This is a genomic window from Mucilaginibacter pineti, assembly GCF_900101875.1.
GTDB lineage: Bacteria > Bacteroidota > Bacteroidia > Sphingobacteriales > Sphingobacteriaceae > Mucilaginibacter > Mucilaginibacter pineti.
Window position 1 is genome coordinate 56,178 of sequence record NZ_FNAI01000003.1, and the last position, 461,373, is coordinate 517,550.

417 protein-coding genes, 1 tRNA gene and 1 pseudogene (2 of these 419 running past the window's edge) are annotated in these 461,373 nt (G+C 42.7%); 261 read left to right on the forward strand and 158 right to left on the reverse strand.

Features of this window, described 5'->3' with window-relative positions; translation table 11 throughout:
- Window positions 1–656, forward strand: the 3' portion of a protein-coding gene (locus tag BLS59_RS08255; protein ID WP_091147701.1) for a hypothetical protein. It extends 355 nt beyond the left edge of the window; the window shows 656 of its 1,011 coding nt (coding positions 356–1,011); its start codon lies off the left edge, out of view; its stop codon occupies window positions 654–656.
- 286 nt (window positions 657–942) lie between these two features.
- Here BLS59_RS08255 and BLS59_RS08260 read toward each other — a convergent pair whose 3' ends face one another.
- Entirely contained in the window at window positions 943–1,506 is a 564-nt protein-coding gene (locus tag BLS59_RS08260) for a hypothetical protein (RefSeq protein WP_143014074.1), read from the reverse strand.
- A 107-nt stretch (window positions 1,507–1,613) separates the two neighbouring features.
- Window positions 1,614–1,904, reverse strand: a complete 291-nt coding sequence (locus BLS59_RS08265) for a hypothetical protein (protein ID WP_091147705.1) — start codon at window positions 1,902–1,904, stop codon at window positions 1,614–1,616.
- Window positions 1,905–2,004: 100 nt separating this feature from the next.
- Here BLS59_RS08265 and BLS59_RS08270 point away from each other — a divergent pair, with 100 nt between their 5' ends.
- Window positions 2,005–3,150 carry a tetratricopeptide repeat protein gene (locus BLS59_RS08270; RefSeq protein ID WP_091147707.1) on the forward strand — a complete coding sequence of 382 codons (1,146 nt, stop codon included), beginning with the start codon at window positions 2,005–2,007 and terminating at the stop codon, window positions 3,148–3,150.
- Here the strand turns inward: BLS59_RS08270 and BLS59_RS08275 are convergent.
- The gene (locus BLS59_RS08275; RefSeq protein ID WP_091147710.1) at window positions 3,147–3,731 is read right to left on the reverse strand and encodes a riboflavin synthase; all 585 of its coding nucleotides are present in this window, start codon (window positions 3,729–3,731) and stop codon (window positions 3,147–3,149) included. The two genes, BLS59_RS08270 and BLS59_RS08275, sit on opposite strands and share 4 nt — an antisense overlap.
- A gap of 87 nt (window positions 3,732–3,818) precedes the next feature.
- Entirely contained in the window at window positions 3,819–4,316 is a 498-nt protein-coding gene (locus BLS59_RS08280; RefSeq protein WP_091147713.1) for an SRPBCC family protein, read from the reverse strand.
- 81 nt (window positions 4,317–4,397) lie between these two features.
- Between BLS59_RS08280 and BLS59_RS08285 the strand changes: the two genes are divergently transcribed.
- The 8 genes from BLS59_RS08285 to BLS59_RS08320 all read left to right on the forward strand — a co-directional run bounded on the left by BLS59_RS08285 (window position 4,398) and on the right by BLS59_RS08320 (window position 11,047).
- Window positions 4,398–4,856, forward strand: a complete 459-nt coding sequence (locus BLS59_RS08285; protein ID WP_091147716.1) for an NUDIX hydrolase — start codon at window positions 4,398–4,400, stop codon at window positions 4,854–4,856.
- Window positions 4,857–5,013: 157 nt separating this feature from the next.
- Complete coding sequence (locus BLS59_RS08290) at window positions 5,014–5,988, forward strand: ABC transporter substrate-binding protein (protein ID WP_091147719.1); 975 nt, start codon at window positions 5,014–5,016, stop codon at window positions 5,986–5,988.
- A gap of 1 nt (window position 5,989) precedes the next feature.
- Entirely contained in the window at window positions 5,990–6,859 is an 870-nt protein-coding gene (locus BLS59_RS08295; protein ID WP_091147721.1) for an ABC transporter permease, read from the forward strand.
- Window positions 6,856–7,605: an ABC transporter ATP-binding protein gene (locus BLS59_RS08300; RefSeq protein WP_091147724.1), complete on the forward strand. Its 750-nt coding sequence runs from the start codon at window positions 6,856–6,858 to the stop codon at window positions 7,603–7,605. Before BLS59_RS08295 ends, BLS59_RS08300 begins: the two co-directional genes overlap by 4 nt.
- Before the next feature lie 33 nt (window positions 7,606–7,638).
- On the forward strand, window positions 7,639–7,887 hold the full coding sequence (locus BLS59_RS08305; protein WP_091147727.1) for a hypothetical protein: 249 nt from the start codon (window positions 7,639–7,641) through the stop codon (window positions 7,885–7,887).
- A gap of 322 nt (window positions 7,888–8,209) precedes the next feature.
- Window positions 8,210–8,731: a tetratricopeptide repeat protein gene (locus BLS59_RS08310; protein WP_091147730.1), complete on the forward strand. Its 522-nt coding sequence runs from the start codon at window positions 8,210–8,212 to the stop codon at window positions 8,729–8,731.
- A gap of 331 nt (window positions 8,732–9,062) precedes the next feature.
- A complete protein-coding gene (locus tag BLS59_RS08315; protein ID WP_091147733.1) occupies window positions 9,063–9,893 on the forward strand; it encodes a hypothetical protein in 831 nt (276 codons plus the stop codon).
- 143 nt (window positions 9,894–10,036) lie between these two features.
- A complete protein-coding gene (locus BLS59_RS08320; RefSeq protein ID WP_091147736.1) occupies window positions 10,037–11,047 on the forward strand; it encodes a LacI family DNA-binding transcriptional regulator in 1,011 nt (336 codons plus the stop codon).
- A 23-nt stretch (window positions 11,048–11,070) separates the two neighbouring features.
- Here the strand turns inward: BLS59_RS08320 and BLS59_RS08325 are convergent, their stop codons facing one another.
- The 3 genes from BLS59_RS08325 to BLS59_RS08335 are packed head-to-tail and all read right to left on the reverse strand — an operon-like array spanning window position 11,071 to window position 15,028.
- Window positions 11,071–11,778, reverse strand: a complete 708-nt coding sequence (locus tag BLS59_RS08325; RefSeq protein ID WP_091147739.1) for an arylesterase — start codon at window positions 11,776–11,778, stop codon at window positions 11,071–11,073.
- 4 nt (window positions 11,779–11,782) lie between these two features.
- Entirely contained in the window at window positions 11,783–14,335 is a 2,553-nt protein-coding gene (locus tag BLS59_RS08330; RefSeq protein ID WP_091147742.1) for an ABC transporter permease, read from the reverse strand.
- Between the two features lie 3 nt (window positions 14,336–14,338).
- Window positions 14,339–15,028 carry an ABC transporter ATP-binding protein gene (locus BLS59_RS08335; RefSeq protein ID WP_091148745.1) on the reverse strand — a complete coding sequence of 230 codons (690 nt, stop codon included), beginning with the start codon at window positions 15,026–15,028 and terminating at the stop codon, window positions 14,339–14,341.
- Between the two features lie 343 nt (window positions 15,029–15,371).
- On the opposite strand from BLS59_RS08335, the gene BLS59_RS08340 reads away from it, so the two are divergent.
- From BLS59_RS08340 to BLS59_RS08350, 3 genes are all read left to right on the forward strand, one after another.
- The gene (locus tag BLS59_RS08340) at window positions 15,372–17,126 is read left to right on the forward strand and encodes an ABC transporter ATP-binding protein (RefSeq protein WP_091147744.1); all 1,755 of its coding nucleotides are present in this window, start codon (window positions 15,372–15,374) and stop codon (window positions 17,124–17,126) included.
- Window positions 17,127–17,159: 33 nt separating this feature from the next.
- A complete protein-coding gene (locus BLS59_RS08345) occupies window positions 17,160–18,920 on the forward strand; it encodes an ABC transporter ATP-binding protein (protein WP_091148748.1) in 1,761 nt (586 codons plus the stop codon).
- A 161-nt stretch (window positions 18,921–19,081) separates the two neighbouring features.
- The gene (locus BLS59_RS08350) at window positions 19,082–19,786 is read left to right on the forward strand and encodes an NUDIX hydrolase (RefSeq protein WP_091147746.1); all 705 of its coding nucleotides are present in this window, start codon (window positions 19,082–19,084) and stop codon (window positions 19,784–19,786) included.
- Between the two features lie 19 nt (window positions 19,787–19,805).
- Here BLS59_RS08350 and BLS59_RS08355 read toward each other — a convergent pair whose 3' ends face one another.
- Complete coding sequence (locus BLS59_RS08355) at window positions 19,806–21,938, reverse strand: sensor histidine kinase (protein ID WP_091147748.1); 2,133 nt, start codon at window positions 21,936–21,938, stop codon at window positions 19,806–19,808.
- Between the two features lie 123 nt (window positions 21,939–22,061).
- Here BLS59_RS08355 and BLS59_RS08360 point away from each other — a divergent pair, with 123 nt between their 5' ends.
- The 3 genes from BLS59_RS08360 (at window position 22,062) to BLS59_RS08370 (ending at window position 27,360) form a co-directional block, all read left to right on the forward strand.
- Complete coding sequence (locus BLS59_RS08360) at window positions 22,062–22,511, forward strand: response regulator (RefSeq protein ID WP_091147751.1); 450 nt, start codon at window positions 22,062–22,064, stop codon at window positions 22,509–22,511.
- Window positions 22,512–22,719: 208 nt separating this feature from the next.
- Window positions 22,720–26,139, forward strand: coding sequence for a gliding motility-associated C-terminal domain-containing protein (locus BLS59_RS08365; protein ID WP_091147753.1), 3,420 nt, complete (start codon window positions 22,720–22,722; stop codon window positions 26,137–26,139).
- A 201-nt stretch (window positions 26,140–26,340) separates the two neighbouring features.
- The gene (locus tag BLS59_RS08370) at window positions 26,341–27,360 is read left to right on the forward strand and encodes a PorP/SprF family type IX secretion system membrane protein (protein ID WP_091147756.1); all 1,020 of its coding nucleotides are present in this window, start codon (window positions 26,341–26,343) and stop codon (window positions 27,358–27,360) included.
- A 129-nt stretch (window positions 27,361–27,489) separates the two neighbouring features.
- Here BLS59_RS08370 and rpoN read toward each other — a convergent pair whose 3' ends face one another.
- A complete protein-coding gene (rpoN, locus tag BLS59_RS08375; RefSeq protein ID WP_091147758.1) occupies window positions 27,490–28,965 on the reverse strand; it encodes an RNA polymerase factor sigma-54 in 1,476 nt (491 codons plus the stop codon).
- 150 nt (window positions 28,966–29,115) lie between these two features.
- On the opposite strand from rpoN, the gene mscL reads away from it, so the two are divergent.
- Window positions 29,116–29,520, forward strand: a complete 405-nt coding sequence (mscL, locus tag BLS59_RS08380) for a large-conductance mechanosensitive channel protein MscL (protein ID WP_091147760.1) — start codon at window positions 29,116–29,118, stop codon at window positions 29,518–29,520.
- Between the two features lie 156 nt (window positions 29,521–29,676).
- Here the strand turns inward: mscL and BLS59_RS08385 are convergent, their stop codons facing one another.
- Window positions 29,677–30,552: a ChaN family lipoprotein gene (locus BLS59_RS08385; RefSeq protein WP_091147763.1), complete on the reverse strand. Its 876-nt coding sequence runs from the start codon at window positions 30,550–30,552 to the stop codon at window positions 29,677–29,679.
- Between the two features lie 133 nt (window positions 30,553–30,685).
- On the opposite strand from BLS59_RS08385, the gene rpmH reads away from it, so the two are divergent.
- From rpmH to tsaB, 4 genes are all read left to right on the forward strand, one after another.
- On the forward strand, window positions 30,686–30,844 hold the full coding sequence (gene rpmH / locus BLS59_RS08390) for a 50S ribosomal protein L34 (RefSeq protein WP_076375290.1): 159 nt from the start codon (window positions 30,686–30,688) through the stop codon (window positions 30,842–30,844).
- A 71-nt stretch (window positions 30,845–30,915) separates the two neighbouring features.
- A complete protein-coding gene (locus BLS59_RS08395; RefSeq protein ID WP_091147766.1) occupies window positions 30,916–31,323 on the forward strand; it encodes a ribonuclease P protein component in 408 nt (135 codons plus the stop codon).
- Window positions 31,320–31,562 (forward strand): membrane protein insertion efficiency factor YidD, encoded by a 243-nt coding sequence (gene yidD / locus BLS59_RS08400; RefSeq protein ID WP_091147768.1) that lies wholly within the window; start codon window positions 31,320–31,322, stop codon window positions 31,560–31,562. The genes BLS59_RS08395 and yidD overlap by 4 nt, the downstream gene beginning before the upstream one ends.
- A gap of 167 nt (window positions 31,563–31,729) precedes the next feature.
- Window positions 31,730–32,419, forward strand: coding sequence for a tRNA (adenosine(37)-N6)-threonylcarbamoyltransferase complex dimerization subunit type 1 TsaB (gene tsaB, locus BLS59_RS08405; RefSeq protein ID WP_091147771.1), 690 nt, complete (start codon window positions 31,730–31,732; stop codon window positions 32,417–32,419).
- A 106-nt stretch (window positions 32,420–32,525) separates the two neighbouring features.
- On the opposite strand, the gene BLS59_RS08410 is transcribed toward tsaB, so the two are convergent.
- Entirely contained in the window at window positions 32,526–33,965 is a 1,440-nt protein-coding gene (locus tag BLS59_RS08410) for a DUF5723 family protein (RefSeq protein ID WP_091147773.1), read from the reverse strand.
- Between the two features lie 136 nt (window positions 33,966–34,101).
- A complete protein-coding gene (locus tag BLS59_RS08415) occupies window positions 34,102–35,691 on the reverse strand; it encodes a hypothetical protein (RefSeq protein ID WP_091147775.1) in 1,590 nt (529 codons plus the stop codon).
- 85 nt (window positions 35,692–35,776) lie between these two features.
- Here BLS59_RS08415 and BLS59_RS08420 point away from each other — a divergent pair, with 85 nt between their 5' ends.
- The 8 genes from BLS59_RS08420 (at window position 35,777) to BLS59_RS08455 (ending at window position 45,457) form a co-directional block, all read left to right on the forward strand.
- Window positions 35,777–36,181 carry a DUF423 domain-containing protein gene (locus BLS59_RS08420; protein ID WP_091147777.1) on the forward strand — a complete coding sequence of 135 codons (405 nt, stop codon included), beginning with the start codon at window positions 35,777–35,779 and terminating at the stop codon, window positions 36,179–36,181.
- Window positions 36,182–36,323: 142 nt separating this feature from the next.
- Window positions 36,324–38,813: a replication restart helicase PriA gene (priA, locus tag BLS59_RS08425; protein WP_091147779.1), complete on the forward strand. Its 2,490-nt coding sequence runs from the start codon at window positions 36,324–36,326 to the stop codon at window positions 38,811–38,813.
- 342 nt (window positions 38,814–39,155) lie between these two features.
- Window positions 39,156–39,815 (forward strand): protein-L-isoaspartate(D-aspartate) O-methyltransferase, encoded by a 660-nt coding sequence (locus BLS59_RS08430; protein WP_091147781.1) that lies wholly within the window; start codon window positions 39,156–39,158, stop codon window positions 39,813–39,815.
- A 311-nt stretch (window positions 39,816–40,126) separates the two neighbouring features.
- Entirely contained in the window at window positions 40,127–42,175 is a 2,049-nt protein-coding gene (locus BLS59_RS08435) for a BatA domain-containing protein (RefSeq protein WP_091147783.1), read from the forward strand.
- A 28-nt stretch (window positions 42,176–42,203) separates the two neighbouring features.
- Window positions 42,204–43,454 (forward strand): dihydroorotase, encoded by a 1,251-nt coding sequence (locus BLS59_RS08440; protein WP_091147785.1) that lies wholly within the window; start codon window positions 42,204–42,206, stop codon window positions 43,452–43,454.
- A 7-nt stretch (window positions 43,455–43,461) separates the two neighbouring features.
- Window positions 43,462–44,130 carry a hypothetical protein gene (locus BLS59_RS08445; RefSeq protein WP_091147787.1) on the forward strand — a complete coding sequence of 223 codons (669 nt, stop codon included), beginning with the start codon at window positions 43,462–43,464 and terminating at the stop codon, window positions 44,128–44,130.
- Window positions 44,131–44,135: 5 nt separating this feature from the next.
- Window positions 44,136–44,732: a DUF4199 domain-containing protein gene (locus tag BLS59_RS08450; protein ID WP_091147790.1), complete on the forward strand. Its 597-nt coding sequence runs from the start codon at window positions 44,136–44,138 to the stop codon at window positions 44,730–44,732.
- A gap of 155 nt (window positions 44,733–44,887) precedes the next feature.
- On the forward strand, window positions 44,888–45,457 hold the full coding sequence (locus tag BLS59_RS08455) for a DUF4199 domain-containing protein (RefSeq protein WP_091147793.1): 570 nt from the start codon (window positions 44,888–44,890) through the stop codon (window positions 45,455–45,457).
- Window positions 45,458–45,916: 459 nt separating this feature from the next.
- Here the strand turns inward: BLS59_RS08455 and rseP are convergent, their stop codons facing one another.
- From rseP to BLS59_RS08485, 6 genes are all read right to left on the reverse strand, one after another.
- Window positions 45,917–47,251 carry an RIP metalloprotease RseP gene (gene rseP / locus BLS59_RS08460; RefSeq protein WP_091147795.1) on the reverse strand — a complete coding sequence of 445 codons (1,335 nt, stop codon included), beginning with the start codon at window positions 47,249–47,251 and terminating at the stop codon, window positions 45,917–45,919.
- A 16-nt stretch (window positions 47,252–47,267) separates the two neighbouring features.
- Complete coding sequence (locus BLS59_RS08465) at window positions 47,268–48,455, reverse strand: 1-deoxy-D-xylulose-5-phosphate reductoisomerase (RefSeq protein WP_240315192.1); 1,188 nt, start codon at window positions 48,453–48,455, stop codon at window positions 47,268–47,270.
- A gap of 273 nt (window positions 48,456–48,728) precedes the next feature.
- Window positions 48,729–50,228, reverse strand: a complete 1,500-nt coding sequence (locus BLS59_RS08470) for a GH3 auxin-responsive promoter family protein (RefSeq protein WP_091147798.1) — start codon at window positions 50,226–50,228, stop codon at window positions 48,729–48,731.
- A gap of 3 nt (window positions 50,229–50,231) precedes the next feature.
- The gene (locus tag BLS59_RS08475) at window positions 50,232–51,008 is read right to left on the reverse strand and encodes a glycerophosphoryl diester phosphodiesterase membrane domain-containing protein (protein ID WP_091147799.1); all 777 of its coding nucleotides are present in this window, start codon (window positions 51,006–51,008) and stop codon (window positions 50,232–50,234) included.
- A gap of 6 nt (window positions 51,009–51,014) precedes the next feature.
- A complete protein-coding gene (locus tag BLS59_RS08480) occupies window positions 51,015–51,983 on the reverse strand; it encodes a glycosyltransferase family 2 protein (protein ID WP_091147802.1) in 969 nt (322 codons plus the stop codon).
- A 160-nt stretch (window positions 51,984–52,143) separates the two neighbouring features.
- Window positions 52,144–53,094, reverse strand: coding sequence for a glycosyltransferase family 2 protein (locus tag BLS59_RS08485; protein ID WP_091147805.1), 951 nt, complete (start codon window positions 53,092–53,094; stop codon window positions 52,144–52,146).
- A gap of 284 nt (window positions 53,095–53,378) precedes the next feature.
- Between BLS59_RS08485 and BLS59_RS08490 the strand changes: the two genes are divergently transcribed.
- On the forward strand, window positions 53,379–55,982 hold the full coding sequence (locus BLS59_RS08490; protein WP_162842586.1) for a M1 family metallopeptidase: 2,604 nt from the start codon (window positions 53,379–53,381) through the stop codon (window positions 55,980–55,982).
- A 638-nt stretch (window positions 55,983–56,620) separates the two neighbouring features.
- On the opposite strand, the gene BLS59_RS08495 is transcribed toward BLS59_RS08490, so the two are convergent.
- The gene (locus BLS59_RS08495) at window positions 56,621–57,832 is read right to left on the reverse strand and encodes a S41 family peptidase (RefSeq protein ID WP_205411221.1); all 1,212 of its coding nucleotides are present in this window, start codon (window positions 57,830–57,832) and stop codon (window positions 56,621–56,623) included.
- A 504-nt stretch (window positions 57,833–58,336) separates the two neighbouring features.
- Between BLS59_RS08495 and BLS59_RS08500 the strand changes: the two genes are divergently transcribed.
- Entirely contained in the window at window positions 58,337–59,368 is a 1,032-nt protein-coding gene (locus BLS59_RS08500) for a hypothetical protein (RefSeq protein ID WP_091147810.1), read from the forward strand.
- Window positions 59,369–60,583: 1,215 nt separating this feature from the next.
- Here BLS59_RS08500 and BLS59_RS08505 read toward each other — a convergent pair.
- Window positions 60,584–60,961, reverse strand: coding sequence for a VOC family protein (locus BLS59_RS08505; protein ID WP_091147813.1), 378 nt, complete (start codon window positions 60,959–60,961; stop codon window positions 60,584–60,586).
- A 20-nt stretch (window positions 60,962–60,981) separates the two neighbouring features.
- Entirely contained in the window at window positions 60,982–62,481 is a 1,500-nt protein-coding gene (locus tag BLS59_RS08510) for a malate:quinone oxidoreductase (RefSeq protein ID WP_091147816.1), read from the reverse strand.
- 293 nt (window positions 62,482–62,774) lie between these two features.
- Between BLS59_RS08510 and BLS59_RS32450 the strand changes: the two genes are divergently transcribed.
- Window positions 62,775–62,903 (forward strand): hypothetical protein, encoded by a 129-nt coding sequence (locus BLS59_RS32450; protein WP_262492939.1) that lies wholly within the window; start codon window positions 62,775–62,777, stop codon window positions 62,901–62,903.
- On the opposite strand, the gene BLS59_RS08520 is transcribed toward BLS59_RS32450, so the two are convergent.
- Complete coding sequence (locus tag BLS59_RS08520) at window positions 62,896–64,290, reverse strand: arginine decarboxylase (RefSeq protein WP_091147822.1); 1,395 nt, start codon at window positions 64,288–64,290, stop codon at window positions 62,896–62,898. The two genes, BLS59_RS32450 and BLS59_RS08520, sit on opposite strands and share 8 nt — an antisense overlap.
- A 197-nt stretch (window positions 64,291–64,487) precedes the next feature.
- On the opposite strand from BLS59_RS08520, the gene BLS59_RS08525 reads away from it, so the two are divergent.
- Window positions 64,488–65,006 carry a protease gene (locus BLS59_RS08525; RefSeq protein WP_091147825.1) on the forward strand — a complete coding sequence of 173 codons (519 nt, stop codon included), beginning with the start codon at window positions 64,488–64,490 and terminating at the stop codon, window positions 65,004–65,006.
- Window positions 65,007–65,143: 137 nt separating this feature from the next.
- The gene (locus BLS59_RS08530; RefSeq protein ID WP_091147828.1) at window positions 65,144–65,374 is read left to right on the forward strand and encodes a hypothetical protein; all 231 of its coding nucleotides are present in this window, start codon (window positions 65,144–65,146) and stop codon (window positions 65,372–65,374) included.
- A 21-nt stretch (window positions 65,375–65,395) separates the two neighbouring features.
- Here the strand turns inward: BLS59_RS08530 and ctlX are convergent, their stop codons facing one another.
- Together ctlX and BLS59_RS08540 are read right to left on the reverse strand one after the other, a co-directional pair.
- Window positions 65,396–66,316 carry a citrulline utilization hydrolase CtlX gene (gene ctlX, locus BLS59_RS08535; RefSeq protein ID WP_091147830.1) on the reverse strand — a complete coding sequence of 307 codons (921 nt, stop codon included), beginning with the start codon at window positions 66,314–66,316 and terminating at the stop codon, window positions 65,396–65,398.
- 127 nt (window positions 66,317–66,443) lie between these two features.
- Entirely contained in the window at window positions 66,444–67,886 is a 1,443-nt protein-coding gene (locus BLS59_RS08540) for an arginine deiminase family protein (protein ID WP_091147833.1), read from the reverse strand.
- Window positions 67,887–67,972: 86 nt separating this feature from the next.
- On the opposite strand from BLS59_RS08540, the gene argS reads away from it, so the two are divergent.
- On the forward strand, window positions 67,973–69,739 hold the full coding sequence (gene argS, locus BLS59_RS08545) for an arginine--tRNA ligase (protein WP_091147836.1): 1,767 nt from the start codon (window positions 67,973–67,975) through the stop codon (window positions 69,737–69,739).
- 137 nt (window positions 69,740–69,876) lie between these two features.
- Here argS and BLS59_RS08550 read toward each other — a convergent pair whose 3' ends face one another.
- The 6 genes from BLS59_RS08550 to BLS59_RS08575 all read right to left on the reverse strand — a co-directional run bounded on the left by BLS59_RS08550 (window position 69,877) and on the right by BLS59_RS08575 (window position 74,728).
- Window positions 69,877–70,167, reverse strand: a complete 291-nt coding sequence (locus tag BLS59_RS08550; protein WP_091147839.1) for a YXWGXW repeat-containing protein — start codon at window positions 70,165–70,167, stop codon at window positions 69,877–69,879.
- A 250-nt stretch (window positions 70,168–70,417) separates the two neighbouring features.
- Window positions 70,418–71,308 (reverse strand): 3-hydroxybutyryl-CoA dehydrogenase, encoded by an 891-nt coding sequence (locus tag BLS59_RS08555; RefSeq protein ID WP_449406540.1) that lies wholly within the window; start codon window positions 71,306–71,308, stop codon window positions 70,418–70,420.
- Window positions 71,309–71,369: 61 nt separating this feature from the next.
- Complete coding sequence (gene bioD, locus BLS59_RS08560; protein ID WP_091147845.1) at window positions 71,370–71,987, reverse strand: dethiobiotin synthase; 618 nt, start codon at window positions 71,985–71,987, stop codon at window positions 71,370–71,372.
- Complete coding sequence (locus BLS59_RS08565) at window positions 71,988–73,106, reverse strand: aminotransferase class I/II-fold pyridoxal phosphate-dependent enzyme (RefSeq protein ID WP_091148754.1); 1,119 nt, start codon at window positions 73,104–73,106, stop codon at window positions 71,988–71,990.
- A 379-nt stretch (window positions 73,107–73,485) separates the two neighbouring features.
- Window positions 73,486–73,875 (reverse strand): hypothetical protein, encoded by a 390-nt coding sequence (locus tag BLS59_RS08570; protein WP_091147848.1) that lies wholly within the window; start codon window positions 73,873–73,875, stop codon window positions 73,486–73,488.
- A 76-nt stretch (window positions 73,876–73,951) separates the two neighbouring features.
- On the reverse strand, window positions 73,952–74,728 hold the full coding sequence (locus tag BLS59_RS08575; protein ID WP_091148757.1) for an XRE family transcriptional regulator: 777 nt from the start codon (window positions 74,726–74,728) through the stop codon (window positions 73,952–73,954).
- A gap of 85 nt (window positions 74,729–74,813) precedes the next feature.
- Between BLS59_RS08575 and BLS59_RS08580 the strand changes: the two genes are divergently transcribed.
- On the forward strand, window positions 74,814–75,170 hold the full coding sequence (locus BLS59_RS08580) for a GIY-YIG nuclease family protein (protein WP_091148759.1): 357 nt from the start codon (window positions 74,814–74,816) through the stop codon (window positions 75,168–75,170).
- Here the strand turns inward: BLS59_RS08580 and msrB are convergent.
- The 6 genes from msrB to BLS59_RS08610 form a co-directional block, all read right to left on the reverse strand.
- On the reverse strand, window positions 75,160–75,636 hold the full coding sequence (gene msrB, locus BLS59_RS08585) for a peptide-methionine (R)-S-oxide reductase MsrB (protein WP_091147850.1): 477 nt from the start codon (window positions 75,634–75,636) through the stop codon (window positions 75,160–75,162). The genes BLS59_RS08580 and msrB overlap by 11 nt on opposite strands.
- 168 nt (window positions 75,637–75,804) lie before the next feature.
- Complete coding sequence (locus BLS59_RS08590; RefSeq protein WP_091147852.1) at window positions 75,805–76,221, reverse strand: hypothetical protein; 417 nt, start codon at window positions 76,219–76,221, stop codon at window positions 75,805–75,807.
- Between the two features lie 250 nt (window positions 76,222–76,471).
- Window positions 76,472–77,068 (reverse strand): fasciclin domain-containing protein, encoded by a 597-nt coding sequence (locus BLS59_RS08595; protein WP_091147854.1) that lies wholly within the window; start codon window positions 77,066–77,068, stop codon window positions 76,472–76,474.
- A 105-nt stretch (window positions 77,069–77,173) separates the two neighbouring features.
- A complete protein-coding gene (locus BLS59_RS08600; RefSeq protein WP_091147856.1) occupies window positions 77,174–80,389 on the reverse strand; it encodes a DPP IV N-terminal domain-containing protein in 3,216 nt (1,071 codons plus the stop codon).
- A 26-nt stretch (window positions 80,390–80,415) separates the two neighbouring features.
- Entirely contained in the window at window positions 80,416–80,928 is a 513-nt protein-coding gene (locus BLS59_RS08605; RefSeq protein ID WP_091147858.1) for an Imm63 family immunity protein, read from the reverse strand.
- A gap of 319 nt (window positions 80,929–81,247) precedes the next feature.
- Complete coding sequence (locus tag BLS59_RS08610) at window positions 81,248–83,578, reverse strand: penicillin-binding protein 1A (RefSeq protein ID WP_091147861.1); 2,331 nt, start codon at window positions 83,576–83,578, stop codon at window positions 81,248–81,250.
- 181 nt (window positions 83,579–83,759) lie between these two features.
- Between BLS59_RS08610 and BLS59_RS08615 the strand changes: the two genes are divergently transcribed.
- On the forward strand, window positions 83,760–84,638 hold the full coding sequence (locus BLS59_RS08615) for a polyphosphate kinase 2 family protein (protein WP_091147864.1): 879 nt from the start codon (window positions 83,760–83,762) through the stop codon (window positions 84,636–84,638).
- Window positions 84,639–84,864: 226 nt separating this feature from the next.
- On the opposite strand, the gene BLS59_RS08620 is transcribed toward BLS59_RS08615, so the two are convergent.
- The 11 genes from BLS59_RS08620 to BLS59_RS08670 form a co-directional block, all read right to left on the reverse strand.
- Window positions 84,865–85,230, reverse strand: a complete 366-nt coding sequence (locus tag BLS59_RS08620) for a magnetosome magnetite crystal formation protein family (protein ID WP_091147867.1) — start codon at window positions 85,228–85,230, stop codon at window positions 84,865–84,867.
- A gap of 89 nt (window positions 85,231–85,319) precedes the next feature.
- A complete protein-coding gene (locus BLS59_RS08625) occupies window positions 85,320–88,391 on the reverse strand; it encodes a GH92 family glycosyl hydrolase (protein WP_091147869.1) in 3,072 nt (1,023 codons plus the stop codon).
- Window positions 88,392–88,915: 524 nt separating this feature from the next.
- Complete coding sequence (locus tag BLS59_RS08630) at window positions 88,916–92,056, reverse strand: efflux RND transporter permease subunit (RefSeq protein WP_091147872.1); 3,141 nt, start codon at window positions 92,054–92,056, stop codon at window positions 88,916–88,918.
- Between the two features lie 163 nt (window positions 92,057–92,219).
- Window positions 92,220–93,317 (reverse strand): efflux RND transporter periplasmic adaptor subunit, encoded by a 1,098-nt coding sequence (locus tag BLS59_RS08635; RefSeq protein ID WP_091147874.1) that lies wholly within the window; start codon window positions 93,315–93,317, stop codon window positions 92,220–92,222.
- Between the two features lie 28 nt (window positions 93,318–93,345).
- Window positions 93,346–94,611 (reverse strand): TolC family protein, encoded by a 1,266-nt coding sequence (locus tag BLS59_RS08640; RefSeq protein ID WP_162842588.1) that lies wholly within the window; start codon window positions 94,609–94,611, stop codon window positions 93,346–93,348.
- Between the two features lie 465 nt (window positions 94,612–95,076).
- Entirely contained in the window at window positions 95,077–95,859 is a 783-nt protein-coding gene (locus BLS59_RS08645; RefSeq protein ID WP_091147878.1) for an amidohydrolase, read from the reverse strand.
- Between the two features lie 131 nt (window positions 95,860–95,990).
- Window positions 95,991–97,136: a methionine aminotransferase gene (locus BLS59_RS08650; protein WP_091147881.1), complete on the reverse strand. Its 1,146-nt coding sequence runs from the start codon at window positions 97,134–97,136 to the stop codon at window positions 95,991–95,993.
- A 138-nt stretch (window positions 97,137–97,274) separates the two neighbouring features.
- On the reverse strand, window positions 97,275–97,601 hold the full coding sequence (locus BLS59_RS08655) for a hypothetical protein (protein ID WP_091147883.1): 327 nt from the start codon (window positions 97,599–97,601) through the stop codon (window positions 97,275–97,277).
- A 125-nt stretch (window positions 97,602–97,726) separates the two neighbouring features.
- Window positions 97,727–98,047: a hypothetical protein gene (locus BLS59_RS08660; RefSeq protein WP_091147885.1), complete on the reverse strand. Its 321-nt coding sequence runs from the start codon at window positions 98,045–98,047 to the stop codon at window positions 97,727–97,729.
- Between the two features lie 178 nt (window positions 98,048–98,225).
- A complete protein-coding gene (locus BLS59_RS08665) occupies window positions 98,226–99,710 on the reverse strand; it encodes a rhamnogalacturonidase (RefSeq protein ID WP_091147888.1) in 1,485 nt (494 codons plus the stop codon).
- A 105-nt stretch (window positions 99,711–99,815) separates the two neighbouring features.
- Entirely contained in the window at window positions 99,816–100,793 is a 978-nt protein-coding gene (locus BLS59_RS08670) for a YeiH family protein (RefSeq protein WP_091147891.1), read from the reverse strand.
- Window positions 100,794–101,029: 236 nt separating this feature from the next.
- Between BLS59_RS08670 and BLS59_RS08675 the strand changes: the two genes are divergently transcribed.
- Window positions 101,030–101,437, forward strand: coding sequence for a DUF4199 domain-containing protein (locus BLS59_RS08675; protein WP_091147894.1), 408 nt, complete (start codon window positions 101,030–101,032; stop codon window positions 101,435–101,437).
- A gap of 6 nt (window positions 101,438–101,443) precedes the next feature.
- Here the strand turns inward: BLS59_RS08675 and BLS59_RS31535 are convergent, their stop codons facing one another.
- Window positions 101,444–101,617 carry a hypothetical protein gene (locus tag BLS59_RS31535; RefSeq protein WP_162842589.1) on the reverse strand — a complete coding sequence of 58 codons (174 nt, stop codon included), beginning with the start codon at window positions 101,615–101,617 and terminating at the stop codon, window positions 101,444–101,446.
- A 269-nt stretch (window positions 101,618–101,886) separates the two neighbouring features.
- On the opposite strand from BLS59_RS31535, the gene BLS59_RS08680 reads away from it, so the two are divergent.
- From BLS59_RS08680 to BLS59_RS08795, 23 genes are all read left to right on the forward strand, one after another.
- Window positions 101,887–101,960: transfer RNA gene (locus tag BLS59_RS08680), tRNA-Pro, on the forward strand.
- A gap of 308 nt (window positions 101,961–102,268) precedes the next feature.
- On the forward strand, window positions 102,269–103,498 hold the full coding sequence (locus tag BLS59_RS08685) for a site-specific integrase (protein ID WP_091148761.1): 1,230 nt from the start codon (window positions 102,269–102,271) through the stop codon (window positions 103,496–103,498).
- Window positions 103,499–103,599: 101 nt separating this feature from the next.
- The gene (locus tag BLS59_RS08690; protein ID WP_091147897.1) at window positions 103,600–103,848 is read left to right on the forward strand and encodes a hypothetical protein; all 249 of its coding nucleotides are present in this window, start codon (window positions 103,600–103,602) and stop codon (window positions 103,846–103,848) included.
- Window positions 103,849–104,087: 239 nt separating this feature from the next.
- Window positions 104,088–104,837, forward strand: a complete 750-nt coding sequence (locus BLS59_RS08695) for a hypothetical protein (RefSeq protein WP_091147899.1) — start codon at window positions 104,088–104,090, stop codon at window positions 104,835–104,837.
- Window positions 104,838–105,007: 170 nt separating this feature from the next.
- Window positions 105,008–105,280: a helix-turn-helix domain-containing protein gene (locus BLS59_RS08700; protein ID WP_091147902.1), complete on the forward strand. Its 273-nt coding sequence runs from the start codon at window positions 105,008–105,010 to the stop codon at window positions 105,278–105,280.
- Between the two features lie 9 nt (window positions 105,281–105,289).
- On the forward strand, window positions 105,290–105,550 hold the full coding sequence (locus BLS59_RS08705) for a helix-turn-helix domain-containing protein (RefSeq protein ID WP_091147904.1): 261 nt from the start codon (window positions 105,290–105,292) through the stop codon (window positions 105,548–105,550).
- Window positions 105,551–105,804: 254 nt separating this feature from the next.
- A complete protein-coding gene (locus BLS59_RS08710) occupies window positions 105,805–106,197 on the forward strand; it encodes a plasmid mobilization protein (protein WP_091147906.1) in 393 nt (130 codons plus the stop codon).
- Window positions 106,178–107,134: a relaxase/mobilization nuclease domain-containing protein gene (locus tag BLS59_RS08715; protein WP_091147909.1), complete on the forward strand. Its 957-nt coding sequence runs from the start codon at window positions 106,178–106,180 to the stop codon at window positions 107,132–107,134. The genes BLS59_RS08710 and BLS59_RS08715 overlap by 20 nt, the downstream gene beginning before the upstream one ends.
- 32 nt (window positions 107,135–107,166) lie before the next feature.
- Window positions 107,167–107,802, forward strand: coding sequence for a hypothetical protein (locus BLS59_RS08720; RefSeq protein WP_091147912.1), 636 nt, complete (start codon window positions 107,167–107,169; stop codon window positions 107,800–107,802).
- A 1,396-nt stretch (window positions 107,803–109,198) separates the two neighbouring features.
- Window positions 109,199–111,676, forward strand: a complete 2,478-nt coding sequence (locus BLS59_RS08730; protein WP_091147917.1) for an SLBB domain-containing protein — start codon at window positions 109,199–109,201, stop codon at window positions 111,674–111,676.
- 32 nt (window positions 111,677–111,708) lie between these two features.
- Window positions 111,709–112,788, forward strand: coding sequence for a GumC domain-containing protein (locus BLS59_RS08735; RefSeq protein WP_091147919.1), 1,080 nt, complete (start codon window positions 111,709–111,711; stop codon window positions 112,786–112,788).
- Between the two features lie 11 nt (window positions 112,789–112,799).
- On the forward strand, window positions 112,800–114,275 hold the full coding sequence (locus BLS59_RS08740; protein WP_091147921.1) for an oligosaccharide flippase family protein: 1,476 nt from the start codon (window positions 112,800–112,802) through the stop codon (window positions 114,273–114,275).
- Window position 114,276: 1 nt separating this feature from the next.
- Window positions 114,277–114,909, forward strand: a complete 633-nt coding sequence (locus tag BLS59_RS32605; RefSeq protein ID WP_091147924.1) for a DapH/DapD/GlmU-related protein — start codon at window positions 114,277–114,279, stop codon at window positions 114,907–114,909.
- Window positions 114,906–116,144, forward strand: a complete 1,239-nt coding sequence (locus BLS59_RS08750; protein ID WP_091147926.1) for a glycosyltransferase family protein — start codon at window positions 114,906–114,908, stop codon at window positions 116,142–116,144. The genes BLS59_RS32605 and BLS59_RS08750 overlap by 4 nt, the downstream gene beginning before the upstream one ends.
- Before the next feature lie 38 nt (window positions 116,145–116,182).
- Window positions 116,183–117,337 carry a glycosyltransferase family 4 protein gene (locus tag BLS59_RS08755; protein ID WP_091147928.1) on the forward strand — a complete coding sequence of 385 codons (1,155 nt, stop codon included), beginning with the start codon at window positions 116,183–116,185 and terminating at the stop codon, window positions 117,335–117,337.
- On the forward strand, window positions 117,334–117,876 hold the full coding sequence (locus BLS59_RS08760; RefSeq protein WP_091147931.1) for an acyltransferase: 543 nt from the start codon (window positions 117,334–117,336) through the stop codon (window positions 117,874–117,876). Before BLS59_RS08755 ends, BLS59_RS08760 begins: the two co-directional genes overlap by 4 nt.
- 28 nt (window positions 117,877–117,904) lie before the next feature.
- Complete coding sequence (locus BLS59_RS08765) at window positions 117,905–119,266, forward strand: O-antigen ligase family protein (RefSeq protein WP_091147933.1); 1,362 nt, start codon at window positions 117,905–117,907, stop codon at window positions 119,264–119,266.
- Complete coding sequence (locus tag BLS59_RS08770; RefSeq protein ID WP_091147935.1) at window positions 119,263–120,288, forward strand: glycosyltransferase family protein; 1,026 nt, start codon at window positions 119,263–119,265, stop codon at window positions 120,286–120,288. The genes BLS59_RS08765 and BLS59_RS08770 overlap by 4 nt, the downstream gene beginning before the upstream one ends.
- A gap of 48 nt (window positions 120,289–120,336) precedes the next feature.
- On the forward strand, window positions 120,337–121,452 hold the full coding sequence (locus tag BLS59_RS08775; protein ID WP_091147938.1) for a glycosyltransferase family 4 protein: 1,116 nt from the start codon (window positions 120,337–120,339) through the stop codon (window positions 121,450–121,452).
- 120 nt (window positions 121,453–121,572) lie between these two features.
- Window positions 121,573–122,922 carry a sugar transferase gene (locus BLS59_RS08780; RefSeq protein ID WP_091147940.1) on the forward strand — a complete coding sequence of 450 codons (1,350 nt, stop codon included), beginning with the start codon at window positions 121,573–121,575 and terminating at the stop codon, window positions 122,920–122,922.
- 415 nt (window positions 122,923–123,337) lie between these two features.
- Complete coding sequence (locus BLS59_RS08785) at window positions 123,338–124,198, forward strand: sugar transferase (RefSeq protein ID WP_091147942.1); 861 nt, start codon at window positions 123,338–123,340, stop codon at window positions 124,196–124,198.
- A 342-nt stretch (window positions 124,199–124,540) separates the two neighbouring features.
- Window positions 124,541–125,092: a YciE/YciF ferroxidase family protein gene (locus tag BLS59_RS08790; protein WP_091147943.1), complete on the forward strand. Its 552-nt coding sequence runs from the start codon at window positions 124,541–124,543 to the stop codon at window positions 125,090–125,092.
- A 2-nt stretch (window positions 125,093–125,094) separates the two neighbouring features.
- A complete protein-coding gene (locus tag BLS59_RS08795) occupies window positions 125,095–127,296 on the forward strand; it encodes a catalase (protein ID WP_091147945.1) in 2,202 nt (733 codons plus the stop codon).
- A gap of 47 nt (window positions 127,297–127,343) precedes the next feature.
- Here BLS59_RS08795 and BLS59_RS08800 read toward each other — a convergent pair whose 3' ends face one another.
- Window positions 127,344–127,817, reverse strand: coding sequence for an ankyrin repeat domain-containing protein (locus tag BLS59_RS08800; RefSeq protein ID WP_091147947.1), 474 nt, complete (start codon window positions 127,815–127,817; stop codon window positions 127,344–127,346).
- Window positions 127,818–127,950: 133 nt separating this feature from the next.
- Between BLS59_RS08800 and BLS59_RS08805 the strand changes: the two genes are divergently transcribed.
- Genes BLS59_RS08805 through BLS59_RS08815 form a run of 3 tightly spaced genes read left to right on the forward strand, consistent with a single transcriptional unit; the run spans window position 127,951 to window position 129,286 of the window.
- Entirely contained in the window at window positions 127,951–128,334 is a 384-nt protein-coding gene (locus BLS59_RS08805) for a TraR/DksA family transcriptional regulator (protein ID WP_091147949.1), read from the forward strand.
- Entirely contained in the window at window positions 128,331–128,555 is a 225-nt protein-coding gene (locus BLS59_RS08810; RefSeq protein WP_091147953.1) for a hypothetical protein, read from the forward strand. Before BLS59_RS08805 ends, BLS59_RS08810 begins: the two co-directional genes overlap by 4 nt.
- Window positions 128,555–129,286, forward strand: coding sequence for a DUF72 domain-containing protein (locus BLS59_RS08815; protein ID WP_091147956.1), 732 nt, complete (start codon window positions 128,555–128,557; stop codon window positions 129,284–129,286). Before BLS59_RS08810 ends, BLS59_RS08815 begins: the two co-directional genes overlap by 1 nt.
- Window positions 129,287–129,892: 606 nt before the next feature.
- Here BLS59_RS08815 and BLS59_RS32670 read toward each other — a convergent pair.
- Window positions 129,893–130,492 carry an SOS response-associated peptidase gene (locus tag BLS59_RS32670; RefSeq protein ID WP_091147959.1) on the reverse strand — a complete coding sequence of 200 codons (600 nt, stop codon included), beginning with the start codon at window positions 130,490–130,492 and terminating at the stop codon, window positions 129,893–129,895.
- Between the two features lie 227 nt (window positions 130,493–130,719).
- On the opposite strand from BLS59_RS32670, the gene BLS59_RS08825 reads away from it, so the two are divergent.
- A complete protein-coding gene (locus BLS59_RS08825) occupies window positions 130,720–132,156 on the forward strand; it encodes an IS630 family transposase (protein WP_091147962.1) in 1,437 nt (478 codons plus the stop codon).
- Here BLS59_RS08825 and BLS59_RS08830 read toward each other — a convergent pair.
- Complete coding sequence (locus BLS59_RS08830; RefSeq protein ID WP_091147964.1) at window positions 132,140–132,280, reverse strand: DUF4113 domain-containing protein; 141 nt, start codon at window positions 132,278–132,280, stop codon at window positions 132,140–132,142. The two genes, BLS59_RS08825 and BLS59_RS08830, sit on opposite strands and share 17 nt — an antisense overlap.
- Window positions 132,281–132,344: 64 nt before the next feature.
- On the opposite strand from BLS59_RS08830, the gene BLS59_RS08835 reads away from it, so the two are divergent.
- On the forward strand, window positions 132,345–132,560 hold the full coding sequence (locus tag BLS59_RS08835) for a hypothetical protein (protein ID WP_143014075.1): 216 nt from the start codon (window positions 132,345–132,347) through the stop codon (window positions 132,558–132,560).
- Window positions 132,561–132,762: 202 nt separating this feature from the next.
- On the forward strand, window positions 132,763–132,948 hold the full coding sequence (locus BLS59_RS08840) for a Sec-independent protein translocase subunit TatA/TatB (protein ID WP_091147969.1): 186 nt from the start codon (window positions 132,763–132,765) through the stop codon (window positions 132,946–132,948).
- Window positions 132,949–132,981: 33 nt separating this feature from the next.
- On the opposite strand, the gene BLS59_RS08845 is transcribed toward BLS59_RS08840, so the two are convergent.
- From BLS59_RS08845 to BLS59_RS08870, 6 genes are all read right to left on the reverse strand, one after another.
- The gene (locus BLS59_RS08845) at window positions 132,982–133,275 is read right to left on the reverse strand and encodes a hypothetical protein (protein WP_091147971.1); all 294 of its coding nucleotides are present in this window, start codon (window positions 133,273–133,275) and stop codon (window positions 132,982–132,984) included.
- Between the two features lie 12 nt (window positions 133,276–133,287).
- Window positions 133,288–133,884: a cupin domain-containing protein gene (locus tag BLS59_RS08850; RefSeq protein ID WP_091147974.1), complete on the reverse strand. Its 597-nt coding sequence runs from the start codon at window positions 133,882–133,884 to the stop codon at window positions 133,288–133,290.
- 178 nt (window positions 133,885–134,062) lie between these two features.
- Window positions 134,063–134,728, reverse strand: a complete 666-nt coding sequence (locus tag BLS59_RS08855; RefSeq protein WP_091147976.1) for a hypothetical protein — start codon at window positions 134,726–134,728, stop codon at window positions 134,063–134,065.
- A gap of 173 nt (window positions 134,729–134,901) precedes the next feature.
- A complete protein-coding gene (locus tag BLS59_RS08860; RefSeq protein WP_091147980.1) occupies window positions 134,902–136,155 on the reverse strand; it encodes a Y-family DNA polymerase in 1,254 nt (417 codons plus the stop codon).
- The gene (locus BLS59_RS08865) at window positions 136,139–136,573 is read right to left on the reverse strand and encodes a LexA family protein (RefSeq protein WP_091147982.1); all 435 of its coding nucleotides are present in this window, start codon (window positions 136,571–136,573) and stop codon (window positions 136,139–136,141) included. Before BLS59_RS08865 ends, BLS59_RS08860 begins: the two co-directional genes overlap by 17 nt.
- Before the next feature lie 16 nt (window positions 136,574–136,589).
- Window positions 136,590–136,781: a hypothetical protein gene (locus tag BLS59_RS08870; protein ID WP_091147985.1), complete on the reverse strand. Its 192-nt coding sequence runs from the start codon at window positions 136,779–136,781 to the stop codon at window positions 136,590–136,592.
- A gap of 115 nt (window positions 136,782–136,896) precedes the next feature.
- Between BLS59_RS08870 and BLS59_RS32455 the strand changes: the two genes are divergently transcribed.
- The 3 genes from BLS59_RS32455 to BLS59_RS08885 are packed head-to-tail and all read left to right on the forward strand — an operon-like array spanning window position 136,897 to window position 138,602.
- The gene (locus tag BLS59_RS32455) at window positions 136,897–137,385 is read left to right on the forward strand and encodes a S1/P1 nuclease (protein WP_091147987.1); all 489 of its coding nucleotides are present in this window, start codon (window positions 136,897–136,899) and stop codon (window positions 137,383–137,385) included.
- Window positions 137,385–137,984: a S1/P1 nuclease gene (locus BLS59_RS32460; RefSeq protein ID WP_262492944.1), complete on the forward strand. Its 600-nt coding sequence runs from the start codon at window positions 137,385–137,387 to the stop codon at window positions 137,982–137,984. The genes BLS59_RS32455 and BLS59_RS32460 overlap by 1 nt, the downstream gene beginning before the upstream one ends.
- A gap of 12 nt (window positions 137,985–137,996) precedes the next feature.
- Window positions 137,997–138,602, forward strand: a complete 606-nt coding sequence (locus tag BLS59_RS08885) for a hypothetical protein (protein WP_091147991.1) — start codon at window positions 137,997–137,999, stop codon at window positions 138,600–138,602.
- Between the two features lie 31 nt (window positions 138,603–138,633).
- On the opposite strand, the gene BLS59_RS08890 is transcribed toward BLS59_RS08885, so the two are convergent.
- The 3 genes from BLS59_RS08890 to BLS59_RS08900 all read right to left on the reverse strand — a co-directional run bounded on the left by BLS59_RS08890 (window position 138,634) and on the right by BLS59_RS08900 (window position 141,091).
- Entirely contained in the window at window positions 138,634–139,548 is a 915-nt protein-coding gene (locus BLS59_RS08890) for a helix-turn-helix domain-containing protein (RefSeq protein ID WP_091147993.1), read from the reverse strand.
- Window positions 139,549–139,616: 68 nt separating this feature from the next.
- A complete protein-coding gene (locus BLS59_RS08895; RefSeq protein WP_091147996.1) occupies window positions 139,617–140,390 on the reverse strand; it encodes an SDR family NAD(P)-dependent oxidoreductase in 774 nt (257 codons plus the stop codon).
- A 266-nt stretch (window positions 140,391–140,656) separates the two neighbouring features.
- Window positions 140,657–141,091, reverse strand: coding sequence for a hypothetical protein (locus BLS59_RS08900; protein WP_091147999.1), 435 nt, complete (start codon window positions 141,089–141,091; stop codon window positions 140,657–140,659).
- A 137-nt stretch (window positions 141,092–141,228) separates the two neighbouring features.
- Between BLS59_RS08900 and BLS59_RS08905 the strand changes: the two genes are divergently transcribed.
- The 5 genes from BLS59_RS08905 (at window position 141,229) to BLS59_RS08925 (ending at window position 144,251) form a co-directional block, all read left to right on the forward strand.
- The gene (locus BLS59_RS08905) at window positions 141,229–141,945 is read left to right on the forward strand and encodes a hypothetical protein (RefSeq protein WP_205411222.1); all 717 of its coding nucleotides are present in this window, start codon (window positions 141,229–141,231) and stop codon (window positions 141,943–141,945) included.
- A 506-nt stretch (window positions 141,946–142,451) separates the two neighbouring features.
- The gene (locus tag BLS59_RS08910; RefSeq protein WP_240315194.1) at window positions 142,452–142,970 is read left to right on the forward strand and encodes a family 43 glycosylhydrolase; all 519 of its coding nucleotides are present in this window, start codon (window positions 142,452–142,454) and stop codon (window positions 142,968–142,970) included.
- 145 nt (window positions 142,971–143,115) lie between these two features.
- Entirely contained in the window at window positions 143,116–143,565 is a 450-nt protein-coding gene (locus BLS59_RS08915) for an endo-1,4-beta-xylanase (RefSeq protein WP_091148004.1), read from the forward strand.
- Window positions 143,562–143,897, forward strand: coding sequence for an Hsp20/alpha crystallin family protein (locus tag BLS59_RS08920; RefSeq protein ID WP_091148006.1), 336 nt, complete (start codon window positions 143,562–143,564; stop codon window positions 143,895–143,897). The genes BLS59_RS08915 and BLS59_RS08920 overlap by 4 nt, the downstream gene beginning before the upstream one ends.
- 60 nt (window positions 143,898–143,957) lie before the next feature.
- Window positions 143,958–144,251, forward strand: coding sequence for a hypothetical protein (locus BLS59_RS08925; protein ID WP_091148009.1), 294 nt, complete (start codon window positions 143,958–143,960; stop codon window positions 144,249–144,251).
- Window positions 144,252–144,730: 479 nt separating this feature from the next.
- Here BLS59_RS08925 and BLS59_RS31540 read toward each other — a convergent pair whose 3' ends face one another.
- From BLS59_RS31540 to BLS59_RS08940, 3 genes are all read right to left on the reverse strand, one after another.
- Entirely contained in the window at window positions 144,731–144,880 is a 150-nt protein-coding gene (locus tag BLS59_RS31540) for a hypothetical protein (protein WP_162842590.1), read from the reverse strand.
- A gap of 45 nt (window positions 144,881–144,925) precedes the next feature.
- Entirely contained in the window at window positions 144,926–145,312 is a 387-nt protein-coding gene (locus tag BLS59_RS08935; RefSeq protein ID WP_091148014.1) for a response regulator, read from the reverse strand.
- A gap of 83 nt (window positions 145,313–145,395) precedes the next feature.
- Window positions 145,396–146,760 (reverse strand): MBL fold metallo-hydrolase, encoded by a 1,365-nt coding sequence (locus BLS59_RS08940; RefSeq protein WP_091148018.1) that lies wholly within the window; start codon window positions 146,758–146,760, stop codon window positions 145,396–145,398.
- A gap of 505 nt (window positions 146,761–147,265) precedes the next feature.
- On the opposite strand from BLS59_RS08940, the gene BLS59_RS08945 reads away from it, so the two are divergent.
- From BLS59_RS08945 to BLS59_RS08960, 3 genes are all read left to right on the forward strand, one after another.
- The gene (locus BLS59_RS08945) at window positions 147,266–147,970 is read left to right on the forward strand and encodes a Crp/Fnr family transcriptional regulator (protein ID WP_091148020.1); all 705 of its coding nucleotides are present in this window, start codon (window positions 147,266–147,268) and stop codon (window positions 147,968–147,970) included.
- Window positions 147,971–148,825: 855 nt separating this feature from the next.
- On the forward strand, window positions 148,826–149,050 hold the full coding sequence (locus tag BLS59_RS08955; RefSeq protein WP_091148025.1) for a hypothetical protein: 225 nt from the start codon (window positions 148,826–148,828) through the stop codon (window positions 149,048–149,050).
- A gap of 142 nt (window positions 149,051–149,192) precedes the next feature.
- The gene (locus BLS59_RS08960) at window positions 149,193–150,518 is read left to right on the forward strand and encodes a sensor histidine kinase (protein ID WP_091148028.1); all 1,326 of its coding nucleotides are present in this window, start codon (window positions 149,193–149,195) and stop codon (window positions 150,516–150,518) included.
- Between the two features lie 192 nt (window positions 150,519–150,710).
- Here BLS59_RS08960 and BLS59_RS08965 read toward each other — a convergent pair whose 3' ends face one another.
- The 11 genes and pseudogenes from BLS59_RS08965 to BLS59_RS09015 form a co-directional block, all read right to left on the reverse strand.
- On the reverse strand, window positions 150,711–151,427 hold the full coding sequence (locus tag BLS59_RS08965; RefSeq protein WP_091148030.1) for a hypothetical protein: 717 nt from the start codon (window positions 151,425–151,427) through the stop codon (window positions 150,711–150,713).
- A gap of 184 nt (window positions 151,428–151,611) precedes the next feature.
- Complete coding sequence (locus tag BLS59_RS08970; protein ID WP_091148032.1) at window positions 151,612–152,484, reverse strand: NmrA family NAD(P)-binding protein; 873 nt, start codon at window positions 152,482–152,484, stop codon at window positions 151,612–151,614.
- Window positions 152,485–152,525: 41 nt separating this feature from the next.
- Window positions 152,526–152,864 carry a zinc ribbon domain-containing protein YjdM gene (locus BLS59_RS08975; RefSeq protein ID WP_091148035.1) on the reverse strand — a complete coding sequence of 113 codons (339 nt, stop codon included), beginning with the start codon at window positions 152,862–152,864 and terminating at the stop codon, window positions 152,526–152,528.
- A gap of 370 nt (window positions 152,865–153,234) precedes the next feature.
- Window positions 153,235–153,621 (reverse strand): annotated as a pseudogene (locus BLS59_RS08980) (DUF1810 domain-containing protein); the annotation flags it as partial.
- A 36-nt stretch (window positions 153,622–153,657) separates the two neighbouring features.
- Window positions 153,658–154,275 (reverse strand): DUF1579 family protein, encoded by a 618-nt coding sequence (locus BLS59_RS08985; protein WP_091148039.1) that lies wholly within the window; start codon window positions 154,273–154,275, stop codon window positions 153,658–153,660.
- Window positions 154,276–154,307: 32 nt separating this feature from the next.
- Window positions 154,308–155,273, reverse strand: coding sequence for a cytochrome-c peroxidase (locus tag BLS59_RS08990; RefSeq protein ID WP_091148041.1), 966 nt, complete (start codon window positions 155,271–155,273; stop codon window positions 154,308–154,310).
- Window positions 155,274–155,281: 8 nt separating this feature from the next.
- Window positions 155,282–155,674, reverse strand: a complete 393-nt coding sequence (locus tag BLS59_RS08995) for a hypothetical protein (RefSeq protein ID WP_091148043.1) — start codon at window positions 155,672–155,674, stop codon at window positions 155,282–155,284.
- A gap of 11 nt (window positions 155,675–155,685) precedes the next feature.
- Complete coding sequence (locus tag BLS59_RS09000; RefSeq protein WP_317039758.1) at window positions 155,686–156,228, reverse strand: DUF6624 domain-containing protein; 543 nt, start codon at window positions 156,226–156,228, stop codon at window positions 155,686–155,688.
- Complete coding sequence (locus tag BLS59_RS31185) at window positions 156,114–156,452, reverse strand: hypothetical protein (protein WP_205411223.1); 339 nt, start codon at window positions 156,450–156,452, stop codon at window positions 156,114–156,116. Before BLS59_RS31185 ends, BLS59_RS09000 begins: the two co-directional genes overlap by 115 nt.
- 172 nt (window positions 156,453–156,624) lie before the next feature.
- Window positions 156,625–160,275, reverse strand: coding sequence for an ABC transporter permease/M1 family aminopeptidase (locus BLS59_RS09010; protein WP_091148051.1), 3,651 nt, complete (start codon window positions 160,273–160,275; stop codon window positions 156,625–156,627).
- Window positions 160,276–160,298: 23 nt separating this feature from the next.
- A complete protein-coding gene (locus tag BLS59_RS09015) occupies window positions 160,299–161,186 on the reverse strand; it encodes an ABC transporter ATP-binding protein (RefSeq protein ID WP_091148764.1) in 888 nt (295 codons plus the stop codon).
- A gap of 248 nt (window positions 161,187–161,434) precedes the next feature.
- On the opposite strand from BLS59_RS09015, the gene BLS59_RS09020 reads away from it, so the two are divergent.
- The gene (locus BLS59_RS09020) at window positions 161,435–161,968 is read left to right on the forward strand and encodes a hypothetical protein (RefSeq protein ID WP_091148053.1); all 534 of its coding nucleotides are present in this window, start codon (window positions 161,435–161,437) and stop codon (window positions 161,966–161,968) included.
- Here BLS59_RS09020 and BLS59_RS31545 read toward each other — a convergent pair.
- The 3 genes from BLS59_RS31545 to BLS59_RS09030 form a co-directional block, all read right to left on the reverse strand.
- A complete protein-coding gene (locus BLS59_RS31545) occupies window positions 161,958–162,107 on the reverse strand; it encodes a hypothetical protein (protein ID WP_162842591.1) in 150 nt (49 codons plus the stop codon). The two genes, BLS59_RS09020 and BLS59_RS31545, sit on opposite strands and share 11 nt — an antisense overlap.
- 105 nt (window positions 162,108–162,212) lie before the next feature.
- Entirely contained in the window at window positions 162,213–163,223 is a 1,011-nt protein-coding gene (locus BLS59_RS09025) for an NAD-dependent epimerase/dehydratase family protein (protein ID WP_091148056.1), read from the reverse strand.
- Window positions 163,150–163,560, reverse strand: coding sequence for a DUF1015 domain-containing protein (locus BLS59_RS09030; protein ID WP_240315195.1), 411 nt, complete (start codon window positions 163,558–163,560; stop codon window positions 163,150–163,152). Before BLS59_RS09030 ends, BLS59_RS09025 begins: the two co-directional genes overlap by 74 nt.
- Window positions 163,561–163,772: 212 nt before the next feature.
- On the opposite strand from BLS59_RS09030, the gene BLS59_RS09035 reads away from it, so the two are divergent.
- The 9 genes from BLS59_RS09035 to BLS59_RS09070 all read left to right on the forward strand — a co-directional run bounded on the left by BLS59_RS09035 (window position 163,773) and on the right by BLS59_RS09070 (window position 169,985).
- The gene (locus BLS59_RS09035; RefSeq protein ID WP_091148061.1) at window positions 163,773–164,129 is read left to right on the forward strand and encodes a hypothetical protein; all 357 of its coding nucleotides are present in this window, start codon (window positions 163,773–163,775) and stop codon (window positions 164,127–164,129) included.
- 209 nt (window positions 164,130–164,338) lie between these two features.
- Window positions 164,339–165,277, forward strand: a complete 939-nt coding sequence (locus BLS59_RS09040) for a metal-dependent hydrolase (RefSeq protein ID WP_091148063.1) — start codon at window positions 164,339–164,341, stop codon at window positions 165,275–165,277.
- Window positions 165,278–165,300: 23 nt separating this feature from the next.
- On the forward strand, window positions 165,301–166,707 hold the full coding sequence (gene cls / locus BLS59_RS09045) for a cardiolipin synthase (protein WP_240315196.1): 1,407 nt from the start codon (window positions 165,301–165,303) through the stop codon (window positions 166,705–166,707).
- Between the two features lie 204 nt (window positions 166,708–166,911).
- A complete protein-coding gene (locus BLS59_RS09050) occupies window positions 166,912–167,178 on the forward strand; it encodes a hypothetical protein (protein WP_091148069.1) in 267 nt (88 codons plus the stop codon).
- 419 nt (window positions 167,179–167,597) lie between these two features.
- Window positions 167,598–167,747 carry a hypothetical protein gene (locus BLS59_RS31550; RefSeq protein ID WP_162842592.1) on the forward strand — a complete coding sequence of 50 codons (150 nt, stop codon included), beginning with the start codon at window positions 167,598–167,600 and terminating at the stop codon, window positions 167,745–167,747.
- Window positions 167,748–167,811: 64 nt separating this feature from the next.
- Window positions 167,812–168,717, forward strand: a complete 906-nt coding sequence (locus BLS59_RS09055; RefSeq protein ID WP_143014078.1) for a hypothetical protein — start codon at window positions 167,812–167,814, stop codon at window positions 168,715–168,717.
- 182 nt (window positions 168,718–168,899) lie between these two features.
- On the forward strand, window positions 168,900–169,220 hold the full coding sequence (locus BLS59_RS09060) for a hypothetical protein (protein ID WP_091148074.1): 321 nt from the start codon (window positions 168,900–168,902) through the stop codon (window positions 169,218–169,220).
- The gene (locus BLS59_RS09065) at window positions 169,217–169,471 is read left to right on the forward strand and encodes a hypothetical protein (protein ID WP_091148075.1); all 255 of its coding nucleotides are present in this window, start codon (window positions 169,217–169,219) and stop codon (window positions 169,469–169,471) included. The genes BLS59_RS09060 and BLS59_RS09065 overlap by 4 nt, the downstream gene beginning before the upstream one ends.
- Window positions 169,472–169,481: 10 nt before the next feature.
- Window positions 169,482–169,985, forward strand: a complete 504-nt coding sequence (locus tag BLS59_RS09070; RefSeq protein ID WP_091148076.1) for a hypothetical protein — start codon at window positions 169,482–169,484, stop codon at window positions 169,983–169,985.
- Here BLS59_RS09070 and BLS59_RS09075 read toward each other — a convergent pair whose 3' ends face one another.
- The 3 genes from BLS59_RS09075 to BLS59_RS09085 are packed head-to-tail and all read right to left on the reverse strand — an operon-like array spanning window position 169,986 to window position 172,300.
- Window positions 169,986–170,681 carry a hypothetical protein gene (locus BLS59_RS09075; protein WP_143014080.1) on the reverse strand — a complete coding sequence of 232 codons (696 nt, stop codon included), beginning with the start codon at window positions 170,679–170,681 and terminating at the stop codon, window positions 169,986–169,988.
- A 43-nt stretch (window positions 170,682–170,724) separates the two neighbouring features.
- On the reverse strand, window positions 170,725–171,396 hold the full coding sequence (locus BLS59_RS09080; protein ID WP_091148079.1) for a hypothetical protein: 672 nt from the start codon (window positions 171,394–171,396) through the stop codon (window positions 170,725–170,727).
- Window positions 171,368–172,300, reverse strand: coding sequence for a hypothetical protein (locus tag BLS59_RS09085; RefSeq protein ID WP_091148082.1), 933 nt, complete (start codon window positions 172,298–172,300; stop codon window positions 171,368–171,370). Before BLS59_RS09085 ends, BLS59_RS09080 begins: the two co-directional genes overlap by 29 nt.
- A 136-nt stretch (window positions 172,301–172,436) precedes the next feature.
- Between BLS59_RS09085 and BLS59_RS09090 the strand changes: the two genes are divergently transcribed.
- Both BLS59_RS09090 and BLS59_RS09095 read left to right on the forward strand, forming a co-directional pair.
- Entirely contained in the window at window positions 172,437–172,823 is a 387-nt protein-coding gene (locus tag BLS59_RS09090; RefSeq protein ID WP_091148083.1) for a DoxX family protein, read from the forward strand.
- A 136-nt stretch (window positions 172,824–172,959) separates the two neighbouring features.
- Window positions 172,960–173,721, forward strand: a complete 762-nt coding sequence (locus BLS59_RS09095) for a DUF5700 domain-containing putative Zn-dependent protease (protein ID WP_091148086.1) — start codon at window positions 172,960–172,962, stop codon at window positions 173,719–173,721.
- Window positions 173,722–174,109: 388 nt separating this feature from the next.
- Here the strand turns inward: BLS59_RS09095 and BLS59_RS09100 are convergent, their stop codons facing one another.
- From BLS59_RS09100 to BLS59_RS32235, 6 genes are all read right to left on the reverse strand, one after another.
- Window positions 174,110–174,352 carry a DUF2798 domain-containing protein gene (locus tag BLS59_RS09100; protein WP_091148090.1) on the reverse strand — a complete coding sequence of 81 codons (243 nt, stop codon included), beginning with the start codon at window positions 174,350–174,352 and terminating at the stop codon, window positions 174,110–174,112.
- Between the two features lie 16 nt (window positions 174,353–174,368).
- Window positions 174,369–175,061: a hypothetical protein gene (locus BLS59_RS09105; RefSeq protein ID WP_091148097.1), complete on the reverse strand. Its 693-nt coding sequence runs from the start codon at window positions 175,059–175,061 to the stop codon at window positions 174,369–174,371.
- Window positions 175,062–175,131: 70 nt separating this feature from the next.
- Window positions 175,132–176,019: a helix-turn-helix domain-containing protein gene (locus BLS59_RS09110; protein ID WP_091148098.1), complete on the reverse strand. Its 888-nt coding sequence runs from the start codon at window positions 176,017–176,019 to the stop codon at window positions 175,132–175,134.
- The gene (locus tag BLS59_RS09115; RefSeq protein WP_091148100.1) at window positions 176,016–176,396 is read right to left on the reverse strand and encodes a DoxX family protein; all 381 of its coding nucleotides are present in this window, start codon (window positions 176,394–176,396) and stop codon (window positions 176,016–176,018) included. Before BLS59_RS09115 ends, BLS59_RS09110 begins: the two co-directional genes overlap by 4 nt.
- 455 nt (window positions 176,397–176,851) lie before the next feature.
- Window positions 176,852–177,571 carry a LytR/AlgR family response regulator transcription factor gene (locus BLS59_RS09120; protein WP_091148102.1) on the reverse strand — a complete coding sequence of 240 codons (720 nt, stop codon included), beginning with the start codon at window positions 177,569–177,571 and terminating at the stop codon, window positions 176,852–176,854.
- On the reverse strand, window positions 177,552–178,694 hold the full coding sequence (locus BLS59_RS32235; RefSeq protein WP_240315197.1) for a sensor histidine kinase: 1,143 nt from the start codon (window positions 178,692–178,694) through the stop codon (window positions 177,552–177,554). The genes BLS59_RS09120 and BLS59_RS32235 overlap by 20 nt, the downstream gene beginning before the upstream one ends.
- 214 nt (window positions 178,695–178,908) lie before the next feature.
- On the opposite strand from BLS59_RS32235, the gene BLS59_RS09130 reads away from it, so the two are divergent.
- Both BLS59_RS09130 and BLS59_RS09135 read left to right on the forward strand, forming a co-directional pair.
- Window positions 178,909–179,427 (forward strand): SgcJ/EcaC family oxidoreductase, encoded by a 519-nt coding sequence (locus tag BLS59_RS09130; RefSeq protein ID WP_091148105.1) that lies wholly within the window; start codon window positions 178,909–178,911, stop codon window positions 179,425–179,427.
- 174 nt (window positions 179,428–179,601) lie between these two features.
- Complete coding sequence (locus BLS59_RS09135; protein WP_143014081.1) at window positions 179,602–179,874, forward strand: hypothetical protein; 273 nt, start codon at window positions 179,602–179,604, stop codon at window positions 179,872–179,874.
- Window positions 179,875–180,708: 834 nt separating this feature from the next.
- Here the strand turns inward: BLS59_RS09135 and BLS59_RS09140 are convergent.
- On the reverse strand, window positions 180,709–181,155 hold the full coding sequence (locus BLS59_RS09140) for an OsmC family peroxiredoxin (RefSeq protein ID WP_091148111.1): 447 nt from the start codon (window positions 181,153–181,155) through the stop codon (window positions 180,709–180,711).
- Window positions 181,156–181,689: 534 nt separating this feature from the next.
- On the opposite strand from BLS59_RS09140, the gene BLS59_RS09150 reads away from it, so the two are divergent.
- Window positions 181,690–183,021 carry a sigma-54-dependent Fis family transcriptional regulator gene (locus BLS59_RS09150; RefSeq protein WP_162842594.1) on the forward strand — a complete coding sequence of 444 codons (1,332 nt, stop codon included), beginning with the start codon at window positions 181,690–181,692 and terminating at the stop codon, window positions 183,019–183,021.
- A 9-nt stretch (window positions 183,022–183,030) separates the two neighbouring features.
- Here BLS59_RS09150 and BLS59_RS09155 read toward each other — a convergent pair whose 3' ends face one another.
- Together BLS59_RS09155 and BLS59_RS09160 are read right to left on the reverse strand one after the other, a co-directional pair.
- A complete protein-coding gene (locus tag BLS59_RS09155) occupies window positions 183,031–183,588 on the reverse strand; it encodes a histidine phosphatase family protein (protein ID WP_091148122.1) in 558 nt (185 codons plus the stop codon).
- Window positions 183,589–183,641: 53 nt separating this feature from the next.
- Entirely contained in the window at window positions 183,642–185,978 is a 2,337-nt protein-coding gene (locus BLS59_RS09160) for a GAF domain-containing protein (protein ID WP_091148124.1), read from the reverse strand.
- A 351-nt stretch (window positions 185,979–186,329) separates the two neighbouring features.
- Here BLS59_RS09160 and BLS59_RS31555 point away from each other — a divergent pair, with 351 nt between their 5' ends.
- The 6 genes from BLS59_RS31555 to BLS59_RS09190 all read left to right on the forward strand — a co-directional run bounded on the left by BLS59_RS31555 (window position 186,330) and on the right by BLS59_RS09190 (window position 192,260).
- A complete protein-coding gene (locus BLS59_RS31555; protein ID WP_091148126.1) occupies window positions 186,330–186,749 on the forward strand; it encodes a hypothetical protein in 420 nt (139 codons plus the stop codon).
- The gene (locus BLS59_RS09170) at window positions 186,644–187,573 is read left to right on the forward strand and encodes a DUF3500 domain-containing protein (RefSeq protein WP_091148131.1); all 930 of its coding nucleotides are present in this window, start codon (window positions 186,644–186,646) and stop codon (window positions 187,571–187,573) included. The genes BLS59_RS31555 and BLS59_RS09170 overlap by 106 nt, the downstream gene beginning before the upstream one ends.
- Window positions 187,570–188,775: a DUF3500 domain-containing protein gene (locus BLS59_RS09175; RefSeq protein ID WP_091148134.1), complete on the forward strand. Its 1,206-nt coding sequence runs from the start codon at window positions 187,570–187,572 to the stop codon at window positions 188,773–188,775. Before BLS59_RS09170 ends, BLS59_RS09175 begins: the two co-directional genes overlap by 4 nt.
- On the forward strand, window positions 188,772–189,926 hold the full coding sequence (locus BLS59_RS09180; RefSeq protein WP_143014082.1) for a HupE/UreJ family protein: 1,155 nt from the start codon (window positions 188,772–188,774) through the stop codon (window positions 189,924–189,926). Before BLS59_RS09175 ends, BLS59_RS09180 begins: the two co-directional genes overlap by 4 nt.
- Before the next feature lie 226 nt (window positions 189,927–190,152).
- Window positions 190,153–191,010, forward strand: a complete 858-nt coding sequence (locus tag BLS59_RS09185; RefSeq protein ID WP_091148140.1) for a helix-turn-helix domain-containing protein — start codon at window positions 190,153–190,155, stop codon at window positions 191,008–191,010.
- A gap of 74 nt (window positions 191,011–191,084) precedes the next feature.
- Entirely contained in the window at window positions 191,085–192,260 is a 1,176-nt protein-coding gene (locus BLS59_RS09190) for an FAD-dependent oxidoreductase (RefSeq protein ID WP_205411224.1), read from the forward strand.
- A gap of 221 nt (window positions 192,261–192,481) precedes the next feature.
- Here BLS59_RS09190 and BLS59_RS09195 read toward each other — a convergent pair whose 3' ends face one another.
- A complete protein-coding gene (locus BLS59_RS09195) occupies window positions 192,482–192,898 on the reverse strand; it encodes a hypothetical protein (RefSeq protein ID WP_143014083.1) in 417 nt (138 codons plus the stop codon).
- Between the two features lie 186 nt (window positions 192,899–193,084).
- Between BLS59_RS09195 and uvrA the strand changes: the two genes are divergently transcribed.
- The 4 genes from uvrA to BLS59_RS09215 are packed head-to-tail and all read left to right on the forward strand — an operon-like array spanning window position 193,085 to window position 197,291.
- Window positions 193,085–195,607, forward strand: a complete 2,523-nt coding sequence (gene uvrA / locus BLS59_RS09200) for an excinuclease ABC subunit UvrA (protein ID WP_091148146.1) — start codon at window positions 193,085–193,087, stop codon at window positions 195,605–195,607.
- A gap of 10 nt (window positions 195,608–195,617) precedes the next feature.
- Window positions 195,618–196,352 (forward strand): SDR family NAD(P)-dependent oxidoreductase, encoded by a 735-nt coding sequence (locus tag BLS59_RS09205; RefSeq protein WP_091148148.1) that lies wholly within the window; start codon window positions 195,618–195,620, stop codon window positions 196,350–196,352.
- On the forward strand, window positions 196,349–196,888 hold the full coding sequence (locus BLS59_RS09210) for a hypothetical protein (protein WP_091148150.1): 540 nt from the start codon (window positions 196,349–196,351) through the stop codon (window positions 196,886–196,888). Before BLS59_RS09205 ends, BLS59_RS09210 begins: the two co-directional genes overlap by 4 nt.
- 58 nt (window positions 196,889–196,946) lie before the next feature.
- On the forward strand, window positions 196,947–197,291 hold the full coding sequence (locus BLS59_RS09215; protein ID WP_091148153.1) for a nuclear transport factor 2 family protein: 345 nt from the start codon (window positions 196,947–196,949) through the stop codon (window positions 197,289–197,291).
- A gap of 16 nt (window positions 197,292–197,307) precedes the next feature.
- On the opposite strand, the gene BLS59_RS09220 is transcribed toward BLS59_RS09215, so the two are convergent.
- Window positions 197,308–197,601 carry a hypothetical protein gene (locus BLS59_RS09220; protein WP_091148155.1) on the reverse strand — a complete coding sequence of 98 codons (294 nt, stop codon included), beginning with the start codon at window positions 197,599–197,601 and terminating at the stop codon, window positions 197,308–197,310.
- Between the two features lie 97 nt (window positions 197,602–197,698).
- Here BLS59_RS09220 and BLS59_RS09225 point away from each other — a divergent pair, with 97 nt between their 5' ends.
- Together BLS59_RS09225 and xth are read left to right on the forward strand one after the other, a co-directional pair.
- Window positions 197,699–197,944, forward strand: coding sequence for a DUF2630 family protein (locus BLS59_RS09225; protein ID WP_091148157.1), 246 nt, complete (start codon window positions 197,699–197,701; stop codon window positions 197,942–197,944).
- Window positions 197,886–198,728, forward strand: coding sequence for an exodeoxyribonuclease III (gene xth, locus BLS59_RS09230; protein ID WP_317039755.1), 843 nt, complete (start codon window positions 197,886–197,888; stop codon window positions 198,726–198,728). Before BLS59_RS09225 ends, xth begins: the two co-directional genes overlap by 59 nt.
- 10 nt (window positions 198,729–198,738) lie before the next feature.
- Here xth and BLS59_RS09235 read toward each other — a convergent pair whose 3' ends face one another.
- The 3 genes from BLS59_RS09235 to BLS59_RS09245 form a co-directional block, all read right to left on the reverse strand.
- On the reverse strand, window positions 198,739–199,242 hold the full coding sequence (locus BLS59_RS09235; protein WP_091148162.1) for a DUF892 family protein: 504 nt from the start codon (window positions 199,240–199,242) through the stop codon (window positions 198,739–198,741).
- On the reverse strand, window positions 199,239–199,646 hold the full coding sequence (locus tag BLS59_RS09240; RefSeq protein WP_162842595.1) for a response regulator: 408 nt from the start codon (window positions 199,644–199,646) through the stop codon (window positions 199,239–199,241). The genes BLS59_RS09235 and BLS59_RS09240 overlap by 4 nt, the downstream gene beginning before the upstream one ends.
- A 92-nt stretch (window positions 199,647–199,738) precedes the next feature.
- Window positions 199,739–201,385, reverse strand: a complete 1,647-nt coding sequence (locus BLS59_RS09245) for an ATP-binding protein (protein WP_240315213.1) — start codon at window positions 201,383–201,385, stop codon at window positions 199,739–199,741.
- Window positions 201,386–201,623: 238 nt separating this feature from the next.
- On the opposite strand from BLS59_RS09245, the gene BLS59_RS09250 reads away from it, so the two are divergent.
- From BLS59_RS09250 to BLS59_RS09265, 4 genes are all read left to right on the forward strand, one after another.
- The gene (locus BLS59_RS09250) at window positions 201,624–202,784 is read left to right on the forward strand and encodes a phage integrase SAM-like domain-containing protein (protein WP_240315198.1); all 1,161 of its coding nucleotides are present in this window, start codon (window positions 201,624–201,626) and stop codon (window positions 202,782–202,784) included.
- A gap of 413 nt (window positions 202,785–203,197) precedes the next feature.
- Window positions 203,198–203,635, forward strand: a complete 438-nt coding sequence (locus BLS59_RS09255) for a MarR family winged helix-turn-helix transcriptional regulator (protein ID WP_091148166.1) — start codon at window positions 203,198–203,200, stop codon at window positions 203,633–203,635.
- Between the two features lie 231 nt (window positions 203,636–203,866).
- Window positions 203,867–204,799: an SDR family NAD(P)-dependent oxidoreductase gene (locus BLS59_RS09260; RefSeq protein WP_091148168.1), complete on the forward strand. Its 933-nt coding sequence runs from the start codon at window positions 203,867–203,869 to the stop codon at window positions 204,797–204,799.
- Window positions 204,796–205,077: a hypothetical protein gene (locus BLS59_RS09265; protein WP_091148170.1), complete on the forward strand. Its 282-nt coding sequence runs from the start codon at window positions 204,796–204,798 to the stop codon at window positions 205,075–205,077. Before BLS59_RS09260 ends, BLS59_RS09265 begins: the two co-directional genes overlap by 4 nt.
- 242 nt (window positions 205,078–205,319) lie before the next feature.
- On the opposite strand, the gene BLS59_RS09270 is transcribed toward BLS59_RS09265, so the two are convergent.
- Window positions 205,320–206,006: a nucleotidyl transferase AbiEii/AbiGii toxin family protein gene (locus tag BLS59_RS09270; RefSeq protein ID WP_091148175.1), complete on the reverse strand. Its 687-nt coding sequence runs from the start codon at window positions 206,004–206,006 to the stop codon at window positions 205,320–205,322.
- Entirely contained in the window at window positions 206,006–206,590 is a 585-nt protein-coding gene (locus BLS59_RS09275) for a helix-turn-helix transcriptional regulator (protein WP_240315199.1), read from the reverse strand. Before BLS59_RS09275 ends, BLS59_RS09270 begins: the two co-directional genes overlap by 1 nt.
- 129 nt (window positions 206,591–206,719) lie before the next feature.
- Between BLS59_RS09275 and BLS59_RS09280 the strand changes: the two genes are divergently transcribed.
- Both BLS59_RS09280 and BLS59_RS09285 read left to right on the forward strand, forming a co-directional pair.
- A complete protein-coding gene (locus tag BLS59_RS09280) occupies window positions 206,720–207,049 on the forward strand; it encodes a hypothetical protein (protein ID WP_091148178.1) in 330 nt (109 codons plus the stop codon).
- Complete coding sequence (locus BLS59_RS09285) at window positions 207,033–207,230, forward strand: DUF3606 domain-containing protein (protein WP_091148179.1); 198 nt, start codon at window positions 207,033–207,035, stop codon at window positions 207,228–207,230. The genes BLS59_RS09280 and BLS59_RS09285 overlap by 17 nt, the downstream gene beginning before the upstream one ends.
- Before the next feature lie 266 nt (window positions 207,231–207,496).
- On the opposite strand, the gene BLS59_RS09290 is transcribed toward BLS59_RS09285, so the two are convergent.
- Window positions 207,497–207,841 (reverse strand): winged helix-turn-helix transcriptional regulator, encoded by a 345-nt coding sequence (locus BLS59_RS09290; protein WP_091148180.1) that lies wholly within the window; start codon window positions 207,839–207,841, stop codon window positions 207,497–207,499.
- Window positions 207,842–207,914: 73 nt separating this feature from the next.
- On the opposite strand from BLS59_RS09290, the gene BLS59_RS09295 reads away from it, so the two are divergent.
- The 3 genes from BLS59_RS09295 to BLS59_RS09305 all read left to right on the forward strand — a co-directional run bounded on the left by BLS59_RS09295 (window position 207,915) and on the right by BLS59_RS09305 (window position 209,127).
- The gene (locus BLS59_RS09295) at window positions 207,915–208,352 is read left to right on the forward strand and encodes an SRPBCC family protein (RefSeq protein WP_091148181.1); all 438 of its coding nucleotides are present in this window, start codon (window positions 207,915–207,917) and stop codon (window positions 208,350–208,352) included.
- A 35-nt stretch (window positions 208,353–208,387) separates the two neighbouring features.
- The gene (locus BLS59_RS09300; RefSeq protein ID WP_091148188.1) at window positions 208,388–208,849 is read left to right on the forward strand and encodes an SDR family NAD(P)-dependent oxidoreductase; all 462 of its coding nucleotides are present in this window, start codon (window positions 208,388–208,390) and stop codon (window positions 208,847–208,849) included.
- An 83-nt stretch (window positions 208,850–208,932) separates the two neighbouring features.
- Window positions 208,933–209,127 (forward strand): Rossmann-fold NAD(P)-binding domain-containing protein, encoded by a 195-nt coding sequence (locus BLS59_RS09305; RefSeq protein WP_091148190.1) that lies wholly within the window; start codon window positions 208,933–208,935, stop codon window positions 209,125–209,127.
- A gap of 305 nt (window positions 209,128–209,432) precedes the next feature.
- Here the strand turns inward: BLS59_RS09305 and BLS59_RS09310 are convergent, their stop codons facing one another.
- From BLS59_RS09310 to BLS59_RS09325, 4 genes are all read right to left on the reverse strand, one after another.
- Complete coding sequence (locus BLS59_RS09310; RefSeq protein WP_091148193.1) at window positions 209,433–209,885, reverse strand: DUF6640 family protein; 453 nt, start codon at window positions 209,883–209,885, stop codon at window positions 209,433–209,435.
- A gap of 27 nt (window positions 209,886–209,912) precedes the next feature.
- Window positions 209,913–210,797: an NAD(P)H-binding protein gene (locus BLS59_RS09315; RefSeq protein WP_091148196.1), complete on the reverse strand. Its 885-nt coding sequence runs from the start codon at window positions 210,795–210,797 to the stop codon at window positions 209,913–209,915.
- Between the two features lie 27 nt (window positions 210,798–210,824).
- The gene (locus BLS59_RS09320) at window positions 210,825–211,223 is read right to left on the reverse strand and encodes a YybH family protein (protein WP_091148199.1); all 399 of its coding nucleotides are present in this window, start codon (window positions 211,221–211,223) and stop codon (window positions 210,825–210,827) included.
- Window positions 211,224–211,314: 91 nt separating this feature from the next.
- Window positions 211,315–211,911, reverse strand: coding sequence for a Crp/Fnr family transcriptional regulator (locus BLS59_RS09325; RefSeq protein WP_091148201.1), 597 nt, complete (start codon window positions 211,909–211,911; stop codon window positions 211,315–211,317).
- Between the two features lie 362 nt (window positions 211,912–212,273).
- Between BLS59_RS09325 and BLS59_RS09330 the strand changes: the two genes are divergently transcribed.
- The 5 genes from BLS59_RS09330 (at window position 212,274) to BLS59_RS09350 (ending at window position 216,937) form a co-directional block, all read left to right on the forward strand.
- Entirely contained in the window at window positions 212,274–212,573 is a 300-nt protein-coding gene (locus tag BLS59_RS09330) for a hypothetical protein (protein WP_091148205.1), read from the forward strand.
- 120 nt (window positions 212,574–212,693) lie between these two features.
- Entirely contained in the window at window positions 212,694–212,948 is a 255-nt protein-coding gene (locus BLS59_RS09335; RefSeq protein ID WP_091148207.1) for a hypothetical protein, read from the forward strand.
- A 91-nt stretch (window positions 212,949–213,039) separates the two neighbouring features.
- Window positions 213,040–214,494, forward strand: coding sequence for a sensor histidine kinase (locus tag BLS59_RS09340; RefSeq protein WP_091148210.1), 1,455 nt, complete (start codon window positions 213,040–213,042; stop codon window positions 214,492–214,494).
- 170 nt (window positions 214,495–214,664) lie between these two features.
- On the forward strand, window positions 214,665–215,930 hold the full coding sequence (locus tag BLS59_RS09345) for an ABC transporter substrate-binding protein (protein ID WP_091148211.1): 1,266 nt from the start codon (window positions 214,665–214,667) through the stop codon (window positions 215,928–215,930).
- Between the two features lie 170 nt (window positions 215,931–216,100).
- On the forward strand, window positions 216,101–216,937 hold the full coding sequence (locus BLS59_RS09350) for a helix-turn-helix domain-containing protein (protein ID WP_240315200.1): 837 nt from the start codon (window positions 216,101–216,103) through the stop codon (window positions 216,935–216,937).
- Window positions 216,938–216,983: 46 nt separating this feature from the next.
- Here the strand turns inward: BLS59_RS09350 and BLS59_RS31985 are convergent, their stop codons facing one another.
- Genes BLS59_RS31985 through BLS59_RS09360 form a run of 3 tightly spaced genes read right to left on the reverse strand, consistent with a single transcriptional unit; the run spans window position 216,984 to window position 218,474 of the window.
- Entirely contained in the window at window positions 216,984–217,355 is a 372-nt protein-coding gene (locus tag BLS59_RS31985; protein WP_205411225.1) for a sialate O-acetylesterase, read from the reverse strand.
- Window positions 217,356–217,826 carry a sialate O-acetylesterase gene (locus BLS59_RS31990; protein WP_205411226.1) on the reverse strand — a complete coding sequence of 157 codons (471 nt, stop codon included), beginning with the start codon at window positions 217,824–217,826 and terminating at the stop codon, window positions 217,356–217,358.
- A 36-nt stretch (window positions 217,827–217,862) separates the two neighbouring features.
- Window positions 217,863–218,474, reverse strand: a complete 612-nt coding sequence (locus BLS59_RS09360; protein WP_091148212.1) for a TetR/AcrR family transcriptional regulator — start codon at window positions 218,472–218,474, stop codon at window positions 217,863–217,865.
- 308 nt (window positions 218,475–218,782) lie between these two features.
- Between BLS59_RS09360 and BLS59_RS09365 the strand changes: the two genes are divergently transcribed.
- Window positions 218,783–219,589, forward strand: coding sequence for a hypothetical protein (locus tag BLS59_RS09365; RefSeq protein WP_091148213.1), 807 nt, complete (start codon window positions 218,783–218,785; stop codon window positions 219,587–219,589).
- A gap of 33 nt (window positions 219,590–219,622) precedes the next feature.
- Here BLS59_RS09365 and BLS59_RS09370 read toward each other — a convergent pair whose 3' ends face one another.
- Both BLS59_RS09370 and BLS59_RS09375 read right to left on the reverse strand, forming a co-directional pair.
- Window positions 219,623–220,039, reverse strand: a complete 417-nt coding sequence (locus BLS59_RS09370; RefSeq protein ID WP_091148214.1) for a DUF1810 domain-containing protein — start codon at window positions 220,037–220,039, stop codon at window positions 219,623–219,625.
- The gene (locus BLS59_RS09375; RefSeq protein ID WP_091148216.1) at window positions 220,032–220,223 is read right to left on the reverse strand and encodes a DUF2188 domain-containing protein; all 192 of its coding nucleotides are present in this window, start codon (window positions 220,221–220,223) and stop codon (window positions 220,032–220,034) included. The genes BLS59_RS09370 and BLS59_RS09375 overlap by 8 nt, the downstream gene beginning before the upstream one ends.
- Window positions 220,224–220,283: 60 nt before the next feature.
- On the opposite strand from BLS59_RS09375, the gene BLS59_RS09380 reads away from it, so the two are divergent.
- Together BLS59_RS09380 and BLS59_RS09385 are read left to right on the forward strand one after the other, a co-directional pair.
- A complete protein-coding gene (locus BLS59_RS09380) occupies window positions 220,284–220,526 on the forward strand; it encodes a hypothetical protein (RefSeq protein ID WP_091148219.1) in 243 nt (80 codons plus the stop codon).
- 114 nt (window positions 220,527–220,640) lie between these two features.
- Window positions 220,641–221,459, forward strand: a complete 819-nt coding sequence (locus tag BLS59_RS09385; protein WP_091148221.1) for a competence protein CoiA — start codon at window positions 220,641–220,643, stop codon at window positions 221,457–221,459.
- Window positions 221,460–221,619: 160 nt separating this feature from the next.
- Here the strand turns inward: BLS59_RS09385 and BLS59_RS31190 are convergent, their stop codons facing one another.
- Genes BLS59_RS31190 through BLS59_RS09410 form a run of 7 tightly spaced genes read right to left on the reverse strand, consistent with a single transcriptional unit; the run spans window position 221,620 to window position 226,368 of the window.
- Window positions 221,620–221,787 (reverse strand): DUF3606 domain-containing protein, encoded by a 168-nt coding sequence (locus BLS59_RS31190; RefSeq protein ID WP_143014084.1) that lies wholly within the window; start codon window positions 221,785–221,787, stop codon window positions 221,620–221,622.
- A 6-nt stretch (window positions 221,788–221,793) separates the two neighbouring features.
- Window positions 221,794–222,291: a DUF4142 domain-containing protein gene (locus tag BLS59_RS09390; RefSeq protein WP_091148223.1), complete on the reverse strand. Its 498-nt coding sequence runs from the start codon at window positions 222,289–222,291 to the stop codon at window positions 221,794–221,796.
- A 1-nt stretch (window position 222,292) separates the two neighbouring features.
- Window positions 222,293–223,294 carry an SDR family oxidoreductase gene (locus BLS59_RS09395; RefSeq protein ID WP_091148224.1) on the reverse strand — a complete coding sequence of 334 codons (1,002 nt, stop codon included), beginning with the start codon at window positions 223,292–223,294 and terminating at the stop codon, window positions 222,293–222,295.
- 1 nt (window position 223,295) lies between these two features.
- Window positions 223,296–223,472 carry a DUF6496 domain-containing protein gene (locus BLS59_RS31560; protein ID WP_162842596.1) on the reverse strand — a complete coding sequence of 59 codons (177 nt, stop codon included), beginning with the start codon at window positions 223,470–223,472 and terminating at the stop codon, window positions 223,296–223,298.
- Between the two features lie 10 nt (window positions 223,473–223,482).
- On the reverse strand, window positions 223,483–224,292 hold the full coding sequence (locus BLS59_RS09400; protein ID WP_091148776.1) for an SDR family NAD(P)-dependent oxidoreductase: 810 nt from the start codon (window positions 224,290–224,292) through the stop codon (window positions 223,483–223,485).
- Between the two features lie 24 nt (window positions 224,293–224,316).
- Window positions 224,317–225,159: an SDR family oxidoreductase gene (locus BLS59_RS09405; protein ID WP_091148225.1), complete on the reverse strand. Its 843-nt coding sequence runs from the start codon at window positions 225,157–225,159 to the stop codon at window positions 224,317–224,319.
- A gap of 3 nt (window positions 225,160–225,162) precedes the next feature.
- A complete protein-coding gene (locus BLS59_RS09410; RefSeq protein ID WP_091148227.1) occupies window positions 225,163–226,368 on the reverse strand; it encodes a zinc-dependent alcohol dehydrogenase in 1,206 nt (401 codons plus the stop codon).
- 55 nt (window positions 226,369–226,423) lie between these two features.
- On the opposite strand from BLS59_RS09410, the gene BLS59_RS09415 reads away from it, so the two are divergent.
- Together BLS59_RS09415 and BLS59_RS09420 are read left to right on the forward strand one after the other, a co-directional pair.
- Window positions 226,424–227,998 (forward strand): FAD-dependent oxidoreductase, encoded by a 1,575-nt coding sequence (locus BLS59_RS09415; protein ID WP_240315201.1) that lies wholly within the window; start codon window positions 226,424–226,426, stop codon window positions 227,996–227,998.
- Window positions 227,999–228,000: 2 nt separating this feature from the next.
- Complete coding sequence (locus tag BLS59_RS09420) at window positions 228,001–228,495, forward strand: CinA family protein (RefSeq protein WP_091148229.1); 495 nt, start codon at window positions 228,001–228,003, stop codon at window positions 228,493–228,495.
- On the opposite strand, the gene BLS59_RS09425 is transcribed toward BLS59_RS09420, so the two are convergent.
- Together BLS59_RS09425 and BLS59_RS09430 are read right to left on the reverse strand one after the other, a co-directional pair.
- Entirely contained in the window at window positions 228,492–228,875 is a 384-nt protein-coding gene (locus BLS59_RS09425) for a single-stranded DNA-binding protein (RefSeq protein WP_091148232.1), read from the reverse strand. The two genes, BLS59_RS09420 and BLS59_RS09425, sit on opposite strands and share 4 nt — an antisense overlap.
- 51 nt (window positions 228,876–228,926) lie before the next feature.
- Window positions 228,927–229,292, reverse strand: coding sequence for a response regulator (locus tag BLS59_RS09430; RefSeq protein ID WP_091148239.1), 366 nt, complete (start codon window positions 229,290–229,292; stop codon window positions 228,927–228,929).
- 214 nt (window positions 229,293–229,506) lie between these two features.
- Here BLS59_RS09430 and BLS59_RS09435 point away from each other — a divergent pair, with 214 nt between their 5' ends.
- From BLS59_RS09435 to BLS59_RS09460, 7 genes are read left to right on the forward strand one after another with little or no spacing between them, the layout of a single operon-like run.
- Window positions 229,507–231,708: a hypothetical protein gene (locus tag BLS59_RS09435; RefSeq protein WP_091148240.1), complete on the forward strand. Its 2,202-nt coding sequence runs from the start codon at window positions 229,507–229,509 to the stop codon at window positions 231,706–231,708.
- A 4-nt stretch (window positions 231,709–231,712) separates the two neighbouring features.
- Window positions 231,713–232,168, forward strand: a complete 456-nt coding sequence (locus tag BLS59_RS09440) for a low affinity iron permease family protein (protein ID WP_317039756.1) — start codon at window positions 231,713–231,715, stop codon at window positions 232,166–232,168.
- Window positions 232,150–232,635, forward strand: coding sequence for an inorganic diphosphatase (locus BLS59_RS09445; protein ID WP_091148245.1), 486 nt, complete (start codon window positions 232,150–232,152; stop codon window positions 232,633–232,635). The genes BLS59_RS09440 and BLS59_RS09445 overlap by 19 nt, the downstream gene beginning before the upstream one ends.
- A complete protein-coding gene (locus BLS59_RS09450) occupies window positions 232,623–233,114 on the forward strand; it encodes a DUF421 domain-containing protein (RefSeq protein ID WP_091148247.1) in 492 nt (163 codons plus the stop codon). The genes BLS59_RS09445 and BLS59_RS09450 overlap by 13 nt, the downstream gene beginning before the upstream one ends.
- Window positions 233,115–233,152: 38 nt before the next feature.
- A complete protein-coding gene (locus tag BLS59_RS09455) occupies window positions 233,153–233,710 on the forward strand; it encodes a YciE/YciF ferroxidase family protein (protein ID WP_091148248.1) in 558 nt (185 codons plus the stop codon).
- A 46-nt stretch (window positions 233,711–233,756) separates the two neighbouring features.
- Complete coding sequence (locus BLS59_RS32465) at window positions 233,757–233,882, forward strand: hypothetical protein (protein WP_262492940.1); 126 nt, start codon at window positions 233,757–233,759, stop codon at window positions 233,880–233,882.
- A 49-nt stretch (window positions 233,883–233,931) separates the two neighbouring features.
- Window positions 233,932–234,648: a DUF72 domain-containing protein gene (locus BLS59_RS09460; RefSeq protein ID WP_091148249.1), complete on the forward strand. Its 717-nt coding sequence runs from the start codon at window positions 233,932–233,934 to the stop codon at window positions 234,646–234,648.
- A 247-nt stretch (window positions 234,649–234,895) separates the two neighbouring features.
- On the opposite strand, the gene BLS59_RS09465 is transcribed toward BLS59_RS09460, so the two are convergent.
- Window positions 234,896–235,351 carry a hypothetical protein gene (locus tag BLS59_RS09465; protein WP_143014085.1) on the reverse strand — a complete coding sequence of 152 codons (456 nt, stop codon included), beginning with the start codon at window positions 235,349–235,351 and terminating at the stop codon, window positions 234,896–234,898.
- A gap of 60 nt (window positions 235,352–235,411) precedes the next feature.
- Between BLS59_RS09465 and BLS59_RS09470 the strand changes: the two genes are divergently transcribed.
- Window positions 235,412–235,990 (forward strand): Crp/Fnr family transcriptional regulator, encoded by a 579-nt coding sequence (locus BLS59_RS09470; protein WP_091148252.1) that lies wholly within the window; start codon window positions 235,412–235,414, stop codon window positions 235,988–235,990.
- A gap of 40 nt (window positions 235,991–236,030) precedes the next feature.
- On the opposite strand, the gene BLS59_RS09475 is transcribed toward BLS59_RS09470, so the two are convergent.
- Together BLS59_RS09475 and BLS59_RS09480 are read right to left on the reverse strand one after the other, a co-directional pair.
- The gene (locus BLS59_RS09475) at window positions 236,031–236,777 is read right to left on the reverse strand and encodes an SDR family NAD(P)-dependent oxidoreductase (RefSeq protein WP_205411227.1); all 747 of its coding nucleotides are present in this window, start codon (window positions 236,775–236,777) and stop codon (window positions 236,031–236,033) included.
- 113 nt (window positions 236,778–236,890) lie between these two features.
- Complete coding sequence (locus tag BLS59_RS09480) at window positions 236,891–237,196, reverse strand: peptide-methionine (S)-S-oxide reductase (protein WP_317039757.1); 306 nt, start codon at window positions 237,194–237,196, stop codon at window positions 236,891–236,893.
- Here BLS59_RS09480 and BLS59_RS09485 point away from each other — a divergent pair.
- From BLS59_RS09485 to BLS59_RS09520, 8 genes are all read left to right on the forward strand, one after another.
- Window positions 237,172–237,435, forward strand: a complete 264-nt coding sequence (locus tag BLS59_RS09485; protein WP_091148255.1) for a hypothetical protein — start codon at window positions 237,172–237,174, stop codon at window positions 237,433–237,435. The two genes, BLS59_RS09480 and BLS59_RS09485, sit on opposite strands and share 25 nt — an antisense overlap.
- Window positions 237,436–238,068: 633 nt before the next feature.
- Entirely contained in the window at window positions 238,069–238,857 is a 789-nt protein-coding gene (locus BLS59_RS09490; protein ID WP_091148256.1) for a polysaccharide biosynthesis/export family protein, read from the forward strand.
- A 285-nt stretch (window positions 238,858–239,142) separates the two neighbouring features.
- Window positions 239,143–240,618, forward strand: coding sequence for a right-handed parallel beta-helix repeat-containing protein (locus tag BLS59_RS09495; RefSeq protein WP_143014086.1), 1,476 nt, complete (start codon window positions 239,143–239,145; stop codon window positions 240,616–240,618).
- A 442-nt stretch (window positions 240,619–241,060) separates the two neighbouring features.
- Window positions 241,061–242,020 (forward strand): hypothetical protein, encoded by a 960-nt coding sequence (locus tag BLS59_RS09500; protein ID WP_091148259.1) that lies wholly within the window; start codon window positions 241,061–241,063, stop codon window positions 242,018–242,020.
- A gap of 60 nt (window positions 242,021–242,080) precedes the next feature.
- Window positions 242,081–243,547 (forward strand): lipopolysaccharide biosynthesis protein, encoded by a 1,467-nt coding sequence (locus tag BLS59_RS09505; RefSeq protein WP_091148260.1) that lies wholly within the window; start codon window positions 242,081–242,083, stop codon window positions 243,545–243,547.
- Window positions 243,548–243,799: 252 nt separating this feature from the next.
- Window positions 243,800–244,591, forward strand: a complete 792-nt coding sequence (locus BLS59_RS09510; RefSeq protein ID WP_091148261.1) for a WecB/TagA/CpsF family glycosyltransferase — start codon at window positions 243,800–243,802, stop codon at window positions 244,589–244,591.
- Window positions 244,592–244,657: 66 nt separating this feature from the next.
- The gene (locus BLS59_RS09515) at window positions 244,658–245,653 is read left to right on the forward strand and encodes a GHMP family kinase ATP-binding protein (RefSeq protein ID WP_205411228.1); all 996 of its coding nucleotides are present in this window, start codon (window positions 244,658–244,660) and stop codon (window positions 245,651–245,653) included.
- 145 nt (window positions 245,654–245,798) lie between these two features.
- Window positions 245,799–246,200, forward strand: coding sequence for a hypothetical protein (locus tag BLS59_RS09520; protein ID WP_091148266.1), 402 nt, complete (start codon window positions 245,799–245,801; stop codon window positions 246,198–246,200).
- Window positions 246,201–246,237: 37 nt separating this feature from the next.
- On the opposite strand, the gene BLS59_RS09525 is transcribed toward BLS59_RS09520, so the two are convergent.
- The gene (locus BLS59_RS09525) at window positions 246,238–246,489 is read right to left on the reverse strand and encodes a hypothetical protein (RefSeq protein ID WP_091148268.1); all 252 of its coding nucleotides are present in this window, start codon (window positions 246,487–246,489) and stop codon (window positions 246,238–246,240) included.
- 303 nt (window positions 246,490–246,792) lie between these two features.
- Between BLS59_RS09525 and BLS59_RS09530 the strand changes: the two genes are divergently transcribed.
- Window positions 246,793–249,162, forward strand: a complete 2,370-nt coding sequence (locus BLS59_RS09530) for a GumC family protein (protein WP_091148271.1) — start codon at window positions 246,793–246,795, stop codon at window positions 249,160–249,162.
- 27 nt (window positions 249,163–249,189) lie between these two features.
- On the opposite strand, the gene BLS59_RS09535 is transcribed toward BLS59_RS09530, so the two are convergent.
- Window positions 249,190–250,284 (reverse strand): acyltransferase family protein, encoded by a 1,095-nt coding sequence (locus BLS59_RS09535; RefSeq protein WP_091148277.1) that lies wholly within the window; start codon window positions 250,282–250,284, stop codon window positions 249,190–249,192.
- Between the two features lie 867 nt (window positions 250,285–251,151).
- On the opposite strand from BLS59_RS09535, the gene BLS59_RS31195 reads away from it, so the two are divergent.
- The 11 genes from BLS59_RS31195 (at window position 251,152) to BLS59_RS09590 (ending at window position 260,639) form a co-directional block, all read left to right on the forward strand.
- Window positions 251,152–251,655, forward strand: a complete 504-nt coding sequence (locus tag BLS59_RS31195; RefSeq protein WP_143014087.1) for a hypothetical protein — start codon at window positions 251,152–251,154, stop codon at window positions 251,653–251,655.
- Between the two features lie 312 nt (window positions 251,656–251,967).
- Window positions 251,968–252,960, forward strand: a complete 993-nt coding sequence (locus tag BLS59_RS09545) for a glycosyltransferase family 4 protein (RefSeq protein ID WP_162842597.1) — start codon at window positions 251,968–251,970, stop codon at window positions 252,958–252,960.
- Window positions 252,960–253,892 (forward strand): glycosyltransferase family 2 protein, encoded by a 933-nt coding sequence (locus BLS59_RS09550; protein ID WP_091148287.1) that lies wholly within the window; start codon window positions 252,960–252,962, stop codon window positions 253,890–253,892. The genes BLS59_RS09545 and BLS59_RS09550 overlap by 1 nt, the downstream gene beginning before the upstream one ends.
- 23 nt (window positions 253,893–253,915) lie before the next feature.
- Entirely contained in the window at window positions 253,916–254,872 is a 957-nt protein-coding gene (locus tag BLS59_RS09555; RefSeq protein WP_091148289.1) for an NAD-dependent epimerase/dehydratase family protein, read from the forward strand.
- 7 nt (window positions 254,873–254,879) lie between these two features.
- Window positions 254,880–255,992 carry a glycosyltransferase family 4 protein gene (locus BLS59_RS09560; RefSeq protein WP_091148297.1) on the forward strand — a complete coding sequence of 371 codons (1,113 nt, stop codon included), beginning with the start codon at window positions 254,880–254,882 and terminating at the stop codon, window positions 255,990–255,992.
- A 47-nt stretch (window positions 255,993–256,039) separates the two neighbouring features.
- Window positions 256,040–257,134: a glycosyltransferase family 4 protein gene (locus BLS59_RS09565; protein ID WP_091148298.1), complete on the forward strand. Its 1,095-nt coding sequence runs from the start codon at window positions 256,040–256,042 to the stop codon at window positions 257,132–257,134.
- 216 nt (window positions 257,135–257,350) lie between these two features.
- Complete coding sequence (locus tag BLS59_RS09570; RefSeq protein ID WP_091148306.1) at window positions 257,351–258,331, forward strand: NAD-dependent epimerase/dehydratase family protein; 981 nt, start codon at window positions 257,351–257,353, stop codon at window positions 258,329–258,331.
- Window positions 258,332–258,339: 8 nt separating this feature from the next.
- Window positions 258,340–258,720: a cupin domain-containing protein gene (locus tag BLS59_RS09575; RefSeq protein ID WP_091148308.1), complete on the forward strand. Its 381-nt coding sequence runs from the start codon at window positions 258,340–258,342 to the stop codon at window positions 258,718–258,720.
- 111 nt (window positions 258,721–258,831) lie between these two features.
- A complete protein-coding gene (locus BLS59_RS09580; RefSeq protein WP_091148311.1) occupies window positions 258,832–259,422 on the forward strand; it encodes a D-sedoheptulose-7-phosphate isomerase in 591 nt (196 codons plus the stop codon).
- Window positions 259,415–260,122 (forward strand): nucleotidyltransferase family protein, encoded by a 708-nt coding sequence (locus BLS59_RS09585; protein WP_091148313.1) that lies wholly within the window; start codon window positions 259,415–259,417, stop codon window positions 260,120–260,122. The genes BLS59_RS09580 and BLS59_RS09585 overlap by 8 nt, the downstream gene beginning before the upstream one ends.
- Window positions 260,112–260,639 (forward strand): D-glycero-alpha-D-manno-heptose-1,7-bisphosphate 7-phosphatase, encoded by a 528-nt coding sequence (locus BLS59_RS09590; protein WP_091148322.1) that lies wholly within the window; start codon window positions 260,112–260,114, stop codon window positions 260,637–260,639. The genes BLS59_RS09585 and BLS59_RS09590 overlap by 11 nt, the downstream gene beginning before the upstream one ends.
- 19 nt (window positions 260,640–260,658) lie before the next feature.
- Here BLS59_RS09590 and BLS59_RS09595 read toward each other — a convergent pair whose 3' ends face one another.
- A complete protein-coding gene (locus BLS59_RS09595) occupies window positions 260,659–262,011 on the reverse strand; it encodes a hypothetical protein (RefSeq protein WP_143014088.1) in 1,353 nt (450 codons plus the stop codon).
- A gap of 591 nt (window positions 262,012–262,602) precedes the next feature.
- Between BLS59_RS09595 and BLS59_RS09600 the strand changes: the two genes are divergently transcribed.
- Window positions 262,603–265,911 carry a non-ribosomal peptide synthetase gene (locus BLS59_RS09600; protein WP_091148324.1) on the forward strand — a complete coding sequence of 1,103 codons (3,309 nt, stop codon included), beginning with the start codon at window positions 262,603–262,605 and terminating at the stop codon, window positions 265,909–265,911.
- 503 nt (window positions 265,912–266,414) lie between these two features.
- Complete coding sequence (locus tag BLS59_RS09605) at window positions 266,415–266,798, forward strand: response regulator (protein WP_205411229.1); 384 nt, start codon at window positions 266,415–266,417, stop codon at window positions 266,796–266,798.
- 536 nt (window positions 266,799–267,334) lie between these two features.
- On the opposite strand, the gene BLS59_RS32675 is transcribed toward BLS59_RS09605, so the two are convergent.
- Window positions 267,335–267,565 (reverse strand): integrase core domain-containing protein, encoded by a 231-nt coding sequence (locus BLS59_RS32675; protein WP_091148331.1) that lies wholly within the window; start codon window positions 267,563–267,565, stop codon window positions 267,335–267,337.
- A gap of 617 nt (window positions 267,566–268,182) precedes the next feature.
- Here BLS59_RS32675 and BLS59_RS09620 point away from each other — a divergent pair.
- The 12 genes from BLS59_RS09620 (at window position 268,183) to BLS59_RS09675 (ending at window position 276,568) form a co-directional block, all read left to right on the forward strand.
- Window positions 268,183–269,472 carry a site-specific integrase gene (locus tag BLS59_RS09620; protein ID WP_091148333.1) on the forward strand — a complete coding sequence of 430 codons (1,290 nt, stop codon included), beginning with the start codon at window positions 268,183–268,185 and terminating at the stop codon, window positions 269,470–269,472.
- Between the two features lie 2 nt (window positions 269,473–269,474).
- The gene (locus tag BLS59_RS09625; RefSeq protein ID WP_091148337.1) at window positions 269,475–269,852 is read left to right on the forward strand and encodes an ORF6N domain-containing protein; all 378 of its coding nucleotides are present in this window, start codon (window positions 269,475–269,477) and stop codon (window positions 269,850–269,852) included.
- Window positions 269,853–269,917: 65 nt separating this feature from the next.
- Complete coding sequence (locus tag BLS59_RS09630; protein ID WP_091148340.1) at window positions 269,918–270,250, forward strand: type II toxin-antitoxin system HigB family toxin; 333 nt, start codon at window positions 269,918–269,920, stop codon at window positions 270,248–270,250.
- A gap of 1 nt (window position 270,251) precedes the next feature.
- The gene (locus BLS59_RS09635; protein WP_205411230.1) at window positions 270,252–270,701 is read left to right on the forward strand and encodes a helix-turn-helix domain-containing protein; all 450 of its coding nucleotides are present in this window, start codon (window positions 270,252–270,254) and stop codon (window positions 270,699–270,701) included.
- Between the two features lie 209 nt (window positions 270,702–270,910).
- Window positions 270,911–271,228, forward strand: coding sequence for a helix-turn-helix domain-containing protein (locus BLS59_RS09640; RefSeq protein WP_091148342.1), 318 nt, complete (start codon window positions 270,911–270,913; stop codon window positions 271,226–271,228).
- Window positions 271,229–271,231: 3 nt separating this feature from the next.
- Window positions 271,232–271,552 carry a hypothetical protein gene (locus BLS59_RS09645; RefSeq protein ID WP_091148343.1) on the forward strand — a complete coding sequence of 107 codons (321 nt, stop codon included), beginning with the start codon at window positions 271,232–271,234 and terminating at the stop codon, window positions 271,550–271,552.
- 73 nt (window positions 271,553–271,625) lie between these two features.
- Window positions 271,626–272,231 carry a ParA family protein gene (locus BLS59_RS09650; protein WP_091148345.1) on the forward strand — a complete coding sequence of 202 codons (606 nt, stop codon included), beginning with the start codon at window positions 271,626–271,628 and terminating at the stop codon, window positions 272,229–272,231.
- 153 nt (window positions 272,232–272,384) lie between these two features.
- A complete protein-coding gene (locus BLS59_RS09655; protein ID WP_091148347.1) occupies window positions 272,385–272,642 on the forward strand; it encodes a hypothetical protein in 258 nt (85 codons plus the stop codon).
- 166 nt (window positions 272,643–272,808) lie between these two features.
- Complete coding sequence (locus BLS59_RS09660) at window positions 272,809–273,219, forward strand: plasmid mobilization protein (RefSeq protein ID WP_091148349.1); 411 nt, start codon at window positions 272,809–272,811, stop codon at window positions 273,217–273,219.
- Window positions 273,186–274,463, forward strand: coding sequence for a relaxase/mobilization nuclease domain-containing protein (locus BLS59_RS09665; RefSeq protein WP_091148351.1), 1,278 nt, complete (start codon window positions 273,186–273,188; stop codon window positions 274,461–274,463). The genes BLS59_RS09660 and BLS59_RS09665 overlap by 34 nt, the downstream gene beginning before the upstream one ends.
- Window positions 274,402–276,297, forward strand: a complete 1,896-nt coding sequence (mobC, locus tag BLS59_RS09670; protein ID WP_091148353.1) for a conjugal transfer protein MobC — start codon at window positions 274,402–274,404, stop codon at window positions 276,295–276,297. Before BLS59_RS09665 ends, mobC begins: the two co-directional genes overlap by 62 nt.
- Window positions 276,298–276,301: 4 nt before the next feature.
- Window positions 276,302–276,568, forward strand: coding sequence for a helix-turn-helix domain-containing protein (locus tag BLS59_RS09675; RefSeq protein WP_091148355.1), 267 nt, complete (start codon window positions 276,302–276,304; stop codon window positions 276,566–276,568).
- On the opposite strand, the gene BLS59_RS09680 is transcribed toward BLS59_RS09675, so the two are convergent.
- From BLS59_RS09680 to BLS59_RS09695, 4 genes are all read right to left on the reverse strand, one after another.
- Complete coding sequence (locus BLS59_RS09680; RefSeq protein ID WP_091148356.1) at window positions 276,569–279,766, reverse strand: error-prone DNA polymerase; 3,198 nt, start codon at window positions 279,764–279,766, stop codon at window positions 276,569–276,571.
- 51 nt (window positions 279,767–279,817) lie between these two features.
- Window positions 279,818–280,885, reverse strand: a complete 1,068-nt coding sequence (locus BLS59_RS09685; RefSeq protein ID WP_091148357.1) for a potassium channel family protein — start codon at window positions 280,883–280,885, stop codon at window positions 279,818–279,820.
- 116 nt (window positions 280,886–281,001) lie between these two features.
- Entirely contained in the window at window positions 281,002–282,498 is a 1,497-nt protein-coding gene (locus BLS59_RS09690) for a Y-family DNA polymerase (protein ID WP_091148358.1), read from the reverse strand.
- 3 nt (window positions 282,499–282,501) lie between these two features.
- Window positions 282,502–283,224, reverse strand: coding sequence for an ImuA family protein (locus tag BLS59_RS09695; RefSeq protein WP_240315203.1), 723 nt, complete (start codon window positions 283,222–283,224; stop codon window positions 282,502–282,504).
- Window positions 283,225–283,311: 87 nt separating this feature from the next.
- On the opposite strand from BLS59_RS09695, the gene BLS59_RS09700 reads away from it, so the two are divergent.
- On the forward strand, window positions 283,312–283,785 hold the full coding sequence (locus tag BLS59_RS09700) for a helix-hairpin-helix domain-containing protein (RefSeq protein WP_091148360.1): 474 nt from the start codon (window positions 283,312–283,314) through the stop codon (window positions 283,783–283,785).
- Between the two features lie 115 nt (window positions 283,786–283,900).
- Here BLS59_RS09700 and BLS59_RS09705 read toward each other — a convergent pair whose 3' ends face one another.
- Window positions 283,901–284,431, reverse strand: coding sequence for an outer membrane beta-barrel protein (locus BLS59_RS09705; protein WP_091148362.1), 531 nt, complete (start codon window positions 284,429–284,431; stop codon window positions 283,901–283,903).
- Between BLS59_RS09705 and BLS59_RS31565 the strand changes: the two genes are divergently transcribed.
- The 4 genes from BLS59_RS31565 to BLS59_RS09725 are packed head-to-tail and all read left to right on the forward strand — an operon-like array spanning window position 284,319 to window position 289,197.
- A complete protein-coding gene (locus BLS59_RS31565; protein ID WP_162842584.1) occupies window positions 284,319–284,693 on the forward strand; it encodes a hypothetical protein in 375 nt (124 codons plus the stop codon). The genes BLS59_RS09705 and BLS59_RS31565 overlap by 113 nt on opposite strands.
- A gap of 11 nt (window positions 284,694–284,704) precedes the next feature.
- On the forward strand, window positions 284,705–285,781 hold the full coding sequence (locus tag BLS59_RS09715) for an ATP-binding protein (RefSeq protein ID WP_091148367.1): 1,077 nt from the start codon (window positions 284,705–284,707) through the stop codon (window positions 285,779–285,781).
- Window positions 285,782–285,797: 16 nt separating this feature from the next.
- Window positions 285,798–288,065, forward strand: coding sequence for a DUF5682 family protein (locus BLS59_RS09720; protein ID WP_091148370.1), 2,268 nt, complete (start codon window positions 285,798–285,800; stop codon window positions 288,063–288,065).
- A complete protein-coding gene (locus BLS59_RS09725) occupies window positions 288,055–289,197 on the forward strand; it encodes a VWA domain-containing protein (RefSeq protein ID WP_091148375.1) in 1,143 nt (380 codons plus the stop codon). Before BLS59_RS09720 ends, BLS59_RS09725 begins: the two co-directional genes overlap by 11 nt.
- 144 nt (window positions 289,198–289,341) lie before the next feature.
- Here the strand turns inward: BLS59_RS09725 and BLS59_RS09730 are convergent, their stop codons facing one another.
- The 7 genes from BLS59_RS09730 to BLS59_RS09760 all read right to left on the reverse strand — a co-directional run bounded on the left by BLS59_RS09730 (window position 289,342) and on the right by BLS59_RS09760 (window position 299,752).
- The gene (locus tag BLS59_RS09730) at window positions 289,342–290,181 is read right to left on the reverse strand and encodes an oxidoreductase (protein ID WP_091148380.1); all 840 of its coding nucleotides are present in this window, start codon (window positions 290,179–290,181) and stop codon (window positions 289,342–289,344) included.
- A gap of 144 nt (window positions 290,182–290,325) precedes the next feature.
- Window positions 290,326–292,584 (reverse strand): tetratricopeptide repeat-containing sensor histidine kinase, encoded by a 2,259-nt coding sequence (locus tag BLS59_RS09735; protein WP_091148381.1) that lies wholly within the window; start codon window positions 292,582–292,584, stop codon window positions 290,326–290,328.
- A 14-nt stretch (window positions 292,585–292,598) separates the two neighbouring features.
- A complete protein-coding gene (locus BLS59_RS09740; protein WP_091148382.1) occupies window positions 292,599–294,866 on the reverse strand; it encodes a tetratricopeptide repeat-containing sensor histidine kinase in 2,268 nt (755 codons plus the stop codon).
- Between the two features lie 289 nt (window positions 294,867–295,155).
- Entirely contained in the window at window positions 295,156–296,088 is a 933-nt protein-coding gene (locus tag BLS59_RS09745; protein ID WP_091148384.1) for an alpha/beta fold hydrolase, read from the reverse strand.
- 30 nt (window positions 296,089–296,118) lie between these two features.
- On the reverse strand, window positions 296,119–297,120 hold the full coding sequence (locus BLS59_RS09750) for an MBL fold metallo-hydrolase (RefSeq protein ID WP_143014089.1): 1,002 nt from the start codon (window positions 297,118–297,120) through the stop codon (window positions 296,119–296,121).
- Between the two features lie 37 nt (window positions 297,121–297,157).
- Window positions 297,158–298,954, reverse strand: a complete 1,797-nt coding sequence (locus BLS59_RS09755; RefSeq protein ID WP_091148396.1) for an amidohydrolase — start codon at window positions 298,952–298,954, stop codon at window positions 297,158–297,160.
- Window positions 298,955–298,972: 18 nt separating this feature from the next.
- Window positions 298,973–299,752 (reverse strand): alpha/beta hydrolase, encoded by a 780-nt coding sequence (locus BLS59_RS09760; protein ID WP_091148398.1) that lies wholly within the window; start codon window positions 299,750–299,752, stop codon window positions 298,973–298,975.
- Between the two features lie 689 nt (window positions 299,753–300,441).
- Between BLS59_RS09760 and BLS59_RS09765 the strand changes: the two genes are divergently transcribed.
- Together BLS59_RS09765 and BLS59_RS09770 are read left to right on the forward strand one after the other, a co-directional pair.
- The gene (locus BLS59_RS09765; RefSeq protein ID WP_162842599.1) at window positions 300,442–301,461 is read left to right on the forward strand and encodes a sensor histidine kinase; all 1,020 of its coding nucleotides are present in this window, start codon (window positions 300,442–300,444) and stop codon (window positions 301,459–301,461) included.
- Window positions 301,462–301,475: 14 nt separating this feature from the next.
- Window positions 301,476–303,419: a sigma 54-interacting transcriptional regulator gene (locus BLS59_RS09770; RefSeq protein WP_091148402.1), complete on the forward strand. Its 1,944-nt coding sequence runs from the start codon at window positions 301,476–301,478 to the stop codon at window positions 303,417–303,419.
- Between the two features lie 18 nt (window positions 303,420–303,437).
- Here BLS59_RS09770 and BLS59_RS09775 read toward each other — a convergent pair whose 3' ends face one another.
- The gene (locus tag BLS59_RS09775; protein ID WP_091148404.1) at window positions 303,438–303,746 is read right to left on the reverse strand and encodes a hypothetical protein; all 309 of its coding nucleotides are present in this window, start codon (window positions 303,744–303,746) and stop codon (window positions 303,438–303,440) included.
- A gap of 374 nt (window positions 303,747–304,120) precedes the next feature.
- Here BLS59_RS09775 and BLS59_RS09780 point away from each other — a divergent pair, with 374 nt between their 5' ends.
- Window positions 304,121–305,494 carry an alginate export family protein gene (locus BLS59_RS09780; RefSeq protein ID WP_091148786.1) on the forward strand — a complete coding sequence of 458 codons (1,374 nt, stop codon included), beginning with the start codon at window positions 304,121–304,123 and terminating at the stop codon, window positions 305,492–305,494.
- A 10-nt stretch (window positions 305,495–305,504) separates the two neighbouring features.
- Window positions 305,505–306,197: a YoaK family protein gene (locus tag BLS59_RS09785; protein WP_091148409.1), complete on the forward strand. Its 693-nt coding sequence runs from the start codon at window positions 305,505–305,507 to the stop codon at window positions 306,195–306,197.
- On the opposite strand, the gene BLS59_RS09790 is transcribed toward BLS59_RS09785, so the two are convergent.
- A complete protein-coding gene (locus tag BLS59_RS09790; protein ID WP_091148437.1) occupies window positions 306,198–308,153 on the reverse strand; it encodes a sigma 54-interacting response regulator in 1,956 nt (651 codons plus the stop codon). It lies immediately after the preceding gene.
- Between the two features lie 389 nt (window positions 308,154–308,542).
- Window positions 308,543–308,752, reverse strand: a complete 210-nt coding sequence (locus BLS59_RS09795) for a hypothetical protein (RefSeq protein WP_143014090.1) — start codon at window positions 308,750–308,752, stop codon at window positions 308,543–308,545.
- 504 nt (window positions 308,753–309,256) lie between these two features.
- Here BLS59_RS09795 and BLS59_RS09800 point away from each other — a divergent pair.
- The 6 genes from BLS59_RS09800 (at window position 309,257) to BLS59_RS09825 (ending at window position 320,839) form a co-directional block, all read left to right on the forward strand.
- The gene (locus BLS59_RS09800; RefSeq protein ID WP_091148441.1) at window positions 309,257–311,722 is read left to right on the forward strand and encodes a glutaminase family protein; all 2,466 of its coding nucleotides are present in this window, start codon (window positions 309,257–309,259) and stop codon (window positions 311,720–311,722) included.
- A gap of 224 nt (window positions 311,723–311,946) precedes the next feature.
- Entirely contained in the window at window positions 311,947–312,813 is an 867-nt protein-coding gene (locus BLS59_RS09805) for a helix-turn-helix domain-containing protein (protein ID WP_091148444.1), read from the forward strand.
- An 89-nt stretch (window positions 312,814–312,902) separates the two neighbouring features.
- Window positions 312,903–313,460, forward strand: coding sequence for a DinB family protein (locus tag BLS59_RS09810; RefSeq protein ID WP_091148789.1), 558 nt, complete (start codon window positions 312,903–312,905; stop codon window positions 313,458–313,460).
- A 198-nt stretch (window positions 313,461–313,658) separates the two neighbouring features.
- Entirely contained in the window at window positions 313,659–316,955 is a 3,297-nt protein-coding gene (locus BLS59_RS09815; protein ID WP_162842600.1) for a hypothetical protein, read from the forward strand.
- Complete coding sequence (locus tag BLS59_RS09820) at window positions 316,924–318,864, forward strand: DUF3857 domain-containing protein (RefSeq protein WP_091148450.1); 1,941 nt, start codon at window positions 316,924–316,926, stop codon at window positions 318,862–318,864. Before BLS59_RS09815 ends, BLS59_RS09820 begins: the two co-directional genes overlap by 32 nt.
- A gap of 4 nt (window positions 318,865–318,868) precedes the next feature.
- The gene (locus BLS59_RS09825; protein ID WP_091148453.1) at window positions 318,869–320,839 is read left to right on the forward strand and encodes a DUF3857 domain-containing protein; all 1,971 of its coding nucleotides are present in this window, start codon (window positions 318,869–318,871) and stop codon (window positions 320,837–320,839) included.
- Here the strand turns inward: BLS59_RS09825 and BLS59_RS32680 are convergent.
- Window positions 320,802–321,080: a winged helix-turn-helix transcriptional regulator gene (locus BLS59_RS32680; protein ID WP_205411232.1), complete on the reverse strand. Its 279-nt coding sequence runs from the start codon at window positions 321,078–321,080 to the stop codon at window positions 320,802–320,804. The genes BLS59_RS09825 and BLS59_RS32680 overlap by 38 nt on opposite strands.
- Here BLS59_RS32680 and BLS59_RS31995 point away from each other — a divergent pair.
- The gene (locus tag BLS59_RS31995) at window positions 321,066–321,179 is read left to right on the forward strand and encodes an SDR family oxidoreductase (protein ID WP_205411233.1); all 114 of its coding nucleotides are present in this window, start codon (window positions 321,066–321,068) and stop codon (window positions 321,177–321,179) included. The genes BLS59_RS32680 and BLS59_RS31995 overlap by 15 nt on opposite strands.
- A gap of 493 nt (window positions 321,180–321,672) precedes the next feature.
- Here BLS59_RS31995 and BLS59_RS09835 read toward each other — a convergent pair whose 3' ends face one another.
- Window positions 321,673–323,295, reverse strand: a complete 1,623-nt coding sequence (locus tag BLS59_RS09835) for a RagB/SusD family nutrient uptake outer membrane protein (RefSeq protein ID WP_091148458.1) — start codon at window positions 323,293–323,295, stop codon at window positions 321,673–321,675.
- Between the two features lie 10 nt (window positions 323,296–323,305).
- The gene (locus BLS59_RS09840) at window positions 323,306–326,419 is read right to left on the reverse strand and encodes a SusC/RagA family TonB-linked outer membrane protein (protein ID WP_091148460.1); all 3,114 of its coding nucleotides are present in this window, start codon (window positions 326,417–326,419) and stop codon (window positions 323,306–323,308) included.
- A 508-nt stretch (window positions 326,420–326,927) separates the two neighbouring features.
- On the opposite strand from BLS59_RS09840, the gene BLS59_RS09845 reads away from it, so the two are divergent.
- Window positions 326,928–327,542, forward strand: coding sequence for a hypothetical protein (locus BLS59_RS09845; RefSeq protein WP_091148463.1), 615 nt, complete (start codon window positions 326,928–326,930; stop codon window positions 327,540–327,542).
- 18 nt (window positions 327,543–327,560) lie between these two features.
- Here the strand turns inward: BLS59_RS09845 and BLS59_RS09850 are convergent, their stop codons facing one another.
- The 4 genes from BLS59_RS09850 to yiaA all read right to left on the reverse strand — a co-directional run bounded on the left by BLS59_RS09850 (window position 327,561) and on the right by yiaA (window position 331,103).
- Window positions 327,561–328,577 carry an LLM class flavin-dependent oxidoreductase gene (locus BLS59_RS09850; protein WP_091148465.1) on the reverse strand — a complete coding sequence of 339 codons (1,017 nt, stop codon included), beginning with the start codon at window positions 328,575–328,577 and terminating at the stop codon, window positions 327,561–327,563.
- 87 nt (window positions 328,578–328,664) lie between these two features.
- Entirely contained in the window at window positions 328,665–328,808 is a 144-nt protein-coding gene (locus tag BLS59_RS31570) for a hypothetical protein (RefSeq protein ID WP_162842601.1), read from the reverse strand.
- A gap of 276 nt (window positions 328,809–329,084) precedes the next feature.
- The gene (locus tag BLS59_RS09855; RefSeq protein ID WP_240315205.1) at window positions 329,085–330,287 is read right to left on the reverse strand and encodes a PQQ-dependent sugar dehydrogenase; all 1,203 of its coding nucleotides are present in this window, start codon (window positions 330,285–330,287) and stop codon (window positions 329,085–329,087) included.
- Between the two features lie 348 nt (window positions 330,288–330,635).
- Complete coding sequence (yiaA, locus tag BLS59_RS09860; RefSeq protein WP_091148468.1) at window positions 330,636–331,103, reverse strand: inner membrane protein YiaA; 468 nt, start codon at window positions 331,101–331,103, stop codon at window positions 330,636–330,638.
- Between the two features lie 134 nt (window positions 331,104–331,237).
- Here yiaA and BLS59_RS09865 point away from each other — a divergent pair, with 134 nt between their 5' ends.
- Entirely contained in the window at window positions 331,238–332,725 is a 1,488-nt protein-coding gene (locus tag BLS59_RS09865) for a hypothetical protein (protein ID WP_091148471.1), read from the forward strand.
- 146 nt (window positions 332,726–332,871) lie between these two features.
- Here BLS59_RS09865 and BLS59_RS09870 read toward each other — a convergent pair whose 3' ends face one another.
- Entirely contained in the window at window positions 332,872–334,056 is a 1,185-nt protein-coding gene (locus BLS59_RS09870; protein ID WP_091148474.1) for a metallophosphoesterase, read from the reverse strand.
- 183 nt (window positions 334,057–334,239) lie between these two features.
- Between BLS59_RS09870 and BLS59_RS09875 the strand changes: the two genes are divergently transcribed.
- The 4 genes from BLS59_RS09875 to BLS59_RS09890 are packed head-to-tail and all read left to right on the forward strand — an operon-like array spanning window position 334,240 to window position 336,976.
- Entirely contained in the window at window positions 334,240–334,890 is a 651-nt protein-coding gene (locus BLS59_RS09875) for a FadR/GntR family transcriptional regulator (protein WP_091148477.1), read from the forward strand.
- An 11-nt stretch (window positions 334,891–334,901) separates the two neighbouring features.
- Window positions 334,902–335,735 (forward strand): sulfite exporter TauE/SafE family protein, encoded by an 834-nt coding sequence (locus BLS59_RS09880; RefSeq protein WP_091148479.1) that lies wholly within the window; start codon window positions 334,902–334,904, stop codon window positions 335,733–335,735.
- A 20-nt stretch (window positions 335,736–335,755) separates the two neighbouring features.
- Window positions 335,756–336,157: a DUF1634 domain-containing protein gene (locus tag BLS59_RS09885; RefSeq protein ID WP_091148481.1), complete on the forward strand. Its 402-nt coding sequence runs from the start codon at window positions 335,756–335,758 to the stop codon at window positions 336,155–336,157.
- 33 nt (window positions 336,158–336,190) lie between these two features.
- Window positions 336,191–336,976 carry an alpha/beta hydrolase gene (locus BLS59_RS09890; protein WP_205411234.1) on the forward strand — a complete coding sequence of 262 codons (786 nt, stop codon included), beginning with the start codon at window positions 336,191–336,193 and terminating at the stop codon, window positions 336,974–336,976.
- A 50-nt stretch (window positions 336,977–337,026) separates the two neighbouring features.
- Here BLS59_RS09890 and BLS59_RS09895 read toward each other — a convergent pair whose 3' ends face one another.
- From BLS59_RS09895 to BLS59_RS09905, 3 genes are all read right to left on the reverse strand, one after another.
- Window positions 337,027–337,830 (reverse strand): AraC family transcriptional regulator, encoded by an 804-nt coding sequence (locus BLS59_RS09895; RefSeq protein WP_091148483.1) that lies wholly within the window; start codon window positions 337,828–337,830, stop codon window positions 337,027–337,029.
- Window positions 337,831–338,793, reverse strand: a complete 963-nt coding sequence (locus BLS59_RS09900) for an aldo/keto reductase (protein WP_162842602.1) — start codon at window positions 338,791–338,793, stop codon at window positions 337,831–337,833.
- A gap of 83 nt (window positions 338,794–338,876) precedes the next feature.
- Entirely contained in the window at window positions 338,877–339,896 is a 1,020-nt protein-coding gene (locus BLS59_RS09905; protein ID WP_091148487.1) for an LLM class flavin-dependent oxidoreductase, read from the reverse strand.
- Window positions 339,897–340,058: 162 nt separating this feature from the next.
- Between BLS59_RS09905 and BLS59_RS09910 the strand changes: the two genes are divergently transcribed.
- The 13 genes from BLS59_RS09910 to BLS59_RS32685 all read left to right on the forward strand — a co-directional run bounded on the left by BLS59_RS09910 (window position 340,059) and on the right by BLS59_RS32685 (window position 359,918).
- The gene (locus BLS59_RS09910; protein ID WP_162842603.1) at window positions 340,059–343,448 is read left to right on the forward strand and encodes a DEAD/DEAH box helicase; all 3,390 of its coding nucleotides are present in this window, start codon (window positions 340,059–340,061) and stop codon (window positions 343,446–343,448) included.
- Between the two features lie 52 nt (window positions 343,449–343,500).
- Window positions 343,501–345,012 (forward strand): alpha-amylase family protein, encoded by a 1,512-nt coding sequence (locus tag BLS59_RS09915; protein ID WP_091148489.1) that lies wholly within the window; start codon window positions 343,501–343,503, stop codon window positions 345,010–345,012.
- 133 nt (window positions 345,013–345,145) lie between these two features.
- Window positions 345,146–347,104, forward strand: a complete 1,959-nt coding sequence (locus BLS59_RS09920) for a glycoside hydrolase family 97 protein (protein ID WP_091148491.1) — start codon at window positions 345,146–345,148, stop codon at window positions 347,102–347,104.
- 285 nt (window positions 347,105–347,389) lie between these two features.
- Window positions 347,390–348,328 (forward strand): glycoside hydrolase family 43 protein, encoded by a 939-nt coding sequence (locus BLS59_RS09925; protein ID WP_091148494.1) that lies wholly within the window; start codon window positions 347,390–347,392, stop codon window positions 348,326–348,328.
- A 215-nt stretch (window positions 348,329–348,543) separates the two neighbouring features.
- On the forward strand, window positions 348,544–348,672 hold the full coding sequence (locus tag BLS59_RS32470) for an SDR family NAD(P)-dependent oxidoreductase (RefSeq protein WP_262492942.1): 129 nt from the start codon (window positions 348,544–348,546) through the stop codon (window positions 348,670–348,672).
- 17 nt (window positions 348,673–348,689) lie between these two features.
- Window positions 348,690–349,361: an SDR family NAD(P)-dependent oxidoreductase gene (locus BLS59_RS09930; RefSeq protein WP_262492943.1), complete on the forward strand. Its 672-nt coding sequence runs from the start codon at window positions 348,690–348,692 to the stop codon at window positions 349,359–349,361.
- A gap of 75 nt (window positions 349,362–349,436) precedes the next feature.
- Entirely contained in the window at window positions 349,437–350,330 is an 894-nt protein-coding gene (locus BLS59_RS09935; protein WP_091148497.1) for a helix-turn-helix domain-containing protein, read from the forward strand.
- Window positions 350,331–350,621: 291 nt separating this feature from the next.
- Window positions 350,622–351,203 (forward strand): RNA polymerase sigma factor, encoded by a 582-nt coding sequence (locus BLS59_RS09940; protein WP_091148499.1) that lies wholly within the window; start codon window positions 350,622–350,624, stop codon window positions 351,201–351,203.
- Window positions 351,204–351,268: 65 nt separating this feature from the next.
- A complete protein-coding gene (locus tag BLS59_RS09945; RefSeq protein WP_091148798.1) occupies window positions 351,269–352,261 on the forward strand; it encodes a FecR family protein in 993 nt (330 codons plus the stop codon).
- 240 nt (window positions 352,262–352,501) lie between these two features.
- Window positions 352,502–355,732 carry a TonB-dependent receptor gene (locus BLS59_RS09950; RefSeq protein WP_240315206.1) on the forward strand — a complete coding sequence of 1,077 codons (3,231 nt, stop codon included), beginning with the start codon at window positions 352,502–352,504 and terminating at the stop codon, window positions 355,730–355,732.
- An 18-nt stretch (window positions 355,733–355,750) separates the two neighbouring features.
- Window positions 355,751–357,199 (forward strand): RagB/SusD family nutrient uptake outer membrane protein, encoded by a 1,449-nt coding sequence (locus tag BLS59_RS09955; protein WP_091148504.1) that lies wholly within the window; start codon window positions 355,751–355,753, stop codon window positions 357,197–357,199.
- Window positions 357,200–357,209: 10 nt separating this feature from the next.
- Window positions 357,210–359,126 carry a TlpA family protein disulfide reductase gene (locus tag BLS59_RS09960; RefSeq protein WP_091148506.1) on the forward strand — a complete coding sequence of 639 codons (1,917 nt, stop codon included), beginning with the start codon at window positions 357,210–357,212 and terminating at the stop codon, window positions 359,124–359,126.
- Between the two features lie 165 nt (window positions 359,127–359,291).
- A complete protein-coding gene (locus BLS59_RS32685; protein WP_162842604.1) occupies window positions 359,292–359,918 on the forward strand; it encodes an acyltransferase family protein in 627 nt (208 codons plus the stop codon).
- 130 nt (window positions 359,919–360,048) lie between these two features.
- On the opposite strand, the gene BLS59_RS09970 is transcribed toward BLS59_RS32685, so the two are convergent.
- Entirely contained in the window at window positions 360,049–361,080 is a 1,032-nt protein-coding gene (locus tag BLS59_RS09970) for an acyltransferase family protein (protein WP_091148510.1), read from the reverse strand.
- Window positions 361,081–361,314: 234 nt separating this feature from the next.
- Between BLS59_RS09970 and BLS59_RS09975 the strand changes: the two genes are divergently transcribed.
- The 32 genes from BLS59_RS09975 (at window position 361,315) to porV (ending at window position 400,135) form a co-directional block, all read left to right on the forward strand.
- A complete protein-coding gene (locus tag BLS59_RS09975) occupies window positions 361,315–362,469 on the forward strand; it encodes an acyltransferase family protein (protein WP_091148512.1) in 1,155 nt (384 codons plus the stop codon).
- A gap of 320 nt (window positions 362,470–362,789) precedes the next feature.
- Entirely contained in the window at window positions 362,790–364,025 is a 1,236-nt protein-coding gene (locus BLS59_RS09980) for an ABC transporter ATP-binding protein (RefSeq protein WP_091148515.1), read from the forward strand.
- A 50-nt stretch (window positions 364,026–364,075) separates the two neighbouring features.
- Entirely contained in the window at window positions 364,076–364,732 is a 657-nt protein-coding gene (locus BLS59_RS09985) for an FkbM family methyltransferase (RefSeq protein WP_240315214.1), read from the forward strand.
- Entirely contained in the window at window positions 364,732–365,448 is a 717-nt protein-coding gene (locus BLS59_RS09990) for an FkbM family methyltransferase (RefSeq protein WP_091148521.1), read from the forward strand. The genes BLS59_RS09985 and BLS59_RS09990 overlap by 1 nt, the downstream gene beginning before the upstream one ends.
- Entirely contained in the window at window positions 365,448–366,335 is an 888-nt protein-coding gene (locus tag BLS59_RS09995; RefSeq protein ID WP_091148523.1) for a glycosyltransferase family 2 protein, read from the forward strand. The genes BLS59_RS09990 and BLS59_RS09995 overlap by 1 nt, the downstream gene beginning before the upstream one ends.
- Before the next feature lie 13 nt (window positions 366,336–366,348).
- Complete coding sequence (locus BLS59_RS10000) at window positions 366,349–367,071, forward strand: glycosyltransferase (RefSeq protein ID WP_091148526.1); 723 nt, start codon at window positions 366,349–366,351, stop codon at window positions 367,069–367,071.
- On the forward strand, window positions 367,068–368,225 hold the full coding sequence (locus BLS59_RS10005) for a glycosyltransferase family 4 protein (protein ID WP_091148529.1): 1,158 nt from the start codon (window positions 367,068–367,070) through the stop codon (window positions 368,223–368,225). The genes BLS59_RS10000 and BLS59_RS10005 overlap by 4 nt, the downstream gene beginning before the upstream one ends.
- Window positions 368,215–369,162 (forward strand): glycosyltransferase family 2 protein, encoded by a 948-nt coding sequence (locus BLS59_RS10010; protein WP_091148532.1) that lies wholly within the window; start codon window positions 368,215–368,217, stop codon window positions 369,160–369,162. The genes BLS59_RS10005 and BLS59_RS10010 overlap by 11 nt, the downstream gene beginning before the upstream one ends.
- Window positions 369,147–370,217, forward strand: coding sequence for a glycosyltransferase family 4 protein (locus BLS59_RS10015; protein ID WP_091148534.1), 1,071 nt, complete (start codon window positions 369,147–369,149; stop codon window positions 370,215–370,217). The genes BLS59_RS10010 and BLS59_RS10015 overlap by 16 nt, the downstream gene beginning before the upstream one ends.
- Complete coding sequence (locus BLS59_RS10020) at window positions 370,210–371,079, forward strand: hypothetical protein (protein ID WP_091148536.1); 870 nt, start codon at window positions 370,210–370,212, stop codon at window positions 371,077–371,079. Before BLS59_RS10015 ends, BLS59_RS10020 begins: the two co-directional genes overlap by 8 nt.
- Window positions 371,079–372,230, forward strand: coding sequence for a glycosyltransferase family 61 protein (locus BLS59_RS10025; RefSeq protein WP_091148539.1), 1,152 nt, complete (start codon window positions 371,079–371,081; stop codon window positions 372,228–372,230). Before BLS59_RS10020 ends, BLS59_RS10025 begins: the two co-directional genes overlap by 1 nt.
- Window positions 372,230–373,240 carry a glycosyltransferase family 10 domain-containing protein gene (locus BLS59_RS10030; RefSeq protein ID WP_091148541.1) on the forward strand — a complete coding sequence of 337 codons (1,011 nt, stop codon included), beginning with the start codon at window positions 372,230–372,232 and terminating at the stop codon, window positions 373,238–373,240. Before BLS59_RS10025 ends, BLS59_RS10030 begins: the two co-directional genes overlap by 1 nt.
- Window positions 373,219–374,223 carry a glycosyltransferase family 2 protein gene (locus BLS59_RS10035; RefSeq protein WP_091148544.1) on the forward strand — a complete coding sequence of 335 codons (1,005 nt, stop codon included), beginning with the start codon at window positions 373,219–373,221 and terminating at the stop codon, window positions 374,221–374,223. Before BLS59_RS10030 ends, BLS59_RS10035 begins: the two co-directional genes overlap by 22 nt.
- Entirely contained in the window at window positions 374,205–375,245 is a 1,041-nt protein-coding gene (locus BLS59_RS10040; protein WP_091148546.1) for a hypothetical protein, read from the forward strand. The genes BLS59_RS10035 and BLS59_RS10040 overlap by 19 nt, the downstream gene beginning before the upstream one ends.
- Window positions 375,238–376,113: a hypothetical protein gene (locus tag BLS59_RS10045; RefSeq protein WP_091148549.1), complete on the forward strand. Its 876-nt coding sequence runs from the start codon at window positions 375,238–375,240 to the stop codon at window positions 376,111–376,113. The genes BLS59_RS10040 and BLS59_RS10045 overlap by 8 nt, the downstream gene beginning before the upstream one ends.
- Window positions 376,073–377,047 (forward strand): hypothetical protein, encoded by a 975-nt coding sequence (locus BLS59_RS10050; RefSeq protein ID WP_091148553.1) that lies wholly within the window; start codon window positions 376,073–376,075, stop codon window positions 377,045–377,047. The genes BLS59_RS10045 and BLS59_RS10050 overlap by 41 nt, the downstream gene beginning before the upstream one ends.
- Window positions 377,044–377,967, forward strand: a complete 924-nt coding sequence (locus BLS59_RS10055) for a glycosyltransferase family 2 protein (RefSeq protein WP_162842605.1) — start codon at window positions 377,044–377,046, stop codon at window positions 377,965–377,967. Before BLS59_RS10050 ends, BLS59_RS10055 begins: the two co-directional genes overlap by 4 nt.
- Window positions 377,968–378,094: 127 nt before the next feature.
- On the forward strand, window positions 378,095–378,958 hold the full coding sequence (locus BLS59_RS10060) for a glycosyltransferase (RefSeq protein ID WP_143014092.1): 864 nt from the start codon (window positions 378,095–378,097) through the stop codon (window positions 378,956–378,958).
- On the forward strand, window positions 378,955–379,980 hold the full coding sequence (locus BLS59_RS10065) for a glycosyltransferase family 4 protein (RefSeq protein WP_091148560.1): 1,026 nt from the start codon (window positions 378,955–378,957) through the stop codon (window positions 379,978–379,980). Before BLS59_RS10060 ends, BLS59_RS10065 begins: the two co-directional genes overlap by 4 nt.
- Window positions 379,977–381,092: a glycosyltransferase gene (locus BLS59_RS10070; RefSeq protein ID WP_091148563.1), complete on the forward strand. Its 1,116-nt coding sequence runs from the start codon at window positions 379,977–379,979 to the stop codon at window positions 381,090–381,092. Before BLS59_RS10065 ends, BLS59_RS10070 begins: the two co-directional genes overlap by 4 nt.
- Window position 381,093: 1 nt before the next feature.
- A complete protein-coding gene (locus tag BLS59_RS10075) occupies window positions 381,094–382,395 on the forward strand; it encodes a glycosyltransferase (RefSeq protein ID WP_240315207.1) in 1,302 nt (433 codons plus the stop codon).
- A gap of 221 nt (window positions 382,396–382,616) precedes the next feature.
- Entirely contained in the window at window positions 382,617–383,786 is a 1,170-nt protein-coding gene (locus BLS59_RS10080) for a glycosyltransferase family 4 protein (protein ID WP_091148566.1), read from the forward strand.
- 12 nt (window positions 383,787–383,798) lie between these two features.
- Window positions 383,799–385,238, forward strand: a complete 1,440-nt coding sequence (locus BLS59_RS10085) for an exosortase Y-associated Wzy-like protein (RefSeq protein ID WP_091148568.1) — start codon at window positions 383,799–383,801, stop codon at window positions 385,236–385,238.
- A gap of 80 nt (window positions 385,239–385,318) precedes the next feature.
- Window positions 385,319–385,549, forward strand: coding sequence for a hypothetical protein (locus BLS59_RS10090; RefSeq protein WP_091148571.1), 231 nt, complete (start codon window positions 385,319–385,321; stop codon window positions 385,547–385,549).
- 695 nt (window positions 385,550–386,244) lie between these two features.
- The gene (locus BLS59_RS10100; RefSeq protein ID WP_091148575.1) at window positions 386,245–388,182 is read left to right on the forward strand and encodes a glycoside hydrolase family 30 protein; all 1,938 of its coding nucleotides are present in this window, start codon (window positions 386,245–386,247) and stop codon (window positions 388,180–388,182) included.
- 270 nt (window positions 388,183–388,452) lie between these two features.
- The gene (locus BLS59_RS10105; protein ID WP_091148577.1) at window positions 388,453–389,355 is read left to right on the forward strand and encodes an AraC family transcriptional regulator; all 903 of its coding nucleotides are present in this window, start codon (window positions 388,453–388,455) and stop codon (window positions 389,353–389,355) included.
- Between the two features lie 741 nt (window positions 389,356–390,096).
- Window positions 390,097–393,285, forward strand: a complete 3,189-nt coding sequence (locus BLS59_RS10110; protein ID WP_091148579.1) for a SusC/RagA family TonB-linked outer membrane protein — start codon at window positions 390,097–390,099, stop codon at window positions 393,283–393,285.
- A gap of 56 nt (window positions 393,286–393,341) precedes the next feature.
- Entirely contained in the window at window positions 393,342–394,841 is a 1,500-nt protein-coding gene (locus tag BLS59_RS10115) for a RagB/SusD family nutrient uptake outer membrane protein (RefSeq protein ID WP_091148581.1), read from the forward strand.
- A 22-nt stretch (window positions 394,842–394,863) separates the two neighbouring features.
- Window positions 394,864–395,559, forward strand: coding sequence for a hypothetical protein (locus tag BLS59_RS10120; protein WP_091148584.1), 696 nt, complete (start codon window positions 394,864–394,866; stop codon window positions 395,557–395,559).
- A gap of 32 nt (window positions 395,560–395,591) precedes the next feature.
- Window positions 395,592–396,566: a hypothetical protein gene (locus tag BLS59_RS10125; RefSeq protein ID WP_091148585.1), complete on the forward strand. Its 975-nt coding sequence runs from the start codon at window positions 395,592–395,594 to the stop codon at window positions 396,564–396,566.
- A 166-nt stretch (window positions 396,567–396,732) separates the two neighbouring features.
- Complete coding sequence (locus BLS59_RS10130) at window positions 396,733–398,919, forward strand: DUF6055 domain-containing protein (protein ID WP_091148588.1); 2,187 nt, start codon at window positions 396,733–396,735, stop codon at window positions 398,917–398,919.
- A gap of 52 nt (window positions 398,920–398,971) precedes the next feature.
- Window positions 398,972–400,135, forward strand: coding sequence for a type IX secretion system outer membrane channel protein PorV (gene porV / locus BLS59_RS10135; protein ID WP_091148590.1), 1,164 nt, complete (start codon window positions 398,972–398,974; stop codon window positions 400,133–400,135).
- Window positions 400,136–400,237: 102 nt separating this feature from the next.
- Here the strand turns inward: porV and BLS59_RS10140 are convergent, their stop codons facing one another.
- Window positions 400,238–401,485: an alkaline phosphatase family protein gene (locus BLS59_RS10140; RefSeq protein ID WP_091148803.1), complete on the reverse strand. Its 1,248-nt coding sequence runs from the start codon at window positions 401,483–401,485 to the stop codon at window positions 400,238–400,240.
- A gap of 132 nt (window positions 401,486–401,617) precedes the next feature.
- On the opposite strand from BLS59_RS10140, the gene BLS59_RS10145 reads away from it, so the two are divergent.
- Window positions 401,618–401,881, forward strand: coding sequence for a CBU_0592 family membrane protein (locus tag BLS59_RS10145; RefSeq protein WP_143014093.1), 264 nt, complete (start codon window positions 401,618–401,620; stop codon window positions 401,879–401,881).
- On the opposite strand, the gene BLS59_RS10150 is transcribed toward BLS59_RS10145, so the two are convergent.
- Window positions 401,852–402,475 carry a TetR family transcriptional regulator gene (locus BLS59_RS10150; RefSeq protein ID WP_091148596.1) on the reverse strand — a complete coding sequence of 208 codons (624 nt, stop codon included), beginning with the start codon at window positions 402,473–402,475 and terminating at the stop codon, window positions 401,852–401,854. The two genes, BLS59_RS10145 and BLS59_RS10150, sit on opposite strands and share 30 nt — an antisense overlap.
- A gap of 188 nt (window positions 402,476–402,663) precedes the next feature.
- Between BLS59_RS10150 and BLS59_RS10155 the strand changes: the two genes are divergently transcribed.
- Genes BLS59_RS10155 through BLS59_RS10170 form a run of 4 tightly spaced genes read left to right on the forward strand, consistent with a single transcriptional unit; the run spans window position 402,664 to window position 410,735 of the window.
- Window positions 402,664–405,867 (forward strand): SusC/RagA family TonB-linked outer membrane protein, encoded by a 3,204-nt coding sequence (locus tag BLS59_RS10155; RefSeq protein WP_091148599.1) that lies wholly within the window; start codon window positions 402,664–402,666, stop codon window positions 405,865–405,867.
- Window positions 405,868–405,903: 36 nt separating this feature from the next.
- A complete protein-coding gene (locus tag BLS59_RS10160) occupies window positions 405,904–407,691 on the forward strand; it encodes a RagB/SusD family nutrient uptake outer membrane protein (protein ID WP_091148602.1) in 1,788 nt (595 codons plus the stop codon).
- 25 nt (window positions 407,692–407,716) lie between these two features.
- The gene (locus tag BLS59_RS10165; protein ID WP_240315208.1) at window positions 407,717–408,646 is read left to right on the forward strand and encodes a metallophosphoesterase family protein; all 930 of its coding nucleotides are present in this window, start codon (window positions 407,717–407,719) and stop codon (window positions 408,644–408,646) included.
- A gap of 46 nt (window positions 408,647–408,692) precedes the next feature.
- Window positions 408,693–410,735: a BNR-repeat neuraminidase N-terminal domain-containing protein gene (locus BLS59_RS10170; protein WP_091148604.1), complete on the forward strand. Its 2,043-nt coding sequence runs from the start codon at window positions 408,693–408,695 to the stop codon at window positions 410,733–410,735.
- A gap of 107 nt (window positions 410,736–410,842) precedes the next feature.
- On the opposite strand, the gene BLS59_RS10175 is transcribed toward BLS59_RS10170, so the two are convergent.
- Window positions 410,843–411,364: a hypothetical protein gene (locus tag BLS59_RS10175; protein WP_091148607.1), complete on the reverse strand. Its 522-nt coding sequence runs from the start codon at window positions 411,362–411,364 to the stop codon at window positions 410,843–410,845.
- Window positions 411,365–411,536: 172 nt separating this feature from the next.
- Here BLS59_RS10175 and BLS59_RS10180 point away from each other — a divergent pair, with 172 nt between their 5' ends.
- From BLS59_RS10180 to BLS59_RS10220, 8 genes are all read left to right on the forward strand, one after another.
- A complete protein-coding gene (locus tag BLS59_RS10180; RefSeq protein ID WP_091148610.1) occupies window positions 411,537–412,373 on the forward strand; it encodes an SDR family NAD(P)-dependent oxidoreductase in 837 nt (278 codons plus the stop codon).
- A 77-nt stretch (window positions 412,374–412,450) separates the two neighbouring features.
- The gene (locus BLS59_RS10185) at window positions 412,451–413,374 is read left to right on the forward strand and encodes a helix-turn-helix domain-containing protein (protein WP_091148613.1); all 924 of its coding nucleotides are present in this window, start codon (window positions 412,451–412,453) and stop codon (window positions 413,372–413,374) included.
- Window positions 413,375–414,353: 979 nt separating this feature from the next.
- On the forward strand, window positions 414,354–414,956 hold the full coding sequence (locus BLS59_RS10195) for an RNA polymerase sigma factor (protein WP_091148618.1): 603 nt from the start codon (window positions 414,354–414,356) through the stop codon (window positions 414,954–414,956).
- 86 nt (window positions 414,957–415,042) lie between these two features.
- Window positions 415,043–416,284 carry a FecR family protein gene (locus BLS59_RS10200; RefSeq protein WP_091148620.1) on the forward strand — a complete coding sequence of 414 codons (1,242 nt, stop codon included), beginning with the start codon at window positions 415,043–415,045 and terminating at the stop codon, window positions 416,282–416,284.
- 538 nt (window positions 416,285–416,822) lie between these two features.
- Window positions 416,823–420,203 carry a TonB-dependent receptor gene (locus BLS59_RS10205; RefSeq protein ID WP_240315209.1) on the forward strand — a complete coding sequence of 1,127 codons (3,381 nt, stop codon included), beginning with the start codon at window positions 416,823–416,825 and terminating at the stop codon, window positions 420,201–420,203.
- Between the two features lie 53 nt (window positions 420,204–420,256).
- Window positions 420,257–422,143, forward strand: a complete 1,887-nt coding sequence (locus BLS59_RS10210) for a RagB/SusD family nutrient uptake outer membrane protein (protein WP_091148626.1) — start codon at window positions 420,257–420,259, stop codon at window positions 422,141–422,143.
- A 23-nt stretch (window positions 422,144–422,166) separates the two neighbouring features.
- Window positions 422,167–423,351, forward strand: coding sequence for a DUF5000 domain-containing lipoprotein (locus BLS59_RS10215; protein ID WP_091148628.1), 1,185 nt, complete (start codon window positions 422,167–422,169; stop codon window positions 423,349–423,351).
- A 32-nt stretch (window positions 423,352–423,383) separates the two neighbouring features.
- On the forward strand, window positions 423,384–424,496 hold the full coding sequence (locus BLS59_RS10220; RefSeq protein WP_091148630.1) for a DUF4998 domain-containing protein: 1,113 nt from the start codon (window positions 423,384–423,386) through the stop codon (window positions 424,494–424,496).
- Between the two features lie 170 nt (window positions 424,497–424,666).
- Here the strand turns inward: BLS59_RS10220 and BLS59_RS10225 are convergent, their stop codons facing one another.
- Both BLS59_RS10225 and BLS59_RS10230 read right to left on the reverse strand, forming a co-directional pair.
- Window positions 424,667–426,094 (reverse strand): ATP-binding protein, encoded by a 1,428-nt coding sequence (locus BLS59_RS10225; protein ID WP_091148633.1) that lies wholly within the window; start codon window positions 426,092–426,094, stop codon window positions 424,667–424,669.
- 324 nt (window positions 426,095–426,418) lie between these two features.
- Window positions 426,419–428,743 carry a hypothetical protein gene (locus BLS59_RS10230; RefSeq protein ID WP_091148635.1) on the reverse strand — a complete coding sequence of 775 codons (2,325 nt, stop codon included), beginning with the start codon at window positions 428,741–428,743 and terminating at the stop codon, window positions 426,419–426,421.
- Window positions 428,744–428,993: 250 nt separating this feature from the next.
- Here BLS59_RS10230 and BLS59_RS10235 point away from each other — a divergent pair, with 250 nt between their 5' ends.
- Window positions 428,994–429,461 (forward strand): MarR family winged helix-turn-helix transcriptional regulator, encoded by a 468-nt coding sequence (locus tag BLS59_RS10235; RefSeq protein WP_091148638.1) that lies wholly within the window; start codon window positions 428,994–428,996, stop codon window positions 429,459–429,461.
- 6 nt (window positions 429,462–429,467) lie between these two features.
- Here the strand turns inward: BLS59_RS10235 and BLS59_RS10240 are convergent, their stop codons facing one another.
- Entirely contained in the window at window positions 429,468–430,280 is an 813-nt protein-coding gene (locus tag BLS59_RS10240) for a DUF4249 domain-containing protein (protein ID WP_091148640.1), read from the reverse strand.
- A gap of 4 nt (window positions 430,281–430,284) precedes the next feature.
- Window positions 430,285–432,609 carry a TonB-dependent receptor gene (locus BLS59_RS10245; protein ID WP_091148642.1) on the reverse strand — a complete coding sequence of 775 codons (2,325 nt, stop codon included), beginning with the start codon at window positions 432,607–432,609 and terminating at the stop codon, window positions 430,285–430,287.
- A gap of 361 nt (window positions 432,610–432,970) precedes the next feature.
- Here BLS59_RS10245 and BLS59_RS10250 point away from each other — a divergent pair, with 361 nt between their 5' ends.
- The 4 genes from BLS59_RS10250 to BLS59_RS10265 all read left to right on the forward strand — a co-directional run bounded on the left by BLS59_RS10250 (window position 432,971) and on the right by BLS59_RS10265 (window position 439,426).
- Window positions 432,971–433,558 (forward strand): TetR/AcrR family transcriptional regulator, encoded by a 588-nt coding sequence (locus BLS59_RS10250; RefSeq protein ID WP_091148644.1) that lies wholly within the window; start codon window positions 432,971–432,973, stop codon window positions 433,556–433,558.
- A gap of 74 nt (window positions 433,559–433,632) precedes the next feature.
- Window positions 433,633–434,817 carry an efflux RND transporter periplasmic adaptor subunit gene (locus tag BLS59_RS10255; RefSeq protein WP_091148646.1) on the forward strand — a complete coding sequence of 395 codons (1,185 nt, stop codon included), beginning with the start codon at window positions 433,633–433,635 and terminating at the stop codon, window positions 434,815–434,817.
- A 33-nt stretch (window positions 434,818–434,850) separates the two neighbouring features.
- Window positions 434,851–438,006: an efflux RND transporter permease subunit gene (locus BLS59_RS10260; RefSeq protein ID WP_091148649.1), complete on the forward strand. Its 3,156-nt coding sequence runs from the start codon at window positions 434,851–434,853 to the stop codon at window positions 438,004–438,006.
- A 10-nt stretch (window positions 438,007–438,016) separates the two neighbouring features.
- Window positions 438,017–439,426, forward strand: a complete 1,410-nt coding sequence (locus tag BLS59_RS10265; protein WP_091148651.1) for an efflux transporter outer membrane subunit — start codon at window positions 438,017–438,019, stop codon at window positions 439,424–439,426.
- A 94-nt stretch (window positions 439,427–439,520) separates the two neighbouring features.
- Here the strand turns inward: BLS59_RS10265 and BLS59_RS10270 are convergent, their stop codons facing one another.
- Together BLS59_RS10270 and BLS59_RS10275 are read right to left on the reverse strand one after the other, a co-directional pair.
- Window positions 439,521–441,884: an ABC transporter permease gene (locus tag BLS59_RS10270; RefSeq protein ID WP_091148653.1), complete on the reverse strand. Its 2,364-nt coding sequence runs from the start codon at window positions 441,882–441,884 to the stop codon at window positions 439,521–439,523.
- A 247-nt stretch (window positions 441,885–442,131) separates the two neighbouring features.
- Entirely contained in the window at window positions 442,132–444,897 is a 2,766-nt protein-coding gene (locus tag BLS59_RS10275) for a hybrid sensor histidine kinase/response regulator transcription factor (protein ID WP_205411235.1), read from the reverse strand.
- Between the two features lie 353 nt (window positions 444,898–445,250).
- Between BLS59_RS10275 and BLS59_RS10280 the strand changes: the two genes are divergently transcribed.
- The 10 genes from BLS59_RS10280 to BLS59_RS10325 all read left to right on the forward strand — a co-directional run.
- Window positions 445,251–446,579, forward strand: a complete 1,329-nt coding sequence (locus BLS59_RS10280; protein WP_091148809.1) for a sugar porter family MFS transporter — start codon at window positions 445,251–445,253, stop codon at window positions 446,577–446,579.
- An 11-nt stretch (window positions 446,580–446,590) separates the two neighbouring features.
- Complete coding sequence (locus BLS59_RS10285; protein WP_091148656.1) at window positions 446,591–447,499, forward strand: carbohydrate kinase family protein; 909 nt, start codon at window positions 446,591–446,593, stop codon at window positions 447,497–447,499.
- A gap of 47 nt (window positions 447,500–447,546) precedes the next feature.
- On the forward strand, window positions 447,547–450,636 hold the full coding sequence (locus BLS59_RS10290) for a SusC/RagA family TonB-linked outer membrane protein (protein ID WP_091148659.1): 3,090 nt from the start codon (window positions 447,547–447,549) through the stop codon (window positions 450,634–450,636).
- A gap of 18 nt (window positions 450,637–450,654) precedes the next feature.
- The gene (locus BLS59_RS10295) at window positions 450,655–452,373 is read left to right on the forward strand and encodes a RagB/SusD family nutrient uptake outer membrane protein (protein ID WP_091148662.1); all 1,719 of its coding nucleotides are present in this window, start codon (window positions 450,655–450,657) and stop codon (window positions 452,371–452,373) included.
- 19 nt (window positions 452,374–452,392) lie between these two features.
- Window positions 452,393–453,769 (forward strand): DUF4960 domain-containing protein, encoded by a 1,377-nt coding sequence (locus BLS59_RS10300; RefSeq protein WP_091148665.1) that lies wholly within the window; start codon window positions 452,393–452,395, stop codon window positions 453,767–453,769.
- Between the two features lie 48 nt (window positions 453,770–453,817).
- Window positions 453,818–455,314: a glycoside hydrolase family 32 protein gene (locus tag BLS59_RS10305; RefSeq protein WP_091148668.1), complete on the forward strand. Its 1,497-nt coding sequence runs from the start codon at window positions 453,818–453,820 to the stop codon at window positions 455,312–455,314.
- A gap of 3 nt (window positions 455,315–455,317) precedes the next feature.
- The gene (locus BLS59_RS10310) at window positions 455,318–456,850 is read left to right on the forward strand and encodes a glycoside hydrolase family 32 protein (RefSeq protein ID WP_091148672.1); all 1,533 of its coding nucleotides are present in this window, start codon (window positions 455,318–455,320) and stop codon (window positions 456,848–456,850) included.
- Between the two features lie 383 nt (window positions 456,851–457,233).
- Window positions 457,234–457,827, forward strand: coding sequence for an RNA polymerase sigma factor (locus BLS59_RS10315; protein ID WP_091148674.1), 594 nt, complete (start codon window positions 457,234–457,236; stop codon window positions 457,825–457,827).
- 126 nt (window positions 457,828–457,953) lie between these two features.
- Window positions 457,954–459,048 (forward strand): FecR family protein, encoded by a 1,095-nt coding sequence (locus tag BLS59_RS10320; protein ID WP_091148676.1) that lies wholly within the window; start codon window positions 457,954–457,956, stop codon window positions 459,046–459,048.
- A 253-nt stretch (window positions 459,049–459,301) separates the two neighbouring features.
- On the forward strand, window positions 459,302–461,373 hold the 5' portion of the coding sequence (locus BLS59_RS10325) for a TonB-dependent receptor (RefSeq protein WP_162842606.1). 1,333 nt of this gene lie beyond the right edge of the window; only the first 2,072 of its 3,405 coding nucleotides appear in the window; its start codon is at window positions 459,302–459,304; its stop codon lies off the right edge, out of view.

A 461,373-nucleotide genomic window follows, 5' to 3' on the forward strand; every position in this document is an offset into this window, starting at 1 on the left:
CCGCTGCTGATACACTTACCCCCGTGGTACCCGCTCTGCATTACATTTGTGTAACTGCCCAGGCCGATGCAGGCCGCAACGGTTTGCATAATTTAAGGATGCCATTTAGTGAGATAGACAAGGTTATTGAAATGGCTAAAGGCATAAATGCTTTGGTTTTTTTAGATATCCAGGTAGGTTTCAGCACGGTTCAAAAAGAGTTGCCATTGCTGGAAAAGTACCTAAAAATGCCCAACGTTCATTTCGGTATCGACCCGGAGTTTTCCATGAAAGAGGGTAGTGTACCCGGCAAACGCATCGGTACTTTTGATGCCGATGATATAAACTATGTATCTGGCTATTTGGCTGGCTTGGTTAAAAAGAACAACCTGCCGCCCAAAATATTTGTGGTTCACCGCTTCACCAAACGCATGGTTACCAATTACAAAGATATCAAGCTGCGTAACGAAGTACAATTTGTGATGGATATGGACGGCTGGGGCGGCCCAGACCTTAAAAAAGGGACCTACAAATACTTTGTTGCCGGCGAGCCAGTGCAGTTCACCGGTTTTAAGCTGTTTTACAAGAACGATATCAAGAACGTACCCCACCGTATGTTAACGCCCAAAGAGGTACTGGATTTAAAACCAAGCCCGGTTTATATACAGTACCAGTAGAAGAGTGTTATGTTGAATTGTAAAATTCGCCAACTGTAAAGGGAGAGAAAGACAATTTTCAATATGTCATTGCGAGGAACGAAGCAATCTCACAGGACAGGTGACGAGCCTTGCAGATAGGATTGCTTCGTTCCTCGCAATGACAAACTGTTTATATTTTGTTATATCAGAGGTAGGCCGTTGATGTATAACAAGCAAAAAATTTCACATTTCCTATATAATCCTAAAATACAAAAAACGCCCTGTTAATCAATAACAGGGCGTTTTTTGTATTTTAGGAAAAGGCCTATTTCAAGCTCACCTGTACTGTAGCCCGTGTTTCATCGTAAAACAAATTAAGGGCTTTTGGTTTGGCACCAGCCGGGATGCGGTAAGTAATAACTTCCGATTCTTTTGTCGATTCCGGCTCGGCAGAAACGTAGCTGCCGCTGGCTTGTGATATGGAGGTATTGTTATCAAGCACCAACCTGAAATCTGAAGGAGCTACCCCTATGGAGTTGCCGCCAATTTTATTTTTGTTGGTAAGGGTTACTTTAAATGTCAATTCAATTCCCTGCGATTTACCGTCCGGATCGCTCAGGTCTGTTGCACCTACAGGGGTTACCTTAATGGCCGCCTCTTGCTTTTTGCCAAGGATAGCTGTGTCTGGAGTAAAAGTAACGGTATAAGTTTTGGGCGCGTTTGCAGGAGTTGTTGTGGCAGGTGGCGTTGCTGTGGTAGGGGAGGCTGTTTGCTGAGTAGCGGTACTGTCTTTTTTGCTGTCGGCCGATTCATTACTGCCCGTTTTAGGCTTGCAGGATAATACAAATAACGAAGCCGAGAAAATCGCAATTAAAGAAATTTTTTTCATAGTGGTTTGTTTCAATAAATAAGGTTGATAGATCATTTAATTTTCGTGATACAGGTTAGGTTTTATAAAAAAGGTCAAAAAATCCCCGTTGCCGGGGATCTTTAATATTATAACTTGTCGATAGCGTCCTGCTCTTTCAAGGCCGCGATGTTATTTTTATCGCTGAAGGTATCAGTTTGATTGGCAAAGTCTTCGAGGATGCTCACAATGGTATCCAGGTTATCAGCAACCCGCTGGTGCATATCGGGCAGGTCTTTTTCTAACCGCTTATCGCCTAATTCTATATTGTCGACTTCAATTTTAGCCAGTTTGGTAATTATAGCCTGCTGACTGTTTTTTAAATCTTCCAGTTCATGGACAATTTTCTCCATCAGTCCAAACTTCTTTAACTTATCCATAGTGTTGTGTTTTTTAATTTTTATTATATAATGTTAACCCCAAATAATAAAAATTGTTTAAAATTTGGATAAATCATCTATAACTAATAATTTAGTTGATATGAAATATGCCATTGCCTTTTCCCTTTTAATGTGTTTCTTAACATCGGTATTTGCCCAGCAACCCGCTGCCGCAAATGATGCCTTACTGCTTGATTATTACCAGAACCAACGCTTTGCCGAGGCTGCCGATTATCTCAAAAAAATATACCCCGAGCCGGTAACCGATATAAAGGTACTGGGAAAACTGGCCTATACATCTCAAATGGGGGGCAGGCTGCCCGATGCAGAAGCCTATTACCAGCGCATTTACGCTACTGACACGGCCAATACCAGCGTGCTGTTTAGCTTGGGGAGTATAAACATGCGCCGCGGCAACAACAATAAAGCCGAGGCTTATTACAAATTGCTAAGTCAAAAAGATACCACCAACTTTATGGTATATAAGCAATTGAGCAAAATTTACCTGGATAAAAGCGAGCTTAATTTAGTGATCATCTATTTGCAAAAAGCCAACAAAATTAACCCGGCAGAAGCAGAGGTCGCGTCGGATCTGAGTGATTTATACGTGAACTTAAAGCAATACGCGCCTGCCGAAAAGGTATTGGATTCGGCCATTGCACATGATCCGGAGAATGTGGTGTTGCTGCAAAGTCAGCTAAAATTGGTATCGTCGCAAAACAAATATGAGCAATCAAGAGATATCTGTCTGAAAATGATTGACCTGGGTAGTAAAAATGGTTTCATCCTTACCAAATTGGGCGCGGCTTATTATAACCTTAAAAATTACACCTGCAGTGTAGAAACCTTTGCCGATATCCCCGAATTGGAACAATCCGAAACGAGCTTTTATATAGCAGCCCTGGCCTATAAAGCGTTAAAAGACCAGCCAAAGGCTATTGAGTTTTTAGGTAAGGCCATTGAAGCGGGCATCTCGCCCAACATCAGCGATTATTATGCCGAGATGGCCGATAGCTACGAGGTGCGCAAAAAGTATAAAAACGCGGTTTTGGCCTACGAAAAAGGATTGCAGTTTTCGCCCAAGCCTATCATCTATTACCTGCTGGGCACCATTTATGATTCGGACCTGAAAAATAAGAAGCTGGCCGTAAAGTATTATAAACTATTTATGACCAGTAAACCACCCGTTAAGCAACAAAAGTATGTAGTATATGCACAAGCGAGGGTTAATGAATTGAAACGTTAACGCTGCATTAACCGGGCTACGTATTTGCCAATAATATCAAACTCCAGGTTAACAACCGAGCCTTCACGAACGTTATGGAGGTTGGTATGCTCAAACGTATAGGGGATAATAGCCACCGAAAAAGAATGCGCATTTGAGTTAACCACGGTAAGACTGATACCGTTTATGCAGATGGAACCTTTTTCTACCGTTACATTGCCAATGGCGGCATCGTATTCAAAGGTGTATTCCCAACTGCCGTCGAGTTCTTTAAAGCCTATACAGGTGGCGGTTTGGTCAACGTGGCCTTGCACAATGTGGCCATCCAACCGGGCATTCATTTGCATGCAGCGTTCCAGGTTTACAGGTTCGCCAACTTTAAGGTGACTAAGGTTGGTTTTGTTTAACGTTTCTTCAATGGCGGTAACCACGTGCAAACCATCGGCAAGGGCTATCACCGTTAAGCAAACGCCGTTATGCGCTACCGACTGATCTATCTTCAATTCGTGCGAGATACCCGATTCAATAGTGATATGCAAATTACCCTGATCTTGCTGCAGATCGGTCACTTTTCCTAAAGTTTCTATAATTCCTGTAAACATACTGTACTACCGGGCCACCTAAAGGGGAAGCCGGGACAGGTCAAATCTAAAAATATTCAAGTTCTGAAATGTCAGTTTAAAATGAATTTATTTAAAGTTGCTGAACAGATCCAGTCGCTTATTCCTGAGGTCTACACCGCCCTCTAAAACAGATTTGAGGTTGGCGAGGTAAAATATCCAGCCGGCCTGGCATTGCACGTATAAGCTTTTTGCCGGATCGCTTTCGTAAGGGATGTTTTCCTGCGTAAGTTCAACCAGCGTTACGCCATATTTATTCTGGATATCTATGGTAACAATGCTGCCGCCCGAAAAGGTGAACTTCAGCAGATCGGAGCCGTTGTTTTCCAGCACCTGTCCATATTCATTGGTGTCATCATCGTAGCCATGCCAATACCACAAATAGGTATCTTCCTTACTGATAAACTCATCGGCATTACGCTGGCGACCGGCAATAGCAAAGAAGTCGGCCTTGCGTAAAAACCATTTCTCCAGCCCTATAGGTGTAGCGAATGATTCATAAATGCTGCGCACATCGGCATTAAAATCTGCAGTAATTTTAAATTTATTCCAGTTATCGGCTGTCATGGTTATAATTTGGCGTTTAGGATGTGTTATAAAAATAACAATTATACCTTGTGCTTTGTTAATCGTTTTTAAATATAAATTATGGGCAAACAAAGCGCCGGGATCCTGTTATACCGTAAAGTGAACAAAGTGTTGCAGGTTTTCCTCGTGCATCCGGGCGGGCCGTTCTGGAAAAATAAAGACGATGGCGCGTGGTCTGTTCCCAAAGGAGAATACGAGGATGATGAAGACCCGCTAACGGCTGCGAAACGTGAATTTTATGAAGAAACCGTTCAGTATATTGATGGTGATTTTACCCGTTTATCCCCTGTTAAGCTAAAAAGCGGTAAAACTATTCAAGCCTGGGCAGTTGAGGGAGATATAGATCACGAAAACATAAAAAGCAACCTGTTTGAAATGGAATGGCCCCCAAAATCCGGAAAAAAACAATCATTTGCCGAAGTGGATAGGGGCGGCTGGTTTACAGTTGATGAAGCCAAAATTAAATTGAACGTAGCGCAGGTAGGGTTTGTAGAGGAATTGGTGGAATCCTTAAAATAACACTTGTCATGCTGAACGTAGTGAAGCATCTACTCTGCGATTGCAAAGTTCACTAACAGATTCTCCGTACCTCAGAATGACAAAGCGCCCCGTCAAACTATTCACACCTTTTACCGTTCTGTTTTTACCTTTCACCTCATTTATATAACTTAGTAAAATGAAGTTTTTCAAATACATCCCCATAGCTTTTATACTTGTTTTAGCGGTATCATGTAAACCCAAAACAAAAGCGGTAAATATACCCGTTGTGGGTTTTGTTGATGCTTTTGAAGATGCAACCATTGGCCAGGCCCGTACCGGCTTTACCGATGCGCTAAAAAAGAATGGCTTTAGTGAAGAAAAGAAAACAGTGCAGATTGAGTATAGTAACGCGCAGGGCGATATTCCAACGCTTACACAGATCGTGAATCATTTTGTATCAGAAAATGTTGACCTGCTGGCTACCTGTACCACATTATCAACCGTAACCGCTCTTCAAAAAACTAAAACCATCCCGGTATTTGCTATGGTATCGCCAACGGCCGAACGTATGAAGGTGCTTGATGCCAGCGGTAAAGGCCCCGCCAATTTGTTTGGCGTAGCCGAGGAACTGAATTATATTGATACCTCGTTCAGTATTATTCCAAAACTGCTGAAACCAAAGGGAGCTAAACTGGTGATCGGGATGATCTACAACCAATCTGAACCGCAATCTGCCGATGCGCTTGCCCGCATCAAAGCCCTGGCCCAAAAACAAAATGTAACTATTGTTGCCCTGCCGGTAAATACTTCTGCCGATGCGCAGCTGGTTACCCAATCGCTGCTCAACAAAAATATCGACGCATTTTTTGCCAATCCGGATAATACCGTATTTGCCTCGTTTGAAACCATATTGAAAAACTGTAACCAAAAGAATGTGCCCATTTTTACCAGCGAAGCCGGTTTGGTGCAGCGTGGCGCGGTTGCTGCTTTTGGCGCCGATATTTACCAATGGGGTTACCAGGCCGGGTTGCAGGCAGCCCAATACCTTAAAACACATAAAACTGATGGCCTTAAATCAGAAATGGTGAAGGTCAGGAAAAGGGTGTACAATGCTGCTGCTGCTAAAAAATACAATATTACTATCCCATCAAATTTCGAGGCTGTAAAATAGCATGGATTTTTACCTTACCGCTTTATTGCAGGGATTGTGTTTTTCGGCGCTTGCGTTAGGGATCTACATCTCCATGAAGATTTTTAATATCCCCGACATTACCACTAACGGAAGTTATACGCTGGGCGGTGCAATCACGGGGATTATGCTTACAAATCATCAATCTACGTACCTTATTTTACCAATTGTAATTTTCGCCGGCGGAATTGCTGGCGCATTAACCGGACTTATTACAACTAAATTAAAGGTCAACGCGCTGTTAGCAGGTATATTAGTTATGACAGGGCTTCACTCTGTTAATTTAATTATAATGGGGCGTTCTAATTTACCATTGATAAGCACGTCCTCGTTGTTTTCTATATTGAACATTGCTGCCGATCCAAATCATAATACATTTTGGATATTATCTGTTTTTGTGGCAATCATTACATTGATGATAGGTTATTTACTGAAAACTGATTTTGGAATAGCCATGCGCGCTACAGGAAATAGTGAATCAATGGTTCGTGCTTTAGGTGTCGATACCGATAGAATGAAAATTGTGGGGCTCGCTTTGGCCAATGCGCTTACCGCTTTGAGTGGCTATATGATCGTACAGTTTCAGGCATTTGCTGATATAAACATGGGACAGGCAATTGTAATAATAGGTTTAGGCTCGGTAATAATAGCAGAATCGTTCATAAACTGGTTTAATATAACTAACGTTTGGATAATTTTAATTTTGGTGTTGATAGGAGCCATTATATTTCAATTGGTATTAGCATTGACATTAGCAATTGGAGTTGATCCTAATTTGTTAAGTTTAACTACGTCTACTTTTGTATTGCTGATAGTTAGTTTACCCCGTTTATCCTTTGGCAAAGCATCATGATAGCTATCAACAACGTTCATAAGGCATTTAATAAAGGGAAGGCCAACCAGGTTAATGCTGTTAACGGCATTCGGCTTAACATTCAAAGTAATGAGTTCCTGGTGATAGTAGGCTCCAACGGCTCAGGGAAAACAACACTGCTCAATTTAGTTGCAGGAACTGTCTTTCCGGATAACGGCTCTATCAATATCGACGGGAATGATGTTACCAAAACGCCCGACTATCGGCGCAGCCAATGGATAGCCCGGGTGTTCCAGAACCCTATGAGCGGCACTGCATCTGATCTGAGTATACTTGATAATTTCAGACTGGCTGCCATCCGCACCAAGGCAAAGGGCTTATCAATCGGGGTAAATGATGCTTTTAAGCAACAGGTTAAGGAGAAAATCGCTACCCTGGGTATGGGGCTGGAGAATAAGATAGAACAGCCTATGGGCACACTATCGGGCGGACAAAGACAGGCTTTAACGCTATTGATGAGTGTGATGGATAGCTGCAAAGTACTGCTGTTAGATGAACCCACGGCGGCGCTCGACCCACGATCGGCAGATGTGGTGATGCGGACGGCCGATAAACTCATTACCGATTTTAAACTGACTGCAATACTAATCACCCACAACTTAAAAGATGCCTACAATTACGGAAACCGCATTATACAAATGGGAGAGGGTGCCATATTGAGGGATTTAAGCGGCGAACAGAAATCGGCTTTAAAGCAAAATGATCTTTTCGATTGGTTTGGATAAAATTGGCAAAGTAATTGTATAGGTAGCCGTACCATGAAAAACAATAATTTTGCAACCATATCAGACGCTTACCAGTTAGTGAGCGGCGCCAAAATAAAAGGAAAAACCCAGGACGAGATCTTTGAGCTGGGTACTTACGATGCGCTTAAAAGAGGCTACACCCTGTACCCTCTTGAACACGGCGTTAAATACGATGATTTTAGCGTAATAGTATCTGAAAAGGAATTGAAAAATAATTTCCTTATTGAAGGTGCTAAAGCAAACGCTGCAATAGCTGCATAATAGGGTATTATTAATGTGATTTTTTAATGTAGAGATGCAATATTTTGCGTTTCCCACCATACAGGTCAACGCCTGCAATTTTCCTCATTTTGCATTCTCCAACAATAAGTGTATTTTTGTAGAAAAAATAAATGATGCTGTTTAACAATTCATTCTGCACAAAACTAATGTGGCCCCGGGTGCCGCAGCAGAAGAGTTATGCATCTATAATACTCTTCTCAAGTCCGGTATAGCAACATAATCAGCGGACAGAATTTATTACATCATTATTTATTACAAATAAGTTTTGCAGCAATGCAGGCTTAACACACTATCAAAATTTATGGACACTTATTATACTATCGAAGAAAAGTATTTGCAGGCCGTGGATAAAATTTCATATGGGAAAACCCCAAAGGCACTCAAACTACTAAACGAGATCATCAGCAACGACCCTTTATACGCGCGTGCACACCATCAGCTGGGCATGATATATTATTACGAAATTAAAGATTACCAAACAGCAGGCTATCACTTTAAAACCTGTATGGAACTGGAACCAAAGTTTCCGGATAATTATGTTCATTACCTTGATCTGTTGGTTTTTCTGAACATGGAAAAATCTGTAGATGCGATATCTGTAAAGGCATTAACTACCCAGGGCATAGATACCGCCGGTATTTACGATCTGCTGGGCTTGTTTTACGAAAAGAACAAAAACTGGGCAGCCGCATTGGTAAACTATCAAAAAGCCTTTATGGAAGTAACCGACAATAAAGACAAAGCAGATATTGAATTAAGCCTTAAACGCGTACGTTCAAAAATGAAACAAACGCAGGCCTATACTTATCATATTACAGAGTAAGTGCTGAAGGCTTAAAGCGGAAAGCCTAAGGCTGAAAGCCCGGAGAAAAGCCCCAAAAGCACATCATTAAAGGGATTGTTTCTTGTAGGTCCGCTCTGTATAGCTTAGAGATTGCTTCGTACCTCGCAATGACGAGATTTGCTAAAAACACAAAAAGCAGCGCAAGCCGCTTTTTGTGTTTTTAGCCTTTAGCCTTTAGCCTTTAGCCTTTAGCCTTTAGCCTTTCTCCTTTCTCCTTTAGCCTTTAGCCTTTTCTCCTTTAGCCTTATTGTAATAATGGATTAAACCATTGCTTTTTTGTACCGTCATAATGGTATAAAAATTAGCAAACATGAAAAAGTTAGTCATATTATCAGCAATAGCAATGAGCGGTTTATTATATAATAAGGCCAACGCTCAAATATCTATAAACCTTGGTTTTCATATACCTGTACATCGTGTTTATGTACCTGCACCCCGCCCCGTAGTGGTTGAGCAGGCACCCGTTTATGACGATGAAAATGTACAGGCAGATTATACCGATAATGGCGATGATTATTACTATTTGCCTGAAGTAGAAGCTTATTATAGCTTATCTGGCAATTGTTACTACTATAATGATGGCAGCAGGTGGGTTACCTGCGCATACTTGCCCGGCGCTTATCGTAACTATGATTGGCGTACCGCTGTAAGGTATGAAGTACGCGGTTCCCGTCCGTATTTACGCAATGACGTATACCGCTCAAGATGGGGTGGTTATGCAGGCGATCGTGGTAACTGGGGACACCGTTTCGACAGAAGATATGATGGAGGATATGCTTATCGCGGCCGTCAGGACAATCGTTTCGATAACCGTGGATGGGACAGGGGAAACCGCAATAACGACCGTGGCAACTGGGGACAAAGACCAGCAGCAAGAAATCAGGGTAACTGGGGCGGAAGACCGAACAATGGCAACCAAAACCACGGTAACTGGGGCGGCGGACAGCCAAACCATGATAACGGCGGCGGTCGTGACCATAACAATGGCAACGGAAATGGCAACTGGGGCGGCGGCGATCACGGAAACCATGGCAACAACGGTGGCAGTCAACCAAGTAACAACCGTGGCGGCGGTCAGGATCGCGGCAGCCGCGGAAACGAGCACTTTGCAGCAAACCGAGGCTTTGGCGCACGCCACTAAGGGTTAGTGGCTGGTAATTATGTAATACTATTCAAATCCCTATATATAAATGAAAAGGTCGCCCGTAACGGGCGATCTTTTTTTGTTACGGCTTATTGCCGTTTCAACACCGCTTTTATGTTATGATTTATATATTTGGATAAATGAAGAAACTATCAATAGTTGATATTGCCAACAGTCTTAATATATCCAAAACAACCGTATCATTTATATTAAATGGCCGGGCGCGCGAAAAACGGATCAGCGATGAAATGATTGAGCGCGTTTTAAAATACGTTAACGAAGTAGGGTACAAGCCTAATACCCTTGCCAAAAGTTTGCGCACAGGTAAATCGCACACCATAGGGTTACTTGTTCAGGATATCTCCAACCATTTTTTTGCAGCCATTGCCCGCCAAATAGAGGACAGGGCCTACAAAAACGGCTATAAGATCATTTACAGCAGTACAGATAATGATACCCGTAAAACCAAGGAGCTGATAGCACTTTTCCGCGACCAGCATGTTGACGGCTACATCATTGTTCCGCCGCTGGGTATTGAGGCCGATATTGAGGATCTGATAGCAGATGGTTTCCCCGTGGTACTTTTCGACAGGTATTTGCCAGGTGTTGAAACCGATCATGTACTGGTTGATAACCTGTTCAGCACCTATAATGCCACCCGTTTGTTAATTGACAAGGGGTATGAACATATCGCTTTCATCAGCTACGAGTCTACCCAAACGCAAATGGAGCACCGTAAGCAAGGTTATCGGAAGGCTATTGAAGAAAGTAAGCTGAAACCCAATATTCTTGAGGTTGATTTTTACAAGGAAGAGAAGTTGATTATCGAAGAAATAAGATCTTTTATACTCAATAATAAAAACATCGATGCCGTATTATTTGGTAATAATTACCTGGGTACCTGCGGCCTTAAAGTATTCAGAAGCAGTGGTATAAAAATTCCGGATGATATTGCCCTTATCTCCTTTGATGATCTGGAGGTTTTTGAACTGTATACGCCAGAGATCACTGCCATTGCACAGCCAGTAGAAGCCATTGCCGAAGAGGTTATCACCATATTGCTCAACAGGCTTAATAACGTACCTAAAGATGATTCAAAACAGCAGGTTACCTTAGCTACCGAATTAAAGATCAGGAAATCGACCCGGTAACTACGAATGTAGGTTACCGGGTTTTAGTAAACAGCCTTAGTATTATCCAATTCGCCTTTTAAAACCGTCCATACATTTTCTGCAACAATTTTAGCACCTTTTTCGGTAGGATGAATCCCGTCGGGCTGGTTAAGATCGGGGTGACCGCCTACGCCTTGTAAAAGGAAAGGTACCAGTGCCATTTTATTTTTAGTGGCTATTGCCGGGAATACCGCTTTAAACTTGTTTACATAATCGGGCCCCATGTTTGGCGGTACCTGCATACCCAGCAATACCAGTTTGGCATTGGGGTATTTAGCTTTCACCTTATCAACTATTGATTGCAGGTTTTTGGTGGTTTCGGTAGGCGAGATACCGCGCAAGCCATCGTTTGCGCCCAGTTCCAGTATAAAAACATCTATCTTTTGCTTCAGGATCCAATCTATGCGGCTGTTGCCGCCGGCGGTGGTTTCGCCGCTTACACCGGCGTTTACTACCTTATAGGGTAGTTTCAATGAATCTAACCTTTTGGCAATTACGCCTGGAAATGCCTCCGACGGATCATCCAGCCCGTAGCCTGCCGTAAGACTGTCGCCAAAAAATAAAATGGTTTTTACGGTCGACGATGCATCGGACTTTGTGGTGGTATCTGTTTTGGCTGATGTATCGGCAGCAGGTTTGTTTTTTTGGCCGCAGGCCGATAATGCAAAGGCAGCGAAAAGCGCGATATATGATAATTTGAATTTTTGCATGTTGTTAAGCGTTTGATCTTAAAATTTCCAGCGGTGGTTTATTTAAAACGCCCCTGCTATTTAACAAGCCTATAATAACTGTTAGTATGGTGATGATGAAAAATAAAACCATCGCCGGTAAAAAACTAACGGAGTATGGTATCTCAAAACTGTATTTAGCTAAAAGCCAGCTGCCTGCAACCGCAATCAAAATTCCGGTAAGGGCCGATAAGCTGCCAAGAAATAAATATTCTAAAGCCGTAATTGCAAATATTTGCTTGCGGCTGGCACCTAAGGTACGCAGCAATACACTTTCCTGGATGCGCTGATATTTGCTGATGCGTACCGACGCTATGAGTACCACAATGCCGGTGATAATACTAAAAGCGCTCATAAAACGGATAACGTAGCTTATTTTGCTCAATAGTTCATCTAAGATACTTAAAACTAAACCAAGGTCGATAATAGACACATTGGGGAAGCGCTTAACGATGGCCTGCTGAAACGCAACCGATACTTTGTTTGATGATACATGCGTAAGTAATACCTGAAACTGCGGCGCATCTTCCAGTACCCCGGTTGGAAACACCACCTGAAAATTGGTTTGCACCTTGCCCCAGTTTACCTTGCGGATGCTGGCCACATAGGCAGGCATCGGCACGCCCTGCACGTTAAACACCAACTTATCACCAATTTTAAGATTGGCGCGGCGGGCCAGGTTTTCTTCAACAGATACCGGGACATCTTTGCCCGCTTCGGCTTTGCCTATCCATTTACCGTCGGTAAGTTTTTCTGAGACTGAAAGCGTATCGCGGAAAGTTACCCTATACTCGTAAGCAAATACGCCGTGCGGGATTTTTATGGTGGTGTCTTTGGTTAAATCGGCAGCGGTTTTACCGTTTATCTGCTCTAACCGAACTGTTACAATAGGCACTTGCTGTAATACCGGCAAGCCTTGTTTGCGCGTAACATCGGCAACAGCATCCTTCTGACTTTTTTGGATATCAAACAGTATCATATTGCTTTGATTGCCGCTGCTTGATAAGTTCACCTGACCAATAAGTATGCTTTGGATAAAGAACAGCGTACAGATAAACATGGTGCTTAAACCAATAGATACCATGAGGATAAGCGTTTGGTTATTTGGCCTGTACAGGTTGGCAAATCCTTGTCGCCACAAATAGCTCCAGCCACTGTTGATGATAAGCTTCATGGCACGCATAAGCAATGTGGCAATGCCGGCCAGTATCATAAAGGCTATCAGGATGCCCAGCGTAAAAAACAAACTACCTACCCAGCTATCTAATTGTAAAAAGGTAAAGCCTACGATGAATAATATGATGAGCGCGTAAACCAGCCAGCGTAAAGGATCACGCGGGCGACCGGCATCGTCAAATGACATGCGCAGGGTATTTAATGGCGAGATATTACGCACCGAGATCAATGGGAGTAAAGCAAACAAAATGGATATAATTACCCCTAATAAAATGCCCTGCCCAATAGCCATCCACGAAATTTGAACGGAGATGGTGAACGGAATAAAATCTTTAAAAATTATCGGCAATAAATGCTGAATAGCTGTACCCAGCGCTGCCCCAACTACCGAACCGATAAGCCCGATACCGACGATCTGGATAAGGTAAATAAGAAATGCTTCCGAAGCCTTTACGCCTAAACAGCGCATAATAGCTATGGATGCAATTTTTTCGCGCACATAAATATGAATAGCGCTGGCCACGCCCACGCAACCCAACAACAAGGCAACAAAGCCCACCAACGATAAAAACCGACCCAGATCGCCAAACGCGCGACCGGTGTTTTCTTTGCGGGTTTTTATGGTATCGTAGTTCATGCCTGCCTTATCCAGTATTGGGTCAAGCTTTTTGGTGAGCTTGTCCATGTCAACGGGATGGTCGTACTTGTAATAAAAAGTATAGTTAACCCGGCTGCCTATTTTCATGAGCCCGGTTTGCTCCAGGTATTTCATGGGGATATAAATAACAGGCGCTATACCCGCCATTGCACCACTTTGGCCGGGGGCCTTGTTTAGCGTACCCACCACCTCAAAAAATTCATTCCCAACCCGTACCGAATCGCCAATGTGCACGTTGAATTGCAGCATCAGCGTTTTATCAACCAGCGCGGTTTGCCCGTTTTTGAAAGATGTACCGGCCTCAATTGGCGTAGTTTCGATAGTACCGTAGTACGGATAGTCGCCTTGCAGCGCTCTAATTTGTACCAGCCTTGTGCCATTGGTTTTTGGAAAAAAGGCCATCGAAGCAAAACTGCGTTCGGTTGATCTTTTGTCGCCCAGGGAATCCAGTATTTTTTTCAGGGGAGCATCGGCCGGTTTATTGCCAGATACCAGCAAGTCGGCACCAATGAGGGTAGCAGCCTGGCTATCCACATCGTTTTGTACATTGTACCTGAACGAATATATAGCCACCAGTGCCGCAATACCAAACACAATGGCCGATATGAACAGGAACAAGCGCGACCGGTTTTTCCGGCTATCGCGCCAGGCCATATTAAACAGCCAGCCAACGTTTATTTTGCGTTTATAATTAACGGGATCCATAGCTTAACCGTTAATTGTTTTTTCGTCGGATATAAGCTTGCCGCCCTTTATCCGGATAATGCGCTGCGTTTTTGCGGCCAGTTCCAGGTCGTGCGTTACAACAACCAGCGTGGTGCCTGCTTCTTTATTGAGGTCGAAGATCAGTTTTACCACCTTTTCGCTGGTTTCAGCATCCAGGTTACCGGTGGGTTCATCGGCAAAAAGGATCTTTGGTGCATTTGAAAAAGCCCGCGCCAGTGAAACCCGCTGCTGCTCGCCGCCAGATAGCTGGGAAGGATAGTGGTGACCGCGATCGGCAAGACCTACTTTATCCAGGAGGTCTAAAGCGCGTGCCTTTATATTCCTTTCGTTGCGAAGCTCCAGCGGAACCATTACGTTTTCCAATGCGGTTAACGTGGGTAGCAACTGAAAATTCTGAAATATGAAACCTACGTGCTGGTTGCGTACCTGTGCGCGCTGGTCTTCTGTTAAATTACTCAGGTTGATGCCATTGAGCTCAACAGAACCCGAACTTGAACGGTCGAGCCCGGCGCACAGGCCAAGCAGGGTTGTTTTACCGCTGCCCGATGGGCCAACAATGGCATTGGTTGAGCCGGTTGCAATGGCGAAGTTTATATTATCAAGCACGGTGAGCATACGCCCGGCGCTTTGATAGGTTTTACTGAGATTTAAAATATTAAGGATAGTTTCCAAAGGGATAATTTTTATTGATATAGATGCACCCGTGCTTGGTTTGTTACCGGCCCGGTTTGCATAAATATCCAAGTATTATGCCACTTACAGCGGAAACCAGTTATAATATGAAATTTAATGACATAGGAAATACAATTTACCCGCACTCCCCATTCCCCAAAATCCTGTCAATCAAAATAATCCTTAAATCGTGTAAAATGTTTTCCCGACTCAATCGTCAGTATAATTAAGGTTTATTTAATATGGCATTGCATTCATAATGTTAATTTTACACATAAACCTATAATAAACGCGGCGGTGTTGCTAAATTGCGCATCGGCCTTAAACCATATTTTTGATATTAATGCAAAACGATAAACCTACTAAACCAGCCAGTAAGCCCCCCGGTATTTTTAGTTTGCTAAAGCCTTATATGGGGTTGGTGAGCCTGCTTTTACTGTTTGCGCTGTTAAGCAACGGCATTAACCTTTGGTTGCCCCAGATTATCCGTGGTGGCATTGATGATTACACACAAAAGCATTTTGTATTTAGCACCATCGTTAAGAAATTCTCAATAGCGGCATTGCTTATCTTCGTTTTCGCATACCTTCAGGCTATCATCCAAACTTATGCCTCGGAGCGTGTAGCACGGGATTTAAGGCAGCGACTGTCTGACAAGATCTCGCGCCAGAGTTACGCCTTTATTGAGCAGGCCAATCCCTCAAAGTTGCTCACCAATCTTACTGCCGACGTTGATTCCATTAAGCTTTTTGTATCGCAGGCGCTGGTGTCTATTGTATCATCGTTGTTTATTATCATAGGCTGTAGTGTGCTGCTGCTTACCATTAACTGGAAACTGGGGCTGGCAGTAATTGCCATTATCCCCATCATTGGCGGTACGTTTGCTTATGTGTTAAAAAACGTGCGCGCACTATTTATGAAAAGCCGTGGCGTTATAGATCAGCTGAATAAGGTAATTAACGAAAGCATCCTGGGCGCTGCGCTTATCCGGGTAATTAACTCGCAGCAGTTGGAGTATGATAAATTTCTGAGAGCCAACACCGAAGCCAGGGACTACGGTCTGCGCATCCTGGGCTTTTTTGCCGGGCTTATACCTATTGTAACCTTTACGGCTAATATTGCCGCCTTAACCATTTTGGTAATGGGCGGGCATTTTGTAATTACAGGTACCATGAGCCTGGGTAGCTTCGCAGCGTTCAATAGCTATTTGTCGCTGCTGATATTCCCTATTTTTATACTGGGCTTTATGAGTAACCTTATAGCGCAGGCTACGGCCTCGTTTACACGTATCAGGGTAGTTTTGGATGCGCCGGATATCACCGCTGTCGGTAATTTAAAGGAAACCTTGCTGGGCAATGTAACGCTTAATGATGTAACCGTTTCTTACGGACAAAAATCGGCACTGAAAAATATATCACTTGATGTATCGGCGGGTTCAAAAATAGCTGTGATAGGGCCCACGGGTGCGGGTAAATCGCAACTGCTTTATCTGCTTACCGGGTTGATCAACGCTACATCGGGCGAGGTTTTGTTTGATGGAAAGAGTATTAACGCTTATGACAGCGAATCGTTCCATAGCCAGGTAGGTTTTGTTTTTCAGGACAGCATTATCTTTAATATGAGCATTCGCGAAAATATTGCCTTTAGCGATACCGTAACCGATGAATCATTACAAAAAGCAATTGATACCGCCGAACTGCGCGAATTTATTGACGGTTTACCAGAGCATTTAAGCACGATAGTATCAGAAAGAGGATCGAGTTTATCGGGTGGGCAAAAGCAGCGTATTATGCTGGCCAGGGCGTTGGCCCTAAACCCTAAAGTTTTGTTGCTGGATGATTTTACCGCCCGGGTTGATAACAATACCGAAAAGAAGATCCTCACCAATATTCAAAAAAACTACCCGGGTTTAACCCTGATATCGGTTACGCAAAAAATAGCCTCGGTTGAGCATTACGACCAGATCATCCTGCTTACCCAGGGCGAGATTGTGGCACGCGGGGTACATGATGAACTGATGCACACCAGTACCGATTATGTACAAATTTTTAACTCGCAGCAAAGTACCAGCAATTACGAAACCGGCGCAGCCCACTAAATAAACGGCATGCCTAAAAATATTACCCATAAAATGAATTACGACTTAAACCAGCTTGGTAAAACCCAGGAAAAAACGAGCACCCTCGCAGGGCTCAAAAAGCTGGTACAACTTATAGCCCACGAAAAACGCACGCTGCTGTTAGCCGTATTGGCTATTCTTGTTAACTCTACCCTAAACTTATTGGGGCCGTTTATTGTTGGGCATACCATTGATAAATACGTTGTACACAAGGATTTTACTGGCGTACTCCATAATGCCATACTATTGCTTTGTATGTTTTTGGCGGCATTGTTCACCAGTTATATGCAAACTACTTTAATGGGCGGCGTTGGGCAAAGGATGCTGTTTGCGCTGCGTAACTCCATCTTCAATAAATTACAGCAGTTACCTGTCGATTTTTTTAATAAGAACAAGGCAGGCGACCTGATATCGCGTGTGAATAACGATACTGATAAGCTCAACCAATTCTTTTCGCAATCGCTGATGCAGTTTATTGGCAACATTGCTACCATGGTTGGCGCGGGTATATTTTTACTGCTCATTAATATTGAATTAGGTGCGGCCGCCTTGTCGCCTGCAATTGTGATCTTGCTGCTTACGCTGGCGCTATCGCCCTGGATAAAAAAGAAAAATGCGCTCAACTTAAAAAGCGTGGGGGGCATGAGTGCCGAAATTCAGGAAAGCCTCAATAATTTTAAAGTGATCATTGCTTTTAACCGCCGCGATTATTTCCGTAAACGTTTCGAGATTGCCAACGCTCAAAATTATAAAACCGCCATCGGTGCGGGTTTGGCCAACAACGTTTTTGTGCCGGTTTACGGGCTGTTTGCCAGTGTGGCGCAGCTTATCGTGTTGGCGTTTGGTATTTATTTAATTGGCACGGGGCAATTCTCTATTGGTTTACTGGTGAGTTATTTGTCGTACGCAACGCTGTTTTACAATCCTTTAAGGCAATTGGCTGCTTTATGGACAAACTTTCAGCTCGCCATGGCCGGGTGGGACAGGATCTCGCAGATCTTATCGCTGGAAACCAACCTGCCGCAAATTGTCGCTGGGGTAGCCGAACCATCTGCAGCACTTTTAGAGTTCAGGGATGTACACTTTAGTTATGATGAATCGCGCGAGATCTTGCATAATATAAGCTTTAAGCTGGAGCAGGGTAAAACCTATGCGCTTGTTGGTCCAACAGGTGGCGGTAAAACTACCACGGCATCGTTAATTGCAAGGCTTTATGATCCATCCGAAGGTTTGGTGTTGCTGAATGGCAAGGATATTCGCAGTTATGATCCTGTTGAGCGCAGCCAAAAGATCGGTTTTATTTTGCAGGAACCATTTTTGTTTACCGGTACGGTTAAGGATAATATCCTGTATGGTAACGAATTGTATAAGGATTACACCAACCAACAGGTAGAGCAGGTTATTAAGGATGCCAATTTAGGCACGCTGCTGGCCATTTTTGAAAACGGATTGGATACGCCTGTACTTTCTGGCGGGGATAGTATCAGTCTTGGTCAAAAACAGCTTATTGCCTTTATGCGGGCTGTTTTGCGTAACCCTGAATTGTTGATCCTTGATGAGGCTACGGCCAATATTGATACCATTACCGAGCAATTGCTGAGCGATATTTTAAACAAGCTGCCCAAGACCACTACACGGGTTATTATAGCCCACCGCCTGAATACAATTGAGAACGCCGATGAAATATTTTTTGTTAACTCGGGCGAAGTTATCCGCGCGGGTTCATTAAATGATGCCATGGAAATGCTGCTGCAAGGTAAAAGGACGAGTTAAAAAGCACAAAATTTCGTTTGGATTGAAGAAAGCAACAAATCACGAACAGATTTAATGCGTTTTATGCAATATAATGTGTGGTTTTAGTAAATTCTTGTAAAATCGACACTAAATAATTGCGTAATTATTTTTACACTTGTAAATAAACTCTAAACTTAATTATGCAGAAGTATAGCGGCCAGAAGCGCATGTTAGTGGCAACCGATTGTATCATATTCGGTTTCGATGGCTGGAACATAAAATTATTACTGGTACAACGTGGTCTTGAACCCGAAAAACATAAATGGAGCCTTATGGGGGGCTTTATTCAACCGTCCGAATCGCCGGATGATGCCGCCAACCGCGTACTTGAATTGCGTACAGGTTTAAAAAATGTGTACATGGAGCAGTTTCAGGTGTTTGGCCAACCAGGCCGCGACCCTGTTGAACGTACTTTGTCAATCGCCTACTTCGCACTTATAGATATTCATCAATACGAAAAACAGTTAAGTGAAGAATACCACCCCGAATGGTTCCTGCTTGATGAAATGCCCGATTTGATATTTGACCACGTAGAAATGGTGAGGCTGGCAAAAAGGCAATTGCGCTATAAAGCTGCGCTGCACCCTATATTATTCCAGTTATTGCCAGAAAAATTTACTATACCGCAATTGCAGGCACTTTACGAAGGCGTTTATCAAACCAAATTTGATGACCGTAACTTTAGCCGTAAACTGCTTTCGACAGGTTTGCTGGTAAAACAGCCCGAAAAGGACAAACTATCTTCAAAAAAAGGTGCGTTTTATTATAAGCTGGATCAATCGCACTACGAAGAAAACTTTGAGTCGTTCCTGAACCTGGTTCCTAACCCAGAGAAGTTTTTTTAGTAGAATAGTACCGGATTTATCAGACGAGGTTTTTGGGCAACTGCACGGTTATTTTAGTGCCTTTGCCTAATTCCGAAACTACTTCGATGCTGCCGTGGTGTTTTTCAATAATGCCAAACACAATGGAAAGGCCTAAGCCAGTGCCTTCGCCTACATCTTTAGTAGTGAAAAAAGGCTCAAACATGCGTTGTTTGGTTTCATCGGTCATGCCGGTACCCGTGTCGGTTATCTCTATGTAAATATATTCCGGCTCATCTTTGGTAACTATTAAAATAGATTCGTTTTCATGCGTTTGCTTTGCTTTTATGGCATAAACGCTGTTGCTGATGAGGTTAATGAGCATCTGGTTAATTTTACCCGGATAGCAATTTAACGGTTCAATGGTATCCAACAATGGAGTAATTTGTATGTAATAGGGGATGGTACTGCGTAAAATAAGCAAGTTGGCATAAATAGCCTTATCAATATCCAATGTTTTTAAAACCAGGTCATCGGTGCTGCTAAAGGTGCGCAGGCTTTTTACAATTTCGGCAGTGCGCCTGGCACCCTCTTCAATGCCGTTCAACAGCGTAGTAATCTCGTCTTTAATAAAAATAGGGTCTACCTTTTCCTTGTAATCGTTCAGTACCTCCAAAAAACGGGGATGACCGGGATTACTCAGCGCGGCATCATAGCTGTCCAGCAGTAAAAAAAGTTCATCAAAATCAAGTCGTAATGGATTTACGTTGGAGCTTACAAAGTTTATAGGGTTGTTTATCTCATGGGCCACACCTGCAGTAAGCTGCCCCAGCGATGCCATTTTTTCGGTATCGATAAGTTTCTTTTGCGTGTTTTTGAGATCCTCAATAGTTACCGATAGGTTTTTATTGGTAACTATAAGTTCGTTGGTACGCTCCTTAACCTTGTTTTCAAGCAATATATTTTGCTCGGTGGTTAGCCGTTCATTTTCTTTGGCAACGGTTATGGCAAAGTTTTGCAGCTGGATTTTTTGTCCGCGGTAAAAATTTATTTTGTCGGCCAGCGCTGCAGAGAAAAGGACAAGCTCTGCAACTGAGCTGTAAGGAATAATATTGGCTGTAAAATCATTATAAATTATAAGTCCCTTATTACGTGCAACAGAAATGAGTATGCTCACCAAAAAAAGCCCCCAGCCCAACATGAAAAACTTGGCCGGCTTAAAGCCCTTTACATACAAATAAACACCAATAATAAGCAGGCTAACAGCAGTTAAGGATATTGTAATGGTAATAAGGTTGTAAGCGGCTACAACAAACCCAAATAAGATTGCCAAAAGCAGTAACGTGTACAAACCATACAGGCACAGGTAATATTTATACCAATGTTTCAGGCGTTTTTTCAAGTGTAAAAACTCGCCCACAAAAAGTAATAATGAAAAGCCAAAGCATACCCTTATAATAGGAATAACATAATTGTTTAAAATTGCCTTATTGGTAAATAGTATGCCACCGTAGCCACGCAACAGGGATTGGGAAAGCCCAAGGAACAAAATATAAAACACATAATACAAATAGCTGCGGTCGCCAACTATGGAAAATAGCATTAAATTATAAAGGCCCATCACCAATAATATACCCGCAATGGCACCCATAATAATGTTTTCTATGGTGCGGTTTTCTAAAAAAGCCGATACGCTATAAATACGCAGCGGAATTATTGTTGAGGCATTGCTTTTAACACGCAGGTATATGGTATTTACAGTGCCCGGTAAAATAGGGTACTGTATGGAGGTTATTTTCTGTAGCAAAAAATTTGATTGCAGCTGATCTATAGAAATATGCGTTATCTTTTTATCGGTTTTATCAATATAGTAAAGATCCAGGGCGTCAATAACGCTGGCGGTTACACTAATAGGGATAATACTTTCGTCGGTATTGTTTTTTAATACAACTTTTAACCATATTGTTGATTTGGAAAACTTTAACGTAGGCAGCAAAGTTTTGCTTGTATAAAAATCATTGCTGTTTAAAACTTGTTGTATGGTAAGGGTGCCGTCATGATCATTAAGTTCATTAAAATAGCGGGACGTTAACAGTTGCGATTGATTTGTATTAACAATAAGTGTATCTGTATTGCCGGCAAAAGCAGTTGCGTATTGCAATATCAGGTAAGCTATTATTAATATTTTTTTCATATATATGTATCGCTGTTGCGCAAGGCACTAATTATAATAAAAATGCGCAGAAAACTAAACTTTATATAAATTTACTTTTATAACCTGTTATAAATAACCTGAAATTTACCTGTATCATTTGCTATGGATGTTGGAGTGTTGTACGTTGACGACGAGATAAATAACCTGAATAGTTTTAAGGCCGCCTTTAGGCGCAACTTTAATATCTATACAGCGCAATCTGCCGAAGAGGGTAGTAAGATACTGGCATCAAATGAAATTGGTGTTATTATTACGGATCAGCGAATGCCGGTAACCACCGGCATCGAGTTCCTGGAGTCAATTTTGCATATATACCCGGATACCATCCGGATATTGCTTACCGGTTTTTCAGACATTAACGCCGTTATTGACGCCATAAACCGGGGGCAGGTTTACAAATACCTGGTAAAGCCCTGGCAAAACGACGAGCTTAAAATTTATATCCAAAACGCCATTGAAATTTACCTGCTGCGCAAGGAGAATAAGGAACTTACCTACAAGCTGCAAATAGCCACCCTGGAACTGGAGCATTTAACCAAAACCAACCGTTAAGTTTGCCCTTTTAGTGTTAACGTGTAAGGCTTTGTGTATTTTTAAAAAGTAATTTTATATTAGCACTTACAAATTACGAGCCATTAACACATTATAGCGGGTGAGATTTCTACGGGCGATAGTTTCGGTCTTAATTTTGTTGCTCGGTAGTCTTTGTGCCCGGTCGCAAGGGGTTTCAAACCTGGGGACTGAATTTTGGGCAAACTACATGGATCATATTGATGGTGCCATTGGTAGAGGGAGCCAGATGGCGTTATACATTACGGGCGATGCAAATACTACCGTAGCAGTAACGGTGGCCGATGGCAGCTTTTCACAAACCTATCCTGTTGTTGCCGGGAATATTTTAACTGTAAACATTCCGTCCAGCGCTTTTCTTGGTGATATTCAAGGGCAGTTTTTGAAGGGGATACATATAGTTTCGCAAAAGCCCATTGCTGTTTACGCGCATATCTATGCGTCCAGTGTATCGGGGGCAACACTTTTATTGCCGGTTAACACGCTGGGTAAAAGCTATACCTCTATAAATTTCATCCAAAAATCAAACTCATTAAATGATAACCAGGAGAGGAAACCCTCATATTCTGTTTTTACAGTTATTGGTACTGAGGATAATACAACGGTTGAAATAACCCCCGCAAGTAATTTAAAAGGCGGGCAGCAGGCAAATATACCTTTCAATATTGTTTTGAAGCAGGGTGAGGTTTTTCAAGGCCTGGCGTTGAATGATTTAACGGGTACACGAATAAGAACAATTAGTACCGATGCCGGCTCCTGTAAAAAGGTGGCTGTTTTTTCGGGCAGCTCAAAAATAGCTATCGGCTGTAATACAACTTATTACACATCAGATAATCTTTTCCAGCAGGTTTACCCAACATCGTCATGGGGCAAAAATTATGTAACAGCACCGCTAAAAGGGCGCAATTACGATGTTTTCAGGATCATATTAAGTGATCCTAATACCTCTGTAACGTTAAACGGTGCTGTATTGGCGCCGGGTCAGTTTACTAATGGTGTTTACTATGATTTTAATTCAAATGCAACCAATTTCATATCGGCCGATAAGCCCATCCAGGTAGCTCAGTATGCAGTATCCCAATCCCAATCACTTAGTTGTAGCAGTGTTTTTGCCGGCGACATAGGTGATCCTGAAATGATCTACCTTAATCCAACCGAGCAAACCATTGATCATGTAACGTTAAATTCAACATCCAATTTTTTAATAAGGTTTAATTATATAAACGTCGTTATAAAAACCAGCGCTGTACCCACCTTTCAGCTTGATGGGGCGCCTTATACAAGCTTTACCGTGGTGCCGCAAAATACAACTTATTCGTACGCACAAATTAGTGTTAGCGCCGGGGTGCACCACATAAGCGCTGCCGAAGGTTTTAATGCTATAGCTTATGGTTTTGGTAATAACGAATCATACGGTTATGCAGCGGGTACCAACCTTAAAAATCTGAACGAATTTATTACACTAAAAGATCCGCTTAGTCCCACGCCGCAAACTAATGGCTGCTCGGGTGTTGCCTATAAATTACAGCTTACCTTGCCTTTCCAAACAACCAATATTAAGTGGGACTTTAAAAACGGAACCGTTGTTAATGACCCTAACCCGGTTGTTAAATTCACTACTAACCCAACGGGTACCAAAGTATTGTATGTTTATGAGTATCCCGGTAATTTACCACCCTATACCCCCGGCGATCATAGCGTTGTAGCCACCGTTTTAAACCCCGTGGCAGATGATTGCGGCTCAAATGAAGATGTGGAGTTTGATTTTAACGTGGCTGATTATCCGGTAGCCAAAGCCACTTTTACCAATGCTTGCCTGGGGCAGCCGGTAACGTTTACAGATGTGTCTGAAACTTTTGGCAACAACATAAAAACCTGGTTATGGGATTTTGGCGACGGACAAACATCGGTATTGCAAAGTCCAACCCATACCTATACTTATGCTAACGATTTTAAGGTACATTTAACAGTTACCAACCAAAACGGCTGCGGCGATGTATCTGATATTATACCCGTGCATATAAGCGCCATACCTGTTGCCGATTTTGATTTTTCGACGCCCGAGTGTAAGGCTGCTGATATAACTTTTACTGATAAATCCATTCCTGCAAATGACCCAATTACTAAATGGACCTGGGACTTTGGCGATGGCTCGCCGGTTGTTGAAAAGGTTGATAATCTTCCGTTTACACACAACTACCCGGCAACAGGAACTTTCACCGTTAAACTAACTGTATCAAATGCTAATAGCTGCACCAGCGATGTAAAGCAAAAAGACATCATTATACATGAATTACCTGTTGTTGACTTTACCATGCCCGATGCCTGTACTGCCGACTTTGCCATGTTTACCGATAAAAGCACTATTGCCGATAATACTGAAGCCGATTTTACTTACCTATGGAACTTTGGCGACGTAAACTCCAATGCCGGCAACCCCAATACATCTACAGATAAAAACCCTAAACACAGGTTTATAGATGCGCAATTGAATTATACGGTAACGCTGACCGTAAAATCTAAATATGGCTGCGAGGTTACCTCATCACAAAGCTTCCGGGTAAATGGAGATAATCCCAAAGCCGATATTGAGGTGCTGAACCCCAATGACCTTTGCAGTAACCGCGAAGTGTTTTTCGAAAACAGATCGACCGTAAACTTTGGTAACGTTACCCGTATAGAGGTAATTTATGACATAACCGATCCATCAACCAAGGTTGTGTATGATCATCCTGCATTTGGGCAGCAGCTGCGCCATGTTTATCCTCAGTTTACAAATGCTACCCAAAATTACCAGGTGCAAATAGCAGCTTTTTCTGGCGATATATGCGGCGATGTTAAGCAGCCAATTACCATCACCTTAAAAGGAACACCAATAGTGACTTTTGCGGCGGTTCCAGGTATCTGCCCCGAAAAAGAGCCAATCCAGCTTACATCCCTGCCGCCCGAAGGGCCTACAGGAGCAGGGGTGTTTTCTGGTGCCGGTGTAAGTGCTGGCGGGGTGTTTACTCCGGCGGCGGCAGGTGCGGGTACTTTTAATATTCAATATATCTACACCAGTCAAAATGCCTGTGCCGATACGGTGCTGATTCCCATTACAGTTTATCCATCGCCAACGGTAACTGCCGGGAATGATGTGCTGATCCTCGAGGGTTCACATATAACTTTAAAACCAACAGTGAGCGGGCACAATTTAACGTATAAATGGGTGCCTTCAACAGGCTTAGATCATGACGATGTGCTTAACCCCGTAGCTACACCTACAGAAACTACCCCTTACAAACTCATTGTAACATCTGCCGAAGGCTGCTCGGCAAGTGCAGATGTAACCGTAAATGTTTTAAAAAATCTGCAGATCCCCAACACATTTACGCCTAACGGCGATGGAAGGAACGATGTTTGGGAAATTAAATACCTGGCAACTTATCCTGGCAATACGGTTGATATATTTAACAGGTACGGACAAAAACTATTTTCGTCTATAGGATACAATGTGCCCTGGGATGGTACCTATAAAGGGAGCGCTGTTCCGCCGGGTACTTACTATTATATTATCGATCCTAAAAACGGGCGTAAAGTAATTTCGGGCAATGTTACTATCATCAGGTAAAAACTTAATAACCTATTCAAATAATACAATCGATGCATACAACAGATACAGAGAAAAGCTATATTCGTCAATTGGTTATAACATACCGTGGAATGGAACGTATAAAGACATTAACGTTCCGGCTGGGCATCTATTTATATGATTAACCAAGGAAACGGACTGAAGCTTATTTCGGGTAGTGTAACTATCATCATATAAACAATGAAGCGAATTTTATACTTTATTATTGTTTTTACCGCAGTTTGTTTGCAAAGCACTTATGCACAGCAACGCCCGCAGTACACACAATATATTTTTAATAACTACATTTTAAATCCGGCGGTAACGGGTATTGAAAATTATACCGACGTTAAAGCAGGATACCGCAGCCAATGGACAGGCCTTGACGGCGCTCCCGTTACCGGTTATTTAACCATAAATGCGCCCATAGGTAAGGATTTTGTACAGGGCGATGCTACCGCATTTCCGGCGGGTGGGGGAGTTTACCCATCAAGCAGGTTATACACCCAGCAGTATCAGGCTGCCGAACCGCATCATGGTATTGGCTTAACCCTGGTATCTGACAAAACCGGACCTATTTCACAAACTAATATTGATGCTACTTACGCTTATCACCTGGGTTTAACATCAACGTTAAACTTGTCGGTTGGCGTATCGGCGGGGGTAAGCCATAATGTGCTCAACCTATCCCAAATAACCACTGCCGATCCTAACGACCCTATATTTTATAACATCAACAACAACCAATGGAAACCCGATCTGGGGGTAGGCATCTGGGCATATTCATCTAATTATTTCTTTGGTGTATCGGCCCAGCAAATACTGCCGCAAAATATGTACATAACCAGCAGTAGCAGTGCATTGCAAAATAAAACAGTGCCTCATTTCTTTGTAACAGGCGGTTTTAAGGTGTTTTTGTCTGACGATGTTACGCTGATACCATCGGCATTGCTAAAGTTCATACAGCCCGTGCCAACCACGTTTGATGTTAACGCCAAACTTGCATTCCAGGATAAATTTTGGGTAGGCGGGTCATACCGTCGTAATGATTCATTTGCAGCGCTTGTGGGCTTTAATGTAAGTTCATTTGTAAACGTTGGCTACTCCTATGATTTTACCACATCAGCCCTCAACACGGTAAGCAACGGCTCGCACGAAATTGTGATTGGCATACTGCTTAATAACCGCTATAAAGTAAGCAGTCCGCAACACGGATTTTAGATGTGCAAATTTCAGATGTGCAGATATGCAAATTAGACTAATTAAAAAGCCCTGTTTTATTTAAAACAGGGCTTTTTAATTTAGAAATCTATCATCTGCACATCTGAAATTTGCACATCTGTAATTGTCCTACAATTCCCTTCTTAGTCTTGCAACCGGGATGTTCATTTGTTCGCGGTACTTGGCTACGGTGCGGCGGGCTATGTTGTAGCCGGCATCTTTGAGTATATCGGTAAGTTTTTCATCGGCCAGTGGGTGGCGTTTGTCTTCTTTACCTATGTGTTCTTCCAGTATTTTCTTCACCTCTTTGTTTGATACTTCTTCACCGCTTTCGGTTTGGATAGCCTCCGAGAAGAATGATTTTAACAGGAAGGTGCCAAATTCGGTTTGTACATATTTGGAGTTGGCCACGCGTGATACGGTACTGATATCCATGTTTATCCGGTCGGCAATATCCTTCAGAATCATGGGTTTCAGATTTTTATCGTCGCCGGTAAGGAAAAACTCATATTGGTACTGCATTATGGCGTTCATGGTTTTCAGCAGCGTTTGCTGGCGCTGTTTTATAGCATCAATAAACCACTTGGCCGAATCAAGCTTTTGCTTTACAAACTGTACCGCTTCTTTAAGCTTTTTATCCTTCTGGGCGGCCTTGTCATAATGCTGAAACATTTCCTGGTATGACCTGCTTACCTTTAACTCAGGGGCATTCTTGGAGTTAAGGGTAAGTATCAGCGTACCATCGTTATTGCTGATATGAAAATCCGGGATCACCTGCATTTGCTTGGTGTTGATCTCGTTGCTATCGCCCGGTTTGGGATTTAGCTTCAGGATTTCGTTAATTACCCCGCGTAGCTCATCCGAACCCATGTTTAATGATTTTTCCAGCTTATCGTAATGTTTGCGGGTAAACTCATCAAGGTATTGTTCAACAACCACAATGGCCTTTTTTATAATAGGATCGTTCGGGTCTTTTTTGCGCAGTTGTATCAGCAGGCATTCCTGCAAACTACGGGCGCCAACACCGGCTGGATCAAAACCCTGTATCACCTTCAGCATATCCTCCACTTCATCGTCTTCGGCCATTACGTTTTGTGAAAAGGCCAAATCGTCTGTAAGGGACATAATAGGTCGGCGCAGGTAACCGTCATCATCTAAACTGCCGATGATCTGTTTCCCTATTCTGAAATCTTTATCGTTAAGCGGTAATAAATCAAGCTGTAACTGCAGGCTCTCAAAAAATGAACTTTGAACCGCAATAGGAATTTCCTTGCGTTCGTCTTCATCGTCGCCGTTTTGGTCATAGCGCGATCCGTAATCGTTCACGTTATCATCCTGCAGGTAATCGTCTATATTAAACTCGTCCATTTCGCCCTTTTCCTCATCGCCTTTATAGGTATCCTCGTCGGGGTCGCGGTCGGGGTATTGTTCTTCGGGTTCGTTTAAGTTAGTGAGGCTTAAATCTTCAAGTGCGGGGTTTTCTTCCAGCTCCTCTTTAATACGTGTATCAAGCGAAACGGTAGGCACCTGCAGCAATTTTATAAATTGTATTTGCTGCGGCGAAAGCTTTTGTAAAAGTTTTTGTTGAAGATTCTGTTTAAGCATAATTAAGACGTGTTCAAAAATACATCAATTACCATTAACTTTAAAATAACTTATGGCAAAAGGAACAATGATGATAAATACCAAATGAAAATTTTTGTTTGGAAACCTTAAAAATTTATTTGTTACTTTATATTAACTAAAAACAATCTTATGGCTATAGTAAAGGAATTTAAGGAATTTGCAATGCGCGGCAATGTTGTCGATCTTGCAGTGGGTGTTATTATTGGTGCCGCTTTTGGTAAAATTGTTACCTCGTTGGTTGCTGATATTATTATGCCCCCAATTGGTATGGTAACCGGTGGTATTGATTTTAAAGACCTTAAGTATGTGCTAAAGCCGGCCGTAGGTAAGGTGCCCGAAACATCTATTAACTATGGTTTGTTTATCAATAATGTTATCGATTTTTTAATTGTGGCTTTTTGTATATTCCTGATTGTAAAAGGAATAAATACGCTTAAGAAGAAAGAAGAAGAGGCACCAGCGGCAGAACCTGTTCCAACCAAGGAAGAAGTTTTACTTACTGAGATCAGGGATCTGTTAGCGAAAAAAGCATAGTTTTTCTTTAGAACAAAGATTTTTGGAGCAAAGATAAAGGATGATTTTATTAGTCCGGAATCTTTGCTCTTTCCATTTTGCTCTTTTCTCTTCTATCCTTATTCTTTTCTCCAGAAGTCCTTATTCTTTGCTCCTAAAGTCCTTTCTCCAAAGTCTTTATTCCTTCCTCAACTTCGGATCGGTTAAAATAATATAATCGGCCAAGGCTTTAAACTTGCTCCAATCGGGGTTGTCGTAGCTTTCATCGGCATAGGCCTCTACGGTAAGCACCCTGGCTTTGGGTGCGTACTTTTTTAATTGCGCCACGGCACCCAGTTTTTCTTCGCTGTGGAAACCGCCGTTTAGCTGTAGTATTTTATAGCCCGCGTGGCTGTTATAAAACTGTGCAATGCTCCAGCCCATAGTTGCATCCCACAAATTTTGCGATTGGTAGATCTGCATGCCGGCCATTGCTTCGTGGCCACCCATTATCTTTACAAACTTATCGTAATAAGCGCCGGTGGCCGTATCAATAGGTAAGGGGGCAAGGTAGCTTTTGGCCTGCTCACTAAGTTGTTGTAAGCTACCCAGGCCACCGCGGGTAACCATATTGGTATAGCGCGAAGGTGCATTGGCCGCTATCACGGGCAAGCCACTGGTTTTGGCCCATTCAACCATCGGTCGATAATCTTTATAATTGGGCCAGGTACGAGCATCGCTTACGAGGTTTTTTTCGCGGGTGAGGCCGGCCAGGTATTCGTTAAGCACAAGTTGGCAATCGGTAGTAAACATTTCCATGGAAAGCGCCGTTTGCTGCGGATATTTTTGGGATAGGGCTTTAAATAGCGCATATTCCAACGTATGACCGGTAGAGTCGTTATGTTCTTCGCCCCAAAACAATACATCGGCTTTGCCCATATCGTTTACAATGTTGTTTAGGGTAACCAGCTTTTGAGTTGCGGTGTTATATATTTTATAGTGGTTTGCTGCGGTATCCTGGCACAAGGCCACAAATGGCAGGCAAATAAAAAGCAATAACGCGGATAGTTTCATTTTACGGTTTTAAAACGCTTAATTTACAGCACAAAATAATGATTGCCAAATATCAAAAATAGTGTTTGATAAGTTTCAAAATATTACTACATTTGCGCTCTTGTTTTTAAAACGACGAATAGAATAAATAGCCATGAAAAGAACGTTTCAGCCTTCTCAAAGAAAAAGAAGAAATAAACACGGATTCCGTGAACGCATGTCAACTGCTAACGGCAGAAGAATTTTAGCAGCCAGAAGAGCTAAAGGCAGAAAAAGATTATCAGTTTCTGACGAGGGTCGTCATAAAGCATAAACTGGTTGCCTGGTCCTTTAATAGGGTCATGGACCGTTTATCTGCTTAAAACCCGGTTCAAATAGGCATCTATGTATACTTTTAAAAAAGAAGAACGGTTATGTAATAAAAGGCTTATTGATAAGCTTTTTCATAGCGGCTCTTCTTTTTTGTGTTATCCGTTTAAGGTTTCGTGGCTGTATAGTACGCAGCCGCAGTTATATCCTGCCCAGGTTTTGTTTTCGGTTCCCAAGAAACGCTATAAGCGTGCGGTTGATCGTAATTTAATAAAACGGTGCATGCGCGAGTCGTACAGGCTGCACAAACAACAAAGTTTATACAATTTGCTGCAAACTGCCGATAAAGCAATTTTGCTTTCGGTAGGATATATAGGTAAAGAAATTGCCCCGTATAGCCTTATCGAAAAAAAAATGCTGAAACTTTTGGCGCTGCTTACTGAGCAACTGGCCGCTGCCGCCAATGAAATTCCCAAGCCATGAACGCGGTTATAAGGATATTGAAGCAACTGATAGGCGGTATTTTTATATTGCTGATAAAAATATATCAGTACTTTATATCTCCTTTAACAGGTGCATCATGCCGGTACACACCAACTTGTTCGCAATACGGTGTGGAAGCTATCAGGAAACACGGTGCTTTTAAAGGCGGATGGTTAACCATAAAACGTATTGCCAGCTGTAACCCATGGGGTGGCCACGGGCATGATCCGGTACCATGATGCTGAGGTGTGGGGCTGTGATCTGAGGTCTGTAGTGTGTGCTCGGGAATTGTGCTGCGTAAAGTGTGAATCAGATTATTTTATAAATTAGCAAATTCGGAATTGAAGCCTGTGCATTTTAAACAGATCACAGACAACAGACCACCGATCACCGATCACCGAAAAAGATGAGCCTCATTTTACAAATAGAAACCGCCACAACTTCCTGTTCAGTAGCATTAGCTGCCGGCGGTAAAGTGCTGGATTTTAAGGAAGTGAATGAGCGCAACAAGCACGCCGAGGTTATCACTGTTTTTATTGAGCAAATTCTTACCGCGGCAAATTTAACCTATCAGGATCTGGATGCCATTGCCGTTAGCTGCGGACCGGGATCATACACCGGCTTACGTATTGGTATATCAACAGCAAAAGGACTTTGTTTTGCACTGGATAAACCCTTAATAGCTATTGAAACACTGGAAGCTATGGCCTACGGGGTTATAAACGATCATCAGCATTTGTTTGATAAGGACACCCTGCTTTGCCCCATGATTGATGCGCGGCGCATGGAAGTTTATTGCGCACTGTTCAGCGCCGATGGTACAAAGGTACGGGCAACCGCGGCCGATATCATTGATGAAAACAGTTTTGGCGAGTTTTTAAAGGATCACAAAATTCTGTTTTTTGGCGATGGCGCCGATAAATGCGAGGCTGTATTAGGCGCAAACCTCAACGCACTGTTTTTACCTGCCTACGTAAACTCTGCAACTCACCTTACCCAAAGGGCTTTACAAAAATTCAGTCAAAAAGAATTTGAAGACGTAGCCTATTTTGAGCCATACTACCTGAAAGATTTTATCGCCGGAGTCAAAAAGTAGGGGGCATTTATCATTACTGAACGTGAATTGCAGGTATCTAAACGCCTGTCGAGGTTTAGAATTTCAACCTTTGAATTTAGAATTTCAAAACTTAGGTTTTCCCTTCTTATCTATCCGTTTTAAACAGCCTGCCAAACAGCCTGCCGAAGAAGCCTTTCTCGCCCATTGGAATTACGCTGGCATTCATAGGATGCTCAACAACGTAACCAAACTTTAAGGTAAAACCCATATAAATATCTCCGCCTGTGTAATTGCTACGGTGATCAATCTGGGTTTGGTTACCGGCGCTTGCTAATGCCAGCCTGCCTGTATTCAACAGTCGTTCAGATCCTATATAAAATTCTGCGTTTGGCGATTTTATCATGAACTGTCCGCCAAGGTTAAAAAGCTTCATATCATCGTAAGTAGTAGTTAACCCTATCATAAGGTTGTTATGTTGAAAGTTATTAACTAACGCGCCGGTAAAGCCCGTGTAAAATAATTCCTTTGATGCTATAATGGTTGGCGAGTATTTATATTGGTTATCATCATCAATCCAATAGCTTTTTGTAGCGCTTAACTCGGCACGGGCATTGGTTTTTGTGGTAAACGATTGTGTAACCCGGTTGCTGTTAAGTATTTTATACGTACGGTTGTATATGGTGTCTTCGCGCGATGGCAGGTTAAGGTCTTTTAAAACCTCCGAACTGTTAAAATCGCTTATGGCCGATCGTTTACTCCAGTGTATAAACCCAAGGTCCTTAACGTTTGCCTGTAGGGTTATACGGTCATCCGTAATGTACGATGTGCCAAAAGATACGGATGCGCCAGGGCTGCGAAACGTTGGCAGGAAATCGCGCGCGGTTGATGGCCCCGGTATATAGCTGTCATAATAACGGCCCTGCAAAGCTAACACGGCAGTTTCAGTTGGTTTATCAAAAGTTATATGTGATTGCGTGATGTCAAACTTTTGATATTGTACACCTAACAGCAAACTTGCCTTAAAGCCTATCGCGAATTTTTTGTTGATACGCTCCCGGTATGAAAATCCAAATTGGTTATAGGCCTGGTATTGGTAATGATCGTTAAATATGTTGCTGTACTCGTCTTTAGGGAAAAGTGCGGGGTTGTTATCTAAAATCGCGATAGATTCGTCGCTCAATAAGCCCCGTACCTCGGCCCTGGTTTGTGCCGAAAAGCCTATTTCCACATCGCCATTAAGGCTGGTGAACATCTTAAACATAATGGCGTAAGCATTGGCATTGGCGTTAACATGATTGTAATTTCCCCGGCCAATCGTAAGATTTCCGCTGTTATAAGTTGCCGGTTTTTGAAAAAACCTCGATTTTAAACTCTGCTGTACATGCCCGGTTATATAGGAGTTAACGTTAAACGCGGGGAACAAAAAGTTGAACGCATATTCCCTGCTTGAATCTGGGATGAACGAACGCTGAGAGGGGTTTTCAAAAGAATCGTAAAGTGTACCCGTATTATACTGAGAAAACTGCTGCGCCGAAACCGATAAGGAAAAGAGGATAAAACAAAAAACAATTAAAATCTTATTCATATAATATCTTGCCGTGCCTTAGTTTTTTGTGAACCCCTAAAGATAAAATTCAAAACCGACTATCTGTATAAAAACATCAATTATTAGGCTATTAAACGAAATTTGAACTGCTTTGGTTGTGGGTTAAGATGAAAAACTATTTTTTTACCGCAGTGGTGTCAATATTATTAAGCCGCATACAAAAATTGGTGTAAAAATTTTTGTCGGATGCAGTAAACTGGTAGGCGGCGGCATAAAAGCTTTTCCAACCCGGTTCATTGTTTTCAAAAGCCTGGTAAAAAGGGTCTTTCAGATCTCTTTTTAATATAGATTGTGTGTTTTTAAAATTGATAAAAAATGCCACATTGCTCCGCTCGGCAAGTAAATTATTAAACTGGTTGTACTGATCAATTTTACTGATGAATTTACGGTTGATGTAAGTATCGGTGTAACTGTTAAGCTCGGATGGGGTTGCCGCCAGAATCAGGAAGTTATCAATGATCATAAAATAAGGTTTTCTGAAAATACTGAATGCATCGCCCAATAAAAAGAACGGGAGTTTTTCGTAATTAAACTGCCCCATGTTGTCATTGCTCATGGTGCTGATGTTCATCATTATGGGCAGCAACTTTGAGCCGTCCTTTACCGAAATTATAGCATATTTTTCCTGGTAACGGGTAGTAACCACGGCAAACTCGTTGCCCAGTAAATGTTCCAGTTCCGTTTTTATGAACAGACCAGTTTCTGCTTTAACCTTTTGCAGCAGTTTATCTTTTTCGGCACCAACGCCGGCCCTTGTATGCCATTGGGACAGATCAGCCTCAAACTTTTTAGGATCAGACACGGCGAAATTTATGCTATAGGCCGTAGTAGCCGGAAAAATATCCTTCAGGTGATTATCAACCGGCTGCTGCGCTGCAAACAGGTTTAAATAGCTGGATGTGTGCGCATTGTTGGTGGTAAAGCCATTAAACATCAGCGCATCGCTTTTGTAGTTCATGCTTAGCGCAGCAACGGCGGGCAACAGCCTGAAGCTTTTAAAAATATCGGTATTTTTATTATTGAACAGTTGCTCAAACAAGGGTGAGAGTTGCCCATAATTAATATACAAGTTAGCCAATGAGTTGGCATTTTGCCGTTCTGAAAGGGGGATAAATAGGTTCTTGCCCCTTTCATTATGATACAGGATACTTTGATCTATCAGCTCACGCGAAAAGCTACCCACAAAAATATTATCTTCTTTTTTTACGATGTAAAAGTGCTTGTTAATGGCTTTCACCAAAACATCGTACTCAAGCCCAATGGTGTTGCGTTTGCTGCTTACCGTTAAGCCACTGTTGGGTTGTGCGCAAATTTTTTCAAGCAAGTTGGGTTCCATTACGCTTGCGGCGGTGGTGGTAACCAGCAGGTTAATATCGTTCCCTGCAGATGGATGTACCGAGATGAAAATGTTCTGCTCATTAAAAAACTTATCGGCAGCCGGGCTTAACAGGAGCAGCTTGCGCAGCGTGTCCAACTCATGAAGTTTATCTTTACCCACAACAGCCCCCAGGAGCTGATTGCCATTAAAAATATCATAAAAACCTTTCTCGTTATTAAACTCAAATACCGCTACAGCGCTTTCAGGGATAGATTGCATAACCTGGTTGGTACGCACCCCCGGCGGACTCAAATTTTTGAAGTAAACTACTGTTATGGCAACAGTGGCAGCAAGTAAAATTAAGGTGGTTACTATCAGTCGTTTCATTGCGGTATGCTTTACAAAGATAGAATTTTACCCTGCGGCATTAAAGTAATACTTTCAATTGGTTAACTTAGCTTTTTATATCTGCATGAACAAACAAATAATCATCACGGCATCGGTGTTGGGGATGCTTGCCGTAATAACCGGGGCTTTTGGGGCGCATGGTTTAAAAGCAGTTTTGCCAGCCGCTCAAATTGAGGTATGGCACACCGCTGTTCAGTACAATTTTTACCACGTATTTGCCTTACTGTTCCTGGCTACTTTGGGCCCTGTTAAAAGCGGCCTAATAAAAGCATCCTATTACCTGTTTACCTTTGGTATTGTGTTTTTTTCGGGTTCGTTATACCTGTTAAGCTGCCGCAGCATCATTGGCTGGGACTGGCTCATTTACATGGGCCCGATAACCCCCATAGGCGGCCTGCTGTTCATTTTAGGCTGGCTGATGCTGGCTATCGCTGCTTTTAGGGATAAAGGACTTTTGGATAAAAGATAAAAGACTTTTGGAACAAAGACAAAGGATAAAAACCGAAGAACTTGTAGCTTATTTTTACAATTTAGTGCTTAGGATTTGGAATTTTAATCTTAAGATTTAGAGTTTCCTTTTTAGAATTTAGTGTTTAGTATTTAGAGTTTCTATGTTAGAGTTTGCCGAAATTGAACATACCGATCGTAAAACGCTTTTTGCCGAAGTGATTTTACCGCTGTCGATTTCAAAGAACTATACCTATCGTGTACCTTTTGAACTTAACGATGCCATCGCCATAGGCAAAAGGGTAGTAGTACAGTTTGGGAAAAGCAAACTGTACACCGCCATTGTAAAGGAAATAAGCGCGCTTGCTCCCGAAAAGTACGAGGCCAAATACATCATCGATATATTGGACGACCGCCCCGTAGTTACCCCGCATCAGCTATATTTTTGGCAATGGGTGGCCGATTACTATATGTGCAACATTGGCGAAGTGATGAATGCCGCGCTGCCCGCCGCGCTGAAACTGGCCAGCGAAACCAAAATAGTGCTCAATACCGAATTTGAAATTGACCGCACCACCCTGCACGATAAAGAGTATTTAATTGTTGAAGCGCTGGACATCCAGCCCGAGTTAACCATCAGCGATATTGCCAAGCTGTTGGGGCAAAAAACAGTGATGCCTATCCTCAAACTCATGTTTGAGAAAAACATCATCCACATTAGCGAGGAAGTGAGCGAACGGTACAAACCGCGCAAGCGTACCTTCATAGTGCTTAACCCGGTATACAATAACCCCGATAATTTGCGTGAACTTTTTCCTATACTGGAAAAACGCGCGCCCAAACAAGCCGATGCGTTGCTGGCTTTTATTAAACTATCGCGTCATCAGAAAACCATCACCAAAAACCAACTGGTTGAAGAAAGCGGGGCCGGGGAGTCAAGCATTAAATCACTCATTGAAAAAGAAATATTTTTTGCTGAAGAAAAGAATGTAAGTCGCCTGCATTTTGAGGAAGACCTGGATTCGATAAATAATTTTGAACTAAGCGAGCAGCAGGCCGAAGTATTGCAAAGTATCAACGAGCAGTTTAAGGAAAAAGATGTAACCCTGCTGCATGGTGTAACCTCATCTGGCAAAACGCAGATCTATATCCGGCTCATCGAAGAAATGATGCGTAACGACAGGCAGGTGCTTTACCTGCTGCCCGAAATTGCGCTTACCACACACATCATTGAACGTTTACGCATTTATTTTGGTGCCGATATTGGCGTTTATCATTCCCGTTTTAATGATAACGAACGTGTGGAGGTTTGGCAAAAAGTGCTTAATAACGATTATAAAGTGATCCTTGGAGCGCGTTCGTCGGTGTTTTTGCCATTTAATGATCTGGGTTTGATAATTGTTGATGAGGAGCACGAAACCTCCTATAAACAGTTCGACCCTGCCCCGCGCTACAATGCCCGCGATGCGGCTATCTTTTTAGCCAATACGCACCAGGGCAAAGTATTGCTGGGCTCGGCCACGCCATCATTTGAAAGCTACCATAATGCCCGCACCCATAAATACGGCTTTGCCGAACTAACCGAACGTTACGGCGGTGTGCAGCTGCCCGATGTGGAGGTGGTAAGCATCAGCCTGGAAACCAAGCAAAAAACTATCCAATCGCACTTTACCAGTGTGTTGATGGATGGTATTAAGTTGGCTTTGGAAAATAAGGAACAGGTGATCCTGTTTCAAAACCGCAGGGGATATGCCCCCGTACTGATGTGTAAAATTTGCGCCTACACGCCAAAATGCATCAATTGCGATGTAAGTCTTACCTATCATAAAAGCAGCGGCAAATTGCATTGCCATTACTGCGGCTACCGCGAAGATTCGCCTTCAATTTGTCCGGCTTGCGGGTCAACGCATTTGGAGTATAAGGGATTCGGTACCGAAAAAATAGAGGATGAGTTAAGCTTGCTGCTGCCCGAAGCCCGCATTACCCGCATGGATTTGGATACTACCCGTTCCCGCAATTCGCTGCAAACCATACTCAACAACCTCGAAGAAAAGAAGATTGATATACTGGTAGGCACCCAAATGGTAGCCAAGGGATTGGATTTTAGCGATGTTACCCTCATTGGTATCATCAATGCCGATAGCCTGCTTAAATTTCCGGATTACAGGGCCAATGAGCGCAGTTTTCAGATGTTGGCGCAGGTAAGCGGGAGGGCCGGTCGCCGGGGTAAGCAGGGTAAAGTGGTGATACAAACGTATGATCCTAATCACCGCGTAATAAAACAAGTGATCGCTAACGATTATAACGATTTGTATGCTATTGAAATGGCCGAACGCAAGAGCTTTAAATACCCGCCCTTTTACCGCATCATCAACCTCGATATTAAGCATAAACACCCCGAAGTACTGTATAACCAGGCGGTTTACTTGGCCAACGAATTGCGCAAGCACTTCGGTGAGCGTGTAATTGGTCCCGAGGCGCCGTTAATAAGCCGCATCCGCAATTATTACATCAAATCCATCATGCTCAAGTTTGAAAAGGATGGTATTTCGATTGTAAAAGCGAAGGCTATTTTAAAAGAGGTGATCGTACAATTCCAAACCACCAAACTTAGTAAGGGAAGTATTGTACAGCCAGATGTTGATCCTTACTAAGGATTACACATTAACTGTTGCTCGGCTCCGGTCCACAAGTGTTGGGAAGACTGGATTTTTATAAAAAGTTTGTCATTTCGAGAGAGCAAGCATGGGAAAGAGCGTGGCGCGAAAGAGAAATCTTCAACGAAATACAGAACCTCTGTGTATATCGTTGAAGATTTCTCACTCGTTCCTCGTATCGAAATGACAACTTTTTACTCTTCCCAACACTTGTGGACCGGAGCCGATCGACAGGGAAGAAAATTTCAGAAAAATACATACCTAACAATTAACCCGTTACCAATTCTCCCTGTTCCTAACCCTTCAAATCCCCTAAATCCTGCTAACTTTGTGCTATAAATGGCTCAGAAGTATATTGACAATTACAAGGAAAAAGGCGCCCGGAAGCGATTGGTAGATGCGTTGCAAAAAAAGGGGATCCAGGATGCCGAAGTGTTGCGCGCTATAGGAACGGTACCGCGGCACTACTTTTTTGCCGAAACTTTCTGGAACCAGGCGTATAAGGATATCGCCTTTCCCATAGGCGAGGGCCAAACCATATCGCAGCCTTATACGGTTGCCTACCAAACCGAGCTGCTGCATATTCGTAAGGGAGATAAAGTGCTGGAGATAGGCACCGGTTCGGGCTATCAAACCTGCGTTTTGCTGGAGATGGGTGCTACCGTTTACACCATCGAACGACAAGAAAAACTTTACGAAAAAACAAAATATGTACTGCCCGAAAAAATGGGTTATAAGGCCCACTTCTTCTGCGGTGATGGCTCTATTGGTATTGTTAAACATGCTCCTTACGATAAAATAATTGTTACCGCCGGTGCCCCCACGGTACCCGATGTGCTGCTGAAACAATTGAAGATAGGTGGTGTGCTGGTAATTCCCGTTGGCGATGAAGAATCACAAAAAATGGTAACCATACTAAAAGTTGGCGAGCACGACTACGAAAAAATAGTGCTCGATACCTTCAGGTTTGTACCTCTGGTAGGCGACAAGGCCTGGTAGACTTTATCAGATGTGCAGATTTCAAATTTCAAATGAGAAAATGTTTGATTTTGGAATTATAGAAATAAACAAAGGCATCTTTTCCATTTAAAATTGTTTTCTTTTTTCATCTGCACACCTGCACATTTGAAATTTACACATCTGCAATCCGCACATCCGTTTTTTCATCTGCACACCTGCACATTTGAAATTTGCACATCTGTAATCCGCACATCCGTTTTTTCATCTGCACATCTGTAATCTAAAATCTGCACATCTGAAATTTGTAATCTGCACATCAAATTCGCATATTTATCACCACATTTGTAGATATGCACTTCATCTATCCTGCCTTTTTATTTGCATTACTTACGTTAGCCATTCCCGTAATTATCCATTTATTCAACTTCAGGAAGTACCAGCGGGTAAATTTCAGCAACGTACAGTTTTTAAAGGAAATTCAGGAGCAACAGGCATCCCGCAGAAATATTAAGGAACGCCTCATCCTGGCTTCGAGGTTGCTGGCACTGGCTTTTTTGGTGTTTGCATTTGCGCGGCCGTATATCGCTGCGCAAAATACAGGCAACGCCGGCAAGCAAAACGCAGTGAGTGTTTTTGTAGATAATTCCTACTCCATGCAAACCCTCAACCGTGAGGGCTCTTTGTTGGATGATGCCCGGCAAAAAGCTAAGGAAATAGCATCGGCCTATAATATTAATGATCGTTTTCAGCTGCTTACGCAGGATTTTGAAGGTAAGCACCAACGGCTTTTAAGTCGAGATGAATTTAACGATGCGGTAGATAAAGTAAAGATAAGCGCGCAAAGCCGCACCCTGCAGCAGATCATCAGCAGGCAGCAAAGTTTACTGATTACGCAAGCCGGAACTATAAAATCGGCCTATATTATTTCCGATCTGCAGAAAAATATGGCTGCTAAGCCGCTTAAAACAGATAGCAGTATCGCCTACAGTTTAATCCAGCTTAAAGCAGCAAACCTGCCCAATGTAGCTGTTGATTCGGTCTGGCTGCTAAGTGCAGTACACCGCCCCGGCGAAAGCGAGAAACTGGTGGTGCGCCTGCACAACTACGCAGGCGAAAAGGCCGAACGCATCCCCCTGAAAGTTTTAATAAACGGCGCACAAAAAGCCCTGGGGAGTTATTCCATTGCAGCGCGATCTGTACAAACAGATACGCTGGCCTTTATGGGCCTTACCGTCGGCTGGCAGCAGGGCGAAATTCAACTGCAGGATAATCCCGTTACTTTCGATAATAAATTTTATTTCAGTTTTAACGTGGCGCAGCAAATGCCCGTTTTACTGATTGATGGCGGCACTGCCAACCCGTATTTAAAAGCGGTTTTTGCTGCCGATGCGTTCTTTAACACTACCCGCGTGCCCGATGGTAATGTTGATTATGCCGCGCTCAACACATACCCAATTGTTGTGTTAAGTGATGTTAAAACAATTGCAACCGGCTTGGCGCAGCAGCTAAAAACCTATGTAGGCAAGGGCGGTACACTGGTTGTTTTCCCGGCTGTTGATGCCGACCTGACCGCCTACCGCTCGTTCCTGCAACCCATGAACGCCGCTTATCCTGAAAAGCTAATTGCCGAAGTCGTGAAGGTATCGGCATTAAACCGACAAAGCCCGGTGTTTAAAAACGTGTTCGAAAGCTTCCCGCAAAATCCCGATCTGCCGCAGGTGCAAAAATACTTTCAGCTGAGCGCGGCACACGGCACAGCCGATAACCTCATGACCTTAGCTGGCGGACAAGCATTTTGGGCCGGCTATACCAGCGGCAGGGGAAAGGTTTATGTAGCCGCCGTTCCCTTAGATGAAACCTTTAGCAATCTGCCGCGCCACGCGCTGTTTGTGCCAACTTTGTTTAGGATGGCACTGCTTAGCGGGCACGACTTACCGCTGTTTTATACCCTCGGTAACGACGAAACCATTGAGGTGCCGCCCGTACAGGTGAGCGAGAAGCAATTACTGAAACTAATCAAAGGCGATCAAAGCACCATACCCGATGTGCGGCAGCAGGAGGGGAGCACACTTTTATACCTGTCAGACCAGTTGCACGAAACCGGAATTTATATGCTTAAAAAGCAGGATAGCACGCTTGCCGCGCTGGCCTTTAACGATAACAGGAGCGAATCGGACATGAGCTACCTGGGTGCGGCCGAGCTAAAAGAAATTATGCCAAAGTCAACCGCCTTATTAACAGGGGGTAACGCGTCATTAAAAGGTATTGTTGCCGAAACAAATTTTGGTACACAATTATGGAAACTTTGTATAATTTTGGCATTGATTTTTCTGGCGGCCGAAATTTTGCTCATCAGGTACTTTAAGCCTGCTGGTCAGCCTGCAAAGCAACCGGTTTAATCAACACAAAATCCTTAAAGCAGTGCTAATGAATTTGCTTATCAAATCTGCCACTATCCTTGATCCCGGATCGCCCTTTCATCAACAAGTTGCCGATATTTTAATTGAAAACGGAGTTATCACCCGCATTGCTGATGATATTGAAGCCGATGCCGAACTTATAGAAGGTGAAGGCAAATACGTATCGCCGGGTTTCTTTGACCTTAACTGCAACATTGGCGAGCTTGGGCTCGAAACCAAAGAAGATATGCAATCGGGCACGCGAGCCGCCGCCGCCGGTGGTTTTACAGGCGTGGCGCTTATGCCCAACACCATCCCGCCGGTACATTCAAAGGCCGAGATAGAATACCTGCTCAACCGCTCACGGGGTAACCTGGTTGATGTTTATCCGCTGGGTACCATATCGCACAAGCGCGATGGTAAAGACCTTGCCGAAATGTATGACATGTACCTGAGCGGCGCCAAAGCATTTACAGATGGTAACCGCCCCGTACAGGATGCAGGCCTTATGGAACGCGCGCTGCTTTACGCGCAGGGTTTTGATGCACTGATCTTCTCTTACCCGGAGGATACGGCTATAGCCGGCAAAGCCAAAGTGAATGAAGGTGAGATCAGCACGCTGCTGGGCATGAAGGGCATCCCCTCACTGGCCGAAGAACTTATGATAGCCCGCGACCTTTACCTGGCCGAATACACCGTTTCAAAGATCCATTTCAGCACCATATCAACTGCCCGTTCTGTCGAGCTTATCCGCGAGGCTAAACGAAAAGGCCTGGAAGTTACCTGCGATGTGGCAGCCCATCACCTTATCCTTACCGACGAAGCCTTGTTAGGCTTCGATAGCATGTACAAGGTAAAACCGCCGCTGCGCACCAAAGATGATGTGAGTGCGCTTATAAAAGGCTTAAAAGATGACACCATTGATGCCATTGTATCGCAGCATACCCCGCACGAAGTAGAGTTTAAAGACGTAGAGTTTGAAGTTGCCGAATACGGCATTGTAGGCTTGCAAACCGCACTGGCACTGGCGCTTAAAACCGGTCTGCCGGTTGAATTACTGGTAGAAAAACTGGCCATCAATCCGCGCGAGATCCTGGGTGTAGCGGTACCGGTTATTGCCGAAGGTGAAAAGGCCAACCTGGTACTTTTTGATACTGAGGCCGAGTGGGAATATAACAGCAAAAACAACCTGTCAAAATCGGTTAATTCGCCGTACATAGGGCAGAACTTAAAGGGTAAAGTGCTGTTAACATATAACAATCAACAAATACTTAAATAGAAAAACTATGATCGATCCTAAAATAGATATCGCTTACCAGGCCGCTTTGGAAGCTTTTAGTAAATATAACAGCTTTGATGCCGTATCTCTTACCGGCGACTTTGCTGACGTTTTTGAAAGCGACGAAGATTTTTTAACCAAGGTTGATCTGCTTGATGGCGTGTTTGACAATAACCCACAGATTGAAGAATTGCGTGAAATATTCTTCGACCTGCTGATGATTAACTTTTTTAGCGCCGACGTTAAAAAACTGGAAGAAGATTACCTGGATACTCCTGAATGGGAAGATATTGAAGAGCAAACGCTTGATCGCGGTACCGAACTTTTAAACCTGTTGTTATACCTTAACGAGTGCGAAGACGAAGAGATTGAGCCCGAACTGGAAGACTATCTTAGAGAGTTTTTATTGGTTGATGAAGACGAGTTTCAGGATGAGTACCGCATTTACGAGCCGATAATTGCCAATCAGATACTGATAGAAAGCCCGGTTAACGAGATAAATAAAGTAGCCCAAAGTCTGCCCGAAGATTCGGAATTGAAGGAGTTATTTTACCCGGTAATGTGCTTTTTCCAAAACATTGATCCATCCGAAGAAGCAAAAACTGTAATAGCCGAAAACGCGGTTAACCCGGCTTTTGACATGGCAGTTTTGGATATATTGGTTAATTTTCAATAACACCCATGACCGAAGAAGCTAATAAAATAGTTAAAAAGCAGGGAATAATAAGCGGCGTGTTGTTAGGATTGGCCATCACGGTTTTAAACGTGTTTGCCTTTTACTATATCACGCAAATGGTTACCTCGCCGGTTTTAATTGTTATAGGGTATATTGTGATGTTTCCCATTGTTTTGCCAATTGGTTTCACTATTTATTTTATCCTGAGCCTCCGTTCAAAAATTGGAGGCTACTGGAGTTTTAAAGAAGCGGTAAGGGCGATATTTATTATTTTTATAACGGCTTATGTAACCCAGTTTGCGCTGAATAATATCCTGTTTGCCCGGATAATTGAACCTAACGTAGCCGCCAAAACCGAAGCAGCTTTTATCAGGAGTGCCAAAATGGATTTTGAAAGTAAACACGAAAGCCAGAAAAATATAGATGCCAAGATCAAAGATATTCACCAAAACCTCGATCCGCAGAAACAGGCCACGGTGGGGCAGCAGGTAATGGGGCTTGGGTTTAATATCATTTTTATGTTTGTGCTATCGCTGATATTTGCAGGTTTCTTTAAGCGCGAATTGCAGTATTACAATCCTAACACAAGTAACGGCATTTAACGTAGTATAAGTTAATATTGAGCAGGCCTTTTCCTATAAAGAAAAGGCCTGTTTTTGTTTTGGCTTATTGCCGCAGTGCTGGTAAAATAAAAAATGATATAACTGTTTTAGAAATAATAATTAGCTTTAACTAAAATCTAAAACAACTTATTAACATGGAAGAAAAAAAAGCAAGTCCCTCGCAACCGGCTATTAAATGGGCACTGATTGGTTTAATTGCCTCTATAATAATTACTTATTCATTTCAATTCCTTAACATCGACCCTAATTCATCTGCTAAGTACATCAGTTATATATTATTCATTGCCTTTTTGTGTTTAACTCAAAAAGAATATAAAGACCAGCTTGGCGATTATTTAACCTATGGAGAAGGTTTTATGTCGGGGTTTTTATATTCTGTGTTCGCCGGTGTTTTAGGCGCCATATTTCTATATGTTTATCTTGCAATATTAAGTCCGGAACAGGTTACGAAAATGATCGCCCTCATGCAGGCAAACGTGGAAGCTAATAAAAATATTAGTCCGGAGCAAGCCGAGCAGGCTGTTAGTATGGCATCCAAATTTATGACACCAACGGCTGTAGCTATAATTACACTAATAGGTTCGGTTGTAATGGGGGCAATAATTTCCCTAATTACGGCCGCTATATTTAAAAAAGAACGTTCACCGTTTGAAATTGCCAGTTCAGATTACGAAGATCCAAAACCATTAGACCCAACAGTATAAGTTAACGGCTAAAATATTTGAGCAGGCCTTTTCCTTTTTGGGAAAGGCCTGTTTTGTTGCTAATTTATAATCCAGTTGCTGCAAGTAAATCCTTATTGCCTGCATATTCAGCATATAACTTAATGAAGAATTTAATTTTTTACACATATGCACTATTGATAATGGCTCTTGTGTTATTATTGGCACGCCCTATCATAAATTTTGTACGTTATCCTATAGTTACCTATGTATTAATATCATATGGCCCTTTGTTTTTTATAATGCGTGCAATGGTAAATGTTAAGTACAGAGAGATTTTGAGTTATTTGTATGGGGTTTTATTGCTTATAATCGTACTGATATTTAGATGTATTTACTTATAGTGAGTTTGAATAATCGAGCTAATGAACTATTCCCCAAACCAAAACAGCCCCGGAAAATGAATCCCCGGGGCTGTTTCAATATAATAGAATAAGAAGCCTACTTCTTCATTACCTGTTTTACAATATCGTTACCAAAAACAAATACCATAAGGGTAACCAGTATTACAAAGCCCACAATTTGCGCACGTTCCAGGAACTTATCGCTTAGGGGTTTGCCTTTTATCATCTCTACTATCAGGAACACTGCATGGCCGCCATCAAGCGCCGGGATAGGCAACAGGTTCATCAAGGCTAATACCATCGACAGGAAGCCTACCAGCGTCCAAAAGTGAACCCAATCAATAGTGCTGCCAAACAGGTTGGCAATAGCCACCGGACCGCTTACCGCCTTGCTGAATTTAACATCGCCCTTAAATATTTTACCCAAGCCTTTGGCGTTATCGGTAAAGGTGCTTATCGCTCTTGATGCTCCAATTGGCAACGACGCAAAGAAGCCGTACTTAATGGTTTTAAACTTGGGCAAATCATTCTTAGATGCGTAAAAACCTATGGTACCATCGGCAGCAACGCTCGTTTTAAGTACAATAAGGCTATTATTACGTTTTACGGTAACATCCGTTGATTTGCCTTTGTATTTTATAAGTTCGGGCTTTATCTGGTCGTAAAAAGCTGTTGGCTGGCCGTTAACGGCTACAATACTATCACCTTTTAAAATTCCTGCCTTGCGGGCCATCCCGGTAGGCGTTAATGAATCAACCACAAACTTGGTACGTGGCGAGCGGCTTATAAATTCCTCTATGCCGTTATCACTCAAATCATTTAATATGGTGCGTGGCACGGTAAAACTCAATATTTCGGTACCGCGTTGTACGGTAAATACCGTGTTTTCCAGTAGTACTTTCGGACTGGTCAGGTCATCGAATTTTTCAACCGATTTGCCGTTAACCGCCATGATCTTATCGCCAGGTAAAAGGCCCATTTTTTTGCCAATTACTCCCGGTACAATACCGTAGGTAGCGCTGGAGTTAGGGATATAAGTTTCGCCATAACGTATGGTTAATACCCAAAATATCAGGATGCCTAAAATAACGTTAACGGTAACACCGCCAAGCATCACAATTAAACGCTGCCAGGCCGGTTTTGAACGAAATTCCCAGGGCTGCGGCGGACCTGCCAATTGTTCAGTATCCATCGATTCATCTATCATTCCGGCAATTTTGACATACCCGCCCAATGGCAGCCAGCCAATACCGTACTCAACCCCTTTGTATGTAAATTTAAACAAGCTTATATTCCAGGCATCAAAAAACAGGTAGAATTTTTCAACTTTGATACCAAACGCCCTTGCAGCTAAAAAGTGCCCTAACTCGTGCAGAATTATTAAAATTGAAAGGCCCAGCACAAGCTGCCCCACCATTATCACTATACTCATTCTTTATGTTTATCGGTTAAATCTGTATTGCCTTTAACGGCAGTTGTTGTATTAAATTTTGCGCAAATATGCGTGTTTCTTTGTCAGTATTCAAATAGTCGGCCAAGGTTGGGTGTGCAATGAAATTTATGCGCTGCATGCACTCTTCAATAATGTTGCTCATAGCCAAAAAGCCAATGCTTTTATTAAGGAAACCCGCCACAACAATTTCGTTGGCGGCATTTATAATACAAGGCATGTTGCCGCCCTCCCTTAAAGCATCATATGCCAGTTTAAGATTACGGAAAGTATCCATATCTGGTTTTTCGAACGATAGGTTTGGATAATCTGTAAAGCTAAAACGCTTAAAATTGTTTTGAATGCGATTTGGATAGGTGAGGGCATACTGAATAGGCAGCTTCATATCGGGCAAACCCATCTGCGCTTTTATTGATCCATCCTTAAACTGCACCAGCGAATGAACGATAGATTGCGGATGAACGATCACCTCGATCTGGTCGGCATCTACACCAAACAGCCATTTTGCCTCTATCACTTCCAGTCCCTTATTCATAAGCGATGCCGAATCAATAGTGATTTTGGCGCCCATTACCCAATTGGGATGTTTAAGGGCATCTTCGCGCGTTACATTTGCTAAAAAATCGAGGTTACGCCCGCGGAAGGGGCCGCCCGATGCGGTAATGATCAGCTTTTCGATTGGATTAGCTTCCTCACCCGCAAGGCACTGGAATATAGCCGAATGTTCTGAATCGACAGGGAGAATTTTTACGCCGTGTTGTTTGGCAAGCGCGGTAACAATATCGCCGGCAACTACCAATGTTTCTTTATTGGCCAGGGCAATTTCCTTACCGGCTTTTATGGCGGCTATAGTAGGTTCTAAACCTGCAAAGCCAACCATGGCGGTAAGTACCACATCAATGTCGGTATGCGTTACCGTGTCAATAATAGCTTGGTGACCTGCCATTACCTTTACCGGCAAATGGGCAAGAGCTTCTTTAACCTGCAGGTATTTGGTGGTATCGCAAATAATGGCGTACTCCGGTTCAAAAGCAATAGCCTGGCTGATCAGCAAATCGGCATTGGAATGCGCGGTAAGCAAAAACGCCCTGAACAGGTTACTGTTTCCGCGTATCACATCAAGCGTTTGCGTACCTATGCTACCTGTAGAGCCAAGAATGGCAATGTTTTTTATCTGGTTACTCAATTATATTTTTTTGATTCGTCATTGCGAACAACGACGAGGTTATATTATTATATTAAAATTCCCCTCTTGAGAGGGGGAGCGCAGGTTTGTGTGATGGCAGGGGTGTGTTCTGCGTAGAGAAACACACCCCTCCGCCCCTCTCAAGAGGGGAATCGCACTTGCCAGCGCTTTAGTTTAAACCGTGCATTTTTTTATTCCCCTCTTGAGAGGGGGGGCGCAGGTTTGCGTGATGGCCGGGGTGTGTTCTGCGTTAACACACTTCGGCTTTGCACCCTAACTTATATACCCCTTTAAGCCATCCGCTATCTTCCTATCATTAGCTAATCTCGGCACTTTATTTTGGCCGCCCAGCTTACCTTCCGAACGCATATAATTTATAAACGCGTCTTTTTGCAGACTTTGGATGATCAAAGGTTGCAAAATGTTACCTTCAATAAGGTCAAAATAGTAAATATTTTTTGTTTGCAGGGCTTTATCTACTTTTATGGCAAATGCCTGAAGATTGGCGGGCGGCGTACCGAACTCTACAAACCATTCATGATAAGGCAACTGCCCCGCCGGTGGATTAACCTGCGGCGCTACGGTAAACTCCACCACATCAATGCCTTCCTGTTTTGCCACGCTCATAAGGGCGTGTTCTACCTCTTCGCCAATTACGTGCTCGCCAAAGGCAGAGATATAATGCTTTATACGACCGGTAACTACTATTTTGTACGGATCTTTTGAAATAAATTTGATGGTATCGCCCAGGCTGTATCCCCATAAACCGGCGCTGGTATTCATGATGAGGGCGTAATTTTTTTCCAGCTCCACATCTTTTAGGTTGATGCGGGTTGGCTTTTCATTAAAATATTCTTCGGATGGAATGAACTCGTAAAAAATACCAGAGTCTACCAGCAGCAATAATCCTTTTTCCTTTTGCGAATCCTGGAAAGCGATGAACCCTTCTGAAGCCGGGTAGGTTTCAATAGAATCTATACCGAAGCCAATGCTATCCTCCATGCGGGTGCGGTATGGCTCGTAATTTACGCCGCCGTGTACATACAGCTTAAAATTAGGGAAGATGTCTTTGATCTTTTTGCCGCCCGCTTTTGCCGAGAGCCTGTCAAAATACATCTGGCACCAGGGCGGTATGCCGCTTATGAGGCGCATATCCTGGTTGTGGGTTTCCTCAACAATTGCATCAACCTTTTGCTCCCAGTCTTCAATACAATTGGTGGCATAGCTTGGCAGGCGGTTCTTTTGCAGATAGGCCGGCACATGGTGGGCTACAATGCCCGAAAGTCTGCCGGTTGATACACCGTTCTTTTCGGCCAGTACAGGACTGCCCTGTAAAAATATCATTTTGCCGTCTACAAAATCGGCATTGCCGGTTTCATGAATGTAGCTAAGCAAAGCGTTGCGGGCCGCTTTAATGTGCTGCGGCATGCTCTCTTTACTAATAGGAATATATTTTACGCCCGATGTAGTGCCCGACGTTTTGGCCAGGTATTTTGGTTTGCCGGGCCACAACACATTTTCCTCGCCCTTAACTACACGGTCGATATAGGGGCGCAGGTCCTCATAATCGTGTACGGGTACGTTGGCCTTAAAATCCTGGTAATTGTTTATCTGTGCAAAGTTATGGGCTTTGCCAAAGGCGGTGTCTTTGGCGGCATCCACCAGATCGGTAAAAGTTTTTTGCTGTAGGGCGATGGCGTTTTTGCGCAGGTAGTTAAGCTCCCGGTTAACCCTGGCCGCAAACACTTTGCTCAATACCGATTTTAAGCCCATGTATTAGTTGGTTTCGGCAATGTCATCGTCTACATCTAAATGGCTGTAAACAAGCTTACGGTAGGTTACCATAATTATTACCTGTATAAAAGGGAAAGTAAGAATATACCAGCAGTAAAACGCCAGTTTGAATACCAGGCTATCCTCGTCGTTATCAAGGCCCGAAAAAGCGATAGCCGCAAGTACAGGCACCAGTACCAGCACTAAAATGGCAATTATGATGGCAAATATGCTCAGGGTTTTAAAAAAGTTATCTTTAGTGATCTCAAAACTTTGCTTTAAGGATTCAAAAGGGTTTGAGTCATCATCAACAATAAAGCAAATGCAAAAAATGGCCCGTAAGCTTATGTACAGCAAAATAAGCAACTCCAGTATCTCCCATAAGCGCGGAAATCCCAGGTAGCGCTTGGCTACAAGCGAAACAAAAAGCATTACAGCAATGAGGATGCCCGTAAGGATACCGATGATCACAAAATTGAAGGTCATTTTAAAGGACGGCAATATGTCCTTAAACTCGAATTCATAATATTCCCTGTCCATAAGGGTTAATATGAGCTTGTAAAAACTCAAACCAATGTAGCATTGGATAATGATTTGTATGAAAATGAAAATTATGAGGGTAGGCAGGTCATTATCAACTAAAACAAAAGCCTTAATAAAGTCTACCACGCCATAAATAAACAGCGAAATAACCGAGTATACTACCAGCGGGACGAAATTCTTTTTTAATACATTCCATGCAGTTTTAATGGTTTCTGCAACAGAAAAGGTGTGGTACATAGGTTGTTACGATCTGTTAAAAATTACCCGCTTCCAAAAATCCTGCATAAAGCCAAGCCCGTAGGCCGTAAGTTGAGTGAAAGCGGCTATAATGCTCAAAAATGCGATTTTTGCTGATTTATTTCTCCACCAGGCATGAAAAAATATTAACAAAATGTAAACTAATAGCAAATAATTACACAATGTGGCTATTTGCCATTGTAAAATATTGGAAATGAGTGCGAAAGCAATAAAGAGCGTAAATGCCGCCGGGAAAAAATGCACCGCCTTTAACTCGCCGGGAAAAAATTTATAAATGTTGATGCGGGCCCGGCCAAAAAAATGCAGCTGCTTATGAAACTGTAAAAAGTTGGTGCGCCGTTTATGAAAAACAACAGCATCGGGAATGAGCCCTATTTTAAATCCGGCTTTGTGAATGCGGATGCTGTACTCAATATCTTCGCCCAGGCGGGTGATGATGAAACCGCCAACCTTTTCAACCACCTGCCTTGAAACCCCCATATTAAAACTGCGCGGATGAAACTGCCCAATTCCTTTTTTATTACCGCGGATGCCGCCAGTAGTAAAAGGAGAGGTCATGGAGTAGCTGATGGCCTTTTGCGTAGCGGTAAAGGAATCGTGTGCACCATCGGGCCCGCCGTAAGCATCCAGGTAATTGGTGTTTAGTGAATTGTTTACAATTTCGAGGTAATTGGCCGGGATAAGGCAATCCGAATCGAAAATGATAAAATAATCGCCTTTGGCGCGTTCAAACCCAAAGTTGCGGGTAAAGCCCTGACCTTCGTTAGGCTTTTTAAAATATCGAACCTCCAATTGCCCGGCGAAGCTGTTTACAATAGCTTCGGCATCATTAACGGAGCCATCTTCAATAACCAAAACCTCAAACTGCCTGTAAGTTTGCAGCGTAAGGGTTTCCAGCAGTTCTTTAATTTCCTGCGGGCGATTATAAAGTGGAATAATGATGGAAAAAAACATGTTTGTTAGATGTGCAGATTTCAGATGTGCAAATGTGCAGATGATGCTGCGGATTTTATGATTTTTTTAATGCTAAAAGTTATGTGATTATTTAACATGCTCATTCGTAACTCATTATTGATATTTTAATCTGCACATCTGTAATCTGCAGATCTGCACATCAAATCCTTTCCCCAATCTGGTAATTATTGCGGTCGCTGGAGTTACGGGAAACCAGTTCGGCAACAAAGCCGGTCAGGAATAGTTGCGAACCTAAAATTATGGCTACAAGGGCTATATAAAACAGTGGATTAGATGTTGTATCCCTGTATTTTAAGTTATGAGATATCAGGTAAAGTTTTTCACTTACAAGCCATATAGTTATCACCAAACCCGTGAAAAAGCTCAGCGTACCCATCATGCCAAAAAAGTGCATGGGACGTTTGCCGAACTTGCCTACAAAAAATATAGATAATAAATCTAAAAAGCCGTTTACAAAGCGGCTCATGCCAAATTTGGTTTTACCGTATTTACGGGCACGGTGCTCAACCACCTGCTCGCCAATTTTGGTGAAGCCTGCCCATTTGGCCAGTACGGGTATGTAGCGGTGCATTTCGCCGTAAACTTCAATGTTTTTTACCACGGCGCTGCGGTAGGCTTTAAGGCCGCAATTAAAATCATGCAGGTTATCAATACCGCTCATTTTGCGGGTAGCGGCATTAAACAGCTTGGTAGGTATGGTTTTACTCAGCGGATCATACCGTTTGGCTTTCCAGCCCGATATAAGATCGTACTTTTCTTCAACAATACGGCGGTAAAGTTCGGGGATTTCATCTGGGCTATCCTGTAAATCGGCATCCATGGTAATAACAACATCGCCATTGGTAGCCTCAAAACCAACGTTTAGCGCCGCCGATTTACCATAATTACGCCTAAACCTAATGCCCTTTATAAAAGGGTTGTTCAATTGCAGCTTGCGGATCATTTCAAATGAACCGTCTTTACTGCCATCGTCAACCAGTATAATTTCGTAGGTGAAACGGTTGTCGTCCATTACGCGGCTTATCCATGAGGTAAGCTCGGGTAATGATTCTATTTCGTCATAAAGTGGTACTACAACTGATATATCCATTAGCAGGAATGTTTGATGCAGGGCTAAAATATTGTAGGCACCTCATCGCCCCGCAAAAATATAAAAAATAGGTAATGGTTTGCAAAAGTGTTTTCGGCCTCACCGAATAAGCCTCACCCCGGCCCTCTCCAAAGGAGAGGGAGTTTAAAAATAACGTGCAAATCCAAGTCCTCTCCTTTGGAGAGGATTTAGGTGAGGCTTTTTATACTACACGGCGCCCTCTTACGTTAAAAGCACTTGGATATATTTTAATATCTTGGCAACTTATAACTCAATCACTCTTCATGAAATTTTATAAAGCAATTCTAATTGTGCTTTTGTGTGGTTATAGCGGTTTCAGCTATGGTCAAAATGCCGATCAGCAAGGCCCAAAGTACGATCAGCATAAAGTTTTCAATCCATTATTTTATCCCGATAAAGGCAACGAATACCGCAATGCCGGTGGTGCTCCCGGTGTAAAGTACTGGCAAAACCGGGCCGATTATAAGTTAAACATTACCCTTGACACCGCCAAACACCGTTTGGATGGTACTACGCTGATCACTTACACCAATAACAGCCCCGATGCGCTTGCTTTTTTATGGCTGCAGGTTGATCAGAATATTTACCGAGAAGATTCAAGGGGCGAAGCTACCAGCGCTGTAACAGGCGGCAGGTTTGCCAATAAAACATTTACCAAAGGCAACGAGATAAAAGCCGTGTATGTGATAAAAAACGGTAAAACCGAAAAGGCCGATTACCTGGTGACCGACACCCGCTTGCAAATTAAGCTTAAAGACAGTCTGAAAGCTACCGGTGCCAAGCTGCAGATAAAAATTGAATACGCTTTTGATATCCCCCAATACGGTACCGACAGAATGGGGCGTCAGCTTACCAAAAACGGCTGGATCTACGAAATTGCCCAATGGTACCCACGCATGGAGGTTTATGACGATATAACCGGCTGGAATACGCTGCCTTACCTTGGCGGAAGCGAATTTTACCTGGAATACGGCAATTTCGATTATACCATTACCGCACCCGCCGATTTGCTGGTGGTTGGCTCGGGCGAGTTGCTTAACCCGGTTGAGGTGTATTCGCCGATTACTATAAGTAGGTTGGCCGAGGCGCGAAAAAGCGATAAAACGGTAACGATAAAAGATGAAGCCGAGGTGTTGCGCAATAACGATCATCCTAAAAAGCCAACGCTTACCTGGCACTTTTTCTGCAAAAACTCACGTGATGTGGCCTGGGCTGCTTCCAAAGCTTTTGTTTGGGATGCCGCGCGCATCAACCTGTTGAACGGTAAAAAGGCGCTGGCACAATCAGTTTACCCTGCCGAGGTTAAGAGTAATGATGCCTGGGGGCGGTCTACAGAGTATGTAAAGGCGGCTATAGAACTTTATTCAGATAAATGGTTTGAGTATACCTATCCGGTGGCTACCAACGTAGCCGGTATTGTGGGCGGTATGGAATATCCTGGTATTGTTTTCTGCGGATCGGAAAGTAAGACTAACGACTTGTGGGAGGTTACCAACCACGAGTTTGGCCATAACTGGTTCCCGATGATAGTGGGCTCCAATGAACGCAAATACGGCTGGATGGATGAGGGCTTTAACACTTTTATAAACAGCGTAGATACCAAGGTATTTAACAAAGGCGAATACTATAAACGGGTAGATCAGCAGCAAAAAGCTAACGATCTGTTTAACGCCGATGCCGAAGCCATTATGAACCTGCCCGATGTTATCCAGGAAAATATGGTGCCAGCTACCGTGTATGATAAGCCCGCACTGGGCCTTACCATTTTGCGCGAGCAGATCCTGGGTGAGCAGCGTTTTGACTATGCTTTTCGTACCTATATTAAACGCTGGGCCTTTAAACACCCAACCCCCTGGGATTTTTTCCATACCATGGATAACGCAGCGGGTGAGGACCTGAGCTGGTTTTGGAACGAGTGGTTTTTTACCACCTGGAAAGTAGATCAGGCAGTTAGTGCCATAAGCTATCCCAACGGTGATGCTTCAAAAGGCTCGTTCATTACTATTGAAAACCTCGAAGAAATGGCCCTGCCGGTAACCATCGCCATAAAAGAAGAAAACGGGAATACCGGTACTGTAAAGTTACCTGCCGAGATCTGGCAAAAAGGTGCTACATGGGTATTTCACTATAAATCTACCTCAAAAATTGTATCGGCCACGCTTGATCCCGAACACCTGCTGCCTGATGTTAACCCCGATAATAATTCTATCACGGGTTTATCCATACCAGACGGTATTACGGCCAGTACGGTTATAAAAAATTACATAAACGCCATTGGTGGTGCCGAAAAATTGAAAAACATTAAAGATCTGCAGGTGTCATCGGCCGGGGTGGTGCAAGGTTCTGATGTGCAGATGGAAACCCGTTACAAAATACCGGGGATGTATTACCAGCAAATGGTAGTGCCGGCATATAACAACCTGGTAGTAAACAGGGCCATAATAAATGGCGACAGCGTAGTTGCCCAGCAGCTAAACCGTAACATCCCGCTTGATGATGTAGGCAGAAGACTGCTCAAAGCCAAAAGCCGCCCCTTCCCCGAACTGGATTATGACCGTAACCTAAAGGTAATGACACTGGATAGTACGCTGAAAATCGTAAACGGTGATCTGACTTATGAAATTGATATCAACATAGCCGAAGGAGCTGTGGTAAAGAATTTTTACAGCCAAAAAAGCGGCCTGAAAGTAAAACAGATAATTGAAGGGCCTATAAGCTCGGTAGTGGAATGGAGTAATTACGAAGGCATAACCGGCGGCGTTAAAATTCCATTCCTGATAAAAACCACCATGCTTGGCCAAAGCGTTGATTTTAAGGTTAAATCGGCACTGGTAAACAGTAATTTGCCAACGGCGGCTTTTCAATAAACCTATTTAATAATGTCTTTAAGAAATTATCAAATTGAGCATAAGTTTGTTCAAAGAAACCACTTAAAACCAAAGGCGGCCTTTCGAAAATGACTAAGAAATCAGCGTAATCGAAAAATAAGGAGCGTAGCTGAAACAGAAATTACCAACATTAAATATAGTGGATGGGAGTATTAAATTCGCATGGGATTTGTTTCAACTTAAACTCGTTTATAAGGTGAACTTAAAACAAAGGGATCGTGCGATTCCCCTCTTGAGAGGGGCGGAGGGGTGTGTTAACAGATAGGCAGATACTAAAAGCATTACCGCGAAACACACCCCTGCCATCCCGCATTCCAAGGCTCTCCTCTTAAGGGTAATAGCCCATGAGTAGACAGAGATATCATAAATAAGTTTGATAGGCTACCTGCCCGCCCCTTCGGGGCTACGTGTTTATAGTTTAATATAATATAGGCTTGGCTCCGTAGGTGCCTCCTTATTTAACAGGAAGCTCCTATGGAGCTATTGATACCCATAAAATACCTATAAACACGATACTCCTACGGAGTTAGAAAATCTGCTTACGTTTTTATGTCTATTGATGGGCTATTACTCTCTCAAGAGTGGAATTAATAGGGATTGCATGCTTTCGGCAGGCTCTACCGCGCTTTATCAGCATAAACCATTGCCTCATCAATTCCATTTGCATAGTTTTTTACTGAATAAGTAATGGCTGCATCCGGCATTAGCGGCCCGTTATGCCCCTTCCAATTTTCCCAGTAACGGGTAGAGTAGCCAATTACAATTTTGGTATGCGGCAGTCTGAAACCCCTTACTTCGCCATAGTGATTTACGCTGCCGCTGGTTGGTTCGCCTACCAAAGTTGCATGGGTGTCCCGCTTAAAGTCGACAGCGTTCATCAATGCCGATGAGAAGGTTTGCTTGCCAATAAGTACAAACAACTTTCCTTTACTGTTTAAATAGCTTTGTTTAATGCGCTCAATAAACGGACCTAAAACAGCAGAGTTTCCGCCACCGTTATAACGCAGATCGACAACCAGGCGCCGAGGTTTATTTTTATCGATAGCGTCAAAAAGCTCGTCATTAAATGCCGAAAATGGATGCCCGTCCTGCTCCTGGCAATTGTTGTAGTTGAAATAAAGTGTACCGCTTTCGGCATCATACGAGTACCAGTAATTTCCTTTTCCCTTTTGAGAAAGCAGCTTGTTTTTTACTTCTATTAGCGGCAGGTTCACGGCATCTTCGCCGGTTACAGATTTGATGGTGCGTTTGACGGTTTTGCCGTCAGGGGCGATTAAATCAAATGTGGTTTCATCTGTGCTGTTGGTGATCTGTAAGCCTTTCAAAATAGCCGGATTATTAATAAAATGCAGAAATCTCGAATCGAAAAATGATTGGTTTCCGCTTTGAATGATCTCTTTGAAACGACTAATGACCTCATTTATCGGATGTCCGTTTACGCCGGTTAGTTGATATAGCAACACATCGGTGTTGGTGGTGTCGGTCGCGGTTACATATATTCCTTCGGCAAACTTGTTAAACCTTATGGGGGCTGCTTTGGTAAAAACGGGTTCAATGTGGGTGTGCTCGTCGCCAATGGCAACAGTAAGTTTAAAAAGTTCGGCGGTAAATGTTTCATAATCCCGGTTGGCTAACCGGGATGCAATTGCCGTTATGTTTTTATCGAAATCTGCTTTACTGATCTTCGCAAACAAATTAATATGTCTTTTGGGCAGCGTATCTTTTAAGTACTGCAAATCCTGCAAATAATCGGCTTTTGATAATTGCTGGCAAAAAACTAAACCGCTGTGCAGCAGGATACAGCAAAGGATAATTATTCTTTTCATCATACGGCGATAAGACGCAGCAAGCAGGTGAAATGTTGCAGATGGGTGAGGTTTTATGATTGATATGACACACGCGGTACACATGTGCCAGCGTGAAGGGAAATATTAGTTTTAAATGGCTAAAAAAAATGAATCCTGGTTGTTATAAAAAAAAAATAATAACTAACTGAAAACCTTGAAATTACAACGCAAACGTTTGTTAATAATTTAATTGCCATATATGTAATTTAACTATTGATTTATTTTTATATCGTTTAAAATAAAGTTGGTTTGGTGTAAATTTTTCGTTCGTTTTTTTAAATATATAGTTTATAATTCTACATGTTAATACTTGTTGCAGCTTATGTTCTTTATGGGTTTATAAAACATATATAATTGGTAAACAATCGTTTGTGTAGTTATTTTTCTATTATGGGTTTTTTCTGATATTATTTTAGTGTTAGCTAAGATGGCCAATATTTAGCAGCTGTTAATACATCATTAACCAATTAAAACCCAATTTTAATTATGAAACACAGAAATTTTACAGCTAACTTAAAGTTAGGAAAAACGGCATCAACAAAAAGATCTTTCATGAAACTTGGTGCAGTAGCACTTTCAATGTCTGTAGCGGTATTTACAGGCTGTCAGAAAAACAGTGCCGTAGCGCCAGCTAAACCGGTAATTGCAACAACAAACCAGCAGGATGAACTTGTAAATACGCCTTATGGCAAAGTGCCGGCTTCCAAAGTACACCTGGTTGAGCAAGGAACCGAAATAACGATAGTTGACGGAAGCTTTAAAAAAATAAATTCCACAACAGGCGCAGTACTTGCAGACTTCGGCGCTGTTGCCTCCACATCGGTAACAAATAGCACCACTACAAAGGGGCCTTTAACACAAAGCTTTGCGGCTACAAGTACTGCTACCACTTTAGGTAACGGCTATTATGTTTATGCGCCTCTGCCATCAGGAAAGCATATACAATCATTCTCCACATCCTGGGTTGTTCCCGGTGCCCCTGTTGCCGGTGCCGATACCGTACAGTTTTTATGGAACGGAGCCGACAATGCCGATGGCGGAAGTGCCTTTATGCAGCCTGTTTTGTGTTGGAACAACGGGCAGGGACACATTTGGTATCTTCAAAACTGGGGGTATGCAAACGGGGCCTACTTTCACTCAAATGTAAGCCCGGCGGTAGCCAGCGGCACAACGGTAACCGGAGTAATGAAACAGGTTTCTGCGGCCACTGGGGCGTATAAATATACCATAGGCTTTGTTGGCTACCCATCTATAACTTATACACAAACTTACCCCGACCCAGCGAACGATGTAATACAATGCTGGGAGTCATATGCAAGTAGTTATACCTCCTTTCCGCCCAATCAATATATTGCCATGAAATCAATGAACCTGCAATACGTTGGCAGCGGAACAACCAATCAGCCAATTACATGGATACAATCAGACGACGGAGCAAGGCCAACGCCATCGGGAAAAAATACTGTGATCCAAAACAATGGAACTAATCATTCAATAGTAGATTTTTATTTCCGATAACATCATTGTCTGCTGGTCATTTAAATAGCTATCATAACAGCAACGGCCCCTGATTTGGAGCCGTTGCTGTTTATTAATATATCTTATAAGATTTTTAGGAGATAGTTTCTTCTCGTACCTCGTCGAAATAGCAAGCTTTTTTCGTTCCGGCGACTGTAAAGTAAAGTCAACTTACCTCAACTAAAGCCGCTCTTCTAATTGAAAAACATTTCCTTCGGGGGCTTCGCCGTCGCAGAACAGGGAGTTAATGTCCCGCTGCTCTACCCACCGCGCGCCCTCTCTCAAAGGTAATAGCCGATGAGAAAACAGATGGGTATTCCTTACTGGACATAATCGACTTGATGCTTTTTTTCTACAAATAGGTAGTCCCTCCAGGCAATGTCATTAAGTTAAGGATTTTGTCATTTCGACCAAGGGGAGAAATCTTATACGTTTTGCAAGGGTTCCGCCGATATGTATAAGATTTCTCACTCGTACCTCGTATCGAAATGACAAATTTTTTAGTTATTATTCCTTAACTTAATGACATTGCCCGGAGGGACATAGAAGTATTCCAATATTGATAGAAGACAGCAGTTTTTTATGTCCTGGAGGGACTACCTGTTTGTAGCCTGGTAGAAAAAAGTGCATTTGTCCCCAGCGGGGACTACCCATGTTCTTTAATATTCGGAATGTCTATTGATGGCTATTAATGATAGTATTGCCTGTTATAATTCAGACTTGAAAAGTGCCCAGATTTAATATAAATCTGAAGGGACTTATGAAATATCGGTTGATGTGAAGAAAAAGCTTTATTTTTTTCCTACGAAAAAGCCGGTAATTATAATGTTTAAAAAAAGAAAAGAATATTTATATGTGATTATTTTGAGCGACAGGATTGATAACACAAAATTAGATCCTGCTTTATTATACAAGTTAACTCGTTAGATTAACTTATGCTAAGTTGTAAACTTAGCATCCCCAACTAAGGTAATAGCCCATGAAAAGACAGACGGGTAACCCCTACGGGGCATAATCGACTTGATGTTTTTTTCTACAAACAGGTAGTCCCTACGGGACATAAAAGAATTTGCAATATTGATGGGAGACAGCAGGTTTTATGTCCCGTAGGGACTACCTGTTTGTAGCCAAATAGAAAAAAAGTGCATTTGTCCCCAGCGGGGACTACCCATTTTCTTTAATATTCAGAATGTCTATTGATGGGCTATTACTCAACTAAAGCCGCTCTTCCAACTGAAAAACATTTCCTTCGGGGTCTTCGCCATCGCAAAACAGGGAGTTAATGCCGTCGAATGATTTTATTTCTTTGATTGCAATGCCTCTTTTTAAAAGTTCTTGTCTGAATAGCGTTAGGTCGGTTTTTAGGGTGAACACTAATTTGGTATTACTGGTTACTTTAAAATCGTCGTCGGGTTTGGTTAAATATGCTTCCCCAATTTTGTGCAGGGCAATTTCAATGGAGCCGGCATTTAAAACTACCCATTGGTGTGGGATTTCCTCAATTACTGAAAAATTGAAATTATCGACATAAAAGTTTTTTAACTTTTCTATGTTTTGCCCAAAAAGTATAATTCTTGTGAGTGATATTTCCATCCGGGATTTCTTTTATGCGATTAAGCCAAACCCAAAGCCTTGCTTGTACGCTCCCTTGTGACAATGCTCAGTTCTTCGTTATTTGCTAACGACTGGCCGTATGACGGGATCATCAGTTTAAGCTTTTCCTGCCAATCTGGTGTTTTAACGTGGGTTTTAAAGCAGCGCTCAATCAGCTGTACCATAATAGGCACCGATGTTGACGCACCCGGAGAAGCACCCAGCAGGGCTGAAATGCTGCCATCGGCAGAGGTTACCACTTCGGTACCAAATTCAAGTACGCCGGTATGTTTGGCGTCTTTTTTAATTACTTGTACACGCTGGCCTGCAATATCAAGTGTCCAGTCATCCTGGGTAGCGGTAGGCAGGTACTCCTGGAGGGCCTTAAGGCGGTCGGCAGGCGATTGCATTACCTGGGTAATGAGGTATTTGGTCAGCGGCCAGTTATCGCGCCCTACGGCTAATAACGGCAGTATATTATTTAGTTTGATAGAGCCAAACAGGTCAAGCAGCGACCCACGTTTCAGGAAACGGGTGCTGAAACCGGCGTAGGGGCCAAAAAGCAGTTCGCGTTTGCCGTCAATCATCCGGGTATCCAAATGCGGTACAGACATTGGCGGCGAACCTACCGATGCCTTGCCGTAAACCTTGGCTTCGTGGCGTTTAATTACATCGGGGTTTTTACAAACCAGCCATTGCCCGCTTACCGGGAAACCGCCAAAGCCCTTGCTTTCAGCAATGCCTGATTTTTGCAGCAGGGGCAAAGCACCACCGCCTGCGCCAACAAATACAAACTTGGCGGTCAGTTTTCTTTTATTGCCGGTAATTTTGTCCTTCACGGTTACCAGCCAGCTGCCGTCGTTATTGCGTTTAAGGCCGGTTACATCATGGTTGAGGTGCAGGTTTACCGCCTCTTTTTGTTTTAATTTATCTATAAGGCTGCTGGTTAGGCTGCCGAAGTTTACATCGGTACCGATACCCATAAATGTGGCCGATACTTTCTCGTTCTCATCGCGACCTTCCATCACTAACGGGATCCATTTTTTTATCTGAGCTTTGTCTTCACTGTACTCCATCCCCTTAAAAAAGTGATGTTTGGTAAGTGCTTGCTGGCGTTTTTTAAGGTATTCTACATTCTCGGGTCCCCAAACAAAGCTCATGTGCGGTACCTTGCGTATAAAGCTTTGCGGCGACTGAATATATTTCTGGTCGATAAGATAGCTCCAGAATTCTTTGGTTATCTCAAATTGTTCGGCAATTTTTATGGCTTTCTTGATCTCCACGGTGCCATCGGGCAGCTCGGGGGTATAGTTCAGTTCGCAAAAGGCTGAGTGGCCGGTACCTGCATTATTCATAGCAGCCGAACTTTCTGAGGCGATGATCTCCAGGCGTTCAAAAATTTCGATGCTGAGGTCGGGCTGCAGTTCTTTAAGCATTACCCCAAGGGTGGCGCTCATTATGCCTGCCCCAATTAAAACTACATCAACCGCTGTGCCCGAAACTTTATCGCTTTTAGTCATCTTAGTATGATACCCGGTAAAGGGTATGGAGTTAAATTACACCAGATATAACCCGGTTTTTATAAAATTGTTGTTGGTGATTTATAACCTCTTAGTCCGTTTGATTGGAGGTGAAATAAAATCAGGCAATTTTAAGAAATTTTTAAAGAAAATCGGCCTTCCATCGTCCGTTAATTGCAATAAAATACATACTGATACGGATGTATTGCTGACGACCGCTGACGGATGACTGACGACTGCTGACGGATGACTGACGATTGCTGACGAATGACTGACGGCTACTGACGAAATGTATGAAAAGCCCCCGATTTGATATAGCAGGAACCGTAATCGCCAAAAAAAACGACAACAAAAAAGCGTTTGTGAAAACACAAACGCTTTGGAAAAAATATAAAAGCCTGATGGTTGATACTACTATGTAGTATAGCCCAGGATCTTTAAAACCTGTTTACTGTTTTGTTCTTCGCCAAACACCTCAAAGTTAAATGTTTCATCCCTGTTACGACGGATGATCACATGCTTAGGCGATGGCAACAGGCAATGATGGATACCTCCGTAACCGCTCAAAACCTCCTGGTAAGCACCTGTGTTGAAAAAGCCCAGGTACTGCACCTTACGTGTTTTAGGCATAAATACGCTGTTCATGTGAGCTTCCTGGTTGTAGTAATCCTGCCCGTCGCAGGTAATGCCGCCAAGGTTAACACGCTCATACTCACTGTCCCAGTTGTTGATTGGTAGTAAAATGTATTTCTGGTTAAGGGCCCAAACATCGGGCAGGTTGGTTATAAATGAACCATCCAGCATCAGCCAGCGCTCACGATCGTTCTGTTGTTTACGACCAAGTACTTTATACAATATACCCGATGCTTCGGCAACGGTATATTTACCAAATTCGGTAATAATATCCGGTTCCATAGTATCGTGTTCGGCACAAATTTCTTTAATGCGGCTCACAATTTCGTTGATCATGTACTCATAATCAAAGTCGAAAACCAATGAATCCTTGAAAGGCATACCGCCGCCAATATCAAGTGTATCAAGCGCTGGATTAACCTTTTTGAACTTGCAGTAAAGTGTTACATACTTCTCTAACTCGTTCCAATAATAGGGGGTATCAGAAATACCGGAGTTTATAAAGAAATGCAATAACTTAACCTGGAAGTTAGGGTTATCCTCAATTTTATTATGATAAAAATCAATAACATCTTCCATTCGCACACCTAAGCGCGAGGTATAAAACTGCGAATCGGGCTGCTCCTCAGCAGCTATACGGATACCCAGGTTACATGGGGTATCCATTTCAATTTCGTCGTCGTAAAGGTTAAATTCCTCCTTATTATCCAATACTGGGATGATGTTTTTAAAGCCATCATGCAGCATATCAATAATATAGGTTTTATATTGGAAGGTTTTAAAGCCGTTGCAAATCACGGTAATATCTTTTGTAACCGAACCTTTTTTCTCCAGCGCATCAATCATCGGCATATCAAAAGCTGATGATGTTTCCAGGTGAATCTCGTTTTTAAGCGCTTCTTCTACAATGTGCCTAAAATGCGAGCTTTTGGTGCAATAACAATATTTATAGCTGCCGCGATAGTTGTTTTTTATAATAGCCTGTTGAAATAGCAGTTTAGCCTGCTGTATCTTTTTAGATATCATGGGCAGATAGGTGAAGCGCAGGGGCGTGCCGTACGTTTCAATCATCTCCATTAAATTAAGGTCTTGAAAATATAGTTCATCGTCGATGATCTCAAAACCATCCTGCGGAAAACCTACACTTAGATCAAGAAATTCCTGGTAACTCTGCATCCTTTAAAATTTTGGCAAATGTAATTTTTAAACGTAATAATATGTTAATTGTTAGGTTAAATTTTATGGTTGAAATGTAATTTGTTTAATTGCATAGGTAAAGCCCGGTTTAAATATGGTTGACTTAGTTATTGCGGATATAAATAACATAATAATTGCATCACACAGCAGGCATTAAATTTGAATACTTTTGCCACATGAAAAAATCTATCCTGTACGTAGCGATGCTGGCTTTGTCGGCATGTGGCGTTAAAACAAATACCACAAATAATGCAGCAAAAAGCACAGATAGCACTGCTGTTTTGGAGGCTGCCCGAGCTGCAAAGCCTCTTTTTGCAAAAATGCAGATCAGGGATACCATTAAAACAGGCGATTCGGTACTGCTGAAATTTACCGTTTATAATACTGCCGATAGCACTCAGCATTTTTGTAAATGGCATACGCCATTTGAGCCTTTAATGAGTAAATACCTTGATGTTAAAAATGAAAAAGGTGAAGAAATGAATTATTTGGGCGCAATGGCCAAAAGAATAATGCCGCCTCCTGCAAGTAGTTATATTAAAGTTAGCAGTAAGGATAGTTTGACTTCAAACGTTGATCTTTTGAAAGCTTTTGCTATAACCAAACCGGCAAAATATACTATCACCTACGTAGGGCAAAACATGAGCGGACTTGTTGTTATCGACAGTGTTTCATTTGTTTACGCAGGCCGGTAAACACAATTGTAATCGACCAAAGATGCGGTTTCATTACACCCATCTTTGGTTTATCAATTTTCAACCTAAAATTAAAAAAAAATTCCTAAAACCATTTTACGCTACAAGGTGTTTTACTATTCCAAACACCTTGAAAAATGACTTATCTGGAATACAGCCAACAAGTAATGTTAGAATTAACGCGCATAAAACAACATTCGCTGTTACTTTATAACAAATTGAAGGGCGATAAAGGCTATCTAAACTTCGACGAGCGGGACCTTTATATGGAAAAGGTAGAAGAGTTTCATACGCTTGCCGATCAGTGTATTTACGTTCAAAGCCTCATGCTGGAAGGTGGGGTAAATCCATTCGATCATATAGACTAAACAACAATTTGCAGGTTATAACTAATAGCTAAGCGGCAAATGCACCTCAGCCATCATGCACCTTGCGCTGCCGCCCCCGTTGATTTCAATAGTGTTTATATCGGCGTAAACCAACTTTCCGTATTTTTCTAAGGTTGATATTTGTTCGATGGTAAGCGCCTGATAAGCATTTTGCGACATCACTATCAACGTTTCGTTTTTGTCGTTTTTAACCTCCAGCATATTGCCGGCAAAGCTGTTCATTTGAGTGAAACTTATATCAATAACCTCTTTATTGGTCGATTTAAGTGATTCCAGCACTGTTATCCGTTCGTGAGGATTCGGGATGCTCTCTGTACAAACAACCGCGAATTTGCTGCCTACACACATCAAAACGTTGGTATGGTAAATGGCTTTCCCTTTTTCGTCAATGGCTTCAAAGCTTATAGATTGATAACCAGCTTGCTCGCAAAAATAATTCAAAACCTCTTTATCTGTACGTGGCGACAGGCAGGCATAGGCAATTTTGTTATCCCTATCTAAAACCATGCTGCCAGTACCCTCTAAAAAGCGATTATCAGCTTCAAAACGACTCAGGTCAATTACATGGGCAACTTTAAAATTATCTTCCAAATCTGTTATAATATCTTCGCGGCGCTCTAAACGGCGGTTTTCTGCCTGCATAGGGTATAGGAACACTGAGCCGTCATTATGGAATGATACCCAGTTATTAGGGAAAATAGAATCGGGGGTATGCGGTTGAACGGTGTCATTTATAACGGTAACGTTAACACCATTGTTTTGCAGTGTTTTAACAAACCTGTCAAACTCAAAAAGCGCCTTGTCATGAACGGCCTGCTGGTCTGCATCCCGGTTTTGGAAGGCGTTACTGCCCGCCGTTTGCTCATTAAAGCCAAAACCTACCGGGCGAATCATTAATATGTTATTTGTCGATTGACTCATCTTTTTTTGTCATTAAATTATGTCTGAACCGCGATTTATGGGATTAAATGATTAGTTGGATTTTGGGCTTATTACATTCTATAATCAAGTAAAATCCTTAAATCTGATAAATCTGTTTAGTCCCGGTTCAGACAATCCTATCCCTCAAAAGAGGCATACTCATACAATGGAAACCACCACGGGCACGGGAAAGTTCTGCCGATGGCATTAAAATTAGCGTATTGGTTAACGTTTGCGGGTCGAGTTCATTGTTTTCGAATTTCTGCAGCAGGTCATTTACCCTAATTACGTCAAATCCGCTTTGCTTAAATGCCTCAACGGTTTTGTCGTTACGGTCGTAACCTAAAACAACTCCTTCTTTGAGGGCCAGTAGATTACAGGAATCTGTCCATTGCTCACGGGCATCAAACGGGAATGTATTATTGCCCGAGTAGATGAATTTCGTTTTCTCATCGCTTTGCAAATCATTCTCGCTAATGTCTGATAACAGGTCCTCCAGGCAGCCAAACAATCGCGGTTTTTCGCCTTTTTCAAACTGTACAATTTCGGGCCTTTCCTTCGTTTTTTTATCTGCAAACCATGATATGGGTTCCTGGTCTTCCAAAGGGGCCTCAGCAATTGCCAGTGACCTTAGCAGCACCCAGGTATTACGCTTTACCTGGGTAAAAACAGTGTCGATATGCATATAATCCCTTTTATGCGGGATTTTTACTATGGTCACTTTTTTTACCACATTGTTATCAAACAACAGTTTAATAGCCTCGTTGGCACCGCTGATACTGGTGCGTTCGCTGCAGCCAATCAATAAATGCTGCGGACTAACCATCATTACATCCCCGCCTTCAAGCGTGGTTTTCTCCAGGTTATCTTCGCCGGGGCGCAAAAAATGTTGCGCAGTTTCGGGGATCTCCAGTATATTATCCCTGTAGGGGGCAAACAAAGGGTGGTTGAAAAATATATACCGCGCCAGTAAAGTTTCGCGAAAACGGGCTTTTTTTGCCGGTTTATTAAGCAGCATGTGGTTATTTACCGCTATGCCAATATCCCTCGAAAAAATTAAGTTGGGTATTGGCGCAAAAATCATTTCCTCATTACTTAACGAGCCGGATATGAAAATTTTAGCCAGTTCAACAGGGTTTGTATTGATTAATTCCTGCTGTAGGCGGTAATTGCAACTTTCTATAGCACAAACAGATGCAGTTAATTTTTCGCGGATGTCGGCCTGTTGTAGGATGTCAGCCAGTAGGGTTTGAATCTCTATTACCTTGCCCGATGCGTGAAAATTCGCGTTATCGGGTTTAAAGAACAGGCGGTCGGTGTCGTTATCAATATCCTGCAGTTTTCCCTTTATTTTATCCGGATCTAAAAAATAGAGCAATAATTTTATGTAATAATCATACTCGTTTTTACGCATAGTATCCAGGTGCACAATATCCTCAAAAAGCCAGTCCTGGGCCTTTGAGGGCACTACTTTGCCTAATCCGCTATCTGGGCTATGGATAAGTAAGCTGCGCAGGGTGCCAATTTCTGATGTTACATCTATTTTAAAATCGGTGTTTTTTAGTGTCATAAATGGATATAAGGAAAGCAAATCTATTCAGAATTATCAATATTTTATTATGGCCGGGATATTGGCAATTTAATTAATTTTGCCACATGAATTTTATTATTGACGCGGCCGTTAAAGCAGTTAAACATTTGTACCAAACAGATGTAGCATCGGCTGCTATAGGCTTACAGGAAACCCGTAAGGAGTTTGAAGGGCAAATTACTATAGTTACTTTCCCATTTACCAAATTTTCGCGCAAAGGGCCCGAGCAAACTGCCAACGAAATAGGTGAATTTCTTAAAAATGAACTCACGGAAGTTGCTGATTTTAATGTAGTTAAAGGTTTTCTTAATATTTCTATAAAAGACGAATACTGGATAAATCAGCTTTATACTCAAATTTTACCGGATAGCTTCGCCCTTGCTCAACCCAACGGTAAAAAGGTTATGGTAGAGTATTCATCGCCAAATACCAATAAGCCGCTGCATTTAGGGCATGTGCGTAATAATCTTTTAGGTTATTCTGTTTCGCAAATCTTGGAAGCCGCAGGTTATGAGGTAATTAAAGCTAATTTGGTTAATGATCGTGGTATTCATATTTGTAAATCGATGCTGGCCTGGCAAAAGTTTGGTAATGGCGAAACCCCGGCTTCGTCTGGCTTAAAAGGCGATCATTTGGTAGGTAAATACTACGTATTATTTGATAAGGCCTACAAAACCCAGATCGAAGAACTAAAAGCTACAGGTCAAACCGAAGATGAAGCCAAAAAGAACGCGCCTTTTATAAAAGAAGCCCAGCAGATGCTCCAGAAATGGGAAGCAGGGGATACCGAGGTTATTGATCTTTGGAAAACAATGAACGGTTGGGTTTACGCCGGTTTTGCTGAAACCTATAAGCAAATGGGCGTTAACTTTGATAAATATTACTATGAATCAGATACTTACCTGTTAGGTAAAGATATTATTGACGAAGGACTGCAAAAAGGTGTTTTCTTTAAAAAACCGGATGGTTCTGTTTGGATAGACCTTACTGCCGATGGCCTGGACGAAAAGCTGGTGCTCCGGTCTGATGGTACTTCGGTTTACATGACCCAGGATATGGGTACCGCCCAATTGAAGTACAATGATTACCATATGGATAAATCTATCTATGTGGTTGGTAACGAGCAGGATTACCATTTTAAGGTGCTGTTTTTAATCCTCAATAAACTGGGTAAAGCCGGTGCCGATGGCTTGTTCCACCTGTCATACGGGATGGTTGATCTGCCATCGGGTAAGATGAAATCGCGTGAGGGAACGGTAGTTGACGCCGACGACCTGATGGCCGAAATGGAGGCCACCGCCAAAGAACAAACCGAGGCTATGGGCAAGGTTGACGGTTTTGCCGAAGCTGATAAACTGCAACTATACCACACTATCGGTATGGGCGCGCTAAAGTACTTCCTGCTAAAGGTAGATCCTAAGAAAAGGTTATTATTTGATCCTAATGAATCTGTTGATTTTCAGGGACATACGGGGCCATTTATTCAATATACCCATGCGCGTATTAAATCGGTATTGAGCAGGGCTGATTATCAGTTAGATACTAATATAGTGGTAACTGAATTGGCTGGTGTTGAGCGTGATCTGATCGTGCTGTTAACCCAGTTCCCGGATATTATACAGTCGGCAGCTAATGAATATAGCCCGGCTTTGATAGCCAATTATGTGTATGAATTGGCCAAGGTTTATAATAAATTTTACCACGAGAAATCTATATTACAGGCTGAGGATGAGGTGTTAAAGCAATTTCGGTTGCAATTATCAGCCGCATCGGCCAAGGTGATCAGCAAGGGTATGAACCTGCTTGGGATAGACGTGCCCGAGAGAATGTAATAGATGTGCAGATTATAGATTGCAGATGTGCAAATGATAAGACAATGCCTAATTCAAGTAATTGGGCATTGTCATTTAAAAAATCCGCACATCCCCATCTGCATATCTGAAATCTATAATCTGCACATTATGAAGTCTTATCTCCAATGTCCTCTGTGCCAGGCATATCCACGGCGAACGGGGTGCCAATATCCTTGTACGTAAACGTGTCCGCGGCGGGGTTGGGCGTAATAGCCGTTAATATAGGCGTATCTTCCACCGCGCCAGGCCCATTCGCCTGGCACCCAATAGGCACCGGGATAGGGAGCCACCGGACGCACATAAACGGGTTCTGCGGGGCGCTCGGCTACATAATAGTCTGCGGCACAGGAAGTAAATAACGAGCCGGTGAGGGCCAATACTATTCCAATTTTTGCAATCGTTTTCATCTGTTCAGTTTTTAAATAAATAAATTACTTACAGATTTTTGACGACGCCAATTGCCAGAGGTTTAATGAAGTTTTGATGAACTAACGCGCCGTTTTGCATTCGTCAGCATTCGTCAGTATGCCGTCAGCAGTCGTCAGTACATCGTCAGCAGCCGTCAGTACCTCGTCAGCAATTTTTTACAAGGAATAATTTTTGCTGATCGGTCGCGAAATTTTGATAGGGGTCGGGAGCCCAATCACCACAACCCGTCTACCTGAATTTATCGGCCACTACAAGCTCCTTGCTGCCGGGCGAATATTTATAAAATCCGCTGCAGGTTTTGACACCGTTGTGCCCGGCGGTAACCATGTTCACCAACAAAGGGCATGGCGCATATTTTTGATTCCCGAAACCATTGTACAAAACTTTCAATATCGCCAGGCAAACATCAAGGCCAATAAAATCGGCCAGTTGCAGCGGACCCATCGGGTGGGCCATCCCCAGTTTCATTACGGTATCTATTTCCTCAACGCCGGCAACACCTTCGTAAAGGGTATAAATGGCCTCGTTTATCATTGGCATTAAAATACGGTTTGCCACAAAGCCTGGATAATCATTCACTTCTACAGGATCTTTACCCAGGGTTTTGGCTAAGGCCATTACCGTTTGGGTGGTTTCATCGGTAGTAGCGTAACCGCGAATAACCTCCACCAGTTTCATAACCGGTACGGGGTTCATAAAATGCATACCTATAACATTGCCAGGTTTTTTGGTTACCGCTGCAATTTGGGTGATGGATATGGATGAAGTATTGGAGGCCAGGATCACCTCATCGGTACAAATTTCACTCAGCTGCCTGAATAGGTTCAGCTTGATTTCGGGATTTTCGGTGGCGGCCTCAACTACCAGGTGGGCATTGGCCGCGCCTTGCTTTAAATCGGTATATGTTTTTATACGGACTAAAGTAGCTGCCTTGGCCTGCTCATCAATAGTGCCTTTTTTTACTTGCCTGTCCAGGTTGCTGGTAATGGTTTGCACGGCTTTGTTGAGCGCATCGGCATTAATATCTACCAGCGATACCTCAAAACCATATTGTGCAAAGGTATGCGCTATGCCATTGCCCATTGTGCCGGAGCCTATTACAGTAATGTTCTTCATCATTATCAGGTTATATATGCTAAGTTGAGGCAAATATTTTAGTTGGCAAAATACCCGGCATTAATTACAGGCTGATAAATGCACCCGCTTCTATAATTGTTTTTTTAGTGATCTTTTCATATTGCGGTACATGCCCCAAATCGGTAATGCCCGAATAATCTAAAATAAAGCTTTTTGAGTAAATGTCTTTAACGCCGTTAAATATTACCCCCATTACCGGTATGTTGTACTTTTTAAGCGCGTGTAAGGATAGCAGGGTATGGTTAATGCTGCCCAGGTAATTTTGCGATACCAGGATCACCTTGCCATTTAACTGCTTTATAAGGTCAATCATTAAAAAATTATCGTTTAGCGGTACCATGAGGCCGCCTGCGCCTTCAATAACCAGTTGGTTGTTGGTTTGTGGCGTAATGATCTTTTGTATATCTATAGTTACTTTATCAATTGCTGCCGATTTATGGGGGGAGAAAGGTTGTGTTAAACGATAAGCTTCGGGATGAAATACAGACTGGGTATTGGATACCAGACTTTTAACTTTCATGGTGTCGCTGTCGTCCAGCTCGCCAGATTGGATGGGTTTCCAGTAATCTGCTTTTAATTTTTCGGTTACAATAGCTGAAATAATAGTTTTACCAACACCGGTGCCAATACCGGTAATAAATAAGGGCTGCTTAGGGAGCATTTATAATTGTGTTATAGTTTTCGCAAGTAAAGTTATATCATTTACAGCATTAAAACTATGCAGGCACACCCTTAATCTTTCGGAACCTTCGGCAACGGTTGGGCTAAGTATTGGGCGTACATCCAAGCCATTGTCTTGCAATGTTTTAGCTGCCTGTATGGCTCTTTGGTTACTATTTAAGAGGATGCATTGGATGGCACTATCGCTGTCAATCAACAGGGTATCGGCCCCGGTTACTATTGATCTTTTAAAAAATGCGATGTTGTTTTTCAGCGCAGCAATTTCAGCTGCCGAATCATTTAAAAGCGCGTAGGCCATTTTTACCGATGCCAGGTTATGAAAGGAGGGGGCGGTTGTGTAAATAAAGGAACGGGAGAAATTAATGAGGTAATTTCTTAGCCTGTCGCTGCCCATTACAATAGCCCCGTGGCAGCCCAGTGCCTTGCCAAAAGTTGCTACAGCAGCAAATACCCTGTTTTGTAAGCCAAGCCCATGAACCATTCCTTTTTGATAAAGGCCGACGGCGTGAGCTTCGTCAACAATTAAATTGGCGCCGTATTGTTCGGTAAGGTTTAAAATGTCGTCCAAAGGTGCTGAATCGCCATCCATGGAGTAAACGCTTTCTACTACCACATAGCAGTTACCTTTACCCTGTTTTAGCTTGGCCTCCAGGGCAACCATGTCGTTATGCTTAAAACTATAGCGGTTGGCATAGCTTAACCGCGCTCCGTCAATTACAGAGGCGTGTATCAGTTCATCAAGAATAATGGTATCACCGCGTTGGGCCAGGGAGGAGAGGAGGCCCAGGTTGGCATCATAGCCGGAATTAAACAGCAAGCCAGCTTCATAACCGTGAAAGGCGGCTATTTCTTTTTCCAGCACTTCGGCATATTGCAGGTTGCCCGATAATAGCCTCGATCCGGTTGACCCGTTGCCGCTAAGCGGGTGGTTTGCTACTTCGGCTTCGATATTATTTTTTAATACAGCCGATTGCGCAAAGCCCAGGTAGTCGTTTGAACAGAAGTCGATAAGGGTATTCTCCTGCTTCAACGTGCGGTAACTGCCTGCTGCCAGCCTTTCGTCGAGCCTGTTTTTTAAATATGTTTCTGCTGATGCCAATTTAAATGGTTTTAGCAAAAGTAAACAACCATCAACAAAGACGGGAGCTTTATTTTAACTCATGAAAGAGGAATATCCCTCAATGAACATACGGGTAGCCCCTAATGGGGCATATACGATTGGATGTTTTTTCTACAAATAGGTAGTCCCTCCGGGACATAAAAGCATTTGCAATATTGATAGGAGACTATTGGTTTCTATGTCCCGGAGGGACTACTTATTTGTAGGATAATAGGAAAGAATGAATTTGTCCCCAGCGGGGACTACCCGCGTTCTTCTATCTAGAATGTTTTTTTCATGACCACTAATTTCCACTATTGTATGCGGTGGTTTCATGCTTAAAATAAAAAAGCGGCTCATCGCCGCTTCTTTATTAAAATTAATTTTGCGATCCGCCGCCGCCGCCACCCTGGCCGCCACCTTGTCTCATTTTTTCCATTCTTTCTTTTTGCGCTTTTTCATAAGCAGCAGCCTGGTCTGTTGTTAAAACAGCTTTTATCTTATCATTAGTAGCCTTCATCATTGGCATCATAGCGGTACGCATAGCGCTTCTGTCGCCATTGGCAGCAGTTCTTACGCTATCCATTTTAGCTGCCTGCTCTTTGTAAATAGCAGTAACTTTGGCTGTCTGATCGTCAGTTAGGCTAAGCTGGGCTTTAAGGTCTTTAGCCCTGTCTTCCGGACTTTTTCTCATACCGCCACCACCTTGTGCATGACTTACTGCTGCTATACCCATCAGGAAGCAGCACATTAACAGAAATTTTTTCATAGCTTTTTTAATTATTTACGTTTTATAATCTTTAGGATAAAGATATGCGGTAAAGGTTTAAATAAGCCGATGTAACTTAATTGTTGCTTTGCTGTAAATTTGATATGGAGCGCTGCATCTGGGCCATCATATTGGTAAGGCTTTCCATAGTAGGCTCGGGTGTTGGCTGCGGTAACTGGGTTGATATATAGCCTTTTGCTTTCCAGATTTCCAAAACGTCTTCGCCGTTTATTTCATACGATTCGTATACGGGGTTGTCTGATATCAGCTTCAGCTTTTTATTCTCCCTGAATTTGTTACCAACGCGCTTGTATACCACGCCATCGTTTTTTGATATTATTATATAGGTTTCGCCGCTTTTAAGGTCGGCCCAGTTTTCCAGGTATTCGCCTATAATAATATCGCCAGATATAATTGGCAGCATCGAATCGCCTTTTATTTCAAAAGCGCGAAACGTTCCCTGCTTAAACATGGGTAAATAAAATTTTGGCAGTTTTGATACATATTCAGGATCGGCATAACCGTTCAAATAACCGGCACTGGCCTTCATAGGCACCATTTCTATATTTTCGTTATCTTCTTTATCTACAGAAATACTTAGTACGCGCAGGTTGGCAGGGTTGCCTTTTGGCTTGGGTGCCCACTTCTCATCAATGGTTTCGTTAATGAAATCATCAATAGTAATGTCAAAATAAATTGCTAATGCTTTTAGTAGTTCGTATTTTGGCTCTGCGCGTTCTTCTTCATATGCGCCTACTAATGAGCGTTTTATGCCCACTTCATCGGCGAATTGTTGTTGGGTGATTCCCTTTTTTTTGCGAAGAAACTTAATATTTTGTGAAATTGTTGACATAAAATTTGGATTTGCTAAATTAATTAGTAATTTTATGCTCATAAAGTTAGTAATAATTATTTGTTCACCAAATTTTTTATCAAAAATGAAACGTTTTGTATATATCATCACAGACAGGAACAGGAAAAATCTGCACGTTGGCTTATGCTCAGACCTGGTAAAAACACTGCAATTTTACAGCGATATGCCTACCTTATTTTTTGATAGCGCACAGCAGCTTAACCGTTTGGTTTATTTTGAAGAGATAAATACCGAAGAGCAGGCAATGGAACGCTTTAAAACTGTAAGCACTTATACAAGGCCCCAAAAAGAAAAAATGATCAGACCTGTTAATCCTGACTGGATAGATCTGACCATTGGTTTAAAATTTGAAAGCGGCATACGCGTTAGGCCTCAGTTACGCCCATCTGTAAACGCTAACAGGCGCGCAATTACTTTTTAATGAATTTGAGTGCGCCGGAGTTCATACAAAATCTTTTACCGCCTCTGTCTGCAGGGCCGTCGTCAAAAACGTGACCTAAGTGCAGGCCGGTACTTTTTTCGATAACTTCATCGCGGGTTTCGCCAAAACTATTGTCAGTTACAATGGCAATTTTTTTAGAGTCGACTGCTTTAACAAAGCTTGGCCATCCGGTTCCACTGTCAAATTTATCGTCGGAACTAAATAAAACGTCGCCGGTAGCGGCGCTTACATAAACACCTTTTTCGTGGTTATTGTAATATTCGTTTTTAAAAGGGGCCTCGGTACCGCTTTCAACCATTATATGATATTGGTTGGGGGTTAATACCTTTTTCCACTCGGCAGCTGGTTTGCTGAGTTTGCGTTTAGAACTTTGCCCGTTACTGTTCTGGCAGCCCAGGGCTGTTATAATAAATAAAATAGCTACTGCTAAAATTGATTTTTTCATTACCTGTTAAATTAGTTTTTGTAAATAATTGCCGGATGTTGATCCGTTATCCGCTTAGTCGTAAAACCAAGGCTATCCTTACAATTATTATACTTTAAATACGAAGATTTATTTCAGGCAGATTGTCATGCCGGGGTACTTTAAATCAGGCGAGGCCATATATCAAGATCACCTAATTATTTCATTTAACATGTCATTTGCAACACCTTTTAAGATAGCCGCATGGATAGTTATAGCAATTATATAAAACGATATAAAAAACAAAGGCGCATAGTACTCACCATTTATTATTAAACAAACAGAAATTGCAGTTAATACAGCAATAGGCGCTATCAAGCTTAGGTAATAACTAAAGGTTACTGACGCTAAATTATCTTGTAAATTAATTTCAAACGTTCCTCCATCCAGCCTTGTCATAGCTTTAGATCTCGACATGAGTTTCCACATGCTTTCATCAAATTCTACAAGATCCGTTGTTATGTTGATAATCCTGTAGTCTTCCTTTTCTAATTTTGCATTTATCCTATCAACGATAACTCGTGGGGCAAGGTCAGTTGATTGTGAAATTTTAAACTTTAATTTCATTTGATAAGGTTTTGCGTGAAGTTATAAAACCTATCAATTACTCTTAACAGCGTTTTAAATTTGATTTGGATTATTTATGTATCAGATAAAAATCATTGCCGTTGACTTTAGTCAACGGAATAATGAAAAACAAAAGGGCTTTAGCCAAAATTCTGTTTGAATAATTGGGCTGAAGCCCGCCTCCGATACCTCTTGTACCGTTGACTAAAGTCAACGGCAATGATTTTCATTTTTAAACAGCTTATAAGTATTAAATAACCCTCACCTTGGGCACCAAAACATGGTTCACTACGTGTAGCATACCATTGCTTTGCTTAATATCAAAACGATCTAAAATGCTTTCGCCACCGGTTTCATCTATCAAAACAATATTACGGTTGGCATCTATCTTGGCGGTTAGCTTACTGCCGGCCAGCGTAATAAAAGTGGCCAATCCTTTGTGCCCGTTTATTTGCTTTTCTATATCCCTGGCGGTTAAGCTGCCCGCAATAGCATGGTTGGCTATTAAACCGGTGAGTTCCCAAAAATGGGCTGGCTTGTTCAATGAATCTATTTTGCTTGCGGGTAAAATAGCAAAAGCTTCGTTAACCGGTACAAAAATGGTAATAGGACCTTTACTTTTATAGGTTTCGGCAAAGTTGGTTGCCTTAATGAAGCTATAAAAGACCGATAGGTCTTTCGTCAAAGCAATGTTTTGAATAATATCGTTCGTTTTACGCATACTATCACCAACGGCAACTGTCATAGGGCCAATGTTTTTAGGTGAGCTTACACTTGTACCTGTACTTTGAGCAAATAATGTAGTGGCGTATAAAAGTATCGGGGCAAGCAGCAGTAATTTTTTCATATCGGGGGTATTATTTCGTTTGCAACAATCAAATGTTCAAATGTTTTATAATTAATAACAAAAAAGCGGCCAAAGCCGCTTTTTATTCTATATCTAACGTAGTTATTACCAGCCTGGTGTAAAGCCCAAACCAAATAACGGTTTTTTTACATCCGTACGATTAAACGGTATGGCGAGGTATGGTTCCAGCACAAAGGCGCCAAAAACATTTACCCGTAACGATATACCGGCGCTTAACGCAGGTACGCGCCCATAAACAGGCTGGGTTACCGGTGTACCGTCAACAATTTGCTGGTTGCCGTTTGCATCCAATACCGGGGTTTGACCAACTACAGGTGGATTTTTCTGGAAATAAATTTTGTCGCCAGAGTTCCAGGCTAAACCGGCGTCGAAAAACAGGTTGAGATCGGTGAACAGGAATTTTGATTTTATTACGGCCAGCTTTTCTGGTCCAGTGAATGGTAAACGCACCTCGAAATTAAACACCGCTATACGGCTGCCCGATAACTGATCGATGTTGAAGCCGTTTGTTGCCGTTTTGTTGTTGTTATAAAACGTTTGCCCTTCGTAGCCGCGGATGTAGAAGGGATAGCCTACGTATAGCGGGTAAAGCCCGTTATCAGTTCCAAAACGACCGTAGCCATAAAATCTTGCGGCAAATGTTACCGGCTCGGCGCGCACATATTTACGGATATCAATGGTAGGCGAAAAGAACTTGTACGTGCCGAAATTGTAACCGGCTTCCAGCCTGTACCTGAAACCATTAAGCGGCGCGGCAACTCCAAAAAATGAATTGTCGCCAACCAAAGCTGTCGCCAGCTGGAAAAGCGCGTACGACCGGAGGTTGTATTGGATCAGGTCGCTTTCCTCCTTGTTCGAAATTTTATTTTTATCAGACGATAGGTAGGTTGAATTGATGGTTTTGGTATTATCGCCATTGTCTATGGTATCCAGCTTGTAATAATCGCTGTACCTGTCAACCCTGTAATAATTGTATGACGCACCGGCGCTAACTTCAAACCGTGTAGTTTTTGATAGCGGGTAGGAGGTGAAAACCTTTGCTCCATCCTCAAAATTCCGGATGATATCTGTATTTTGCGATAGTACCGTTTCATCTTTACCGCCTACGCTTTTGGTGGGCAGGGTAGTGGTTTGCAACCCAAACTGGTACGGGATATGCGATATACCGAATCCCAAATTCCAGCGGCCGGTTTGGTTAACATAGGTAACCGCCGCGCCCGAATCGTAAATTTGCCCGTTAACGGATGCCGCCGCAAAGATCTGGTTACGCCCCAATATATCACTAAAAACGCCCTGGATGCCGCTGGATAAGCTGGTGCCATAAAAACTACTCACGCCGATACCAATACCGCTGCCGGCCAAATAATCGAGTTTGAATTTGGGTTTATACGGGATAGCCTTCACCGAATCGGCAGGGATTTTTTTGTAGGCGAGGTAATTGTTGAGGTTGGAGTTGATGAGATCGACACCTACTGAGCGCATCGGCGGTAGCATAGCGGCGTTGAAGTTGAGGTCCTGCGCCTGTACGCCAATCGGTTTAAAGTCCGACGCTTTGGCGTTGTAGATGGAATATTTTTGCGCGCGGTAATAGGAGTAAACCACATCATCATTATTGGAAATACTTAAAGCCGGCGAAAACTCGGTGATGCCGCAAATACCGGTAAACAGGTTGGTTAACTGCTCAATTTGGCCGCTGGCAATGGTGTAGCGGTACAGGTTGCGGAAACCATCGCGGTTGGATAAAAAGTAGATTTGGGAGCCGTCTGCCGAGTATTGCGGGTTTAAATTGTTGGCTCCGTTAAAGATCTTTATATCGGTTACCTTGCCGGTAGCTACATCAAGTTCGGCCAGATTAAAGGGGATATCCTGCCCTAATAATTGGTCGTAAGTGGTTCTGTCGCTGGAGAAGATGATCTTTTTGCCATCCCTTGAATAGCTGGGTTGGTAGTCAGAATATTTATCGTTGGTAAGCTGGGTGATCTTTTGGGTATCGAAGTTATAGGAATACAGATCGCCCTGGCCTTCAGATAAACCCTGGAAAACAATGTCCTTGCCATTTGGCGACCACGACAGGTTACTGAACTGCTCGGCCTTTTCCATTGAAATATCATTGAGTACCTTGCCGTTGCTCACATCAACTACCACCATCCGGTTTCGCCCTGCACTAAATACGCTGAACGCGAACCGCTTACTATCCGGCGACCATGCGCCCGCCGATTCGATAAAGTTAAATTCATCTATATGCGTATTGGATACCTTGCTCGTTAACTTTTTGAGGATGCGCCCCGTATGCGCGTCGGCCAGGAAAAGATCGATACTGAACAAACTTTTGGCCGATAAAAAGGCCACAAAATTACCATCGGGACTAACAGCGGGAGCCACCACCAAATCGCCGCCGGTTTTGTTGTCGATAAGTTTTAAGCCCACCGGTTTTTGAACCGTATCTTTTAAAAATGGCTTATAAGTGGTTTCAATAGAGTTTTTCCAAAGGCGCGACAACGTTTTATCATCATACCCAAAAGTTCGCCTTATGCCATACTCCAAGCCATAACGGGCCGTATTTTTAAAGAAGGGCACAATAACCGTATCGCCATAAGTTGATCCTAAGAACGACCAAAATGCTTCGCCATAACGGTAGGGGAAATACTTATTGCTCTCGGTAAGATCTTTTACGGTGGGGATATCGTGGTTAAGGTAGGCATCGCGCATCCACATGGCGGTGTACGAATCTTTTTTACCTAATGAAAGATACTCGGCCATCCCCTCAATCATCCAAAGGGGAATGTTGTTAATGTTCTCGAAGTTTTCGCCGCCCTCGTGGCCCAGCAGTGCGTGATATTGAAAAGCGTGCACCAGCTCGTGACCAATAACGTGCCGGGTGGTTTGGTTGGTTTCCATCACGGGCATTACCACACGGTTTTTCAGGCCCTCTGTTATACCGCCGGTACCCACGCCAATTTCGCCGTCGATAGCGGTAGTTTGCTGAAAATCGGGATGGTTGGCGTACAGAATAATTGGGTTGGCAGTTTTAAAAGTATCCTTAAATACCTGCTGATGAAGCGTATACCAAAGTTCGCTTTCCTGCGCGAAGCGTTTGATCATACTATCATTTTTTAAATAATAGTAAATTTCAAAGTGAGGAGTTTTATAAACCTGGAATTTAAGTTTCTTGTACCGCACCTTGTTTTGCCCAAAATATTGTGCCTGCGCGCCGTTACTGATCAGCAACGAACCTATAAGGCAAAATAATATGAGGGTGTACTTTTTAGCATTATTTAAAAATGAGTAGCTATTATTCATAATATAATCTTATGGAACTTATAGATTTAATTTTTATCGGGCAGAGGGTATTTTTCACAAGCTAATGACCATTCATTACCCGGATACTGATGATTTTTTACTAATTGTTTATAGTAAGTTGCTCTTTCGTCTGCATTATCATTAAAAGGATGATCTACCAGTATTTGCTCATGTTTCTTTTGTAGTCTTGCTTGCCATTTTTCATCTAAAACACCAATTAACCTTTCCTGTTCAATGAAAAGAATTCTACGGAAAGACTGTCCTCTGACTCTATTTTTTAATTCGTATTTAGTAGCTATCATGAACGTAACATCTTTAAATATATGATATAACAGGTCATCCAGATCTAAAGCAATATAGTAAAGGGTTTGTTGACCGCGCTCTTTAGCTAAATAAAATAATACGCCACTTTCAATTTCGATGTAGGGATGCCCACCGTCTTTTGAGTCACCATAGGTAGGAAGATACTCTTCCGGCGCATCAATTTTTTGCGCTAATTGGGATACCAAAGCTTCAACTTCTGATAACGATGGACTCATATTTTAAATATGTAAGTTATTGCTTTCATAACTAAATAGATAGGGCTAATTTAATGAAATAAGGGTTTATTAAAACAAATTACTAATACTATTATTTGGCCTCACCCCAGCCCCTCTCCAAAGGAGAGGGGCTAAAGAGCTGACTTAATTCGTAAATTTAATAAGCCTCACTAAATCCTCTCCAAAGGAGAGGACTTTAAAACACTCCTTTTTTTAGCCCCTCTCCAAAGGAGAGGGGTTGGGGTGAGGCCAAACACCAACGGGCAGGTTATTTATGCCTGCCCGTTGGTATTATTCGGTTTTCCCCGTGTGGTAGCCGCTATTTTTGTTCTGGCGGTGTACCTTCAGGGGTTTCTGGTGTTGTTGTAGCCGGTACAGGTAATACGCCGGTTGTGTCAATAGGGTTGCTTAGGCTATCAGTTACCGTTGTATCTGCCGATATATGCGGCGATGGGCAATCATACGTTTTAGTTATTTTAGACCACGGTTTCGGGAAATGCCCATAGGTATAGCCCGACTTTGGATCGGCATAAACTTTTTCCATAAAGCGGCCAAAAATAGGAAGGGCCGTGTGCGAGCCTTCGCCGGTTTCTGATGTGGTGAAGTGTACACTGCGATCGTCGGCACCAACCCAAACGCCGGTTACCAGGTCCTTGGTGATACCCATATACCAGCCGTCTACATAGTCAGACGAGGTGCCGGTTTTACCACCTATCTGGTTGTCTTTTTTCCACAGACCGGGATATTCCCAAAGGGCCTGTGATGTACCTCCCGGTTCTTCCATACCACCGCGGAACATGTATAACATCAGCCAGGCGGTTTCTTCACTCAGTACTTTTTCTTTTTTGAGCTCAAACTCATCCAGCACATTGCCTTGCTGATCGGTAATTTTTGTAACCAGCAGCGGGTCAATCTTTTCGCCTTTATTTAAAAACGTGCTGTAGGCCCGTACCATTTCATAAACCGAAACATCATTTGAACCAAGTGAAACCGATGGCACCGATTTTAACGGGCTTTCGATACCGCATTTATGAGCATATTCTACAACCTTATCCCAGCCAACTTTTTCTGTTACCTGCGCGGTTATGGAGTTTACAGATTTACCCATGGCCCAGCGTAATGACATTTCCTGGTACGAGAAATGGAAATCGGCATTGTTTGGCTGCCAAACTTCATCCTTGCCATTGTCCTTATATTTTATGGTTACCGGCTTATCGGTGAATTTATCGCAGGGGGTAAAACCATTATCAAGCGCGGTTAAATAGGCAAAAGGCTTAAACGTTGAGCCTGCCTGCCTGCGCGACTGATTTACGTGATCGTAATTAAAAAAGCGATGATCGATACCGCCAATCCACACCTTTATTTTTCCTGTAGATGGCTCAAGGGTCATCATGCCGGTATTAAGGATACGGGCATAATATTTAATGGAATCGATGGTAGAGAATGTGGTATCCTGCTCGCCGTTCCATGTAAAAACGGTCATCCGTTTTTTGGTCTTAAAGTAGTCGTTTATTTTTACGGTATCGCCGCCGTATTTTTTGGTAAGCAGTTTGTATATGGGCAGCTTTTGCTCATTTTTTAAGATAAAATCCTTTATCTCAACGCCCTTTGAATCGCGCCACGGGTTTTTGTTGCCCCAAAGGTTGTTGAAGCGCTTTTGCAGCATCTTCATTTTTTCGGCAACGGCCTCCTCTGCGTATTGCTGCAGGTGCGAATCTATGGTGGTATAAATTTTTAGCCCGTCTTCGTAAAGGTTATAGTCGTTATCCTTACACCATTTATCCAGCCATTTTTCAACTGCGCGGCGGATGTACGAATCGCCGTGCGAATCCTGTTCCACATAGCTCAGGTCAAGCACAAGCGGCAGTTTTATGTTTTCGGCATAGGCCTCCTTGGTAAGGTAACCATACTTTTCCATCTGGCTTAATACCGTGTTGCGACGCTCTACGGCACGTTCGGGATTGCGGATAGGGTTATAGTTGGATGTAGCTTTCAGCATCCCTATCAGCAGCGCAGCCTGCGCCGGTCTTACCTCATCGGGCTGTTTGTTAAAGTATTTTAAAGATGCTGTTTTAATACCGTAAGAGTTATTGCCAAACGGCACGGTATTTAAATAAAGCGTAAGTATTTGCTCCTTAGTGTAAACGTGCTCAATTTTAAAGGCGGTAAGCCACTCCTTACATTTGTAAACAATGGTACGTATAAACGGCACATGCCTTATAATTCCCTGCGATTTACGCTTACGGGTTTCAAAAAGGTTTTTAGCCAGTTGCTGTGTTATGGTACTGCCCCCACGGCGCTCGCCTTTGGCGGTAGACAGTATACTGGTTACAAAGGAGTAAAAATCGACCCCGTTATGTTTGTAAAAACGTACATCCTCGGTGGCTACAAGCGCGTTCACCAGGTTGGGCGATATGTGTTTAAAATCAACCGGGGAGCGGTTTTCTTTGTAGTACTGGCCTATAAGTTTGCCATCGGCTGTGTAAACTTCAGATCCTACAGACATTACCGGGTTTTTAATATCCTGCATATCAGGCGAGTAGCCGGATAGCCATAGGAAATTAAGCTCGATACAGCAGAAAAACAGTATTACAAAGTATATAAATATGGCGAAATATCTCAGAAATCGGTTGCGTATTCGTCTGAACATTGGGTAAAGATGTAAAATTATGGCGCTAAATCATAGCCTCAAAACAAATATTAATATATGCGGGTTACGTAAATGTTAATTAACTATACACACCGCATAATGTTTACTATATTGAGTATTTAACAACGCAATTTTAACATCTAAATTTTAAGTTAACAAAGTGTAAAGCGATTTTTTTATTATGAGCAACGTAATCAATAAATTCAAAGTAACCAACAGGAAGAAGTTTTCGCTTAAAGATCATGATACCGGCTATGCCAATGGCTATAAAAAAGCCGATGCCGATCTGATATTAAAATCCCTCATCGAAGAAACCTTTGACCTGCAGACCGAGCTTTACGCTGCCAATAAATATTCCCTGCTCATTATTTTTCAGGCGATGGACGCTGCAGGTAAGGATAGTGCCATTGCCCATACACTGTCGGGCTTAAACCCGCAGGGCTGCCAGGTTTATAGCTTTAAACAACCATCCACAGAAGATCTGGAGCATGATTTTTTGTGGCGGCATTACCGCTCCTTGCCCGAGCGTGGGCGCATCGGCATCCATAACCGGTCGCATTATGAAAATGTGCTGGTTACCAAGGTGCATCCTGAGCTGCTGCTTAACGAGCATTTGCCCAATGTTAATGATGTGAAAGCTATCGACGCTAAATTTTGGGCTAAGCGTTACCAAAGCATCCGGTCCTTTGAAGAACATTTAACCGGCAACGGAACGGTAATTATTAAGTTCTTTTTGAATGTTTCAAAGGATGAACAAAAGGTGCGGTTTTTAAAACGGATAGCAAATCCTAAAAAGAACTGGAAATTTTCGGCAGCCGATATAGACGAACGCGGAAAATGGGGCGACTATATGGCCGCTTATGAAAAGGCCATCCAGGAAACATCCACCAAGGATAGTCCCTGGTACATTATCCCTGCCGATAAAAAATGGTATACCCGGATAGCCATATCCACCATCATACTCGAAACCTTAAAAGGTCTGAAACTGAAATACCCCGTGTTGCCAAAAGAGGAAAAAGAAAAGCTTGATGTAGCCAAGGTATTGCTGGAGAAGGAGTGATTGGGATTGCCGGCGAATTGACTCACCCGGTCTTTGCTTCGCTCGACCACCCTCTCTACGGCAAGCCGTAAAGAGGGATTTTCAAGATGAACATACTCAATAATAACAATACTACTAATAATAATTTCCCCCGCCCCTCTATGCGACGAAGTCGGAGAGAGGGGCAGACAAGCGAAGCGATGTCGGGGTGAGTCGTCTGCGAACTGCAAGCTCGCGGGAGGATGAATTATATTCCTGAGAATACCGACTGCGCTTTTTCGCCAATCAATGGGATCGGTTTCTTTTCGCCGTTAACAGCGCCAATAAGGCCGATGATCCACAGGATAAATAAACCAACTTTTACTACCCAGTACAGCGTTGCCCATAAAGAAAAGCCGCCTGTAAACAGCATAGCGCCCAACATGGCGCCAACTGCATAATAAACCACCATAGAAACCAGGTGGAACAGCAAAGTTTGCCTTAACTGATAGCCGGCCAAAGCGGTTTTGTTATTCTGATACAAGGCGACATAGGCAATAAGCCAGCCAATAATGGTAAAGTAACTAACAATGCCGGCAGTTTTGCCGTCGTCTTTTGGTGAGTAATCTTCCATTTGATAAGATTGATTAATGATTGAAGGTTTGCAATAAAAACCTAACCATAATTATTATCAAATGTTTTAAATCCTTGATTATATTAACGTTACTCCACTGTTATTTCATCGGCAAAAATGTATGATTGATTGCCTTTGCTTTCATGCCAATCGGGCAGGGGGCCGTATTGTTTAGCTATTATTTTAATGTAGCGGGTGTTTACGTTTAAAGGCGCAGCAAACTCCTGGGTTTGTGGTTTGGTATCCTTTATATCGGTTTTGGTATTCACCGTGGCCGCCAGCTTATAGTTTTTGCCATCGGTTGAGGTGAAATACTGCACGTATTTCGGGAAAATGATCCACGAGTTGGTATCCTGTAAGGTGCCTATGCTTATTTGTTTAACAGGTTTAATTTGGCCCATATCAATTACCGCCTCCAAATCTTTACCCTGGTAGCCCTGCCAGTTACCCACATGCCAGTTTGCTGTTCCATGCAGGCCATTAATTAAGGCATCATCGCCACCGGCCGAATAATTGGGCAGGTATTTATTGGTAAGCGTAAGCTTAATATCTGCGTTAAGTTTTATAAAATTGGCTTCGCTTACAAAACTGCTTTTGCCATTGATTATAGCAATAGCTTTTACGGTGGTATTTGCCGCGATATTTATAGGCTGATTGTACAGCGTTGAACTAACAGTAGGGGTACTGCCATCAAGGGTGTAATAGATTTTCACGTCGGTATCGGTGCTTTTTATCTGAATGCTGATGGGTTCCTTGAATGTTTTAGACGGCGCTATAATGTACGGATTAGCAACAATAAGGCTGTCGCTGATCTTTGATGACGGATGCTCGAGTTCTTCAATGAACATTTTGTTGGGCAGCCTGCCGGTAAATACCTCAAATTCGCCACCGTCGGCTATATCGGTATAATTTAAATACAGCTTGTTATAGGCTTTTTTGGCCAGGTTCATGCCCTGCAGGTAAATGTTTGATTTGGTTATGCCCGCACCGGTATTAATAATGCTGAACTTTTTGCCGTTCTCAAGATAAATATCTGCCTTATCAAACTGGGGGATGCCCACCTGCAATTGTTCCTGCCCGGGTGCAATGTTATACAGCCCCAAGGAGCTCATCACGTACCAGGCCGACATTTGTCCGCAATCCTCATTACCGGCCAAGCCGTCGGGTTGGTTGCTGTATTCTTCGCGCAAAATTCTGTCGATATATAGCTGCGTTTTATCGGGCGAGTTGGTGAAATTGTACAAATAGGCCATGTGGTGGCTCGGCTCGTTGCCATGCGCGTACTGTCCGATCAATCCGCTTACATCAGGCACATCAGCACCTTTAAGTTTGGATTCGGTGGTGAACAGTTCATCCAGCTTGGCTTCAAACGCATCTTTACTACCCATGCGTGTAACCAGGCTCTCTACATCCTGCGGTACCAGAAATGAATACTGCCAGGAGTTGCCTTCGGTATAATCACCATTTATTTCGGTAGGATCAAAGGGGATCTTAAAGCCGCCGTTGCTGCGGGCCTGCATAAAGCCGTTTTGGTTGTTGTAAACGTTTTTCCAGTATTGCGCCCGCTTAATGTATTCGGCATAATCCAGCGGTTTGTTGAGCATTTTTGCCATTTGGGCAATGCACCAATCGTCATAAGCATATTCCAGCGTTTTTGATACCGAAGCATCCTCCGCATCCGCCAATACCGCGCCGTTTTTGCGGTAAATATCCAGACCAAACTGGTTACGGTTTACGGCGGACTTCATGGCAGTAAAAGCTTTCTCCGCATCAAAATCACGGATGCCTTTTGAATAAGCATCAACAATAACAGGGATGGAGTGGTTACCTATCATGCAATATGTTTCGGTTGATGCCAGCGGCCAGATGGGGAGCAGGCCGCCCTGGTCATACATCGCCAGGAAAGATTTTATAAAATCGAGCGTCCGTTTTTTGTCGATAAGGGTAAGCAGCGGGTTTTCGGCCCTGAAGGTATCCCAAAGTGAAAACACGGTGTAGTAATTGAAGCTCTGCGCGGTATGTACCTTCTGATCCAGACCGCGGTACTGGCCGTCTACATCACTGTAAATATTGGGGGCCAGCATGGTGTGGTACAGTGCGGTGTAAAAAATGGACTGCTTTATTTTTGCATAATCCAGTACGGCCACCTTTTTGCCTGCCGATGGCCTTGAATTGGGGTAAGGGTTGCCATAGTTGCCGTAAACGCCATTAATTACCTGGTCGTCTGGGCTAACTTTTGGCACGGGCGGCGCGCCGCCCTCAACCTGGATCTTGTTTAACTCGGTATTCCAGGCGGCTTTTGCGGTTTTCTGAACCTTTTTAAAGTCGAAATCGGGTATCTCCGCATCTAAATTCTTTAATGCTCCCTCAGCGCTTACTGCCGAGATCCCTACTTTACTGATCACTTCGCCGGGATTGTCAAATTGCAGGTATATCTTTATGTTTTTGCCCTGCGCCTTGCTCTGGCCTTGTTGTAATACATCATTACTGGCAATGCCGTAGGTTTTAAATGGTTTGGAAAATTTGGCGTAAAAATATACCTCCTGGTTCTGCGCCCATGATTTTGATCTGCGGAAACCGCGTACCTCATGATCGTTAACCACTTCTATCCATGAATCAAGCACCTGGTCGCGGTGTTGCAGGTCTATAATGATATTGGCTTTATCGGCGCTGGGATAATCATAACGGTGCATACCCGCGCGGGTGGCGGCGGTAAGTTCAACGTCGATATTGTATTTTTCGAGGTGTGTTTTATAATAGCCCGGACTTGCGCTTTCGTTCTTTTTTTTAAATACCGATCGGTATTGTGTGTTTTTAAACTGCGGCTCGCCGGTAGTAGGCATAAACAGGATGTCGCAATAGTCGGGAATGCCCGTGCCGCTTAAATGCGTATGCGAAAAGCCGTAAACCACGGTATCAGTATAATGATAGCCCGAACTGCCGTCCCAGCCATCCAAGCGCGTATCCGGACTAAGCTGTACCATACCAAATGGCGCCACCGCGCCGGGATAAGTATGCCCATGCCCGCCTGTACCAATAAAAGGGTTAACCAGTTGGGCGTAATCCTTATCTTTCTTTTTTTGTGCGGATGCAAGTAACGCTGCGGTTAGCAACAACGTAAGTATGGAGATATTACGAAATACAGATCTGATGGCGGGCATATAACGAAACGCTGTTTTAATTACGCAAAATAAAACTTAAATATTACAATAAATATTATAAACGAGATTTGTGTAGGAGGAAGGCTTTACGTATAACACACCCCTGCCAGCGCATAGCTCTCCATGTCCCTTCAAAGAGAATAATAGCGCATGAAAAGGCATTGTGGAATAAAAACAACTTGGGTAGTCCCCGCTGGGACAAATCCCTTTTTTTCTAATATCTACAAATAGATAGTCCCTCCGGGACATAGAAGGATTTCTGATATTGATAGGAAACGATAATTTTTCATGTCCCGGAGGGACTACCTGTTTGTAGAAAAAAACATCAAATCGTTTATGCCCCATAGGGGCTACCCATATATGTCAATTGATGGGCATTATTTTCGAGCGAGAAATTAAATAAAAACGCCCGGTGTCGGCGGGCGTTTTTTATAGTTAAGATTTGAGAAATGGAAATTAAGTTTGAAAGCTCAAAAGCAGCGTTTGTCCTTGGTCCTTAGTCCAATCCTCCTTACTTCCAAACACTAAGCATTCCTTACAACACCCATTTTTTTCAACAGCTTCCTGTTTTCGCGGCGATGTATTAAGCGGTGCACTATCGAATAAATGATAGGCAGTATCAGCAGCGTTAATATGGTTGATGTAACCAGACCGCCGATAACTACTATAGCCAGTGGTTTCTGCGTTTCTGAACCTATACCTGTTGATATAGCTGCGGGTATTAAACCAAGGGCGGCCATCAGCGCGGTCATTACTACCGGTCTTACGCGGCTTATTACACCATCTAATATGGCTACGTTTAGCGGCATGTGTTCTTCCAGGTTCTTTTTGAAAACAGATACCAGGATAACCCCATTCTGGATACAAACCCCAAACAAGGCTATAAAACCTATCCCTGCCGAAATACTGAAGTTGGTGCCCGTAATGTGCAGCGCCAGGATGCCGCCAATAAGCGCGAACGGTACATTCATTATTACAAGGGTGGCATCTTTTACGTTGCCGAAGGTTACAAACAATATCAGGAATATCACCAATAAACAAATTGGCACTACGTGGGCCAGCGTGTTGGATGCGCGGATCTGGTTTTCAAACTCGCCTGCCCACACATAGGAGTACCCATGATCGAGCGCCACTTTGGCGTTAACTTTTTCCTGCGCTTCTTTAATGGTACTACCTAAATCGCGGCCACGTACCGAGAATTTTACGGCGATATAGCGCGAGTTATTATCCCGGTATATAAAGGCCGGGCCGGTAATGGTTTTAATGGTGGCTATCTCTTTTATAGCAATTTTAGCACCGTTTAGGGTTGGTACCATTAGGTTCTCTATTTTTTCCTGGGTATCCCTAAAGTCTTTCTGATAGCGGATGCGCACGTCAAACCTGCGTTCGCCTTCATACAGTTCGGTGGCTGCCTTACCGCCAATGGCCATTTCAATTACCGAGTTGGCATCGGCAGTTGCTACACCGTACATAGCCATTTTACGCTGGTCAAGCTCAATCCTGAACTCGGGCTGGCCTAAATTGCGCAGCACACCAAGGTCATCAACGCCTTTTACGGTTTTAAGTACATTCATTACGCTATCGGCCTTGGCATCAAGCGTTTGAAAATCCGGACCGAATATTTTTACGGCTAATGCGGCATTAACCCCGGCAACTGCCTCTTCCACGTTGTCACGTATGGGCTGCGAGTAATTGAACACCGCGCCCGGGATTTTGCTTAGCTGTTTATCCATCTGGTCTATCAGCTCATCTTCGGTTATGCCGCTTGGCCATTCCTTTTTGTTTTTAAGATCCACCTGGATCTGTACGTCGAAGAAACCTTTAGGGTCGGTACCGTCGTTAGTACGACCCACCTGCGCCAGCGTTTGTTTTACCTCGGGGAATTTGGCCAGGATCTGCATCATTTTTTGGTTGATGCTTTCGGCCTCGTTCAGGGAAACACTCATTGGTAATTCGGCCTCAACCCATAGTGCACCCTCATTTAAATCGGGCAAAAACTCCGACCCCAGGAACTTAGCCGAGAAGAAGGTTAAAACCATAAAGGCTACTGCCACCAGTAAGCTGAGTTTTTGGTTGCGGTAGGTATAATTAAATATTTTGCGGATGCCGTTTTCAAAGAAAAGAACAACGGGATTGTGTTTTTCGCGCACGTTTTTACGCAGCAATATGCTGGATAACGCAGGCACCAATGTTAAGGTGAAGATCAAAGCACCCAATAATGCAAAACCCAATGTATAGGCCAGCGGACTAAACATTTTACCTTCTACCTTTTGAAACGCGAAGATTGGGATCAAGCAGGTAATGATAATAAGCTTGGAGAAGAAGATGGCCTTACCCATTTCGGCACCCACGTTTTTAAACAGGCCCAGCTTGGCGAGGCCGTTAAACTTTTGCATGCCCACTTCCTTGGCCTTATGATCCAGGGCTACAAAAATACCCTCCACCATTACCACGGCCCCGTCTATAATGATCCCAAAATCGACAGCACCCATAGAGAGCAGGTTGGCGCTCATGCCCTTTATGCGCATACAAATAAACGCAAACAGTAACGACAGCGGGATGATGATGACCACGGTAAGCGTTGTGCGCCAGTCGGCCATGAACAGGAATACCACTACGGTAACAAGTACTATACCTTCCAGCAGGTTATGGATAACCGTTTCGGTACAATAATCCATGAGGTTGGTACGGTCATAAAAGGTATCTATCTTAACGTCTTTTGGTAAAATATTTTCGTTAAGGTCTTTCACTTTATCGCGGATGCGGTCAAGCACTTCGGCAGGGTTTTCGCCTTTGCGCATCACTATAATACCCTCTAAAACATCCTTTTGCTTATCGCGGCTTACCTGACCCAGGCGCGGCAAACCGCTTTCCTTAATTTCGGCAATATCCTTGGCCAGTATGGGTACGTTGTTTACGTTTTTAATGATGATATTCTGGATCTCTTCGATGTTGTTTATTACACCTATACCGCGCACCACGTAGGCCTGGTCGTTCTTTTCAATTACATCGCCGCCTACGTTAATGTTACTGCGGTTTATGGCACTGTAAACATCTAAAGAGGTAAGGCCATATTTTTGCAGCAGCGATGGGTTAACACTCACTTCATAAGCCTTTTCCTCGCCGCCAAAGCTGTTAACGTCGGCTACGCCCGGTACCGATTTAAACTGACGGTCAAGCACCCAATCCTGGATGGCCGTAAGCTCGCGGATTGATTTTGTTTTGCTTTTAAGCGTATAACGGTAAATTTCGCCGGTAGGGCCGTATGGGGGCTCAACTTCGGGCTTTACACCATCGGGGAGGTCGGCATTGCCAAGGCGACTGAGTACCTGCTGGCGGGCAAAGGCGTCGTCAACATCGTCATCAAAAATAATGCGCACGTATGATAAACCAAATGCTGATGTTGTACGCAGGTTGGCCTTTTTTTGCACCGAGTTAAGCACCGTTTCCATGGGGATGGTGATCATCTTTTCCACCTCCTCGGCACTGCGACCGGGCCATTGGGCAATAATGATGATCTGGGTATTGGTTACATCCGGAAACGTTTCAATAGGGGTATTCAGGTAGCTCCAAACTCCAAGCACAACCATTACCAGTGTCATAAAAAACACAAAGTAGCGGTGCTTTAAGGAGAAATAGATTATATTTTTGATGAACTTGTTCATTTTGATAAAGTATCAAGTAATTAGTATCAAGTATCAAGTACTTGCTTGTGTATCTTTTTGGTATCAGGTAGTTAGTATCAGGTATCAAGTAATAAGTAGTGTAGCTTAGTATCACCAATCAAAAAATCTTGATACGTGATACTAACTACTTGATACTATCCCGCTATTCGCCTATTAAAGAATCATACAGCAGCAGCTGATTTTTGCTGATCACCTTATCGCCGCTTTTTAAGCCCGATGATATATAGCTGGTATCGGCAACGGTTTTAATTACGCTTACTTCGCGCAGCTTAAGATCACATTTACTGTTGTACACTACCACAAAGTTCTTGCTGTTGTCAAATATTACCGCCTTGGCCGGTACCGATACAGATTGTGCCTTATCGCTGTTGCTGATCATTACAGTGGTAAACATTTCTGGCTTAAGCAACAGATTTGGGTTTGGCAGTACGATCTTTATCTTCATTACCTTGTTATCCGGATCAAGCACCGAGCTCACTGCATCAATTTTGCCGGTAAAAACCTGGTCGGGATAGGCCACGGTGGTAACTTTTGCTGCGTAACCCACTTTAACCTTGCTAATGTCAGACTCGAACACATTGGCCCAGATCCATACATCTTTCATGTTTGAAATGGTGAACAAGCTGGCCGCGTTATCCGGGCGGATAAAACTACCGGCGGTTATATTTTTTTCAACAATGTAACCGCTCCCTGGCGCCTTAATAACCATTGTACCGCCGGCATTTGTATTGCCGCCGCCGTTAATGGCAATTTGTTGCTGTATTTTGGTATTGGCTGCAACGGCCTTGTTGTAATTCTCTTTTGCTTCGGTATAATCACGCTCGCTGGAAATGCCGTTCTTATATAGATAATCGGCCTGCTCCAATGCTTTTTTGGAGATGTTAAGGTCGGATTTTGTAGCGGTAAGGTCTGTATAGCTTCCGGCAACGTCCGCGCTGCGTAAAATGGCAAGCGTTTGGCCCTTGGTAACCTTATCGCCAAGTGAAACCTTTACATCTATAATTTGTCCGCCTGCAAAAGGAAACACCTTTATTACGTTATTATCATCGTATGATACTTCGCCCGACAGGCTTAGTTCGTCTTTCATCGATGTGGTTTTGGCGGTATCAATGGTTATCATATGCGCCATCGAATCGCTGATGCAAACCTGTTTGTTGGTTTCTTGGGGTTGCGGCTTGCCTTTGCAGGCGGCAAGCAATAGTAATGCGGAGATGCCGGTTAACAGCTGTTCTCTTTTCATTGTTGTATGAATAAGTGTTAAAAAATTATCAGGATTTAATTATGGTAGTGCCGGTAGCAAAATTTAAATCGGCAATGGCTTTTTGCAGGTTATATTGCTGTTGCAGTATTTTTAGCTTGGTATCTTTATAGGTATCAAAAAAGTCAACAAACTCCACCAGGCTTATTTGCCTTTGCTGAAAGCTTTTGAGCATGCTGGTAAACAGCTTATCATACTGCTCATTAAACTCAATTTGCTGGGTTGAAAACAGTTGTTGGTTTAACTTATATTGATTTACAGCCGCTACCACATCGTTTTTAAGCTGAAGCTCGTTTTGTTTCAACGTGCTTTCCTGGCTTTGCATAGTGTACTTTGCCGATTTGATATTACCCTGGTTGCGGTTAAAAAAGGGCAGGGGCAAACCAATTTGCAAACCATAATAGTTTGGCGCATAGCTGCTGTTTTTGTCATAAGCGGCCCCTATGGTAATATCGGGCACGGCCAATGATTTTTGATAAGCCACATTATGTGTAGCCGAATTTAACTGGTATTGGTTTGATAAATAATCGGGCCGGTTTGTCATGGCCTGTGCAATTAGCGTGGGGATATCCAGGTTGGTATTTTCAACAGGCTTGTCATTCACCAGCGGATAAATAAAGGCGGTTTCTTTGGTTTGCAGCAAGGTTTTAAGCTCGGTTTGCAAATCATTTACCTGGCGGTTGTTTTCCACCATGTCGTTTTGTAACCCAAACAGCAGGGCTTTAAGCCTTATGAGATCTTTCATGGAGGTGTTACCGGCATCAAATGATTTTTGGATGGCGTTAACCAGGTTGGTTGCCGAACTTATCTCATTTTTATAAACCTGTTCCTGCGCATTAAGCGTAGCCAGCTGACTAAAATCAAGCTGCAGGTTGTAACGCATATTACGCATCAGATCATTAAAGGCAGCTTCCTGCACTTTGGCATCGTCCTGTGCAACCTGTACTTGTTTGCTGCGTTTACCGGCGGTAGCAAATACCTGGCTAAGCTGAACAAACACTTGTCCGCTGCCGTTGGCGTGGTTAAAAAATTTGTGAGTGCCGCCGTCCCAAATATTTTGGTCGGTGCTAAGTACGGGGTTATCCCAAAGTTTGGCTTGCTGTATGAGCGCCTTTGAAGCCTCTACATTATACTTTTGGGCCAGTAAACTTAAGTTGTTTTCCAGGAATTGCTTTTCGGCGTCCTGGAAGTTAAGTTTAACTGTATCTGTTTGAGCCTGAGCCCGGTGTGTGCTAATTGTAAAAATTAGAACGGGAAAAATCAGCAGGGATTTCATTTTACACATTTCTTCTTCAATTCAACACTGCAAACATTTATAACAGATATGAATTTTCTATGAAGAGAATGCGTCTTTTCAGGCCCTCAAATACGAAATTTTAATAAGAAATGAACAATTCATGAAAAGTTCATAATTGGGGTTTGGTGAGTGGAGAACGGTTGATTAGGTGAGTGGTCTGAACGGAGATTAATGGGATTTGTGTGATTTTTGGATTTTGATTTGCATATTGGATAGGTTGATTAAAAATCCTGTTAATCCTTTAATCCTGAAAATCAAAGTTCAGACAAATTTTCCTGCGTTAGCGATAGCAGCGGATACCGGCCCCGAGCCTAATGCCTGCGGCGTATGAGTGTATAGCGCGGGCCGTAGGTAACGCCATTATTGTCTGAATCCGAATTCTCAGAATTAAAGAATGATCAGAATTTTTAAAACATCAGATTCTAATTGAAATTGACCCAATGACTACTTTATCTCAAACTCGTCGGCATCTTTTAAAAAAGGGAGGGCGCGGCGGGCTTTCTTTACCTCGTCGGCAATTATTGAGAAGGTGTAAACATCGTCTTCATCGCGTTTGTAGTAAACCACGTTGCCGTTAGGATCAATACAAGTAGAATCGCCGGAGTGGTAAACCTCGTTACCATCATGCCCAACCCGGTTTACACCAATAACATAGGCCTGGTTTTCTACCGCGCGGGCAGGCAGTAGGGTACGCCAGTGCAAGGCGCGGCGTTCGGGCCAGTTAGCCACTAAAATAAGCAGGTCGTAAGGCTTTTCGGCAACATTACGCAGCCACACCGGGAAACGCAGATCATAGCAGATCATGGGGCAAATTACCCAGCTGTTAAGCTCCACAAAAAGTTTTTTGGTACCGGCGGTATAAGTATTATGTTCTTTGCCGAGGGCAAAAAGGTGGCGTTTATCGTAATGGTCATAGCTGCCATCCGGGCGCATCCATATAAGACGGTTATAGTATTTGTCGGTTTCTTTAATAATGATGCTGCCGGTTACCACGCAATCATATTGCTGGGCGGTTTTGTGCATCCATTTCATGCTTTTGCCGTCCATAGGTTCAGCAAGGCGTTCGGCATCCATAGTAAAACCGGTGCTAAACATCTCTGGCAGTATGATAAGATCGGTTTTTTCGCGGATGCCACCCGATAATCTAAGGGAAATATTCTGTAAATTTTTGTCGGTATTTTCCCAAAAGAGGTATCCTTGAAAAACAGTTATTTTAAGATTATCCATAGGCGGTAGTTTGTACTATAAACCGTGGCTTATAGTTTTTTTAAAGTTAATGGATGATAAATAATTATCGTTAATTCGGTTTGTTCAGTTTAATTTATATTAATCGGTAATTGATGTTAATTAACCTGAAATTAAACTTTTAATAATCTATCAACGGCTTTATCTAAAGTTTCTTGCCTTTTAGCAAAACAAAAACGTATTACATGGTGGTCTATCCCCTTGGTGTAAAAGGCCGAAACAGGTATAGATGCCACCCCGTTTTCCTTAGCCAGGCGTATGGCAAAGTCGCTGTCTTTTTCGTCGGTTATGTTGCTGTATCTTACTGATTGAAAGTATGATCCGTGACAAGGCAGCAACTCAAAACGGGTTTGCTCCAATCCCTTTCGAAAGTAGTCGCGTTTTTCCTGGAAAAAGGCTGCCAAACCAAGGTAAGTTTGTTCGTCTTTTAAATGTTCGGCAATGGCATATTGAATGGGCGTATTCACCGCAAACACCAAAAACTGGTGAATTTTTCTGAATTCATTCATGAGGTATTCGGGGGCCATGCAATAGCCAACCTTCCACCCGGTAGCATGAAAAGGCTTACCGAAAGAGGCTACTATAAAGCTGCGCTGCTGCAGTTCAGGATAACGGGCCATACTATGGTGGGTTTCGCCGTCATAGATCAGGTGCTCGTATACCTCATCGCTTAAAATTAAAATATCCTGGTTTTTAACAATCGCACTTAACTCATCAATATCCTCCTTATGCAAAATGGTAGCCGTTGGATTTTGCGGCGAGTTAAGGATGATCATTTTGGTTTTATTGTTGATGAGCCTTTTAACCATATCCCAGGCAATGCGATAGTTAGGAGGCTCAAGCGCCAGGGATTTTACAACACCGCCCATTAGTTTAATGGCAGGGGCATAGCAATCAAAAGCGGGTTCAAAAATAATTACCTCATCATTAGGGTGTATAACGGCGCTTATGGCTGTAAATATGGCCTGCGTACCACCCGCGGTAATAGTAATTTCGGTATCGGGATTGTATACAGCGCCGTAAAGTTTTTCTGTTTTTTTTGCTATTTCTTCGCGCAGGGCAATAACGCCGGCCATTGGCGCGTATTGGTTATGGCCATTTTTCATGGCCTGGTTAACCAGCTCAATTAATTTAGGCGAGCAGTCATAATCCGGAAATCCTTGTGATAAATTTATTGCACCAAGCTGGTTGGCTAAGGCCGACATAACCGTGAATATGGTTGTGCCCGTTTGGGGTAATTTAGAAACAACAGGTATCATTACGGGCTAAAGTAAACAAAAAACAATAAACACAACGGCGTATTTATACGCATTTTTAGTTTTTTGATATTATTTATTTTAGTACGAAAATTTATATCTCCAGATATATCTCCAGAGGTATTTTGAATGTTGGCAACGTTACCGGCTCAGTAACATCAATTTAATAATGTTGAGATATTCATCAAAGGGCTTATCAAGCATTTTAACGTTATGGCCCGAGTAAAGCGTGGCGTGGATACCATCATCTGAAATATATACCTCAAAATGGCCGTTGGCAATAAAGCCGTTTTTATGAGTGAACACGCAGGTGCCTGCTGTTATTTGAGGATTGTTTGCTGCGGAGAATTTAACTTTATAGTTGCCAAACTCATGCTCATTAAGTACCAGGTGGTTAAAGGATTTGTTTCTTTCTGTAATTAAATCTGGATCGGTGGTTTCTGAAAGTTGCGCTATGTATCTGCTCATAATAATTGAATGCCAAATAATTTGAATTAATTATTTGGCGTATTAAGTAAATAGTTTTTCTATTTGGAAACAATTTACGTAATTATTGACAGAAAGGTTACAATATTGGCAGAAAAGTTACAATATTAAACCGTTAAATATGATTCAAGCTCGGGAACAAAGTAAGCGAAGGGGACATCTATAAGTTTTACCATATCCAATGATAACAGCGAGGCATATATGGCGCTTTCAAAAATGTAAACGCTAAACAATGCCTTGAGGGTATCTCCGGTAAAACTGGTGAAGCTGGCTGTACCTGAGTAAAAAGTGTCGGTACCGGTTTTAAAGGTTACAATTCTTTCGCTGATCTCGTAACTATTGTGCAGCAGTTCATGTAAAGCCTCATTTCTCCTGTCGGAAAGCTCCGGGTGAACTTCTGTTGAAAGTGATTCAATTAAGTGTGACATACATTGCAAGGGGTATCTGATTGTTAAATTATAATCTAATCTAAAAACAATTATTGTAATTAATATGAAAATCAGACAATTAAACGTTGTAACAGGTATCTGAACATTATGAACAGATGTGTTTAAGTATAAATCCATTACGTAATAGAACTACACGTTGTGTTTATTTTACACCCTGCTATTTAAAATCCAGACTTTGAAAAGCCTGAACGCCGGTAACATCGTTCATAAGGATCAGTTTTCCATCGGTATTTTTATCGGCAGTTACCTGGTTTAGCCAAAATCCCTTAACATCATCAAGCCTGAAGGCGGGGCGGTTATCGGCATTAAGCAAACTTACCTGCACGTTATTCATTTTTATAGCCTTTGCATGGCGAATAAAAAAGCCGTAAGCTGGCGCCTGGCCAAACTGACCCGGTTCGGGATATTGATCGGCTTTTTCGGGTACATCGCGCTGTGGTTGTCCATTCGTGATGCCACCCTTGTAGTAAATGCGGATATTGTTTAACTGTACGTCCTCAATATCGTGCCCCGGGATGCCGCTGATGGTGCAGGTATAGGCAGGATCTGCGTTGTAAACCATTACGTTACTGATAATAACCCTGCGCAACTGGCCCACTGGAACATCTTTCGGTCCGCGCATGCGGGCGCCAAGGCGAATAAATATAGGGTCGTTCACCACATCGCGCATGGTGATGTTGGTTATGGCTATGTCTTCCAGCAAAGCACCATCTACGGTTTCAAGCGCAAGGCCGCGGCAATAATCAAACACACAATTTGATATGGTAATGTTTTTAAAACCCCCGTTTGATTCGGTACCCAGTTTTATACGGCCGGTGGGGTGCCAGTTAGGGTCTGCCGACCGTTTAAAAGTACCATCCAAAAGGCTGCCTTCTTCATAACCGCTTACCTGGCAGTTGGTAATGGTTACGTTATCTGTAGATCGGGCGTAGCCTAAACCAAAGGTACTTTTAAGGCAGATGCCATCGTCGCCGGGCGAATTAACATAACAGTTGGAAACACGCACATTTTTGCAGCAATCAATATCCATACCATCCCGGTTGGTATCCAGCTTTACATTATCAATAGTGAGGTTATCAACCCCGGTAGCCAGAATAGCAAACCAGCCGCCATGCAAAACAGAGATATCCCTGATGTTAACATTACGGCAGCGCAGCAGCGAAATGGCTTTGTTGGCTGTTTGCTTACCTTTTATATAATCTTTTACTAAACCTTTGCCCCATATCATTCCCTGGCCTAATATGGAAATATCATGCAGGTCCTCCCCCCAGATAAGGCTGTTATGCCAATGGCTATGACCCGAGTCCTGGTATTTGTTATTTGCGCCGGGTTCTTCATCGTCATAACCGTTTTCGGCACCAAGCGGGGCCGCAATTATGGTAGCTCCCTGGTCCAGGTATAAAGAAATATTGCTTTTTAGGTGGATAGAGCCCGATAAGTAATTGCCTGCCGGGATAAAAACCGTACCGCCGCCTTTGGCTGCCGCCGCATCAATGGCTTTGTTTATGGCTTTGGAATCGAGGTTTTTACCATCGCCCACGGCACCATATTGTTTTATATTGTAAAAATCGGCAGCAGGTTTGCAAAACGCAGGTATAGCCGTTATGGCAAATAACAATAAGGTTAAAATGTGTTTTTTCATATTATAGATAATTGGCTCTATAAATATAACTGTTATTACGACATCTTTTAATATTGATTGTTAATTTATTAACTATTGGTAAAATTATATTGATTGCCGCGTGGTTTAGGCCAAATGGATAACCGCATACAATGCCGTTACAGAAATACCCACCCAAAGTAACACACCCTGCAAAAACGGACGAAATCCTACTGATGTTAATACCGCCCTTGACAGCCCTGCCCCAATAAGGAACAGTGTAAGTGTTAATCCCGCTTTGGCAATAATTATAAAATAGGGGCTAACCATTGCCACTGCCGGGATGTAAGTATTGGCTACCATTGCCAGTATAAATAAGCCAATGAAATAAGGGATGCCAATTTTTTTAGATTTGTTTTTAAAAGCGAACGAGGCTATGAATGCAACTGGGATTATCCATAAGGCCCGGGCCAGTTTAACGGTGGTGGCTACCTCAAGTGCGTGGCTGCCATACCGGCCTGCTGCGCCTACTACAGAACTGGTATCATGTATAGCTATGGCGCACCATAAACCAAATTGTGTTTGTGATAAGTTGAAGTAATGACCAATGAGCGGAAATACAAACAACGCCACCGAGTTTAAGATGAAAACGCAGCCCAGGGCAACTGATATCTGTTTTTCTTCGGCCTTAATAACGGGAGATATGGCTGCGATGGCGCTGCCACCGCAAATGGCTGTCCCGGCCGAAATGAGGAAGGACGTTTTCTTTTCTATCCCGAACCATTTTCCCATCAGGAAACCGAAAAGGAGGGTAGTGCTTATTGATGCTATGGTGAATAATATACCCTGCTGACCAGCCTGCAAGGCGCTATGAACATTCATCCCGAAACCCAGGCCAACTACCGAAACCTGCAGCAGCAGATGTGTGGCTTTATGGTTCAGGTGCAGGTAGGGGTGCCCGGTAAATTGTGCTATTACCAAACCCATAAGCAAAGCCACCGCCGGGCTTACATAGGGTGTTAAACAAAGCCCTGTACAAATTACAAATATAATTATCCGTGAGTTTGCGTTAATATTTAAGAGTAGGCTATTGGTATTGCCCGAAGTTTGTGCCGTTGTGTTCATTTGTATTGTTTTTATACTGCAAAAATGAGATATTCATAGCGGGTTTATTTATCACAAATAGTGTTTTGGATAACTTTAAGTTATGGGTTTAATGTGGAATTTGGATTATTCAGGAATTTTGGTAGCTTACTTATTATTTGCTGTTTTAAATACCAAATACTCCGACCCATAAAGATTACGGCACCGCAAACAATGAATTGAAATTTGTAGTTTAAACATGTAATAAACTTAACATCATGAAAAATGCATTTGTAACAGGTTTAATCATGGGTATTCTTAGTGGTACCTGGTTGTTTATTATGCGGTCGTTCGGGTATACAAATACCGGTAACCACGTAGCCCCGATTGAATATTTATCGGTGCTGATACCCTTGTGTGGGGTATACTTTGGTGTGAAAAGTTACCGGGAGAATGAAATGGAAGGGGAGATCAGCTTTTTTGAAGCACTTTTCCAGAGTTTTAAGATCCTGCTTATAGGCGGTCTTATTGCTTGTTTGGCCGGTATTGTATATGTTAACTACGTTGATATGGGCAATGATTTCTTCGCGTTTTCGGGTAGGTTATTTGGCGGCCTGGTAATAGGTGTTTTGGTTTGCGTTGGTGTTTCTGCCGCGCTAATGAACAAGGCATCCAAACTCAGTTGACCGGCCTTACCTGTTAAACCTGAATATCGCCGCATTAACATTCTTTTTGGCCAATTTTAACCGCGAATTACATAAATGCCAAACCATTAAAGCAGCGCCGATGCCTGGACTCATAATAGCCACATCTACCTGTAAATTTTGCTGTAACGAAGGATAGGTGGCAACAATGCCATTCTTCATGAGCCAGTAGGGGTGTTGTTAGTAAAGATTCATAGCGTTATTGTTAGCGGGATAGCAGGTTCTACACACAACATTACGACGTATTTTATGTTTTAAAAGCTTTACATGAGCTTAAATTAGCGTTAAGGCCATGTAAACATATTGCCTCAAAAAAAAATTTAAGTTCAAATACGTGCAAATGAATGGGTTAAGGTTTAGCTTTAAAATTCTTTTAAAAAAAGTTTTGCAACTTGATTTAAAATCCTACTTTTGCACACCCAATCAGAACACGGGATGTAGCGTAGCCCGGTATCGCGCCACATTTGGGATGTGGAGGCCGCAGGTTCGAATCCTGCCATCCCGACTAAAGCGATACCAACCAGTATCAAAAAGCCTTTAAATCTATGATTTAGAGGCTTTTTTGTTTTATTTCAGCCCAATTCATTCAAGTTATATCAAGGAAAATGTGCCCTATTCGGTGCCCCAAATTTATGATTTATATTTGGGCACAAATAGCATATTAAGCAACTGATAGTCAATTGATTACTTAGTTTATTTTGATGTTTTTTAGCGCCTTTTGGGTGCCCCTTTTGAACAAGGGTAAATGTGCCCAATGCAAAGGCCGCTAAAGACCGTCAATCTGATGCTATTAGTAACTTAATAATTGACAATATGAAAACAGCGAACAGCACCTTTGGCGTTATCTTTTATCTTAGAAAGTACAAAGCCACTAATGACGGAAAAGCCCCTATCTATGCAAGGATTACCGTAAACGGCAGCAGGATTGACCTGTCGGTTAAACGTTCTATCGAGCAAGATAACTGGAATGCCAACAAAGGTATGGCAAGAGGCAGCAGAGAAGAAATTGTAAAGCTTAACAAGTATCTGGAGCAATACCGTTCCGGCATTGTGGAGAGTTATCAGGAACTGTTATTGCAAAAGAAGCTGATTACAGCGGAATTGGTAAAGGATAAATTTACCGGGGAAGATCAGGCCGAGTTTACCCTCTGTAAATTAATGGAGTACCACAATACAGAGCAGGCGCAGGTATTGGAGCCAGGCACGATGAAAAACTATTACACCACTCAAAAGTATATTAAGGAATTTATCAAGGAGCGTTTTAGGACAAGCGATAAATACCTGTCAGAGTTAAGCTATAAGTTTATTACCGACTTCGAGTACTACCTACGCAACAGAACGCCGGAGAAAGGCCAAAAAGCCCTGAATAACAACGGCCTGATGAAACACATAGAAAGGTTTTGCAAGATGGTTAATCTTGCTGTCAGGCTTGAATGGTTAGACCGCAATCCCTTTCACGCCTACCAGTTAAAGTTTGACAAGGTAGAACGGGAATACTTAACCAAAGACGAATTGGCAAGGATTGAGGCCAAGAAATTCAACATTGTGCGATTACAGGTTGTACAAGACCTTTTTGTTTTCAGTTGCTATACAGGACTGGCCTACATAGACGTGTTTAACTTAACGCCCGCTAACTTGATAGAAAAGTCGGCTAATAATTTTTGGATTGCAACCAACAGACAAAAGACAAACGAACTTGTAAGAGTGCCGTTATTGCCGAAAGCCTTAGCGATCATCGAAAAATACAAAGGCCATCCGCAGGCATTGGCCGAGGGCAAGGTACTGCCTGTACTGACAAATCAGAAATTAAACAGTTACTTAAAGGAAATTGCTGATATGTGCAGTATAAACAAACCCCTTACCTTTCATATCGCCCGGCACACATTCGCAACAACAGTAACATTGACCAACGGCGTACCCATTGAAACGGTAAGCAAACTGTTAGGTCATAGCAAACTGACCACTACGCAGATTTATGCAAAGGTTGTCGAAAGTAAATTAAGCGACGATATGGTACAGCTTAGTAAAAGGTTGAAGGCATAGTTATGTTAAACAGAGTATAGAAGCTCCATGCTAATTGTATGGGGCTTCTTTCGTTATATTTGCTTATACAGCCATTGTAATGCCTTAAAGAAAGAATTTAGATGATTACAGAATTAAAAAAATATGAAAACACGGGGAGTTTCACTTATAGACCACAGGATAGGTTAGCGCAAATATGTAACGCTCCGAATGATAAGGCGGGTATTTACTTAGTTTATACCATACAGGGAAAAGAAAGAATGTTGGTATATATCGGCCGCTCAGGAAAAAAAGAACGAAGCGGTACCTATTTATTCGCAAAGGCGGTATTAAAGACCGCTTGGTTAACGGAAAACGGGATGGCGAATTGAGAAGAAATTTTTGGTTACGAGAGATGATTAATGGGTCATTAGATGCGTTGGAAATTCAATGGTTTGCAACACATGACCAGAATTACATTGATTGCCCGGCGATAATAGAAGACCAATTAATTAAAAAATATAAGCCCTTATGGAATAGATAGACATCTTAAGTGTTTTCACTGATTATATAGTTGTGAAATCAACATGGGATTTTAACATTGAACGATTAAAGAAAATAAAACGAAGCTATGCCAAATAAGTATTTCAAGCCGCGCAATCCCTTCGACCTGTCACCGCACAAATATGATCTTGGCATTTTTACAGGCTTAAAAAAGGGGAATGAAGACAATCATTTTTTAGCCAAACTCTGGAAAATGCCCCAAGACGAATACAGGTTATACTACCTGTACCACCTAACCTACTTTCTTTCCAAAGAACCGAACGGAGAAAAAGAGTTCTTTGCCTTTGTTTGGCGCATTGTATTGGCTCGTATAAAATTTCTTGAGGGGACAGACCCTTTTTCTTCCGACCACGCCAAACATGTAGAACGGCTGGAAATACTTTTGAAGTTCCAAAAGTTCCTGCGCTCTATTGACCAATGGGATACCGATAAAACACAGACGGAAATTATCGCAGAGCAGGCAGAAGAAATTAGGAGATTACGAGACACCAACGCCGGGTTAAAGGAAGAACTTAAAGCTGCTAAAAAACTGGAAACCGAATATCACCTTAATATTGCCGAGGGAAAATTATTGGCCGTGGTTGATCTTTTCAAAAAGATCGAGGCACTTCAGCCTGATGGAAAGGAACTCGTTTTTGCACAGTTTCAAACGGTATGGGCAAAGATGATCTGCCGCAGTTTTCGGCATGGCGGCAAGGAGATCAAGTTTGATACCGTGCGCCGGTATTTTCCCGGCGACAAGGACGACCCAAGTTTCCGGTCGGCTCCCGTTGGGACAAAATATCAGCTTTACAATATTGTGCCAATCAAAAAGTAACAATTGCTCTCTAATCTTACTGCCTTTTAACCTTAAATAAGTATTCTTTTGAATTTGAGGAAGTTAAGTATTAATCTTATTTAACTCAAACCACTTCAACTTTACCATAGCTTTTGCTATGGTAACGAAATCCGATACGCATAGTACACTTTTGTTCCAAAACAAATGCTATGCAGATCATTAACACGGATGTCTTAAATCGCTGTATCAGGGATGCAGTCAGGTACGAATTACAGGAACATTTTAAGAACGGCGGCATCCCGCCGCCAAAGGACAATGAACGGCTATTGTCCAAACAGGAACTGGCCGCCGAGTTGGGCGTATCATTGGTGACACTTACCGACTGGATGAAAAAGGGCTTGCCCTTTTTACGTCTGCACAAAAGGGTGTATTTCAAAATGAGCGAGGTGCTCAAAATTATGCAACAAAAAACTAAAGGTTAAGGAGGAAAGATGAACATCGAATTTATCACGAAAGATGATTTACGGAAGATTGAGAATTTGTTAGGCGAGATCAAAGGACTTTTAAAACCCGGTCAGGGACAAAGCAAACAATGGCTGAAAAGCTACGAAGTACGGAAGCTGTTAAACATTTCACCCGGCACCTTGCAGAATTTGCGTGTTAACGGTACGCTCCGTTACACCAAGATCGGGGGCTTGCTTTATTACAAATTAGAAGACATTGAAAAGCTATTGGAGGATAACAGCAGGTAAGATTTGCGGGCAAACCCGAAGCTTCGCTTTGGGAAAAAGGCAGCACAGCGTACCGCTTGCCGTATAGCTGTATAGTTGGATATATCGGCCGGAGGCCGTTAACCAAACCTACGTGCCGATAAGAAGCAAGTTTGTGTTTTTGGTACCCAAAAACTCCGTTACAGCCTGCGGCTGAACGGCAAACTTGCTTTTTGCTCCCGATGGTCGCAAAAAGAAAAAATTAAAAGTGATGGGATTAAGACAGTGTGAGGCGTATGGAAACGAACGGAAAAACATCGGTTAAAACCGATAAACCAAAACACAAAGGCGGCAGGCCAAAAGTCAGGGTCAGGCGTGAAACGCATGTAAAAGTCAGGCTAACCGCTACCGAGCGTTTTTTGATTACAGGAAAAGCGAAAGACGCAGGTATGCGATTAAGCGACTGGATAAGGGCGGCGGCAAGAGCCGCAAAAATAGTGGCACGTTTGAAACCGGAGGATTTACAGATCATGCGCATGTTAACAGGAATGGCCAACAATCTGAACCAGTTAACTAAGCTGGCTCACCGGGATGGCATCTTAACAATTGCGATTAAATGCGGTAATCTATTGGTAGAAATAGACCAGGCATTAAAATATTTTAACAGCGATGATCGGCAAGATACCTAAACCCGGCAAAAGCTTTGGCGGCTGTATCGAGTATAACGTCCTGAAAAAAGAGGCGGCCATACTTTACGCTGATGGCGTGCGCATTGATAAGATCGCGCACACCATTGCCGACTTTAATATGCAGCGCAAGATAAGCCCCGGCTTAGGTCAGGCGGTAGGGCATATTTCATTAAGCTGGAGCCCTGAAGATAAGGACAAGTTGAACGATGAAAAAATGGTGAGCATAGCCAAAGAGTACCTGCAAAAAATGAAAATACAGGACACGCAAGTACTGATCGTCAAACACAAAGACCGGGCGCATCCCCATGCTCATATCGTTTATAACCGGGTCGATAACGAGGGAAAAACTATTTCAGATAAATTTCAGCACCTGAAAAATATTAAGATCAGTAAGGAGCTAACCTTAAAACATGGAATGGAAATCGGGCAAGGCAAGGAAAAAGTTAACCGTCAGCAGCTAAAAGGTATTGACAAGTTGAAGTATGAATTGTACGACACCATTAAAGCAGTAAGCCACAAGGTTACCAGTATGGCAGAGCTTAAACAGGAACTGTTAAAGCAGGACATCGGTTTGCAATTTAAATACAAAAGCGGCACGTTGGAAAAGCAAGGTATCAGTTTCAGCAAAGGGGACTATAAGTTTAAAGGGTCGGAAATAGACCGCAGTTTAAGCTATGGCAGGTTGAGCAAACAGATCGAGCAACAGGCACAGCAGAAACAGGCCGAGGAACAACGTCCAACCTTAGCGCAGCAGTTACGGGAAGTCATCAACAACGAGCCGGTTAAAGAGCAATCCGGCCACCGATCTGTAATTGATTTGTTTGGCCACATTCCAATTATTACACCCGAGCCGGAACCCCACCCATACCGCAGACGAAAAAGAAAGGGTTATGGTCAGGACAATGATAACGAGCAAAGCCAGGGCATTAGCCGATAACAGAATTTCAAACCTAATGAAATGATTATATCATGGAACACAATGAAGAAAAAAACATGCAGGATGAGATTATAGACAGCTTAGCTAAAAAGGTTACCCAACTGGTAAACCGTCAACAAAAAGTTGAAGAACTGAATTTAGGGACGTTGCCACCAAAAATAAAGGAACTGGAAGCTAAGGTAACGGAAACCACCAATATGCGCATACTGGACTACAGTAAGCAGTTAGACCAGTTTGGCAGGCAGTTGAATGGATTTGACGGAAAGATCAATGCGATACCCAAAGAAACTAAAGCAACAGTCCAATTCGATACTAAATCAAAATTTGTAATCAAAATACTACTCTATATGGGGCTTGGTATACTGACCTTGCTTGCAAGCACTATTAGCCTATGGATAGAGAACAACCGCAGAGCGGACGACAAAAACAAATACATTATTGTACAGGGGCTTTTTCCTAAAACAGCGCGGTATATCGATAGCGTTTATATCAATAATCCGGAATATATACTCAAAGTTGCTAAAAACAATATTGAAGAAAAGCAAAAACTGATTGATGCCGCACTTGCAGCGAAGGAAGCGGCCGAGCAGGCAAAGCAAGCCGACGAAAACCTACAAAAGCTAAAAGGCAAAAAGCAGCCTGAAAAGAAAAAGAAAGGTAAAAAGTAATAGAAAGGCTTTATCAAGATGGATAAGCCTTCATCAACATTTAGTTTGTGTATAGCGGCGAAATAAATAATCAAATAAATCTTCTTATTAATGCCTACCAAAGTCCCTGCATAACTGCAAGGACTTTATTTGTATTTTAAAATCTATTTAAACCGCGCCATATATTGGAGGTATTTATTCAAAAAAAATAAATGTGTAGATAAAACCAGATGTGGCCGGCCGTAGTCCGGCCCGATCCTCAGGACAGAGATAAATATATTATTTTAACACGGGACTAATTCCTAAAACGCAGCCAAGTATCGAAAAAAGATTAAACATGTGATGTGGGCGCGGCAAATCCGCATTTTCACAAGCCGTTATTAATCAATAATTTCTCTTTTAAATACCTTTCATATCATTTGAACTTCCCGAAATATAGGTCAAACATGTTGTAAGCCTAGTTCTTAATTTAAAACTTTTACGTGGCTTAAAAATACTGGTCTCGGCTTGATAAGAATAGATTACCTGTTATGAATTGAATTTTATTTGTCCTTATCGATGACCCATCTGTTAGTCATGCAACTGTAGCATTTGTATCGTTTGATTGGCAGCCAAAACAAAAATATCTTCATGAAAGTCGTTCTGTGTATGCGGCTCAAATCAGCACGATCTGTTTTGCCACAGGGGCACATATTTAAAGAATAGGAGTTTTTCGTTTGTTCAGCCAGCATATTCAAGATAATTAATTTTTATCTTCTCTTACTTCGGCTTTCAATTGGCATTCAAATATAGTAAATGATTGTAATTTAATTATTAATAAATTAATATGATCGTATTTTACCTTGAAAGAGAAATGTGGCGCCAAACTACCACTGCTGGCATGAGCAATTAGCAAATACGCGACCAAGCGATTTTTCCCGCGCGGGTTCAACTGGATAAGATGTAAAGTCATTGTTTGGCGGAAGCGACCTTAAAAGTATCTTGACTGAAACCTAAAGAGGTGAAAACGTTGTCAAAAGGTGTATAAAATAGCATTAACAAGAAGTGAGTTTCCCACCGTTGCGTTACAAACTGTATCAGAGCGGGCTCAGGAAATTAAGCATGGTTGCAAATACAGATTAATTTAAGGGAAAACAAATAGTTAATTATCTTGTTTTGTGAAACTGAGTAAGCCGAAGTAGCTATGTGATTTTCAAGGAAAAAACTTTTTATTACAGAATTAATGGTGAGTACCTTTGGTATATTACCACATTTGATGCTGCTTATTTATATAGTAATATATCACATAGTTACCAATCAGTTTGTCGTTGATTTCCTAATAGGAAAATAATAGTTTTTATGAGAATTATTTGATTTACTTTTGCGAAAAAAAACATTTTTTGGAGTATTATCCATTATACTCTAACGGCCATTAAATATGAATAAAATTAACTTTCCTATATTTTTTTTTATTGTCTTTGTTATTTTTTTTAGTGCCATAGACAAGGTTTCGGCTCAAAATAGCCTTCAGAACATATCGACTATAAATGTTGATGATATCTCAGATCAGCAGGTTATTCAATTGCTTCAGCAGGCGCAAAAGGCGGGCATCAGCGATGATGAACTGATTAGCCAGGCCCGAAGCCGGGGCATGACAGGTGCGCAGGCCCAAAAACTGCAAGTCCACATCAGGCAAATCCGTACTAAATCCGGAACCGTTGTACGAATAGACGATACAACCGCAGCGGATGTAAGGAAACTTAATTATAAACAAGATAGCCTCGACGGGGAGCTGGTAAAAAAGGATTTATTTGAAAGTCTGGAACCCCGGATTTTTGGAGCGGAAATATTCAAGAATAAAAACAGTTCTTTTGAGCCAAATCTAAAGCTTGCGACGCCTGTAAATTATATAGTTGGCCCTAATGATCAGCTTAATATAAATGTTTACGGCAGTTCATTAGTTAACTGGAAACTTGAAGTATCGCCAGAGGGCAATATCAATATACCCGGCGTGGGCATTTTGAATGTTGCAAGCAAAACTATAGAACAGGCGACATCGGCAATAAAAGGCAAACTTGCAGCAAATAATTATGCTATCGGGCACGGCACGACAGTGCAGGTAACGCTTGGCAACATTCGCAGTATACAGGTGATAATGATTGGGCAGGTTACAAAGCCCGGCACCTATACACTGTCGTCCCTGGCAACCGTTTTTAATGCGCTTTATATGGCCGGCGGACCGAATGTTAATGGTAGTTTAAGGGAAATAGAGATCATAAGGAACAATCGTATTATAAGGCATCTTGATGTATATGATTTTTTGTTAAAGGGTGATCAAAAAAACAATATATCATTACAGGATCAGGATATTGTTCGTGTGCCTACTTACAGAACAAGGGTCCAGCTTGTTGGAGAAGTAAAGATTCCGGCTCTTTTTGAAGTGTTGCCGGGTGAAACCCTGGACAATCTTATAAATTATGCCGGCGGATTTACCGATAGCGCTTATACCGCACGAATAAAGGTTTCGCAGGTTAGCGATCAGCAGCGAAAAATTACCGACGTTGTAGAGGCTGATTATAAAAGCTACATTCCTTTAAGGGGCGATAAGTATACAGTAGAATCCATTATTTCCCGATACCAGAACAGGGTTGTAATTAATGGAGCAGTTTTTCGGCCCGGAGACTACGAATTGCAAAACGGATTAACTTTAAATCAATTAATTGAAAAGGCTGCCGGATTGAAAGAAGATGCTTTTACAGACCGGGGAACTATTACCCGGTTGAAACCGGATAATACGACTGAAATTATAGCTTTCAATGTAAAAGACGTTATAAATAAGGTAGTTAACATTTCACTACAGCGCGAAGACATTGTTAATATATCTTCGATATTTGATTTAAGAGACAAATACGTAGTTACCATTAATGGCAGCGTGAGAAAACCTGGGCAGTTTGCCTTTGCTGAAAACCTAAAAGTAGAAGACCTGATTTTAAAAGCAGGAGGCTTTGCCGATGGCGCCAGTACGAAGCGCATTGAGGTAGCCAGAAGAACATTTGACGCAGATCCTGCATCTAAAAGTAGTTCGGTAGCGCAAGTCTTTAATGTGAATATTGACGGGGCCCTGAAGCCCAACGACGCTAGTTTTGTGCTAAGCCCCTTTGACATCGTATCAGTATATAGTTTACCTGGATACGAAAAACAAAAAACGGTTAAGGTTGAGGGGGAAGTATTATACCCTGGTTCATATACCATAAAAAATAAGAATGAAAAGATCTCTGACCTGATAGCTCGTGCCGGAGGGCTCACCGCATCGGCAGATGTTGAGGGCGGGTCACTGAAGCGCGAAAATATTGCCATACTGGGTATCGATAAAGATAAATCGGATACGGTAGCGCTTGAGACGGAACGTATCTCCCAGGCTGAGAGGCTTAAAAGGACCTACAAGGACTCGACAACCAATGGAGAGATTCAACAACGAAACAACTATGTCGGTATTGATCTTGGTACTATTTTAAAAAGTCCGGGTACAAAAACTGATCTGCTGTTGGAAAACGGCGACATCTTGAGGGTGCCGAAGCAACAGCAGATAGTTCGCGTTAACGGGCAGGTGTTATATCCAAGTGCTGTTGTTTATGAACGTTCAAAGTCATTTAATGATTTTGTGTCCAATGCAGGCGGTTACAGCCCAGGTGCATTAAAGAGAGGTGCCTATGTTGTATATCCTAACGGTACCGTAAAAGGAACGAGGAAGTTTTTGTTTTTTAATAGTCATCCTGCTGTAAAACCTGGCAGCGAAATATATGTGCCCAAAAAACCGGAGCGTAAAGGAAATTCTGTACAAACAATTTTAGGCCTCAGTACAGGGCTGGCATCATTAGGAGCCATAATTTTGGGTATTCTCAGTTTGAATAAATAAACTACGCGTAAACAGTAGTATACCGGACTAATATGAGCACAAAAGATCAGGATATATCAAATAACAATTCGCCAGACGAAATATCTGTCAAAGAGTTATTGGTCAAAATCAAGTCGTCAGTAACCTACATCAAAAGTAAGTGGTTAATTATTTTATTATTCTCCTTAATCGGCGCAATAGCAGGATTAGGTTATTCGCTGTATAAGAAAATTAATTATACTGCGGAATGTACTTTTGTGTTGCAGGAATCGGCACCAGGCGGGGGCCTCAGTCAGTATGCCGGACTGGCGAGCCTGGCGGGTATTAATCTCGGCGGGGGAGGAAGTGGGATCTTCGAAGGAGATAACATTATTGAACTCTATAAATCAAGGACGATGTTAGCGCGAACTTTATTAAGTGAGGTTAATTTCGACTCCCAGAAACAATCGTTGATTGAACGGTATATTACACATAACAAGTTAAGATCAACCTGGAAGGAAAAGGATCATATAACGGATATTAAGTTTACGGGAGATCCTGAAAAGTTCGACAGAAAACAGGATAGTTTGATCACCAATATAGTTGCGATATTAAATAAGAAGGCGCTAAAGGTGGCAAAACCAGATAAAAAATTAAATATTATAAGCGTTCAGTGTAAATCAGATGATGAGTTATTTGCGAAGATGTTTACTAACAAACTGGTCGAAACCGTGAATGGCTTTTATATCCAGACCAAAACAAAAATATCTTACCAGAATATAAACATTCTTCAGAAACAGGCTGATAGCTTAAAAACTATTTTGAACTATGCTTTGACAGGCGTGGCATCGTCAATTGACGCTGCACCTAACGCCAATCCGTTTTTATCAAGACTCAAAGTGTCTTCACAAAGAAAACAAATTGATGTGGAATCAAGCAAGGCCATGTATGGGGAGATCGAAAAAAACCTTGAAATAGCCAAGATAGCTTTAAGACAGGAGATGCCTTTGATACAGATAGTGGATAAACCTATACTCCCTTTATCTGACGACAGAGTTAGTAAAAAAGTTATGATATTAACTGCAGGCCTCTTAGGAGGGTTTATAGGCTTGTTTTTTATTTTTATTAAAAAACTACTTCAACTTTATAAATAGAAAAATATTTGATGGTGATTAAGGATGGGTTGAAGAAATACCTGGTGACAATCAACGTTGTTAGTTCCGGTACGCAGGTATTATTGATAGGAGCAGTTTACTTTTTTCTTTATAAATTCTTATTAAAACTTTTGGGGGTAAGTTTATTGGGCGTTTGGTCTGTTGTTTTGTCAACATCATCTTTAGCCAATTTAGCTAACTTTGGTGTTGCCGATTCAGTGATAAGATTTGTAGCACTTTATCACAAAGAAAAAAATGATCTTAAAATTAAGCAACTTATTTTTACGGCTTCAATATTTATAGGTATTCTTTTTCTGCTAATTTCTTGTATTATTTATCCTTTTGCTGGTTTGATCCTTAAATCGGTACTGCCATCAAATTTTATAAATGCAGGCATTTCAATATTACCTTATTCACTTGCTTGTTTGCTTTTAAATGCTATAAATGGTGTTTATGCTTCTGTGCTTGATGGGATGCAAAAAAACTATCTAAGAAGTTTGGTATTCAGTGCTTCGTCGATTGTTTTGCTCGTGGTATCCTATTTGTTGGTTCCTAAATATGGGATTATTGGGGTAGCTATGGCACAATTAGCCCAATCGATATTTGCGTTAGTAGTGTGTATATTGATAGTTATGTACCAAACTAAATTTAATCCATTAATATGGAACTGGAGTAAAGAGATCTTTAGGCAAATTTTTAATTATGGCATGAAATTTCAATTTATTTCACTTATGGCAATGCTTAATGAGCCTGTTACTAAAATACTGTTGGGTAGATTTGGAGGGATGGCTTTTGCAGGATACTATGAAATGGCAAATAGAGTACTAATGCAAGCAAGAGGAGTAGTTATTAATGGAACACAAAGCCTTATCCCCGTTATGATTAATTTATCAAACAATATTAAAGATATTCAGCATTTTTACAAAAAGGTCTTTTCTAATGTTTTGTTCTTTTCTTTAGCTGCAATGGGATTAATAGTTATGGGAGGTCGCATTTTATCAGTTTTTTGGATAGGTAACTATCAACCTGTATTTTATTATACATTATTGATTTTGGCATTATGCATACTTATTAATATACTTAATACTCCTGCTTATTTTTTTTATATGGCAGAGGCTAAATTAAACATATTACTCAAAACACAATTTATACTTGGTTTATCCAACTCTTTATTTGGCTATACTTTAGGTTATTTGATAGGTGGTTATGGAGTTATTTACGGTTGGTTTTTGTCCGTGTTATTTGGATCATTATATATATTGTGGTTATTCAATAAAATGTATCAATTAAAAATAACAGCGCTCTTTAGAACACCCGACGTGTGTTTCATATTTATCGTTTTTCTTTTAATAGTGGTAAATAACTTTAGCACATCTATAAATTTGAAAGGAGGCGATTTTATTGGACTTGCGTTGATGTTAATTGTGATTGTTTTTTACTTTTTTAAATATAAGTTGACTTCACTAAGACCGACGCTTACAAAGTAATATGAAACAATTTGTTATATCATTTTTTAGATTTATAGGCTTTTTGGTTTCCTATATCTTTCCCCCCACTTTAAATGGGAGGTTTAAACTTTTGATAAGCAGTCTAAAATCTGGCTATATAAAAAAAAGCTTTAAAAAATGCGGCAAAAATTTCACTATTGAATATCCTTTTTACCACATAGGTCTTTCTTGCATTTCAATTGGAAACAACTTTTATTCATTTGCTGGCTTACGGCTTGAAGCTCATAAGATACATTTAGGGCATCGATTTTCTCCGATGATATTGATTGGAGATAATGTAAGTATAAACTATGATTGCCATATTGGTTGTATAAATAACATACAAATAGGTAATAATGTATTAATAGCGAGCAAAGTGTTTATAACCGACCATTTTCACGGCAGCGCCGACTCTGAATCTATTAAGTTACCGCCTTCTGAGAGAACCGTTATTTCAAAAGGACCAGTAATTATAGAGGATAACGTATGGATTGGCGAGGGCGTGGCAATATTGCCCAATGTTACTATTGGTAAAAATTCAATTATTGGAGCAAATGCAGTGGTTACAAAAAGTTTCCCCAAAAATTCTGTTATTGGAGGAAACCCTGCTAAGCTTATAAAAACCATAGCATGAAAAAAGCGATTTTTACAATTTGTGCCAAAAATTATTTGGCACAAGCCAAAGTTTTAGGTTATTCAGTAAAAAAGTTCTGCCCCGATTGTGATTTTGATATTGTTTTATCCGACGAGATTGACGGGCAGGACCTGATGTGCAATGACTTTAATGTTATTGAAGCAAAAAAATTGGGTATCGAAAACTATTATGACATGGCTTTTAAATATGATGTCATAGAATTTAGCACCGCAGTAAAGCCATTTTATCTTGAGCAGCTATTGGAAAAATATGATCAGGTGTTATACCTTGATCCGGATATGGTTGTTTACGACAGTCTTGAGTTTCTGTTTGATCATCTTGAGAAATATGATGCCCTGCTTACACCTCACATCATAAAGCCTTACATTGATTTTGAAGGTGCAACCGCCGAAGAATCACTATTGTGGGTAGGGATTTACAACTTGGGTTTCTTTGGTGTAAATAATTCTGAAACAGGTCGTCATATAGCCAAATGGTGGAAAACAAAACTCGCAAATCAATGCTTTGCAGATAAAGAGGATGCCTTACACGTAGATCAGAAATGGATGGATTTTTTACCGGCTTTGTATGGTGAAAGAGTTTTAGTTCTTCATAATCCAGCTGTAAATATGGCCTTTTGGAATTATCACGAAAGAAAGCTATTTAAAAAAGAGGATACTTTTTTTGTAGATGATATTAAATTCCCCCTGGCAATTTTTCATTTTTCGAGTTTTGACCCTAATGACATAGAATGTGTGGCGAAAAGACAGGATAAATTTACGCTGTCAACTATTCCACAATACAGAGAGCTTTTTGAAAATTACCTGCAGGATTTAAAGATCAATGGTTTAGATAAGCTAAGTAAATTAAAATACAATTATAGTCAATTTGAAAATGGTGTTCCAGTATTAAAACCACACAGAAGGCTTTATCGTGGCCTGGTTAGAGAGGGGCTTACATTTCATGATCATTTTTCTACAGCACCGGGCAGTTACTATGATCTTTTGGAAAGAAACAATCTCAAGCTAAATGATCCTGAACAACGGCTTAAGTCTTTAAAAAAAACATATGGTGCTAATCCGCCAATTTTAAATAAAATATTTAGTGCGTTAAATGTTTTTAACCGGCTGTTCGGGACAAAAAAATATTATTTGATGATGCGTTTTTTTGAAATATATAATCGCTTTGAAAATCAGACGTTTTTAATAAAAGACAGGTCATCAATAAAATCATAGATTGATAGAACTGCAACATCGCGCTTTAACTTTATTGAATGAAGATATTTTTTGATTGTACTTATTTAAGAAACAAACACACGGGTGTAGATGTGTACTTTTTTAACCTGATACATCACCTGCTTTTGATCGATCATGAAAATGAATATACCATATTGGTAGATACGCGGTACGATACGAACAATTTGTTAGCAGAGTTAAACGCGTTCGAAAATTATAGGATCATCAGGGTATTTAGCCCGCTGCCCCTGCAGGTGTTTTATGCCAGTTTTTTAATTCCATTTTATCTGAGGTTAAAAAAGTTTGATATCTATCATAATCCTTACTTTTTCGGCCCATTATTAAAGTTTGTATGCAATAAAACAAAAATTGTTATAACTGTACATGATCTTTATCATAGAACGGTGCCTGAAATGATGAATAGATACTTAAATGTGGTTTTCAAGGTTTTTGGCGACAGCGCTATAAAGAAAGCTGATGAAGTAATCGTCATATCAAACCAAACTCAATCAGATGTTGCAAACTATCTCAAGATACCTCAGAATAAATTAAATCTTATATACCAGGCGTTAGATCACAGGTTTGATACTACCGGTTTTAAAGCCGGTGATATTGATAAATTCAACCTAACGAATGCAGGTTATATACTTTCAGTTGGCAAAGTTTTACCCAGTAAAGGGTTTGACGATTTGATAAGGGCTTTTAAGATTTTTACCGATCAAAATCATGAAAAAGATATAATATTAGTTATTGCCGGCATGCACACAGGTCAATATATTCTTGAAATAGAAGCGTTGATAAAAACTTTAGATTTAAAGCCTGATTTAGTTAAACTACCCGGCTATGTAGATGACAAAGATCTGGTTTGTCTATATGCCAATTGCGATATGGTTATATGTCCCAGTCATTACGAAGGCTTCGGGTTTACGGTACTCGAAGGAATGAGATTTAAAAAACCGGTTATTGCCCGCAATGCCTCCAGCTTAATTGAAATTACTGGTAACGCAGGTTTGCTTTTTAACACCGTAAATGAGCTGGTGGTACAAATAAAAAAAATAATAACGGATGCTAGCTTACGGAATAGCTTAATAGAAAAAGGAACGGAACGACTGAAAATATTTTCATGGATCGAATCATCAAAAAAGACGCTGCATGTTTACAATAAGCCTGGGATTAAAAAGCGATTGTTATGAAATTTAAAGCATGGTTATCGGGGTTATTAAAATATATTTTTAAAACTTGGTTAATGAACTGGCCATCTTTCAAATTGCGAAAGTTTTTTTTGAAAAGGATATTGTATAAAATAGGCGATCGGACTTTCGTTGCCATGGGGGTTGATATAATGGGAAAAAACGGCAAAATAAGTATTGGAAATAATTGTGTCATCAACAAAAATGTAACACTTGACGCAAGGGGAGGCGATTTGATAATTGGCAATAACGTGGACATAGGACAGGAAACAAATATTTGGACAATGGAGCATGACCCAAACGATAACAGTCACGGTACAAGGGGAGCCGGCGTAATAATTGAAGACCATGTATGGATAGCAACAAGGGTTACCATACTGCCTGGTGTGAAAATAGGGCGTGGCGCTGTCATTGCCTGCAACAGCGTGGTCACAAAAGACGTAAATGAAAAAGAAATTGTGGGGGGGATACCAGCGAGAGTCATTGGTTTACGGAATAATGAGCTGACCTATAAGCTTAACTACAGGCCTTGGTTCTTATAAAAGATTTTGCACGATAATATAGCTTGTTATGAGTGTTACAGGTACAGGATTGGTCATCATTTTCATTGCTTTTTACGCGGTGATATTTTCCAAAAAGCTGCTTTATGAGTTGACCATTTTTTTTATCCCCTTTTCTGCAACTGCTGTATTGAATTTTGGAGAAGACGGTACAGGAAGCGCAGTACAACCATTTATGTTTTTGGGAGCATTGTGGCTGGCAACTTTGTTTTTTAGCAAAGTAAAGAATCTTGGAAACGGTAGTGTTGTCAATAAAATTGAATTAAAGCCGATAATGCTGCTTATAGGCTTCGCTTTAGTTGCATTGCTGTCATTGGCAATGCCTTTAATTATCAATGGTGATGAAAGGGGCAATGTTACCGGTGGTCTTGGCCTAAATGATACGATAACATTTTCACCCCGAAACATTTCACAGTATATTTATTTGCTATTTGGGGTGGTTTTTGCAATCGGAATATATGTTCATAATAAAACAAAAGTCAACTATTTGCGCACATTGAAGATTTATTCCGCATCTGTGTTTTTTGTAATTATTTGGGGATTTGTAGAACTGTACTGCAATGCGGTTGGTTTGGACTATCCGGCTTTCCTATTTAATAATAGTTACAACGGAAATGCTGCCGGGTACAAATTTTTTACCGACCCTACAGCGGAATTAAAGAGGATATCTTCCGTTGGAATTGAACCCTCCGTTATGGTTCAGAGCGTAGTTGTTATCATCCCCTTTTTTTTATTTTCGGTCATTAAGAAAAATTATATTTTCAGTAAATGGACAGATATAGGCTTTATTGTTTTGTTATATGTTTTCACCATAAGAACTACGTCGTCCAGCGGCATATTATGCCTGGCCTTTTTAACTTTACTATCCCTGTTTTTTTATTTTAAAGACCTCCCCATTAAAAGAAAGATCCTATTGCTCATTTCTTTGGCCGTTTTAATTCCTGTGATTATAGCAGGGACATACTGGGTATTTAAGGATATTATTGATAAGATGTTATTTGAAAAGTCCGATTCCTTTTCCGGTCTTGAAAGGTTAAGCTCTATATTGGACGCTTGGGATACATTTCTGCATCACCCCATTTTAGGTGCAGGCTGGGCATCTGTAACATCGTTTGATCTATTTGTAAAAATCCTGTCCAATACCGGCATTATCGGTTTCGTTTTCTTTATCGGTTTCCTAATCACTACGCTGATAAATAAATTTCGGGTAAAAGCTCCTTCATATCAAATGGCAGTAATAAACACGGCGATAACCATTTCTTTTTGCACGATAGTTTTTGGCAATATGATCAACACATTTACCTTTATTTTTGGCACATTTTGGCTGATTAGTGGCCTTGCTATTATAACTACCTATGAAGTGAAATCATGAAAGTATTATTAATTACCGGTACCTACCCTCCAGGGTCGTGCGGCATTGGTGACTATACAGAAAAACTGGCCACCGCCTTAAAACAACTCCAAATGGAAGTTGAAGTGCTTGCCAACCTCGATTGGTCCATTACCTGCTACTTTAAAATCAAAAAACGGATTGTAGCTATCAATCCGGACATTATACACATTCAGTACCCCTCAGTGGGGTATGGGGCCAGCCTTGTTCCACAATTACTAAGCTTACAGTTTAAAACATTTGTAACCATTCACGAAGTATTACAGGCCCATATTTTAAGAAAGATTTCGTTGCTTCCTTTTTCGATAAGGTCACAAGTGATTTTCACAAACGAATTTGAAAAAATAAAATTTCAGCGCATTTTTCCGTGGAGCAGGTTATTTAATACCACTACAGTTATCCCTATTGGTTCAAATATTTCCAGGACGGATAATGGTTCTGCAATGGACAAAAACACAACAACTATTGTTTCTTTCGGTCAGATCCGGCCCAATAAAGGGCTCGAAGATGTTTTAAAGCTGGCTTCGCTAATCGAAGAAAACAAGTTGCCATATACCGTGCTGATTGTTGGGCAGGTTCTGCCAAAATTTCAATCATATTTTCAATCTTTACAAAATAGCTCAGCAAATATTTTGGACTGGAAAATAAATTTGCCGGAAGAAGAAGTGGGCCGTGTATTGTCAAATCATCTCCTTTCATACATGCCATTTCCCGACGGAGTATCAGAACGCAGGGGATCGTTACTTGCGGCGTTGGCAAATGATATGCTTGTTTTTACAACTTGCGGACAGCATACAACCGCAGAAATCTCAACTTTAGTTGTTTTTGCTTCTTCACCCAATGATCTTGTTTATCAATTAAAAGAAACAGGTCATGATGAGCTTTTGCAAATGTCACAATCCAGACTGCCTTTATTAAAAAAATATATAAAAAAGCTGGGCTGGGGCAATATCGCAAAATTACATAGGGAGTGGTACATGTCTGGTAAGAAGCCGGTTAATTAATGGTCACCTACATTAACGATGCAAGTTTAAATCGCGTAAAATAATTATATGAAAGTCGCATTAGTACATGAATGGCTCACGGTTATCGGTGGTTCAGAAAACGTTTTTAAGGAGATTGCTTCTCTTTACCCCGAAGCTGATATTTATACGCTCGTCGCCAGGGATGAAACAATTATGAAGCTCGGCCTTTCCGGGCACAAAGTTACCACTTCGTTTATCCAAAAAATGCCATTCTCCAAAACAAAATACCGATCATATTTACCTTTATTTCCGTTGGCTATCGAACAATTTGACCTTTCAGATTACGACCTCATTATTTCTTCCTCGCACGCAGTGGCCAAGGGGGCTTTAACAAATTCGAATCAGGTTCATATCTGTTACTGCCATTCGCCCATAAGGTATGCCTGGGATCTGCATCATCAATATCTAAAGGAGACAGGTTTGCATAAAGGATTAAAAGGTTTCATAGCAAAATATTTATTACACCGTATACGGCAATGGGACATCGTGAGTACCAATAGGGTTGATCACTTTGTTGCTAATTCAAAATATATAAGCCGCCGAATAAAAAAAATTTACGGGCGCGAAAGTACGGTAATATACCCTAATGTTGCTACGGAGGATTTTAAACCAGTTTTTGAAAAAAAGGATTTTTACGTCACCTGTTCCAGGTTTGTGCCATACAAAAAAATTGATCTGATCGTAAGTGCGTTCGCTCAAATGCCAGATAAGACGCTTTATGTAATTGGCGAGGGCCCTGACTTTAAAAAAGTTAGCAGGTTAGCCACGCCAAATACTATTTTGCTGGGATACCAGCCATTTGATGTTTTAAAGAAATATTTAGGAGAGGCTAAGGCATTTATTTTTGCCGCAGAAGAAGATTTTGGAATTTTGCCGGTTGAAGCACAAGCGTGCGGTACACCTGTTATCGCTTATAAAAAAGGAGGTGCAATGGAAAGCGTCATTGAAAATGAAACTGGGATATTTTTTAATGAACAGTCTGCCGGTGCCATCAAGTCTGCGGTTGAACGGTTTGATGTTAGTTCTTTGTGTTTTAATTATAACGATATTGTTAAGCATGCTGCCGGTTTTTCAACTGAAAGGTTTAAAAAAGAGATACTTAGCTATATTAACAATAAAATAAATAAAGATAATTTTTCATAAAAAAAACACTAATAAGATTGTAGCGTTGTGTGAGGATAATACGTATTGATAAGAAATAATATAATTTTTCTTTTAAATCATATTCTTATCCAGTAAATATTTAAACTTGCACAACTATCTATGACTATACGCTACGCAAAATTTTTACCGCCGATAACTTTTGTTTGTGATTTAATATTATTAAATATATCAATACAATGTGCTCATTTATTGGTCTTTAACTATTTTTCATCCGAAATAAACTCTTCTGTTTTTTTACTATTGGTTAATATGGCTTGGGTTACCGTGGCCTCATTAACAAGAAATTACGTTATTCACCGCCCTTTGGTATTAAGTGACAGTATCAATAGAATTTTATCTTCTTTAATATACCACCTCCTGGCCGTGCTGGCTGCAGTGTATTTTTTTAAGCTTTTTGAAGTTAGCCGTTGGGAAATGTTTTTTACCTATGGTTTATTCTTAGGTTTGCTGTGTTTACAAAGAGGAGCAATTTTTTTGATATTGGATTATATCAGGAAAAAAGGATACAATAAAAAGCACATAGTCCTTATTGGAGATGAAAATATCGCCAATAAGTTAAAAAAAACATTTTCAAGACATCCTGAATACGGCTACCATTTTATTGACTTTATTTCTCAGGAAGATTTAACTGATTGTTCAGAGGAGGTATTAATTGCAAAGCTATTTGACAAAGCGGCTGATGAAATATTTGTATGCTATAAAAGCATGCACCCATCTTTTTTACAACGGGTTGTGGATATGGGTGACCAAAACAGGGTTACGGTCAAATTTGTTTCTGATTTATTTTTAAACAATAGCTTTGCAAGCATCATTAATTATGATAACCTGCCGGTCATTCAATTAACTTCAAAACCCCAATTAAGTCAAAAAATTATAATTTTCAAAAGGAGCTTTGATATTCTGTTTTCTTCTTTGGTGATGATCATCGGGTTTCCGGGATTTATACTGCTGGCCATCATTACCATACTTACTTCGAATGGCCCGGTATTTTACAGACAGGAAAGAATTGGAAAGGATCATAAGCCTTTTCGTATTTATAAGTTCAGAAGCATGTATATCAATTCGGAGGCAAAAGGTCCCCAGCTTTCCGGTGACAATGATCCGAGAATTACAAAATGGGGAAGAATTATAAGGAAATCAAGATTAGATGAATTGCCGCAGTTTTGGAATGTTCTAAAAGGCGATATGTCTGTTGTAGGTCCGCGCCCAGAACGACAGTTTTATATTGAACAAATCGTGTTAAAGTCTCCTGGTTATAAGAAACTTTTCAGCCTGAAACCAGGGCTGACATCAATAGGGCAGGTAAGTTATGGTTATGCAGAAAATTTAGAGCAAATATGTCATAGGGTCAGGTATGATATGGTTTATCTCAAAAATATATCTTTAAACACCGATTTGAACATTATTTTGAGAACGCTGCAAGTAATGGTTCAGTTTAAAGGAAAGTAGCTCTTGGCTATGCAAGACTGGCGGGTAAGCTTATTGCGAGTAAATTGCTTAACGGTTGAATAAATGGTTCATGGGATTTTCATGACCTGGGAATGATTTTTTCAAATGGATGGAGTTTTAACTATTGTGCTATTCAATATAGTCTGGCCTCGCTACCCTCCAAAGAGAGGTTGGTAAAAAAATACACAATGTATTAAAAGTTGTTTACATAAGTAAACACTTTCAGCTTTTGCCAAGCAGTAAAAGAATAAAAAAAGCCAGAAGACTACCCGTAACTTTTTAAATGAATATAATTATAACGGTATATAATTATTTATAACGAAAATTTAATAACTGTGATGTTTGGTTTAGTTGTTGCACTGTGAGGATAAGCAGGTGCGTTTGTCAGTTACCTGTGGACTGAAAAACACTATCTATGCAAAAGCACCACAAAAAACATTTTACAGGTTTAGGAATTTATTCCGGAATTGAATTTTTCAATGCTGTTTTTCAGCAGCATAAAGACTGGCTTACCAGAACGCTGACCGTCGCCTATAAAAACGTAGATCTGAGTGGCGGCGTTTATGCCGATTCGGCTGCCAGCGAACCCTTACCGTTCAACGCAAGTGCTTTCACTCACGCTGAATTTGATATAAAGGACACCCCTAATTTCCTTAAACTGGTCCACGTCAGGGAAGAGATTGATCTAAATCCTGAGGTGATGACCTTGAAGAGGTTGTTTGATATCGTTTTTTCTTTAATATTGATGTTCTTGGGATTTCCCATTTTCGCCGCTATCTATATTATTACAAAAATATCTTCTCCCGGTCCGGTTTTCTATAAACAGGAAAGAGTGGGCAAACACGAACAGAAATTTCATATATACAAATTTAGAAGCATGCATGTAGATGCGGAAAAATATGGCCCGCAGCTATCGAATGCGGACGATCCCAGGATAACAAAATGGGGGCGCGTAATGCGCAGAAGCCGGCTTGATGAATTGCCCCAGTTTTGGAACGTCTTAAGGGGTGATATGTCTGTTGTGGGGCCAAGGCCTGAGCGCAGGTACTTTGTTGATAAAATTGTAGAAATAAACCCGGATTATAAAAAGCTTCACCTCATAAGGCCTGGAATTACCTCATTAGGCCAGGTTCATTATGGTTATGCGGAAAGTGTCGAACAAATGTGTGACCGTTTGAAATATGACCTGCAGTACCTGCAAAAAATTAATTTGCGGGCTGATATTGTAGTAATTCTACGCACCGTGAAGGTAATGACGCAATGTAAAGGGAAATAAAAAAGTTGTCACTTAACAGTAACGCCATCAGATATGGGGCAAAATCATGTTACCTAAAAAATAATAGAGAGAAAGTAAGGCAAGTCATCCATATAGAGATGCCAGATACCGGCTTATCTAAGATCTGTTTCAACGGCGACTTGGAAGGCTGCGATAAAGAATTCGGCGATTTTACCTCACTTGATACAGAATCCGGGTTTTTCCAGACAAGCTGGGTTTTTTTTATGAAATCAAGGCATTAAATTTGAATTTAAAAAATAAACTACGAATTAAAACAACTCAAGGTTTTAAAGCTTATTAAGGTAGGTTATTTAACATCATTACCCAATCAATCACCTGTTTATGAAAAACGAAACCAATACTGAACCCAAGTTCAGCACTAAAACTTCTGTGAATGCAGAACCCGCATTGCTTGAACTGTTTAAAGACGGCATCATGGATATTTACTGGGCAGAAAACCACCTGGTGACGAACCTGCCCAAAATGATCCATGCCGCCACTTCGTCCGAACTTGTTAAAACCATAGAGGATCACCTGGAGCAAACCAAAGGTCATGCCGGCCGCCTGGAAAAGGTATTTGAACTGCTGGGCGAAAAGCCGCAGGCAAAAAAATGTGACGCGATGGAGGGCCTCAGCAAGGAGGGGGAAGGCATTATTGAAAGTACCGAATCCGGTACGGCTACGCGTGATGTAGGCATTATCCTGGCATCTCAAAAGGTGGAACATTATGAGATCGCGACCTACGGCGGTTTGACCCAACTGGCCAAAACACTTGGTTTGGATGCTATAGCAGAACTGCTATACCAGACCCTTACGGAGGAGAAAGCGGCAGATGAACTGCTGACCAGCGTAGCAGAACATAACATTAACTACAAAGCATCTGAAGAAGCATAACCATGGCACAAAAGGAAATTACTAAAAAAGGTAAAGACACCACCGGCGATACCAAGAATTTAAATAAAGGCGTACAGCATAGTAACGCTAAAACTGAGAACCTGGCACCGCATACTGCGGATTCAACGGGTGAGTTTATGACGACCAACACAGGTCTGAAGATCAATGATGATCAGAATTCACTGAAAGCGGGCGACCGTGGTGCAACCTTGCTGGAAGATTTTATCCTGCGGGAAAAAATCACTCATTTTGACCACGAACGGATCCCGGAAAGGGTAGTGCACGCGCGCGGTTCCGGTGCACATGGTGTTTTTAAAGTTTATGAATCATTGGCAACGGTTACTAAAGCATTATTTTTAAACGATACAGCCACGGAAACCCCGGTATTCGTGCGTTTTTCCACCGTCGCCGGTTCCAAGGGTTCTACCGACCTGGCGCGTGATGTACGCGGTTTTGCCGTTCGCTTTTATACGCAGGAGGGGAATTTCGATTTGGTAGGTAATAACATGCCGGTATTCTTTATCCAGGACGCGATCAAATTCCCTGATCTGATTCATGCTGTCAAACCAGAGCCGGATAATGAGATTCCGCAGGCAGCGTCTGCCCACGATACGTTCTGGGATTTTATTTCCTTAACGCCGGAATCAAGCCATATGATCATGTGGGCGATGAGCGACCGCGCTATTCCACGCAGTTTGCGTATGATGGAAGGATTTGGTGTGCATACTTTCCGCTTTGTGAACGCCCAAGGTGTGGCAAGCTTTGTTAAATTTCATTGGAAGCCCTTATTGGGCATCCATTCGGTGGCCTGGTCAGAGGCGCAGGCGATATCAGGTAAAGATCCCGACTTTCACCGTCGCGACCTTTGGGATGCTATCGATAGCGGTGCTTTTCCCGAATGGGAGCTTGGTGTGCAGATCGTGCCGGAAGAAGATGAGTTCAAGTTTGAATTTGACCTGCTTGATCCTACCAAACTGATCCCGGAGGAGCTGGTGCCGGTACAGCGTGTAGGCAAAATGACCTTAAACCGCAACCCGGATAATTTCTTTGCGGAAACGGAACAGGTGGCATTTCATTTAGGGCATGTAGTACCGGGTATTGATTTTACCAACGATCCTTTACTACAGGGCAGGTTGTTTTCTTATACGGATACGCAGCTAACCCGATTAGGCGGGCCGAATTTCCAGGAGATCCCGATCAACAGACCCGTTGTACAGGTGCATAATAACCAGCGTGACGGCCACATGCGGCAGACGATCAATAAAGGAAAAACGAGTTATGGCCCTAATTCTATAGGGGCTAATGATCCGCGGCAGGCTACAGCCGCTGAGGGTGGTTTTGTGACCTACCCGGAAAGGATCTCGGCCGGCAAGGTGAGGGCAAGAAGCAAAAGCTTTTTCGACCACTTCAGCCAGGCGCGGTTGTTCTTTAACAGTCAGTCCGATCCGGAAAAAAACCATATCACCGACGCGCTGAGTTTTGAACTGGGAAAAGTAAAAGCGGTGGACATCCGGGAGCGGATGCTGGCGCTGCTGGCGCAGATCGATAAAGGATTAGCGGCAGAAGTAGCTTATGCGCTGGGCCTGCATATCCCGGAAAATATCGGCGAACAATTGAACCAGAACATCCCGGCTGATGCTGATCCTGCAGGCTATGCATCCATTCAGGTGGAAAGTTCTTTACTAAAATCACCTGCATTAAGTATGGCTGATACCATAAAGGACAGCATCAAAACCCGCAAAGTAGCTATCCTGGCTGCTGATGGTGTTGACGATAAATCTTTAAATATCTTGAAAGCGGCTGTAGAAGCCGAAGGCGGGGTAGTGGAAGTGATCGCGCCAAGGCTGGGTTTCCTGACTTCAGTTAACGATGAAGAGATCAATGTGGATGAAAGTTTGCTGGGTGCCGCGTCTGTTTTGTTCGACGCCGTTTATGTTCCCGGCGGTACTAACAGCGTAGCCACTTTGGAAGCGGATGCAGACGCGGTACATTTCCTGAACGAAGCCTTTAAACATTGTAAACCAATCGCCGCGGATTCGGATGCCATGCAAGTTCTGGAGGCGACCTATTTCAGCAAGAAAATAGAAAACGATGAAGGCGTGATTGTTGGAAGTGATACTGATGCTTTGGCGAAGGCGTTTATCAATGCCATTAAGCAACATCGTTTTTGGGAAAGGGAAAAGCCGCGAAAGATCCCGGCTTAACCGAAAAGTATATGTTCAGGCCTCCCGCTTTAGCGGGAGGCTTTTTGTTAATCCGCGAGCAGTGCCGCCGCTTCTCGATTGCCCTGTTGAACAGCCAGCTCAAGTGCGCTCAAGCCGCGGGAATCCAGGATGGTCTTGTCTGCACCTTTATCCAGTAATAATTTAACCAGTTCGTTGCGGCCGAACATGGTGGCAAACATAAGAGCCGAACCGCCATTTCCGTGTTGCTGGTCAATATCGGCCCCATACTCCAGTAACAGTTCGGCAATATCGCGATAGCCTTTAAATGCTACGCCCATTAGCGCGGTATTACCGCCGAAATCAGCTGCGTTCACGTCTGCACCGTTCTCGAGTAATAACCTGGCAGCATCCAATTGTTGGTTGTAACAGGCGATGACCAAAGGTGTATACCCTTTTTCATTCTTGCTGTTTACCTCGGCGCCTTGCCCGATTGCTGCTGTTAATACTGCTGTATTGCCTTGCCTGGCGGCAACAATAAGTACCTCGTTCAATTGGGTCATGGTAGCTGTTTTATGGTTTTAAATACCAATGGATAACAGACGGGGCTATTTAATGTTTAAATATCCGGAATCTTTAGTCAAGCTTTTTTTAGTTAATGGCCAACCTTTAAGATAGATCATTGTTGTGGGTAACATGCTGGAAGAAACAAACAAAACAAAGTACAACGATACCGAGCTGAAAGAATTTAGCGAGCTGATTAAAGGCAAGATCAGTATCGCCCGTGAAGAGCTATATGAATTGGCGGGGTCACTGAGTTCTGCGAATACCAATGGTGATGAAGCGGCCATTGCCGACAAGACCCTTGAAGACGGCTCTGCAACGTTTGAAAAGGAACAGACGAATCAACTGGCTGCGCGCCAGAAGAAATTCATTGAACAACTCGAGGCAGCATTGTTGCGTATCCAAAATAAGACTTATGGGATCTGCCGTTCGACCGGTAAGCTGATCCCGAAGGAACGGTTGCTGGCCGTTCCGCACACGACCCAGAGCATGGAAGCCAAACTTAAACAGGCATGAGTTCTGCATTTGTAAAAGAAGGGGAGGCCAGGCACCTTAAAGACGTAGCGCCCAATCTTGGGGCGCTCCTTTTCTTCCTGCGTGTAGAGAATAATGGTGCCGTGATCCGTGATGAGAAAAGCTATTTCAGCGAAAAAATCGGCCGCGATGTGTATGAAATGAGCGACGGGCTGCATTATGCGCTGGATGATGAAAACCGCTGGTATATTATCCTGGACTGATGGAAGGAAAATTCTTTGGCGGCACCAGCGGCCTGCAGATCGATCAGCCTAAACGGGATTTTTTGCCTGAACATACCCACCTGTCTCGCTTGGGTTATTATGCGCTAAAGGAAAACAGTATCGAGATCAATACTTCCTTTTACAAAGTCCCGCAAGCAAAAACAATTGCCCGCTGGGCAAGCGAAGTGACCGACGGTTTCCGTTTTACCTTCAAATTGTGGAGGGAGATCACACATCGGAAAAACCTGTTATTTCGTAAGGAAGATGTGTATCGTTTTATGGAAGTCATCCAACTCCCTCAAATCCGGCAAGGCTGTCTACTGGTTCAGTTTCCCCCCAGCTTACGGGCTTCGGCACTCCCCCAACTACAAGAATTACTGGTTATACTTAAAACCTATAGCTGGCCTGTCGCCGTCGAATTCCGGCACCCATCCTGGTACAAGGATGAGGTCTTTGAATTCCTGAACCGGCAACAGGCTGCCGTGGTTTTGCAGGATATGCCCAAATCGGCCACGCCCATGGAGATCACCGCCGATGATCTGGTCTACCTGCGTTTCCACGGTCCCTCCGGTAATTATAAAGGAAGTTACAGCGAAAGTTTTCTGTCTGAATACGCGTCCTATATCAGTGAGTGGCAATCGGATGGTAAAACGGTTTACGTTTATTTCAATAACACCGCGGGAGCAGCGCTGGAAAACCTGCATTTTCTGAAACGTTCCCTTGGCGTATAGACTATTGAAATTTGTTGCCCAACAACAATGCACTACGATAATCTGCACATGGTTCGGAAGAATCGCTTTTTACGGCGATAGGCATTAAGTTAGCAATTTCCGCAGGTATTTCCTTGAAGTGCAGTCGCTGTACCGCGGTAAAAAGCTGGAGATCGGCGAGAATTTTTATTTCATGAACGGCGAACTGATGGCCATGATCAAGAAAAACATCGCTTACTGGCGTCAAAGAGGGGAGGACCGCAGCGACCGGACACTGGCTTTTCTTCGCCAGGAGGTGGATAGGCTGGATGCTTACCAGGCAAAGCTACAGGCCGAAAACTGGAAATACAACCTGATCGGGATTTATTTTGCGATCCCTTATAGTTTCCAGGAGATGCTGGAGGATAACCAGCGTTCCCATGAATTATACCTGCAGGTGCTGGATTATTCCGAACGGATCAGGGTAGCGCTCCCATCTGAAAAAGATGATTTCTTCCTGCCTTACCAGGAAGTGATCGAGGGGTTGTGCACGCATTATTTGCAAATCTATAACAAAATGGAGGGTAATATGGAAGCGGTCAAGACAGCCCATGCTGGCCGGCTTCGGCGCATAAGACCAGCAGCTCACTATTTTTCCACGGTGATCTTCAGCGTTTCAGAAAGACAAGGATTACTTTGCAGAAAAGCGACCCGTTCCGTACCAGTCAGGCCCTGGTTCAGCCAGGTCTTGATATCGCCCCGCTCCAGGATAGCGGGCATACGGTCGTGGATAGTCGCCATATCGCGGTTAGGCGGCATGGTGATCATGGCAAAGGTAGGCAGTAATACGTTGGTATCAATGTCGAGCCAGATATCCCATAAACCGGCGATGTAAAATGGTTTACCATCAGCGCGTTCGATCCGGTATGTTTTTTCCTGGGTCCTGTTATATTCAAAAAAAGCCTGAATCCGGATCACGCAATGTTTCCTACCCGTAAGCTGCCGCCACATCCCGACGGTGTGCAATAATTCGATCCGCGCATGTTTGTATTTGCTATGGATCTTGTTTTCGTCCGGCGTAAGCAATCCCCAGCGGAATTGTTGTACTTTATCCGGCATAGCGTCCGTAACGACCGGGAGTACAGAGCCCGGGTTGCCGCTTTTGTTGGCTTTGGGTGTAAATGGCCTGCCTTCCCGGCCGCTGATCACGATGTCTTTTGTTTCTCCGATTAATACTCTTCCGCACATATTTAATTGATAACGGGTAAAATTACTAATTATTTTAGTAATTTAATATTTTAGTTGAAACGAAAAAGGAGTACGGTTGTATTTATAGTATAGCCTTGGTTATGTTTCGTCACCAGATTCCCGGGAAAAAAATGAATGCGTTGCGCCGCTAGTTCATCGCCGGCGATTCGACGGGTTACCGTATTGCCAAAAAGCTTCAGATCTCTACGGTCACTTCCTGGCGTTATATGAGGGAATTCAAACGCATCCAGGCGGCCTATCCCGAACGGTTGAAGGATATGGATTTTTATATGCCGGAACCGCCTCCGCCTCACCGGCCAACCGCGTTTTATGTCCGCTTAATGGAACTGTTGCCGCGCCTGCTGGCTGGAGAAAAACCGGGCGTTAAAGCCAAACCCGTCTGGAAAAAATACCGGCTTATTTGTCCCCGGGGATATGCTTACCTGCCATTCACGGCCTTGTTTTACCAATGGATCGCTGATAACGGTTTTCCGCTTAAACCCAACCTGCTTCCGCCGATACCGGCGGAGGACCTGAAGGTGCTGAAAAAATGGCGACAATCCGACAGCCGCCGGAACTGGCAGATCGCTGTAACGCTGGAAATGGCCGCCGGGGGCGCAACGGTTACTGAAGTCGCGCGCAAGATCGAGGCGATGAGGAAAACGGTCGGTGACTGGATAGCGGCTTATATTAAAAATGGCTTAAAAGCTTTTGAACTGGCAAGACACAAAATAGCGCCGGAAGTAGCCCGCCGGATGAAAGAACGGAAGGAGCATATTATTAAATTATTGCACGAACCGCCCAAGTCCTATGGCCTGAACCGTACAAGCTGGACGATCACAGCGCTCAGCCAGCAGTATGGCCGCGTTTTTGAGAAAACCATCTCTTGGGCACAGGTAAAATATTGCCTGAAGCAATTACGCTATACCTTCAAAAAGTCCAGGGACGTGCTGACAAGCCAGGATCTGAAGTTCCGGGAAAAAATTAAAATGATCCAGCAGACACTAAACAAGCTTAAGCCCGGTGAAAAATTCTTTTCCATTGACGAATACGGCCCGGTGGGTATCAGGATCAAGGGCGGGCGGATGCTGAAAGCCCCCGGTGAACCGTATGATGTGCCGGATAAGCAAAAACATAAGGGCATCGTGATCTGCAGGGCCGCCCTGGAGTTGTCCACCAATCAGGTCAGCCATTTCTTTTCGAAACGGAAAAATACCTTCGAGACCATCAAGCTTTTAGAAATGCTGCTGGAACAATACAGCGATCAAAAATGCATTTACCTCTGCTGGGACGCCGTGAGCTGGCACCGCTCCGGGATCCTGCTGGATTTTATAAAGGAGCATAACCGGGCAGGGGCTCCCGAGATCAAACTGGCGCCGCTGCCCGCCCGGACGCAATACCTGAATGTCATCGAGTCCGTGTTTGGCGGGCTGGCCAGGACCGTAATCCATAACAGTGATTACAGCTCTGTCGATGATTGCCAGCAGGCTATTACCGGCTATTTTAAAACGCGGAACCAGCACTTTCAGGAAAATCCCATACGGGCAGGAAAGAAGATCTGGGGCATGGAACCCGTCGCAGCAAAATTTTGTGAAACGTGTAATTGCCGCAGCCGGCACGCGATGCGCGGCGTAGCGAATTACCAGTTTACCTGGCTACGATGATATCCTGCCAGCTGATGGTATATTGTTTACTTAGGAATTCCTGCTTCATTTTCCAGGCTTTGTCATAACCCTCGGCCGCGACCCGCAGCGCACCCCGGCCGTAGCGGGCGTTGATGTCGTCCATGCAATATTCGATTCAGGTATGTTCGTATCTGTAAAATTTGATAATTAAATATTTAATCTATGTATTGAGTAGAATATTTATAGCGATCCGGCAGGTTGTGGGCGGGGCCATCGCGAGCACCGAAGAGGAAGCCATGCCGCTGGTTGCCAGACTTTTGGGTTTTTCGCGGGTTACTGATAAAATGCGCCGGCATCTGTCAGCGGCGGTGGGTAAAACCATCCAGGCCGGTATATTAACCTTCGAAGGGCTGCATTTAAAATTGGCGGATGATATTATATGAGTGAATGATGAGTAATTGCATATTGGTATTGACTTTCAGTGTTTTATAAAAAAATAAAGCGTTTTTTTAAATAATTAAAATTTGACAGAAGGATTGGTCTCACATGATGCATGTCCTGATCGCTCAAGGTTTTAGTTGATAAAACCATGAGCTATTAATAAACGTAAATAGTGCAACATACATATATTAAAAAAGCAGGACCATGGGATTAGGAGCACCGGAAATAATTTTGATTTTAGCAGCCGTTTTATTGCTGTTTGGCGGTAAAAAAATACCTGAAATGATGAAAGGCCTGGGCAAAGGCATGAAAGAATTTAAAGATTCACAGAACGGTATCTCACAGGAAGAACCCGTTATCATTAAGGCAGAAGAAGGCAAAGCTATTTAAAACTTCAAACAGGCAGGTTAATCAACCTGCCTGTTAAAAATCGTATTGTTTATGCGTTAAATGGTCCTTTTCCCGAATCGCGAGTTTTCGCGCTATCCCCGCCATCCAAACTAAAAGCCTTTGCTCGTCCGCCGGATAGTTGTGGATTTCCTGCCATACAACGGCAAACGTTTTATTCAAAATATAAGCCGAAGCTTTGGGATTTTGCAGCCTGCAGCAGATCAGCTTAAAAAGAGTTGCTGCGTAGCGATCATACAAAACGTGCGCACCAGCTGGCTCACGGTTTTTGATGGCGCTTGTTAATTCGGCGTCGGAAAGTATGGTCATCGTTGATCGGGATCAGGCGAATTGGTGTTGCAATATAGCGATTACGTAGGGGGATAGTATTTTAATATCGTGGTTAATATGTAAGGGAATCTCCAGGTGGTCACCGGCATTCAAAATAAATACGTCACCGCCTACCGTACAAGCGCATTGCCCATGTAATATAAAAAAGCTCTCCGCCACCTCCTCGTGAATCTCCTCCGGCACATTCATCCGTGTTACTACTAAGGTTTGTGCGATATGTGCATCCTGCCTGAGCAAGGCCGCGAAAAAATCTTCATAAGGTTCGGCAGGCAAGAGGTGGGCGACAGTATTCAGCCAGGCAGTATCACTGGAGTTCTTGTCTGTAGGAGGAAGGTTACCGATGTCCAGTTTTCCTTCAGAAAGAAATCCCAAAGCTCTCCATATGCTTTGCTTTAAATGCGGAGCTGGCGTAATAGCATGGCTTTTCGCCATTTGTAATATCGTATCCTCTATTTCATTAAGCTCGTGGTCTATTTCAGGGTGAACCAGGCGCAGTGCAGTGATCTCTTGTCCGCGTTTCTCATCAAAAATATCAAAGCAGTGTTGTTCCAATATTCCGCTGTTGATATAATCGCTGATGTTAACCATCTTTGTTAGGGCTTAATAAAATTAAATAAAGGAATATAGCCACCGCCGCTGCTTGAATAACAGCTGGTGCGCAAAGGTAGTCAAACTATTGTGCACCAGTTTATAAACTTACTTAATTCGTACAACCTTTACGACTAAATAAATTTAGCGCCCTGGTCCCCGGTTGTCGTCATGGGAGTTAAGGTTTTTCGCTATCCTTTGTCCTATTGGCTCGCCATTGGCCAATCAGCAGGCCAAATTCAGTTCCTGGAAATGCCTTTTTATCCCGCAAACCAGCACGAAACAACTTAAGCTGTATGCCGGCCATTACCAATACAATCAGTAGCGTAGCAGCGATCCGGCAGCCCGGGAGATGCGCCAGCGTTCCAATATTCCATACGGAGATGTCAGCCAGCACCAGCAGTAATACGATGCTGCAGAAATAATAATACTGCACCTTGGTACGGATATCGCCTGTTTCCTGCGAACACAGGATATTGATACGGAAGGGAGGGAGCCATTGATAGTTCTCCGATTCCAGACGCACGCCTTCCTTAAAGAATCCATCCAATAATACCTGGTATACCTTCAGGTCCAGCATCCAGAGGATCGCGATCCCCACGCTGGCGGCTACGGAAACCCCGAATACAATATACCAATGGTCAAAGGGCAGCCCGGATGAAGATTGGAGCAGATACCCGCTGGCCCCGAGTGCGGCCAGCAACCAGGTTGAAGCCAGCTTCCGGTATTCTGTTTGTAGATTGTTAAAGTGCTCTTCCTTACCGCCGATCTGTGCACTGAGCTGCATGACCCTGCTGAATAATTCCGGATCTACTTTTTCCAGTGCGTCTGATTGTTTAAACATACCAAATTGTTGCTACGTGATCACCTAAACCAAAATCATCATAAATGTCGGCAATTAAACTACAGCTGACAATACGCGATCACAGGAATCCGATAGTTAGTAATATTGAGTTTGAAAAGGATTTGTTACGCAATCGTAATGTAGTCATAAGAAATTTAAGACAGCGTTTAGGTTTACTTAGCCACTATGATGTCCTGCCAGCTGGTGGTATACTGCTTGCTCAGGAATTCCTGCTTCATTTTCCAGGTTTTCTCATAGCCTTCAGCCGCAAGGCGCAGTGAGCCCCGGCCGTAACGGGCGTTGATGTCGTCCATCAGCCCGCTCAGCGTCAGTTGTTTGCTGTTGTCGTAATTGCTGAACAGGTTGTGTTGTACTTCCCCTGCGGGGATAATGCCGGTGGCGCGGACGCCGGTCTTTAAATAGTTATAGCCGGGCTGCCAGATGGCCCGTATGGCCTGGACGCAAATTTTGGTAAATTCCTGCGTGCTGTTGGTAGCGAAGGGCACTTTGAGGGTAATACTCGGGTAATGCTGGTCATGGCTGATATTGTGCTTGTTCGTCCGGAGGTAAACGGTCAGTGTCATGGCCATGCTCTTTTGCTGCCGGAGTTTAATGGCTACCGTAGCCGCGTGCATCGCGGTGGCCTCCTCGATCTTTTTCAGTTCGGTCTGGTAGGTATTAAAGCTCTGGCTGGATTCGATGCCTTTGGAGCGTTCGGCCACGTCCCTGATCACATTGCAGGGAATACCCCAAAGCTCCTGGTGCAGGCGCCAGCCTTGTACGGTCATGTGCTGGCGCACAAGGTCCGGTTTCAGTTCCCGGAAATCCTGAGCAGTGATGACCTTAAACGACTTCAGTTTTTCATAATACTGTCTGCCAATACCCCAAACATCTTCAATAGGAAAATCCCGAACTACCTCATCAACTTTAACTCTCGTATCCAACACCAAAAATTTCCGCCCCATCTTTTTCGATGCCTTATTGGCCAGTTTAGCCAGCGCCATCGTCGGCCCGACACCTACCGTAATAGACAAACCCGTGTCGCGCATCACGTTATGACTGATAGCGGCAACATAAGATTCAAGATCAACGCCGGTAATATTACCTAATGCTAAAAAGGCCTCGTCAATGCTGTATACCATCAGCATATAGGTATACCGCGCCAGGTTGTTCATCATCCGCGCGCTCATGTCGGCATACAAGGCATAGTTGCTGCTAAAGATAGCGGCATCGTGTGCCTGCAAGGTTTTCCGGACGATAAACTCAGCATCGGCCATTTTGATGCCAATGGCCTTTGCTTCATTGCTCCGGGCGATTACGCAGCCGTCATTATTGGACAGGACAACGACAACCTTGCCTTTCAGCTGCGGTTGGAACAGCGTTTCACAGCTGACATAACAGTTGTTAATATCAACATGCGCAAACACGGCTGTACCTCCCTGTGCGCTGCTGCGGCTGTAATAAGGGGTTCAGGGAAAGCATGGCCACGCCCCAGCAGGTCCAGCGCTGCGCGTTCTCGATGACCAGCGTTTCTGCAGGTGAGTTCGCTTTCAGGACCAGCCTGTTTTTTTCGGGACAATATTCCCGGATATAAAAATCACCTTCATGAAAGAAAACAACGATGTTACCGGGTACCGGCTGCAGGGAGCGGTCGATTACCAGGATGTGGTCCTTGCCGATCCGGTAAGCGGTCATCGCCTCGCTGCCCATGCGCATGTAATAGGTATTGTCCGGATCGACCACCGTGATATCGGTAATGTCCAGCGTTGGCTCTTCATGCGTCAGCATCGGTAGGCGAAACCCCAGCACATCCCTTTTCGTCGCTTGTTTTTTTATCTTCAGCATAATCCCTATTTATCAGTTATTGCGTGTCAATCACATTAAGCGCCGTTTTCATGGTTTCACTGAGCGCTTCGTGCTGATCAACCTGCTTTTTTAATTTTCCGTAACGTTGCCGCTCGAACATGCCGAGGTTATGATAAGTGTCTTCCAGCAGTTCCATGGCCTCGCGGAGCAGTTCTTCGGCATGCCTGATATCAGTCGGTGTTTTCATATCGGTCAGTTAAGACCTCAAAATTATCAAAGATATTTTATAATACTAATATTTTTAGTATAAATTTGTACACATAAAACGAATAAACATACCAATATATTAGCAGCATGAAGAAATGTTTAACTTTTGCCTGATCGGCTTTTCCGCAGCGCTGATCTCCTGGGGTTTCAAAGGACACCGCACCGTAGCGACCATCGCCCAAAAACACCTGCGCAGCAATACCGCTTACGTCGTTTCGGCTTACCTGAACGGTGAGCGCATGGCCGATGTAGCCACCTGGGCCGATGAGAACCGGAATAAGACGACGGCACCCTGGCATTTTTTAAATCTGCCTGTAGGTTTGACACATGAAGCTTTTGTCAAAGCAGTAGGTGAAAGTGATAATAATGTGTACAGCGCCATCCTGAAAACGGAGGCTAGCGTGAAGGATAAAAGCTTAACGCCGGATCAGAAGAACGAGGCGCTGAAATACCTGATCCACCTGGTCGGCGACGCCCACCAGCCGATGCACATCAGCCGTAAAGAAGATAAAGGAGGCAATATACTATACAGGTTCGTTTCGACAACAAAGGAACTCTGCACAGTCTTTGGGATAGTAAGCTGATCGACCACGAAGGGTTGAGCGAAACCGATATCGCTAAAACTTATGATACCGCTACACCCGCGCAGATCAAACAATGGCAGTCGGACAGCCCGATGGAATGGATCTGGGAAAGCTACCAGATCAGCAGCGAATTGTATGCACAGGTCAAACCTGGGCAGGATATAGACGAGGCCTATTACCAGCAATATATCCCCGTGATCCGCAAACGCATCGACCAGGCCGGCATCCGGTTGGCCGGTGAGCTGAACAAGCTGTTCAACAATGAGCAGGTAAAGGTGACCAAGGTAACGCTGTTGCCCCCTCCGCCGTTTAATTCAACAAATGTAATTCCCGTAAAACTGGAGGACGTAAAAAACGCGATAGGTAAAACCGTTAGTACGACAGGCAAAGTCTACAGCAGCAAGGATATCAGCAGCATGGTGCTGGTCAATTTAGGCGCGGCTTATCCCGGGCAGTTACTGACCGTAGCTTTAAAAGGAAAAGCCAAAGACTCAGGCAGCCAGCTGGTAAATAAAACAATTACGGTGGAAGGGGAGGTGATCGATTATAAAGGCAAACGGGAGATCATCATAACTGATCCGGCGAAGATCAAATTCTGATTACAATAAAAAATGCTGCAAAATCGTGTAGACCCTTTTGGCCGGCTCATCAGAACAGCCGAATGGCGCCTGGCTTGGCAACGCGGGGTGATACATAATGCGCAAAAGGAAATCGTACGTCTCTTCAAAATCAAGCCATGGATAACCTGCGTCCTGGAATTCAGGGGCCGCCACAGGGAGATCATGCGGCCGGACCGGTGGACAGAATTATTTTTTTTCGACGAGGCTACTGCTTTTTCAGCCGGTCACCGTCCCTGTTTCCAATGCCGTTATGCCGATCACCAGCGATTCAAAATGTTTTGGCTGAAAGGGAATCCTGCGTATGGATTTGACATGAAAACGCCGGTGGCGCTTATCGATGCTGTTTTACACGCGGAGCGCATCACAAAAGATCAGTCAAAAGTCACTTATGAGGAAGCTATAAACTTGCTCCCTGAAGGGACATTTGTGACGTATGAGCAGCGGGCATATCTGATTAAAGCCGGGCAGCTGCTGTTGTGGAGCCCCGCAGGTAATGCAGCGGGAATAGCTATTCCCCAGGTAGATAAAGTCCGGGTATTAACGCCCAGGTCTTTCGTAAATATATTCAGGGCGGGGTATGTGTCTAAAATGGGCTGAAATCGCAATAATTGAAAGATTACTTGTACGATCAGTTGAACGAGGACCGGAACTCCGCGGGTGAATGCCGGGTCTTCATTTTGAACAGCCTGCTGAAGGATTGAGGGTGCTCAAAACCCAACTGGTAAGCCACTTCACTGACGCTCAGATTCGTAGTCGATAACAGCTCTTTTGACCTTTCGATCAGTTTCTGATGGATATGTTGCTGGGCACTGAGCCCGGTCAGCGAACGTAGCATGTCGCTTAAATAATTCGGCGTGTAGTTGAATTGACCGGCAAGATACTGCACGGTCAGCATGCCCTGTCTTACCGGTGTTTTTTCATCAAAGTAAGCATCCAGCATCGCTTCGAGTTTCTGAAGCAGGTCACTGCTGACGGTCTGACGGGTCAGGAACTGGCGCTTATAAAACCGTTTGGCGTAACTTAGTAATAACTCGATCTGCGCAATGGTCACTTCCTGACTAAAATCATCTATCCTGCTGTTCAGTTCATCACGGATGATGCTGTAAATGGAGAACATGGTAGTCCTTTCGCGTTCTGAAAGGTGCAGGGCCTCATTAGAGGCGTAAGAGAAAAATCCGAACTGGCTGATCTTTGCGGCTAAGGGATAACCTTGCAGGAAATCCGGGTGAATGAACAGTGATAAACCTTCATTTTCCTCGTAGCCGTCGATATGCCCCACCACCTGGCCGGGCGCGGTAAACATCAGGCTGCCTTCGTCAAAATCATAATAACCCTGGCCGTAACGGAACTTACCGCCCAGTTTGGTCACAAAAGTAATCTTATAAAAGCCGATGACGTAACTATCCGGAAGCTGGCACAGGTTGATCAATTGTGATGATTCCAGCAGACTGATCATAGGATGGCAGGGACCGGCAATACCCAACATACGGTGTATCTCCGTAATCGATTCTATCTTGCTAATCTTCTGTGCGGCACTTTTCATAGTGGAAAGATAACGATCATGACTGGCGGCTTTCTCAGCGGCCGGTCATAATTGAATTTGAAAACAGCTTACCAGGGAAGCGGTCCGTCCGGACCTGTAAAGCTACCGGTAGGCCCGTCGGTTTCCAAAGCTACGCGGACCGGTTCGCGTGAACCAACCTCCAGGCTGTCGGTGCCCTGGAAATTATTAAGCGCGGTGGCGGTATAACCCGGGCTGGTCGCGTTGACCTTGATATTTTCCTTTTCCAGCTCCAACGCAAATGCGAGTGTAACCGCGTTCAGGGCTGTTTTGGATGCGGCGTAAACAATACCGAAATTTTCGCGGGCCCAGCATGCCGGGTCAGAGATCCAGGTCAGGGACCCTAAACCGCTTGATACGTTTACGATCCGGGCGGCTGCTGATTTACGCAATAAGGGTAAGGCGGCCTGCGTAACGGCGATGACACCGAATACATTGGTTTCCCAAACGGTGCGCACTTCATCCAGTGATACACTAACCGCCCTGCCGGATGCCATGACCTCTTCCACCGTCCGGCCGGGTTTACCTGCATGTGCGATACCCGCATTATTCACCAGCAGGTCCAGGCGGCCTGATTCCGCTCCGATACGCTTTATCGCGGCATCGATTGTACCTTGTTTAGTCACATCCAGCTCGATGGCATGTGCGTCCGGGCCTATTTCAGCTGCCGCTTTTTCTCCGTTTTCCAGTTTACGCGATCCGACATAGACCCTGTAACCCTTGGCGGCAAGTGCTTTGGCGATCTCGTTGCCTACACCCTGGTTAGCACCCGTGACAAGGGCGATGAGTTGGTTATTTTCTGTTGATTCGATTTGATTTTCCATGTTATAAGTTTTATAGGAATTAACAATACAAAACTCAGTTTTTACGCCGTTATCCTGCTAACCAAATCAAGGACGTTTGTAACCAAAACGAGGGGAAAACAAATACGGATCCGGTTATTTCAAATTCAATGCGTTTTGTAACATGGTGCTCCAAAGCTTGTATCCAGGGGGTCAAAATGTTTTGGCTGAAAGGAAATTCTGATTATAGTTTGTCCCAAGCAAACACAAGAAAGGGAAAATAAGGAAAAGCAGCTGGCAGGTTTTCATTATGGCTGCTCTACTTTCAGATCGGCACCCAGATAAACATCTTTGGCACGAGTGATCACTATGCGCAGGTGGTTGTTGTAGCTAACAATTTTCCCTGTGGCTGTTATGCTGGTATCAAGCGGTTGCTTGACCTCGCTATTCAATCTTCTGCGGATCCGCATTTCATCAAATGCCTTTTTCCTGCTCTCCCCGGTAAGTATCAGCATTAATGATTTTTCCTGGTGCCGGACTTTCATGTAGATGGACAGTGTTTTTCCGTCATCAACTGTTTTATATTCGTCGCAGTTAAGCTTTACCATACTTCCTATATACCTGGAAGCATCTCCAATCGCAATCGTTGGCACTTTTAACTGTGTTGATGTAACCTGTGCGCTAACAGATTCAAATAGTGATACCCAAATGAACAGGTAGCACAACAGGTGAATTTTTTTCATGTTTATAGCATACACAACAGCAACAGTATAATTTTTGTTTGTCCTACTCACCTTGAAACAAACGCACTTAATTTTACTTTATAAAAACTAGGACCTGATAAAAGCAGATAATTATGTTGTATTTATACATTGCCTTGATGGCACAGGCAGTTGTTTTCATTGCTGTATTTGATAAATTCAGCTACCTGTGTGCCTTCGCCTATTTCGGTGTGTCCGCTTTGGCTTTCCATTTGAAGATGCCCTGGCCCTGGCATGTTGGCGCAATGGCAGTGGGTTTACTATTTGAAATAGCTATTTATCAAATTGATGTTTGGCTGGAAGTAACCGACCCATTTAAATTTTTGACCAAGAGAAACATAGTATCAGTGCTCGTATTATTTGTTTTTTGTGTTGGTTTTATTCAGCAATCCACCGCAGTTGTTCAATTGAATCTGTTTACCTGGAACGCGATTTTCGATTGGATCGCGATACTGTATGTTCTTTTATCCGCTATCCCGATAGCGATCAGCGTAACCGATTATTTATCAGCGAAAACAGTTACCGCCTGTAAGTTGAAAATCAAAAGCACCAGGCGTAAACAAATACCCCGGGTTGGCACCAACAATTATCTTTCTGCCAGCGCAAACGGCACCGACTATGAATTTGTGACTACCAGTGTAGCTTATAGCGTACTCAAAAACACCAGCGAAGTAACCATTAACCTTTGGCACGCAAATTCGGGACAGGTATTTATTAAAAATGATTTTCTGCGTCAGGAGCGTAAGGCATGGCGATTTATCCAGCTTAAAACAACAATGCTCCTGTTGTCTTTGATCGTTGTTGCGGTTGGGGTAGTCTATTACATCAGCCGTTAAACCGTCTGTTTATTCCACTAGTTTTTTAAGTACCGATTTAATTTGCTTGTTAATAAGCGTTAGTTGAGCCTGTTGGGATTGATCATACCTTTGTATACCTGAACTTATCATTTCGAAGCTTTGTATCCGGAGTTGGCAACCGTTAAATAACCTAGCACATAACCGTGAACCCCGCTGAGTGATCAATTTCAGGCAAAAAAGACAATATTAATTTAGAAAGGCCGCCATGCTCAGCCGTATCAAATTGAAGTAGCGGCATTAATTTTCTACAGACATAGCATGGCATTGAATTTAAATGCAAACTTTTGGTAAGACAGCTATTAATTATAGTAGAAGTAAGTTAATAAAAATCGGCATGCTTTGTTTATTATTTCTTGTAATTTGGTGTCTGCTATTTCCATTTATCATGTTAAAAATAAATTCAAGGGTCGTTCTCATCATGCTGTTTTTCGTCTCAGCACCTGGTATCATAAAAGGGCAGGCCCATAATCCGATTATTAATGCCGATGTGCCTGATATTTCGCGTTGGCAATAATTATTATATGAGCAGTACCATCATGCATATGAGCCCGGGTGTTCCGATCATGAAATCAACGAATCTGGTGAACTGGGAGATCATTAGCTATGCTTATGATACACTGGCGAACTTGGACGAACTCGATCTTGAAAATGGTAAAAGCACGTACGAGCACGGGTCTTGGGCAAGCAGCCTGCGTTACCACAATGGTTTGTTCTATGTAAGCACGTTCGCTCAAGCCACGGATAAAACCTATGTTTATACAACAAATGATATCGAACGTGGCCCTTGGAAAGTTGCAGCCTTCAAGCCGGCTTTACATGATCATTCCTTGTTTTTTGATGATGATGGAAAGGTGTATATGATTACCGGAAGCGGGAGGTTAAGGTTGGTTGAACTTGACAATATTGACAATGATGTATTCGGGATCAAACAGGGCGGTATTGATCAGGTCGTTATCGAAAATGCCAGCTTGCCGTCAGGCGTGGTACAGGTTTGCTTTATTTAATTATGCGACAAAAGGGGCTGGTGGCTGGGTAGATTTTGACTTTTTCCATATCAGCGACCACATAACCTATAATAAATAGTTAAATCTTTATACAAATTATAGTTCAGTTCCTTACACAGCCATTAACCCGTCCAAAAAATAAAGTATGATAACAAAAGAGTCACGGCTTCCTATATCAGCCCAGAAACATGTACTAAGGATAGCATTCGTTTGTGCGCTTTATAGTGGATGCTTGTTAAAAACTGTAAGCGCTCAACCCCTGATCCGGGACGATGACAAGGGTTTGAAAGATTATTATAAAGCCTATTTTCCGATTGGCGCTGCGGTTAGTATCCGTTCGCTCAAGGGCGATGAAGCCAATCTCATCCTTCGTGAATTCAACAGCATTACACCTGAGAATGATATGAAAATGGGACCAATACATCCGCGGGAAGATTTTTACAATTGGCGTAATGCAGATTCTATCTTAGACTTCGCTATTAAGCATCATATCCGAATTAGGGGTCATAATTTGCTATGGCATGCACAAGCTCCCGCTTGGATGTTTAAGGACTCGAATCAATCTTCAATGACACTTTTTTCAATGACCGCATGATCACCCGTGTACCTGCAGTGAACGTCAGCGAAAGCGAGAATAACTACCATGTGGAACTGGCCGCGCCGGGCCTGAAGAAAGAAGATTTTAAACTTAATCTGGAACGTAACCAGCTGAGCATTTCGGTTGAAATTTCTTCAGCGCAGCAAGACAACCAAAAGAACTACAGCAAGCGCGAATACAGCTATAGCTCTTTCGTACGTTCGTTTACCTTACCTGACAGCGCCGACCTTGGACAGGTCGAAGCCAGCTATACCGATGGTATCCTCCGCATTGATATAGCTAAACGCGAAGAAGCCAAAGCTGTACGCCGCCAGATCGAGACCAAATAAGTGTTGATATTTTTTTATTCAGGGCCACTGCTTGTAGGGGCCCTGAATATTTAGATTTTTATGGAAGCACAGTTCTATATCCAGTTAAGTCTTAAAACAACGCAGGGCTATGGCGACTATGGCCAGTACTTTTTCGAGAATGACCGCGAAGCCGCCTACAGTTTGTTTCGTCAGATTGAAGGCGATCCGGCCATGATTGCGAGTTGCCCGCTGCATATTGACCTGATGGAAACCGCCAGCGGCCTGCCTGTAAAAATCAAAAGCATTTGCTGCACCATGGAAGAACTCGGCTTTAATTGTAAGCTGATCGCCAAAGAGATCTTCCGTTTAAAAAACCTGGACGAAATGTCATGAAAGAGAAAATCGCTTTTTTAATTCAATACTTTTCTCGCCGCTATTATGCCTCCAACTCCGTGTCAACCAAATTTCCCGAAGGACGGCTTAGAAATCCTGTCAGGGCGAAAAGTTGCCCGTAAGTTTACACAGACATGTCCCGTCCGCGGCGGAAAAGTTTTGCAGCTTGCTGGCAGAGATTTACAAGATCTTTTATCAGCCAGACTGATAATGCACATGAAACCGGTACCTGGGTTTTGTCGTCCGGCTTGGTAATAGGGCGTGAACAATTTACCCTGGCGGTTCCTGGAATACCGGCACCTGTATAGATACGCTGACATCAAGCCGGTTCGAGGTCTTCCCAATGGTAAGTGTTGCCTTAACGGTGACCCCTCCCTAATCGGTATATTTGATGGCATTGCTCAGCAGGTTAAGCAGGACCTGCTTAAGTCGGAAACCAGGCAATTAAGCGCTTTTTCCATCAGGCTAAGATACAATGGTTAGCTATCTGCTGCAACATTCTTGTACTTCAATTCAGAGTCGTTTGACGTTGGAGAGCCCGTTTCCATCCCACTTTGCAACGCCCGAATTCCTTCGACCCGGTACTGCGCAAAGTTCCCCTGCTGTATCGCATGCAGTTCTGTTTCCATAGAACCAGTAGTGAACAAGGCTAGTTCCATGGAAATGAAAAGAAGTTAAACTTCATTTAATACCAGCCATACTGCTTCAGCTATTCGTGCACTTTCATAACCCTTTACCAGAAAGTGGTCAGCACCTGCGGCCATTATTTTATCCCGGGCTCTGGCATCCAGTATAGCAGAGTGCGCCACGATCTTTACCTGCGGCCATTTTTCTTTTAGCTTTTTGGCGGTTTCAAAACCATCCATTACCGGCATTTCGATATCTAATATAACTACATGAGGTAAGGCTATTATTGCAGCCATCCTGCTCAGGCAATCGCTGCCATTTTCGGCTTCGAAGAAAATCTGAAAACGGTGCTTCTTTAATAAAAGGATTAACACTTTTCGATAAAGAGCATCATCATCGACAACAACAATTGCGGGTGTTTCCGGTATATTCATTGATTACAATAAAAATTGGGTGTTGTATAGACACTTAACAGAAAGACTAACGGAAATTTACTAAATTTTAGTAAATCTGATTTCTAATAGCTGGAGACTCTGATATTATTGTGCATAAACATTCCGACTTCCGGGCCGAGATCATAAACTTTTTGAAGGTGATCCTGGCCGGTCAGGATACTGCTGCCTATTGCGCTTCGATATCCGTCAGAACAATGTACCACCAGCGGCTTATCATCAGGAATCTCTGCTATTCGTTCCCTCAGTTGATGCAATGGAATGTTAATCGCATCAGGAAAAATGGTTTTTGACCTTGCTTCTACGCTGTTACGTAGGTCAATAATGCTGTAGAAACCTGAATTGGATTTAAAATGTTCCAGATCTAATAATGCGGTTACGATCACACCCGATTGACTGGTAAAGGCCATGTCGATAAATACCTCGTAACCTATGTTTGCGGCGCGTTTTATCAGGGTGTTTATTTTATGCTCATCTTCCGCTACCAGGTAATAAAGTTCATCCGGTGACAGGACACTTCCAAGTGAACGTTCAAATCGCGGTCCATCCTGGATATTGATAGCGCCGGGTAAGTGCCCTCTGTTGAAAATGTCCCGGGGACGGGTGTCGATGATCGCCACGTCTACGTCAAAAATAAATGGCCGACGCCCGATATTTACTTTACCTACCGATACAAGTAATGTTTCGGCACCACGTTTATTCAACCAGACATTATAGGGAAAATACTTAGGTTGAACGTTTTGTTTGGCGAGCAGATTCCGCACAAAATCGGCTTCGTTCTTATCACGCAGGCTCCAGTTGCTCTCCATTTCGGTGCCTATAGTACGCTTTTCCTCTTCATTTAATACCTCTTCATCCGACCAATAAGCCCTGTGTGCGGGGTATATCAAGATCTCCGGATCAAGAACCATCAAACATTCCCGGAGCGAGCGATACAACTGGCTGCCTAATCGCTCCATCTCATCAGTGCAAACGCCTGCATCGATACCGGTTAATACTGGCCTGCCGCAATCACCAATAAGCAAGGTGTCACCGGTAAATACTGCTTCAGCTTTTCCCGAACAGATCAATAAAATGCAAATGCTGTCCGGCGAATGCCCCGGGGTGTTCAAAGCCCGAAGTGTGATCTCGCCTATGCGTATTTCATCACCTTCATCAAAAGTTCGGTGTTGATAGGTTGCCTGGGTATGTCGGGAACAGTACAAAAATGCTCCTGTAAACTCCTGCAATTCCAGGTGCCCGCCTGTAAAGTTCTCATGTGCGTGGGTGAGTATGACAGCGGTAATCCTCGCGGCATTCCCGATGGCATACTTAGTATAATCCTCAATATTCCTTTCCGGGTCGATCAAAATGATTTCATTAGTCAATTCACTAAGTATCGCGTACGAATAATAAGCCAGGTTTACATTTTCAAATCGATGAACTTTCATAAAGGTTAATTTCCAATACCTATCACCGGGATAGGGCTGTTTGCTAAATTCCCGCTACCCTGTTTCCATAAGCAATGCTATAAACATCATTTAAGGGTAATACTGCGTTATCTATTCCTTTTCCTCAAAAAACAATATTGCACGATGATGATCCATAATAGAACCGTCAGAATAAAATAGAATCCTATATTTTGCCAGGTATTTCCGACACTTAAATTTTGAGTAATAAAACGAACAATCTCAGCCATCATTTTGGTCGGGTTAATCATCAGGTACGATTGATGTCCACGGGCCATTCAGCGTATAAAAATTGCATGGTTATCACTCCCGCTATCCGCTTCGCAAACCATCAAAAAACGTAATAACGGCCCCTATGGACAAATTTTACTCCAAATAAAGGGGAATACCTATGCCGTCTTTCAAATTTAACCTTTGGTTTAATTGTATTATTAGATATATATCAGTCCTAAACCTGATATTAATCAGCTTATGATTATATTTGCGGATGAGCTTAAAAGGGATTTTTCCGATAGACAGATGGAACTTCAATACGCCATCAGTATTAAGCGTATTATCAAAAACCGATCGTCACCGTTTACTGATCAACAGCACCTATCACCAATACGCTAAAGGAGAAAGCGTATTTAAGGAAGGCACCGTTCCGTCGGGTATTTACCTTGTTATGCATGGTAAGATCAAAAAATATAAGGCAGGCAGGAATGGCAGGGAGCAGATCATTTATGTCGCGAGTAAAGGTGAATTAGTGGGCTATCATGCCGTGTTATCTGAAGAACGCTATCCGGATTCTGCGGCTGCAATGGAACCCAGCGAGATCTGTTATATACCTAATAAAGACTTTATAGGTGTTATTAAAGACTACCCGTATTTTGCACACCAGTTACTCAAAATATTAAGCCATGAATTTACAGTAATGTCCAATAATATTTCTGTTATAGCGCAAAGCAATGCGCCCGAACGGCTTGCTATAGCGTTGATCGTCCTGAGGGAAAAGTACAAGGATGATCAAGACAGCCGACATGTCATGCTCACGGTATCCAGGGCAGACCTGGCCCACATGGCAAGTATTGCGGAAGAAAATGTTATAAGGTTGCTGAAAGAATTTAAAGAGGAAGGGATACTGGAAACCGATGGTCGTAAAATATCAATTAAAGATATCAAACTACTAGTTAAGAGGGCTAACTATAAATAAGCTGATCTTTTTGATGAGCAGCGCGGCACTAAGTGATATTACCCGGCATGCGGGTGAAAGCTACAGCGTTGATATAAAAACTTCAGAGCTTTCCGGTATCTTGTTCGGGCTCGTGAATGAGCATAAACTACAAAGGCTCAAGGGGGGAATTGATTGGTCATATTGTTTATCAAAAAGTGCAAACTGATAAACGCTACCTTCATTTTTTTTACTTATACTTGGAACTCGACATGTAATTATGTGTAAAGATGAGGAAACCATTTATCAACTGACTAAAAGGGATTTCGTGGAAATCTTAAGTAGGACATTAGCGCATGCGCCAGATCTTGTTCAGCACGTCCTGTATAAAAAATATAAGTTTAAACAAGTTGAAGAAACTCTAAACCTGTACTTGGCAATAAACATAGCATTATTTGTTAAAGGTCAGAAGCAACTATTGATCCGCTGGCGATCGTTACATTGCCATGCGACATGTCGATGAACCGCGGCGATAGGGCCTTCCTGCCCGTTAACCGCCAGTGGGGCGATAACAACATATATTTGGAATCAAACCTTAATAGGAGGGCTGTCGCTGGAATTTTGAACTATTACCACATCTTGGCTGAGGATGTTTTCCTGGAATAATTGTTTATATGCCCTTTACGTTTGCGGGATCGGGCATCCGCTGAAGATATTGAGTCACAAATTTAATTCCATAAACGAAGAATAATTCTGTTGTAATAATTTCTACCTCCATATAAATTCGTTAATGATCGGCTAAGAAATGGCTTCGTACAGCAGAGATTGGGTTAACGGAGATTTTAAACCATAAATATTTTTAATGTAGTTTTTTATAATTCTTATTGGAAATTAGCGTTGGTAGCTCCTGAAGAAATTTACGAAGCAATCCGGCAGGTGGTCGGCGCGTCCATCTCTATCACCGAGGAAGAGACGCTGCCCCTAATCGCCAGGCGATTAGGGTTTTCGCGGGTAACCGATGAAATGCGGCAGCAATTGTCCGAAGCGGTTGGTAAAACCATCCAGGCCAGAATATTGACTTTTGAAGGCGTCAATTTAAAACAGGCAGGGCCAGGCATATGAGCGAAACGGGCAGCCCTGAACTTAAAAAGAAAAATTTCTATCCGTACTAAACAGTTTTGAAAAATCAAAACAAACTTGTTAATTTGAAGCAGATTCTGCCGGTCCGAAATTTATTAATACTTATTATTTACGTTTTATCGGAGTGTCGTTCATTATTCATTACTTCCGTCGGATCAATCAAAGTATCAGTGGCCCGCCTGATCATTTCCCATTAACTGTACGTATTTTTCATGCTGTGCTAGCTATCTGCATAGCTGCGCTCGTTTATAATATACCACTTAACCTGGTCGTAGGCTTGCCGGTGATCGCGCTGGCCAGCGGGGTGACGCTGACTTTGGTTATAGTGTTGTATTACTTATCCCGCTACCGCGGGATGACGGCGCCCTCGCGGTTTGTGTTCTGCCTCACGGGCACCTGTCTTTTTGTGGTTAACTTTTTTTTGAATTCGGGGATAGACGGGCCCACGGGGTATTTTTTTATCCTGATGCTGGTAGTGATGGTGGCCGTAGTACCCGTTGAGCAGTATTGGTATTGGGTGGGCAGCAATGTGTTATTGCTTGTCACTCTCCATTTGGTGCAACATCATCATCCGGATTGGGTGCCTTATACCTATCAGGCCACGGGAGACCGGTATATCGATATATCTTCAGCCTATGTGACCGTAGTGGTGGTCATACTGGCCTGCTTTTATATGATCCGCAGACGTTATGATGCCGAGCGACTGGAAGCCCAGCAAAATGCCGCACGGTTGCGTGAAATGGATGCGGAAAAAAATAAACTGTTCTCTATTATCTCACATGACCTGCGCAGCCCGCTATCCCTGATCCAGAATTATCTGGAGATGCTGGCTGAATATGAACTCTCTGATGAAGAGCGGCGGGATATCAAGGCAGCGCTGCTGCGCTCGACCAGGGGAACGCTGGATATGGTCAACAATGTGCTGCACTGGTCCAAAAGCCAGATGAGCGGTGTCATCCTTCAAAAAGATTTTTTAGCGGTGGACGTATTGCTGGAGCCGCAGGTGCAGCTTTTTCAGGCGATCGCTGCTCGTAAAGAAATCATCCTGGAATCTGTTTTTGCAAAGGGGACAACCATTTGGGGAAATGCCGATATGTTACAACTGATCACGCGCAACCTGTTGAATAACGCCATCAAATTTACTGCTGCGGGTGGCCGGGTCTGTATCAGCGCGAGCTGCAATGAGGCGACCTGTTTGCTTACAGTCAGCGATAGCGGCAATGGCAGCCCCGCGCAGCTGACGGATGCTATTTTCCAGTTGAGCGCTGTTTCAGCCAAAGGTACGGCCAATGAAAGTGGCGTGGGTCTCGGCCTAGCACTTTGCCGTGAGTACACAACTTTGCTGGGCGGGCGGATCTGGTTCAGCTGCGACGCGGTAAGCGGTGCTACTTTCTTTGTAGAACTGCCGGCAAATGAGGGAGCCGCGGGCATTATTATGGCTTCTAGTTAATTTTAACTTGTTGATCGCCGTTCACGATATATTCGATGTGCACGTCCTTGCAAGGGCGGCATTTGAGGTCACCTGCACTGCTTTTTACGGTAAATGACGGTAGCGCCTTCCGGTCTTTTTTTTGACTGAAAAAGTCAAAGAAAACAATCCGTAAATAGCGGTATCAGCTTAATTTCAGCAAAAGCAAAAAGGCTATTTCAGATTCTTTTTAGCCAGGTTTAAAAATTCCTGTTCGGAATAATTTTGGTTACCGTAATGATAAAGAAACGACAGTGTATACCCTGGAGCAGTCTCGTTACTTTGGGATACATCTAAATAGGCGGTATAATTCCCGTTTTGCCAGGTGACAGCTATTTTATAATGTATCGGATAGGAAGCAGGGGTACTGATATCTTGTTGGCTTATTTCAGTCCTTCCTTTAGGTTTTATCGACTGAACGATCATGAATTTTTCGTCATCATCACCGTCCGCCGGATGTTCGCCTGACTTAAGGGCCTGTTTAGCATTTCCTTTCTTAGCGAACGCGTAGAGATCGTAAACGGTCACCGAGATATAATGGATAGGTATTTTATTATAATTGCAAACGGAGATGACCAGCCTTTGTGTATTCGAATCGATCTTCGCAGCTAAAACCGGAAAATCGCCACCGGCTAATTCCTTTATAAATTGCCTTTGTAAGTTATCTACCTGTTTGGAGAGTAGCCTTATAGTAGTATCATTGTTTTGCTGCTTTTTTACAATTCCGAAAGTCGCTGTCAATATGCCAGCCAGCAGCAATGCAATTTTAAATCCTGTGTGACCGATCAGTTTCTTTTCAAAAAGTATGGCGTGTATTTCGCTGCTAAACGTCAACAATACCAAGATCAACGCACTTGAGCATATAAGGATATCGCAGGAAAGATTTGGCATAGTAACTACGATTGAGTTTTAAAATCTTAAAGTTAAGAGATTTATAAAATAAAAGAGTTTACCTACACAATTTTATTGCTTGAAGTAATGTCCTGGTATCTGCCAAAGAGGAAAACATTAGTTACAAACGCCGCACAGTGGAAATAGCGGTCAAAAGCAAATAGGATTCCTGCTGCCAATCGTTTTAAGGAGATGGTTTTATATATTCTTCCAGTTTGCTCCAGGTCAAATCCGGGTAGCGGTCGTTATCCAATACTTCGTTGTGTGCGCTGAACATGCTGTGCATATACATGCTTTGCTGCCATTTGGCGTAGAGTTCATTTTCGCCCTCGGGATGTGCAGCTCGTTCCCGTTTGTTGTAGGCATCCAAATCGGCCAGGGTGCCCATGTTTTTCAGCTCATAACCGGTTAGGGAAGCTAAATCATTTGCGCTCACCTGGAAACTGGCGATGCGGAGGTATCTTGGCGCGGTCACATCCAGCGCTGCTTCGGCCACAAATGCCGCCGTATCGTTCATACTGGTAAAATCAACCTTCCAATCGAGCTTCTCCCAATAGGTAATCGTCTTATTTTTGTGATCAAGCAAGGGAATATTGTAGGTTAACAGTTCCGCAAAAGCGCCGTTAAATACCGAAGTAGGGGTGATCATCGCTTTGTTCAGCTGAACTGCAAACGCCTTCCGCAAATCAAAATTCCGATTCTCGCCTTCCGGTAGCTTTGTAAAATCCGTCGAATAATCAGAAGGAATAAAACGCGGCACACCTGCCTCAACTGCCGCCTCCAGCAGCAGGCCCTGCGCATCCACGATCACATCGCGCAACCCTGCAAAGGCCGAAACCACGCATGTGGCACCCTTGCAAGCCTCCACCAGCGCCGAATGGTCCTTTATGTCTACTACCGCGATCTCTACGCCGACGGCTTTCAATATTTCAACGACTTCCTTTTTACTATCCGACCTGACGATGGCTTTTAACTTCGCACCTTTTCCTATCAGCGCCTTTGCAATACGCCCGCCCAGATCGCCGGTTGCTCCGGCTAATAAGATTTGATCTTCCATGTCAAATTAACCTGCAAAGCGGCCTTTTGTTACATGGAATTTTAAGCTTTTTTTACAAATTCCGACTTTAGCGCCATGGCGCCGAAACCATCGATCTTACAGTCGATATTGTGATCGCTGTCCACCAAACGGATGTTCCTGACCTTGGTGCCGGCTTTGATGGATTGAGAAGTGCCTTTTACCGGCAGGTTTTTGATCGTCACTACCGAATCTCCGTTCTGGAGCGTGCTCCCGTTGCTGTCCTTTACTACGAAACCCTCAGCAGCTACTACTTCTTCGGCAACGGCCCATTCGTGCCCGCACTCGGGGCAAACCAATAAGCTTTCCAGTTCATATGTATACGGGGACCGGCAAACCGGGCAGGGCGGGAGTTCATTCATCCAGTAAAGGTAACAAATCAAAGTGCTAATATCCTGATGTCAATGAACGCCAAAGCAAACGGATACTATCGCACTTATTCCGATGTCAAAGTTGGCAAACTGAAAAAAGAAAATCTGTGTGTTAAACCGATAGAAACGTTTGTAAACAGGTAAATGATAAGTTAACACACATATTTGTGATTATCTATATAGCCACTTGTTATTGTCAAATAACTTTTGTGTCCTGGGGTAGGTTTTGGCGCGATATGTTTTTTATTTTACGCCAAAACCCTATAATGTGCCTTGCTGACACTTGCGCGTGGCGCGATCATTTTGGGACTTAAGAAGAGTAGTAAGTTTTGCATTTAGAAAGGCATAAATGGTGGATAAATCAATCCAGCATCTGCAACGTGGCCGGATCTTTCTTTCCGTCAAAGAATTTCTTTAGCACGGCTTCAAAAACCGGATCAGCATCCGGCAGCAGTGCGAAAAGTGTCATGCAGGAACGCAGCTTCAGATCATCCGGACGGCCCATGATTTCAGTCGCATTGTTTGAAGCAACCAAAAAAAGAGTTTCCGAAATTTCGATTAACCGCTTGCCCAGGATGGGATGTCCCAGGTAGGCGATAGCTTCGTCCCTGTTCCTGATGGCATACCACTGGGCCATTTCGCTGTAGCCCAGGCCGGCTACCTGCGGGAATATATACCACATCCAGTGGCTGCGTTTACGCCCGGCTTTAATTTCGTTTAGGGCTATGGCATAATCACGTTGCTGTGCATCTAAAAACGTTTCAGGTTATTGGTACTCATCTGATTATTGACCGGTAGTTTTAGTGTAATCCAGTTCCCTCACCTTCACAAATTCATTGCCATGTATTTCATAAAACTCCTCCTTATAATGATTGGCGTCATTGATCGTTAAAACCCTACGGTTCTTTTGAATCTGTCCGGGGATCAGCTCATCATCCCATTCATAAGTAAAGGTTTGCTTTGCCGCATCAAAAGTTCCGGTTTGCATTTGTATGTCGCTGCCGATATGGTTATTGATAGAAGTGGTGATATACTTCTTTTTGGGATTATCAAAACCTTCGATCTGCATGCTTTGGTAAAATTCTTCCTTCATTTTTCCATCGGCAACTGGTACCGGCAGTTTCCCACCTGTCATTTCAACGCTGTAAAATCGCCCGTTGTAGATCGGCTTACGCACCAGCGTACCTTTGACAAAAGCCAGTTCCGCATCCTGGAATGACCAGGTACCAGCCAGTTTTTCCAATTCGTCGTGTGCTGCCCCCGGCCGGGAATAGTCAAGTAATTGCGTCATGGTGTCCGGCTGTTTTGATGCTTGCGCATAAGCTGCGCCATTAAAAGCTATACAAATGAGTGTGGCCAGGCTTATCATGGTCGCCATAGTTGGTAGAATTGTCTTTTTCATCAGATGGAGATAATTATAATGTCGCTATCGTGTCAAGGCCTTGTCTTGTTCAAATTTCCAACGAACCGCTTATCTGTTAAGGAAACCAGGAAGTTTTCCAGGTCAGTTTTTTCCTGTTCGGTTAAATTCATCGGCGTTTTTAGCAGGGTGTCGCGGTTGATGGAATGGGGAACTATTTTATCCGGGTCATTATAGTAATCAATCACCTGCCGCAGTGTTTTGAACATGCCGTTATGCATATAAGGGGCGGTTATCGCTACGTTGCGCAAAGCACCTATCTTAAACCTACCCAAGTCGTTCTCCTTTTTGGTGACACAGGCGCGGCCGCTGTCCCGTAATGTTTTTTCATCATAAAGGCCTATAGAACGAAATTCAATATCATTGAAGTCAGGGCCAAAATGGCATTGGATACAACGCCCTTTGGTATTGAAAACAGCGAAACCCCGTTTGGCCGATTCGCTGACGGCCGCCTCGTTATCATTCAGGCGCCAGTCATCAAATGGCGAATCCCCGGTTTCCAAGGTCCGTTCGAATGCCGATAATGCTTTGGCCAAATTAGCTGCATCAGGTACCTCGTGGAATACAGCCTGAAAGGCCGCGCGGTAGTATGCATTGTTTTGCAGTCGCCATACGGCTGTTGTTAAGGGCAGATCCATTTCTATTGGATTTTGCAGGGGGATAAGGGCCTGCTGCTCCAGTGTGGTAGCGCGCCCGTCCCAAAAGAAGGCCACCTGTAAACTCATATTCATGGCTGAGGGCGTATTTCGAACCCCTTTTCGCCCTTTGACGCCTAAACTGACGGCCGAAGTGTCAGAGAAGGCAAACTCTTGTTTATGACAGGATGCGCAGCTGATCTTTTTGGTGCGGGATAGAATCGGGTCAAAAAAAAGTTTGTGCCCCAACGCTGCAGCGGTTAAGGGATCAGGATCCTTAAACGCGCTTTGCGAGATGATTAGGATAACGCTAAGCGAAAAGAGAATGATGCAAAACTTTTTCATTCATGTTGTTACTTCGCGGCGTTAATAACTTTTCTGAATAATTTGTCATTTGTGCCTTCCCTGCGGCCGGCACAGGTATCCTGTACCACATGGAATTTAAGCGAATCGCGCTGTCCGAAAAACTCAACTTTATAAACGCCTTCATATTTGGCATTGCAGGTAGGATCGGACATATAGAGGGTATCATGGTTCATATGATAGGTGCCGCTGACAAATTCTTTTTTGTTGATAAAACCGTCAAAAGTTCCATTGGCCCTGAAAATGGCCAGTAACTTAAAAGGGCCTCCCTGATACGTACTGGAATATTCCCATTTCCCCACGAGCAGATTTGTATCACTTGTAAAAGCAACAGCGGAAAATAATATAACAGCTAAGGTGCTGAAGAGGTAAAATTTCTTCATGGTTCTGATTTTTAGGTATTTGTAATATAACAAAAAAACGGAATTACATCCGGGTTGACTTGCGCGTATGTTGCAAATACTTTAGTTTTTGTTGCATTTAACAAGGAAGTAGCACTAAAACCATCAATGGCCAGCTTTATCTTTCTTTTCAGGCTGTCTTCTTTCGCCTGTAGTTGATCAAACGTTCCATTGTTTAGCGCTTTAAAGATCTCATCACTTTTTTTCAGGTAAATGCGGATGGGTTCCAGCCCTACGGACCGCCTTCTTTTGTCAATGTTGGCGGTATCGATGGTGGGTTTGATCCTGGTGCCACTTGGCCCCATATTGATCTGTGTACCGTAAACCTGTTGCCTACCTTTGTGCAGAGCGATCCGGTCGATGAGGTAGGCGTAATCCTGTCCGGAAGCGTCCTGATGATCCACTTTTTCTTTCATGGCTTTCAATACTGTTTTTTGAAAGTCCAGGTCAAAGTCGCTATGCTGTACAAGGATCCAGTAATTGTGCGAGCTTTCTTGCCTACCATTTTGATACTGGGGAAACCATAAGTATCGAATATTTTGCTAACCAGCGGGAAGTTATGATGGATGGCTAATTGGAACGCGGCCGGGGCATCAGCAGCAGGTAGTTTTACCGGCTTTTGGCCTTCCGCTTTCAGGCTGTCTATCTGTGCGGCAAGCTTGGTGTTGATCTTTTGCTGGCTGAACGCTGTCATAGAAAGGTTTAACAGGCAAAAAGATAGGAGGATAGTGTTTAGTTTTTTCAGGTTTAATGCTATCATAAGACGCAGCAACCCAGCGTATGTGACAGGTTTATAAGCTAAATTCCTAATACCTTTTATCTGCCTCTCAGCAACATCAGGGCTTGGTAAAATAGCGGCCTGGCAGCAATTCCAGCTACCAAACCGCTTTAAAAAAACCGAAACAACATGCAATGAATTATTAACAAGGCGCTTAGAGGTCCTTTACATTATCATCAGCTATACGGTCAATCAGTTTAACATAAGGGTCAATGCCGGCCCGTACTGGTTTACCTTTTACAATCACTGATATGGTGTGGTCCCCCGCGGTGAGTTTGTATTTTTTCAAATAAACCGGGTTGGTCTGCGTCCGGCCAGATTTATCCTCGGTATCCGCTGTGAACACGCCTATGTCAATGTAATCGTTCATTTTCGAGGCGGGCTTTTCGTTACCCGCGCTGTCGGCGTACATTTTACGTGTGCTTACCTTCATCGTTACCTTATATTCATCTTTTTTGCCGGTTGGTGCAGAGGTGACATCCACCATTTTGTTTTCATATAGGGTGATCTTGTTCCAGGTATCGTCCAGGTAGTATTTTATGCTGTCGGGCACATGTTTATTAATATACCTGTACAGGTCGTTACTGCCGGGAAAGGGCGGGTTTTCGTGAAAGGCGTAGGCATTCCTGAATTCTTTGAGGGCGGCATTCAAGGTGTCAACACCGATCAGGTCCTGTAACCCGTAAAGGATCAGGGAGCCCTTCTGGTACCATTCATAGGGTCTGTTACAGTTGATAAATACGTTTTCCTTCTTTGTTTCGCTGGCACGGCCGCGCAGGTAGCCGTCAAGTTCCTGCTTTAAAAATCGCTTCATGTTGTCCCGGCCATATTTCCGCTGGGTAAGTATCAAGGCTGTATATTCCGCCAATGCCTCTGAGATCAAGTTGGATCCACGGGTGCGGTTAGGCACCACCTGGTGACCCCACCATTGATGGGCTAATTCGTGGGCGGTTACAAAATAGGCATAATCAAACTTCTTCGGATCCCGGAAGTCTGTAATCCAGCCAAAGCCTTCTTCGTAAGATACCGTGTTAGGGAATGATTGCGCAAATGTGCGGTACTTAGGGTATTCCAGCAAACGCATTTGTTTGAACTGGAAAGGGCCATATGACCTAGAGTAATAATCGATGCCATCTTTATATGCAGCCATAAAACGATCAAGGTTAAACTGGTGCGCATGATGAAAATAGAGTTCGAGTTTTACCTTTTGCCCGTTAAACATGGTTACGCTGTCAAACTTGGTGAGGTACCGGGCCGAAACAATATCAAAGAACAGATCGACCTTGGGTTTATCTTGTATATAATGATAATAATTGCGGCCGTCTTTTTTCCAGGCTTTTTGCAGGCAACCGGGCGCGACAGCCAACTGGTCGCCAACTGTACTTACGGTAATGTCATAATTCACCAAATCCGCGTCATCATTAAACAACAGGGTATTGATCCCCTTTTTATCGGTTTGGGGCGGGTATTCGTCATTTTTCTCAGGCAAGTGGTATTTTACCCGTTTTTCATCGCTGCTCAGCTCATTATCCGGATCGTAACCGATAGTAGGTAAGCCGCCTGCATAAAATGTGCCGTTATGGACGATATCCGTACCCGAGATATCATTTGTAAAACCTTTGTAAGCCACAACTGAATTAACTTCCAGCATGGCGCTGTCTCCCGGCTGCATTATGGCGGGTAACTGGTAAATGCGGTATTTAGCCGTATCCTGCTTTGGGCGGAACCAGTTGAACTGCCCCCGTTTGTACAGCAAGGGATAGGTGGCCGGAATTTTCTTCCCATTGTAACTTACCGTAAAGCTTTCCAGCCCCGTACCGTTTAAATGTAGCGTACGGATAGGTACGCTTGTTTTATTGGCCAGCATCAATATTCCTTTAACCAGTACCTTTCGCTCCATAGGAAATATATCAGCGAACATTTTTAGGCTGGTTACTTTCGGCTGATCGAGTTTTTCAAATTTTTTGAGCGTTTTTTCGTATTGAGCTTTTTGTGCTTCAACTTCTGTCGCACTCAGGTAATTATTGACGTAACTTACGTTGTAATAGATGTAGGAACCGGCCGCAAAAAAACAAAGCAGCAACACGATAAACAAATACTTTGGCGCGCCATGGAACCTTTGCTTAAAAATGCCACAGCGTTCTTTAAAGGTTGATACCACGCCCCTGGAGAAGAACATGGCTGCCAGGATAAGAAGCAGGCAGCCAAACAACATCCAGTATAAATTGAACCAGAATACCGGCCTGGCCATATGCCCGATGCCGTCCATATCCGACCATATGTAGTTGGGCATGTAGGAATAGAACAGCAGGTTATAATCCATATGGCCGAAATTGCGGAGCGAGAACATGATCACCCAGATGATGATAGCGATACCATGGCCAGCGAATTTGTTGTTCACAATAATGTGTACCGCGAAAGACAGCATGATCATTTGGATGAACTGCGGAAAGGTTATGGCATATAACTCTATCAGGTAAATATCAAACCTGAAATCTGTAAAACCTTTGAGCAATTGAACAATAACCCCAATGATGAGCGGTATGGTGGCCAGCGTGAAGGCGAGTGTAACCAGGCCCAGCAATTTTGATCCGTATAGCACCCAGTCCGGGGTAGGGAGGGCGTCATTGATGATCGCGAACCGCGTGGTTTTATCCCGGTGGATGGTTTCACCTGTATAAAAAACGATGATAATGAAGATGAATAACAGGTAATCATAATTCTTATACATCATGAGGTTTACCGTAAGCGGGTAATTGGGTACGCTGTACAATTGATCGCCTATCCAGTAATCGAGCGCCAGGAAAATAACACCACCAAGCAGTATCACCCGGAAATAAACATCACGCACAATACTGAGGTATTCGATCTTCGCCATATTGAACATGATCCTGCGGTAGTAGCCGCCCGCAAAACTGATAGTAACTTTTGGCAGCGCTGCCAGGTAGGCGCGCAGCCCCTCCCCGGTTTCGGCCAGCTGCTTCTTCATTCTTCCGCCGCCGAAAAAACGTTTAAAGCTAAAGCCAAAATAGGTGGCCAGCAGGATGAGCAAGCCAACTCCCGTCCATATGATGCGGTTATATAAAACATAACCTTTGATAGGTACCATAAGCGTATTCTGTTCTGCCGGGGTATAAAACCGGGTTTCCAAGCTGATGGTGTTCAGCGCGAAGGGGTCAAGCAGCTTCACCAGCGTTTTATTCTCAATATCCCTGGTTAGGAAGTTGGAAAGCAGGTAAGCGATCAGTAACAAAATACTCACCGTATAAATGATCTTCACGTTGCGGGTTAAGGCCACCAGGCCAAAAAAGACGGACGAGGTGAAGAACAGGTTGGGTATAACGATACAAAAGAACGGCTGCAAAAAATAGATCAAATGATTGGGACCGATACGTTTGGCCGGTACCCAACCCAATAATGGACCGAGGAAAGTGCCAATATACGCGCCGAATACAAGCGATGTACTGATCAGCAGCACAAAGAGGAAAGAACCCAGGTAGCGGCCCCAGAAATAACCGTTTTCGGTTATGGGATACGCCATATAGTAATTCTTGGTATTGTAGTCAATATCCCGGTACAAGGGCACGCCCATTACGGCCGAGCTTACCAGCATCATAAAGAGGCTGAGAAAAGTAAAAATGATAGCTGTAAAAAGGGGAGAGTTGTAGTATACTTTTTCTGAACCGTTAACCAGCCCGGCTCCGTAAACCGCGGCGGAAAGTAATAAAAAGGTCAGGAAATACAGGTACGTCGCCGGCCGCTTGAGGCGGTACTTCAGCTCGAAGGTGAATATCTGCCAAAACATAAAATGATGGGTTTAGGGGGGGGTTAAAGAGTAATCACGTCTACTTTCTGTGCTATCTTACTGAAATAAAAGTCTTCCAGTACAACGGGTACAGGTACAAAACCGTTACCCAAATCCGTTTCGCTGAAGGCACGGAGGTTAAGCTGCCCGCCTTTTAACTGGGTTGATATGATACCGTAATTTTCTTTGTACTGTAAGATATCTTCCTTATTGATCGTCTTACTGTATATTTTCCCTTCTATTTCCACGATCGCCGCATCCGGTTCCCCGTTATACATCAGCTCTCCTTCGCAAATGATGGCAAAATCCGAGCATAGGGTGCGCACGTCCTCCACAATATGTGTTGACAGGATCACGATGGTGTTTTCACCTATCTGGCTCAACAGGTTGTAAAACCGGTTACGCTCCGCGGGATCGAGCCCTGCGGTTGGCTCATCCACGATGATCAGTTTGGGGCTGCCCATCAATGCCTGGGCTATGCCAAAACGCTGTTTCATACCGCCGGAATAGGTGCCCAAATTCTTTTTCTTGTCTTTGGTAAGGTTAACCTTATCCAGCAAAGCGCTCACTAGTTCCTTCCGTTCGGATTTTACCCCAATCCCTTTCAATTGCGCCACATGGTCCAGCATTTCTTCGGCGGAAATACGCGGGTAAACGCCAAAGTCCTGCGGTAAATAACCTAATAACTGTCTAACTTCCGCTTTTTTGGTAAGTACATCGAGGCCGTCAAGATAGATTGATCCCGCATCGGCTTCCTGCAAAGTGGCGATGGTACGCATCAGCGATGACTTGCCGGCCCCGTTTGGCCCTAGTAAGCCGAACATGCCCTGGTTGATGGTTAAGGAAATTTCTTTGAGTGCTTTTACCCCGTTCGGATAAGTTTTTGACAGTGATTTGATGACTAATTGCATAGAAAGGTTGGTTTTCAGCAATTTAGGAAAAAAAGTAGTAATTTTTATAAACCATTAAAATTTTATAGCATGAATAAAACTATGCGCGCTCAATAAACCTAACTTTTGTGTTCTGGGGTTGGTTTTGGCGCGATATAGCTTTTTATATTACGTTAAAACCCGGTAAAGTTGCCCCCCCCCGCATTATTTACCCATCTAAACACTAAGCCGGTTTCGTTGTTGAACATTATTGCTGACACAAATTCCAAATGAGATCTAAATACCTGTCCTTACTGTTGCTCATCCTTTCCTCCTGCCAGGAACCGGGAAAACCGGAAAAGCAATTACATACGACAAAAGCAACTCCTGCGGTGTTACCTGTTATGCAAACGCAGGCATCCGCAGCCCCGGATAAAAACGATCCGGATATCTCCGGAAACTACGAACAAACAGATACCACGGATGGGGGCTGCCCGATATCAGTAACCATTCGGAAAAGCGCGGACGGTTACCGGTACAAGTTGACGAATGATCAAAAGCATTACACCGGCAAGATTAAGCTGGAGAGGGATGGAGATCAAAGTACAGGAATTATTTTTGAAGGCATACCTTATGCCGAATATGAGGGCGACGTCAGTCAATTGGATGATCATGGCGAAAGGCCGCAGCCTAAGTTGCCTATCGGCGTCGGTGGTTTACTGAACGGAGATACCATCCTGATCCAGAACTATGGTAACGCCATGAATTATTACGTCCAGTTTGGCGGGTGCGATGCCAAATTTATCAGCCTGATCAAAAATTAAGTGCTGCCATCAGTACCTTGTTAACAGGCCGCTTGTTGATGCCGCTTTTTAAATAATGATCAAATTTAGGGTTGGTGATGTAGAGCGTTACCGAAACTTTCTCTTCCTTGCGATAGGCTTTAGAGAATAATTGATTCACATCGTGCTGCCCTTCGTTAGCATTATCATTATAAAGCTGGCTCTACAGATCTAAAACCAGCTTAATCTTTGACATGCGCGTTATATTTATGGTAGTGCGCTTCCCTCATGCCTCGTCGATCCGGGTAAAGAAATAATTATCGTCGTGGACCCAGTTCCGGGGGTTTTCCCGCTCCCGCTTGATGGCGCCGAGGTTTTCGAGCATGTCGCTGACCATGGTTTCCAGGTCGAAAGCGGGTTCCCAGCCCCAGTCGAGGCGCGCGGATACGTCGTTGATGCTGGCGGGCCAGCCGGCCGCGATCGCCTGGCGGCTGTCTGGGCGGTAGGCTATTTCGAAGGCCGGGATGTGTTTCCTGATCGCGGCGGCCAGGTCGCAGGGCGAAAAGCTGAGCGCGGAGAGGTTGTAGGAGGTGCGGATCTTGACCTGTTCCGCGGGGGCTTCCATGAGTTCCAGCGTGGCGCGGATGGCGTCCGGCATGTACATCATAGGCAGGCAGGTGTCTTCCTCGAGAAAACAGGAATAGCTTTGCTGTTCCAGTGCCTGGTGGAATATCGCTACCGCGTAATCGGTTGTGCCGCCGCCTAGGGGCGAGGTGTAGGAGATCAGCCCCGGGTAACGGATGCTCCGGACATCCAGCCCGTGTTTCTCGAAATAATAATTGCACCAGTATTCGCCGGCCCGTTTGCTGATGCCGTAGACGGTGTTCGGCTCGGTGAGCGTATCCTGGGGGCACAGGTGTTTGGGCGAGCCGGGGCCGAATATGGCAATACTGCTCGGCCAGAATACTTTGTCCAGCCGCTGGGCGGAGGCCACTTTCAACACGTCTAAAAGTCCGTTCATGTTCAATTTCCAGGCTGCCCCGGTATTTTGTTCACCGGTGGCTGACAGCATAGCCGCCAGCAAATAGATCTGGGTAACTTGTTCCTGGCGGACCAGGTCGGCCAGCATGCTCATGTTCAGTACATCCAGCTGACGGTAGCGGGCTTCGCCGCTGATCTCGGCAGGGCGGTCGGCGGCGATGACGTTGGCATTACCGTGGCGTTTACGTAAAGCGATGGTGAGTTCGGAGCCGATCTGTCCGCAGGCGCCGATTACCAGGATCGTAGTGCTTTTCATTATTGGTTTGTTTTTTATGTTGATAAAGGATCAGTCCGTAAGGTATTTTGGGGTCTATCCAGGTCGATTTGGGCGGCAGTACCTCGCCCAGGTCGGAAACGCTTAGCAGATCTTCTGCGCTGAGCGGGCTGAGCGTAAATGCAACCGCATGCGGATGTGCTTCCAGCAGCGCTTCCATTTCAGTTAAGGCCTTGTCGCCGCCGGTATGTTTCAACCGCGGGTCGTTTTTAGGGTCGCTGATACCGAAAACGGGTTCAAATACTTCCCGCTGGAGAATGGCCGAATCCAGCCTGCCGGCCAGGCCAGGGTGCCGGCTGGTATGGGGTTTCGCTGCCATGTGGTACCAGGTGTCTGCGAAATACAGTCCCAGCAGGTGTTTTTCCTGTGGTAATACCGGTTTATTGGCAAAGGCCTCCTGGATATAATAGTGCCGGACAAGGCTTTAAGCAGCTCCTCTTTTTCATAATACGTCGTTTTCGCCGGTGGCCAGCAATAAGGTTTACCTGGCAAAGTAGCATCATTTACCTACAAAGCAAAGATCAATAACAGATGAAAATTAAAAAAATAACCGCGGTTTTATTACCGTTTGCATTATTAGCACTTGGTTGCGGAAAAAGTAAAACAGCAGATACAACCCCTGGTTGCGTTATGGGAAATTACGGGATATTGACCGTGAATTTTGCCTCTGCCGACATCCGGCATAGTGTTTCCGTGAGGTTTGACGGGGTGCATAGTCAGGATAAAGCTTTGCCTTTGGGCGCCAAGAGCGATACCCTGCATATTAAGCCGGGTAATTTCCCGATCAGAATGCAAAACCTGGACAATGATAACAAGGTGGGCACTTATAGAACAATATTTACCACCATCAGAACATGTAAAGATACTACGTTGTCTGTCTCTTTTTAATATCGGCTACAAATTATCCCTTAAATGATCTGTAAGTGCTTCGGGCTTCGGGTAGCCAGTCAACGCAAATACCGAGTTGCAGTTGGCTATGTAGCCGATGAAGGTGAAATATAAGGAGCAGGTGCGGAGTTTGGTGAGGAATTTGATAAGGAATGAAATTAAAAACTAGCTTTGGCAAAATGAATCACCATTAAATATTGGCTGACTTTATGGACCCAATAACCCACCTCACCCTGGGCGCCTGTACCGGCGAACTATTACTCGGCCGAAGGTTCGGTAAGAAAGCGATGTTCTTTGGCGCGCTAGCGGCTAACCTGCCGGATATCGATACGGTTTTCGGCCTGTTTGAACCGGGCGACCAGGCACTATTGCTGCATCGCGGCTTTACCCATTCTATTTGCTTCGCGCTTTTAGCTGGTTTGTTACTGGCCTGGCTGTTTCATAAATGGTTCAGCAATATTCGTTTCGGCGCTTTTATCATGTTTTTTTGCGCCGAGCTGGGTTTACATGACCTGCTGGATACGTGTACTGGTTATGGTACCGGCTTGTTGGAACCTTTTACTCATAGCCGCTTTTCCTTTAATTTACTGTTCGTGGCCGATCCGCTGTTTACCATAGGCTTGCTGGTTGCGACGGTGGTTTTGCTTTTTACCAACAGATCGCGAAAGAAGTGGGCTGCGGGGGGTATTACGGTTTCCCTGCTGTATGTTTGTTCGGCTTTGCTCTGCAAATCAAGATTGGATCCTGCAGCTACCATGACCACACCCGCACCGTTCAATACACTGTTATGGTATAATATCAAAAAAACGGACTCGGGCTACTATACCGGTTACCAGTCGGTGTTTGATAAAAGACCTGTAAGTTATACTTATCACGCACAGAACAAGTACTTACTCAAACAGTCAGCGCCCTATTTAGAGCGGTTTGCAAACGGTTATTATACAGTTTCTGTCTCCGGCGGGCATACCTATTTTAACGTCATCCGGTTTGGCCAGGTACAGGGCTGGCAAACAAAAGACGCGCCTTTTGTATTAAGCTATCCAATGGACGATACAGGCAACGAAAACATGATCATACAAAAAGGAAGACTGGCCGGCTGGAGCCGCCGCAGCATCAAACAATACCTGGAAAGGATCATGGGCCGGTGAATTGGTACCTTTTAATTAGCACGGTGTACGCAGCGCTGGTGATCTTCGTCTGCCTGCGGATCTTGTATGATATCAACTCGACGAGTAAAGCCTTCGCTTATTTATTGGTGGCTTTGCTGCTGCCCGGTATAGGTATCATCATTTACTTCGCCGTTGGTGCAAATTACCGCAAGAACAAACTCTACAGCAAGAAGATCATGTCTGATAATAAACTGCTTGGAGAGATCCGTAATAAGATCATTCATGAATCGGAAAAAACATGGGAAAGCGGCGAAGCCGAAGTCAAAAGCCATAAAGAACTGGCACGCCTGCTGCTGCATGATAATAGCCCGCTGACGGGTAATAATGAAGTCCGCCTGCTGCTTAATGGCGAGGAGAAATTTTCGGTTGTACTTGCCGAGCTGGAGGCTGCAAAGCACCATATACATATCGAGTACTATATTTTTGAGAATGATGCGATCGGTAACAAAATTAAGGAAATCCTGATCAGGAAAGCTTCGGAAGGAGTGAAGGTCAGGTTTATTTACGATGATTTTGGCAGCCGCGGTATTCGCCGTAGCTTTGTCCGCGAACTGACTGAGGGGGGCGTGGAAGCTTTTCCATTTTATAAGATATGGTTCATTGCCTTGTCCAATCGTACCAATTATCGTAACCACCGCAAGATCATCGTCATTGACGCCTGTACAGCTTTTGTTGGTGGAATCAACGTGAGCGACCGTTATATTAACCCGGCCAAGCCTTACTGGCGCGATACGCACCTAATGATCAAAGGCCCTGGCGCCTATTATCTTCAATACCTCTTCATTTGCGACTGGAATTTTTCTTCAAATAGCAAACTCGCGGTTATTCCTGAATACTTTTGTTCCGCGAAAACAAAGTCAAAAGCTATCGTCCAGATCGCTGCCAGCGGCCCGGATTCAGATACGTCGGTCATTATGTACGCGCTGCTGCAAACCATTAGCCTGGCTAAAGAGGAGCTGCTGATCACCTCACCCTATTTTATCCCCGGCCAGACTATCCTGGATGCTATTTGTGCCTCGGCAATGAGCGGGGTAAAGATCAAATTATTGGTTCCTGATAAATCTGATTCCGCGCTGGTCAACGCCGCTGCCAAATCCTATTACAATGAAATACTTCAGGCTGGGGTAGAGGTATATTTATACAAAAAAGGTTTTGTACATGCCAAAACAGTCGTAGCCGACGGACAGTTAGCTATCATTGGCACCGCCAATATGGACCACCGGAGCTTCGAACTGAATTTCGAGGTTAATGCCATGGTTTATGATGCTGCCCTGGCAAAAGAATTGCGGAACGCCTTTGAGGACGACCTGAAGCATTCGGTTAAGATCAATTCAAAAGACTGGGCGAAGCGTACCTTATTCAGGCAACTGCCGGAAAAGATTTGCCGTTTATTCTCCCCATTATTATAAAAAAAGTGCCGCTGGTTATAAACACCAGCGGGCTTAGGGCAGCAGCGCCGTTGCGAGGAGGCATGCCGATGAGCCGAAGCCTGATAGCATCAGCCGCGTGCCGGGCTCAAGCGGCAGGAGCAGTGCCAAAAGGTTGACAGCCGTCATCGCTCCCGCGAGGACCAGAAAGCGGCGGAGTCCGAAGGCTGGCCACAGCCCAGTGAAATGCAGGCCGACGATGATTCCGATAACGGGAAAGAGCAGCGGTTTCAGCCCTCGCGCGGTGAGCCAGGACTGCGCAAGCGCTATCGCGACGATTTCGACGGCGATGGCACCCAGTTAATAAGCCCAGCGCGGCTGCCGGCGTACCGGTTGCGGCCGGCGCTTAACCACCCAGATGCCCGACACAGCAAAGATCAGGATGCCAAGCACCTGGAGGACCGATCCGGGAAACCCGGCCACGGCGCCCGCACCTGCCAGCCACCAAAGTAGGCCGAAGCTGAGCCCGATCAGCGAACCCGTTCTCATGCCGTCGCCCTCTTGTTGGGTCCGACCGCCAGGACCGGAACATAGATTTCTGCCATACGCAGCTTATAAATGGTCATGAGGACATAAATGACGTGGAAAGGAAAAGCTTTTAACAATTTTCATTAAAATAAGTGAATGTTTAAAATAATGTTTAATTTTTAAATTATGTAATCCAATGGCATTTGGAGTAAGATAAATCCTGACCCTGTGTTTACGACCTGCTGCGATATGCATTAAGGAAGTTTATGGCTTTCGAACGGTTAGGACGATGGCGGCATGGCGGCCTTATTACCATCACCAGCCGGTAATGTTGGTGCATGAAGTGGACGGGAGAGGATTAACCTGGTTATGTTCCAACCTGGCCATTGAATATGCGCACGTATATGATGAGATCAAATGTATTATCTCCGGAAATGATCGAAGGGCCGGCACTGAACGTAACGGTAAACGATAATGATTTAACCGGTTCAGATTATAACACCACGCTGCTGGAAGAAAACCTGGTGGCTTTTTTGACCGGGCAAGCCGGTTAAATCCGCCCGTCCAGCTCAAACATAAAGTCAAGATGAGGGTTAATTATTCTAAATGCTAAATTTTATGCCATTGCCTGATCAAACCCAGGAATTGATATCGGTAGACCACGCGCTTAACAAAGGCCGGGAAATGTTATTGTGGCCGAGGATCTTGCTGATCATCGGCTTATTTATCTTCCTGTTTCCGCTGACACTTTTTTTTATCGCGTTGAAAGATGGTCCTGTGTTTAGCAGGAACCTATGGCTGGTTTTTGGGGCTGTATTACTTTTTACTTTTGTTATCGGTTTTTTCTTGCCCTTTTTATTTTTAAGCAAACGCACTACGCGCTGGAAGCTTTGGGCATTTGCGCAGGTGAACGATGTGCAGGAGTTGAAAAAAGCAGCCCGACGCGCAGCCTTGTGCACTGGCTATGGCACATTTATGGATCGTTTACAGATCCAGTCTGCCGGAGAGCGGGAGCAGTGGCGCAGATTACAGGAGCGCACAGATGCGCCAGGAATTTTTATCGATGATCCCGAAACCCCGGCCGAAACTACGATCTATTATAACAGAACCCTATTGATTATCCATATCCTGCTCGGCTTGATGCTAATGGGGGTGGGCATTGTGGTAGAATGTAACGCGTTTCGTCCCGGCACTTCCAAAGTGGTCAGCTTCTTTGGTGCATTATTGATCCTGTTACCGTTATACCTGGTCGTTCGTACGTTGCAAAATTTAATCAAACACCAGCCGCGGATTATTTTCAGCAGTAAAGGAATTTATACCGTTGAAACCGGTTTTCAAAGCTGGGATCATATTATTGATATATCGTTGGAGATCATTAACCAGGGCCGCCGGGGTGTCAAGCACGTCTTTAATTTTAGGTACGCGGATAGTTTTGCTCATATCGATGTAACCGCTTATAGCAAACGCAACCAGTTGGAAAGCCTGGTGCGCGTGTACCGGGGACGCTATCAAAACGGAATATGATACAGTTTTTCAGCTTATCATGCCATCCGGGACATCACTTATAAAAAAAAAGTTTCTGGACAGGCGGACAAATCATTTTGACCCTGATGGAGGCATTTTACCATTATTAGACTTAGGTTTATTAAAAGCCCAGAAAAACAGGAAATTGTCGCCATCGTTAAATCACGCATGAAATGAACCACATGAAAAAAATTACGCTATTGTTAATATTATGCCTGCTATCGCTGATCACAAACGCGCAAGATCAACCATTGCCTGCAACGGTAGTCAATCTGCTTCCTAAAGGTTATGAAGTATTGAAGAGAACCAGCGGCGACCTTAACCTCGATACCTATCCCGACATGATCGTTGTGCTGAACAAAGCCAATGAAAAAGAAACTTCGGACGTGGCTTTGCATCCGAAAAAACGTCCGTTGTTAATTTTTATTGGTGGGCCCGGTCATACCTATCGCCTGGCTGCCCGTAGCGACGAAGCCGTTACTGCGTGGATTGTGGCGGCATGATGGGCGACCCTTTTATGGGTATTACAATTAAACGCGGATATTTTTCGGTAGAACACTACGGTGGCAGCGGCTGGCGCTGGACACGGATCATTACCTTCAGGTACTCAGCTGCAGAAAAGAGCTGGTTCCTTTATAAAGATGGTCATGAAAGTTTTCATGCAACAGATCCTGAAAACGTTACAGAGAAGGTATACACGGCCAAAAACTTTGGTAAGGTGCCGTTCGCGCGGTTCGATATTTATAAAGAATAATTAATCAAATATGAAAATTAAATTACCGATGCTGTTACTACTTTTTAGCATGAGTTGTTCGGCGCAACCAAAGGTTGAACTGAGTGAATTGAGATTTAACGAAGATGCAAGCGCCATGATCAAAGACGTGCCGGATATACATCAAGGCCAGCTTTTTGACCGGACGGATATGGTCTCCTATGGCGTCAGTAAAAATACGATGTTCTATTTCAAAGATTATTTACCGCTTCATGTGGAACTGCTTTCCTATAAAGGCCAATTGACGGGTTACGCTTTCCGGATGAGGACCTTCGGGGATCAGCAAAAAGTGGAAAGCTATTTTAAGGCTAAATACAAAATGATCCCGGCGGAAGTAAAATCAAAATTAGTGACTTCCACCAAATATGCCGATGATAAGATCCTGGTAGAATTCGATGCTATATCTAAAGAATCGTTTGAGAAAGGGATGTTTGGTTATGTGAATGTAAGGCGGCCTGACTTTGCGGCGGAATATGAACGCCTGATGCAGCGTTAGTTAATGATCCTTTACCTGGATGTGTAAGGCGATTAGCTTCGGCGACGTATAGCTACCGGGTTTCTGATAGCAATCAGGATTCGTAGTTTCAAAGGTCGTCAGACTTTGTGTCTTAATATGCCCTATGATGATAACGGGAATGTTCCTGTTGACTTTGTTTAGCCGGGCCGCTGCCAAGATAAACGTGTCGTTATTTATCCAGCAGACCTTCTGTGCTCTTTGCGCGTAACCGAAATAATCGATACGTTTCCAGCTGCGTTCTGGGATATTGCCTAAGGTGATGTTTTGTTCCACATCTGATCCCGTGCTTGTAAATTTTCCGTTTTTCTTTTCCAATAGCAAATAGCTGTAAATATCAATAACATATTGTCCGTTAGGGGATGTGCACAGTGCCGATTTATAGCCGGGGAAGAATGTTGCTTTACTTTTGACCTTAACAGAATTGATATTTTCAAATGGATAGCGCTTCGATACCTGTTTAAAGTGTGTTAAGTTGAAATGAGTAAATGTTTGCGCCCAATTTTTTAACGGGCCACTAAAAGTCGATTGATAAGTGTTGATTGATTGCGCATTTGCGGACAATGGGGCAATGTATAGTAATAATATAACCGGGTATAGGTAGTTACGCTTTTTCATAGTATGTATCTTCCATTTGGAAAACCGGATGATCGTCTGTGTTGGAAGTGTTCTGCTCATTTGACTTGATAATTGTAGCAAGAGCGATAGGAATGAAAATTGCTCATTTGAATAGATTCGTTTTGTATTGCGCCATATCGCAGTCACCAAAATCGATATTCCCCGTGGCGGCATCCCAAAAGCATGTTTTAGATAAATGCGTATTATCTACCACGATCAGCCACCGGTAGTCCGGCGCATAAAAAGCAAAGCGGTGCTGCGATTTCATATTCCAGTAAAGCCCGTTGTCGGTCCCGGGGTTTTTAATGCCGGGGCCATAAAGCTTGATCAATTCTTTTAAAATGGCCGACTGTAGTTCCTTAGTTTTAATACCTACGCGATAGGCATAGATCACGCTGTCTGCCCGGAATTTCTGCAGTACTTTGTGTAGTTCGGCAGAATTAGCCACATGATCCTGATCGGCCGTTCCCCCGCTTTGGTAAAGGCTGGTATCTTTCCTGATCTTGTCAGAACGCATTTGGAAAATGATATTGGCGCTGTCTATGTTCATGCCGTTAAAAGAGAAGGAACTTGACCGGCTGGCTTGCAGGGCGAACGACAGCGGCGCGTCCACTGTATTGATACCGCCGGCGTACCTGTCATCAAAATTGATCACGCTTTCCGCTTTTTCCGTAAAGGTCAGTTTAGCCAGGTCAACGCGCGGTTTATCTTTGCAGGATAGGAGCAAGGTAGCGAGTGCTATTAAGCTAATCGATATGTTTTTTGTTAGTTTCATGTGTTTTTATTGGTTTAAGAAGGTTCAGAACTTCGGCGTTTGATGGTGATAATTCCCGCAGCATACCCAGATCATGCCAGGTGAGCGTGACTGACGAAATGGTTTCCCTGTCTTTGCCCGTTTCGTCATAGCGTTCCCGCCATTTTACCGGGGGATGGTTGCCCTTACCATAACTAACGGCGCGGTTGGTACTTTGCCGGCTCTCAATATTAGAATAGGTATTTATAGTTAGTGTCCCATTTTTATTGTAACGGACTTTTTTATGAAAACGAACTTCCTCAGGGGAGCTGGCGTTTACTGAATCGAGTTTGTTTTCTTTGTTATAAAAATAACGGCATGTCCAAGTGTCTTTCATATCTGCTTGGCTGCGTTGTGTTATGATCCTCGCCTGTTGAATTTGTTGGGCTAAATGCGGCCTGAAATTCACTAAGGGTAATGCATCTGCGATTGAGTAGTCGCCAAGATTATCTGACAGCAAATTCAATGACGCCATGATCGAATGTTTGACCTGAACTTCCAGTTTAAGCCGGGCGTAAAATGCTGGAAAAAGAGTATAGCGATCAACGGTGTTAATGACTATCGTATGCGTTTGGTCGTGAAAATTCACGCGCAGGCTATCCTTAATTTGCTGGCCAGGCAACAGGGGGGTACTATATAACCATAAACCATTGTTTGTTTCCATAAGCCGGTAAGCGGTGGCTTCGGCAACTATACCGCCGTTAACTGTATATATGGAAAGGCGGTCGCCTGCGACGTTTCTGACATACAAGAGCCGGGCAGTATCGGTGCCATTATCCTCCCTGTTGATCCTGGTTAAAACTACGCCAGAGTAAGTGTCCTTTGTCTGCGCAAAGGAACTGCATGTAAAACAAATCAGGAAAAGCAGGCAACAGGTTTTGATCATGGTTATAATTTATAACCACGCATCCCATTAATAGTTTGGATACTAAGGTTGTTGTAATTGAAGATAGGCGTTCGGGCAGACTTTTGAAAAGCGTTGGTCGCCAACAAAAAGCAGCGGGTAGCGTTAATAAAGAGCTATGAAAAACGAAACCCTGAAGACAGCCGCCCGTATTGCCTTAGGCGGCGCATTGATCTTTGCCGGCATCAGCCACCTCACTTTTGCACGAAAAGACTTTAAAGCGCAAGTGCCCGGTTGGGTGCCGCTGAAAAAAGATGATACGGTCGTTTATTCCGGCATCGTGGAGATTGCTTTAGGTTGCGCTATCGCCCTGGCCCCGAAAAAACGAAGAGAAACGATCGGCAACGTAGCCGCGGCTTTCTTTACGGCGATATTTCCCGGTAATATTTCTCAATATACGCATGGTCGATCTGCTTTTGGTTTGGATACGGATAACAAACGTTTAACCCGGTTATTTTTTCAGCCGGTGCTGGTGTATTGGGCATGGAAAAGCACGAGGAAATAATGAAAGAATTTTAGCCGGCTTCAGAAAATTCGTATTTTCCCTGCATGAAATTCCTACTCGCCGCCTTGCTGCTCACTGTGGCCGGACCTGCCTTTTCCCAGCATTTACAGATTCCACCTGCAACAGGTATTTTGAAATGACCGACCGGCTGCGTAAGGGTGATACCATCAGCCGGGCGGAATGGCATAACTTCGTTCAGGACAAAGCCATCCAAGTTTATATGGCCGACCAGGGCCTTAGTGAGGCCTATTTCGAGACCTACCGCAAAACGTTGCAGTACGTTTACAAGCCTGGAAACGAAGCTAAAGTGCAGGCACGCGTAAAAGACTCGCTCAATAACTGGCTCGTCTATATCATCTATCAGTACCAGAAGAATGAAACCAGTATGCAGGCCTACCTTCACCGCATTGAACAGAATCCTAAAGCTTATTTTGACCTTTGTTACCGGTCCGCCTATACCGCGCTTCCAAAAAATGCACGTAAACGGTTACCGCAGGAAACCTTTTCCATTATCCCCCTGCGTAATGACGCGCATGCCGAAGGTAACTGGGTGGTCTATACTTTGTTATGTGCCTACTTCAATGACCTGAACCACTACGGCGCACTCGGCGGTCATGAACTGCACCATGCCTTAAGACCGCAGGCCGAATTTAAACTACGGCCGGAGGATGAAAACGTAGTTACCGTACTATCCCGCACGTTGAACGAGGGAAGCGCCGATATGGTCGATAAAAAATTTATCAGCGACACCGCGCATTTATTACTGCCTTATCAGCGTTACTTCAGCGAGTTTTTCAGCGATGCAAAAACTGTGCTACCGCATATGGATCCACTGCTCAGCTATCCCACCACCAAAGCCCGTGTCAGAGAGTATTTCAGGCCAAGTGATTACAGCTAGGGTTCAGAACCTAAACTCTTATATGCTTATTATCAGTAAATTGCATTTTAAAAAGTTCCTTACTCTACGAATGACGCAGTTGGCAAGATTACTCTAATTGTTACTCAAATATAGCTATTTTCCGTGTATTTCAAAAATTTTTCATTTTTTCAGAATTCTTATTTTAATAATAAATTATGTAAAAGGTTCGGGATCCTTAATTTTGATAACGACTTGATTAATAAACATTTAAATTAAAATTGACGCGTTCTTCTTTTAATATTTTTAATCACGAAAGTTGCGAGTAATTAAGGAGTTGATTTTATTCTATACCGCTTGTTCTACAATTTTTAGAATGTTTCTGCCCTCCATAAAGCGTCTTTTTTAATGGAAACCAATTAAGGAATCTTTAGTTATTTTTTACTGTTATTCTGTCAATCCCGTTTTTAATCAATGGAACTACGATAAACCCGGTTGGAATCGAAAGCCACAGCTCCACAAGGAAATATTTAAAGAACCAAGTGTTTATAAAGCCGGGATGCCATCCCACTCTTGTAAGTAGCAGTCCGAAACTCATAATTCCAGACATCGCTATGGAGACCAATAGCGTAAACACTATTATTGATTGTACTTTGGATAATTTCTTTTTCATAATTAATTTGCTTGATTTAAAATATATCTGTTTTTATAAATAGCCCGTAGTTATTAACGTTTACTGCATCAGGACCGTAAAAGTCATGGATCGATCCAACACCGAATTGGAAGTTTTTATAAGCTAATCCGAGGCGCAGGTTGATCTCGCTTATTTCATGATAACCTAATTTGGTATTGTAGTTGTAAAGCCCCTGAAGCCTGGTGTAGATCCCCCAGTTTTTTGATAACGCTGGTTTGTATTCTAAAACCGCGAACGTTTCAAAATTGTAGGTTTGGCTTAAATCAAACCGTGGTATAACCACAAGTACAACATCCCTGCTTGTAAGTAAATATTGTAACCCTGCTGTCGGTCGAACTTCCAGCGGTGTAGTTGAAGACCCTATTGCTGACAAGCCCGCTGCGGCAGAAATGCCTCGCCATATTTCAGCCGTCACAAAAGATTGAGAAAGGAAATTAGTGGTTTGGTTAGTCTGTTTGTAATCACCTGCAAAATTGGTCACGTTAAAAAAACCAAATTTAGATCCCGGCGAAAATTGTTTACTCACGATCAATTGGAAGGAGAAACCTTTATTGCCGCCGAATAATTCAATCGGAACGGGTGCGCTACCGACCTGTAAATTTTCAGTCTTTGAACTGTCCCGTTCCTGGGCGCATGCAATGCCCAGTTTAAGGAACAAGGTGATGAATAACAATAGTTTAGCTTTCAATTTATGTCCGTTTTTATATCTAAACAAAGATACCCCAACGGATTTTCAAGGGAAAGGACGGATGAGGCAATTAGTCGGACGATTCAATCATTTTTCGATATTCCGTAGGCGTGTTGCCGGTATGCTTTTTGAAAAAACGACCGAAATAGGAAACATCTTCAAACCCGGTTTCATAGGCAATTTCGCTGATTGAAAGATCGTTTAACTGCATTAAAACCTTTACTTCCAGGATGAGCATTTCATCAATCAGTTCCGAGGCTGGCCTGCCTAATGTAATTTTGACTGATTTATTCAGGTGGTTGGGAGAAACATTAAGTTTACTCGCATAGAAACTTACGGATTTATCTTTTGTGATATGATAATTGAGCAGCTTCTTAAATTCCATTGTAAGGCGCTCATGAGCCGGGAAAGTCTTTCGCAAACGAAAATCAGAGGACTGCTCCATTTCGGACAGCAAGGTCGTCAGGTACAATTTAATGATATCCGCATTTGCTTCGTTTTCGTTAAGATGTTGCATTCGTTTTAGTAACACCAATAGATGCGCTAACTCTTCGTCCGCAAATTTGATTACAGGATGAATGAGCCATTTAGATAGGTCAACTTTAGTATGCGACAGATACTCGTCGGTAAAATGCAGGTAATAACCCTCAATATCATCCGACATAAAGGCAAGGCTGCTGATCTGCCCGGCTGGCGTGACGATAATCGTATTCCTTTCAATAGTAAAATTGTCAAAACCCGAACTGGTACCTAAAGAACCATTGGTCACCAGGATAATGGAATGTTTGGTTTGCCGGTGTGATGGCAAGGGCATTTTTATTTCATACGTATCATCTGAAAGCCCGTGGATATAAAAATCATTAATGTTCTTTTTATCGTATTCCTTAAAATCATAGTAGGACATGATGAGCTTAAATCCATCATCCCTCAGCGTTGGTATGTTTTTCAGTTTCTTCAAAGGCCTGCTAATGCATTATGTGCATTTACTTTAGTGTAGTAAACATACGATATAACCAGCACTATTAAGGTGACGAACGGTGGTATCGCCGTGGCAGCGCCTTGCTGAACAGTGTGTGCTATACAAGCGGAAATAAATGTGATCGCAAAACCTGCATAAGCCCATTCTTTAATACGTCCGGCAACCATAGGCAGTACAATTACCAAAGCCCCTAATATTTTTGCTGTAGCTAACTCTTTTCTAAAATAATCAGGAAATCCGAGGTGTTTAAATTCATCAGCAATAGCCGGAACCATAATGTAAGTAATACCTGCAATTAATCCCGAGAATGCAACCAGCGTTGTTGTTATCCAATAAATGATCTTGTCTTTTTTCATGATGTAAAATTACCCCCCTGGAACTTTGAAAAATCGGACGATTAAGGCAATTGCTCGGACATTTCAATTGGTTTAAAGAAGGCACTTACTGATCCTGATCTTGCTAATAAGGCACTTTCAGATATATTCAAATAGGACATTGCCTCTAAAATAATGGTAAGTTTATTTTGAAGAAGAAAATTAAGGTCAAAGAATAAGAACTTGCAAATAGATTCGAACCTATGCCGAAATCTTAAAAATGTTCAAACCAACAGTCAATAATTAGTTGAATAAAATTATTACAAATCCAAATCGGCAATTAAACGCAAATCAGATAGGAAATAGTTCGAAATTTGTACAGTAGCCACCACAATTTTAGACAAGTTGCCAATTTATTGGCAACTTTTTTTTATGGATTTAATTCAGCGGCTTAAATAATCACTCGATTGCTTATGACCAATGAGCGTATGCTCATATCAAGGTGTAGGCTGTAACCTTCTAAAAACTTCGTGCTGGAACATTTTACCGACAGGTAACTCTACACTGCCCAAGTTTACGCGGCTGTTGGTGTAGGATGTCAATTTATCTGTAGCAATAATAAAGGATCGGTGTATGCGCAAAAAACCAGTACTGGGCAGCATTGCTTCTAATGCTGCCATGGAATATTTAGTAATCACCTGGCCATCGATAGTGATGATCTTAACATAATCTTTCAAGCTCTCTACATACAAGACTTCCTTTAATACCACTTTAACCATTTTGCGGTCAGCCCGGAAATATAGAAAGTTATCCTCGGCGGCGGCAGGCGGTTCTGATACTGCTTGTGGGGGGGCCAGGTTTGGTATGGCTCGGTTAACTGCTTTCACAAAGCGTTCAAACTTAACAGGCTTCAGCAGGTAATCCGTGGCTTGCAGGTCATAGCTTTCAAGGGCGTACTCCGCGTAGGCGGTCGTGAAAATGATCTTTGGCGGATTACTTAGCGTACTCACCAGTTCCAACCCGTTGAGCTGCGGCATGCGGATATCTAAAAAAATAATATCTACCGGGTTAGTGTGCAGAAAAGGGATCACCTGCAGCGCGTTCCCGCATTCGCCAGCCAGGCGTAGAATGGGCAGCTTTTGGATATAGCGTTTTAATACCTCGCGCGCCGGTGGTTCATCATCCACAATAAGGCACTTATATATGGGCAGGCTCATATTCCTCCTTCCGGTTAAGTTCCAGTTTCAAATTTACAATATACATTTCCTCTTCGGCTATTATTTGCAGGTCATATCTGTCCGGATATAATAAAGCCAAACGCCGTTTTACATTTTCAATACCTATACCGCCGCTTTGCACCGCGGCGTTCGGGGCTTTACCGTTGATCAGTTTCAGGTGCATAGCGTTACCATATAGCTGGAGCTGAATATTGATCCAGGGGTGTTCGAGCATATCGCTTGCACCATGTTTAAAGCAATTCTCTATAAATGGAAGGATCAGCAGTGGTGCAACCATTAGATCAGGGTCAACCGCCGGTATTTGGATGGCGACTTCCAGTTGGTTGCCATAGCGCTTTTTTTCCAGATCGATGTATTCCTGTAGCATCTGCAGTTCCTGTTTTAAAGGCACCTGCGGTGCGTTACAGGAATAAAGCATATAACGCAATAAAGTAGAAAGGCCAATCAGCATGTTTGCCGCTACGGGCGCAGTATCCTGCGCGTGCGAATAAATATTATTAAGGGTATTGAAAAGGAAATGCGGGTGAAGCTGCGCTTTTAACGAGGTGAGTTCGGCTACCGCTTTTTCCTGTTCCAGCAATAAAGCCTGCTGCTGTTTTTCGTAAAAGTACTTCATGAGTTTGATGGCCGCGGCCAGCCCGCCAATGGTTATGCTTCCCCGCAGACCGGAGATCCAAGCCATAAACAGTTGTATGGCAAACGGCGTAGGAACGACGCCTGGCAATAAGCCCGGATGCCCGAGCAGGTATTGATGGCGGAAGTGTTCCACTATGGTTAACGAAATCAGCGCGGATAATCCTCCGGTTAGAAACAATAGCCCTGCTACGGACAATATGGCTTTGAAATATTTAGCCGGGATGACCAGTTTGGGGATCACCAGGTAATTTAAGCTATAAGCTAAAAACAGAGCCGGGAGCATATACCAGAAACTTTCGCCAAGGTTCACGCTTATCCTTTGCCAGAAACTTAGTTTGGTTAATATGGGTGAGGGTGTAAATGAGTACAGGTATACCGTAAACAAATACCAACTTATCCAGAAGGTGAGGTGACGACACAAACGCCAGCGAATATTCCGGGAAAATAAAAAGTCTAATTGTGCCATGATGCTAAAGGTACGAACGGTTAAAAACAAAGCATCATCATTTCCCCTAAAATAGACCAGGGGCCAGATTCCAAGCGTACGATGAGTTCGTCGTCGACCAAAGTAATTTAACAGGCTTAAACTTATTTATAACCACGTTAATGCCCGTACGGTCTACTTTGCAAAAATCAATGATATGCTAACCCTAAGTTTGACTAAACATTAATCAAAACTTATGAAAAAGCTACTATTTATCTTATTGGTTCTCGGTGGTACCACCGCAACCATCAAGGCACAAAACCGTTCGGCGGACGAAGCCGCCATTAAGCAAACGCTCGGTCGTTTCGGCAATAGCTGGGCTAAGGGCGACTTCAGCGATATGAAAGAATACATGACCCCGGATTGCCACTGGATCAATGTGGTGGGTATGCACTGGCATAATTTAAAAGAAGTACAATTTGCCCATCAGGCCTTTATCGGCTCGGCCTTAAAGGGAGTGGAAGCTAAAGAGTTGAGCATTACCATCAGGTTTATCACGAAGGAGGTCGCCATTGCTTACTGGTTAACGCATGTTGGTGCTTTTTACCCGCCCGATGGTGTTAACCGTGGCGGTAACAAACAGGGTGATAAAGACAATATCGCCACCGTGGTGTTGGTGAAACAAAAGGATCAATGGCTGATAACGTCTGCCCAAAACAGTGATGTGATCGCCCAAGCGGCGGCGAGTGATCCGGTATTACACATGAATAAATAGACCATTAAACAAAAGAATTATGAAAAATTTAACGAAGTTATTATTGATATTAATTGTAGTGAGCGTATCGGTGATTACTTCTTGCAAAAAAGATTCTGGTCCAGATACACTCCTACAGCCAGTATAGACCACAAAATCATATTTAAAGCAACAAGTAATCCGGATACCTATTTGGTGGAAGGATCCTATACGGATGGAGCCGGTGGAAAAAAAACTTTTGGTGGTTTTACTGGAGGACCATTTAGCTTTATTAGCGATGAAATTGTTATATCTACAACCGTTAAAACAATTAATTACACAATGAAGGCAAATGCTGAATCTAATAAATCCAAGCCTTTTCCCACAGTTGAAATATGGGTTGACGGCGTTAAAAAAGCTGAAAACATTACTGATGGCTCGGTGATTACTGGTGGTTATTTAACAGCCACTACTACATATACATTTTAAATGAGATTTTAAATTACCGGCATCACTTTTAAAATCAGCGCACTAAATTATAAACCCAAATCAGCGAAAACGCAAATCAGACAGGAAATAGTTCGAAATTTGTACAGTAGCTACCGCATTTAACCTTATACCTAATTTTTTACAATTGAGCAACCGCTCATCGCAATTACCGAAGGTGAATTTGCCGACCTGATTCGGGGCGCACTCCGCTCATCCATGACTTAATTTGTTTTCGTCTTCTTATTGCTAATATTAGTAAATTTAGATACCGGAGAGGGAGATTTTCGAACCGAAGTTTGATTGTTTTGATTATTAAATTTCTAATTTATATTTTTTTCATAACTCTATGAATGACGCATAAAGTCAACAAAAGTGTCGTTCCCTTGCATTATTCGCTTTTTCGGCCAAATCGGTGGACAGTTGACGTTTATAAATCCTGATCTATAATGTAGGTAAGGATTTATCGATGTAACTTTGAGATATCCCTTATCTTAATCTTAATATGCCACTCTATCATACTACGAGACTAGACAACTTTCTCCGTTACATTCTTGCTTCAGAAACTCTAATGTCTATCAGCTTTGCCTTATTGAACATTCTTCGCAAATCACACCTAATATTTTACCAAACTATTGATTAGCAAGCCTAGTAAATATCCAATGAATAAACTGATTGCTAAAGATATTTTATTTAGATTTAAGTGACATCGATCTGATCTTTGAGAATCTTAAGTTCTTCCTACTTTAATCGTTGCCCTTCCTGCATTTGCTGGACTATGTTATTAAACCATTGCGCTTATAAAGCAAAAAAAATCGCGGGATATTTATAAGGTTTTCAAAATATTACTGCCTTTTTATGATGTTGTTTTAAGGCCTGCAATGTCGCATGAATGAAGACTTCAATATTTAAAATGCGGCTTATAGGGCAAAATTCATTCGCTTCGTTTACACAGGTGTTAAAAATAGCCTGCTCTATGCCGGGGATATTGGCTGTTAGATTGAGTGTAGAGGATACAATCTGCCCTTTTTCAAAAAGGATACTGCAGGTTGTGGTCAATTCCCGGGAGGGATAGCCGGCTTCGGTAAGGATAAAGCTCAGCTTCATGGTAAAATCACTCGCGTGCGCTGCAGCAAGTAATTCTTCCGGGTTAGTTCCTTTTGCAGCATTAAACCTGGAATTGAACGAATAGGGCGTTTGTTGAACACTTTGACTTTGAACGGATAAGCGTCCATTTCCTTCCAAACCATTGCCATTCCAGATCGCTTTTGCACATTGCTTCATAAATACATTATTTCCACTATCATATCCATAAGGATGCCACGAATTAAATATTTGAATATGAGATGTTTGTAAAAAAAACCGGTGGATCCATTGTTCGTATTTCGTTAATTAGTCGCGGGAAAACGAATAATTATATACATATTGCAAATGACCCGGAATTACGCAGTATTTGGTGAAGTCCGATGAAGATGTACCATGCCGGTTTAGGAGAAAAGGCATTTCATTTTATTGTAAATTAAAATACACGCTGAACGCTGTTAAGATGATGAATCAAAATACGAAGGATGATTTTAAAAACGAGGTGCTATTATCCATCAGCGCGGATATCGCCCGGATCAGGAAAAAAGAGGATCTTCTCCACCTTATCCGGGTACATGTAAAAAAAGTTTTTTACTTCACGCATGCCAGCACGGTGCTTTTTTCATCTGATAAAAAGACATATCGTTCGTTTATTATAGACCCTTCATCGGTTCTAAAAAAAACCAGGATTATGCCAGTTACCTGGTCGGTCCCTTTGACATCAATGACGGCATTATGAACACAATTATCGAAACCGGTAAACCGGTGCTGGTTGATGTGGTCAAACGTTATGAAAGTACCGGTTTGAAAATTTTAAAGGTGCCTTATGAAGAGGGAATGAAGGAAATCGCTTCATTCGGCCTTTTTAACGGAACCGAAGCATTCGGATCGATTAATTTTTTTTCCGACCGAACTGATTCCTTCAGCCCTTATAATTTATCCGTAATCGGGACCATTTCTAACCTGGTTTCCATTGCCGTAAGCAATATTCTTGCGAATGAAAGGATCGAGCAGCAGCTCGCGGAAATAGACAATTATAAAAAGCAGCTGGAGGAAGAAAATCTCTATCTTCAGGGTGAACTGACCGGGAAGTTCGCACAAACCGAAATAATCGGAACCGGGAATGAAATGCAAAAGGTTTTCCACCTGTTGACCCAGGTGTCATATGCAAACAGCGCTGTATTGCTACTGGGAGAAACGGGTACAGGTAAAGAGCTGATAGCCCGGGCCATCCATAACAATTCCCCAAGGAAGGAAAAACTGATGGTCAAAGTCAATTGTGCTGGCTTACCTGCAAATTTAATAGAGAGTGAATTATTTGGCCACGAGCGGGGAAGCTTTACCGGTGCTGTCGAAAGAAGGATCGGTAAATTTGAGTTGGCCAACAAGGGCACCTTATTTCTTGACGAGATCGGCGAGATGCCCCTGGACCTGCAGGTTAAATTATTAAGGGCAATCCAGGAAAAAGAAATTGGAAGGATCGGCGGGAAAATGCCGATTAAGGTAGATATCCGGATTATCGCCGCGACTAACCGTGACCTGCCAAAAGAAATTGTTGCCGGCAATTTCCGTAGCGATCTCTATTATCGGCTGAATGTGTTCCCGATAACTTTGCCGCCGCTAAGAAACAGGACCGGAGATATCCCTGATTTAGCCTTGCATTTCCTGTCAAAATACGCCAGAAATATCGGGAAGAAGGTACATAGCATATCCAACCGGGTTTTGGCGGAAATGAAACGATACAGCTGGCCGGGCAATGTCAGGGAACTGGAACACCTGATGGAGCGAAGTGTGCTGCTAACAGAAGGAAATGTAATCAGGGAGATTTACCTGCCGAATCATGAGATGAACGGCACTACCGGTTTTCCCGCGGAAAGCTACACGAAAACAATTGATGAAAACGAAAGGGACCACATCATCGCCAGATTAAATAAATGTGATGGCAAGGTCTATGGCAGTTTTGGCGCGGCATCCCTGCTCGGTGTACCCGTTTCGACCCTGAATTCCAAAATGAGAAAGCTGCGTATCGGCAAGGAAAAGCCGGTATTCATCGTCAGGCCGGTCTGAAAACCGGCGCTAAAAAGAACAGTTATCAGACGGCGCGATATTTTCTTTTTCCTTTGATAAATAAGCTGCACCCTTAAGAATTTTTACGATCCAGATACTATCGTAATCGCTGGATTTCCATTCGAGCTCCTTGCCTTTTACACCGAGGCTTTTTACTATAGACGGCAATTGGTTATGTTCCCAGATAACAAATATGGTACCTTCCTGGCTCAATAACTCTGTTGCAAGCTGATCCGCTTCTTCTACACTGTATTTGGTGTTGATGGCCGAATTGTATTTTACCGCAAACGGGAGAATCGTCTGTAACATCCGGCAATTTTTGGTTTTCTTTCCCAGGCCCGGGGCCGGAACATAGATATAGTCCGGTTTACCGAACCGGGAATAAAGAACGTTCACCAGTTTGAAGGATCGGTTAAGCCCTCGGCAGGAAAGATTATCTCCGTCGTCCGGCTTTTCACCATGCCTTATCAGGATGGTTTTTAGTTCTTTAGTAGCGGTTTTTTTTAGGCCGTCCCCGGAACCGGGGTAGCTAAGGAACAGTACGAGGCAACAGATAGCAAATTTCATAGCTTGGTAAGTTTATTTTAAGGATGACTATATTTCAAAAGCAGGATATATATTTACTCCGGGTACAGGATGGCCACTCTTATGGCCTTTAACCCGATAACTCCCTGCAATTGTTCCAGCTCCAGCAATTCAACTTCCGGAGTTATTAAAAGTTCAGACTGCAGGTAGCGGATATGAACTAAATATTCATCGGCTTCCCTTTGATTCGTATAAACTATGGCAATCTTGCCCGGGCAGGTTAAGCGTTCGGTTGAATTTTTAATCAGCACTTTATCTATTCTTTTCTTAACGATATGGTACCTGATATTATAAGCCCCTTCCACGTCAAAGCGGCGCTCATCACGCCTGAACCGGATATCGATTACATTGGGGTTGACAAAAATCAGTTGGGTAATTTCAACTGGTACCGGCAGCCCGGGTTGCAGTCGCTGCGTACGATGTGCAATAGCGATCATATTCGTCAGTTGCAGCAGGCGCAGATTTTGAATAAATATTTGATAAAAGGGCCTGTCAGGTGCAAGGGATTGCCCGATGTAGATATCATATTCTACGCCGTCTGTCCTGAATTTCTCGAAGAGACATGGAAAATCAACTTGAGCCTGCAAGCTGATCTGATCGATAAGTTCGTTGATACCACCGATGACCTGGTTCATGGAGCCCTCCAGGAGCCGCCGTTGCTCTGAAGATTTGCCATGTAACTCATCCAGGCTGTTAAAATAATTCTCGGTATACGCTGCAATGCCGGGCTTGCTCCTTACCAGCTCTTTTATAAAACAGTAAATATCGTTTTCGAGGAAAAAATCCAACTCGCCTTCCAGCAGCGCCCGGCTCTCATCATGCACCATTTTCTGCCATTTTTTGCAAGCCGCTATTTTTTCGTCCAGCAAACTGAACGCGGTATTTGTTTTCAGTACGGATAGGGTTTTGCCCAGTAACTGGAGCTGGTAAACCGCATCTGCACGCAACGCGCGGTTCCGGTTTATGGTTGAATTTTTAATATCAACAGCACCATACAGAGGGTAAACCCGGTCAAATTCAATATCCTCAATATCGGTAGCCGTCACCAGGGTTTCGGAATTTTCCAGGTAGCGCCAATCCGCATTATTAAACCGCCACTGTACAGCCGGCTGCAGCGAGGTAAACTTGTTTTTTATAATCTGTTCCAGGCTTTGTTCAAGGCTTGTAATACTTTTACTGAATATGGCGCTTAAAACCGGGAAAAATGTTTCCAGTTGACTCAGTGTGTTTTTGGTGAGATCCTTGCCATTTTTGGCAAGCACTTCCAATACGCCCACCAGCCGCCCATGAAGGAATACCGGTAATAAGGCAAATGAGCGGATGCCATTGTCCCGGCGGGCTTTCAGGTATTCATGTTTTTCGGCGATATCGTCCGTTATTTCTTCCAGGTAAATCCGTGACGGCTTTAACCGGTAAACATTAACTAAATAGTCAAAAAGGTTCTTTTGTACGGAATCAGAAAAATTGGTTGAAGATTCCTCCATGGTGTGCTGCCCGCTGAAAATAAATTTTCCATTCAGCTGAAACATCGTCAATAAACCAAATCGCAAATTTCGGCTTCCGGAAACCTGATGAAGCGCCTCACGGACATCCTTGGGATAGCCTGGACTTTTCGTATATCCGTCATCGGTAACGACCTGCCTTGCGATCTGTTTGGTCATATGAGGGACCGTGATATCCGTTACGGTTATTCTGCCGAAGCCGGTAAAAGTAAATTCGGCCAATGGAAGCCTTTCCATTAATTGCTGAAAAGTTTCCTTTTCGGATAGCGAGGTGGCGTCGATGTCCGCTATCGCCTGCCTGCATTTGTGACTGGAAAGGGTCGATGTGACATGCATAAACCGGTCATCAGTATCCAATTGGTAGTAATATCTACAGCCATCGCTCTCAGACTGAAAGGAAAAGATGTTTTCTGCCGCTAACAGCGGAGGGAAATCCGCGAAATGATTCCAGATGGCCCGGTAGCACCAGATCAACTGCAACTCCCTTTCATGATGAAATCGAAATTCAAGGCCCTTTAAAAATGCATCGTGCTCTACGGCTGATTGCAGCAAACCGGGTAACCCGGTTTTGAGGTGTAAAATCCCGTTCCAGGTGGGCCGCGTATAAAATTCGAATGAAGTGCGCTGTTCCAGCCGGAAGGAAAGCGTTTCGTCAATAAGTTTGATTAAAGCGCTAATCGCTGACTTTCCCGAGGGGTCTTTCCGGTGTTTTTCATTTAATACAATAATCTGCTTTGCAGCCTCTGTTAAAAACGGCTGTCTTAACGGATTTGCTTCCGGAGGCAGCGCCTGCAGGTAAGCCACTATGGGCTCAAAGCTTAATTGTTCATCGGGAAAAGCAATCGCTTTGTTCAATATTTCAGTTTCCATAACGCCGGTAATTGTAAATTCAGGATCACCATTATACCTGCTGGGGACTTTCCAACGGTTTACGCAACAACATGGTGGATTTGTGATGGAAGTACCGGATCAATAAAAATAACAACCAAACTATTCCGGCAGTAATGATGAACCCGGTAATTTCCTTTGCCGCGGTCAGCGTCGCCTGTTCTTGTAATTAATACTAAAAAAATAATGATTATGTATTAATAAGCATTGGTCGTTACAATTTACCTACCGGTCGATTCATTCCCAAACATTTAAAATGAATTTCTACTTTTATAAAGTATTAGCCGCAGCCTTCTGAAATTGATGAGTTTATCCCATTTAAATCCTTAACAGATGAAAAAAAATCCTTTCGGAATTTTGCTTTTTACCCTTATAGCGGCATTTACCTGTCTTGGCTTTGTGATCTTAAATAAAAGTAACACGAAAAAAACAGTGCCGGCAGATCAGACCGGTTCAATTGTAAAGGCGGCCAATGCTTTTTTAAACGCTTTAAGCGCAGAGCAGCGGGCTAAAATAGCATTCGCCTTTACGCAGCAAAAAGCAGCGGTTGCGGCAAAGTTTGCCCGAACGAATACGCCCGGCGGCCCCGGTGGCCGCCGCAAGGCAATGGAAATAAACAGAGCCCGCCGCAAGGCGGCGGTGGCGGAATGCCGCCGCAGGGAGGGCCACCCAACGGTGGGGGCAAAGGCGGACAGTTCCCCGGCTTTATCGGCGAGCAGTACGGCCAGGCCGTATGGTCGAATTACCCGGTAAGTGATGTTCCCCGCCCCGGTCTGAAACTCGGAAGCCTGACTGCGCCGCAACGGGAAGCTGCCATGCACATGCTGCAGCAATTGCTAAGTGCCAAAGGCTATGAGAAAGTGATGCAGATCATGGGCTCTGACCAGGCACTGGCTGATGAGGGTACGAATTTCACCTCCGGTAGAGACGCTTATACGCTGGCTATCTTCGGCACGCCCAATGAAAAAACACCCTGGATGGTGGAGTTTAACGGCCATCACTTAGGGCTTAACGCGGTGATCGCGGGTTCGCAGGGGGCGTTGACACCTACACTGACCGGCGCGCAGCCATCGGTTTACCAATCCGGCGGCAAAACCGTGAGGGTATTAGCCGATGAGAACGACAAGGCATTTGACCTGCTCGGGACGTTTGACGAAACGCAGCGCAAAAAGGTGATCCTGAATTACAGCATCGGCGACCTCGTGCTCGGCCCCGGCCATGACGACGAGGTGATCGTGCCGGAAGGTCTGAAAGCTTCGGAAATGACCGCCAAACAAAAGGAAATGCTGATCGATCTCATCTCGCAATGGGCGGGCATAATCAATGATGCTTACGTGCAGGCACGGATGAAAGAGATCAGGGCAGGAATAAACGATACCTATTTCGCTTGGAGCGGCCCCACGACCCATGCGCCTGGAAAAAATGGTTCCGCTTATTACCGTATACAAGGTCCCCATGTCATCATCGAGTTTTCGCCGCAGGGCGTAGGCGGTGATCCGACCATGCACGTACATACTATTTACCGCGATCCGTTGAATAATTACGGCAACGCTTTTTACCCAAAATCAACCAAATGAAAAAATTAAGTTATTCGATCATAGCCCTGGCAACACTTACACTATGCGCTATAGCAGGCTTTACGAAAAAGGATTCGCCGGACACACAGACCAAAACAATTGTAGCCGCGGCCAATGCTTTTTTAGCTACACTTTCCGCCGAACAGCGCAAAGCGGTACAGTTTGAGTTTTTACGGCCAAAGACAGCCAGCGGCACGCAGTTTAATATGGGGAATATGAAACGTGGCCCAGGCGGGCCACCAAACGGACGTCCGCCCGGAAACGGTGATACTTCACGCCGCCCGCCCAATGGCGGACAACGTCCTGGTGGTAATAATGGCGGGTCAGGTGGCCCACCTTCGTCCGGCGAGCAGTACGGTAAAGCCATCTGGTCAAATTTCCCGGTGAATATTACGCCGCGACCGGGTATAGAGATGGGTAGCTTAAATGCGAAACAACGCGCCGCGGCCATGCAGCTTGTGCAGCTTTTGTTAAGCGCGCAGGGATTTGAAAAGGTGCAGCAGATCATGGGTTCTGATGAAGCGTTACGGATAGCAGGGACAGATGTTACCGCCGGATCAGACCATTATCTCATCGGGATTTTCGGAACACCTGATTTAATAAAGCCCTGGATGGTGGAATTTGGCGGGCACCACCTTGGCCTGAATGTAGTAATTGCTGGTAAAGAGGGTTCGCTTACGCCGACTTTGACCGGCGCGCAGCCGGCGGTTTATACGGCTAATGGTAAGACTATCCGTGTGCTTGCGCAGGAAAATGATAAAGCCTTTGATCTGCTGAATGAACTTGATGCGTCCCAAAAGAAAAAAGCGATGTTAAACTACCATATCGGTGACCTCGTGCTGGGCCCCGGCCATGATGGGCAGACCATTGTTCCGGAAGGGATCAAAGGTTCGGAAATGACGGCTATACAAAAGGAAATGCTCCTGAGTTTAATTACCGAATGGTCGGGCATTATTAATAATGCTTATCACGACGCGCACCTGGCCGATATCAAAGCCGGGTTGAATGAAACCTATTTCGCATGGAGCGGCCCAACCACACATGCAGTAGGCAAAAATGGTACAGCCTATTACCGGATACAGGGGCCTAAAGTCATCATTGAATTTGCACCACAGGCAACGATGGGTGATACGGATAATCACATTCATACCATTTACCGCGACCCGTCAAATGAATATGGTAATTCATACGTCACGCAGTGAAAAAGTACGCTTTAGCATTTTTTTGTTTGTTGCTGTCAACTACAGCATTTGCACATCGCTTAAATGAATACTTGCAGGCAACTACGATTAGCCTGACAAGCGATAAGGTATTTTTGGAACTTCGGTTAACGCCAGGCACCGATGTGGCTGCAAGAATCATAAAAGCCATTGACCTGAACGGCGACCAACAGTTCTCCGAAGGGGAAAAACGTGCCTATCTAAATAAGCTTAACCGTGACGTTTCATTAGCCATGGACGGCCATACCGCTTGGCTCAAACTGGTATCTTCAACCTTTTCTAATGTTGAAGATCTAAAAGAAGGTATTGGTGATGTGATTATTGATTATGAGGCGGATATCACAACTCCAGGATTTGCACATCAGTTGATTTTTAAGAATCAGCATTACAGTTCCATTGCAGTTTATATGGTCAATACCCTGTTACCGGTGGATACGGCTATTCAGGTGAACAGTCAGACACGTAGCAATGACCAGTCCGTCTATCAGCTTGATTTTACCAATGGTGGTAAGCCATTTACGTTAGTTACAGAACAGTTATCCACCAGCGATCAGTGGGCTGCGGTAAAGACATATTTTGTACACGGCATCAAACACATCCTTACCGGTTACGATCATTTGCTCTTCCTTTGTGCTTTGGTGCTTGGCGCCGCAAGTCTTTGGGATCTGATTAAAATTGTCACTGCCTTTACAATTGCCCATTCCATTACCCTCACTCTGGCTACTTTCGGACTGGCACATCTGCCTGAACGGATTGTAGAACCAGTAATAGCCGCCAGCATTGTATTTGTCGCCGTTCAGAATATCCGCTGGCCGAAGCAGTCCAATGGCAACAGCAGGCTTGCGGTCGCGTTTTTCTTTGGTTTGTTTCACGGGCTGGGTTTTGCCGGGGGACTATTGGAATTAATGCATGCCATGCCGGTTACTATGATATGGTTTGCCCTATTGGGTTTCAGCCTAGGCGTGGAAGCAGGCAACCAATTGGTACTGCTTCCACTTTATGGTCTGACCCAACTTTTAAGGAATAAAACCCATAACAGAAAAACCTCAGCATGGACTAAAATTCCAAAGTATGTATCTTGTGCTGTCGCTGTCGCAGGTATTTACTATTTCTTTGTTGCCTTGAGTAATTAGCATAATTACTGTATTAATTAAGGCACGACAGTTATTCTGTGTGCATATAAAGGGGGCAATGTGAGGCTTGGAAACGATTGTTCGTGATAAAAGTGTTCGACCTGACCTTCAGTTCTATTCATTCCCATCCTTGTCACAAATTGACAATGTCGTAAATTAAAACATCAAAATCTTCTTTTCAGCCAATGAAATCTCATCGATTAAGATAGCTATCTTTACTATAGACATGAGTAAGAAAACCGAATATATCCCAGTCAACACACTACCGGAAGAAAGCAGCCGGGGAATCATGATGTTGCGTGAAGCATTTAATGGATCACCCAATTCTGAACAAGTGGAACGTTCTCACCGGGATGGCGGCTATACTTTCATTATTCAGGAAAAAGGGAAAACCGTTATCGAAATTGATTTCCAGATTCATCATATCCAGGCACCTGCTATTATCTTTATTCACCCTCATCAGGTGCACAGGGTTATAGCGTTCGAAGATGCAATGATCTGTACCTGGATCATTACGGAGGAAAACCTCCGCCCGGAGTATTTAGACCTGCTGGAAGGTCTTGCGCCAGTGCATGTGTTGCCAGTTATTCCGGAAACACTTGCCGTACTCACGGAAACTGCAACATTATGCATGAAACTGTCTGAAAAGAAAACCGAGGTACTTTACCATTCCATTTTTAAGGAAAGTGTTAATACGCTGGTTGCATTGATCCTATCACAATACCTCGAATTATCTAAACCAGCTGAGCATCATACCCGGTCTGAGGATATTACCAGGGAATTCAAAACCGTATTGGAAAATCGTTATAAGTCCACTAAAAATCCATCTGAATACGCCTCCCTATTAAATATATCTCCTTCCTATTTAAATGAATGCGTTAAGGCTACTACCGGAAATTCCGTTTCCTACCACATTCAACAGCGCGTGGTACTGGAAGCTAAACGCCTGCTTTATCATTCAGGCAAATCTGTAAAACAGATATCCGGCGAATTGGGCTACGATGATTATTCCTATTTTACACGACTCTTCACTAAGGTGGTCGGCATAACACCAATTACTTTCCGGGACAAAAACCGTGAATAGTCCTACACTTCCGGGTTCCTGTCATTGTATACAGTTTATTTCCGGCGTTCCTTTGTGCTCATAAAAAATCAACAATGGAAACGATACAAACAACCGAGCTGTTACTTCATAAAAATATTGCTATAGTTGGTGGCGGCCCGGGTGGACTGACACTTGCCAGGCTCTTGCAGCAAAAAGGTGTGCAGGTCAAAGTGTATGAGCGGGATTTCAGCCAGGCAGCACGCGTTCAAGGCGCAATTGTTGACCTGCATTTTGACTCCGGCCTGAAAGCCATGGAAGCGACCGGGCTGATGGAGGCTTTCAAAGCGAACTACATGCCGGATGCAGATAAATACCGCATACTCGATCCGAAAGGAAATATTTTGTTAGATGAAGGGAACCAGGCTGGCAAACCAGATTTCGGTAATCCGCAATTCAGGCCTGAAATAGATAGAGGCGCGCTCAGAGATTTGTTAATAGACGGATTGTTGCCGGGCACCGTAGTATGGGACAGCCAGTTCGTGAGCATGGAAGAAGTGGACAATAAATGGGAAATGCAATTTAAGAACGGCACTACCGCTGCCGCAGATATAGTTATCGGATCAGATGGTTATCGCTCCCTGATCCGCCCTTACCTTACTGACGTAAAAGCAGTATATTCAGGTGCTACGATCATCCAGGGCGAAATAGACCAGCCGGAAACCGCTTGTCCGGATTTCTACCAGTTAGTTAACCAGGCGAACCTGATGGCGATGGGGAACGGAGCTACCTTAGCTGCGCAACCGCGTGGCGATGGCGGCCTGACTTTTTATGCTGCTTCAATGTACCCGGAAAACTGGGAAAAGGATAGCGGGATCGATTTTAATAATACGGAAGAAGTTCAACACTACCTGATCGATCATTACGAAAATTGGAACCCGGTTTTTTTTAGCTTATTTAAAGCTTGTCAACATTTTGTTCCCCGTCCGCTGAATTATTTTCCTTTAGAAAATAGGTGGGAGACTAAAGCTAACATCACGCTTATTGGAGATGCCGCACACCTGATGCCACCCAATGGTGAGGGTGTTAACCTGGCCATGCTGGATGCCTTAGACCTGTCGAGCTGTTTGACCAATACATGCTTTACAAGTCTTGATGACGCCATTGCAGCTTACGAAAAGATCATGTTTGAAAGGGCTGCGCCATTGTGTAAAGAAACCATCGAAGGTATAAGCGATTTTGCCGCGCCGACGGAGGAATCCATACAGGACTTAATTAAAATGCTTAGCTAATTCCATAAGATTAATTATCTCAAGAAGTAATTTACAAATGGTCAAATACCGCTATGATCGAAGTTGACTAATTGGTGAAAATAGGTTCGGGTAGTTTAAAATCGGCTTTAATTTTTGAATACGGGAAGTAAAACTTCATCAACCATAACTTCCAGCCTTTGATTATTTATATTACCAATCCGGGGTAAGGTTTTCAATTCGTATCAGATCAAAAGGAAGCATCAAAGTAATTTTACTAATTGCCTTAATTTGCTCCCCTCGCGTTTTCGCATTTTCCAATATTTCTCCACAGCACCAAGGTGCATCTCTAATGCGGTAACATGAACAGCAGGTTTGTTCATGTTTTCTTTATCCTGCATCCTGATATAAAAATAGTTGTTTAACACTTCTGCACCAATCTCTTCATAAATACTCTGGTAGAGCGTTAGCAATTGCAGCAAGTCCAGGCGCAGACTGCCATTGTCAACAATTTTATCAAAATACTTACCTTCAAACAGCTTCTTTGCTTTATGGGTATAGACATCCTGAAGCAGGTCAAATGTGGTAGGCCACCTGCGGTAAAGCACCGTACGGCTTGTTATTGCAGCATCTGCAATTTGCTGAAAAGTAAGATTTGTATGTCCAGCCTCATTCATCATTAAGTTTTACTCCAAAACAGCACACCCGGAGAAACCGGTTATAAAGAGTGTGGCCGCAGGCAAAAAGTTCGAAAACCACATCCGGATTTCGGTGCTGGATGAACTCAAACCGGGCATTTTTGTTTATATCCTCGAGTCTTACGAACTTTAAGTCAAACCAAGTTTTAATCTGCCTGTTTAAACGCTATGGCTAAAACAGGTAGGGACTTTACAGGCTTTGTCCGGGTCCGGGGTGCGCGGGAACACAATTTGAAGAATGTGAACCTGGATATCCCACGGGATGCGCTGGTCGTATTTACGGGTATCTCCGGATCGGGGAAATCCTCTTTGGCTTTCGGTACTTTATATGCCGAGGCGCAGCGACGCTATTTGGAATCTGTTTCTCCTTACGCCCGGCGTTTGTTTAACCAGATGGCGATTCCTGAGGTGGACGAAATAGAGGGTTTGCCTCCGGCTGTTGCTTTGCAGCAGCAGCGCGGCGCGGCCAGTACCCGTTCATCTGTCGGCAGCGTAACGACTTTATCGAATCTGTTGCGGATGCTGTATTCCAGGGCGGGTGACTACCCGGCCGGACAAAGTATTATTTACGCCGAATCCTTTTCACCCAATACGCCGGAAGGAGCATGTACCGAATGCCATGGTTTGGGCAAAGTTTACGAGATCACCGAAAAAACGATGGTGCCGGACGATACGCTGACGATCCGGGAAAAGGCGATCGCTTCCTGGCCCTCGGCCTGGCAGGGTCAGAACCAGCGCGATATCCTGACCACGATGGGTTATGATATCGATGTGCCTTGGAAAGACCTGCCGAAAAAAGATCGTGATTGGATTTTATTTACCGAGGAGCAGCCAGTGGTACCGGTTTATTCGGGCTATTCCCATGCCGAGATCAAACGCTTTATTGCCAGCAAACGCCAGCCCGATTATATGGGGACGTTCACTGGAGCGCACCGTTATGTACGGCATACATTTGCCAACACGCAAAGCGCGCTGATGAAGAAGCGGGTGAGCCAGTATATGCTGAGCACCGAGTGCCCGGTATGTCATGGCAAACGGCTGCGGCAGGAGCCTTTGTCCATCAAATTCGCGGACTATGATATTGCCGAGATTTCACGACTGGCGTTAAACAAACTGGCGACAATCTTTGAGCCTTATGCGAAGGGCGTTGCGCCAGCGTTAAAGAAAATGGAGACTGCCCATCCGGAAAAGGTGGTGGTAGCTCAACGCATCGCTGAAGATTTCCTGGCGCGCTTACAGGTAATGCTCGATCTGGGCTTGGGTTATTTGACGATTGAACGCAGTACGCCGACCTTATCGCCGGGCGAATTACAGCGTTTGCGCTTAGCGACCCAGGTGCGATCCAATTTGTTTGGGGTGGTATATGTGTTGGATGAGCCATCGGCGGGTTTGCACCCGGCGGATACCGAAGCGCTTTTGCGGGCTTTGGATAAGTTGAAAGCATCGGGTAATTCTTTGTTTGTGGTGGAGCACGAGATAGATGTCATCCGACATGCGGACTGGATCGTGGATGTCGGGCCGGCAGCAGGTGAAAAAGGCGGCCATATTTTGTATAGCGGCCTGCCGGAAGGTTTGCGGGGAGTAAAGGAATCTTTGACCCGGCATTATATTTATGACGACGCGGCCAAAACGATCACTGATCCGCGAATTGCGAAAGACTGGTTAAAACTGGAAGGCATCACTAGGAACAATTTGTTGGATTTGAATGTAGCTTTCCCGCTGGGTGTCTTAACTAGTGTATCGGGTGTCTCGGGTTCGGGGAAGAGCAGTCTGGTCAGCCAGGTGCTGGTCGAGCTGGTCGCGGAGCAATTGGGTTTGCAGGTGGATATTTCTACGGATACCGAGGCCGATCCATTAGAGAATAGCGAGGTCGTAACTTTGGGCGGGAAGATTAGTTCGGGAATGAAAAATATTAAACGTTTGGTCGTCGTCGATCAAAAGCCGATTGGCCGGACGCCACGGTCTAACCTGGCTACTTATACCGGCTTGTTCGATCATGTGCGCAAATTATTTGCGGCCACCCCGATGGCTAAGGCGCGGAAATTCGATGCCGGTCGTTTTTCGTTCAACGTGGTGAAAGGACGCTGCCCGCATTGTGAGGGTGAAGGGATGGTGATGGTAGAGCTGTTGTTCCTGCCGAGTGTTTATACACCTTGCCCGACTTGCGGCGGCACGAGGTATAATCCTAAGACTTTAGAAGTCAAATACAAGGATAAAAATATCGCTGAAGTTTTGGGTTTGACGGTCGACGAAGCCGCCAATTTCTTTGATGAAGAACCTGCGATCAGCCGGGCACTGGAAGTGGTACGGGAAGTGGGTTTAGGTTATTTGCGTTTGGGACAACCTGCGACGGAACTTTCGGGCGGAGAAGCCCAGCGCATTAAGTTGGCGACCGAACTCCAGCGGGCACAGCATGGCCAAACGCTTTATGTTTTGGATGAGCCGACAACTGGCTTACATCCTTCAGATGTAGAGCGTTTATTGTTACAATTAAACCGCCTGGTTGATGCCGGCAATACGGTGATCTTAGTTGAACATGATATGGAAGTAATCGCCGCCAGTGACTGGGTGATTGATATCGGGCCGGGTGCGGGTGAAGCGGGAGGAAAGATCGTAGCCGAGGGCAAACCGGCAGACATTGTGAAAAACAAACACAGCCGAACAGCACCCTATTTGGCAAAACATATTTAAGACAAAGCAAATGAAAAAAATATTGATCACTGGCTCCGCTGATGGTTTAGGCCAATTAGCTGCCATCGAACTGGTTAAACAAGGCCACGAAGTGGTATTGCATGCCCGTAATGAAAGCCGGGCAAAAGAAGCTTTATCAAAAGTTCCAGGTGCGAAAACAGCGTTAAGTGGTGACTTGTCGGATATGGAACAAACAAAAAGGCTGGCGGGCAAAATAAATGCCCTGGACAGGTTTGATGTAATCATCCATAATGCAGGGGTGTACCAGAAGCCTGCTCAAACGATATTGACGGTTAATACCATTGCGCCCTATATCCTGACCTGTTTGATTGACCCGCCCAAACGCCTGATTTATTTAAGTTCAGGGGATCATTTGAATGGTGATCCAACACTCGCCGGGTTGAATGCCGAGCCGCCAAAGGTTCGTTATAGTGATTCCAAGCTGCATGATCTGATTTTAGCAAAAGTGGTGGCCAGAAAATGGCCGAACGTTCACTCCAACGCGATTGATCCGGGTTGGGTAGCGACTAAGATGGGTGGTGCCGGTGCGCCGGATGACCTGCAAAAAGGTTACGAAACGCAGGTTTGGCTGGCGGTCAGCGATGACCCCGGCGCTTTGGTGAGCGGTAAATATTTCCATCACCAGCGCGAGGCCAGGTACCAGTTAAAGTCCGACGATACGGCTGTGCAGGAGGAATTCTTGCGTTTGTGTGAACAAATCAGCGGTGTAACTTTTGGAGCATGAACCGCAGGCTAAAATTAATTAATTGGGTAAAAGCGCAGCATGAGGGGCAACTCATTAAGGAAACCATTGCGCCTTATCTGGATCATGTGTTAGCGGTGGCCAACCGCGTAGCCAGTGCAGCGCCGCTGAGCTTCGAGATCGGGTTGTGTCATGATGTGCTGGAAAAAACGGCAGTTACATTGACTGTGCTGCTGGAGCAATTGAAGGGTTTTGGTTATAACCCGGAAGAGACGGAACATATCGGCGGCTGCGTGACCGAACTGACCCGGCATTTTACCAAAGCTAAAAATCCGCTGCCGAAAAAGATGCGCAAAGCTTTGGAGGATGAACGCCTGGCGCAAGTCAGCGCTGATGCACAAACGGTTAAATACGCTGATCTTTCTTACAACGCGGATTGGATGATGGCGCATGACCGGCACCACGCCGAAGACTATCTCCAAAGCAAGCTTAAACTAATCGGGGAAATGACTTCCGGCGACGTTGAACTGCGGAGCCAGATTTTAGCTCAATTCCATGCTTTACTCCTGAAATTATAATTTTCGGGAATCGGGTGATATTTACTACTTATGATGCACACCCTATAAAACGAGAAACATGCTGAGTAATCAAGTCTTAATTGAAAAAGCGTACGCGGGATTTAATAACCGCGAAATTGATACCGTTTTGTCCGTTATGCATCCGGATATTCATTGGCCAAAGGCTTTTGAGGGCGGTTACGTGACCGGCTATGAAGCGGTGAAGGAATACTGGACCAGGCAATGGGGTGAGATCGATCCGAAAGTAGAACCCATAGGTGTGACCGTGCGCCCCGACGGCAAAGTCGAAGTGCAGGTTTACCAGTTGGTGAAAGACCTAACCGGGCAAATTTTATTTGACGGTCAGGTGAAGCACGTTTATGTGATCAGGGATGGCTTATTGCAGCAAATGGATATTGAGTAAGCCAGGGCAGGGATAATTAACCGGCCTTTTCTTCCAGGAATACAATCATGTTTTCTTCCAGCAGATCGGTGTTATAATCTGATTCGATCGCCAAAACCGTTACCGTCAGTTCCACATCCGTTACTGTTATATTCAGTGCCGGTCTGTCGATCACTTCGGGAAACGATACGTTGATCTCATCATAGACGTGCGCATATTCAATGGAAAGATTGGAATCTAGTTTGCCGTTGATATAATCCGCGAATTCTGTTTTTAATACGTCAAACAGCTTTTCTGCGCTGAGTGGCTGAAGATTTTTGATAGTTGCCATAGGCTTGCATAAGCGTTAAAGCCGGATTAAGTTTCACTCATTATTGAAATAGTTCGTATATCTTCAAACATTAGGCTCAACCAACGCTTATCCCACCATGGAAAAGAACACCAATGACCAGGCTGTACTGGCACACATCAAACAGTTAACCGAAAAAGAGGAACATTTATACGGCAAGTCCGACCTGTCTGACCAGGAAGTGAAAGACCTGCATACTGTCAAATCTGAACTGGATCAGTACTGGGACCTTTTGCGCCAGCGCCGGGCCTTACGCGATGCGGGTGATGATCCGAATAGGGCAGAAATACGTTCCAGCGATACTATCGAAAACTACAAAGACTAATGACTGTTATTTTCGGGTGAAGATAGCGACCTGGAATATCAATGGCATCAATGGCCGGCTCACGAACCTACTGCGCTGGCTGGAGGAAGCGGAGCCGGATGTGGTCTGTTTACAGGAGCTGAAGTGTACCGATAAGGACTTTCCGGCAAGAGCGCTGCTGGACTTTGGCTATCATGCGATCTGGCACGGACAGCAAAGCTGGAACGGGGTGGCGATCCTGTCGCGCCATGAAATCAAAGAAACCCGCCGGGGTTTAGACGGCGATCCAAATGATACACACGGCCGGTATATTGAAGCTTTTATCAATGGCATAGTGATCGGCTGTCTATACCTGCCGAACGGCAATCCTTACCCGGGCCTAAAATTTGATTACAAAATCAGGTGGATCATGCGGCTCACGTCCCATGCGCTAAAACTGAAATCTTTTGGTTTACCGGTGGCGCTGATCGGTGATTACAATATCATGCCAACTAACCTGGATACCTATAAGCCGGAAAAATATGTCAATAATGCGCTGTTCCGGCCCGAAGCACGGGAGCTTTGGATGGAGTTGCTGGAACAGGGCTGGACGGATGCATTGCGGTCCTTGTATCCTGACAAACGCATTTATACCTTTTGGGATTACTTACGTGATGCCTACGGCAGAAATGCGGGATTAAGACTTGACCATTTCTTGTTGAATAAGCAATTAGCGGAGCGATTACTCAGGGGCGTGGTGGATGCAGATGTGCGCGGCTGGCCGCATAGCAGTGACCACGCACCGTTATGGATCGAATTACAATAAGTTGGCCGCTTTAATCTTCCAAATATTCCGCCGCAACGCACATTATTAGGCGTGAATTATCTTTAGCGATATCCAGACATTCCAAAACCAGTTGGGCATACGGTTGGTAAGCTAATTTCAACGCCATGAGGTTCAGGATTTGACTGGCGCCCACCTGCATGTTTTCGATCACTGCCATGTAACACAGGATCGACATATCGCTTTCATAATGCTTGTCGCGGTTAAAACTTACTTGTTTATGCGCCTCATCAATAACCGCGATCATGCCGAAGCAATGATGAGTAAGCCAGGATTCCTGCATTAATTGAAAGATTGTTTTCAGCGCGATCATTTGCAGTTTTGTCTCTTCCCAATCTTCTGCCAGCGCATGCTTCAAATTTTGAAAGGTGGCCTGGCTGGCTAATTCCGGTAAACGTTCCGTGAGAATTACCTTCGCGTTATACAGGATGCTCAACTGCTCCATAAATACAACGCCCAGCGAAGTGCTGTTCAGCGACTGATCGATCTTTTTCATGGAGCCAGTGGTGTTTTTTTCAAAATATCAATGATGACGTCTTTTGGAATGTGCTTGGGAATATATTTCCTTAAGGTCATATATAAATGATCAAGGTCGAAAGGTTTGGAAATATAATCATTGAAACCGGCCCGGCTGTATTCCTCATTGATATTATTGTTACAGCTCATGGCGATCACTGGCAGGTGAGGGTATTTCAGCTTGATCTTTTCTAATACCGCCAGGCAAACTTTTCCGTCTAAACGATAATCGAGCATGACTACGTGCGGCCGGTATTCATTTATGAGAGCGAGGATATCATCTTCACTATCCAACATGGCATATACCTCGAATCCTTCCTGCTCCAAAGCGTACTTTAAAATTTCCAGAATGTCCTGGTTTGTTTCCTGAATGATTATTTCCATCTTTCTATGTTTTGAAACCAAAAAGAGAAAGAAACTTTCTAACGAGTTGGATGCCGTTTTTGGGGTATTGGTAAATGTACGTAATAAATCAGCTATCTTTCGAGCGAGAGGCTGAAGTAAAATACCGATCCTTTGCCCGCCTCGCTCTCTACCCATATCCTGCCTTCATGGCGCATGATGATCTCCGCGCAGAGGTACAAACCGATGCCAAAACCGGATATGGAGGTGTTGTTTTTTACGCGGTAATAGCGCTCAAAGAGCCGCCCGGTATCTTCCGGACTGATTCCCATTCCTTCGTCACTGACACTGAAACGCGCTTCATTTCCTTCACTCACGCAGGCGATTTGTATTGTTGAGCCCGGCTTAGAATATTTAACGGCATTGCTAATAAAATTACTGATTATCTGGCCGATCTTATCGCGGTCCGCGTTGACCATTGTCCGTTCAACCGGGTGAAAAATAAAGGTGTGGCTGTTGTTCATGACAACCGTTTCCGCTTCGGTTTCTTTCACTAAGATGGCCATGTCGAAGGTCTGTCGGTCGATATGGATTTTGCCGGATTCCAGACGGGAAATGTTTAGGAAGCTGTTGATCATGGTCGTCATTTTTTTAACCTGTTTGACCGACTGATCTAATGCTCCCCTGGTAAAGCTATCGGATGATTGGGTGGCTTTAGATTGGAGGACCTGCAAGTAAGAGGTCAGTGAAGTCAGCGGTGTTTTAAGCTCATGGCTGACCATGCCGATAAAATCGCTTTTGCGGATATCATCTTCTTTCTGTTCCGTCAAATCGGCTATCGTGCCGGAAATATACAAGGGCTCACCGTTTTCGTTATAATAGGCTTTGCCGTTCGATCTTAACCAGCGGGATTTACTGCCATCCATCGGATCGATCCAGTATTCTTCACAAAAGTCCTGCTTATGCTCCACCGCATAGGCTATTCCTTTCATGACCCTTTCACGGAATTCCTCCCGGATCATCGCCGATGACTCGGTCAGTGTTAACTGCTTTCCTGCCGGTACGCCGTGAATGGCACGGGTCTGGTCAGAGATATGCAACTGATCGCTGCCAAAATCTGCGCGCCAGATTCCCAGTTCCGATGCTTCTATAGCGAGGTTCAGGATATCCTGTGCTTTTTGCAGTTCTTTTTGGCCGGCGAGTATTTCTGTAATCTCAAATACAAAAACCATGATGCCGTCGATCTCATCGTTCAGGCCGGTACGCGCTGTATAAATAAAATTAAAATACCGGTCTTCAACAGGGCCGTCATCGGTCCTGGATAGCGGGATCAATAAGCTGTTTCCTTCAAAGGTTTTCCCGGTTTGGTAAACCTGCTGCAAAATCTCCCATATCGGCTGATCCCTGATCTCGGGAACGGCGTCCAGCAGTGGTTTACCGATGAGATCCCGGCCGGGGAATAATTGCTGGTAGAGTGGATTAACCAATTCAAAGGTGAGCGCCTCGCCGCCCAGGATACAAATGCCGACAGGTGCCTGCATGAAAAAGCTTTTAAGCCGGTCACGTTCCTGCTGGAAAGCGACCCTTGTCAGTTCTTTGCTCTCGCGTTCAGCGACCTGCCTGGTGTTTTCCAGTACCCAGACAGCTATTTTAGTCACCTTGCCCGCCTTGATTTTGATTGCGGCATAGACAAAAGTAACGAAGATCGTTTCTTCCCGGCCATGCCGGATGAGCATCAATTCGATTTCACTCGCCTGATAATCTCTGCCGGTTTCTACCACACTGGTCAACGCGGTCTCATAATCTGACCGTGCTTCGGCGAAAGCATCCCAATAGAACCTGCCGAATACTTCTTCATAGACGACCGTAAGTGCAAAGATTTATTCGCACCATGAAAAAGCTGACGGTACTTTTAATGTGAAGTACGTTGTCTATCACAAAGGGGAAAGAAAGTTTATTGATTCCCCTCATTTCGTCTCAAAAAGACAGATAACTAAAGATTTTGAGATCAAGGATAAGATGGTTCTCAAATGGCTGGATGACACCCTTGATGACTTCCGTATCCTGATTGGCTCTGTTGGTTACCGGCTGGAATTTTTTACCTGTGAGCAGCTAAGGGATTACCTGCAGGACAACAATAAGGATATTGATATTGTCGCTTTCGCCAATGAGCACATCGACTTCCTGAAAAGTGAGCAGCAAAACCGTGAACCCTATTCAAGGACATTTAGAAACATCAGAAACAGCTTAACCGATTATTTCGGACGCTCGCAGATCTCTATTAACGAGATACACTCAAATATGCTTTATTCCTACGAGCGATTTTTGAAATCTCCCCGGACACAGATCAGGATCAACCAGTTTGGTAATAAAGTCACTACCCAGGAAAAAGGTTTATCAAAAGGTGGCTTGCATGCTCACATGCGGGACCTGCGAACTTTATTCAATGAAGCCAAAAGACGTTACAATAATGACGAACTGGGTATATTCCGTATAAAGCACTATCCTTTTACAAGGTATAAAGTCGGTTCACCGCCTGCCAGTAAGTCCAGAAGCTTTGATGTGGAACAGGTTATTATCATTCGTGATACACAAGTTCCTAAAGACAGCAGGATCGAACTCGCCAGGGATCTGTTCATGCTGTCATTTTATCTGTGCGGAACCAATGCAGTTGATTTCTATCACGCAACTTCCGCCAACGTGATTAACGGACGTTTTGAATATAAACGTTCGAAGACCCAGGGACGTAGACAGGACGAGGCTTTTATCAGTATAAAGATTGTTGACGAAGCGAAACCATTGTTAGAAAAATATTTAGGTAAGCTTAATACACGGTATGGTGCCTATGATTATTTAGATTACGCCTTGTACAAAGGAATGAAAGGTTTGCGGGAAATTACAAACCTTGAGGAGCTTACCTTATATTGGGCGCGTCACACATTTGGTACCCTGGCTCGAAACGATTGCCGTATGAGCGTGGACGATATTGGTGAAGCGTTGAACCATATAGATAATGGTCACTCAACAACTGATATTTATTTGGCAAAAGATTGGGGTATTGTCGACGATGTCCAATTCCAGGTAATTACTTTAATTAAGCATTGTGAACCTAATACTATAAAATTTTTCAATCTTAACCCTATCGATTCCCGAAAATCCATGAGAGTTGTTACTGCTTGATCGTAAACTATTTCTTGAACATTATGATTGCTAAATCTAAACGTCGATTTAGTAATCATAATGTTGGGTTAGCTCCACTTTGTTGTCTTGGGATACCGGAATGAAAAAGAAGACTGGCTGGTCAAATAGAAAAAAGTCCGCAAGCCTGAATCGTAAATTTTCATCAAAACTTGATCGTGACCGATGAATTTATTCCCTGCTAAGGTTTCATAATTTTCAATGTAGCGACTGGTGCTGAGTTGGTTAGCTATGATATTATCAACAAGGACGAAGTGACTTTTGCCTTGAATTAACTTAAACCGGATATCGAATAAAAGGGGAACAGAGATTGACGAGCACTAAATATTCAATTTTAATCGTCTATTTTTGCAGCGGTTAATTATCATTATTTTAAAGCAGGTTAAAAAATCAATATGGTATTAGAAGATGGCAATGCTGAGAAATTCTTATCCGTCATGTTTAATTTGAATAATGCGATAAAAAGTGAGTCTGAGTATTGCTGCAAGATCTGTGGTAATTTAAACGAAAAAGAGTTATTCATTATCGCATTTATCGGGGAAAAAAGGAGTGTCAAAATGAGTGATATAGCTGATTATATACAAGCTCCACTGAGCACATTGACTACCATTGTTGATAAGCTCGTCACCAATAAATTTCTTTTGCGGTATAATTCTAACGACGACCGGCGTGTCGTTAAAGTCGAACTTGACCGGAAAGGAAAAGCCTCGTATAAGGAATTTCAAAACAGGAGAGAAATCGTAGCTAAAAAGGTATTAGGCCATTTGACTGAGGTGGAGAAGGTAACACTTATTGCTAATCTCGCTCAACTCGCCAGTTCAATCCAGCTTTAATTTTTTTTGTTTGTTTATTACGTTAATGGTACTATTTTAATTCCGTAATAACGCAATACTGCGCTCATCTTCATTAATGAAGATGGGGAAGTAAAATAAACCTATTATGTAATCAATGTCATTGTAATTTAATAAACCGATTTGATTTGATAATTTAATTCGATAACCGTACTATTGCATAATCGAATTAATAATTCATATTTAGTTAACCACCAAAAAAGACTTGAAAAAATGAACGAAAGTATATTAATCACCGGAGCAAATGCGGGGCTTGGGAAAGAAGCTGCCCGCCAGTTAGCACTGAAAAAAGAAACAAAAAAAGTGATTCTTTTTTGTAGAAACCAAGTGAAAGCCGAGGCTGCAAAAAAGGATCTTGAGGCCCAAACGGGAAAAAAGATTTTTGAAATTATAATTGGAGATGTTTCCGATGCCGATTCAGTAAGAAATGCAGTAGGAAAAATAAAGGAACCTGTCGATGCCGTAATTTTAAACGCTGGTGGAATGGTTGGGAAAACTGCAGAGAACATAACGCGTTCAGGAATGAATCAATTAGCCGCTACTAATATCTTAGGTAATGTCATTTTAGTAGAGGAATTAATAAAGCACGATAAGTTAAAAAAAACAGTGCTGTTCGTAAGTGCGGAAGCGGTTCCCGGAGTAAAGAGTCTCGGAATGAAACCGGTTACCATGGGGACTTCGTCTGTAGATGAGTTTGCCGGCGTTCTTAATGGAACCTATTTTGGAAAAAAGTTCGATGTAACGCAAGCGTATGGATACGTGAAATATGCAGGAACGATGTGGACTTTAGCAATGGCCAGAAAATATCCTAACCTCAAATTTGTTGTGATGAGTCCTGGGAACACGAAGGGAACCGGGGCACCGGATAGTTTGCCCGGGCCAATGCGCTTTATGTTGAAATATATTATGATGCCTATTGTATTTCCGTTATTAGGAGACATGGTACATAGTTTAGAAGTAGGTGTAAAACGTTTTGTCGATGGCGTTTCGGAAGATCGATATAAAAGCGGCGTTTTTTATGCAAGTAAAGAGGGTAAATTATCAGGGGATGTGGTTGATCAGAGCACTTTTTATACTGATTTAAAAAACACCTCTTTTCAAGATAACGCCGATATCGCCATTCACCGTTTCATAAACCAGGCTTGAAAAATACGTTAAAAAATATTGCCTACAACTGCAGGAAAGCGACATGGCTTATCGAGAAAAAACAAATAGACAAATTGACTATCCGCGAGAAATTGGAGCTGAAGGCACACTTGATATGTTGCTCCGAGTGCCGGATGTTTGAGCAGCAAAGTATTGTGATCAATAAATTGGTCTATAAGCTTTTCCATAAACCGCAGATCACCGGAGGCGTTAAACTTGACGACGATTTTAAAAAGAAATTGCAGAATCAAATTATTGAAAAATTGAAAAAAAATTAACACGAGAAATTACGCCAAATAAACTTCACAATGGCCTGACCGCGCCGATGCTGATCCTTTTAGTCATGCATATCGGGAATAACAAAAAGGTTATGGGGAAATTTACCGATGGCAAGTAATCAAACGGCTCGGTGCCATTGCTTTATTTTCATGGCCTTAACCGCAATTGCATTGCCTATTTTCAGTTTAAATAATCATCAGCTTTTTAAACCTTTCTCGTATCGCCATCAGTTTCGGGCTGACTATGTTTTCGCAGAAGGGCTTTTAGGATCAGTGCCGTTCTCTAACTTTTTTAGTGCTTCTTCGAAATCATCTTTGATAAAGGCCCATTCTTTTCCTTTTAAACAAATTGGATCAAAATCTTCGTCCACCTGTGCAAAATCAGTGAAATTGTTAACGATGCCATTTTCGTCATGTGTCCATTCATAAGTAGCTGCGTGCAGGGCAATCATCTTATCAATTGTATAACTATCGAGTAATTCATGCAGATCCCAAAAATCTTTTTTCCTACCTCCGCGTGAAATCACATCTGTTTTCATTGCAACGATATCATCAATAGTTGCAAGACGGATACCATCGGACTCGACTGCTTCCTGAGTAAATGACTCACTTGCATAGTAGATATCTACTTTCACCGCATTGTCTTTGTCTTTTCCAATGACATATCCTTTACCAAACACAGGCACACCGCCAAAATCACCGCTTACATAAGGAAAAGTATCTATTAGAAATTCCTCTATTTCATTATAGTCGATCTTACCATAATTAGCAGCGTCCGTAAATAGGTCGATATCCACAGACATTCTGTGCCCCAGATAGAGACTTAAAGCCGTTCCACCGACAAGTCGGTAATCCTTTAAAACATCTGCCTCCATTAAAATAAGCAAGGTCTGCTTAAGGTCTTCCGATACTGTCTCCCAATGTAACATCAGCTGTTCTTTTGATGTGATAATGACGGAGCCGGCATAGGAATACGTTTTTGCGAAAGGGCTTTTTCTACTGCATCAATTCCATAAAAATGCTGGATCTCACTTTTTTCCATTTCGTTTCCGCGTTCCCAAACCCGCTGGATAACGGCATTCTTTTTTTGATGCCAATCGATTTTTTCAAAATCCGTATCCCAAAAAAGGATTTTACGGATTTTATTGGTGTCAGGCTTGTAGTTGCTATTTATTTTTTGCTTGATCAGTTTAGTATTATACATCGCTTGCAGGATGGCCATCGTACTTTCTTCTAAACCAAGTTCATGGTCTATCCGAAGTGCAACTTCTGTTGTAATATTCCTTTTGCCTTTCAAGATAGCATTCAGGGTTTGAGCCGGAAGTTTGATTTTCTGGGCGAAAGCTGATTGCTTTAGTTTTTTCTTCTTCAATTCACGACCCAAAATAGCCCTGGGATCTATACCGCGATATTTCTCTATCCATTGCTCCATACTCAAAAATAAACAAAACTGTTTATTTTTGCAACTTCTTATTGGTGTTTGTATGAATTTCTTGCTTACAGCTATCTTCATTGCACTTTAACTTTCAATAATAAAAATTGTATCCAAGAATCCCTGTACTGAAGGCGATCATTCAATAGTTAACATAATGATAATATGAATTTAATGTATTGATAACTTACCTTTGGATAATATAATCCAATGAAAAAGAGCGAATTAAAATCAAAGGTTAAAGCCGAGACCAAGAAAATCGAAAAAGAGATCGAAACGGGCTTGATAAGTGAACTGAAAACAGTGACTACCAAGTTGGGTAAAGGCACAACTAAGCTGGCAAAAAAGATCGGAAAAGGCTCGAAGAAACTGGCGAAGAAAATCGCCAAAGAAGTGAAGCCAGTACAACCTGCAAAACCGGAGAAAATAGAAACTGCTGTTGCTAAACCAGAAAAAGCAAAACCAGTTAGAAAAGCAAAAATCGTTAGTGAAACCAGTCCGGAAAAAATTAAAAAGAATAAAGATGCAGCTCAGTCATAATCAGCAACAAGTCACCGTAGAACCGATCAGTAAGCCAAATGATACCGAACTGCGGGCCTGGGCAGACCGGTTAAACGTAACCAAAGTTCAGTTAAAAGCAGCGATCAACGCTGTTGGTTCTTCTGCGAAAATTGTTGAAGCCTATCTCTACCGAAAACAACAAAGCCGCCAGAGCAGTTAGTAAGCCTGCTCGTGTAAAATAATGGCGGAGCTTGGCCAGCTACTACTCGGTGCTAAATAATATTGTTGGACCGTCCTTTCTCCTGGTAATATTTTTCCAGTTCTTTCAACCTGTCTATCTGGCCGGGACGCGGATTAATAAAAGTACGCACTTTTTTAACCAGGGCGAAGGCATCATCATAAGTCAGGCCGGTGCTGATCAGATTGCAGAAGCAACATGTCTGTTATTTTGTAAAAATCGGGAATCACATAAATCCTGAATTCCTTTTATTCTTTCAAATATTCAAGCATGATTTCGCGATGTTTTATGGCCCAGTCACGCAGTTGCAAGATAATTGGCCCACAACTACTGCCGTGTTCGGAGTGCGTATAAAGCACTGAATTTGCAGCCGCTGTGCTTCGCTCTACATTAATCAGCTTATTCTGTTCGAGATACCTTAACTCTTTTGTCAATACGCGTGAGGTAATTGGTTTCAGATCTTCCTTCAATTCTGAGAAACGTTTAGGGCTGCCGCATAATGATGTCATGATAGCACCGCGCCACCGGCCGCCTATTAGTTCCAGTGCGTCCTGCACGTCACGGTGGAGCAAATGTTTTTCGATGTCTTGCATTTTATTTTGGTATCCTCAAAGATACTAACCCGGTCAAACTTCCCCAAATTTTGGCCGTTATCAACTTATAGCAATGCAGACAAAAGGATCTATGGATACTCCATTTGTATTAGAACTGATTTATAACGCCCCAATTGAGAAAGTGTGGCTGGCGCTTACTAATGAAAACAGTATGCGCGAATGGTATTTCCCTCAGCTGAAAAAGTTTGAGCCTGTTGTTGGCTTCAATTTTGAATTTATAAATGACGGTTCGCCATTTCAAAAAGAATGGCGGGTTACGCAGGTCATAAGAGAAAAGCTTTTGGCACACAGCTGGACCTACATCGGTTATCCCGGTTATTCAGAAGTGATTTTTGAAATAACCGAAGAGGGTAATCAAACTAAACTTAAACTTACGCATACCGGCCTTTCAAGTTTTCCAACCGATCCGCATTTCGCAAGAAAACGATTTGAGGATGGATGGGTTGAAATTCTCGGCAACAAGCTCAGACATTTTCTTGAGCATCATTGATTCTTAATCTTCAATAAACCATTTAAATAAAACTTATGAAAACCTCAGGAAACACTATTTTAATTACCGGGGCCGCGAGCGGTATCGGACTCGAGATAGCAAAATTGTTTAGCGGGAAAAACAATAAGCTCATCATGGTGGATAAAAGCGCAGACCTGCTTGAAACAGAAGCCAAGAAATTAAATAATTCCACTGCCATTACCACCGATCTGACTAATGACAATGATTTAAATAAACTCATTCAAACCATTAAGTTGAATCATAGCGATTTAAATGTAGCGATACTGAACGCCGGCGCAGCTAATGATTATAGCCTGTATAGCAATGAATTTGATCTGGCTTACGCAAAATCTGAAATGGGCACTAACTATTTTGCAAATATCAGGCTGACGCACGCACTGGAACCGATTTTAAATAACAAGAAAGAGGCGGCTTTTGTAGTACAACATCTGGCCTCGCGTTTGTTCCTAATCTCAATTATCCAACTTATAGTGTAACTAAGGCGGCCTTGCATTCCTACTGTCTGGCGTCTCGGCTGGCGCTAAAAAGAAAAGGATCAAATATTAAATTTTTTGACCTGATGCCTCCTTTAACTGAAACGCCTTTGGCTAAAGGATTAGATGTGCCCAAAATAAGCGCTGCTGAAGTAGCTTCCATTTTCATGAAAAGTTTTGAAAAGGATGAATTGGAAATACATGTGGGAGATACCGAAAAAATATACCAGTTATTTCTGAAGTCGCCGGAGGATGCTTTAATGGCCGTAAATCCTGGATAGATAACGGCACTTCAATGGGTAAAGTCTATACCTTCTGAATTAGTTTAACGTCTTTTAACTGGAAATGATTTAAAGAAATATAAGAACGCCTGGAGAAGATAACGTTTATTGTTGTTTTGTAATTAATAGTACCTCGTTGAAATAAAGTTACCAACCGGCGGACGAAAAGTACGACCATACAAGCGTAGACTTTTAATATATATTTTTGCTGTGCTTAGGCCTTAACATTTTATCCGCCTTGCACACTTATTGCCTAAGCGTTGAAAATGGGCGCCCATTTTCTTTATCACGCTTTGACAATTACCTTATGTATTCAACATTTTTTCCTTTTTGATATTGACCAGGTAATAAGTAACTGCCAGTAAAACAAACATCGGTATATCTATATTTAATTGACCGGGTATGCCAATAAATCTCCAGATCGGGCCAAATTCAGGGTCGGTAAATCCAGCGCCCGGAAAGAAAATAGCCGTAGACTGTGTTAAATAATAACCAAACGCCAAGAAGATAGCAACGTTTAAATTGATTGTTTTGAGCGTTAAATCTCCTACAGTTTTCCATGTGTACCACAATGCACCCAGGGCTAAAAACGTCCCCAACAGCATGGTTTGACCGTTATGAAACTTGGCATGCGGCGGCCACCTCGGGTTATAGATATGTGTGCGGTTCCAATCGGCAGCATATGGGCCAATAAGGGTCACTATAGCCACTAAAGTAATCATGATAGCAGCTACACGTAATTTGAAATTCTCTTTCATATGATTAGTTTTTAAACGGGGATCGCCCTAACTGTTTGCGTACGCCGCCGCAAATACCTTCGCGAAATCTTTGAATTTATGGACGCTAAACGTTGGTTTGTTTTGCAAATATTCAGCTAGGCCGATGCCACTTTCAACACCCTGGCCCATTTCCACCAAAATCTCGGCTACATCCGGTGTAAGACCCGTCTGGATCATCCCATGCAATGCATCCTCGTCTTTGAATTTTACCCATTGCAGGTCAGGTTTGCCAATTGCCTCGCCCAGCACTTCCGCAATTTCCTTGGTCGAAAGCTCATCGCTCACTACGTAGCGCACGCGTTTACCATTGAAATTTAGTGCTGACAATTCTTCAAAAGCCGCCTGCGAGATATCCAGCGGATGGGTCAGCGGCAACACATCAGCGTTGTAATTATTACCAATGATACCCATATGTTTTATCATATCTATATTGCCAAAAAAGTTGAAATAGAAAGAACCGGGCCTTAAATGAACAACGGCTACATCCTCCAGTTTATTTAATTCCTGCTCCACGTAATAGTAAAGGCTGGTAAGGCCTCCTCCCTTCGGCACATCTGCACCCACGGCACTTAAGTTAACCACCTTTTTTACGCCGGCAGCTTTGGCAGCCTGCGCATAATTATTTCCCACTCCGTAAATATATTCTTTCCAGTTGGCCGAAGTCATGTTTGGCGGGATCATGGTATAGACTGCATCCGCCCCCTGAAATGCATTTTTTATAAAATCTGCACCCTCAACGGAACCTATTAGCGGGCTTGCCCCGAGTTCTTCGATCTCGGCAGCTTTATTCTCATTACTGGTAATGACGCTTACATCATGACCTTCCTCAACCAGCAGGGAGGTAAGTGGTTTACTGATATTTCCTGTAGAACCTGTGATTATAATTTTCATATGTCGTTTTTTATAATGTGTAAATGATTACCTGGTGGTTTTGGTATTATTGAAAATGTAATGGGAGATCTTCCATTCTCCATCCTGTTTGCGGAGTAGAAACAGTTCCTTGTTTTCTAACAGGAGCTTGTCGCCGGTAGCTTTAATAAGGGTATTTACTGTTGAATTTGTCCTTGCAAAGGCATGTTCGCCGATTACACTGATCTCATCAATAACATATTTAATGTTGATTTGGGCAGAGCCGAAAAGCAATCCAAAAGCTGTAGTTAACTGTTCTGTTCCCTTGGCAGCTGGGGCTGTATTGGGCATATTGATGCCATCGGGAGTAAATGATGCCACTGTTTTTGAAATATCTGCGGCATTAAAAGCATCGCTGAAAGAAAAAATCAGTTTTTCTATTGCGGTTTGTTCTGATTGTGTATCCATTTGTCATTGTACACTTATTGTTAAGTGCAATGCAAAGGAACTGACTGTGGAAAGAAACAGCCCATAAACAAGGTTAAGAAATAAGCTTAACCTAAGTTAAGGGTAATTGCTTTTTAGCCCTGATACGGCGGACCTTACTCAAAAATTCAGGTGTGATGCCAATGTATGATGCGATTTGGGTATCGGGCAGCCGGTTGGCCAGGTTTGGGTATTGATTCAGAAAAGTTTGATAACGTTCGTCGGCCGTCGAGCTTATATTTAACAATACCCTGTTTTGCAGTTCTATGAATTTATTTTCGGCAATTACCCTGAAAATCCTATCGAACTTAGGGTGATTGTGATAAAGATAGACAAGGTTTGTTTGATCGATCTGCAGGATGACCGATGGCTCTATCGCTTCAATATAAAGTCGGCTTGCTTTGCCGGAATGAAAACTGCCGATATCGGCGATCCAATCATTTTCGGCGGCAAACTGGATATTATGTTCTGCTCCTTTATCATCAACGCCATACATTTTAAAACAGCCGGAAACAACAAAGGTGTAGTATTTGCAAACGTCATTTTCCTGCAGGATAAATTGACGGCGTTTGATCCGCTTCTCAATTACCCGGTTCTTCAACTCATTCTTTTCAATATCCTTAAGCGGGATATATTTTACAAAATATGCGATGAGTTGTTCTATTGGCATGGGACGATATTATCGGTAATTACAAAGTAAATCATTTGTATATCATCCTATTGTAAATCATGTTTCATTTCTTAACGATCCCGATCTGCCCGTGTTTAAAATCCAATACCAGTACCTTCTCAAAAAATGTTGAATTACCTGTTAATCCGTAGATTCCGGCGGCATGAAAAGTAATATAAGTAATAGTCGTGTACGGCAGACGTTTGAATTACCCAAACGTCACGTATTCAGCAAAACTAATATCATTATACAGAATTATGAGACGGTAGTATTAAAGTTACACACCAAGTCTTGTTTGATAATTATGTCCGTTTTCTACACCTTGGTTTAAGGGAAAAAGAAAATCTTAATATCTTCGAGGTATGGACAGAAGGCAAAAAATAATGCGGCTGATTATCGACGCATTAACCCAAAACAAAGAATTAGTCTACGATTATATAGGTACAACAACCCTTATGGATCCTAATGTGATCACGATAGATTTTGTGGTCAAAACAAAAAGTACCAGCGGGAAATTAAATATATGGGGAATGATTGACGTCTCCTTGATGCTGAAAGCGCAATATGATAGTAAATCTGAATTGTTGAATCACCCGGAGATCCAGCAACAAATAAATGTCCATTTGAAGGATCTTGCTAAAGACATCAATCGCCTGTTATAAGTGACGGCGATTTTATTCACTAATATAATACGGTCTGTATTTACACTTAACCACAGATAGTCGAAGCTTTGGTTATTTACAGATTAAACAAATGTCTATCTTTAATTTAAATTGAGCCGAATGGAAATCAAAGAGGTTATTAACAAGCCAGTTAATGAACTGGGTGTCGGGAAAGAGTTTATCAACGGTTGTGAGAGAATGGGCTTCAAAACCCTTAAAGATATTCTTGTTTTAACGCCCAAACAATTGATTTCTAAAGACGGGTTCAACTACAACTGGCTTGGCGACCTTGTTAAATACCTGAGTGGGAACGGGCTCCTGCATTACCTCCAACCACTACCCGGCCGGGAAAAAGAGGACGTTTCCAGCTTATAGGTTCAAATGCTGCACTGCCGATATCTATGATCGGGATGACGACTGGATAACTTCTTACAACAATTAGGAATATTATTAGTTTACTTGCAATATGAATGATGAGGTTTTATTACTTGAAGAAAAGCAGGCTATCCTGGCCGCCATAGTCGCGTCCTCAGATGACGCGATCATCAGCAAGACCCTTGACGGAATGATTACAAGTTGGAATCCCGCTGCAGAAAGGCTGTTCGGCTATACGGAAGCGGAAGCGGTCGGCCGGCATATTAGCTTAATCATTCCCGATGATCGACTGGACGAAGAAAAGTTTATTATTGGAAAAGTTGCGAATGGTGAAAAGGTCGATCATTTTGAAACTATCCGCCGGGATAAAAAAGGCGGTTCGGTGATGATTTCGCTGACCGTGTCGCCGATCCGCGATCGTAAAGGAAAGATTATCGGGGCTTCAAAAATCGCACGCGACATTGGCCTGCGGCTGCAAGCTGATGAAAAGCAGGCCAGACTGGCTGCTATTGTAGATACTTCGGACGATACGATCCTAAGCAAAACGCTTGATGGTTTTATCACTAGCTGGAATAAAGCAGCAGTCAGGATGTTTGGTTATAGCGAACAGGAAGCTATCGGCAAACATATTTCGCTGATCATTCCGGAGGAACGGATTGATGAGGAAGCTTATATTATTGGAGAAATAAAAAAAGGAAATAAAGTAGATCATTTTCAAACGGTCAGACGGCACAAACAAGGGGGAATGATTCCGATCTCTCTATCAGTTTCACCTATTATTGATGAAACCGGTAAAATTATCGGCGCTTCCAAAATCGCGCGAGATGTCAGCGCTCAGCAGGAGCTGTACCGACAGTTGCGGGACCTGAATGCCAAAAAGGACGAGTTTATTGCATTGGCCAGCCATGAACTGAAAACGCCGCTGACGAGTATTGGCGGCTACTTACAGATCCTGGCGCAACGTGTCACTGACGAGAAAACTAAAGGTTTTGTGCAAAAATCACGACAGCAGGTGGCGCACCTGACTGGTCTGGTCAATGATCTGCTGGATGTTTCCAAAATCGAGGCGGGCAAAATGAAATTTCAGGAAGCGGATTTAAATATCAGGGAAGTAATCGATAATGTAATCGACCTGATCGCACATGCCAACCCGGGTCATGAACTGAACCTGGAAACTTCAGTTACCGCTGCTATGCTGAAAGGGGACGCACATCGGATCGAACAGGTCCTTGTTAATTTGTTAAACAACGCGATTCGCTATTCGCCGGACAGCAAACAGATCATCGTTTTTCTTAGCGAACAAAACGAAGGTATTAAAGTTGGGGTCAAGGATTTTGGCGTAGGGATCGTCCCTGAAAAATTACAAGATATTTTTTCAAGGTATTACCGCATTGACGACAATAACCCTAACGTTTCTGGCCTGGGTATCGGGCTATACCTCTGTTACGAGATCATAACCGGGCACGGTGGAAAGATATGGGCGGAAAGCGAACCGGGCAACGGCAGCACTTTTTGGTTTGTCTTACCTGCTAAAGAGGTGGACTGAATAGTCACGGCTCTTAAATGGGTTACAGGTACAAAGTATTGAAGGTATCGGTGGAATGGGGCTACGGCTAATTATTACTGATTGACCTATGTAACAAAGTGATAATGACATTTTTACCAAAGCGCAACTATTAAAGATAATTTAATTTTGCTCATACTAAATATGTAATTATGAAAAACAGAAAAATTGCCGGTACCGAATTTACCAGGGCCGGCCGGTCAATTAATTCATACCGGAGCTCAATTCTGAAAATAGCTATCCTGGTCATTTGCTCGTTAAGCTGGAATCCATTGTCTGCACAGATATCTGATCATGTCATTCGCATAGGCTTTATAACAGATCTCTCCGGGCCTTATGCTGAAGTGGACGGGCCGGCAGGCGCGGCAATGATACGAATGGCCGTAAATGATCTCGGCAAAAAGGTGAATGGCGCCGCCATTGAAGTACTTGTTTCCGATCATCATAATGATGTTAAAGCCGCCGTGGATACTGCAAGAGCTTGGTTTGGTAAAAGAAAGCTGGATGTATTAATAGGAGGCGTAAATTCAGATGTTGGACTTGCGCTTGCCGAAGTGGCAAAGCAAGCCAAAAAACCATTTATCGCTGTTGGCTCTGGGACAACGGTTCACACTAACGAACAATGCTCAGCCTACAGTATTCATTATGCTTACGACACCTATTCGCAAGGCTGGGTAACAGGAAAGGGTGCCGCTTCAGGTAATAACCACACTTTTTTCCTACTGACAGCTGACTATCCATTTGGTTTGCAGTTAGGCAAATATGCGCAGCAGGCAATCATCCAATCGGGTGGAAAAATTCTTGGAAGTGCAACCCATGCTCATGATGAAAAAGACTTTACTCCCTTTATCAAAAAGGCACAAAATAGTAAAGCCAGTACGATTATCCTGGCCAATGGCCATTCTGAATTTGTGGAAGCTGTTCAAGCGATCAACAGGCTGGGCCTTCATAAGCGGTTAAAGATTGCCGGGACATTTGTTTTTATCACTGAACTACATGATCTCGGGCTTGCGGCAGCTCAGGGCATGTTGATTACAGACAGCTGGTACTGGAGCAGGGACGACCAATCCCGCGCATGGTCAAAGCGTTTCTATGATCAGTTCAAAAGAATGCCATCTTCATTGCATGCAGCAGATTATTCCGCAGCATTGCAATACCTAAAAGCAGTAAAAGCTATCGGCTCAGATGATGCAGAAAAAGTTATCAGACAATTGAAGCGCACCCGCATTAGCGATATATACACGGCCAATGGGCATATCCGGGGAGATGGCAGAATGATACACGACATGTATTTATTACGGGTAAAAACGCCATTGGAATCTAAAAGTCCGTGGGATTACTATAACTTGGTTAAAGCTTTTACAAATGAAACGGCCTGGATCAGCAAATCCGCATCCGGCTGTGCTATTTGGAAGTAGTAAATGGTATGCATTATGAATATTGACCAGGTACGTAGTGAAACCCACGGATGCGAAGTGGTCATCCACTTCAACAACGCCGGTTCAGCTTTAATGCCGCATACCGTTATTAATTGTTTAACTTATGAAGAATTGCACGGTGCCTTTGAGGCTGCTGAGCTTAAGCAGTCATGCTGAATCAACTTTTTATGAATAACCAGAGGCATACAACTTTCAGTCAAATTACCTATTCCTGTTATTCAACCTGCATTAGGGAAGGGGAACAATTTATTCCTGAGCACGTTTTCAGCTATCAGATTTCCGGAAAGTTAGTTTATAATGACGGCGATAATCAATACACATTTGATGAAGGTAGCTTCAGGCTGACCAGAAGAAATACACTGATCAAATTTAATAAAATTCCTCCGCCAGACGGTGAGTATTCCAACATATCAGTTTTCCTGGATCAAAATACCCTGAGGAACCTAAGTCTTGAATATGGTTACAAATGCGCAAAACGATCCAATAATGAACGTGTATTTTCCCTGCCATCCAATCCATTATTGTCCGGCATTATTGACTCACTGAAGCCTTACGACGAGCTGAATAAACCAAGCAATAAGATATTGAAAGAGCTTAAGCTAAAAGAGCTTATCGTCGTGCTACTTGAAACTAGCCCCTATTTAATGGATGTTCTGTTTGATTTTACTGAACCGGGTAAAATAGATCTTGAGGCTTTTATGAACCGGAATTTCCGATTTAATGTTTCGCTTGAGCGGTTTGCGTATCTTACAGGGAGAAGTCTTTCCACTTTTCAAAGGGATTTTGAGAAAATTTTCGCGGCCAATCCCAGGAAGTGGCTGCAACAAAAAAGGCTTAGCGAAGCATTTTATCTGATTAAGGAGAAAGGTGCCCACGCTTCTGAGGTATACCTGGAAGTCGGGTTCCAGGACTTATCTCATTTTTCCTATGCATTTAAAAAAATGTTTGGTTTCGCGCCCTCGCAAATTCCTCTGGATAAATTATAAGTCGGCTATACTACATGCTAACCTTATTAGGTACCAGCTCCATTACTCAATTTATTTGTGCTAACTGATTTTGCAGCTCTGCGGCCGAGATTTCGCCTTTCGCAAACCGGATCTCTAAAACCATTGTTTGTTCTATTTTAGTCAGTGGCCGATCATAGATATTACGCAACAGATCATCTTCAAAATCTAACGGTTCCAAGATATTTCTCTTTGAGTGATACGCCTCAAAGTACCGGATCCCGAATTTCCGAAGGGACATAGCGTCAAAATGAAGGCCGTCCTGATTGCTATTTAGCCCAGATGCGGTAACGAAATAAGAATTGGCCTGAGCTTTAGTAATTTTCTGTAAAGCTAGATTGACAGCAGTATATTCGGTAAAGTATTTTCCATATTTACCGCTGCTCAGAAAATCTCCCAATCAGCCTGCAATAAAGAGTAGTTCAGGACAGCCAAGCTCACTGATAAAAGCATCAGTAATTACGCTCAGTTTACTAACATACGTTTTTGAAAGTCCCTGAAAACTGTCATTTTCACCCTGGTGCCAGAGAATTGCCTTTAGCTCACTTGTTCTCATGGCCATTTTTGCCTGAAAAACCGCATGGTCGAAAAGTTCACCACCAACTGCCCAATCGTCAAGGCTGCTGCCGCCTTCTGCACAGGGAATTAAGCCGATCTGTATGTCTTTGTTTTTTAACCGCCAGCTGCCTGCGAAGGAGGCTGCAAGTCCGATACCGGCAGTCGGCCGGTCATTGTTGATTGGCTCCCACATCGTTTGCCAGCGTCCGTTGACGAGTACCTTTATTTGCTCATCGATAATAGGTTTCGCCTCTGTTAAAATTCCACGGCCGGCCATATTTGATTGGCCCACCATTAAAAAAGAATGCAGCATTTCGCTTTTAATTTAATAAGATAATTATACGGGTTGTTAATTTTTAAGACCTTTAATCATTTTATCAAAGGCCAGCCATAATAATTTTTCCTCTATGGCAAAAGGGGCACCATCCAGGCCATAACCTTGCTGATGAAAACGGATCAGCGAATACAAGGGAGAATAAGCGATCGACCAAAAAACTGAAAATGGCATATCGTCAAGTTCACCGCGTCCAACAGCGTTTCTGATAAAGCCCTCTACATTTGACTTTAACTGTCGCAAAAAAGTTCCGTTTTCATTCAGGAACATTTCAGAGAATTTGGCATGATAAGACGACTGGCTGACCTGATCCAGAAAACGTACCGAAAGGGAGTTATTCATCATAAAAGTGAACCGGTTCTGCCATTGGATCCGGAGGCCATCCTCCAGCGATAATTCAGCGGCAAAATCCTTATTTACAACCTTCTCCATCCGTTCGGCTTCCTCCAGGACTATTTTCGTTACTAAATCGTCTTTGTCTTTATAGTAGACATATGGAGTGCCTACAGAAATACCACATGCTTTAGCCAATTTACTAATGGTAAAGCCTTCCAGCCCATGTTCAACAATGGTTTCTATGGCTTTCTGCTTTACTAATTCTTCTTTTAAAATATCACGCCTTCTCATAACGAAGCAAATATAATTAAATGAATAATCATTTAATTATATTCAGCTTGTATTTTGACCAACCTACGTCAGGCAGATATTGCTAATGCGGGGAATAGCTATTTTATCCTCCGCAAATTTGCGGAGAATAAATCCGGGCTTCATTGATGCTTATTATCTTTTTATTCCCCTTTGTATCTAGTTTTAATTCTGGTCCCGGGTTCATTTTTACATGGCTTTTAAAATTATCCCGCTGATTAACAGGTAGCAAATTTTGAAAATGCAAAATAGGTTGATGTTACCACTCCGTGTACCTAATTTAGCTTTTGATGAACAGAACCGAACAACTATCAAATGATATAAAAAGGCTTCACAATGAAGGCGTTAATCTCGTTAATGCTATTCAGGTCGAGGTTTATCCCGAACAGTTAGAGGCGCATTTTAAAGAAAATCTGAAGAAGGATTTTGAAGCCTTCAGGCAAACATTGCCGGTTTTCAAAAATGCTTATCAGGCCTGGTACTCAGAAAGCCAGATCGTTATCAAACGTTTTTTACCATTACGGCTGAATGATTTTATAAGTCTCTATGAGATACCAAAAACCCGTAAAGAGGTAAAAAAAGACAATTATACAATCGAGGATTTCCTCAGAGATACGATAGTGACTGCAGGGTTTGATAAAAAAGTCGTTGCGGGGCCTGCGGATGCGGTGCCGCTTGTCCAGCAACAGCTGAACATCCTGGATTCAGTTTCTGTACGCTTACAAAGCACGATAGTTGAGATAACCGAGATCCTACAGGCAGAATTACTGGATAAGATGCTCGATACTGCGGGTGAACTTGCAAAGAACGGTCTTGCGCGATCTGCCGGTGGCATTTGCGGTGCTATCCTGCAACAGCATTTTGAAACACTCAGACTTAAATACAATCTTAAATTCTCCAAAAAGAGCCCAGCACTAAAAGATTATAATGAGGTTTTGCAAAAGGCAGAAATTTATGATTTTGGGATCGGCCGTCAAATCCAGTATTTGATCGATCTGCGCGACCTTTGCGTAAAGAATAACAAAAAAGCACCAACCATGTCGGAAATTGACGATCTGCTGTCCGGTACTGAAAAAATCATCAAAACCATCTTTTGATACGATTAGCGAAATTGAAAGATAATCCCTGGATCAGACCAGCTGCAAAGTTGCCTGATCCTTATTGCCGTCAAAATATTTTTTGAGCACAGCCTCAAAAACGGGCTCAGCGCCAGGCACCAAAGAAAATAAGGTCATCGACGAACGAAGTTTCATATCGTCCGGACTGCCCATAACCTGGGTAGCATTGTTTGATTTCAGGCTTAGCAATACGGCTGAGATCTCAGTCAGCCTTTTGCCCAGAACAGGATGCGCCAGATAAGCACTGGCTTCGGGCAAGTCTTTCAGGGCAAAGCGCTTAGACATTTCGCTGTAGCCCAGGCCTGCGATCTGGGGAAAGATGTACCACATCCAATGGCTGCGTTTTTGACCGGCTTTAATTTCGGTTAAAGCGAAAGCATAATCACGTGATTGTGCTTCAAGAAAACGCTGTAAGGTTTTATTACTCATCCTTTGCCTTTTTCTTTTCGAGGTTCCCGAAATGCGCGCGTGCCTGCTTCAACCCGGTAGCGATGGCCTCTCCTTCGTTACCGGTGGTCTTTAAAACTTCATTCGCAATCTCAGTCGCCTTATCTCTTATTTTTTTTGGTTGGTTTTTATAGGATGGCGGGTAGTCGCCGTTGTGCCAGGGCATAATTCCTCCTTTTTTGTAATTTAACAAACGATCGACGGCTTTTGTTGTGTAAATTTGGGTATGCTGACCATTGACGAATATCAGGCGCTGGACGAAGCGGAGAAGCCGGTCTATATCTTACAAGGAGATTTCCTGGCTGACCGGGAAGAGAACGGTTTGACGGTACAAATGTATAATGTTGGCAGCTTTTATGGTGAATTGTATTATGACCCTTTGGCCAATAAGATCCTGCGCTGGCGGGCTTTCGAGGGCACACTTGGCCTGGGGCCTTATCTGGCGCATATCCGTTTTAATATGCGTTAATTTCCGGACGGAGAAAAGCGAGTGCAAATAAAGAAATCAGACGGTGTAAATACAGCGAATGAGCTGAATCCAGTTTTCTCCCAGATTGATCTGAACCTTTGATCTGAATTTAATATGATTCGTTATGCTAATGTAAATGGGGAAATTAGGGTGCCTGAGACAGGCCTGAAAGGCTATTGCCCGGGATGTGGCAATCCGGTTACGGCTAAGTGCGGCTTTATAAAGATTCATCATTGGGCCCATTTGAAACATATGGATTGCGATCGCTGGTGGGAGCCGATGACGCAATGGCACCTGGATTGGCAGGATAATTTTCCAAAAGAGTGGCGTGAAAAAATATTCAGGAACGAGATCACCGGCGAGTTTCACCGGGCAGACATACAGACTCCCGAAGGTATCACCATCGAGTTTCAACATTCTCACTTATCAACTGGTGAGCTGCTCAGCCGAAACAACTTTTACAAAAAGCTGATATGGGTGATAAACGCGCAAAGTTTCAAAAATAATATCAGATTGAACGCAGCAATACCCAACCCGCGTTCTTCAATAATGGATCCCTTCAATTTTTCGGTTTCCTATGAGGGATTGGCAAGTTCTCCTCAATACTTTGTGAAAGACGATCTTCAACATGGTCCATTAGTTTATAGTAAAGGTCTTAACACTGAACAACTGAAGGCCATTGCGGATTGTCAGGAAAGCGGTGCGGAAACATACTGGTTGTTCAATTGGTCATATAAGCATCGGTCCTGGTTAAATAGCGAAGCACCGGTCTTCTTAGATTTTGGAGAAGATACTTTATACTGGATCAGGAAAAGACCACAGGTAGGCACATCATTAATATATCTTCAGTGTATAAAAAAGAGAGATTTCATTGCAAAATATGCCGTCAATGAAGTTTTTGAGAGAACATCGAATAATGATAGCAAGGATTAATATAAATATTAACCGTTAAGAGTAATTCATATCAAAGGAACTGCATGAATATTACTAATTCTATCCCACCTTTTCCCTAAAGTGCCCGGTACGGTGTCGCGCTTGAGGATATTGATTGTTGCCATCATCATGAAGTAAAGCCCCTTTCGGGGCTTAGGATTTATTTATTGAGTTTTTTTTCAACCGCGCTGCGCTGGTTACTGCCGGTCGATTTTTTGGCTGCTTCCACTTTAGCGGTGGTGGTGCCTGTTTTTTTCGCTTCGTATTTGAGTTCATGGGGCTGTTCCGATACGGAGCGGCGTTCCACTTTGCTTCCTCTAGTTGTCATGAATTTTTATTTTAATTGTTTTTCAATGATTTTAATGCGTTCCAAATGCATTTTGAGGGATGGCAGCATTTGCTGCGCCCAGGCTTTGACCGCCGGGTCTTTGCCGGTAGTGGCGTAGTTCTCGAACATTTGCACGGTATTGCCATGGCCGGCGGACATGGCGTGTACATAAGCCGAATCAAAGTTCGGCGTACCGGCAAGCAATAAATCAGGTTTGATACCGCCCGTGGCCTGGGGTGGTAGATCGATATGCTGAAGTTTGGTCAGCGTCAATAATTGCTGTTCCGCCCCGCGGTGGTCTTTGATCATCATCTGGCCAAATGATTTGATCTCAGGTTTTTTTGCTCTTTGTATCGCTTGTTCACCGGCGCTGATTTCCTGCAGGTTTTTAATGCTGGCCACGATGAGGAAATGTTTCGCAGTGGTATCCGGGTCGGGTTGCGGGATCTGTGCCTGGGCGAACCTGCACAGGCACAGCAGTAAAATTGCAATGGTCTTTTTCATCTTATGGCATTCCTACACCGCCGGATGAACCATAGATCTGCCCGGTGGCAAAACTGGCATCAGCTGCGGCTAATTGTACATAAATAGAGGCTAATTCTGCGGGCTGCCCCGGCCTGGCCAGCATGGTCCAGCTACCGAACATTTGTTGCTTTTCCGGTTGCGCGCCGCCGCTGATCTGGAGTGCCGTCCATATCGGGCCCGGCGCTACCCCGTTGACGCGGATGCCTTTCGGTCCTAACTGCTTGGCCAGCGATTTGACGTAATTCATCGTTGCCGCCTTAGTTTGCGCGTAAGCGTACAGGTCGGGCGATGGGTCATACGCCTGCTCGGAGGTCGTACCGATGATGGCCGAACCGGCGGGCAAATGCGGCAGCGCAGCTTTGATGATCCAGAACGGCGCATAAATATTGGTCTTCATCGTGGCGTCGAATTCCTCGGTGGTCAGATCAGCGATGGAAACCACCGATTGCTGTCGGCCGGCATTGTTGACGATGATATCCAGGCCGCCCAAACCGCTGACGGCTTTTTGCACCAAAGTTTTGCAGAAGTCCTCACTGCGCAGGTCGCCGGGAATGGCGATGGCCTTGCGGCCTTCTTTCCTGATCAATGCGATCACTTCCTGCGCATCGGGTTCTTCGGTCGGGTAATAGTTGATCGCCACGTCCGCGCCTTCGCGGGCATAGGCGATGGCGGCTGCTCTTCCCATGCCCGAGTCACCGCCGGTGATCAGTGCTTTGCGGCCGGTTAAACGCCCCGAACCCCTATAGCTGGTCTCTCCGCAATCGGGGACCGGGTCCATCTTGCTCTGAAGCCCGGGCCAGGGCTGCGGCTGGCTTTTAAAAGGCGGTTTGGGATAAAGCTTGGTCGGGTCGCTGATCTTAGCCGCCCCCTCTAAATTGGTTTCCATTTTTGTTCCTCCTAATACGGGCGATACCACGAGTGCCGCCATCGTTGTTCCAAGGCCGGCGACGACCTGGCGCCGGCTCATTTTATTGTCTTCCATATCAGTCTTTCTTTTTAGGTGCCTTAGCGCCTTCCTTGCGGGCTTCGGAAAGCCCGATAGCGATCGCCTGTTTTTTACTGGTTACTTTTTTACCGCTGCCGCTTTTCAGCGTGCCTTCTTTTTCTTCGTGTAGAGCCCTGTGGACCTTGTCCTGGGCTTTTGTTGAATATTTGGCCATAATATTTAGTTTATTGATGATCGTTTTGCTGCTGTTCCTGCTCTACCGGTTTTTGCTGTTCGTACATGGTATGGGCGACCGCGCTGTCCGGCATGAGGTTGCTCATATCTACCTGTACTTTATTCTTAAAGCCGGAGATCACCCGGTCGTCGCCGGCCATTAAAGCCTCATAGCCGTCTTTGGCGACATCAGCCGGATCAGCCAGGGCTGCTTTATCCTGCACGATCTTACTATCCTGCATACCTGCCTTGTTAAAGAAATCGGTATCCGTTGCGCCGGGCATTAGGGCGGTAAAGGTGATACCCGAATCTTTCATCTCCTCGCGGATAGCTGTGGTGAAGGATAGTACGAAAGCCTTGGTCGCATGATAAACGGCCTGCCATGGTCCCGGCAGTTTACCGGCTACCGAACCAAGATTCAATACCTTACCTTCGCCGCGTCCGGCCATTTGTTTAACAAAATGTTTGGTCAGGATCACGGTAGCGCAAATGTTCAGGTGGATGATGCCCAGCTCACGTTCCAGTTCATTGTCTTTGAACAGGCCATACACGCCCATGCCGGCATCATTGACGAGCACGTCTACACGCTGGGTAACTTCATGGCACAGGGCCTTGGCCTGGTCCATATCGGAAAGGTCTTTGGCGATGGTCGTTACCTGGATACCGGTAGCGCGTAATTCATTAGCTGTGTCATCCAGTTCTGCCTGGTCGCGCGCCACAATAATTAAATTATAGTTGTCCCGGGCGAAAAGCTTCGCCAGTTCTTTGCCGATCCCGCTGGTCCCGCCGGTGATCAAAGCTGTTTTTTGTTGATTTTCCATAGGTGTTCTATTTGAGGTTTTCATTTATCCGTTAACTACTTCGCCGCCGTTGACATGGATCACTTGCCCGGTAATGAATGAGGCATCATCTGAGGCCAGGAATACATAGGCCGGGGCCAGTTCCGATGGCTGACCGGCGCGTTTCATGGCGGTTTCGCTCCCGAAACTTTTAATTTTTTCCTCGTCAAAGGTCGCTACGATCAATGGCGTCCAGACCGGGCCAGGCGCAACCGCATTGACACGAATTCCTTTCACCGTTAAATTGGTTGCCAATGAGCGCGTAAAGGAAGTGATCGCTCCTTTGGTCGATGAATAATCGATCAGGTTAGGCGATGACCTGTAAGCGGTGACCGAAGTGGTATTGATGATACAGTCGCCTTCCGTCAGGTATTTCAGCGCTTCATTGGCGAAATGGAAATAGGCAAAGATATTGGTGCGGAAAGTATCGTCCAGTTGCTTTTCATCGATCGCCTTCGGATCTTTCTGCGGCACCTGGATGCCTGCATTGTTAACCAGGATGTTGAGTTTGCCCAGTTTGCTTACGGTTTGTGCTACCGCTTTTTTACAAAAGGCGCTTTTCTTGACATCGCCCTTCAAAAGCAGACATTTGCGACCTTCAGCCTCGACCAGTCGCTGGGTTTCTTTTGCGTCCACATCCTCGTTAAAATAAACGATAGCGACATCCGCTCCTTCGCGGGCGAAATGAACGCTGACCGCGCGGCCGATCCCGCTATCACCGCCCGTTACCAGAGCGACCTTATCCTGCAGTTTGTTAGCGCCGATATAGGCTGGCTTGATATACTCCGGTGCCGGATCCATTTTGGCCTCGATGCCCGGTTGCTTGTTTTGTTTCGCTGGTACTTTCATTTGTTAGTTGTCGATTTTTACCGGTTCTTCATTTGTTTCCTTGCGCTGTTCCCAGGGTTTGAGTACCACTTTCACACAGTCTTCTTCTTTTTTATCAAAAATCTCATAACCGTGGGTGACCTCGCTGAGCGGCAGGGTATGCGTAATAATATCATCCAATACTACCTTTTCTGTTTTCACCAGATCGATGAGGTGATCGATATAATTCAGTACCGGCGCCTGGCCCATTTTGAGGGTTATCCCTTTATCAAAGACGCGGTGCAAGGGGAAGTTATCGTAGGTTGAACCGTAAACACCCATGATGGAGACGGTACCCATCCGACGCACGGCTTTGAAAGCCATGTCCAGTACCTTCATGCTGCCTACCTCGAAATTGAACAGAGCTTTGGCCTTATCTAACAGGTCGCGCTCGGGTTCAAATCCTACCGCATCCACGCAGACATCAGCCCCGCGGCCGCCAGTCATTGCGCGGATAGCTTCCACGACATCCACTTCATGCGGGTTCAGGGTCTCTACTTTATTGACTGCTTTGGCTTTTTCCAAACGATAATTGAGCGGATCGATGGCGATCACACGGCTGGCGCCATTGATCCAGGCGGCTTTCTGTGCCATGAGACCCACCGGCCCGGAACCAAAAATAGCGACCACTTCGCCACCTTTTAGCTGGGCCCAGTCAATCGCCGACCAGCCGGTAGGAAAGATATCCGTTAAAAACAGTACTTGTTCGTCGCTCATGTTTTCCGGTACGACACGCGGGCTGATATCCGCATAAGGCACCCGTACATATTCGGCCTGCCCGCCCGAATAACCGCCATAGAGGTCGGTATAACCGAACAACGCAGCGCCTTTTTGGTCCAGCATATCACCATTGGGGCCATAATGTTTATAATTAGAATGCTCACAAGCTGGCGAAGCATCGTGTTGGCAGAAGAAACAGTGCCCGCAGGAAATAGGAAAAGGCACAACGACACGGTCGCCTTTTTTAAGTTGGGTCACGCCTTTGCCGACCTCTTCGACGATACCCATGAACTCATGGCCCATGACCATCGGCTTGGGCTGCGGTACGCCGCCGCTTAAAATATGCAGGTCGGATCCGCAGATCGCGGTGGAGGTGACCCTAAGTATAACATCGGTATCCTGTTCGATACGCGGGTCTTCGACGGTATCGTAACGAATGTCGCCGGGTTTGTGAAATACTGCTGCTTTCATAAGTAGGAGTTAATTTATTATCGTTTTAATATTTTTTAAACAAACCTTAGTTAATATGGGTTTTAAAAAAGATCAAAAAGTAGAATGGCTGGGAACGGCTGGAAAACTAATGGAGGAAAAAAACATGGCAACAAATACCATTCCAAGAGACGGGGTACTGCAAAGTCCCTGGCAAAGTGCAACGATGCCAGTCGCTGCGGGACAAGTACCTACAGGGCTGGTGGACTGTTTGGTCGTTGGCGGAGGCATAACCGGATTGACTACAGCATTATTATTACAGCAAGCCGGTAAGCACACGGTGATCGCGGAAGCGCATAGTATGGGTTTCGGAACGACTGGCGGCACCAGCGCGCATATTAATACGTTTGCGGACACGACCTATACAGAAGCGGAAAGCGCTTTCGGGAAGGAAGGTGCGCAGATATTTGCTGACGCGGTTAACGAAGGTTTTGAATTGATTAAGTCGAATATTGATAGTTTGGAGATTGACTGTGATTATGAATCAAAGATCGGTTTTCTTTATGCCGAAAACGAGGACGAGGTGCAGCAATTAGCGGACATTCATGAAGGCGCCGTTAAAGTTGGCGTACCGGTGGCCTATACCCAGGAAGTGCCCACGCCGGTACCGTTTCAAAAGGCCCTGGCCTGGGCGGGCCAGGCGCAATTCCATCCATTGAAATATTTGCAGGGATTACAAAAGGCTTATCTCGCAGCCGGCGGAACGATCCTGGAAAATACACGTATTGAAAGTGTGGAAACCCGGGATGGCATCCATACGGCTGCGGGCATTCGTGCCAAGGCCGTTATTTATGCAACCCATATGCCGCCGAACATCAATGTGTTCAACTTTGAATGCGCGCCTTACCGCAGCTATGTGATCGCCGTCAAATTAAAGAGCGGGAAATATCCGGACGCGCTGATCTATGACACTCAGGAACCTTATCATTATGTTAGGACGCATAACATCGGGGGGCAGGAATTATTATTGGTGGGCGGTAATGACCATAAGACCGGCCATGAAGACCCGGAAAAAGCATTCGCCGACCTGGAGAAATATGCGCGGAAATACTATAATATCTCGTCGGTGAAATACCGCTGGTCGAGCCAATATTATGTGCCGGTAGACGGTCTGCCTTATATCGGGCAAATGCCGCTGACTGCTGATGGCATTTACTGCGCGACCGGTTATAACGGCAACGGGATGATGCTGGGCAGTATCGCCGGTAAAATCCTGGCTGATTTGGTGAGCGAAAAAGGCAGCAAATATGAAGAATTATTCAGTCCCTCGCGGATCAAGCCGGTCGGCGGTTTTAGTGAGTTCTTGAAGGAAAACGCCGACGTCGCTTATCATTTTGTAGCGGATCGTTTAAATATACACGAAACGGACTCGTTGAAGCGACTGGCACCGGGAACCGGTAAGGTAGTTGAGGTAGACGGCGAAAAGATCGCCGCTTACCGGGATGATGAAGGTGTTATTCATGCGCTCAGCCCTGTTTGTACGCACGCGGCCTGTATTGTGAACTGGAACGGTGAAGAAAAAAGCTGGGATTGTCCTTGTCATGGTGCCCGTTATGATATTGAAGGCAAGGTATTGACCGGTCCGGCCACACGGGATCTGGCAAAAATTTAACTATGGAAGCGAAGATAGCAGCCTGTAGCCATTTAATGGCCGAAAAGGGCCTGACCATCGCTTTCGCGGAAAGCGCGACAGCAGGCTGGTTATGCTCGGAGTTCGCGCTTACCGAAGAATCCGGGCAAGTGCTCAAAGGCGGGCTGGCCTGTTATGACGCGGACCTGAAAATGAGTTTGTTGAAAGTACCCAGAGAACTGATTGACGAATTCACGCCGGAGTCGATGGAAGTGACGCGGGAGATGGCCTACCGGCTCGGTCAATTGATACCCGCGGATATTTATGTGACCGTGACCGGGCTGACCACGCCGGGCGGCAGCGAAACACCGGAAAAACCGGTCGGGACGATGTTTGTCTTTGCGCTGATCAAGGGGCGGGAAGCAAGTTTTCGCAAAGTTTTCGCCGAGAACTGTGAAGAAGTGATCCGGCAAACGATCATAGGGACAGCGGAATTGCTGATCGCAGAATTGAAAAATAATAGGGACATTGCGGTTTAATGCTCCGAGGACCCTGCCGGCGATGAATTCAGCTCATCCGTTTCAAAATCGCTTTTGCGCCCCAAAATCGTAAAGTTATCCGGTATAATTTCCGTGGTATAACGTCGGACACCCTCTTTATCTTCAAAAGCGCGGGTGCGCGCTTTGCCTTCGACATAAACCAACTTTCCTTTACGCAGCAGCTTATATCCGGCTTCGGCAAGTGTGAGCCACATAATTATGTTGTGCCAATCGGTTTGTTCCGTTTTTACACCGTTTTTTATGATGAACTCCGAGGTAGCCAGCGGGAAAGTTAAGACGGCTACATTGTCCTGTATATATTTAAACTCCGGATCTTTTCCTAAATGGCCGACCAGGATGACTTTATTGATCCCTGACATAGCGTTTAAGTTTGAATTTACTTATGTTAACAGCAAATATTCCGCAAGGTTTTAGACTGCCACCAGACAGTCGCTCACCACCTGTTTTAACTGTTCAATATCAAAAGGCTTCGCAATGAACCCATCGGCATGGCAATTCCTGGCGATCTCTTCCAGGCCGCAAACCGCGGAGATCAGGACCACAGGGATATGAGCGGTACGCTTTTTGCTTTTGAGCTCCAAGCATAATTCACTACCCTTTTTATTGGGCAGCCATTCATCCAGCAGGATCAGGTGAGGTTCAGTCTCGGCGACTTCGGCGACGTCAGGCGCTTCTGCAATTTGGACGAGTTCGACCTCCGCGTCTGCCAGGATGAATGAAACGATATCACGGGTATCCGTATCGTCGTCTACAAACAAGATCTTTTTCTTTTTCATGCCGGTAACTTTTTTTGCTAGTTAACGCAGGGCTGGTTAGATAGGATGAAATCCCAATATCGGAACTTTAATCGACAATTAAAAATATTTCGTGTTGCTCAGGTCATTCTTTAGCCGGCCCGGCCGCTACGCCATATATTGCTTCAGGCGAAATTTTTTTATTTAAAACCATTGAGAATGGACAGCGTTTTTATAACGTTTTAAATGTTGACCTATGGACCCTATTTCACCCTGGTTATTGAATGCCAATGCCGCGCTGAATGAGGCAGGCTTAAAACCTTTGTTCGAGTTGGCCGCCAATGACTATGGCTTTAAGATCTTCGATCAGCAGGATAGTTGCTGGCTGGTCGTTAGCTGGCCGGGCGGAAGCCGTATCGCTTTCCGGCTGGCCTATTCGCCGAATGATACCCTGAAGATCAGCGTCAGCGAAAAACACGGCACGGCACGGCTGGACATCGCTTGTTTGTTGGGTAATTACGAGGTGGTTGTGCAATGCCCGGCTGAAGGGCAACCTGTATTCCGGTATACAACGACGCTGACGCCGGCTGCACCCTTATTGTTTCCTTACTGGCCGAGGGATATACTGCCTTTAGGCTCGGCGGGCAGTGATGTGCTGGCTAATGGAGAGGTTTTGGTCAGGCAGGTAGGCACGCGTTCGGGACAGCTTTATTTTAAAATGACCCGACCAAAGGCCGGTGCTGTCCTTTATTTACAAAACCTGACGGCGCTGGCGGATTATAACGAGGCAACCGAAACCTCGGGGGGCGATACGGTTGGCGGGGAATGGCCCGAGATCGGTTTCGCTTTGCCGCCCACCATCAAGAATAAGCCACTGGAGGCAGGCAAAAGCTATGTCTTGAGCGATGCTTTTTTAGCGCTTTCGGGAGAAGTGCCGGCGGACGAAGCGGCGATGGTCAGGCAATACCTGGACCTTTTGGCAGCGGTTTATTTGGCGCTGCCAAAACCAATCACCAACTATATACATTGGCCGGATATCCTGCAAAAAGGCCTGACCGATCTGCAGGACAGCCCGGGCTGCTGGTCGCAGGTGGATGGGAATCATTATTTTAATGCGTATGTCTGCGATTATGCCACCCCGCCCGAGATCATGGTGCAGTTGGCTGTGTTGCTGCCCTTATTGGATTACGTAGAGTGGAATGATACGCAACTGGCGGTGATGAAGAAAATAAAGCAGGGACTGCCGGCCTTTTATAACAAAGACTTGGGTACGATCATGCGCTGGCACCCGAAAGTGGCCGATACGATGGAGGGCGAAGAAGAGCACAAAAAACCGATGGTGATGGATTCCTGGTACTTGCAGCACCCGCTGCTGAATTTGTCGCGTCTGGCCTTAAAAGGTGATAAGCTGGCTGAACAATTGTTCCTGGATTCGCTGGAGTTCGCCATCAAAGTGGCGCATCATTTTGATTATAACTGGCCCGTGTTTTATAAAATGGATACGCTGGAAGTGGTCAAGGCCGAGACCCAGCCGGGCAAAGGAGGGGAAAAGGATGTGCCGGGCTTGTATGCGCACGTGCTTTTGCAAGCTTGGGAACTGACCGGTAAGAAACGGTATTTAGCGGAAGCCGAAAAAGCGGCCCAACGCCTGCGCGGACTGGGCTTTGAATTGTTTTACCAGGCTAACAATACTTCTTTTTCGGCGGGCGCCTTACTGCGTTTATATAAGATCACCAAAAAAGAAGTTTATAAAGAGCTGAGCTATTTATGCCTGGCCAATATTTTCAAGAATGTCAGTTTATGGGATTGCAATTATGGCTACGGTAAAAACTTCCCGTCCTTCTTCGCGCTGTTCCCGCTGAATGACGCGCCTTATACGGCGGTGTACGAGGAGCAGGAAGTATTTTGCGCTTTTCATGATTATTTGAAACACGCCGAGGGCCAGGACATCCTGCCGTCGGTCCGCCTATTGTTGGCGGAATATATCCGTTTCCTGGTTGATCGCGCGGTCTATTATTACCCGACCATGCTGCCCAAAGAGATGTTATCCGAAGAAGTAAAGACCGGCGAGGTGGACGCCAACCTTTGGATCGCATTGGAAGATATGCACGACGGTTGGGAAAAGTCGGGCGAGGTCGGGCAGGAGGTCTACGGCGCAGGTAATGCGTTCGGTATCCTGCCGCGGCATTATATGCAGGTGGACGGGCAGCCCTTTATCATCTATACGGATTACCCGACCTATGGCTTTTCTCCGAAGAAGCACCGTCCGGCGAAATTTAAACTGGCAGGGGACGGCAGGCTGGACTGCCGGCTGATGCTGGTCAGGACGGACAAAGGTAAAATGCCGGCATTCACGGTTACCGCGGCTGGCGAAGCGCTTCAGGGAAAAAAAACAAAGGAGGGTCACCTGGAATTTATGGTGCCCGGTGATAGTGAAATTCATATTAACTGGAAGTAATATGATGAAAAAGAAGCGAAATTTTTTCGAAGACTTTTCTAACTGGGCGACGGCGGCGACCGGCAGTTCGGCGGCTTTTTTGATCGCTATCGGTGTTATTGTCATCTGGCTGATCACCGGTCCGGTATTTAACTATTCAGACACCTGGCAACTAATCATCAATACGGGCACGACCATCGTTACCTTCCTGATGGTTTTCCTGATCCAGAAAGCACAAAATAAAGATTCAAAAGCCATTCATCTAAAGTTGAATGAGCTGTTGGCCTCGCACGAGGGCACGAGTAACTGCATGGTCAATATCGAGGACCTGACGGAAGAAGAACTGGATCATTTGTATAAGTTCTATATACGGCTTTCGGAACTGGCGCAAAAAGAAAACGACCTGACCCAGACGCATTCTATCGATGCGGCCGAAGAGAACAATCAGCAAAAAACACAAAAATGGAAAAAGAACAACTGATCACTGTGCTGGTCGAATCGCCGAAAGGTTATCGCCAGAAGTTTGACTTTGAACCCGGCAGCGGGCGCATGAAGCTGAGCAAGCTATTGCCTGAGGGACTGATGTTTCCTTTTGATTTCGGCATGATCCCCGACACGAAGGGCGAAGATGGTGACCCGCTGGATGTGATCGTCCTGTCGGAAAGCGGCACGTTCCCGGGCTGTTTGCTGGATTGCCGCCTGATCGGCGCGCTGACGGCCGAGCAGACCGAACGGGATGGGCAGCAAATGCGCAACGACCGCTTTATCGGCGTGTCGGCTGTGTCCCGGCAGTTTGAAGAAGTAAAGACACTGGCTGATCTGCCGGAAGATATTTTGACACAGACGGAGGCTTTTTTTGAAAATTATAACCGACAGGCCGGCAAGCGGTTCCGGGTACTGGAACGGCTCGAAGCCGACGCCGCAAAACAATTGCTATGGAAAAATTAATGTTCACCTTATTTGGCGAGGGTAAGGACCTCAATGCGCTGCAAATGAGCAGCCGCGGCATCGTCGTTTTTTTTATCGCGCTGATCCTCATCCGGGTTTCGGGCCGGCGCTCTTTCGGAGTGCGCACGCCGCTGGATAATATCATCAGCATTTCGCTCGGCGCGATTATGAGCCGGGCGGTGGTTGGTGCCTCCGCTTTCGTGCCGGTCATCGTTTGCTGCTTTGTGATCGTACTGCTCCACCGGCTGTTTGGCTGGCTGATCGCCCACAGCAAAGCCTTCGGGCGCTTTATTGAAGGCGATAAGATCGAATTATTTAAAAACGGCCGGTTCCTGGACGAAAACATGAAGCAGGCGCTGGTCTGCCAGGAGGACATCATGCAGGGCGTGCGTAAGTCCGCGCTGACCGAAAAAATGGAAAAGATCGACAAGGTTTATATGGAACGCAACGGTGATATCAGTGCCATCAAAATGGAATAAAATTTGCTTTTAATCAACAAAAATTAAAATCTATCATTATGCCTACAAAAACAAACAAGAAAGCGGCGGCAGCAGCTGCCAGCCGCTCCCCGGAAGCGGAAAGCGCTTTGAAAGAATTGTTCGTGGACGAAATCAAGGACATTTACTGGGCGGAAAAACATCTGGCCTCGGCATTACCTAAATTAATTAAAGGCGCCACGTCTGAAGACTTAAAACAAACCATCACTACGCATTTGGAAGAAACCAAAAATCATGTGACCCGTTTGGAGAGCGTATTCACTTCTATTGGTGAAAAAGCAGTCGCCAAAAAATGTTTGGCGATGGAAGGCTTGCTGAGCGAGGCCACCGAATTGTTATCGGACACGGAGAAAGGAACCGAAGTACGCGACGTGGCGATCATTTCGGCGGCGCAGAAAGTGGAGCATTACGAAATCGCCTCTTACGGTACATTGCGTACTTTAGCAGGCACCCTCGGTTACAGCGAAGCGCAGGAACTGTTTGATGCCACCCTGGCGGAAGAAAAAGATGCTGACAGCCTGCTGACCCAGGTCGCTGAAAATTATGTGAATGAAGCCGCGGCAGCGGAAGTTGAATAACACTTAGCACAGCAGGGTCGCAGCGGGCGGCCCTGTTTTTTGTTTTATGGAACCGCAACATTTCAAACTGCGGCCCGCATTGCCGCTAATGATCATCCCCGGTACCCTGGCCCATATCGACGGCCACCCGGTACTTATCCGTACCTACAGCACTTTAAAGACTTGGCCGTAAAACAACCATTTTAAAAAAACAGAAGCGAGGGCGCGCTTGTTTTCAATCTATGAAATGGTATATCGGCTGTTCAGGTTTTCACTACCGGCACTGGAAAGGGACTTTCTACCCGGAGGGCCTGGCGCAAAAGCGCTGGTTCGATTATTATGCTACACATTTCGGTACACTGGAGCTGAATGTGACCTTTTACCGCTTTCCGCGCCTGCCGATGTTGCAGCACTGGTATGACCAGGCACCGGAAGGTTTCCGTTTTTCGGTCAAAGCGCCCAAAGCGATCACACATTTCAAGCAGTTTCATGGCACGGTAGATATGCTCAGTGATTTTTATGGCACCATCCGCGAAGGGCTAACGGATAAGTTGGGGCCGGTACTGTTCCAGTTCCCGCCGCGTTTCCGCTATGAGCCCGAACGATTAGCGCGAGTGCTGGATCAACTGAACCTTGGGTTTGATAACGTTTTAGAATTCCGGCATCCCGGTTGGTGGCGCGATGATGTTTTTGAGGCTTTAAGACAGCGGGGCGTTGCTTTTTGCGGTATGAGCCACCCGGAACTGCCCGCAGCGCCCGTGGTAACAGGGCCGGTGGTGTATTATCGTTTTCATGGCGTACCGGAACTTTACCGCTCGTCTTACAGCAAAGCGGAACTGGCGGCGATCGTTGAAAACATTCATGCTAAGCCGGGCGTGGAACAGGTCTGGTGCTATTTTAATAACGACGCAGCTGTAGCCGCTATCCCCAATGCCAGGACATTGATGAAATTAATTTAATTTTAATTACCCTCGAGAAAGAGTACTAATCTTATACGATTAAAATTAAAACGCCACGCCTAACTGGTTAAAAACCGGTGTTACGCCAAACCTGCCGTTGGTCTCAAACGCCACTCGGCCGATAACCCCTCAAGTAACAAATATGTAACAACGCTCTCTTGACCAAATCGCAAAATAGTCTTAAATTGGCCTTTGTAAATCGTATGACGCGATTTTCCACTCACGTTACTAATAGCGAATAAAATACTCATAATCTTTTGGTCCCTGGTTCGAGCATCAGAGGTGCTAACACAACGTTTTCTCCAAGTACAACATCCAGCACAAAACCGTTTTTGTCCGGCTGTTTTTCAACAGCTAACTTGAGCGCATCTTCATGGATCACACCCGGGAAATTTGACAGAAACAGCAGTTGGACCGAGACTTTATCCGGGACGTCCAGCCGCGGGATCTCTACGATCTCCGAAGCATCTGAATTTTCGTCCGCCAACCGTTTTAAAAGCGCCGCCGGTTCTATGACCGGCAGGTCAATCATATCTAATAAAATACCTGATCTCGAAGCAAAGAATTTTCTGGTTTGCGCATCATAGTAATACAGGTATTCGCTTTTTACCGGCGCGGTCATCGCGTGGCAGAGCCAATAAAGCTTAAATCGTTTAATGTCGGTCATGCAAGGATAAGAAAATGATTTTAATAATTCAATCATTTTTACTCTTGCATTGCGCTGCGGGCGATTTTTGAATAGATTTGTTAAACAGGGCCGGTTATGTTTGAAGCATTCGAAAAATATTTAACGGAAAAAGCACAGTTGAACACCGAAGAGATAAAAGCGGTGCAAGCCGTAAGTTTGGAAAAGAAGATCAAAAAAAAGCAATACCTGTTGCACGAAGGTGGCGTTTGCCACTATAACTGTTTTATTGTCAAGGGTTGCCTGCGCCTTTACAGCATCAGCGATGACGGAACGGAACATATCCTCCGATTCGCGGTGGAAAACTGGTGGATGAGCGATCGCGAAAGTTATAACAACGGCAGTCCATCCCGGTATAACATCGACGCCCTGGAATACTGCGAGGTAATTCTGATCGATAAATCGGATTTCGGGCAGTTATTAAAGACCATCCCCAATTTGAAAAACTTTATTGATAGCCTGCTGGCAAGAAGTTACGATGCCATACAAAACCGCGTAATGGGAGCAATCAGCTACACCGCCGAAGAAAGGTATAAAAATTTTGTAACGCACTTCCCGGATATTTTTTACCGTATCCCCTTGCATATGATCGCATCCTACCTCGGGGTTTCAAGAGAAACTTTGAGCCGGATCAGGAGCCAGTACGTTCATAAATAAAAGGGCAATGCCGCCCGTGCAATACCCCTTTTACTGATCATCAGATATTGCTGATACCACCGTCCACGACCAGATCCGCGCCGGTCACGTAAGAACTTTCATCCGACGCAAGAAATACCGCTGCGTTGGCTTGTTCTTCCGGTGTGCCAAGCCTTAACAATGGAACATAGTTTGCATAATGCTGATGAAGTGCGGCAAGTGCCTCCGGTGTATCGGCCTGCCCTTCCATGATCGCGGTCGGCACCGGCCCGGGGCTCAAGAGGTTCGCGCGGATACCGCTGTCCTTAAATTCTGCAGCCCAGGTGCGAACAAATGATCTTAATGCCGCTTTCGCACCAGCGTAGGTAGAATGATTGGCCAGGCCCATATAATGCATCGCTGAAGCGACCAGGATGATTGAGCCACCGCTGCCCATCATTGGTAACATCTTTTGCGCCAGGAAGAGCGGGCCTTTGGCCATCAGGTCGAAAGTGCGGTCGTAATGGTCTTCGGTGATTTCGCGAAGCGGAACCTGTTCGGTGAAACCGGCGTTTGATACTACGATATCTACTTTGCCCTTGGCCTGGCGGATTGTTTCTGCTACGCGGTCAAGGTCCTGTAGATTTGCGGCATCTGCCTGGATGGCGGTAACATTAGCGCCGATTAATTTGACCGCTTCATCCAAGGCATCCTGTCTTCTGCCAAAAATGAATACATAAGCGCCTTCTTTGACAAACCTTTGCGCTATGGCCAGCCCGATCCCCGCGGTTCCGCCGCTAATAACGGCTATTTTATTTACTAATTTCATAATATTTAAGAATTTTTTTGTACAGCAAATCTCCGGCTTGGCAGCCGAAGCTGACAAGGGCATTTGACGCTAAACCAGCGTGACAATTATCACGAAGAAGGTGTTATTTTGCTTTAGAGGGCAGATAAAAGCGGCAGATGTTCAGGCGAGATGTGCTTCGCAAATTTGGCCATCAGTATTTTCAGCTTTGGACTGACTATGTTTTGGCAAAAGGGTTTTGAAGGGTCTTTATAATAATAGTCCAGGTAATTTTCCTCGTTGAGTTTGAAGGTTTGGAAGTGGAGAACCTTGGTGATGATGGGTTCGCTAAAGTCGGTTTGCAAATCTTCAATTGCTTGCGCAGCTTTTTCCGTTTGCGCTTCATTGAAAGTATAGATCGCTGAGCGATACTTGCATGATAGAAGAAACAAACAAAACAAAGTACAACGATACCGAGCTGAAAGAATTCAGCGAGCTGATTAAAGACAAGATCAGTATCGCACGCGGAGAGCTATATGAACTGACCGGGTCACTGAGTTCTGCGAATACCAACGGTGATGAGGCGGCTATTGCCGGCAAAACCCTTGAAGATGGCTCTGCAACGTTCGAAAAGGAACAAACGAATCAAATAAGTATGGAAGAAAGGATGGCTAGAAGGGGTTACTCCAAGTGCATATAGGGGATAAATTGAATTATACGACAAATAAGAGGTCATGATTTTTAGGTGTCAGAATAATCTCCATAGATTAATTCTTCTATTAATTTCCTAATTTTTCAAAGATGACCCCGTTTATGTTACGGTCATGTTCACCGAAACTTATTACTATACTGGTAATATAGATTCAGATGCCCAATTGTTTTTGGGAAAGTCCTGTAATAGTTGACCCACAATAAAAACCGCAATTTTTATTAATAATAGTTTTGATAGACGAATTTATTTTCCAAGTAGTTACAATCAAAATCTTAAACAAAAAGAAACTCAAACCATGTTCCTCTAAATTATTGACCTATCAAAATTAACCGGCTACTGCAAATCAAGATATTATCTATGTAACAATTTCTTTTATACAAGATCGATTCTATTTGTGCTTTACAAATCGATAGCAATTTATATACTCCTGTAATCGCGGCACCGCATGGGAAAGTATTTACACTATAAGGGGAAACAAATACCGATTTTTATTTTTCCCCGGTACTCTTCAAAGGGATAAGACTTTAGTACGATTATTGTTTAGTGTTTTTATCTTAAAAGTTAATCCGTAGGCTGAACCAAGGCAATGGGTTATTAATTTTTAACTGGAATTTAAAAAATATGATAAACAAAGACCTATTGGGCTATTCTAAGCTTTTCGTGTTTCTTCTTGTGATGGTATTGATTTCATCTTCATGTGTTTCCTATAAGAATATTCCGTATTTTCAAGACGTGGATAAGACCAAAATTACAGACCTTCAATTGAACTACAGCCCTATGGTTATTCAGCCTGAGGATCAATTATCTATTAATGTAAGTAGTCTAACACCGGAAACGGCGTCCCTGTTCAATAATAACGTACAAGTGAATTTGAATAATTCCAATTCAACGGTATTTGGCTATTTTGTGAATCAAAACGGGGAAATCGACCTTCCTTTGTTAAAAATGGTTAAGGTTGCGGGGTTAACGACAGATCAATTAACAGCCCTTCTTCTGGAGAGACTGCCTAAATATCTTAAAGATCCTGCTGTTTCGGTACGGATAGTTAATTTTAAAATCTCTGTATTGGGTGACGTTGCGCATCCGAATATTTATACAAGCGGCAGTGAGCGGTTGACGATCACCGAAGCTCTCAGTTTAGCCGGAGACTTAAATGTGACGGCAAACCGAAAAGATGTATTGTTAATAACGGAAAGAAACGGAAAAAAGGAGATCATACCTTTTGATCTGACATCTAAGGCCATGCTTGAGTCGCCTTATTACTACTTACGAAATAATGATCTTGTGTTCGTTCAGCCTGGAAAGCTAAAAGCATCAACTGTTGAACATCAAGGATACAGAGGAGCAAGTTTGATCATCTCCGCCGTTTCCGCCCTTATCACTTTGGGATATCTGGTATTCCATAAATAATTATCATTTCTAAAGATGTTTAGCTGAGGGATTTTCCTCAACTGATGGGCCGTGTTTTTATTTTGCAATAATTTATTTATTTAACCAAAGGAAAATTTATTATTGCATAGTAAATCTTTTGCTTAAACATTAATCACTCTGGCCGTAAAGCCTATAGTATAATAATAATTTAATTAAAAATTAATGTCGAGCGGGTAGAAATTGCTGACTTTTTCAAGCGTTCCGCACTTCGGTAACAAATTAATATTCAAGTCCGTAAAAGTTATTCAAAATGAAATAACTGCTATGGGCACAAGACTTTTTTTTACTAAGATTGGCATGATAAATATTGTTATCTTATTAATTTCATTGTTTAACTGCAGTTGTAAAAAGGAAAGCAAAACAGTGACAACTGTCCCTTCAGTTACCCCGCCAACTGAAATGGTGAGCATTGATTCATCGGCGTTTTACGGTGCGACGCTGCCCACGGATGCTGTATTGAGCGCCATTAATTCAGTAGTTGCCAACCCGGCGCCAAAGACGGCTTTGCGTGTTATTGACGTGACCAAATATGGTATCAAACCGAATGACAATGCAGACGATAGTAAAATTTTCAAGTCCTTGGTTAAAAGCAATATCAATCTTTTTTTCCCTAAAGGCACATATGATATAAATCAATTTGTTAATGTCAATGCTGTCCAGAACCTTTCTATAACCGGGGAAGCCGGAACAATTTTCAAAAGTACACAGGATAAAATACTCACCTTAAGTGGAAATCTGTCAACTGTTGAAATATCAGGCATCAGTTTCGTTTCGACCAAAGTAAGTAATGTAAATGATACAGAGGGGCTTATATTTATTGCTTGTTATGGCGATAATGACTTGATGTCCAATATTAACATCCATGATTGTCAGTTTACAAATCCAAAAAGCCAGTGCAACGGCATTAAGTTGGTAAGTGAAGGAAAAAAATCGATGATTGAGAATATCACGGTAACCAACAATAAGTTTTTGAGTATCGGCAGAATGGGGGTTGAATTTCAAAACCACCTTTACGCGCCGATGTTGGCCCGCTACAAAAATTATTATATCAATAATAACTCTTTTGTTGATATAGGAACAATACAAACCGGCCCTGCGCCGTCCTGTATTTCCGTAAGCGGTTATTCTGTAAATGGTCAGATAAATAATAATGACATTAAGGATATGCATATGAATACTTCCGGTAATGTTTATTATGGAATTGAAAATGCAGGTGCGGTTGGCTTGACAACAAATGGAAACCACATCCATACAAGTACCTATGGTTTTACAGGGATATTAGGCTCCGGCCCATCTACTGCTGAATCCATTGCACGTGGAGGTATGTTAAAAGGGAATTGGACAATTCAAAACAATCTTATCGAATTAACAGGAAGTGTTACTGATAAAACAAAAATCAGGGGCATGGATATAAGTTATACCAACGGTTTCACTATATCCAACAATGTCATCACTACCGATGGTATTGGAATGAAATTTACAGAGTGCCAAAATGGTAACGTAATTTCCAATACTGTTAAAGTTAAAAATGGAAATGTCTTATATTTTCAGATCTCGTCTTCCAATAATACTGTATATAAAAATATATTAGATGCTAGTGCCGGTCCTGATGACGGCGTGGTAATGTTTAACGGCAGTACCACTAAAAATAACAATGCCTACAACAATAAGTTGATAAAGACCGGAGGTAAACCAGGCGGATATGTTAACTGGGCTGGAGCATTTAATAACTATCATTAATATTTGGCACAATATTTATATATTTCTGTTTAGTTTATTTTTTTTCTCATTTTTCCCCATTTTTTTCTTTTAACAATACCCAACCTGGGTACTTTTCGCCACTAATAATGGCATTTCGCCTATGAAATAAAGGTTGCCCAATTTTTGCTTACCCTGAAATCGTATTCGTAGGAAAATAGAGTTGGCTTAAATTACTGGAATACAAACTGGTAAAATAACCAAATCAAAACTCCGCTGATACCCAAAAAAACAGGTGCAGGCCTGGGGTTTAGCTGCCGTGAAATGCAAATAGCAAATTAGCGAAACACTCGGTAAGTATGAAGACTCCGTAAAAATAAATATAATGCAGCCAATGACAGTTACAAGCCTGTAAAATGCAGAGTATATTTAATGCCAAGTGAAACAGAGCGACAATTCTACTCCTCTAATTGACTGCTAAATCATGAAACTGCTTGATACATCAATTCTCATCGCAAAAAAATTATATCCGGTAAAATACAATTTGAGGGGACAGTTACCCTCATCTTACACTGATGTATTTGACCAGCGCGCGTCGGATCTGATCAAATCAAAGTTGGCCGGGGATGCACCTTTAATGGTTTCGCGACTCGGTTCAATTGAATTAAACTGTATTCTAAACTATGTCAATCAGAAAAAATCAACCATAAAATATTTCGAATATATAACCGGTAAGATCGACGCCTATAAATGGAAACCATTTACTTTTTCATCCATGTGCACTGCTGCTGGTTTCTTTCCCGGAACACCGGAAATGCTGGCAATGTTCGGGGAGTTGATGTTGAACGATATGGCGGAAATAGACGTTTTGGGATCTTGGTTAAAAGAAGAGGTTTTGTTTTCAGATCAGCTTAAAAACTCGACTAAAGTTGGATTGCTGAATTTAGAGCCTTATAATCACGAAAATCCCTGGAGCCAGGAATTGGAGGGAAAAACAATACTGGTCATTCATCCTTACGAAGAAAGTATTACCAGCCAGTATAAAAAGCGCGAATACTTGTTTGCTGATAAAAGAGTCCTTCCGAATTTTGAGTTAAAAACAATTAAAGCGGTCCAAACCATAAGCAATAATAAAAGCAGCTTTCAAAGTTGGTTCCAGGCGCTGGATTACATGAAAGAGCGCATATATGATACGTCGTTTGATGTTGCAATAATAGGGTGTGGCGCTTATGGCCTGCCATTAGCAGCATACGTTAAACGAATGGGAAAAAAAGCCATTCATTTAGGCGGCGCAACGCAATTGCTTTTTGGCATAAAAGGTAAGCGCTGGGAAGATAATTACTTGGATTACAAAGAAAGATTAATAAATGAATATTGGGTTAAACCCAATTCATCGGAAGTTCCTGAAAACTTCCAGGCAGTTGAACAGGGCTGCTACTGGTAACTGTTACTGGCTGCGTTATAACAAAATTCTTTTACAGCATATATAAAAATATCTTCCGTAATGGCAGACTTGTCGGATCTAAAATCAAAAGCAATAACGGGATCGATCTGGTCGCTACTTGAGCAATTCTCTATGCTTTTTGTTCAGTTCGTTGTAGGGATAATCCTCGCCAGGTTATTGAGCCCCAATGATTATGGTTTGTTAGCGTTAACAATGGTGTTTTCGGGAGTATCAGCGGCCATTACTGATGGCGGGTTCGAGAAATCGCTTATTCATAAGAAAGACCTTACTTCCGTACAGATCAATACAATCTTCTATATCAATATTTTCTTAGGGCTGGCAATGGTTGTTGTGGTGATTTTAGTCGCGCCTTACATTTCCGTTTTTTTTTCTGCGCCTAAACTTACCTCAGTATTAAGAATAGTGGCGCTCGGGATATTTATCAATGCTGCTGGCCAAACACCTAGCGCTTTACTAAGGAAAGAATTACAATTTAAAAAGATTTCATATTCGCATATGGTTGGTTCGCTGACCGGCGGTATTGTTGGAATCATTTTGGCATATAAGGGTTTTGGTGTTTGGGCATTGGTCATGTCAACTTTAAGCGCGCAAATAGTTATGCTGTTGGGTTATCTATATTGTTCAACCTGGCGCCCGAAATTAGAGTTCTCTTACCAGTCGATAAAATCGATGTTGCCATTCGGACTAAATATATTATTCAGCAGTATTGTATTCTTTGCTATTGCGCAGTTTAATAATTTGGTTGTGGGTAAATATTACAATAAAGCTGATCTCGGTCTGTTTCACAGAGGAAGCAGGTTTCCAGAATTGATAACCAGTGTAGTTGAAGGCGTAGTATTAAAGATGGCCTTTCCGGTTTTCTCAAAGGTTCAGGACGATAAACAACAACTGGTGATGGTGTTGAAAAAGACGGTGAAGATACTGGCATTCATTACTTTCCCGTTAATTACATTACTTTTTGTAAACGCCCGCGATCTGACACTGGTATTGTTTACCAAAAAATGGGAAGGTTCAGTTATTTTTTTAGAATTCTTTTGCCTTGTCAAGCTCTTTTATCCGCTCGTCATCGTATATAAGGAAGTCTTACTTGTTAAAGGATACGCGAAGCTTTCAACAAGGATACTCACAATTTTTTCAATCGTAGAGATCACGCTTGTTTTAGCGATGGTGCAGTTTGGTATAAAATATGTCGTATTGTGTACGTTGTTTATTGCAATTTGCCAGTATATAACTTACTTAACGTTTTTTTCACAAAAAGTCGGGCTTTCTGTATGGACGCAGATCAATTGGCTCAGCAAATATTTCCTTGATTCGATAATTATCATAGCTGTTACCTTACTGGCTGAAAAATTATTATCCAATTTTGAAATGTTGTTAACGGTTAAGGTCATCATTAAGCTATTCGTCGGTATGGTTGCTTATGTATTGTTTGCATTTGTATTAAATATCGAAGAAGTATCCTATATCAAGAATTCTGTAAACTTTTTTAAATTAAAATTCAGCTAATCTCCTGAATTGTAATCGTTTTTAGTTTCAAAATAGCCGTCCTAATTCGACCTTGAACAACAATTGGCCTATTAATGCGAAAGTAGGATGGCCATTGGGTTCCTCCTGTTCTGGTTGATCCCGCGTAGTAACTAATGGTTTCTTTATAATATCAAGCAAATTTCAAGCAAACTCTCCAAAGCTGTTAAAAGCGTATCGAGGTTCCAAGAATAAATTTAAAAAAAAATAATCCAAAAATCAATTAATAGTAATATGACAGGTAGTTATGTAAATTTTGTAGGCATAGGCGTAGACGCTATAACATATGATGAATTGTTTACTAAAGTTGATAAGTGGATAGCAAACAAAAACGGCCGTTCCCATCACATCGCATGTGTAAACGCATATAATGTGGCATTGTCTGTAAGTAATAAAGAGTTATACAGGATTTACAACAATGCAGATATAACCGGGGCGGATGGAATTCCTTTTGTAAAATGGATCAATAAAATCGAAAAAATGGATTGCGACAGGATCGCTGCGCCAGATACGATATTGATGTTGGCTGAACACGCCAAAGTCAAAAACTATACATTTTATTTATATGGCGGGGCACCAGATGTGTGTGTGAAAATGAAAGAGTTTTTGGAAGAAAAATTTCCACATATCAATATTATTGGTCATATGTCTCCCCCCTTCAGAAAGTTGACACCAGAGGAGGACGAACAAATTATCAATGAAATCAATGCGCTTCAGCCGGATATTATTTGCGTTGGCCTGGGTACGCCAAAGCAGGATTATTGGATAGATGAAAATATAGAAAAGATCCGGGGTTCTGTACTGATAGCATCAGGGGCAACATTTGACTTCTTTGGTGGCCGCGTAAAAATGGCCCCCGATTTTATAAGAAAATCAGGGTTTGAGTGGATGTACAGGTTATTTGGTAAAGATTTTAAAAGGCTATGGAAAAGATACATTATCATGTATAGTGTATTTGTTGGAACGTTCATGCTGCAAAAGAGCGGTATAGTTAAATATGCAGTGGTAAAAGATCTTAGAAATTAGATTGTCAGCGATAACATTTTTCCTAAAAATCATATTATGATAATACGTTCAAGAGCTCCTTTAAGATTGGGTTTGGCCGGTGGGGGAACGGATGTGGGTCCATACACGGACCAATATGGCGGCGCGATACTTAATGCTACCATAAACAAGTTTGCTTATGCGACATTAACCCCACTTTCCCTTCCTCAAATTGTAATCAAATGCCATGATATTAATGAACACCACATTTTTAATAGCGTGGAGGAATTTGACCTTTCAGACAGTAAGCTTGCCCTGATCAAAGGGATTCATAACAGGGTAAAAAAAGAGTTCAATATTAAACAACCCCTTTTTTATCAATTGGAAACTTATGTGGATGCCCCACCAGGGTCAGGTTTAGGGTCATCTTCCACGCTTGTAGTAACTATCCTGGCTGCATTTGCAGAATGGTTAGATTTGCCGCTTGGTGATTACGATCTGGCGCACCTGGCTTATAGCATAGAAAGAGAAGATCTTGAGTTATCCGGCGGCAAGCAGGATCAGTACGCGGCGACATTCGGAGGCTTCAATTTTATGGAATTTTATCAGGATAGGGTAGTTGTTAATCCTTTGCGGATCAAGCAGAATTATATATACGAACTTGAATTCTCAATGATTCAATATTATACAGGCACCTCCCGCCTTTCCTCTAAAATAATCGATGCGCAAGTGAAAAATGTCAGCGAGCAGGCCGTTAAGTCTATCGATGCCATGCATTCTTTAAAGCAGCTGGCATACGATATGAAAGAGTCATTACTTAGGGGCCGGCTGAACGACATTGGGCACTTGCTGAATGATAGTTGGGTTTCAAAAAAGGACACCGCAGATGAGGTCAGTAACACACTTGTTGACGAAATATACGATGCAGCTATTCATAACGGTGCGCTTGGCGGAAAGATATCAGGTGCAGGAGGAGGAGGCTATATGATGTTTTATGTTAAAAATGGCTATTTATATCACCTGATAAACGTATTAAACAAATTTGACGGGCAAGTAGAGCGTATCAATTTTTCTGATAAAGGTGTTTTGACCTGGCGAACATAAAATAAGTCAGAAATCTCTTTTAAACCAAACTATTTTTCCCCGATATTGTTACAAAGTGCATATTAACATTCTTTTTAGGATGTTACCGGATATAATTTGACTACCCGAATTTTATCTAAGTGAAAAGGAAAAACATAACTATCTTATGAAAAATAACTTATTAATTCTCTCCCTAATTCTGATTGGTTTTTCGGGCTGTAAAGTAGACGATATAAAACCAAATCCAGCAGATACAAATTACGACGTAACAAATAAATTCTTCCGTGTTATAACTCGGGCAAACGCTGATTATTCAGTGATCATTACTTACAGCCCTCCCGGTGCGGCGAGCGATACTATAAAAACAAAAAGTTCCAACGGTTTTGAATATAATTATGGTTTTGCGCCGAAAGTGGGGAGCAAAATTAATGTAAAAATTATTGCTCCTAAAGCCAGCACTATTAATTCTACCATAAATTATAAAAATATCAAAGTTGGCGGAGACAATGTGCTGCCAGTTGAGTCAGGCGGGTTAGAGGTGAATTTTGATTATGTTGTTGGCGAATAATAAGTCTGTTATTCATCCAATGGTTTTTGATTTTTCGTTATTCTTCAAATAAAGTTTTAGGTTCCTGAACCTGGATTTTTTGAATAGCCAAAGATTTCAGCTTTGAGGTAATAAACTTAAAGGAATGCATTACAAAAGCCACTACGCTAATGACGTAACCAATGCCGGTAGAAATTATTCTCCCAAATTTCAATGAATGCTTATTTACGTTTGGGGAACTAAATTCATCCACCAGGTTCCGCATTTTTTTGTAATCTGAAGCCGTTATGTTTTTAGGTTTATGTTCCATTTAGTTTGTGTTTGTCTTCTTTTACGTCGGCAAATTTAAAAGGTTACATTTATTTAGGTCATTTGTAGTTGTGTATGTTATTTTGCAGAAAGATTGACGAATTAAGTATTATGCCGGAGTTTCCAAAATTTTTCTGATGTAAATACCAAGCATTGGTTCTTAAAAAATCACAATAGTTATTTAGTGCGCATAACTGTGAAAGTCTAAGATAACTTTGTCCGATATTGACCTATTATTTTAATTTTATCGTTTAAGCAGCATATTCATCTGAAATGTGTTCGCCATTTATAAAAATCCATCTTCATGAGTGCAAAAATTTCCGAGTTTTCGATTCCAAATCCCCAAAAAGAGAAAGGCGGCTCATCAGATATTTGGACAGTCGCTAACAGATATTTATACCATTGGCCGCTTTTTATAGCGTTTTTGACAGTTTCACTTGCATTGGCCTATGTTTACCTTCAACTTTCCGTTCCCGTTTACCAAGTAAAGGCATCAGTTATCATTAATGACGAAAAAAAGGAACCGGATTCAAAAAACCAACTCCAGGAAATTGATGTATATGGAAAATCTAAGTTGGCTGAAAATGAATTGGAAGTCTTCCAATCCAGAAGGTTAATAGAACAGGTGGTAACTGATTTGCAACTGCAGGTCAATTATTACCAAAAACATGGATTCAGGTCTGTGGATGTCTATACCAGCAGCCCGATAGTTTTCCAAGCCGTGGGGGCATCGAAAAAGGATACCATAACTACTTTGAAAATCAAATTAAATGATAACAAATCGTTTTTTTTGAGGGGGGCGGATTTGTCCTATAAAAAATATTTTTTCGATGAGATTTTATCCAGCAAAATGGGGTCCTGGAAATTGTCTCTCAGGAAAGGAATTGATTTTAAAGCAGGAACTGAATTTACTGTAGTCGTAAATCCGGTTAGTCTGGCAGCAGCCAATTATCAAAGTTCAATCACGGCTGAACAGCCCAATAAACTTGTTCCTGTAATCGAATTATCATTAAAGGATAAAAATGAACAGCGTAGTAAAGATGTAATTAATCGCTTAATTAACTTATATAACCTGAATAATGTTGCCGAGAAAAATCGCCTGACTGAAAACACCCTCGCATTCATCAACAACCGTATAAAGTCTCTCTCGGGGGATTTAAGATCATCTGAGAATGAGGTTCAGAATTTTCGCAGTAATGAGGGAATCGCAGATATTTCTTCGCAATCTAAAATTTATCTTGAAAATGCCCAGTCAAATGACAGCAAATTAAATGAAATCAATGTTCAGTTAAGTATAGTAGGAGCTGTTGAAAAATCATTAAATAGTCCGCAAAACATACAAAGTGCCTCTGCTTCGCTGGGTTCTTCCTATCCAAACTTAAATAGTTTAATTGAAAAGCTTTCCCAGCTTCAGCTGCAGCATGATAAAATGCTGACCAACACGCCTGAAAGTAACCCGGCATTTGAGCCAGTCAACGGGCAAATTTCGTCAACAAAAGCGGAGATCAAGGCAAACATCCAGTCCATCAAAGTATCCCTGCAATCGGTTAAAGATAAATTAGAGCGGTATAATTCAAATTACGAGTCGTCCATTAAAAACGTTCCTGTGCAAGAACGCGCGTTGGTGAGTAAAACAAGGGAGCAAACTATCCGTGAAAATTTATATAATTATCTCCTGCAGAAAAGAGAAGAGGTAGCATTGAACTATGCAGCTATCTTACCTGACGCCCGGATCGTTGACTATGCTTATTCGGGACCTGCCAAATCAATAGCCTTGTTTGTTTATTTGGGAGCAGTTTTGTTTGGCTTGTGCCTGCCTGCCGCAATTATTTACGGCCGGTTGAATTTGAATAGCCGGATTATGCACGCCGATGAAATCGAAAGCCAGCTTCAAACCGAAATTTTTAGTGAAATCTCAAAAGATACCACCTCAAATGGCATCGTTAACTTTAAAGAAGCGGGCACAGCCATAAGTGAGCAATTTAGGGATTTACGTACCAACCTGGTTTATCAAAATTTAAATGCGGAAAATGGGGTTGTAACTTTGGTGACTTCCAGTATTGCTAACGAAGGTAAGAGTTTCATCAGTTCCAATTTAGCTTCTTCACTGGCCCTTTCGGGAAAAAAAACAATAATTCTTGAAATGGATTTTCGTAAGCCCCAGGTAATAGATTCATTCAAGCTGGCAAAACAACATAAAGGTTTAATTGACTACTTAAACGGGAAAGTGAAGGTAGATGCGATTGTACAGAAATCCGGTGTCTTTGATAACCTTGACGTTATAGGTTGCGGTGTTATACCAAATAACCCTTCGGAGCTGTTTGAACGAAAAGAAATGGATCATCTATTTACTTATTTGAAAAGTGCATATCAACAAATAATAGTCGATTCTCCTCCGGTAAGTTTGGTAACAGATGCCAAGTTAATATCTAAGTACTGTGATATCACACTGTATATAATCAGGCAGGCATTTACTTATAAATCCCTGCTTAAATTTATAAACTCACTTTATTTAAAAGGACAATTGAAAAATATTCAGATTGTTTTTAATGGAATTGAAAATGGCCGGTATGGTTATGGCAATAACTATCAAAACGATTATTATCATATTCCAAACCTCGGTTCTAAACAAGCACGTAAAGTCAGGATGAAGAAATTTTTAACCAGATTTTAAAATTCTTTCGCCAAAAAGGTTTGACCATTAGTTTTTCCGCTGATTCATCTTTAAAGTTTTTAACAGTCGGGTAAAAAAACTTACATACAGATACTTATACCGTTCCAAAAACACGCCCATTAATCCGGATAATATAAGGACGCCAATTATTGGCTTCCAGATATTTTGCGAAATATTTTTATCAAGTTTTAAAAATGTATCCCATAAGATGATCAAGGGTAAGTGTAAAACATATAATGGAAATGTTAAATCGGCTATTTTTCTAATGCTGAGTGCCGTATTGTTCATTTTTGCTCTCGCGTCAGTAGTGGGTAAAAAATAAAGACCGATTGCAATTGCGGCTCCTATCATCCAGTCAGTCAAAAACTGGCTTGCATAAACCAATGGATAGGTACCCAAATCGCTTAATGGTTTTACAAAGTAAACGAGTATAAAGGTTGCTAAGATTGATATACTTACCGCACACCAGGTCATAAACTTATTGAGTACGAATTTCTGTGGTATTTTGTAAGCGAAATAGCCAAACAGCCAAATAGGCATCATTAATAATATTTTGGGACCGGCGATGAGGCAGGCGCCAATAGCAAGCAGGAGGGAACTTCTTTGGAACTTCCGATAATAGAAAAGTCCGAATATAACATAATACCAGAATTCAAAGCTTAAAGACCAAAGCGGCATATTTAACTGTGGAGCAGCGGAATAAAACCAAATTTCGTTGCAAAACAAAGCGGAGATGATATAATGTGAAATGCCGGCGTTCCTGCCATAGTTTAAGATAAGCTCTGGCGAAAACAACTTTATTAAGTACTGCGCAATGCCTGTTAATATGATGGCCGGCAGGACAATTGAATATAGTTTACTAAACCTGGCAATAAAATAATCATTTGCCGAGTTGTTTTTATTTGAAGTAGTGTACGCGATAACATATCCCGACAGAACAAAAAAGACAACCACCGCTGTGTGAGAAATGCGGTCAAAAGCAACAGTGATCTTATCAGCAGGTAACCAGTGAAAATAAACATGATATATCAAAACTGATAGCGCCGCGCAAATTCTTAGGGTGTCTAAATAGGCACTTGATGAACTTTCTAAAAACCTTGAATTTGAAGTTTGACTTTTCATTTAATTAAATTTGATAAGATTTTTATCTAGTCATAGTAATATCGAACGGGTAAAAATAATCTTAAAGAATTTACACTACGGTATAGTTTATGTTTTAAATTACTACTTACCATTATCGTTTACTAAAATATTTGATATTTGATACACAAAATGTACAATACCGATTCCCATGTTGACCAAACCGTCGTCAAAAGGCGGATTTTGTTATTTGTACTCAGCATTTTTTTGTTCTCATTCGGAAATATTATTTTTTTTACCGTCAGCCCTATTTTAGCTCAGCTATTTCAAACGGTCAGTTTCATGTCTTTCCTTTGGTTAGGGTTTAAACTGTTATCGTTTCAATTTGAGAGTAGTTATTTTAAACTTTTTTTCTGGTTGTTCACGGCTTGGTCGGTCTTTATCATTTTCAATGGTCTGGATTTATCCTACTTAGCAATTAAGCGATATCTTTACTCCGATTTTACTTTTTGGCCGTTGCTCATACCATTTGCCGCTTTTCTGCCAAAGGGTGGAGTTGTGTTCAGGCAGATGTTCAACTTGTTTTATTATTTGGGATTTGCCTTTATCTTTTTTGCTGTGCTTACCTCGCGGTACTATTTTGTAAATGCTGATATCGCTGAACAAGAGGTTTGGGCTTTTTCGACCGGTTGCGGTTTTATCTTATTAACCTGGAAATATCATTCAAACTTCAGGCGTTTCATAGCGCTCATAGCAATTGTAATAGCTTTATTGATAATGACCGTGTTGGCCCGAAGGAACCTAATGCTCACGAACATTGATTTTTTACTGTTTTCATTTTTTTTGTATTTGTTCTATTATTCGAAAGGAAGTATTTTCAAAAAAGTCAGTGCTTGCATAATAGTCGCTGTGTTGGTCATTTCTGCTTTTTTTATATTTGAACAACGGAAAGGAAATGATTTTAAACTGATTTCCAGCAGGGCGTCTGAAGATACGCGGGATGGCGTTTTTTCCTATTATTTTAACGGGCTGAAACATCATGAATGGATAGGAAAGGGGATGAATGGTACTTATTTATGTCCTGTTTTTGATAAAGTTACCGCGCAGGACCAACTCATTGACAGGGATTTGATCGAGTGCGGTTACCTTCAACTGATGTTGAAGGGTGGGTATATCGAGGTCGTACTATTTCTGTTGATAACTATTCCAGCCGGTATCTTAGGCCTGTTTTTCTCTAAAAATGGTTTAAGTAAAGCTTGTGGAATTATAATTTTTTTATGGCTTGTAGATATGATTCCTTATGGCCTACCTACTATATCCATACGTTATATGCTGGTTTGGTTTTCTGTAGGTGTTTGTTATAGCAAAACTTTCAGGAATCTTAAAGAAGAAACCATTGTAGCCTCCGCTTAAAGAACAATTACACTTGATACAAATAAATATATTTCTTCTATGAGAGTCCTATGGTTAACGCATACGCCCTCCGGCGCCAGTGATCGTTTGAAAGTAACAGACCCGGGCCGGGGTTGGATTGGTTCTCTTGAGGGACTTATTAAGGACCAGGACGATATTACTTTGGGAATCGCTTTTTTTAACGATAAACAGAAAGAGAAATTTGTAATCGGGCGGACCACGTATTTCCCTATCGGTTTTAAACACCAGGGTTTTCTTGGGAAATTACGCCAGCGGCTTTTTACCGACCTGTATGATACTAATGTTGACCAGGTGTTAGCAGTTATTGCAGAATTTAAACCTGATGTCATCCATCTCTTCGGAACAGAATCAGGAATAGGCGATATTTATAATTTAGTTGAAATTCCGATAGTAGTGCATCTCCAGGGCCTGGTAAAACCGTATTTGTACAATTGGTCCCCCAAGGGGATTTCGCAAAAAAATATTTACTGGGGATCTTCATGGCGTGCGCGCGTATTAAGGCGCGGAACCTATTTTGAACATAAATTATTTCAAAAACGTGCAGAACGAGAGGGCCGGATCATTAATGGCACAGAGTATTTTTTCGGAAGAACGGCCTGGGATAAAAATTACCTTGAACTTTATGGGAAAGGCGCAGGTTATATTCATTGTGAAGAAGTTTTGCGACCTTCATTTTATCAAAATATTTGGAAGAAACCCAATAATAAGGTTTATAAATTTGTTACAACCATCAACCCTCAAATTTATAAAGGGTTTGAAATAATCCTGGAAACAGCCAGGCTATTATCCGGGATCAATAATTTCGCATTTGAATGGCATATCATTGGTATTGAGCAGGAAAACGAAATAGTTGCTATTATGGAAGCCATTACAAACTTAAAATATCAAAACTTTAATGTTATATTCAGAGGGCCTAAATCAGAATCGGAATTAGTTGCCGAATTGTTGTCTGCTGATGTGTTTATTCATCCATCTCATATAGACAACAGTCCTAATAGTGTATGTGAGGCTATGCTTTTGGGCGTGCCGGTTATCGCTAGTTATGTAGGCGGAATACCCTCCCTTATTGAAGACGGGCATAATGGCGTTTTATACAATTCAAATGACCCTTACGAACTGGCTTCAAAAATATTACTTACTGTAAGAGATAAAGAATTGATTACACGGCTGTCGGAAAATGCAAGAGCTACTGGTATCAAACGCCATGATCATGAGCAAATACTTTCCACCGTGCTTTCTACTTACAATCATATAATTCAAAAAGATAAATTAAAAATAGCATAATGAGCATTGGAAAAGTAATATCGGTTGTTATACCTATATATAACAGGTTAGAAATTACCAAACAAGGCCTGTCCTATATTGACAAAGCGGTAAACCATTATAACAATAAATTTCCGCTGAAAGCTACCGTGAACATAGTTATAGTTGACGATGGTTCTACTGACGGAAGTTATGAATGGATCAAGGCCAATTATCCAGAAGTCATTGTTCTGAAAACCGATGGCAATTTATGGTGGACAGGTGCGGTTAATCACGGGATTCAGTACGTGTTGGATAACTTTAAAGAAAGCCAGGGTGTGATTTTGCAAAACGACGATGTAGTTGTAGATCAGGATTGGATAGAAAAGCTATTAACAGATGTAGAAAACAATCCAACCAGTTTGGTCGGCTGCGCAACGTCTACATTAAAAAATAACGGAAAATTGACTTATGGTGGCAGAAGGCTGCATCCTTGGTTTGCAACTGAAAAGATCATAAATGAAGGTTCCGATAAAACAAAGTTTCCCCCTGGTTTTGTGTCCCAGTCATTTGATCTTTACGGCAGGGGCTTATATATTCCGATTGCTGTATTCAAAAAAATAGGATTATTTAACAATGCCAATTTCAAGCATCGTGGCGATATGGATATTCCTTTACGTGCAAAAAAAGCGGGATTTAGCTTATTGGTGAGTTACGATGCTTTGGTTTATGAACTTCCCGAGCATACTTATGGCCTGGATATTAAGAAGAGTGTTTCTTTCAAGGAAGCGGTTAAGTTATTAACTGATTTCAGGTCTTCAAATAATATAAAGTTTATCTATCAGTATTCTTTGATAGCAACTAACAATGCCTTTCAGTTCACCGTTTTTTTTATGAGCAATCTCTTTTACAATGTAAGAAGAGTTGGCTGGCGCTTGGTGAGTAATTCATTTTTAAGTCCTAAATCGAAATAATAACAATCCCCTAAACATTCGCTATGTCAGAAAAAATCATCGTCGTTACCGGTGGAGCTGGATTCGTTGGATCTAATCTTATAAAAAAACTCAATGAAAATTCAATTACTAAAATAATCGTCATTGATGATTACGATGAGAGAAAATTGAAAAATATAAAAGATTGTTCTTTTATAGATTACATCTCTTATAAAAATGGGGTTAAAGAAATCGGCGAACAGATCAGCAAATATGATATATCTGCTGTGCTGCATATCGGAGCCAATGCGGATGTATTGATTCGCGATGCAAACATTATGTTCGACTTGAACTATGAACATTCAAAGTTCTATTTGAATTATTGCCTTGAAAAGAAAATTCCGCTTATTTATGCGTCAAGTTCAGCCATTTATGGTAATTCAAATAACTGCGTTATTGAAAATGAATTTGAAGATCCACATAATGTTTACGCCTGGTCGAAATGGATGTTTGATAAGTTGGTTTTGAACAATATAGAGAACTACCATTCAAAAGTGATAGGGTTAAGGTTCTTCAATATTTTTGGTATGGGTGAATTTCATAAGGATAAAAATGCCAGCCTTCCGCATCGGTTCTATCAATTTATTAACGAAAACGGATTTATTGACCTTTTTGACAGGGAGATATTGAGAGATTATGTATGGGTAGAGGATGTTACTCAAATTATAATTGATATTTTGTTTCAAGATGATTGGAAAAATGGCATTTATAACCTGGGATCCGGCACACCCATTTCTCATGAATCCCTCGCGCAGATAACGACAGAAATCTTTGTAGCGCGACAGCTTAAATCCAGCGGTGATGATCTTATCAAAAAAATAGCCATGCCGGAAAATTTACTGGGAAGTTTTCAGTTTTTTACCAAAGCAGAAAATCTCGAACCGAGGATTGCGAAATACACTGCTAATAATAAGGAAAAGGTTAAAAGTTACATTAATGAATTGATCGACTTCCATCAATAGTCAAATAATGAAAGTATTTTATTTATCTTCTTCCGCATTTTCAGATAACCAGACGAGTATGCTGCATCTTTTTTCCAGCGAATACACGATCACTTATGGTGTAATTATTCCATACGCCAATTCTAATTACTCCTATGAAGAGCTGGCAACTTATTGTAAAGACAAAAATTTGGATTTTTTACCTTTTCAATTAAAGCATCGTTTTAGAGACCCAAGGGTGATATTAACCTATTTAAAAGTAATAAAAGCCGTCAAGTCGCTCAAGCCAGATATTATATTTTTTGCAAACTTTGACCAGGTTTATATCAATATGCTTTTGTTATTGATTGATAAAGACCGTACAATCATTGGGGTACATGATGTTTCCAATCATAGTAATATCAGCTTTGGCCGCTTAAAAAGCCTTTCAAAAGATATCTTGCTGAAAAATTTCAAATACTTTTTAACCTATTCTAAGCTACAGAGAGGTATATTACTAAGGTCCTATCCGGATAAAACAGCATTTACCATTCCGTTGCCGTTGATCAATTTCGGGAAACTACCGGAGAAAGCCAACAAATTACAGGTTACAACTTTTTTGTTTTTTGGGTTCATTGCACCTTACAAGGGATTGGATCTTTTGCTTGCCGCCGTAAGCAGAATATCCAAGGTTAATAAAGACTTTCGATTAATTGTTGCTGGTAGAACTAATGACTGGGATGAAGTGTACAAGCCCTTAATTGACGATGAATCTGTAGTGCAAACTGAAATCAGGTATGTGAACAACGATGAAATCCCTACATTCTTCGCAAACGCAGACTACGTGGTTTTACCATATAGAGATACTACGCAGAGTGGCCCGTTAATGATCGCTTATAACTATAATGTTCCGGTCATTGCGAGTGATGCCGAAGGATTTAAAGAGTTTTTTGAACCGGGTATTACAGGATATACATTTGAACTGGGTAACCCACTCAATTTAGATGAGGTACTATTAGCTGCTATAGAACGAACCCCGGAAGATTATGCCAACCTTAAAAAGCGACTTGAAAAATACAAAAACCAACATTTTTCTAATGATCAGTTGATTGATCGATATGAGAGAATGTTTGATCAAGTATCATCCAGCTTCACAAAATAATCTTTCGTTGCGTTTTAACGCGGCAAATCAATGAATGTAGTATCTCTATGGCAAATATCTTAATAACAGCTCCCTGGCTCGACGAAAATAAAACGGTAAGCGGCGTATCTACTGTAGTTCGTACGATTATGGAGAACAATGACTCGCAACATGTTTATCATCATTTCAGAATGGGTAAAAGTGATGGTCAAAAAAAAAACTTGACATGGTTTATTGAACAATTTTTGCTTTATCCTAAGTTATTTTTAGTTTTACTTAACCGAAGAATAAGCATCTTGCATTTAAATACGGCTTTTGAAAAGAACGCCTTGATACGGGACTATTTTGCTTATATCATTGCAAAAAAAATTCTTAAAAAAACGATTTTTCTGCATATCCATGGTGGTTACTACCTCATGCAACCGCTTCAAAGAGATACTTTTCTGTACAACGTAGCAAAAAAAATGTTACATGGATCTGATTTAAGATTTGTCCTGAGCCCGATTGAAGATAACAAGATCAACGAGGACTATGATATCAGATGTACGATACTTCCTAATGCGATCCCATCTCCTGCTACAATAGACAGAAAAAACTTTGAGTCAAAGCTCAAATTAATTTACTTAGGCCGATTGGTTCGTTCAAAAGGTATTTTTGTTCTTTTAGAAGCCTTGGCAGAGTTAGGTCCTGAGATAGATAATTTCGAATTTAATATTTATGGAGCGGGTGCGGATAAGGAAGAATTTTTGGAAAAAATCAAGGATGTTAAAGATCTTAATTATAAATACCGGGGCGTTATCAAAGGACAGGACAAACTTGATGTCTTAAAACAATCGCACATTTTTTTACTGCCATCTTTGTCAAGTGAAGGCTTGCCTATGGCATTATTGGAAGCAATGAGTTACGGCTGCGTTGTTTTAGTCTCCGATGATGCATCCATGACCTCGGTCGTTAAAGACAGCTATAATGGATTTATCTTTCCACGAGGTGATAAAAAAGCTTTAATCAATAAATTGAAGGAAATTTTCTCTCATCGGAATAGCCTGTCTGAAATAGGCGCTTCAGCAAGTAAAACGGTCTATTCTAATTTTAATATTAGAAGTTACATGACGGCATTGAATGAGTGGGTCGATAAAGCATTAGCCCCAAATACTTTAAAATAATTTTTTTTGACCAATACAAATTGAGCAATTAACCAGCGCATATCATAAAAAGCAATGGTAATCTGTTTCTTCTTAATAAAAACCAATGGATAGCGGGACAATAGTTAGCTCGATCATTCTTGCCGGATGATTCGAACAGCAATTATTTTCATTTTCCAACAGCGCTACTATATTCAATTTAAAACAAAACAACTTTTTTATCATAACTAAAAACAAATGAACAAAACAGCGATCGTATGTGGCGCCGGCGGATTTATTGGCGGCCACTTAGTAAATCAATTAAAAAGTGAAGGCTATTGGGTGCGAGGTGTGGATATCAAGGCACATGAGTACGGAAATAATAATGCAGACGATTTCGTTGTAGGGGATTTGAGGGACTTTGAGGTTTGCAAGGCTCTTTTCGATAGGCCAATTGACGAGGTTTATCAGTTAGCTGCGGATATGGGCGGTGCTGGCTATCTTTTCACGGGCGATAATGATGCTGCGGTAATGCATAACTCAGCACTCCTTAATCTTAATATGTTGGAGATTAGTCGTTTAAATAACGTTAAGAAGATTTTTTATTCGTCTTCTGCCTGCGTTTATCCTGAATATAACCAAATGGATGCCGACAATCCAAAGTGCGCTGAAAATACTGTTTATCCTGCCGAACCAGATAGTGAATATGGCTGGGAAAAGTTGTTCAGCGAGCGACTTTACCTTACCTACCATAAAAATTACAGCATGGAAGTAAGGATAGGTCGTTTTCACAACATTTTCGGTCCACAAGGTACATGGGACGGTGGCAAAGAAAAAGTTCCCGCTGCTGTTTGCAGAAAAGTTGCCCAGGCAGTTGATGGCGGAGAAATTGAGGTTTGGGGCGATGGGAAACAGACACGTTCATTCCTTTTTGTTCATGAATGCGTTGAAGCTGTTAGAAGGCTGATGAAAAGTGATTTTTTAGGGCCGGTAAACATCGGATCTGAAGAAATGTTGCCAATTAATGATTTGGTTCATATGGTAGCTAAAATTGCCAATAAAGATATCAAAATCAAACATATCCCTGGCCCATTAGGTGTGAGAGGTAGAAATTCAGATAATACTCTGATTCGCGAAAAGCTTGATTGGGCACCTTCACAACCATTACATGAAGGATTGGAAAAAACCTATCAGTGGATTACCGAGCAAGTTGCAAAAGCTAACGAAGTAGTAATATAATACTCGCGATGGATCTGACTAGGATAGAACACTTAACCCGTTTAATTTACTTAGATGCACATAAAGTTGAGGAAACTCATACATCTCATCAATTTGGAATTAAACGGGTTTTAAGCAAAGGATTTGCCGATTTGTTTCAAATAAAACAAATAGCTATTGGAACATTAAATCAAGGGGAAGATATAGCGGAGCATGTTCACTTAGATATGGACGAGCATTATTATTTTCTGGAAGGTGAGGGAAAGATGTTTGTAAATGGGCATGAGTTTGCGCTGAAGGAAGGAATTTTTTTAAATGTTCCGGCAACGGCCAATCACAGTCTCATCTGTAACACGGGAACACTCCGTTTCCTTTACTTTTCCATGGCAGTTGCTGAGAAGGCTATTTAGACATTGAAACAGCTTAAAACACATCCGGCGAATTTTAACAATGCTAATTTTAGCCAACAACCATAAGCAGATCGGCTATTTAAGACAGCGACAATTTCACATTAAAATATCATGACCCAAGATTTTATCACAACAAAAATCCAAGATAGTATTTCAGTAAAGGTCGCGCTCGCTGCCGACGAAGCGTTAATGAAGTTAATTGAAACAGCATCAGAAAAAATAACTGGATGCTTTCAAAATGACGGAAAAGTATTGTTTTGTGGCAATGGGGGAAGCGCAGCTGATGCCCAGCACCTGGCAGCGGAGTTTTCCGGAAGATTTTATATTGACCGGGAGCCTCTTTATGCAGAAGCACTGCATGTTAATAGCTCTTATATCACGGCAGTTGCCAACGACTATTCTTATGATGATATTTATGCACGTTTGATAAAAGCTAAAGCCAGAAAGGGAGATGTGTTGGTAGGGATTTCGACCTCTGGTAATTCTGAAAATATTATAAGGGCATTTAAGGAGGCAAAGAAAAAAGATGTGTTTACCATCGCTTTAACTGGACAATCCGGCGGCAAGATGAAAAGTGAAGTTGACATCCTAATCAATGTGCCTTCCAGTGACACCCCAAGGATTCAGGAAAGTCATATTTTGATTGGTCATATTATTTGCGAAATAGTTGAAAACGCGATATTTAAAACCAAAAATGATTAAAGAAGCAATTGTATTAGCCGGCGGCTTTGGCACAAGGCTCCAGTCGGTTGTAAAGGATGTTCCCAAACCAATGGCGATAGTTGCAGGTAAGCCCTTTCTGAGTCATGTTTTACATTTTTTAAAAAAAAATAATGTAAAAAAGGTTGTTTTAGCTGTAGGCTATAAATATCAATTTATAGAATCCTATGTCATGGATAATTTACAAGATATTGACTTGGAGGTTAAGTTTAGTATTGAAAATGAGCCTCTTGGAACAGGTGGGGGGATATATCAGGCCTTTAATCAAATCTCTGGAGAATCCGCATTCGTTTTAAACGGAGATACCTTTTTTGATACGCCGCTGCAAGATTTAGCGCATGTTATGGAAGCCAATGATGCGGAAATTGTTTTTGCGCTAAAGAAAGTAGCCAATGGCGAGAGGTATGGAACGGTAAAGCTCAATGAAAATTCGAGTGTTGCCGATTTCTCGGAGAAAAGTTTTTCTGACGAAGTAGTTATAAATGGGGGACAATACCTTATGAATAGATCAATCATTGACAGATTCCCGCTAACTGGAAATTTTTCAATCGAAAAAGATGTTTTTCAAAGAGAACTGCCGCAAATTAAAGCTTTCGGGAAAATATATGATGGGATATTTATAGACATTGGTATTCCGACTGACTTTGAAAAAGCACAAAATATGTTGCAAAATGTCAGCTGATCAGAAATTGTATGATACTTTGTTCTTAGATAGGGATGGAGTAATCAACAAAAAAATCGACTACGGTTATGTACTTAAAATTGATGACATCGAAATATTAAAAGGCGTGCCCGATTTTTTGCTAAAGATTAAAAGTTCATTCAGACGAATTGTGATAGTCACCAACCAACGTTGTGTGGGTCGAAAGTTGATCTCCATTTCAACATTAGAGGTCATTAACACAAAAATTAATTCGCTTACCGGTAATTATATAGACCGGTTTTACGTCTGTCCTCATTTATCAGAAGAAAACTGCAATTGTAGAAAGCCTAAGATTGGCTTATTTTTACAGGCCCTTCGGGATTATCCTATTGATTTTGAAAATTCCTGGATGGTAGGTGATTCAGAAACTGATTTGATTCCGGCTAAGCAGCTGGGAATCAAATCAGTTTTTATTTCCAAATCATCAAGTGTGTACGCTGATATTACCGTTCCTTCAATCGTAAATTTGCTGACTGTATTTGACAAACAATCATAAATAAAGCTTTTGGTTTATTTTACCAGAAATTATTATAAGCTCCGTTCCAGTTTCTGTAATCTCCAGCTTTTCCAGTAGCTTTGTATAATGTATTACTGTAAGCATAATTGTTGTTAACTGATTGGCCTTCAAAAAATACAGTTCCCGTATCACCGCCTCCTTTAGCAGTGATGGTATTTCCTGTTACTTTGTTTTTGATACTTGAAGACTGAAAATATAAAACACTTCCGCTGGTGCTGCTCTGCATTATATTTCCGGAAATAATACCGTCGTAACAGTTAGTAAATCTGGCGTTTTGTCCATCCGTTTTCATCGTATTATTTTCAATAAAATACGCATGCGTATCAGCTAAATCAATCGCTCGGATTTTAGTTTTGTCGGTTGCACTTCCGGTCAGATTAAAAGTGTTATTTTCAATGTACCACATTGATTTTTGTGGTTGATTTCTTAGAGAAGATTCCGCAGGTGTGGGCCCCGAGCCCAGAATTCCGGTAAATCCGTAAGTATTTGAGGTGAAAGTATTTCCGTTTGTCTGTAAATTGACAGCTCCTGCATTCTCGATGCCGTAATAAACACTTCCAGTTGTGTTCATTCTCATGTTTAAGAAATAGTTATTATTCACTACGCCATTTAAACTATAGCCCGTTAGAGATACACAAGATGAAGCAGGACCCTTTTGTATGGTTCCCACATCCTCAAACTTGTTATTTGTAATGTTGTAATTGGTGATTCTGGCTATCATGGGCACATAGAGGTTGTTTTGAAGTTCAACACCAAACCTGCCTATGCTTTTGAATGTATTGTTATTGATAACAATGTTTTTCGCTACGGCATTTACACCTTCACTAACAACTTTTATTGCATCGCACAAAGTATTTGGGTTTGAAAAGGAGCAATCATGAATTGCTATTGTATTCATGATGTCGTTGATCCCATAGTTAGCAACAAAAATTAACCCTTCGGTGTCCTCAATTGCGCTTACTTTGGTAGATTGAAATGTAATAAAGCTAATATCTATATCAGATGTGGTGCCGTAAATTTCAATTATTTTGTTTTGATTAGTAACAAATACAGTACCCGGCTCTGCATAAATTTTTAAGTTATTAATGTTTTTTATGCTAACGAAATTGGTGAACTTGTAAGTCGCTTTTGGAAAATACAGTGTTACATTGCTTTTTATCAATGCCTGTACGTTTTTACTGTTGTCGGCAGGATCGTTTTTAGTGACAGTAGTTACAGCAGCTGCGAATGATGACATTGTCGTATTTCCTACACTTAGTGCGGGCGCCTTATCGGCTTGATCAACGGTAGTTGAATTTTTTTTGCAACTATAAAAGGATAAAGCGAATAACATTAATAGAATAGTTTTCACAGGGGGACTTGTAAATGATTTAATCATAGCAATAGGGGGATTTGCGGCTATACGTTTTTAAATTAAAATTGTTTCAAAATTGTTACATTATTTATTACAGACCCGTAACGCTAATTTTTTTTTAAAATTGTTTAATTAAATAAAAAAATAATTCCGGCGTTTTTTAATTTAAAATATTCGTGGATTAACAAACTATGAATGGTATCGATCCGCCATGAATTTACTTTAATAATTTAATATTTTATTAATTAATGATGGCTTGGTTGGCTGTCAATTATTTCTTCTTAACAATGAGGCTTCCTTATTTTGCTTTTTACTTAAATATTCTGAGATCTAAATAGCGAAATTCCGTAGCTGATGCATAAAAATATTTCACCCTTAAGTATTTGATGTTAATTTTTCTTGACTAAATAAATTTTAGCCGAACTTATAATATTAATCGAACCAAACTCGATAATAAACTAATATTTTAAATATTTTATTAATAATTACGTATAAACATGTTTTGTATTTAATAATTAATCATATCTTTATAATATTAAGATTCTCAAATTAACACCAATGAATTTGATAATCCTAAACTTCTAAAAGATGCCAATTAAAAACTTAAATGAATTTATTCCTTTTGTGGCAGATGAATGGGCTGGTATGTTGCAAGTTAATCTTCCACATGATATCAATACGGCCCCAACAAGTGATAGCAATTATGAAATAATTGAATTTCCAATAGATCTGATTTCTGTTCAGCAATTTAAACAACAAAATTTCGAAATTTCTGTAGCATTCAAGCAGATATTATTGTTGGCTTTTCAAATAATGTTATTTCGTAATAGCGATCAGTATGACATTGGCTTTGGGATTTATGTTGACGGTTCCATCTTGCCCCTGCACGTTCACCTTGAAGGCGAAATGGTTCTAAACGATGCCCACGTTGCATTGGAAGAAAACTTGCAGAAAAGTTTTAATTTCCGAGATATATCTGGAAGTATTGTAGGATTGGTTAATTGTCTGTTTTTGTTTGATCAATTAAATGAATCGTTTGATGGAACCAGGTTTAATGATTTTAAATTTGATTTAGTTTTTGGGTTCTTTGAAAAAGACGGCAATTTCTTCGGAAGATTTTTTTATGAAACCAATTCATTAAGTCGCCATGTAGTTACATCAATGGCCGGGCATTATCTGAAAATTACGAATTCCATTGTTGCGGGAGACAACGTTAAAATAGGGGCGATACCAATTTTGTCAGAGGAAGAAAGCAACGCATTACTTAAGTTTAATGATACTGTTGAATTTTACCCCCAAGAAAAAACTATACACCAATTGTTTGAAGAACAGGTGTTTAAAACGCCTGATAATATTGCTCTTTATCTTTACGACTTCACTTTAACCTATTCAGAGTTAAATAAAATTGCAAATCGCTTAGCAAGACTACTTATAAAAAAAGGATTGCAGATTGGTGAAAATGTAGCAATCATGACCGGTCGTAATTTTAACATGATAATAGGCATGTATGGCATTTTAAAAGCTGGCGGAACTTACATCCCTGTAGATCCGGATTATCCTCTCGACCGTCAAAATTATATCTTGTCCAATTCTGCTATCTCGTTGGTGATTACTGACCAGGATTATGCCGATGATTTAAATATATCAGGTATTGAATATTTAAACCTTAATTCACTTCCGTTAGACGATTTTCAAGATGATAATCTTCTAATTCCCGTGAAAAGTACTCAATTAGCCTATTGTATTTATACATCTGGTTCTACAGGTAGGCCAAAAGCGGTTATGATAGAACATCATTCGGTAGTCAATTTAGTATTATGGGTGAACAACACTTTCAACGTATGCACTGAGGATCGTTTGCTTTTTATTACCTCTATGTGTTTCGATTTGTCGGTGTATGATATATTCGGGATGTTGGCAACCGGAGGGGCATTAGTTATAGCCAATCAACATCAAATAAACAACTTTAACGAGTTGCAATTGATGTTCAAAAAATACAAAATTACTTTTTGGGATTCGGTACCCTCTACTCTGGATTATCTGATCCGTGAACTGGAAGTCGGAAGTTTGGATTTTAGTCAAAACAACCTGAGAATTGTACTTTTGAGTGGTGATTGGATACCTGTTCAGCTTTCTGAAAGGGTGAAAGTTTATTTTCCTAATGCCAGAGTAATCAGTTTGGGTGGGGCTACCGAGGCCACTGTGTGGTCAAATTTTTATCCCGTTGAAACAATTGATAAAAGCTGGAAGAGCATACCTTACGGAACACCGATAACTAACAACTTTTTTTATATCTTAAATGAACAGTTGCAGCCGGTACCGCGAGGTGTAACCGGTCATTTATTTATTGGTGGCGTTGGGGTTGCAAAAGGGTATGTCAACAATCCTGAGGGAACTAACAAAGCTTTCATTTCAGATCCCTTTAATCAGCGTTGCGGTGGGGTAATGTATAGGACTGGTGACCAGGGCCGATTTTTACCCAATATGAACATGGAGTTTATCGGGAGAGTTGATAACCAGGTTAAAATACGAGGTTACCGTGTGGAGCTTGGAGAGATTGAAAGCACGCTGGCTCAAAATTCAACAGTTTCCCAGGCAGTTGTGCTGGTAAAAACTGATAGCGACTCAAAAAAGTATTTAGTTGGTTATATCGTTCCAAACGGAGCTTTTGATAAAGACAGTTTAATAAACCATTTAAAAGCAAAATTGCCCGACTATATGGTTCCTCTCATTTGGATTGAGGTGGAAAAACTTCCGCTTAACATTAATGGTAAAATAGACAGGAATGCGTTAAACGCAATGACACTGCCGGAATCAATTTTAGAGCCATATCAAGAAGCGGAAACACTGGACGAAAAGATCATGACCGAAATATGGCAACAGGTTTTATCAATAGATAATATAGGAATTAACGATAACTTCTATGAAATCGGCGGCCATTCTCTTATGGCTTTGCAAATCGTGTCCCGGTTTGAAACTGCCACTGGTAAAAGACTAACCCCGGTAACCTTGTTTAGAAATCCAACTATAGCCTTACTGTCTATGGCTGTAAAAAACAAGACGTATGACAGCAAATGGAAGTCACTTATACCGATTAAAGCAACTGGAAATAAAAATCCCTTGTATATTGTTCACGGTAATGGCTTATATGCGGTTGGTTTCAGCGAACTTGCTAAAAATGTAGATGTTGAACAGCCTGTCTTTGGCTTGCAGCCGAAAGAAGTTAATGATGCCGATAACAAAATAAAAACTTTAGCAGATATAGCTAAACTATATTTGGCGGAAGTTCTAGAGAATAATCCAACGGGACCTTATTTGCTTGCTGGTTATTCCTTCGGAGGATTTGTAGCCGTTGAGATGGAACGGCAGTTGACGGCAATGGGGAAAGATGTTAAAATGTTAGCAATATTTGATACAAATGCCGAGAATAGCATTTATAATAAACCCATAAAATCAATATTATGGCGGAAAATTTTCCGACAGTTTCCCAAAATATTATGGGGAGCCAAATCTATGGTTTTAGAAAACGTCCCCTTTTTTAAATTCCATTATCACTATTATATAAAAGCAATAAGGAAACAACTCGGCAAAGTTGCCCCTACCGAATTAACTGAAACCGAAAATCTTCATCGACAAATATTAGAAGAGAATTTAAATTATTATGAGGCCTGGAGGTCTTATGTTTTGGACCCGGTTACAACTAAAATACACCTCTTCAAGGCCAAACGTCAGTATAATTATGCTGATGATTTTAAATATCTGGGATGGAAAAAAATTGCTAAAGGTGGGTTAGAGCTTTACGATGTACCTGGCGACCATAACAGTATCCTTCAAAATCCCAATGTTTTGGAATTCGGAAGGATATTACAATCTGCAATCGATAAGTGTGCTGAATAATTTGAATGGATAAATCTATTGTTGGGTATTATGATTATTGATTTTTCCTGCAGTGCGCCCGCTTGAGAATCTCAGCAATGAACCAAATCTATATACGGTGAGATATTCTGCCAAATAGCATTAAATCCCTAAAAAATATCCTTAGTCCTACCGATAAACTTAAGGCACGCATTAGTCTTCGGATTGAGCTTTTTAAGGCCGGCCCTGTTACGGTATCTTCTATACTTTTCGGCTGATGAAACACTACTTGTTTATATAAACACAGTTTTAAACATTTAACAATCTAAACTAAAAACAAATGGAAAATAAAAAACATGAGGACCATGACTTCTTAATCGTGGTGATAATCCTTTCTCTTTTTATTGTGGGATGCATTTTAGGTTCTTAGCTTAAAAAATGAAAGTAATACAAACGTAACGGGAATAGCCATAGCTCATCTGCATTGATCCATGTTATGAATTGATTAACAACAGTATTCATTATGAAATATGTGTAAATTATTAATGATAGATGATAACGAGCTAGAGCATCTTATTGTTCAAAGATATTTGGATAAACTCGATTTATTTCAATCAGTCGAGCATAGTCTGGATGCGAAAGCTTCACTTAAGTCTATTGAATTGAACAAGTCAAATATGGGAATGCTGCCAGATCTGATTTTTCTGGATTTAAGAATGCCAGGGTTTAGTGGCTGGGATTTTTTAAATCGATTTCAAATGATCTACGGAAATATTGTAAAGAAAATTGATATATACGTGATTTCCTCTTCCATTGATATGAACGATATTTTGACTTCTAAAACGTTTGATTTTGTGAAAGCTTATTACAGTAAACCGTTGAACAAGGCACAGCTAATAGCCATTTTCTCTAAATATAAAATAAATTGATAAATACCATAAATGATGTTATCAAAGTGATTTATGCAATTCTATGTCTTGTTCATTTAATTTATATTACAGGACAGTGATTTTACTTGGCAGTCGAGGGCGTATTTGTTTACCATCCTGGATCAATAAATATGACATTCGCCTATAGACTCGGGGCAAAAATATCCGAAATTTATTAATATATATATATATATGGCAGGCATCTTTATAAACAGCTGCCTGCTTTAAAATTAGTTTCTTATCCCATGAAACTAATCAATATGGCCTTATTCCCTAAATTCTTACGATTATGTAATCGTAATTATAATAAATTAGTAAGTTAACACCTGCTAATTTCTACTTCCTCTATAAGTTGCTTCATTGTGACCATAGTCAATTGGCAAGCGTTTTATAACATCTGTTAATTTCGATTTCTTACTCTTCACTTCCTTCAATTTCCCCGGTGTTGAACTATCAGCTATCCATGAGTAAGCACCTTGTAACCCTCCATTAGTTCGGACCGGTATTTCATAAACTTATTTAATTCAAAAATATAATTATTGTTGTTGGAACTGTGGGGATGTTGGAAACTCGCCAGAGTTTTCAATATCTCCACAGTTTAGCCGCTTATACAGGTCTGGCGTTATGCCTCCCAATGCTTCATGCGGCCTGCTGTAATTGCAATCTTCCATCCATTCATCAGCTAGTACCTGCACCTGGTTGATGTCTTCAAATAAGTAAGCATCCAGTATGTTTTGAATCTTTATTTCACAAGATTTGTAAATAATCTACGTCAAAAGTGGTTAGTAATTTCGTGTGTAATAAATCGTTAATCATATAAGGTGTTGTAAGCCAATGGGTATTTAATCATGTTCGATTCTCTACGAACTTCTCACCAAAACAAGCTTTCTTTGTTAAAAAACATTCATTATATTTGTATAACAAGTTCATTGACTATCATTTATACGGATAAACAAACTTCAAAAGCCACTAAAGAAAAGCACATTAAATGTGCCCTACTCGGTGCCCGTTATTGTTTGTTTTCGATATAACGTATTGAATATCATAGATATAAATGGTTGGATCATCATCCTGCCATCCCGACAAAAAGCGATACCAACAAGTATCAAAACCCTGTATATCTCTGATATACAGGGTTTTTTGTTTTATACAAATCCTTTTCAGTACATACTATTCCCTGCTTTATGCGAACAAAAAGGTGAACAGATTTCGTTTTTTAGATTTGTTCACCAGAAAGGGTCTAACCTACTGATGTACAGTTAATTGCATCATTTAAAATTAGACTAAAAAGGACGCATTTAGATCACTTTTTTTCCTTTCCCGTGAACAGTTTTGGCCATAACAGTTCAAAACAATTTTTAATTAATCTAAAAATCTGGAAAAGATGAGGACAAGTAACACATTCGGAATTCACTTCGTATTGAGGGAAAACCGTGGAAAGAATGGATTATCAGCTATTTACATGCGGATAGTCGTGAACAAAAGCCGCTCAGAGGTGGCATTAAAGCGGCAGGTCGCCTCCGGCGATTGGAGCGAAGCCAAAGGCTTGGCAAAACCCAAAAACGACGATCTGCGCAAATTAAACACCCACCTGGAACAGCTTCGCGGGATGATGGCCAGCCATTACCAGGACCTGCAATTGCAAAAAAAAGTAATCACCGCCGAGGTTTTGAAGAACCTTTTTTCCGGTGTCAAAGATTCGGAACACACCCTGCACACCATTGTCGAATACCATAATACCAATATGAAAGAGGTATTGGCACCCGGCACCATGAAAAACTACTACACGACCGCGGGCTATCTCAAAGAGTTTGTGCAATTGCAATTTCGCCGTTCCGACATCTACCTTTCTGAACTGGACTATAGCTTTATCAATAAGCTGGAGCATTTTTTAAGGAAGCGCGTACCGTCTGACCATCAAAAGAAATTAGAGAATAATGGTTTGATGAAACACCTGGAACGGTTCCGTAAGATTATTCGCCTGGCCGTGAAAATGGGCTGGCTCGATAAAGACCCGTTTTCTATGTTCCAGCTTAAATTCAATAAAACCGAACGTGGTTATTTGACGACCGCAGAATTAACCAGGCTGGAAAATAAAAAGCTGACTATTGAGCGAATCGCTTACGTGCGCGATTTATTCGTACTAAGTTGTTATACCGGGCTGGCCTATATAGATGTCATGGAGTTAACCCCCGATAATTTAGTACATGGTATTGATAATAACCAATGGATCAAAACTACCCGCGAGAAAACGAGAATACCTGTTAACGTGCCCCTGCTGCCCCAGGCAGCGAAGGTCATTGCAAAATATAAGACCCATCCAAAGGCCGTGGCTGGTGGTACTTTATTACCACACATCTCCAATCAAAAACTGAATAGCTATTTAAAAGAAGTAGCGGACCTCTGCGACATCAATAAAACCCTGACCTATCACGTAGCCCGCCACACTTTCGCGACTGCGGTAACGCTCTCTAATGGCGTCCCTATCGAAACGGTAAGTAAGATGCTTGGCCATACTACTATAAGGACAACGCAGATCTATGCCAAAGTTGTTGAGCGAAAGGTTAGTGACGATATGAATGTACTTAGGGACAAACTGGCACCTCAACAAGTAGCAGCCAGACCAGCTAAACGTAAATCCAACAAAGTAAGTAACCTCAAAAAAGCAAGTTAATCATGCCATCGCCACAAACTTTAATAAACCTATTAACCGGTAAAGTTTTCAAAATTCGCGGCCAGGTCGTAGTATTTGATTTTGATGCCGCCGCATTGTATGAAGTAAACATCGCTGTTTTACATAAGGCAGTAACGAAACATTCCCAGCGTTTTCCTAACGACTTTATGTTTTGGCTTACACCCGAGGAATGGCAAGAAATAGCAGAGCAAATATCTCCTGGGCTTTCAAAGACAAAACTCCTACCGCCTTTGGCCTTTACCAACGGCGGGCTGTTTATGCTATCCAGTGTGTTAAAAGGACCAAGAGCCGCACAGGTCAGTGTCCTGATTATTGAGTCATTATTTTCTTATAAAAAGATAATTGATACCAACCGATAAATGAATAATAAATTAAATCATCAAAAGTTCTCTTTTTGTGAACTTTTATTTAAATTTGTACAAGGATGAAAATTCATCTGATTAAAAAACAGACGCTGGAAGATTTCGCGCGTCAGCATCCGAGAGGCCGGGTGCCGCTTGGAGATTGGACAGAGAAACTAAAATTTGCGGATTGGAAAAAGCCGGGTGATATCAAATACACTTTTAGCGCGGCAGATCTTTTGGGCAAAAGCAGTAATAGGGTCGTATTTGATATTGGCGGCAATAATTACCGGATGATCTGCAAATATGTTTTCGGTGCGGTGCAGGTTCATCTATTTATCTGTTGGATCGGCACCCATGCTGAATATGATAAGTTATGCAAACAGGGGTTACAGTACACCATTAATTTATATTAAGATGGAAGCGACAAAATTGAAATACACGATCATCAAAAAAAGGGATCAATACGATGAGTATTGCAGGAACCTGGAGGCGTTATTAGGTTCGGAGGTAGACGCTTATGTGCAGGATGAAATTGATCTGCTTACTTTATTGATTGAAACCTATGATGAAGCGCATAGCGCGTTTACAGCACTCGACCCTATCGCTTTGTTGCGTTCATTCATGGCAGAACATCATTTAAAACCACAGCAATTGGTTGACCTATTGGGTGTTAGTAAAGGCTATATTTCTGATATTTTGAATTATAAAAAAGGCTTATCAAAAGAGGTGATCCGCAAACTGGCAACTCACTTCAAAGTAAGACAAGAAGCATTTAACCGGCCTTATAAATTAAAAATAGCAAGTACCCGGCCGGAGTTTAATATCAGTAAATCAATAACCCAGCACGCAGCTAACCATCAATAGAAGGAAGAATAGCGATAACTGTTCAGGTTTGATTTTGCCGCTGGGTTTAGCGGCGTAAAGGGGTCACAGTTAGTGACCCCTTTTTTATTTTTGATCTATTTTAATTCATATGGGTTTATCAGGATAAAAAAAACGCTCAACCCATTCCAAAGTTGTCTTTTCATCATTCGGCCGATCCTGAAATTTGAGGCCCGATAAATCGAAAAGATATGGAAACAACATTTCAGCGAACAAAAACAACAGGTACGGTGCCCACCAGGGACCAAATTGTGACCCAAGGCGATCTTTTAGAATTAAAAGAAGATATGCTCCAGGAACTTAAACGCATTATCAAGGAATGCGTTAGTGGCCAGCCCGGCAAAAAATGGCTTAAATCGGCCGAAGTTAAAAAACTACTCGGTATCTCTCATGGCTTTCTGCAATCATTAAGGGATAGTGGCGTGCTGCCCTTCACTAAGATCGGCGGCTCCATTTATTACGACTATGAGGATATCACCTTTATGATGTCAACCAATAAAAGCGCTTAACTTATGGAATTTAAACGTAAAGCAAAACGCTTCAAAGCGAAGATCAGGGCACAAGCGGTTAAACTGCTTCCCTCAACAAAAGGTTTCGGTTATGAAATGCCGCCCGAAAAAATACTGGTAGAAATTTACTTTGACCAAAAAGGCTATCCGGCACAGGCCCGTGACTTCTATCAATTTTACGACCAGGCCAATTGGAGCAGCCCCAAAGGAACACCCTTCCGCAACTGGAAGCTGCTGGCCAGCGACTGGCTGTTCAATTACCAGCAGGAGCTTAAACTGGCAAAACGTCTGCGCACTAACGGATTATTTTCCGGCGGCTTTTAAGCCGCTTGTTCGGCAATCTATAATTATAAATAACTGCAATTCTATATTTCTATAAATCTATAATTCTAACAACATGGCAAAGATCATCACCATAGCCCACCAAAAAGGCGGTGTCGGCAAAAGCACGTTAGCGATCAACCTGGCACTCTGTTTTCAGGATCAATTATCAGTTGCATTGGTTGACACCGATTTACAAGGGAGTTTATACCATAGCCGGGACGATTTCCCGAAGTTAGTTATCATTGGCGCAGATACGCTGGCCGATATTGAAAAACTGGCTTACGATCTGGTCATCGTGGACACGCCACCTTACCTGTCCAATAAACTGCCCGAATTATTCCTGCACTCCGATTTTATTTTGGTGCCTACAAAAGCCGGCTTTTTCGACGTCATGGCGATCCGTTCTACCATCGCTTTAATTCAGGAGGCGATGGCAAAGTCTGCTGGCATCCGCGCCGGTATCGTGCTGAACATGGTTAAGCACCGTTCCGGTATTACCACAGATGTACGGGGGCTTTTGGAGACATTGGACGTGCAATTATTAACAACGGTGATCCATGACCGGGTAAGCATTGCCCGTTCTCCTATGACAGGAGGAGTGCTACAAAGCGGCGACCAAAAAGCAAAAGACGAGGTTACTTCGCTTGCCGAGGAGATTGTCGATCTGATCAGCGTATAGAATTATAGAATGCTATTTAGCTATCATTCTATAATTCTAAAGGTCTGCATTTATAGGATGTTAGGTTTCTATAAGTATAGCAAGCTACAATTCTATATTTCTATAAATACAACGCAACAATTGTAGAAATCTACAAATCTATAAAATATGACAATGGATAAATATAAAGATAAGCTGGGTGGGCTGGCCAATAAATTGAAACAGGAACGGCCCAAAATACCTATCCAGGAAGTACAGCCGGTAAAGGCCAAAGCTGTTGTAAAAGCCGTCGAAGTGCAGTTTAATAACTGGATACCTAAAACGCTTTTAAAGCGCGTAAAGGCTTTTGGGGTCGAATACGATATCTCCCTGAAAGATATCAATATCGAGGCGCTTGAACTTTATCTCAGCCGTAAGGTGGGCCAGCTTTAAACAAACTAAAATGCCGATAAAACACTGACAGCAGGATTAAACTGCCCGCTGCGCAGCAGTTAGCAAGATGTACAATTGTGTCACAATTGAATCTTGCCCTCCGCGCCGGGGCGGCTGCGGGTCCAGGCAAAAAGCCTCCGAAGTCGGCTTTTTAAAGAAGAGAATAATGGCTACACAGGAAGACAAACGTATACAATGGAAGAATCTCCGCTTTAAACCGGAGGAATATCAATTGCTCGAAAAGCAGTTCAAAAAAACCAATTTCCGCAAGCTAAGTGAATATATGCGCAGTGTGCTTTTGGATAAGCCGGTGACGGTCAATTACCGGGATAAAGCTATGGACGATGTGCTTGAGGAAATGATACTGCTGCGGCAGGAATTGAACGCTATCGGCAATAACTTGAACCAGGCGATGCGCAGTATCAACAGCGCTCATGGGAATGCTGATACCAGGCTTTGGATGAATTTACTAAGTGTGATCAACACGAAACTTGAGCCAGCCATTAATCAGATAAAAGAACGGATGAACCAATACGCGGATATATGGTCGCAAAAATTAAGAGCGGCAAAAGCCTGATCGGCGCGCTCAACTACAACGAGAACAAAGTTAAGCAAGGTAAGGCAATGCTGATAGCGGCAGTCAAATACTTTAAAGACCCGAATGACTTGTCTTTCAATGATAAGCTTTTCAGGCTAACTGATCTTGCTTCGATGAACCAGCGTTCCAAAACCAATACGGTTCATATCTCTTTGAATTTTCCAAATGGGGAAAATTTAGCAGATGATATCTTGCAGGAAATCGTAAAAGATTATCTGCATGGAGTTGGCTTTTCAACGCAGCCCTATTTGGTTTATCGCCATGAAGATGCCGGGCATCCGCATATTCATATCGTCACCACCAACATCAAACGGGATGGCGAACGGATCAGCTTGCATTACCTGGGCCAGAATGAATCTGAAAAAACACGTAAGGCCATTGAAATTAAATACGGCCTGGTTAAAGCCGATGAGCAAACCAAACAAAAGCCAAATCTGAAAGCCGACGTTTCAGCCGCCGAATATGGCAAAGCTGAAACCAAACGGGCCATTACAAATATCCTGGGTTTTGTACTAAGGGCTTACAAATTCACCAGCATTCCCGAATTTAACGGTGTTCTGGGGGTATACAATATCCAGGCTGACCGGGGTTCCAAAGATTCCCGCATGTATGCCCGTGAAGGTTTGGTTTATTGGGTACTGGATAAGAAGGGCAATAAAGTTGGTGTGCCGATAAAGGCCAGCACCGTCTATGGTAAACCGGCGCTGAAAACTTTGGAAGAGAAATTCAAGCTTAATGCGCAACTGCGCAAGCCATTCAAAGATGAGCTTATCAAAATATTGGATGGCATTTTAATCAAACCGCTAACCAAGGGTGAGTTTCAAAAGGCTTTGCGAGAAAAAGGTGTCCAGTGCATCCTGCGTCAAAACGACGAAGGCCGCATTTACGGCGTGACCTTTATTGATCAGAAGAATAAGGCGGTGTTTAACGGTAGCGACTTAGGCAAAGCTTATAGCGCCAATCAGATCAGCGCACAATTATCACCAGACCCGGTTAAACCCAAATTCCAACATCAACATGAAGCACAGGCCAATAATGAATTCAGCGAAGCCTTAGCAGGCGATAAACTCATAAATGTGTTGATCGCCCCAGAACTTGAAGATCTGGCCGCGCTCAACAAATTCAAAAAGAAGAAACGCAAAGGACTAAATCTATACCACTATGCAAACCGGAGAAAACGAACAGGCCCTCAGAAAGATCATCGACTTTACCAGGCTACTTAGCATAGCCATCCTGCTTATTCATTTATATTTAACCTGTTATCCGACATTTCAGGAATTTAAACTTACACACAAAGTCGTCGATCATATTCTTTTACCACTGTCCAAAATGGCGATCTTCAAAACGATACTGGCTGCAAAACTCAGCGCCCTCGGCCTGATGATTGTTTCACTTATCGGTAGTAAAGGCAAGCGTGATGATAAGATCAGGCCAAAAACCATTGTGACTTATTGCATTACAGGCTTACTCATCTTTTTTTTCAGTAGCTATTTAATTGCCTGGCCCTGGATCTATATCGGCGCAACGTCATTCGGTTATTTATTATTTATGACAGGGGGCGGGTTATTATTCAGGATGCTGAAACTCAAACTGGGCGGGGATATCTTCAATAAAGAGAACGAAACCTTCCCGCAGGAAGAACGACTACTGGAAAATGAGTATTCCATTAACTTGCCGGCTAAATATCAACTCAAAGGAAAAGAGCGGAACAGTTGGATCAATATCATTAACCCTTTCCGTGGTACTTTAGTTGGCGGTAGCCCCGGTGCTGGTAAATCTTATTTTGTCATAAGGCACATCATTACGCAGCATATCCGCAAAGGCTTCAGCATGCTCATCTATGACTTTAAATATGATGACCTTTCCAGAATCGCTTATAATGCACTACGGCAACACGGCGGACGTTCCTTTTACGTCATCAATTTCGAAAACATCATGCACCGTAGTAACCCGCTGGAGCCTGATACGATGCTGGATATTACTGATGCCATAGAATCAGCCCGTACCATTATGCTTGGGTTAAACCGGGAATGGATAAAAAAACAAGGTGATTTCTTCGTGGAATCACCCATCAATTTTGTCACGGCACTCATCTGGTTCCTCAAGAAATATCAAGACGGCAAGTATTGCACGCTGCCGCATGTGATCGAATTGTCCTTAGTGGATTACAAAGACCTGTTTGCTGTATTAAGCGTTGAACCAGAGATCGAAGTACTGATCAATCCGTTTATTTCGGCTTGGAAAAACGAGGCGTATGAACAACTGGAAGGACAGATCGCCAGTGCCAAGATCAGTTTGGCCCGATTATCTTCTCCTCAATTATATTATGTGCTGAGTGGTAATGATTTTTCACTGGATATCAATAATCCTAAAAATTCCAAAGTGGTGTGCCTGGCTAATAATCCGCAGAAATCGCAGGTCTATGGCGCGGTACTCTCGCTTTACGTCAATCGCATCAATAAGTTGGTGAACCGGAAAAATCAACAGAAATGCAGCCTGATCTTTGATGAGTTCCCCACCATTTATTTTAACGGCATTGATAACCTCATTGCCACCGCGCGTTCAAATCGAGTAGCCGTTACTTTGGCTGTCCAAGATTATAGTCAACTCAAAAAAGATTACGGGCGTGAGCAGGCTGAAGTGATCATGAATATCGTTGGCAATATGGTTTGCGGACAGGTCACCGGCGATACCGCCAAACAACTTTCCGAGCGTTTCGGCAAGATCAACCAAGTCAAAGAGAGTGTGTCCGTTAATGCTACCGACACTTCAGTTAGCCGATCTACCCAGTTGGACTATGCTATACCTGCATCCAAAATAGCGGGGCTATCGTCTGGTGAATTTGTTGGCATGGTGGCCGATGACCCTACCAATAAGATAGACCTCAAAACTTTTCATTGCCAGATCCAAAATGACCATGAAGCCATTAAACAAGAAGAAGCAACCTACCAGGGAATACCCGCCCCGCGATGTGTCAGTCCAAACGAAGTGCTGATGAATTACCAGCGGATCAAAGAGGATATCAAAAATTTAGTCGAATGCATTGTTATAAATTAATATTATGAATGTTATCTGTATGGAAGAAACTGCGTTTTACGAACTGATAGAAACGGTCGTAACGCGATTGCAGGAAAAGCAAGTCCAGGATAAGTTATGGATCTCTGGCGAGGAGGTAATGAAATTACTCCATATCAAAAGCAAAAGCACCTTGCAAAAATTACGAGATACCGGTGAAATAAGATATAGTCAATACGGCACAAGAATTATCCTTTACGAAAAAGCCTCAGCACTGGAATTTTTAGAACGCTATGCCTGTGAGACGTTCTGATCAATGAAAATTCCGTCCTCTATGAAAAGCCCCTTCCGTAGGTACAGCAGGTGCCGTTGAACGACCGTCATAATTGACCGGTTGGGTCGTTTCATCGCCACGGGCCAAGGTTTGTGGCAGGTCGGTTTCGGTCAAGCTGCGTAATAAAGCCGTCAGGTTAAAGCATTGGCGAACCACTAAGTGCGTAACACCGTTAGCAATTTGTAATTTACCTGATACCATCAGTAAGCGTGACTGGACGATCTCTTTGCGGTAGGTATCAAACAGTTTTTGCCAAACCACCAAGTTAGCCGACCCCGTTTCATCTTCCAACGTCATAAAGAGTACGCCTTTGGCTGTACCGGGGCGTTGGCGAACGGTGATCAGGCCAGCTAACCGCACAAAGTCTCCATCTTTGTATTTGGCTAAATCGCTAACGCGGACATTGTGCATCCGGGCCAATTGGGGACGTACCAAGCCCACCGGGTGATCTTTCAAAGATAAACCGGTCGAAATATAATCCTGTACCACATGCTCCCCACGCGTCATCGGCGGCAATTCCACTGTTGCCTCCAAAACAGTTTCGGAAACTTGCCCATCAAATAAACCGATAGGACGGTCAGCTAAAGCGGAAACTTCCCAAAGCGCCATGCGGCGATCAGCACCTAAAGATCGGAAAGCATCGCCATCGGCCAGTCTTTCGAGTGCTGCTTCGGGGACACCCGAAGCCCGGAGTTGGTCAATATGCTGGTAACCGTCATTACGCATAGCTACGAGTAATTCCATATCAGCTTCTTTTAAACCCTTGATCTGACGGAAGCCTAAACGAACCGCGTAATACTGATTCTTGTCTTCTAATGTGTTATCCCATTCAGAACAGTTAACGTCTACCTGCAAAACCTGCACACCGTGATTTTTTGCATCCTGTACGATCTGCGCGGGTTGGTAAAAACCCATCGGCTGACTATTCAATAAAGCTGCGCAAAACACATCGGGGTAATGGCATTTTAGCCAGGAGGATATATAAACCAGGAGCGCGAAAGAAGCGGCATGGCTCTCGGGGAAACCATAGCCCTCAAAACCCTGTAGCTGTTTAAAAATGCGTCTTGAGAAATCTTCTTCATAACCGCGTTCGAGCATACCTTCCACAAGTTTTTTTTCATACAAATGCAGCTTACCATTCGCTTTAAAAGAAGCCATGCTCCGGCGTAACTGGTCCGCTTCGGCGGGCGTAAAACCGCCGGCCACAATGGCAATTTCCATCGCTTGCTCCTGAAAAAGCGGTACACCGAGGGTACGGCTCAATATTTCTTCCAATTCGGGTTTGGGATATTCAGGTGTTTCTTCGCCATTGCGCCGCCTTAAGTAAGGATGCACCATATCACCCTGGATCGGGCCGGGTCTGACAATGGCCACCTCGATCACCAGGTCATAAAATTCACGTGGCTTCAGCCTTGGCAGCATAGACATCTGCGCCCTGCTTTCAATTTGAAATACGCCGATGGTATCCGCCGCGCAGATCATATCGTAAACTTTGGGGTCGTCCTGCGGGACATTGGCTAAGGTTAGCTTACGGTCATAATGTTTTAGCACCAGATCAAATGCCTTGCGGATCATGGTCAGCATGCCTAAGCCTAAAACGTCAACTTTCAGAATTTGCAGGTCTTCCAGATCATCTTTATTCCATTCGACCTGCGTCCGTTCTTCCATCCGCGCGTTGAGCACCGGGCAAAGGTCGGATAGTTTACCCTCGGTGATCACAAAGCCACCGGTATGCTGGCCTAATTGCCGCGGGAAACCCATCAGCTCGCAAGTAAGTTGCAACACTTTTAGGATCAACGGGTCTTTGGGGTTCAGTCCCTGGTCGCGCAACCGTTTTTCGTCAAAGCCTTCTTCCCAGAAATCCCAAATAGTCGCACCGATCCGCTTAATGGTATCTTCCGACAGTCCCATCGCTTTCCCCACATCACGAATAGCGCCTTTATGCCTTTCCTGGGTGACGGTGGCGACAATCGCCGCCCGGTCGCGCCCGTAATCATTATAGATAAACTGGATGATTTCCTCACGGCGCTCATGTTCAAAATCCACATCGATATCCGGCCACTCATCCCTTGCATCCGACATAAAGCGCGAAAATAATAACCGGGATTTACCCGGGTTAACCGCGGTGATACCTAAGCAAAAGCAAACCGTGGAGTTAGCCGCTGAACCGCGTCCCTGATGCAAAATGCCCAGTTCTTCCGCTTTTTGCGTATAGCGGTAAACCCGCAGGAAATACCAGGCGAGCCTGCGTTTTTCAATAAAAGCCAGTTCAAATTCGATCTGCTTGCGGTGCTTCTCTGGTACAGGGTCACCAAAGCGTTCTTTAGCGCCTGTCCAGGTTAGGTTGGTTAGCCGTTCTTGCGTGGTCAAGCTATCAACCAACACTTCTTCGGGTGTCAGATATTTCAACTCATCCAGTGAAAAGTGACAGGCATTGGAAATATAGTCTGCATTGTCCAGGGCCTGTGGGTACTGGCGAAATAGCCGGGCGATCTCTTCTTTTTCTTTCAGGTAGCGTTCCGCATTGGGGTGCAGTTTAAACCCTGCCGTATGTATCGTACATTTCTCACGGATACAAGTCAATATATCCTGCAACTCCCGCCGCGAAGCACAATGATAATGCACATCGCCTGTAGCGACTAAAGGCACACCAGTTCCAGCCAGCCGGAACATACGCTTGGCATCCTGGCCCTGGTAATTAAACGAAGCCGCTAAATATAGAGAGCGCCCAAATTTTCGCCGGTATTCCGCCAAACCGCTTAGAAAATGAGTATCCAATTCAAAGCGGCTATTTAATTTATCGGGTGGCACAGCTACGAACAAAATCCCCTTGCTATGTGTATAAACATCCGCTTTATAGAGTTCACATTTACCTTTCTCAGTCCGTAAATTTCCTTTTGTCAGTAAAGCCGAAAGCTGGCCATAAGCCGCGATATCTGTTGGGTAAGCCAGTAAGCTTGCACCATCCATCAGGTCCAGGCGACAGGCTGGAATAAATCGGATGCCGGCAGTTCTCGCCGCCATATGCGCCCTGACAATACCTGCCAGCGAATTCCGGTCAGTAATGGCAATTGCCGAATAGTTTAACGAGGCCGCGTGTTCTACCAACTCATACGGATGTGATCCGCCGCGTAGGAAACTGAAATTGGAGGTGACTTGTAGTTCGGCATATTGCATCAACCACAAAGTTACAACAAATTACTAAAAATATTAGTAATTCTATTTTCATTATTCTTCAATTTTGGGGTCAAACTCCCCAAGCTCAATTAATTTGTTGACATATTTTTCAGCTAGCTTATTTGATATATTAAGTTCTATTGCGATGGTTTTATGCTTATTATCGGTCCATGGTTCATTAGAGAGTAATTTTTTTACTTTCGCGAACATTTCATCAGAAAATTTATTCGGCGGATTATTCATTACTGTCCCTGCCTTAACATCATTTTGCCAATTGGTCAAAGTTCGGCTGAAACCTTCCATATTGTTCAACATATTAGCTTCATTGCTACCATTTTTATGATATCTGATTAATCGCCTGGCTATACCGGCACAAACACCTATGATGTTGCCATACATCGCATAATTTTTATCACTTAGGTCGTAGATTTTTAAAACTTCGAAACATTTTTTTTGGAGATCATAAAACGACCGATACAGCCTTAGCAAAGTTGGCCCATTTCCATAACGCGCCATATCTCCCTGAATGTAATGAACGATAAGATAACTTCTGATCACGGAACAAAAACCAAGCGTACTTTCTGATAGGTCACGTAATTCTTTGTTCTTAGGCGATTTTGTAGCCCGATCGATTTTTAAGCGCAATTCTGTTAACGAATGCTCGAAGCCGTCGATTCTTTCCTGTTGTTGGCTGGTGTAAACAAGTAATAATAAAGCGGATTGTCGTTCAGAGGCAAGTTTAGCAACAAACATGGAAACCAGTATCAAGCCTAATAAAACTTCCGAAGCCGCAAAAGTCCTTGCGAAGCCAACGGGCACATACTCTCCATAGCCCAAGGAAGTAAAGGTGACAACAGAAAAATATACAGCATCACCAAATTTAAGTGAAGCGGGATTACCATTACTAAAAATAACCCCTGCTTGAAGGTAGTATAAAGCAGAACCGAAAATTAATAGTAATATCAATACTACTATCAACCAAAACGGCGTTCGCTCAATCAATTTGCCGAAGCCTGTGATCAATTTTGCTTTTTCTTTAACAGGTCGCTGCTTTTTCGTAGGTGATTTTTTCAACTTATTTAAATGCACCTCGTAGCCGAATATATTGAATTTTGTCATGAAGGTTTGATCAATAGTCTAATTGTTGGATCTCAAAGTTACTGAACGTAAGCATCAAAATCAGAGTAATTCTTAGGAAAATTACTTAATAGAATGTAAAAAATGAATGCCTTATACTAAGCGAAATAACCATGTAAATACCACCGCGCGTCCCCGCCATCGTAATGCCCTGAACGAAATACCCAATAACGCTGCCCCTCGCTGTCCTCCACCACAAAATAATCCCGGTGTTCCCCGCCGTCTCGCCACCATTCCCGCCCGATGCGTTCCGGGCCATCCGCTTTAATAATGCTATGCCGTTTGCCTTTATAAATAAATGTTTTAGGCGGGTTATCCGGTACCAAAGCCATCACTTCAATAGCTTCAGGGTTATTTAGCAAACGGATAGGCCGCATTTGCTCCGGCCATGCGGTCTGTGGTTCTTCGGTTAGCGAAACGGCTATTTTTACCGAGCGTTCGGGCCAGTAATGTTCGGCAGGTAAATAGCGCTGGATGGCTTCGGCACCAACTTTTCCAGCTACACGATCCAATAATTCAGCCAGCGCGGTATCGGCTAAGCCCCGGTCGAGCGCCCAAATCTGTTCCTGCACCGTTTCCATATCTTCTACTTTGGCGGCTTCCAGGACAAATAGTTCGATACCCAAAGCCGGTTCGATCTTGGCGACCTGTAATTCAAATAGTTTGAACAGGTGCGATACACTATGCGAACCCCGGTTAGTGGTAATGCTTGCCTGTACGGTACGGCCATCAATGCGGATACATTTGAGTATAGCTTTACGCAAGCCTTTGCCTTCGGCCTGTAAGCGTAAACAAAGCGCGGAAAGTAAGTTTTCAATAGCGATCTCAATCGCCACTTTAGTACGTACCGGCTCCAGGCAAGGCAGGCGCTCCACATAAGGCACAGGTGGTACAATAGGCGTTAAAACTTCATTAATCTTGCCTAAGGCCTGGTCCAGCCGTGTCAATAAAGTCGTGCCAAATCGCCGCCGTAAAGTTGGTGCGGGCATAGATAGCAATGGCCCAATGGTTCGAAACCCCAACTTTTGCAGCCGTTCCAATATTTCAGGCTCCAACCTTAAAGCGGCCGGAGGTAAACTTGCTATGGCTTGTGACTGTTTTCCGATGGCAACAATAGGGGAAATTTTGGCAAACCTGGACACGGCCCAAGCCGCGCCGGGTGTGTCAGCAATTGCTGCCCTGGCGTCAAAACCGGCATTACGCAACTTTAACACAATTTCTTTGAGGTAGCCGCGCTCATCCGTCCATAAATGTGCGCAGCCGGAAATATCCAGGATTAAGCCATTAGGCAGGTCAATAGCAACAATGGGTGTATACCTCAGACACCATAGGCCCAATAAGCGTAATAGTTTCGCTGCTTTGCCTGGTGTATCATCAATAGCGACGAGTTCAGGAACTGCCGCCCGCGCATCGGCAGCCGCCATACCCGTAAAAGCACCCTGTTGCTCTGCCAATCGGCTGGAAGCGGTAATCACGATACGGTTCTTCACCGGCATCACCAATACAAATGGCAGCTCTTTCAATTGCGGCCGGCGGAGCGCCAAACCGTCCGTCAGCAAATGCCGGAACCAGATCGCCATAAATCGCTTTTGCATTGCTCACCCTACCTGCCTTTCTTCTATCATGACCGTTTCTTCCACTATCACAAAATGATCTTGCTGCCACTCCAACACCCAGGTACCTGTTTGCCCGTTACGCACTTTTAATAACTCAACCTGCCAGCGCAGGAAACCCAAACCAGGCAGGCCGTTCAAATCGGCACTGGGCAATGATCTGATTTGCCAGCGCGCCGCGCAAGCTGTTGAGTTTAATTGGGTATCGTTCCGCAAAACAAAACCGGTAACCCGGCTTTGTTCTACCGCTAACTGCAAACGCCGGGATTGTTTAAAATCCAATTCACCCACTTCGCAAATTACTGCCGTCAGGCCCACACATTTCAGGGCTTCTTCCATGACCCACAAGGCGTCCTTATCTTTAGTTAAACTGATAAAAATAACCTTATGCGGTAGTACGCCAAAGACGGTTAGTGCCGGTGCAAACAATCTACGTGACCTTCCGATCCAAACGCCTACGCCGCCTTGCTTCAATAGTGTCGAAAGTATCCCGGTCACAAAACCACCGCCTGCCGCCGCCTGTTCCGCAGAACCGCAAACCAATTCATGCACCGCCGCTACTGGGAAAACCCCATTTGGAAATGCCGCTTCAATCGACCCCAAACCTAAGGTATTACGCGCATCGCTGGCCGGTGGCCTATAGCCTTCCCATTGCAAAATATCCTTTTGCAACCGCTCGATCAGTTCTCTTTTCGCTTCAGCCATCATATTAAATTCGGGATTGTAAAGTTATACTAATATTTTTAGCATTTTATAGAAATAATTACAAAATATTTCCCACTTTTGTTTTTAATCATGAAAAAGACCATTAACTATCGCTTGACCGAGACTGAAAAGCAAAGCTTAAAAGCAAGAAAGATCAGTCATAAACTATTGCAGGATTACGCACCGGACGAGATCGCAACGGTGTTAAATGCATCGCCACAACGCGCTAAGGAATTGCAGGCTTTGGCTGAATTTCAAAGTATTCCTTCACTCGGTATCAATTTTGCCGAGGAATTGATCGGGCAGGGTTATTATTCACTGGAACAATTAAAAGGCAAGTCAGCGGTAGAACTGTTTGACGCTTTTGAGCGGCATTGCGGGGCCTGGGCCGATCCATGTGTGGAAGATTCTTACCGTTTATTGGTGCATTATATTGCGCATAAGGACGAAAGTAAACGCTGGTGGGATTTTACGGCGGAACGGAAAGCCTATCGCAAGGAATTTGGTTTCCCGGCTGACCGGCCGGTCAAACCCTGGCACGAGTTACCCCAATATCAAAAATGATGCGCAGTTGAGTTTTTTCGCTGAAGCGGTTCAGAGCAGGGGATTATCGAAAGAATTATTCCTGATGCTTTAAAGGATGTTCATTCGTTGAAAGATATTTTGACAAATTAGGCACTCAAAGCACATCATCATTATTTATACCCTTTTTCCTGGAAACTTTTTCGGTAAGTTTCCCAAAATTCCAAATAATACCCAACCTTAAATTCCTAGCCTGAAATGAGTTTAAATTTTCAGAATGAAAGTTGGGATCACTTTGTACCGTTTTTACCGTTACATAGTTTGAAAAAAACCGGGCCGCGGCTATTGTTAGAACCAGTTTGTCTTTAAAAAACTTATACGAGGGCGTAATATTATAAAACCATTGACTCGATGTATAACCCTGTAGGCCAATGGGCGGTTTGAAATTTCCAAAGAAGGTAGAAATAGTAAACTTTTTATTTACTTGCAGGGTATTTGAGATACCGAATGAACCCGACAGGCCGTTATTTTGCAACATAGTATTTGAAATATTTTGCAAGTTCGTATACTGTAAATTGGAATTCATAACCAGGTTCCAGGCTTTACTCATGCTGATAGTGATGTTCCCATTTAAACTTAATTGTGCTTCTCTGCTCCGGTTTTTTGCTAACGACCAGCAAAATACCATCAATGTTGCGCTTAACTGCGACCAGGAATGGGGCGTGGAGTTTGCCGCATCTGTATTATTGTATATGGCTAATAATCCTTATGTATATAATCGCGCTTTCTTCCATAAATACATTAGCCTCATCCCGGCCTCCATTATTCATCAGCTTGAAAAAATAGCGCCCGGAGATGCCAACCTGCAAAATGCTTGGGAGAAGAGCAAGCATCATCTTATCAAATTACTGGGCTTAAAGCAACAAACGCTTAAAGCATTTAACGCATAAAATACCTTAACATGTCACAGCTATTACGTCAGCATGCAGAGCAATTATTTGCACACGAACTGGAAGAACTAAAGAAACAGGATAATGACAAACGTCCGGCCAATTGGGTACTTTCGCCGCAATCGGTAGTTACTTACCTGGTGGGCGGCAAACTTAAAAACGGGTTTGAGGTATCCCCTAAATACATTGGCAACCGCCGCCTTATCGAAATAGCTGTGGCAACGCTCACTACCGATCGTGCTTTGCTGTTATATGGTTTACCGGGAACCGCTAAAAGTTGGGTAAGCGAACACCTGGCGGCCGGCGTAAGCGGAGATTCTACGTTGATCATCCAGGGAACAGCGGGTACCAGCGAGGAATCGGTGCGGTATGGCTGGAATTATGCACGGCTGATAGCAGAGGGGCCTTCGGCAGGCGCGTTGGTAGAAACCCCGGTTATGCGGGCCATGAAGCATGGCAAGATTGTAAGACTGGAAGAATTGACACGTATCGGCGCTGATGTGCAAGACACGCTAATCACTATCCTATCTGAAAAAACATTGCCGGTACCCGAACTAAATATCGAAGTGCAGGCCATCAAAGGATTTAACATCATAGCCACGGCCAATAACCGCGATAAGGGCGTAAATGAATTATCCAGCGCTTTAAAACGCCGTTTTAACACGGTGATATTGCCTTTACCCGAATCTATTGAGGAGGAGATAGACATCGTACGCCGCCGGGTAGAAAGTTTCGAAAAGGTGATGGAACTCCCGGCCGAACCACCGGCATTACAGGAGATCCGGCGTATCGTGACCATCTTCCGTGAACTGCGCAGTGGGGTAACTTTGGATGGCAAAACCAAGATCAAAATTCCTACAGGTACACTAAGCACCGCCGAAGCTATTTCGGTTGTGAACAGTGGTTTATCCATGGCCGCTTACTTTGGCGATGGGACTTTGAAAGCAGCAGACCTTGCAGCCAGTATCATCGGTTCGGTGATCAAGGACCCGGTACAGGATAAGCTGGTGTGGCAGGAATATCTGGAAACAGTTGTTAAGCCCAGGAATGACTGGAGCGATATTTACCGTGCCTGCCGCGACTTATAATATTTAGTAATTACCAATGGGTATCAATATATTAGGTATACGTCACCACGGCCCCGGCTCGGCAAGAAATGTACAAGCATTCCTGGAATCGGTTAGGCCGGATATTGTTCTGGTGGAAGGTCCGCCGGAGGCCGATGGCATGCTGCAATGGGTAGGTAATGAAGGTTTAAAACCTCCCGTTGCTTTACTTTGTTATCAGCCGGATGATCCGCAAAGATCGGTGTTTTATCCCTTTGCAGATTTTTCGCCCGAGTGGCAGGCTATCCTGTATGCCCGCAAGCAAAATATTCATGTGCGTTTTATGGATCTGCCAGCTGGCAACCAAATGCTCATAGAGAAAGAACAGCGTGAACTAAAAGAAGAAGATATTCCGGTTAATCCCGACACGATAAATCTGGAAGCACAGTCTTATGAAGGATCGTATAAAAGACCTATCAGCTATCTTTCTGACGCTGCAGGTTTTGCCGATGATGAAAAATGGTGGGAACACACCTTTGAATATCGGCTGAATAATGACGAGGTATTTGATGCGGTAGCCGAAGCCATGCAGGCGCTGCGTGAAAGCTTGCCGCAAAAGGATAAAAAGCTGGAACAATTGCGCGAGGCCTATATGCGCCGCTCCATCCGGCAGGCCAAAAAAGAGATGTTCCATACCATAGCGGTGATCTGCGGTGCGTGGCATGTACCTGCCCTGCAAAATAAGGCGTCGCAAAAAGATGATAATGAATTACTTAAAGGCCTGCCCAAAGTAAAAACCGAATGCACCTGGATCCCATGGACATTTAACCGCTTAAGTTTTTACAGCGGGTATGGCGCCGGTATCAATTCACCGGGATGGTATAACCATGTATGGAACCATCCGCAGGATGATGGCACCTTGTGGATGGCCCATGTGGCTCAATTGTTCCGCAAGCAGCAAATGGATACTTCGGTCGCGCATATTATAGAGGCGGTGCGTTTGGCCGGATCATTGGCTTCGTTACGTGGCCTGCCTAAGGTGGGATTAGAAGAATTGAATGAAGCAACGTTGAGCGTATTATGCAACGGAGAGAGTATCCTGCTGAAACTGGTACATGACGAGTTAATCGTTGGGCACCAAATAGGCGAGGTGCCTTTAGAAATACCAAAACCTCCGCTGCAGCTGGATATTGAAAAACTACAAAAAAGACTAAGGCTACCCGCCACTGCCGATTTTAAAGATTACACGCTTGATTTGCGCAAAGATACGGACCTGGAACGGAGCGTTTTCCTGCACCGGATTACCCTACTGGGTATTCCATGGGGCCGGCAGCAATATGTTGCCGGTAAGGGAACTTTTAAAGAGCAATGGCGCCTGCAATGGGACCCGGGCTATGCTGTTGAAATTATTGAGCGTGGTAATTTAGGGAATACGGTTTTAGAGGCTGCGGTTAATAGCGTATTAAACCAGGCTAAGGTTGCAACAGACCTGAAGCTGATCAGCGACTTGCTGGAGAAAAGCATCCCGGCTGAACTGCCCGAAGCGATACAGGTGCTTATCAATCACCTAAACAATTTAGCAGCCGCTTCTGCAGATGTTATTGAGTTGATGGAGGTGGTGCCTGGATTAATCACTGTGGCCCGCTACGGCAATGTGCGTAAAACAGATGCCACGGTGGTATTAAACATTATCAGCAGCATCATTACCCGTATCTGCATCAGTTTGCCCAATGCCTGTGTAGCTATTGATGATGATGCCGCTCAGCAATTGCTTGGCCTGTTCTATAAACTGAACGACGGTATTAATCTATTGCAGGAACCCGAAACAACATCAGGCTGGCAGCAAACCTTGCAGGTAATTGCGGGGAATAAAAATACATCGCCGGTAATAAGTGGTTACAGTACACGCTTGTTAAACGATAGTAAGTTGCTAACAGGCGATCAATTGATGCAATACTTTGGCTATGCGATGTCGGCAGCAACCGCGCCAGTTATATCGGCAGCCTGGCTGGAAGGATTTTTAAAAGGCAGCGGCACTTTATTATTGCTTGACCAGGACTTGTGGCAGGTAATTGATAACTGGGTTTCAGGTTTAACTGACGATACGTTTATGCAGGTGCTGCCATTACTGCGCCGTACATTTGCCAATTTTTCAAGCCCGGAACGCAGGAAGTTAGGAGAAAAAGTGCGTACCGGAGGGGCTTCCGGGCAACAGCACACTACGGTAATTGCAAATTTTGATAACGAACGGGGTAAAAAAGGACTCCCGGTAATGATGAAGCTATTAGGTTTAAACAAGTATCAAATTGATCCAAATGGAAATTGAACCACAGCACCTGCGTAAATGGCGGTTGATCCTGGGTGGTCATCAACAGGAAGGAACGCAGTTTAATTTAGACGAAGCCGCCCTCAAGGTTGACCATACACTTGAAGCTTTGTATGACAGTAATAAAAGCGGTGGCCTGGGCGCATCCTCGCCAAATGTAAGCAGGTGGCTGGGCGATATCCGTACATTTTTTCCGGCCAGCGTGGTACAGGTGATGCAGCAGGATGCGCTGAAACGGCTGAACTTAACCCAGATGCTTTTTGAAAAAGAAATGTTGGAAAATATTGAACCGGACGTTCACCTGGTGGCTACCTTAATGACCTTAAGCAGGGTGATTCCTGATAAAACCAAAGACACGGCCCGGCAGGTAGTGCGTAAAGTAGTTGATGAACTGATCAAAAAGCTGGCCGAACCTACCCGTCAGGCCATCACCGGCAGCCTGAACAGGAGTATCCGGAACACACGGCCCCGCCACAGCGAAATTAACTGGGGCGCTACCATTCTTAAAAACCTGAAGCACTACCAGCCCGAATATCAGACTATTATTCCTGAAAGCAGGGTGGGCTACGGTCGCAGGCGATCATCTTTAAAAGACGTGATCCTTTGCCTTGATCAAAGCGGTTCGATGGGGTCGTCTGTGGTTTACTCAGGTATATTTGGCAGTGTGATGGCTTCCATCCCGGCTATAAAAACAAAAATGGTGGTGTTTGACACAGCCGTTGCCGATCTGACAGAAGAACTGACCGATCCTGTGGAATTGCTTTTCGGCGTGCAGCTTGGCGGCGGTACCGACATTAACGCGGCTTTAACTTATTGCCAGCAAATAGTGACCAAGCCGGCCGATACGGTGCTGGTGCTGATCACAGATCTGTATGAAGGCGGCAATGTTAATGAGATGCGTCGCCGCGCGGTTGAACTGGTAGCCGCAGGTGTGCAGCTTATCGTACTTTTAGCCCTCAACGACGACGGAGCGCCCTCATATGATCACCGTAATGCCCAGTTCCTGGCCGATCTGGGTGTGCCTGTTTTTGCTTGTACGCCTGATAAATTTCCGGAGCTGATGGCCGCCGCATTAACTAAACAGGATATTGGTTTGTGGGCTGCCAGGGAGGAATTGATTGTAAAGGCCTGATGAAGATTAATTTGGTTTGGCTCATTTACTAAAACAGCGCTGGTAAAAGCCTCTAACGTTATTACTTGTTCTGTAATAACAAGTTAAAGTAAGGGTATGATGATACAAAGCCTTGAGGTAATCGCCGGCTTTGTATCTCAATTATTAATTAAAATCTGTTGAAAAGGTAACTTCTTTATAAGCTTCCATGCCTTCCTGGAGCATTTGAATTTTATAATTTGCATACTGGTAGGCATCAGACCCCAAAAGCAACCGTAGCGGAGGTTCAGCAAGTGCGGCTGTGCTTATAATTACATCGGCGGCCTTTTCGGGATCGCCCGCCTGATTACCGGGAATATCTTTTTCATGTTTACGTTTGATCTCTACAATTTCTGTATAAGCGGCGATTGGCTTTACCGGGACTTTAATCGATCCGTTATTTAAAAAGTTTGTACGGAAATATCCGGGTTCGATGATAGTTACATGAATCCCAAATGGTTTAACTTCCTGTGCAAGCGCCTCCGATAAACCTTCAACGGCAAATTTTGTGGCACAATAAATACCCCATCCGGCCCCAGCAATCAATCCGAATACCGATGATAGATTAAAGATATGCCCTGAGCCTTGTTTTCGCATGTGCGGCAGTACTGCACGGGTTATATTCAGTAAGCCGAAAACATTGACATCAAAGTTTGCCTTAACTTCCTCATCTGAGGATTCTTCAACGCCTCCCAGCAAACCGTAGCCTGCATTGTTAACCAGGTAGTCGATTTTGCCAAATTTGGCGATAGTTTGTGCTACTGAATCGGCAATATTTTCTTCATTCTGAAGATCTACCTGGAGTGCCAGAAAATTATCCGGATTTGTTCCGATGGCCAATTTAAGTGTTTCCAGGTTGCGGGCTGTGGCTGCAACGTTGTCGCCTTTTACGAGTGCTTTTTTAACAAGGTCAAGGCCTATGCCCTGGGAGGTTCCGGTAATGAACCAGGTTTTTTTATTGCTCATTTTTTTAATGTTTTGTTGAGTTTGTCCTGATTCAAAAGCTATGCCTTTATTTAACTTATTGTTTATTAGCTATTTGTGTTAGTTTATTCAAATTATATATTGCCGTATATCGTATTTTAGTAATGATTCAGCGATATAAAGTTGCTATGAAATGTTTGACGAGCCAGATTTTGGTTTTTCAGTTTTAAAGGATAAGCTGATTGATACGCCGTTCATATTATTTATTTCCAGCTTGCCACCTAACTGCTTACTCAACCCCTTCATGAGGTTGATACCGAGGGATCGTATTTTTTCAAAGTCAAAATCTACCGGCAAGCCTTTGCCATAATCAGTAATTGTTAATGCGTTCAGCTTGTTTTCCTTTTGAATAAGCTCAATTTTAATTACCCCGGTTTCATTATCGCTGTAAGCATATTTGATAGCATTGGTGATGGCCTCGTTAAAGATTAACCCCAACGGTACGGCTTGTGCAACATCCAGTTCAATATTGTCTACCCGTTTTTCAAAATGTATCCTGTTATCCAAGTCGAAACTATCTTTCAGGTAGCTGATCTGTTCTTCTATATAGTCTGGCATGTTGATCAGGTCCAAACTTGCGGATTGATAAAGCTTCTGATGGATGAGCGCGATAGAGTGCATCCGGTTCTCGCTGTTCCGAATGGCTTCCAGCGCTTCTTTGTTGTTGATGTATGCCGACTGGCGTTGCAGCAACCCCATAACTATTTGTAAGTTGTTTTTTACCCGGTGATGGATTTCCTTGATAAGCCATTCCTTATCCTCCAGTAAAACATCTTTTTCGAGGATCACCTGGTTGAGGGAGTTGTTAACCCGCTGTTTAGATCTATAGTTTTTATAAAGAAACGCCATGGAAAGTATCACTAACACAATTCCAGCAAAGGTTAAATTGCGGGCGTTGTTGGCATGTAATGCCGTTTCGCGTTGTAACAGTGCATCCTTTTTATACAAATTAATGTCCTTTTCCTTCTGATCTATTTTGTATTTTATTTGAAGCTCAGCTATCTGTTTGTTCCTGGATACACTGAATAATGAATCGCTGATCGTTTTATATATTCGTAAATGGTTCAGGGATGAGCGAAAATTACCTTTGGCCGAATCTACTTTATACAAAAGCAACTGAATGCTCATGTTATCAGAAGCCAATAGGCCTTCATCTAATAATCCGGGTAAATAGGTGCCGGCCTTTATGAATTTTTTTTGCCCTGCATAAAATTTCGCTATATCAAGCTTTGCAAAGGCATTAAACATTTTTTGGTCAAGTGAAGGCGACATTAGCCGTATCATGTCGAGATAACTTTTCTCAGCAAGGGGTATTTCATTTTTGGCCTCGTAACAATAACCTTTAATTTCGGCAACAATACCTTTTATAAAATCGGTTTGTGGCGGGTGTCTTTTTTCGGCGCTATTTATTTCATTTAGCGCTTCGTTTAATTTGTTTTCCTTTATTAATTCCCGCACAACAAATCCAACAGTCCTGAAAATAGCGATCTGGGGGTAGTTGGGAATTTGCTCACGAAGTTTTATTGTTTTTCTGTACCAGATTACGCTGTTTTCTGCTTGTCCAAGTTCCTGGTATACCTGCGCCAGTTCACCGTAATAAACTTCCCGGTTTATAGTATCAGCAGATTTCTCCATGCGTTCAATACCCTTTAAAATATAAGGCAATGAAATATTATAATTACCCCGATAGCGGTTGGTGGCTGACAGCACTAAATAAGCTCCTTCAACCCCGGCATACCTGGAAAACTGATATTTTTTTATCACACTCATGCATTGTGCTTGACTTGAATCGATATAGCCTATCGCAAAATATTCATCGGCAAGAGCGCAACGGGCATTTATTTCATCCTGATGTTCTTTTAATTGATCAAACAGCAGGATGGCGTTTTTTAAACACCTGGTACTGGTTTTCGCGACTACGGTTGTGGGTGAAGATGTGCCCTTTTCATAGTAAAGTAAGCACATCGCAAGTTTTAACCAGCTTCGCGCTTCTAATAAATATTGCTTTTTTATATGATAATCCTTTATAGCGGTTTCAAAAAGCTGCTTGCCGCGTTCCGTGTCATTTAGCCCGATATATACCCTTCCCAGGTTTTTTCGGCAGGTATTAATGGAATAGTTACCGCCAATTAAATTTAGCCGTGTGCTTAGTTCAAACGCTTCTTTAACATAAGTTAAAGCGGTGTCAAGGTAATGATCTGTTGGTGTTGCCTTATAGTAGAAGGCAACACCAATAGTCGACAATAACCTTAAGCGTGTAGTATCAGCAATATTTCTTTTTAATAAGGCAATATCCCGCTTTAATTCCTGCTCTTTAATTGTTTGGCTAAAGCAGGGAAATATCGAAAAGCTAAGTATCAGTAACAGGAATAAACCTTTGCGCATATTTGCTGTATTATTTATTGCTCTTTTGAAGAGATCCTGCCGGGCGTAACCGGTTTTGTTATCTTAAAAGTAACATTAATAGTTACACCATTTGTATTTTCTATTTCCAGTTTCCCGCCTAATTGTTTGCTGAGGCCCTTCATAAGGTTCATACCAAGCGATTTGATCTTTCCAAAGTTAAAACCCGCTGTAATGCCAACACCGTGGTCAATGATCTTTAATACCGCCCGGTCTTGTTCCGTTCTATGGAGATGAATTCTAATGGTTCCGATTTTGTTATCCGGATAAGCATATTTAATAGCATTGGTAACGGCCTCATTAAAAATTAAGGCCAGTGGCACGGCCTGCAACACATCAAGCTCAATAGCATCTACCTGTTTTTCAAAATAGATCCGTTTATCCAGGTCGAAGCTGCTTTTTAGATAGCTGATCTGTTCATCCATATATTCGGGCATACTGATCAGGTCCAGGCTGTCTGACTGGTAAAGCTTTTGATGGATCAGGGAGATAGACTGCATCCTGTTCTCGCTGTTTTGAATAGCTTCCAGGGCTTTTTCATTATCTACATAAGCAGCCTGCTGCTGCAATAAGCTCATCACTATCTGCAGGTTGTTTTTTACCCTGTGGTGTATTTCTTTAATAAGCCATTCTTTATCCTCCAGCAGCCCTTCTTTTTCGGTAACCAGTTTGTTAAGGAATTTATTGTTATGCTGCTTTTCCCGATAGTTTTTGTAAAGGAATGCCATACAAAGCGCCATTAAACAAATTCCTGCAAATGTGAGGTTACGAAAGTTATTTGCATGATATACCAGTTCGCGCTGTAAAAGTCCATCTTTTTTCAAAAGGCTGATGTCTTTTTCTTTTTGCTCGGTTTTATAGATGATCTGCAATTCGGCGATCTGCCTGTTTTTAGTTACGCTGAAAACAGAATCGCTCATGGCTTTGTAAGCGCTGAGGTGAGTTAACGACGATTGATAGTTACCCCTGGCCGAGTCTGTTTTATAACAAAGTAAATGTAATTCCATCTGCTCTGCAAGTGGGAAGCCTCCTCTTTTCCTTAAGTCATTCAGGTAGAAGGCGGCCTGATCGAACTTTTTATTCTTTACATAAAAATTAGTGATCTCTAATTGAGCGATGCTTTGGTAAATATAACCGAAAACGGGGGTAATTAACCTCATCATATCCAGGTAGGTTTTCTCCGCAAGCTGTGTTTTATGTAATGCATCATAACAACTTGCTTTTATGCCCGCAACTGTACCCTTCATAAAGTCATTTTCGGGAGGGGATTTTTTTTCGGTAGTTACGATCTCGTTAAGTGCCTCATTTGGCCTCCCAACCTTAATCAGTTCCTTAACGAGAAAACCAACCGTACGGACTATGCTTATTTGTGGAGTATTGGGAATATTTTCCCGGAGTTGAATAGTTTTTCTATACCAGATGATACTGTTTTCGGCCTGCCCAAGTGCCTGGTAAACTTCGGCCAGCTCGCCATAAAGCTTTTCGGCTTTGGTAGTATCATTGGTTTTTAACATATGGGTAACCCCCTTTAATATGTAAGTCAATGAAATATTCAGGTTGCCCGCGTAGCGGTTTTGAGAAGATAGTATATAATAGGCTTCATCAATTTCCGGATAATTAGAGTTCTCATAAGTTTTTATCATTTCCCGGCACTCGTACCTTCCCGAATCCTTGTGATTAGCCTGAAAATAAAGGTTTACCAATTCAAGGCGCATTTGGATTTCTGTTTTGGTGCTATTGGTGCGGTGATAAATGCTTATTGCATTTTTATAAGCTGCAATACCGGTTTTAAAAGCATTGGAAACAGCAGGCACATCTCCGTTGCGATAAGTGGTGGTATACAAGCCCAGTTTGTACCAAGCGCGGGCTTCGGCCGCGTCTTGCCGTTTTGCGTGGAGACTTTTAATAGCGTCTAAATAAAACTGCGTACCCTGTTCTTTTTTATTTAGTGCCAGGTAGGTCATCCCAAGATAACCCATGCATCTTTCCACGGTAAAATGGCCGGATGCAGGGTGTAGTTGTTTACTTAATTTATAGGTATCCTGAAAATATGTCAGCGCGGTATCTATACCGTGATTATTATCATTTGCATGTACAAAATAATATGCCGCGATATTTCCAAGCATATTTAAACGGTTGGTATCGTTCGCCATTTTTTCAGATCGTGCAATATTCTCCCGCAGGTCATGGTTATCCCTGATCTGGCTTTCACAAGGAAATGCGACAAACGCTAAAACAAATAATAACAGTATAAATTTAGTCATCGGTGCGATAAGGCAGGCGTTTTCGGGTGTTTAGAAAACCTGCTGCATAGCGACGTCAAATTTTAAACCGCATTGGCTGTTTGCCCGGAAGAAATTGCGGTTGTGAATGTTTTTCCCGCTTCCTATAGTAGCAAGGGGTTATATTTTTTTGTTCGGAGCCAATACCCGACGAACAATAATTCCGGCGCAACGAAATATCGTTGCGCCGGAATTATAAACAACCTTATGGCGTTGTACCAAAGTTGCCTGCTTAACTAAATCAATCAGGGTTATAACGCGTATGTCCAAATTATTTCAAAAAGAAATTCAACAGGTCTTTTTGTACCTGTAGCGTGTTTTCCTGTACCACCCAATGGCCCGAATCTTTAATGATGGATTCCTGTACATTAGTGGCAACAAGTTTGGTATGCGCTGCCAGGAACGCACCCGCAAAATGGTCAGATCCCATGGCCAGTACCGGCATCGGTAATTTTTTCTTAGCGAATTCTACGTTGTCCTTAGCGTCCTGGTTAAAATAACCAAACCAATGGAAAGCTCCTGTGGTAGCACCTGGCACCGAATAAGCGCGGATAAATTCATCGCGTTCAGCCTTTGTAAAAGCGTTCTTTTGGAAACCTACCACCGGCCAAAAATCTGTAAAGAATAGCCCAACTTTACCTGAAACCAATTCGCCGGCATGCGGTTGCGCAAAAAAGCCAAACCACCAGGCTTGTGATTTTACCTGGCTCCATACGGGTTCAATTCCAGGTAGCAAGGCGTCCATCAGTGCCAGTTTTTTTACATCGGCAGGGAATTGTGCCGCATAAGCGTAAGCCACCATCAGCCCGATATCATGCCCGGCTAGGTTAATATGCTGATAGCCTAATTTTTTCATCAGCTCGTGCATATCTACCGCCATATTCTTTTTGTCGTAACCGGCGGCAGGTTTATCAGATTCGCCCACGCCGCGCATATCAGGTGCTATTACCGTAAAGTGTTTAGACAGCTCGGGCAGCAGCCTGTTCCACATATACCAGTTTTGACCAAAGCCATGCACCAGTAATAAAGGTTCACCTTTACCGCCGATTACGTAGTGTATTTTAACCCCATTAACGGTAGCATACAGGCTTTTAAAATTTGAGGGTGGGGTAGCAGGTTTAACCACCGCCCATACATTGCCAACCAGGGCAGTTAGTAATAACACCATTGTAAGGTGTTTCATTTTTGTTGTTATTGTTTTCATGATTTAATTGTTTTTGATGTGTGTTAAAAATTATTTTTTCTTGTTATTGCTAATGTCTTTATAGGCATTGGGCAGGTTGAAATTGTAATGCAGCCAGTTGAATAGTACATAGCCTTTATCATATTCCTTCATTTTAACCGCCTCTTTGGTTTGTTCAAGTGTTAGGCCTTTATCAACTGCGGCTTCTACCTCTGTTTTAAGTTCCTGCACATAGTCGATAGTATATTTAATGCCTGCTTTGTTGGTAATGCGGCCATGACCGGGGATAACGATTGCCTCATTGGGCAGAAAATCATATACTTTCTTAAGATTGGCCGCAGGCTCTAAAAAGAAACCATCAAACAGCCATGGAATGGCAGGACTTTCGGCAATAAAGGGGTTGCCCGCCCAGAAAATTTTTTGGTTCGGCATCCATACAAACAGGTCAGCAGGCGATTGGGCGGTGCCTACGTTCAGGAACTCGATAATTTTGCCGCCGCCTAAATCCAGTTTGAGGTTACTGTTTTTAGGGATCACGATATCAGCAGGGCGGAAAACGGTATTTTCAATCCCCCTCCCGGTGCCAAATAAACCTACCATGAAAGTCTTTATACCTTCGTAGTTTTTAGAAAGGTTTTCCTTGGCATATTCATTTTGGATGATGAGCGTAGTTGCCGGCAGCAGGTAGTTGCCAAAACAATGGTCGCCGTGATCGCTGGTGTTAACGGCAAGGATGATGGGCTTATCCGTAACCGAACGGATCAGTTTTACTTCCTGGTCGTACAGGCGTTTGGTGAGCATTACTTCAATCAGCAATACACCTTTATCGCCTACAATAAACCCACCTGTAGTAGCCTGTGGGATACCTTTTGTAGTTTCTGTTTGGGCGGTAGTGGGGATTATGGCATAAATGTCATTGCTGATCTTTTGAAGCCCCAGGGTTACTTTGTTGGCATCCCAAATGGGCACAACGGGTGGCATTTGCGCAAAGGCGCTGTGACTAAGACACAGCAGCAGGCAAAGCCCCGATAGTTTTAAAATTGAGTTTTTCATTTTTATTGGTTTAAGAATTTATGTTGAGTTGCTGATTTTATTTTTGATAACCACCATAATATTTCACCGGCGACCATACCGGGATCACTTCAGGAATTGCCGGGTTTTGACCTGTATACTTACCTGCGGCATAAACCACCTTGCCGTTCACCAGCGTCATTAAAGCGGTTATGTGTTTAACTTTTTCGGGGCTTGCGGTAAAGTAATCGTCAGACAGGATCACCATATCGGCATACATGCCTTTCACCAGCTTGCCTTTCAATTTTTGCTCACCCGAGAACCAGGCGCTGCCTGAGGTGTAGAGTTTCAAGGCAGTAAATTTATCCAATACCTGATCTTGGGGCCAAAATTGCATCCCGCCGATGGTTTTGCCGGTAAGCAGCCAGTGCAGCGCCATCCAGGGGTTATAGGTGGAGATACGCGGTGCATCAGTCCCCATCCCAACGGGAATGCCCATTGCCAGCATTTTTTTGATTGGAGGTAATTGCGTTTTGGGCTGGCCATACATTTTGGTATAAAGCTCTCCCTGGAAATACATGCGAAATTGCACAGCTATACCACCACCAAGTGCTTTAACACGGACTAATTCGGGGTCGGTAATGGTTTCGGCATGGTCAAAAAACCAGCGAAGTCCGTTAAATGGTGTGTCTTTATTTACCTTTTCAAACACGTTCAGCATCCGGTCGATTGATTCGCCGTAGGTGGCGTGTAAACGAAATGGCCAGCGATTTTTAACCAATAAACGAATAACGGGTTCCAGGTCTGTTTCCATATCGGGCGACAGCACTATCCGTGGCTCCAGGAAGTTTTCAAAATCTGCAGCCGATGCTACAATATTTTCGCCGGCGCCTTCCATGTTATAGCCATTGGCCATTAACAGGTGGTCGTTTTTATTGGGATAGGTTTTGGTGATCCATTTTTCATAGTCGGTAAGTTCCTTTCCTTTTTGCTGTGCAAATAAATAGTAAGCTGTTCTTACCGTTAGCTTGCCGGTTTTGGCCAGTGTGAGCGAAGCCTGGTAATCGGCATCATAATTTTGGGAGCCGCCGGCGGCATCAACCACGCTGGTTATACCAAAGCTGTTGATCTCGCGGTAAAAATGTTCCGAGCTGTTGATCCTTTCTTCAGGCGTTAACGTACCGGTAAGGGCAAGGGTGCGGTAGATAGCCATAGGCGTTTCTTTGGCATATAAAAGCCCGGTAGGGTTGCCGTCTTTATCCAGTTCCACTACGCTGCCCGGATAGCTGGTGTTTTTATCATAACCAAGTACCTCAATGCCCTTTTTGTTCAAAAATGCTTTACCATACAGGTAGGTGATAAATACAGGCTTATCCGGCACTGCCGCGTTGATCTCATCAATGGTTGGCTGTCTTTTTTCTTCAAACTGAAATTCATTCCAGCCGCCTACCACTTTAACCCAGCCACCCGGCGGCGTTCTTGCTGCTTGCTCTTTCAGCATTTCCATGGCACGTTTCAGGGTTTTAACGCCGTCCCAGCGCAACTCCATGTTGAAGTTCAATCCTTCACGAATGGCATGCATGTGGCTATCATTTAAGCCAGGGATAACTGTTTTTCCGTAGGCATTAACCAGTTTTGTAGCAGGCGACTTATACCCGGCCATTAATTGAGCCGTGGTACCTGCGGCCAGGATGATTCCGTTTTTTACCGCTATGGCTTGTTTAAATTCGCCGGCACGGCTCATTGTTGCCACCTTGGCGTTGTAAATGATAAGGTCGGCTTTTTGCTGTGCTTTTACTAAACCGGCGGTTAAAGTTAGTAGCAGTATAACAACCAGTTGCCACGTGCTTTTGGTTAAGTTGAATTGATTTTTCATGATTATGTATTAAGGTGGTTATAGGGTTTTTAGCCAGTTTAAAATGTATCCGGCTTTTTCTTCCCAGCCGGGCTGGCCCAATACAAAGTGGTTAGCATCTTCAAATTGTTTAAATGCCGTAACCGAGGCTTCATCCTGGTAATGGTTGAAGTTGGAAAGGTTAAGGCTGGCGGGAATGAAATTATCTTTACCGCCTGCAAGAAATAGCAGCGGCGCGTGAGGGCGACTAAAATCAATCTTCGCGGCATTAGTAATAGCATCCCTCACTACCAGTTTAGATTCGGGAGTAAGTAGGTCGTAATAGGCCTTTTTTTGTTCCTCATAGCCCATGCCATTAGTAAAGGCATATTGCCATTCTGTGAACGACATCAGGTATGATTTTTTTGTATTGGTAAAAAAGCCCAATGGCCCCCAACCGGCTTTGTAAAAGGAAAATTTAAAGGTCATCACTCCTTTAGGTTGCAGGGAATGGATAGCTATGCCAGCCTCGGCAATGCCGCGCTGCAGCAAAAGCTGTGTGATGAGCCCGCCCATGGAATGGCCTATCAGAATTGGTTTTTCAGGCAATTGCCTAACTATTTCGTCGTAATAATCAGTTAAACCGGCAAGTCGCTGGCTGGCGATGGCGGCATCCGGGTGTCTTTGTCTCAGGGTACAAGCCGGCTCGTTTTTATGTGGCCATGAGGGAACGATGGTTTTATAACCCTGGTCCTCAAAAAAGATCTTCCACTGGTCCCAGCAATCTGCACTTACAAAAGCCCCAGTGATAAAAACAATGGTTTTGGATTTCGTTTTCATGATATGTTCCTATTCGTTATCTATTGATTTGGTAGCTCAATTACAACGCATATGCCGATAACTTAAGTTGTTGATTATTAGTTTATTGTAATTCAATGAGGACTCGTGCTTTACTATATGTCGTTAACTGGCGACGAAATGCAGCGAGATATGGTGAACGCTATTAATGGGAGGTAATTGAAAGCGAACCGCTGGTAAAGCGATGGAATATCAGTTAAATATTAGCAACGATATATCGTTGCGGTGGGTGTTATGGCAACGGAATTTAGATGTTTGCCGATTACCGCGAGCAAGGTTAAGGCAATAAAAAGATGAGAGTTTTTATGTAAGACACTGTAAATGATATATATATGTTTTTGTAGTTCTCTTTTTTTAATAACACTACCCGGTTGGCTTGCTTTATGCAGATAGGTATGCATCAAATAATTTCCGGGAAATTATTAAGGTTGAAACATAAAATAAAAATGATTTAAAAATTTGATCTGATAGGCAAAAGGGCGGTCATTATCCGCTGACAGTTGTTGACGATATACCGTCATTTTTTATGATATAAAGTTAGGTTGATTTCTTGTTTGCTTTTAATTATTTGACAATCAGTTGTTTGCTTAGATGGTGTGTGTTTTGTGTTCTGATGCCACAATAGCTCAAAATAGGTAACGTGTTGTTATCTGCAAGGAGTAATGGTGTTAATGAAAGCTATAAACTATTCACGTGTATTTGCCGCTATAATTTTTTGTTTCATCCTGGTTATTTGCCATAATGGGTATGCGCAAACAGTCGATCTGACTTTGTTGAAACCGGAAATCAAATACCAGACTGAAAAAAAAGACCAGGAACCTAAATTGAAAAAAAGTAAAGTCTCCACGCTCGAAAAACAAATGCAGGAGATCAACCTGAAATTACAGAAAGTAACCCGGCAGGTAATTATTGTCGGCGCGGTATTATTTGTAATACTATTTGGTCTTGGTTACCATATTTATCGTTCAAAACAACGTTTCCGTCAACAATTGAAGCTGCAACAAGCAGTGATCAATACTAAAAACAGATCATTACTAACCTTAATTAAAGAAAAAGATGGCCTGTTAATAGAAAAAGAATGGCTCATGAAGGAGATCCACCACCGGGTTAAAAATAATCTGCAGATTATGATTAGCCTGCTCAATACCCAATTAGCCTATCTGGATAACGATGCTGCCTATAATGCTGTAAAGGAAAGTCAACAGAGGATGCAGTCGATATCATTGGTACATCAAAAGCTTTACCAATCCGAAAACCTGGCGCTGGTGAACCTGCAGGCCTACGTTAACGATTTGATAGGCTATTTAAGCGATAGTTTTGATAGTACGTCGAGGATTACTTTTGAAACAGATGTTGCGGCTATTGAACTGGACGTAACTACATCTGTGCCGATTGGCCTTATTTTGAATGAAGCGATTACCAACGCCATTAAATATGCTTTTCCGCAAAACGCCCATGGAACTATCTCTATTAGTTTACAACTCCTAACCACGGGGATGTACGAATTAAAAATTCACGATAACGGAATTAAGGATGTGGCAGTTGCAGACATAACCGGGAGTAAAACATTGGGCATGAACCTCATGAAGGGCTTAAGCAAACAGCTTAACGGAAAACTGACCGTAGAAAACAACGAGGGTATAACCATCACTTTAAAATTTGCAGATTATAAACTGTTAAAGGCAGTGTAAAAAAATATAAGATCATGAACAAAAAAATACTCATAGTAGAAGATGAATTTATTGTAGCCAATGATTTATCAATAATTCTTGAAAATGCAGGTTATGATGTTTGTGACATTGCCGATTCGGTAGAGGAGGCACGCGAGATTATCGGCAGACAAAAGCCGCGGCTGGTATTGCTGGATATTCATTTGAAGGGCAAGCTAACAGGAATTGATCTCGCGAAGCAACTGACGGATGAGTCCATCGCATTTGTTTATCTGTCTGCCAACTCCAACCAAAAGATCCTTGAAGAGGCCAAGGCTACGCAGCCCTACGGATTCATGGTAAAACCATTCCGCGAAAAAGATGTGTTGGTAAGCCTGGAAATAGCACAATATCTGCATGAGCAAAACATGCTGGCAAGGCGAAATAATGAACAACTACTTCAAAACTCCCTCGCTGATATACTGGCCGAAAAAGGAGATTGGAAAGAAAAGTTCCTGAAAGCTGCCAAAACCCTTCAGCCATATATTCCGTTTGATTACCTTGCTGTGGGGATGAAAAACCTGGGCGATTCGCCTTACGATGGTGTGAGTTTTTTACGTACAGGTTTTAATGACTACCAGGTAATCGGTTTTGATGAATTAATTACTATTTCAAATTTAAAGCGAGCCGAGTTACTGAAACTGCAGGAATCATCGGAAGATGACCTGGTGTCAAATTTTTACAATGACGATGATTTTACGGAGATGTGCAACCACAACCCGGCAAAACGTTTTGTTGCCCGTACGTTTCAGATGAGATCTAACCTGGTAATGTATATACCTGTAACCGGTAACCCGGGTTTTACGTTTTCGTTTTACAGCCGTAAGGGTGATATCTACAGCAACCGGCATTTAAAACTGATTGGGAAGCTTCAGAAAACACTGTCAATAGCTATAGACGGTATTTCAAGCGACAGTAAACGATCAAGCCAAAGTGTTGAAGAAGAAAGCAGGCCAAACCGCGATATAAAACAACAGCCTGCAAAAGGCTTTAACGGAATCATAGGCAATAGTCACTTGCTGCTAACCGCGCTTGATCACCTTAGTATTGTTGCGCCTTTAGATACATCGGTTTTGATTTTGGGCGAAAGCGGCACCGGTAAAGAAAGATTTGCCAAGTCTATCCACGCGCTTTCCGCACGGAGTAAAAAAACAATGACCGTGGTAAACTGTGCGGCGCTGCCCACCCACCTGATAGAATCAGAACTTTTTGGACATGAGAAAGGCGCTTTTACGGGGGCTGTTGACCGCCGGATAGGTAAGTTTGAACAAGCATCGGGCGGTACTATTTTTTTGGACGAAATAGGCGAGCTTCCGCTGGAATCACAATCCAAGTTATTACGGGTGCTACAAGAGAAAGAGATTGAGCGATTGGGCGGGCGAGAAACAATAACGGTAGATGTAAGGGTGATCGCCGCAACCAACTGTAACCTGGAAAAAGAAGTTGCCGCCGGTAAGTTCAGGCTCGATCTTTATTATCGTTTAAATATTTTCCCCATCCTGTTGCCGTCGTTGCGCGAACGGAAAGAAGATATACCACAGTTAGCAGCACATTTTGTGGCAAAATATTCAGAGAGGGTAGGCAAGGCGGGAATGATATTGTCAAACCAGGCGTTAAAAGATCTCGATTCGTACGCCTGGCCCGGTAATGTACGTGAATTGGAGCACCTGATAGAGCGTAACGTTTTGCTGACCAGGGGCAATGTTATTGAAAGAATAAGTTTGCCGGCAGTAAAAAATGAGGAGGGGCCCGTTGCTACAGGTCAGAAGGTTCAATCGATCGACGATAATGAACGGGAATATATATTGAGGATATTAAGAAAATGTAATGGCCGTATCTCGGGGCCGGGCGGTGCTGCTGAACTGTTAGATGTGCCATCAACAACGCTAAACTCCAAAATGAAACGCCTGGGCATCACCAGGAAACATGTTTCGGGATAATAAATACTTAATTGGTGTTTAACAGAATTGATTACTTAGCGGCGAATTAACGGAATAGATGGCATTAGTAATCATAAGGCCTTTGCTGCCATCTGCCGTTTCTATGGTGTGAATGTATTTAAAGCTGTTGCTCAGCTTATCAAACCCGAGGTCTACCAGGCAAATGATCAACTCGCTGGTTTTAAACTGTTCACTGCTTTGTATGCAGATAAACCTTTTGTCTGGTGTATCCCGAAAATCTTCGGTATAGCCTCTGCCATGCAGTTCGATAACCCTTTTGGTTAACGTGCAGTTTAATGTTTTACAATGTTTTTTTTGCGTTTCCATGATCTCCGGTTATGATGATAATTCATTTATGCCATTCCAAGAATTAGACCCCGGTGTTAATTATCTGATAATTAGATATTTAATAAAATATACTGATTTTTAAAAATGCGTTATTTAGTTGAATTACGAAAGTGATAACGAAATGGCGTTGATTCATAAATGGCTATAAATCAAATTGCTAACCTAACCTTCAATGGGTATGCAGCTTTATTTCGTCACTAAACTGCCGAATAACGATATGAAGTAAGTTTATGATGGGGTGTATTTTCAATTTATTGATAATCAATTATTTAATAATATGGTAGCCACTTTGACTACCCCATTCCAAAATGGTTATTAAATCAACTGGTAATACCGGTTACAAATCAATCGTCATGAAAAATTACCTTTTCGCGTTCATAATTTTATTAAGCTCCGGTGCTGTTTTTGGGCAGGAAGTTCCTTTTAAACTACTCAGGTATGATGAGAATTACACCTATTTAGCTAAGGATACATCCAACAGCTGGTATCACCTGATGAAATTTAATCCGGTAAGTGCAAATAAGAAAACATATTTCAGCTTTGGTGGCGAGGTACGTTACCAGTATTTCCATTTTAAAAATGAAGATTGGGGTGAGGCAGCCAACGACAAGGACGGTTTTGTATTAACCCGTTACATAGGTCATGTAGATTTTCATGCCGGTAAACAGTTTCGTACCTATATAGAATTGCAAAGCAGCCTGGCCAACGGGCAAATGGAAACTCCGTCGCCGGTTGATAATAACCCCCTTGATCTGCATCAGGCATTTATTGATCTGTCGGCACCAATCAGTAACAATCAAAACCTCACCCTGCGATTGGGGCGCCAGGAACTTTCGTATGGCTCACAACGCCTGGTAGCTGTGCGGGAAGCGCCGAATAACAGGCAGTCATTTGATGCGGCCAAGGTTATGTATAATGCTACTAACGTAAAGCTTGATATGTTTTATTCTCATTATGTGCAGGCCCGGCCAGGTATTTTTGACGATGCTTTTAATCATAACACCCAATTCTGGGGCGTTTACACAACAATAAACAAAGTGCCGTTGCTGCAAAACGCCGATCTTTATTATTTAGGGATCTGGAAAAAGTCGGCAATGTTTGATGACGGAGCCGCCAGTGAGATGCGACATTCCATCGGAACAAGGATCTGGATGAACTCGCCAACATGGCAGTATGACCTGGAAGGTGTTTACCAGTTCGGGAAATTAGCTACGAGTGACATTTCTGCCTGGACAGCTTCTTCCAATGTTTCTTATACTTTTCACACAACGCGTTTAAAACCTCAGTTGGGTTTAAAAACAGAAGCCATCAGTGGCGACAAGAAATATAATGACGGGCGATTAAACACCTTTAATCCGCTATTCCCGAGAGGGTCATACTTTGGGTTGGCGGCGCTTATTGGCCCAGCCAACTTGTTTGACGCACACCCGTATTACCAACTGTCGCTATCTAAAAAATTGGTATTTGCCCAGGATTATGATCTTTTTTGGCGCATGAGCAGAAATGATGGCTTATACGCGGTAAACGGCAGACTACTTTATTCTGGTAAAAACATCAATTCAAAAAAGGTTGGCCGCCAGTTAGGCACCTCGCTGGAATATACACCTAATAAATTTCTATATTTCAGGGAAGAATTGACATGGTTCAGCGCCGGGGAATATTTAAAAGAAACCGGGCCGGGTAAAGATATCGTGATGCTGGGCAGTACCATTACCTTAAAGTTTTAACAAGAATACCATGGAACAAGAAAAATCAATGGCAACCATTACTTTACTGCTTTCTTTCGTGGCCGGCTTCTGCGACACCGTAACGTTTGTAGCGGCTGGTGAATTATTCTCGGCCCATGTAACCGGCAACTTTATTGTATTTGCCTATGACGTTATCAAACACGCCGATGGCCATGGCTGGCAAAAGTTGATCACTTTCCCGGTATTCATCATTTCAGTGATGATTGGCGGAGTGATTGGTCGCAAGTCGGGCCACAAATTCACGTTATTGTTATTGGAAAGCGGCTTGCTTATAATAAGCGGCCTGGCATCGCTTCTTATAAGAAACAGCGCGTTCACTGGTCAATGGCAGCTGCAAGTCATAGCAATGGTGATTGTCGTTGCTATGGGTTTCCAAAATACCTTTGGCAAATTATTTAATAAAGCAACCTATGGCCTAACCACGGTAATGACGGGAAATGTAACGCAGGCTGCGCTCGATCTCACGAAAGTAATAGGCGGACGACCAATAGATCCAGATGCACTGGTCAGTTTAAAAAAACAACTTATCCTTATTTCGGGATTCTTTTTCGGGTGCCTAAGTGGTGCTTTACTGGCCGGCAGATTTGGTATGATATCAATAGTTATACCGGGTTTACTTTTGATACTTTGGCTCGTAAAAAACAATTTGATAGTTAGCCGTACCCGTTCCGATGAAATTTAGTTAAAATATATAATCTTTTTTGATCCCTAACTTTTTCATTTTTGAATTCAACGTAGTGGGAGGGAGGTTAAGCAGATCGGCAGCCCCGCCTTCGCCCCAGATCTTTCCATTGCATCTTTTTAACGCAGCAATAATATGCGCCCGTTCGTTCTCACTCATGGTTCGGATCTCTTTATTTTCAATAATTGCGGGCTGATCTATTACAGGAATATCCGGCAGCGCGATATCTATATGATTTAATACATCCTCTTTGCTTAGCAGTACGCCTCTTTCAATCAAATTTTCAAGCTCTCTGATATTTCCCGGCCAGTTGTACTGTTTCATGTTTTCCAGAACAACATCGGATATTCCCCTGATCGTCCTCCCAACCTTTCGATTGTAGATGTTTAAAAAATAAGTGGCCAGTGCCGGTATATCTTCCTTTCGTTCGCGTAGTGGCGGCATGGTGATCAATATGACATTCAATCGGTAGTAAAGATCCAGCCGGAAACGACCCTCGGCCACCTCCTTTTCTAAATTACGGTTGGTGGCGGCAATTACCCTTACATCAGTTTTTATGGTTGTCCTGCCTCCTATACGTTCAATCTCTCTTTCCTGCAAAACCCTCAGCAGCTTAACCTGGAGTTCGAGGGGAATCTCTCCAATCTCATCCAAAAAAATAGTGCCCGTGTTCGCCAATTCGAACTTTCCGATTTTTCGTTCATAAGCACCGGTAAAAGATCCCTTTTCATGGCCGAATAATTCTGAGTCGATAAGCGTGGAGGGGAGGGCGGCGCAATTCACCTTAATAAACGGTTTAAGCTTTCTGGGTGAAAGGTGATGAATGCGATCAGCTATCTTTTCTTTGCCGGTGCCGCTCTCGCCAAGGATCAATACCGAAGAGTTATGTGGTGCCACCTGTATGATCTGATCAAATACATTGAGCAATAAATGGCTGCTGCCAATAATCCCCTCAAAAAAACTTGGCGCAGGTGCAGGAATATTTTGTTTAATAGCTAAATTATCTATCAAACTTGTATCCAGCGGATTATTTTCATCAACCATCATCCGTTTAATGAAACTCTGGAGTAACGGCTTAAAACGATCTGCCAGGATAAGATGATCCGCATTGTACGCGTCCGGTCGTCTGCTATAAAAATTACATTCAAAAGTAATATCACCATTGATGCTGACAGGAATTATGAGATGGGACCGTAAATCATACATCCTGCCAATCAGCGCTTTTAAAGGGGCGTCTTTGAAAAGTAGGTTCAGTTCTGTTTCATCATACCATGTAGCTATATTTGCGATCGTTTGTTTTGCTTTTAAAGCAGCTAGCTCCGCTAACTTTAACTTGGAGATCATGGTTAGTTCTTTAGCACCGATGATCTGGTATTCTTCAAAACCTAATCTTAAAAAGCCAATTTCATTGAATTTATCAGGATTTGCGATACTTAAGCCGACACTCATGTATTCAAACGGAATATAAGGTTGTAAAGCCTGACCGACCAACATCAGCTTATGTTCCCAGTCTAAAACCATTTCAAGAATGTTTGCTATCTTTTTTTGAAGTATGGCATTTTGGTGCAAACCGTTCTCCCGGTTGTTTTCATAGCGATATAAAGCAATATCCAGTGCTATCAGTACATCCTTTTCACGAAAGGGCTTTACTACGAAACCGTAAGGGTTAGTTTTTTTTGCAGCCTCTAATACCCTTTGATTGGAATTCGCGGATATATATATAAACGGGATGTTTTTTTCTGATAGTATATTAGCCAGGTCTATACCTGTTTTTTTTCCTTTCAGGTAAATATCAACCACAACAAATCCGGGCTGATGTTTTTCAATAAGTTCGATCGCCTCCGAAAAGTTATCGGCAATTCCGCATACCTCATATCCGCCGCGCTGCAATATTTCTCCTAAAACGTCTGCTATAATAAATTCGTCTTCAACTATCAGTATACTTTTTTTACTCATTACCCGCTAATTTAATATAAGTAAGGCTTAACTTGTAATACTGTTACGTATTTGGATTTGAAACTGATATAATTAAGTAAGTGCGATCTTGGTTTGAACTTTACCGGTTCAGTTGCACGTAGGATATGCTGGTTAAATATTCACCAAGATATGCCTTTTTTGATATTAATGATAAGCATCTGGTTCTGTCCTTCACCCAGAAAATTCAGTTACGGCCATACCGCAAATTAATCATTTGTGAGATAATAATTAAAAGAGTTTGCACTAAAAAGTAAATGGCAGGTGGTTATAATGGGGGCGGTGATGTTATCGGTGCATATAAATGGTAAAATCTTCCGGGCTGTAATCGGTACGAAGCCGGACGTTTGGGCCGAGCGTCCGGCAATAAGCTAATATGATTTCCGGGTCATAGGCGGCCAGCAGGCCGTTGGGGATAATGGACGGAGCAGGTTAAAAGCGAATCCTTTAGTGCAGCTTTCAAATAGTTTGCTGATGGCCTTATAAATAAAGTCGGGATCGTTCTGCTGGTAGTTCAGCGAGCCGCTGACCATCACGTAATCCGATAGGGGTAGTTCACCGGCCATAAAATCAGCCAACATAAACCGAGTGTCTGGCAGGAAGCCGTATCGTTTTTGTGCAGCTGCTAATAGTTCCGGTATTTGTTCTATCCCGATATAGGATAGCTGCGGGTATAGTGGGAACTTCTTGGTTGTCGACGATCATTTGCTAATGTTGCGATCAAACATATTTATGATTTTGAAAGTAATAAGATTAGGTACGATCCCGACAATTATAGGCGCTTTCTATTTACAGGCGCAGAAAACTGGCTCATTTATGTTTTGGAACTTATGGTCAGGGTTATGCGTCCAATGAGGCGCTGCATCTTTCCGAATTGGAAAGAGCCACCACGCTTTTCATTTGCAACATCATTCGGAAAGAGTTGAACAGCCGGATAGATGATTACAGCCCGGAAGTGATCATTGTACAGATAATGTTTATACGAAAATGAGAGGATATGCGTAAACTTTGATACGATATGAGGATATCCCGGCAACGCTTTTGCCTACTTTTACGATTTGAATAAAATATCAATTATATTATCCATGAACCAATCTAACCAACTTAAGTCATTGTTCTTGCTGGCCTGTGCCTGCCTGACCGGGACTGTGCAAGCACAGGAAAGAAAAGCACCTGCTTATCCGCTGATCACCCACAACACTTACTTTAGCATCTGGTCAAATACTGATCAACTGAACAACTCTACCACAACACACTGGACAGGGGCAGAGCACTCTTTACTGGGGCTGATCAATGTGGATGGTAAGATTTATCGTTTCCTTGGAAAAGAACAGACCAACTATAAAACTATACTGAGCGCTTCGGATGAGGCGGCCTATAACGTTAGTTACACTGAAAACAAACCAGCGGGCGACTGGACCTCGCTAAAATACAGCGCTACCGACTGGAAGTCTGGACAGGCGCCGATTGGCGACGATGAGAAGAGCGTAAAAACGTTGTGGAAATCGGACGACATTTGGGTAAGGCGGACGTTTAGTCTTAGCTCGATCGCCGGTATTAATGAGCTTTTATTAAAACTTAACCATGACGATAACGTGGAGGTTTTTCTGAACGGCACCCAGGTTTTAAAGAAGAAAGGCTGGACAAGCAGTTTCCAATATTTCCCTATCAATAAAAATGCACTTAAAGCGGGGCAAAATGTGATCGCCATTCACCTGGCTAATACGGCAGGTGGGCGCTTTTTAGATTTTGGCCTTGCAGACAAATTAAAAGACAATGCTGCCCAAATTTTGCTGGCCGAACAAAAAAATGTCGAGGTGAAGGCAACGCAAACAATTTACAATTTCACCGCCGGAAAAGTGAACCTTCAACTTACTTTCACTTCACCGCTGTTGTTGAATGATCTGCGTTTGTTATCTCGTCCGGTTTCATACATTGCTTATAAAGTGAATGCAAATGACGGAAAAACTCACGCCGTAAAAGTTTTCCTCGGCGCATCATCTGATATCGCGGTCTACCAGCCTTCACAGGAGGTTAGCGCGCAAAAATATGCTACTGCTAAACTTTCTGTTTTAAAAACCGGTACCATTGAGCAGCCTGTTCTTCAAAAAGGCGGCGACGATATGCGTATCGATTGGGGCTATTTTTATGTAGCCGCGCCAAAAACTGCGGGAACGGTTCAATTTATTACCAAAGGCAGCGAAGCAGCCGACGCATTCAGGAAGGGAGCTGTTTCATCAACCGTGGTTAAAGGCCGTTCACTTTCATTAAACACGATCGTCCCTTTCGGAACTGTTGGTAAAAACGCTATTGAGCGCTTTGTTGAGTTAGGGTTTGACGAACGGTTTTCTGTACAGTATTTCAATACTAATTTAAGGCCATGGTGGAATAACTCGGGTAAAGCTACCATTGAAGGCGAACTTACAGACGCGTTAAATGAATACCAGTCTGTTACACAAAAATGCATTGCTTTTGATAAGGAAGTTTATGCGGATGCCTTACGCTCGGGAGGTAAGGAGTATGCACACTTGTGCGTATTGGCTTATCGTCAAAGCATTGCGGCGCATGCGCTTGTTAAAAGTCCTGAAGGTGAAACCTTATGGTTATCCAAGGAAAACAATAGCGGCGGGTTTATAAATACTGTGGATGTAACGTATCCGTCGGCACCGCTTTACCTGCTGTATAACCCCGAATTGATGCAGGGTATGCTGAACGGTATTTTCCATTTCAGTGAAACGGGCAAATATCCGCACCCATGGGCAGCGCATGATTTGGGTACTTATCCAAAGGCCAACGGACAAACCTATGGTGAGCCGATGCCGATAGAGGAATCCGGTAATATGATCATCCTTTGTGCCGCTATTGCAAAAGTAGAGGGCAATGCCGGCTATGCAAAAAAACACTGGCAAACGCTAACCACCTGGGTTGATTACCTTGCCAAAGAAGGCTTGGATCCAAAAACCCAGTTATGTACGGATGATTTTGCCGGCCACCTGGCCCGCAACGCCAATTTATCGGTGAAAGCCATTGTAGCGATAGCTTGTTACGCGCAAATGGCCGAAACATTAGGTGAAACCGAAACGGCTAAAAAATACCGGGCCATAGCCGAAGGCATGGTGCCTGAGTGGATAAAAATGGCTGATGCCGGCGATCATTATGCGCTCACTTTTGATAACAAAGATACCTGGAGCCAGAAATATAACCTGGTTTGGGACAAGGTATTAAGCCTGCATCTATTTCCTCAAAAAGTTTATGATACCGAAACCAAATATTACCTAACAAAAGGCAATAAATTCGGTATCCCGCTGGATAGCCGTAAAACATATACCAAGAATGACTGGATAGCCTGGACAGCGACTTTCGCTCCTCAAAAAGATCAGTTCGAGGCACTGATCAAGCCGCTTTATATACACGCCCTGGAAACACCATCACGCGTACCGCTAAATGATTTTTACGATTCAAAAACAGGAATCAGGGAAAACTTCAAAGCAAGGAGCGTAGTAGGGGGCTTTTATATGAAAATACTGGCTGATAAATTGAAAGCACAGTAAATCACTGAACATTTAATAATACGAGCCATACAGTCCCTGTTTTGAGAGAGCAGGGCTGTATGTGGTTTGTTTAATAGCAGGGGGCCTTTTCTTCGGGTTGACCGCAAAACTGACCAGGTTAAGGAAATTTGTAATCAAAATGAAGCAATAACGGTGCGGCGATTACAGAATCAAAAGTAAAACTGTAAACTTGCAGGGTTCCAGCCATAGATTCGTCAAGATTTATGAAAACATCTGAATTCCCCACTGTACGTTGTCTCACCAGTTCACAAAATGTGCCGGGCGGCGTTTCGATTATCAGCTACAATTCGGAGGCGGTAAGTATCAATGCCAAGGTCAATTTAACGCAGAATTTATTTAGTTTTTTGCTGGAGGGCCAGAAAAGTGTGCATTATGCCGGGAGAAGGGTAGTGATCAGCCCCAACCAATTTCTATTGATGTCCTCGGGCAACTGCCTGATGAGCGAAAAGATCGCTGCACCCAGCGGCCGTTACAAGAGCCTGTTGTTTTTTTTCGACGATAAACTGCTGACAGATTTTTTTACGCGTCATCCCCAGGCTGTCCAGGCTCTGGCAAAAAAAGGTGAAGAGGAACCTTTTCTGGTATTCGAAAAGGATGCGTTCCTGGTCAATTTCATTGAATCACTTGGGTATATGCTGTCCTCAGGCCATCCTTTGTCCGCAGAATTGCAGCAAGTAAAACTGGAGGAGTTACTGGTTTATCTCAGCCAGTATTATCCTGAACAAATCCGCCGGCTGCGGAATTCGAGTTACCAGGTCGACGACGGCTTATTGATCCGCTCGGCTGTCACGGCAAACATCGACAATGCTGTAACGGTGGAGGAGCTTGCCTTCCTCTGTCACATGAGCATCTCCACCTTCAAAAGGCGCTTTGCTAAACTTTATGGTACCTCACCTAACAAATGGCTGCTTGAAAAACGGATGCAGAAGGCCGCCCATTTGCTAAAACAGGGCGAATACAAAGCAAGCGAGATCTATTTCCAACTGGGCTATGAGAACCTGTCGAGTTTTATCCATTCTTTTAAGCGGGTGCACGGGATAACGCCGAAACAATTCCAGCTTTTAAATTGAACGTTTAACGATACTTTTTGAACGTCAGGCCAGCTGCTGGCCTTGCTATACAGTATACCTTTGCTGACGGAAAATATCACAAAAGAAAAATGAACAAACAATATTTTGAAGCGCTGGCTGGGTTTAATCACTGGGCAGATCAAAAGGTAATAGGCTGGTTAGACCAGATCAATGACGAACAATGGACACAGGTGGTCACCAGCAGTTTTAGTAGCATCGAAAAAACGGCCATACATCTTGCTAGTGCTGAAAAGATCTGGATCGACTTTTGGACAAACGCACCCGATCCCGTTTATTTGTCTGCCGAATTTAAAGGCACTAAGAATGATTTAATAGCCATCTGGAAAAAAGCATCAGCCGGCTTAAAATACTTCATGGAAAATCATCTTCAGGAAGACTATCAGCAACCGGTCAGTTTTATTTATCCAAATGGTACAGTCGCCCAAATGGAATACTGGCAGACATTTGCACATATCGTCAACCATTCGACCTATCATCGCGGACAATTGGTGACCATGCTTCGCCAGGTCGGGTTCGCTGATTTTTCTTCCATCGATCTAATTACTTATTATATCTATAGCAGTAAAAATATATTTGTGAGCTCCGAAACCAAAGAGGTAATCACTTCTATGGACCTAAAAGGATAATCCGAAATATCATGCGAGATAGAAATGGCGACATTGGGATTGCAAGGTAATTTAGGTTAGCTGTTATTGGTGAAAAAGGATAGTTTAACAAACTTTAGCACTTGAGTACTTGCAATGCCATATTCTTGTATTAGGGCTTTTTTTGTATGCAAAAAAAAATTACTTTCACGCTTGCAAAACCTGATTTGCGCTTATCACATGAAGTATTGTTTGTTATCGTTTTTATTCCTGCTTTTTTTATCAAAAACCTCTGTTGCCCAAAAAATCGAACTCATTAATTCCGGTGAGTTAATTGATAAAGCAGTTACGTTATACGATTCCAGTCAGCATAAAACAGCATTAAAGCTGCTTGAAAAGGTTAGTCGGAGTGATACCAATTATGTAAGGGCCGTTTATGAAAAATCAATTAATTGCGAGGCCGACAGCCAATACACACAAGCAATAAAATATTGCCTGGAAGGCCTTGCCCTTAAAGAACAGCGCGATTACGAGCCCGATCTTTATAACACCTATGGCAATACCCTCAATGATATGGGGCAAAACGAAAATGCCCTTAAAGTTTTTGATTTTGCAATTGGTAAATACCCGGCATATTCATTACTTTATTTTAATAAAGGGATCACGCTCATTGCTTTAAAACGATATGCCGATGCCGAAGCTGAATTTAAAAAAACCTTGCTTATAAACCCCTATATGTACAGTGCCCATTACCAATTGGGCGTTACGGCATTACAGCAGGGCAAAATAATACCGGCTTTTTTGAGTTTTACCGGCTACCTCCTTATTAACCCGAAAGGTAAATACTGGTCAAAGTCTATTGGTTTTTTAGATAAAATAACAAAAAGTACGGACGATATTCTTGAAGTTAAAAACAAGCGAACCAACCCGCAAGATGATGCATATTCGGAAATAGAAGAAATAGTGCTTTCAAAAATAGCCCTCGATAAATCATATAAGTCTACAATTTCAATTGACGATGCTATTTCAAGGCAAATGCAAGCCATTTTTGAAAAAATGGAATATAAAAAAGAAAGTAATGATTTTTGGATACAGTACTATCTACCTTATTTTAAACAAATTTACAGCCAGGGCAAGCTGGAACCTTTTGTTTTTCACAGTTTTTCAAACGTAAAAATCGCTATAATACAGGATTACAATAACAAGAATAAAAAATTACTGGACAATTTTGTAAACGAAGCCGCAACATACTTTGACCTGATAAGAGTCACCCGCGAACTGAATTTTGCAAAACGGGATTCTGCTACAGTAAGATATTATTTTGAGGACGGAAAACTAATAGGTAAAGGAACTGTAAGTAACAAGGGGCAAAGTATAACCGGGCCCTGGGAATCAAATTTTCCTGCAGGGAACGTAAAGGCTTTGGGCAATTACAACACTGCTGGTAAAAAGGAAGGCGCCTGGACCTATTATTTTAATAGCGGAAACGTAAAATCAAAACAGATCTTTAAAGATGGAAAGCTTAATGGTTTTCAACAATATTATTTTGAAAACGGTAATTTAAGCGCACAGGAAACCTATTTAAATGGCGTTGCCGAAGGACCTGTCACCACTTATTATTATAATGGTAAACCAAGCTCGTATGTTAATTATAAGCTCGATAAAAAACAAGGCGAAGAAAAACAGTATTACAGCAATGGTGCATTGCAAACTATTAACAATTATGTTAATGAAGTGCTAAATGGCCTTGTTACAGAATATTTTAAAAGTGGTAGCGTAAAAAGCACCACAAATTACGCTGCCGGAAAATTGGAAGGTCAGTATAAATCTTACTATGAAAGCGGGCGCCTATCTGTCCAAGGCCAATTCTCTAAAAATAATGCCGAAGGTGATTTTATTTATTATTACGACTCTGATAAAGTAAAAGAAAAACGTCATTTCGTAAATAATAATGAAGAAGGTGTTCATCAGGAATTTTACGAAAACGGCCAGCTATCAAACAGCTCTACCTATAAAAAAGGTAAACTTGATGGTGAAGCAGTGGGCTATTATGAAGATGGAAAGCTTTTTTCAAAATATGTATATGACAATGGTATCACCAGATCTGAAAACTATGTTAATCCGGCCGGTGGTAAAATTTACACGGCCGAAGTAAAAGCTGATGACATTAACATAGTTGTATACCATACCGATGGTTATAAAAATTCTCACTCCAGTTACAGTGCAAAAGGAGAGATAGAGGGTCCGGATACTATTTTTTATCCATCGGGCAAAGTAAACCAGATAAATCAGTATAAGGATGGCGCTCTAAATGGCACTTCCGTTACTTATTACCTTAACGGGAAAATAAAATCTGAAGTAAACGTAACTGATGGTAAGGATAACGGATATTCCAGCAGCTTTTATCAAAATGGCAAGCCCGAATCTGAGGGCTGGATGCAGGACGGACAGCACCAGGGCGAATGGTTGTTTTATGATGAAAACGGCAAACTGACAGGCAGGTCATATTATTTGAATAATGATCTGGATGGTTATAGAGAAAGTTATGACCCCAATGGCAAGAAAAATCTCGAAGAAAAATATCATCTGGGATGGTTGGAAAAATTGACCCAGTATGATACCTCAGAAAAAGTCATGGCGGTTGATACTTTTCCGAAATGTACAGGAAAGTACAAAATCGTATACCCTGATGGGAAGCTAAAAGCGGAAGGCAACTATATCAATGGCAATTTTGATGGTCCCTTTAAATTATACTACTTTGATGGCTCGGTAGAAAGTAGCTACATCTATAAACGTGGCGATATCGACAGTACTTATACAAGTTATTATTACGGCGGTAAAAAGCACAGTGAGGGCAGCTTTCACTACGGGGAGAAAACCGGCGAGTGGAAGGTTTACGACGAAGACGGCAGGTTAAGCAGCGTCACTAATTATATTGCTGATGAAACCAACGGCGAAAAAACATACTATTTTGAAACCGGGGTAAAAGATTATGCGGGCAATTATAAAGCCGGTGTGCTCGCCGGTATTTCAAAAAAATATGACCCCGATGGCAGCCTTGCTTATCAAATAAACTTCAGCAACGATAACGCGATATCTTATTCCTATTTAGGCACCGACGGCAAACTGGTGCCAGATAAACCAATCGATTTTACAAATGGGTTAATTAAAGCATATTTCCAAAACGGAAAGCAATCCCGCGAGTGTACCTATAGTGATGGTTTAAAAAACGGTACCGACGCTATATATTACACCAACGGGCAGTTGCGTTCAACAGATAAGCCGTCATATGGTATGGCAAATGGACTCACAACTGAATACTATCCGAACGGAAAAATAAAAACGGCTTATTATTATATACTTGACAATCCCGACGGTATTTGTAAAGAGTTTTATGAGAACGGCAAACTAAAAAAGGAAATTAATTTTATAAATGGTTTAAGCCACGGCATGGTTAAATATTTTAATGAAACTGGCAAGCTAACCAAAACGATGAACTACTACTATGGCAACCTTTTATCTGTTAAAACCGAGTAAGCTGTATTTTCTGTTGTTATTGGTGTTTCTTTCATTAGCATCGGGCATAACAAAAGCGCAGGATCTTGAAACTTTACGCAAGCAATTTCCCGATGAAAAGGCCGTAATGTTAAACCGTGTATATGAGTATAACATTGATTTAAAGAACGGCGAGCCTTATGTAGAAAGTAAAGAGCTTCAGCAAATGGAATATTTGTTGGGCAGTGCTACTGCTTACATGGGCAAATTTGGTTTTTCGCATAGCGATTTTCACAAATTGGCATCATATGAAGCGTTTACTCAAACACCCGATAATAAAAAACTAAAGGTCAGCGATTTTAAAACCAATAGCGATAAAGAAAGCTTTGTATTTTATGACGATGTAAAAGAAACAACCTTCTATTTCCCTGGGGTTGAGCCCGGGGCTATAGGAAACTTACAGGTATCATGGTTTGACAAAGACCCGCACCTGCTATCACCATTTTATTTTACTGGTAACGTGCCGACATTAAACAGCGAAGTAAAATTAACTGTTTCTAAGGATATTACATTAAAATACCAGCTTTTTGGTCTGGATACTGCCAACATAGCAGTTAATGTAAAAAGCGACCGGCATAATAATATTTATACATTTCAATACAAGAACTGCCCTTCTGATAAGAGCTATGACAATGCTCCAGGTTTCGCCTGGTACTCGCCACACGTTGTTTTTTATATAGTAGATTATAAGAATAGCCAGGGTGCCCGCACGTCATATCTGTCCAATGCCAAAGATTTATACCAGCTGAGTTATAATTACCTAAAGGCCATAAATAACCAAACCACACCCGAACTTAAGCATATTGTAGATTCCCTTACCAAAGGTGTAACCGCTGAAGAAACCAAGGCAAGGAATATTTATGCATGGGTTCAAAAGAACATTAAGTATGTGGCCTTTGAAGATGGCATGGGTGGCTTTATACCGCGCGACGCAGGCTTGGTATGCAACAGGCGATTTGGTGATTGTAAAGACATGGCCAGCATCCTTACCGAAATGCTTAATACTGCCGGCGTAAAGGCATATTTTACCTGGATAGGCACCCGTGATTTGCCCTACAGTTTCACTAAAACCCCTTTGCCGTTGGTAAGTAATCATATGATATGCACCATTAAGTTAAATGATAAGTTTATCTTTTTAGATGGTACAGACCCAACCTGTGTTTTTGGCACACCGCCATCGGCCATACAGGATAAAGAGGCTATGATAGCTGTTAACGAAAAAGAATTCCAGATATTGAAAGTGCCGGTTATTGAAAAAAGCAAAAATGTTTTGGTTGATTCTACCTGGATAGAACTAACACAAAACGGTATCAAGGGTCGTGTAAAAAAAGACTTCAGCGGATATTTTGCCACCCAAATGCACGGCAGGCTTATTTACTGGGATAAAAAGAACATGGATGAGATCATGGAAGGGTTGTTTGAACGGGGATCTAACAAATTTAAGCTCGATACCTTCAATATAGACAGAAAAAAAACCGCGGGGGAGTTTTCTATGTCGGCCAATTTTAGTTTGCCTGATTATGCCAAAAAACTGGGCGATGAATATTATTTAAACCTCAATCTTTTTAAGTTTTTCCAAAACGCGCATATCGATTACCCCAAACGGAAAACGCCAATTGAGCATGACTTTAATTTTGAAACCAAATACGTAACCCTGCTTAAAGTACCCGATGGTTATAAGGTTTCTTATTTACCGCAAAGCAAAACATTCCACAATAAAACATGGGGGTTTGATTTGAAGTATGAACAAAAAGGAAAGTATGTTATACTAACCCAGGAGTTTGATAACGATACCCTGATGACCACAAACGACGAATTTGAACAATGGAATAAAGTTCTTGAAACACTATTCCCATTATATAAAGAAACCCTAAGCCTTACAAAAATTTAAAATAATGATCAAACAAACTTTGTGCTTATTAATAGTTTTACTATCAGTTAATTACGTACATGCCCAAGCCGTTCCAATTGAAAAAGAAAAATGGACTGAAAAGCCAGTCATACATAAAATTGATAGTAAATATGATAAAGAATCGGCGGTGATACTTTTGGATAAAAGAGGCGTTGAATTTACCGATGAATCAAAAGATATGATCAATGAATATTATACAGCTCATAAGATCATTCACATCAACGACGATAAAGGGATCGAAAGCTTTAATAAAATATATCTCGGAATAAGCGAAAACGCCGATATCGTTGAAATTAAGGCTCGTAATATACTTCCTAACGGAAAAATAATAGAGTTAAATAAAAACGACATTAAAGACATCAAGGACAAGAATGATAATATTTATAAAATTTTCGCAATGGATGGACTGGAGAAAGGCTGCGAGGTGGAATATTATTATACTTTTAAAAAAACAACATCATTTTTCGGCCGTGAAATAGTACAACAAAATTTCCCCATACTGGAAAGCTCCTTCCAGATCATTGCACCCAAACGTTTAAAATTTGATATTAAGCCATATAATTTTATCGTTCCTGTTACAGACACCGTTGTTGACGGAAAACGAATAGCAAAGTGCGCCTTTAAAGATACACAGGGCGCCGACGAAGAAAAATACGCTAATTACTATGCAAACTTGCGGAGGCTTGAATACAAACTATCTTACAATGAGGTAAATGCCACCGGCGAACGTCTTTTTAACTGGAACTCGCTGGCAAAAAAGATATATGTTTTGTATTCCGATAATTCTGAAAAGGAAATAAAAGAAATTGCTGATCTTATTAAAAAAAACGGTTGGGATGCCCTTGGCGATGAAACTGCCAAAATAACTGCCGTTGAAAATTATATCAAAAAGACTTTTTCATATAACGAAGGTTTGAAAAACGAGGATGAAAATGTTGTTGAAAGGATCATTCAAAATAAAAACGCCGGTACTGTAGGTATTATGCGCCTTTATGGCGGAATATTTCAGGCGCTTAATATAAAATACCATTTCGTACTAACCGGCAGCCGCGATAAGTTTTTTATTGATAAGGAATTTGAAAACTGGGACAATTGCGACTATCCCATATTTTATTTCCCTGCCGAAAATAAATTTCTTGCGCCCACCAGGCCAGACATGCGGTATCCCTGGATATATTCCTTATGGGGCGCAACCAACGGTCTCTATTGCAAACGTACCACACTCGGTACATTCTCAACGGCGATAGCCGAAGTAAAGGAAATTCCGTTGGAAAATTACAGTAAGTCAGCACAGAATATTGAGGCCAAAATGGTTTTTACCAATGACCTTGATTCATTGAACATAGATGAAAAACAACTTTTTACAGGGTACGCATCTACCGGTTACAGAAATGCTTTTAACTTTTCAAATGAAGATCAAAAGAAAGATATAATTAAAGATATAACCCAAAGATATTCCAATTCAGAGAACCTCTTATTTTCTGAAGTTTTAAACCTGCCGTTTGAAAGCCAAAGCAGCAACTTACCCGTTATTATACATACAAAAGCAAAAACAGGTGCTTTAATAGAACGGGCAGGCAGTAAACTGCTTTTGAAGATTGGGATGGCTATAGGCCCGCAGGTAGAAATGTACCAGCAAAAAACAAGACAGGAACCGGTAGATATGGATTTTGGCCACGTCGAGGAAAGAAACCTTGAAGTTACTATTCCTGAAGGATATACGATAAAAAATTTGAGCGATCTGAAAATCAACCAAACCTATAAAGATAATGGCGAATTAACAATGGGTTTTGTATCTGATTATGAGCTAAAAGGTAATCAACTTGTTATTCATATTATGGAAGAATACAGAAAAACGCTTTACCCTATAACCCAGTTTGCTGACTTCAGAAAGATCATCAATGCATCTTCAGATTTTAATAAGGTTGTTTTAGTGCTCGAGAAAAAATCGTAGTGCCGATCCAGCCGAGGCAGAGCTGCTGCGTTCGGCCCCGGGGAACGCCGGATATGGTCAACGATGTTCCGCACTGGTCATCCACCTGAACGCCCCAGTCAAACATGGCTTTGAGCACAGGGATGAGTGTTTTCTCCCGTGTGCTTAGTTCATATTCCGCGCGCGGTGGTTTCTGCTGGTACTCACGGCAAATGATGAGGCCGTCCTCTTCCAGTCGCCGGGCAAAATGGCTGAACCCCAAGAGATAGCCGAGTTGGTAAACTTCCTGGTACCGCCCGCCGCCTCCTACATTACCGGTGCTAATTATATCATTGATGGCGGCAATCTCCCTGTGGTTTAGATAAACATAAATCGGTTCGAAGTAAAAATTAGCAAATGAATTTTAGTTGGAGAAAGCCTCTTTTAGTCGCAAATTCAAAACTGTACATACAAAAATTGATCAAATTTAAGGCCCTTAAATAGATTAATTCGAAACCATTAACTCAGGAATAACCTTTCAACCAACGAGCTGCTAACAATCAAAAATGCCTCATACAATATGTTTGAAGGTTAAAATAACAATACCAAGTTTGCCAACAACCTTAAATCATGCAGAAAAAGGTTCGAAATTTGTACAGGTAGGGCGACAACAAGCGATATCAAATCAAAACCCTGTAAATTAGTTGATTTACAGGGTTTTGTGCTTTGTAGCCCTCCTTGTAAATATCAAAAAATCGCATAGTTTCTCAACCTGTTGCTACCGGTTGATGAAGTATTGACGGAATATGATTGTGAAAAACATAAAAAAAGCCTGATAAATGAATATCAGGCTTTTTTATCAAATTTTGAATAAATTAATATCCCGGGTTTTGTACAAGATTGGCGTTAGCTGTTAACTGCCTTTGAGGGATAGGGAAAATTGTAAGTGTGCTTTTGTTTGTGGGGGTATGATCCCACCACGAGGCTGTTGTGAATTTGCCAAAGCGGATAAGGTCTGTACGTCTTTTTCCTTCAAATATAAACTCACGGCCACGTTCTGCTAATAGCTCATCCATAGTAAGCGTAGCGGTAGTATAGGCTTCCGTTGCCCAGTCTGAAGTGCTAAATGCACGCTTACGGGTGGCATTTATCAGGGTAACGGCTTCAGATGTAGCTGTTCCGCCTGCCTGGCGCATTAAAGCTTCGGCTTTATAAAAATAAATATCCGTTAAACGATATAATACCCAGTCGTTACTCCAGTAATTTGGATCGGTAGATGGTCCCGGAACATATTTATTGAAACGGGCTCCGCTATTTTCTTCGCCTGTATTCATATTTGAGGTTGTTCCACCTTCGCTGTTTCTGCGGATGTTATCAACAAACACCAATGGTTGGTCTTTATATTCATAACCTCCAACCACTACTTTGGTTGAATCACCATAATAGTGCTGAAGACCTATCAGCATCCAGGTTTTTTTACGCAGGTCTTTGTCTTCAAACTGATCATAAGCACTTGGTATAACCACCACGCCATCATTTCCATTTTGTGATCCGCCGTATATGTATTTTTGATTAAAGTGAAAATAATCGCTATTCCAGCCACAGAAGGTTGTGGTAAGTTGGTTATTGTAAGCTAATACAAAAAGGTTTTCCTTTGATTTAGTGGTATTGGTATTTAAAAAAGGATCGGTTATTTTAGTATCAAGTGCTGCAGTGCCCTGCTGCCCCCCAGTAGCACCAGACATTACCTTATCACAGGCTGCAATACAATCTGCCCAACGCTCTGTACCTGTCCACACTTCCGCATTAAGATACAATTCAGCCAGCATAGCGTAACCTGCGGCTTGTGTTACACGGCCAACTAACTGACCGGAAAGCACTGGTAACTTATCTACGTTTTCTTTAAGTTCGCTTTCAATAAAGGCAAATACTTCTGCCCTTTTTTTGGTAGGGGGGCTTAACGGTTCACCCACCACTGTAACAACCGGGATATTACCATACAGATCCATTAGTTTCATATATGACCAAGCCCTGAATACTTTAAGTTCTGCAACATAAGCATCTCTCTGTTCGGCCGTGATACCCATTTTAGCAAGATCGGTTTCCTGTATTCGCTTAATAGGGTCATTACAGTAACCAATTCCTGTATATATTAAGTTCCAGGGATTTCCAATATTATCCTCGTCAGGATTCCATGTACTATAATGCAGGCGTATCCAATCGCCATTATCATAACCATGAACCCCTTTTACCGGCCATGCCAGCTGATCTGCAGCCAGTTCATTCAATCGGTAAAAGCTTTGCTGTCCTGTAGGGGCAGACCAGGCCCCTGCATGGGTATAGGGCCTTAGCACAGCAGATAATACTTCACCTTTTCCATTGTAAAAATCGTCGGCAATTATTTGACTGTAAGCCTTTTCATTAAGTTTGGTACAAGCACTGCCAAGTAAGCATAACGCCATTAAAAGCGTACCTGTTAATTTATAATATGTTTTCATTATAGTATGTTTAAAAACCTACGTTTAATCCTAATGTTATTGTTCTTGTACGGGGGTATGTACCATGATTTTCTACACCTGGTGCTAAACCTGTATCCTCTATTTCAGGGTCTACACCTTTGTAACTGGTTATTGTTGCCAGGTTTTTGCCGGATGCATATACCCTTAAGTTTCTGATGTATTTGGTTTTGAAATTAAAGTTATAGCCGAGGGTGATGTTATCCACTTTAACAAAGCTGCCGTTTTCAAGATAGTAATCTGAATACTGGTAAGATCCGTTTAAATCCTTATGAGTAGTTGTAGCAGATTTAAGCACATTATTTGGTAAGGCCACCTGGTTCCCGTAAGAAAGTTCGGTTGTATTTAATATGCTGTATCCAAATTTTCCCCTTAAGAAAATAGTAAGATCAAGATTTTTATATCTGAAACTGTTGGTTAATGAGGCGTAATATTTAGGGATACCATTTTTACCCAGATCAACTTTATCTGTATTGGTAATTTCATCTACTCCTACTTTTGTAACACCATCAGCCTTGTAGAATAACCAATCACCATCGGGAGTAAAACCAGCGAATTTGTGACCGAAAAATTCCCCCAGTTTGCCACCAGGATAGGTACGTATAGCATTACCCAAAGCGCCGTTACCATTAATACCGGCATATTCCCTGTAAGGGATATTGTACAAATCATTGGAAAAACTGATCAGCTTATTGCTTTGCGTACTTGCTGTAATGGTTGCAGAATAAGAAAAATCCTTTTTGTTCACTATCTGCCCGGTTAAAGCAAGTTCAATCCCTTTGTTTTGTATGGAACCAACATTTGTAAAAATTGTTGATTGAATAAAAGGAGGTAACTGGGTATCATAGTTTTCCAGAAGATCAGTGGTTTTTCTGTTATAAACATCCAATGTACCGCTTATCGCGTTGTTAAATAAGCCAAAGTCTAAACCAATGTTCAACTCCTTTTTCTTTTCCCAGCGAAGATCCAGGTTTCGATTATGATCTGGTCCGTAGGTTTGTCTCCAGGTTTCTCCTCCAGCCGCATCAATGTTTGTTATGTAGGGGTTACCGGTATTAAGGGTTACAAGAGATTGGTAGTTAGGGAATCCCTGGTTACCTGTAATTCCATAACCGGCCCTTAACTTAAGGTTGCTCAAAAAGGTAACACTTTTCATGAAATCTTCTCTGGTGATATTCCAGCCTAATGATACAGCCGGAAAACTACCCCATTTATGATTAGCACCAAATTTTGATGATCCTTCACGCCTGAATACAAACTGAGCCAGATACTTGTCTTCATAATTGTAATTCACCCTTCCAAAAAATGCAATTAGTCTGTTGTCTTCTTTGAAACTATTTAAACTTGATTTACCATCAAGAAGAAATGTTCCGGCAGTTAGGTTATTTTCCCCGAAACCATCATTTGGAAAACCAGCATTTTGACCAGAAAAAGATTCCGTTACGTTGTATTGGTAGCTATAACCGGCAATGGCATTAATATTATGTTTTTTACCTATTACAGTGTTATATTCCAACGTTGGCTCTACCGCGTAGTTCTTTTCCAGGTAACTTCCCTTGCTGGCATAGCCGGTACTATCTATAGCGGCACCATTTAATGAGCCTCTTTGAGAGTCCCTTGAGTTAGAGTCCCAGTACTGATTATCCACGTAAGAATTTCGCTGTATCGACCCAAAAATACTGGCTTTTAAACCCGGTATAATATCAAGTGTGGTCTTAACGTCGGTTGAGGTAGTTTGCTGATCGCGTGTACTCTTTTCCTGGTTAAGCCTTGCGAGTTGGTTGGCATAGGTAGGATCTTCATAATAAGTGCCATCCGGATTATACAACGGCGTGGTTGGGTTTTCTACCAGTGCGCTTTCAAAACTTGTACCACCACCAAGCAAATTGGCTTTATTGGTATTGGTAGCTAAATTGATTTGAGTATTCAACTTACCTTGTATTGCTTTTTGAGTAAAGCTAATACGTGTGCCGTAATTAACCCTGCCATTTTGTAAGGCAATACCATTTAAATCATTGTAAAATACAGAGGCGCGGAAAGTGGAGTTTTCGCTACCTCCGGAAAAAGCGATGTTATGATACTGGCTCAAGTTACTTTTATCCAATAACTGATCATAAAAGTCGTTTGAGCTGCCAAGATCATATTGTTTAGCAATTTTTCCGCTGGCGATAAGTGACCGATAGCCGGCTGCATCCAGAAAGTCGGGTTTTTTCAATAAGAAATCTCTTGAAAAATAGGTAGAGTAATCAACCGACGTTGCACCTTTTTTACCTTTTTTGGTGGTAACCAAAATTACACCTCCATTGGCACGAGTACCATAAATAGCGGCCGCAGATCCATCTTTCAGTACCGACATTGATTCGATATCATCCTGTTGTAACAGATCAAGGTTACCACCGGGAATACCATCAATAACAATTAGCGGTCCGTTATTTCCAACTATAGAGGTTACACCCCTTAACTGGATAGAAGGGCCTGAGTTAGGATCGTTACCGCCATTACGGGTGATGGTTAAACCTGCAACCTTACCTTGAACAAGATCAAGAGGGTTACGGGCGCCACCCTGGTTAAAATCCTTTGCTTTAACATTGGTTACTGCCGAGGTAAGCTCTTCGCGCTTTTGCGTTCCGTAGCCTACTACTACCACCTCTTTTAAAGAGTTGGATGATTCGGCCATACTTACATTAACAGTACTCTTGCCGCTAACAGGTATTTCCTGAGAATCGAAACCTAAATAGGAGAATACAAGTATCGCTTTATCATCTACGTTTATGGTAAATTTACCGTTTGCGTCGGCAATTGCGCCTTGTGTGGTTGAACCCTTAACCTTAATGGTTACGCCAGGCAGGATTTCGCCTTTTGCATCGGTAATAACGCCCGATACAGGCTTTGCCGCGGCAACAGTTGGGGTGTCAATAACAGGAAGTAATCTATTGGCATTCTTATTGCTTATGTACTTATTGTACAGGATATTACTGCTATGGCTGGGCTTAGCGATAAGGCTAATCGGGAGCGCAAATAAAACAAAGGCAGTAGCTTTTATTTGCAAAGAAATCCCGGAAAAACGATGCCATAGTAATGGCGACGTTTTAACATTAAAATTCATACATTAGTAGAGTTTAGTTAAACATTTACTTTCGGGTCAACAGGAAGAGATGAGCGCTAACATTGGCCGGAATTGTGCTCCAACACGTTCCGGCTTTTTTATATTAGTTCTCTGAAAATTAATTTGCTAAGGGCTTGCGTGTGTTTTTTTAGTCATAATTAGTTAGTTTATAATAGTAAGTAATTAACGTGCCTCTGCAATTATTAATAAATATTTGCAGTATTTATTAGAAATTTTGATTTAAAGTTAAATGATTTAAATTCTAAAACCTTTTAGTTAATTTTAAGCATGTAACACGCTTAAAGCAAAATGGTTTTACAAAAAAGAGAATAAGGAGTAAAATCATTAATAAATCAGCTCCTTATCGGTTTATTTAACGCTGGTCAAAAGTATAACACATTGTTTGAAAATGCAGTATAAACTCCCCGATATTTTCTTTTGAAGTAATATTGTTACTTGTTTTGACAGATCATAAAACTTTAAAACCTATTGGCTGTTGCTTATCGGTATGCCTTACCATGCCTCAACCTATATTCCCGGAGATAGTTCACCCAGTGTTCGTTTAAAATGCGGTAACCTGCGTACCGCTTTTTTGGCGTTCAGCCTGCTTTGCTGGGTATTCATCCTGGTATTCCTTTGTGAAATGGGGGCGCACTGTGCCCTTCCAAAACTTTCATCCGGTGCGCGGGCGGTGAATGATTTCTTTGGAAATTCTACAGCCTTTATGGCCGGACCTGCCATCGTTTTAGCAACGCTGCTGTATTTTGCCTGGGGTAGAAAAACGCTGACCTGGTATAACGGCGTTTTGATTGATGACGAGCCGGTAGCGGTTTTGCATTACCAGTTCAAAAGCTTATTCCCCGGCACCAACCTCATCTACCTGCAATCTGCCAGCCGGGTATGGATCATTTACCCGGTTACCTCTCAAGACAATGTAAAATTCAAAAACCTTGAGGTACTCAAAGAGGAAACGGCTTACAATGAAATACAAGTTGGTTTATTAAAAGACAAACTGGCCGCTTCCGGCGCTACCGAAAAGCGTTTTTGGTTCCTGACAAAGAGCCTGGTTATCTCATTAGTCATCCTCGTCCTGATTATGATTGTGGCTTTATCCGGGATCTGAAAATTATCAGGCGCCAATTTATTTGCTGAGCAGGGGCATCACCCTGGTGCCAATCAGTTCTATGGCCTGTATTAATTGCTGGTGCGTAAGCCCCGCATTATCCATTTGGAAGGTAAAGCGGTCAATGCCGCCCAACGCTTCACTGTGGCGTAATAGCTTTTCTGCTACCTGTTCAGGTCCGCCAACAACCAGCACGCCTTTTGGCGCTATCAGCGTATCAAACTGCGTTTTGGTTACGGGCGGCCAGCCGCGTTCCCGCCCGAGTTTTGTCCAAAGTTCGGCGTAGCCGGGGTAGTAATCTGTAACGGCCTGTTCGTTTGTGGCTGCTACATAGCCGGGTGAATGTAACCCAACCTTTAATTGTTGGGGTTTAAAGCCTGCTCTCTGGCCGGCTTCCCGGTACAGGTCGATCAGCGGTCTGAAACGGTGCGTTTCGCCGCCGATAATGGCGACCATCAAAGGCAGACCTAAAGTTCCGGCCCTGGCGAAGGATTCTGGCGTGCCGCCAACACCCAGCCATACCGGTAGTTTTTCCTGTAATGATCTGGGGTAAACGGGCAGGTTTTCCAGGGCTGGCCTAAACCTGCCCGACCAGGTGACGAATTCGTTATCACGTATATTTAACAATAGGTCGAGCTTTTCCCTAAACAATGCATCGTAATCATTCAGGTTGAAACCAAACAGGGGATAGGCTTCGATGGAGGAACCGCGGCCAACAACCATTTCGGCTCTGCCTTTGGAGATCAGATCGAGCGTAGCGAAGCTCTGGTATATCCTTACCGGGTCTGCCGCGCTGAGTACAGTAACCGCGCTGGTTAAACGGATGCGTTTGGTACGGGAGGCTGCAGCGGCGAGGATTACCGCAGTAGCAGAGTCCAGAAACTCTCTTTTATGGTGTTCACCAATTCCGAATACATCCAACCCTGCCTGGTCAGCAAAGACAATCCTGTCAAGTAATTGCTCCATGGCGTCTACGCTGCTTAGTTCCTTACTGCCGTACATCGCCGAAGCGAAGCTGTCAATTCCTATTTCCATCCTGATATTATTTAGTTGTTGTAACACGTAATTCAAATATCGACTTTTTTATCGACAAGAGGAAACAGGCAGGAAATGTAGGTGTAATTAAACAGGTTGTTCCCTCTTCGTACTTGCCTGGTCAATTCTTAACTGATGAATGGTTTGTCCCTGGTGGAACCCGCAGGTAGAAACCAAGCCATAAACCGCTGTCACCAGATCAGATAAACCCGTTGTCGCAATCCACCTCATCTGCCCGGGTACCGTCGAGGGAAGAGGTAGAGCAGGATATGGTACAGGCGGTTTGAACGTCTGGAAACGCCATAGCGGAGATCTAAGACCTCCGCTTGCAAAACCTACATCCGTCCTTCCACAAATAAAAACTATAACATGAACTATTGCAGAATATCATCTTACATCGAATGGAAGCCACGCGCATGTATACAGGTAGGAAACATTTTGCGGGGTGTTATTCCAGCCAGTACTTGTTTACGGGGCCTGTAAGCGCATGCGGAAAGCTGAGGCTCTTTATTGCCTGGCTATTTTATATAATTTTCCATTGTCAGTCGCGGCATATATAGCACCGTCCTTTCCGGTAGCCATGCAGCGCCAGCGTTCGTTTTTATCGGTAAGTAAACGTTCTTCGCCCACCACTTTATTATTTTTTATAACGAGGCGAATGATGTGTTGTCCGCTCAGTCCCCCAACAAACATATTGTTTTTCCATTCAGCAATATTACCTGTATAAAACATCATGCAGCCTGGTGAGATAACCGGGTCCCAATAGTAAACGGGCTGTATTGTTCCCTTTTTTTGCTGTATTCCGTCATAAACCTTTTCGCCGCTGTATTCAATACCATAGGTGACAAAAGGCCAGCCATAGTTACCACCCGGCTTAATCAAATTGACCTCGTCACCACCACGCGGACCAAATTCAACCTCCCACAGACCGCCGGTTACGGGATTGATAGCAAGTCCATCCGGGTTACGAAAACCGTAGGCATATATTTCGGGTTTGGCGTTGGCTTTACCTATAAACGGGTTACCGGCAACCGGCTTTCCCTCTTTGGTGATATGTATGATCTTACCCGTGGTTGCGTTCAGGTCCTGCGCCTTCACGCGGATATCATTCGCCTGACGGTCGCCGGAGGTTACAAAAATATTGCCTTGTTTATCAAATACTAAACGGGAACCGAACTGGCCGGAACCTTTATAACGCGGATAGGCCTCCCAGATCACTTTTACATTTTCAAGTTTGGTTTCATCGGCAGACAGTTTACCTTTAGCAACAGCAAGCGTAGCGCCTTCGCCCGGCTGGGCAAAAGTCCAGTAAATCATCCTGTTAGTAGTAAAATCAGGGTCAATATTTACGTCAAGCAAACCACCCTGACCTTCATACTGTACTGTTGGGAAACCGGTAATTGTTTTAGCGACTTTGCCATCGGTGGTCAGTATCTGTATCGTTCCCGGCTTACTGCTGATAAGCAGTCGGCCGTCAGGTAAAACATGTATACCCCATGGATTTTTTAGCTCCGAATTGATAACGGTAGCTGTATATGATGTTTTAGTTTTAAGGCTGCCGATGCGGGTTTGCCCTGCGAAAGCCGGTTTGTAATCGCTGTTGGCTTTTTTTGTTTCAACAGGTGCGCCGGTCTGCGCCATAACGGCTGACGTTGCTGATAAAAGCACGGTTCCTAATATGCAAACCTTATAAATTTTTGAAAATATCATGTCAAATTGGATTGGTTTCAGAAAAATACAATTATAATGCCGATATGTTTAATTGTACCAAGTTTATTACAGGCAAAATTAGAGTTGCTATAAACTTTACTTTTTTAAGTACGAAGGCAAAAATAGGCACCGGGTTATCATAACAGGACAAAAACACATCTGCAGGAACATTTAGTATGTTCAACTACTCTAAAAATTAAGGTAGGGATCAGGCAGTCGCGAGTATGTGTTTCCTGTAATGTTCGCAATAACTACCTGGAGCGATTGGTAGGGCAGTATAAGAAATAAGCTACGTAAATAACCCCGCAGGCTTGCCAGGCAAGGCACTGCGGGGTGGTAACCGCTACGTTACAGCTCTTTATCCTCAAACATCTTTGCGTCGCGGGTATTTTTTTGTACGGCAATGGCCGAAAACATGCTCAGGCAAAATGCCATGGCGTAAAAGCCTTTCTCACTTCGGGCCAGGTCTGCATTCCATAGGCCAATCGTTAACAGTATCATTGCTGCTATAGTGGCAAACCAACTCAGGCCGTAGTAAAGGTCCGTAACGGCAAGTCCTTCGGATCTGTCCCTTACGCTTTTTTGTACGGAGATTACTGCAAATAAGCCAAATAATAAAATGGTGAAATAATAGCCTTTTTCGTTTAACTCCATACTTGCATTCCATAAGCCAATGCAATATCCCACCACTCCTGCTAATAAGGCAAACCAAGAGGCGCCGATAAATGCGCCAGTTGGTTTAAATGGATTTCTGACCTTGTCGCCATATTTTCCAATAGATGAATTTTCTTCTGTTTTGTTTTGTAGCGGTTCCATGTTTGTTTTGTTTTATTGTGATTAATATGGAAGCAAATGTGGGATGTAAAACTGACCCTGAAAAATCATAATATGTAAATTACTGACGATATAATTTGTAATTTTATACCTTTATAAGCATATAACATATCTATATGGACTCACTATCGGAGTTAGTTAATCTGCTCAATGATAACGACAAAATGCTATTCAGGCAGTTTTTACAGCGGAAAAACAAACGGGATGATGTGAAAAACATAGCTTTACTCGATTTAATAAAAACTGACGATATAGGTGGTATAAAAAAACTGTATAAGCCAGGGAAAAATAAGGATGCCTATCACGCTTTACGCAAGAGGCTGCAGGATAATTTGCTGCTATTTTTATCGCAAAAAACTTTCGAGAGCCATTCTGAAACCTATGACGCGTTACGCCTGGTGGTGGTGGGCCGTTTTTTATTAGAAAATGATGTTGTCAAGATAGCGTTCAAATGTTTGAATAAGGCTGAACGCCTGGCCGAACATTTGGAGCAGTTTAATTTGATAAACGAACTCTTGCTGTTGAAACTGCAGTATGCCCATTTGCCGGGAGCTGAAGACCTCGAAACTTTGACTGCGCGCTTTCTCCGGAACCAGGCCGATATGCAGCGCGAGGCTAAGCTCAATATGGCCTATGCCTTTTTAAGGCAGGAATTGCAGGAGATACACCTGAAAGGGAAGATCGTTAATTTGACGACCTTGATGCTGGCGACAATCCGGAAATACAAAATTTCCATACAGGACCTAATGACCTATAAGTCCATTTATCAAATTCTTTTCATCGCGAATGAATACGCAGCAATACAGCAGAATTACGGATTGATAGCGCGCTATATCAACCGAACGAATCAATTTATAAACCAGGCAGATAAAAAATCGTCCTACCTTTTTTACCATATATCCATCCTGTATTTTCTGGCAAACTTTGATTTAAGGCAAAAGGATTTTGTAAAGAGTGCATCGTATCTTAAGGAAATGATGGATCTAATGGTTGCGGATACTCGTTATTATACACTGTTTTATTTGCGCTATCAATTGCTCTCTGCACTCAACCTGTTCTACACAGGTTTTGCAGACGATGCGATCGCTTTATTGCAGGAATCGCTTTCCAACACAAAACAGATATCTAAACCAGAAGATATCGAAGATTTACGAATATGCCTTACCATGTTTTTGGCCCTTTGTAATGACCGGGGAAGTTTGAAACAGCTAACTTTACTGACACGTACCGATGCCTGGTATGAAAAGAAAATGGGTATGTTATGGACCATTAGAAAAAACCTGATGGAAATTTTAGTCCATGCCCAGTTCTCTAACATCGAACTTGCTATGTCACGGCTAAACAGTTTCCGGCGTCGATATAAAAAGTATCTGCTGAAAACCTCGGAAGAACGCGTGCTATTGTTTCTGGGGTTGGTTGAAAAATACCTGTTAAAACCAGATGTGGCTTTTGAAACGACGTATAGAAATGCGGTTTTAAACCAGTTAGGCAGGATAGAAAATAACGATATCTTCACATTGAGTTTTATTGCCTGGCAGATAGCACGCTGGGAGAAAAAAATAGCTTATAAAGTAGTTCTGACACTTCTGCAGGATAACAACTAACGCCCCCTGGAAGGCGCGGCGTGAAATATACTGCATTTTAACCCTGCTGAGGGTGGGACTAAAATGGATGTTACATTATTGGCGTTTAGCAGTTACAGGCTTGCAAAGCAGACGCGGGTACAGGAGGAATAATGCCCCTTTAAGGGCTACATGGTCAGCCGTTTAAGTGTGATTACCGCTACTTCGGGCCACATCCCGATGCGCCCTTTAAGACCGAGGAAACCAAATCCGCGGTTTACATATAAGTATTTTCCGGCCTGCTCATAAAGCCCCGCCCATTGTTTATAAATGTATTTGATGGGGCTCCATTTAAAGCCAAAGAGTTCGATACCGAATTGCATGCCATGGGTGTGGCCTGCAAGTGTTAAATGAATATGCTGATGATGGCCCAGGGTTACCGCGTCCCAATGAGAGGGATCATGCGACATCAGGATGTTGAAGCTGTCTTCAGGCAATCCGGCTGCGGCCTTTCCAAGGTCGCCGTATTTGTGAAAACCACCCTTTCCCCAGTTTTCCACGCCGATCAGGTTTATGGCCTGCCCGTCTTTTTTGATACTGATGAATTGGTTAAGCAATAATCTGAAACCGATATCACCATGTACCTGCTTTAAACGGACAAGGTTATCCTGTTTTTCGGTTTCGCTTTCCCAGCGCACATAATCGCCGTAATCATGATTACCCAATACGGAAAACTTGCCGTAAGCAGCAGTTAGTTTGGAGAATGCCGTAATCCAGCGGTCCATTTCTGATGCTTTGTTGTTCACCAGGTCGCCGGTGAACAAAACCAGGTCGCTGGCCTGCGCATTTACCAGGTCGAGGCCTTTTTGTACGCCGGTATTGCTGCTGAAACTGCCCGAATGGATATCGGAGAGTTGGGTAATAGTAAAACCGTCAAATGCCTCTGGCAGGTCAGGAAAAAACAAGGTTTCCCTGCGTACCCGGTAGAAGTGCCGGCCCCGTGTAATGCCGAACAACACCACTAAAAATATTACAGCTGCAAGTGCCATAGTTAGTTCACTAACCCATAATGCCCGCATCGGGATTCCTCTGAAGAAACGAGTGATATCTTCAATGAGCAATACAGGTAAGGAGAATAAGCGGGGCACAAAGGTTAAAAGCATAAAAGCCATTAACGCGGCGATCAGGCTTTGAGCGGTCTTTCCGCTTCGCCGTAAGAATATAACAGCGATCATTCCGCCAATGAGAATGAAGTCGATCAGGCGATAAGCTGTATGAATGAACGGGTTATCGGTAAGCGTTTTAACAGCCTGGAAAAAGTAAATATCGGTAAATAACCAAAGAAGTAATAGGAGGGGAAGTCGTCTTGCCATAATGGGAAGACGAACATAACCGTAAAACATTTTAAAAAAATAAAATAAATAACTGGTTTACCTAAACACAATAATTTATACAGATGCTAAAAAGGAGAAATTAAAGTCGGATGAAAAATATATTTTTTAAAACATCTGATGTTTAAGTAAAACATCGTATGTTTGTAAAAGAATTTGAGAACAATGGAAAATCAAAAATTATCAGACAAAGTTTCGTCAAGGATCAAACAGGATATCCTTGACGGAAAATATAAGGCAGGCGAAAAAATACCGGCCGAGCCCGAGTTGATGAAGGCTTATGAAGTTGGCCGGTCAAGCATTCGCGAGGCCATAAAAAGCCTGGCCATGGCTGGTATTCTTAAAGTTCAGCAAGGCTCGGGCACCTTTGTGAATGAGATACAGCCAGAAGAAAATGTAATTGGGCGCTTACCCGTAGCAGATTTTGATGACATCAACGCAGTAAGGAAGCTGCTGGAAGAAGAAATAGTAAAACTGGCGGTTGATAACCACACCTCGGCTCAACTGCAGGAAATGGAAAAGCAACTGAAGCTGCGTAAGCAGGCTATTATAGCCGAAAACCGGCAGGATTGCACTAATGCTGATATTGCCTTCCACATGGCTATAGCCAATGCATCGAAAAATAAAGTGCTGGCGGGCTTGTACCAAAACTTTACCCATACCATCCGGACATTTTTTTCTAAACGCGAGGAGCGCGGCATTACACATTTTGCCATGAGCCATCACCTGCATGAAAATCTTTTTGCAGCTATAAAATCAAAAAGAAAAAAACACGCCCAGGAAATCATCCGGAACATACTGGACCATAATTATTAATTCAAAATATCATGACCATTCTAACATTCACCATCATACTACTGGCCGGGGCTTATTTGGCAGGCCTGGTAGGCTCGCTCACAGGGTTGGGCGGCGGGGTAGTAGTTATCCCATTGCTTACCCTGGTTTTTCACGTTGATATCCGCTATGCTATCGGCGCGGCATTGCTGGCTTCTATTGCCAATTCATCTGGCGCCGCCAGTGCCTACGTAAAAGAGGGTATTACCAATATACGCCTGGGCATGTTCCTGGAAATTGCAACTACGGTTGGTGCTGTTGCCGGCGCGGTAATAGCCGTTTATACACCTACTAATACCATAGCCATCCTGTTTGGAGCAATCCTGCTTTTTTCTGCTGCCATGACTATTCGCAAAAAGAACCAGGAAGCACTAATAACCGGTAGTGCCTTGGCACTAAAGCTAAAGCTGAACAGCAGTTACCCAACCAAAAACGGCGAAGTAGGCTACCAGTTAAAAAATGTCGGTGCAGGATTCTCTATAATGACGCTTGCCGGTATTATGTCTGGCTTGCTGGGTATTGGCTCTGGCGCGCTTAAGGTTTTAGCTATGGATTCAACCATGCATATCCCGTTTAAAGTGAGCACTACTACCAGTAATTTTATGATTGGCGTAACTGCGGCGGCAAGTGCGGTGGTTTACTTGCAGCGTGGCTATATGGATCCCGGCATTGCGTTCCCGGTTGTGCTGGGTGTGTTGGGTGGTGCATTTACCGGATCGAAGTTGCTTACCCGCATGGACCCCAAAGTACTGAAATATATATTTTGCCTGGCCATTTCATTTGTAGCTATCGAGATGATCTACAACGGTTATAACCACCAGTTTTAAACCCTATAATTTTTACAGTTATGAAAAAACTTATTTCAAAACATTTTTTTGCCGATAAGGATATTGAACAGTTTATCGGTCTGCAATTAAGATATGGGGTTATCATCTCCAGCCTTATTGTGCTTATTGGCGGCCTAATCTATCTTAGCCAATCAGGGCAGCTGCAATTGCCGCCTTATCATCAATTCACAGGCACGCGGGCCGGTTATACCAACTTTGGCGAGATACTGACAGGAGCAATAGGGATGCGTGCAAAAGCCATCATCCAGTTGGGCGTGTTGGTACTTATTGCTACACCTATTTTACGCATCGCGTTTTCGTTAATTGGCTTTGTACTTGAAAAAGATAAAATGTATATCCTCATCACCACGATAGTTTTAACCGTGATGATGGTGAGCATTTTTGGCGGGCTAAAAGTATAATTGAAGTACATCTCAAACATTAAATCTATTACCATGAAAAATTTGATCAATAAAAACAGGCTTTTCCTGTTTAGCGTAATGCTGTTTTACTTTGTTTGTAATTACAATAATGCCGCCGCCCAGCAGCCGGCAGGTATAAAGAATATTGTACTGGTACACGGTGCCTTTGTAGACGGCTCGGGCTGGAAACCGGTATATGATATTCTGGTGAAGAAGGGTTTTCATGTAAGTGTCACCCAGCAACCCTTAACATCATTTGATGGTGATGTAGCAGCGGTGAAACGGGTGTTGGCAATGCAGGACGGCCCATGTATTCTGGTGGGGCACAGTTATGGCGGTGCAATTATAACCATTGCCGGGAATGACAGCCATGTAGCTGGCCTTGTTTACATTGCTGCCCATGCGCCCGACAATGGAGAGAGCGAGGGTGGAAACGGCAAGCTATATCCTTCTGCTTATAAATCATTACAAAAAGGGGGCGATGGTTTTGACTTCATCGCACCCAATAGTTTTTACGCTGATTTTGCTGCCGACCTGCCAAAACCAATAGCCGAATTTACGGCCAATGCGCAAATGCCTGCCGCTGATGTGGTTTTTCATGCCATTATTCAAAACCCGGCCTGGCGGGTGAAACCAAGCTGGTACATGGTGGCCGGGGCCGACCGTATTATCAATCCAGATCTGGAACGCATGTATGCTAAACGTGCCAAAAGTACGGTAGTGGAAATAGCCGGAGCCAGTCATTCCGTTTATCAATCGCACCCGCAGGAAGCGGCACGGTTAATTATAGATGCAGCAACAAATAGTCCGGTTAAGTAAAATGGCTTACAAATAAAAATGCTACTGCAGCACCTGTTAGATCAGTAAGGTTAGCCGGTTGGCGCTTTACCGAATTTTTTCTTGAAAGAATGCGAGAAGTGTGACAGGCTCTCGAAGCCCAGGTCAAGGTAGATGGCCGAGGGTTTTTGGCGCTTGTGCTCGATCAGGTGTTTGGCTTCATTCAGCCGTTTGTCCTGCAGCCAGTGCCGGGGCGGTGCGCCGAAAGTTTTTTGGAAGTCGCGTTTGAATGCGGCCAGGCTTCGCCCCGTCAGCTGCGCAAATTTTTCGACCGGGACGTTGAAATGATAATTGCTTACCATGAACCTTTCCAGGTTTATCTTATGAGGCTCAGAAAAGTCGAAGAGGAAACTGCGCAACGCAGGCATAGTGTGCAGCAACAGCTTAACCGCTTCTTTGACTTTCAGGATACCCATTTCCTCACTGAGTGTTCCGGCCGCTTCCCGGGCATAGGGCATGATAGACTGAAAGTATCCCTGCAGGAACGCATTGGACGGAATCTGGACATTCGGCGGTCCGGTGTATTTTTGGCCCGCCGAGAGCTGTTCTTCCAAGGCAACCTTCCGCAGCAGTTCTTCCTGCAGGGAAATCACGATGCTTTCATAATTTTCGCCGGGCAGCGGGGTCTTGGTCAGCGTACCCAGCTGGTTTTTGCCAATCAGCAGCATTTCCCCCGCTTTAATAGAAATACTTTGACCGGATGTTTCCAGACCGAACTGCCCTGACACCATCAGTACCAGGGCGTGGTTTGCCCAAAAGCATACCTTGTCTTTCCGTTCGGCGGAAAGATAGGAATAGAAGATCAAGCCTGGGAGTATTTCTGTTGGATTGGTCATTTAGCGTTGTAAATAAGTGCCGCCTAAAATAGCACCTACGGCAAAAGTATCATTTAAAAGCTTCATTTCTTCAGCGTTAAAGCTGATGTTCATAGCGGCCATATTTTCCGGCAAACGAGTCCTGCGGCTCATACTCACCAACGGCATAATATGGTCGCCTTGTCCGTTTACCCAGGCAATAGCTACCTGTGTTGGCGTATAACCTTTATCACCGGCCAGTTGCTTTAAGACCTCTACTTTTTCCAGGTTTTTGATCAGGTTATCGCCCTGGAAACGCGAGAAATGGCTGTGGTAGTCGTTTGCTGCAAGCGGGGCCTTCATTTCGCCGGTTAATAAACCCTCGGCAGTGTTGGCGAAAGCCACAACACTAATGCCGAGTTCTTTTGCGGTAGGTAACAGTTCGCTTTCAATCTGGCGGTCGGCTAAGGAATAACCAATCTCCAGTGCGCTTATAGGGTGAACGGTATTGGCTTCACGTAATTGGTCGGCAGTGATCTCTGAAACACCAATGTACCGCACTTTACCTTCTTTGATCAGGTCAGCAACCGTGCCGATAATATCTTCGACTGGTACGCTGTTATCCATGCGGCAGGGCTGGTACAGATCGATGGTTTCGATGCCTAAACGGGTTAGCGAATAGTTGATGAAATTCTTAATGGCCATGGGGCGTAAGTCCAACCCAAGCCATTGGCCGTTATGAAAAATGGCGCCGAATTTCACACTTATAAAAGCGTCATCGCGCCTGCCTTTAATGGCTTTGCCCACCAGTATTTCGTTATGGCCGGCTCCGTAAAAATCGCCCGTATTCAAAAAGTTGATACCACTATCTAACGCTTGTTGGATGGTGGCGATACTTTCGTGTTCGTCAGGTGTTGGGCCGCCCCATATAGAGGACATGCGCATACAACCCAGCCCCAATTTGGATACCAGCGGTCCATTTTGGCCTAATTGAATTTTATCCATGTTTTTCATAACACAAAGGTCAACAACTTGCGCGCTTTATGGTTTCCTGGGCAGCTCAAATAACTTGCTTATGCGGCTCAAATTTATCGCCAACCCAGTGCCGGAGCAACGTGTTCTAAAATAGCAGACAGTACATGAACATTGTAATCAACGCCTAACGTATTTGGTATGGTCAAGAGCACCGTATCTGCTTCCTGAATAGCTTCGTCCTGCGCCAGTTCCTTGATGAGCTGATCGGGCTCAGCAGCATAACTTTTGCCAAACACCGCCCGTTTATCAGCTTCAATGTAACCAAAGCTATCTGATCCTTTTGCCTGTCCAAAGTATTGTCTATCCTGTTCGGTTACCAGCGCAAAAATAGAGCGGCTTACGGAAACCCTGGGTTCGCGTTCGTGTCCTGCTTTTTTCCAGGCTTCTTTGTATAACCTTATCTGTTCGGCCTGCTGTATATGAAATGGTTTGCCGCTTTCGTCAAACTTGAGGGTAGAACTTTGCAGGTTCATACCGTTCTCGGCTGCCCAAATGGCCGTGGCATTAGATGCAGCGCCCCACCAAATGCGTTCCCGCAGTCCTTCCGAATGCGGTTCCAGGCGTAATAAGCCCGGCGGATTTGGGAACATCGGGTACGGGTTGGGCTGTGCAAATCCGGTACCTTTCAATTTGTCCAGAAACTCCAGGGCTTTGGTACGTCCCATATCCGCGTCGGTTTCTCCCGCTGCAGGTTCATAACCGAAATACCGCCAGCCTTCGATGACCTGCTCCGGCGAACCCCTGCTGAGCCCTAACTGTAAACGCCCTCCTGAAATCAGATCGGCAGCGCCGGCATCTTCCACCATGTACATTGGGTTTTCATAACGCATATCGATCACACCCGTCCCGATCTCTATTTTGCTGGTTTTGGCGCCGATGGCCGAAAGTAACGGATAGGGCGACGCCAATTGACGCGCGAAATGATGGACGCGAAAATAAGCACCATCTATTCCGATCTCTTCAGCCGCGACCGCAAGGTCAATGGATTGAAGTAGGGTATCACCCGCAGTACGGGTTTGATAAGTAGGATGGTTGGACCAATGTCCAAACGATAAAAATCCAATTTTCTTCATGTAGTACAAAGCTAATTAATAGATAGCTTGTTGTGCATCAAAGAAAAGTCAAGCTTTTGTATTTTAAATCGGGGTTTATCGCGATGACCGTCTTTTGCTGTTCTTCCCGGACGATTTACCCTTTTCCTTCAGCGATAGCGAATAGATTAATATCTTAGGCCCGTGCTAAAACTGACCGGCGATCCTAACGATACTTCACGGAACCATAACTTATTATTTAAAGGGGCATCCATTGCCGTATTAAATGAAGTGCTGATTGCGCAATATGCTGCGGCCGCAACTTTTACTGAAGGTGTCAACGATATTTTGCCTGTTCATTTAATGGTAGATAGTGGTGTTTTTACCAACAAGCGTACCCTAACCGCATTCCCGGATGTCATCGTCAACCAGCAAGCTGACGGGCTTGTACTATCCTGCGACTGCCAGAGCGGACCGAATACACTATGCGAACACCAGGCACAGGTACTCACTGCAATTATAAAAAGAGAGGAATTGCGGGTATTTTACGACCAGGCATTGCGGCACGAAAAGATCAAAAAGATAGCTACAGATTATGGCCTGGAAAACGAAAAGGATCTGGACGCCTATTTTTCGGTCAGTTATTCGGCTAACAAAATTCAGATTCTTCCGGTCAGCCATGCCATCCTGCCGGTTACCAAAGACAGCCTGGCCCATCTCCATACAAACTTATTACCCCAACCAGCCAGCATAAAAGAAACCGGACGCGTCAACGTGGTAATCCGCCAGCACAGGTATTATAAATACCTGAACATCGAACTCTATACCTCGCAACTTACCCTGGAGGGAAAGCTCAAGAACCCTTTGAAACAGCTATCGCCGCTTGATTTTGTCTGGGAAACCGAAGACCACGAACAACTTAAATTTTTTACCGGCATACAAAAATTTCAGAACCGCCTCGACTCCAAATTGTCTGATGCTGATCTTACCGCCCTGAAAGCCATTGTCAGAAACCCATTGGGGTACGACTTTTATTATCACAACCAGGAACTGGGCGAAAAAGTGACCGCTGGCACGTTGATACCCGTTTCAGCAGTTCCATTACCAGGCGAGTTGAAACTTACCGTAAATGCGGTATCCAATTTTGTAGAGATCAATGGTTTTATCCAGTTAGCCGGCGCGCAACTGAAACTACAGGAACTGCGTACCCGCTTTACTTATTTTATCAGCGATGGCGAGTTGTTATACCTGCCGCCTAATTTACAGGTGTTGAACCTGATCAGCCTGTTTGCCGGTAAAGAAGCTATCGCGGTTCACGCAACCAAGTTTGGAGAGTTTAAAACCAGGATATTGAGCCCGCTGGAAGACCATATAGCGGTTAACTATAAATACATACCCAAGGCCACGCCGCAACAGCTGGAAAAACAAGGGTTTACCGCAGATACAGAACGGATCATCTACCTCTCTGATTTCGGTACCCACGTTATGCTGATCCCCGTGATGCGCTACGGCGAGGTGGAGATATCGGTACTTACCAAACGGCAGATCTATTCGGCGGATACTAAGGGCCACGAGTTCCTGGTGCAGCGGGATGAAGCGGCAGAACTCAATTTTACAACTTTACTGATCCGGCAGCATGCCTGGTTTGAAGAACAGCTGGAAAACGGGCTGCATTATTTTTATCTCCACAAAAGACATTTTTTAAATGAGGATTGGTTCTTAGATGTATTTGAGCAATGGCAGGACCAGGGTATTACGATACTGGGTTTTAATGAATTAGAAGGTAATAAACTGAACCCGAACAAAGTTAAGATCACAATTCAGGTACTGAGCGGGATCAACTGGTTCAATGCCCTGGTCGATGCCCGTTTTGGCCGTAAGCGCGCCGCGCTTAAACAGATTTACCGCGCGGTCAAAAATAAAAGCAGGTATGTTCAGCTGGATGATGGCACACAGGGTATTCTGCCTGCGGAATGGCTGGCTAAATTCGAAACTTATTTTAATGCCGGCGAAATCGCTGCAGGTGATACCCTTGCCATTCCCAAGGTTAATTATACCGTGATAGAAGAACTTTTTGAGGCGGCGATGCTGGACGAAAAGGTAAGTGACGAGATCAGCGTTTACCGGCAGCGCCTGGCAGATTTTGCAACTATCCGGCCGGTAGCCGTACCTGAAGAACTCACTGGTACGCTACGCCCGTACCAGCAACAAGGGCTGAACTGGCTGAACTTTCTCGATGATTTTAATTTCGGTGGTTGCCTGGCCGATGATATGGGACTGGGAAAATCTATACAGGTCATCGCTTTCATCCTCTCACAACGCCGCAAAACCACACGGAACACCAACCTGGTTGTTGTTCCCACCTCGCTGATCTTTAACTGGGAACAAGAGTTGCGAAAATTTGCTCCATCCATACGGGTGTTAACTATTTACGGGGGCGACCGGGTTAAAAACACCGCCGGTTTTGACGCGCATGAAGTGATCCTGACCTCTTACGGCACTTTACTACAGGATATAAATTTTTTGAAAGACTTTGCGTTCAATTATGTTTTCCTGGATGAGTCACAGCAGATCAAAAATCCGGAATCGCAGCGCTATAAAGCCGCTAGGTTGCTCCAATCAAGGAACAGGATCGTGATCACCGGTACACCCATCGAGAACAATACATTTGATCTTTACGGCCAGTTATCCTTTGCCTGCCCGGGTTTACTCGGCAGCAAAAATTATTTCAAAGCGATCTATTCATCACCGATAGATAAATTTAAAAGCAGTAAGCGAGCAGCTGAATTACAGCAAAAGATAGCGCCGTTCATCCTGCGCCGCACTAAAGAACAGGTAGCCACCGAACTGCCTGAAAAAACGGAGATGATCCTGCATTGCGGGATGGGTGCCGAACAACGCAGGATATACGATGCCTATGAAACGGAGTTTCGGGATTATATCTCTGCCCTGAACGGCGATGTACTGAAAAAAAGCGCCATGAATGTGCTCAAGGGACTGACCAAATTGCGCCAGATCTGCGATTCGCCTTCACTGATCAAGGGGGACAAACTGCCCGGCGATGCCTCTGCCAAAATAGCCGTGCTCCTGGAACAGCTGGAAGAAAAAAGCCCGCGGCATAAAATCCTGGTATTTTCCCAGTTTGTTGGTATGCTCGATTTGATTGGACAAGAACTGGTTAAGCGAAATATAGGCCACTGCCGGCTTACCGGGCAAACTCGTAACCGGCCGCAGGTTATCCAGGAATTTCAGACCGACAACAGTAAACGCGTCTTCCTGATCAGCCTTAAAGCGGGTGGTACCGGGCTCAATTTAACGGAAGCCGACTATGTATACCTGGTTGATCCCTGGTGGAACCCCGCGGTAGAAAACCAGGCCATAGACCGCTGTCACCGGATAGGGCAGGATAAACCGGTTATTGCAATAAGGCTCATCTGCCCGGGTACGGTGGAGGAAAAGATACAGCTGTTGCAGGAAGATAAAAAAACACTGGCAGGCCAGCTGATCCATACCGATGCAGGCAGGTTAGGAACTTTCTCTAAAGAAGCCCTGTTAGATCTGTTTGCACCGGCCAATGTAGATGGAAATTTTTAGTGACAGGCTAACTATTACCGCGAAATATTAACTATTGGTAAAAAATATATTCATGAAAAGTAAACTGTTATTACCCGGTATTTTCAGCCTTTTAGCATTAGCAGGCTATAGTCAAAACAAACAGCCTTCACTAATACCTGCACAACCTTCGCAGGCACCTGATTATTTTTGTACCTGGAATGTGCAAGGCTATGCAACGAGTTATAAACCGGTTGAGATAATGAGGCAGGCAATGATCGAAAAAAACGTTTTCGGCCACAATGCTTACGAAGGTTGGGCGGCTATGTTTTCCAAATTACACAAGGATCTTTACCTGGTATTGGACGATGATTGGGAAACGCCGCTCAACGGCGACAAAAGCTATTACGGTAGTCTGGTTGTTGATGATGAAAGATTCCCGTCTGTAAGTGGTTTATCTCCCGGGCAAAAACTAACAGCATTATCCAATAAAACAAAAAGCCTGGGTTGGAAAGGCCTGGGCCTTTGGATTTGCGCGCAGGAGGCCCCCAAATATAAAAACAGTGATAGTGTGGCTTACTGGACCGAGCGTTTTAACTGGATGAAAAACGCGGGCGTCAGCTATTGGAAGGTAGACTGGGGAAACGATTCGGAAAATGCGGCCTGGCGTGCCTGGCTTACAAAGTTAGGCAGGCAGGTTGCCCCCAAACTTATTATTGAACAGGCCATGACCCCATCGGTGCTGTCATCAGCTGCGGTTTACCGTACTTACGATGTGGAAAATGTTATTGCCATACCGCATACGATTAACCGGATTGGTAAATTGCTTACGGCTTTACCTAAAGGTGAGGCAGTGAGCGTAATTAATTGTGAGGATGAGCCTTATATCGCTGCGGGAACCGGCAGCGCCATAGGTATAATGCGACATGAATTTAAAGGCAATTTGCCTGATGGTACTCAGGATTATGTGTTTCCACCAGTGGGAAGAGATCTTAAAAACCGGCTTGATGAAGTAACCCGTTGCGTGATGTGGCACAGGATAGCTTTACCTTTTGGTATTAATAAAACAAACGTTTATGTTGACACTGCTTTACTTCATGATAACTGGTTAATGAAAAAAGGAGAATCATGGATGAGCAATCATGGAGAGGGTTTTAATAACACGTTTCAGGCGCCGGCTGTTATTACCCGCGGCCTGGAAAAGCCAACGGTTACCTTAAAAAAAGGCGACACCATAAAGCCTTATATCCTGGCATCCCGATATCCTAACGGCGCTATCGCTATTGCTTCCATTGGGCGCACCATTGGCCGGGAGTATCTTATGCCCCGTGCAGATGTGGTATTGAAAGTGGAGCGGTCAGATAAACCTTTCGGGATTTTTGGGCATTACAATAACCTAACCATTCAGGTTAATAAACTCATGCCTTATTCAAGTATATACGCCCAGGATCTGGCAGGCACTACACCTGTAAATATAACGAAACAGGTTATACGTAAAGGCAATAAGTTTATCATACCGGGTGAGGTTATCGATAAAATAGGGCTGGCTGCTGCTTCAAAAAATGACAAGTCTGAACCGGGATTGGTTTTAAGCTTTAAACGATGATATAACTTGCCTTATTTAGGGATAATACGGCGGCAGCATTCTTTATTTACTTTTAATAGCAGATTTCTTAAACTTTTACCCAATTTTAAAGCAAAATTTAAAACCCTGATCACACAAATTATTTAACCCAAAAATGAATTTTTTTAACAAAATAGCCGGTTGCCTTATCCTGTTAGGCATATCTGCCCAAATTAATGCACAAACTAAACCCATTGAACTGGCATCACCCAATGGCGAACTAAAGGTATCTATCAGCCTTAGTGATAAAATTTATTACTCGGTAACCGGTGGTAGCCAGGAACTATTGACCAAAAATCATTTGGGGCTGATCTTAAATGACGGTACCCTTGGTGCAAGCCCTAAACTGGTTTCGGCCAAAAAAACTAAAGGCGAAGAAATTATTAAGCCTTATGTATCATTGAAATTTTCGACTGTTAAAAGTAATTATAATGATTTACTGCTGACTTTTAAAGGAAATTACGCAGTAGAGTTTCGCGCTTTTGACGATGGGATTGCTTACCGCTTTATCACCAATAAAAAAGGAGATATTGAAGTACTGAACGAGGACTTCTCGATCAATTTCCCAACCGGTTACCTGCTGCATTTACAGCAAAACGATAGCTTTAAAACATCGTACGAAGAAGCTTATCAGCACATTGAATCTACTGACTGGAAAGCAAATGATAAAATGGCCGACCTGCCCGCTTTAATAGATACTAAAAAAGACTATAAGATACTGATCAGCGAATCTGATCTGTCTGATTATCCGGGCATGTTCTTAAAGGGTACCGGCAGCGGTGCCGAGGCTACATTCCCCAAAGCGCCGCTTGAATTTGGATTTGATGGCGACCGTAGTCAGAAGATATTGAAGTCGGCAGATTATATCGCCAAAACCAAGGGAACCCGCAATTTTCCCTGGCGCTATTTTGTGATCACTAAAGACGACCGCCAGCTGATGGCCAACACCATGACATTGAAACTGGCATCGAAAAGCGTAATCGCCGATCCGTCATGGATTAAACCCGGGCAAGCCAGCTGGGAATGGTGGAACGATGCTACTCCTTACGGGCCCGATGTTAATTTCGTATCGGGCTATAACCTGGATACTTATAAATACTATATAGATTTTGCTTCGAAATATGGTATCAAATACATTGTTATGGACGAAGGTTGGGCTAATAGTACAACCGACCCATACACACCAAATCCTAAGGTTGATGTGAAAGAGCTGATCCGGTATGGTAAAACTAAAAACGTGGATATTATTTTGTGGTTAACCTGGCTAACGGTGCACAACAACATGGATCTGTTTAAAACCTTCCAGGAGTGGGGCATAAAGGGCGTTAAGATTGATTTTATGGACCGTAGCGACCAATGGATGGTAAACTATTACGAGGATGTAGTTAAAGAAGCTGCCAAGCACCAGATATTTGTTGATTTTCATGGCGCCTTTAAACCGTCGGGACTGGAGTATAAATATCCAAACCTGATATCATACGAGGGTGTACGCGGCTTGGAGCAAATGAATGGCTGTAGCCCTGATAACAGCATCTACCTGCCATTTATGCGTAACGCCGTTGGTCCCATGGATTTTACGCCAGGTGCTATGATCAATATGCAGCCGGATGTTAACCAGGCTACACGCCCCAATGCATCTGCAAACGGTACTCGTGTAAACCAACTGGCTATGTATGTGGTGTTTGAAAGCGGTGTGCAAATGTTGTGCGATAATCCTACTCTTTACTATCGTAATGCCGATTGTACCGAATTTATCAGCAGCGTACCTACTACCTGGGACGAAACAAAACCCCTGGCAGCAACCGTAGGTGAACTGGCCGTTACCGCCAAACGTAAAGGTGGTAAATGGTTTATTGGAGGCATCACCAATGGTAAAGAAAAAACCAGGACTGTAGAGCTTAACTTTGATTTTTTAGAAAAAGGCAAAACCTATACCATGACGTATTTTGAAGACGGTATAAATGCCGGCAAACAAGCTATGGATTACCGTAAAAAAACAATGCAGGTGAAAGCCGGCGATAGACTTAATATTAAAATGGTGCGGAACGGTGGCTGGGCGGCTGTTCTTAACTAAGGTTAGCAGATAACCTCACTATTTGAAGATTGTATGCGCCACGTTAGGTGACTGCACCTTGTGGCCTTGAATCATCCTTGAACCACTTAAGCGCGAACGAAGGGTTAGCCTTTTGTTTACCCTAAGAAGTGATGAGGAAAATAAAAATGTAAGATAAGCGGACGACTTCAAACCAGGTTAATACAGTATGCAATACAAAATAGAGGAGGGGGCTTTTTATCCGGTGCATGCCGCTAAGGAGGGGGCACTCCTGTACATTTGTATTAGAATTTCAACAATAATCAAATGAAAAAGCTCTTGCTTATCTTTATATTAACCGGCTTAATAAATGCCGGTTACGCGCAGGCCGGAAGGGACACCATTAAACTGGCCGATCCGACCATATTTTATGAAAACCATGTGTACTATCTTTACGGCACAGGTAACCCGGACGGCTTCGGGGTTTATACCTCGGACGATATGCAACACTGGAAGCTGCATGACAAGCCTGCTTTGTTAAAAGGTAGCAGCTACGGCCGCCAGGGCTTTTGGGCACCGCAGGTATTTAAGCATCATAGCAGCTATTATATGGCCTATACCGCCGACGAGCATATTGCGATAGCCAGCAGCGACAGTCCGCTCGGACCTTTTGTACAGCATATACATCACCCTGTTTCTGAGCCTGGGAAGCAGATCGATCCGTTTATTTTTAGGGATACGGATGGTAAGTTCTATCTTTATCATGTGCGGTTGGGCAGGGGTAACCGTATCTATGTGGCCCGGCTGAAAGATGACCTCAGCGATATCGATAGTACCACACTTACCGAATGCATCCATGCGGAACAGGGATGGGAAAATACAGCATCTTCTGACTGGCCAGTATCGGAAGGGCCAACTGTAACCAAGATTGGCGGCCTGTATTATTTGTTTTATTCCGCCAATGATTTCCGTAATATTGATTACGCGGTGGGCTACGCAACTGCCACGAGCCCTTATGGTCCATGGACCAAGTACACGGGAAATCCAATACTCAGCAGGAAAAATACTGGGCAAAACGGTAGCGGTCACGGCGATGTCTTCGCTACCGCGAATGGAGCATGGTATTATGTTTTTCACACACATAGTTCCTCAAGTATCGTCGGTAAGCGCAAGACTGCTGTTGTCAAACTCTCTATTTCCGGAAAGAACCCGGCGGTAATCTCGGTTATATCCGGGACTTTCCGTTATCTTGAAACAGGACCCTGATCAAAAATACCAGGTGTAGCACAAAAAGTAGTTTTTATAAGTAGTGATACAACCGCTTTTAGCCAGCTCTTGGTATAAGAGCCGCCACGTAATTGACTTCATTTTGCTGAAATAGAACGGGGCATCGTTAAAATGTGTTAATCATTCCGTGTTTTGGACAAATCTGCGTTGCATCTGGCCGATACCTTTGTTCTCAATATTTAACAAAGAAACAGATGTCAAAAATAATTTTAATCACCGGCGCCTCACGCGGCTTCGGTAAGATCTGGGCTAAGGCCCTTTTAGAACGCGGCGATAAAGTTGCTGCAACCGCCAGGAATACAAAAGATTTAGATGACCCGTAGCCGCTTATGGTGATGCCGTGTTCCCCGTACAATTGGATGTGAATGACCGCGAGGCTTGTTTTGCAGCAGTAAACAAAGTAAAGGCACACTTTGGCCGTATTGATACGCTCATTAATAACGCCGGCTTTGGCTTATTTGGCGCAATTGAGGAAACCACTGAGCAACAAGCCCGTGCGCAAATGGAAACAAACTTTTTTGGCGTACTTTGGGTAACACAAGCTATTTTACCAATCATGCGTGAACAAAAGAGCGGCCACATTATCCAGGTATCCAGCTTCCTGGGTTTGGTAACATTGCCGGTTTTAGGTTTGTACAACGCCTCGAAATATGCCGTGAACGGTTTGAGTGAAACATTAGCAAGCGAAGTAAAAGGATTTGGCATCAAAGTAAGCCTGATTGAGCCTAATGGTTTCTCAACAGACTGGGCCGGTGCATCTGCATTCCAAACAGAACCTAATGAATTATATACACCAATAAAAGAAGCATTTTTTGCGGCCGCTACGCCAGATAGCTGGGGTAAACCCGAGGCAACTTCACCTGCCGTTTTAGCGCTGATTGATAGTGAAAACCCGCCCTTACACTTCTTGTTGGGCAAAATAGCTTATCCGGGCGTTAAGCAGGTGTATTCAGATCGTTTGGCCGAATTTGAAACCTGGAAGGATGTGTCTGCTGGAGCTCACGGTCATTAATACATCATTTAAAAAATTGAACCACAAGCTACGCAAAGAAATTTCGTAGCTTGTGGTTCATTAGCATTTACGGAAATGAAACATTATAAAAGCTTAGCAGAATTGCATAAAGGGAACGGCTTTCCGCCGCCCGAAAATCCGCTGTTCAGCATCTATCAGTGCAATGGCGGTCTTTGCTCAATAGGTGACCGGGAATTTACCAGCGATTTTTATATGATCGGCTTTAAAAAGATTATTTCAGGGCACATTCTATATGGCCGTACCAAATACGACCACGAGCGGGGTTCTATGACCTTCTTCAAGCCACGGCAGGTAATTGAAATGAGGAACCTGGCGATGGAGGAAGACGGTTTCCTGATCTTTATCCATGAGGATTTCCTGAACGGACATAGCCTGCATGATGAAATTAAGAAATATCATTACTTTGATTACGAGATAAATGAAGCCTTGCACCTTTCTCCAAGTGAAGAAAAGACCATCTGGGATCTCTACCATAAAATCGAAACCGAATATCAGAATAACCAGGATGAATACAGCCGAGAACTGATCCTGGCTAATGTAGATACCTTGTTAAAATACAGTCAGCGCTTTTACAAAAGGCAATTTCTCAACCGTACAGCACTCTCCGGCAAAACAGTTACAAAATTTAATCAGGAGATAGACCGTTATGTAGCCAGCGGCGCGCTTGCCACCAAAGGCTTACCGTCTGTTCATGATATGGCTGCCCGCCTGAATATATCTGCCGGCTATTTGAGCGATGTACTCAAACAGGAAAGCGGCAAAACCGCGCTGGAACATATCCACATCTATTTGATGTCCGAAGCCAAGAACCGGCTCCGAAGCGAAGATAAATCTGTTTCAGAGATCGCTTATGGTTTAGGCTTTGACAACCTTTCCTATTTTTCACGGTTGTTTAAAAAGGAAGTAGGCATCAGCCCTAATCTATTTAAGAAGCAGCTGCTTAACTAAATATACCGAAAGCCTGCTTTATAAGTTTTTTTTGTTTGCCTATCGTAAAAAATGTAACAAGCATCTGAACAAATCTACTCAAACGCGTGCACTCCGTATTCCTAATGGCTGGTTTTCAACCAAGAATTTGTCTATTCGTTCTTTTTTAGCTTACCAACAATTGATAGTGGAATACAATAAAACCTTGATCACGCTCATATCATCACCGTTTTTACACAAAAATCATTAAATTGTGCATCAATATCAACGAAAAGGATTGAAATAAAATAAAATCTACTAAATTTGTAGACTATGCGGATTGATCAGGATAGGGAGCTCGAATTAATCAGGAAACTCAAGGAGCAGGATGAGCAGGCTTTCTCGCATTTATATAATTTATATGTGAAAAGGATATATGCGTTTGTCTTAAGTATCCTGAAATCTCCTGTATTAACCGAAGATGTTGTTCAGGACACTTTTGTAAAATTGTGGGAATCCACGGCGTTCTTACAAACCGACCGATCTTTACTCCCCTTTCTTTTTACCATAGCCAGAAACACCTCATTGAATATGATTCGCCGTGCTTCGCGCGAAACCTGGATCACGGATGAAATAGCTATGTATAGTATTGATCTGGCTGAGGATGCGCATCAATATACACAGCGTAAACAAACATCAGGTTTTATCATCGATGCCATAAACCAGTTACCACCCCAGCGTAAACTGATATATGATATGTGCCGCAATGATGGTTATTCATATAAACAGGCTGCCGAAAAATTAGGCATCAGCAGTAGTACCGTAAATAGCCAGATGGTAAAGGCAATCAAGTTTATCAAAGCTTACATGATCCGTCATGGTGCACTGTTTTTGCTTTTATTAATAAAAAAATAAATTTATTTTAATGTAAAGTAAATGTTCTGTTCTTGTTAAGTGTAATGCTTAAAACAAGAAAGAATTTGGACGCATCCGTTAAACAGCTTTTCTTAAACTTCATATCCAATCAATGCACTAACGAAGAAAAGGTGCAGGTTCTGGCGTATATAAATGCCGGTAGCTATGCGGATGAGTGGGAAGCTGCCATGAAAGAAACAGAATATTTAAAGGTAACAGTTACAAACCACACTTTTGACCAGGCCGCGCTATATAAAAAAATAAGGCTACAGGCAGGTATTGTAAAAAATAACAGCAGGCCATTAAAATGGCTGGCTGTCGCCGCCACATCACTGCTACTATGCGGTATAAGCTTCTATATGTTAAAACCCGCAGTAAGAATCGGCCAGCCCCTGGCGGTCAAAACCAATACCGTAAAACCCCCACAGCAAAGCGGCCGCAAGTGGATCAAATTACCAGATGGCACCTCAGTACAGCTTAATAATAACAGTCATTTAGACTATCCCGATAGTTTTGCAGGTAAAACTACCCGTGAGGTAACCCTAAGCGGTGAAGCCTATTTTGACGTAAAGCACGATGCCGCTCATCCTTTCATTATTCATACCGGAAAAATAACGACTACTGTTTTAGGCACCGCTTTCGATATATCTGCCTATAAAGCAAATGCTAAGGTAACCGTAACAGTAAGCCGCGGAAGGGTTCTGGTGCAGGAAGCTGATAGAACGCTGGCGATATTAACACGCAACCAGCAATTGCGATGGACACCCGACCTAAGCGTCCCAAGCAAACAGGAAATAGATGCCAGCACCGTAACCACATGGAAAGATAATGATCTGATCATGGATGATATTACCCTGGCCGAAGCCGCCGGCATGGTGGCCAAACGTTATGGTGTGAACATATTATTTAAAAACGACAAGGTTAAAGCTTGCCGGTTCACGGCGGCTTTCCTGAATAGGAACGGGATAGGGCAGGTGCTGAGCGTATTAAGTGATATCACCGGCGCTAAACTTGAACTTAAAAACGGTGTGGTAATTATTGACGGACCGGGTTGCTGATAAAAGATACACACGTAGTTAGTTAACAATCAAAACCCCTAAATATGATTAAATAAAAAAAACACTATTACAAATGACATAAAAAAGTAAACCCCGGCGGTAACCAGGGCTTACTAAACGGTCTTAAATTTATTTCTCAAACAACGTAAAACCAATGCAATGTATTACAATTCTACGCTTTATGCAAGTAGGTTATGGCCTGCTTATGCCCCATTTATTTTAAAAAGAGTTAGTTTTTTTATGAAAGTTAATGCGATCATATGGATAAGCCTGCTGTTTGCTGTGAGCAGTATAAATGCCTCAACGGTAAGGGCCCAAACATTATCGGAGGTTAAAGTATCCTTTGGTTTGTCGCAGGCCGACCTCCAAACAGCTTTCACAAAAATTGAAAGTCAATCCGACTTTAGGTTTGCTTTCCGTAAAAGCGAAATCAGTTCAGCAAAAAACATCAGCCTTAGTCCGCAAACACGCAGCGTACAGGAGGTGCTTGATGCGTTATTGCAAGGTACAGGCCTCGCTTACAAACAAACCAATAACAGTATTATTATTTTTAAGAACGACCAGCAAAAAACTGAAAAGGAGGCCGGCATTGAACCGGTAAGCGGTACCGTGCGGGATGAAAGTGGCGAACCGCTGCCGGGAGTTTCTATCAAGGTAAAAGGAAAATCAACAGGCACAATTACCGATCTGAATGGCGCGTTTACTATTCAGGCATCGCAAAATGATGTGCTGGTATTTAGTTTTATCGGCTTTACCACCATTGAAAAAGCAGTAAATGGCACACAGGCGATAGACGTTACTATGAAGACAGGTGTAGGTACACTTGATGCTGTAGTAATCATTGGATATGGTACTACAACTAAAAGAAACAACACAGGTTCTGTTTCCTCTTTAACTGCTAAGGATATAGGATCACAGCCGGTTACAGATCCTTTGGCTGCATTACAGGGTAGGGTAGCCGGTTTGGATATTTCGTCAGTAACGGGATACCCAGGTTCTGGCTATAATGTTCATCTGCGCGGGCAGAACTCTATTTCCGGCGGGAATGACCCCTTATATATTGTTGATGGTGTGCCCTTTATATCTACCAGCCTGAGCCAGTTTGATGGAGCCAATGGTAGCCAGAGCCCTTTAAGCAGCATTAATCCTGGTGATATAGAACGGATAGACATATTAAAAGATGCCGACGCTACAGCCATTTATGGTTCACGTGGTGCCAATGGTGTTATATTAATTACTACCAAACAAGGTAAGGCTGGCAAGCCCGAGTTTAATTTTGATGTATACAGCGGGATATCTAAAGTTAACCATATGGTAGATATGCTTAACACTACGGATTACCTGGCTTTACGTAAAGAGGCTTTTGCCAACGACCAGGTAACACCAACGGTAGATAATGCGCCTGATTTGTTATCATGGGACCCAACACTCAATCAAAACTGGCAAAAAAAGCTGTTAGGAAGATCGGCCAATTTAACCCAGGTTTCGGCTTCAATAAGAGGTGGTAACGAGCAAACTAATTTTCTGATCAGCGGAACCTTACGAAATGAAAAGATCGTTCTTCCCGGCGACCTGGGTTATAAAAGAGGCGCGTTAAATTTATCACTCAATCACCAATCTGTTGATGGCAAGTTCAAAATAAACGCGTCCGTAAAATATACATCCGACCAAAATAACACCATTGCTACCGATATAGCGCAGTATTACAACTTACCGCCAAACTATCCTGTTTATGATGCCAATGGCGACTATTACTGGTATGGTAACCAGCAAAATCCATTGGCTTTTCTGTCGCGCAGCAGCGATTCACAAACGCATACGTTGTTTGGGAATACGGCCATCAGTTATATGATCCTACCTGGTTTAAACATTAAAACTACTGCCGGTTTTACACAAATGGGCATTAAACAAACGCAAACCTATCCACAACCCAGCTTTAACCCTGCTACCTATTCCGGCAGTCAGGCTTATTATGGCAATAATGATCTGAGTTCGTATATCGTAGAGCCTCAGCTGGACTATACACGTAAAATTGGCAAGGGTACATTCAACGCACTTGTAGGTGGTACCTGGCAGCAAAGCGTAACTACCGGACAATCCCTTATTGGTAGTGGTTACGCAAGCGACGAGCAGTTGGAAGATGTACTTGCTGCCACATCAGTAACAGCCAGAACTTACAATTATGTAAAATACAGGTATACTTCCATATTCGGAAGGGTAACTTATAACTGGGACGAAAAGTATATTGTAAATGGAACTTTCCGTAGGGATGGTTCTTCGAGATTTGGCCCCAACAAGCGCTTTGGTAATTTTGGTGCCGTTGGCGCGGCCTGGTTATTCAGCAACGAATCTTTCATTAAGAACACCCTCGGCTTTTTAAGTTTTGGGAAGTTAAGAGGAAGCTTTGGCGTGGTGGGTAATGATCAGATTGGTGATTACCAATACCTGGATAGCTGGTCGCCGGCAAGTTTTCCTTACGGCGGATCAGGTACTTTATATCCAAGCCGTTTTCCAAACCCCAATTACAGCTGGGAAGTGAACAGGAAAATAGAAGGTGGTTTAGATCTTGGTTTCCTGAACGACAGGATATTACTCACCGTGAATTACTACCGTAACCGTTCGGATAATCAGTTGGTAGGCTACACATTGTCCTCACAGTCGGGCTTTACCAGCTACACTGCTAATTTGCCTGCACTGGTTCAAAACACCGGCTGGGAATTTGAGTTGAATACCACCAACGTTCAACAAAAAAACTTCAACTGGAATACTTCATTTAACATGACTTTTGCGCGTACAAAGTTGCTGGCCTATCCTGATCTGGCTAATTCGGCGGATGCAGAGAAATACGTGATCGGTCAGCCATTGAACATTGTACGGGGCTATGATTTTACAGGCCTGAACCCGCAAACCGGCGTGCCGCAATTTAAGGATCTTAATAATAACGGTGTAATTGATGATCCCGATCTGGTTACGCTGGGCAGCACTACCCCTAACTTTTATGGTGGTATTCAAAATAGTTTTACTTATAACAGCTTTAGCTTCAACTTCTTCTTCCAGTTTGTGAAACAAAAAGGCCCGGGACTTAATTACGGCTACTTGTCCTATCCTAATGGTATATTACAAAACTCGGAGGCAGGTGTTTTAAACCGATGGAAACAACCGGGTGATCCAAGTAACATTCCCGGAGCTACGGCAACAGCAGGAACAGATACTTATACGGCTTACCAGGATGGTTACCGTTTGTCGAGTGCTAACTGGGTCGATGCATCTTTCATCCGTTTAAAAAACGTATCGTTAAAGTACAATTTTGCTAACCTGGTTAAAAGTCTTAAACTAAAAAACCTGTCGGTTTATGTACAGGGCCAAAACCTGTTCACCATAACCAAATATAAAGGGTTCGACCCTGAAACAAAAGGATCTGCATTGCCTCCTTTAAGTGTATATACAGCTGGTTTACAGGCTACATTTTAACCTCCAAAAATTAAAACAATGAAAGCATTATATTATATCATAGGAGTTGTGCTGTTAAGCTCAACGGTATCCTGCAATAAGTATGTAGATATAGAAAATCCTAAAGATCAGCTGGTTAGTTCAAGTGTTTTTGTGAGCGATGCCACCGCTACTGCCGCAATGGTGGGTGTTTACAGCGATATGAACGCGTATAACTACCAGTTTGCCAACGTGCTCACCACATTTATGGGTGCCATGAGCGCCGATGAGTTTGCTTACGCTGCAACGTTCGCAAGTTTTGATGAGTTTAAAAACAATGCGATATCACCCGATAATACTTATGTGGGCATATTATGGTCGCAGCCTTACGATTTTATATATCGTTCAAACGCCATCATCAAAGGTGTTACGGCATCAACTACTTTATCGGCCGCCACTAAAAATCAACTCCTGGGCGAAGCACATTTTGTACGTGCGTTTTGTCACTTTTACCTTACCAATATGTTTGGTGATGTACCGCTGATCCTGACTGCTGATGTACCATCGAACAGCAATTTAAAAAGAACTCCTAAGGCCGATGTTTATGCCGCTGTGATAGCCGATTTGGTTGAAGCTAAAAAGTTATTGATAAACGCTTATCCTGGTAATCAGGAACGGACCCGTCCTAATAAAACAGCGGCTACGCTTTTGCTGGCCAGAGCTTATTTATATACCGGAAATAATGGGCAGGCCGAAACAGAGGCTACTGAAGTTATCAATAACGCAGATTACAGCCTGCTGAAAAACCCGGATCAGACTAATGCGGCCAGCATGAGCAAAGCTTTTCTGAAAAATAGCAGCGAAGCCGTTTGGCAACTGCAGGTGGTTAATACCTTAGGTGGCCGCAACACCTGGGAAGGTAATCTGATGGTGCCCGCGTCTACCCCGTATTACCGGTTAACTACGGGTCCAAATGGGTTAGCCAATGCCTTTGAGGCCGGCGACAGGCGCTATGCCAACTGGGTTGGTAGTTATACTAATACCGCCACTCCGCCGGTTACTTATTATTATCCGTTTAAGTACAAAGTGAGGGTAGGCGCAAGCGGTGCGGCGGCTACCGAATACTCCATGGTGCTGCGCTTTGCGGAAGCTTACCTTATCCGCGGAGAGGCCCGGATACAGCAATCCAAGTTAAGCGATGGTAAAGACGATCTGAATGTGATCCGTGATCGTGCCGGTTTGACTGCATTAAGTACACCCGCATCCATCGCAGTTGGTATGACAATGGTTGAGCAAGAACGCCGGGTAGAGCTTTTTGCAGAATGGGGACACCGCTGGTTCGACTTAAAACGCTGGAAAAGCGTTACAGGTGCCGGCGATAAAAGCCGTGCTGATGATGTACTGCCTTTAATCAAAACTAACTGGAAATCTACAGCAGCGTTGTTCCCTATTCCAACAGAGGCCATGCGTACCAATCCCAATATGGTTCAAAATCCAGGTTATAATTAAATTAAATCTCATGACCAGATCATTTTATATAATATGCCTGTTTGTGCTCGGTTTCGGCCGGGCACAAGCCCAGGTATTAATAATCCAGCCCGATAAGCCGCAGCGGGGAATGCCGGTGACTATAACCTATCATACCAATGCTCCCGGAGCCAAAATCAGTAAAGATGCGGCGGCTGTTAACATCGTGTTCACCTATTCTACCTTTTACGAATTACCTTGGAAAATGCCCATGAAAAAAAATGGGGACGACTGGGTAGCCACATTTGTGCCGCAGCGCTATGCAACCTTTGCCACCTTTTATCTGCAAAGCGGGGATATTGTAGAGAAACCTGCCGACAGGCACTTTTCGATAGCCGTATATAATGGGGATAAACGGGTAAAGAGCGGGTTATTGCATGAATCTTACAGCTTATCAGCACAAATGCCCAAAGCTGCTGATCTGCAAGCCCTGAAGCAAGACCTTCAGGAGCAGGAACTTAAAAACTACCCCAATAATTATGAGGCGAAGGTGGCTTTGCTGCAAACCAAAATACTGCGTGCCAAAACCGCCCCGGAAAAGCTGAAGTACCGTAATGAGGTCCGAAAGGTTATTGCTGCAAAGCTTGAAGAAAATCCAACTTTTGGCGGCAATATTAACCTGGTTACCATGGGGTACCTTATGATCGGCGAAAAAACAAGGGTGGATTCGGTGCGTCAGGTTATTATGAACCGTTTTCCAAATGCCGATGTATCCATAGATCGAAGGGCATCAATTATCGCGCAAGACAAAGACAGTATCGGACGGACCGCTAAATTGGAAAAATTACTTAAAAAAGGTGAAAGGCCCGGTGAGGAAGGTTCAACAAGTATACATCAAATGCTGTTTGAACATTATGCTTTGATCAAAGATTCGGTAAAAGCTTTAAGGCATGCAGCTAAGCTGGTTGCAAAAACCAATCCATATACACCCGAAACTTTAAAGGATATTGCCGCCAAACTAACCGAATATAAGGTTGCACCCGCGGCTGCTATCAATTATGCCCAAAAGTCATTAACAATGGCTGTTCAATGGCCGGTAGGTATCATCAGGTATTTCCCCGAGTACGGCTATATACCATCATTTGTAGCAGATAGCACAAGGGCGCAGGCTGTTGCCGATGCTAAGTGCACGTTAGTATCTATCATAGCTTTAAATAAATTATATCAAGGCGACCAAAAGGCTGCTTTAAGCGCTGCTGCCCGGGCCATGACTTATGCAGATAGCAGGGAAGGGCTGCTTAACGTAGCATCCGTTTATCAACAAACCAATAATAATCAAAAGGCGTTTGATGCTTTATGGAAACTGCTTTTAAAGAATCCGACAGATACTGTTGTGCTCAGGACAGCAAAAAACAACTTTTTAAAGTTTAATAATTCTGAAACGGAATTTGCTACCAAGGTAGATGAGCTGGCCGCTTTGGAAACAGCACAGCTAACGGCCAAACTTAAAAAAGAGCTTATGAATAAGCCCCATCCGGATCTATCTGGTCTTGTAGATCTGGATGGCAACGCAATAGCACCCGAAATAATGAAAGGTAAAATTGTAGTGCTCGACTTTTGGGCAACGTGGTGTGTGCCCTGCATGCAGGAGCTGCCTTACCTGCACAAGGTGTATGAAAAATATAAAGATAACCCCAAGGTGATATTTATGGTGGTAAACAGCGGATCAAACAATACTCTTGCAGATGCGCAACAATGGGCAAAGAAAAATCAACAATACACCTTCCCAATATACTATAACAAAGACAAAGATATTGGCGAAAAGGTTGGTTTTACAGTAATTCCAACCATTGCAGTGTTAGATCAGGACGGTTTAATGCAATACAGAACTATCGGCTTTGAAGGAGAAATATTAGAGAAAAAGCTCTCAGTTGAGATCGATATACTCTTACAGAAAAAAAAGAGCTAATTATGCGATCAGCGGAGGGGTATTTGGGGAGCTAATATGCTAAAAATTTTTAAATGAAAATTCAGCTAAAATTAAAGCCCGTATGTATTTTTAAAGCCTCATTGAGCGTTTAGCTTAATGGGGCTTTTCAATTTATTGCTTTAACCTATTGAATTTATCTTAGGTTTGTTTTATGCTTTTAAAATCAGTAAAGTAAATCTAAGCCATGTACTAAAAAGAGAGAATAATAATTTTGATCTCATTAGGCTCATTTGTTCTTTATCTGTAATAGTATTTCACGCATATTATCTTTTTAAATCCGACCAAAGGGACACAAACCCACTTCAACAAGTCAGACAGGCTTCTGGCAGTTTGGCTGTATATGTATTTTTCTATCTAAGTGGGGTTTTTATAACTGCAAGCTTTATAAATTCAAATGCGTTCAAGTTTATTGTAATGCGGCTTTTAAGGATTTGGCCCGCATTAATCGTTTGCCTGTTGTTTACTATTTTCTTTGTTGGCCCTATCGTTTCCAGCTATACACTAAGACAATACTTTTTGGAAAAATCTACATGGGATTATTTGCTGCATGGCATTTTGTTATACCACTTACGATTTGAATTGCCAGGGCCGCTACGGCAGGCTATTACGTTGCACTATGCGTTACGCACCGGGTTTCATTTCGCAGCTAGCCATGCTGCCGCACACAGGCAAATATTCGTTTCTCCGCGTGCCTATATCTTAGCCGCACATAAAATAGCCACAACACCACATCTACAAGTTAGCGACACGGGAAAACAGTCAAGAGTATAATAAAACCGCATCTATCGCCGCGGCTCTTGACAATTTTCCTATTCTGCGCTTTGGTTGTTTAAGCGGTGATGTGGCAGATGTGTGCCGATGAACAAATTACCAAACTACATTCAGTATATTGCAGAGAGCATCAGAGATCTACGGGTATATTAATAACCAATGCTGTTTGATCATTATTAGCATATTTTATTTTTTTTGAAACTATTTTGGATGGCTTTTCTATCAATAAATAAAATATGTAACCGGTTAATATTGCAACAATAATTTCAACTAAGAGAGCTACTAACTCATTTAGTAAAGGTTTTATAAATAATCTTTTCAATAGGCCAGCGGTTATGATCTGTATCAGGCTATGTGTTAAATAAAGCGAATAAGAAATTTTCCCTAAAAAGAAAAGCGGTTTTATTTCAATTGTAAAGGTTAATATAATAATAGATGTTATAAAAAGGATAACGAACAATAACACACCAAATTTAATTAAGATAAAAGCTAATAAGATTAATGGTACAAGGTAATTTACTACACTTCCCTTTTTTAAAAGAGATACAAGAGATATGCCTAATGAAAAAATAGGAGCATAGGTAAAAACTAAATAATAACTATTGGAGATTGGAATTAAACATGTTAAACTAAATAATATTAAAAAAGACATTTTATAAAGCGAGCTGTTATTAAGAAAATAAATTAAACCAATAAGCAGGTAAAATTGAAATTCAATGCAAAGTGTCCAAAAAACATGGTTATAAAATGGATACTTTGTGAACGGTACTATATAAAAAATATGGGCTAAAAACTGTTCGGGGATAAAAGGTATGCTTTGTCCCTTAAAGGATGGGAGCATTGATAAGCATTTAAAAACAACTATAGTAAGAATAATGGTGATAAAATATGAAGGATCTATTCTTATACTTCGTTTAACTAAAAATCTAAAAAATTGATTTGTTTTATAATTTTCTGCATTCATTGAGAAAATTATTATAAAACCACTTATTAAAAAGAAAACCTGTACTCCGTTTTGCCCTGCATTAAAAATCTGTGCCAGCATCGGATAATTTTTAATGCCTGAACCGAAGTGACACAAAACTACACTTATAGCAGCTATTCCTCTCAAATATTGAACACCTAATATTGTTTTGGTTTTGGTATCATCCACATTTATCATAGGTAAATGTAATTAATTATTCAATCTTTGTAAGAAATTGCTTTGGCTGTAAAATTCTTATTATTTACAATTCGGCTGTACGTTTTACGAGTCTTTTAATCTCATGTTTTTTTATTTTTATAGGTAGTTGTATAATTTGAAAAAATATGATTTTTAGAAAAAACCACGAAATGTAACTTCGCCACCTGTAAAAACGTTCAAAGGTACTTTTAGTTTATTTTATTCAATACCTGGATGGCAAGACTGATTCAGGTGATAATTTTGATATTATTGGTTCATCATTTAAAGAAGATTGACCTGCTAAGAGGCATAGCGATCATATTGGTGTTTTTGTTTCATTGCCATCTTATACTTTTTGGAGCGAATGGATCGGGCATTTCAGATATGAATTACGCAGCGCCGGGCTTTAGTCTCAAAATGATTCTGATCAATTTTTCCCCTACGGCTCTTGGCTGGACGGGGGTTCCCTTATTTTTTATTATTAGTGGTTTTTTGATACATCTTGGGTTCCTCAAGAATAATGAGTCTTTCAACAGCTTGACGTTTTTCAGTAAACGGTTTTGGCGAATTTATATAACTTATTGGTTTAGCTTGTGTGTATTTATCATAGCCAGGCATTTTCTGGTAAAAAACGCAGGAAAAGTAGATCTTACAGATTTGCTTTTGCATACCCTTACGTTGCATAACTTAAGTGACCGATATTTTTACAGCATCAATCCTGCCTATTGGAGCCTGGCAGTGGAAGTTCAGCTTTACCTTATTTACCCTTTGTTTTTGTATATCAGAAAGATAATCGGTATCAAAAAAAGTTTTATGCTGATTACAGGCGGTTCTATCTTATTGGTTGCACTTGGTATTCTATTTGCCGATTTCAATACCCTGTATATTTATAGCAAAAACACATTGCTTCTCTGGTATGTGTGGGTAGCAGGGGCGTATTATGCGGAGGTTATATTTTTGCCAGGTAAACAACTCATTTCAAAAAACAGCATATTGTATTTTTTAATTGCTTTTTTTATGCTGACGTTATCGGTTGGCTTTCATTTCACCGCTCATTTTTCTTTTTACCTTGCAACGCTTGCCTGGATCATTTTTTTTGACTGGATACTGTATGCAAAGTCCATCAATGTAAATAACATCTTGTCGAAGTTTTTAATATCCACCGGGTTATGCAGCTATAGTTTCTACCTTATTCACCAACCTTTTTTAGAGCAGCTCCTTGGCGTATTCGGCTTGTGGTCGGGTAGTCGCTTGCATATTCTGTCAATAGTTCCTGCGTTTTTGTCTATACTATTTATCTCGTATATATTATACGCTACGATAGAAAAATCATCCATCCGTTTGGGATATAAATTACGGAAACGAAGGTTTTCTGAACCTAAGGAATAAAAAACGCCCCATGTTTGGCCGTAAAGATATTCATACATAGAGAGATAACGAATATCAGCTATAAATTGGGCGTAAATAGGCTGCTATTGTTCTTGGCAAACGGCAAAGTTTGCTTATTTTAGACGTTCTGCTGGCGGCAGGCGGTGTGAGCAAGGTGGTCTGCAATAACGAAAGTTATCGTACGCTTATGTGCTATGACGATAGGTATGGTAATCAATTTGTAAGCAGTTTAAAGTGTGACTGACGAGGCGAAGCCATGACCTGCCGTGAATTACCGGCGAAGTGTTTTGGCCTGGAAACTAAGGAAATAATATAGGCAGATGACAAAAGTTATAAGGGCTGAAGGACTGTACAAAGCATATCAACTGGGCGATGTTGGTACTGGTACGATCGCTAATGACCTGAAACGTTTCTGGGCCAGGGTTCAGGGAAAGGAAGATCCTTTTTTAAAGATCGGCGAGATCAACAAGCGGACTGAGAAGGGACTTGGCAATGTTATACTGAGTCTGAAAGATCTTAATTTTGAAATAGAACAGGGCGACGCGATTGGTATAATAGGCAGGAACGGGGCAGGAAAAAGCACTTTGCTTAAAATATTGAGCCGTATAACTGCACCAACTTCAGGTTCAATTAAAATAAAAGGCAGGGTTGCCAGCTTACTTGAAGTAGGCACTGGTTTTCACCCTGAGTTGACGGGCCGGGAAAATATTTTTTTAAATGGTGCCATTCTTGGCATGCGCAAAGCCGAAATCCGGCGCAAATTTGATGAGATTGTAGATTTTTCAGGTGTGGCTAGGTACATAGATACACCTGTCAAAAGATATTCCTCTGGTATGTACGTCCGGCTTGCCTTTGCAGTAGCAGCGCACCTGGAATCTGAGATTCTGATCGTCGATGAAGTATTGGCCGTGGGAGATGCGGAATTTCAAAGCAAATGCCTGGGAAAAATGGGGGAGATTAGCAAAGGTGAGGGACGAACGGTATTGTTCGTTAGTCATAATATTGGCAGTATCCAGCAGCTTTGCAGGCAATGTATGTTGCTGGAGAACGGTGAACTGATTTCATTTGGCGAGAACGGACCGGTAATTGAACAATACCTTGCCACGAATTCTGGCTCCTTGTATGAAAATGCCGACACCGAAGCTGAAGTGCTTGTTTCCAGCGCCTGTTTCGAAAATGCGAGCCTGCTGAACTCGGAAGAGGCAATCATCAATATGGAAATCAGGAGTAAACTAAATTGCCGACTTTCTATTGATGTTCGTGTCAACTCAAATCTGGGGGTACCAGTTGGGTTCGGGTCTATAGGTACGCTAAATTACGATCAGCAAATAAATGTTAAACCGGGATCGAACAAATTGAGTCTTGGGCTGGATGTTTCGCAGCTGGCAATAGGTAATTATGCCCTAAGCGTGGATATTACCCAGCCCAATGTTAAATTTTATGACAGGTGTGAAAATTGCCTGGGCTTTGAAATCGTTAAACTTGATGAAAATGACAGGAGGTTATCACAGTACTGGGGATACGGCTCTGTATTAATCCCGTTAAAGCTAAAATGAAAACACAAATGATCTCAGCGCTATCCCGTTTATTGCGGCCCGTCCCGGAAATGGACTTTGAACAAAGCCTTATTATCAATAGAACAGAGATTTTTCGACAAAAGCAAATTGATTGTATCCTTGATGTGGGGGCGAACACTGGGCAATATGCCGAAAGTGTGCTGTCCAATTATTCATGTAGGATTATTTCGTTTGAACCCATGAAGCGGGAATTTGACAAATTAAATAAAAAATTAAGTAAATATAAGCAATGGACCGCCCATCATATTGGACTTGGGGAAAGTGAAGAACAGTTGTCGATTAACGTTTCAGCTAACTCTTTCAGTAGTTCACTGTTAAACCTTAACGCTGAAACGCTTGGTTACAACCAGGATATTGGCTACGTTGGCAACGAAACTGTACAGATCAAAAGACTGGATGCCATTTGGAATGAACTTAACATAACCGGCAATCGTACTTTACTGAAGATTGATACGCAGGGTTATGAAGCTCGGATACTTAATGGTTGCCGCGACATCGTAGATCAGCTGTTCGGCATTCAGGTGGAACTTTCGGTTGTTCAACTTTATCAGGGAGAGCCGTTGTTTGATGAAATGTTCCATAAAATACTTGCACTTGGTTTTGACCTGTATGTTATTGAACCGGGCTATAAAGATCCGCATACCGGTAAATTGTTGCAGTTAGAAGCTGTATTTTTTAGAAGTTAATGTATAACCGACTTAAAGCACTATTGAAAAGCAAGCCCGATGGACGGGAAGAAGTAGGCACAACCAGGTCATTTTCACAATATGGCGAAGACCAGATTATCCTGGCCCTGCTGTTTATTTTTAAACTGGAAAATGTCAATTATCTTGACATCGGCGCGAATGACCCTTACCGTCTCAACAACACCGCTCTGCTTTATGAAAAAGGATTTTCCGGGGTCAATATCGAACCCGATCCTGGAAATTTTTTACGACTCAGCCTTGTCCGAAAAAAAGATATCAATTTAAATATCGGAATAGGTGCCAGTAGTGGAATCATTAAATATTATCGTTTCACAGATTCGGTATACAATACGTTTTCGCAAAAAGAATACCAGCATCTTTTAAACCGGGATAGCCTGGAACCTCTTCCCGCGCTTGATGTTGAAGTACAAACCTATACAGAAGTCATAGCGGCGAATTTTGGAGGGAAACCACCTGTATTGCTGTTTATTGATACGGAAGGGCTTGACGAAGAGATCATAGATTCTATAGACTTTGACAACCTTCCGCCCAAGGTAATCTGTATTGAAACGTTTTCCTACGGAGAATTCAAAAAAGATCATGCACTGGTAGCGAAGATCCTCAACAAAGGATACCATATTCATGCTGATACATTTGTAAATACGATATTTATTCACCATTCGCTTTTGCCTTATCCTGAAAATAGCCTCTCGTAATGCCAGTATTTTCTAAGATATCTATTGTAACACCATCTTATAATCAGGCGCATTTATTGGAAGAAACGATTCTATCTATCCTGGGTCAGCGCTATCCAAACCTTGAATTGTTGATCATGGATGGTGGGAGCACAGATAATTCCGTGGATGTGATTAAGAAATATGAAAACGAGATAACTTATTGGATTAGTGAAAAGGATAACGGGCAGGCAGCGGCAATCAATAGTGGATTTCGGAAAGCTACCGGGGATATCCTGATGTGGATAAACAGTGATGACATGCTTATGCCGGGCGCATTGTCTTCTGTTGCAGAAATAGTGCGTGATAAAGGGGATAAGGTATTCATAGGAGATTGCCTGCATTTCAGGAAACAACCTGGAGGCCCCCTGGATGCCTGGGGAAGCGATGTCGCAAATGATTCAAAGAAACTGGATCTCAGTACCTTTGATTATGTAATCCAGCCCTCGAGTTTCTGGACGCGTTCTGTTTGGAAAATAACTGGCCCATTAAATGAAACATTGCATTATGCCTTTGACTGGGAGTGGTTTTTACGATGCAGATCAAAAGGCATTGCGTTTGAATATGTGGATAAATGTTTGTCGATGTATCGGTACCATGAAGGGCATAAGTCTTCGGGAGGAGGAGAACAGCGACGGGCAGAGTTACTTAATATATATCGGAGATTTAATCCCGGGAAAGCTGATCTATATGCACTCTTAATGCAGGAAGCGGATCGTAAACATAGCCTGATCTATCGGGGGATTAAAAAAAGCCTCCATTTTTTCAAAAGTAATCACTCTTATGCCCGCTTGTTAAAAGCGGTCTATCCAGGAAAATTTGCCTGCTATAGCATTGACGACATCGAATTGTTGGTCAGGATGCTGTAGCTAAATATCTCCAATGAAATTTTCCATACTTACCCCTTCGTTCAATTCCGGAAAATACCTCGAAAGAGTGATTTCGAGCGTAAAGGCGCAAACCTATTCTAATTGGGAACATATCATACAGGATGGTGCGTCAACAGATGAAACTGTTGGTATTCTGGGCGCTCATCAGCACCTGAACTGGTTATCTCATGCTGACAGCGGGCAGTCTTCAGCGATGAATATAGCGTTTCAACGTTCAACAGGCGATATAATTATCTACCTGAACGCAGATGACGAACTCCGGCCAGACGCGCTTGAAAATTACAAACGGGCTTTTGATTTGAATCCAGGGATGGATATGGTGGTGGCTAACCTTGAAACCGACCATAATGGTACCAGGGTGTTCAATCGGCCCTCTATACATCTTCAGGAGATATTACACTATTGGCCCTGCGTGTTTCCAGCAAATCCACTTTCCTATGCTTACAGGCGGGCACTGCAAAGTAAGATCGGGGTATTCCCTGAAGACAATCACTACACCATGGATTACTGGTTTCTTTTGCGTGCGTTGCTAAAAGGGAAGATTATGAAACAAGATTTCACCAGCGGCACCTTTTATTTTGACGGCCAGAACAAATCTGCTGACGCGGATAATGCCAGAAAATCGCTCAAGATCGTCAGGGATGATTTTTTGCGCCAATATTTCTGCTATCCGGTAGTTTTGCGGTTTATCGTCAAAAAAATAACGAGTAAATGAAAAATAAGAAAATTCTTTTTGTTCTTCACGATGCGGCAATGATGGGAGCTCCGATGGTGATATTGCACTTCTTGCGGTGGTTAAATGTTCATGATAAGGCAGATATCACGATATTGCTAAAATGTGGCGGCCCACTGGAGGCCGAGTTCGAGAAGATTGCTCCGGTTTACATTTGGAGGCCAGGCATGTTGCCATCTTCAATATATTTGAGAGGGCTATCTGCCTTTCGAAAGGTAGTAGGAAGAAAGGGAATAGCGGTTCCATTTCCGCCGAAATTGAAATCTTCGGGGTTTGATTTGGTTTACCTGAATACGGCAGATACGATGGAACTCGGGCCGCTATTAAAGGGGTTTTATCAATGCCGGCTTCTTGCACATATTCATGAACTTTCTTATTCGTTAAATGCTTATTTCTCGCATGCTTTCAGTCTGGAAAACCAAAATGTTGTGGATGGTTATATAGCGGCGAGTGATAGTGTGCGGCTAAATATTCAAAAGAGTTATGGCATACCATCGGAGCGGATCAACGTGATCAATGAATTCATACCGGTAGCTGAAATAACGAGGCCGGACCTTGCCCCCTTGCATTTAAAAAAAGAATTAGGCCTGACTGCCAGTTTTATTGTCGGTGCCGCCGGGCAAGCCGGATGGCGTAAGGGCACAGACCTTTTTATCCGCCTGGCGGCCGTTGTTAATAAACTATTGCCGGATAATGATATAGTATTTATGTGGGTTGGACACCAATCAACAGAAGTACATGCCCAAATTGCTTACGAGATTGAACGTCTGCAGCTTGCTGAAAAAATATGTTTTACAGGTCAGAAAAATGTTCCTCAAAATTATTTTCAATTGTTTGATTTGTTCGCACTGATGTCCCGGGAAGATCCATTTCCACTGGTAAGCCTGGAAGCTGCTGCCCTTTCCAAACCCATATTGTGTTTCAGAGATACCGGTGGTATCCCCGAGATCATTGATGATACTACGGGTGGTGTTTTTGCATATGATGATGTCACGGCGATGGCGGAATGTGTTATTACATTTTATAAAGATCGCCCCAAGGTACAGGCGATTGGCAGAAATGCCGCAAAATTGGTTCAACAATATGATGTTGATATACTTGCCCCTAAGTTATTAGCAGTGATCAATGCTTACTGAACTTGCCATTGTTATACCTGCCTATAAATCCAACTTCCTGGAAACTGCGCTGGATTCTATCGTGGCGCAGACAAATCATAATTTCATTGTTTACGTTTCTGACGACGGGAGCAGAGAAGACCTCCTTGCTATCGTTAACTTATATAAGTATAAGTTAAATATTGAATATTATCGGTTCCCCGATAACCTGGGAAGAAAGGACCTGGTCGGACACTGGAATAGAAGTGTTCGCCTATCCGCAGAAAAGTGGGTCTGGCTTTTTTCAGATGATGATGTCCTGTCACCGGGGTGCGTTGAGGCGTTTTATCGTGAACTGGAAGCCACCGGAGCAGCATATAACCTTTACAGGTTTAATATTGAAATGATTGACAGTATTGGTGCCACTATCTGTATAAAGCAGCCACACCCGGTACTCGAATCAGCTTATGGCTTTTTAACCGGCCGGCTTCAATCCCGCTCTTTGAGCGCGGCTGTGGAATACATCTTCAGAAAAGAGGTATTTGATAAGTACCAGGGGTTTGTTAATTTCCCTTCGGCTTATTGTGCTGACGATGCCTCCTGGCTCATTTTTGCAGACGATCAACTGATATTCACTATCCAGGCGGAGAAGGTATACTGGCGCGCAAGCGGTATCAATATTAGCGCAGGGAAAACACGGGCTTTCCCCAAAGCGCAGGCGTTACTGCAATTTATCGCATTTGTCACTGAAAAATTCAGCACACAGAGATCTGAGCTGCTGGCTATGGCATATCCCTGGTTCTTTGAAAATCTGCTTTACATACAGGGGCGGCTATCAGTTTTACAATCGGTGCAGTTATCCCGGAAATTTTGCCGGATCATGGGAGGACGGGAGATGGATGTATTCAAAAAAATATTTGCATTGCAGTACAGGTATACCCGGTTCGCATCTTTTCTTCAGAAATGGTCAGGTTATTAGCCCTTCGCGAAAGATTCGCACATATGAGTAGCATTAGCGGTTATGATGCCCTATACGGTCATTTTACGCCCGATATAGAGATTGAATCTGTGTTCTGCAATTTTAAAAAAATGTATCCGCGTGGCGTAGGTCGCCTGCTGGAAAAATCATCCAGGCTTGTCGGCGGATCTGGCTTCTACAATGCACAGTCATTTGAATCAGAGATTCGGCTATTCCTTAAAGCCCGACGGAAAAAGCATGATATAGTTCACTATTGCTATGGAGAATCCTATTTAGGTTTCGGGGCGATATTGACCTCGCGCCTGAAATTACCGCTGGTGGTAACTCATCATCAGCCAGTGTCCTGGTGGGCGCAAAATTCTGCCTTGGCACATAAGTATAAAAATGTGAACACTGTTATCACCTTATCAGAATATGATAAGAATTACTTTGAGGACCTGGTGCCAGGAAGAGTTGTTTGTATACCGCATGGCGTAGATATTGATTTTTATAAGCCGGAAACTTCTCTAAAAAAAGAAAGTGGGCCATTTAAGATCCTCTTTGTCGGAAGATACCTGCGTGACACATTGACGCTCAGCCAAGCCGTCAAAAAGCTTCTGTCTTTTCCAGCGGATATTTATTTTGACATTGTTTATTCAGATAAGGCAGGTTATTTACCGGCCGAAATGCGGGAACTTTCAACACTTTCAAAAGTAAAATGGCATTCGGAGATCGGTGACCAGAATTTACTTGCCTTATATAGGCAGGCAGACTGTTGCCTGATCCCCCTTAACGATTGTACGGCGAATAACGCTATACTGGAGGCAATGGCCTGTGGGGTACCTGTAATAACAACAAACCTGCCGGCAGCACATACCTATCTTGATGACACCATGTCTATTATGTGCCGGCAAAAAAACTCGGATGACCTTGTTGAGGCTGTATTATTGTTATATAATGATATTTCAGCCAGGGTGGTTATGGGGGAGAGAGCCCGCAAAAAAGCAGAACAATATTTTGACTGGAATATAATTGCCAGTAAAACCATAACTTTATTTAACGATTGTAATGAATGATTTAATTTTAACCATTGTTCATGGTTATGACTATCCTTTCCTTCAGCCTTTTTTTGAATCATTAAAAAAGGTTGCTTTCAAAGGGGATATCGTTGTTTTTATCTCGGAGACTGTATCGAAAGCAACCCGGGCGGCGTTGAAGAAAAACGGGGTTATCTTGATTGATTACCAAACAACGCATCCTTACCTGACAGAGTATGCTCACGCATTTGAGGCAATCACTCCAGAGGCAAGTATATCAAATTATCGTTTTATATTGTTCCTCGAATACCTGCTTGCTAACCAAATGAAATACAAGAAGGTGATGATGACCGACGTGAGGGACGTTATTTTTCAAAGAAATCCCTTCCTGGGCGTGGCTGAAGACAAGATCAATGTTTTCCTTGAAGATCCGGTGCAAACTTTCCGGTATTCGGCGCTCAATTACCAATGGTCTTCCGCCGCCAATGGCAGGGAGGTGACGGATAGTTACATAGATGAGGTGGTTAGCTGCGCAGGGTTTACGATAGGCGGTACCGATCCCGTTATCGCATATCTCAAACATATGAAAAAAAAACTGGAGCATCATGCGAAATTACCCTGGGCATTTGATCAGGGAGTACATAATGGCTACGTTTATGCCAAAAAGCCGGCAGAAATGCGTGTATTCGCCAATGATGATCCTTTTGTAGCTACCTTAGGCGCGTATCAGCCGTATCACATGAACGCGTCTGCTGAGGTGGTGAACAGCAAAGGAGAAGTTTACGCAGTGGTGCATCAATATGACCGGTCAGGCAAACTGTTTTCATTAATCAAACAAAAGTATATCGGAAGCCGTGTGCTGCAAAAACTAAAGCGAATATTTTACTTGGTAATGCCCTAATGCGTAATCATTGGAAAGAAAAGATTAAAGACGCGGTTCTGGCTGTTTTAAGAAGTTCGGCGTTTTACCGTAAGCACTTTTTTATTCCGGAGTCAGTTGTCACACTTGCTGGTCTGCCCAACGAGATCGTCAGCTACTTTGAAAACGCTCCGTTGGTAAACAGGGGTATCCCCTTAACAACCGACGGCAATATCTACTGGAAATATAAGCAATCACTTGTGTCTCTTCCGCAGCAGGTATTTGTGCTGGATGTGCGGGGATGGCGTGTATGGGGAAACCAGGGGGCCGTGGTTACAGATGATGGACAGCTATTAGGGGATGTATCGCGTGAATTTGAGAAAGAAGAACATAGTATTTTTAAACAGCTTAAACTTGTTCCGCCAGTAACACTAAGCGGAACATCCGTGATATTGAGTGCTTCAGGTGCGGATATGTATTACCATTGGATGTTTGATATCCTGCCCCGCCTGCAATTACTCAGGACGGCTGGTTTTGACAGTAGTTTGATAGATCATTATATTCTTGATTACCGGGACATTCCGTTCCAGCGGGAAGCATTGGCAGCGCTGAATATATCTTTAAAAAAAATTTGCCGGGCTAATGACCATTTTGGGTTTCATATACGCGCAGAACGTCTGATCGTTCCTTCCCTGCCCTCCAGACTGGACGAAGTGGCCGCATTCGCCTGCCGGTTTTTAAGAGAAACTTTCCTGAATGAACAAACATGCAGTTCTTATGGCGAGAGAATTTACCTGAAAAGATCCGGTAAACGGAGTATTACTAATGAACGGGAGATTGAAAATTATCTGCTTGAACAGGGTTTTGAGACGATACTGTGCGAACAGTACACCATTGCACAACAGGCATTGATTTTTCATCATGCCCGGATTATCGTGGGGCCGCACGGAGCGGCATTTAGTAACGTCGTTTTTTGCAAGCCGGGGACTAAGGTACTTGAGTTTTTTTCACCCCGGTGGATCAATCCCTGTTACTGGACGATATGCGATCACGTCAAAGCCACCTATTATTACCTGGTCGGAGAGGGGCCTCCCCCCGATGCTAAATCTGACGCCGAAGGCACTAACGCAGTTATTGAGTTAAACCTTGAGAAACTAAAAAAATTAATAAATCATTTCAACATATTGAACTGATGCAGCAGGTAAAGAAAGTTATAAAAATAAAATTTCAAAACGGTCTGTCTTTTGGAATAGGTGTAAGGGAAGTATTTAGCTGTGTGTCAGATTATTATGAATTTCTGGATAGCGATGATCCTGATTTTATTATTTTCGGTCCTTATGGGAACGACCTGCCGCCAAAGAGCGATCGTTACGTGAGGATCGGCTATTATTGTGAAAACATAGCGCCCGACTTTTCATTATGTGAATGGGCTTTCGGAATGCCACTGGAAGAGGAAGTCAGACACCCCAACTACAAAAAAATACAATGGCATAATCTTGATCCTGCAGAACTGCTCAAAAACAATCCCGATATTGACAGGATCATCAGTACAAAGACTCGGTTCTGTAATTTTCTTTATGGTCACAAAGTGCCTTACAGGGAGGCTTTTTTCAGGGCCCTATCAAAATATAAAAAAGTGGATGCACCTGGCAGGTCGATGAACAATATGCCATCGATAGACAATCTATTCCAGGGGGATATATGGGAACGCAAAAGGCAGTTCCTTGCACCTTATAAGTTTACAATCTCTTTTGAGAATAATTCTTATCCAGGATATCAGACAGAAAAGCTTTATGATGCCATGCTGGAGTGGAGCATCCCAATTTACTGCGGTGACCCTTACATTACAGACCTATTCAACCCGGATAGCTTTATTAATGGGTTTGACATACTTAATGCAGATTATGGTGTACTGACCCGGGCACTTGAAAAAACAACGCAGATGGATTTCAAAGATTTCCGGCCTGGCGTATTTCATAATATGCCTGATCATATTAAGCGAAAGATAAAAATAATTGGCAGGGAGTTAAAGATGAGGGTACAATTTAACGGACTTAAGTATGATAAGCTTGTTGATAAAATAGTTGAACTCGATGAAAATGAAGGTTTATACAGGCAGATGCTCCTGGAGCCCTGGTTTAAGAACAATAAAGTCCCATCAAATACATTAGCTGTAACGCGATGGAAGGAGATATTCGGGTAGTGGAAACAGTTCCACTGGTTTCTGTGATCATCCCGGTATATAATGCCGGTTCTTATTTAGCAACATGCATTGAGTCTGTCCTCTCTCAGACCTGGCATAACCTTGAAATCATTGTGGTAGATGATGGTTCAACGGATAATAGTTATGATCAGGCGAAGCAGTTTCTGGGTAATGGTGTAAAACTCATCCGTCAGTACAACGCCGGGGCAGGGGTTGCCAGAAACACAGGACTGGATGCTGCTTTAGGCAGTTATATCCAATTCCTGGACGCAGACGATTTTCTGTCTCCTGATAAAATAGCATCCCAGTTAGAGATCTTGAAAAATTACCCGGACTATGTTGGCTTATGCTGCACCGTGTTTTTTAATGATCATGAAGACCCGCATGCTGTTTCTCAATGTAAAGAATGGTATGCCGAGGGAAGCGATGACCCGGTGGATTTTTTGATCAAACTTTATGGTGGTTACCATGAAAACTATGGTGGCATGATACAGCCGAACGCCTGGCTTACACCAAGGCATATTATTGATAAGGCAGGACGATGGACAGAAGAACGTAACCCTGACGATGATGGAGAGTTTTTCTGTCGGGTACTATTGGCTTCGGCTGGAGTTAGATATTCCGAGAGTGGTTTAAATTATTACAGGAAAAGTACAACGGCTACCATGAGTAACCGCGGCAGTTACTCCCGGAGTGTAGCGGTGCTGAACTCGTGGATATCAAAAAGTAAGCAATTGAAACCATTTGAGCACCGTCCAGGGATCAGAAAAGCGCTGGCTTTTAATTTTACCGAACTTTGCTATCAAAATTATGCTGAATTTCCTGATTTAAGCAGGCAGGCTTATCTGCTTGCCTTATCCTATGGCGGATTAGCTCACCCGCCTTATTTAGGTAATAAATTATTCAATAAGCTAAGATTCCTATTACCCTGGAAAGTTTTGTTGTTGCTTCAAAAATACTACCATTGGATAAAGGCGAAGTGATATTGTATTTTTATATCGATCAGGATCATTTTCCGTATGATTACCATAAAGAGCTGAGTATTGACGACAAACAGAACAGCCGGGTAAAAGCCGCATTGTCGTCTGCCGATACCTGGCTGTTATGGCCTTTCCGTACCTATCTTGAACTTAAAGATTATTATTGTTGCCATCTTGTAGATGAAATGCCACAAGAGGGGATCATTTTGTTTTTCCGGGGATCGATCAGCATGGATCAGCAGCCCTTGGAAAAACAATTCTGGATATGCCTGGTAGCTGACAGTACCTGGCACCCTTTTAGTCAGGTTAATATTTTCCAGAACCGGGAAGCCGCTAAAACTTACAAGAACGGTCATTTTATAAGGCACTGGCCATCTCCCGGTATCCTCAGGCGTACAACACCATTGGTAGGGATTAAATGTTTATATTACATGGGTGATATAAATAATCTCACGCCGGAACTCAAATCAGAAGACTGGAAAAACTTTCTTTCGGATGAAGGTATACGCTTTATTTGCCCAACGGTGGAGAGCTGGAGTGATTACCGTGATGTGGACGCTGTTGTTGCGATCAGAAGCTTTGACGGTGACCCTTATTTGAATAAACCGGCTAGTAAATTAATAAATGCCTGGGCAGGGAACGTTATTGTCATTGGTACCAATGAATCTGCCTACCTTGCAGAAACAAACGATCCCCACGACATGATTAGGGTAGATAGTTATACGCAGCTTAAGTTGATACTATTACAGCTGCGTGACGATCTGGAATTAGCCAGGATGTACCAATCCAGATCAACGGAGAAATCGGTGAAGTACTCTTTGGATTTTTTTCGGGATAATTGGATACGGCTGATTGAGGACAACATCATTCCTATGACCAGTGTATGGACCAGGAAAAGTAGGTTGGATTATAGGTTATATATCATCGGACGATTGTTTAAAAAACGTTTTTTTTCCTTGCAGAATCATTTCCGCAGCCGCATAACTAATAAAATCACTATGTATTTGAAATCAAGGTATGAATAGGGTTAGTCTGGTAATTTTCACCTGCGAAGGGAGAGAGCATTTGCTGAGCAAAACGTGGAAGTCTTTCAATGCCGCCTGTGGTTTTAAATTTGATCAGGTCATCCTCGCTGTTGACGGAGTTATTGATAGTACCATTATGAACCTAATCAACCCGGATCAGGTGATTTATGGTTTTAAAAGGAAAGGATATGTAATCAGTATAAAAAATACGATCATCAATATCAAAACGGAGTTTTTTTTCTGGCTGGAAGATGACTGGGCTTTTCATACCCACGTTGATGTACCTTATTATACCTCTTTATTGAACCAACACACGGATTGGGCCGGGATTGTTTATAGTAAATACGGGCCGTTGACTGATGATTTTAAAAAAGAACAATTAGGCCAAAACCTTTTTCTGAACATTAACGGTTACTCCACCAATCCCGGTTTTAACCGAACTGCACTGATCTGTGAAGGGTTTGCAGCAATGGATAATTCCAGGAAAATGGAAGGAGAGAAAGAAACTGGGTTTGAAAACTTTCTGACTGCATATTTTAACAGACGGTCGGTGAAGTATGCGCTGATCGACCCGATTGAGGGTATCGCTATTTCACACGAAGGCTACCTGGAAAGTACTCCCCGTAACTGGCATATGATCAGTTCTCTTGAAAAAAAAACGGAAAAACATTTGCTTATATTTCCGGAACCATCTATGTTCAGACGATTGTACATGATTTTGAAACTGATCCGGGCTTTTTGCGGGCTCGCCTTTCGGCAATTATGGAATAATGAGGTATACGAAATGTGTTTTAGGATCATCGCAATTTCAATCGCGACAAAACAAGATGAAAGAAAGACGACAAGTCATCACGATAGCGACAGGTAAAAAACTATATGTTGACTTCGCGGTAAACCTTGCCAGATCATTTTTTCTCTGGCACACGGGGGAAGATATTAATTTTCAGCTAGTTACCGATTTACCGGAGCTTGTTCCACGTGAGCTCCTTGCCAAAATAGAGCTGATTACCACCGGTAAAGGGGAGATTGGTGAAGGATTTTCGCCTAAACTGCATCTTGACAAATTGATCAGCGATGGACATACGCTTTTCATTGATAGCGACTGTCTGATTTACCGTAACCTCGATTTTGTATTTGAGCAATTCCGTGGACACCATGTTTCCGTTATTGGAAATTACATATGTAAAGGGGAGTGGTTCGGCGATGTCGCCGGGATCTGTACCTATTTTGGCATTAAGGAAATTCCGAAATTTAACGGTGGGATCTACTATCTCGAAAGCGGCGCCGTGGTAGATAACGTGTATGCGGAAGCACGCCGGATCGAAAAGATTTATGATCAGGCAGGTTTTGTCCGTTTGCGTAACCGGCCCAACGATGAAGTTATCCTGGCAGTGGCTATGCAGTTAAACCAGCAGGTAGCCTTGCCCGAAGACGGAAGTATTATGGCGGAGTTTGTGAATTTCCGGTCAGGTATAAAATCAAACCTGTTTCAAGGTGTAGCCGAACTGTATAATACTCCCCAACACCGTGATTATGTCAGGGAATGGCCGCTTACTGTTGCCAAACCGGCTATTGTACATTTCCTGGGCCACCATAATCAGATGATGCCTTATATTCGCGAAGCTGCCCTGCTTGCAAATATCGTTTCGGGCTCAAAAGCATTTAAAAAACGGATGATGGTGCAGTTAACAGTGGTTATACCCCACCTCGTTGGCGTTGGGCTAAAGAATCTTTTGCGGCCCATGTACCACGCTTTTTTTGGAGCTAGAAAAATCAGGAAATCAGAAAGAATAATAGATTGAAAGACGTAAGTATCATTATCCCAACCTATAATCGCTTGTGGAGCTTGCCGAAGGCATTGGAAAGTTGCCGGGAAACCGGCTTGGATATTGAAATTATTGTTGTAGACGATGGAAGTAACGATGGTACGTGGGAATGGCTGAGCAAGCAGTCCGGAGTCATTAGCATTTTTCAGTCCAACGCGGGAAAGGATTGGGCCGTTAACCGGGCACTTGCAACCGCGACAGGTAGATACGTCCGTTTTCTTGATTCTGATGATTGGTTCCTTCCTAGTTCAACCGACAAGCTTTTCGAAGAGGCGGAAATAAGCCAGGCAGATGTTGTGTGCGCGGGGTACCAGGTATCTGCCAGAGATGAAATAATCCGGGAGATCAGCTGGATCGATTGTGATGATTTCCTAGCACAGCAATTGGGAGAATGTGATTCTTCGCATTACAGTGCATACCTTTTTAAACTTGAATTTATAGCAGATATACCTCATCGGCAGGAGTACGGAGCCTTGGATGATCGTAAATTTATAATCGAAGTGGCCATGAAGTTTCCCCGCTTGAGCCATTTGAAAACATTTACCTTGGTGCATCACTTTCATGATCAGGAACGGCTACAAAACCCATCGGGTCTTCAGGAAACAGCAGACCATCTGGCACGATTTAAAATTTATCGGAATGCTTTTGCCCGATTAGCTGAAATTGGTGAACTTACACAGCGCAGGAAAAATGCGGCTTGCAATATTCTGTGGCATATGGCACATTGGGTTGCCAAAACACATATTGCAGAGGGGGAAAATATTTATCGCTGGGTTTACGAGCTTAACCCCGATTTTGTGCCTGATGAAAAATCCTTTATTTACCGCCTTTACAGGTTGCTGGGATTTAAAAGAGCTGAAAAAATATTACATATAAGACGTTTACTAAAATTATAAGCCCATAAAACCACTTAATATCTTTTACGACGAACCTCAGAACGACCGCTGGGTAAAATATGACCGTTATCCCCGGAATTTCATCCGCAGGCTCATCAGGGGAAAAAAGAGGCCTGGGGGCGTAGGAATGATCGTGATTAATCTGATGAAGGGACTTGACAGGCTTGGCGTAACATACCGGTTGAATGATTACCGTTATGCATCAAAACATCCCGAGGAGATCGTTTGTATTATCGGGATGCCTTACTTATTATACACAAAGTCATGGCGAAACCCCATAATATTCGGTGCCGGTATATATTCACACGCAATAGAGTGCCCCGACCTTTTGTTGAGGTATCCCAATGTAAAACGCGTATTGGTGCCAGGAGAGTGGATGCGGCAAATGTTTGAACCCTTTTACGGGGAAAAGGTCATAGCCTGGCCGGTGGGAACAGATACAGATCAATGGTCGCCTGAGATAAAGCAAGCTCCTGAGTATGATTTTCTCATTTATAATAAAATAAGGTGGCAGCATGATTATTATGAAGAAACCTTGCTTGCTCCTATTCGGGCAGTGCTGGAAAAAAAGGGTTTATCATACCGCACCATCACCTACGGACACTACAAACCCGAGGAGTTGTTAGCCGGCCTTCAACTATGTAAGAATGTATTGTTCCTTTGTGAGCATGAAACACAAGGGCTAGCTTACCAGCAGATATTAGCAACGGGTACACCTGTCTTAGCCTGGGACAGAGGTGGTTTCTGGCAAGACCCTGCCTACTATCCCCAGCGGGTACAATTCAGCCCGGTCAGTTCTGTGCCTTACTGGGATAAACGCTGCGGGCTGACTTTCACTGCGTTTTCAGATTTTGAAAGCAAACTTACTGCATTTCTTATCGGTGCCCGGGATTTTAGGCCGCGGGACTATGTGATGGAAAACCTGACACTTGAAAAATGTGCAGATAACTATCTCGGGATCTATAACCAAATACTTCAGGAACAAACTTGAAAATAGCTATTATCGTCAACCCATTGATTCCAGTGCCTCCTGAACATTACGGAGGTATAGAACGAATTATTTTTATGCTGATACAGGAACTTGTGATCATGGGACACAATGTTACCTTGTATGCCCATCAAGATTCCGTGCCGGGGTGCCCCCTTGTTCCATACCGCGAACACGCACAATACAGCACTGGAGATTTTTTGAGGATCAATTTTTTGACCGCGAAAATTGCATTTGCAGGATTCGATCTGGTTCATACTTTCGGCCGCATGAGTAATATTGCCTTACTTATGTTTAGCGGCATAAAAAAAATCGTGTCTTACCAACTGCCACCTACAGTACTAAGGGTGAAGAATGCAGCAGGTCTTGCCCGTAACGGAACCTTACAATTTACAGCCTGCAGCAACTTTATTGCCGGTCAGATAAAAGATTTCTGTAAGGTTACCACGATTTATAACGGGGTCGATATCCGGGATTACGATTTTCAGGAAACAGTACAACCGGACGCACCATTAGTTTTTCTTGGGCGAATACAAAAAGAAAAAGGTACAGCTATTGCTATAAAGCTTGCTTTGCAAACCGGCAATAAACTTGTCATAGCCGGCAATGTGCCAATGGAAGCAATCCATCAGCAATATTTTGAAGAAGAAGTTAAACCTTTTATTGATGGAATTACCATCCGTTACATCGGCCCCGTTAACAATGCCGAAAAAAACGTTTTGCTTGGCAATGCCAAAGCTTTTTTAATGCCGGTTATGTGGGATGAACCTTTCGGGATCGTAATGGCCGAGGCTCTGGCCTGCGGAACGCCGGTGATCGGGTTCAACAGGGGGGCCTTGCCGGAAATAATTGAAAACGGGAAGAATGGTTTTTTGTGCAGAGACTATGAAGAGATGTGCCAGGCGGTTCAGAACGCTGGAGCTATAGACCGGCATCAATGCAGAGAGACTGCCAGGATAAAATTTAGCGCTGAGGTAATCGCCAGACATTACGAGGAGCTTTACAAACAGATGACGGGCAAATGAATAAGACCGGATTATTTATTTCAGATGAAAACTACCTTAACCAGAATAATACAGGTGGGGTGCAATTATGTACCCGCGAATATCTTGAATACTTGCGTCAGGCCGGCATTCAAATCCAGGAATATCCCGTCAGGCCGGTTATTAATGTCTTCAATCGGGTAAAAATTAAACTGGGGCTGGATACTTATGATCATTATTCCGCATCGCCTTACTTAGGGGAGCTCATCAAAACAATCAATGAATCAGGTATCAAACTCGTTTTTTTTAACCAGATCAACCTTTCACCCTGGGCTAAGCAGCTTAAGCGCTATGTTGCTGCAGATGTAAAGTTTATAGGTTTGTCGCACGGTAACGAGAGCGCCGACTACCTAAATGATATAACGCGCCAGGGTAAAGCTGGTTTCCTAAAAGCATGGCGGTTGGGGAAGCTGCTAGTCCGTGAGCACAAGTTCTTTACCCTGGCACTGGATGGCGTGGTTATTTTAAGTGCCCAGGAGGTAGCTATCAATCAATGGCTTGGCGCACAGGAAACGTTCTACTTGCCAAGGTTGCTTACGCCCGGGTTTATGGAAACAATGCCATCGCCGGGCGTAGCCGGTTTTGTGGGTACACTTGATCATTTGCCTAATAAATTAGGTATAGTTTATCTTGCCGATGAATTAACAAAGCTTGATTTTTCGGGAACGATCCAACTGGTGGGCGGTCCTGCTTACGTTGGCATGGAGCTGGCTCATCGCTATTCTTTTATAAAATATAAGGGGCAGCTGGATAATGCCAGGCTGAATGACGAGATCACCGGCTGGTCGTTATTCTTGAATCCGGTTTTTTGGTACGCGAGAGGAGCGTCTACAAAGCTTGCACAGGCAATCAATCTCGGTATACCGTGCCTTACAACAACAGCAGGTAGGAGAGGGTATGAGCTTAGCGACGAAAACATAGTGGTGCAGGGTAATAAGCCGAGAGACTTTGCGCTGGCAATTGTTTCGGCTTTATCCAATGAAGCAATGTTAAAAAGGCTGGGCGCTTCTTCCCGGCATAACGCATTGCATTTTGATAGCGGTAAATATGCCGATCAGCTTGCGGGATTTTTAGATCAGCTAAGTGCAAAATAATTTGAAAAGGGTATTGATTATTTCCCCTTACTTTCCACCTTCTAATACCCCGGATATGCAGAGGGTAAGAACCAGCCTGCCTTATTTTCAAGAGTTTGGCTGGAACGCCGATGTGGTGGTGGTTCATGAAGACTACTCGGAAATGTCTAAGGATGAGTTATTACTGCAAAGCATACCTGCAGGCACAATAGTTTACAAGGTGGCGGCTTTATCGCGAAAATGGACGGCCAAGTTCGGTTTAGGGAGTATCGCCTTACGATCTATGTTTTTTTACAAGAAAATGGTAGATAAGTTATTAAAAGATAATCATTATGATTTGATATACTTTTCATCTACGCAATTTCCAGTTTGTGTAATGTGCGTATGGTGGAAAAAAAAGTTTCAGATACCTTATGTTATCGATATGCAAGACCCTTGGCACTCAGATTATTATCAAGATAAGCCCCGTGATCAGTGGCCCCCTAAGTACTGGTTTTCCTACCGTATGAATAAATTCCTGGAACAGGTGACCCTTAAACATAGTAATGGGCTGATCGCTGTTTCTCAAAAATATATTGACGACCTAAAAGCACGATATCCCATCATCAAATCTATCCCTGAATCAGTTATTACCTTTGGGGCTTTCGCGCCTGATATAGAAATAGCCGTAGCTAACAGAGATAGTTTTCCGAAACTTTTAATTGAAGGCTTTATCAATATAGTTTATATCGGCCGGGGTGGAATGGATATGCATAAGGCCGTCGAACCTGTTTTTAAAGCGCTTCAAGCGGGGCTTTTAAGTCAACCTGAACTGTTCGGCAAGTTCAGGTTTCATTTTATCGGTACGAGTTATGCTGCAAAAGGAAAAGGCGTGCCTACAATTTACCCCCTTGCAGAAAGCATGGGTTTGCAGGAACTGGTTTCAGAATCAACAGACCGCATCAGTTATTATCATGCGTTGGTGACCCTTAAAGACGCGGATGCATTATTCCTTCCGGGCTCTGATGATCCGGCTTACACCCCGTCGAAGATTTATCCATACTTGCTTACCCAAAAAGCCATGCTCGCAGTGTTTAACACACGGAGTCCGGCAACTGAAGTGCTCCGTAATAGTGCAGACGGCACAGAAATAGTTATTTTTGACAAGGCGGATGCTGTCAGCAGAATTAGCAGAATCCTCACTAAATGGGCTAATAAAGAATTTAAGCCGATTCACTTACGGCCGGGTTTTGAAAATTTCAGTGCAAAAAACCTTACAGGAAAACAGGTTGATTTATTTATGAAGGTCCTTGAACATTTTGAAAAAACAGATACGAACGCTTGACGGTTTGTTGTTTTAGCTGCTCTGGGGTATTATCTTATAATTTGTATTTTACGAGCCTTGTTTTTTCAGGTAGTAACATATTTACTCATTTTTTTATTTTATGACATTTTGGGACTATTGATTGCGACAGCCTGTAGCGATTTTTTACTTTATCCAATTTCTTTATTCAGTTACAGGTTGTTGGAAAAACCCTTTTTATTGATAGGAAATTTTACGAACAAGTGAAGAAACTTGCTATTATCACTACGCACCCTATTCAGTATTATGCGCCGGTATTCCGTTTACTTCACGAACGGGGCAATATCGATATCAAGGTATATTATACCTGGGGTAGCGATTCGTTGAATAAACATGACCCAGGCTTCTCGAGAGTTGTAGACTGGGATATTCCCCTGCTGGAAGGTTATCCGTTTGAATGGGTTAAAAATACAGCAACCGATCCGGGTTCTCATCACTTCATGGGGATTATAACCCCCGGGCTAACCAGGCAATTGGCAGACTTTGCGCCGGATGCCATTCTTGTTTTCGGATGGGCATATCACAGTCATCTCCAAGTGATCCGCAGGTACCATGGTCGTTTACCGGTTTATTTTCGGGGAGACTCCACGCTACTTGATGAATCTTCTTTGTTTATCAAGCGGTTGATGAAAACGACATTTCTGAAGTGGGTGTACCGACATATTGATCATGCGTTTTTTGTTGGAACAAACAATAAAGCATATTTTAAAAAATATGGTTTGAAAGAGGAGCAGCTTAGTTTTGCTCCACACGCTGTGGATAATAATCGTTTTGCCCAGCCAAGGCTGGGGGAAGCGGAAAACCTACGGATAAAGCTTAAAATAAGGACAGACGAAATCCTGATTTTATTTGCTGGTAAATTAGAACCCAAAAAAGGCACAATGTTACTGATGGAAACTTTCTTGTCTTTGAATCCTGAAAATTGTCATCTTCTTTTTGTCGGGAGCGGTTCTTTGGCCCCGATGTTACAATTAAAAGCGAAAGGTAAGGAACAAGTTCATTTTCTTGATTTTCAGAACCAGTCCGCAATGCCGGTATTATATCAGGCTTGTGATATTTTTTGCCTGCCATCCAGTGGCCCCGGAGAAACATGGGGACTGGCAGTAAATGAAGCCATGGCCTGCGGTAAACCTATAATCGTTTCTGATAAAGTAGGCTGTGGTGTCGACCTTGTTTCAGCGCATAATGGTGTTGTTTTCAAAGCCGGTGACCTCGTAACGTTCAGGCAGGCATTAACTGATTTACTGGTGAAAAAAAGGGAACTGGCAATTTTGGGTCAACAATCGTTGTTGACCATCAAGGAGTGGACCTTTAAGCGTGTAGCAGAAGCAATAGAACAAGTATTATTAAAGTATCCGCGAACAAATCACTAATTTTAATAATCTATGAGATTGCAACGTGCAGACGATATCAGATCACAATTTTCCAGTCATCACCAAGTATTTAAGTATTTCATTCTTTTTGCTCCTTTTACGTTAGCATCTCTATTTGATTTTGTTCCCATTGCTTCTTATTTGATTGCATGGTCTGGTTCATTTTTTATCTTTTTTGTTGTGCTCACAGGAAGGATCAAGCCACTACCTTCTGACCGTCCTGTGTCAGACCAACTGATGCGGCCTGTCTTCCTGGTGCAGATTATCTTTGCCGGGTATATGAGTTGTACCTCTATTTTTTATTTTTGGAGTAATCTGGGTTACTATTATTCCCAGCAGTCCCTGCCAATTAACGAGGATGCGTTAGCGCTCATCGCGCAATGCCAGCGTTATTATTGTCTGGGGCATGCTGCTTTAGTTACTGGCATACTGGTGTTTATGAAGTATCCGGTTATGTCAAAATATTATATTGAAAAGCAAAAGGTGGCTAATCTTCTTCTCACCATAGCATTGGTCGCTTACCCACTTTCTCTGCTATTTTTAGCATCACCCGGATTATCGCAATTTTACTTTCAACTAAATTCTTTAAGTTTTATAGCTGGCACGCTGGCACTTGCCTTTGCCTTGCCAATGCAAAAGTTGGCCAATCTATCGCTTTGTCTGATTTTGTATGCTTTTAATTTTTATAGCGCTTTGCTTTCCGGGTTTAAGGAGCCGATCATTATCAGTGTGGTGGTGCTGGGTGTTTTTTTGTATCCAAGTTACAAAAAGATGGTGGTCGTCACGTTTATTCCTTTATTACTTATTTTATTTCTTTTCCTTCCTTCTTATGTAAATAGTTTCCGGGGTAGCACTAACTCAGGAGAGGAATCGTCGGACAATGCTTCGCGGATTGCGTTAGACGAGGCTTTGAACGGAGATTCCATGGATGAAACGAACTGGGGTTTTCTGGTTTACAGACTGAGTGAAATAGATATGTTTACCCATTATGTGAAATCGACGCCTGATGATGTAGCATTTTACAAACTACAACTTGTAAAGCAATCTCTTATTGCGATTGTTCCGCGTTTTTTCTGGCCAACGAAACCCATAACCGAGGATCTTATTATGGAAAGGGTGTACAATGCCAACGTAATTAACCGAGGTTCCAGTGCATCCGCAAAGCCCGCGGTGATTGTCGACGCTTATCTCTCCTATGGGGCAGGCGGGATATTGATCTGTCTTTTTGTATATGGAGCATTAGCACAATTGATATCCATCAGGGCCGAGAAATTATTCGGAGGCTATGTCATGGGTTGTGCGTTGATTTTTAGCGGCCTTTTTCAGGTTTTTTGGCGCGGCCTCAGCTTCGAATTTCTGGTTAATTCTGTTTTCTGGAGCTATGTGAGCATGTGGGTCATATTTAAATTATTGCGCGTTAAAAATATAATTAAAGTACGCGATATTGTGTGAAAATCGGTTGGGTGTCTTAATCACCGTTCCGATCAAAATCTTCAAGTGCCGCGATTGTACTTAAATAAGGAAAATGGTTAATGTGTTTCATCAGTTTAGTCGTTAACTATGGATTTTGTTTAGGTTTACCATTTACCTTCAATATAAATAGCAGAGATTTTTTCATTTGCTGGTATGCGAGCTGGGCAATCCTAAGCGTTAACATCAGTCCGTCAATCTTATTAGAAGAGGATATGGGCGCCGCCGCCATTGGCGGCAGCTTTTTTTCAGGTCAGCAACATACAGTTATCGCCGCTACCAACAGCGGTTAAAGAATAGCTGCAATTTACCAGCAGTAGAGCCCCTATCAGTAGATCAAGTCCTTTTTCTTTCCCACCCATATAAGAAAATAATTTTAAATATCTCACCTTGATGATGATAAACGCTTGATAGTCCGTTTGATAGTTTGACAAAATTCGGGATCAGGTTAATGATCCTGTATTTTGTACCATTTGAAATAACAAAACCTTCATGCCGCGTTGTTACATAGAAACGGCACCGTTTAAAATAGGTTTGCTCAATAATTCATGGATAACCCATTTTGTTTTATTATTTCTGTTTTTTAAAGAATAGGGGCCCAAAGTTACCCATGGAGACACGATAATAGGACCATCGCGTGGTAACGCAATCAAGCAAGATAACAGAGAGAAAAGGTTCCGCCAAGCATGAATATGTACAATGTTGTATGTTTTGATTTGGCGCCATAGTGCCAACATCAGATTTGAATAATTATGCAGGTTCTTATCAATAATCGGAGGGAAAGTTATGCCTAAATAGCATTAAAATCCGAATACTTTAACTGATTCAAGACCATATGGATGCTGTCCGAAAAAAACAAATATGGTAAGTATCCAATGAATGGGCCCATTAATATAATGTAAGTTACCTTTCCACAAAATAACAAATGTTGCCGTCGCTTTTTGAATCCATTTTTTTAATATTACATTAAACTCCCAATTATATTCCGATGAAAAAACATATATTTTGCCTTGCGACAATGTTGGCAATGCTGTCGAACATTAATGCCCAAACAACAATTTCTTTAAATGTAAATGATAAAGGAAGAGTATTTGAAGGGGTCGGAGCTGTAAGTGCCGGAGCTTCCAGTCGTAATCTGGTTGATTATCCTGAAAAGCAACGGTCTGAGGTGCTTGATTTTTTATTTAAACCAAAATTTGGTGCAGGGTTTCAGCATCTTAAAGTTGAAATAGGTAGTGGCGAAAATTCTACTTGCGGCAGTGAACCTTCCCATGCTATTACGCGCGATGAACTACTTGACCCTAAGCCCCGGGGGTATGAGTTTTGGTTGATGGCCGAAGCGCGCAAACGCAACCCGAATGTAGTATTGGATTGTCTTCCCTGGGGATATCCAAGCTGGGTTGGCAATCGTTTTTCGCAGGAATCTGCCGATTGGTTTGTTGCTTTTTTGGAAACTGCAAGGAAGCACTATGGACTGGATATAAATTGGATTTCTGCTGCCCAAAATGAAAATGGAACCGATTTAAACTGGATAGCTAATAATTTACGGCCAACGTTAGATGCTCATGGTTTTTCAAAAGTGAAGCTTCAGGCTCCTGATGATGACAGCGAGTTTTGGCAGGTATTTGATAAATTAGAAAAGGACCCTAAACTTAACAACCTCATTAATGCTGTAGGTTATCATTATATAGACGGTCGTGAACCCTGGGAAATAGACCAGAAGACAGGTCACAACGCTACTGAAAAAGCCAAACAGTCAGGTAAACCGCTATGGGCAAGCGAGGAGTGGAGCCAGTCAGGGGAGGAATGGGGCGGTAAAGGCGCTCTTTATTTGGCCCGCGTAATGAACAAACTTTACACCCGTGACCGCATAACAAAGTTTGAGATCTGGTGCCCTGTTGATGGTATTTATGACCAAATTATTTGGGCCAGTACCGGAGCACTCCAGGCTGATTCTCCATGGAGTGGTCATTATACCATATGGCCATCGGTATGGACCATTGCCCATACCACTCAATTTGCTGAACCCGGTTGGGTATATATGGACAACGCTTGCGGTCAGTTTGACCCTGCTACCTGGCGCGGTAGTTATGTTTCTTTGCGAAATCCAAAAACAGGCGATTGGTCGGTGGTTATGGTTACCGGCGAAAAAAGAAAAGTAAAGCTAAATATTGGTAAAGAACTTAAAAACGGGCCTGTTTATTTATGGAAATCAACCGAAAAAGAGCAGTTTATCAAACAAAAGCCACTGCGGTTAAATAAGAATACTATTGAAATAGCATTGGAACCAGATGCAATTTATACCTTAACCAGCACCACCGGACAAACAAAAGGTTCATTTGGTACTCCGCCAGAAAGTAAGCCGTTTCCATTTCCATATACAGAGAATTTTAGCAGCTATTCCCCTGGCCAAACACCACGATACTTCTCTGATCAGAAAGGTACTTTTGAAACCTACCAGTACCCTAATGGGGGAATGTGCCTGGCACAGATAGTTCCCGATCAAGGGATTTTATGGTATAACAACTGGTTATTGAAACCGCACTCATTATTTGGCGACGTTAATTGGCAAAATTATAGCATCGACGGTGATGTTTTACTTGAAGGTGGTGATGTTGAGATAGGCGGACGTTATGCCGATAGAGATAAACTGGGCTTTCGCTGGATACTTACCCGTGATGGCAGGTGGCAACTAAACTGGCAATACCTCACGATTGATTCGGGCCAAATTGAGGAATTTCAACCCGCGAATTGGCATCATCTGCGCCTGGAAATGAAAGGTGACCAGGTTACCGGATTGGTGGATGGCAAAAAAATGACAACCGTTACAAATAAATCTGGTTTAAGGGGTATGGCCTTCATTGCAAGTACCTACAACCATAATTTGTTTGATAATATTCATGTGGAGCCATTGCCGGCTGAGTAGCGATATGTTACCGAATTATAATGTTGATTTTTTTATGAAATAAACCTAAGCACAACCTGTTGGTGTTAGTACCTGGAAAGGTTTTGTCTTCCAAATGTTATTTTATTGTTTTATTGACAATTATTATGTATAATAAGCATTAATCTGCCGAATTATGCTTAATTATGATCGGATTTTAACAATTTGTTGCCATAATTTATCCATTAGTTGTTAGTATTTGCTTTTTAGTGAAAAATGATTGTAAATTGAACACTAATTAATCATGTAGCTATGAAAGTATTACAATTTACTATTCCCGTACCTTATGACAAAAGTGTAATCGCGGAAAAAGTTTGTCAAGCCTATCATTATCCATATTTGCATCGCCATAAAGAAATTCAGCTTACATGGATTCAAAAAGGGGAGGGTGTGTTAATTGCCGGTAACAATATGCATGATTACGCTGCCGGCGACATTTTTCTTATCGGAGCTAATATGCCCCATGTATTTAAAAGCAATCCCGAATATTTTGTCGCCGATTCTGGAAAAGAAGTAAAGGCCCTGACGATATTTTTCAATGCCGAAGGCAAGCTTACCCATATCTTCAACCTGCCCGAAATGAAGCAATACAGCACCTTTATACAGCAGCACCAGGAAGGGTTTAAAGTTCCGGCATACCTGGCAGACAATATATCCCAGGCCATGATAAATTTAGAGAAAAAAGGTGGTCTGGATCAGCTTGTTGCTTTTTTTGAACTGATGAAAGCCATGGCCACCGTTAATAACAAGCCAGAACCATTGTGTACTTATGGCAATTTACCTTCAATTACCGATAATGAAGGGATTAGGATTGGTGGCATTTATAACTATATCATGCAGCATTACAGTAAAGAATTAACGCTGGATGATGTTGCCAAGGTTGCGTTTATGACACCAGAATCATTTTGCAGGTACTTTAAAAAACATACCGGGCATACCTTTGTAACCTTTTTAAACGAGGTACGCATCAATGAAGCCTGCAAAAAACTTATTGCACACCGGTTTGAAAATATCAACACCGTAGCCTACAAGTGCGGGTTTAAAAGCATCACAAATTTTAACCGGGTTTTTAAAGTGGTAATAGGCATATCGCCAAAAGGCTACCTGGAAAACTACCACAACAACGTGGTAACAATGGGCCGCGTTGCAAGCTAAATGCATAACCCATATTGAATAATAATTTATTTGATTTAAGTTAATAGTTGGTTAATTAATATTCAGTAAAAGATGGCCGCTTTCAATTGTTGAGCGGCCTCTTTTTTTGAAACGATACGGGTTATCTCCGTGTTAATTCAGTGTGATTTTCTCCACGCTTCTGCTTCCCTCAGGAGCCGCGTTCTCTTTAATTTCCTTCCCAAATCTGAGCGTTTTGTAACTGTTATTATGCTAAATGGAGGTGTTTTGCCAATTTTTGGTTAAAAATACGCCATAATTAGCGTAAATTGAATTGTTATTCCCATTCCTTCTTTCCTGTATCGTCAGTCTTCCCGTTTTTTTAGAAATCCACGTGTTTTTTGTTTTGTATTGCCGCCAATTGAATATTTAAGGGGCAAAAAAGTGTATTATTTCTCCGCTTTGCAAAATGTAATTATCAACGGGTAATTTCCTAATAAATGCCGCTTACATATCTGATTACATTTGGTTAACAGCAAATTATTACTGGCTTACAACGGGCCGATTAAAAACATATAAAGCATTACATCTTATTGATTACCTGTGCCTAATGAATAACCAGGTGGCCGCTTTTACATGCCCAAACTGAACTATAAACAATTTAAATAATCTACTTATATGAACTGAGTTTTACAATAAAATACACCACCAAAAGATAGTTAAGTACTAACTATCTGCTATTAAATTATTCACTAAAAAACAATCAAATTAAACTACAACAAAATGGGAAAACGTATACTCTTCCTCACGTTATGCTACTTGTTCAGCGCCTTGATAGGTGTGGCACAAGCGCAAACCAATGGCACAGCTACCGGGCAGGTTAAGGATAGCGAAGGCAAAATCCTCCCGGGAGTAACTGTTGCCGAAAAAGGCATGCCGGGAAACGGAGCCGTTACAGATGCTAATGGAGATTTTAAGCTCAAATTAAAAGGTACTTCAAATGCCATTACCATCAGCCTGATAGGCTTTAGACGCCAGGAACTCAAGGTAACTGATAAACCGCTGACTGTTGTCTTACAAATTGAAGAAAATTCACTGTCAGACGTGGTTGTGGTAGGTTACCAGAAACAAAACAGGCGTGAGGTAACCGCAGCTATATCCTCATTAAACGGAAAGGATATTGCAAATATACCCGAGGCCAGTTTCGACCAGATGCTGCAGGGGCGTTTGGCGGGCGTAAGTGTGTTGTCAAGTTCAGGAGAGCTTGGCGCAAAAACCAGTATAGTTATCCGCGGTTCGGCCAATATTGATTTTGGTAACGCAAACGGAGGCAACACCGGGCCTTTATATGTAATAGATGGCGTTATTTTCGATGTTAATGCCATTGGGTCGGCCTATGGCAACAACAATCCGCTGTCGTTAATCAACCCAAATGATATTGAGTCTATCGATGTTTTGAAAGATGCATCGGCAGCAGCTATATATGGCGCCAGGGCTGGTAATGGTGTAATCATAGTTAAAACTAAATCGGCCAAGGCAGGTAAACCGCAGGTATCAATTTCTGCATATGCGGGTATGGTAACTGCTCCCAATTTTATCAAGGTAAGTACCGGTGCCGCCGAGCGCTCACTTAAACTGGGCTTATTGCAGCAGCTAACCTATGGCGACAGGCAATTGGGTTTAATACCTTTGGCCATTACCGATAGTTTAAATTCGGCGTTTAATAACGATGTGGATTGGCAGGGCTTGCTTGTTAGGCAACAATCTTATGTAAACAGCCAGGACGTTGCCTTATCGGCCATTACCGGTACAACATCTTACCGTATATCTGTTAATCATTATAATGAGCAGGGCGTTTTGCATGGTTATGGTCTGGAGAAGTTTTCTCCGCATTTGAACCTTACCATAAAGCCGCTTAAAGGAATGGAGATCACGGCCGACCTCCTGATGTCATCCCAACGGCAGAGCCACGGCGTAGGTGGGGCAGGGGCTTACCTGTTTAATGCCTATAACTTCCCAAGTTCATTTGCGCCATTAACGCCAACCCAATACGACGTATACACTGGTAAAAAAAGTTATTATGATGATGACAGGGCATTTTCAATTGTAGGCTCGCTGAATTTAAAACAGCAGATAACGACCGATCTGGTATTTAACAGTACCTATGGGTCAACAAATTATACCAACAAATACGGCTATTTTTCGCCGCTGGAATTAAATGGCGTACAAAATACGGCGTATGATATTTATACAAGCAACCCCAGCTGGTCGTTCGAAAACTTTTTACAGTACAGCAAGCAAGTAGGGAAGCACAGGTTTATACTGGCTGCAGGCGCTGCGCTTTACAGCTATGAAAATTATTACAATTATGCATCGGCGGCAGGCATCACCGTTTCTGGCATCAGTACAGTACAAACTGTACCGGCCGGAACTAATCTGAATGCCTCTACCTATTACGGCCGTAAAACAACCGAATCTTATTACGCCCGGTTTAATTACGATTATGCGGGCAAATACCTGTTAACGGCAAGTATTCGCCGGGATGCCAGTTCAATTTATAGTTCGGAATATCGCTGGGCAACGTTCCCCGCTGTAGCAGCAGGCTGGATAGCTTCTGACGAATCGTTTTTTGAACCGGTTAAAAAGGTTGTTAACTTTTTCAAGATCCGCGCCAGTTACGGTATAACCGGTAAAGATCCGGGTCAATGGTATTCTAAATACCAGTCCCTTTCAAATGATGCCAGTTATTTTGGCGGCACCAACGGAACCATTAATAATTACGGGGTATTATCGGGCAATGCAAGCACTTATAATGGTACCAGCGTGGTATCGCCATTTTCTTATTATAACAACTTCTATAATTTTGGTACAAAAGCCAGTTCTACCGTACGATGGGAAAAAGATCCGCAATTGGATTTTGGTGCCGATGTGGAACTCTTTAACAGCCGTGTGAACTTAACGGTTGATTGGTATCGTAAAGATTCGAAAGACGTTTTCTTTTATAATGTGCCCGCACAGGCAACCAGCGGTTACCAGTACCTCTCCGGTAATTATGTAGATCTGCGCAACCAGGGTCTGGAGTTTTCTACAAATATTAACGTGTTAGGAGCAAGGTCTGCCTTTCAATGGAATTTTAACTTCAATATATCATTCAACAAAAACCTGGTTACCAAGTTGCCAAATAATAACCGCGACTTCTTGTTTGATGCGCCTTATTTCTACAAAACCCTAACCCTTGGCAAGCCTATATTTAGTTACAGGGTGTTCCATAGCAACGGCGTGTATGCTACCGATGCCGAAGTTCCTTATGACCCCATCACCGGTAATAAAATGACGGCCAACGGCGTACCGCTTACCGCCGGCGATCCAAGATATGTGGATGTAAATGGCGATTACAATATCAACAACGATGATAAGTATGATGCCGGCAATCCAAACCCTAAGTATACAGGTGGTTTTGGCAGTAATTTCCGTTACAAACGGGTTACTTTAAGTTTCTTCTCATCCTATGTTTTCGGCCGGAAAATATTGAACGGCGCACTTTCTGATGCGTTGAACGGTAGTAAATATATAGGCAGCTATGGCATTAACGCCGGTGTGGCAACCTATGTAAATTCACTAAATCAGTTTTGGCAAAGCCCTGGTCAGCAAACCAAGTACGCCAAGTTAATTTACAGCAACGCCGAGGCCAATGTTAAAGATCCCTGGAATATCGGGAACGATTATTTTGTTGAGGATGGCAGTTTTGTTAAGCTGAAAAATGTAACACTAGGTTATGATCTGCCGGAAAAATGGTATAAAAGCATTGGCTTAACAAGGTTTAATGTGTATGTGATGGGCGATAACCTGGCCATGTGGAAAAAAGCAAAAGATATTGCAGATCCGGAATTGGTTGACCCTACTACAGGTTCATCAAATACAGTTTATCCAACAGCTGCAAAGTTCACACTTGGTGTTAATATAGGCTTGTAATATAACCACACAATAATTCCATTTTCAGGTAACACATTTTAATAAACGAACTCGAGATGAAATCAAAATATATATTAATAGGTACAACGGCCATGGTGCTGTTGGTTACATCCTGCAAAAAATTTCTGGATCAAACACCTATCAGTACCCCCACAGATGCTACCACCTGGCAGTCTGATGGTGATGCAAACACCGGCGTAGCGGCTTGCTATTCCCTTATCAGGGGAGCATTTAACGCTTCGATAGGATATTATGCCTACGGCGATCTTGCATCGGGCGAATTTAGCTCATCTGATCAGCCAGATTTTCAAAAGGTGATTGACTTTAACCTTGGCGCTGGCGTGGCCTCTACCGCTACAGACAATCCCTTACTTAAATTAAGGTTATGGACACCTTTTTATACCGCCGTTGCGCAAAGCAACCGGGCGCTGTTTTTTATATCGGCAATGCCAACCTCCGTTTTTACAGGTACATCAGATGAAGAACGGATAGCCCGTAAAAACAAGTACCTGGGCGAAGCTTACTTTACCAGGGCCTTTTGTTATTTTACAATGGCAAAGGTTTGGGGTGATGTTCCTTTGGTGCTGGAAAATAACGATGCAACGGCATCTCAGCAATATGCCAGAACAGCAAAAGCCGATGTATTGAAACAGGCCATTGTAGATGTTAACCTGGCTATAAAATACCTTAACTGGAAGGACAACGGCTCATCTGACAGGATTGTACGTGCAGACAAGGGCGCGGCCTACGCGTTGCTTGCCCATATTGATGCATGGTTGGGGGATTATGCAGGTTGTAACACCGCCTGCGACGCGGTGATCAACTCAGGGTCATACAGCCTGATGCCCGCAGCATCATTTATGGATATTTACAAAGGACAATCGCAGGAAAGCATTTTTGAGATCTCGCAAAATACACTTGCCGAAAGCTACAATGCATTTGTTTATTACACCCTCGCTTCACAAACGCTCACTTCGCCTTATTTAAACAGTACTGTTCCGGTTTGGCATGTTAATAATAGTTTAGTGACAAGTTTATATACTGATACCGCAGATGTACGCTTTAAAAAGGGATTTATTTCGGTATCAAGCGGTGCCACATCTTTTTATGAGTGTATCAAGTATACCAACATTCAAACCGTTAATAACAACCCTACGCTAAAGGTTGCATTGAACAACATTGTAATATTCAGGTTGGCCGACATCGAATTATTAAAGGCGGAAGCGCTTAGCGCAGGACCAACTGCTGATTATAATACGGCACTTTCCCTCATCAATACTGTTCGCAGGCAAAGGAATGCCACCCCAATAACAGGGCTTACCGGCGCGGCAGTTATCCAGGCCGTAGCAGATGAACGCGGACGGGAACTGTTTTTAGAAGGCCACAGAACCTTTGATTTAATAAGACTGGAAAGAGTAACAAAAGAGCAGCAGTTTGATAACGTATCGCCGGGAGAATTTGCAGCAGGTAAAACCTACTGGCCTATTGATCCTAACCTGTTCCTTAACAATTCAAAGCTTATCCAAACGGCGTTTTGGATTGGAAAAGTAAATTGATCCACACATTAAAAGACATAAGATGAAAAAGATAAATCATTATTTCGGTGTCGTGCTTGTAGCCCTTTTGCTCGTGCTTTGTATGGGCGCGTGCAAAAAGAACGACTACCTGACCGATGGCGGCCTGGCAAAAGCGGTATCACCGTTTTCTACCTACGATTACCTCAAGAATAACAAATACCACCAGTTTGATACCTTGCTTACGTTGATTGATTTTTATAAATTAAAAGATGATATCAACAACGCTAAAACATTTTTTGCACCGCCAGATATGGCCATTAACGCCTTAATGAAAACAATAACCATTAAGCGCGTTGTTGATGGTGCTACGTTATCAAGCCCGATAACCACGCTTCAGCAATTAACGGATTCTGTAAGTGCGAATTTGTTTAAACAGTACATATTTAATAAAACAATTACGCTTGACGGTGCAACCACAACCGCGGTTTCCTATACCAACGAGGCCGGTTCCTTAGCGCCCTGCGCCATTAAAAAGGTGATAGGCACGAGTTCGGTATACCTTTCCAGCAGCAATTTAACTTACAGTTATTATACGCTGGAGTATGTAAAGGTGAACGGGCTTATTGACGGCAGTTCGGGCCCTGTTTCCGGCGATCTGGTTGATGCGCTTTTGCCTTGTCAAACCACAGGCATACAAACCAGTACGGGTACAACGCTTCATGTGCTGGCTAATTTTGCGGTACTAAAGAAGTTATAGTTAATTATTTAACTTATTTAAATTAAATCAACATGCGTAAAAATACTCTTTATTCTATCGCGTTGGCTATACTGGCAACAGCGGCGATATTTGGTTGCAATAAAATTAAAACCGGTTTCATAAGCGACAATATTTATTACAACGTTAACCCGTTTACCGTGGCACAAGGCAACACCGCGGTTTCTGCCGGTTTGGTTATTGATGGTTCAACAACCCCGGTTAATGTTAAATTGTTGGCAGTTAGGGATATGGCAACAGGCAAGGATGCTTCGGTTTACCTGTTAAAGCCAGATACCATCAGGATATACAACGGAACCATTACTTCAGACGATAGCACCCTTACCCAACTATCAAAAAAACTTAAGGACAGTACCCTTGCGCCATTTAGCGTAAATTCCATCGGCGGGCGCCTTCAGTTTACACAGGCTTCAAAATTTGTACCTATTGGTTCATATAATATCGATTTGCAGGTTTCAAACGTAAGGGGCACCCGTACATTAAATAATGCCTGCCAGATAAATGTTGTTGGCAGCATACCCGACACCATAAGCTACAAAGCCTATAACCATTCCGATGCTACCTACACCAACTTCGTAGGCTTTTCGGCTGCGTTATTGGATATGAAGGTGAAATATGATCCAAGTGGTGCCGATAAGATAATTTATGTATGGAAAGATAAAAACGGTAAAACCTGGAACCCTGCAAAGGGCGAGATCGTAGGCCGCCCCGGCCGCCCCACATTTGCAGATTTCGACCCATATTATCCGGTTACTAAAACAGATACTTCGCTTGAATACAGATATCCGGGAGGGGTGCCTATATTTCCTGTTTTTGCAATACCTAAAGCATATCCTGGTTTCAATGGCGGCCCTTATTATTACAGTATAAAAGGCAGTGCAAATGATACCGGTGGCCCTGTAAATACTACGTTTACAGTCGGTTTTTATCTTACCAAGGGCACTTTTGTAATAACTACAATAGTAACTGACGTGGCTCGGACCCCATAAACGTTGGCTAAGGTCACCTCTTTCACGGGCTGTTTCTCTTAAACCAGGAAACAGCCTTTTTAACACGCAGTTTTAAATAGCACCACAATTGCAGCATTCGTCTGTGCAATTTAATAGCAGCTGAGCCTACTGTTTTTATACCTCAACTTTAATCATATTAAAATATATGAAGTTTACTTTTACTGTAATTGTTTTGTGCCTTACAACCTTAGTTTGTTCGGCGCAAAAAAAGGTTTACATACCCAAATTATGGTCTACAGACCCTGCTTTAAGCAAGTGGTCTTATCAAAGATCATACGAAACAGAAAACTTTTTTTTAGTGTGGGGCCCCAAAGCTGGCCTCGACCCTAAAAATAACCCGGGTACAACAAGCCTCACTTTCGACCCCAAGTTTGTGACCGATACCCTCGAATACATTTTTAAGAAATACATTAAAGAATATCATTTAATATCAAACGATACCACTACACTTTTTGGCAAATACAAAACCATAATTGTGATGACCAATACCTGGGATGACGGTGGGCCGATTGATTTTGCCGTGGCATCCCAATATGATGATACGGTGCCCGCCATGTTTGTTGACCGCAGCGCAACGCTGGACGGTGGCGCAATATCGCATGAATATGCCCATTGCCTTCAATTTATGATGCACCTGGAATATAACAATGTAAACGGGGCCGGCTTTTCTAACGATTATGGATCATTCTTCTTTGAAACCCATGCCAATTTTATGCGAAACCACCTATATCCCAGCGCGGCCGGTTATGATCTGCCCCGGTGGATGGGAACGGGCAACTTTCAATGGGGGAGTACAAGGCACCACTATGATGCCTTTGACCTGTGTTTTTACATTGAACAGGTAGATAGTTTAAACATGGTGACCGATTTGTGGAAAAAATCGGCCGTAAATGAAACCCCGCTCATGACCTATAAACGGTTAAAAGGATGGACACAGGCGCAACTCAACGATTTTATGTTTGATTATTCCAAACGGCAGGTGGCTTATGATTATCCGTTATATGGTATAGATAAGGTAAAGCGGGCCCAGCGAGATTTTTTTAAGGCACAGCAGCCCAATAACCTTTGGCGCCAGTATGTTATCCTCGATTCCATCGGAAAACCATCGGCCACGGGTGGGCGGTTTGTAGTACCCGATGCCTCTGTCCCGCAGGATTATGGTTTTAATATCATCCCGCTGTATCCAACCTGTGCAGAAAAAAAAGTTTTTATAAAGTTTAAAGGCCATACCGATGTAAACCAGGTTAATGGCTGGCGATACGGCTTTGTAACCACAAAAGCCGATGGTACAGTTTCAAGGTACGGGCCAACCTACGGCGATGCCGAAAAAGAGATCAGCTTTACAATGAATGATACAGAAGCCAACTTATACCTGGTGGTATCTGGCGCTCCCGAACAAAATACCCTGTACCTGGTAGAACCCGGCTGGCCAAAAACGTACCGCCATCCGTATGAACTTAATATAGCCAATGCACTGCCAGAGAGCTATCAGCCTGGCTTTCGCAGCGATTTAAAAGTTAACGGGCATCCGCACAGCAACGGCGGGGGATGGGTTTCTAATTCATCAACTGTAGATGCAAGTGTACGTGTAGGGGCAAAGGCGGTTGTGTTGGGTAATTCCCGCATCACCGGTAATGCGGTGATAGGCGGCACAGCCTACGTGCAGGATGCTATAGTTAGCGGTAACGCCCAGATAATTGGCAACAGCAATGTAACCCAGGGAACGTATTCCGAAAATGTGATTGTTAAGGATAATGCCATTTTGAACGGTTCGGTAGGCAAGGGCTCGGCTATCTTTAAAACCAATACGCTTGAGTTTGGCGGAGAATACAGCGGCGACATTATTCTGGGCGGCGATTCGGAAGTAGGGTCCTGCTCAACAGGGGTTTATTACCAGTTTCCTAATTACACCAATGGCAGGTTTGGTTTTTGCGATGGTAAAGGAGTAACCGATCCGTCTAACGTGGATATCAATAACGCGTATAGTTTATTTTCTGATGATCAGATGGCGTTTTCAGGAACGGTTACCTGCGATGGAATAGCGGTTGTTGATACTGTTAAAAAGGCATCCACAAATATGCTTAAAGCGGTAATATACCCTAATCCGGTAATTGACCAATTGGCACTCCATATTGATAACCAGTTTAAAGCCGCCAATTTGTCTGTAGAAATATATACTACGGCCGGGCAAAGGGTAATGCAGTTGAACAGACCGGTTGCCCTCGGCAATTCGGTATTGCAGGTATCAGGCAGTAACCTGGCCGTCGGCCTTTATTATGTGAAAATTACGGGCGGCGATAAAACGCTGAAGTTGAAATTTTTGAAACAATAATTTATTGCAGCACATCGGTTTTGATTCAAAAAACAAATAAAAATATTAATTTATGAAACATAAATATACTGTGCCGGCCGGTTGGCTGTTGGCGGTAATGCTATTATTGTGTGTTGTTCCCAGCGTTTTCGGGCAGGTTAGTTCAGACGGTAGAAAAGGGAATGTTATACCCACCGGTGTTCCTTTTTTACTGGTATCTCCGGATGCAAGATCATCTGGCATGGGCGATGCCGGTGTGGCTTTGGAAGATGATGCCAATGCTACTTTCTGGAATCCGTCGAAAATGGTTTATATGAAAAGCAATTCTTCCTTCTCGGCATCTTATTGTCCCTGGCTTCGGAATTTGGCTAATGATGCCAGTATCAGTTACCTTAATTTTCAGGCTAAAACAGATGAGCGTACAGCAATAGGCCTATCTATGCGTTATTTTAATTTAGGAAAAGTAGATCTTGCCGATGCGGATAACACTTCACAAGGCGTTTATAGCCCTTATGAATACGCCTTTGACGCTTCGGTGGCCCGAAGTTTTGGTGATAACTTTTCATTAGGTTTTACATTGCGGTACATCTCTTCCCATATTTTTAATTCTGACGCTAATTATAAGCTCCAGTCGGGTTCGTCTGTAGGTGCCGATGTTTCGCTGTTTTATCGTAACACTTTCAGCTCCTTTGGTAAGGAATCTCGTTTTTCGTTCGGTACAAATATCTCAAACATAGGTTCAAAAATTAGTTACGATAATACATCGGGTAGTCAAATGTTTCTACCTGCTAATCTCAAATTAGGTATTGCCAATACCTGGGTGCTGGATAATGAAAATGAACTGACACTGGCTGTGGATCTGAATAAATTATTGGTACCCACACCTCCTCAAACGGATAGCGTTGGGCGGATAGTAAAAGGAAAGCGTACAGATGTTTCGGTACCGGCCTCAATTTTTGGTTCGTTTACTGATGCCCCCGGTGGTTTTAGTGAAGAGTTCCGTGAAATTAATTACAGTGCCGGTTTGGAATATGGTTTTAATCACCGGTTTTTTCTGCGTACAGGTTACTTTTATGAAAATCCTGATAAGGGCAACCGTCAATATGCCACGTTTGGCGTAGGATATAAATATAATTTTATGGATTTTAATTTCTCATACCTGGCTGCCAGTCAGCAAAAAACACCATTGGCCAATACCCTAAGATTTTCCGTTGCATTTAACCTTGGGCAGCATTGATAGAAAGTTGTTTAAAATCACCTGTTTTAAAGTGTGATCCAATTATTTAATATTAATTTTTAACACCAATCTTTTTAAACTCATTCATTTTCCAATCCGGTTTTATTTTACAGCTGTAGCAGCCTTTACAACATGCCAAACATTTAAAGTGTTGTTTTTGCCCTCTATTACAATTTTATAAAATGGGTGGTGTAATAAATCTGCGGAATGGTAATGGAATTTTTCTGCACTGGCAGATGGCGTACCAATTAGTTTATAGATGTCTTTTTTGCCTTCCTTTGCATGGTTGGTATAGGTAATATAAATTTTCAGTTTTTCTGCCGGTGCAAATGTTTTCCATTTCAGGGTAAATGCCTGGGCGGTTGCGTTCAACCTTGCGTTGCTTAAGGATACAGGGCCAGTGAAAGGTACGCCATCCAGCTCCCTTTTTACCGAAACAGGGAGGGAGATATTTAAGTAATTGGCAACTGAAGGTAATATATCAACAATGGCCGGTTGCGAAATTTTGAAATATCCATTGGTAACAGGGTGGTTCAAGATCATCCATGTGGTTCGCTCGCGCGTGTTTTGGTCCCCATGCTCGGCACCTGTTAATGAATCACGACCATGATCAGTAGTAATCACCAGCAGCCATTTTTCATGATAATTTGCCTCCCGGAAATGAATAGCGGCGGCAATTTTTTTCATTTGTTCATCCAGCAGGCCAATGGCTTTGTCAAACTCCTTCCCGGTACCTTTACTATGGCCTACATCATCAGTGTATTCGAGGTAGATCCATGACAGATCAGGTGCTTTAATCCTGATAACCGAATCGGCAGCATGTACAACATGCTCATCTATTTGATGCAGGTATAGGCTGGCCGTATCATGCGGGAACCGGGTCGAGTCTTTTTCGAATCCATCATAAACGTAGTCAATGGTTAACTTTTTCGTTTCAGGCAGGCCTGCTCCCAGCAGGGTTTTCCGGTTTTCAATCCAGGTAGAAAATATAGCGGTTGTACCGGTTGGCCTTGCTGTTTTAAACAACCTGAAAATAGTTGGATAATTATAGTTGGGGTGCTGGTTATCATTGTCCCACACGTTATGTTTATAGGCCCAGGTACCGGTTAACATATCATTGTACCCCGGTGCAGATATGGTAGGGGTTTGGGTATAGGTGCCTATGTTTCCGCCAACATAAGCCCTGGTATAGGCGCCTTCTTTAATGATCTGCTGCATGGCAGGAGGATGCAGCCGTTCCATAACATCTGCCGGGATACCGTCTGCAATAACAATTACCACCTTGGGTTTGGGCTGTGCAATTGCCGCCATGCTTATCAATACAAAAAATACGGTGTTTATGAGGCGCATATATGCTGCTTTTTGTTTTTTCAAAAGTAGATTACCGACATTAGCAAATTGTTAAGGTTTATTATTAATCTTCCGGGTTATCTCCATTTTTCGTTAATCTTGCTGCAGCAAAAAGAATTTAACTCAAACACTATGAGGCAAATTATATTAACGTGTGTTGGCTGGCTGGGCGTGATTTTATGCACGGTTGGCTATTTGTTATTGAGCATGAAAGTGCTTAAAGCCGAATCTCGCGGTTTTCAGGTATTGAATATTTTGGGTGGCTTGTGTTTAGTGGCTACTGCTGTTGATAATAATGATATGCCAAATGCCGTAGCCAATTTGCTATGGATGTTTATTGGAGTTTATGCTTTAAGTCGCCGGTTATTAACTCAGGGTACTGTCAGAAAAAATTGATTGCTCCATCCCTAAAATTTCATAGGCTTTGTGCTTATAATATTCAAGCCTTGCTGTATATGCTTCTTTATCATTTTCTAATGATAGGTAAAAATACGCGCCATCTACCAGTACAAAAATTAAATCGGCCGCGGTCTTGGGAGCCAGAACGTTTATTAATTGTTTTTCATTGCATTGCTCAATCATTGATGAAAGCGCGTGGCGAAGGGAATCCAATATAGTCTTGTATTTTAATTTGATTTTTTTTTCCCTGAATGCTAATGCATAAAAGGTGTAAAAAAGCCCGTCATCAAATAGCAGGTTCCATTTTTTTGAAAAAAGCATTTCAATTGTTTTTTGCAGGTCTGCAAGTGTAACCTCTTCCTTATTCTTTATGGTATAAATCAAGAGGTATCTTTCAAGTATATGATCTATCAGTGCATAGGTAAGGTCCTCTTTGGTTGCAAAGTAATGACTAACCAAACTTGGGTTAATATCCATCACCTTTGCTATTTTGGCAATAGAGGTATTTTCATAACCCTCCTTTTTAGCAACCTTGTAAAATGTCTTTATAATTTCTAATTGTCTTTCCTCTTTAAGACTTTTTCTACCCATGTTAATAATATCTGAAACAGCCAAACTAATCAAAAGTAATCTGATTTGGAAATTAAATAAATTGATTGTATGTTCAATTAATTTATTAATGTAAGCCTAACCTGTTGATAATATAAAAATCAGACCTTAGCCGCACTTCAGATAGGGCTTTAAACGAAAAATTAACATGCTAAAATCTTAATTCAATTATGAAAAAAAAATTACTATTGATTTGCTTTATGCTGTTCGCAGCAAGGAGCTTCGCCCAAAACATTACCGTAAGCGGTGTAGTTTTGGATGCGGAAAGCAAAGGATCCCTTCCATCGGTTAACATTAGCGTAAAGGGTACAAACCAGCGGACTGCTACAAATTTACAAGGTAATTACTCTCTTGCCAATGTAAATCCAAATGCAGTACTTGTTTTTTCTTTCGTGGGATTCAAACAGGAAGAAATTAACATTAACGGGCAAACGCAATTAAACGTAAGCCTAAAGCCAGACTATGGTAACCTTAATGAGGTTGTCGTGGTTGGTTTTGGTTCCAAGAAAAAAATTAACATAACAGGCGCAATTGACCAGATCTCGGGCAAGCAGCTTGAATCGCGCCCGATATCAAATGTACTGCAAGGTTTGCAGGGGGCCAGTCCTGGTTTAAATATCACCTATCCGGGTGGAGCGCCAGGTACAACGCCAACTATCAACATCAGGGGGTATACATCTATAAGCGGTGGTTCACCGTTAATTGTAATTGATGGTATCCCTGGAACCAACGATGATATGCTGCGGTTGGTACCAACAGATATTTCGTCGTTTAGCGTATTGCGCGATGCCGCGTCATCGGCTATTTACGGTGCAAGGGCGGCATTTGGTGTTATCCTCATCACAACCAAGCAAGGTGCTGTTGGGCACCAGACGATTAGCTACAATGCGTTAACTTCATGGGGTAAACCAACCATATTACCACAGCCGATAACCGATCCGTACATCTATTCAAGGGTGCTTGAAACATCTACCAACAACACCCCATGGGATTATGTGAATTATAGCGATGAATATTATAAATGGGCCAGGGAAAGATCAGATAACCCGTCGTTGCCAGACACGCGGATAAATCCTTCTGACGCTACTAAATGGGATTATATGGGAAGTAATAACTGGTATAAATATTTCTTCAATAATTCCGCTTTATCGCAAAATCAAACGCTGACGCTTTCTGGCGGTGCTTTGGTAAATAATACACCTTTAACATACTATCTATCGGCCGATTATACAAAGGAAAACGGGTTGAATAAACTTGCCGATGATTACTGGGATCGTTATGGTTTAAGATCAAGAGTGGGATTTTCACCTTTGAAATGGCTTAAAATAGATAACAATCTTAATATTTATGAAACAAAGCGTGCCCGTCCACTCACTGATATCACAAATATTTATTACTTGCAGCCAACAGATGTAGCTAAAAATCCGGATGGAACGTGGGCGAACACGGGCGCAGGCAGGTTGGCAGCTCAGCTGGTTGATGGCGGAAATAACCTTCAAACTATGTTTGGTTTCCAAAATATTACGAGCGCAACAGCAACATTCTTAAACGGTGATTTACAGATAAATGGAGATGCTTCATTTAAAAGAGAGTTGTGGAAATACCACTCAGACTCCAGCCCGTATAATATTGGTTACGGGCCAAATGATGTAAGGCAGGAAGGCGGTACGGGTTCTGTAAGCGAAACCAACGGCTACCTTTATGATAATGCCTTTAACTTATACACTACTTATAAAAAAACTTTAGGCGATCATTTTTTTAGCGCTATGGTTGGCTATAACTCCGAAAATTATAACTACTCAACCATAAGCGCATCAAAGGATGGGCTTATATCTTCATCACTGCCTTACCTGGGCCTTACTACAGGTACCGGCTCAGTAGGTGCAAGCTACTCGGCTTATGCTACCACAAGTGCATTTAGCCGCTTAAATTATACCTATAAAGGCCGTTATATTTTAGAGGGTACAGGCCGGTACGATGGCTCTTCGCGCTTTCCTACAGAAAGGCGCTGGGGATTTTTTCCATCAGTATCTGCAGTATGGATAGCAAGCAACGAGGAGTTTTTTAAGCCCCTTGCTCCGGTTGTATCTACATTTAAATTACGCGCTTCGTATGGGAATCTCGGTAACCAGAATGTTAAAGATTTTGGATATATACAATCCTTACAACCAGGTACTTCGCCCTATTTAATAGGCGGCAATAATCAAAGTCCTACGATTACTGGTGCCCCTGGTTTGGTTGTTGATCCAAATACTTATACATGGGAGCGTGTATCTACCTCAAACATAGGTGCTGATATTGGTCTTTTTAACGATAAGATCTTGTTTGGCGGTGATTATTATATCCGTAATACAAGGGGGATGCTTGCACCAGGAGTTGATTTGCCGGGGGTACTTGGTACTACACCGCCTTTACAAAATGCAGCAGATCTGAGAACTAAAGGCTGGGAAATATCTGTTACCTACCAGGATAACTTTACCCTGGCTTCAAAACCATTTAATTTTTCCGCAAAGGTGTTCCTTTCTAATTCTGATGCCGAGATCACCAAATTTAATAACGTCCAGAACCTTTTTTCTAACTATCGTGTAGGACAAAAACTTGGTGAGATATGGGGCCTGCAAAACGACGGTTTATTCCAGAACCAGGCCGAGATTGATAAGCTTGATGAATCGGCCATTATACCGTGGGGGGCTTTAAGCATAGTACCGGGATGGCCTAAATACAAAGATCAGGATGGCAATAATAAAATAGAAACAGGTTTAAGTTCAAAAGATCCTAAAGACTTGAAGATTATTGGTAATAGTGCAGATCATTATAGTATCGGTACAAATATTAATATGAACTGGAACGGGATCGATCTTTCCATATTCCTGCAAGGGGTATTAAAAAGAGATTTTTACCCGCACAATTATTTATTCTGGGGACCATTTCAACAGCCTTACGCAAATATATATCCATGGAATCTTAATTACTACCGTGCCACGGCCGATGCTCCTGACCTAAGGGCGCAGCATTCCAAATCATACATTGCAGCAGGTTTGGCCGATGCCAACACCAATTCTTACTACCCGGTATTGCAGTCATGGCTGGCCGATGCTAATTATGGCTCAGGTTTGGATATCCCACAATCAAAATATCTTTTAAACGGCGCTTATTTACGAATCAAAAACGTGTCGCTGGGTTATACATTCCCGCTAAGATTAACCAGGAGCTTAAAAGTTAGCCGCCTGCGCATTTTTGCAACCGGCGACAATCTTTATGAATTTTCGGCCATAAAGAAATATATAGATCCGGAAGCTGTAAACCAAGGTGCAAGCGCAATGGCTTATCCATTTCAGCGTAAATATGCATTCGGTCTAAACTTAGATTTTTAATTATTAAACGATTTAACAATCATTAAAAAATTAGTCATGAAGAAATACACAATATATATCCTGTTTATATCACTTGCATTTGCAGCATGTAAAAAGGATAGTCTGGATCGTTTCCCGCAAACAAGCATCTCACCAAATCTTTTCTTTAATACAGAAAATGACCTTGCACTATACGTTAATGGCTTGCTTTCAATGCCCGACAGAAACACATATCTTAATGATCAAAGCAGCGATAACGTTGCAACAACTGCTAACGTGGAAGTGAAAAATGTGATGGCAGGCAGTGCCAATTCACAAAATATTACCAGTGGCTGGGATTGGAGCCGGTTACGTGATATCAATTATTTTTTAGAAAATTATAATAAGGCAAAAGTAACAGACGATATAAAAAGCCATTACGTAGGTTTGGCTAAATATTACAGGGCGATGTTTTACCTGGATAAGGTTAAGCGTTTTTCAGACGTACCCTGGTATTCCCACACTTTAAATCCGGGTGATAAAGACTTGCTCAAACCACGTGACCCGCGTGCGTTGGTTATGGATAGTGTAATGGCTGATCTTGATTATGCTTATCAGCATGTGCGTGAAAGTGTATCCACAGGCACACCCGGCAAATGGGCGGTAGCTGCATTTTATACCCGCACTGCACTTTATGAAGGTACTTACCGTAAATATCATGCAGAACTAAACTTAGCAGGTACTGCAAATACTTTCCTTGAAAAGGCTGCTAAGGTAGCCGGTGATGTTATGGCATCAGGAAATTTTTCGATCTATAACACCGGGAAGCCCGATCAGGATTATGCAACTTTGTTTAACAGTCAGGATTTAACTACTAACAAAGAGGTTATTTTGGCTAATATTTTTGATTATGCAAAAAGCAGAAGCCAAAATGTTAACAGTGTTGTTTTTGGCGATTACGAACAGGCACCGGCTAAAGATCTGATCCAATCTTACCTGATGAAAGATGGTAGTCGTTTTACAGATCAGCCAAACTATGATAAACTTGGTTTTGTAAAGGAGTTTGAAAACCGCGACCCGAGGCTGGCCCAAACAATGGCTTACCCCGGATGGATTAAATTGCCGGATACAAAGCCTTACATACAAAGCTTAAATAAAAACTTTACCGGTTACCACCAATTAAAAGGGTATGTGAACAGCACCGATGCTGCTACTTTAAACGGAGTTGATTTTCCGGTATACCGCTACGCGGAAGTGTTATTGAGCTATGCTGAAGCGTTAGCCGAGCTGGGTACATTAACACAGCAGCAACTTGATGCATCTGTAAACCTCATCAGAAGAAGAGCCGGTATGCCTGATCTTAACATGGCACAGGCAAATGCGGCCCCGGATGTATTGCTGCAACAGCAATTTGGCAATATCACATCAAACATTGGGGTGATAGTAGAGATCAGGAGAGAGCGCAGGATTGAGTTTGCATTTGAGAATACCAGGTATGATGACCTGATGAGGTGGAAAGCTGGTAAGTTATTAGCTAAAAGTCCGGAAGGTATGTATTTTGCTGGTTTGGGAAAATATGACTTAACAGGCGATGGGGTAGAAGATGTTATTTTGATAGACCAATCTTTAACCATCCCCGCCGAAGACAAAAAGGAGAAGAACTCATTAGGCGTAAAATTAAATTATTACCGCACAGGTACAATAGGCTCTGATGCCACCGTGTATTTAAAAAATGTTACTACCGGTAGTAACATGGTAACCGAATCGGCAGTGCGTGATTTCCAGGAGCCTAAATATTACTACCGCCCAATACCGCAACAGCAGGTATTATTAAACCCAAATCTTAAACAAATATTCGGCTGGTAACGGGCCATATTAACTCTGTTTGATAATGGAAAAAGAAATGATAAAAAGAAGGTCTTTATTAAAGGCAGCAGGTTTAGCCACCGGTATAATAGTAACCGGTGGCCTGCCGGCCCTGGCTTCCGTGAATAACGTGGAAGACAAAAAAGCTAAAAAATTAACGCTAACTGTAGCGCATATTACCGATGTGCATATCAGGGAAGGGGATAACGCGCCCGAAAGGTTTAAAAACTGTTTAAAACACATCATAAGCAAGCACAAACCCGATTTTTTCCTGAACGGGGGAGATTCTATTAATGATGCGTCTTATGATAACGTAACGCATGACCAGGTTATTCAGCAATGGAGTATTTGGGATAACTGTACTGCATTGCTTGATAAATATGAGGTGCATAGTTGCATTGGCAATCATGATCCGTGGTGGAAAGCGCCATCTGAAACGGATGAAATGTATGGTAAGGATTATGTGGTTAAACGGTTGAAAATTCCGCATCGGTATTACAGCTTCACCAAAAAGAACTGGCATTTTATAGTACTTGATGGTAATAACAGCAACATCTCATTAGATCAGGAGCAGTTTACCTGGCTGCAGGCCGAGCTCGAAAAAATACCTGCATCTGCACCAACATTGCTTATGTCGCATTATCCTATTCTTGGTACTACACAGGTGCTGGTAGGTGGCGGTCACTCCGATTGTAAAAAGCTAAAAGACCTGTTTTACAAACACCACGATAAAGTACGGGTTTGTTTAAGCGGTCATAACCATTTATCCGACCACACCTCTTACAACGATGTTTTATATTGCTGCAATGGCGCCATGAGTGGTTTTTGGTGGGGTAAAGGTGATGCAGAATCCGCCGGACCGGGTTATTACCTGGAAACCCCGCCGGGTTATGCAATATTAAAGCTGTATGATGATGGAACTGTTGAAAATGAATATTTTCCACACTCCTATTAATAAACTGACTATACCAATAGGGTCTTATTTCCTATAAAAAATAAACATGAAAAAAATAAAAGCGCTCCTGGTAGCAAGTTGTTTAATACTTATGGCTGTAACTGCCAGGAGCCAGGCAGGTAATTTTGCTTTATGTTTAGATGGCAAGGACAATAATCCCTGTATTGGTATGGATATTATTAAAGGGCAATGGACACTCGAAGCCTGGATTAAAGGTGACGGTAAGCCCTGGAAAAATACAGAAGCTATTATCGGAACAGGCGAATATGGAGAAGTTAATACGATAGATCAGTTACCCTTAATGCTTAAAAATGGGCGGCTGTACAGTTCAAAAGCTGATATTATAGCCCCGGCAGCACTGGATGATAAATGGCACCATGTAGCAGTAAGTTGTAACGGGGTTGAAACAAAGTTATATCTTGACGCTAAGGAAATAGCATCAAAGAAATCGGCTACGGATATCTTACCCGGCGAGATAGGTACCAGCGATATAGATTCAACCGGTTTTGGCGGCTGTATTGATGAGGTAAGGATCTGGACTTGCGCGCTCTCAGGAGCTATCCTGCGTAAGTGGATGCATCAACCGCTTGCCGCCAGCCATCCCAATTTTGATAAGCTGAAAGGCTATTACAATTTTGATGACCTGAAGAATAATGTGAGTTTGAACCTGGTAGGGAAGGGAGTTCAGGCCTACCATCTCAGGAATACCCGGAAAAAATATAACGGAGATTTGCCGCTTGCTTATTTGGTAAAAAACAACAATCCGTTATTTGCTGGCCCTAATAAAAAGCAGGAATTGTTTAACGCAATAGTTATACAAAGTGAATGGGATGCCGATCAGAATGCAAAGAATGATGAACTTTTGAAGTTGCGCGTCGTGGTGAGCGGTTCGCACTCGCCATTGAAACTGACGGCATTGAACCTGGATTTTTCCGGGTCGACTTTGTTAGGTGATATAACTAAAGTGCACATTTATTATGCCGGTCAGTCCCCCCGTTCTACCACCAGGGTTGAATTGTTTGGCACAGGAAAAATACCTGGGAAAAGTAACAGCTTTACCGCGATACCAGCCCACGCTTTTACCTTGAAAAATGGCGTAAATTATTTTTTAGTAACGCTGGATGTAAGTAAAAATGCTGTAATAGGTAACACCCTGCGCGCAAAAGTAAGCTCATTTCGTTTGAACGGTAATGCTCATATTCCGGAGGAAGATCAAACAGAAAATATTTTCAAATTAATTACGCCAAATTCGGCTACGAGCCCCAATACCGTAAAACTGCTGCAATGGAATATTTGGCACGGTGGTGTGCATATGGGGAAGATAGCAGGGCCCAACAGGGTTAAAGAATTGATCCGGAAAACGAATGCTGATATTGTTACCATGGAAGAGGCGTATGGAACACAAACCATGCTGGCCGATTCTTTAGGCTTTATAATGCAAACCGCCTCGCTTAAAGAAAATCTCGCTCTTTTTAGCCGGTTTCCGATAAAGGAAAACCCCTCAAATGCAAAGTTCAATTCTAATGTTGCTACAGTTACCTTACCAAATAATAAAAAAGTACTTGTAGGTAACTGGTGGCTGAGGTATGCCTACAAACATGAATACACCGGCTCTTACCCTAACAATGGTTCGGATACCAAAGAATGGGCCGCAGAGGACAAGGAACTTGGGGCCGTTGATGCGCAAACTAATCTCGACAGGGACATTGATCCGGTACTTCAGTCAGACCCTGTGTTGCCGGTAATTATTGCCGGCGATTTTAATTCGGGAAGCCACCTGGACTGGACAGCCAAAGCGGCTTTTTTGCATTATGGTTATGGCCCGGTTGAGTTCCCCATTTCCAGATTAATGCTGCAGCGGGGATATACCGATAGTTATCGGATATTACATCCGGACGAGGTGGCTTATCCTGCAGGCACATTTGCGGCCATTTACGGCCATATGCAAACCTCGCGTATTGATTATGTGTATTATAAGGGCCCCGGGTTAAAGGCTATGTTTTCAAAAATTATAAGAACCGCTCCCGAGATAGATGATGTATGGCCTTCTGATCACTCGGCAGTATTAACGGTATTTGAAATAAATTGATAATAACATTGCAGAAGTTGCATGCTATTCAATTTGCCAATAACTGCAATTAATTATACTGTGCAATGCACTTACATATTGCGTACGGCACGATAAAGGCAGCCGTTTTATTTCTTCAATAACCGGAATGAATCCAAAAACACATCGTTGTTTTTGGTGACCATGTTAGGCGGTACCCTGCACGAGAGTGAGTACATTTTGCTGCCAATTAATATCATTCGCATCAATAATGTGTTTTTATTATTGTTGTCAGTCGCGGAAATATTATAAGTTGTATAGGTGTTCCATTTGCCTATTATAATATCCCCAAAGGTATAGTTTGTTTTTTTCGATGCTATACCCATTTTCATTTGATCGGCAAATTGCTGGGTATCCTTCACCGGTGCTAAGGCGGCTGAATCTAAATGAACTACAACATTATAATCTATCACGTTAGCACTATAGCCAATACTGTCTTTTGCTCTTAGGGTGTAAATATCAATGCCGTTCTTGGTCGTCTTTTCGGGTTCGGATGGAAATTTTACGGATATTTTTTCATCCAGATTTTTTGTTATCCAACTGGTTTGAGCTTTAGATGTTGCTGCCGATAACATCAGCGCAAATAATAACAGGTAATAGGTTTTTTTCATTTACTTTAAAAATAAAGCATTTTTTGATAAAAACCATATTTCTTTTAAAATCGGGTAATCTTCAATATTACATTTATTTTCTCGTTTAGGCTACAAAAGTCCCCGGTTAGGCTACAAGTAGTAAGCGGCATCTATTGACCTTTGTTGTGTTATTAATTTAAAACATAAAATCATGACACATCAAAAAGATAGTAAAATTTGGTTTATTACGGGCACTTCCCGTGGGTTTGGACGCGTTTGGGCCGATGCCGCCCTTAAACGTGGCGACAAGGTGGCCGCAACAGCGCGTAATTTAGCAAGTATAGCCGATCTTCAGGAAAAATACGGCGCAAACGTACTGACTTTAGAGCTGGACGTTACCAGGCCCGATCAGGTTAAAACTGCTGTGGAGCAAGCCCATACACACTTTGGCAGGTTGGATATTGTACTCAACAATGCCGGCTATTCCCTGGTAGGCACAATTGAAGAGGCCAGCGCAGACAATGTTAGGGCGCTTTATGAAACGAATATTTTCGGCACACTTGCTGTTATTCAAGCGGCCTTGCCCTTGCTGCGACAACAAGGCGGCGGTCATATCCTCGGTGTATCCAGCGGCCTTGGTCATGTGACGATGCCGGTGATAGGTTATTATTGTTCATCAAAATGGGCTTTCGAGGCCATCCATGAGAGTCTTGCCGCAGAGGTTAAAGCTTTCGGCATCAAAGTAACCATCATTGAACCCGGCGCTTATGCTACCGAATTTGGCAGCCAGGACTCTTTGAAGTTTGCATCAGGCCTGGACATTTACGCCGACTTTAAAAAACAATTTGTTGAAAGCTTAAAAGACATGGAAAGAGGCGATCCGGATGCAACGCCGCAGGCACTCTTCCAGATAGTCGATGCGGAAAACCCGCCGCTGCGGTTCAATCTCGGCAGTCATAACCTGTCATGGATGCGTGCCGCCTATGCCGAACGTTTGGCCATCTGGGAAGCCTGGCAGCCCGTTTCTGCGTCGGCTCAGGGCAATTAAAGTAATCCATTGGTAAACAATCAATAATAACCGGTAATTGCAACCATTATCGGTTATCATTTTACTAAATTGTCAAAATGAAAAAGGAAGAAGACACTCCTCATCAATTCGATTCTTTATCGGAAGCGCACCGGGCTTTGGGCTTACCTCAACCAAAGCATCCGCTGATCAGTCTGCTCAATAATACTACTACCCGGGTCGAATTTTCCCAGTCCCCTCGTGCTCATGTGCTTAAGTTTTATAAAATATCGTACCGACCAAAATTCAGCGGGAAGATCAGATACGGGCAGGGCCACTATGATTTTGACGAAGGAGGTTTGCTGTTTGCTGCGCCTAACCAGCTAATTGGCGCCGGCGACAATAATGAAAGCAGGGAGTGCTCGCTGTATACCTTACTGATCCATCCGGATTTTTTGTGGAATCACCCTTTAGCGAAAAAAATCAAACAGTATGGCTTTTTTTCTTATGCTTCTAATGAAGGGCTGCACCTGTCTGATCAGGAAAAAGCAACGATCATTTCCGTTTTTCTGATGATAGAAGAGGAGTTGAACAGCCGGATAGATGACCTTAGCCAGGATGTGATCATCTCCCAAATAGAGTTATTGCTTAGTTATGCAGATCGTTTTTACAAACGTCAGTTCATTACCAGAAAAGCGGTCAGCAGCAACCTGTTGCAACAATTGGAAGGCATCCTGGACGCCTATTTCGCTAATAAAAAATCGTTAGGCGAAGGTATCCCCACCGTTCAATACCTTGCGCAAACACTGAATCTGTCGCCCAGTTATTTGAGCGATATGCTGCGTTCCCTTACCGGGCAAAATGCGCAGCAGCACATCCACCAAAAACTTATAGAAAAGGCGAAGGAGAAACTATCTACTACCAGCTTATCGGTTAGTGAAGTGGCGTATGAATTGGGCTTTGAACATCCGCAATCGTTCAGTAAGTTATTCAAAACAAAAACCAACCTTTCGCCATTGGAATTCAGGCGATCTTTTAACTGATTGCATATGAATAGCAAAAAGCCTTTAAATCATTTAATTTAAAGGCTTTTTGGTTTTCGTTAAAGTATGTTCAATTATTCAGTATTTCAGAAAAAGAATACCGCGTTTTAACAGTCACAGTTGCAAGTATTAATAAAAGCCCCCTAAGCGCTCGCCGCCGGGGGCTTTAAACCTAAACCTTATCACAAATAGTAAGCAGAGTGCTTACTGAATTGATATTGCAAGATATTAAAATTAATAGGTTTGCAATAACATTTAATGAATTTGTAAAGCGCTTGCCCTGGTATTAAGCAGATTATTGTGTATGATTAAATAAGTGAAGCCCTTCACAAAAAGATCACGTGTTTTCGCAGGCAGCTTTAGCACTCCTTGTAAGCCAATGTTTACCGTTTTACCTCCATTTAATCCACCGAAAATTATTATCGAATGCGGAACCGGCATCTTCCCTTTTGATTAATGCAAAATCCGGGGCCGACGAATTAAAAGTTGTTGGATACGGGTTGGTTTTATATAAATTAAATAGTAATCTGTTGTAGTACAGTGATTTAATCGCATGTTGTTTGATGGTGGTTTTTGTCAGACAGAGAGGGATAGTTGTTTTATCGCGTTAATTTAGCTTTGACTAACCATTTATACCTGCTGAATTGCAGGGCCTTACAGGCGATACAAGAATATTATAAAATGCATTTTATTTAAAGTACTATTATTTAGTAGCTGCATTATCAAAAAACATAAACCTTTTATCAAAAAGGACATATGATAGTGTGGTTTGGTAAAGAAGTAATAATGGCTGATTGGCTATGTTTGATTTACTAATTAATATTCACCTGGCTAAGTAATTGTAAGTAAATCAAGTGGTTATTTGTTAACAAACAGTTATTTATTATTTAAGCATTGATGATTAAAAATCATCCAAAACCTGAAACCGATTGGCGTCGTCATTAAACGTTGCTTCACAATTTCAAATGAAAAAGATACTATGAGTTCTTCTCTTAACAACCCGGATAAAGAGCTTACTGCATTGCTGAAAACTGGAAATGTTCTTGCATTTACCCAGTTGTATCATAAATATAGTCCTAAAATGTACGCCAACATGTTTAAGATGGTGAAGGACAAGGAAGTTGTGGAAGAGATGGTTCAGGTTTTATTTTCACGCATTTGGCAACAGCGTGAAACAATAAGCTATGAGCGCGATTTTTCGGCTTATTTGTACCGGGCGGGATCGCACCTGGTGTGTGATTTTTATAGAAAGCTGGAAAGCGACAGAAAAATGACGACTCAATTTAAGTCGACAATCATAGATCATTATTCTCACATCGAGGAAAAAATATTTTTTCAGGAAAGCGAAAACCTCCTGGAACAAGCACTGGCCGAGCTTTCGCCCCAACAGCGCCAGGTTTATCAGCTCTGTAAGCTTGATGGGTTTAGCTATAAAGAAACTGCCTCAAAACTTGGCATATCGCCTCATACGGTAAAAGAATATCTTTGTAAAGCAAAAAACACCGTAAAATCGTACATGGTTAAAAACATGGAAATTGTTACATTTTTGATGTTTTGTTTTTGCATAGTTTTACCCTATTAATTGGTGCACAGTTTTTAATTCGATTGATTGAGCCCCCCATTTTTATTTTAATTACGTCTTTAGTACAATAGTATAACTGCTGATAGATGAACTACAGGGAATTATCACTTCTTTTTGAAAAACTGGTAAAAAATGAATGCACCGAAAAGGAAGCAGATCAGCTATTGGAATTGCTGTCAGACAGGTCCTATGATGGTTTTTTCCGCCAGTTGGCCGAAGAGCAATTAAAGCAAACCGAGTACGACCCAACAACAGATGAAGTATCCGGAGAATTGCTGAACCGGCAATTGGAGGCTATTTTAAATGCCGATCAACCGTCAAAAAAAGTCAACAAAAAAAATGTATGGCAGCTGCATAGATGGTATATAGCTGCCGGCATGCTATTGTTCCTTGCTATCGGCGCTTATGTTTTTAAAAAGGATACATCAAAAGAACTGCTAACTGATAACCATCAGCAAAAAATTTCTGCTGGAGGTAATAAGGCTGTTTTGATATTGAGTAATGGTAAAAGAATTAATTTGGCAGATGCCGCTAATGGAGCTATAGCCGCCCAGGCTAACTTCACCATAAAAAAAACAAAGGAAGGGATGATAGTTTATCAGGCAAATGCTGCTTCTGAAACCACCGATCCTGCCACAGACCAACCCTTATTTAACACCATCACCACGCCCGATGGAGGCCAATACCAAGTGGTGCTTCCCGATGGATCAAAGGTTTGGCTAAATGCTGCATCATCCATAAAATTTCCAACACGTTTTGCGTCAAATGAACGCTTGGTTGAGTTAACCGGTGAGGCTTATTTTGAGGTGGTTAAAGTTTTGGCCCATAAAGAGAAAGTAAATAAAACCGGAAAACTCCCCTTTGTTGTTTTAAGTAACCGGCAAAGAATAGAGGTATTGGGTACCAGGTTTAATGTAAACGATTACCACGAAGAGAATAGCGTGAAGACTACTTTGCTTGAAGGGTCCGTAAAAGTTAATGCATTAACGGGTGATGACCAGCATGCCGCCATTAATGCGGTGATGTTGAAACCAGGGCAACAGTCAGATCTGGATCGTAGTAATTTTAAGGTAAGTGCGGCTGATACTGCCGCAGCTACGGCATGGAAAAATGGTTTCTTTCAGTTTGATAATGAAGATATTCATGTTGTAATGCGAAAGATTAGCAGGTGGTATAATATTGAAGTGGATTACCAGGGAGATATGCGCGGCAAGAGTTTTTCTGGTGTAATATCAAAATATACCAACGTAACCGAAGTGCTGAAGATGCTGCAGTTAACCGAAAGTGTTAGTTTTACCATAAAGGGCCATAAGATTACCGTTTCTTAATATCCGCTCACAATCTTTTTCATTTAGCAACGCGTGCAGCTTAATTTACTATAGCTGTTAATGGGCAACTGTTCAGTTTGCGCCATTTAATCCCGGTATATCGGGCTGGAATTTGCTATTTCGTTTGCTTCCTATCTGTTGGGGTAACACCTTAAATACCAGCCCTTGTTAATATGTAATATTAATATTCAATTAATAAAAAATCAATCCCCCCTTTTTTTTACGACGTCCGTCTTTACAACAACCAATACTAAAATGAGCTGTATGGCATCCTGTTTTTCAATAAAACAAAGAGGAAGCTGTAAGCGGGTTTTCATTTAAGGATAACAATAACCTGCCTAAACAATGAAAGGAGAAGAAATATGAATTAACCTTACTAAGCTTTAAGGAAAAACAAAACCAGGAGTGCTTGCTACACCCCTGGCCAACGTTGGCCTATTGAAATCATTCCCGTTAAAGAACAACTTTCATTTCATAAACCTAATCTCAAATGTATAAAACTTATACGGCATTTTGTTGCGGCATAAACTCCCGCATAATGCTCAAATTCATCAAGATAATGAAGCTTACCATTATTTTATTAATTGCCACACTTTTACAGGTCAGCGCAGCCAGTTACGGGCAAAAAGTGAACCTGACGGTAAAAGAAGCAACACTCGAAAATATTTTGAAAGAGATAAAGGCCCAAACCGGCTTTAATATCCTTTACAATCCAAATTCGTTGAAAGAAGCCAAATTAATTAACCTGGATCTTAAAAATGCGTCTGTTGACTATGCGCTGCAAAAATGTTTTGAAGGACAACCGGTTACTTATCTTATTGAACAACAAACTATTATTGTTAAGAAGAAGTCTGCAAGGGCGGTTTTTAAGGAAATCGCCGCAGAGATCCCAAAAATTGCGGTAACGGGAACAGTGAGGGATTCAACGGGTACTTTACCCGGTGTAACTATAAAGGTTAAAGGTACCGGCTTAGGAACAAAAACCGATGCGAACGGAAAGTTTGTTTTAGATGTGCCGGATAACAACGCGGTACTGGTATTTTCTTTTGTTAGTTATACTACCCAAGAAGTGCCTGTAGATGGTAAAACTGTTATTAATGTAACGCTAAAAGCTGCCGACAATGCATTAGGTGAGGTAGTGGTTGTAGCTTTCGGTACACAAAAGAAAACCGATCTGGTTGGTTCGGTAACTTCTATTAAGGTTTCTGAGCTTAAAATACCATCAAGTAACCTGACAACTGCTTTGGCAGGTCGTGCTGCGGGCTTAATTGCATTTCAGCGTAGTGGCGAGCCGGGTAGGGATAATGCAGACTTCTTTATTCGTGGTGTTACAACGTTCGGTTATAAAAATAACCCATTAATACTAATTGATGGAATGGAATTGAGCACAACAGACCTTGCCCGTTTACAACCAGACGATATTGCCAGTTTCTCTATCTTAAAAGATGCTACCTCAACCGCAGTATATGGCGCGCGCGGAGCCAACGGGGTAATTTTGGTAACCACTAAACAAGGTAAGGTGGGCAAAGCCCAAATTGCGTTTCGGTTAGAAAATTCGGTATCAACTTCAGTAAGGGATATTGAATTGGCCGATCCCGTTACTTACATGAAACAATCTAACGAAGCTATATTAACGCGTAACCCGTTGGGTATAACCCTGTATAGCGACGAGAAGATTGCAAACACCGCTGCAGGACTAAACCCTATTATATACCCGGCTAACGATTGGAAAAAGCAGATTTTTAAAAATTACACCATGAACCAGCGTGCAAACTTAAATGTAAGCGGGGGAGGGGATGTTGCAAAATACTTTATTTCAGGATCTATAAATAAGGATAATGGTATGCTGAAAGTAGATCACCGGAACAACTTTAATAACAATATTGATTTAACAAGTTATTCCCTTCGATCTAACATTACGGTTAATCTTACTAAAACTACCGAAATGATTGTCCGTTTAAGCGGCAACTTTGACGATTATACCGGTCCTTTAGATGGCGGAGCGGAAATGTACAGAAAAGTAGTACGCTCAAACCCGGTGTTATTCCCTCAATATTATCCCATTGATGCTGATCATGCCTTTGTAAAACACATCATGTATGGAAATTATGACCAGGGTCAATATATAAACCCTTACGCAGATATGACCAAGGGCTATATGAACTCTTCAAGGTCGTTGATGCTGGCACAGTTAGAAGCCAAACAGGACCTGGCAAGTTTAACAGATGGCCTTACTTTAAGTGCCATGATGAATATCAACCGCACCTCATATTTTGATGTGAGAAGGGCCTACAATCCATACTTATATACGCTTACCGGGTATGATCCGGTTGCCAATACTTATTTCATAAAAAACATTAACGAAACCACCGCAACAGAATACCTGGATTATAACCAGGGAGGCAGAGAACTTAACTCTACTTTTTACGCGCAAGCGATGTTGAGTTATAACCATCAATTTAAAAAGCACGGCTTTAGTGGTTTGCTGGTATACATGATGCAAAATAACATCAGCGCAAATGCCCCTGATCTTCAGCAATCCCTTCCATTCAGGAACATAGGATTATCGGGCAGGGCAACCTACAATTACGATAGCCGCTATTATGTTGAATATAACTTTGGTTACAACGGTTCAGAACGCTTTTCCCAAAAACACCGTTTTGGTTATTTCCCATCTGCCGGTATCGCCTGGAGTATATTTAATGAAAAATTCTTCGAAGACATTAAACCGGTTGTTAACAATCTTAGGCTAAGGGCTACTTATGGCTTTATCGGAAACGATGCAATTGGGTCACCGGCAGATCGTTTCTTTTACCTCTCTAATGTTAATATGAACGCGAATTACAGAGGCGCTACTTTTGGAAATGGTCAAGGTGCAAACACTTATTTAAATGGTGTTGATATTTCCCGGTATGCCAATGACGATATTACATGGGAACGATCAACAAAAACAAATCTCGCGCTTGAAATTGGACTTTTCAATAAGTTAAAGATAACCGCCGAGGTTTATTCCGAAAAACGTAAGAACATCCTCATGTCGCGTGCATCCATCCCGGTTACCATGGGTTTAACGGCCGATGTAAGGTCAAATGTGGGTGAGGCTTCAGGAAAAGGAACTGATATTTCTATAGAGTATCAACAAAATGTAGGCAAGGATTTTTGGTTTTCGGCTACGGGAAACTTTACCTATGCAAAGAGCAAATACACCGTTTACGAAGAACCTGTTTATGACGAAAAATACCGCAGCCGTATAGGGCACCCTATTTTTCAGGAGTACGGATATATTGCCGAGCGGTTGTTTGTTGACGATGCAGAAGCATTAAACTCTCCTAAGCAAAATTTTGGACCCTACGGTGGCGGAGATATTAAATATACTGATATAAACCGCGATGGCCAGATTACCGAAGCAGATCGTGTGCCCATTGGCAATCCAAGATTACCGGAAATAGTTTATGGGTTTGGATTTTCAAGCGGTTATAAAAACTTTGATTTTTCGGCTTTTTTCCAGGGATTGGCAAATGAATCGTTTTGGATTGATGCCAACAGCACATCACCCTTTAACAATCAAACCCAATTACTAAAAGCTTATGCCGATAGCCATTGGTCTGAGGATTCGCGTGATGTTTATGCACTTTGGCCAAGGTTAAGTCCGGATATTAATAACAACAATAACCAAACAAGTACCTGGTTCATGCGCGATGGTTCGTTTTTACGCCTCAAGCAAGTTGAACTTGGCTATAAGCTTCCTCAAAGTATACAGAAAAGCCTGCACCTCTCTAATTTCAGGGTTTATGTAAATGCGAGTAACCTGCTCAACTTCAGCAAATTTAAGTTATGGGATGTGGAAATGGGCGGCGATGGCCTTGGTTATCCCATTCAACGCGTGTTTAATGTTGGTTTAAACATGTCAATAAGGTAACACCATTTAGGCACAATTTATTTACACCTGTTAAATTCATAAACACACATATTATGAGAAAATATATAATAATCGGAACGTGCATATTGCTCTTTTTAACAGCAATTACGTCCTGCAAAAAGTTTTTAGATGTAGTTCCCGATAATGTGGCCACTATAGATAATGCGTTTACCATGCGTACGCAGGCCATGAAGTTTTTATTTACCTGTTACTCCTTTATGCCAAAAAATGGCCAATTGGGTGATGATCCGGCAATAGTTGGTGGCGATGAGCTATGGGAAATTCCTGAAAGGGGCGCTTATTTGGATATGGCCAAAGGCTTTCAAAGTAAGGTAGGCCCGCTGGGCGATAGGTTTCAGTCAATGTACCAGGGAATCAGAGATTGCAATATTTTTCTTGAAAACATTGAGAAAGTACCCGATATGCAGGAAACAGAGCGTCGTCGCTGGATTTCTGAAGTGAAATTCCTTAAAGCCTATTACCATTTCAATTTAGTTAGGATGTACGGACCTATCCCGCTAATCAAAACTAACCTGCCTATATCGGCAGATGTAAACCAGGTAAAGGTTGTTCGTGATCCTGTAGATTCTTGTTTTAGTTACATTGCACAGCTTCTTGACGAGGCCGCACCGGCACTGCCGTTAACAATCATCAGCCCAACTACCGAAGCAGGACGCATTACCCGGCCAATTGCATTATCCTTAAAAGCTAAGGTATTGGTTACAGCAGCCAGTCCGTTATTTAATGGCAATACAGATCAGGCCAGCTTAAAAAATCCGAACGGAACGCAGCTGTTTAACACTACTTTTTCAAAAGTTAAATGGGATTCTGCGGCTACGGCCTGTAAAAGAGCCATAGATGTCTGCGAGTCGGCCGGTATAAAACTGTACGTTTATAATCCTGCCTTTCAGCAATTTACGCTTACAGATACCATTAAAACACAGTTAAGCATAAGAAACGCTGTTACAGAGAAATGGAACAGCGAGATCATCTGGGCCAATACCCAGGCCAACACCGGCGATTTACAACGATTGGTATCCAGCTGGTGGGATCCTTTATACCTTGACGGGGTTATTACAAGGGGTGAACTATCGCCTCCTTTAAAAATTGCCGAAATGTTTTATACTGGTAATGGCGTACCTATCGACGAAGATAAAACATGGGATTATAGCGGGCGTTATGCCTTACGTACTGCCGAAGATGCCGATAAATTGTACATACGCAAAGGTTACACTACTGCCGCGCTGCATTTTGACAGGGAACCAAGGTTTTACGCAGATCTGGGCTTTGACGGAGGGGTTTATTATGGCCAGGGCCGTTTTGATGATAAAAAACCTACGGACTTATTTTATTTAGAAGGCAAATTTAAACAGCGGAATGGTAAAGGCAAATATGGTTATAATACCATAACCGGATATAACCTTAAAAAACTGATAAACTTTCAGAATACCATCAATTCATCAAACGATTATTCGGTTGTTGACTATCCTTATCCTATAATGCGTTTATCTGATCTGTATTTATTGTATTCTGAAGCGTTGAACGAATCAGAAGGACCGTCGCCGGAGGTAAACAAATACATTGATTTAGTTAGGAAACGTGCCGGTTTAGGTACCGTGGCATCATCGTGGACAAATTTCTCCACTAATCCGGTAAAATTTCAAAATCAGGATGGTATGCGTGCTATTATTCACCAGGAACGCCTTATCGAACTGGCTTTCGAGTCGCAACGGTTATGGGATCTTCGCCGCTGGAAAGAATCTGCTAAAGAGTTAAACAACCCTATTAAAGGCTGGGATCTTTCACAAACAACTGCCATATCCTATTACCGGATTACGGTGCTTTATAACCAAACGTTTGGGGCAAAAGATTACTTCTGGCCCATTGCCGAGGGCAACATGACGGCTAACAGAAATTTGGTTCAAAACTTAGGCTGGTAACGCACACTCAATTAAACAGAAAAATGAAAAAATTATATTTTATCGGAGGATTGTTCATCGCCCTTTTATGGTGCGGCTGTTCAAAAGAAGGAAGGTTAGATTTTGTAGATTCCAGTTTGCCCGCCCCGGCACAAATCAGTGCAGTAAAGGTTGACCCAACCCCAGGGGGAGGCATCCTAACCTATACGCTTCCTGCAGATGGGAATTTAGCTTACGTAAAGGCCGTATATGAAATACAGCCGGGTGTTTTCAGAGAAGCAAAATCATCAAGATATACAGATACACTGCGTTTGGTGGGTTTTGGCGATACTTTAAAACATTCCGTGAAGATATACAGCGTGGGGAATAACGAAAAGATCTCTGAGCCCATTTCAGTTGATGTGATACCAAAAACGCCGCCTGTTAGGTCGGTATTTAAAACATCAAATTTTACGGAAACATTTGGTGGTGTAAACGTATCATTTAAAAACCCCGATAAGGCAGATTTGGCAATAGTGGTATTGAGGGATACAACCGGTAACAACAACTGGGTAACCGTAAGAACTTTTTATACAGCAGCCACAGCCGGTAACTTTGCTGCCCGTGGATTTGAATCCAAACCCCAAAAATTCGCAGTATTTCTTCGCGACCGCTGGAATAACAAATCAGATACATTGATTAAAACACTCACCCCGAAATTTGAGATCGAAATTCCGAAAAATACCTTCAGTAAATTGGTGCTTCCTACCGATCAGACTGAACTTGCTGACCCGGGTTTTAACATTGAAAATATATGGAACGGGCTGGCAGACAGGCGCATTTATGCTTCATCAAATGCCTCATCACTTCCACAGTGGATCACCATTGATCTGGGCAAAAAGGTATTGCTAAGCAGGTTTAAACAGTGGATGGAACCTAATGACCATTGTTATACAGGATCTGGGTTAAAAAACTTTGAACTATGGGGTTCAAACTCTCCGGATCCGGATGGCGGATGGACGCAGTGGAGCCTGTTGGGAAGTTTTACAACATTTAAACCATCGGGCTTGCCTTTGGGCCAAAAAACTAATGAAGATATCAACTACGCTACCAACCTGGGGGCCGATTTTAATTTCGATGTTCAGCCGCCTGCGGTGCGCTACCTGCGTTTAAAATCATTAGAAACATATAGTAGCCCCGGGCAGGTTGTAATCATGGAGATGACTTTCTTTGGCCAAATAGTACAATAGGTATTTTACTTAATTACTCATAAAATCATATTATGAAAAAAATATTGCATATCGGGCTTATATTACTCGTTACAATCGGCCTTTATTCAGCTTGCACCAAAATGGATGCAACTTACAAACAATACGTAGTTCCCGGTGGATTAACATATACAGGAAAAGCTACTTCACCAAAAGCATATTCGGGCTTAAACCGGATAAAGATAGCCTGGCTAAGAGGGGCGGATCCGTCGGTAGTAAAAGCCAAAATTTTCTGGAATAATTTTGCAGATTCCTTGGCTGTTGATATTCCGCCGGCCGGGGATACCATAAGCGCAATGATTGAAAATCTGGACGAAAAAAATTACACGTTTGTAATCCGCACGTATGATGGAAAGGGAAATTCATCTATACCGGTAGAAGTGGTAGGCGGCTCTTATGGCGTAAAATACCAGGCCCAGTTATTAACCAGACCCGTAAATTCAACGATAATAAATGCTAAGGGAGTCCTCACCATAAATTGGGGCGGAGCCGATGTATCAAACGGAGCTTTTGCATCAGAAGTTAAATACACAGATGTTGCTGGAAATGTTAAGTACAAAACATTTTCGGTGGATTTAAAAACTTCAGAAATAACTGATCTTAAACCTGGTACAAATTATCAGTTCAGAACAATATTTAAGCCTGATTCTCTGAGTATTGATAATTTTTACACCAGTTATTCAGGTGGTGGTTTGTTTGCATTTGACAAGAAAGACTGGAAGATAATTGCTTTTTCGAGCCAGCATCCGGGTAGTGATAATACCGTAACCAATTTTATTGATGGTACCGATGCAACACGCTGGCATTCATGTGCCGGATGCTCCAGCTATCCGCATTTTGCAACGATAGACATGGGTGTAGAGCGCACAATTACCCAATTTGGCGTTTGGCGCACCACTTTTGAAACCGGTGGAGATTCCCGCGCACCTGATAAAATTCAGTTTTTTACCAGTACAGACAATGTAAACTGGGCAGACCAGGGCATATTTAATTTTAACCGTTTAATTAATGGCGAACAGCGATATCTGATCCCCAATAACCCCAAAGCAAGGTATTTTAAGTTTGTTGGTGTAAGCGGGCCAGAGAATAATATGGTTATGGGTGAAATAAGTGCGTATGGTTTATAATATAGCAACATCTTATCTGCCTGCTATGTTGCAAAAGAAAACCTACCTGGTAGGTTATAAATGCAATATGCTGGTTGTTTAGCAGGAACAATTGGCAATGCGAAAAGGCGCGGGAATTTCCTGCGCTTTTTTTTGCAACTTTTACAATACCTTGCAAAAATCAGGTTGAACTATAGCGGCAGGCTAAACTTAAAGCTGCTGCCTTTGCCGGGTTCGCTTTCAATTGAAAATGTGCCCTTGTGCTTTCTGACTATCTCGGCGGCTATATATAGGCCTAAACCCACGCCCTGGTAATTCATAGCTATTTCACTTACCCGGTAAAAACGCTGAAATAACTGGTCGATATCTTTTTTAGCTATACCTATGCCAAAATCCTGTACCGTTACAATAATGTGTTTGGCATCTGTTTTTGCGCTTACAATAACCAGGGTGGCATCCGGCGAATATTTAATGGCGTTGGTTAGCAGGTTTATCAGCACCTGTTCAATCCTAAACTGGTCGCCGGGATACAGTAATTCAACCGTGTTTTCAAGTATGATCTCATGTTTATCGGCGGTTAACTCCACATTGGCAATGCTGTTGGTTAACGCATCGGCAAAATAAAATGCCGCTATGTTGAGATCGATCTGACCTGAATTGATCTTGGTTACATCTAATAAATCTGCGATTAGTTTTTCCAGTCGCTTGATGCTATTGCTCGCATTGGCTAAAAATGGGTATATCTTATCTGCTTTATCCGTTTTCTTTTCTAAAAGCTGGTGAATGGCTTTTATATTGGTTAAGGGGGTTTTAAATTCATGACTAACCATGTTAAAAAACTCGTCCTTTTTTGCTTCGGCTACAGCACGCCGTTCCTTCTCTAGCTTTTGAACCAATAATTCGCGGTTGGCGATGATGAGTTCGGCTGCCCGTTTTCCTTTTTCTTCATCCTGAAAACCCAGTTCTTTGAGCGCAATGATGAGTTCGGCCGCCCGTTTTTCCTTTTCCTCGTCCTGAAAATCCAGTTCGATATTGGCAATTATAAGTTCTGCGGCGCGTTTTCCTTTTTCCTGGTTTTCGAAAATCAGCTTTTTATTAGCGATCACCAATTCGTGTGCCCGCTTTTCCTTTTCCAGGTTTTGGTAAATCAGTTCTTTATTGGCGATGATGAGCTCTGCGGCCAGTTTTTCCTTTAGCCTGTTTTGCAGTAATAATTCTTCATTAGCTATGATGAGCTCCGCCGCGCGCTTCTCTTTTTCCCGATTTTGAAAGATGAGTTCGGTATTGGCCAGTATCAGTTCTGCAGCACGTTTTTCGCGTTCCCGGTTTTGTACATCAAGCTGTGTATATGCAATAACCAGTTCGGCGGCACGTTTTTCTTTCTCAGAATTTTGGAACGCAAGTTCTTTATTGGCAATAATGAGTTCTGCCGCACGGTTCGCCTTTTCGCTGTTTTGAAAATCGAGTTCCTTGTTGGCAATGGTGAGTTCTTCCGCCCGTTTCAGTTTTTCCTCGTTCTGGAAATCCAACTCGATGTTAGCCAGGATCAATTCTGCTTCGAACTTTGCTTTTTCCTGGTTGGCAATAATTAATTGCTTTGCTAAATTGGGGATATCCATAAGGCTGCCGTGGCAGCTGAAGATTAGTAATGATTAAAAGTAGACAGGTAATTGAAAATTAATTAGCCGCAATAATCGCTCCATAAATAAAACAATCGTTTTTTTAGCGTTTTTAAATTACAGCCCCGGATTCCCCTGCACACTTCGAATAGTACTTTCTCCTCCCGAATAGGGGAGATTGTTCGCCATATCGCCCGTAATTTCTTTTTTACCTTGCCGTATCGATGGCGGGAATCTCTCTCCATTTATGGCAGATAAATCAGCAGAATGTCCTTTAAAGAGTACCAGCCACAATCAACCCGATACTTTTTGGGAATGAGTTTATCATTTAATCGTTTTTTGGTAGTATATCAGCTTTCCGGTTTTACTAACACCCTGGATTGTTATCCGGTATCCCCTGGGTTTATTATTGTTATAAAATTCGATCTGGTCGGGTTTGTTTTTTACGATAAAAAGCGGGTTCCAATACAGTGTTTGCCTGTTATCATAATCATCTAGTTCATTTTTTTCGTCGGTTTTGTACGTGCGGTATTGGTATGGTTTTATGTTGACATACCCGCCAACGGTTTGTATGTCTATGATCCGGCCGAGGTCCCTGTTTGCACCATCGGGCCCCGTGGTATAAAACGCAATGACACCACCCGCTTTGGGATTTTCTGGAAATGTATCAAAAACCTTAATATATGCTATCTGGCTGATATCTTCAGGAAGCAGTACATTAAAAAAATTATTAACAGAATAAACCGCCCTTATCTTGTTTAGAATAGGGTATTTAATATACAGGTATCTGAGATAATCTTCCATGCTGTAAATGTTGACGAGATTAGGGTCGCTTTGTACATCTAATGACAGGATTCCTTGCCGGGAATACCAGCCTTTGGCGTAAAATTTGTCCATCCTCCTCAGCCTTGGCGAGAGCCGGGTACCCTGGATATTTACATCCTTTAACCGCATTACGCCAAGCCCATCTTTATAAAATTGCGGGTTATAATTCAATAGCTGATCATAAAACCCGGATCCCGGTGATCGGTCATCTGCTAAAGCAGGGGAGTACAACCGCTCGGGTTTGGATATGGGTGAAAAAGAATAATTGACTTTGAATGGCATAAACTTTATATCCTGCTCTACTTGTGTGAGCCGTACAAGAAGAGAATCGAAAAAATACAGCCCTTTAAGCTGGAAACTGCCCTTTTCATCCGGGAAAATCTCCTGGTATCTCATTACACTGTCGGCAATTGCCCGGTAACCGAAAGAAGCCCCGCGTACCGGTTTGTTGTCTTTCATTCTTTGAGCCTTTAATTTTGCCAATCGTTTGTTCATCTGTTCCATCTCCTTATCTTTCATCAGGATGGTGCCTTTTAAATAAAGCAGACTGTCTTTTAAATCTGGTAAATTATCGGATGCTGTAAAGTCAGATTGCCATTCATTGATCTGAACAAACCTGTCAAGTGTTTTGCTGTTGCTGAAATAGGTATAGGGATTGGTTATCCTGTGCACGCTCATGGAGCCGAATAATGCGGCATCAACGATGGTATGGGTACTGTCAACCGGAACCTCGATATCTGTAATGGATACAGACATATTAGCCTCTTCGCCTTGCGGCAGGTGTACACTGAAGCTATTGCGCCCTTTTGCCAGCTTTGAGATCTCCTTGAATTCAATTTCCGGTTCCAGGAGTTTCACCTCTTCTCCAGTCATCAGGGCAGTGGTGGCCAGCTTGGTTCCCTGCTGGTCCAGTACGGTAAATTGCAACACCCCAGCCTCCAAATCGTGTTTAGGTAGTTTGATTTCATTCCGCTGTCCTGATTGCAAAGAAATATTCTGTTTAAATACCTGCGCACGGTTTAAGCGGCAATCTAAGGTATAGGTCTGTGGATCGCGTTTCCCGCTTAATGCAAACAAAGATATATTTATCGTATCCTGCAGTTCCCATATACCGAGTTTTACCCCTTGTTTCTGTACAGGCGGTATCCTGTTCCTTAATTCGCGGCCATCCGGGCCATGCCATATAACCGTAAGTTGTTGGTCGACACCCATAATCCGAAGCTCTGCCAGGCCTTTACCTTCACTGGAAAATGTCATAACCTCTTTTTCGTTTGCATCCACAATTTTGCCGGAAATCTCTATTGGTTGTCCGCTGCTGTCATAAGATCGAAAGATCAAACGGTTATTTACCCCGCTCAAAAAAACACCTCCCTCGGGATAAATAGAAAGGAAATAGTTATTTGCTGCCGGCTTTTGCAGCGACGATACTTTTTGTAATATAGGGATCGACTTAAAATAAGCCAGTTCCTGTTGACCGGCTATCGCTGCTGTATAAGCATTCAAATTTAAAGCCAAGTTGGTGTAATTACTGGGAATAACAAATTGACACGGCGCAACGCCACCAGATACTATGTATACATTATGCTGGATAACAGAGTCCGAAGCAGTTCCCCAGTCGATATACAAGTTCTGAACTGTACTGTCCAATAACCCTTTTTTTAAGATATACCCTTTAAACCAGATGGTATCTCCCGGAAAATAAGCCCCTTTATCAGTATGTAAAAAAATAGCAGGGACGTTTTGAGCCTTTAACTTGCTGCAGCATAAACTTGTTGCAATTGTAAAAACAACAGCCAGCGCAATTTTCTTTATTATATGCTGCATTATAAAAACGGAATAAACACTATTATAAATAAATGGTCATACTTTTTACCCTCAGCCAAATTGAGTGTGCTGGGCTATTTAGTAAATATTACTTTTAAATAATAAATTGGAAAATACATTATTGCGCAAACGATTGTTTTGAGCAGGGAGCGGGAATTTATTGCAATATGATGCCAGTGAAAGCCATTATACAAAAGGCTGATCAACTGAACCGCAATTATATACTTACATAAAACCTTTATCTTTGAAAATGGAAAGTAATAAAGGTACCGACCGGCCCGATCAGGAAAGAAATATCTTTAGGATATTTTATGTACTGAAGCGGGCGCTGGACGAGTGGGGGGAGCACCATTTAAATTTGATGCATAACCCCAGATTCCATATTACTTACATGCCCTTTTTTATGAATATAGGACTGTCTGGTATATCTAATAATGAACTGGCCATGCTTATGGGGGTTACCAAGCAGGCAGCAAGCAGAATTGTAAAAGAATTAATGGCCTCCGGTTATGTACGGGCAGAAAAAAACGATATAGATCAACGCTCGTCCATGCTTTATCTCACTAAAGCAGGTGAACAGTTTTACATCGAAGTTGAACAGGCCACAAAGCTGTTAGAACAGGAATACACCAAACTAATAGGCGTAAGGAATTACGATACCACAATAGATGGTTTATTGAAGCTGATAAAGTTTCATGAAAGCAAACCGCTAAAATAAACCAGCTTATTTAATAACAATGGTTTCGCTCTGGGTACTATGTGCGCTGAAATACCCAAGTGCAGTTGGTTTAATGTTGGTTGGCGGGTCTGCCGGGGTAACACCGCCCCCGGGCCCGTTGGGGCTTTGTTGCATCAATGTATACCAATAGGTATAAACCGGTTTATCAATACATTGCATTTCTACTGTAACCGTATCACCAGCATAAACCCCGAAATCACTGTCGTCATTATCCCGTACCCTCAAATCAAAACTTACATAACGGCCCTCTGTAAAATCATCATTAAATGCATATATCGTTTTTACCTGTACCTGGTTAACCCATATAATAAAGCGGTACTGGTTTACCACACCCGCAGGGTCCTGGTAGTGAACGGTCAGCACCTTTTTATGCTTACTGGTATTAATTTCATCTTCCTTATAGGTAAGTGAGTCCAATGGCACCGCAGTAGGCATAACCGATGTTGCCTGGTAGGTTGTTGTACCTGTTAAAACACTCATGGTATAGGTGTTTCCGGCTGTACCTGTTAAGGCATTGTTGGTGTAAGTTCCCGGGGTGCTTTCTGTAAAAATAAAATTATGACCCTCATTATCACTTACGTTTACAGTGGCGCCTGTTACAGGAGGATAGGTGTTGGGGGTAGAAACCTGCACATTGCGGCTCAGCTTAATAACTTGTGGCCCGGCTGTATTGGTAACATTACCCTCAATTACTATTTTACCGGTATCGTTGCCCAGTTTTAGGTCAATTACTTTAGTACAAGAGGCTAAAGCCGGCAGCAATGCCAGCATAACCATAATATTTTTTAATGTTTTCATGACGTTAAAATTTAAAGTTCCAGGTAACTGAAGGGATGGGGGTAGCAAAAATGCTGGTTTCTGCCGCTTCTGTAGTATTTGGTACCGTTTTGCTGTCGCGGAAAGTAATACTGTAAGGGTCGCGGTGACCGTAGATGTTATAAATACTAAACGTCCAGCTGGAGTGGTATTTTTTATGTTGCTTGCCCTCGAGCGTTGCACCAAGGTCAAGGCGGTTATTGTTGGGTTTGCGGTAACCGTTCCTTTCTGAATAGGAAAAGGTAGTTAAACCGCCAATGTCGTACTTACCGGTTGGATAAGTAACCGCACTGCCCGTTTGATAAATAAATGAGCCGGAGAACGACCAGCGTTTATTGAGCTGGTATATGCCCACTACAGACAAGTCATGCGTGCGATCCTGCCTGGCGGGGTAATAAGCGCCGCTGTTAATGGCGGCAAACTTGTTTTCGGCTTTGGAAAGCGTGTAGCCTATCCATCCGTTAAAACGGCCATATTTCTTTTTCAGGAACAATTCAATACCATAAGCCCTGCCAGAGCCAAAGGTTAACTGCGATTCCACATTTTCATTAACAATGAGTTGTGCGCCGTCTTTGTAATCTATCTGGTTTTGCAGCCACTTGTAATATACCTCTGCCGAAAACTCAAATATATTGTCGCTAAAATTCCGGTACCAGCCGGTAGATACCTGATCGGCAATTTCGGGTTTAATGTTATTACTGCTCATCACATAAAGGTCAGTTGGCGAACTGGTTGTGGAGTTGGTAAGCAGGTGGATGTTCTGGGTATTACGATTATAGGAAAGCTTAACCGAACTGGCCTCATTAAGCTGGTAAGCTGCAGAAAGCCTGGGTTCCAGGTTAAGATAATTTTTCACGCTGGCGCCAGATCCATAAGTTGATGACGAGGTGACGTTGCCCAATGGATCGTAAGTTTTAAAAGTTCCGGGGCCGATCAGTGAGAACCAGCTGGCCCTTACGCCATACAGGACACTCAGTTTGTCGGTCACTTTCCAGTCATCATTGATGTAGGCCGCATTTTCATAACCATAACGCCTTTCCACGCTGCGTGAGTTAAAGCTGGAGGATGCATCGGTGGTAATGTCGCCGGGCGAAATAGAATGGTGCAGTACATTGATCCCGAATTTCAGGTGATGCTCATTGCTGAGCGTGTATTGTAAATCCTCTTTCAGGTTAAAATCGGTGATATTTGAGGTAGCCTTAAAGCTGCTGGCACTTTGAAAGCTTTCAATCACATAGTTGTAATTGCTGAATACGATCGAAGTATTGGAGAATAGGTTATTATTGAAAATGTGATTGAACCTAAGCGTACCGGTAGAGTTACCCCAGTTTGTGCCGAAAAGGTCCTTCAATCCCAACACATCTTTACCAAAATAACCAGAAAGATATATCGCGTTTTTATCGTCGAAATGGTAATTGGCTTTGGCATTCAGGTCATAAAAGTATAACGAGCTGCCTTTAAGGGTAGAGTCTTTAGATGCTTTTAAAAAGAAATCGATGTAAGTGCGCCTTGCGCTTATCATAAATGAGCCCTTGTCTTTAACCAGCGGCCCTTCTATTTTTAACCGCGAAGCGATCAAACCTAAGCCACCCTGAACGGTGAAATCTTTATTGTTACCATCGTTCATTTTAATATCCAGCACTGATGAAAGGCGCCCCCCGTATTCTGAAGGCATACCACCTTTGTAGATGCTGACATCCTTAATAGCGTCGGAATTAAAGGTTGAAAAGAAACCGAATAAATGTGATGCATTATATACGGTTGCTTCATCCAGCATGATCAGGTTTTGATCAGATGCGCCGCCTCGAACATAAAAGCCCGAGTTTCCTTCTCCGCCAGATTTTACGCCGGGCATGAGGGTGATGGTCTTTAAAATATCCTTTTCGCCCAGTACCACCGGCACCTGGTTTATTTGTGCCATATTCAGTTTTTCCACGCCCATTTGCGGCGAAGCTATCTGGTCGTTATTTGGCCTGTTGGCGCTGATCACCACCTCCTGCAAATTGCTTTTCGCGTTCAGGGTAACACCGATGGTTTGTGCCTTGTGCAGGCTTACCGGCATCGACAGTGATTCATAACCGATGTATGAAAATATCAGGGTATACTCGCCATCTGGTGCAGAAATGGAATAAAATCCATAATTATTGGTAACAGCTCCGGTATTAACCAGTTCTTTAATACGTACGGTGGCACCAATAAGGGTTTCACCCGTGGCGGCATCTTTAATAGTACCGCTGATCAGTTGCTTTTTTTGAGCAAATGCACATACAACGATAAACAGGAATAAGGTGAGAAGGTAGATTTTTTTCATTCGGGCTAAAATCGGGGGGATTTAGTTTAATGGTGTTCGAAGCTGTTATATTATGATTATAAGCATGACCGGAGCAAAGCAACCAGATCATCGGAAACATTTTTCCTAAGCTGTACATGGAATTTCAGCATTCCGGAATTTTTTAGGAACATATTTTAATTTGTTTCTGCAGATCAAACATTTTCGGCCAAATATAGTCAATAATATTTACCAGTATAAACCCAATATTGCTTGTATTATTGTGCTTTAATATAAAATTTATTTGAATTGTTTTTTTGAAAATGTGATTAGAATGACAAGAAAAAAATATTAACCACCTACTTTTGTCTGACGTTAATGTCAAACAAATAAGTAAAATAAAATGGCTGTTAGAGATACAGGTACCGAGCAATTAATTAAAGATACGGCTAAACGTATTTTTTTTGCTGAAGGTAAATTTAATGCCACCACCCAGGATATTGCAGACGCAGCCGGCGTTGCACGCACCGTTATTAATTATTATTTCCGATCTAAAGACGCTCTTTTTAAACTGGTGTTTAAGGAGGCGATGGACGATATGAAAGTGCGACTGGATGAAGTATTACTATCTGAACTGGCATTCAAAAAGAAGATCATCAGGTTTATTGATGTGTTTTTGATGGAACTGAGCGAGTACCCCTATAAAGAAGCGTTTATGATCAGTGAAATTAATACGCACGGATTTGTTATGCCAGATAAGGAGCCCTCGCTGGCGCTTAAACATTTTTTTAAACAGATCCAGGAGGCTATAGATAGGGGAGAGGTGAAGAAAATGTTACCCCTTAATTTCATGCTCAACCTGTTTTCGCTGCTTGCTTATCCTTTACTTACAAGGCCTTTATTTAAACAAATGCTTGAAATTACTGATATTAAATTTGAACAGCTCATGCACGAACGGAAGAAAATAATCGTTGAAATGCTGTTCGTATAATTTTTTTGCTTAAAAACTGACAGCGATGTCAAACATAATAGTCAACATAAATAATATATTATCACAAAACCTCAATGAAAACAAAAACAATGAAAATACAAACTCCTAAATACCTTGCTTTTGCAAGCGTGATTACCCTGTTTTTAGCAGCCTGCGGAGGCTCACAAACCCCGGCGGGTAACCCCGGCGCCGCGCAGCCACCGGCAAGCTACCCGGTATTTACTATCGAAGCAAAAGATGCCACTTTAAATAGCGATTATCCCGCTACGCTGCAAGGCGAACAGAATATAGAGATTCGCCCGAAAGTTGACGGCTTTGTGGAAGCCATTTATGTTGATGAAGGCTCGGTAGTAAAGAAAGGCCAGCTGCTTTTTAAGCTGAACGCCCCACAGTACCAACAAGATGTAAACAATGCCGCTGCAGCCATTAACAGTGCCGAGGCCGAAGTTAACAGCGCCCAACTGCTGGTAAACAAAACCAAACCGCTGGTTGATAAAGATATCATCAGCCATTATGAACTGGAATCAGACCAGTTTGCGCTCAATACAAAGAAAGCTTCCCTGGCCCAGGCTCGCACTTCCCTGGCAAACGCCAAAACTAATTTGGGTTACACCACCATTACCAGCCCGGTAAACGGCGTTATTGGTACGCTGCCCTATAAAGTGGGGAGTTTGGTAACCAGTGCTACCACCAATCCTTTAACTACGGTATCAAACATTGGTAAGGTATACGCTTACTTCTCCTTAAATGAAAAGCAGCTGCTTGAGTTTTCAAGAACAGTAAAAGGCAGTACCATTAAAGAAAAAATAGCCAATACGCCGGCCGTATCACTCATCCTGTCCGACGGATCAAACTATCCTGATCAGGGGAAAGTAGAAACCATTGGCGGTTTAATTGATACAGAAACAGGCTCGGCCAGTTTCCGTGCTGCGTTCCCTAATCCGGTTGGTTTACTGCGCAGTGGCAGCAGCGCCAATGTGCGCATCCCGCAGCTGGTAAAGGGTGGTATATTAGTTCCCCAGCGCTCGGCTTATGAGTTACAGGGCAAGCACTTTGTGTACGTGGTTGACAATACAGATAAGGTTAAAAGTGTAGAAGTACAGATCATGGATCTTACAGCTGGCCAATACTATGTAGTAACCGGCGGCCTTAAAATTGGCGATAAGGTGGTATATGATGGCAACAGCTCGCTTAAAGATGCTGCCCAGATAAAGCCCGAAGTGATGACCGCCGACAAGGTTTACCAGGACTTAAACTAAGTTATTTCAAATTATTCAACATCAACAATAGTTATGTTACGCAAATTTATTGAACGGCCGGTTCTCTCAACCGTTATATCGGTCATTATAGTTATACTGGGTATATTGGGGTTAACCTCACTGCCCATCTCTCAATACCCTGAAATTGCTCCGCCAACGGTACAGGTATCCACCTCGTACCAGGGTGCCAATGCCGATGTGGTAATGAATAGTGTGATCGTCCCGCTGGAAGAACAGATAAATGGGGTAGAGAACATGACCTACATGACCTCAACCGCCAGCAATGATGGTTCGGCATCTATCACCGTTTACTTTAAACTGGGTACAGATCCCGATCTGGCTGCGGTAAACGTGCAAAACCGGGTATCAAAAGCAACCAGCCTTTTACCGGCCGAGGTTACCAAATCGGGGGTTACCACCAGCAAGCGGCAAAGCAGTATGGTGATGATCTTCTCGCTATACAGCGATAACAAATCATTCGACCAAACCTTTCTGCAAAACTACGCCAACATTAACCTGCTGCCGCAAATAAAGCGGATAAACGGGGTTGGGGATGCCAGCGTATTTGGCACCCGCGATTACTCTATGCGCATTTGGCTAAAGCCCGATGTAATGGCCACCTACGGTTTAATCCCTGACGATATTAACACCGCCCTTGCCGATCAAAATGTGGAGGCAGCGCCGGGTAAATTTGGCGAAAACAGTAACCAGTCATTTCAGTATACTATCAAATACAAAGGCCGGTTAAAATCTGTTACCGAATTTAATAATATCGTTATCCGGGCTACCGGCAGCGGGCAGGTGTTGCGCTTAAAAGATGTGGCAAGAGTTGAGTTAGGTTCGCAAACCTACTCTGGCGATACCAAGACCAACGGAGAGGCATCTATAGGTATAGCTATTAACCAAACCGCCGGCTCCAACGCGCATGAGCTGATCAAACAACTGGAAACCACTATTGAGGGCGCTTCCAAATCATTCCCGCCGGGGGTTAAATATACTTCGCTGTTAAATGCCAACGACTTTTTGGATGCCTCTATTGATAAAGTACTCCATACGCTTGTTGAAGCTTTTATCCTGGTATTTATAGTAGTATTTATCTTTTTACAGGATTTCAGGTCGACACTGATCCCAGCCATCGCGGTACCGGTGGCCATTGTGGGTACCTTCTTCTTTTTAAACCTGTTTGGGTTTACCATTAACCTGCTTACCCTGTTTGCATTGGTACTGGCTATTGGTATTGTGGTGGATGATGCCATTGTAGTGGTAGAAGCGGTGCACGCCAAGTTAGATGCAGGCGCCAAATCTGCCAGGGGTGCAACCATCGAGGCTATGAATGATATCAGCGGTGCTATTGTTTCCATTACTTTGGTAATGGCGGCTGTTTTTGTTCCGGTATCATTTATCAGCGGTTCGGCAGGGGTATTTTATAAGCAATTTGGTTTAACGTTGGCTATCGCCATTATTATTTCGGCAGTAAATGCTTTAACGCTTAGTCCGGCCCTTTGTGCTTTGCTGCTAAAACCCCATGCCGAAGGTGAGCACCACAAAACCACCTACCTGCAACGCTTTTATGACGCGTTTAATACGTCGTTTGAAACAGTTACCGGCAAGTACAAAAAATCGGTTAACTTTTTAATTAGCAAAAAATGGCTGGCCGGTATAGGTATCGCGGTTTTTGCCACTATATTTTATTTCCTTTTAAAAACCACCGCATCAGGTTTTGTGCCTAATGAGGATCAGGGCGTATTGTTTGGTAATATTAGTTTACCCGCCGGTTCGTCATTAGAGCGTACAGCAGTTATTGCCAAACAGGTAGATGACATTATCCGTAAACTACCCGAGGTACAAACTACGTTGCGCATTACCGGGCAAAACTTTATTGCCGGTGCAGGTGGTTCTTACGCCATGATCGTGGTAAAGCTAAAACCATGGGATAAACGTACCGCTAAAGGACAGGACCTAACCAGCTTAACCGGAAAGCTATTCGGGATGACAGCGGGGATCAAAAACGCGCAGATCATCTTTTTTGCGCCGCCAACTTTACAGGGTTTTGGTAACAGCAGCGGCTTTGAATTTCAGCTACAGGATAAAACCGGCGGCGATATCAACAAATTCAGCGAGGTGAGCGGTAAGTTTTTGGCAGGGTTAAATCAGCGCCCCGAAATTCAGTATGCAGCAACTTCGTTCAATACCAACTTTCCGCAATACCAGGTTGATGTTAACGTGGCTAAAACCAAGGCTGCCGGTTTAACTGTAAGCACGGTGCTGGGGACCTTGCAAGGTTATTACGGTGGTTTGTATGCATCAAACTTTAACGAGTTTGGCAAGCAATACCGGGTAATGATACAGGCCGATAATAGTTACCGTGGTACACCGCAAGGCCTTAATAATATTTATGTGCGCAACGGTAATAACGTAATGTCGCCCATATCTGAGTTTGTTACGCTTAAGCGCGTTTACGGTCCCGAAGCTATTAACCGTTTTAACCTGTTTACCGCTATTGCCATACAGGGTTCGCCAAAACCGGGCTTCAGCTCGGGCGATGCCATTAAAGCTATTGAACAGGTGGCTGCGCAAACTTTACCGGTAGGCTACAGCTACGAATATTCGGGCCTAACCCGTGAGGAATTATCAAGCGGAAGCCAAACGGTGTTCATTTTTATGCTATGTTTAATATTTGTGTACTTTTTGCTGAGTGCGCAGTATGAAAGCTATATCCTGCCGTTTGCAGTACTGCTTTCGCTACCTATCGGGCTTGCAGGCGCATTCATATTCGCCAAAATATTTGGTGTAGAGAATAACATTTACCTGCAGATCACGCTAATTATGCTTATCGGCTTGCTGGCAAAAAACGCCATCCTGATAGTGGAGTTTGCGGTAGCCCGGCGCAGGCATGGCCTTAGTTTGGTTAACGCCGCTATTGAAGGTGCCGTTGCCCGTTTAAGACCTATTTTAATGACTTCTTTTGCCTTTATTTTAGGTTTGGTGCCGCTAATGCTGGCATCGGGTGCGGGTGCTGTAGGTAACCGTTCAATAGGTACAGGTGCTGTTGGCGGAATGCTTATAGGTACGCTGTTCGGGGTGTTTGTGATCCCGGTGTTGTTCATTATTTTTCAATCGCTTCAGGAAAAGATAGGTGGTAAACCTACCGATGCCCAGGCAGAAGTTACCGGCGAGCCAACCATCTAATCATTTAATCATGAAAACAAGAAATCAAGTATATATCACTTTAGGATTAGCCGGCTTGTTAGCCCTGGCATCCTGTAAAGTAAACCAGGTTTATAAACGCCCCGGCGATTTAAAAGCCGCCAACCTGTATCGCGACAGCTTAAAAACGGATACCACTTCTATGGCAAGCCTGCCATGGCGCTCCCTGTTTGCCGATACTATTTTGCAAAATTTAATACAGGAAGGGATCAACAATAATCTCGACCTGAAAACGGCCGTACTTAAAATAGCCGAAGCGCAGGCTACTTTGCAGGCCAGCAAGGCGGCTTACCTGCCATCGTTATCGGCAGGTGTGCAGGCTACCAAAGCCAAATCATCACAGGCTGCATTGAACTTTCCGGCGGGTACAGGTATCAACTTAAATACTACTACCTACCAGGCATCGTTAAACGCCAGTTGGGAAGTAAATATATGGGGACAGTTAAGCAGTTTAAAGCGCCAGGCCTTAGCCAACTTTTTACAAAGCGATGCCGCCAAACGTGCGGTACAAACGCAGCTGATAGCCGATATTGCCAATAACTATTACAACTTGCTTTCGTTAGATCAGCAATTGCGCATTACCGAAGAAACGGTGAAAAATCGCATAAAGGACGTGGAAACCATGACTGCCCTTAAAGAAGGGGCTATTGTAAACGGCGCGGCAGTTGTACAAAGCGAAGCCAACCGTTATGCAGCCGAGGTATCTATTCCCGATCTGAAACAAAGCATCCGCGAAACTGAGAATGCTTTAGATATTTTATTAGCCAGGGCTCCAGGCCCAGTTAACAGGGCTACACTTACACAGCAGGTGCCTATTGCACAATTAAGTGCAGGCCTCTCTACCCAATTGCTTAGTAACCGGCCGGATGTGCAGGCATCTGAGTATGCGTTCCGCTCGGCGTTTGAGAATACCAATGTGGCACATTCGTACTTTTATCCAACGCTTACCATTACGGCCAGCGGTGGCTTATCTACCTTACAATTGAAAAACTTTTTTGATAATTCGGTTTTTTACAACCTGGTGGGTGGCTTAACCCAGCCTATATTTAACAAAGGGCAAAATAAAGCCCGTTACCGTATTGCCCAGGCGCAACAGCAGGAAGCATTTAATACCTTTCAGCAAACATTGTTAAGCGCAGGGCAGGAAGTATCAAACGCTTTATATTCTTACCAAAACGCGGGTACAAAACAGCAATTACGTGCAAAGCAAATAGCCGCCTTACAAAAATCTGTAAGTTATACCAACGAACTTTTACGCTATAGCTCGGCCACTAACTATACCGATGTATTAACATCTGAGCAAAGTTTGTTGGCCGCGCAGTTAAGCGGGGTTAATGATCGTTTGCAGGAACTGCAGGCTATTGTTAATTTGTACCGTGCATTAGGCGGAGGCTGGCAATAGCAGCAGATTTTACAGGTGCCATAAACACCAATTAAACAAAAAGGACCTGGCAATTACTGCCAGGTCCTTTTTGTTTAATTGGTGTTTAGAATATTTAAGTTCTCAAACTTTTAACCGGATTAGACAATGCTGCTTTTATCGACTGGAAACTGATAGTCCCGATGGCGATCACCACGGAAAGAATACCCGCAAGCGCAAATACCCACCACTCAATGTGGATACGGTAAGTATAGGCCTGCAGCCATTTGTTCATGGCGAACCAGGCAATAGGAGAGGCAATGATATAGGAAATAACAACCAGCTTTAAAAAGTCTATTGATAACAGGGTGGTGATACTGGCTACAGAGGCGCCCAACACTTTGCGCACGCCTATTTCCTTGATCCGGTTTTCGGCAACATAAGTGGCCAAACCAAACAGGCCAAGGCATGAAATAAATACAGTTAAGCCAGCAAACAGTGCTGCAAGTGTTCCCACTCGGTTTTCATCCTCAAATTTTGCGGCATATTGCTCGTCTACGAATTTAAATTCGAAAGGATATTGCGGATTGTATTGTTTAAACACCTGGTTTACAATGTCTATGTTTTTAGCGATGCTATGGGCCGGGTTTAATTTAATATGCACAATATTAAACCACGCTTTAGGACCCTGTATCACCATTTGGCTAACCTTTTCATAAGGAGATTCATAAATGAAATCTTTAACCACGCCAACTACATGCCAATCGCGGCCATCGCTCTTCACTATAGCACCTATCGGATTTTTTAACCGCATCACCTTTACAGCAGTTTCGTTTAACATGAGGGCGGTAGAATCTGCCGGATATTTTTTAATGTCGATATCCCTGCCTTCCGCCAGTTTCACGCCCATTGTTTTTACAAAGTCTGCATCCGATGCCATGCGTATAAAATCTACCTTGTGGTCTGCTTCGGTGCTTCCCGGCCACGAAAATCCCCAGCCGTCGCTATATCGTTGTGTAATTGGGCTCATGGATTTAGTAACGGCTATAGCAGCCGATTTATTGATGAGGTCCTGTTTAATGAGGTCGTAGTTTTTGGCCACATCGCCCTGCATATTCACATATATAAGGTTGTTACGGGAATAGCCCGTATCGCGGGCCTGGGCGTAGTTTATCTGGTGCTCTACAATAATAGTACAAATGACAAGGAATATGGCAAAGAAAAACTGTAAAACCACCAATACCTTGCGTGGTGTAACCAGGGCATTCACCGCTACGAATGTTCCCTTTAATACTTTTACCGGCTGATATGATGACAGGTAAAATGCAGGGTAGCTCCCTGCCAGCAGGCCGGTAAACAGGATGAAAAGGATTGCGAAAAGCCAGTAGCTTGGGTTACTAAAATCAATAAAGAGCCTTTTGCCTACCAGCTGGTTAAAGCCGTGTAAGCTAATTTCTACTATAATTATGGCGAATATACCCGCTAAAAAGGATAGCATTACGCTTTCGCCTATAAACTGCAGGATTAGCGACTCCTTTGTGGCACCGGCTACCTTACGAATACCTACTTCCTTAGCGCGTTTTTCGCTCCGGGCGGTACTCAGGTTCATAAAGTTTATACAGGCTATTAGTAGAATAAATATAGCTATAATGCCAAAAAGTTTCACCCTTTCTATGCGGCCGGCAACATATACGCCGTTCTCTGATTTTGAATAGAGCCAGGTATCACTGAATAGTTGAGTGAATACTTGTGTAGTTGATTTTTCCCCGTTTTTGGTATGATCGATGGTGATATTTTTAACCTTGGTATCAAAACTGGCTTGGGATACGCCCGGCTTTAACAGGACAAATGTTTTTATAGAGTTATTACCCCAATAGCCGTCATCCTGGTTTATCTTTTTTAGGTATGACCAGGGGAGAAGGTACTCAAAATTAAAGCTGGTATTGTTGGGCAAGTCTTTCAGTATTCCGGTTACAGTGAAATTGTCGGTGCTGTCAATTTTCACAACCTTACCCATCGCGTCTTCATTTCCGAATAGTTTGATCGCCATTTTTTGCGTTATAACTATCGAATTATTGCCGCTTAAAGCACTGGTATTACCCGAAATCAGCTTAAAACTAAACATATTTAAAAATCCAGGATCTGCCACGGCGCCATTTAAGTTCAGGTGTTTATCTGCCACGGTAAAAAGAAAGGTTTGAAAGTCGCTCACCCTTACTGCATCCTCCACTTCGGGGTAATCCTGTTTAAGGGCAAGCCCCAGTGGTTTGGGCGTAGTACTCCATGCCCACAGTTCGCCATTGAATTTATCCCTGTTATTGGCTACATAAAGCCGGTCCTTTTTTTCATGGAACTGGTCATGGCTCATTTCGTTCTGGATCCATAGTAATATGAGGATAGCGCTGGCCATACCAATTGCTAATCCCAAGATATTGATCACGGAAAAACTGATATTGCGGATAAGGTTTCTCCAGGCGGTTTTAAAGTAGTTTTTAAGCATATGGTAAATTCTGAATAAAAGCCGGTTAAAGTTTTAAGATACAAATTAGCGTTCGGTTGCGTTGCTGCATTTGTAATGCCATTTTAATAAGTAGTTGATTTTTAACGAACTGTATTTAGAGTGTTTTTGAAATGTCCGGTTTCGTTACAGTTGTTGTTCGCTGGCGAACGATGCTTGGAGGGCGTTGTGGCATTGGCAAATTTGTGGTGCGGCTTATAAACCATAATCTGAACAAACGCCCAATGGTTCAGGACGTTTGTTTTCTTTTAAACTCGCTTGGGGTGCAATCATATTTTGCTTTGAACACGGTTGCAAAGTAATTAGGACTTGCGAAACCAACCATGTAAGTTATTTCAGATATGGAATATCCTTCATGAACTAATAAATAGGTGGCTTTTTTTAAGCGGCGGTTTAAAATATAATCTGTAATGCTACAGCCTAAAAGTGCTTTTACCTTGCGATAAAGCTGCACGCGCGAAATACCTATGGCTTTGCAGATATCATCTACATTAAAGTTTTCGTTAGCCAGGTTTTGCTCAACTATACCGGCAAAATCATTCACGAATTTTTTGTCGAGAGCTTTTGATACAGGTATTTTACCGTGGCTTACATCGCTGGTGAAATGCTCCTTTAGTATAACCCTGTTTTTGATGAGGTTTTTTACCGTAGCAAGTAGCTGATCGTAATTAAACGGCTTTACCATATAAACATCTGCCATACTGCGGATGCCGTCTATCTGCTGCTCCACGCTTGCCTGGGCCGTTAACAATATCACCGGGATGTGCGATGTACGGATGTCTGTTTTAATATTTTCGGTAATAACCTTGCCAGACATACCTGGCAATACCACATCAGATATAATGAGGTCTGGCACTTTTTCAAATGCTTCTGATAAACCTTGCGTGCCGTTATCGGCAGTAAATATTTCGTAATTAGCACCCAGCTTTTCGCTTAAATATTGCAGCAGGTCGGCATTATCTTCAATGATTAAAATAGATTGGTCCTTGGGTTGGGCAAGGGCATCTATATCGGTTGTTATTTCGGTTTGTTCCAGATCGGCAGTGTAAATGCGTGAACGTTCGTCAATGGCCCATGCGTTAACCGTACCGCTTGTTGGTAAGGCTGTGAGATTGTGCGGGTTGCCCAGCGGCAGCGTAATTGTAAAAATAGTGCCCTGCCATTTTTTGCTGCTTACGTTAATATTGCCGTGGTGCAGCGCAATGATCTCTTTTGATAAAGATAACCCCAGGCCCGAGCCTTTGGCATTGCCATTATCTGCCTGGTAAAACTGGTCGAAAACATGCGCTGTTTCTTCGGGTTCCATACCAATACCGGTGTCCTGTACGGTTAGCTCAACCGTGTCTTGCAGCTTATTAATGGTGATATGAATGCGGCCGTTATCTTTAGTGAATTTAAGGGCGTTTGACAGTAAGTTAAAGAAAACCTTATCCAGCATATTATTATCAAACCAAACGTTTATGTTTTTTTCTGCCGTTGTTAAATTCAGACTGATATTTCGTTTACGGGCGTTGTGCTGAAAACTCTCCATAATATCGCTAACAAAATGCACCAAATTATTGGGCGACGCGTTGATCTGCTGCTTATCGTATTCAATTTTGCGGTAGTCTATCAGCTGGTTAACCAATCGCATCAGCCTGAAAACGTTTTTATGGATTAGTTTTAAATTTTTACCGGCTACAATATTCAGTTTTTCATTGCCCATCATATCCTCAACCGGCGAAAGGATAAGGGTTAACGGCGTACGAAACTCATGCGAAATGTTGGTGAAAAAGTTCAGTTTAGCTTCTGTAGCTGCTTCGGCCCGTGATGACATTTCTATCAACTGATTCCGTTGCGACAGGATCTCGTTGTTTTTGGCCTCCAAGCTTTTATTGATCTTGCGGTTCTCCATTAGCCAGTAAAATGCAAGCCCACCAAAAACTATAGCCAGTACCAGGGTGATAACAATGATGTTTAAAATAAGTTGCTGGCTGTTATAAACCTGTTGCTGCTCTTCCAGTAAAGATTGCTGGCGTTCAATATCCTTTTGCTGGCTGTTAATTTTGCTCCATTGCAGTTTCATTAACTGTACATTGGTTGAATCGATAACCAATGATTGCAATATGTTCTCTTTGGCAAAGCTTTCTTTATTCAATATCCTGAACGCGGTGGTAATGGCCTCTTTGCCTCCTGTAGGGTACACTAAACTGGCATCAATGATTTTTGAAGCCACCATTTGCAAGCCGCCGCCATTCCCGGGCATGGCATCTACCCCTAAAACTTTAACGTGCTGATTTAAACGCAGGCTATTTAAAACTTCTCTGGATGCGCCGGCCATTACATCGTTATGTGCAAATAAGGCATTGGCTGTTTTTAAATCGGGTTTTATCTGGCCCAGTTGCTTTTGCGCATTGTTTTTAAGCCAATCGCCATAAACCTGGGCTTTAATGTGAATGTTACTGAATTTAGATAAAGCATCACTAAATCCCCGGTGCCTTTCAATAGCCGGCGAGGAACCGGGCAGCCCCATAACCTCAACAACATTGCCTTTACCATTTAAATTTGCACCAATATACTCACCGGCCATTTTGCCTATCTGGTAATTATCGGCACCCACATAAGCGGTATAAAGGTCTGATGATGTTTTGCGGTCAATTACTATTACAGGAATCCCTTTGCTATACGTTTGTTCAACTATGCCGGTAAGTGGTTGTGCTTCGTTGGGCGATATAATAAGCAGGTCTATACCTTCATTAAGCATCTGAGTTACCTGCTCAATTTGCTTTTTGCTGCTGTTATCGGCGTCGGCATAAATGAATTTAACGCCCGGATGTAATGAAAGTTCCATTTTCATTTCATCCAGCATGTTGCGCCGCCACAGATCAGATCCTACGCATTGCGAAAAGCCTATGGTATACTGTGATGTTTTATCCGTCTTTTTACAGCCGGTAAATGCCATCAGTATACATAGTATCGGCAGTAATAGTTTACGCAGTTGATAGTGCAAAGCCATTTATCAGTTAAATACAAATAATAAGTAAATATCGGGTACTGGTTTATGTGGTAGCTGAATCCTTTTTAAGGAGCCCTATACAAAAGTATCAATAAAAGTTTTTACAATGCAAATAGGAGGGGTTTTAGTCGTGTGCTTGCATGTATCATTATGTATCAAAATTGAAATAAGCAGGTAACAAAAACAAACCTCTGGGTAAAATTAAAACGATAATTGATTTTATTTATCTGTAAATCAGTTAATTAAATGCTGTTTTATTTTTGTACGCTTTTGGTATAAAATCAATAACTGCCGCTTTGCAAATCGCCCTACTTTGCAACCATAAAATCCAATTAACACCTTTTATAATTATTATGAGAAAACATTCCGTCCTGGCCTGGTCCATGGTCGTAGCCCTTGGTGGCTTTCTTTTTGGCTTTGATACCGCTGTAATATCGGGCGCCGAAAAATCTATCCAGCAATTTTGGCACCTGTCGGTGGTTGAGCATGGGCTTACCATATCTATTGCATTAATAGGTACAGTCATTGGTTCGTTATTTGGTGCAAGGCCTTCAGATATGTTCGGGCGTAAAAATACGCTGTACTTTGTAGCGGCAGCCTATTTATTATCATCGGTAGGTACAGCACTGGCTGATAATTGGTATGTTTTTTTAGTATTCCGTTTATTGGGCGGCTTAGGCGTGGGCATATCATCAGTAACGGCCCCAATTTATATATCAGAAGTTTCGCCTGCGGATAGGAGGGGCCGTTTGGTTGGCCTGTTCCAGTTTAATGTGGTTTTGGGTATTCTGATATCCTACCTGTCCAACTACCTTATTAGCCAGGGTGGCGAGGCCTCATGGCGCTGGATGCTTGGCGTACAGGCATTTCCTTCAGCATTGTTTTTAGTACTGATCTACTTTATACCCGAAAGCCCGCGCTGGCTTATCCTTAAAAAGGGTGAGATGGTAAAGGCCCTCAAAATACTAAGGGTCATCAATCCGCTCAACTGCGACCAGGAACTGGAGGCCATTAAAAACTCGAGCCTTAGCGAAGGTAGTGCTACAAGTACCAACCTGTTCTCCGGTCAATATAAAACACCGGTGGTGCTGGCCGTTTTGTTTGCCTTTTTTAACCAGGTTTCGGGTATTAATGCCATTATATACTATGCCCCGCGCATATTTGAAATGGCCGGACTAGGAGCGCATTCATCGCTGCTGTCAACAGTTGGCCTCGGCGCAATCAATTTTATATTTACCCTCCTGGCTATTAATGTGATTGATAAAGTAGGCCGTCGTATACTGATGCTCATAGGTTCTGTTGGCTTAATCGTTTCTCTTTTCCTGGTGGCCTATACCTTTTATTCAGGGCATTTAAGTGGCTTTGCTATTCCTGCTTATATGATGTTGTTCATTGCATTCTTTGCTTTTTCGCAGGGTGCGGTTATCTGGGTATTTATATCAGAGATATTTCCGAACCAGGTACGTGCAAAAGGGCAGACATTGGGCAGCTCTACCCATTGGATCATGGCAGCGCTCATCGCATTTTCCTTTCCATATTTTGCCGAAAAACTTGGCGGAACAATAACCTTCTCCTTTTTTGGCACCATGATGATCTGTCAGCTGATTTTTGTGTGGAAGTTTATGCCGGAAACCAAGGGACGGTCATTAGAGCAAATTGAAACTAATATGGTAATGCATTAATACTTACAATAATGAGTTTACAAATAAATACAATTACACCGGCCATTTGCTATGGCGAAATACTCTGGGATGTTTTGCCTGATGGGCCGCAGCCGGGTGGTGCCTTGCTGAATGTATCGTACCACCTGAATAAGCTGGGGATGCCTACCAGCCTGGTAAGTAAAATAGGGAATGATGAAAATGGGCAGAAACTGGAAAGCCTGCTGGATGGATGGGGAATTAAGAAACATTTGCTGCAGGTAGATGCAGATCATCCAACCAGCGAAGTAATTGCCAAAATGAATAACGGTAATGAAGTATCCTACGAGATTATCTTCCCCGTGGCATGGGATTTTATTAATGATAGTGAGCATATCAAAACGCAGATGAGGCCATCAACCTATTTCGTTTTTGGCAGCCTGGCATCACGGAACAGTGTATCGCGCGATACCTTGTTTGAATTACTGGAGAGCGATGCCATCAAAGTTTTTGATATTAACCTGCGACCGCCGTTTATTAACCGCAACCTGTTAGAGGATCTGCTGAAAAAAGCCGATATCGTTAAGTTTAACCAGGCAGAACTGGAAATGGCGCAGGTATTATTCAGGGGATCATACTGGAATGAGGCCGAACAGATCAGGTTTATCCAGGATCGTTTCCAGATCCCTGAAGTAATAGTTACCAAAGGCGAATTTGGTGCCTCTTACTACAACCGTGGCAAAGCATATCATGTTGCTGGCAGGGAGGTAGCTGTATCTGATACCATTGGCTCCGGCGATTCCTTTTTAGCAGCTTTTATAGCAAATCATTACCTGGGCGAAGCACCAGAAACATTATTAAAAAATGCAATAGCGATGGGCGGTTTTATTGCAACAAAAAAGGGCGGCTGCCCTGATTATGAACTTGCGGATTACCATGCGTTCCGCAATCAGATATTTTAAAAACCTTTAACTAAACCAACAACCAATAATAACCAAATAACCTAAAAATGAGAAGACTATTACTTTTGTTTGCCCTTTTTTATGCCTGTACAGGTGTAAGCTACGGGCAGTCCAGGGCCATTAGCGGTACAGTTACCGATAATGCCGGGCACCCGCTTGATGCGGTTACCGTTGTTGTGCAGGAAACACAAAAAGCAACGTTAACAGATGCTAAAGGTAAATTTACCATTGAAGCCCAAAACGGGCAAAATCTTAAATTTAGCTATATCGGCGCGCAGCCATATAGTATTTTGGTTACTGCCGATACCAAAAATGTAACCGTTAAGCTGGATATGACGGCCAATACACTTAACGAGGTGGTGGTAACCGGCTATCAGCAGGAACGGAAAAAGGACCTTACCGGCGCCGTTGCCGTGGTTGATGTGAAGGATATAAAAGATATCCCCGCAGGTAACCCCATCAAGGCGCTGCAGGGCCGCGTACCGGGCGTAACTATCAGTTCTGATGGCTCGCCGGCTGGGAATGCGACAGTGAGGATCAGAGGTATCGGTACACTGAACAATAATGACCCGCTTTACGTGATAGATGGGGTGCCAACCACCCGCGGCCTGCAGGAGATCAATCAGCAAGATGTAGAATCCATCCAGGTGTTGAAGGATGCTGCGTCGGCTTCTATTTATGGCTCGCGTGCGGCAAACGGCGTTATCATTGTTACCACAAAAAAAGGTAAACAGGGGGTTAACCGGATCAACTTTGAGGCAACTACTTCGGTGGAGTTTTACAGCAGTAAGCTGGATGTGCTGAATACGCAGCAACGCGGACAGGCCTACTGGCGCGCCGCGGTAAATGATGGCATCAACCCCAACAATAACTCTACTTACCAATACGATTGGAACGGCGACTATAATAATCCCGTTTTGAACAAGGTGTTATTGCCTGAGTTTTTGGATGCGGCTAAAACCTTAAAACCGGCAGACACACGCTGGTTTGATGAAATTTCAAAACCATCTGTATTGCAATCCTATAACCTTGATGTATCTAACGGTAACGAAAGAGGCAATTCCCTTTTTTCTTTAAGCTATTATGATAACAAGGGCATCATCAAAGAATCGCGCGATCAAAAAATTACCGCACGTTTCAATTCAGATTACAACTTCTTTAATAACCGCTTAAAGATTGGCGAAAACTTTTCGGCCACGTACATGAAAGATGTTTTGCTGCCAACGGGCGATATTACCGGCCTCTCGCTGATTGATGAACCCGCAGTGCCGGTATACGATATCAATGGCGGCTGGGGTGGCCCGTCACCGGGTATGGCCGACAGGCAAAACCCTTTGCGCCTTATTGAGGACAATAAGCAAAATAAAAATCATTTCGGACGCGTGTTCGGCAATGCCTTTGCCGATCTGGCTATTCTGTCCAATCTGCACGCCCGCACAAGTTTTGGGGTTGATTATGCTATAAATTACTCCCGTACATTGCGTAAATCGTATGTATCAGGGTTTTTAAATGATCCTACCAACCTCGTGAGCACAAATGCCGCTTATGATGGTAACCTCATTTGGCAAAACACACTGACTTACAACCTTAATTTTGGCAAAAACAAGCTGGACTTTTTACTGGGTCATGAGCAGGTAAAGGTGATCAATCAAAGCTTTTTTGGCAGCAGACAGGGTTATGCTTTGGAAGATATTAATTATGCCTACCTGGATGCCGGTACAACCAATGTACTAAACGGTGGCGGCGGTACCGGTAACGCCTTGTTATCGTACTTTGGTAAAGCCAATTATGTTTATAATGACCGTTATCTGGCCTCTGTAACTTTACGTAGAGATGGTTCATCAAGGTTTGGTAAAAATAACCGGTATGGCTATTTCCCTGCGGCAACATTGGGCTGGAGGATCAGCGAAGAATCATTTTTTAAAAACTCGGTACCTGCGGTTTCTGATCTGAAACTGCGTTACAGCTGGGGGCAAACGGGTAATCAATCAAGCGGAAATTATAGCATTTACACGCTTTATGCGCCGGTTTACGGCACCAACTTAACAGGTGCGTTTGATGGTGGTACGGCTTATGATATAAGCGGTAACGGCACTGGGCAGCTGCCGTCAGGCTATGTACAAACGCAGCAGGGAAATGATAACCTGAAATGGGAAACAGCAACCCAAAACAATTACGGTTTGGATTTTGGCCTTTTTGCCAATAAGATAACCGGCTCGTTAGATTATTTTGTCAAAAACACCAAAGATATCCTCATTACCCCTGCATACCTTGCTGTTATTGGCGAAGGTGGTAACCGCACGGCCAACGGCGCATCTGTAAGGAATACCGGTTTTGAAGCTATTGTAAATTACAGCACCAATATCAGCAGTGATTTTAATATTAGTCTATCGGGAAACGTATCTGCTTACCGTAACAAAGTAACCAGTTTGCCGCCAGAAGTACTTACTTCCTACCCGGGTAATGGTACCGATAAAAATATCCTTGGCCGTTCTGTTAATTCCATATTTGGTTACGTTGCCGATGGGTTATTTACTACCCAGGCACAGGTTGATAACTCGGCCGCACAACCAGGTAAAGGACTTGGCCGCATACGCTATAAAGATTTAAACAACGATAATGTAATAGACGACAAAGACCGTGACTACATCGGCAACTTCGACCCTGATTTTAGCTATGGCTTAAACACCACGTTAAGGTATAAAGATTTCGAATTCAGCTTCTTTTTACAGGGCGTACAGGGTAACGATGTTTACAATACCTATAAAAACTTAACCGATTTTACCTCGTTACAGCCCGGCGCAAACTGGGGCTCTCGTGTACTACAAGCCTGGACGCCGCAAAACCCAACTTCAACCATCCCGGCTTTAACTACGGTAGACCGGAATAATGAAGGGCGTGGGTCGACTTACTATATAGAGAATGGATCGTACCTTAAATTACGCAACGCGCAATTGGGTTACAACTTTAAAAACATGGCTAAGAAATTGCATTTCCAAAATGCCAGGCTGTTTTTACAAGGCAGTAATTTGCTGACCATCAAAAGCAAATCCTATACCTCGCCAGATCCGGAGAACTCTACCAATGTGTTCCCTATCCCAATTGTTACTACGCTGGGTTTAAACGTAACTTTTTAATCTAAAATCAAGGTAAAAATGAAAACGAAAATATTATTGGCAGCCCTGATTTGTGTGCTGTTTGCATCCTGTAAAAAATACCTGGACGAAACCCCGCAAGGGCTTATCTCCAGCGACGAATTAAATACTCCCGCTAATGTTGATAAAATGATCATTGCCGCTTATTCTGCTTTGGGTAACGACTATTGGGCAGCGCCTTATAGTGATATGTGGGCCTATGGCAGCATCCGCAGCGGTGATGCCTACAAGGGCGGCGATGGCACGGGCGATGTGTCTGACTTTCATGCCTACGAAACATTCTCGCTTAACCGGGTTGATCTTGGCGCATCAGACCAAACCTGGTACCGCATTTACATTGGGGTAAACCGTGTAAATGATGCATTGGCAAGAATTGATAAAATGAGTACTACCGACTATCCTGATAAAGTTGCCCGCCAGGCCGAAATGCGTTTTTTGCGCGCACATTTCTATTTCCTGTTAAAGATCCTTTACAAAAGGGTGCCTTATATTGATGAAAATACACCAAAGGCAGGATATGACACCGTATCAAACCGCACCTATACCAGCGACCAGCTTTGGACAAAGATTGCCACCGATTTTAAATTTGCCGCAGATAATTTGCCTGCTACACAAACCGATAAAGGCCGGGCAAATAAATACGCTGCCAGCGCTTACCTTGCAAAAACATTGTTATACCAGGCCTATGTGCAGGATGATAATAACAATGTAACGTCAATTGATAAAGATAAACTGGGCCAGGTGAATACCCTGTGCGATGACGTAATAAACTCCGGCCAATATGGTTTACAAGCCGACTTTGCCAACAACTTTTTAACCCAGTTTGAAAATAGTAACGAATCGGTGTTCGCCATACAATATTCGTTAAATGACGGAACGCCTGAAGGGCGGGTAGATAACGGGCATTCGCTTAATTATCCTATGGTTTCGCAATACGGCTGCTGTGGTTTTCACGTACCCAGCCATAATCTTATTAATGCTTTTCAGACTGATGCCAATGGTTTGCCGCTGTTCAGCACATTCAATAATACAGATGTTGAACAAACCGGCAATTACTTTGCCGGCAATTTTGACCCGAGGCTTGATCATACTGCTGCTATTCCCGGCCATCCATATAAATATAAAACCGATTTTATTTACCAGTCGTCATGGTCACGTGCGCCGCAAGTTTACGGACCACTGTTGAGCATGAAGGAAACCGTAGCTTATGATGACGCATCCTTCAAGAAATTCCCGCCATTTATGTCGAGCGCTAAAAACTGGGCAATTATCCGTTACAGTGATGTTTTACTAATGAAGGCCGAAGTATTGATTGAAATGGACAGGGAAGGTGAAGCTTTATCACTAATAAACCAGGTACGTACCCGCGCAGGTAACAGCACAAAGCTACTGGTGCAAAAGGACGGTTCGCCAACCTCCAATTATAAGATCAGCACCTATCAGCCAGGTGTAAACTGTGTGTGGACCAATGACTATGCGCGTCAGGCCATGCGTTACGAACGAAGGATGGAATTTGCCATGGAGGGCTACCGCTTTTTTGACTTGGTACGCTGGGGCATAGCCGCCGAATACCTGAATAACTATTTTTCGGCCGAAAAATCGAGGGTAGGGCATCTCCAGGATGCGCTGTTTAAAAAGAACAGGGACGAATACTTACCTATTCCGCTTAACCAGATTAATTTTAGCAAAGGATTATATAAACAAAATACCGGCTGGTAAATCCAAACCTTAACCAATTATGAGAAATATAGGCAAAAATTACAGTAAGATCATCGCAATTATCTTACTATGCAGCGCCGTTTTCAGCAGCTGCAAAAAATATAAATCAGATCTCGATCTAAGCAGTTCAGCCAGGATCAACGCTTTGAAAGCCAATGGTGTAAGCGGAACTATTGACGAAAGCACCAAAACAATCACCCTGTTATTGCCATTAGGATCGGATCTTTCGGCCGTAAATCCCGAGATCACGCTACCAGCAGGTGCAACAATTGCTCCTGCAGCAGGTGCCGTAATGGATATGACACAACCGGTTACCTACCGCGTTGCCAACGGAAATATATACAGCGATTATATAGTAAAGGCAACTGTTGAGCCAGCCTTTACAAGTTTTAAAGTTAACGGCGTAGCTGGTACTATAGATGATATAGGCCATACCATAGCTGTTACCCTGCCGCCGGGCAGCGACCTTACCGCGCTTAAGCCAGATTTTACAGCATCTTCGGGCCTTACGGTTACACCGGCAACGGGCACCGTTCAGGATTTTACCAGTCCGGTTAATTATAAAGTAACCTCTTCTGTAGCTACTTTTGATTATAAGGTTACCGTGCAAACTGCTATCTACATCGGTTTTGTGGGTACAGCGGCTAACAGGGCGGGAATTACCAACCCCGATGAAAAGGCCGCGGCCGATTGGCTGTTCACTGCTTTTCCATATGCTGATTATGTGTCGTTTAATGACATTAAAGCGGGCACTGCTACACTTAGTAAATACAAAGCCATCTGGTGGCATTTTGATAGCGCTCAAAGTTTGCCTGATATTGCCAATGACGCTGATGTGATCAACAGGTTGAAGGCTTATTATGCAGGCGGTGGTAATTTCTTTTTAACCACTTATGCAGCATTGTATTTGCCGGTTTTGGGCATTGTGCCTCCTTTTAAAGGTTCAAACAATGTATTTGGCGATAGTTCTCCAAACCCGGGCGGAAACTGGGGCATCAACTTTAACGGCAGGGAAAGTCATCCTCTTTTCCAGGGATTAGCGCTGGCCAACGCGCATGTGGCCTATCTCATTAGCGATGGTACGGAGCGGCTTAACCATACCGCATGGTGGAAGGTAAATGAATGGGGGGGATATACTAATGCAGCAGGCTGGCGCGCTCAAACCGGGGGCATTGACCTGGCAACTGTAGATGGCGATGATACCCGGGATGTTACCTGCGGTATAGCCGAGTTCCCTTCCAAAAGCGGAAGCGGCAAAACACTCGTAATTGCTTTGGGGGCGTATGATTGGTATGCAGAACCTATTCCGGGTACTAATACGCAGGGCCCGGCAAATAGCTATCTGCCTAATATTAAGAGAATGAGCCTTAATGCGCTGAATTATCTAACCAAATAAAATACTGAAGGTGCCGGATAACACCGGTACCTTCTTAAACCTGAAATTATGTATAAGAAAATATTCACAGTGCTATCATTAACCAGTTTGCTGATGGCCTGTACCAAAGATAAAATTAACAGCGCCATAGCTGTTTCTACAGATCCGCATCCTACTACTTTTGCCATTTATCCCGCGCCGGTAAAAGGTTATGTTGGCGACGTAATACCTTTTTATGAAGGCAACACCTTCCATCTGTTTTATTTGCAGGACTGGCGGGACAATGCACCAAATTATCACCCCTGGTATAAATATACCACAACCAATCTTACCAATTATACCTATGCCGGTCAGATGATAGGTTTAGGGACCAAAAGCGAACAGGACTTTACTTTGGGAACAGGTTCAGTGATAAAGGCAGGCAATACCTATTATGGTTATTACACGGGTCATAACTACCTGTTTTTGGGAACGGGGCAGGGGCAGGAAGCTATTCAATACGCCACCAGTACCGATTTGAACACATGGACCAAGAAAACGAATTACATATTGCGTGCGCCTGCCGGTTATAGCATAAATGATTTCCGGGATCCGTTTATTGTATATAATGATGCAACGGGCGAATACTGGCTGATCATATCTGCACAAGCTGGTGGCAAAGGCTCCCTGTTATATTTTACCACTAAAGATCTGGCTACACCAAACTGGGTTTACCAGAAACCATTGTATACGTCAGATAAATATGATATGATGGAATGCCCCGATATATTTAAGATGGGCAGTTACTGGTACCTTGTATTCTCCGATACTAATTTGGAGAATGCAACTCACTACCGTATAAGCACATCTTTAGATGGTATATGGACAACACCGGCCAGTGATTTACTGGACAGCAAATATTTTTATGCGGCCAAAACGGCTTACGATGGCAAGAACCGTTACCTGTTTGGCTGGGTGCCAACAAAAAGTGGTTTTGTTGATGCCGGTAATAAAGAATTTGCGGGCAATATGAGCACCCACCTGCTTACCCAAAACACCGATGGTACTTTATCTGTTTCGGTTCCGGATGCGGTAACAAACTCTTTTACTAAAGAAAACCCTATCGCGGCAGCAACAAAAACAAGTGATGTAACAGCAACCGGCAGCGACTACCAATTAACCTCCGCAAATGCATTAAGCTATGCTTTATTTGGTAACATAAAAGGCACCAGTATGATAACAGGTACCCTGAGTTTTGCCGCCATACCACAAAACTTTGGCATTTTGTTAGGTAGTAATACAGATGTTAGCCAGGCCTATAAACTTGGGTTTATAAACGGCAATATGCAGAGCGACAGGGTGGCATCGGGCAATACGGTTACGGAGGCATCTATACCTTTTTCACTTTCAACCGGGAAGGATTATCCGTTTAAGGTGGTGATCGAAAATTCCATTGCCACGCTTTATGTAAATGGGCAAACAGCTTTAAGTACCCGTATCTACTCACTTCAAAATCGGCAATGGGGCATCTTCAGCACTAATGGGTCGGTTACGGTAAAGAATTTGAAACTATTTAGTTTAAAATAAATTATGATGATTAATAAAAGAATATTACAGCTGATGTTGTTTTGCCTGGGTTTACCCTGCATGGTTAATGCACAAGATAAACCGGCAGCAGCTTATGCAGAACAATACCGCCCCCAGCTACATTTTTCACCGGCACAGCATTGGATGAATGACCCAAACGGTATGGTTTATTTTAACCATACCTATCATTTATTTTTTCAATATTATCCAAAAGATATTGTTTGGGGACCAATGCACTGGGGCCATGCGGTAAGTAAGGACTTAATTCACTGGAAACAACTGCCTATTGCATTATATCCGGATAGCCTGGGTTATATATTTTCGGGCAGTGCTGTTGTTGATTCTGGCAATACTTCTGGTTTTGGCAAAAATGGCAAAATACCGATGGTTGCTATATTTACTCACCACGATCCGAAAAGAGAGGCCGAAAGGCACGAAGATTTTGAAAATCAAAGTATTGCCTTCAGTTTAGATAGTGGTGCCACATGGACTAAATATGCTAATAATCCTGTTCTGAAAAATCCGGGCATCAGAGATTTTCGTGATCCGAAGGTGATGTGGTATACCGCAGAGAAAAAATGGATAATGACACTGGCTACCCAGGATCATATCTCGTTTTATTCGGCACCTGACTTAAAAAACTGGAAAAAAGAAAGTGAGTTTGGTTTTAAAACGGGTGCGCATGGCGGCGTATGGGAATGCCCTGATCTTTTTTCTTTAAAAATGGCCGGAAAAACCTATTGGATATTGGTTGTAAACCTCAATCCCGGCGGGCCCAACGGCGGTTCGGCTACACAATATTTCGTAGGTGATTTTGACGGGAGCAAATTTACCCCCATTGATTCAAGCACAAAGTGGCTTGATTATGGTCCGGATGAATATGCAGGTATCACTTGGAGTAATACAGGCGATCGTAAAATATTTTTAGGGTGGATGAGCAACTGGCAATACGCCAACCAGGTTCCAACCCAGGCTTGGCGCAATGCTGCCACCATTCCCCGCGAACTGCGGCTCAAACAAAGTAACCAGGGTATAGTACTTGCATCGGCACCGGTACCGGAGTTAACTAAGATCAATAGAGGCGTATCTGTATCAAAAAATGTAATGGTTAACAAAACGTTGGATCTATCGACAAAGGTAGGCAAGTTAAAAAGTCAGTATGTTTTAAAGCTAAGTATGGCGCAATTAAAAGCTTATACCCTCAAATTATCTAACAAAAAGGGCGAAGAATTGCTGATTGGCTATGATGCTATTAAGAATCAATATTTTATCGACAGAACAAAGTCGGGTAAAACAGATTTTCAGAAAGATTTTTCGGGACGGTTTATGGCTCCCAGGTTAACAGCCGCTAAAAATTCAGATATTACTATAGTAGTCGATAAATCATCAGTAGAGCTATTTGCCGACGGAGGTTTAACCACCATGACAGCTGTATATTTTCCTGATGGCGATTACACCGGCCTTACCCTTAATGCCGATAGCAATATTAAGGTGGATAGTATTGTTGTTACTGCGTTAAAATCAATTTGGCAATGATGGTGGCATGAGTTTAAAATCAAATAATCCAACTATTGAATAATAAAAAGCCCTGTAAATATTAGTATTTACAGGGCTTTGTGTTTTATAACCCTTTCACGGAATGTTATGAATTATCAATTTTTCTGAAATTGTTTGGCATCATGTTTTTGTTCAGCATGCCTATACCATTATCTCCCGCTTTTCGCAAAGTAGTACTCTTAGTAGCCGTATCAATGAAGTAATTGTGAATCATCAGTATTTTTTTACCGCATTTGGTGCTAAAACATTATGGTTTATTAACTTTTGAATAACTTTGACGTTATTCAATTTAAAGCCCAACGGCGGCATAAACCTGTATAATACTATAATTAATTTTGAGCGCACTGCGTAAGTAGAATTTAATGGATACTGATAGCCACAACCTGAATAGCGTCGACGATGCTGAACTCTGGGACCTGTTTAGGGGTGGTAATGATGTTGCTTATACCCAGCTGATTAAAAAATATTCCAAACCGCTTTTTAATTACGGATACCGCATTTGCCAGGACAGGGATTTTTTAAAGGATTGTATACAGGATGTGTTCCTGGAACTATGGAGCAGAAGGCTGCGGATAAGCCCGACCCCGGCTGTTAAATGGTACTTATTTAAAGCGCTGCGGTTAAGGATATTCCGGGAGCAATCAAAATGGAACAGGAACGAGGCGCTCGACGAAAATTACCAGTTTTTGGTGGAGTTTAACATCGAATCGAAAATCATATCCGAACAGGAAAATACAACTTTAAACTCCCGGATACAACAGGTATTAAAAGCCCTTCCGACACGCCAGCGAGAGATCATGTACCTCCGTTTTTATGAAAACCTCGATTTTGATAATATTTCACAGATCATGGAGATCAGCAAGCAATCGGTACATAACCTGCTGCAAAAGGCCTATAAAAATTTCCGCACGGAATGGGTGGTGCTCATCATCGCGTTTTCAAAACTCGGCCTCTAAAATTATATCGCTGTTTATCAGTCAATTGCGTTAGTTTCTTCAAAAAACTTCATTTTTTCGCCTCCGCGAAGGGTAATATTCTGTCTGTTCTGCATATATACTGTATAACCAATTGAATTTATCCCGGTGACCAATTATACGAACTTCGAAGTCGAAGACTTTTTACACGACGATTTTTTTATCGACTCGGTTTTAAAAAACGCACCCAATCACCAAATATTTTGGGAGCAATGGCTTGCCGAACATCCTGACAGGAAAAGCGCTGTAACGCAAGCGCGTGAAATTATTTTATCCATCAGAATTAAACCGCTGACGGATGAACTTAGCGATAGTGAAGTGAACGACATTATTGCTAACCTGCAGCAGCAAACTCTTTCACAGCCACAATTTATCGGGCGTAAATTTTATCAAACCGGTTGGTTTCGTATAGCGGCCGCAGCTTTGCTATTTGCAACAGCCTTGCTGGTTGTTTTCAGAGTGAATAATCGCCAGTTGCCTGATACAGAAAACCGTAATATAGCCAGTTCCAAGCCAGCGACGCAGACAAACGAGTTGCTGGAAGTAACCAACCATACCACCCAGGCAAAGTTGGTACGTATGAGCGACGGTAGCCTGGCTGTTTTAAAACCCGGTTCGGGATTAAAATATCAGAAGTACTTTAGCCAAAAAAGAGAGGTTTTTTTAGATGGCGAGGCTTTTTTTGAAGTGCATAAAAATCCGCAGATGCCATTTTTTGTACATAGCCATGATATGGCAGTGCGCGTACTGGGCACCAGCTTTACTGTTAAAAACCAAAATGATAATACTTTTAAAGTAGTAGTTAATACAGGTAAAGTATTGGTATATAACCAAAAAGCCGCCCAAAAGGCCAATAAGGAAAAATATGAAGTTACCCTTGTTCCTAATGAGCAGGTTACCTACGCAATAAATGAATTTAAGTTTAAAAAGGAGAGCCTTGCCGTACCGCTCATCTTATCTAAAGAGGTTGCTTTAAAAGAGTTTACATTTGAAAATGCAGCCCTTGCCGATATAATTGAAAAAATTGATAAAGCCTACGGTGTAAATATTGAGTATGACAAAGCCAAACTGGGCAATATCAGCTTAAACGCATCCCTTTCAGATCGTCCGCTGGACGAAAAAGTTAAATTATTATGCAAGGCCATTAACGCATCCTGCGCGTTTATTGATGGCCGTATTATCATCAACGGTCAAACCCCGTGACCACAGCCTTAACCAATTAATCGAATACTAACTTAATTATGAAAAAAATGGAAACAAAAAGTACATAGCCCCCACATAAAAACAAACCGGCAATATTTGCGGTACTGCCGGTCCAAATGTTTAGCCCCACAAATGATTGATAGCATTTACTGTAACCTCTTTAAAAGGTTGAGCGGGGCTTTTTTGTCAAGTTATTAACGAATTATTAACCCTACCCAAATTTATGAAATATAAACCTATACTCGTAAAAATAATGAAGATTACATTTTTACAGTTAACATTAAGTCTCTCATTATTAGCCAGCGCCTTTGCTAAGGACGTTAAGGGCCAAAGTATATTGGATACCAAGGTGTCGGTAAGCGAAACCAATGCCGCTTTAAAAACGGTCATAAAAAAACTGGAACAAAAATACCATGTTAACTTCGTGTTTAGTCCGGCACTTATTAATGACAGCCAAAAAGTAAGTGCTTCATTTACCGAAAAATCATTAGGCACCGTATTAACCCAGTTGTTTACTCCGCTAAACCTGGCTTATGAGGTTTCTGGCGATGTTATTGTGATAAGCAATGTGAATGCGAACGCCCTGCCATCGGTATTTACCAAGCCCGCCGATCTTGACATGACACAGGCCCCCATAAAGGGACGGATTGTTGATGATAAAGGTTTACCATTAGCGGGTATTACTATAACCATAAAAGGAACACAAACCGGTACTGTAACAGATACCGAGGGTAAGTTTTCACTAAATGTGGCAGCCGGCACCGTTTTAGTATTTACCGCAGTTGGCTTTGAAACACAGGAAATAGCTGCCCAAACCGAGCCAATGAGCATTGTGTTGTTAGCATCAAACAATAACCTTGCAGAGATTGTGGTAGTAGGTACAACCTTTAAAAAAGGCGACCTTACCGGGGCTGTAAGTAATGTAGATGCCAAAACCCTGCAAGAGCGCCCGGTTACCAATGTTAACAGTGCCTTACAGGGCCGTGTTGCCGGTGTATTTATTGGCGGCGGTTCAAAACCAAGTGATGATGCTGTAATCAGAATTCGTGGTATTAACACCATAAACTCTGGCTCAACGCCTATTTATGTGGTTGATGGTTTAATTATGGAAAACAACCTTGGCGGCTTTAATTCCATCAACATGAATGATGTAGCCTCGGTATCTATATTAAAAGATGCTTCTGCTACCGCTCTTTATGGCTCACGCGGCGCAAATGGTGTTGTAGTAATTACCACCAAAAAGGGCAAGAAAAAAGCCGGCGATGGTACAATAAACTATGATGGTTGGGCTGGTTTCTCCAACATTGCCAACATGCCTTCAACCATGAATGCTCAGCAATTGTTTAATTTACGGGTAGATGCCTACGCAAATGGTTACATAAAAGATAACCCAACCGCCAACAGGCAGGATTATATTGATAACAATTTGCTCAAAACTAATCTTGCTTTTTCACAGCAGGAGTTTGATACCAATAATAGCGGTAAAAGCTATGATTGGCTTAAGGCAATTTCGCAAACAGGTTATCAGCAAAACCATGCTTTAAGTTTCGCAGGCGGTACAGACAAGGGAACATTTTACCTGAGTTTGGGCTATGCAGGTACAACGGGAATCATTCAGCATTTAAATGAAAACAAATACACCGGCCGCTTTAATGCCGACTATGATGTGAAAAAATGGTTGAAGATTGGCACCAATACAGGTTTTACCCGTACCGATGACGGCCAAACCGACGACGACGTGTATAACCAGGCCATTAATGCCAACCCACTCTTAAACTATAACCCATACCGCGCTGCAGATACAAGGTATACTCCTAATTATCTGACCGTTTATTACCGTGCACTGGGTCAAAATAGCAACAATAGTTTCAACCCGTTCAACGCGCTTGATATTACCCGCAACCAAAATCGTAACCGCCTGGTAACATCAAATTATATCAGCATAAACCCAATAAAAGGTTTGGATATACGCTCAACCTATTCTGTGGATTACGGGCAGCAAAGTTACTTTACTTTTACCCCGAACAACATACAGGAAGCTATCCGTAACTACAATGGCGATGCACGCGCCAAGGCCGAACGCTGGAACGATTTATACTGGCAATGGGATAATACTGCTACCTACACTAAAACGTTCAATTCAAAGCACCGTATCACCGCTTTATTAGGTACCAGTGCCAGCAAACGTACCTCTAATTATACACTGGCGCAAGGCGACCGTTTTGCAAGTAATGACCTGTCGTATTTTGACCTTAATGGCGCTGCCGCGCAGGATAAAACAACCATCGGATCAAACTTTTATGCTTACTCCATTTTTTCAGTTAT

Coding starts and splice junctions, on each gene's coding strand:
- BLS59_RS08260 (WP_143014074.1), bottom strand. CDS start 1,506: ATGAAAAAAATTTCTTTAATTGCGATTTTCTCGGCTTCGTTATTTGTA.
- BLS59_RS08265 (WP_091147705.1), bottom strand. CDS start 1,904: ATGGATAAGTTAAAGAAGTTTGGACTGATGGAGAAAATTGTCCATGAA.
- BLS59_RS08270 (WP_091147707.1), top strand. CDS start 2,005: ATGAAATATGCCATTGCCTTTTCCCTTTTAATGTGTTTCTTAACATCG.
- BLS59_RS08275 (WP_091147710.1), bottom strand. CDS start 3,731: ATGTTTACAGGAATTATAGAAACTTTAGGAAAAGTGACCGATCTGCAG.
- BLS59_RS08280 (WP_091147713.1), bottom strand. CDS start 4,316: ATGACAGCCGATAACTGGAATAAATTTAAAATTACTGCAGATTTTAAT.
- BLS59_RS08285 (WP_091147716.1), top strand. CDS start 4,398: ATGGGCAAACAAAGCGCCGGGATCCTGTTATACCGTAAAGTGAACAAA.
- BLS59_RS08290 (WP_091147719.1), top strand. CDS start 5,014: ATGAAGTTTTTCAAATACATCCCCATAGCTTTTATACTTGTTTTAGCG.
- BLS59_RS08295 (WP_091147721.1), top strand. CDS start 5,990: ATGGATTTTTACCTTACCGCTTTATTGCAGGGATTGTGTTTTTCGGCG.
- BLS59_RS08300 (WP_091147724.1), top strand. CDS start 6,856: ATGATAGCTATCAACAACGTTCATAAGGCATTTAATAAAGGGAAGGCC.
- BLS59_RS08305 (WP_091147727.1), top strand. CDS start 7,639: ATGAAAAACAATAATTTTGCAACCATATCAGACGCTTACCAGTTAGTG.
- BLS59_RS08310 (WP_091147730.1), top strand. CDS start 8,210: ATGGACACTTATTATACTATCGAAGAAAAGTATTTGCAGGCCGTGGAT.
- BLS59_RS08315 (WP_091147733.1), top strand. CDS start 9,063: ATGAAAAAGTTAGTCATATTATCAGCAATAGCAATGAGCGGTTTATTA.
- BLS59_RS08320 (WP_091147736.1), top strand. CDS start 10,037: ATGAAGAAACTATCAATAGTTGATATTGCCAACAGTCTTAATATATCC.
- BLS59_RS08325 (WP_091147739.1), bottom strand. CDS start 11,778: ATGCAAAAATTCAAATTATCATATATCGCGCTTTTCGCTGCCTTTGCA.
- BLS59_RS08330 (WP_091147742.1), bottom strand. CDS start 14,335: ATGGATCCCGTTAATTATAAACGCAAAATAAACGTTGGCTGGCTGTTT.
- BLS59_RS08340 (WP_091147744.1), top strand. CDS start 15,372: ATGCAAAACGATAAACCTACTAAACCAGCCAGTAAGCCCCCCGGTATT.
- BLS59_RS08345 (WP_091148748.1), top strand. CDS start 17,160: ATGAATTACGACTTAAACCAGCTTGGTAAAACCCAGGAAAAAACGAGC.
- BLS59_RS08350 (WP_091147746.1), top strand. CDS start 19,082: ATGCAGAAGTATAGCGGCCAGAAGCGCATGTTAGTGGCAACCGATTGT.
- BLS59_RS08355 (WP_091147748.1), bottom strand. CDS start 21,938: ATGAAAAAAATATTAATAATAGCTTACCTGATATTGCAATACGCAACT.
- BLS59_RS08360 (WP_091147751.1), top strand. CDS start 22,062: ATGGATGTTGGAGTGTTGTACGTTGACGACGAGATAAATAACCTGAAT.
- BLS59_RS08365 (WP_091147753.1), top strand. CDS start 22,720: ATGGATCATATTGATGGTGCCATTGGTAGAGGGAGCCAGATGGCGTTA.
- BLS59_RS08370 (WP_091147756.1), top strand. CDS start 26,341: ATGAAGCGAATTTTATACTTTATTATTGTTTTTACCGCAGTTTGTTTG.
- rpoN (WP_091147758.1), bottom strand. CDS start 28,965: ATGCTTAAACAGAATCTTCAACAAAAACTTTTACAAAAGCTTTCGCCG.
- mscL (WP_091147760.1), top strand. CDS start 29,116: ATGGCTATAGTAAAGGAATTTAAGGAATTTGCAATGCGCGGCAATGTT.
- BLS59_RS08385 (WP_091147763.1), bottom strand. CDS start 30,552: ATGAAACTATCCGCGTTATTGCTTTTTATTTGCCTGCCATTTGTGGCC.
- rpmH (WP_076375290.1), top strand. CDS start 30,686: ATGAAAAGAACGTTTCAGCCTTCTCAAAGAAAAAGAAGAAATAAACAC.
- BLS59_RS08395 (WP_091147766.1), top strand. CDS start 30,916: ATGTATACTTTTAAAAAAGAAGAACGGTTATGTAATAAAAGGCTTATT.
- yidD (WP_091147768.1), top strand. CDS start 31,320: ATGAACGCGGTTATAAGGATATTGAAGCAACTGATAGGCGGTATTTTT.
- tsaB (WP_091147771.1), top strand. CDS start 31,730: ATGAGCCTCATTTTACAAATAGAAACCGCCACAACTTCCTGTTCAGTA.
- BLS59_RS08410 (WP_091147773.1), bottom strand. CDS start 33,965: ATGAATAAGATTTTAATTGTTTTTTGTTTTATCCTCTTTTCCTTATCG.
- BLS59_RS08415 (WP_091147775.1), bottom strand. CDS start 35,691: ATGAAACGACTGATAGTAACCACCTTAATTTTACTTGCTGCCACTGTT.
- BLS59_RS08420 (WP_091147777.1), top strand. CDS start 35,777: ATGAACAAACAAATAATCATCACGGCATCGGTGTTGGGGATGCTTGCC.
- priA (WP_091147779.1), top strand. CDS start 36,324: ATGTTAGAGTTTGCCGAAATTGAACATACCGATCGTAAAACGCTTTTT.
- BLS59_RS08430 (WP_091147781.1), top strand. CDS start 39,156: ATGGCTCAGAAGTATATTGACAATTACAAGGAAAAAGGCGCCCGGAAG.
- BLS59_RS08435 (WP_091147783.1), top strand. CDS start 40,127: ATGCACTTCATCTATCCTGCCTTTTTATTTGCATTACTTACGTTAGCC.
- BLS59_RS08440 (WP_091147785.1), top strand. CDS start 42,204: ATGAATTTGCTTATCAAATCTGCCACTATCCTTGATCCCGGATCGCCC.
- BLS59_RS08445 (WP_091147787.1), top strand. CDS start 43,462: ATGATCGATCCTAAAATAGATATCGCTTACCAGGCCGCTTTGGAAGCT.
- BLS59_RS08450 (WP_091147790.1), top strand. CDS start 44,136: ATGACCGAAGAAGCTAATAAAATAGTTAAAAAGCAGGGAATAATAAGC.
- BLS59_RS08455 (WP_091147793.1), top strand. CDS start 44,888: ATGGAAGAAAAAAAAGCAAGTCCCTCGCAACCGGCTATTAAATGGGCA.
- rseP (WP_091147795.1), bottom strand. CDS start 47,251: ATGAGTATAGTGATAATGGTGGGGCAGCTTGTGCTGGGCCTTTCAATT.
- BLS59_RS08470 (WP_091147798.1), bottom strand. CDS start 50,228: ATGGGCTTAAAATCGGTATTGAGCAAAGTGTTTGCGGCCAGGGTTAAC.
- BLS59_RS08475 (WP_091147799.1), bottom strand. CDS start 51,008: ATGTACCACACCTTTTCTGTTGCAGAAACCATTAAAACTGCATGGAAT.
- BLS59_RS08480 (WP_091147802.1), bottom strand. CDS start 51,983: ATGTTTTTTTCCATCATTATTCCACTTTATAATCGCCCGCAGGAAATT.
- BLS59_RS08485 (WP_091147805.1), bottom strand. CDS start 53,094: ATGGATATATCAGTTGTAGTACCACTTTATGACGAAATAGAATCATTA.
- BLS59_RS08490 (WP_162842586.1), top strand. CDS start 53,379: ATGAAATTTTATAAAGCAATTCTAATTGTGCTTTTGTGTGGTTATAGC.
- BLS59_RS08495 (WP_205411221.1), bottom strand. CDS start 57,832: ATGATGAAAAGAATAATTATCCTTTGCTGTATCCTGCTGCACAGCGGT.
- BLS59_RS08500 (WP_091147810.1), top strand. CDS start 58,337: ATGAAACACAGAAATTTTACAGCTAACTTAAAGTTAGGAAAAACGGCA.
- BLS59_RS08505 (WP_091147813.1), bottom strand. CDS start 60,961: ATGGAAATATCACTCACAAGAATTATACTTTTTGGGCAAAACATAGAA.
- BLS59_RS08510 (WP_091147816.1), bottom strand. CDS start 62,481: ATGACTAAAAGCGATAAAGTTTCGGGCACAGCGGTTGATGTAGTTTTA.
- BLS59_RS32450 (WP_262492939.1), top strand. CDS start 62,775: ATGAAAAGCCCCCGATTTGATATAGCAGGAACCGTAATCGCCAAAAAA.
- BLS59_RS08520 (WP_091147822.1), bottom strand. CDS start 64,290: ATGCAGAGTTACCAGGAATTTCTTGATCTAAGTGTAGGTTTTCCGCAG.
- BLS59_RS08525 (WP_091147825.1), top strand. CDS start 64,488: ATGAAAAAATCTATCCTGTACGTAGCGATGCTGGCTTTGTCGGCATGT.
- BLS59_RS08530 (WP_091147828.1), top strand. CDS start 65,144: ATGACTTATCTGGAATACAGCCAACAAGTAATGTTAGAATTAACGCGC.
- ctlX (WP_091147830.1), bottom strand. CDS start 66,316: ATGAGTCAATCGACAAATAACATATTAATGATTCGCCCGGTAGGTTTT.
- BLS59_RS08540 (WP_091147833.1), bottom strand. CDS start 67,886: ATGACACTAAAAAACACCGATTTTAAAATAGATGTAACATCAGAAATT.
- argS (WP_091147836.1), top strand. CDS start 67,973: ATGAATTTTATTATTGACGCGGCCGTTAAAGCAGTTAAACATTTGTAC.
- BLS59_RS08550 (WP_091147839.1), bottom strand. CDS start 70,167: ATGAAAACGATTGCAAAAATTGGAATAGTATTGGCCCTCACCGGCTCG.
- BLS59_RS08555 (WP_449406540.1), bottom strand. CDS start 71,308: ATGATGAAGAACATTACTGTAATAGGCTCCGGCACAATGGGCAATGGC.
- bioD (WP_091147845.1), bottom strand. CDS start 71,987: ATGCTCCCTAAGCAGCCCTTATTTATTACCGGTATTGGCACCGGTGTT.
- BLS59_RS08570 (WP_091147848.1), bottom strand. CDS start 73,875: ATGAAAAAATTTCTGTTAATGTGCTGCTTCCTGATGGGTATAGCAGCA.
- BLS59_RS08575 (WP_091148757.1), bottom strand. CDS start 74,728: ATGTCAACAATTTCACAAAATATTAAGTTTCTTCGCAAAAAAAAGGGA.
- BLS59_RS08580 (WP_091148759.1), top strand. CDS start 74,814: ATGAAACGTTTTGTATATATCATCACAGACAGGAACAGGAAAAATCTG.
- msrB (WP_091147850.1), bottom strand. CDS start 75,636: ATGAAAAAATCAATTTTAGCAGTAGCTATTTTATTTATTATAACAGCC.
- BLS59_RS08590 (WP_091147852.1), bottom strand. CDS start 76,221: ATGAAATTAAAGTTTAAAATTTCACAATCAACTGACCTTGCCCCACGA.
- BLS59_RS08595 (WP_091147854.1), bottom strand. CDS start 77,068: ATGAAAAAATTACTGCTGCTTGCCCCGATACTTTTATACGCCACTACA.
- BLS59_RS08600 (WP_091147856.1), bottom strand. CDS start 80,389: ATGAATAATAGCTACTCATTTTTAAATAATGCTAAAAAGTACACCCTC.
- BLS59_RS08605 (WP_091147858.1), bottom strand. CDS start 80,928: ATGAGTCCATCGTTATCAGAAGTTGAAGCTTTGGTATCCCAATTAGCG.
- BLS59_RS08610 (WP_091147861.1), bottom strand. CDS start 83,578: ATGTTCAGACGAATACGCAACCGATTTCTGAGATATTTCGCCATATTT.
- BLS59_RS08615 (WP_091147864.1), top strand. CDS start 83,760: ATGAGCAACGTAATCAATAAATTCAAAGTAACCAACAGGAAGAAGTTT.
- BLS59_RS08620 (WP_091147867.1), bottom strand. CDS start 85,230: ATGGAAGATTACTCACCAAAAGACGACGGCAAAACTGCCGGCATTGTT.
- BLS59_RS08625 (WP_091147869.1), bottom strand. CDS start 88,391: ATGCCCGCCATCAGATCTGTATTTCGTAATATCTCCATACTTACGTTG.
- BLS59_RS08630 (WP_091147872.1), bottom strand. CDS start 92,056: ATGAACAAGTTCATCAAAAATATAATCTATTTCTCCTTAAAGCACCGC.
- BLS59_RS08635 (WP_091147874.1), bottom strand. CDS start 93,317: ATGAAAAGAGAACAGCTGTTAACCGGCATCTCCGCATTACTATTGCTT.
- BLS59_RS08640 (WP_162842588.1), bottom strand. CDS start 94,611: ATGAAATCCCTGCTGATTTTTCCCGTTCTAATTTTTACAATTAGCACA.
- BLS59_RS08645 (WP_091147878.1), bottom strand. CDS start 95,859: ATGGATAATCTTAAAATAACTGTTTTTCAAGGATACCTCTTTTGGGAA.
- BLS59_RS08650 (WP_091147881.1), bottom strand. CDS start 97,136: ATGATACCTGTTGTTTCTAAATTACCCCAAACGGGCACAACCATATTC.
- BLS59_RS08655 (WP_091147883.1), bottom strand. CDS start 97,601: ATGAGCAGATACATAGCGCAACTTTCAGAAACCACCGATCCAGATTTA.
- BLS59_RS08660 (WP_091147885.1), bottom strand. CDS start 98,047: ATGTCACACTTAATTGAATCACTTTCAACAGAAGTTCACCCGGAGCTT.
- BLS59_RS08665 (WP_091147888.1), bottom strand. CDS start 99,710: ATGAAAAAACACATTTTAACCTTATTGTTATTTGCCATAACGGCTATA.
- BLS59_RS08670 (WP_091147891.1), bottom strand. CDS start 100,793: ATGAACACAACGGCACAAACTTCGGGCAATACCAATAGCCTACTCTTA.
- BLS59_RS08675 (WP_091147894.1), top strand. CDS start 101,030: ATGAAAAATGCATTTGTAACAGGTTTAATCATGGGTATTCTTAGTGGT.
- BLS59_RS31535 (WP_162842589.1), bottom strand. CDS start 101,617: ATGAAGAATGGCATTGTTGCCACCTATCCTTCGTTACAGCAAAATTTA.
- BLS59_RS08685 (WP_091148761.1), top strand. CDS start 102,269: ATGAAAACAGCGAACAGCACCTTTGGCGTTATCTTTTATCTTAGAAAG.
- BLS59_RS08690 (WP_091147897.1), top strand. CDS start 103,600: ATGATTACAGAATTAAAAAAATATGAAAACACGGGGAGTTTCACTTAT.
- BLS59_RS08695 (WP_091147899.1), top strand. CDS start 104,088: ATGCCAAATAAGTATTTCAAGCCGCGCAATCCCTTCGACCTGTCACCG.
- BLS59_RS08700 (WP_091147902.1), top strand. CDS start 105,008: ATGCAGATCATTAACACGGATGTCTTAAATCGCTGTATCAGGGATGCA.
- BLS59_RS08705 (WP_091147904.1), top strand. CDS start 105,290: ATGAACATCGAATTTATCACGAAAGATGATTTACGGAAGATTGAGAAT.
- BLS59_RS08710 (WP_091147906.1), top strand. CDS start 105,805: ATGGAAACGAACGGAAAAACATCGGTTAAAACCGATAAACCAAAACAC.
- BLS59_RS08715 (WP_091147909.1), top strand. CDS start 106,178: ATGATCGGCAAGATACCTAAACCCGGCAAAAGCTTTGGCGGCTGTATC.
- BLS59_RS08720 (WP_091147912.1), top strand. CDS start 107,167: ATGGAACACAATGAAGAAAAAAACATGCAGGATGAGATTATAGACAGC.
- BLS59_RS08730 (WP_091147917.1), top strand. CDS start 109,199: ATGAATAAAATTAACTTTCCTATATTTTTTTTTATTGTCTTTGTTATT.
- BLS59_RS08735 (WP_091147919.1), top strand. CDS start 111,709: ATGAGCACAAAAGATCAGGATATATCAAATAACAATTCGCCAGACGAA.
- BLS59_RS08740 (WP_091147921.1), top strand. CDS start 112,800: ATGGTGATTAAGGATGGGTTGAAGAAATACCTGGTGACAATCAACGTT.
- BLS59_RS32605 (WP_091147924.1), top strand. CDS start 114,277: ATGAAACAATTTGTTATATCATTTTTTAGATTTATAGGCTTTTTGGTT.
- BLS59_RS08750 (WP_091147926.1), top strand. CDS start 114,906: ATGAAAAAAGCGATTTTTACAATTTGTGCCAAAAATTATTTGGCACAA.
- BLS59_RS08755 (WP_091147928.1), top strand. CDS start 116,183: ATGAAGATATTTTTTGATTGTACTTATTTAAGAAACAAACACACGGGT.
- BLS59_RS08760 (WP_091147931.1), top strand. CDS start 117,334: ATGAAATTTAAAGCATGGTTATCGGGGTTATTAAAATATATTTTTAAA.
- BLS59_RS08765 (WP_091147933.1), top strand. CDS start 117,905: ATGAGTGTTACAGGTACAGGATTGGTCATCATTTTCATTGCTTTTTAC.
- BLS59_RS08770 (WP_091147935.1), top strand. CDS start 119,263: ATGAAAGTATTATTAATTACCGGTACCTACCCTCCAGGGTCGTGCGGC.
- BLS59_RS08775 (WP_091147938.1), top strand. CDS start 120,337: ATGAAAGTCGCATTAGTACATGAATGGCTCACGGTTATCGGTGGTTCA.
- BLS59_RS08780 (WP_091147940.1), top strand. CDS start 121,573: ATGACTATACGCTACGCAAAATTTTTACCGCCGATAACTTTTGTTTGT.
- BLS59_RS08785 (WP_091147942.1), top strand. CDS start 123,338: ATGCAAAAGCACCACAAAAAACATTTTACAGGTTTAGGAATTTATTCC.
- BLS59_RS08790 (WP_091147943.1), top strand. CDS start 124,541: ATGAAAAACGAAACCAATACTGAACCCAAGTTCAGCACTAAAACTTCT.
- BLS59_RS08795 (WP_091147945.1), top strand. CDS start 125,095: ATGGCACAAAAGGAAATTACTAAAAAAGGTAAAGACACCACCGGCGAT.
- BLS59_RS08800 (WP_091147947.1), bottom strand. CDS start 127,817: ATGACCCAATTGAACGAGGTACTTATTGTTGCCGCCAGGCAAGGCAAT.
- BLS59_RS08805 (WP_091147949.1), top strand. CDS start 127,951: ATGCTGGAAGAAACAAACAAAACAAAGTACAACGATACCGAGCTGAAA.
- BLS59_RS08810 (WP_091147953.1), top strand. CDS start 128,331: ATGAGTTCTGCATTTGTAAAAGAAGGGGAGGCCAGGCACCTTAAAGAC.
- BLS59_RS08815 (WP_091147956.1), top strand. CDS start 128,555: ATGGAAGGAAAATTCTTTGGCGGCACCAGCGGCCTGCAGATCGATCAG.
- BLS59_RS32670 (WP_091147959.1), bottom strand. CDS start 130,492: ATGTGCGGAAGAGTATTAATCGGAGAAACAAAAGACATCGTGATCAGC.
- BLS59_RS08825 (WP_091147962.1), top strand. CDS start 130,720: ATGAGGGAATTCAAACGCATCCAGGCGGCCTATCCCGAACGGTTGAAG.
- BLS59_RS08830 (WP_091147964.1), bottom strand. CDS start 132,280: ATGGACGACATCAACGCCCGCTACGGCCGGGGTGCGCTGCGGGTCGCG.
- BLS59_RS08840 (WP_091147969.1), top strand. CDS start 132,763: ATGGGATTAGGAGCACCGGAAATAATTTTGATTTTAGCAGCCGTTTTA.
- BLS59_RS08845 (WP_091147971.1), bottom strand. CDS start 133,275: ATGACCATACTTTCCGACGCCGAATTAACAAGCGCCATCAAAAACCGT.
- BLS59_RS08850 (WP_091147974.1), bottom strand. CDS start 133,884: ATGGTTAACATCAGCGATTATATCAACAGCGGAATATTGGAACAACAC.
- BLS59_RS08855 (WP_091147976.1), bottom strand. CDS start 134,728: ATGTTTAAACAATCAGACGCACTGGAAAAAGTAGATCCGGAATTATTC.
- BLS59_RS08865 (WP_091147982.1), bottom strand. CDS start 136,573: ATGCTGAAGATAAAAAAACAAGCGACGAAAAGGGATGTGCTGGGGTTT.
- BLS59_RS08870 (WP_091147985.1), bottom strand. CDS start 136,781: ATGAAAACACCGACTGATATCAGGCATGCCGAAGAACTGCTCCGCGAG.
- BLS59_RS32455 (WP_091147987.1), top strand. CDS start 136,897: ATGTTTAACTTTTGCCTGATCGGCTTTTCCGCAGCGCTGATCTCCTGG.
- BLS59_RS08885 (WP_091147991.1), top strand. CDS start 137,997: ATGCTGCAAAATCGTGTAGACCCTTTTGGCCGGCTCATCAGAACAGCC.
- BLS59_RS08890 (WP_091147993.1), bottom strand. CDS start 139,548: ATGAAAAGTGCCGCACAGAAGATTAGCAAGATAGAATCGATTACGGAG.
- BLS59_RS08895 (WP_091147996.1), bottom strand. CDS start 140,390: ATGGAAAATCAAATCGAATCAACAGAAAATAACCAACTCATCGCCCTT.
- BLS59_RS08900 (WP_091147999.1), bottom strand. CDS start 141,091: ATGAAAAAAATTCACCTGTTGTGCTACCTGTTCATTTGGGTATCACTA.
- BLS59_RS08905 (WP_205411222.1), top strand. CDS start 141,229: ATGGCACAGGCAGTTGTTTTCATTGCTGTATTTGATAAATTCAGCTAC.
- BLS59_RS08910 (WP_240315194.1), top strand. CDS start 142,452: ATGTGCCTGATATTTCGCGTTGGCAATAATTATTATATGAGCAGTACC.
- BLS59_RS08915 (WP_091148004.1), top strand. CDS start 143,116: ATGATAACAAAAGAGTCACGGCTTCCTATATCAGCCCAGAAACATGTA.
- BLS59_RS08920 (WP_091148006.1), top strand. CDS start 143,562: ATGATCACCCGTGTACCTGCAGTGAACGTCAGCGAAAGCGAGAATAAC.
- BLS59_RS08925 (WP_091148009.1), top strand. CDS start 143,958: ATGGAAGCACAGTTCTATATCCAGTTAAGTCTTAAAACAACGCAGGGC.
- BLS59_RS31540 (WP_162842590.1), bottom strand. CDS start 144,880: ATGGAAACAGAACTGCATGCGATACAGCAGGGGAACTTTGCGCAGTAC.
- BLS59_RS08935 (WP_091148014.1), bottom strand. CDS start 145,312: ATGAATATACCGGAAACACCCGCAATTGTTGTTGTCGATGATGATGCT.
- BLS59_RS08940 (WP_091148018.1), bottom strand. CDS start 146,760: ATGAAAGTTCATCGATTTGAAAATGTAAACCTGGCTTATTATTCGTAC.
- BLS59_RS08945 (WP_091148020.1), top strand. CDS start 147,266: ATGAGCTTAAAAGGGATTTTTCCGATAGACAGATGGAACTTCAATACG.
- BLS59_RS08965 (WP_091148030.1), bottom strand. CDS start 151,427: ATGCCAAATCTTTCCTGCGATATCCTTATATGCTCAAGTGCGTTGATC.
- BLS59_RS08970 (WP_091148032.1), bottom strand. CDS start 152,484: ATGGAAGATCAAATCTTATTAGCCGGAGCAACCGGCGATCTGGGCGGG.
- BLS59_RS08975 (WP_091148035.1), bottom strand. CDS start 152,864: ATGAATGAACTCCCGCCCTGCCCGGTTTGCCGGTCCCCGTATACATAT.
- BLS59_RS08985 (WP_091148039.1), bottom strand. CDS start 154,275: ATGAAAAAGACAATTCTACCAACTATGGCGACCATGATAAGCCTGGCC.
- BLS59_RS08990 (WP_091148041.1), bottom strand. CDS start 155,273: ATGAAAAAGTTTTGCATCATTCTCTTTTCGCTTAGCGTTATCCTAATC.
- BLS59_RS08995 (WP_091148043.1), bottom strand. CDS start 155,674: ATGAAGAAATTTTACCTCTTCAGCACCTTAGCTGTTATATTATTTTCC.
- BLS59_RS31185 (WP_205411223.1), bottom strand. CDS start 156,452: ATGATAGCATTAAACCTGAAAAAACTAAACACTATCCTCCTATCTTTT.
- BLS59_RS09010 (WP_091148051.1), bottom strand. CDS start 160,275: ATGTTTTGGCAGATATTCACCTTCGAGCTGAAGTACCGCCTCAAGCGG.
- BLS59_RS09015 (WP_091148764.1), bottom strand. CDS start 161,186: ATGCAATTAGTCATCAAATCACTGTCAAAAACTTATCCGAACGGGGTA.
- BLS59_RS09020 (WP_091148053.1), top strand. CDS start 161,435: ATGAGATCTAAATACCTGTCCTTACTGTTGCTCATCCTTTCCTCCTGC.
- BLS59_RS09025 (WP_091148056.1), bottom strand. CDS start 163,223: ATGAAAAGCACTACGATCCTGGTAATCGGCGCCTGCGGACAGATCGGC.
- BLS59_RS09030 (WP_240315195.1), bottom strand. CDS start 163,560: ATGGCAGCGAAACCCCATACCAGCCGGCACCCTGGCCTGGCCGGCAGG.
- BLS59_RS09035 (WP_091148061.1), top strand. CDS start 163,773: ATGAAAATTAAAAAAATAACCGCGGTTTTATTACCGTTTGCATTATTA.
- BLS59_RS09040 (WP_091148063.1), top strand. CDS start 164,339: ATGGACCCAATAACCCACCTCACCCTGGGCGCCTGTACCGGCGAACTA.
- BLS59_RS09050 (WP_091148069.1), top strand. CDS start 166,912: ATGCAGGCCGACGATGATTCCGATAACGGGAAAGAGCAGCGGTTTCAG.
- BLS59_RS31550 (WP_162842592.1), top strand. CDS start 167,598: ATGATGAGATCAAATGTATTATCTCCGGAAATGATCGAAGGGCCGGCA.
- BLS59_RS09055 (WP_143014078.1), top strand. CDS start 167,812: ATGCCATTGCCTGATCAAACCCAGGAATTGATATCGGTAGACCACGCG.
- BLS59_RS09060 (WP_091148074.1), top strand. CDS start 168,900: ATGAAAAAAATTACGCTATTGTTAATATTATGCCTGCTATCGCTGATC.
- BLS59_RS09065 (WP_091148075.1), top strand. CDS start 169,217: ATGATGGGCGACCCTTTTATGGGTATTACAATTAAACGCGGATATTTT.
- BLS59_RS09070 (WP_091148076.1), top strand. CDS start 169,482: ATGAAAATTAAATTACCGATGCTGTTACTACTTTTTAGCATGAGTTGT.
- BLS59_RS09075 (WP_143014080.1), bottom strand. CDS start 170,681: ATGAGCAGAACACTTCCAACACAGACGATCATCCGGTTTTCCAAATGG.
- BLS59_RS09080 (WP_091148079.1), bottom strand. CDS start 171,396: ATGAAACTAACAAAAAACATATCGATTAGCTTAATAGCACTCGCTACC.
- BLS59_RS09085 (WP_091148082.1), bottom strand. CDS start 172,300: ATGATCAAAACCTGTTGCCTGCTTTTCCTGATTTGTTTTACATGCAGT.
- BLS59_RS09090 (WP_091148083.1), top strand. CDS start 172,437: ATGAAAAACGAAACCCTGAAGACAGCCGCCCGTATTGCCTTAGGCGGC.
- BLS59_RS09095 (WP_091148086.1), top strand. CDS start 172,960: ATGACCGACCGGCTGCGTAAGGGTGATACCATCAGCCGGGCGGAATGG.
- BLS59_RS09100 (WP_091148090.1), bottom strand. CDS start 174,352: ATGAAAAAGAAATTATCCAAAGTACAATCAATAATAGTGTTTACGCTA.
- BLS59_RS09115 (WP_091148100.1), bottom strand. CDS start 176,396: ATGAAAAAAGACAAGATCATTTATTGGATAACAACAACGCTGGTTGCA.
- BLS59_RS09120 (WP_091148102.1), bottom strand. CDS start 177,571: ATGAGCCTGCCCATATATAAGTGCCTTATTGTGGATGATGAACCACCG.
- BLS59_RS32235 (WP_240315197.1), bottom strand. CDS start 178,694: ATGGCACAATTAGACTTTTTATTTTCCCGGAATATTCGCTGGCGTTTG.
- BLS59_RS09130 (WP_091148105.1), top strand. CDS start 178,909: ATGAAAAAGCTACTATTTATCTTATTGGTTCTCGGTGGTACCACCGCA.
- BLS59_RS09140 (WP_091148111.1), bottom strand. CDS start 181,155: ATGAAGCAATGTGCAAAAGCGATCTGGAATGGCAATGGTTTGGAAGGA.
- BLS59_RS09150 (WP_162842594.1), top strand. CDS start 181,690: ATGAACACAATTATCGAAACCGGTAAACCGGTGCTGGTTGATGTGGTC.
- BLS59_RS09155 (WP_091148122.1), bottom strand. CDS start 183,588: ATGAAATTTGCTATCTGTTGCCTCGTACTGTTCCTTAGCTACCCCGGT.
- BLS59_RS09160 (WP_091148124.1), bottom strand. CDS start 185,978: ATGGAAACTGAAATATTGAACAAAGCGATTGCTTTTCCCGATGAACAA.
- BLS59_RS31555 (WP_091148126.1), top strand. CDS start 186,330: ATGAAAAAAAATCCTTTCGGAATTTTGCTTTTTACCCTTATAGCGGCA.
- BLS59_RS09170 (WP_091148131.1), top strand. CDS start 186,644: ATGCCGCCGCAGGGAGGGCCACCCAACGGTGGGGGCAAAGGCGGACAG.
- BLS59_RS09175 (WP_091148134.1), top strand. CDS start 187,570: ATGAAAAAATTAAGTTATTCGATCATAGCCCTGGCAACACTTACACTA.
- BLS59_RS09185 (WP_091148140.1), top strand. CDS start 190,153: ATGAGTAAGAAAACCGAATATATCCCAGTCAACACACTACCGGAAGAA.
- BLS59_RS09190 (WP_205411224.1), top strand. CDS start 191,085: ATGGAAACGATACAAACAACCGAGCTGTTACTTCATAAAAATATTGCT.
- BLS59_RS09195 (WP_143014083.1), bottom strand. CDS start 192,898: ATGATGAATGAGGCTGGACATACAAATCTTACTTTTCAGCAAATTGCA.
- uvrA (WP_091148146.1), top strand. CDS start 193,085: ATGGCTAAAACAGGTAGGGACTTTACAGGCTTTGTCCGGGTCCGGGGT.
- BLS59_RS09205 (WP_091148148.1), top strand. CDS start 195,618: ATGAAAAAAATATTGATCACTGGCTCCGCTGATGGTTTAGGCCAATTA.
- BLS59_RS09210 (WP_091148150.1), top strand. CDS start 196,349: ATGAACCGCAGGCTAAAATTAATTAATTGGGTAAAAGCGCAGCATGAG.
- BLS59_RS09215 (WP_091148153.1), top strand. CDS start 196,947: ATGCTGAGTAATCAAGTCTTAATTGAAAAAGCGTACGCGGGATTTAAT.
- BLS59_RS09220 (WP_091148155.1), bottom strand. CDS start 197,601: ATGGCAACTATCAAAAATCTTCAGCCACTCAGCGCAGAAAAGCTGTTT.
- BLS59_RS09225 (WP_091148157.1), top strand. CDS start 197,699: ATGGAAAAGAACACCAATGACCAGGCTGTACTGGCACACATCAAACAG.
- xth (WP_317039755.1), top strand. CDS start 197,886: ATGATCCGAATAGGGCAGAAATACGTTCCAGCGATACTATCGAAAACT.
- BLS59_RS09235 (WP_091148162.1), bottom strand. CDS start 199,242: ATGAAAAAGATCGATCAGTCGCTGAACAGCACTTCGCTGGGCGTTGTA.
- BLS59_RS09240 (WP_162842595.1), bottom strand. CDS start 199,646: ATGGAAATAATCATTCAGGAAACAAACCAGGACATTCTGGAAATTTTA.
- BLS59_RS09250 (WP_240315198.1), top strand. CDS start 201,624: ATGGTTCTCAAATGGCTGGATGACACCCTTGATGACTTCCGTATCCTG.
- BLS59_RS09255 (WP_091148166.1), top strand. CDS start 203,198: ATGGTATTAGAAGATGGCAATGCTGAGAAATTCTTATCCGTCATGTTT.
- BLS59_RS09260 (WP_091148168.1), top strand. CDS start 203,867: ATGAACGAAAGTATATTAATCACCGGAGCAAATGCGGGGCTTGGGAAA.
- BLS59_RS09270 (WP_091148175.1), bottom strand. CDS start 206,006: ATGTTACATTGGGAGACAGTATCGGAAGACCTTAAGCAGACCTTGCTT.
- BLS59_RS09275 (WP_240315199.1), bottom strand. CDS start 206,590: ATGAAGATAGCTGTAAGCAAGAAATTCATACAAACACCAATAAGAAGT.
- BLS59_RS09280 (WP_091148178.1), top strand. CDS start 206,720: ATGAAAAAGAGCGAATTAAAATCAAAGGTTAAAGCCGAGACCAAGAAA.
- BLS59_RS09285 (WP_091148179.1), top strand. CDS start 207,033: ATGCAGCTCAGTCATAATCAGCAACAAGTCACCGTAGAACCGATCAGT.
- BLS59_RS09290 (WP_091148180.1), bottom strand. CDS start 207,841: ATGCAAGACATCGAAAAACATTTGCTCCACCGTGACGTGCAGGACGCA.
- BLS59_RS09295 (WP_091148181.1), top strand. CDS start 207,915: ATGCAGACAAAAGGATCTATGGATACTCCATTTGTATTAGAACTGATT.
- BLS59_RS09300 (WP_091148188.1), top strand. CDS start 208,388: ATGAAAACCTCAGGAAACACTATTTTAATTACCGGGGCCGCGAGCGGT.
- BLS59_RS09305 (WP_091148190.1), top strand. CDS start 208,933: ATGCCTCCTTTAACTGAAACGCCTTTGGCTAAAGGATTAGATGTGCCC.
- BLS59_RS09310 (WP_091148193.1), bottom strand. CDS start 209,885: ATGAAAGAGAATTTCAAATTACGTGTAGCTGCTATCATGATTACTTTA.
- BLS59_RS09315 (WP_091148196.1), bottom strand. CDS start 210,797: ATGAAAATTATAATCACAGGTTCTACAGGAAATATCAGTAAACCACTT.
- BLS59_RS09320 (WP_091148199.1), bottom strand. CDS start 211,223: ATGGATACACAATCAGAACAAACCGCAATAGAAAAACTGATTTTTTCT.
- BLS59_RS09325 (WP_091148201.1), bottom strand. CDS start 211,911: ATGCCAATAGAACAACTCATCGCATATTTTGTAAAATATATCCCGCTT.
- BLS59_RS09330 (WP_091148205.1), top strand. CDS start 212,274: ATGGACAGAAGGCAAAAAATAATGCGGCTGATTATCGACGCATTAACC.
- BLS59_RS09335 (WP_091148207.1), top strand. CDS start 212,694: ATGGAAATCAAAGAGGTTATTAACAAGCCAGTTAATGAACTGGGTGTC.
- BLS59_RS09340 (WP_091148210.1), top strand. CDS start 213,040: ATGAATGATGAGGTTTTATTACTTGAAGAAAAGCAGGCTATCCTGGCC.
- BLS59_RS09345 (WP_091148211.1), top strand. CDS start 214,665: ATGAAAAACAGAAAAATTGCCGGTACCGAATTTACCAGGGCCGGCCGG.
- BLS59_RS09350 (WP_240315200.1), top strand. CDS start 216,101: ATGCTGAATCAACTTTTTATGAATAACCAGAGGCATACAACTTTCAGT.
- BLS59_RS31990 (WP_205411226.1), bottom strand. CDS start 217,826: ATGCTGCATTCTTTTTTAATGGTGGGCCAATCAAATATGGCCGGCCGT.
- BLS59_RS09360 (WP_091148212.1), bottom strand. CDS start 218,474: ATGAGAAGGCGTGATATTTTAAAAGAAGAATTAGTAAAGCAGAAAGCC.
- BLS59_RS09365 (WP_091148213.1), top strand. CDS start 218,783: ATGAACAGAACCGAACAACTATCAAATGATATAAAAAGGCTTCACAAT.
- BLS59_RS09370 (WP_091148214.1), bottom strand. CDS start 220,039: ATGAGTAATAAAACCTTACAGCGTTTTCTTGAAGCACAATCACGTGAT.
- BLS59_RS09375 (WP_091148216.1), bottom strand. CDS start 220,223: ATGCCCTGGCACAACGGCGACTACCCGCCATCCTATAAAAACCAACCA.
- BLS59_RS09380 (WP_091148219.1), top strand. CDS start 220,284: ATGCTGACCATTGACGAATATCAGGCGCTGGACGAAGCGGAGAAGCCG.
- BLS59_RS09385 (WP_091148221.1), top strand. CDS start 220,641: ATGATTCGTTATGCTAATGTAAATGGGGAAATTAGGGTGCCTGAGACA.
- BLS59_RS31190 (WP_143014084.1), bottom strand. CDS start 221,787: ATGACAACTAGAGGAAGCAAAGTGGAACGCCGCTCCGTATCGGAACAG.
- BLS59_RS09390 (WP_091148223.1), bottom strand. CDS start 222,291: ATGAAAAAGACCATTGCAATTTTACTGCTGTGCCTGTGCAGGTTCGCC.
- BLS59_RS09395 (WP_091148224.1), bottom strand. CDS start 223,294: ATGGAAGACAATAAAATGAGCCGGCGCCAGGTCGTCGCCGGCCTTGGA.
- BLS59_RS31560 (WP_162842596.1), bottom strand. CDS start 223,472: ATGGCCAAATATTCAACAAAAGCCCAGGACAAGGTCCACAGGGCTCTA.
- BLS59_RS09400 (WP_091148776.1), bottom strand. CDS start 224,292: ATGGAAAATCAACAAAAAACAGCTTTGATCACCGGCGGGACCAGCGGG.
- BLS59_RS09405 (WP_091148225.1), bottom strand. CDS start 225,159: ATGAAAGTACCAGCGAAACAAAACAAGCAACCGGGCATCGAGGCCAAA.
- BLS59_RS09410 (WP_091148227.1), bottom strand. CDS start 226,368: ATGAAAGCAGCAGTATTTCACAAACCCGGCGACATTCGTTACGATACC.
- BLS59_RS09415 (WP_240315201.1), top strand. CDS start 226,424: ATGGGTTTTAAAAAAGATCAAAAAGTAGAATGGCTGGGAACGGCTGGA.
- BLS59_RS09420 (WP_091148229.1), top strand. CDS start 228,001: ATGGAAGCGAAGATAGCAGCCTGTAGCCATTTAATGGCCGAAAAGGGC.
- BLS59_RS09425 (WP_091148232.1), bottom strand. CDS start 228,875: ATGTCAGGGATCAATAAAGTCATCCTGGTCGGCCATTTAGGAAAAGAT.
- BLS59_RS09430 (WP_091148239.1), bottom strand. CDS start 229,292: ATGAAAAAGAAAAAGATCTTGTTTGTAGACGACGATACGGATACCCGT.
- BLS59_RS09435 (WP_091148240.1), top strand. CDS start 229,507: ATGGACCCTATTTCACCCTGGTTATTGAATGCCAATGCCGCGCTGAAT.
- BLS59_RS09440 (WP_317039756.1), top strand. CDS start 231,713: ATGAAAAAGAAGCGAAATTTTTTCGAAGACTTTTCTAACTGGGCGACG.
- BLS59_RS09445 (WP_091148245.1), top strand. CDS start 232,150: ATGGAAAAAGAACAACTGATCACTGTGCTGGTCGAATCGCCGAAAGGT.
- BLS59_RS09450 (WP_091148247.1), top strand. CDS start 232,623: ATGGAAAAATTAATGTTCACCTTATTTGGCGAGGGTAAGGACCTCAAT.
- BLS59_RS09455 (WP_091148248.1), top strand. CDS start 233,153: ATGCCTACAAAAACAAACAAGAAAGCGGCGGCAGCAGCTGCCAGCCGC.
- BLS59_RS32465 (WP_262492940.1), top strand. CDS start 233,757: ATGGAACCGCAACATTTCAAACTGCGGCCCGCATTGCCGCTAATGATC.
- BLS59_RS09460 (WP_091148249.1), top strand. CDS start 233,932: ATGAAATGGTATATCGGCTGTTCAGGTTTTCACTACCGGCACTGGAAA.
- BLS59_RS09465 (WP_143014085.1), bottom strand. CDS start 235,351: ATGATTGAATTATTAAAATCATTTTCTTATCCTTGCATGACCGACATT.
- BLS59_RS09470 (WP_091148252.1), top strand. CDS start 235,412: ATGTTTGAAGCATTCGAAAAATATTTAACGGAAAAAGCACAGTTGAAC.
- BLS59_RS09475 (WP_205411227.1), bottom strand. CDS start 236,777: ATGAAATTAGTAAATAAAATAGCCGTTATTAGCGGCGGAACCGCGGGG.
- BLS59_RS09485 (WP_091148255.1), top strand. CDS start 237,172: ATGATAGAAGAAACAAACAAAACAAAGTACAACGATACCGAGCTGAAA.
- BLS59_RS09490 (WP_091148256.1), top strand. CDS start 238,069: ATGATAAACAAAGACCTATTGGGCTATTCTAAGCTTTTCGTGTTTCTT.
- BLS59_RS09495 (WP_143014086.1), top strand. CDS start 239,143: ATGGGCACAAGACTTTTTTTTACTAAGATTGGCATGATAAATATTGTT.
- BLS59_RS09500 (WP_091148259.1), top strand. CDS start 241,061: ATGAAACTGCTTGATACATCAATTCTCATCGCAAAAAAATTATATCCG.
- BLS59_RS09505 (WP_091148260.1), top strand. CDS start 242,081: ATGGCAGACTTGTCGGATCTAAAATCAAAAGCAATAACGGGATCGATC.
- BLS59_RS09510 (WP_091148261.1), top strand. CDS start 243,800: ATGACAGGTAGTTATGTAAATTTTGTAGGCATAGGCGTAGACGCTATA.
- BLS59_RS09520 (WP_091148266.1), top strand. CDS start 245,799: ATGAAAAATAACTTATTAATTCTCTCCCTAATTCTGATTGGTTTTTCG.
- BLS59_RS09525 (WP_091148268.1), bottom strand. CDS start 246,489: ATGGAACATAAACCTAAAAACATAACGGCTTCAGATTACAAAAAAATG.
- BLS59_RS09530 (WP_091148271.1), top strand. CDS start 246,793: ATGAGTGCAAAAATTTCCGAGTTTTCGATTCCAAATCCCCAAAAAGAG.
- BLS59_RS09535 (WP_091148277.1), bottom strand. CDS start 250,284: ATGAAAAGTCAAACTTCAAATTCAAGGTTTTTAGAAAGTTCATCAAGT.
- BLS59_RS09550 (WP_091148287.1), top strand. CDS start 252,960: ATGAGCATTGGAAAAGTAATATCGGTTGTTATACCTATATATAACAGG.
- BLS59_RS09555 (WP_091148289.1), top strand. CDS start 253,916: ATGTCAGAAAAAATCATCGTCGTTACCGGTGGAGCTGGATTCGTTGGA.
- BLS59_RS09560 (WP_091148297.1), top strand. CDS start 254,880: ATGAAAGTATTTTATTTATCTTCTTCCGCATTTTCAGATAACCAGACG.
- BLS59_RS09565 (WP_091148298.1), top strand. CDS start 256,040: ATGGCAAATATCTTAATAACAGCTCCCTGGCTCGACGAAAATAAAACG.
- BLS59_RS09570 (WP_091148306.1), top strand. CDS start 257,351: ATGAACAAAACAGCGATCGTATGTGGCGCCGGCGGATTTATTGGCGGC.
- BLS59_RS09575 (WP_091148308.1), top strand. CDS start 258,340: ATGGATCTGACTAGGATAGAACACTTAACCCGTTTAATTTACTTAGAT.
- BLS59_RS09580 (WP_091148311.1), top strand. CDS start 258,832: ATGACCCAAGATTTTATCACAACAAAAATCCAAGATAGTATTTCAGTA.
- BLS59_RS09585 (WP_091148313.1), top strand. CDS start 259,415: ATGATTAAAGAAGCAATTGTATTAGCCGGCGGCTTTGGCACAAGGCTC.
- BLS59_RS09590 (WP_091148322.1), top strand. CDS start 260,112: ATGTCAGCTGATCAGAAATTGTATGATACTTTGTTCTTAGATAGGGAT.
- BLS59_RS09600 (WP_091148324.1), top strand. CDS start 262,603: ATGCCAATTAAAAACTTAAATGAATTTATTCCTTTTGTGGCAGATGAA.
- BLS59_RS09605 (WP_205411229.1), top strand. CDS start 266,415: ATGATAGATGATAACGAGCTAGAGCATCTTATTGTTCAAAGATATTTG.
- BLS59_RS09620 (WP_091148333.1), top strand. CDS start 268,183: ATGAGGACAAGTAACACATTCGGAATTCACTTCGTATTGAGGGAAAAC.
- BLS59_RS09625 (WP_091148337.1), top strand. CDS start 269,475: ATGCCATCGCCACAAACTTTAATAAACCTATTAACCGGTAAAGTTTTC.
- BLS59_RS09630 (WP_091148340.1), top strand. CDS start 269,918: ATGAAAATTCATCTGATTAAAAAACAGACGCTGGAAGATTTCGCGCGT.
- BLS59_RS09635 (WP_205411230.1), top strand. CDS start 270,252: ATGGAAGCGACAAAATTGAAATACACGATCATCAAAAAAAGGGATCAA.
- BLS59_RS09640 (WP_091148342.1), top strand. CDS start 270,911: ATGGAAACAACATTTCAGCGAACAAAAACAACAGGTACGGTGCCCACC.
- BLS59_RS09645 (WP_091148343.1), top strand. CDS start 271,232: ATGGAATTTAAACGTAAAGCAAAACGCTTCAAAGCGAAGATCAGGGCA.
- BLS59_RS09650 (WP_091148345.1), top strand. CDS start 271,626: ATGGCAAAGATCATCACCATAGCCCACCAAAAAGGCGGTGTCGGCAAA.
- BLS59_RS09655 (WP_091148347.1), top strand. CDS start 272,385: ATGGATAAATATAAAGATAAGCTGGGTGGGCTGGCCAATAAATTGAAA.
- BLS59_RS09660 (WP_091148349.1), top strand. CDS start 272,809: ATGGCTACACAGGAAGACAAACGTATACAATGGAAGAATCTCCGCTTT.
- BLS59_RS09665 (WP_091148351.1), top strand. CDS start 273,186: ATGGTCGCAAAAATTAAGAGCGGCAAAAGCCTGATCGGCGCGCTCAAC.
- mobC (WP_091148353.1), top strand. CDS start 274,402: ATGCAAACCGGAGAAAACGAACAGGCCCTCAGAAAGATCATCGACTTT.
- BLS59_RS09675 (WP_091148355.1), top strand. CDS start 276,302: ATGAATGTTATCTGTATGGAAGAAACTGCGTTTTACGAACTGATAGAA.
- BLS59_RS09680 (WP_091148356.1), bottom strand. CDS start 279,766: ATGCAATATGCCGAACTACAAGTCACCTCCAATTTCAGTTTCCTACGC.
- BLS59_RS09685 (WP_091148357.1), bottom strand. CDS start 280,885: ATGACAAAATTCAATATATTCGGCTACGAGGTGCATTTAAATAAGTTG.
- BLS59_RS09690 (WP_091148358.1), bottom strand. CDS start 282,498: ATGCAAAAGCGATTTATGGCGATCTGGTTCCGGCATTTGCTGACGGAC.
- BLS59_RS09695 (WP_240315203.1), bottom strand. CDS start 283,224: ATGATGGCTGAAGCGAAAAGAGAACTGATCGAGCGGTTGCAAAAGGAT.
- BLS59_RS09700 (WP_091148360.1), top strand. CDS start 283,312: ATGAAAAAGACCATTAACTATCGCTTGACCGAGACTGAAAAGCAAAGC.
- BLS59_RS09705 (WP_091148362.1), bottom strand. CDS start 284,431: ATGGTATTTTGCTGGTCGTTAGCAAAAAACCGGAGCAGAGAAGCACAA.
- BLS59_RS09715 (WP_091148367.1), top strand. CDS start 284,705: ATGTCACAGCTATTACGTCAGCATGCAGAGCAATTATTTGCACACGAA.
- BLS59_RS09720 (WP_091148370.1), top strand. CDS start 285,798: ATGGGTATCAATATATTAGGTATACGTCACCACGGCCCCGGCTCGGCA.
- BLS59_RS09725 (WP_091148375.1), top strand. CDS start 288,055: ATGGAAATTGAACCACAGCACCTGCGTAAATGGCGGTTGATCCTGGGT.
- BLS59_RS09730 (WP_091148380.1), bottom strand. CDS start 290,181: ATGAGCAATAAAAAAACCTGGTTCATTACCGGAACCTCCCAGGGCATA.
- BLS59_RS09735 (WP_091148381.1), bottom strand. CDS start 292,584: ATGCGCAAAGGTTTATTCCTGTTACTGATACTTAGCTTTTCGATATTT.
- BLS59_RS09740 (WP_091148382.1), bottom strand. CDS start 294,866: ATGACTAAATTTATACTGTTATTATTTGTTTTAGCGTTTGTCGCATTT.
- BLS59_RS09745 (WP_091148384.1), bottom strand. CDS start 296,088: ATGAAAACAATAACAACAAAAATGAAACACCTTACAATGGTGTTATTA.
- BLS59_RS09750 (WP_143014089.1), bottom strand. CDS start 297,120: ATGAAAAACTCAATTTTAAAACTATCGGGGCTTTGCCTGCTGCTGTGT.
- BLS59_RS09755 (WP_091148396.1), bottom strand. CDS start 298,954: ATGAAAAATCAATTCAACTTAACCAAAAGCACGTGGCAACTGGTTGTT.
- BLS59_RS09760 (WP_091148398.1), bottom strand. CDS start 299,752: ATGAAAACGAAATCCAAAACCATTGTTTTTATCACTGGGGCTTTTGTA.
- BLS59_RS09765 (WP_162842599.1), top strand. CDS start 300,442: ATGAAAGCTATAAACTATTCACGTGTATTTGCCGCTATAATTTTTTGT.
- BLS59_RS09770 (WP_091148402.1), top strand. CDS start 301,476: ATGAACAAAAAAATACTCATAGTAGAAGATGAATTTATTGTAGCCAAT.
- BLS59_RS09775 (WP_091148404.1), bottom strand. CDS start 303,746: ATGGAAACGCAAAAAAAACATTGTAAAACATTAAACTGCACGTTAACC.
- BLS59_RS09780 (WP_091148786.1), top strand. CDS start 304,121: ATGAAAAATTACCTTTTCGCGTTCATAATTTTATTAAGCTCCGGTGCT.
- BLS59_RS09785 (WP_091148409.1), top strand. CDS start 305,505: ATGGAACAAGAAAAATCAATGGCAACCATTACTTTACTGCTTTCTTTC.
- BLS59_RS09790 (WP_091148437.1), bottom strand. CDS start 308,153: ATGAGTAAAAAAAGTATACTGATAGTTGAAGACGAATTTATTATAGCA.
- BLS59_RS09795 (WP_143014090.1), bottom strand. CDS start 308,752: ATGTTGGCTGATTTTATGGCCGGTGAACTACCCCTATCGGATTACGTG.
- BLS59_RS09800 (WP_091148441.1), top strand. CDS start 309,257: ATGAACCAATCTAACCAACTTAAGTCATTGTTCTTGCTGGCCTGTGCC.
- BLS59_RS09805 (WP_091148444.1), top strand. CDS start 311,947: ATGAAAACATCTGAATTCCCCACTGTACGTTGTCTCACCAGTTCACAA.
- BLS59_RS09810 (WP_091148789.1), top strand. CDS start 312,903: ATGAACAAACAATATTTTGAAGCGCTGGCTGGGTTTAATCACTGGGCA.
- BLS59_RS09815 (WP_162842600.1), top strand. CDS start 313,659: ATGAAGTATTGTTTGTTATCGTTTTTATTCCTGCTTTTTTTATCAAAA.
- BLS59_RS09820 (WP_091148450.1), top strand. CDS start 316,924: ATGGCAACCTTTTATCTGTTAAAACCGAGTAAGCTGTATTTTCTGTTG.
- BLS59_RS09825 (WP_091148453.1), top strand. CDS start 318,869: ATGATCAAACAAACTTTGTGCTTATTAATAGTTTTACTATCAGTTAAT.
- BLS59_RS31995 (WP_205411233.1), top strand. CDS start 321,066: ATGGCTGAACCCCAAGAGATAGCCGAGTTGGTAAACTTCCTGGTACCG.
- BLS59_RS09835 (WP_091148458.1), bottom strand. CDS start 323,295: ATGAAAACATATTATAAATTAACAGGTACGCTTTTAATGGCGTTATGC.
- BLS59_RS09840 (WP_091148460.1), bottom strand. CDS start 326,419: ATGAATTTTAATGTTAAAACGTCGCCATTACTATGGCATCGTTTTTCC.
- BLS59_RS09845 (WP_091148463.1), top strand. CDS start 326,928: ATGCCTTACCATGCCTCAACCTATATTCCCGGAGATAGTTCACCCAGT.
- BLS59_RS09850 (WP_091148465.1), bottom strand. CDS start 328,577: ATGGAAATAGGAATTGACAGCTTCGCTTCGGCGATGTACGGCAGTAAG.
- BLS59_RS31570 (WP_162842601.1), bottom strand. CDS start 328,808: ATGAGGTGGATTGCGACAACGGGTTTATCTGATCTGGTGACAGCGGTT.
- BLS59_RS09855 (WP_240315205.1), bottom strand. CDS start 330,287: ATGATATTTTCAAAAATTTATAAGGTTTGCATATTAGGAACCGTGCTT.
- yiaA (WP_091148468.1), bottom strand. CDS start 331,103: ATGGAACCGCTACAAAACAAAACAGAAGAAAATTCATCTATTGGAAAA.
- BLS59_RS09865 (WP_091148471.1), top strand. CDS start 331,238: ATGGACTCACTATCGGAGTTAGTTAATCTGCTCAATGATAACGACAAA.
- BLS59_RS09870 (WP_091148474.1), bottom strand. CDS start 334,056: ATGGCAAGACGACTTCCCCTCCTATTACTTCTTTGGTTATTTACCGAT.
- BLS59_RS09875 (WP_091148477.1), top strand. CDS start 334,240: ATGGAAAATCAAAAATTATCAGACAAAGTTTCGTCAAGGATCAAACAG.
- BLS59_RS09880 (WP_091148479.1), top strand. CDS start 334,902: ATGACCATTCTAACATTCACCATCATACTACTGGCCGGGGCTTATTTG.
- BLS59_RS09885 (WP_091148481.1), top strand. CDS start 335,756: ATGAAAAAACTTATTTCAAAACATTTTTTTGCCGATAAGGATATTGAA.
- BLS59_RS09890 (WP_205411234.1), top strand. CDS start 336,191: ATGAAAAATTTGATCAATAAAAACAGGCTTTTCCTGTTTAGCGTAATG.
- BLS59_RS09895 (WP_091148483.1), bottom strand. CDS start 337,830: ATGACCAATCCAACAGAAATACTCCCAGGCTTGATCTTCTATTCCTAT.
- BLS59_RS09900 (WP_162842602.1), bottom strand. CDS start 338,793: ATGGATAAAATTCAATTAGGCCAAAATGGACCGCTGGTATCCAAATTG.
- BLS59_RS09905 (WP_091148487.1), bottom strand. CDS start 339,896: ATGAAGAAAATTGGATTTTTATCGTTTGGACATTGGTCCAACCATCCT.
- BLS59_RS09915 (WP_091148489.1), top strand. CDS start 343,501: ATGAAAAGTAAACTGTTATTACCCGGTATTTTCAGCCTTTTAGCATTA.
- BLS59_RS09920 (WP_091148491.1), top strand. CDS start 345,146: ATGAATTTTTTTAACAAAATAGCCGGTTGCCTTATCCTGTTAGGCATA.
- BLS59_RS09925 (WP_091148494.1), top strand. CDS start 347,390: ATGAAAAAGCTCTTGCTTATCTTTATATTAACCGGCTTAATAAATGCC.
- BLS59_RS32470 (WP_262492942.1), top strand. CDS start 348,544: ATGTCAAAAATAATTTTAATCACCGGCGCCTCACGCGGCTTCGGTAAG.
- BLS59_RS09935 (WP_091148497.1), top strand. CDS start 349,437: ATGAAACATTATAAAAGCTTAGCAGAATTGCATAAAGGGAACGGCTTT.
- BLS59_RS09940 (WP_091148499.1), top strand. CDS start 350,622: ATGCGGATTGATCAGGATAGGGAGCTCGAATTAATCAGGAAACTCAAG.
- BLS59_RS09950 (WP_240315206.1), top strand. CDS start 352,502: ATGAAAGTTAATGCGATCATATGGATAAGCCTGCTGTTTGCTGTGAGC.
- BLS59_RS09955 (WP_091148504.1), top strand. CDS start 355,751: ATGAAAGCATTATATTATATCATAGGAGTTGTGCTGTTAAGCTCAACG.
- BLS59_RS09960 (WP_091148506.1), top strand. CDS start 357,210: ATGACCAGATCATTTTATATAATATGCCTGTTTGTGCTCGGTTTCGGC.
- BLS59_RS09970 (WP_091148510.1), bottom strand. CDS start 361,080: ATGATAAATGTGGATGATACCAAAACCAAAACAATATTAGGTGTTCAA.
- BLS59_RS09975 (WP_091148512.1), top strand. CDS start 361,315: ATGGCAAGACTGATTCAGGTGATAATTTTGATATTATTGGTTCATCAT.
- BLS59_RS09980 (WP_091148515.1), top strand. CDS start 362,790: ATGACAAAAGTTATAAGGGCTGAAGGACTGTACAAAGCATATCAACTG.
- BLS59_RS09985 (WP_240315214.1), top strand. CDS start 364,076: ATGGACTTTGAACAAAGCCTTATTATCAATAGAACAGAGATTTTTCGA.
- BLS59_RS09990 (WP_091148521.1), top strand. CDS start 364,732: ATGTATAACCGACTTAAAGCACTATTGAAAAGCAAGCCCGATGGACGG.
- BLS59_RS09995 (WP_091148523.1), top strand. CDS start 365,448: ATGCCAGTATTTTCTAAGATATCTATTGTAACACCATCTTATAATCAG.
- BLS59_RS10000 (WP_091148526.1), top strand. CDS start 366,349: ATGAAATTTTCCATACTTACCCCTTCGTTCAATTCCGGAAAATACCTC.
- BLS59_RS10005 (WP_091148529.1), top strand. CDS start 367,068: ATGAAAAATAAGAAAATTCTTTTTGTTCTTCACGATGCGGCAATGATG.
- BLS59_RS10010 (WP_091148532.1), top strand. CDS start 368,215: ATGCTTACTGAACTTGCCATTGTTATACCTGCCTATAAATCCAACTTC.
- BLS59_RS10015 (WP_091148534.1), top strand. CDS start 369,147: ATGGTCAGGTTATTAGCCCTTCGCGAAAGATTCGCACATATGAGTAGC.
- BLS59_RS10020 (WP_091148536.1), top strand. CDS start 370,210: ATGAATGATTTAATTTTAACCATTGTTCATGGTTATGACTATCCTTTC.
- BLS59_RS10025 (WP_091148539.1), top strand. CDS start 371,079: ATGCGTAATCATTGGAAAGAAAAGATTAAAGACGCGGTTCTGGCTGTT.
- BLS59_RS10030 (WP_091148541.1), top strand. CDS start 372,230: ATGCAGCAGGTAAAGAAAGTTATAAAAATAAAATTTCAAAACGGTCTG.
- BLS59_RS10035 (WP_091148544.1), top strand. CDS start 373,219: ATGGAAGGAGATATTCGGGTAGTGGAAACAGTTCCACTGGTTTCTGTG.
- BLS59_RS10045 (WP_091148549.1), top strand. CDS start 375,238: ATGAATAGGGTTAGTCTGGTAATTTTCACCTGCGAAGGGAGAGAGCAT.
- BLS59_RS10050 (WP_091148553.1), top strand. CDS start 376,073: ATGAAAGAAAGACGACAAGTCATCACGATAGCGACAGGTAAAAAACTA.
- BLS59_RS10060 (WP_143014092.1), top strand. CDS start 378,095: ATGATCGTGATTAATCTGATGAAGGGACTTGACAGGCTTGGCGTAACA.
- BLS59_RS10070 (WP_091148563.1), top strand. CDS start 379,977: ATGAATAAGACCGGATTATTTATTTCAGATGAAAACTACCTTAACCAG.
- BLS59_RS10085 (WP_091148568.1), top strand. CDS start 383,799: ATGAGATTGCAACGTGCAGACGATATCAGATCACAATTTTCCAGTCAT.
- BLS59_RS10090 (WP_091148571.1), top strand. CDS start 385,319: ATGTGTTTCATCAGTTTAGTCGTTAACTATGGATTTTGTTTAGGTTTA.
- BLS59_RS10100 (WP_091148575.1), top strand. CDS start 386,245: ATGAAAAAACATATATTTTGCCTTGCGACAATGTTGGCAATGCTGTCG.
- BLS59_RS10105 (WP_091148577.1), top strand. CDS start 388,453: ATGAAAGTATTACAATTTACTATTCCCGTACCTTATGACAAAAGTGTA.
- BLS59_RS10110 (WP_091148579.1), top strand. CDS start 390,097: ATGGGAAAACGTATACTCTTCCTCACGTTATGCTACTTGTTCAGCGCC.
- BLS59_RS10115 (WP_091148581.1), top strand. CDS start 393,342: ATGAAATCAAAATATATATTAATAGGTACAACGGCCATGGTGCTGTTG.
- BLS59_RS10120 (WP_091148584.1), top strand. CDS start 394,864: ATGAAAAAGATAAATCATTATTTCGGTGTCGTGCTTGTAGCCCTTTTG.
- BLS59_RS10125 (WP_091148585.1), top strand. CDS start 395,592: ATGCGTAAAAATACTCTTTATTCTATCGCGTTGGCTATACTGGCAACA.
- BLS59_RS10130 (WP_091148588.1), top strand. CDS start 396,733: ATGAAGTTTACTTTTACTGTAATTGTTTTGTGCCTTACAACCTTAGTT.
- porV (WP_091148590.1), top strand. CDS start 398,972: ATGAAACATAAATATACTGTGCCGGCCGGTTGGCTGTTGGCGGTAATG.
- BLS59_RS10140 (WP_091148803.1), bottom strand. CDS start 401,485: ATGCGCCTCATAAACACCGTATTTTTTGTATTGATAAGCATGGCGGCA.
- BLS59_RS10145 (WP_143014093.1), top strand. CDS start 401,618: ATGAGGCAAATTATATTAACGTGTGTTGGCTGGCTGGGCGTGATTTTA.
- BLS59_RS10150 (WP_091148596.1), bottom strand. CDS start 402,475: ATGGGTAGAAAAAGTCTTAAAGAGGAAAGACAATTAGAAATTATAAAG.
- BLS59_RS10155 (WP_091148599.1), top strand. CDS start 402,664: ATGAAAAAAAAATTACTATTGATTTGCTTTATGCTGTTCGCAGCAAGG.
- BLS59_RS10160 (WP_091148602.1), top strand. CDS start 405,904: ATGAAGAAATACACAATATATATCCTGTTTATATCACTTGCATTTGCA.
- BLS59_RS10165 (WP_240315208.1), top strand. CDS start 407,717: ATGGAAAAAGAAATGATAAAAAGAAGGTCTTTATTAAAGGCAGCAGGT.
- BLS59_RS10170 (WP_091148604.1), top strand. CDS start 408,693: ATGAAAAAAATAAAAGCGCTCCTGGTAGCAAGTTGTTTAATACTTATG.
- BLS59_RS10175 (WP_091148607.1), bottom strand. CDS start 411,364: ATGAAAAAAACCTATTACCTGTTATTATTTGCGCTGATGTTATCGGCA.
- BLS59_RS10180 (WP_091148610.1), top strand. CDS start 411,537: ATGACACATCAAAAAGATAGTAAAATTTGGTTTATTACGGGCACTTCC.
- BLS59_RS10185 (WP_091148613.1), top strand. CDS start 412,451: ATGAAAAAGGAAGAAGACACTCCTCATCAATTCGATTCTTTATCGGAA.
- BLS59_RS10195 (WP_091148618.1), top strand. CDS start 414,354: ATGAGTTCTTCTCTTAACAACCCGGATAAAGAGCTTACTGCATTGCTG.
- BLS59_RS10200 (WP_091148620.1), top strand. CDS start 415,043: ATGAACTACAGGGAATTATCACTTCTTTTTGAAAAACTGGTAAAAAAT.
- BLS59_RS10205 (WP_240315209.1), top strand. CDS start 416,823: ATGCTCAAATTCATCAAGATAATGAAGCTTACCATTATTTTATTAATT.
- BLS59_RS10210 (WP_091148626.1), top strand. CDS start 420,257: ATGAGAAAATATATAATAATCGGAACGTGCATATTGCTCTTTTTAACA.
- BLS59_RS10215 (WP_091148628.1), top strand. CDS start 422,167: ATGAAAAAATTATATTTTATCGGAGGATTGTTCATCGCCCTTTTATGG.
- BLS59_RS10220 (WP_091148630.1), top strand. CDS start 423,384: ATGAAAAAAATATTGCATATCGGGCTTATATTACTCGTTACAATCGGC.
- BLS59_RS10225 (WP_091148633.1), bottom strand. CDS start 426,094: ATGGATATCCCCAATTTAGCAAAGCAATTAATTATTGCCAACCAGGAA.
- BLS59_RS10230 (WP_091148635.1), bottom strand. CDS start 428,743: ATGCAGCATATAATAAAGAAAATTGCGCTGGCTGTTGTTTTTACAATT.
- BLS59_RS10235 (WP_091148638.1), top strand. CDS start 428,994: ATGGAAAGTAATAAAGGTACCGACCGGCCCGATCAGGAAAGAAATATC.
- BLS59_RS10240 (WP_091148640.1), bottom strand. CDS start 430,280: ATGAAAACATTAAAAAATATTATGGTTATGCTGGCATTGCTGCCGGCT.
- BLS59_RS10245 (WP_091148642.1), bottom strand. CDS start 432,609: ATGAAAAAAATCTACCTTCTCACCTTATTCCTGTTTATCGTTGTATGT.
- BLS59_RS10250 (WP_091148644.1), top strand. CDS start 432,971: ATGGCTGTTAGAGATACAGGTACCGAGCAATTAATTAAAGATACGGCT.
- BLS59_RS10255 (WP_091148646.1), top strand. CDS start 433,633: ATGAAAACAAAAACAATGAAAATACAAACTCCTAAATACCTTGCTTTT.
- BLS59_RS10260 (WP_091148649.1), top strand. CDS start 434,851: ATGTTACGCAAATTTATTGAACGGCCGGTTCTCTCAACCGTTATATCG.
- BLS59_RS10265 (WP_091148651.1), top strand. CDS start 438,017: ATGAAAACAAGAAATCAAGTATATATCACTTTAGGATTAGCCGGCTTG.
- BLS59_RS10270 (WP_091148653.1), bottom strand. CDS start 441,884: ATGCTTAAAAACTACTTTAAAACCGCCTGGAGAAACCTTATCCGCAAT.
- BLS59_RS10275 (WP_205411235.1), bottom strand. CDS start 444,897: ATGGCTTTGCACTATCAACTGCGTAAACTATTACTGCCGATACTATGT.
- BLS59_RS10280 (WP_091148809.1), top strand. CDS start 445,251: ATGAGAAAACATTCCGTCCTGGCCTGGTCCATGGTCGTAGCCCTTGGT.
- BLS59_RS10285 (WP_091148656.1), top strand. CDS start 446,591: ATGAGTTTACAAATAAATACAATTACACCGGCCATTTGCTATGGCGAA.
- BLS59_RS10290 (WP_091148659.1), top strand. CDS start 447,547: ATGAGAAGACTATTACTTTTGTTTGCCCTTTTTTATGCCTGTACAGGT.
- BLS59_RS10295 (WP_091148662.1), top strand. CDS start 450,655: ATGAAAACGAAAATATTATTGGCAGCCCTGATTTGTGTGCTGTTTGCA.
- BLS59_RS10300 (WP_091148665.1), top strand. CDS start 452,393: ATGAGAAATATAGGCAAAAATTACAGTAAGATCATCGCAATTATCTTA.
- BLS59_RS10305 (WP_091148668.1), top strand. CDS start 453,818: ATGTATAAGAAAATATTCACAGTGCTATCATTAACCAGTTTGCTGATG.
- BLS59_RS10310 (WP_091148672.1), top strand. CDS start 455,318: ATGATGATTAATAAAAGAATATTACAGCTGATGTTGTTTTGCCTGGGT.
- BLS59_RS10315 (WP_091148674.1), top strand. CDS start 457,234: ATGGATACTGATAGCCACAACCTGAATAGCGTCGACGATGCTGAACTC.